Origin of the sequence: Synechococcus sp. A18-25c (assembly GCF_014280035.1) — a bacterium.
Classification (GTDB): Bacteria; Cyanobacteriota; Cyanobacteriia; order PCC-6307; family Cyanobiaceae; genus Synechococcus_C.
Map to the genome: position 1 here is coordinate 1,741,779 of NZ_CP047957.1, position 455,893 is coordinate 2,197,671.

467 protein-coding genes, 11 tRNA genes, 3 rRNA genes, 1 other RNA gene and 1 pseudogene (2 of these 483 only partly in view) are annotated in these 455,893 nt (G+C 57.9%); 238 read left to right on the forward strand and 245 right to left on the reverse strand.

What is annotated here, in order from left to right; translation table 11 throughout:
• On the reverse strand, positions 1-982 hold the 5' portion of the coding sequence (locus SynA1825c_RS09650; RefSeq protein ID WP_186469098.1) for an NHLP bacteriocin system secretion protein. Its footprint begins 338 nt before the window's first position; the window shows 982 of its 1,320 coding nt (coding positions 1-982); its start codon is at positions 980-982; its stop codon lies off the left edge, out of view.
• Between the two features lie 72 nt (positions 983-1,054).
• Positions 1,055-1,609 (reverse strand): photosystem II reaction center PsbP, encoded by a 555-nt coding sequence (psbP, locus tag SynA1825c_RS09655; protein ID WP_186469099.1) that lies wholly within the window; start codon positions 1,607-1,609, stop codon positions 1,055-1,057.
• 104 nt (positions 1,610-1,713) lie between these two features.
• Between psbP and recR the strand changes: the two genes are divergently transcribed.
• Together recR and lipA are read left to right on the forward strand one after the other, a co-directional pair.
• Positions 1,714-2,283, forward strand: a complete 570-nt coding sequence (recR, locus tag SynA1825c_RS09660; RefSeq protein WP_304623068.1) for a recombination mediator RecR — start codon at positions 1,714-1,716, stop codon at positions 2,281-2,283.
• Positions 2,280-3,179 carry a lipoyl synthase gene (gene lipA / locus SynA1825c_RS09665; RefSeq protein ID WP_186469100.1) on the forward strand — a complete coding sequence of 300 codons (900 nt, stop codon included), beginning with the start codon at positions 2,280-2,282 and terminating at the stop codon, positions 3,177-3,179. The genes recR and lipA overlap by 4 nt, the downstream gene beginning before the upstream one ends.
• Here lipA and SynA1825c_RS09670 read toward each other — a convergent pair.
• Genes SynA1825c_RS09670 through lysA form a run of 7 tightly spaced genes read right to left on the reverse strand, consistent with a single transcriptional unit; the run spans position 3,164 to position 9,608 of the window.
• Positions 3,164-3,658: a hypothetical protein gene (locus SynA1825c_RS09670; RefSeq protein ID WP_186471158.1), complete on the reverse strand. Its 495-nt coding sequence runs from the start codon at positions 3,656-3,658 to the stop codon at positions 3,164-3,166. The genes lipA and SynA1825c_RS09670 overlap by 16 nt on opposite strands.
• Positions 3,658-4,659, reverse strand: a complete 1,002-nt coding sequence (locus SynA1825c_RS09675; RefSeq protein WP_186469101.1) for a DUF952 domain-containing protein — start codon at positions 4,657-4,659, stop codon at positions 3,658-3,660. Before SynA1825c_RS09675 ends, SynA1825c_RS09670 begins: the two co-directional genes overlap by 1 nt.
• On the reverse strand, positions 4,656-5,591 hold the full coding sequence (locus tag SynA1825c_RS09680) for a rhodanese-related sulfurtransferase (protein WP_186469102.1): 936 nt from the start codon (positions 5,589-5,591) through the stop codon (positions 4,656-4,658). Before SynA1825c_RS09680 ends, SynA1825c_RS09675 begins: the two co-directional genes overlap by 4 nt.
• Positions 5,588-6,565: a biotin synthase BioB gene (gene bioB / locus SynA1825c_RS09685; RefSeq protein ID WP_186469103.1), complete on the reverse strand. Its 978-nt coding sequence runs from the start codon at positions 6,563-6,565 to the stop codon at positions 5,588-5,590. The genes SynA1825c_RS09680 and bioB overlap by 4 nt, the downstream gene beginning before the upstream one ends.
• 26 nt (positions 6,566-6,591) lie before the next feature.
• Positions 6,592-7,389, reverse strand: coding sequence for an isoprenyl transferase (locus SynA1825c_RS09690; protein WP_186469104.1), 798 nt, complete (start codon positions 7,387-7,389; stop codon positions 6,592-6,594).
• Complete coding sequence (cdaA, locus tag SynA1825c_RS09695; protein WP_186469105.1) at positions 7,386-8,219, reverse strand: diadenylate cyclase CdaA; 834 nt, start codon at positions 8,217-8,219, stop codon at positions 7,386-7,388. The genes SynA1825c_RS09690 and cdaA overlap by 4 nt, the downstream gene beginning before the upstream one ends.
• 27 nt (positions 8,220-8,246) lie before the next feature.
• Positions 8,247-9,608, reverse strand: a complete 1,362-nt coding sequence (gene lysA, locus SynA1825c_RS09700; RefSeq protein WP_186469106.1) for a diaminopimelate decarboxylase — start codon at positions 9,606-9,608, stop codon at positions 8,247-8,249.
• 60 nt (positions 9,609-9,668) lie between these two features.
• Between lysA and rimI the strand changes: the two genes are divergently transcribed.
• The 5 genes from rimI to SynA1825c_RS09725 all read left to right on the forward strand — a co-directional run bounded on the left by rimI (position 9,669) and on the right by SynA1825c_RS09725 (position 15,556).
• Positions 9,669-10,157 (forward strand): ribosomal protein S18-alanine N-acetyltransferase, encoded by a 489-nt coding sequence (rimI, locus tag SynA1825c_RS09705; protein WP_186469107.1) that lies wholly within the window; start codon positions 9,669-9,671, stop codon positions 10,155-10,157.
• Positions 10,158-10,296: 139 nt separating this feature from the next.
• Positions 10,297-12,867 (forward strand): ATP-dependent Clp protease ATP-binding subunit, encoded by a 2,571-nt coding sequence (locus tag SynA1825c_RS09710; RefSeq protein WP_186469108.1) that lies wholly within the window; start codon positions 10,297-10,299, stop codon positions 12,865-12,867.
• Between the two features lie 5 nt (positions 12,868-12,872).
• Positions 12,873-13,997, forward strand: a complete 1,125-nt coding sequence (locus tag SynA1825c_RS09715; RefSeq protein WP_186469109.1) for an iron-containing alcohol dehydrogenase family protein — start codon at positions 12,873-12,875, stop codon at positions 13,995-13,997.
• On the forward strand, positions 13,994-14,869 hold the full coding sequence (locus SynA1825c_RS09720) for an alpha/beta fold hydrolase (RefSeq protein ID WP_186469110.1): 876 nt from the start codon (positions 13,994-13,996) through the stop codon (positions 14,867-14,869). The genes SynA1825c_RS09715 and SynA1825c_RS09720 overlap by 4 nt, the downstream gene beginning before the upstream one ends.
• A 57-nt stretch (positions 14,870-14,926) precedes the next feature.
• The gene (locus SynA1825c_RS09725) at positions 14,927-15,556 is read left to right on the forward strand and encodes a DUF2993 domain-containing protein (RefSeq protein WP_186469111.1); all 630 of its coding nucleotides are present in this window, start codon (positions 14,927-14,929) and stop codon (positions 15,554-15,556) included.
• Positions 15,557-15,610: 54 nt separating this feature from the next.
• Here the strand turns inward: SynA1825c_RS09725 and SynA1825c_RS09730 are convergent, their stop codons facing one another.
• Both SynA1825c_RS09730 and SynA1825c_RS09735 read right to left on the reverse strand, forming a co-directional pair.
• Positions 15,611-16,537 (reverse strand): phosphatidate cytidylyltransferase, encoded by a 927-nt coding sequence (locus SynA1825c_RS09730; protein WP_186469112.1) that lies wholly within the window; start codon positions 16,535-16,537, stop codon positions 15,611-15,613.
• A gap of 20 nt (positions 16,538-16,557) precedes the next feature.
• Positions 16,558-17,955 carry an aminotransferase class I/II-fold pyridoxal phosphate-dependent enzyme gene (locus SynA1825c_RS09735; RefSeq protein WP_186469113.1) on the reverse strand — a complete coding sequence of 466 codons (1,398 nt, stop codon included), beginning with the start codon at positions 17,953-17,955 and terminating at the stop codon, positions 16,558-16,560.
• A 67-nt stretch (positions 17,956-18,022) separates the two neighbouring features.
• Here SynA1825c_RS09735 and SynA1825c_RS09740 point away from each other — a divergent pair, with 67 nt between their 5' ends.
• Positions 18,023-19,681: an AarF/ABC1/UbiB kinase family protein gene (locus SynA1825c_RS09740; protein WP_186469114.1), complete on the forward strand. Its 1,659-nt coding sequence runs from the start codon at positions 18,023-18,025 to the stop codon at positions 19,679-19,681.
• Between the two features lie 40 nt (positions 19,682-19,721).
• Positions 19,722-20,201 carry a hypothetical protein gene (locus SynA1825c_RS09745; RefSeq protein WP_186469115.1) on the forward strand — a complete coding sequence of 160 codons (480 nt, stop codon included), beginning with the start codon at positions 19,722-19,724 and terminating at the stop codon, positions 20,199-20,201.
• A gap of 34 nt (positions 20,202-20,235) precedes the next feature.
• Here SynA1825c_RS09745 and SynA1825c_RS09750 read toward each other — a convergent pair whose 3' ends face one another.
• Complete coding sequence (locus SynA1825c_RS09750) at positions 20,236-21,201, reverse strand: RpoD/SigA family RNA polymerase sigma factor (protein ID WP_186469116.1); 966 nt, start codon at positions 21,199-21,201, stop codon at positions 20,236-20,238.
• A gap of 113 nt (positions 21,202-21,314) precedes the next feature.
• Between SynA1825c_RS09750 and SynA1825c_RS09755 the strand changes: the two genes are divergently transcribed.
• The 4 genes from SynA1825c_RS09755 to SynA1825c_RS09770 are packed head-to-tail and all read left to right on the forward strand — an operon-like array spanning position 21,315 to position 24,747.
• Positions 21,315-22,043: a response regulator transcription factor gene (locus SynA1825c_RS09755; protein ID WP_186469117.1), complete on the forward strand. Its 729-nt coding sequence runs from the start codon at positions 21,315-21,317 to the stop codon at positions 22,041-22,043.
• Positions 22,043-23,200, forward strand: coding sequence for a sensor histidine kinase (locus tag SynA1825c_RS09760; RefSeq protein WP_370593806.1), 1,158 nt, complete (start codon positions 22,043-22,045; stop codon positions 23,198-23,200). Before SynA1825c_RS09755 ends, SynA1825c_RS09760 begins: the two co-directional genes overlap by 1 nt.
• A gap of 13 nt (positions 23,201-23,213) precedes the next feature.
• Positions 23,214-23,933 (forward strand): pseudouridine synthase, encoded by a 720-nt coding sequence (locus SynA1825c_RS09765; protein WP_186469119.1) that lies wholly within the window; start codon positions 23,214-23,216, stop codon positions 23,931-23,933.
• Between the two features lie 19 nt (positions 23,934-23,952).
• Positions 23,953-24,747, forward strand: a complete 795-nt coding sequence (locus SynA1825c_RS09770; protein ID WP_186469120.1) for a RodZ family helix-turn-helix domain-containing protein — start codon at positions 23,953-23,955, stop codon at positions 24,745-24,747.
• Here the strand turns inward: SynA1825c_RS09770 and malQ are convergent.
• Together malQ and SynA1825c_RS09780 are read right to left on the reverse strand one after the other, a co-directional pair.
• Positions 24,711-26,231 (reverse strand): 4-alpha-glucanotransferase, encoded by a 1,521-nt coding sequence (malQ, locus tag SynA1825c_RS09775; protein ID WP_186469121.1) that lies wholly within the window; start codon positions 26,229-26,231, stop codon positions 24,711-24,713. The two genes, SynA1825c_RS09770 and malQ, sit on opposite strands and share 37 nt — an antisense overlap.
• 34 nt (positions 26,232-26,265) lie before the next feature.
• Positions 26,266-27,294: an NAD(P)-dependent oxidoreductase gene (locus SynA1825c_RS09780; protein ID WP_370523147.1), complete on the reverse strand. Its 1,029-nt coding sequence runs from the start codon at positions 27,292-27,294 to the stop codon at positions 26,266-26,268.
• Between the two features lie 77 nt (positions 27,295-27,371).
• Between SynA1825c_RS09780 and SynA1825c_RS09785 the strand changes: the two genes are divergently transcribed.
• Positions 27,372-28,367 (forward strand): LCP family protein, encoded by a 996-nt coding sequence (locus SynA1825c_RS09785; RefSeq protein ID WP_186469123.1) that lies wholly within the window; start codon positions 27,372-27,374, stop codon positions 28,365-28,367.
• Here the strand turns inward: SynA1825c_RS09785 and SynA1825c_RS09790 are convergent.
• Positions 28,306-28,839 carry a hypothetical protein gene (locus SynA1825c_RS09790; protein WP_186469124.1) on the reverse strand — a complete coding sequence of 178 codons (534 nt, stop codon included), beginning with the start codon at positions 28,837-28,839 and terminating at the stop codon, positions 28,306-28,308. The two genes, SynA1825c_RS09785 and SynA1825c_RS09790, sit on opposite strands and share 62 nt — an antisense overlap.
• Positions 28,840-28,937: 98 nt before the next feature.
• Here SynA1825c_RS09790 and SynA1825c_RS09795 point away from each other — a divergent pair, with 98 nt between their 5' ends.
• Positions 28,938-29,933, forward strand: coding sequence for a ribose-phosphate pyrophosphokinase (locus tag SynA1825c_RS09795; RefSeq protein ID WP_186469125.1), 996 nt, complete (start codon positions 28,938-28,940; stop codon positions 29,931-29,933).
• Between the two features lie 25 nt (positions 29,934-29,958).
• On the forward strand, positions 29,959-31,092 hold the full coding sequence (locus tag SynA1825c_RS09800) for a glycoside hydrolase family 10 protein (RefSeq protein ID WP_186469126.1): 1,134 nt from the start codon (positions 29,959-29,961) through the stop codon (positions 31,090-31,092).
• A 67-nt stretch (positions 31,093-31,159) separates the two neighbouring features.
• Here SynA1825c_RS09800 and SynA1825c_RS09805 read toward each other — a convergent pair whose 3' ends face one another.
• The 5 genes from SynA1825c_RS09805 to SynA1825c_RS09825 form a co-directional block, all read right to left on the reverse strand.
• Positions 31,160-31,372 (reverse strand): hypothetical protein, encoded by a 213-nt coding sequence (locus SynA1825c_RS09805; protein ID WP_186469127.1) that lies wholly within the window; start codon positions 31,370-31,372, stop codon positions 31,160-31,162.
• 109 nt (positions 31,373-31,481) lie between these two features.
• Complete coding sequence (locus SynA1825c_RS09810) at positions 31,482-31,685, reverse strand: hypothetical protein (protein WP_186469128.1); 204 nt, start codon at positions 31,683-31,685, stop codon at positions 31,482-31,484.
• A 101-nt stretch (positions 31,686-31,786) separates the two neighbouring features.
• Positions 31,787-34,417, reverse strand: coding sequence for an aminopeptidase N (gene pepN / locus SynA1825c_RS09815; RefSeq protein ID WP_186469129.1), 2,631 nt, complete (start codon positions 34,415-34,417; stop codon positions 31,787-31,789).
• A 151-nt stretch (positions 34,418-34,568) separates the two neighbouring features.
• Positions 34,569-35,027 (reverse strand): cAMP phosphodiesterase, encoded by a 459-nt coding sequence (locus SynA1825c_RS09820; RefSeq protein WP_186469130.1) that lies wholly within the window; start codon positions 35,025-35,027, stop codon positions 34,569-34,571.
• Positions 35,028-35,081: 54 nt separating this feature from the next.
• Positions 35,082-35,654, reverse strand: a complete 573-nt coding sequence (locus tag SynA1825c_RS09825; protein ID WP_186469131.1) for a hypothetical protein — start codon at positions 35,652-35,654, stop codon at positions 35,082-35,084.
• Between the two features lie 103 nt (positions 35,655-35,757).
• Here SynA1825c_RS09825 and SynA1825c_RS09830 point away from each other — a divergent pair, with 103 nt between their 5' ends.
• Both SynA1825c_RS09830 and SynA1825c_RS09835 read left to right on the forward strand, forming a co-directional pair.
• The gene (locus SynA1825c_RS09830; protein ID WP_186469132.1) at positions 35,758-36,909 is read left to right on the forward strand and encodes a histidine kinase; all 1,152 of its coding nucleotides are present in this window, start codon (positions 35,758-35,760) and stop codon (positions 36,907-36,909) included.
• A gap of 41 nt (positions 36,910-36,950) precedes the next feature.
• Positions 36,951-37,023, forward strand: a tRNA-Glu gene (locus tag SynA1825c_RS09835).
• Between the two features lie 136 nt (positions 37,024-37,159).
• On the opposite strand, the gene SynA1825c_RS09840 is transcribed toward SynA1825c_RS09835, so the two are convergent.
• Positions 37,160-37,699 carry an SRPBCC family protein gene (locus SynA1825c_RS09840; RefSeq protein ID WP_255478354.1) on the reverse strand — a complete coding sequence of 180 codons (540 nt, stop codon included), beginning with the start codon at positions 37,697-37,699 and terminating at the stop codon, positions 37,160-37,162.
• A 142-nt stretch (positions 37,700-37,841) separates the two neighbouring features.
• Between SynA1825c_RS09840 and SynA1825c_RS09845 the strand changes: the two genes are divergently transcribed.
• The 6 genes from SynA1825c_RS09845 to SynA1825c_RS09870 all read left to right on the forward strand — a co-directional run bounded on the left by SynA1825c_RS09845 (position 37,842) and on the right by SynA1825c_RS09870 (position 44,571).
• Complete coding sequence (locus SynA1825c_RS09845; protein WP_186469133.1) at positions 37,842-39,026, forward strand: phycobilisome linker polypeptide; 1,185 nt, start codon at positions 37,842-37,844, stop codon at positions 39,024-39,026.
• A 173-nt stretch (positions 39,027-39,199) separates the two neighbouring features.
• Entirely contained in the window at positions 39,200-40,723 is a 1,524-nt protein-coding gene (zwf, locus tag SynA1825c_RS09850) for a glucose-6-phosphate dehydrogenase (protein WP_186469134.1), read from the forward strand.
• Positions 40,724-40,765: 42 nt separating this feature from the next.
• Complete coding sequence (locus SynA1825c_RS09855; RefSeq protein WP_186469135.1) at positions 40,766-42,049, forward strand: glucose-6-phosphate dehydrogenase assembly protein OpcA; 1,284 nt, start codon at positions 40,766-40,768, stop codon at positions 42,047-42,049.
• A gap of 43 nt (positions 42,050-42,092) precedes the next feature.
• The gene (locus SynA1825c_RS09860) at positions 42,093-43,490 is read left to right on the forward strand and encodes a cobyrinate a,c-diamide synthase (protein WP_186469136.1); all 1,398 of its coding nucleotides are present in this window, start codon (positions 42,093-42,095) and stop codon (positions 43,488-43,490) included.
• Positions 43,433-43,792 (forward strand): acylphosphatase, encoded by a 360-nt coding sequence (locus SynA1825c_RS09865; protein WP_186469137.1) that lies wholly within the window; start codon positions 43,433-43,435, stop codon positions 43,790-43,792. The genes SynA1825c_RS09860 and SynA1825c_RS09865 overlap by 58 nt, the downstream gene beginning before the upstream one ends.
• 92 nt (positions 43,793-43,884) lie before the next feature.
• Positions 43,885-44,571 (forward strand): GAP family protein, encoded by a 687-nt coding sequence (locus SynA1825c_RS09870; protein WP_186469138.1) that lies wholly within the window; start codon positions 43,885-43,887, stop codon positions 44,569-44,571.
• Here SynA1825c_RS09870 and SynA1825c_RS09875 read toward each other — a convergent pair.
• The 4 genes from SynA1825c_RS09875 to folD are packed head-to-tail and all read right to left on the reverse strand — an operon-like array spanning position 44,558 to position 48,409.
• Complete coding sequence (locus SynA1825c_RS09875) at positions 44,558-46,030, reverse strand: AAA family ATPase (protein ID WP_186469139.1); 1,473 nt, start codon at positions 46,028-46,030, stop codon at positions 44,558-44,560. The genes SynA1825c_RS09870 and SynA1825c_RS09875 overlap by 14 nt on opposite strands.
• Positions 46,027-46,533 carry a divergent PAP2 family protein gene (locus SynA1825c_RS09880; RefSeq protein WP_186469140.1) on the reverse strand — a complete coding sequence of 169 codons (507 nt, stop codon included), beginning with the start codon at positions 46,531-46,533 and terminating at the stop codon, positions 46,027-46,029. The genes SynA1825c_RS09875 and SynA1825c_RS09880 overlap by 4 nt, the downstream gene beginning before the upstream one ends.
• Before the next feature lie 2 nt (positions 46,534-46,535).
• Positions 46,536-47,474 (reverse strand): geranylgeranyl diphosphate synthase CrtE, encoded by a 939-nt coding sequence (crtE, locus tag SynA1825c_RS09885; RefSeq protein ID WP_186469141.1) that lies wholly within the window; start codon positions 47,472-47,474, stop codon positions 46,536-46,538.
• 53 nt (positions 47,475-47,527) lie between these two features.
• Positions 47,528-48,409, reverse strand: coding sequence for a bifunctional methylenetetrahydrofolate dehydrogenase/methenyltetrahydrofolate cyclohydrolase FolD (folD, locus tag SynA1825c_RS09890; RefSeq protein WP_186469142.1), 882 nt, complete (start codon positions 48,407-48,409; stop codon positions 47,528-47,530).
• Positions 48,410-48,468: 59 nt separating this feature from the next.
• Between folD and SynA1825c_RS09895 the strand changes: the two genes are divergently transcribed.
• Positions 48,469-50,586 carry an HDIG domain-containing metalloprotein gene (locus tag SynA1825c_RS09895; RefSeq protein WP_186469143.1) on the forward strand — a complete coding sequence of 706 codons (2,118 nt, stop codon included), beginning with the start codon at positions 48,469-48,471 and terminating at the stop codon, positions 50,584-50,586.
• Here SynA1825c_RS09895 and SynA1825c_RS09900 read toward each other — a convergent pair.
• The 6 genes from SynA1825c_RS09900 to SynA1825c_RS09925 form a co-directional block, all read right to left on the reverse strand.
• Positions 50,583-51,254 (reverse strand): RluA family pseudouridine synthase, encoded by a 672-nt coding sequence (locus tag SynA1825c_RS09900; RefSeq protein ID WP_370523148.1) that lies wholly within the window; start codon positions 51,252-51,254, stop codon positions 50,583-50,585. The genes SynA1825c_RS09895 and SynA1825c_RS09900 overlap by 4 nt on opposite strands.
• Positions 51,218-51,616, reverse strand: a complete 399-nt coding sequence (locus tag SynA1825c_RS09905; RefSeq protein ID WP_186469144.1) for a hypothetical protein — start codon at positions 51,614-51,616, stop codon at positions 51,218-51,220. Before SynA1825c_RS09905 ends, SynA1825c_RS09900 begins: the two co-directional genes overlap by 37 nt.
• A 40-nt stretch (positions 51,617-51,656) precedes the next feature.
• Positions 51,657-51,974 carry a hypothetical protein gene (locus SynA1825c_RS09910; RefSeq protein ID WP_186469145.1) on the reverse strand — a complete coding sequence of 106 codons (318 nt, stop codon included), beginning with the start codon at positions 51,972-51,974 and terminating at the stop codon, positions 51,657-51,659.
• An 8-nt stretch (positions 51,975-51,982) separates the two neighbouring features.
• On the reverse strand, positions 51,983-52,507 hold the full coding sequence (locus SynA1825c_RS09915) for a hypothetical protein (protein WP_186469146.1): 525 nt from the start codon (positions 52,505-52,507) through the stop codon (positions 51,983-51,985).
• 95 nt (positions 52,508-52,602) lie between these two features.
• On the reverse strand, positions 52,603-52,902 hold the full coding sequence (locus SynA1825c_RS09920; RefSeq protein WP_186469147.1) for an MTH1187 family thiamine-binding protein: 300 nt from the start codon (positions 52,900-52,902) through the stop codon (positions 52,603-52,605).
• An 84-nt stretch (positions 52,903-52,986) separates the two neighbouring features.
• Complete coding sequence (locus tag SynA1825c_RS09925; RefSeq protein WP_186469148.1) at positions 52,987-53,244, reverse strand: hypothetical protein; 258 nt, start codon at positions 53,242-53,244, stop codon at positions 52,987-52,989.
• Between the two features lie 83 nt (positions 53,245-53,327).
• Here SynA1825c_RS09925 and SynA1825c_RS09930 point away from each other — a divergent pair, with 83 nt between their 5' ends.
• Together SynA1825c_RS09930 and SynA1825c_RS09935 are read left to right on the forward strand one after the other, a co-directional pair.
• On the forward strand, positions 53,328-53,798 hold the full coding sequence (locus SynA1825c_RS09930) for a hypothetical protein (RefSeq protein WP_186469149.1): 471 nt from the start codon (positions 53,328-53,330) through the stop codon (positions 53,796-53,798).
• Between the two features lie 5 nt (positions 53,799-53,803).
• A complete protein-coding gene (locus SynA1825c_RS09935; RefSeq protein WP_370593741.1) occupies positions 53,804-54,067 on the forward strand; it encodes a hypothetical protein in 264 nt (87 codons plus the stop codon).
• Positions 54,068-54,097: 30 nt separating this feature from the next.
• Here SynA1825c_RS09935 and SynA1825c_RS09940 read toward each other — a convergent pair whose 3' ends face one another.
• Together SynA1825c_RS09940 and SynA1825c_RS09945 are read right to left on the reverse strand one after the other, a co-directional pair.
• Positions 54,098-54,379: a 2Fe-2S iron-sulfur cluster-binding protein gene (locus SynA1825c_RS09940; RefSeq protein WP_186469150.1), complete on the reverse strand. Its 282-nt coding sequence runs from the start codon at positions 54,377-54,379 to the stop codon at positions 54,098-54,100.
• A gap of 104 nt (positions 54,380-54,483) precedes the next feature.
• Entirely contained in the window at positions 54,484-54,759 is a 276-nt protein-coding gene (locus tag SynA1825c_RS09945) for a Nif11-like leader peptide family natural product precursor (protein WP_370523150.1), read from the reverse strand.
• Between the two features lie 45 nt (positions 54,760-54,804).
• Here SynA1825c_RS09945 and SynA1825c_RS09950 point away from each other — a divergent pair, with 45 nt between their 5' ends.
• On the forward strand, positions 54,805-55,191 hold the full coding sequence (locus tag SynA1825c_RS09950) for a hypothetical protein (RefSeq protein ID WP_186469151.1): 387 nt from the start codon (positions 54,805-54,807) through the stop codon (positions 55,189-55,191).
• 21 nt (positions 55,192-55,212) lie between these two features.
• A complete protein-coding gene (locus tag SynA1825c_RS09955) occupies positions 55,213-55,575 on the forward strand; it encodes a signal protein (RefSeq protein ID WP_186469152.1) in 363 nt (120 codons plus the stop codon).
• On the opposite strand, the gene SynA1825c_RS09960 is transcribed toward SynA1825c_RS09955, so the two are convergent.
• On the reverse strand, positions 55,565-56,410 hold the full coding sequence (locus tag SynA1825c_RS09960) for a carbohydrate ABC transporter permease (protein WP_186469153.1): 846 nt from the start codon (positions 56,408-56,410) through the stop codon (positions 55,565-55,567). The two genes, SynA1825c_RS09955 and SynA1825c_RS09960, sit on opposite strands and share 11 nt — an antisense overlap.
• Before the next feature lie 5 nt (positions 56,411-56,415).
• On the reverse strand, positions 56,416-58,038 hold the full coding sequence (locus SynA1825c_RS09965) for a 2-isopropylmalate synthase (protein WP_186469154.1): 1,623 nt from the start codon (positions 58,036-58,038) through the stop codon (positions 56,416-56,418).
• A 128-nt stretch (positions 58,039-58,166) separates the two neighbouring features.
• Between SynA1825c_RS09965 and SynA1825c_RS09970 the strand changes: the two genes are divergently transcribed.
• A complete protein-coding gene (locus SynA1825c_RS09970; RefSeq protein WP_186469155.1) occupies positions 58,167-59,735 on the forward strand; it encodes a glycoside hydrolase family 57 protein in 1,569 nt (522 codons plus the stop codon).
• A gap of 42 nt (positions 59,736-59,777) precedes the next feature.
• Here SynA1825c_RS09970 and SynA1825c_RS09975 read toward each other — a convergent pair whose 3' ends face one another.
• The 4 genes from SynA1825c_RS09975 to gyrA form a co-directional block, all read right to left on the reverse strand.
• The gene (locus tag SynA1825c_RS09975) at positions 59,778-63,458 is read right to left on the reverse strand and encodes an autotransporter outer membrane beta-barrel domain-containing protein (protein ID WP_186469156.1); all 3,681 of its coding nucleotides are present in this window, start codon (positions 63,456-63,458) and stop codon (positions 59,778-59,780) included.
• Between the two features lie 318 nt (positions 63,459-63,776).
• The gene (locus SynA1825c_RS09980; RefSeq protein ID WP_186469157.1) at positions 63,777-64,094 is read right to left on the reverse strand and encodes a hypothetical protein; all 318 of its coding nucleotides are present in this window, start codon (positions 64,092-64,094) and stop codon (positions 63,777-63,779) included.
• A gap of 83 nt (positions 64,095-64,177) precedes the next feature.
• Positions 64,178-65,416, reverse strand: coding sequence for a lycopene beta cyclase (crtL, locus tag SynA1825c_RS09985; protein WP_186469158.1), 1,239 nt, complete (start codon positions 65,414-65,416; stop codon positions 64,178-64,180).
• 2 nt (positions 65,417-65,418) lie between these two features.
• On the reverse strand, positions 65,419-68,046 hold the full coding sequence (gene gyrA / locus SynA1825c_RS09990; RefSeq protein WP_186469159.1) for a DNA gyrase subunit A: 2,628 nt from the start codon (positions 68,044-68,046) through the stop codon (positions 65,419-65,421).
• Between the two features lie 138 nt (positions 68,047-68,184).
• Between gyrA and SynA1825c_RS09995 the strand changes: the two genes are divergently transcribed.
• The 5 genes and pseudogenes from SynA1825c_RS09995 to rsmD all read left to right on the forward strand — a co-directional run.
• The gene (locus tag SynA1825c_RS09995) at positions 68,185-68,844 is read left to right on the forward strand and encodes a CAAD domain-containing protein (RefSeq protein ID WP_255478355.1); all 660 of its coding nucleotides are present in this window, start codon (positions 68,185-68,187) and stop codon (positions 68,842-68,844) included.
• Positions 68,845-68,909: 65 nt separating this feature from the next.
• The gene (locus tag SynA1825c_RS10000) at positions 68,910-70,073 is read left to right on the forward strand and encodes a GuaB3 family IMP dehydrogenase-related protein (protein ID WP_186469160.1); all 1,164 of its coding nucleotides are present in this window, start codon (positions 68,910-68,912) and stop codon (positions 70,071-70,073) included.
• Positions 70,074-70,292: 219 nt separating this feature from the next.
• Entirely contained in the window at positions 70,293-70,616 is a 324-nt protein-coding gene (trxA, locus tag SynA1825c_RS10005) for a thioredoxin (protein ID WP_066909933.1), read from the forward strand.
• 41 nt (positions 70,617-70,657) lie between these two features.
• Positions 70,658-71,308 carry an imidazole glycerol phosphate synthase subunit HisH gene (gene hisH / locus SynA1825c_RS10010; protein WP_186469161.1) on the forward strand — a complete coding sequence of 217 codons (651 nt, stop codon included), beginning with the start codon at positions 70,658-70,660 and terminating at the stop codon, positions 71,306-71,308.
• Positions 71,305-71,844, forward strand: a pseudogene (gene rsmD, locus SynA1825c_RS10015) (16S rRNA (guanine(966)-N(2))-methyltransferase RsmD); the annotation flags it as partial. The gene hisH and the pseudogene rsmD, both read left to right, overlap by 4 nt.
• A gap of 13 nt (positions 71,845-71,857) precedes the next feature.
• Here the strand turns inward: rsmD and petG are convergent.
• Positions 71,858-71,971: a cytochrome b6-f complex subunit V gene (gene petG / locus SynA1825c_RS13685; RefSeq protein WP_006041770.1), complete on the reverse strand. Its 114-nt coding sequence runs from the start codon at positions 71,969-71,971 to the stop codon at positions 71,858-71,860.
• Between the two features lie 32 nt (positions 71,972-72,003).
• Here petG and SynA1825c_RS10020 point away from each other — a divergent pair, with 32 nt between their 5' ends.
• From SynA1825c_RS10020 to SynA1825c_RS10095, 16 genes are all read left to right on the forward strand, one after another.
• Positions 72,004-72,414 carry a cytochrome c gene (locus SynA1825c_RS10020; RefSeq protein ID WP_186469163.1) on the forward strand — a complete coding sequence of 137 codons (411 nt, stop codon included), beginning with the start codon at positions 72,004-72,006 and terminating at the stop codon, positions 72,412-72,414.
• A 7-nt stretch (positions 72,415-72,421) separates the two neighbouring features.
• Complete coding sequence (locus SynA1825c_RS10025; RefSeq protein WP_186469164.1) at positions 72,422-73,156, forward strand: RNA methyltransferase; 735 nt, start codon at positions 72,422-72,424, stop codon at positions 73,154-73,156.
• 24 nt (positions 73,157-73,180) lie between these two features.
• A complete protein-coding gene (locus SynA1825c_RS10030; RefSeq protein WP_186469165.1) occupies positions 73,181-74,326 on the forward strand; it encodes a serine hydrolase in 1,146 nt (381 codons plus the stop codon).
• A complete protein-coding gene (locus SynA1825c_RS10035) occupies positions 74,326-75,762 on the forward strand; it encodes a DUF3370 domain-containing protein (protein ID WP_370593742.1) in 1,437 nt (478 codons plus the stop codon). Before SynA1825c_RS10030 ends, SynA1825c_RS10035 begins: the two co-directional genes overlap by 1 nt.
• Positions 75,759-76,847, forward strand: a complete 1,089-nt coding sequence (gene bchI, locus SynA1825c_RS10040; RefSeq protein WP_186469166.1) for a magnesium chelatase ATPase subunit I — start codon at positions 75,759-75,761, stop codon at positions 76,845-76,847. Before SynA1825c_RS10035 ends, bchI begins: the two co-directional genes overlap by 4 nt.
• A gap of 18 nt (positions 76,848-76,865) precedes the next feature.
• Positions 76,866-77,330: a crossover junction endodeoxyribonuclease RuvC gene (ruvC, locus tag SynA1825c_RS10045; protein WP_186469167.1), complete on the forward strand. Its 465-nt coding sequence runs from the start codon at positions 76,866-76,868 to the stop codon at positions 77,328-77,330.
• Between the two features lie 45 nt (positions 77,331-77,375).
• A complete protein-coding gene (locus SynA1825c_RS10050) occupies positions 77,376-77,561 on the forward strand; it encodes a hypothetical protein (RefSeq protein WP_186469168.1) in 186 nt (61 codons plus the stop codon).
• A gap of 162 nt (positions 77,562-77,723) precedes the next feature.
• Complete coding sequence (locus SynA1825c_RS10055) at positions 77,724-78,500, forward strand: class I SAM-dependent methyltransferase (protein ID WP_186469169.1); 777 nt, start codon at positions 77,724-77,726, stop codon at positions 78,498-78,500.
• 2 nt (positions 78,501-78,502) lie between these two features.
• The gene (locus tag SynA1825c_RS10060) at positions 78,503-79,114 is read left to right on the forward strand and encodes a 5-formyltetrahydrofolate cyclo-ligase (protein ID WP_186469170.1); all 612 of its coding nucleotides are present in this window, start codon (positions 78,503-78,505) and stop codon (positions 79,112-79,114) included.
• 70 nt (positions 79,115-79,184) lie between these two features.
• Entirely contained in the window at positions 79,185-79,637 is a 453-nt protein-coding gene (locus tag SynA1825c_RS10065; RefSeq protein WP_370593743.1) for a hypothetical protein, read from the forward strand.
• Between the two features lie 22 nt (positions 79,638-79,659).
• Entirely contained in the window at positions 79,660-80,106 is a 447-nt protein-coding gene (locus tag SynA1825c_RS10070) for a SufE family protein (protein ID WP_186469171.1), read from the forward strand.
• A gap of 73 nt (positions 80,107-80,179) precedes the next feature.
• Positions 80,180-81,496, forward strand: a complete 1,317-nt coding sequence (locus SynA1825c_RS10075) for a homoserine dehydrogenase (protein ID WP_186469172.1) — start codon at positions 80,180-80,182, stop codon at positions 81,494-81,496.
• A 197-nt stretch (positions 81,497-81,693) separates the two neighbouring features.
• Positions 81,694-81,879 (forward strand): hypothetical protein, encoded by a 186-nt coding sequence (locus SynA1825c_RS10080; protein ID WP_370523154.1) that lies wholly within the window; start codon positions 81,694-81,696, stop codon positions 81,877-81,879.
• Between the two features lie 82 nt (positions 81,880-81,961).
• On the forward strand, positions 81,962-83,530 hold the full coding sequence (locus SynA1825c_RS10085; RefSeq protein WP_255477146.1) for an ABC transporter substrate-binding protein: 1,569 nt from the start codon (positions 81,962-81,964) through the stop codon (positions 83,528-83,530).
• Positions 83,530-84,549 (forward strand): ABC transporter permease, encoded by a 1,020-nt coding sequence (locus SynA1825c_RS10090; RefSeq protein ID WP_186469174.1) that lies wholly within the window; start codon positions 83,530-83,532, stop codon positions 84,547-84,549. Before SynA1825c_RS10085 ends, SynA1825c_RS10090 begins: the two co-directional genes overlap by 1 nt.
• Positions 84,550-84,656: 107 nt before the next feature.
• On the forward strand, positions 84,657-84,893 hold the full coding sequence (locus SynA1825c_RS10095; RefSeq protein WP_186469175.1) for a hypothetical protein: 237 nt from the start codon (positions 84,657-84,659) through the stop codon (positions 84,891-84,893).
• Here SynA1825c_RS10095 and SynA1825c_RS10100 read toward each other — a convergent pair.
• On the reverse strand, positions 84,863-86,506 hold the full coding sequence (locus SynA1825c_RS10100) for an alpha/beta hydrolase (RefSeq protein ID WP_186469176.1): 1,644 nt from the start codon (positions 86,504-86,506) through the stop codon (positions 84,863-84,865). The two genes, SynA1825c_RS10095 and SynA1825c_RS10100, sit on opposite strands and share 31 nt — an antisense overlap.
• A gap of 29 nt (positions 86,507-86,535) precedes the next feature.
• Between SynA1825c_RS10100 and SynA1825c_RS10105 the strand changes: the two genes are divergently transcribed.
• The 4 genes from SynA1825c_RS10105 (at position 86,536) to SynA1825c_RS10120 (ending at position 89,662) form a co-directional block, all read left to right on the forward strand.
• On the forward strand, positions 86,536-87,768 hold the full coding sequence (locus tag SynA1825c_RS10105; RefSeq protein WP_186469177.1) for an MFS transporter: 1,233 nt from the start codon (positions 86,536-86,538) through the stop codon (positions 87,766-87,768).
• Positions 87,769-87,862: 94 nt separating this feature from the next.
• Entirely contained in the window at positions 87,863-88,243 is a 381-nt protein-coding gene (locus SynA1825c_RS10110; RefSeq protein ID WP_186469178.1) for a putative quinol monooxygenase, read from the forward strand.
• A gap of 300 nt (positions 88,244-88,543) precedes the next feature.
• Complete coding sequence (locus tag SynA1825c_RS10115) at positions 88,544-89,191, forward strand: Coq4 family protein (protein WP_370593744.1); 648 nt, start codon at positions 88,544-88,546, stop codon at positions 89,189-89,191.
• 153 nt (positions 89,192-89,344) lie between these two features.
• Positions 89,345-89,662 carry a hypothetical protein gene (locus SynA1825c_RS10120; protein ID WP_255478356.1) on the forward strand — a complete coding sequence of 106 codons (318 nt, stop codon included), beginning with the start codon at positions 89,345-89,347 and terminating at the stop codon, positions 89,660-89,662.
• A gap of 41 nt (positions 89,663-89,703) precedes the next feature.
• Here the strand turns inward: SynA1825c_RS10120 and ychF are convergent, their stop codons facing one another.
• Positions 89,704-90,795 (reverse strand): redox-regulated ATPase YchF, encoded by a 1,092-nt coding sequence (gene ychF / locus SynA1825c_RS10125; protein WP_186469180.1) that lies wholly within the window; start codon positions 90,793-90,795, stop codon positions 89,704-89,706.
• Between the two features lie 101 nt (positions 90,796-90,896).
• On the opposite strand from ychF, the gene SynA1825c_RS10130 reads away from it, so the two are divergent.
• The 3 genes from SynA1825c_RS10130 (at position 90,897) to cysS (ending at position 96,762) form a co-directional block, all read left to right on the forward strand.
• Positions 90,897-92,072: an efflux RND transporter periplasmic adaptor subunit gene (locus SynA1825c_RS10130; protein ID WP_186469181.1), complete on the forward strand. Its 1,176-nt coding sequence runs from the start codon at positions 90,897-90,899 to the stop codon at positions 92,070-92,072.
• Positions 92,073-92,096: 24 nt separating this feature from the next.
• Positions 92,097-95,102: a DNA polymerase I gene (gene polA, locus SynA1825c_RS10135; protein ID WP_186469182.1), complete on the forward strand. Its 3,006-nt coding sequence runs from the start codon at positions 92,097-92,099 to the stop codon at positions 95,100-95,102.
• Positions 95,103-95,265: 163 nt separating this feature from the next.
• Positions 95,266-96,762 carry a cysteine--tRNA ligase gene (cysS, locus tag SynA1825c_RS10140; protein WP_186469183.1) on the forward strand — a complete coding sequence of 499 codons (1,497 nt, stop codon included), beginning with the start codon at positions 95,266-95,268 and terminating at the stop codon, positions 96,760-96,762.
• 3 nt (positions 96,763-96,765) lie between these two features.
• Here the strand turns inward: cysS and SynA1825c_RS10145 are convergent, their stop codons facing one another.
• Entirely contained in the window at positions 96,766-97,005 is a 240-nt protein-coding gene (locus tag SynA1825c_RS10145) for a hypothetical protein (protein ID WP_186469184.1), read from the reverse strand.
• Between the two features lie 81 nt (positions 97,006-97,086).
• Between SynA1825c_RS10145 and SynA1825c_RS10150 the strand changes: the two genes are divergently transcribed.
• Entirely contained in the window at positions 97,087-97,500 is a 414-nt protein-coding gene (locus tag SynA1825c_RS10150; RefSeq protein ID WP_186469185.1) for a DUF2721 domain-containing protein, read from the forward strand.
• 32 nt (positions 97,501-97,532) lie between these two features.
• Here the strand turns inward: SynA1825c_RS10150 and SynA1825c_RS10155 are convergent, their stop codons facing one another.
• On the reverse strand, positions 97,533-98,882 hold the full coding sequence (locus SynA1825c_RS10155; RefSeq protein ID WP_186469186.1) for a sodium-dependent transporter: 1,350 nt from the start codon (positions 98,880-98,882) through the stop codon (positions 97,533-97,535).
• 80 nt (positions 98,883-98,962) lie between these two features.
• Here SynA1825c_RS10155 and SynA1825c_RS10160 point away from each other — a divergent pair, with 80 nt between their 5' ends.
• Positions 98,963-100,213, forward strand: a complete 1,251-nt coding sequence (locus tag SynA1825c_RS10160; RefSeq protein WP_186471167.1) for a 1-deoxy-D-xylulose-5-phosphate reductoisomerase — start codon at positions 98,963-98,965, stop codon at positions 100,211-100,213.
• Positions 100,210-100,578, forward strand: a complete 369-nt coding sequence (locus tag SynA1825c_RS10165; RefSeq protein WP_255476925.1) for a ferredoxin — start codon at positions 100,210-100,212, stop codon at positions 100,576-100,578. Before SynA1825c_RS10160 ends, SynA1825c_RS10165 begins: the two co-directional genes overlap by 4 nt.
• On the opposite strand, the gene SynA1825c_RS10170 is transcribed toward SynA1825c_RS10165, so the two are convergent.
• The 4 genes from SynA1825c_RS10170 to SynA1825c_RS10185 are packed head-to-tail and all read right to left on the reverse strand — an operon-like array spanning position 100,556 to position 104,580.
• Positions 100,556-101,701, reverse strand: a complete 1,146-nt coding sequence (locus SynA1825c_RS10170; RefSeq protein ID WP_255478358.1) for an alpha/beta hydrolase — start codon at positions 101,699-101,701, stop codon at positions 100,556-100,558. The genes SynA1825c_RS10165 and SynA1825c_RS10170 overlap by 23 nt on opposite strands.
• Positions 101,702-101,738: 37 nt before the next feature.
• Complete coding sequence (locus tag SynA1825c_RS10175; protein ID WP_186469188.1) at positions 101,739-103,157, reverse strand: NAD(P)(+) transhydrogenase (Re/Si-specific) subunit beta; 1,419 nt, start codon at positions 103,155-103,157, stop codon at positions 101,739-101,741.
• Positions 103,157-103,462 (reverse strand): NAD(P) transhydrogenase subunit alpha, encoded by a 306-nt coding sequence (locus SynA1825c_RS10180; protein WP_186469189.1) that lies wholly within the window; start codon positions 103,460-103,462, stop codon positions 103,157-103,159. The genes SynA1825c_RS10175 and SynA1825c_RS10180 overlap by 1 nt, the downstream gene beginning before the upstream one ends.
• Positions 103,462-104,580 carry an NAD(P) transhydrogenase subunit alpha gene (locus tag SynA1825c_RS10185; protein ID WP_255478359.1) on the reverse strand — a complete coding sequence of 373 codons (1,119 nt, stop codon included), beginning with the start codon at positions 104,578-104,580 and terminating at the stop codon, positions 103,462-103,464. Before SynA1825c_RS10185 ends, SynA1825c_RS10180 begins: the two co-directional genes overlap by 1 nt.
• 144 nt (positions 104,581-104,724) lie before the next feature.
• Here SynA1825c_RS10185 and SynA1825c_RS10190 point away from each other — a divergent pair, with 144 nt between their 5' ends.
• The gene (locus SynA1825c_RS10190) at positions 104,725-105,303 is read left to right on the forward strand and encodes an EF-1 guanine nucleotide exchange domain-containing protein (protein WP_186469191.1); all 579 of its coding nucleotides are present in this window, start codon (positions 104,725-104,727) and stop codon (positions 105,301-105,303) included.
• A 304-nt stretch (positions 105,304-105,607) separates the two neighbouring features.
• Here the strand turns inward: SynA1825c_RS10190 and SynA1825c_RS13800 are convergent, their stop codons facing one another.
• Positions 105,608-105,766, reverse strand: a complete 159-nt coding sequence (locus SynA1825c_RS13800; protein WP_370593745.1) for a hypothetical protein — start codon at positions 105,764-105,766, stop codon at positions 105,608-105,610.
• On the opposite strand from SynA1825c_RS13800, the gene SynA1825c_RS10195 reads away from it, so the two are divergent.
• The 3 genes from SynA1825c_RS10195 to trxB all read left to right on the forward strand — a co-directional run bounded on the left by SynA1825c_RS10195 (position 105,710) and on the right by trxB (position 108,920).
• Positions 105,710-107,068, forward strand: a complete 1,359-nt coding sequence (locus SynA1825c_RS10195; RefSeq protein ID WP_370593807.1) for a DEAD/DEAH box helicase — start codon at positions 105,710-105,712, stop codon at positions 107,066-107,068. The two genes, SynA1825c_RS13800 and SynA1825c_RS10195, sit on opposite strands and share 57 nt — an antisense overlap.
• Before the next feature lie 96 nt (positions 107,069-107,164).
• Complete coding sequence (locus SynA1825c_RS10200) at positions 107,165-107,404, forward strand: hypothetical protein (RefSeq protein ID WP_186469192.1); 240 nt, start codon at positions 107,165-107,167, stop codon at positions 107,402-107,404.
• A 154-nt stretch (positions 107,405-107,558) separates the two neighbouring features.
• Positions 107,559-108,920 carry a thioredoxin-disulfide reductase gene (trxB, locus tag SynA1825c_RS10205; protein ID WP_186469193.1) on the forward strand — a complete coding sequence of 454 codons (1,362 nt, stop codon included), beginning with the start codon at positions 107,559-107,561 and terminating at the stop codon, positions 108,918-108,920.
• A 3-nt stretch (positions 108,921-108,923) separates the two neighbouring features.
• Here the strand turns inward: trxB and infA are convergent, their stop codons facing one another.
• The gene (infA, locus tag SynA1825c_RS10210) at positions 108,924-109,193 is read right to left on the reverse strand and encodes a translation initiation factor IF-1 (protein ID WP_006041809.1); all 270 of its coding nucleotides are present in this window, start codon (positions 109,191-109,193) and stop codon (positions 108,924-108,926) included.
• 266 nt (positions 109,194-109,459) lie between these two features.
• On the opposite strand from infA, the gene SynA1825c_RS10215 reads away from it, so the two are divergent.
• Both SynA1825c_RS10215 and SynA1825c_RS10220 read left to right on the forward strand, forming a co-directional pair.
• Complete coding sequence (locus SynA1825c_RS10215; protein WP_255478360.1) at positions 109,460-109,672, forward strand: Nif11-like leader peptide family natural product precursor; 213 nt, start codon at positions 109,460-109,462, stop codon at positions 109,670-109,672.
• An 8-nt stretch (positions 109,673-109,680) separates the two neighbouring features.
• Positions 109,681-110,301, forward strand: coding sequence for a pseudouridine synthase (locus SynA1825c_RS10220; protein ID WP_186469195.1), 621 nt, complete (start codon positions 109,681-109,683; stop codon positions 110,299-110,301).
• Here the strand turns inward: SynA1825c_RS10220 and SynA1825c_RS10225 are convergent.
• From SynA1825c_RS10225 to SynA1825c_RS10245, 5 genes are all read right to left on the reverse strand, one after another.
• Positions 110,261-111,040, reverse strand: a complete 780-nt coding sequence (locus tag SynA1825c_RS10225) for a methyltransferase domain-containing protein (RefSeq protein ID WP_186469196.1) — start codon at positions 111,038-111,040, stop codon at positions 110,261-110,263. The genes SynA1825c_RS10220 and SynA1825c_RS10225 overlap by 41 nt on opposite strands.
• On the reverse strand, positions 111,040-111,255 hold the full coding sequence (locus tag SynA1825c_RS10230; protein ID WP_186469197.1) for a hypothetical protein: 216 nt from the start codon (positions 111,253-111,255) through the stop codon (positions 111,040-111,042). The genes SynA1825c_RS10225 and SynA1825c_RS10230 overlap by 1 nt, the downstream gene beginning before the upstream one ends.
• 74 nt (positions 111,256-111,329) lie before the next feature.
• Positions 111,330-112,292 carry an NAD(P)H-binding protein gene (locus tag SynA1825c_RS10235; protein ID WP_186469198.1) on the reverse strand — a complete coding sequence of 321 codons (963 nt, stop codon included), beginning with the start codon at positions 112,290-112,292 and terminating at the stop codon, positions 111,330-111,332.
• A 53-nt stretch (positions 112,293-112,345) separates the two neighbouring features.
• The gene (gene petM, locus SynA1825c_RS10240; protein WP_007100308.1) at positions 112,346-112,444 is read right to left on the reverse strand and encodes a cytochrome b6-f complex subunit PetM; all 99 of its coding nucleotides are present in this window, start codon (positions 112,442-112,444) and stop codon (positions 112,346-112,348) included.
• Between the two features lie 27 nt (positions 112,445-112,471).
• A complete protein-coding gene (locus SynA1825c_RS10245) occupies positions 112,472-113,653 on the reverse strand; it encodes a N2,N2-dimethylguanosine tRNA methyltransferase (RefSeq protein ID WP_255478361.1) in 1,182 nt (393 codons plus the stop codon).
• Between SynA1825c_RS10245 and SynA1825c_RS10250 the strand changes: the two genes are divergently transcribed.
• Together SynA1825c_RS10250 and ilvN are read left to right on the forward strand one after the other, a co-directional pair.
• Positions 113,648-114,631, forward strand: coding sequence for an alpha/beta fold hydrolase (locus SynA1825c_RS10250; protein ID WP_255476928.1), 984 nt, complete (start codon positions 113,648-113,650; stop codon positions 114,629-114,631). The two genes, SynA1825c_RS10245 and SynA1825c_RS10250, sit on opposite strands and share 6 nt — an antisense overlap.
• The gene (gene ilvN, locus SynA1825c_RS10255; protein ID WP_186469201.1) at positions 114,628-115,158 is read left to right on the forward strand and encodes an acetolactate synthase small subunit; all 531 of its coding nucleotides are present in this window, start codon (positions 114,628-114,630) and stop codon (positions 115,156-115,158) included. Before SynA1825c_RS10250 ends, ilvN begins: the two co-directional genes overlap by 4 nt.
• A 24-nt stretch (positions 115,159-115,182) precedes the next feature.
• Here the strand turns inward: ilvN and SynA1825c_RS10260 are convergent, their stop codons facing one another.
• Together SynA1825c_RS10260 and SynA1825c_RS10265 are read right to left on the reverse strand one after the other, a co-directional pair.
• Positions 115,183-115,872 (reverse strand): peptidylprolyl isomerase, encoded by a 690-nt coding sequence (locus SynA1825c_RS10260; protein WP_186469202.1) that lies wholly within the window; start codon positions 115,870-115,872, stop codon positions 115,183-115,185.
• Between the two features lie 7 nt (positions 115,873-115,879).
• Positions 115,880-116,416 carry a photosystem I assembly protein Ycf4 gene (locus tag SynA1825c_RS10265; RefSeq protein WP_186469203.1) on the reverse strand — a complete coding sequence of 179 codons (537 nt, stop codon included), beginning with the start codon at positions 116,414-116,416 and terminating at the stop codon, positions 115,880-115,882.
• Between the two features lie 221 nt (positions 116,417-116,637).
• On the opposite strand from SynA1825c_RS10265, the gene psbD (SynA1825c_RS10270) reads away from it, so the two are divergent.
• Both psbD (SynA1825c_RS10270) and psbC read left to right on the forward strand, forming a co-directional pair.
• A complete protein-coding gene (gene psbD, locus SynA1825c_RS10270) occupies positions 116,638-117,693 on the forward strand; it encodes a photosystem II D2 protein (photosystem q(a) protein) (protein ID WP_006041823.1) in 1,056 nt (351 codons plus the stop codon).
• Positions 117,677-119,065, forward strand: a complete 1,389-nt coding sequence (gene psbC, locus SynA1825c_RS10275) for a photosystem II reaction center protein CP43 (RefSeq protein ID WP_186469204.1) — start codon at positions 117,677-117,679, stop codon at positions 119,063-119,065. Before psbD (SynA1825c_RS10270) ends, psbC begins: the two co-directional genes overlap by 17 nt.
• 174 nt (positions 119,066-119,239) lie before the next feature.
• Here the strand turns inward: psbC and SynA1825c_RS10280 are convergent, their stop codons facing one another.
• Positions 119,240-119,500, reverse strand: a complete 261-nt coding sequence (locus tag SynA1825c_RS10280; protein ID WP_186469205.1) for a hypothetical protein — start codon at positions 119,498-119,500, stop codon at positions 119,240-119,242.
• A 79-nt stretch (positions 119,501-119,579) separates the two neighbouring features.
• On the reverse strand, positions 119,580-120,155 hold the full coding sequence (locus SynA1825c_RS10285) for a nucleoside triphosphate pyrophosphatase (protein WP_186469206.1): 576 nt from the start codon (positions 120,153-120,155) through the stop codon (positions 119,580-119,582).
• Between the two features lie 32 nt (positions 120,156-120,187).
• Here SynA1825c_RS10285 and SynA1825c_RS10290 point away from each other — a divergent pair, with 32 nt between their 5' ends.
• Positions 120,188-120,601: an Npun_F0494 family protein gene (locus SynA1825c_RS10290; protein ID WP_186469207.1), complete on the forward strand. Its 414-nt coding sequence runs from the start codon at positions 120,188-120,190 to the stop codon at positions 120,599-120,601.
• Here the strand turns inward: SynA1825c_RS10290 and SynA1825c_RS10295 are convergent.
• The 5 genes from SynA1825c_RS10295 to SynA1825c_RS10315 all read right to left on the reverse strand — a co-directional run bounded on the left by SynA1825c_RS10295 (position 120,542) and on the right by SynA1825c_RS10315 (position 131,211).
• The gene (locus tag SynA1825c_RS10295; RefSeq protein WP_222929995.1) at positions 120,542-123,886 is read right to left on the reverse strand and encodes a type 2 lanthipeptide synthetase LanM family protein; all 3,345 of its coding nucleotides are present in this window, start codon (positions 123,884-123,886) and stop codon (positions 120,542-120,544) included. The two genes, SynA1825c_RS10290 and SynA1825c_RS10295, sit on opposite strands and share 60 nt — an antisense overlap.
• Before the next feature lie 32 nt (positions 123,887-123,918).
• A complete protein-coding gene (locus tag SynA1825c_RS10300; protein WP_186469209.1) occupies positions 123,919-126,063 on the reverse strand; it encodes a peptidase domain-containing ABC transporter in 2,145 nt (714 codons plus the stop codon).
• Positions 126,060-128,270, reverse strand: coding sequence for an ATP-binding cassette domain-containing protein (locus SynA1825c_RS10305; RefSeq protein WP_186469210.1), 2,211 nt, complete (start codon positions 128,268-128,270; stop codon positions 126,060-126,062). The genes SynA1825c_RS10300 and SynA1825c_RS10305 overlap by 4 nt, the downstream gene beginning before the upstream one ends.
• A complete protein-coding gene (locus SynA1825c_RS10310; protein WP_222929997.1) occupies positions 128,270-129,580 on the reverse strand; it encodes a hypothetical protein in 1,311 nt (436 codons plus the stop codon). The genes SynA1825c_RS10305 and SynA1825c_RS10310 overlap by 1 nt, the downstream gene beginning before the upstream one ends.
• An 83-nt stretch (positions 129,581-129,663) precedes the next feature.
• On the reverse strand, positions 129,664-131,211 hold the full coding sequence (locus tag SynA1825c_RS10315; RefSeq protein WP_186469212.1) for a TolC family protein: 1,548 nt from the start codon (positions 131,209-131,211) through the stop codon (positions 129,664-129,666).
• A gap of 151 nt (positions 131,212-131,362) precedes the next feature.
• Here SynA1825c_RS10315 and SynA1825c_RS10320 point away from each other — a divergent pair, with 151 nt between their 5' ends.
• The 10 genes from SynA1825c_RS10320 (at position 131,363) to SynA1825c_RS10365 (ending at position 139,705) form a co-directional block, all read left to right on the forward strand.
• On the forward strand, positions 131,363-132,877 hold the full coding sequence (locus SynA1825c_RS10320) for a cobyric acid synthase (protein WP_255478362.1): 1,515 nt from the start codon (positions 131,363-131,365) through the stop codon (positions 132,875-132,877).
• A 6-nt stretch (positions 132,878-132,883) separates the two neighbouring features.
• Positions 132,884-133,135: a 2Fe-2S iron-sulfur cluster binding domain-containing protein gene (locus tag SynA1825c_RS10325; protein WP_255476929.1), complete on the forward strand. Its 252-nt coding sequence runs from the start codon at positions 132,884-132,886 to the stop codon at positions 133,133-133,135.
• A complete protein-coding gene (locus tag SynA1825c_RS10330) occupies positions 133,132-134,334 on the forward strand; it encodes a chloride channel protein (RefSeq protein ID WP_255478363.1) in 1,203 nt (400 codons plus the stop codon). Before SynA1825c_RS10325 ends, SynA1825c_RS10330 begins: the two co-directional genes overlap by 4 nt.
• A complete protein-coding gene (locus SynA1825c_RS10335) occupies positions 134,331-135,221 on the forward strand; it encodes a DMT family transporter (RefSeq protein WP_186469213.1) in 891 nt (296 codons plus the stop codon). Before SynA1825c_RS10330 ends, SynA1825c_RS10335 begins: the two co-directional genes overlap by 4 nt.
• A gap of 29 nt (positions 135,222-135,250) precedes the next feature.
• Entirely contained in the window at positions 135,251-135,994 is a 744-nt protein-coding gene (locus tag SynA1825c_RS10340; protein WP_186469214.1) for an MBL fold metallo-hydrolase, read from the forward strand.
• Between the two features lie 28 nt (positions 135,995-136,022).
• Entirely contained in the window at positions 136,023-136,685 is a 663-nt protein-coding gene (locus tag SynA1825c_RS10345) for a secondary thiamine-phosphate synthase enzyme YjbQ (protein ID WP_186469215.1), read from the forward strand.
• Between the two features lie 401 nt (positions 136,686-137,086).
• On the forward strand, positions 137,087-137,374 hold the full coding sequence (locus SynA1825c_RS10350) for a hypothetical protein (RefSeq protein WP_186471173.1): 288 nt from the start codon (positions 137,087-137,089) through the stop codon (positions 137,372-137,374).
• Positions 137,375-137,833: 459 nt separating this feature from the next.
• The gene (locus SynA1825c_RS10355) at positions 137,834-138,043 is read left to right on the forward strand and encodes a hypothetical protein (RefSeq protein ID WP_186469216.1); all 210 of its coding nucleotides are present in this window, start codon (positions 137,834-137,836) and stop codon (positions 138,041-138,043) included.
• Positions 138,044-138,281: 238 nt separating this feature from the next.
• Positions 138,282-139,274 carry a hypothetical protein gene (locus tag SynA1825c_RS10360; RefSeq protein ID WP_186469217.1) on the forward strand — a complete coding sequence of 331 codons (993 nt, stop codon included), beginning with the start codon at positions 138,282-138,284 and terminating at the stop codon, positions 139,272-139,274.
• 212 nt (positions 139,275-139,486) lie between these two features.
• Positions 139,487-139,705, forward strand: a complete 219-nt coding sequence (locus SynA1825c_RS10365) for a hypothetical protein (protein ID WP_186469218.1) — start codon at positions 139,487-139,489, stop codon at positions 139,703-139,705.
• Between the two features lie 148 nt (positions 139,706-139,853).
• Here SynA1825c_RS10365 and SynA1825c_RS10370 read toward each other — a convergent pair whose 3' ends face one another.
• Positions 139,854-140,063, reverse strand: a complete 210-nt coding sequence (locus SynA1825c_RS10370) for a hypothetical protein (protein WP_186469219.1) — start codon at positions 140,061-140,063, stop codon at positions 139,854-139,856.
• A 441-nt stretch (positions 140,064-140,504) separates the two neighbouring features.
• Entirely contained in the window at positions 140,505-140,990 is a 486-nt protein-coding gene (locus tag SynA1825c_RS10375) for a hypothetical protein (RefSeq protein WP_186469220.1), read from the reverse strand.
• 674 nt (positions 140,991-141,664) lie between these two features.
• Here SynA1825c_RS10375 and SynA1825c_RS10380 point away from each other — a divergent pair.
• Positions 141,665-142,654, forward strand: a complete 990-nt coding sequence (locus SynA1825c_RS10380) for a hypothetical protein (RefSeq protein ID WP_186469221.1) — start codon at positions 141,665-141,667, stop codon at positions 142,652-142,654.
• Positions 142,655-142,693: 39 nt separating this feature from the next.
• Here SynA1825c_RS10380 and SynA1825c_RS10385 read toward each other — a convergent pair whose 3' ends face one another.
• Positions 142,694-143,455 carry an MIP/aquaporin family protein gene (locus tag SynA1825c_RS10385; RefSeq protein WP_186469222.1) on the reverse strand — a complete coding sequence of 254 codons (762 nt, stop codon included), beginning with the start codon at positions 143,453-143,455 and terminating at the stop codon, positions 142,694-142,696.
• 570 nt (positions 143,456-144,025) lie between these two features.
• Here SynA1825c_RS10385 and SynA1825c_RS10390 point away from each other — a divergent pair.
• The 3 genes from SynA1825c_RS10390 to SynA1825c_RS10400 all read left to right on the forward strand — a co-directional run bounded on the left by SynA1825c_RS10390 (position 144,026) and on the right by SynA1825c_RS10400 (position 144,871).
• A complete protein-coding gene (locus tag SynA1825c_RS10390; protein ID WP_186469223.1) occupies positions 144,026-144,187 on the forward strand; it encodes a hypothetical protein in 162 nt (53 codons plus the stop codon).
• 143 nt (positions 144,188-144,330) lie between these two features.
• Positions 144,331-144,609 (forward strand): Nif11-like leader peptide family natural product precursor, encoded by a 279-nt coding sequence (locus SynA1825c_RS10395; protein ID WP_186469224.1) that lies wholly within the window; start codon positions 144,331-144,333, stop codon positions 144,607-144,609.
• Positions 144,610-144,613: 4 nt separating this feature from the next.
• On the forward strand, positions 144,614-144,871 hold the full coding sequence (locus SynA1825c_RS10400) for a Nif11-like leader peptide family natural product precursor (RefSeq protein WP_186469225.1): 258 nt from the start codon (positions 144,614-144,616) through the stop codon (positions 144,869-144,871).
• A gap of 161 nt (positions 144,872-145,032) precedes the next feature.
• On the opposite strand, the gene SynA1825c_RS10405 is transcribed toward SynA1825c_RS10400, so the two are convergent.
• On the reverse strand, positions 145,033-145,512 hold the full coding sequence (locus tag SynA1825c_RS10405; RefSeq protein WP_186469226.1) for a hypothetical protein: 480 nt from the start codon (positions 145,510-145,512) through the stop codon (positions 145,033-145,035).
• A gap of 150 nt (positions 145,513-145,662) precedes the next feature.
• Here SynA1825c_RS10405 and SynA1825c_RS10410 point away from each other — a divergent pair, with 150 nt between their 5' ends.
• The 7 genes from SynA1825c_RS10410 to SynA1825c_RS10440 all read left to right on the forward strand — a co-directional run bounded on the left by SynA1825c_RS10410 (position 145,663) and on the right by SynA1825c_RS10440 (position 149,290).
• A complete protein-coding gene (locus SynA1825c_RS10410) occupies positions 145,663-146,916 on the forward strand; it encodes a hypothetical protein (RefSeq protein WP_255478364.1) in 1,254 nt (417 codons plus the stop codon).
• Positions 146,917-147,040: 124 nt separating this feature from the next.
• A complete protein-coding gene (locus SynA1825c_RS10415; protein ID WP_186469227.1) occupies positions 147,041-147,319 on the forward strand; it encodes a hypothetical protein in 279 nt (92 codons plus the stop codon).
• A gap of 141 nt (positions 147,320-147,460) precedes the next feature.
• Positions 147,461-147,700 carry a Nif11-like leader peptide family natural product precursor gene (locus tag SynA1825c_RS10420; protein WP_186469228.1) on the forward strand — a complete coding sequence of 80 codons (240 nt, stop codon included), beginning with the start codon at positions 147,461-147,463 and terminating at the stop codon, positions 147,698-147,700.
• Between the two features lie 195 nt (positions 147,701-147,895).
• Positions 147,896-148,051, forward strand: a complete 156-nt coding sequence (locus SynA1825c_RS10425) for a hypothetical protein (protein ID WP_186469229.1) — start codon at positions 147,896-147,898, stop codon at positions 148,049-148,051.
• Positions 148,052-148,056: 5 nt separating this feature from the next.
• Entirely contained in the window at positions 148,057-148,521 is a 465-nt protein-coding gene (locus tag SynA1825c_RS10430) for a hypothetical protein (RefSeq protein ID WP_186469230.1), read from the forward strand.
• Between the two features lie 48 nt (positions 148,522-148,569).
• Complete coding sequence (locus SynA1825c_RS10435; RefSeq protein WP_186469231.1) at positions 148,570-148,827, forward strand: Nif11-like leader peptide family natural product precursor; 258 nt, start codon at positions 148,570-148,572, stop codon at positions 148,825-148,827.
• Between the two features lie 235 nt (positions 148,828-149,062).
• On the forward strand, positions 149,063-149,290 hold the full coding sequence (locus tag SynA1825c_RS10440; protein ID WP_186469232.1) for a Nif11-like leader peptide family natural product precursor: 228 nt from the start codon (positions 149,063-149,065) through the stop codon (positions 149,288-149,290).
• A 339-nt stretch (positions 149,291-149,629) separates the two neighbouring features.
• Here SynA1825c_RS10440 and SynA1825c_RS10445 read toward each other — a convergent pair whose 3' ends face one another.
• From SynA1825c_RS10445 to SynA1825c_RS10485, 9 genes are all read right to left on the reverse strand, one after another.
• The gene (locus SynA1825c_RS10445) at positions 149,630-150,316 is read right to left on the reverse strand and encodes a hypothetical protein (RefSeq protein WP_186469233.1); all 687 of its coding nucleotides are present in this window, start codon (positions 150,314-150,316) and stop codon (positions 149,630-149,632) included.
• A gap of 110 nt (positions 150,317-150,426) precedes the next feature.
• Positions 150,427-150,678: a hypothetical protein gene (locus SynA1825c_RS10450; RefSeq protein ID WP_186469234.1), complete on the reverse strand. Its 252-nt coding sequence runs from the start codon at positions 150,676-150,678 to the stop codon at positions 150,427-150,429.
• A 62-nt stretch (positions 150,679-150,740) separates the two neighbouring features.
• On the reverse strand, positions 150,741-151,094 hold the full coding sequence (locus SynA1825c_RS10455) for a hypothetical protein (RefSeq protein WP_222929999.1): 354 nt from the start codon (positions 151,092-151,094) through the stop codon (positions 150,741-150,743).
• Positions 151,095-151,292: 198 nt separating this feature from the next.
• Positions 151,293-151,365, reverse strand: a tRNA-Ala gene (locus SynA1825c_RS10460).
• Positions 151,366-151,442: 77 nt separating this feature from the next.
• On the reverse strand, positions 151,443-152,066 hold the full coding sequence (lexA, locus tag SynA1825c_RS10465; protein ID WP_186469236.1) for a transcriptional repressor LexA: 624 nt from the start codon (positions 152,064-152,066) through the stop codon (positions 151,443-151,445).
• A gap of 62 nt (positions 152,067-152,128) precedes the next feature.
• Positions 152,129-152,554 carry a hypothetical protein gene (locus SynA1825c_RS10470; RefSeq protein WP_186469237.1) on the reverse strand — a complete coding sequence of 142 codons (426 nt, stop codon included), beginning with the start codon at positions 152,552-152,554 and terminating at the stop codon, positions 152,129-152,131.
• Positions 152,551-152,808, reverse strand: a complete 258-nt coding sequence (locus SynA1825c_RS10475) for a hypothetical protein (protein ID WP_186469238.1) — start codon at positions 152,806-152,808, stop codon at positions 152,551-152,553. The genes SynA1825c_RS10470 and SynA1825c_RS10475 overlap by 4 nt, the downstream gene beginning before the upstream one ends.
• Positions 152,805-152,951 (reverse strand): hypothetical protein, encoded by a 147-nt coding sequence (locus SynA1825c_RS10480; protein WP_186469239.1) that lies wholly within the window; start codon positions 152,949-152,951, stop codon positions 152,805-152,807. The genes SynA1825c_RS10475 and SynA1825c_RS10480 overlap by 4 nt, the downstream gene beginning before the upstream one ends.
• 25 nt (positions 152,952-152,976) lie before the next feature.
• Complete coding sequence (locus tag SynA1825c_RS10485) at positions 152,977-153,720, reverse strand: carboxylesterase (protein ID WP_186469240.1); 744 nt, start codon at positions 153,718-153,720, stop codon at positions 152,977-152,979.
• 381 nt (positions 153,721-154,101) lie between these two features.
• Between SynA1825c_RS10485 and SynA1825c_RS10490 the strand changes: the two genes are divergently transcribed.
• From SynA1825c_RS10490 to SynA1825c_RS10510, 5 genes are all read left to right on the forward strand, one after another.
• A complete protein-coding gene (locus SynA1825c_RS10490) occupies positions 154,102-154,446 on the forward strand; it encodes a hypothetical protein (protein WP_186469241.1) in 345 nt (114 codons plus the stop codon).
• A 249-nt stretch (positions 154,447-154,695) separates the two neighbouring features.
• The gene (locus SynA1825c_RS10495) at positions 154,696-155,181 is read left to right on the forward strand and encodes a tellurite resistance TerB family protein (RefSeq protein ID WP_186469242.1); all 486 of its coding nucleotides are present in this window, start codon (positions 154,696-154,698) and stop codon (positions 155,179-155,181) included.
• 78 nt (positions 155,182-155,259) lie between these two features.
• Positions 155,260-155,436, forward strand: coding sequence for a hypothetical protein (locus SynA1825c_RS10500; RefSeq protein ID WP_186471247.1), 177 nt, complete (start codon positions 155,260-155,262; stop codon positions 155,434-155,436).
• Positions 155,437-155,445: 9 nt separating this feature from the next.
• Positions 155,446-155,814, forward strand: a complete 369-nt coding sequence (locus SynA1825c_RS10505) for a thermonuclease family protein (protein WP_186469243.1) — start codon at positions 155,446-155,448, stop codon at positions 155,812-155,814.
• A 67-nt stretch (positions 155,815-155,881) separates the two neighbouring features.
• Positions 155,882-156,115 carry a Nif11-like leader peptide family natural product precursor gene (locus SynA1825c_RS10510; RefSeq protein ID WP_186469244.1) on the forward strand — a complete coding sequence of 78 codons (234 nt, stop codon included), beginning with the start codon at positions 155,882-155,884 and terminating at the stop codon, positions 156,113-156,115.
• A 27-nt stretch (positions 156,116-156,142) separates the two neighbouring features.
• Here the strand turns inward: SynA1825c_RS10510 and argF are convergent, their stop codons facing one another.
• Together argF and ftsH are read right to left on the reverse strand one after the other, a co-directional pair.
• The gene (gene argF / locus SynA1825c_RS10515) at positions 156,143-157,099 is read right to left on the reverse strand and encodes an ornithine carbamoyltransferase (protein ID WP_186469245.1); all 957 of its coding nucleotides are present in this window, start codon (positions 157,097-157,099) and stop codon (positions 156,143-156,145) included.
• Between the two features lie 52 nt (positions 157,100-157,151).
• Complete coding sequence (gene ftsH / locus SynA1825c_RS10520; protein ID WP_186469246.1) at positions 157,152-159,029, reverse strand: ATP-dependent zinc metalloprotease FtsH; 1,878 nt, start codon at positions 159,027-159,029, stop codon at positions 157,152-157,154.
• Between the two features lie 41 nt (positions 159,030-159,070).
• Between ftsH and SynA1825c_RS10525 the strand changes: the two genes are divergently transcribed.
• Positions 159,071-159,922, forward strand: coding sequence for a potassium channel family protein (locus SynA1825c_RS10525; RefSeq protein ID WP_370593746.1), 852 nt, complete (start codon positions 159,071-159,073; stop codon positions 159,920-159,922).
• Positions 159,923-159,928: 6 nt separating this feature from the next.
• Here the strand turns inward: SynA1825c_RS10525 and ribD are convergent, their stop codons facing one another.
• The gene (ribD, locus tag SynA1825c_RS10530; protein WP_186469247.1) at positions 159,929-161,041 is read right to left on the reverse strand and encodes a bifunctional diaminohydroxyphosphoribosylaminopyrimidine deaminase/5-amino-6-(5-phosphoribosylamino)uracil reductase RibD; all 1,113 of its coding nucleotides are present in this window, start codon (positions 161,039-161,041) and stop codon (positions 159,929-159,931) included.
• Complete coding sequence (locus SynA1825c_RS10535; RefSeq protein ID WP_186469248.1) at positions 161,041-161,538, reverse strand: DUF3122 domain-containing protein; 498 nt, start codon at positions 161,536-161,538, stop codon at positions 161,041-161,043. The genes ribD and SynA1825c_RS10535 overlap by 1 nt, the downstream gene beginning before the upstream one ends.
• Before the next feature lie 24 nt (positions 161,539-161,562).
• Between SynA1825c_RS10535 and SynA1825c_RS10540 the strand changes: the two genes are divergently transcribed.
• On the forward strand, positions 161,563-162,057 hold the full coding sequence (locus SynA1825c_RS10540; RefSeq protein WP_186469249.1) for an ureidoglycolate lyase: 495 nt from the start codon (positions 161,563-161,565) through the stop codon (positions 162,055-162,057).
• A 471-nt stretch (positions 162,058-162,528) separates the two neighbouring features.
• Here the strand turns inward: SynA1825c_RS10540 and SynA1825c_RS10545 are convergent, their stop codons facing one another.
• The 4 genes from SynA1825c_RS10545 to SynA1825c_RS10560 all read right to left on the reverse strand — a co-directional run bounded on the left by SynA1825c_RS10545 (position 162,529) and on the right by SynA1825c_RS10560 (position 165,917).
• Positions 162,529-165,036 (reverse strand): GH116 family glycosyl hydrolase, encoded by a 2,508-nt coding sequence (locus SynA1825c_RS10545; RefSeq protein ID WP_186469250.1) that lies wholly within the window; start codon positions 165,034-165,036, stop codon positions 162,529-162,531.
• A 110-nt stretch (positions 165,037-165,146) separates the two neighbouring features.
• Positions 165,147-165,416 carry a hypothetical protein gene (locus tag SynA1825c_RS10550; protein ID WP_186469251.1) on the reverse strand — a complete coding sequence of 90 codons (270 nt, stop codon included), beginning with the start codon at positions 165,414-165,416 and terminating at the stop codon, positions 165,147-165,149.
• The gene (locus SynA1825c_RS10555) at positions 165,403-165,684 is read right to left on the reverse strand and encodes a hypothetical protein (protein WP_186469252.1); all 282 of its coding nucleotides are present in this window, start codon (positions 165,682-165,684) and stop codon (positions 165,403-165,405) included. The genes SynA1825c_RS10550 and SynA1825c_RS10555 overlap by 14 nt, the downstream gene beginning before the upstream one ends.
• 47 nt (positions 165,685-165,731) lie before the next feature.
• Positions 165,732-165,917, reverse strand: coding sequence for a hypothetical protein (locus tag SynA1825c_RS10560; protein WP_186469253.1), 186 nt, complete (start codon positions 165,915-165,917; stop codon positions 165,732-165,734).
• 11 nt (positions 165,918-165,928) lie between these two features.
• Between SynA1825c_RS10560 and SynA1825c_RS10565 the strand changes: the two genes are divergently transcribed.
• Complete coding sequence (locus tag SynA1825c_RS10565) at positions 165,929-166,798, forward strand: bile acid:sodium symporter family protein (RefSeq protein WP_186469254.1); 870 nt, start codon at positions 165,929-165,931, stop codon at positions 166,796-166,798.
• A 73-nt stretch (positions 166,799-166,871) separates the two neighbouring features.
• Here the strand turns inward: SynA1825c_RS10565 and SynA1825c_RS10570 are convergent, their stop codons facing one another.
• The 3 genes from SynA1825c_RS10570 to SynA1825c_RS10580 form a co-directional block, all read right to left on the reverse strand.
• Complete coding sequence (locus SynA1825c_RS10570; protein ID WP_186469255.1) at positions 166,872-169,292, reverse strand: arylsulfatase; 2,421 nt, start codon at positions 169,290-169,292, stop codon at positions 166,872-166,874.
• Positions 169,293-169,615: 323 nt separating this feature from the next.
• Complete coding sequence (locus SynA1825c_RS10575; RefSeq protein ID WP_186469256.1) at positions 169,616-170,464, reverse strand: formylglycine-generating enzyme family protein; 849 nt, start codon at positions 170,462-170,464, stop codon at positions 169,616-169,618.
• Between the two features lie 110 nt (positions 170,465-170,574).
• Entirely contained in the window at positions 170,575-171,621 is a 1,047-nt protein-coding gene (locus tag SynA1825c_RS10580; RefSeq protein ID WP_186469257.1) for a neuromedin U, read from the reverse strand.
• A gap of 147 nt (positions 171,622-171,768) precedes the next feature.
• Between SynA1825c_RS10580 and SynA1825c_RS10585 the strand changes: the two genes are divergently transcribed.
• On the forward strand, positions 171,769-172,788 hold the full coding sequence (locus SynA1825c_RS10585) for a hypothetical protein (RefSeq protein WP_186469258.1): 1,020 nt from the start codon (positions 171,769-171,771) through the stop codon (positions 172,786-172,788).
• Between the two features lie 100 nt (positions 172,789-172,888).
• Here the strand turns inward: SynA1825c_RS10585 and SynA1825c_RS10590 are convergent, their stop codons facing one another.
• Both SynA1825c_RS10590 and SynA1825c_RS10595 read right to left on the reverse strand, forming a co-directional pair.
• The gene (locus SynA1825c_RS10590) at positions 172,889-174,442 is read right to left on the reverse strand and encodes a DUF1254 domain-containing protein (RefSeq protein WP_186469259.1); all 1,554 of its coding nucleotides are present in this window, start codon (positions 174,440-174,442) and stop codon (positions 172,889-172,891) included.
• A gap of 37 nt (positions 174,443-174,479) precedes the next feature.
• On the reverse strand, positions 174,480-176,042 hold the full coding sequence (locus SynA1825c_RS10595; protein WP_186469260.1) for a DUF1254 domain-containing protein: 1,563 nt from the start codon (positions 176,040-176,042) through the stop codon (positions 174,480-174,482).
• A gap of 757 nt (positions 176,043-176,799) precedes the next feature.
• Here SynA1825c_RS10595 and cbiE point away from each other — a divergent pair.
• Entirely contained in the window at positions 176,800-178,080 is a 1,281-nt protein-coding gene (gene cbiE / locus SynA1825c_RS10600) for a precorrin-6y C5,15-methyltransferase (decarboxylating) subunit CbiE (protein ID WP_186469261.1), read from the forward strand.
• A gap of 3 nt (positions 178,081-178,083) precedes the next feature.
• A complete protein-coding gene (locus SynA1825c_RS13690) occupies positions 178,084-178,206 on the forward strand; it encodes a hypothetical protein (protein WP_255476935.1) in 123 nt (40 codons plus the stop codon).
• 44 nt (positions 178,207-178,250) lie between these two features.
• Here the strand turns inward: SynA1825c_RS13690 and SynA1825c_RS10605 are convergent, their stop codons facing one another.
• The 3 genes from SynA1825c_RS10605 to SynA1825c_RS10615 are packed head-to-tail and all read right to left on the reverse strand — an operon-like array spanning position 178,251 to position 180,330.
• Positions 178,251-178,706: a DUF192 domain-containing protein gene (locus tag SynA1825c_RS10605; RefSeq protein ID WP_186469262.1), complete on the reverse strand. Its 456-nt coding sequence runs from the start codon at positions 178,704-178,706 to the stop codon at positions 178,251-178,253.
• Entirely contained in the window at positions 178,706-179,425 is a 720-nt protein-coding gene (locus tag SynA1825c_RS10610) for a response regulator transcription factor (RefSeq protein ID WP_186469263.1), read from the reverse strand. Before SynA1825c_RS10610 ends, SynA1825c_RS10605 begins: the two co-directional genes overlap by 1 nt.
• Positions 179,422-180,330: an NAD(+) kinase gene (locus SynA1825c_RS10615; RefSeq protein WP_186469264.1), complete on the reverse strand. Its 909-nt coding sequence runs from the start codon at positions 180,328-180,330 to the stop codon at positions 179,422-179,424. The genes SynA1825c_RS10610 and SynA1825c_RS10615 overlap by 4 nt, the downstream gene beginning before the upstream one ends.
• 262 nt (positions 180,331-180,592) lie before the next feature.
• Between SynA1825c_RS10615 and SynA1825c_RS10620 the strand changes: the two genes are divergently transcribed.
• Positions 180,593-182,605, forward strand: a complete 2,013-nt coding sequence (locus SynA1825c_RS10620; protein WP_186469265.1) for a hypothetical protein — start codon at positions 180,593-180,595, stop codon at positions 182,603-182,605.
• An 8-nt stretch (positions 182,606-182,613) separates the two neighbouring features.
• Here SynA1825c_RS10620 and SynA1825c_RS10625 read toward each other — a convergent pair whose 3' ends face one another.
• Together SynA1825c_RS10625 and pheS are read right to left on the reverse strand one after the other, a co-directional pair.
• The gene (locus SynA1825c_RS10625) at positions 182,614-183,192 is read right to left on the reverse strand and encodes a ferric reductase-like transmembrane domain-containing protein (RefSeq protein WP_370523157.1); all 579 of its coding nucleotides are present in this window, start codon (positions 183,190-183,192) and stop codon (positions 182,614-182,616) included.
• A gap of 139 nt (positions 183,193-183,331) precedes the next feature.
• Entirely contained in the window at positions 183,332-184,339 is a 1,008-nt protein-coding gene (gene pheS / locus SynA1825c_RS10630; protein WP_186469267.1) for a phenylalanine--tRNA ligase subunit alpha, read from the reverse strand.
• 74 nt (positions 184,340-184,413) lie between these two features.
• Here pheS and surE point away from each other — a divergent pair, with 74 nt between their 5' ends.
• Positions 184,414-185,223 (forward strand): 5'/3'-nucleotidase SurE, encoded by an 810-nt coding sequence (surE, locus tag SynA1825c_RS10635; protein ID WP_186469268.1) that lies wholly within the window; start codon positions 184,414-184,416, stop codon positions 185,221-185,223.
• Here surE and SynA1825c_RS10640 read toward each other — a convergent pair.
• Positions 185,208-185,768 (reverse strand): DUF3611 family protein, encoded by a 561-nt coding sequence (locus tag SynA1825c_RS10640; protein WP_186469269.1) that lies wholly within the window; start codon positions 185,766-185,768, stop codon positions 185,208-185,210. The two genes, surE and SynA1825c_RS10640, sit on opposite strands and share 16 nt — an antisense overlap.
• A gap of 59 nt (positions 185,769-185,827) precedes the next feature.
• On the opposite strand from SynA1825c_RS10640, the gene SynA1825c_RS10645 reads away from it, so the two are divergent.
• Positions 185,828-186,754: a bifunctional riboflavin kinase/FAD synthetase gene (locus tag SynA1825c_RS10645; RefSeq protein ID WP_186471175.1), complete on the forward strand. Its 927-nt coding sequence runs from the start codon at positions 185,828-185,830 to the stop codon at positions 186,752-186,754.
• On the opposite strand, the gene SynA1825c_RS13695 is transcribed toward SynA1825c_RS10645, so the two are convergent.
• A complete protein-coding gene (locus tag SynA1825c_RS13695; RefSeq protein WP_255478503.1) occupies positions 186,736-186,870 on the reverse strand; it encodes a hypothetical protein in 135 nt (44 codons plus the stop codon). The two genes, SynA1825c_RS10645 and SynA1825c_RS13695, sit on opposite strands and share 19 nt — an antisense overlap.
• Positions 186,871-186,890: 20 nt before the next feature.
• On the opposite strand from SynA1825c_RS13695, the gene SynA1825c_RS10650 reads away from it, so the two are divergent.
• The 5 genes from SynA1825c_RS10650 to SynA1825c_RS10670 all read left to right on the forward strand — a co-directional run bounded on the left by SynA1825c_RS10650 (position 186,891) and on the right by SynA1825c_RS10670 (position 189,746).
• Positions 186,891-187,952 (forward strand): thiamine phosphate synthase, encoded by a 1,062-nt coding sequence (locus SynA1825c_RS10650; RefSeq protein WP_186469270.1) that lies wholly within the window; start codon positions 186,891-186,893, stop codon positions 187,950-187,952.
• A gap of 56 nt (positions 187,953-188,008) precedes the next feature.
• Entirely contained in the window at positions 188,009-188,215 is a 207-nt protein-coding gene (thiS, locus tag SynA1825c_RS10655) for a sulfur carrier protein ThiS (RefSeq protein ID WP_186469271.1), read from the forward strand.
• A gap of 25 nt (positions 188,216-188,240) precedes the next feature.
• Positions 188,241-189,203: a DUF1517 domain-containing protein gene (locus tag SynA1825c_RS10660; RefSeq protein WP_255478365.1), complete on the forward strand. Its 963-nt coding sequence runs from the start codon at positions 188,241-188,243 to the stop codon at positions 189,201-189,203.
• 94 nt (positions 189,204-189,297) lie between these two features.
• Positions 189,298-189,468 (forward strand): hypothetical protein, encoded by a 171-nt coding sequence (locus SynA1825c_RS10665; RefSeq protein WP_186471248.1) that lies wholly within the window; start codon positions 189,298-189,300, stop codon positions 189,466-189,468.
• A 98-nt stretch (positions 189,469-189,566) separates the two neighbouring features.
• A complete protein-coding gene (locus SynA1825c_RS10670) occupies positions 189,567-189,746 on the forward strand; it encodes a hypothetical protein (RefSeq protein WP_186469273.1) in 180 nt (59 codons plus the stop codon).
• Here the strand turns inward: SynA1825c_RS10670 and larB are convergent.
• The 6 genes from larB to era are packed head-to-tail and all read right to left on the reverse strand — an operon-like array spanning position 189,740 to position 193,545.
• Positions 189,740-190,432: a nickel pincer cofactor biosynthesis protein LarB gene (gene larB, locus SynA1825c_RS10675; protein WP_186469274.1), complete on the reverse strand. Its 693-nt coding sequence runs from the start codon at positions 190,430-190,432 to the stop codon at positions 189,740-189,742. The genes SynA1825c_RS10670 and larB overlap by 7 nt on opposite strands.
• Positions 190,429-190,869, reverse strand: coding sequence for a TIGR03792 family protein (locus SynA1825c_RS10680; protein WP_186469275.1), 441 nt, complete (start codon positions 190,867-190,869; stop codon positions 190,429-190,431). Before SynA1825c_RS10680 ends, larB begins: the two co-directional genes overlap by 4 nt.
• The gene (ispF, locus tag SynA1825c_RS13700) at positions 190,866-191,351 is read right to left on the reverse strand and encodes a 2-C-methyl-D-erythritol 2,4-cyclodiphosphate synthase (protein WP_255476937.1); all 486 of its coding nucleotides are present in this window, start codon (positions 191,349-191,351) and stop codon (positions 190,866-190,868) included. The genes SynA1825c_RS10680 and ispF overlap by 4 nt, the downstream gene beginning before the upstream one ends.
• Positions 191,352-191,363: 12 nt before the next feature.
• Positions 191,364-192,092 carry a tRNA (guanosine(37)-N1)-methyltransferase TrmD gene (trmD, locus tag SynA1825c_RS13705; RefSeq protein ID WP_255476938.1) on the reverse strand — a complete coding sequence of 243 codons (729 nt, stop codon included), beginning with the start codon at positions 192,090-192,092 and terminating at the stop codon, positions 191,364-191,366.
• A gap of 4 nt (positions 192,093-192,096) precedes the next feature.
• Entirely contained in the window at positions 192,097-192,564 is a 468-nt protein-coding gene (locus SynA1825c_RS10690; protein WP_186469276.1) for a phycobiliprotein lyase, read from the reverse strand.
• 42 nt (positions 192,565-192,606) lie between these two features.
• Positions 192,607-193,545, reverse strand: a complete 939-nt coding sequence (gene era, locus SynA1825c_RS10695; RefSeq protein WP_186469277.1) for a GTPase Era — start codon at positions 193,543-193,545, stop codon at positions 192,607-192,609.
• Between the two features lie 76 nt (positions 193,546-193,621).
• Here era and SynA1825c_RS10700 point away from each other — a divergent pair, with 76 nt between their 5' ends.
• The gene (locus SynA1825c_RS10700; RefSeq protein ID WP_186469278.1) at positions 193,622-194,143 is read left to right on the forward strand and encodes a hypothetical protein; all 522 of its coding nucleotides are present in this window, start codon (positions 193,622-193,624) and stop codon (positions 194,141-194,143) included.
• A gap of 260 nt (positions 194,144-194,403) precedes the next feature.
• Here the strand turns inward: SynA1825c_RS10700 and SynA1825c_RS10705 are convergent, their stop codons facing one another.
• The 5 genes from SynA1825c_RS10705 to SynA1825c_RS10725 all read right to left on the reverse strand — a co-directional run bounded on the left by SynA1825c_RS10705 (position 194,404) and on the right by SynA1825c_RS10725 (position 200,444).
• Positions 194,404-195,165, reverse strand: coding sequence for a Bax inhibitor-1 family protein (locus SynA1825c_RS10705; RefSeq protein WP_186469279.1), 762 nt, complete (start codon positions 195,163-195,165; stop codon positions 194,404-194,406).
• Positions 195,166-195,217: 52 nt separating this feature from the next.
• Positions 195,218-196,249 (reverse strand): PhoH family protein, encoded by a 1,032-nt coding sequence (locus SynA1825c_RS10710; protein ID WP_186469280.1) that lies wholly within the window; start codon positions 196,247-196,249, stop codon positions 195,218-195,220.
• Between the two features lie 8 nt (positions 196,250-196,257).
• Complete coding sequence (gene rpsP, locus SynA1825c_RS10715; RefSeq protein ID WP_186469281.1) at positions 196,258-196,662, reverse strand: 30S ribosomal protein S16; 405 nt, start codon at positions 196,660-196,662, stop codon at positions 196,258-196,260.
• A gap of 78 nt (positions 196,663-196,740) precedes the next feature.
• Entirely contained in the window at positions 196,741-198,231 is a 1,491-nt protein-coding gene (ffh, locus tag SynA1825c_RS10720; protein WP_186469282.1) for a signal recognition particle protein, read from the reverse strand.
• A gap of 86 nt (positions 198,232-198,317) precedes the next feature.
• A complete protein-coding gene (locus SynA1825c_RS10725; protein WP_186469283.1) occupies positions 198,318-200,444 on the reverse strand; it encodes an IMS domain-containing protein in 2,127 nt (708 codons plus the stop codon).
• Positions 200,445-200,490: 46 nt separating this feature from the next.
• Here SynA1825c_RS10725 and pdhA point away from each other — a divergent pair, with 46 nt between their 5' ends.
• Complete coding sequence (gene pdhA, locus SynA1825c_RS10730) at positions 200,491-201,591, forward strand: pyruvate dehydrogenase (acetyl-transferring) E1 component subunit alpha (RefSeq protein ID WP_186469284.1); 1,101 nt, start codon at positions 200,491-200,493, stop codon at positions 201,589-201,591.
• Between the two features lie 59 nt (positions 201,592-201,650).
• Here pdhA and SynA1825c_RS10735 read toward each other — a convergent pair whose 3' ends face one another.
• From SynA1825c_RS10735 to SynA1825c_RS10745, 3 genes are all read right to left on the reverse strand, one after another.
• A complete protein-coding gene (locus SynA1825c_RS10735; protein ID WP_186469285.1) occupies positions 201,651-202,565 on the reverse strand; it encodes a histone deacetylase in 915 nt (304 codons plus the stop codon).
• A gap of 32 nt (positions 202,566-202,597) precedes the next feature.
• Positions 202,598-203,539: an RpoD/SigA family RNA polymerase sigma factor gene (locus SynA1825c_RS10740; protein ID WP_186469286.1), complete on the reverse strand. Its 942-nt coding sequence runs from the start codon at positions 203,537-203,539 to the stop codon at positions 202,598-202,600.
• A gap of 153 nt (positions 203,540-203,692) precedes the next feature.
• Positions 203,693-205,246, reverse strand: coding sequence for an NAD(P)H-hydrate dehydratase (locus tag SynA1825c_RS10745; RefSeq protein WP_186469287.1), 1,554 nt, complete (start codon positions 205,244-205,246; stop codon positions 203,693-203,695).
• Positions 205,247-205,304: 58 nt separating this feature from the next.
• Here SynA1825c_RS10745 and mnmA point away from each other — a divergent pair, with 58 nt between their 5' ends.
• The gene (gene mnmA / locus SynA1825c_RS10750; protein ID WP_186469288.1) at positions 205,305-206,474 is read left to right on the forward strand and encodes a tRNA 2-thiouridine(34) synthase MnmA; all 1,170 of its coding nucleotides are present in this window, start codon (positions 205,305-205,307) and stop codon (positions 206,472-206,474) included.
• Here mnmA and SynA1825c_RS10755 read toward each other — a convergent pair.
• Positions 206,398-207,909: an apolipoprotein N-acyltransferase gene (locus tag SynA1825c_RS10755; protein WP_186469289.1), complete on the reverse strand. Its 1,512-nt coding sequence runs from the start codon at positions 207,907-207,909 to the stop codon at positions 206,398-206,400. The two genes, mnmA and SynA1825c_RS10755, sit on opposite strands and share 77 nt — an antisense overlap.
• A gap of 54 nt (positions 207,910-207,963) precedes the next feature.
• Between SynA1825c_RS10755 and SynA1825c_RS10760 the strand changes: the two genes are divergently transcribed.
• The 11 genes from SynA1825c_RS10760 to SynA1825c_RS10810 are packed head-to-tail and all read left to right on the forward strand — an operon-like array spanning position 207,964 to position 213,867.
• Positions 207,964-208,293, forward strand: a complete 330-nt coding sequence (locus SynA1825c_RS10760; protein WP_186469290.1) for a phasin family protein — start codon at positions 207,964-207,966, stop codon at positions 208,291-208,293.
• Between the two features lie 35 nt (positions 208,294-208,328).
• Positions 208,329-208,937 carry an FKBP-type peptidyl-prolyl cis-trans isomerase gene (locus SynA1825c_RS10765; protein ID WP_186469291.1) on the forward strand — a complete coding sequence of 203 codons (609 nt, stop codon included), beginning with the start codon at positions 208,329-208,331 and terminating at the stop codon, positions 208,935-208,937.
• Between the two features lie 43 nt (positions 208,938-208,980).
• Positions 208,981-209,454 (forward strand): superoxide dismutase, Ni, encoded by a 474-nt coding sequence (sodN, locus tag SynA1825c_RS10770; protein WP_186469292.1) that lies wholly within the window; start codon positions 208,981-208,983, stop codon positions 209,452-209,454.
• On the forward strand, positions 209,409-209,819 hold the full coding sequence (sodX, locus tag SynA1825c_RS10775; protein WP_186469293.1) for a nickel-type superoxide dismutase maturation protease: 411 nt from the start codon (positions 209,409-209,411) through the stop codon (positions 209,817-209,819). The genes sodN and sodX overlap by 46 nt, the downstream gene beginning before the upstream one ends.
• A 40-nt stretch (positions 209,820-209,859) precedes the next feature.
• Positions 209,860-210,222: a cation:proton antiporter subunit C gene (locus SynA1825c_RS10780; RefSeq protein WP_186469294.1), complete on the forward strand. Its 363-nt coding sequence runs from the start codon at positions 209,860-209,862 to the stop codon at positions 210,220-210,222.
• Positions 210,219-211,709 (forward strand): proton-conducting transporter membrane subunit, encoded by a 1,491-nt coding sequence (locus tag SynA1825c_RS10785; protein WP_186469295.1) that lies wholly within the window; start codon positions 210,219-210,221, stop codon positions 211,707-211,709. Before SynA1825c_RS10780 ends, SynA1825c_RS10785 begins: the two co-directional genes overlap by 4 nt.
• Complete coding sequence (locus tag SynA1825c_RS10790; protein WP_186469296.1) at positions 211,706-212,101, forward strand: hypothetical protein; 396 nt, start codon at positions 211,706-211,708, stop codon at positions 212,099-212,101. Before SynA1825c_RS10785 ends, SynA1825c_RS10790 begins: the two co-directional genes overlap by 4 nt.
• A complete protein-coding gene (locus SynA1825c_RS10795) occupies positions 212,098-212,352 on the forward strand; it encodes a hypothetical protein (RefSeq protein WP_186469297.1) in 255 nt (84 codons plus the stop codon). The genes SynA1825c_RS10790 and SynA1825c_RS10795 overlap by 4 nt, the downstream gene beginning before the upstream one ends.
• A complete protein-coding gene (locus tag SynA1825c_RS10800) occupies positions 212,349-212,684 on the forward strand; it encodes a monovalent cation/H(+) antiporter subunit G (RefSeq protein WP_186469298.1) in 336 nt (111 codons plus the stop codon). The genes SynA1825c_RS10795 and SynA1825c_RS10800 overlap by 4 nt, the downstream gene beginning before the upstream one ends.
• Positions 212,681-213,187 carry a hydrogenase subunit MbhD domain-containing protein gene (locus SynA1825c_RS10805; RefSeq protein ID WP_186469299.1) on the forward strand — a complete coding sequence of 169 codons (507 nt, stop codon included), beginning with the start codon at positions 212,681-212,683 and terminating at the stop codon, positions 213,185-213,187. The genes SynA1825c_RS10800 and SynA1825c_RS10805 overlap by 4 nt, the downstream gene beginning before the upstream one ends.
• Positions 213,184-213,867: an MnhB domain-containing protein gene (locus SynA1825c_RS10810; protein ID WP_186469300.1), complete on the forward strand. Its 684-nt coding sequence runs from the start codon at positions 213,184-213,186 to the stop codon at positions 213,865-213,867. The genes SynA1825c_RS10805 and SynA1825c_RS10810 overlap by 4 nt, the downstream gene beginning before the upstream one ends.
• Here SynA1825c_RS10810 and trpC read toward each other — a convergent pair.
• The 5 genes from trpC to SynA1825c_RS10835 form a co-directional block, all read right to left on the reverse strand.
• The gene (gene trpC, locus SynA1825c_RS10815; RefSeq protein ID WP_186469301.1) at positions 213,864-214,748 is read right to left on the reverse strand and encodes an indole-3-glycerol phosphate synthase TrpC; all 885 of its coding nucleotides are present in this window, start codon (positions 214,746-214,748) and stop codon (positions 213,864-213,866) included. The genes SynA1825c_RS10810 and trpC overlap by 4 nt on opposite strands.
• Before the next feature lie 24 nt (positions 214,749-214,772).
• The gene (gene lpdA, locus SynA1825c_RS10820) at positions 214,773-216,221 is read right to left on the reverse strand and encodes a dihydrolipoyl dehydrogenase (RefSeq protein WP_186469302.1); all 1,449 of its coding nucleotides are present in this window, start codon (positions 216,219-216,221) and stop codon (positions 214,773-214,775) included.
• Positions 216,218-217,093, reverse strand: a complete 876-nt coding sequence (locus SynA1825c_RS10825) for a TrmH family RNA methyltransferase (protein ID WP_370593747.1) — start codon at positions 217,091-217,093, stop codon at positions 216,218-216,220. Before SynA1825c_RS10825 ends, lpdA begins: the two co-directional genes overlap by 4 nt.
• A gap of 1 nt (position 217,094) precedes the next feature.
• Positions 217,095-217,343, reverse strand: coding sequence for a hypothetical protein (locus SynA1825c_RS10830; RefSeq protein ID WP_186471177.1), 249 nt, complete (start codon positions 217,341-217,343; stop codon positions 217,095-217,097).
• A 34-nt stretch (positions 217,344-217,377) separates the two neighbouring features.
• Positions 217,378-217,461 (reverse strand) — tRNA-Leu (locus SynA1825c_RS10835).
• Between the two features lie 146 nt (positions 217,462-217,607).
• On the opposite strand from SynA1825c_RS10835, the gene murA reads away from it, so the two are divergent.
• The 3 genes from murA (at position 217,608) to SynA1825c_RS10850 (ending at position 220,141) form a co-directional block, all read left to right on the forward strand.
• Entirely contained in the window at positions 217,608-218,900 is a 1,293-nt protein-coding gene (gene murA, locus SynA1825c_RS10840) for a UDP-N-acetylglucosamine 1-carboxyvinyltransferase (RefSeq protein WP_186469303.1), read from the forward strand.
• A gap of 222 nt (positions 218,901-219,122) precedes the next feature.
• Positions 219,123-219,204: transfer RNA gene (locus SynA1825c_RS10845), tRNA-Leu, on the forward strand.
• A gap of 451 nt (positions 219,205-219,655) precedes the next feature.
• Positions 219,656-220,141, forward strand: a complete 486-nt coding sequence (locus SynA1825c_RS10850) for a hypothetical protein (RefSeq protein ID WP_186469304.1) — start codon at positions 219,656-219,658, stop codon at positions 220,139-220,141.
• Between the two features lie 60 nt (positions 220,142-220,201).
• Here SynA1825c_RS10850 and SynA1825c_RS10855 read toward each other — a convergent pair whose 3' ends face one another.
• A complete protein-coding gene (locus SynA1825c_RS10855; RefSeq protein ID WP_186469305.1) occupies positions 220,202-220,345 on the reverse strand; it encodes a hypothetical protein in 144 nt (47 codons plus the stop codon).
• 260 nt (positions 220,346-220,605) lie between these two features.
• Between SynA1825c_RS10855 and SynA1825c_RS10860 the strand changes: the two genes are divergently transcribed.
• From SynA1825c_RS10860 to SynA1825c_RS10870, 3 genes are all read left to right on the forward strand, one after another.
• Entirely contained in the window at positions 220,606-221,787 is a 1,182-nt protein-coding gene (locus SynA1825c_RS10860; protein ID WP_186471178.1) for an aspartate aminotransferase family protein, read from the forward strand.
• A 69-nt stretch (positions 221,788-221,856) separates the two neighbouring features.
• Positions 221,857-223,026, forward strand: coding sequence for a folylpolyglutamate synthase/dihydrofolate synthase family protein (locus tag SynA1825c_RS10865; protein ID WP_186471179.1), 1,170 nt, complete (start codon positions 221,857-221,859; stop codon positions 223,024-223,026).
• Between the two features lie 5 nt (positions 223,027-223,031).
• Positions 223,032-223,574 (forward strand): pentapeptide repeat-containing protein, encoded by a 543-nt coding sequence (locus tag SynA1825c_RS10870; protein WP_255478367.1) that lies wholly within the window; start codon positions 223,032-223,034, stop codon positions 223,572-223,574.
• Here the strand turns inward: SynA1825c_RS10870 and SynA1825c_RS10875 are convergent.
• From SynA1825c_RS10875 to SynA1825c_RS10885, 3 genes are all read right to left on the reverse strand, one after another.
• Positions 223,564-224,880, reverse strand: coding sequence for an FAD-binding oxidoreductase (locus SynA1825c_RS10875; RefSeq protein WP_255478368.1), 1,317 nt, complete (start codon positions 224,878-224,880; stop codon positions 223,564-223,566). The two genes, SynA1825c_RS10870 and SynA1825c_RS10875, sit on opposite strands and share 11 nt — an antisense overlap.
• A 129-nt stretch (positions 224,881-225,009) precedes the next feature.
• Complete coding sequence (locus tag SynA1825c_RS10880) at positions 225,010-226,257, reverse strand: amidohydrolase family protein (RefSeq protein WP_255478369.1); 1,248 nt, start codon at positions 226,255-226,257, stop codon at positions 225,010-225,012.
• A 5-nt stretch (positions 226,258-226,262) separates the two neighbouring features.
• Entirely contained in the window at positions 226,263-226,691 is a 429-nt protein-coding gene (locus tag SynA1825c_RS10885; RefSeq protein WP_186469308.1) for a DUF4359 domain-containing protein, read from the reverse strand.
• Positions 226,692-226,735: 44 nt separating this feature from the next.
• Here SynA1825c_RS10885 and SynA1825c_RS10890 point away from each other — a divergent pair.
• Positions 226,736-226,808 (forward strand) — tRNA-His (locus tag SynA1825c_RS10890).
• A 22-nt stretch (positions 226,809-226,830) separates the two neighbouring features.
• Here SynA1825c_RS10890 and SynA1825c_RS10895 read toward each other — a convergent pair.
• Positions 226,831-227,892, reverse strand: coding sequence for a DUF1611 domain-containing protein (locus SynA1825c_RS10895; RefSeq protein ID WP_186469309.1), 1,062 nt, complete (start codon positions 227,890-227,892; stop codon positions 226,831-226,833).
• Positions 227,886-228,974, reverse strand: coding sequence for an enolase C-terminal domain-like protein (locus SynA1825c_RS10900; RefSeq protein WP_186469310.1), 1,089 nt, complete (start codon positions 228,972-228,974; stop codon positions 227,886-227,888). Before SynA1825c_RS10900 ends, SynA1825c_RS10895 begins: the two co-directional genes overlap by 7 nt.
• Positions 228,975-229,146: 172 nt before the next feature.
• Between SynA1825c_RS10900 and glsA the strand changes: the two genes are divergently transcribed.
• The 6 genes from glsA to ftsZ all read left to right on the forward strand — a co-directional run bounded on the left by glsA (position 229,147) and on the right by ftsZ (position 235,996).
• Positions 229,147-230,937, forward strand: coding sequence for a glutaminase A (gene glsA, locus SynA1825c_RS10905; protein WP_255478370.1), 1,791 nt, complete (start codon positions 229,147-229,149; stop codon positions 230,935-230,937).
• Positions 230,938-230,969: 32 nt separating this feature from the next.
• The gene (gene miaB / locus SynA1825c_RS10910) at positions 230,970-232,373 is read left to right on the forward strand and encodes a tRNA (N6-isopentenyl adenosine(37)-C2)-methylthiotransferase MiaB (protein ID WP_186469312.1); all 1,404 of its coding nucleotides are present in this window, start codon (positions 230,970-230,972) and stop codon (positions 232,371-232,373) included.
• 38 nt (positions 232,374-232,411) lie between these two features.
• Entirely contained in the window at positions 232,412-233,473 is a 1,062-nt protein-coding gene (locus SynA1825c_RS10915; RefSeq protein WP_186469313.1) for a D-alanine--D-alanine ligase family protein, read from the forward strand.
• Positions 233,474-233,498: 25 nt separating this feature from the next.
• Entirely contained in the window at positions 233,499-233,909 is a 411-nt protein-coding gene (locus SynA1825c_RS10920) for a hypothetical protein (RefSeq protein WP_186469314.1), read from the forward strand.
• Positions 233,909-234,763, forward strand: coding sequence for a cell division protein FtsQ/DivIB (locus SynA1825c_RS10925; RefSeq protein WP_186469315.1), 855 nt, complete (start codon positions 233,909-233,911; stop codon positions 234,761-234,763). Before SynA1825c_RS10920 ends, SynA1825c_RS10925 begins: the two co-directional genes overlap by 1 nt.
• A 72-nt stretch (positions 234,764-234,835) precedes the next feature.
• A complete protein-coding gene (gene ftsZ / locus SynA1825c_RS10930) occupies positions 234,836-235,996 on the forward strand; it encodes a cell division protein FtsZ (protein ID WP_186469316.1) in 1,161 nt (386 codons plus the stop codon).
• A gap of 65 nt (positions 235,997-236,061) precedes the next feature.
• Here ftsZ and ffs read toward each other — a convergent pair.
• Positions 236,062-236,158, reverse strand: an RNA gene (gene ffs, locus SynA1825c_RS10935) — signal recognition particle sRNA small type.
• 44 nt (positions 236,159-236,202) lie between these two features.
• On the opposite strand from ffs, the gene panB reads away from it, so the two are divergent.
• A complete protein-coding gene (panB, locus tag SynA1825c_RS10940) occupies positions 236,203-237,021 on the forward strand; it encodes a 3-methyl-2-oxobutanoate hydroxymethyltransferase (RefSeq protein ID WP_186469317.1) in 819 nt (272 codons plus the stop codon).
• Here the strand turns inward: panB and SynA1825c_RS10945 are convergent.
• Positions 236,933-238,195 (reverse strand): coproporphyrinogen-III oxidase family protein, encoded by a 1,263-nt coding sequence (locus SynA1825c_RS10945; protein WP_186469318.1) that lies wholly within the window; start codon positions 238,193-238,195, stop codon positions 236,933-236,935. The two genes, panB and SynA1825c_RS10945, sit on opposite strands and share 89 nt — an antisense overlap.
• Before the next feature lie 71 nt (positions 238,196-238,266).
• Between SynA1825c_RS10945 and SynA1825c_RS10950 the strand changes: the two genes are divergently transcribed.
• From SynA1825c_RS10950 to cbiB, 6 genes are all read left to right on the forward strand, one after another.
• Positions 238,267-239,421 carry a PIN/TRAM domain-containing protein gene (locus SynA1825c_RS10950; RefSeq protein ID WP_186469319.1) on the forward strand — a complete coding sequence of 385 codons (1,155 nt, stop codon included), beginning with the start codon at positions 238,267-238,269 and terminating at the stop codon, positions 239,419-239,421.
• 29 nt (positions 239,422-239,450) lie between these two features.
• Positions 239,451-240,122 (forward strand): ATP-dependent Clp protease proteolytic subunit, encoded by a 672-nt coding sequence (locus tag SynA1825c_RS10955; RefSeq protein ID WP_186469320.1) that lies wholly within the window; start codon positions 239,451-239,453, stop codon positions 240,120-240,122.
• A 57-nt stretch (positions 240,123-240,179) separates the two neighbouring features.
• On the forward strand, positions 240,180-240,782 hold the full coding sequence (locus SynA1825c_RS10960; RefSeq protein ID WP_186469321.1) for an ATP-dependent Clp protease proteolytic subunit: 603 nt from the start codon (positions 240,180-240,182) through the stop codon (positions 240,780-240,782).
• Positions 240,783-240,838: 56 nt separating this feature from the next.
• Positions 240,839-241,834 carry a ketol-acid reductoisomerase gene (gene ilvC, locus SynA1825c_RS10965; protein ID WP_186469322.1) on the forward strand — a complete coding sequence of 332 codons (996 nt, stop codon included), beginning with the start codon at positions 240,839-240,841 and terminating at the stop codon, positions 241,832-241,834.
• 92 nt (positions 241,835-241,926) lie between these two features.
• Positions 241,927-242,184, forward strand: a complete 258-nt coding sequence (locus SynA1825c_RS10970; RefSeq protein WP_186469323.1) for a hypothetical protein — start codon at positions 241,927-241,929, stop codon at positions 242,182-242,184.
• Entirely contained in the window at positions 242,181-243,233 is a 1,053-nt protein-coding gene (cbiB, locus tag SynA1825c_RS10975; RefSeq protein ID WP_186469324.1) for an adenosylcobinamide-phosphate synthase CbiB, read from the forward strand. The genes SynA1825c_RS10970 and cbiB overlap by 4 nt, the downstream gene beginning before the upstream one ends.
• 42 nt (positions 243,234-243,275) lie before the next feature.
• On the opposite strand, the gene SynA1825c_RS10980 is transcribed toward cbiB, so the two are convergent.
• Positions 243,276-244,022, reverse strand: coding sequence for a sugar transferase (locus tag SynA1825c_RS10980; RefSeq protein ID WP_370593748.1), 747 nt, complete (start codon positions 244,020-244,022; stop codon positions 243,276-243,278).
• 39 nt (positions 244,023-244,061) lie between these two features.
• Positions 244,062-244,361 carry a hypothetical protein gene (locus SynA1825c_RS10985; RefSeq protein WP_186469326.1) on the reverse strand — a complete coding sequence of 100 codons (300 nt, stop codon included), beginning with the start codon at positions 244,359-244,361 and terminating at the stop codon, positions 244,062-244,064.
• Here SynA1825c_RS10985 and SynA1825c_RS13710 point away from each other — a divergent pair.
• Positions 244,290-244,487 carry a hypothetical protein gene (locus SynA1825c_RS13710; protein WP_255478495.1) on the forward strand — a complete coding sequence of 66 codons (198 nt, stop codon included), beginning with the start codon at positions 244,290-244,292 and terminating at the stop codon, positions 244,485-244,487. The two genes, SynA1825c_RS10985 and SynA1825c_RS13710, sit on opposite strands and share 72 nt — an antisense overlap.
• A gap of 579 nt (positions 244,488-245,066) precedes the next feature.
• A complete protein-coding gene (locus SynA1825c_RS10990) occupies positions 245,067-248,630 on the forward strand; it encodes a multicopper oxidase domain-containing protein (protein ID WP_186469327.1) in 3,564 nt (1,187 codons plus the stop codon).
• A gap of 46 nt (positions 248,631-248,676) precedes the next feature.
• On the opposite strand, the gene SynA1825c_RS10995 is transcribed toward SynA1825c_RS10990, so the two are convergent.
• The 5 genes from SynA1825c_RS10995 to SynA1825c_RS11015 all read right to left on the reverse strand — a co-directional run bounded on the left by SynA1825c_RS10995 (position 248,677) and on the right by SynA1825c_RS11015 (position 257,078).
• Positions 248,677-249,045, reverse strand: a complete 369-nt coding sequence (locus SynA1825c_RS10995; RefSeq protein WP_186469328.1) for a putative quinol monooxygenase — start codon at positions 249,043-249,045, stop codon at positions 248,677-248,679.
• Between the two features lie 215 nt (positions 249,046-249,260).
• Complete coding sequence (locus SynA1825c_RS11000) at positions 249,261-249,608, reverse strand: hypothetical protein (RefSeq protein ID WP_186469329.1); 348 nt, start codon at positions 249,606-249,608, stop codon at positions 249,261-249,263.
• A 68-nt stretch (positions 249,609-249,676) separates the two neighbouring features.
• On the reverse strand, positions 249,677-251,224 hold the full coding sequence (locus tag SynA1825c_RS11005) for a GMC family oxidoreductase (RefSeq protein WP_186469330.1): 1,548 nt from the start codon (positions 251,222-251,224) through the stop codon (positions 249,677-249,679).
• Positions 251,225-251,305: 81 nt separating this feature from the next.
• Positions 251,306-255,712, reverse strand: a complete 4,407-nt coding sequence (locus tag SynA1825c_RS11010; RefSeq protein ID WP_186469331.1) for a multicopper oxidase family protein — start codon at positions 255,710-255,712, stop codon at positions 251,306-251,308.
• Positions 255,713-255,827: 115 nt separating this feature from the next.
• Positions 255,828-257,078 (reverse strand): MFS transporter, encoded by a 1,251-nt coding sequence (locus SynA1825c_RS11015; protein ID WP_186469332.1) that lies wholly within the window; start codon positions 257,076-257,078, stop codon positions 255,828-255,830.
• Between the two features lie 1,856 nt (positions 257,079-258,934).
• Between SynA1825c_RS11015 and SynA1825c_RS11020 the strand changes: the two genes are divergently transcribed.
• Positions 258,935-262,237 carry a tetratricopeptide repeat protein gene (locus SynA1825c_RS11020; protein WP_186469333.1) on the forward strand — a complete coding sequence of 1,101 codons (3,303 nt, stop codon included), beginning with the start codon at positions 258,935-258,937 and terminating at the stop codon, positions 262,235-262,237.
• A 760-nt stretch (positions 262,238-262,997) separates the two neighbouring features.
• Here the strand turns inward: SynA1825c_RS11020 and SynA1825c_RS13550 are convergent.
• The 14 genes from SynA1825c_RS13550 to hisF all read right to left on the reverse strand — a co-directional run bounded on the left by SynA1825c_RS13550 (position 262,998) and on the right by hisF (position 278,439).
• Entirely contained in the window at positions 262,998-263,207 is a 210-nt protein-coding gene (locus tag SynA1825c_RS13550; RefSeq protein WP_222930003.1) for a hypothetical protein, read from the reverse strand.
• A gap of 1,177 nt (positions 263,208-264,384) precedes the next feature.
• A tRNA-Ser gene (locus SynA1825c_RS11025) sits at positions 264,385-264,471 on the reverse strand.
• Positions 264,472-264,490: 19 nt separating this feature from the next.
• Positions 264,491-266,389, reverse strand: a complete 1,899-nt coding sequence (locus SynA1825c_RS11030) for a ComEC/Rec2 family competence protein (protein ID WP_255478371.1) — start codon at positions 266,387-266,389, stop codon at positions 264,491-264,493.
• A gap of 99 nt (positions 266,390-266,488) precedes the next feature.
• Positions 266,489-267,376 (reverse strand): glycine--tRNA ligase subunit alpha, encoded by an 888-nt coding sequence (glyQ, locus tag SynA1825c_RS11035; protein WP_186469334.1) that lies wholly within the window; start codon positions 267,374-267,376, stop codon positions 266,489-266,491.
• An 879-nt stretch (positions 267,377-268,255) separates the two neighbouring features.
• Entirely contained in the window at positions 268,256-269,299 is a 1,044-nt protein-coding gene (locus SynA1825c_RS11040; protein WP_186469335.1) for a hypothetical protein, read from the reverse strand.
• Positions 269,296-271,713 carry an N-acetylneuraminate synthase family protein gene (locus tag SynA1825c_RS11045; RefSeq protein ID WP_186469336.1) on the reverse strand — a complete coding sequence of 806 codons (2,418 nt, stop codon included), beginning with the start codon at positions 271,711-271,713 and terminating at the stop codon, positions 269,296-269,298. Before SynA1825c_RS11045 ends, SynA1825c_RS11040 begins: the two co-directional genes overlap by 4 nt.
• Before the next feature lie 6 nt (positions 271,714-271,719).
• The gene (locus SynA1825c_RS11050) at positions 271,720-272,484 is read right to left on the reverse strand and encodes an SDR family oxidoreductase (protein ID WP_186469337.1); all 765 of its coding nucleotides are present in this window, start codon (positions 272,482-272,484) and stop codon (positions 271,720-271,722) included.
• A complete protein-coding gene (locus SynA1825c_RS11055) occupies positions 272,481-273,227 on the reverse strand; it encodes a cytidylyltransferase domain-containing protein (RefSeq protein ID WP_186469338.1) in 747 nt (248 codons plus the stop codon). Before SynA1825c_RS11055 ends, SynA1825c_RS11050 begins: the two co-directional genes overlap by 4 nt.
• A 3-nt stretch (positions 273,228-273,230) precedes the next feature.
• A complete protein-coding gene (locus SynA1825c_RS11060; protein ID WP_186469339.1) occupies positions 273,231-274,553 on the reverse strand; it encodes an aminotransferase class III-fold pyridoxal phosphate-dependent enzyme in 1,323 nt (440 codons plus the stop codon).
• Between the two features lie 225 nt (positions 274,554-274,778).
• Positions 274,779-275,879 carry a putative sugar O-methyltransferase gene (locus tag SynA1825c_RS11065; protein WP_186469340.1) on the reverse strand — a complete coding sequence of 367 codons (1,101 nt, stop codon included), beginning with the start codon at positions 275,877-275,879 and terminating at the stop codon, positions 274,779-274,781.
• 342 nt (positions 275,880-276,221) lie between these two features.
• Entirely contained in the window at positions 276,222-276,569 is a 348-nt protein-coding gene (locus SynA1825c_RS11070; protein WP_186469341.1) for a hypothetical protein, read from the reverse strand.
• Positions 276,570-276,653: 84 nt separating this feature from the next.
• A complete protein-coding gene (gene ubiE / locus SynA1825c_RS11075) occupies positions 276,654-277,355 on the reverse strand; it encodes a bifunctional demethylmenaquinone methyltransferase/2-methoxy-6-polyprenyl-1,4-benzoquinol methylase UbiE (RefSeq protein WP_186469342.1) in 702 nt (233 codons plus the stop codon).
• Complete coding sequence (locus SynA1825c_RS11080; RefSeq protein ID WP_255478372.1) at positions 277,352-277,609, reverse strand: hypothetical protein; 258 nt, start codon at positions 277,607-277,609, stop codon at positions 277,352-277,354. Before SynA1825c_RS11080 ends, ubiE begins: the two co-directional genes overlap by 4 nt.
• A 50-nt stretch (positions 277,610-277,659) precedes the next feature.
• Positions 277,660-278,439: an imidazole glycerol phosphate synthase subunit HisF gene (gene hisF / locus SynA1825c_RS11085; RefSeq protein ID WP_186469343.1), complete on the reverse strand. Its 780-nt coding sequence runs from the start codon at positions 278,437-278,439 to the stop codon at positions 277,660-277,662.
• A gap of 53 nt (positions 278,440-278,492) precedes the next feature.
• Between hisF and SynA1825c_RS11090 the strand changes: the two genes are divergently transcribed.
• From SynA1825c_RS11090 to SynA1825c_RS11100, 3 genes are read left to right on the forward strand one after another with little or no spacing between them, the layout of a single operon-like run.
• Positions 278,493-278,756 (forward strand): DUF2862 domain-containing protein, encoded by a 264-nt coding sequence (locus tag SynA1825c_RS11090; protein WP_186469344.1) that lies wholly within the window; start codon positions 278,493-278,495, stop codon positions 278,754-278,756.
• An 11-nt stretch (positions 278,757-278,767) separates the two neighbouring features.
• Positions 278,768-279,721 carry a chlorophyll synthase ChlG gene (gene chlG, locus SynA1825c_RS11095; protein ID WP_186469345.1) on the forward strand — a complete coding sequence of 318 codons (954 nt, stop codon included), beginning with the start codon at positions 278,768-278,770 and terminating at the stop codon, positions 279,719-279,721.
• Entirely contained in the window at positions 279,718-281,730 is a 2,013-nt protein-coding gene (locus SynA1825c_RS11100; RefSeq protein WP_186469346.1) for a transglycosylase domain-containing protein, read from the forward strand. Before chlG ends, SynA1825c_RS11100 begins: the two co-directional genes overlap by 4 nt.
• Here SynA1825c_RS11100 and SynA1825c_RS11105 read toward each other — a convergent pair.
• The 3 genes from SynA1825c_RS11105 to SynA1825c_RS11115 are packed head-to-tail and all read right to left on the reverse strand — an operon-like array spanning position 281,708 to position 283,746.
• Positions 281,708-283,051: a 16S rRNA (cytosine(967)-C(5))-methyltransferase gene (locus SynA1825c_RS11105; RefSeq protein ID WP_186469347.1), complete on the reverse strand. Its 1,344-nt coding sequence runs from the start codon at positions 283,049-283,051 to the stop codon at positions 281,708-281,710. The two genes, SynA1825c_RS11100 and SynA1825c_RS11105, sit on opposite strands and share 23 nt — an antisense overlap.
• Positions 283,044-283,439 (reverse strand): MGMT family protein, encoded by a 396-nt coding sequence (locus tag SynA1825c_RS11110; protein ID WP_186469348.1) that lies wholly within the window; start codon positions 283,437-283,439, stop codon positions 283,044-283,046. Before SynA1825c_RS11110 ends, SynA1825c_RS11105 begins: the two co-directional genes overlap by 8 nt.
• On the reverse strand, positions 283,429-283,746 hold the full coding sequence (locus SynA1825c_RS11115; RefSeq protein ID WP_370523158.1) for a glycine zipper 2TM domain-containing protein: 318 nt from the start codon (positions 283,744-283,746) through the stop codon (positions 283,429-283,431). Before SynA1825c_RS11115 ends, SynA1825c_RS11110 begins: the two co-directional genes overlap by 11 nt.
• Before the next feature lie 141 nt (positions 283,747-283,887).
• Between SynA1825c_RS11115 and trmH the strand changes: the two genes are divergently transcribed.
• Positions 283,888-284,577: a tRNA (guanosine(18)-2'-O)-methyltransferase TrmH gene (gene trmH, locus SynA1825c_RS11120; RefSeq protein ID WP_186469350.1), complete on the forward strand. Its 690-nt coding sequence runs from the start codon at positions 283,888-283,890 to the stop codon at positions 284,575-284,577.
• Positions 284,578-284,589: 12 nt separating this feature from the next.
• Here the strand turns inward: trmH and SynA1825c_RS11125 are convergent, their stop codons facing one another.
• Positions 284,590-284,850, reverse strand: coding sequence for a hypothetical protein (locus tag SynA1825c_RS11125; protein WP_186469351.1), 261 nt, complete (start codon positions 284,848-284,850; stop codon positions 284,590-284,592).
• A 20-nt stretch (positions 284,851-284,870) separates the two neighbouring features.
• Positions 284,871-285,689: an ABC transporter permease gene (locus tag SynA1825c_RS11130; RefSeq protein WP_255478497.1), complete on the reverse strand. Its 819-nt coding sequence runs from the start codon at positions 285,687-285,689 to the stop codon at positions 284,871-284,873.
• Positions 285,690-285,806: 117 nt separating this feature from the next.
• On the opposite strand from SynA1825c_RS11130, the gene SynA1825c_RS11135 reads away from it, so the two are divergent.
• Together SynA1825c_RS11135 and SynA1825c_RS11140 are read left to right on the forward strand one after the other, a co-directional pair.
• Positions 285,807-287,234, forward strand: coding sequence for a HAMP domain-containing sensor histidine kinase (locus SynA1825c_RS11135; protein ID WP_186469353.1), 1,428 nt, complete (start codon positions 285,807-285,809; stop codon positions 287,232-287,234).
• Positions 287,231-287,596, forward strand: a complete 366-nt coding sequence (locus tag SynA1825c_RS11140; protein WP_186469354.1) for a hypothetical protein — start codon at positions 287,231-287,233, stop codon at positions 287,594-287,596. Before SynA1825c_RS11135 ends, SynA1825c_RS11140 begins: the two co-directional genes overlap by 4 nt.
• On the opposite strand, the gene SynA1825c_RS11145 is transcribed toward SynA1825c_RS11140, so the two are convergent.
• From SynA1825c_RS11145 to SynA1825c_RS11165, 5 genes are read right to left on the reverse strand one after another with little or no spacing between them, the layout of a single operon-like run.
• Complete coding sequence (locus tag SynA1825c_RS11145) at positions 287,550-289,049, reverse strand: HAMP domain-containing sensor histidine kinase (RefSeq protein ID WP_255478373.1); 1,500 nt, start codon at positions 289,047-289,049, stop codon at positions 287,550-287,552. The two genes, SynA1825c_RS11140 and SynA1825c_RS11145, sit on opposite strands and share 47 nt — an antisense overlap.
• Positions 289,050-289,097: 48 nt before the next feature.
• The gene (locus tag SynA1825c_RS11150; protein WP_186469355.1) at positions 289,098-289,697 is read right to left on the reverse strand and encodes a prepilin-type N-terminal cleavage/methylation domain-containing protein; all 600 of its coding nucleotides are present in this window, start codon (positions 289,695-289,697) and stop codon (positions 289,098-289,100) included.
• Between the two features lie 4 nt (positions 289,698-289,701).
• Complete coding sequence (locus SynA1825c_RS11155; protein WP_186469356.1) at positions 289,702-290,241, reverse strand: GspH/FimT family protein; 540 nt, start codon at positions 290,239-290,241, stop codon at positions 289,702-289,704.
• Positions 290,238-290,651, reverse strand: a complete 414-nt coding sequence (locus SynA1825c_RS11160; RefSeq protein WP_186469357.1) for a type II secretion system protein — start codon at positions 290,649-290,651, stop codon at positions 290,238-290,240. The genes SynA1825c_RS11155 and SynA1825c_RS11160 overlap by 4 nt, the downstream gene beginning before the upstream one ends.
• Positions 290,648-291,220: a hypothetical protein gene (locus SynA1825c_RS11165; RefSeq protein WP_255478374.1), complete on the reverse strand. Its 573-nt coding sequence runs from the start codon at positions 291,218-291,220 to the stop codon at positions 290,648-290,650. Before SynA1825c_RS11165 ends, SynA1825c_RS11160 begins: the two co-directional genes overlap by 4 nt.
• Positions 291,221-291,229: 9 nt before the next feature.
• On the opposite strand from SynA1825c_RS11165, the gene SynA1825c_RS11170 reads away from it, so the two are divergent.
• Positions 291,230-291,937 carry a response regulator transcription factor gene (locus tag SynA1825c_RS11170; protein WP_186469358.1) on the forward strand — a complete coding sequence of 236 codons (708 nt, stop codon included), beginning with the start codon at positions 291,230-291,232 and terminating at the stop codon, positions 291,935-291,937.
• On the opposite strand, the gene SynA1825c_RS11175 is transcribed toward SynA1825c_RS11170, so the two are convergent.
• Positions 291,912-293,198 (reverse strand): HAMP domain-containing sensor histidine kinase, encoded by a 1,287-nt coding sequence (locus SynA1825c_RS11175; RefSeq protein WP_255478375.1) that lies wholly within the window; start codon positions 293,196-293,198, stop codon positions 291,912-291,914. The two genes, SynA1825c_RS11170 and SynA1825c_RS11175, sit on opposite strands and share 26 nt — an antisense overlap.
• Positions 293,199-293,332: 134 nt before the next feature.
• On the opposite strand from SynA1825c_RS11175, the gene SynA1825c_RS11180 reads away from it, so the two are divergent.
• From SynA1825c_RS11180 to SynA1825c_RS11205, 6 genes are all read left to right on the forward strand, one after another.
• Positions 293,333-293,806, forward strand: coding sequence for a prepilin-type N-terminal cleavage/methylation domain-containing protein (locus tag SynA1825c_RS11180; protein WP_255478376.1), 474 nt, complete (start codon positions 293,333-293,335; stop codon positions 293,804-293,806).
• A 167-nt stretch (positions 293,807-293,973) separates the two neighbouring features.
• Positions 293,974-294,486, forward strand: a complete 513-nt coding sequence (locus tag SynA1825c_RS11185; protein WP_186469359.1) for a type IV pilin protein — start codon at positions 293,974-293,976, stop codon at positions 294,484-294,486.
• A gap of 4 nt (positions 294,487-294,490) precedes the next feature.
• Complete coding sequence (locus tag SynA1825c_RS11190; RefSeq protein ID WP_186469360.1) at positions 294,491-296,458, forward strand: hypothetical protein; 1,968 nt, start codon at positions 294,491-294,493, stop codon at positions 296,456-296,458.
• Between the two features lie 128 nt (positions 296,459-296,586).
• Entirely contained in the window at positions 296,587-297,102 is a 516-nt protein-coding gene (locus SynA1825c_RS11195) for a prepilin-type N-terminal cleavage/methylation domain-containing protein (RefSeq protein WP_186469361.1), read from the forward strand.
• Entirely contained in the window at positions 297,099-297,791 is a 693-nt protein-coding gene (locus SynA1825c_RS11200) for a Tfp pilus assembly protein FimT/FimU (RefSeq protein ID WP_186469362.1), read from the forward strand. The genes SynA1825c_RS11195 and SynA1825c_RS11200 overlap by 4 nt, the downstream gene beginning before the upstream one ends.
• A 265-nt stretch (positions 297,792-298,056) precedes the next feature.
• On the forward strand, positions 298,057-299,568 hold the full coding sequence (locus SynA1825c_RS11205) for a VWA domain-containing protein (RefSeq protein ID WP_255478377.1): 1,512 nt from the start codon (positions 298,057-298,059) through the stop codon (positions 299,566-299,568).
• A 19-nt stretch (positions 299,569-299,587) separates the two neighbouring features.
• Here SynA1825c_RS11205 and lepA read toward each other — a convergent pair whose 3' ends face one another.
• On the reverse strand, positions 299,588-301,402 hold the full coding sequence (lepA, locus tag SynA1825c_RS11210) for a translation elongation factor 4 (protein ID WP_186469364.1): 1,815 nt from the start codon (positions 301,400-301,402) through the stop codon (positions 299,588-299,590).
• A 154-nt stretch (positions 301,403-301,556) separates the two neighbouring features.
• Here lepA and SynA1825c_RS11215 point away from each other — a divergent pair, with 154 nt between their 5' ends.
• Both SynA1825c_RS11215 and SynA1825c_RS11220 read left to right on the forward strand, forming a co-directional pair.
• The gene (locus SynA1825c_RS11215; RefSeq protein WP_186469365.1) at positions 301,557-301,892 is read left to right on the forward strand and encodes a multidrug efflux SMR transporter; all 336 of its coding nucleotides are present in this window, start codon (positions 301,557-301,559) and stop codon (positions 301,890-301,892) included.
• 53 nt (positions 301,893-301,945) lie between these two features.
• Complete coding sequence (locus SynA1825c_RS11220) at positions 301,946-302,599, forward strand: TVP38/TMEM64 family protein (protein WP_186469366.1); 654 nt, start codon at positions 301,946-301,948, stop codon at positions 302,597-302,599.
• On the opposite strand, the gene SynA1825c_RS11225 is transcribed toward SynA1825c_RS11220, so the two are convergent.
• Complete coding sequence (locus SynA1825c_RS11225) at positions 302,588-304,069, reverse strand: malate:quinone oxidoreductase (RefSeq protein WP_186469367.1); 1,482 nt, start codon at positions 304,067-304,069, stop codon at positions 302,588-302,590. The genes SynA1825c_RS11220 and SynA1825c_RS11225 overlap by 12 nt on opposite strands.
• Positions 304,070-304,152: 83 nt before the next feature.
• Between SynA1825c_RS11225 and SynA1825c_RS11230 the strand changes: the two genes are divergently transcribed.
• The 3 genes from SynA1825c_RS11230 to SynA1825c_RS11240 are packed head-to-tail and all read left to right on the forward strand — an operon-like array spanning position 304,153 to position 305,940.
• Positions 304,153-304,398: a NifU family protein gene (locus SynA1825c_RS11230; RefSeq protein ID WP_186469368.1), complete on the forward strand. Its 246-nt coding sequence runs from the start codon at positions 304,153-304,155 to the stop codon at positions 304,396-304,398.
• 3 nt (positions 304,399-304,401) lie between these two features.
• Positions 304,402-304,698: a gamma-glutamylcyclotransferase gene (locus SynA1825c_RS11235; protein WP_186471187.1), complete on the forward strand. Its 297-nt coding sequence runs from the start codon at positions 304,402-304,404 to the stop codon at positions 304,696-304,698.
• Positions 304,699-304,743: 45 nt separating this feature from the next.
• Positions 304,744-305,940: an aminotransferase class V-fold PLP-dependent enzyme gene (locus SynA1825c_RS11240; protein WP_186469369.1), complete on the forward strand. Its 1,197-nt coding sequence runs from the start codon at positions 304,744-304,746 to the stop codon at positions 305,938-305,940.
• Here the strand turns inward: SynA1825c_RS11240 and SynA1825c_RS11245 are convergent, their stop codons facing one another.
• The 3 genes from SynA1825c_RS11245 to yidD are packed head-to-tail and all read right to left on the reverse strand — an operon-like array spanning position 305,941 to position 308,034.
• Entirely contained in the window at positions 305,941-307,440 is a 1,500-nt protein-coding gene (locus SynA1825c_RS11245) for a UDP-N-acetylmuramoyl-L-alanyl-D-glutamate--2,6-diaminopimelate ligase (protein WP_186469370.1), read from the reverse strand.
• A gap of 26 nt (positions 307,441-307,466) precedes the next feature.
• Positions 307,467-307,751, reverse strand: coding sequence for a glutaredoxin family protein (locus SynA1825c_RS11250; protein ID WP_255476948.1), 285 nt, complete (start codon positions 307,749-307,751; stop codon positions 307,467-307,469).
• A gap of 4 nt (positions 307,752-307,755) precedes the next feature.
• Positions 307,756-308,034 (reverse strand): membrane protein insertion efficiency factor YidD, encoded by a 279-nt coding sequence (gene yidD, locus SynA1825c_RS11255; RefSeq protein WP_186469372.1) that lies wholly within the window; start codon positions 308,032-308,034, stop codon positions 307,756-307,758.
• 74 nt (positions 308,035-308,108) lie between these two features.
• On the opposite strand from yidD, the gene rpsD reads away from it, so the two are divergent.
• The gene (rpsD, locus tag SynA1825c_RS11260) at positions 308,109-308,717 is read left to right on the forward strand and encodes a 30S ribosomal protein S4 (RefSeq protein ID WP_186469373.1); all 609 of its coding nucleotides are present in this window, start codon (positions 308,109-308,111) and stop codon (positions 308,715-308,717) included.
• An 85-nt stretch (positions 308,718-308,802) separates the two neighbouring features.
• Here the strand turns inward: rpsD and SynA1825c_RS11265 are convergent, their stop codons facing one another.
• The gene (locus SynA1825c_RS11265) at positions 308,803-309,060 is read right to left on the reverse strand and encodes a hypothetical protein (protein ID WP_186469374.1); all 258 of its coding nucleotides are present in this window, start codon (positions 309,058-309,060) and stop codon (positions 308,803-308,805) included.
• Between the two features lie 82 nt (positions 309,061-309,142).
• Here SynA1825c_RS11265 and SynA1825c_RS11270 point away from each other — a divergent pair, with 82 nt between their 5' ends.
• From SynA1825c_RS11270 to cysK (SynA1825c_RS11280), 3 genes are all read left to right on the forward strand, one after another.
• Positions 309,143-310,300 carry a PLP-dependent aspartate aminotransferase family protein gene (locus SynA1825c_RS11270; RefSeq protein ID WP_186469375.1) on the forward strand — a complete coding sequence of 386 codons (1,158 nt, stop codon included), beginning with the start codon at positions 309,143-309,145 and terminating at the stop codon, positions 310,298-310,300.
• On the forward strand, positions 310,297-311,781 hold the full coding sequence (locus SynA1825c_RS11275) for a PLP-dependent transferase (RefSeq protein ID WP_186469376.1): 1,485 nt from the start codon (positions 310,297-310,299) through the stop codon (positions 311,779-311,781). The genes SynA1825c_RS11270 and SynA1825c_RS11275 overlap by 4 nt, the downstream gene beginning before the upstream one ends.
• A 175-nt stretch (positions 311,782-311,956) precedes the next feature.
• Positions 311,957-312,943, forward strand: a complete 987-nt coding sequence (cysK, locus tag SynA1825c_RS11280; protein WP_186469377.1) for a cysteine synthase A — start codon at positions 311,957-311,959, stop codon at positions 312,941-312,943.
• A gap of 68 nt (positions 312,944-313,011) precedes the next feature.
• Here cysK (SynA1825c_RS11280) and SynA1825c_RS11285 read toward each other — a convergent pair whose 3' ends face one another.
• The 7 genes from SynA1825c_RS11285 to lipB form a co-directional block, all read right to left on the reverse strand.
• Positions 313,012-313,647: a DUF1345 domain-containing protein gene (locus tag SynA1825c_RS11285; protein WP_186469378.1), complete on the reverse strand. Its 636-nt coding sequence runs from the start codon at positions 313,645-313,647 to the stop codon at positions 313,012-313,014.
• Positions 313,648-313,688: 41 nt separating this feature from the next.
• Positions 313,689-314,858, reverse strand: coding sequence for a tRNA preQ1(34) S-adenosylmethionine ribosyltransferase-isomerase QueA (gene queA, locus SynA1825c_RS11290; protein WP_186469379.1), 1,170 nt, complete (start codon positions 314,856-314,858; stop codon positions 313,689-313,691).
• Between the two features lie 15 nt (positions 314,859-314,873).
• On the reverse strand, positions 314,874-316,778 hold the full coding sequence (locus SynA1825c_RS11295; protein ID WP_186469380.1) for an APC family permease: 1,905 nt from the start codon (positions 316,776-316,778) through the stop codon (positions 314,874-314,876).
• An 85-nt stretch (positions 316,779-316,863) separates the two neighbouring features.
• Positions 316,864-318,222, reverse strand: a complete 1,359-nt coding sequence (locus SynA1825c_RS11300; RefSeq protein ID WP_186469381.1) for a dihydrolipoamide acetyltransferase family protein — start codon at positions 318,220-318,222, stop codon at positions 316,864-316,866.
• A 65-nt stretch (positions 318,223-318,287) separates the two neighbouring features.
• The gene (locus tag SynA1825c_RS11305) at positions 318,288-318,731 is read right to left on the reverse strand and encodes a YlqD family protein (RefSeq protein ID WP_186469382.1); all 444 of its coding nucleotides are present in this window, start codon (positions 318,729-318,731) and stop codon (positions 318,288-318,290) included.
• 71 nt (positions 318,732-318,802) lie between these two features.
• A complete protein-coding gene (locus tag SynA1825c_RS11310) occupies positions 318,803-320,788 on the reverse strand; it encodes an AMP-binding protein (protein ID WP_186471188.1) in 1,986 nt (661 codons plus the stop codon).
• Positions 320,772-321,509 carry a lipoyl(octanoyl) transferase LipB gene (gene lipB, locus SynA1825c_RS11315; RefSeq protein WP_186469383.1) on the reverse strand — a complete coding sequence of 246 codons (738 nt, stop codon included), beginning with the start codon at positions 321,507-321,509 and terminating at the stop codon, positions 320,772-320,774. Before lipB ends, SynA1825c_RS11310 begins: the two co-directional genes overlap by 17 nt.
• 11 nt (positions 321,510-321,520) lie before the next feature.
• Between lipB and hpf the strand changes: the two genes are divergently transcribed.
• Genes hpf through SynA1825c_RS11340 form a run of 5 tightly spaced genes read left to right on the forward strand, consistent with a single transcriptional unit; the run spans position 321,521 to position 326,227 of the window.
• The gene (gene hpf, locus SynA1825c_RS11320; protein WP_186469384.1) at positions 321,521-322,108 is read left to right on the forward strand and encodes a ribosome hibernation-promoting factor, HPF/YfiA family; all 588 of its coding nucleotides are present in this window, start codon (positions 321,521-321,523) and stop codon (positions 322,106-322,108) included.
• A 37-nt stretch (positions 322,109-322,145) separates the two neighbouring features.
• Positions 322,146-322,826, forward strand: a complete 681-nt coding sequence (gene deoC / locus SynA1825c_RS11325; protein WP_186469385.1) for a deoxyribose-phosphate aldolase — start codon at positions 322,146-322,148, stop codon at positions 322,824-322,826.
• Complete coding sequence (gene recO, locus SynA1825c_RS11330) at positions 322,823-323,611, forward strand: DNA repair protein RecO (protein WP_186469386.1); 789 nt, start codon at positions 322,823-322,825, stop codon at positions 323,609-323,611. The genes deoC and recO overlap by 4 nt, the downstream gene beginning before the upstream one ends.
• Positions 323,612-323,640: 29 nt before the next feature.
• Positions 323,641-325,023, forward strand: a complete 1,383-nt coding sequence (locus SynA1825c_RS11335) for an MFS transporter (RefSeq protein ID WP_186469387.1) — start codon at positions 323,641-323,643, stop codon at positions 325,021-325,023.
• A 28-nt stretch (positions 325,024-325,051) separates the two neighbouring features.
• Positions 325,052-326,227 carry a glycosyltransferase family 4 protein gene (locus tag SynA1825c_RS11340; protein ID WP_186471189.1) on the forward strand — a complete coding sequence of 392 codons (1,176 nt, stop codon included), beginning with the start codon at positions 325,052-325,054 and terminating at the stop codon, positions 326,225-326,227.
• On the opposite strand, the gene proC is transcribed toward SynA1825c_RS11340, so the two are convergent.
• The 6 genes from proC to der form a co-directional block, all read right to left on the reverse strand.
• Positions 326,224-327,042 carry a pyrroline-5-carboxylate reductase gene (gene proC, locus SynA1825c_RS11345; RefSeq protein WP_186469388.1) on the reverse strand — a complete coding sequence of 273 codons (819 nt, stop codon included), beginning with the start codon at positions 327,040-327,042 and terminating at the stop codon, positions 326,224-326,226. The two genes, SynA1825c_RS11340 and proC, sit on opposite strands and share 4 nt — an antisense overlap.
• Positions 327,043-327,059: 17 nt before the next feature.
• On the reverse strand, positions 327,060-327,635 hold the full coding sequence (locus SynA1825c_RS11350; RefSeq protein ID WP_186469389.1) for a cell division protein SepF: 576 nt from the start codon (positions 327,633-327,635) through the stop codon (positions 327,060-327,062).
• 116 nt (positions 327,636-327,751) lie between these two features.
• The gene (locus SynA1825c_RS11355) at positions 327,752-328,396 is read right to left on the reverse strand and encodes a YggS family pyridoxal phosphate-dependent enzyme (protein WP_186469390.1); all 645 of its coding nucleotides are present in this window, start codon (positions 328,394-328,396) and stop codon (positions 327,752-327,754) included.
• A gap of 23 nt (positions 328,397-328,419) precedes the next feature.
• A complete protein-coding gene (locus SynA1825c_RS11360; protein ID WP_186469391.1) occupies positions 328,420-328,686 on the reverse strand; it encodes a PipX family protein in 267 nt (88 codons plus the stop codon).
• A 17-nt stretch (positions 328,687-328,703) separates the two neighbouring features.
• On the reverse strand, positions 328,704-329,621 hold the full coding sequence (locus tag SynA1825c_RS11365) for a CbiQ family ECF transporter T component (protein WP_186469392.1): 918 nt from the start codon (positions 329,619-329,621) through the stop codon (positions 328,704-328,706).
• A gap of 11 nt (positions 329,622-329,632) precedes the next feature.
• Positions 329,633-330,994: a ribosome biogenesis GTPase Der gene (der, locus tag SynA1825c_RS11370; protein ID WP_186469393.1), complete on the reverse strand. Its 1,362-nt coding sequence runs from the start codon at positions 330,992-330,994 to the stop codon at positions 329,633-329,635.
• Between the two features lie 159 nt (positions 330,995-331,153).
• Here der and SynA1825c_RS11375 point away from each other — a divergent pair, with 159 nt between their 5' ends.
• Positions 331,154-331,537, forward strand: a complete 384-nt coding sequence (locus tag SynA1825c_RS11375) for a L,D-transpeptidase (protein ID WP_186469394.1) — start codon at positions 331,154-331,156, stop codon at positions 331,535-331,537.
• A gap of 19 nt (positions 331,538-331,556) precedes the next feature.
• Here the strand turns inward: SynA1825c_RS11375 and SynA1825c_RS11380 are convergent, their stop codons facing one another.
• Entirely contained in the window at positions 331,557-332,021 is a 465-nt protein-coding gene (locus SynA1825c_RS11380; protein WP_186469395.1) for a DUF1823 family protein, read from the reverse strand.
• 81 nt (positions 332,022-332,102) lie between these two features.
• Here SynA1825c_RS11380 and SynA1825c_RS11385 point away from each other — a divergent pair, with 81 nt between their 5' ends.
• Together SynA1825c_RS11385 and dusB are read left to right on the forward strand one after the other, a co-directional pair.
• Positions 332,103-332,681: a hypothetical protein gene (locus SynA1825c_RS11385; RefSeq protein ID WP_186469396.1), complete on the forward strand. Its 579-nt coding sequence runs from the start codon at positions 332,103-332,105 to the stop codon at positions 332,679-332,681.
• 34 nt (positions 332,682-332,715) lie between these two features.
• The gene (gene dusB, locus SynA1825c_RS11390; RefSeq protein ID WP_186469397.1) at positions 332,716-333,753 is read left to right on the forward strand and encodes a tRNA dihydrouridine synthase DusB; all 1,038 of its coding nucleotides are present in this window, start codon (positions 332,716-332,718) and stop codon (positions 333,751-333,753) included.
• Here dusB and SynA1825c_RS11395 read toward each other — a convergent pair.
• Together SynA1825c_RS11395 and cobI are read right to left on the reverse strand one after the other, a co-directional pair.
• Positions 333,750-334,376: a DUF4079 family protein gene (locus SynA1825c_RS11395; protein WP_370593749.1), complete on the reverse strand. Its 627-nt coding sequence runs from the start codon at positions 334,374-334,376 to the stop codon at positions 333,750-333,752. The genes dusB and SynA1825c_RS11395 overlap by 4 nt on opposite strands.
• Positions 334,373-335,164, reverse strand: a complete 792-nt coding sequence (cobI, locus tag SynA1825c_RS11400) for a precorrin-2 C(20)-methyltransferase (protein ID WP_186469398.1) — start codon at positions 335,162-335,164, stop codon at positions 334,373-334,375. The genes SynA1825c_RS11395 and cobI overlap by 4 nt, the downstream gene beginning before the upstream one ends.
• A 51-nt stretch (positions 335,165-335,215) precedes the next feature.
• Here cobI and SynA1825c_RS11405 point away from each other — a divergent pair, with 51 nt between their 5' ends.
• Positions 335,216-335,773 carry an acireductone dioxygenase gene (locus SynA1825c_RS11405; RefSeq protein ID WP_186469399.1) on the forward strand — a complete coding sequence of 186 codons (558 nt, stop codon included), beginning with the start codon at positions 335,216-335,218 and terminating at the stop codon, positions 335,771-335,773.
• 22 nt (positions 335,774-335,795) lie between these two features.
• Here the strand turns inward: SynA1825c_RS11405 and SynA1825c_RS11410 are convergent, their stop codons facing one another.
• From SynA1825c_RS11410 to aroQ, 4 genes are all read right to left on the reverse strand, one after another.
• The gene (locus SynA1825c_RS11410) at positions 335,796-336,029 is read right to left on the reverse strand and encodes a hypothetical protein (RefSeq protein WP_186469400.1); all 234 of its coding nucleotides are present in this window, start codon (positions 336,027-336,029) and stop codon (positions 335,796-335,798) included.
• 263 nt (positions 336,030-336,292) lie between these two features.
• The gene (locus SynA1825c_RS11415; RefSeq protein WP_186469401.1) at positions 336,293-337,909 is read right to left on the reverse strand and encodes a hypothetical protein; all 1,617 of its coding nucleotides are present in this window, start codon (positions 337,907-337,909) and stop codon (positions 336,293-336,295) included.
• Between the two features lie 45 nt (positions 337,910-337,954).
• Positions 337,955-338,623: a tRNA-(ms[2]io[6]A)-hydroxylase gene (locus tag SynA1825c_RS11420; protein WP_186469402.1), complete on the reverse strand. Its 669-nt coding sequence runs from the start codon at positions 338,621-338,623 to the stop codon at positions 337,955-337,957.
• Positions 338,620-339,063 carry a type II 3-dehydroquinate dehydratase gene (gene aroQ / locus SynA1825c_RS11425; protein ID WP_186471191.1) on the reverse strand — a complete coding sequence of 148 codons (444 nt, stop codon included), beginning with the start codon at positions 339,061-339,063 and terminating at the stop codon, positions 338,620-338,622. Before aroQ ends, SynA1825c_RS11420 begins: the two co-directional genes overlap by 4 nt.
• Positions 339,064-339,139: 76 nt before the next feature.
• Between aroQ and SynA1825c_RS11430 the strand changes: the two genes are divergently transcribed.
• The 5 genes from SynA1825c_RS11430 to SynA1825c_RS11450 all read left to right on the forward strand — a co-directional run bounded on the left by SynA1825c_RS11430 (position 339,140) and on the right by SynA1825c_RS11450 (position 343,426).
• A tRNA-Tyr gene (locus SynA1825c_RS11430) sits at positions 339,140-339,221 on the forward strand.
• Positions 339,222-339,230: 9 nt separating this feature from the next.
• Positions 339,231-339,302: transfer RNA gene (locus tag SynA1825c_RS11435), tRNA-Thr, on the forward strand.
• A 464-nt stretch (positions 339,303-339,766) separates the two neighbouring features.
• On the forward strand, positions 339,767-339,988 hold the full coding sequence (locus SynA1825c_RS11440) for a hypothetical protein (RefSeq protein WP_186469403.1): 222 nt from the start codon (positions 339,767-339,769) through the stop codon (positions 339,986-339,988).
• Positions 339,989-340,359: 371 nt separating this feature from the next.
• Positions 340,360-341,865, forward strand: coding sequence for a glycerol kinase GlpK (glpK, locus tag SynA1825c_RS11445; RefSeq protein ID WP_186469404.1), 1,506 nt, complete (start codon positions 340,360-340,362; stop codon positions 341,863-341,865).
• Positions 341,858-343,426, forward strand: a complete 1,569-nt coding sequence (locus tag SynA1825c_RS11450) for a glycerol-3-phosphate dehydrogenase/oxidase (RefSeq protein ID WP_186469405.1) — start codon at positions 341,858-341,860, stop codon at positions 343,424-343,426. Before glpK ends, SynA1825c_RS11450 begins: the two co-directional genes overlap by 8 nt.
• Positions 343,427-343,444: 18 nt before the next feature.
• Here the strand turns inward: SynA1825c_RS11450 and SynA1825c_RS11455 are convergent, their stop codons facing one another.
• Positions 343,445-345,142: an alpha-amylase family protein gene (locus SynA1825c_RS11455; RefSeq protein WP_186469406.1), complete on the reverse strand. Its 1,698-nt coding sequence runs from the start codon at positions 345,140-345,142 to the stop codon at positions 343,445-343,447.
• 121 nt (positions 345,143-345,263) lie between these two features.
• Here SynA1825c_RS11455 and SynA1825c_RS11460 point away from each other — a divergent pair, with 121 nt between their 5' ends.
• Positions 345,264-346,664 carry an aldehyde dehydrogenase family protein gene (locus SynA1825c_RS11460; RefSeq protein ID WP_186469407.1) on the forward strand — a complete coding sequence of 467 codons (1,401 nt, stop codon included), beginning with the start codon at positions 345,264-345,266 and terminating at the stop codon, positions 346,662-346,664.
• A 78-nt stretch (positions 346,665-346,742) separates the two neighbouring features.
• Positions 346,743-347,816 carry a LysM peptidoglycan-binding domain-containing protein gene (locus SynA1825c_RS11465; RefSeq protein ID WP_186469408.1) on the forward strand — a complete coding sequence of 358 codons (1,074 nt, stop codon included), beginning with the start codon at positions 346,743-346,745 and terminating at the stop codon, positions 347,814-347,816.
• A gap of 7 nt (positions 347,817-347,823) precedes the next feature.
• On the opposite strand, the gene SynA1825c_RS11470 is transcribed toward SynA1825c_RS11465, so the two are convergent.
• A complete protein-coding gene (locus SynA1825c_RS11470) occupies positions 347,824-349,311 on the reverse strand; it encodes an ATP-dependent DNA helicase RecQ (protein WP_186469409.1) in 1,488 nt (495 codons plus the stop codon).
• Between the two features lie 42 nt (positions 349,312-349,353).
• Complete coding sequence (locus tag SynA1825c_RS11475; protein ID WP_255478380.1) at positions 349,354-350,430, reverse strand: hypothetical protein; 1,077 nt, start codon at positions 350,428-350,430, stop codon at positions 349,354-349,356.
• A 101-nt stretch (positions 350,431-350,531) separates the two neighbouring features.
• Here SynA1825c_RS11475 and SynA1825c_RS11480 point away from each other — a divergent pair, with 101 nt between their 5' ends.
• The 4 genes from SynA1825c_RS11480 to mtnC are packed head-to-tail and all read left to right on the forward strand — an operon-like array spanning position 350,532 to position 352,982.
• Complete coding sequence (locus SynA1825c_RS11480) at positions 350,532-350,741, forward strand: photosystem I reaction center subunit IV (protein ID WP_186469410.1); 210 nt, start codon at positions 350,532-350,534, stop codon at positions 350,739-350,741.
• 3 nt (positions 350,742-350,744) lie between these two features.
• Positions 350,745-351,596 carry a DNA-formamidopyrimidine glycosylase gene (locus tag SynA1825c_RS11485; RefSeq protein ID WP_186469411.1) on the forward strand — a complete coding sequence of 284 codons (852 nt, stop codon included), beginning with the start codon at positions 350,745-350,747 and terminating at the stop codon, positions 351,594-351,596.
• 46 nt (positions 351,597-351,642) lie between these two features.
• Complete coding sequence (gene mtnB / locus SynA1825c_RS11490; RefSeq protein ID WP_186469412.1) at positions 351,643-352,260, forward strand: methylthioribulose 1-phosphate dehydratase; 618 nt, start codon at positions 351,643-351,645, stop codon at positions 352,258-352,260.
• Positions 352,257-352,982, forward strand: coding sequence for an acireductone synthase (mtnC, locus tag SynA1825c_RS11495; RefSeq protein ID WP_186469413.1), 726 nt, complete (start codon positions 352,257-352,259; stop codon positions 352,980-352,982). The genes mtnB and mtnC overlap by 4 nt, the downstream gene beginning before the upstream one ends.
• Before the next feature lie 102 nt (positions 352,983-353,084).
• Here mtnC and rrf read toward each other — a convergent pair.
• The 9 genes from rrf to SynA1825c_RS11540 form a co-directional block, all read right to left on the reverse strand.
• Positions 353,085-353,201, reverse strand: a 5S ribosomal RNA gene (gene rrf / locus SynA1825c_RS11500).
• 115 nt (positions 353,202-353,316) lie between these two features.
• Positions 353,317-356,182 (reverse strand): 23S ribosomal RNA (locus SynA1825c_RS11505).
• A 389-nt stretch (positions 356,183-356,571) separates the two neighbouring features.
• Positions 356,572-356,644: transfer RNA gene (locus tag SynA1825c_RS11510), tRNA-Ala, on the reverse strand.
• Positions 356,645-356,653: 9 nt separating this feature from the next.
• Positions 356,654-356,727, reverse strand: a tRNA-Ile gene (locus SynA1825c_RS11515).
• Between the two features lie 187 nt (positions 356,728-356,914).
• Positions 356,915-358,399, reverse strand: a 16S ribosomal RNA gene (locus tag SynA1825c_RS11520).
• Together the 16S, 23S and 5S rRNA genes with 2 tRNA genes alongside form the textbook arrangement of a ribosomal RNA operon.
• A gap of 602 nt (positions 358,400-359,001) precedes the next feature.
• Entirely contained in the window at positions 359,002-359,805 is an 804-nt protein-coding gene (locus SynA1825c_RS11525) for an inositol monophosphatase family protein (protein ID WP_186469414.1), read from the reverse strand.
• Positions 359,806-359,820: 15 nt separating this feature from the next.
• Entirely contained in the window at positions 359,821-361,545 is a 1,725-nt protein-coding gene (locus tag SynA1825c_RS11530) for a TolC family protein (protein WP_186469415.1), read from the reverse strand.
• Positions 361,546-361,569: 24 nt separating this feature from the next.
• Complete coding sequence (locus SynA1825c_RS11535; RefSeq protein ID WP_186469416.1) at positions 361,570-362,967, reverse strand: TIGR03279 family radical SAM protein; 1,398 nt, start codon at positions 362,965-362,967, stop codon at positions 361,570-361,572.
• 19 nt (positions 362,968-362,986) lie between these two features.
• Positions 362,987-363,835 (reverse strand): undecaprenyl-diphosphate phosphatase, encoded by an 849-nt coding sequence (locus SynA1825c_RS11540; protein WP_186469417.1) that lies wholly within the window; start codon positions 363,833-363,835, stop codon positions 362,987-362,989.
• Between the two features lie 234 nt (positions 363,836-364,069).
• Between SynA1825c_RS11540 and SynA1825c_RS11545 the strand changes: the two genes are divergently transcribed.
• The 3 genes from SynA1825c_RS11545 (at position 364,070) to nadB (ending at position 366,968) form a co-directional block, all read left to right on the forward strand.
• Positions 364,070-364,708, forward strand: a complete 639-nt coding sequence (locus tag SynA1825c_RS11545; protein WP_370593808.1) for a DUF3120 domain-containing protein — start codon at positions 364,070-364,072, stop codon at positions 364,706-364,708.
• 116 nt (positions 364,709-364,824) lie between these two features.
• Positions 364,825-365,202, forward strand: a complete 378-nt coding sequence (gene psbU, locus SynA1825c_RS11550; protein WP_186469419.1) for a photosystem II complex extrinsic protein PsbU — start codon at positions 364,825-364,827, stop codon at positions 365,200-365,202.
• Positions 365,203-365,282: 80 nt separating this feature from the next.
• On the forward strand, positions 365,283-366,968 hold the full coding sequence (nadB, locus tag SynA1825c_RS11555) for an L-aspartate oxidase (protein ID WP_186469420.1): 1,686 nt from the start codon (positions 365,283-365,285) through the stop codon (positions 366,966-366,968).
• 18 nt (positions 366,969-366,986) lie between these two features.
• Here nadB and SynA1825c_RS11560 read toward each other — a convergent pair whose 3' ends face one another.
• Positions 366,987-367,928, reverse strand: a complete 942-nt coding sequence (locus SynA1825c_RS11560) for a vitamin K epoxide reductase family protein (RefSeq protein WP_186469421.1) — start codon at positions 367,926-367,928, stop codon at positions 366,987-366,989.
• Positions 367,929-368,004: 76 nt separating this feature from the next.
• On the opposite strand from SynA1825c_RS11560, the gene rimO reads away from it, so the two are divergent.
• Together rimO and SynA1825c_RS11570 are read left to right on the forward strand one after the other, a co-directional pair.
• On the forward strand, positions 368,005-369,405 hold the full coding sequence (gene rimO, locus SynA1825c_RS11565; RefSeq protein ID WP_186469422.1) for a 30S ribosomal protein S12 methylthiotransferase RimO: 1,401 nt from the start codon (positions 368,005-368,007) through the stop codon (positions 369,403-369,405).
• Positions 369,402-370,628 (forward strand): MFS transporter, encoded by a 1,227-nt coding sequence (locus tag SynA1825c_RS11570; protein WP_255478382.1) that lies wholly within the window; start codon positions 369,402-369,404, stop codon positions 370,626-370,628. Before rimO ends, SynA1825c_RS11570 begins: the two co-directional genes overlap by 4 nt.
• Here SynA1825c_RS11570 and SynA1825c_RS11575 read toward each other — a convergent pair.
• Positions 370,615-370,707, reverse strand: a complete 93-nt coding sequence (locus SynA1825c_RS11575; RefSeq protein WP_186471193.1) for a cytochrome B6 — start codon at positions 370,705-370,707, stop codon at positions 370,615-370,617. The genes SynA1825c_RS11570 and SynA1825c_RS11575 overlap by 14 nt on opposite strands.
• A gap of 156 nt (positions 370,708-370,863) precedes the next feature.
• On the opposite strand from SynA1825c_RS11575, the gene SynA1825c_RS11580 reads away from it, so the two are divergent.
• Entirely contained in the window at positions 370,864-372,438 is a 1,575-nt protein-coding gene (locus SynA1825c_RS11580; RefSeq protein ID WP_186469424.1) for a B12-binding domain-containing radical SAM protein, read from the forward strand.
• Between the two features lie 8 nt (positions 372,439-372,446).
• On the opposite strand, the gene SynA1825c_RS11585 is transcribed toward SynA1825c_RS11580, so the two are convergent.
• The 4 genes from SynA1825c_RS11585 to SynA1825c_RS11600 all read right to left on the reverse strand — a co-directional run bounded on the left by SynA1825c_RS11585 (position 372,447) and on the right by SynA1825c_RS11600 (position 375,991).
• The gene (locus SynA1825c_RS11585) at positions 372,447-372,821 is read right to left on the reverse strand and encodes a DUF4346 domain-containing protein (protein ID WP_186469425.1); all 375 of its coding nucleotides are present in this window, start codon (positions 372,819-372,821) and stop codon (positions 372,447-372,449) included.
• Between the two features lie 24 nt (positions 372,822-372,845).
• Positions 372,846-374,024, reverse strand: coding sequence for a GNAT family N-acetyltransferase (locus SynA1825c_RS11590; protein ID WP_186469426.1), 1,179 nt, complete (start codon positions 374,022-374,024; stop codon positions 372,846-372,848).
• A 363-nt stretch (positions 374,025-374,387) separates the two neighbouring features.
• A complete protein-coding gene (locus SynA1825c_RS11595) occupies positions 374,388-375,062 on the reverse strand; it encodes a dihydrofolate reductase family protein (protein ID WP_186469427.1) in 675 nt (224 codons plus the stop codon).
• A gap of 8 nt (positions 375,063-375,070) precedes the next feature.
• On the reverse strand, positions 375,071-375,991 hold the full coding sequence (locus SynA1825c_RS11600; protein ID WP_186469428.1) for a 6-carboxytetrahydropterin synthase: 921 nt from the start codon (positions 375,989-375,991) through the stop codon (positions 375,071-375,073).
• A 51-nt stretch (positions 375,992-376,042) separates the two neighbouring features.
• Here SynA1825c_RS11600 and SynA1825c_RS11605 point away from each other — a divergent pair, with 51 nt between their 5' ends.
• A complete protein-coding gene (locus SynA1825c_RS11605) occupies positions 376,043-376,618 on the forward strand; it encodes a shikimate kinase (protein WP_186469429.1) in 576 nt (191 codons plus the stop codon).
• A gap of 3 nt (positions 376,619-376,621) precedes the next feature.
• Here SynA1825c_RS11605 and SynA1825c_RS11610 read toward each other — a convergent pair whose 3' ends face one another.
• Positions 376,622-376,885 carry a chlororespiratory reduction protein 7 gene (locus SynA1825c_RS11610; RefSeq protein WP_186469430.1) on the reverse strand — a complete coding sequence of 88 codons (264 nt, stop codon included), beginning with the start codon at positions 376,883-376,885 and terminating at the stop codon, positions 376,622-376,624.
• Here SynA1825c_RS11610 and SynA1825c_RS11615 point away from each other — a divergent pair.
• Entirely contained in the window at positions 376,884-377,654 is a 771-nt protein-coding gene (locus SynA1825c_RS11615) for a DUF6816 family protein (RefSeq protein WP_186469431.1), read from the forward strand. The two genes, SynA1825c_RS11610 and SynA1825c_RS11615, sit on opposite strands and share 2 nt — an antisense overlap.
• Here SynA1825c_RS11615 and SynA1825c_RS11620 read toward each other — a convergent pair.
• On the reverse strand, positions 377,563-378,291 hold the full coding sequence (locus SynA1825c_RS11620) for a glutathione S-transferase family protein (RefSeq protein WP_186469432.1): 729 nt from the start codon (positions 378,289-378,291) through the stop codon (positions 377,563-377,565). The two genes, SynA1825c_RS11615 and SynA1825c_RS11620, sit on opposite strands and share 92 nt — an antisense overlap.
• Positions 378,292-378,350: 59 nt before the next feature.
• Between SynA1825c_RS11620 and SynA1825c_RS11625 the strand changes: the two genes are divergently transcribed.
• The 5 genes from SynA1825c_RS11625 to SynA1825c_RS11645 all read left to right on the forward strand — a co-directional run bounded on the left by SynA1825c_RS11625 (position 378,351) and on the right by SynA1825c_RS11645 (position 382,678).
• Positions 378,351-378,557: a DUF751 family protein gene (locus SynA1825c_RS11625; protein ID WP_186469433.1), complete on the forward strand. Its 207-nt coding sequence runs from the start codon at positions 378,351-378,353 to the stop codon at positions 378,555-378,557.
• A 1-nt stretch (position 378,558) separates the two neighbouring features.
• Positions 378,559-378,981 (forward strand): 30S ribosome-binding factor RbfA, encoded by a 423-nt coding sequence (rbfA, locus tag SynA1825c_RS11630; RefSeq protein WP_186469434.1) that lies wholly within the window; start codon positions 378,559-378,561, stop codon positions 378,979-378,981.
• The gene (locus SynA1825c_RS11635; protein WP_255478383.1) at positions 378,944-380,584 is read left to right on the forward strand and encodes a glycoside hydrolase family 3 N-terminal domain-containing protein; all 1,641 of its coding nucleotides are present in this window, start codon (positions 378,944-378,946) and stop codon (positions 380,582-380,584) included. The genes rbfA and SynA1825c_RS11635 overlap by 38 nt, the downstream gene beginning before the upstream one ends.
• Before the next feature lie 76 nt (positions 380,585-380,660).
• The gene (locus tag SynA1825c_RS11640; RefSeq protein ID WP_186469435.1) at positions 380,661-381,872 is read left to right on the forward strand and encodes a glycosyltransferase; all 1,212 of its coding nucleotides are present in this window, start codon (positions 380,661-380,663) and stop codon (positions 381,870-381,872) included.
• Entirely contained in the window at positions 381,869-382,678 is an 810-nt protein-coding gene (locus tag SynA1825c_RS11645) for a uroporphyrinogen-III synthase (protein WP_186469436.1), read from the forward strand. The genes SynA1825c_RS11640 and SynA1825c_RS11645 overlap by 4 nt, the downstream gene beginning before the upstream one ends.
• On the opposite strand, the gene SynA1825c_RS11650 is transcribed toward SynA1825c_RS11645, so the two are convergent.
• From SynA1825c_RS11650 to zds, 3 genes are all read right to left on the reverse strand, one after another.
• Positions 382,657-383,082 (reverse strand): hypothetical protein, encoded by a 426-nt coding sequence (locus SynA1825c_RS11650; protein ID WP_222930005.1) that lies wholly within the window; start codon positions 383,080-383,082, stop codon positions 382,657-382,659. The two genes, SynA1825c_RS11645 and SynA1825c_RS11650, sit on opposite strands and share 22 nt — an antisense overlap.
• 135 nt (positions 383,083-383,217) lie before the next feature.
• Positions 383,218-383,667, reverse strand: coding sequence for an SRPBCC family protein (locus tag SynA1825c_RS11655; RefSeq protein WP_186469438.1), 450 nt, complete (start codon positions 383,665-383,667; stop codon positions 383,218-383,220).
• Positions 383,667-385,133: a 9,9'-di-cis-zeta-carotene desaturase gene (gene zds, locus SynA1825c_RS11660; protein ID WP_186469439.1), complete on the reverse strand. Its 1,467-nt coding sequence runs from the start codon at positions 385,131-385,133 to the stop codon at positions 383,667-383,669. The genes SynA1825c_RS11655 and zds overlap by 1 nt, the downstream gene beginning before the upstream one ends.
• Positions 385,134-385,243: 110 nt before the next feature.
• Between zds and SynA1825c_RS11665 the strand changes: the two genes are divergently transcribed.
• From SynA1825c_RS11665 to SynA1825c_RS11680, 4 genes are all read left to right on the forward strand, one after another.
• On the forward strand, positions 385,244-385,669 hold the full coding sequence (locus SynA1825c_RS11665) for an iron-sulfur cluster assembly accessory protein (RefSeq protein ID WP_186471195.1): 426 nt from the start codon (positions 385,244-385,246) through the stop codon (positions 385,667-385,669).
• Between the two features lie 67 nt (positions 385,670-385,736).
• Complete coding sequence (locus SynA1825c_RS11670) at positions 385,737-386,156, forward strand: hypothetical protein (RefSeq protein ID WP_186469440.1); 420 nt, start codon at positions 385,737-385,739, stop codon at positions 386,154-386,156.
• Position 386,157: 1 nt separating this feature from the next.
• Positions 386,158-387,363, forward strand: coding sequence for a lipid-A-disaccharide synthase-related protein (locus SynA1825c_RS11675; RefSeq protein ID WP_186469441.1), 1,206 nt, complete (start codon positions 386,158-386,160; stop codon positions 387,361-387,363).
• On the forward strand, positions 387,360-387,635 hold the full coding sequence (locus SynA1825c_RS11680) for a hypothetical protein (RefSeq protein WP_186469442.1): 276 nt from the start codon (positions 387,360-387,362) through the stop codon (positions 387,633-387,635). Before SynA1825c_RS11675 ends, SynA1825c_RS11680 begins: the two co-directional genes overlap by 4 nt.
• Here SynA1825c_RS11680 and SynA1825c_RS11685 read toward each other — a convergent pair.
• Together SynA1825c_RS11685 and SynA1825c_RS11690 are read right to left on the reverse strand one after the other, a co-directional pair.
• Positions 387,571-388,515, reverse strand: a complete 945-nt coding sequence (locus SynA1825c_RS11685) for a TIGR01777 family oxidoreductase (protein WP_186469443.1) — start codon at positions 388,513-388,515, stop codon at positions 387,571-387,573. The genes SynA1825c_RS11680 and SynA1825c_RS11685 overlap by 65 nt on opposite strands.
• Positions 388,516-388,603: 88 nt before the next feature.
• On the reverse strand, positions 388,604-389,857 hold the full coding sequence (locus SynA1825c_RS11690; protein ID WP_186469444.1) for a cation:proton antiporter: 1,254 nt from the start codon (positions 389,855-389,857) through the stop codon (positions 388,604-388,606).
• Between the two features lie 58 nt (positions 389,858-389,915).
• On the opposite strand from SynA1825c_RS11690, the gene ndhO reads away from it, so the two are divergent.
• A complete protein-coding gene (gene ndhO, locus SynA1825c_RS11695) occupies positions 389,916-390,173 on the forward strand; it encodes an NAD(P)H-quinone oxidoreductase subunit O (protein ID WP_186469445.1) in 258 nt (85 codons plus the stop codon).
• Here the strand turns inward: ndhO and SynA1825c_RS11700 are convergent.
• The 4 genes from SynA1825c_RS11700 to SynA1825c_RS11715 form a co-directional block, all read right to left on the reverse strand.
• On the reverse strand, positions 390,152-392,248 hold the full coding sequence (locus SynA1825c_RS11700; protein ID WP_186469446.1) for a phospholipid carrier-dependent glycosyltransferase: 2,097 nt from the start codon (positions 392,246-392,248) through the stop codon (positions 390,152-390,154). The genes ndhO and SynA1825c_RS11700 overlap by 22 nt on opposite strands.
• Positions 392,248-392,964: a J domain-containing protein gene (locus tag SynA1825c_RS11705; protein ID WP_186469447.1), complete on the reverse strand. Its 717-nt coding sequence runs from the start codon at positions 392,962-392,964 to the stop codon at positions 392,248-392,250. The genes SynA1825c_RS11700 and SynA1825c_RS11705 overlap by 1 nt, the downstream gene beginning before the upstream one ends.
• Entirely contained in the window at positions 392,961-393,929 is a 969-nt protein-coding gene (cysK, locus tag SynA1825c_RS11710; protein WP_186469448.1) for a cysteine synthase A, read from the reverse strand. Before cysK (SynA1825c_RS11710) ends, SynA1825c_RS11705 begins: the two co-directional genes overlap by 4 nt.
• A gap of 219 nt (positions 393,930-394,148) precedes the next feature.
• Positions 394,149-395,822 (reverse strand): iron uptake porin, encoded by a 1,674-nt coding sequence (locus SynA1825c_RS11715; protein WP_186469449.1) that lies wholly within the window; start codon positions 395,820-395,822, stop codon positions 394,149-394,151.
• 523 nt (positions 395,823-396,345) lie between these two features.
• Between SynA1825c_RS11715 and SynA1825c_RS11720 the strand changes: the two genes are divergently transcribed.
• The 3 genes from SynA1825c_RS11720 to SynA1825c_RS11730 are packed head-to-tail and all read left to right on the forward strand — an operon-like array spanning position 396,346 to position 400,612.
• Positions 396,346-397,932: a glycosyltransferase family 39 protein gene (locus SynA1825c_RS11720; RefSeq protein WP_186469450.1), complete on the forward strand. Its 1,587-nt coding sequence runs from the start codon at positions 396,346-396,348 to the stop codon at positions 397,930-397,932.
• A gap of 1 nt (position 397,933) precedes the next feature.
• Positions 397,934-399,055 (forward strand): glycosyltransferase family 2 protein, encoded by a 1,122-nt coding sequence (locus tag SynA1825c_RS11725; protein WP_186469451.1) that lies wholly within the window; start codon positions 397,934-397,936, stop codon positions 399,053-399,055.
• A gap of 12 nt (positions 399,056-399,067) precedes the next feature.
• Positions 399,068-400,612: a glycosyltransferase family 39 protein gene (locus SynA1825c_RS11730; RefSeq protein WP_255478384.1), complete on the forward strand. Its 1,545-nt coding sequence runs from the start codon at positions 399,068-399,070 to the stop codon at positions 400,610-400,612.
• A gap of 33 nt (positions 400,613-400,645) precedes the next feature.
• On the opposite strand, the gene SynA1825c_RS11735 is transcribed toward SynA1825c_RS11730, so the two are convergent.
• The 3 genes from SynA1825c_RS11735 to psbD (SynA1825c_RS11745) form a co-directional block, all read right to left on the reverse strand.
• Positions 400,646-402,274 carry a DUF2079 domain-containing protein gene (locus SynA1825c_RS11735; protein ID WP_186469452.1) on the reverse strand — a complete coding sequence of 543 codons (1,629 nt, stop codon included), beginning with the start codon at positions 402,272-402,274 and terminating at the stop codon, positions 400,646-400,648.
• 27 nt (positions 402,275-402,301) lie between these two features.
• On the reverse strand, positions 402,302-403,261 hold the full coding sequence (locus SynA1825c_RS11740; protein WP_186469453.1) for a pectate lyase: 960 nt from the start codon (positions 403,259-403,261) through the stop codon (positions 402,302-402,304).
• 90 nt (positions 403,262-403,351) lie between these two features.
• Positions 403,352-404,407 carry a photosystem II D2 protein (photosystem q(a) protein) gene (gene psbD, locus SynA1825c_RS11745; protein WP_006041823.1) on the reverse strand — a complete coding sequence of 352 codons (1,056 nt, stop codon included), beginning with the start codon at positions 404,405-404,407 and terminating at the stop codon, positions 403,352-403,354.
• A 158-nt stretch (positions 404,408-404,565) separates the two neighbouring features.
• Here psbD (SynA1825c_RS11745) and SynA1825c_RS11750 point away from each other — a divergent pair, with 158 nt between their 5' ends.
• From SynA1825c_RS11750 to SynA1825c_RS11765, 4 genes are all read left to right on the forward strand, one after another.
• Positions 404,566-404,829 carry a hypothetical protein gene (locus tag SynA1825c_RS11750; RefSeq protein ID WP_186471197.1) on the forward strand — a complete coding sequence of 88 codons (264 nt, stop codon included), beginning with the start codon at positions 404,566-404,568 and terminating at the stop codon, positions 404,827-404,829.
• Entirely contained in the window at positions 404,830-405,528 is a 699-nt protein-coding gene (locus SynA1825c_RS11755) for an ABC transporter ATP-binding protein (RefSeq protein ID WP_186469454.1), read from the forward strand.
• Between the two features lie 23 nt (positions 405,529-405,551).
• Positions 405,552-405,623: transfer RNA gene (locus SynA1825c_RS11760), tRNA-Asn, on the forward strand.
• Positions 405,624-405,988: 365 nt separating this feature from the next.
• Positions 405,989-406,786: a response regulator transcription factor gene (locus SynA1825c_RS11765; protein WP_186469455.1), complete on the forward strand. Its 798-nt coding sequence runs from the start codon at positions 405,989-405,991 to the stop codon at positions 406,784-406,786.
• A gap of 14 nt (positions 406,787-406,800) precedes the next feature.
• On the opposite strand, the gene SynA1825c_RS11770 is transcribed toward SynA1825c_RS11765, so the two are convergent.
• The 3 genes from SynA1825c_RS11770 to SynA1825c_RS11780 are packed head-to-tail and all read right to left on the reverse strand — an operon-like array spanning position 406,801 to position 410,710.
• The gene (locus SynA1825c_RS11770) at positions 406,801-407,763 is read right to left on the reverse strand and encodes a DNA polymerase III subunit delta' (RefSeq protein ID WP_186469456.1); all 963 of its coding nucleotides are present in this window, start codon (positions 407,761-407,763) and stop codon (positions 406,801-406,803) included.
• Positions 407,763-408,404 carry a dTMP kinase gene (gene tmk, locus SynA1825c_RS11775; protein WP_186469457.1) on the reverse strand — a complete coding sequence of 214 codons (642 nt, stop codon included), beginning with the start codon at positions 408,402-408,404 and terminating at the stop codon, positions 407,763-407,765. The genes SynA1825c_RS11770 and tmk overlap by 1 nt, the downstream gene beginning before the upstream one ends.
• Positions 408,405-408,406: 2 nt before the next feature.
• Positions 408,407-410,710, reverse strand: coding sequence for a cation-translocating P-type ATPase (locus SynA1825c_RS11780; RefSeq protein WP_255478385.1), 2,304 nt, complete (start codon positions 410,708-410,710; stop codon positions 408,407-408,409).
• 100 nt (positions 410,711-410,810) lie between these two features.
• Here SynA1825c_RS11780 and SynA1825c_RS11785 point away from each other — a divergent pair, with 100 nt between their 5' ends.
• Positions 410,811-411,356, forward strand: a complete 546-nt coding sequence (locus tag SynA1825c_RS11785) for a photosystem I assembly protein Ycf3 (RefSeq protein WP_370523160.1) — start codon at positions 410,811-410,813, stop codon at positions 411,354-411,356.
• A 5-nt stretch (positions 411,357-411,361) separates the two neighbouring features.
• On the opposite strand, the gene radA is transcribed toward SynA1825c_RS11785, so the two are convergent.
• A complete protein-coding gene (gene radA / locus SynA1825c_RS11790) occupies positions 411,362-412,759 on the reverse strand; it encodes a DNA repair protein RadA (RefSeq protein ID WP_186469459.1) in 1,398 nt (465 codons plus the stop codon).
• 90 nt (positions 412,760-412,849) lie between these two features.
• Between radA and rpaB the strand changes: the two genes are divergently transcribed.
• The 5 genes from rpaB (at position 412,850) to SynA1825c_RS11815 (ending at position 417,610) form a co-directional block, all read left to right on the forward strand.
• Positions 412,850-413,596, forward strand: coding sequence for a response regulator transcription factor RpaB (gene rpaB, locus SynA1825c_RS11795; protein ID WP_186469460.1), 747 nt, complete (start codon positions 412,850-412,852; stop codon positions 413,594-413,596).
• Positions 413,577-414,917, forward strand: a complete 1,341-nt coding sequence (gene plsX, locus SynA1825c_RS11800; protein ID WP_186469461.1) for a phosphate acyltransferase PlsX — start codon at positions 413,577-413,579, stop codon at positions 414,915-414,917. Before rpaB ends, plsX begins: the two co-directional genes overlap by 20 nt.
• Positions 414,918-414,986: 69 nt before the next feature.
• A complete protein-coding gene (locus tag SynA1825c_RS11805; protein WP_186471199.1) occupies positions 414,987-416,000 on the forward strand; it encodes a beta-ketoacyl-ACP synthase III in 1,014 nt (337 codons plus the stop codon).
• A 27-nt stretch (positions 416,001-416,027) separates the two neighbouring features.
• The gene (gene fabD, locus SynA1825c_RS11810; protein WP_186469462.1) at positions 416,028-416,924 is read left to right on the forward strand and encodes an ACP S-malonyltransferase; all 897 of its coding nucleotides are present in this window, start codon (positions 416,028-416,030) and stop codon (positions 416,922-416,924) included.
• Positions 416,925-416,926: 2 nt separating this feature from the next.
• Positions 416,927-417,610, forward strand: coding sequence for a 1-acyl-sn-glycerol-3-phosphate acyltransferase (locus SynA1825c_RS11815; protein ID WP_186469463.1), 684 nt, complete (start codon positions 416,927-416,929; stop codon positions 417,608-417,610).
• Here SynA1825c_RS11815 and SynA1825c_RS11820 read toward each other — a convergent pair.
• The 3 genes from SynA1825c_RS11820 to SynA1825c_RS11830 are packed head-to-tail and all read right to left on the reverse strand — an operon-like array spanning position 417,589 to position 419,041.
• Positions 417,589-418,176, reverse strand: coding sequence for a YdcF family protein (locus SynA1825c_RS11820; protein WP_186469464.1), 588 nt, complete (start codon positions 418,174-418,176; stop codon positions 417,589-417,591). The two genes, SynA1825c_RS11815 and SynA1825c_RS11820, sit on opposite strands and share 22 nt — an antisense overlap.
• Positions 418,176-418,793, reverse strand: coding sequence for a tRNA (adenosine(37)-N6)-threonylcarbamoyltransferase complex dimerization subunit type 1 TsaB (gene tsaB / locus SynA1825c_RS11825; protein WP_186469465.1), 618 nt, complete (start codon positions 418,791-418,793; stop codon positions 418,176-418,178). Before tsaB ends, SynA1825c_RS11820 begins: the two co-directional genes overlap by 1 nt.
• Entirely contained in the window at positions 418,790-419,041 is a 252-nt protein-coding gene (locus SynA1825c_RS11830; protein WP_186469466.1) for a Ycf34 family protein, read from the reverse strand. The genes tsaB and SynA1825c_RS11830 overlap by 4 nt, the downstream gene beginning before the upstream one ends.
• 49 nt (positions 419,042-419,090) lie before the next feature.
• On the opposite strand from SynA1825c_RS11830, the gene SynA1825c_RS11835 reads away from it, so the two are divergent.
• Positions 419,091-420,320 carry a CCA tRNA nucleotidyltransferase gene (locus tag SynA1825c_RS11835; RefSeq protein ID WP_255476958.1) on the forward strand — a complete coding sequence of 410 codons (1,230 nt, stop codon included), beginning with the start codon at positions 419,091-419,093 and terminating at the stop codon, positions 420,318-420,320.
• A 64-nt stretch (positions 420,321-420,384) separates the two neighbouring features.
• The gene (locus SynA1825c_RS11840) at positions 420,385-420,813 is read left to right on the forward strand and encodes an RNA-binding protein (protein WP_186471200.1); all 429 of its coding nucleotides are present in this window, start codon (positions 420,385-420,387) and stop codon (positions 420,811-420,813) included.
• A 79-nt stretch (positions 420,814-420,892) separates the two neighbouring features.
• On the opposite strand, the gene SynA1825c_RS11845 is transcribed toward SynA1825c_RS11840, so the two are convergent.
• Together SynA1825c_RS11845 and SynA1825c_RS11850 are read right to left on the reverse strand one after the other, a co-directional pair.
• Positions 420,893-421,072 carry a hypothetical protein gene (locus tag SynA1825c_RS11845; RefSeq protein WP_186469468.1) on the reverse strand — a complete coding sequence of 60 codons (180 nt, stop codon included), beginning with the start codon at positions 421,070-421,072 and terminating at the stop codon, positions 420,893-420,895.
• Positions 421,073-421,105: 33 nt separating this feature from the next.
• The gene (locus tag SynA1825c_RS11850) at positions 421,106-421,624 is read right to left on the reverse strand and encodes a cyclic nucleotide-binding domain-containing protein (RefSeq protein ID WP_186469469.1); all 519 of its coding nucleotides are present in this window, start codon (positions 421,622-421,624) and stop codon (positions 421,106-421,108) included.
• Positions 421,625-421,701: 77 nt separating this feature from the next.
• Here SynA1825c_RS11850 and SynA1825c_RS11855 point away from each other — a divergent pair, with 77 nt between their 5' ends.
• From SynA1825c_RS11855 to SynA1825c_RS11875, 5 genes are read left to right on the forward strand one after another with little or no spacing between them, the layout of a single operon-like run.
• The gene (locus tag SynA1825c_RS11855) at positions 421,702-422,604 is read left to right on the forward strand and encodes an HlyD family efflux transporter periplasmic adaptor subunit (RefSeq protein WP_186469470.1); all 903 of its coding nucleotides are present in this window, start codon (positions 421,702-421,704) and stop codon (positions 422,602-422,604) included.
• The gene (devC, locus tag SynA1825c_RS11860; protein ID WP_186469471.1) at positions 422,601-423,800 is read left to right on the forward strand and encodes an ABC transporter permease DevC; all 1,200 of its coding nucleotides are present in this window, start codon (positions 422,601-422,603) and stop codon (positions 423,798-423,800) included. The genes SynA1825c_RS11855 and devC overlap by 4 nt, the downstream gene beginning before the upstream one ends.
• A 6-nt stretch (positions 423,801-423,806) precedes the next feature.
• Complete coding sequence (locus tag SynA1825c_RS11865) at positions 423,807-424,526, forward strand: ATP-binding cassette domain-containing protein (protein WP_255476959.1); 720 nt, start codon at positions 423,807-423,809, stop codon at positions 424,524-424,526.
• An 11-nt stretch (positions 424,527-424,537) separates the two neighbouring features.
• Positions 424,538-425,518: an alpha/beta fold hydrolase gene (locus SynA1825c_RS11870; protein WP_186469472.1), complete on the forward strand. Its 981-nt coding sequence runs from the start codon at positions 424,538-424,540 to the stop codon at positions 425,516-425,518.
• On the forward strand, positions 425,515-426,717 hold the full coding sequence (locus SynA1825c_RS11875; protein ID WP_186469473.1) for an MFS transporter: 1,203 nt from the start codon (positions 425,515-425,517) through the stop codon (positions 426,715-426,717). Before SynA1825c_RS11870 ends, SynA1825c_RS11875 begins: the two co-directional genes overlap by 4 nt.
• Here SynA1825c_RS11875 and SynA1825c_RS11880 read toward each other — a convergent pair.
• From SynA1825c_RS11880 to pds, 10 genes are all read right to left on the reverse strand, one after another.
• Complete coding sequence (locus SynA1825c_RS11880; RefSeq protein ID WP_186469474.1) at positions 426,690-427,106, reverse strand: VOC family protein; 417 nt, start codon at positions 427,104-427,106, stop codon at positions 426,690-426,692. The two genes, SynA1825c_RS11875 and SynA1825c_RS11880, sit on opposite strands and share 28 nt — an antisense overlap.
• A gap of 43 nt (positions 427,107-427,149) precedes the next feature.
• Positions 427,150-428,199, reverse strand: a complete 1,050-nt coding sequence (locus SynA1825c_RS11885; RefSeq protein ID WP_186469475.1) for an aromatic ring-hydroxylating dioxygenase subunit alpha — start codon at positions 428,197-428,199, stop codon at positions 427,150-427,152.
• 15 nt (positions 428,200-428,214) lie between these two features.
• Positions 428,215-428,484 carry a hypothetical protein gene (locus tag SynA1825c_RS11890; protein WP_186469476.1) on the reverse strand — a complete coding sequence of 90 codons (270 nt, stop codon included), beginning with the start codon at positions 428,482-428,484 and terminating at the stop codon, positions 428,215-428,217.
• A 5-nt stretch (positions 428,485-428,489) separates the two neighbouring features.
• Complete coding sequence (locus SynA1825c_RS11895) at positions 428,490-429,257, reverse strand: MinD/ParA family protein (RefSeq protein ID WP_186469477.1); 768 nt, start codon at positions 429,255-429,257, stop codon at positions 428,490-428,492.
• A 100-nt stretch (positions 429,258-429,357) separates the two neighbouring features.
• Positions 429,358-430,971, reverse strand: a complete 1,614-nt coding sequence (locus SynA1825c_RS11900) for a TolC family protein (RefSeq protein WP_186469478.1) — start codon at positions 430,969-430,971, stop codon at positions 429,358-429,360.
• A 13-nt stretch (positions 430,972-430,984) separates the two neighbouring features.
• Complete coding sequence (locus tag SynA1825c_RS11905) at positions 430,985-431,926, reverse strand: phytoene synthase (RefSeq protein ID WP_186469479.1); 942 nt, start codon at positions 431,924-431,926, stop codon at positions 430,985-430,987.
• A 2-nt stretch (positions 431,927-431,928) separates the two neighbouring features.
• On the reverse strand, positions 431,929-432,963 hold the full coding sequence (locus tag SynA1825c_RS11910) for a response regulator (protein ID WP_186469480.1): 1,035 nt from the start codon (positions 432,961-432,963) through the stop codon (positions 431,929-431,931).
• The gene (locus SynA1825c_RS11915; RefSeq protein WP_186469481.1) at positions 432,963-433,334 is read right to left on the reverse strand and encodes a response regulator; all 372 of its coding nucleotides are present in this window, start codon (positions 433,332-433,334) and stop codon (positions 432,963-432,965) included. The genes SynA1825c_RS11910 and SynA1825c_RS11915 overlap by 1 nt, the downstream gene beginning before the upstream one ends.
• Positions 433,335-433,339: 5 nt before the next feature.
• Entirely contained in the window at positions 433,340-436,054 is a 2,715-nt protein-coding gene (locus tag SynA1825c_RS11920; protein ID WP_186469482.1) for an ATP-binding protein, read from the reverse strand.
• A complete protein-coding gene (gene pds / locus SynA1825c_RS11925; RefSeq protein WP_186469483.1) occupies positions 435,990-437,411 on the reverse strand; it encodes a 15-cis-phytoene desaturase in 1,422 nt (473 codons plus the stop codon). The genes SynA1825c_RS11920 and pds overlap by 65 nt, the downstream gene beginning before the upstream one ends.
• A 108-nt stretch (positions 437,412-437,519) precedes the next feature.
• Between pds and SynA1825c_RS11930 the strand changes: the two genes are divergently transcribed.
• Together SynA1825c_RS11930 and SynA1825c_RS11935 are read left to right on the forward strand one after the other, a co-directional pair.
• Positions 437,520-437,867, forward strand: a complete 348-nt coding sequence (locus SynA1825c_RS11930; RefSeq protein WP_186469484.1) for an NAD(P)H-quinone oxidoreductase subunit M — start codon at positions 437,520-437,522, stop codon at positions 437,865-437,867.
• A complete protein-coding gene (locus SynA1825c_RS11935) occupies positions 437,864-438,493 on the forward strand; it encodes a DUF3172 domain-containing protein (RefSeq protein ID WP_186469485.1) in 630 nt (209 codons plus the stop codon). Before SynA1825c_RS11930 ends, SynA1825c_RS11935 begins: the two co-directional genes overlap by 4 nt.
• On the opposite strand, the gene SynA1825c_RS11940 is transcribed toward SynA1825c_RS11935, so the two are convergent.
• Entirely contained in the window at positions 438,484-439,485 is a 1,002-nt protein-coding gene (locus SynA1825c_RS11940; protein WP_186469486.1) for a LysR family transcriptional regulator, read from the reverse strand. The two genes, SynA1825c_RS11935 and SynA1825c_RS11940, sit on opposite strands and share 10 nt — an antisense overlap.
• Positions 439,486-439,618: 133 nt before the next feature.
• On the opposite strand from SynA1825c_RS11940, the gene SynA1825c_RS11945 reads away from it, so the two are divergent.
• The 6 genes from SynA1825c_RS11945 to SynA1825c_RS11970 all read left to right on the forward strand — a co-directional run bounded on the left by SynA1825c_RS11945 (position 439,619) and on the right by SynA1825c_RS11970 (position 446,787).
• Positions 439,619-440,320 (forward strand): NnrU family protein, encoded by a 702-nt coding sequence (locus SynA1825c_RS11945; RefSeq protein ID WP_186471202.1) that lies wholly within the window; start codon positions 439,619-439,621, stop codon positions 440,318-440,320.
• Positions 440,321-440,354: 34 nt separating this feature from the next.
• A complete protein-coding gene (locus tag SynA1825c_RS11950; protein WP_186469487.1) occupies positions 440,355-442,367 on the forward strand; it encodes an NAD(P)H-quinone oxidoreductase subunit 5 in 2,013 nt (670 codons plus the stop codon).
• 103 nt (positions 442,368-442,470) lie between these two features.
• A complete protein-coding gene (locus tag SynA1825c_RS11955; RefSeq protein WP_186469488.1) occupies positions 442,471-444,144 on the forward strand; it encodes an NAD(P)H-quinone oxidoreductase subunit 4 in 1,674 nt (557 codons plus the stop codon).
• An 86-nt stretch (positions 444,145-444,230) separates the two neighbouring features.
• Entirely contained in the window at positions 444,231-444,605 is a 375-nt protein-coding gene (locus tag SynA1825c_RS11960) for a lipopolysaccharide assembly protein LapA domain-containing protein (protein WP_186469489.1), read from the forward strand.
• Between the two features lie 56 nt (positions 444,606-444,661).
• A complete protein-coding gene (locus SynA1825c_RS11965; RefSeq protein WP_186469490.1) occupies positions 444,662-445,564 on the forward strand; it encodes a segregation/condensation protein A in 903 nt (300 codons plus the stop codon).
• 44 nt (positions 445,565-445,608) lie between these two features.
• On the forward strand, positions 445,609-446,787 hold the full coding sequence (locus tag SynA1825c_RS11970; protein WP_186469491.1) for an NDP-sugar synthase: 1,179 nt from the start codon (positions 445,609-445,611) through the stop codon (positions 446,785-446,787).
• Here SynA1825c_RS11970 and SynA1825c_RS11975 read toward each other — a convergent pair.
• Positions 446,768-447,661 (reverse strand): methylenetetrahydrofolate reductase, encoded by an 894-nt coding sequence (locus tag SynA1825c_RS11975; RefSeq protein ID WP_186469492.1) that lies wholly within the window; start codon positions 447,659-447,661, stop codon positions 446,768-446,770. The genes SynA1825c_RS11970 and SynA1825c_RS11975 overlap by 20 nt on opposite strands.
• A 92-nt stretch (positions 447,662-447,753) precedes the next feature.
• On the opposite strand from SynA1825c_RS11975, the gene SynA1825c_RS11980 reads away from it, so the two are divergent.
• Positions 447,754-448,032: a helix-turn-helix transcriptional regulator gene (locus tag SynA1825c_RS11980; protein ID WP_186469493.1), complete on the forward strand. Its 279-nt coding sequence runs from the start codon at positions 447,754-447,756 to the stop codon at positions 448,030-448,032.
• Between the two features lie 217 nt (positions 448,033-448,249).
• On the opposite strand, the gene SynA1825c_RS11985 is transcribed toward SynA1825c_RS11980, so the two are convergent.
• The 9 genes in view from SynA1825c_RS11985 to SynA1825c_RS12025 are tightly spaced (at most 60 nt apart) and all read right to left on the reverse strand, a layout consistent with a single transcriptional unit that may run on beyond the window.
• Positions 448,250-448,756 carry a CYTH domain-containing protein gene (locus SynA1825c_RS11985; RefSeq protein WP_186469494.1) on the reverse strand — a complete coding sequence of 169 codons (507 nt, stop codon included), beginning with the start codon at positions 448,754-448,756 and terminating at the stop codon, positions 448,250-448,252.
• 10 nt (positions 448,757-448,766) lie between these two features.
• Positions 448,767-449,708 (reverse strand): NAD(+) kinase, encoded by a 942-nt coding sequence (locus SynA1825c_RS11990; RefSeq protein ID WP_186469495.1) that lies wholly within the window; start codon positions 449,706-449,708, stop codon positions 448,767-448,769.
• A gap of 16 nt (positions 449,709-449,724) precedes the next feature.
• Positions 449,725-450,057: an NADH-quinone oxidoreductase subunit NuoK gene (nuoK, locus tag SynA1825c_RS11995; protein WP_186469496.1), complete on the reverse strand. Its 333-nt coding sequence runs from the start codon at positions 450,055-450,057 to the stop codon at positions 449,725-449,727.
• Between the two features lie 22 nt (positions 450,058-450,079).
• On the reverse strand, positions 450,080-450,679 hold the full coding sequence (locus SynA1825c_RS12000) for an NADH-quinone oxidoreductase subunit J (RefSeq protein WP_186469497.1): 600 nt from the start codon (positions 450,677-450,679) through the stop codon (positions 450,080-450,082).
• The gene (ndhI, locus tag SynA1825c_RS12005) at positions 450,676-451,329 is read right to left on the reverse strand and encodes an NAD(P)H-quinone oxidoreductase subunit I (RefSeq protein WP_186469498.1); all 654 of its coding nucleotides are present in this window, start codon (positions 451,327-451,329) and stop codon (positions 450,676-450,678) included. Before ndhI ends, SynA1825c_RS12000 begins: the two co-directional genes overlap by 4 nt.
• A 56-nt stretch (positions 451,330-451,385) precedes the next feature.
• Positions 451,386-452,504: an NADH-quinone oxidoreductase subunit NuoH gene (gene nuoH, locus SynA1825c_RS12010; RefSeq protein WP_186471203.1), complete on the reverse strand. Its 1,119-nt coding sequence runs from the start codon at positions 452,502-452,504 to the stop codon at positions 451,386-451,388.
• A gap of 60 nt (positions 452,505-452,564) precedes the next feature.
• Positions 452,565-453,758 (reverse strand): citrate synthase, encoded by a 1,194-nt coding sequence (locus SynA1825c_RS12015; RefSeq protein ID WP_370593750.1) that lies wholly within the window; start codon positions 453,756-453,758, stop codon positions 452,565-452,567.
• Positions 453,759-453,782: 24 nt separating this feature from the next.
• Entirely contained in the window at positions 453,783-454,283 is a 501-nt protein-coding gene (locus tag SynA1825c_RS12020; protein ID WP_186469500.1) for a histidine phosphatase family protein, read from the reverse strand.
• Positions 454,261-455,893: the 3' portion of a DUF3352 domain-containing protein gene (locus tag SynA1825c_RS12025; protein ID WP_186469501.1), read on the reverse strand. The gene runs 5 nt beyond the window's last position; only the last 1,633 of its 1,638 coding nucleotides appear in the window; the start codon falls outside the window, past its right edge; it ends in the stop codon at positions 454,261-454,263. The genes SynA1825c_RS12020 and SynA1825c_RS12025 overlap by 23 nt, the downstream gene beginning before the upstream one ends.

Genomic DNA, 455,893 nt, shown 5'->3' on the forward strand with positions numbered 1-455,893 from the left:
CGCTGCTAACCGTCCCCTCAATCCCACCAAACCGTCCCCGTTGATTCCACAACGGCACCACCTCCACAGGCAACCCGATCGGCAAGCGGCGAGCATCGGCGGGTGGGAAGTAGGCAACAGCCATCAGATCACCACCGGTTTTGCGCTGATCAGTATCGGGGCTGGCACTGCGACCGATAGTGCCGAGGCGGTCACCGGTCTTGACGGTTTGGCCCTGGATAACCTGCAAATCCAGCACAGCACCACTGCGCTCAGCGGTGACGTTGCCATCGAAGGCGATGCGGGCCTCAGTCACGGCGATTTCTCGCTTGAGATCATCGATCTGGAAGCGTCGATCTAGGCGTTCGGTCTCAATCTCCAGCTTGATCTGCTGAAAGGCTGTGATCTCATCCTTTCGCTGGATTTTGATGTCATCCAGCTGAACGCTGGTGGTGGTCAGCCCCTGTTCAGCAGACACCACAGCTCTGGAGAGCGGTGCAACCACTTCGCGTTGGGCCAACCAGCTGAGGTTCTCAACTTTGGTGTTGTAGATCGACTGCAGGTTGGTCAGCCGCTTCTGATCGTCATCCAGCTTGGCGAGCGCCGTGTCAAGAGCCGCCTGGGCTGTCCGAATCCGCAGCGCGTCGCGCGCATCCAGTTCCTCGTTCTGGCGCTCCAACTGACGCAGGTTGCCGTTCTGTTGATCCAGCTGTCGTTCCAGAACAGGGAGATACAGGGTCATCAGCACCTGCCCCTTGCTGACGCGATCGCCCACCTTGGTGTTGATCCGCTGCACCTGCCCGCCCGAACGGGCATTGAGAATCCCGGCATTGTCTGGATAGATCAGAACACCGCGGCCCTCCACCTGCGTGGGAACGGGCCAGAACAGCAGCCAGAACCCGAACAGGCCGCCAACACCCGCCAACGCAACACCAACCTGGTGGTGATCCGAGAGCCCATTCCATCGGCTCTTGAGTCGCGCAACACGGGAGGAGGTGGTCATGGCAGCCATCTTGGAGGGGATGGACAGCCGTTGCCGTTCAGCGGAGGACAGTTCCGATCAACGGTTCGCGATTTAGATCAGCAGCGTGAACGAATGAATCACCGATTCGAACAGACCCTTCACCTTGGGCCAGCGCTCTTCATTGGTGCTCGTCGCCAGCGTGTAAAGGCGACCTCGATCCACCACCACCGTGGCCAGTTCGTGGCGATCACGGTCTTGCAGGTGAACGGCAAATTCGAGGTCGTAGAAGATATGCCCCTCGGAATCCCGCTCACTGGCCTCGATCAGATCAGCATCGCGCCCGCTGCCATCTGGTGCGATCACCTCACGCCGAAGCCGCTCACCGACCGCCACGGCACTCCCGAGACTCTCCAGGTCATCGTCGGCATCGACATCCGAAACGACCAGGCTGACCGTTTCATCACTGTTGATCAGATCGTGGAACACCACCGCAGGGCCTCCGGTGACCGCCACCCGCGTCCAGCCGGTCGGATACAGGAAGGCATAACGGCCATCAGGACTCTTGAACGAGTTCAGACCGGCAGCGGCACCACCACAGGCACTGAGCGTGATGACGCAAAGCAGAACAAGCAGGGACCGGAGCGGACGTCGCAGCATGGAGCGCATGAAGAGAAGGGCCGGATGCCGGCATTCTGCCCGTCCCATCCCCTGCCTAGATTTTCTCCACCTGCCAAAGAGCTCTGAGCGGCTTCACCCGACCCCTGGCTCGGCTGATTGATCAGTTCGAGCGATTGCCGGGGATCGGTCCCCGCACCGCCCAACGACTGGCCCTGCATCTGCTGCGGCAGCCGGAAGAACAGATCCGCAGCTTTGCGGACGCACTCCTGGCAGCACGGACCCAGGTGGGCCAATGCCAGACCTGTTTTCATCTCAGCGCCGACCCCACCTGCGAGATCTGCCGAAACCCCGAACGCTCCAATGGTCAGATTTGCGTGGTGGCCGATTCTCGCGATCTGCTCGCCCTGGAACGCACCCGAGAATTCAGTGGGCGCTATCACGTACTGGGTGGCCTGATCTCACCGATGGATGGCATCGGACCGGATCTTCTCCAGATCAGCAGCCTGGTGAAACGGGTTGCCGACGACAACATCGAAGAAGTCATTCTGGCCCTGACCCCCAGCGTCGAAGGCGACACCACCAGCCTGTATGTCGCCCGGCTGCTGAAGCCTTTCACACGGGTTAGCCGGATCGCTTACGGCTTACCGGTGGGAAGCGAGCTGGAATACGCCGACGACGTCACCCTCAGCCGGGCCCTGGAAGGACGACGGGTTGTGGAATGAGCCAGTACTCCGCTATCCCACCCAAGGAACGCCTGCCGGAATGGCTGCGCCGCCCGCTGGGCGATGCCTCAGCAATGGAACGGGTACAACAGCTGGTGAAGCGCAATGGCTTGCACACCATTTGCGAGGAAGGCCGCTGTCCGAACCGGGGCGAGTGCTACGCAGCAGGCACAGCCACGTTTTTGCTTGGGGGGGCGATCTGCACCCGCAGCTGCGCGTTCTGCCAGGTGGACAAAGGCCAAGCTCCGGAGCCCATCAACACGCACGAACCGAAGCGCGTCGCTGATGCTGTCATCGCCATGAACCTGCGCTACGTGGTGCTCACCGCCGTAGCTCGCGATGATCTTGACGACCATGGCGCGTCGCTGTTCACCTCCGCCATGGCAGCGATTCGGGAACGCAACCCACTGATCGACATCGAGGTGCTGACACCCGATTTCTGGGGGGGACATGCCGATCATGCGGCAGCCGTCTCCGCCCAGCGGCAGCGCTTGGAGACCGTGCTGAAGGCTGAGCCGGTGTGTTTCAACCACAACCTGGAGACCGTGCAGCGTCTCCAGGGGATCGTGCGCCGCGGGGCCACCTACGCGCGCTCGCTCGCTCTGCTGGCAGCGTCACGCGCCTTGGCACCCCACATCCCGACCAAAAGCGGGCTCATGCTGGGTCTCGGGGAGACGCGCGATGAAGTGATCGCGACGATGCGCGATCTCAGGGCCGTGGACTGCCAACGCGTGACGCTCGGCCAATACCTGCGTCCATCCCTAGCCCATTTGCCCGTCGATCGTTACTGGCATCCCGACGAATTTGACGAGCTAGGGGCCATCGCCCGGGAGCTGGGCTTTGCGGTGGTGCGCAGCGGACCGCTGGTGCGCAGCAGCTATCACGCAGCGAGCTGACGCCAGCGATCCAGAGCCCGCGTCTGCACCCGTTCGCAACTGCCGACCATGAGAGCGCCAGCACCGCCCCAGACCATGCGCAGGGGCAGATCCCAGAGCGCAGCCTGCACATCACGGACGGGCTCGAAACCGCGTTGTTGGAAATACCGCACCAGACGACGATGCTGGCGCTCGTCATCGCGTATGGCCAGCAGCCTGGCCCTGCGGCAAGGCGTGACCTCTAAGGCCCAAGCCATCGTTGCGGCCCAGATCAGATCACCACAACCCGCAGGTGCTCCCGGAAGCACCCGCATGGTGTCGAGCTGCAAACCATTGGCACCGCTGTAAGCCCAGGCCTTCATCTCCCCTAGCAATTGCAAGCTCTGAGGCAGTGATCGGGCCACCACCAGTCGCAGGCTCCACAGACCCAGCGGGCGTCCGACTTGGAGTCGTAGCAGCAGGTCGCGCTCACGCGCTTCCTTCTCCAATTGATCCAACATCAGCGTTCGGTGGCGGGGTAGGGACACGCAGCAGTCACCGCTGTCAGCGGTAGAGGGCCATAGAGATGGGGAAACAGTTCACCGCTGGGAATGGCATCAGCGCGCAGAGGTGCCGCAAGCGCATTCGGATCAATGGTGAGCAGCATCACCGATCCAGCATCGGCATAAAACCGTTCATAGGTGGCCGCCACCTGCTCCTGCCAGGAGAGATGCATGAATCCCACTTGGTCGACGGCTAGTCCTCGGGTTGAGATCGCGTAGACCCCCGACCGCTGAGCTGCTTGCCAGTCCTCGGCGAGTGCCAAATGGAACAAGGGCTGATCGGTCGGAACCGCAACGGCATCAGCGGGGAAATGCGGCTGAAGGCCTCCCGGATCCCAGGGATCAGCACGCTGCATCAAACGCTCAAAAAGCGGATCCGCGAGGATGCGCTCCAACCACTGGCGCAAAGGATCCAACGACGCATCGCCATCAAAGGCATCAGGATCCGCAATCCGCCATTGACGCACAAAGGGCCAAAGCGCCGCATCCGCCAGCGAACAACGAGCATCGAGCAACCAGCCACCACGGGCTTGAATCCGATCAGACCAGCCGCGAAGAATGGCGAGACCCGCTTGACAGTGCTCCTGCTTGGATTCGCCCGAGTAGCGTTCGGTGTATTTAAAACGATCGAGATGGTGCTTAAACGCGCCATCGTTCAAGCCGATCAACTCCTGGATCTGGCGTTGATCCTCGACGCAGTTCCGGCGACGCCAATCACATGGATCGGCCTGAGCGAAAGCCCACTCCATCACCCCAAGACTTTCGTCGATGACGGTGCCATCGGCGAGCGCCAGCACCGGAACGGTTCCCTTAGGAGAGAGAGCGAGCATCTGAGCTGGCTTGGCCTTGAGCGCCACTTCCCGCCATTGCACAATGATGCCGGCCTGCAGCAGCGACCAGCGGGCGCGCATGGCATAGGGACAACGCCGAAAGCTGTAAAGCACAGGAGCGGCTGTCATCCCCGGGCCTCATCCAACTGCCGCTGACGCATGGCAAAACGCGCGCGATCCGCGTCCGTAAATCGATCCTGGCAGTGAAGACACTGAACACCACGCACGTAGCTCTCCAGTTGCCGTTGAGCAGGCGTCAACGGCAGACCGCAGGCATGACACAGCCGATGCTCACCAGGCGCGAGCTGATGATTGACCGCAACACGTTGATCAAACACAAAGCATTCACCCTGCCAGCGGCTCTGGTCCTCCGGCACCTGTTCGAGGTAATTGAGGATTCCGCCCTTGAGATGATGGACCTCAGGAAAACCCCGTTGCTGCAAAAAACTGCTCGCCTTCTCGCAACGAATGCCACCGGTGCAAAACATGGCAATGCGTGCCGGTGAGGTCTGCTCCACCAGCGGACGCAGGTCGCTTTCGACCCAATCAGGGAAGTCGCGGAAACTCTCAGTCCCCGGATCCAGAGAACCGGTGAAGCTGCCAATCGCCACCTCGTAACGGTTGCGAGTGTCAATCACGAGGGTCTTGGGATCATCGACCAGGGCATTCCAATCGCTGGGCTCCACATAGGTGCCAACGCTTTGACGAGGATCCGCACAGGGTTCGCCAAGAGTGACGATCTCCCGCTTGCGACGCGCCTTGAAACGACGGAACACCTGCTTCGGACTACGACTGCGCTTCACCTGCAGACGCTCGAAATGCTCCTCTCCCAGGCAGAGATCGGCATACAACCGATCCAGCATGACCTGCACCCCGACATCCGGGCCACTGATGGTGCCATTGACCCCCTCCGGAGCAATCAGAATCGATCCGACCACATCAGCGCGGCGTGCCATCAGCGGCAGATCCGTTAGCAACGCCTCCAGCCGCTGCGAATCGAGGGGCGTGAAGGCGTAGAACGCAGCCACCAGAAACGGTGCTGCCTCCTGGGAGGCCGTCATGCGGCTGCCGTCTCCTGCCAGCGCGCCTGAACACCGGCCGCCTCCAGCAGAGCACGATCGGCCTCCACAGCTGGATTGCCCGTTGTGAGCAGTGTGTCGCCGTAAAAGATGGAATCCGCCCCGGCCTGAAGGCAGAGAATTTGGGCCTCGCGGTTCAACTGTTCACGGCCGGCGCTGAGACGCACACGGCTAAAGGGCATCAGGATGCGTGTCACGGCCACCATTCGAACCAGCTCCAATGGATCGACCGAAGGAAGCGATTCCAGCGGGGTTCCCTCCACCGCCACCAGTCCATTGATCGGCACGCTCTCGGGATGCGGGTCGATGCAGGCCAGCACCTGCAGCATCGAGGCACGATCCTTGAGCGATTCGCCCATGCCGATGATGCCTCCGCAGCAGAGTGTCACCCCGGCACGACGCACCCGTTGGAGCGTCTCCAGCCGCTCCTGGTAGGTGCGGGTGGTGATGATTTGGTCGTAGTGCTCCGGACTGGTGTCGAGATTGTGGTTGTAAGCCGTCAGACCAGCTTCAGCTAGGCGTTCAGCCTGGTCGTCGGTGAGCATTCCAGCGGTGACACAGGCTTCCAAGCCCAGTTGCCGCACACCGCGCACCATCTTCAACATCGACTCAAATGCCGGCCCCTCACGGATCTCCCGCCAGGCCCAACCCATGCAGAACCGATCGGCTCCGGCATCAGCAGCAGCCCGTGCGCGATCGAGAACGGCTTGGACTTCCAGATCCGGCTGGCCGGTCACATCACTGCTGTGGTGCATTGACTGAGGGCAGTAAGCGCAGTCCTCCTCGCAGCCACCGGTTTTCACGCTGAGCAGAGAGGCCAGCTGCACCCGATACCCCGGATTGGCAGCGCGATGCACACCCTGGGCACGCCAGAGCAGGTCCATCAGGGGGAGTTTTAGGAGGGCTTCGATCTCCTCCAGCCTCCAGTCATGGCGTAGGTCCACCGTGTCCGTCATCGAACCAGCCACCGCTGCTGCAGCCTTCAGGATCCCAGAGCGTGGGTTTCGACCGCCTGCACCCCCCCGAATCGACGCTGACGTCCTTGGTAATCCTCAATGGCAGAGCGCAGGGCCTCTGCATCGAAGTCAGGCCAGAACAGGTCCGTCACATGAATCTCGGCATAGGCCAGCTGCCAGAGAAGAAAATTACTGATGCGGCGCTCACCGCTGGTGCGGATCAACAAATCGGGATCTCGCTCACCTGCAGTGAACAACTCAGCCGCCAGGGCCTGTTCATCGATTTGACACGGCAACAACTCACCGTTGGCGACGCGTTCCGCCAGTCGCTGACTGGCACGCACCAGCTCACGACGGCCGCCGTAATTGGTGCAAACGTTGAAGTGAATTCCCTTGTTGCCAGCTGTGCGCTCCGTGGCATCGGCAATCAGGGCTTGCAGCTTGGCAGGAAGAGCGTCGAGGTCTCCGAGGAACCGAATCCGCACCTGCTCGCGTTCCAGAGCCTGCAACTCACGCTGCAGCACGCTTTCGAACAACGTCATCAGAAAGTTCACCTCATCGCCAGGCCTCGACCAGTTTTCAGTGGAGAAGGCATAGGCGGTTAGAGCCTCAACCCCCCAGTCGCTGCAGAGCCTGAGCGTTGACTTCAAGGCCTCCACACCGGCCCGGTGACCCATCACGCGCGGAAGACCTCGGGATTGGGCCCAACGGCCATTGCCATCCATGATCACGGCCACGTGGGCTGGAATCCGAAGGGGATCAAGTCCTTGCGGACAGCACCGTGACGTGGGTTGTTCCGTACTGACGGCCAGATGACGGCTCAAGGCAAGGATTCCTGAGTGCCAGAGCTCACGCTACGACCAGATGGTGATTTCACCGGCGCCGATGACACAGAAGAGGCGATCAGTTCCGTCAGCAGATCCTGCAAACGTGAGCTGGTGATTGGTCGTTCCAGACGCCCCTGGTTGGCCAACGAGAGGGTTCCGGTCTCCTCAGAGATCACCACACAGATGCAGCGGTCGAAGCGTTCGGTGATGCCGAGCGCTGCCAGATGACGGGTGCCATAGCGACTGATCCCCTGCCGCGACAGGGGGAGGATCACCCCCGCCGAGACGATTCGGTTGCCCTTGATCACCACCGCTCCATCGTGCAGCGGCGTGTCAGACGCAAACAGGTTGAGGAGTAGTTCACTACTCAATTGCGCATCGATTGTGATGCCGGGATTGAGAAAGTCCTCAGGCCTGAGGTCGCTGCCGAGATCAACCACGATCAGCGCTCCGCGACGCGTTTTGGACAGTCGTCCGGCCGCATCGGTGAGCTGCGCCACCGTGCTGGCCGTCGAGCGCATCTTGCTCTGAGGATTGCCGAGCAAGACGGCCAGACGGCCCGTGCCGAGCAACTCCATTAGCCGTCGCAGCTCGCCTTGCCACAAAATGGCCAGGGAAAGGGAGCAAGCGAGCACCAACGCATCAATCAGTGTTGATGTGAGCGGAAGATTGAAAAAGCGTTTGACGAACCACGCCAACGCCACCAGGAACAAATATCCGCGCAGCAGCCAAAGCGTTCGCTGCTCATTGACACGCGTGAACAGTAAAAATCCGAAAAGCGAGGCGCAGAGAACGTCGAAAAGCAGGCGCAGTTGCAACAACGCCAACACGTTCCATCACACCCCGAAGTCTCCCTAGACTACTGAGGTGAGACGTTCTGGCAGTAGGTCGTAACGGAGTAAATCCTCCGGCTGCTCGCGGCGTTGAACCAATTCCGCATGACCATCGTGCACCAGCACGGCGGCCGGTCTGGGGATGCGGTTGTAGTTGGAACTCATCGAGGCGTTGTACGCACCCGTGGCGAACACCGCTAACACTTCACCGCTGCTGCAGGCAGGGAACGCCAGATCCTTAAGCAGCACGTCCCCCGACTCACAATGCTTGCCGGCGAGCGTCACGGTTTCCTCTGCAGCGGCTAGGGGACGGTCCACCAGGCAGGTGGTGTAAAGCGACTGATAGGTGATGGGCCTTGGGTTGTCGCTCATGCCCCCGTCGACGGAGAGATAGGTGCGCACCCCTGGAACCACCTTGCGGGAACCAACGGTGTAGACCGTCACTCCTGCTGGCGCCACCAGGGAGCGTCCTGGCTCGCACATCAGTCGCGGCAGGTCGAGGTTGCGTTCACGGCAGGCCGTGGCAACAGCTTCCGCTACCACCTTGACCCAAGCATCGATCGACGGAGGGTTATCACTGGCCACGTAGCGGATGCCAAGGCCTCCACCAACGTTGAGATCGCGCACGGGATGGCCCAGATCACGGGCCAGGCGAAGTGCATCGGCCATCACTGCCGCGAGATCGCGATGGGGCTCGAGCTCGAAAATCTGTGATCCGATGTGAGCATGCAGGCCCTCCACCCGTGCCCAGCTGGCGCCTTGCAATTGACGCAGGACGGGCTCCAGTTGATCGGGATCGAAACCGAATTTGCTATCGAGGTGTCCAGTGCGGATGTATTCGTGCGTGTGGCATTCGATCCCCGGGGTGAACCGGAGCATCAAACGAGCGGGCGCGCCCCCTGCCGGAATAAGTTCCTGCAGTCGATCCAGATCGTGCTGGTTGTCCGCCACCACCATCACGCCATGGCGGTAAGCGAGCGCAAGCTCTTCAACAGATTTGTTGTTGCCATGCAACACGATCCGATCAGCCGGCATGCCGCCATCCAGCGCTGTAATCAGCTCTCCGGCTGAGACGGCATCCAAACCAAGCGCCTCTGACGCCACAACAGCCGTTAGAGCCAAAGAACTGTTGGCTTTGGAGGCGTAGATCGCGAGTGAATCCCCTGGGTAGTGACGCTTCAGTGACTCGCGATAGGCCTGGCAGGCCTGCCGGATACTGGATTCATCGAGAACGTAAAGCGGCGTTCCGTACCGTTCAGCCAGCTCACTAAGCGTGCAACCACCCACTGCCAAACGGCCCTGATCATCCAGCTCAGCTGTGACCGGTGCGAGGTTGCGGTTCGGACTGTTCTGATCGCAGCCGGATTCAAAAGGCTGTGGCATGGATCCTGGAACTTGCTCGAAAGTGCAATGTAAAGAGGCATCCCCCTGAGCAGCGCAGGCATGACAGGTGAGCGCGCGATCGACATCCGCGAACTCGGCAGCGGCGATCTCGAGGATTGTCTGAGCCTCGACCAGCAGGCACTGAATGATTTTTGGACTCAGGAGCAGTGGTCACGCGAGCTCGCCGACCGCGATCGGCTGGTGCTGGGGGCCGTTCTTGATCAAAACACCTTGGTGGCCGTGGCCTCAGCCTGGCTTGTGCTCGACGAGCTGCAAATCATGGTCGTTGCGGTCACCCCAGCCCATCAGCGCCAGGGCATTGGTTCGCGCCTGCTGAACGCACTGTTGCGTCTCGGACAGAGCCGGGGAGCGCAGACAGCTTCCCTGGAGGTGGCTTCAACCAATCTGGCGGCGCAGAAGCTCTACAACCGCTGTGGCTTCGCGAACTGCGGCCTGAGGAAGGGTTATTACAGCAATGGGGACGGTGCCCTGTTGCAAAGGCGACCAATCAGCACCGGTAGGGATTCCCGCACTGATCGAACTGAATAAAGGGATACATTTCGGCATTGTTTAATACTTTCTGAAGCAACCAACCCCTGGCAGCACTGGGATGTGAGTTGTGACCAATGAAACCACAACAGACCTACAGCCCTGATAGGTTGGTGCTCATCAGCTGTCGGCCTAGACGATGTTTGAGAGGTTTACCGAGAAGGCCATCAAGGTGATCATGTTGGCCCAGGAAGAGGCACGCCGCCTGGGTCACAACTTCGTAGGCACAGAGCAGATTCTCCTTGGACTGATCGGCGAAGGAACCGGCGTCGCTGCCAAGGTTTTGAAATCCATGGGCGTCAACCTCAAGGACGCTCGGGTCGAGGTTGAAAAGATCATCGGTCGGGGTTCTGGCTTTGTAGCTGTCGAGATCCCCTTCACACCACGGGCCAAACGGGTTCTCGAGCTCTCCCTCGAAGAAGCTCGTCAATTGGGCCACAACTACATCGGCACAGAACACTTGCTCCTGGGACTGATCCGGGAGGGTGAAGGTGTTGCAGCACGGGTTTTAGAGAATTTGGGAGTCGACCTGGCCAAGGTGCGCACCCAGGTCATTCGAATGCTCGGCGAAACTGCTGAGGTCGGCGCAGGCGGGAGCAGTAGCTCCGGCGCCAAGGGCTCCACCAAGACCCCAACGCTCGATGAATTCGGCAACAACCTCACGCAGCTTGCAAGCGAAGCCAAGCTCGACCCTGTTGTTGGACGTCACAACGAAATCGACCGTGTGATTCAGATTCTCGGTCGCCGGACAAAGAACAACCCTGTGCTGATCGGCGAACCCGGCGTTGGTAAAACCGCCATCGCCGAAGGTCTCGCACAACGCATTCAAACGGGTGACATCCCCGACATTCTCGAAGACAAGCGTGTCCTCACCCTGGATATCGGTCTGCTCGTGGCAGGCACCAAGTATCGAGGCGAGTTCGAAGAACGTCTCAAAAAAATCATGGAGGAGATCAAAGCCGCAGGCAATGTGATCCTCGTGATCGATGAGGTGCACACCCTCATCGGTGCTGGTGCCGCTGAAGGTGCCATCGATGCCGCCAACATCCTCAAGCCGGCCCTGGCACGCGGTGAGCTGCAATGCATCGGCGCCACAACGCTGGATGAATACAGGAAGCACATCGAACGAGATGCCGCCCTGGAACGCCGTTTCCAACCGGTCAACGTCGGTGAGCCTTCCATCGAAGACACCATCGAAATTTTGCGTGGCCTGCGCGAGCGCTACGAGCAGCATCACCGCCTGCGGATCACGGATGAAGCGCTCGAAGCTGCCGCGACCCTTGGTGACCGCTACATCTCTGATCGTTTCCTACCCGACAAGGCAATTGATTTGATTGATGAGGCGGGCAGCAGGGTGCGACTTCTGAACTCCAAGCTTCCTCCCGAAGCCAAGGAAGTCGATAAGGAGCTCCGTTCCGTTCAGAAAGAAAAGGAGGACGCCGTTCGCGATCAAGATTTCACCAAAGCCGGTGAACTGCGCGATAAGGAAGTGGAGTTGCGGGAAAAAATTCGCACCCTGCTGCAAACCAGCCGTGAAGGTACTCCGAGCGACCAAGTGATTTCATCTGAGGCTCGAGAGGCGACCGCGGTTGCCACTTCTGTGATTTCAACCAGCATTGACTCCACGTCCGCCACCCCGGTGGTGAGTGAGGAAGACATTGCACAGATCGTGGCGTCTTGGACAGGAGTGCCCGTCCAGAAGCTCACCGAAAGCGAATCGGTGAAGCTGCTCAACATGGAAGACACTCTGCACAAGCGTCTGATTGGTCAAGACGAAGCAGTCAAAGCTGTTTCGAAGGCCATCCGCCGTGCCCGCGTCGGCCTGAAAAATCCCAACCGCCCGATCGCCAGTTTCATCTTCTCCGGCCCGACGGGTGTGGGAAAGACCGAGCTCACCAAGTCTCTGGCTGCTTACTTCTTCGGCAGCGAAGAAGCCATGATCCGACTGGACATGTCGGAATTCATGGAGCGCCACACGGTCAGCAAACTGATCGGTTCGCCTCCGGGCTACGTGGGCTTCAACGAGGGTGGTCAGCTCACAGAAGCCGTCCGCCGGCGGCCCTACACCGTGGTGCTCTTCGATGAGATCGAAAAAGCCCACCCTGACGTGTTCAACCTGCTTCTCCAACTGCTTGAAGATGGGCGCCTGACCGACTCCAAAGGTCGCACCGTCGACTTCAAGAACACGCTGATCATCATGACTTCGAATATCGGTTCGAAAGTGATTGAGAAAGGCGGTGGCGGACTTGGCTTTGAGTTTTCCGGAGAAAATGCCGAGGAAAACCAGTACAACCGCATCCGCTCCTTGGTGAACGAAGAGCTGAAGCAGTACTTCCGTCCCGAATTCCTCAACCGTCTCGACGAAATCATTGTGTTCAGGCAACTGAATCGCGACGAGGTCAAGGAAATCGCCGAGATCATGCTGCGCGAAGTGTTCAATCGGATCGGGGAGAAGGGCATCACCCTCACGGTCTCCGACGCCTTCAAAGAACGCTTGGTCGAGGAGGGTTACAACCCTGCCTACGGCGCGCGTCCCCTGCGTCGTGCCGTGATGCGTCTCCTTGAAGACAGCTTGGCCGAAGAAGTTCTCTCCGGTCGCATCAAGGACGGCGACTCCGCGCAAGTGGATGTCGAAGATGGCAAGGTGGTGGTGAAGCACCTCACCGGCACGGTCAGCGGGACGCCCGAATTGGCTGGAGCCGGTCTCTGACCTGGATGATCCAATCAGCCATCCGTGACGGAAGGGTCTCGACCCACTCCATCGCTCCAGCCCAAGTCATCCGTGGTGCTGGAGCCTGGAACCAATCTTTCACGGCAATTCAGTCGCTGACGCAACGTCCGTTGCTGCTGGGTCGAAGTTTTGCCACCCAGTCACTGCGTGACGAGCTCGTCCGAGACTTACGCAGTCTCAGCCTCAGCGTGACCCCTCAAACACTGGATTACGACTGCTGCGAGCACGATCTGCAGCGTTTGGAATCTGCGTTCAGCACCCATGGCTGTGATGCCGTGATTGCTGCAGGCGGCGGCAAGGTTCTTGATGCAGGAAAACTTCTGGCCCACCGCAAAGGAGTGGCCTGCATCACCGTTCCACTCAGCGCAGCCACCTGCGCCGGCTGGACGGCGCTGTCCAATCTCTACAGCCCTTCAGGTGCTTTTCAAGGAGATCAAGCTCTCGACCGCTGTCCTGATCTGCTCGTGTTCGACCACGACCTGCTGCTGCACGCACCAGCACGAACCCTCGCGAGTGGAATCGCCGATGCCTTGGCCAAGTGGTACGAAGCGTCCGTCAGCAGCGGCTCTAGCAGGGATGGTGTGATTCAGCAGGCTGTGCAGATGGCGCGGGTGTTGCGCGATCAATTGTTGCTCGACAGTCTCGATGCGATGGCACACCCTGGGGGAGAAGCCTGGCAGCGGGTGGTGGAAGCCTGCGGACTCACCGCGGGAGTGATCGGCGGACTGGGGGGAGCGCGTTGCCGCACGGTGGCCGCCCATGCCGTGCATAACGGTTTGACTCAGCTAGAACCCTGCCACTCTGTTCTGCATGGCGAGAAAGTGGGCTTCGGCGTCCTCGTGCAACTTCGCCTGGAAGAGCGGTTGGGAGGCAACCGCTTAGCTGCCCAGGCCCATCGACAACTCCTGCCGCTGTTGCAGGCGCTCGAACTGCCCGTCAGCTTGGATGATCTCGGCCTGGGCAACGCAAGTCTCAAGGATCTGCAGCAGGTGTGTGAGTTCGCCTGCAAGGAAGGCTCTGATTTGCACCACCTTCCCTTCCCGGTCACACCTGGCGCGCTGCTGGAAGCAGTTGTGGGCGCAGCCGAAGTCAGTCCGGTGCTGCCTTGAAATCACTGCTCGACACGCTCAAACCCGAGCTTCTCGATCCAAGCGCTCAAGCCCTGATTGACGACCTTCAGTGGTGGTCGATGCCCGAGCTGGGCGTAAAGGACCCGTTCCCGGTCAGCGTGGTCGGCCATGGGGATCCCCTGTTATTGCTGCATGGTTTCGACAGCAGTTTTCTTGAGTACCGGCGTCTAGCACCGCTACTGAGCGAACGGTTCCAGTTGTTCATCCCCGATCTGTTCGGCTTTGGTTTTTCACCTCGGCCCCTTAATGCGAGTTATGGCCCAGAGAGTATTCTCACCCACCTGGATGCCCTTCTTGAGCGCATGCCAGCGCAATCAGTTGGTGTGATTGGTGCTTCCATGGGTGGATCCGTGGCCGTCGAAATGGCGCGGCGACAACCGGAGCGGATTCACTCGCTGCTGTTGCTGGCCCCCGCCGGTCTCACCGGACGGCCGATGCCGGTTCCACCGCTGCTCGATCGACTGGGGGCTTGGTTCCTGGCGCGACCCGGTGTCCGCAAAGGTCTTTGCCGACAGGCCTTCGCTGACCCTGATGCTGATGTGGGCGCTCCCGAGGAACAGATCGCCTCGCTGCATCTGCAATGCCCGGGCTGGGCGGACGCCCTCGCTGCTTTTGCCCGTAGCGGTGGATTCTCCGGCTGCGGAACACCCTTGCCCCAGCAACCGCTGCATGTGATCTGGGGAGCCAACGACCGCATTCTGCGAGCACCGCAGAAACAAGCCGCAGCAGCGATCCTCAGGGATGGCGTTGAAAAATTCGACGATTGCGGACACCTCCCACACATTGACCAGCCCCGCAAGGTGGCTGACCGCTGTCTCAACTGGTTCCAAACGACCGCGCACGCCGCCTGATGATGCGAATTCATCGGATGATGCACCGGCGATCCCGCCTCGAGGTCTGAAGCGTTCATGCCCCAGTCCAGCTCCGGACCCGTTCTCCAACTCCTTGCCAGTGGACTTCAGCGCTGGATCCGCAGCCAGTGCGATTCAGCCGAGGTGATCAACCTGGCTCTGAAGGGTTCAGCCCTGGAACTGCTGCGCGGCCGACTGCAAGGGGTCTCACTGGAAGCCAGGAAGGTGAGTTTTGACCAGCTGCCTCTGATGCGCGCAGAGATCGAATGTGATGCCTTGAAGGCGACGCTCCGGCCGGGCCAGCCCAATCAGCCCGTGCAACTTGAAGCCCCGTTCTCGATCAAAGGAGAGGTGGTGCTGGCTGGCCAAGATCTCAATCAGGCCCTGGCCAGCGATCGCTGGCGCTGGCTTGGGGATCTACTCGCCGAACAACTGATGGGATTGACGCCCTTGCGTTCGTTGGTCATCGACAACGACCAACTTGTGCTGACCGCGGATGTGATCACTGGCAAGGATCCAGTGATGCAACGATTCCAACTCTGCGCAGACCAGGGGACCATCCGCGTCGACCACTGCGATGCCGAAGAGTCGCTTTTGCTTCCCATGGACCCCAACATTCAGATCCATGCAGCCCGACTTCAGGGAGGGCACCTGGTGCTCAATGGACAAGCCATTGTTCAACCTTGAGACTCTTCAACCCTTAGACCGTTCAACCCTTCAAGCGATTGAATCTTGAGCGGCTCAGCTTCGGCCAAGAACCGGAAGCAGGAGGGTCACCCCATAGAAGACCACCGCTGGAGTGAACAGGAAACTGTCGATGCGGTCGAGAATGCCGCCGTGGCCAGGCAAGGCATCACCGGAATCCTTCAGACCCGCGTCTCGTTTCATCATCGATTCGGTGAGATCACCCACAAGCGCAAACAAGGCAACAAGAGCACCGAGACAACCACCGGAGAGTGCCCCATAAGGCCACCCCAGCGATGCACCGGCAACCACGCCCAACAGCACGGAGGAGGCCAAACCGCCATAGGCCCCCTCCATCGTTTTGGCCGGCGACACTGGAGACAGCTGGTGACGTCCGAAGCGGCGACCGATGATGAAGGACCCGATATCGGTGGCCACCACCATCAAACAGGCCATCAACGTGATCGCCAGTCCCGGCGTGATCCAATCACCCGACCACCCCGGCAGTTGGGCGAGTGTTGGTGCGAGATCCACATCGGTGAGGTTGCGCAGCTTCAGCCAGTGACTTGGGAGAAAGCCCAAATAGAACAGTCCAAAAATCGAGGCGGCGATGTCGGCGATGGAACCGGTGATCGGTTGCAGCAACAACCATCCGCAGATAGCAGCTCCGGACAGTGGCAGCACCGCATCGGCGAGATGGGAGGCAAGACCACCATTCACGGACCATTGGGTGCAGACCAACAGCAGCTGGCAGGCCACCAGGGTCGTCTTGGTGGCAGGTCGCATGCCTTTGAACTGCGCCATCCGGAAAAACTCCAGAAGGCCGAGATGCACCATCACACCAAGGGCGATGGTGAACCACCAGCCGCCTAAGCCCACCACCACAAGACCGAACAGGCCAACGAGCAGGCCGCTGACAAGACGTTTCTGATCCGAAGCCAGACGTTGACTGGGGCCTTTACTGGTTGTGACGTCTGCAATCACCGGCCAGATCCCAAGGCGCTTCAGGCCAGAACCTTCACCATACCGGGCACCTGATCAGGCCACCGCCGGTGTTGCTGTTCCAGCCAGGCACAGCGTTGCGCATCCATCCGCTCTCCTGGCACCAGCAGGGGCACGCCGGGGGGATACGGACAGATCAGTTCAGCCGCAATGCGGCCGATGCAACGGGCCACAGGCAAACGGGTGGCGGGTCGGCGCAGCGCTTCATCGGGCAGAAGCACAGGAACCGAAACGCGATCGCAGGGCGGTGCCGGTATCAGGGCCAGGGGCTCGCCGCCCGCCTCGTCAAGCAAACGCTGCCAAAGGCGCCTGAACTGCCTGGCTAGGCCTCGATGCTGGGCGAAGCCAAGACAAAAGGTGAGGCAGAGCGGTTCCGGCAATTCGGCAATCAATCCCTGCTGCATGCACCAGTCATCGGCCTCCAAGCCACTGATCCCCGCCTGGCCAGTCGCCAAGATCAAGCGCAGCGGATCATCACCGGAATGGAGTGGCACACCGGCCCGTGCCAGAACCGTCGCCAGAGTGGTGGCGTCACACTGACGTGCCTCCAACAACACCGGCCAGCGCGGCGACAGCATCCAATCGAGAGTGGCTTCACAGGACGCCAGCATCAAGGCACTGGGGCTCGTGGTCTGAAGTCTCTGCAATGCAGCTTGAACTCGCTCTGGATCGATGCGTCCGTTGCGTTGCCAGAGCACAGCAGTCTGTGCCAAGCCGGGGGCTGACTTGTGCAGGGAATGCACCACAAGATCTGCACCAGCGTGAACCGCTGACGCTGGCAGCGCCGAGCGGGAGGGAAAGGCCAGATGGGTGCCATGCGCTTCATCCACCAGCACCGGCAGTCCCCGCGCAGTCAACAGGTCAAGCAAGCCGCTGATGTCAGCGGCATAACCGTGATACGTGGGGTGCACCAGCACCGCAGCGGCGATGCGACAGCCAGGGTCAGGCAAGGTGTCCAAAGATCGACGCAGGCCCGCGACAGACATGGCACCTGGATGGCCGCGATCGGCAAGAAACGGCACCGGTAGAAACACCGGCATCACTCCTCCCAGTTCACAAGCAGCAATCAAGGAGCGGTGGACATTGCGAGGCAACAACACCGCTTCACCAGGCTGAGCCATCGCCAGCAGAGAAGCCTGCAACAGCCCCGTGGCCCCATTGACGCCAAACCAACAACGATCTACACCCAACGCAGTGGCCAGCCGCGCCTGACTGGCGGCCACCGCTCCCTCCGCCTCCAGGGGACCGCCGATCTCTGGGAGCTCCGGAAGATCCCAACGACCCGGCGGTTGTCGCAACAGTCGCTGCAAGGACGGAGGCAGGGCAGCACCTCGTCCATGGACAGGCAAATGCAATGACCGTCCACCAACTGAACGCAGCAGCGAAAGAAGCGACGTCATCTCAAAACAACGGGGACGAGCGCGGTGAAGACTTTCTAGGATCAGGTTCGTGATAGCGCCGCTGCGCTTGGAATCTCTTCGTTACAACCCTGGCCGCGATGCTCGCTGGCTGCTGCTCCGTCCCTGGATCGGCATTCCGCGCCTGATTCAGATTCTTTGGGCCCTTTTGGGGTTGGTGCTGAGTGTTCTGCTACGCGGTAACAGCAGTGATCCGCGCGTGCAGCGCAATCTGGCACGAACCCTGCTGCGCACCCTCACCAATCTCGGACCTTGCTTCATCAAGGTCGGTCAGGCTCTCTCCACACGACCGGATCTAATCCGCAGGGATTGGCTGGATGAATTGACCCGCCTCCAGGACGATCTGCCGGCGTTCAACCATGCCACTGCTCTCAAAACCATTGAAGAGGAGCTGGGCGCTCCTGCCGACGCGCTATTTGAGGAGTTTCCGGATTCACCGGTGGCCGCCGCCAGTCTTGGCCAGGTCTACAAAGCCCGAGTTCGCGATCAGCACTGGGTCGCGGTCAAAGTTCAGCGCCCCAATCTGGTCTTCATCCTGCGGCGCGACATGGTGCTGATCCGCAGTCTCGGAGTGCTGGCAGCACCCTTCCTGCCCCTCAATCTGGGGTTCGGCTTGGGAGAAATCATCGACGAATTTGGGCGCAGCCTGTTCGAAGAGATTGACTACTGCTGCGAAGCGGACAATGCCAAACGCTTCTCCCGACTGTTTGCCGAGAACCCTGCTGTCACCATCCCTGAAGTGGACGATGGTCTTTCGAGTCGCCGCGTGCTGACCACCAGCTGGATCAGTGGGACCAAGCTGCGCGACCCTCAGGAGCTGAAAGCCCAACGGCTTGACCCAGCGGCTCTAATTCGAACAGGAGTGATCAGCGGCCTGCAACAGCTCCTGGAATTCGGCTACTTCCACGCCGATCCCCACCCCGGCAACCTGTTCGCGCTCAGCGGTCGCACTGGCGAGCTGGGTCATGTGGCCTATGTGGATTTCGGAATGATGGATTCGATCAGCGATGACGACCGTCTCACCCTCACGGGCGCGGTCGTCCATTTGATTAATCGCGATTTCGAGGCCGTTGCCCGCGATTTTCAGCAACTGGGATTCCTCGCACCCGACGCCGATTTAACGCCAATTATTCCGGCTTTGGAGGATGTGCTGGGGGGCAGCCTCGGAGATTCAGTGGGCTCGTTCAACTTCAAAGCGATTACTGACCGCTTCTCCGAGTTGATGTACGACTATCCCTTCAGGGTTCCTGCACGCTTCGCACTGATCATTCGCGCTGTGGTCAGTCAAGAAGGCTTGGCCTTGAGGCTGGATCCTGACTTCCGGATCATTGCGGTGGCTTATCCCTATGTGGCCAAGCGATTGCTGGCGGGTGATACCCGGGAAATGCGCGAGAAGCTTCTCGATGTGATCTTTGATGAGTCCGGCAGCCTCCGGGTGGAACGACTGGAAAGCTTGCTTGAGGTGGTGGGCAACGACACCAGCCTCCCGAGCGGTGGCGATTTGCTGCCGGTGGCAGGGGCGGGTCTACGTCTGCTATTCAGCCGTGATGGCGGTGATCTCAGACAGCGACTGTTACTGACATTGATCAAGGACGATCGCCTGAACATCTCAGACCTTAAGGAGCTGAGCACTTTGATCCGGAAAACCTTTGGCCCTAGAAAAATTGCTGGAGGCATGTTGCAGCGCCTGAATCCACTGGCTGCATGACATCGCCATAATGGCGATCCGCAATTTCTGACCGTTTTCGATGTCGCTTGCTCCGGATTACGCCCCGGTCGATCTCGACCAGGCCGAGCTCGATATGCTCACTGGAGCCTTCGGTGATCTCAGCGCTGACGAGATCCTGCTGGAGTTCGCGCGGATTCAGCAACCGCCCTATCTCGTGGCAGGCCTTGGGCTAGCCATTGGAATCCTCTGCGGACTGACCTTCTCAAAACTGGTACAGAACCGGTTAGACGGTTGGAAGAGTGATCGGCTGGCCATGCTTCCCCTCGGCACAGCTGAAACCACCATCAGCTTCGCGGGAACCTTGTTGGGCATCACGCTGTTCATCGGCGGGTCCCTGCAAGTGTTCGGCTTCGCGTCGGGTGCGGCCTACCTAATCGCGATGCTGCTGTCACTATTGACGGGCGGAGCCCTCTGGGTTCAGCTGGAAAGGCTGATGACCCAGGTGGAGACAGGCAATTTCAAGGCTGTCGATTTCGACAACTTCGACGAATTTTTCTAAGAAGCGGCATCGATTGGAGGGAAGATTTGATTCTTCAACTCACCACATAAGCGTCCAACTGAGCATCACCGCGGCGCAGCAACTCCAACCCTTCCCTCTCCAACTTTCGGGTGCGATCGCGACTCATCTTCAAAGACTTGGAAATGGCGGTGAGGCTCATCGGGTCCTCGCCGTCCATCCCGTAACGCATCCGCAGCACACGCTCCTGCAGTTCCGGCAGCTGACCCAGCAGATCCCGCAGGTCGCCCTTCAAGCACTCACCCTCCACCTGTTCGCTCGGCAGCTCGCCTTCACCCGCCAGCAGATCCAGCAGCTCGGTGTCATCACCGTCGCCCACCTTCATCTCCAAGCTCACCGGCTGACGCGCCCGGCACATCAGATCCTTCACGTCGTCTTCCGGCAGTTCCACAAACGCCGCCAATTCCGTCACCGATGGTGTGCGGCCCAGCTCCTGACTTAACTCACGCTGGCCTTTCTTAAGCTTGTTCAGCATCTCGGTGATGTGAATCGGCAGCCGGATCGTGCGGCTCTTCTCCGCAATCGCCCGCGTGATCCCCTGACGGATCCACCAGTACGCATAGGTGCTGAACTTGTAGCCCCGAGTCGGGTCGAACTTCTCCACTCCCCGCACCAAACCAATCGTTCCCTCCTGGATCAGATCCAGCAGTTCCATGTTCCGCTTGGTGTATTTCTTGGCGACGCTCACCACCAGGCGCAAATTCGCGGCCACCATCCGCTCCTTGGCACGCCGGCCCGCCTGCAGTTTGCGCTTCAGTTGCACCGGGCTCAATCCCGCCGCCTTGGCCAACTCGGCCGCAGGCACAGCGTCACCGCCACGCTGATCGCTCAATTCCGCTTCCTGCGCTTCCAGATCCATCAGCTCCTGCACCTGACGGCCCAGAGTGATCTCCTGTTGATGGCTCAGCAGCGGCACACGACCGATGTCCCGCAAATAAGAGCGCACCAGGTCCACATCAGGCAACAGGGACAGTGGCGCCATCGGCTTATTACGAAACCAATTAGTTTCTTAAATTACCACTGATCATCAAATTTTCCGCTCAAATGACGAGGCAGATGGTTCAGGGCAGAATGTGATTAACTCTGAATTTGCCGGTGTCTGCAGCCCTAGCCAGTGCCGTCAGCACAGCGCGTCTGCTGGTTGTCGAAGACGATGACTCCATCAGAGAAACCGTGCAGGAAGCCCTCAGAGCGGAAGGGTTTGATGTCACAACCTGTCAAAACGGCAGCGATGCTCTAACACTGCTCACCACAACAGCCGCAGAAGGCATCGATGCCTTAGTGCTCGACCTGATGCTGCCAGGTATGGGCGGCCTCGACCTCTGCAGAGAATTGCGCAAACGCGGAATCACCACGCCGATTCTGGTGGTGAGTGCCAGGGACAGCGAAACCGATCGTGTGCTTGGACTCGAGGTTGGAGCGGATGACTACCTGGTCAAGCCGTTTGGCCTGCGTGAGTTGGTGGCCCGCTGCCGTGCCCTGCTGCGCCGATCACAGCAGATCCAACCCAGCCCCGGGGAGGAGCAGGAAACCATCGAACACGACAACCTCTGCCTTTACAGCAGGGAATGCCGAATCACGCGGGACGGCGAAGATCTGAATCTGTCACCCAAGGAATTCCGGATTCTGGAATTGCTGATGCGCAATCCGAAGCGGGTCTGGAGTCGCGACCAGCTGCTCGAGCGCATCTGGGGCGTCGACTACGTGGGCGACACCAAAACAGTGGATGTTCACATCCGGTGGCTGAGGGAAAAAATTGAATCGACGCCATCGGCACCCCAACACATCCGAACCGTACGAGGTTTCGGCTACCGGTTCGGCTAATCACCGTGAGCTCAGGCGCATCGCTCTTTCTTGGCATCACGATCGGTGTGTTAACAAGTTGGGCGCTGCGCCATCGCTGGCCCCGCCAGGATCGGAAACGACAGGACGCCAGCAAAACGCCACCGGTGATCTCGGGCTATTCGCTCAGCACAGCCCAATTGTTGGCTTGGATTGACGCCGCCACCCAGGGATGGTTAATCCTCACACCGGATTTGACCATCGGCTACCTCAATTCCAGGGCCGAACGCCTACTGCGGTTTTCCAGCAATCTTTTGGTGCGCGGACAACCACTCGACCACGTGTTGTCCGTGCCTCAGCTTGAAGAGGCGATTGTCAGCGTGCGACATCAGCAGCGACCGCAGCGCTGCGAATGGGATCAACAAGGTGCTCCCTTGGAAGCGATTGTTCTGCCAGGCTCGGATGAATGGCTGCTGGTGCTCCTGCAGAGTCGCCAGTCCCTGGAGGCGCAGCAGCAGCAACAGGAGCGATGGGTAAGCGATGTCGCCCATGAATTAAAGACACCTCTCACCGCTTTGATGCTGGTGAGTGACCGTCTGGAGGGATCCGTATCTGATCAGGACAGTGTTCTGGTGGAGCGTCTGCAACGGGAACTGAAACGCCTGCAGCTGATGGTGGAGGATCTACTGGAGCTGTCCCGGCTGGAGAACGTGCTTCCCCACGAACAAGGGAGCTACTCACCGGTCTGCCTGGATCAACTGGTGGATGCGGCTTGGAACAGCATTCGCCCTCTGGCGGATCACCGACAGGTGTCACTCATGCTCAACACCGAAGAGCCAGGGCCGCTGCTGGGAGATCAGAGTCGACTGCATCGCGCCGTGCTCAATCTTCTCGACAATGCCCTGCGGTATTCACCCGATGGGAACTGTGTTGAAGTGGAGATCCTCCCGAGCGGAGGGTGGTGGTTGCTCTCCGTTCGAGACCATGGCCCTGGCTTGAGCGAGCGCGATCTCAGCAACATGTTCCAACGCTTTTATCGCGGCGACCCGTCTCGCGCCCGCTCCAATCGCAGCGGCAGTGGTCTGGGACTATCAATCGTGCAGCAAATCGCCGTCAATCACGGCGGCAGGGTGCAAGCCAGGAATCACCCTGATGGTGGTACCTCCATCGAACTGCTGCTTCCCCGCGGCGTGCGCTGAGGCAAGACCGAGCTTGATGCAACAGAGATTGCAGAAACTGATCGCCGCTGCAGGACTCTGCTCAAGACGCCGAGCAGAGGAGTGGATGCTTCAAGGCCGTGTAGCCGTGAATGGCCAAGTGGCATCCCTAGGAGATCAAGCTGACCCTTCCAGCGATCAAATCACGATTGATGGCAAGCCCCTGCCGATGGGAACCGCACCAAGAGTGCTGCTACTCAACAAACCGATGGGTGTGATCAGCAGTTGCCATGACCCCCAGGGTCGGCCCACCGTTTTAGAGCTGATCCCCCTGGCGTTCAGGCAGGGACTGCACCCGGTGGGCCGCCTGGATGCGGACAGCAGAGGAGCACTGCTGCTGAGCAACCATGGTGACCTCACCTTGAAACTCACGCATCCCCGCTACGAGCACCAGAAGACCTATCAGGTGACGGTGGCTGGAGCACCAAGCCAAGGGAGCCTGCAACGCTGGCGAGAGGGCATCGAACTGGATGGATCCCGCACCCTGCCGGCCTTGGTGCGCCTGATCTCAAGACGACAGGGCAACAGCAAGCTAGAGGTGACCCTCCGAGAAGGACGGAACCGCCAGATCCGCAGAACTGCAGCCAAACTGGGACATCCAGTGACCGATCTGAAGCGGATCGCGATCGGAGGCCTCTCCCTTGGATCCTTACCAGAGGGCTGCTGGAGAGAGATCCCCGAGCAAGAATGGCGGAGCCTGATCAGCAACGCATGAGGCGGGGCGCGAAGCAGCCATGGCTCTGATTCAACGTTCACTCTTCTCGTTGTGGAGAAAGCAGCGCACGCAGGAATCAACGGGAGACGACCTCGCCTCTGATGCCGACCCCCTGTTCGAAGCAGGGCGGCGATTGCGGGAGCACCGTGAGCAGCGCGGCTTAAGCCTCCGGGATCTATCCCGTGAAGTGCGCATCACGACCCCAGTTCTGGAAGCCTTGGAGAGGGGCTGGTCCGATCGCCTCCCCGAGCCGGCCTACCTGGTGGCCATGCTTCACCGGCTGGAGCAATATCTCGATCTCGAACCAGAAAGTTTGAGCGGTGCCCTGCCCAAACACTTCTTCCAGCAACAACTGCCGAAGGATCAACGGCGCACTCGCTTCACGCTGGGCAGCATCGACATCTTCACCACCTGGCAAGGCAGCGTGGTGTACGGCGTTGTGATCACGGTCTCACTGCTGGCGTTGAACCAGCAGCAACGGCAACTGGCCATCAACAACACCAAATCGTTCACGCCAGTGGCACTCAACCTGCAACAGCCAGACAAACAAGAGGCAACCCAGCCAGCACCTGGTTTGCTGGAACTGAACCTGCTGCAACCCAGCACCATCATCATCAGCAGTGAAGGTGGCGAGACCAGCGACTTGCGCGGCGTGACCGGTGAACTGAAATTGCAACTGCTTCCACCCCTGGAGTTACGCGTGGAACCGGCACCCGATGAGGGTGCGGTGCAATGGAACGGACGTCCCCAACAGCCCATCCAGGAGGCCGCCGGGACTTATCGCCTTTCCCAGGCCTCGGCGCGCAAGCCGTAACCCAGAAGCGCTCCATCAACGGCCTCATCCAACGACGCAAGCCGCCAATCCCAGTTGCCACCGACCGTGCCCGGAGTGTTGAAACGGGCTGCGTCATCCAGATGCAACAAGTCTTGGAGCGGAGCAATCACAAGCTGAGCGGTGGAGGCCATGCCGAGCTCCAGTAATTGCCATCCAGGCGCGTCGACTGGACCATCCACGCACGCAGCAAAGCGCTGCCGGGATCCCTCATCCAGCCGCTGCCACCAACCCAGACTGGTGGGGTTGTCATGGGTTCCCGGGTAGACGACCCACTGAGAACCTTGAATGTTTGCGGGGAGATAGGGGTTGTTGGGATTCCCATCAAAAGCGAACTGCAACACCTTCATCCCTGGAAGATGAAACCGATCCCGCAGCCGCTCCACATCCGGCGTGATCACACCCAGATCTTCCGCCACCAGCGGCAACCGGCCTCCGGCATCACGTCGGAGCAACCCGAGCAGCTCTGCACCAGGTGAACGTCGCCATCGCCCCCGCATGGCGGTGTCATCACTGCCGGGAACGGACCAGTAGGAGGCCAGGGCACGAAAATGGTCGAGGCGTAGTTGATCCACCAGCGCCCACTGACGCTTCAGCCGATCACGCCACCAACGGAATCGCGTGCGCCGGTGACGTCCCCAGCTGTAGACCGGCGTCCCCCAGAGTTGGCCGGTCGCTGAAAAGTAATCCGGCGGTACACCGCTCTGTTCACGGAGGCATCCATCGGCAGCGATCGAAAACAGGTCGCGGTGACTCCAAACATCGGCGCTGTCGCGAGCGACATAAAAAGGCAGATCACCGAGGATCTCTACGCCCAACTGTGCGCCAAGACAGCGAAGCCGCTGCCACTGGCGATCGAGGTGCCACTGGAGCAGCTCCTGCTCCAGCAGATCATCTTGATGATCACCTTTCCAGGCCTGCAACACGTCCTGATCGTGCCGGGCCAACCCTGCTGCCCACTGCCACCAGGGCTGATGGTTGTACTGCTCCCGCAGCACCATGAAGGCCGCATGATCCTCCAGCCAACGGGCTTGATCGTTGCGCCAGTGATGGAAGGCTCGATGTCGCGCAGGGTCTTGCTGCGACCAGCACCGTCGCAAGCCGCGACCGAGGCCGCCCGCCCGCTCCAGGGCCAACTGAAAATCCAGCCGGGGACGAACGATGCCAGCACCTGGCAGTGCCGCTTCATCCGCGCGCGACAGGAATCCCTCGTCCACGAGGTCCGTCGCATCGAGCAACCAGGGATTGAGAGCAAAACTGGATGGAGAGCTGTAGGGCGACCCCGTGCCATCCGGAGGTGCAAGGGGCAACACCTGCCACACCCCAATGCCATGCCGTGCCAGAGCATGGATCCACTGACGCGCCGAAGCGCCAAGACCTCCACAGGTGGGGCTGCCGGGCAGTGCAGTCGGGTGGAGAAGAACGCCGACTCTGCGGCGCGACTTCAGGCCAGTGGATTGCGACATCGCCATCACCAATCACCCCCAGGAACTGGCGTCATCAGAACAGTGCCGCATCACCGAGATCCTGGCCTTCCATCCCGTCGCGCACAACACGCTCAAAGAACTGCTCCAGGGTGTCGGTGCCATAGGACGGCGTTGCATCACTGTCGTATTGCTGGCGCTGTTCGTCCCACACCAACATGGACTCAGCGGCGTAGTAGCGACCGATCTTGCCAAACTCGGCAGTGTCTTGCAGCGCTGGAAACCGCTGCGAAAGGAACTCCAGAACACCCACGGGAACATCCATCAGGGCAATCGGGAGAGAAATCATCCAGGGCTTCTTGCCGAGAGCCTTGAACAGCATTTCCCCCTGCTGACGAGCACTCAAGGCAGCACCAGGTCCCCCGATCGGCAACACCTGATTGACCTTGTCACGATCAGCGACGCAATCGACGATGAAAGCAGCCAAATCGGCCTCGCTGATGGGTTTGCAACTGGCGAGCTCTCCTCCTTCAAACATCACATAGGGAGCACCTTTGCGACAGCTTTCAACTTGAGCACCGAGGCTTTTAAAAAAGGCAGTGGGTCGCACAATCGAATAACTGACGTCGTCGCCTTCACGCAACTTGGCTTCCAAGGCCAGTTTCGCTTTCTGAAATTCCAAGAGCGGCTTCTGCACGCAAATGGCCGAGAGCAACACGAAGTGAGCCATCCCCGCCTGTCGCCCCTGCTCGTAGGTGTTCAGGGTGGCTTCGTAGTCAATGGCCCATGAATCCTTGCGGCCACCCGTTCGTGATGCCAAGCAGCTGATCACCACATCGGTGGGTTGATCAAAGGCTTGGGCAGCCAATGAATCCGGTTGGGTGACATCGCCGAAGCGAACCTCAGCGCCGGGGAAATCAGCAATAACACTGTCTTGCCCCTGGCGACCGCCAATGCCGCTGCGCTCGCGGGCGAACGCCACCACGTTGTAGCCACGCTGCACCAGCTCTTTCACCACGAACCGTCCGATGTAACCGGTGGCGCCGAAAACCACAACGCGCACCTGGTCGGGCGATCGGTCACGGAACGCGTCGTTCGCAAGCATTGGCATATCGTCAACACCCCCCATTATTCGCGGAAAACCAGGCCAGACTGCGAGTCGGAGACGGATGACACGGCGCAATGAAGGGTGAGGCAGCGAGGAGCGAGGCATCCTCGAAACAGCGTGAGCGCTGGCTGGGTAGTCGCCCCTTCCGCACCATCCTCCGCATTGCTGCTGCTGTGGGCGGAGCCGCCCTAATGGCGGGAGGTCTGGGACTCATCTGGCCTGAACCGGATCCCATGGCGGAAACACCGCCCACTGCCGACGATCCCGCCAGCTTGGCACCGCTTCCCAAGCAGCCCGTGATGGTGCTCGTGGTGGGACTCGATGGCGACGGTCTCAATGACATGAGCAACCAAGCCGCACCTCTTGGACCCGCCAACGCTGACAGCCTGATGCTGCTCAACGTCAGTGCCGGCGGACCCTTACAAGTGCTTCAACTACCGATCGAGCTGGCGGTGAACCTGCCGGGTCAAGACGAGCTTCAATCCCTTTCAGCCACCTACCGGCAGGGAGGTGTCTCCCTCACTGCTGATGTGATTGCTGAAGTGGTGGGCCTCGATGAAGGGAAACCGGATCGCTACGTGGTGATGCCCCGTGAAGCGCTCAGGACTCTGGTGGATGGGCTTGGTGAAGTCGACGTCACCCTCAATCAGACCTATTCGCGTCAAGATCTCGCTCAGAACTACAGCGTCAATCTTCAAGCAGGTCGGCAGACCTTGAATGGTCAACAGGCGGAGCAATTGGCGCGACATAAAGCCAATCCAGGTGATGAAGAAGATCGGCGCCGGCGTCAGCAGAAGCTGTTGAGCGGGATTCACGATCAACTCAATCAACCGAATGCCATCACCCTCCTGCCAACAGTGGTCGGTGCGCTGTCATTGCAGATCGAGACGGATCTAACCCCCCCGGAGATCCTCAGCCTTGCTGCTGGAGTCCTGAGTAGCCAAGAGGCTCCCGAGATCAGTCAGCTCCAACTGGCGCCGCGGGTCGGTCAACAGCTGCTTCGGGAGCTTAAACCTGACCAGCCACTGCCGCTCTGGCCGTTGCTTGCCAACGAAGGCGCAGGCAGCTGACCAACCCTGCAGGATCGTCATCCGGCCCCTGCAGACAACCGCACCATGGCAACCCATCGGTACGGCGAAGCTCTGGTGACCAAGTGCCACCCATCTGTGCCAGACCCACCAGAGAGAGATTGAGCTCGTGAGCCAACGCCACAGAGGCACGAACGATGCCGGCAAAACGCCCATCGGAGCGGGGTTCGGCGAGCATCAACACAGAACAACGCCAAGCCGCTAACGCGTCCAACCAACTGCCATGGCCCGATTCATCGACAGCAGCGTCACCACTGATCTGCAACAGCGTGAAAGGCTCGGTAGCAGAAGAGCTCATCTCCGTCAGCGTCTGCAGCAGAGGATGGGGCGGTTGACCACAACCTTCCTGCACCAGAAGGGCATCAAGGGCGCGAGCGAGATCGTGACAGGCCGCTGACATCAGCCGGTCTGGCAGGACACCAGCACCGACCACGACCAGGAGGTTCTGAGGCATGGAATCACCCTAGGAGGCTCAGTTTGAAAAGCGCCTGTGGGTCGTCTGGACCTCGCAGCACTACGATCGGGGTACCGAATTTTTCGTTCGCGGGCATCGTGACCGGATTCCTGACTGCAGCCCGCGCCGAACAGGAGAAGATTCAGCACGACACCCGTCGTCTGAGGCTGTTCAGCGGCACCTCGAACCCAGGGCTATCCCGTGAGATTGCCGCCTACCTCGGCGTGCCTGATGGTCCAAGGGTTTGCAAGCGCTTTGCAGACGGTGAGCTGTACGTCCAGATTCAGGAATCCATTCGCGGCTGCGACGTCTTCTTGATTCAGCCCACTTGTGCTCCGGTGAACGATCACCTCATGGAGTTGCTGATCATGGTGGATGCCTGCCGGCGCGCCTCAGCACGTCAAATCACCGCGGTGGTCCCGTATTACGGCTACGCCAGGGCTGACCGCAAAACGGCTGGACGTGAGTCCATCACCGCAAAGCTCACCGCGAATCTGCTGGTGACCTCGGGAGTGGACCGGGTGCTGGCCATGGATCTTCATTCGGCTCAGATCCAAGGCTATTTCGACATTCCCTGCGATCACATCTACGGGTCACCCGTGCTGGCGGATTACCTCTCTGATCAAGATCTTGGTGATTTGGTTGTGGTGTCTCCCGATGTCGGTGGTGTTGCCCGGGCACGCGCCTTCGCCAAACAAATGGATGATGCGCCGCTGGCCATCATCGACAAACGACGGACCGGCCACAACATGGCTGAAAGCCTGACCGTGATCGGTGATGTGGATGGACGCACCGCCATTCTCATCGACGACATGATCGATACCGGTGGCACCATCTGCGCTGGCGCCCGTCTGCTGCGTCAGCAGGGAGCACGCCGTGTGATTGCCTGTGCCTCCCACCCGGTGTTTTCTCCTCCTGCCGCAGAACGCCTCTCAGAAGAAGGGCTGTTTGAACAGGTCGTTGTGACCAATTCGATCCCGATTCCTGCGGACCGCACATTCCCGCAGCTCCAAGTGCTCTCCGTCGCCAACATGCTCGGAGAAGCCATTTGGCGCATCCATGAGGAGAGTTCCGTCAGCTCCATGTTCCGCTGATCCAGCCACCCGACCTCAACGGGTGATGCGTCGGCGACTGACGGTTGCGCTTGCTGGGGTGTTAGCCCTGTGGATGGGTGCACCGGTTGCAGCCGGTTTGCCCACTGCTCAACGCAAGCGCACGCTCGGGGTTTGGCTCACCAATAGTCCAAGCCGGTTGTATTACGACCGGGCAGAAATGACTCGAGCCCTGAATGAACTGCAAGCTGCTGGGTTCAATGCCATTTATCCCAACGTTTGGAGTCGGGGCACCACCTTCCACCGCAGCCAGTTTGCTCCTGTTGAACCGGCCTTGATCAAAGCCGGCATTGAGCTCGATCCCATCTGCACCCTGGCGAAAGAAGCCCGCCATAGAGGCATGACCATCATTCCCTGGTTCGAATACGGCTTGATGGAACCGGCCGACGCAGCCGTGGTGCAAAACAACCCCGAATGGGTGCTCGCCAAGGCGAATGGCAGCCGCAGCATGACGATGCACGGCAAGCAGATGTCTTGGTTGAATCCAGCGCATCCACAAGTGCGTGAACGTTTCATCGGGCTGGTGCTTGAGGTGATGCAACGCTGCCGCGTCAATGGCCTCCAGTTGGATGACCACTTCGCGTGGCCCGTGGAATTTGGCTACGACGCTTACACCTCTGCCCTGTACGAACAGGACACAGGGGCACCACCTCCCAAAAATCACACCAACCGCTATTGGATGAGATGGAGACGCCGCCAACTCACGGGATTGCTGCGTGAACTTCGCCAGCGACTCAACAAAGAATCCTTGCCACAGCGCATCAGCCTGTCGCCGGGGCCCTTTCGGTTCGCTTACAACCACTGGCTCCAGGATTGGGAACTGTGGGCAGTGGGCGAACTGATCGACGATCTCGTCGTTCAGAACTATGCCTATTCACTGAAAGGGTTTGCCAAAGACCTGAATCAACCTGCTCTGCGTAAGGCCAGACAGTGGGGCCTTCCCATACAAATTGGCATACTCGCTGGATTTGGAAAACGCACGACACCTATTCCAATTCTTGCCGAGAAAAAACGGCTTAGCAATGAACAAGGCTACGGCGTGATCTACTTCTATTGGGAGGGATTATGGGGGGTCCACAGCGGCATAGAAGGGGCATCTTTTCGCAGAAAAGCTTTGCAACAGATGGGAAGCGTGAACTAATCAATCTCCATCTGGTGGAGACAACTTGATTGACGCAATCAACATATCGGTAAAACCGAAGCGAACGCTAGCTCAATGGTGGATAAGATTCCTTGCAAATACCGATCACTTCCATCAGAGGCATTTCAGTTTGCTGTTCGTAAATAAAATCAGCGACACAATCACAATACTTTGATTTTTGCTCCCGATAAGCACTTTCATCTATTTTTTCATCACCCATACAGCTTGTCTTAAAAACATCACCTGCACTGGATTCAATTTCAGCAATGGCAGGATGCATTGAGAGCAGGAGAGATGAAATAAATAAATAGAATTGCACAACCATAACCAAAAAAGAAAGTACTCAATTGATTCGTCCGAAACAATTAAGCAAGAAGATTGATCAACCCTCAAAGCACCGAATTCAACCAATCAATGAATACCTGATTCACTTCATCGGGAGTGAACTGCGTTTTCTTGAAAGCAGCCAGGATGGCACCTGGATGCCGTTCACTGCAGGCGCAGCGTGCTTCATCTGCATCGGCAACCCTGAGGCGATCAATGCCTGCACCTCCCCGAGGGACGTGCCAGAACACCGCATAGTTGTAATCCATGACCCCTCAAGAGGAAGGACACTCTTCTGGTAGCCACGAATGCGCCTCAGTGGGCTGGATTTCCGCGAATGAGCAATCGGGGGAATCCAGCCAGCGAACCATCATGCCTGCATCAGGCTGACCACTTCTCGTGTGTTCGTGGACAGGTCTGCTTCAGCCAGAATTGATAGCGCCATCTTCACAGCCGCTTGGCGCTCAGCGCCATAGGTGCGCCAACGGCTGAACACCTTGGCCAGACGTGAAGCCGTAATCGGGTTGCGCTGATCCACGGCAATGATCTGCTCGGCCATGAATCGATATCCACTGCCATCCAGTGCGTGGAACACCCTGGGATTGCCCACAAGGCCGCCCAGTACCGCGCGCACGGAATTCGGAGCCATCGGGTCATAGTTCGGGTGTTCCAGCAAAGCCGCCACCCGCGCCAGTGCATCGGTGCGTGGTGTCGATGCTTCCAGAGCAAACCAAGTGTCAAAAATCACAGGACGCTCCTGCCAGCGGTCGTGAAAAGCCTTCAGGGCCTGATCACGTTCCTGGCAATCCAACGGCTGCAACGCCCGCAGGCCTGAGCGTGCAAGGGTCATCGACGCACCATGCACCGCTTGAACAGCTGAAAGTCGCGCCGTTGCATCGCCTGCAGCCGCAAGCCAGCTCCAGATCAATCCGGTGAGTTGGCGCTCTCCCTGACCGGCAGGCCAAAGCTGTTCTAGCCCTGAGGCCACGCTATTCAGGCGAGCTTGCAGCAGCGACGCCAGCTGGGAACCCAGGTGGGCACGTAGTTCGCAGGCAGCGCGTTCCAGGGCCGGAGGATCTGCTTCGGTCTGGAGCGCTTCCAGCTCCGCCTGTCCAGGAAACGCCAGCAACGTGGCCAACACAGCCGGATCCTTCTCACCCTGATCAGACAACAGTTGACGGAGCGCCTCCAGCATGCGTGTCTCCAGCGCAAGCGCAGGAGTGCCGGCAGCACGAGCCAGCATCAGCTGTTTCCAGAGCTGCTGTCCTGCATCCCAACGCGCAAAAGCATCGTCATCCCCTGCAAACAGGGCAAACAGTTCGTCCGTTGACTGACCGGCATCCCAGGTGACCGGCGCAGAAAAATTGCGAAACAGTGACAGAACAGGGGGGTTGGCTGCGGGTGGCAAGCCCTCGATCACCACCGTCTGTCGTTGCTGATCGAGCACTAGCAAGCGTTCCTTCCCAGGACGACCGTTGGGCTGAAGGGCTGCCCAAAGCACGGGAATCACCAGCGGCAGCTTCTCCGGCTGACCCGGCGTGGGAGCCGTGATCTGCTCCAGGGTGAGTGTCAGTCGTCCCTCCTCGCCATTCCATTGCGAGCCGACCGTGACCCGGGGCGTTCCAGCCTGGTGGTACCAACGGCAGAATTGATCGGGGTCAAATCCCAAAGCCTGACCATCGGAGCAGGCTCCTTCGACGATGGCGGTCACGAAATCTTCCGTTGTAGCGGCTTCACCGTCGTGACGTTTGAAATAGAGGCGCGTTCCTTGCATAAACCGCTCGGGGCCCAGCAATGTGCGCAACATACGGATTAGTTCTGCACCTTTTTCGTAGATGGTTGTGGTGTAGAAATTATCAATCGCCTGGTAGGCATCAGGCTTTACCGGATGCGCGGTCGGCCCAGCATCTTCTCGAAATTGCGTGTTGCGCAGCATCGCTGCATCCTCGATTCGTTTCAACGCCTCGGAGTGCAGGTCAGCAGTGAAGCATTGATCTCGAAAAACAGTGAGGCCCTCCTTCAATGACAACTGAAACCAGTCGCGGCATGTGATGCGATTGCCGGACCAGTTGTGGAAATACTCATGACCAACGACACTTTCAATCCGCTCGAGTTCGCCATCCGTGGCCGACTCCGCATCAGCCAGTACCAATTTGGAGTTGAAAATATTCAACCCCTTGTTCTCCATCGCGCCCATGTTGAAGTGGCGCACAGCGACGGTATTGAACTCATCGAGGTCGTATTCCAGGCCATACACCGATTCGTCCCAGGCCATGGACCGTTTCAGTGATGCCATGGCATGGGCCGTAAACGGTTCATCACCAGCTTCCACATGAAGCCTGAGCGTGATGTCACGACCCGAAGCAGTTACATACTGATCGCGGATCTCCCTGAGATCACCGGCAACAAGCGCAAATAGATACGATGGCTTGGGGAAAGGGTCTTCCCAGATCGCTACATGGCGCGAGGGATCCTCAGCCAAGGGGTCCGAACTGATGGCATTGCCGTTGGACAACAGCACCGGATAGCGCTCGCGATCGGCCTCGATGCGCACGCGAAAACGGCTCAACACATCGGGCCGGTCGGGATGGAAGGTGATCCGCCGGAATCCCTCGGCCTCACACTGCGTTGTGAGCATCCCACCGCTCACGTACAACCCCTCCAGGGACGTGTTGGCCTTGGGATCTAGGCGGCTGACTGTTGTCAGTTGAAAGGGGTGTGCGGGAGTGTTCGGGAGCACCAGCCCGTCACCATCCAGGGAGTAGGCCTCCGGCGGAAGAGGCTGGTTGTCGATAGCAATCGACACCAGCTCGAGATCAACGCCCCGAAGCACCATGGCTTTGGACGCCCCGCCGTGCTTCGGTTCCACCTGAAACTCAGCCGTCACGGTCACGAGCTGTTCGCCAACGACCACATTCAGGGCGATGGCAGGAATACGGAACGGATATGGCTGGTAATCACTCAGACGAACCGTGGACTGGGGTGCAGCGGTGGAAACCATGACCAGCTCATGCTGCTGTGATCCTGCCTCGCATCAGCAGCAAACGGTGGGAGGGAAAACCTCACTCAAGCGGGAGAAAACCCCATCAGGACGATCCCGGCCGTTGCACATCGGCGACCGCCGGGAGGGATCCGTTGATTTGAAGCTGATCTCAGTTGGCGCCAGCCTGCTTCTCGATCGCTTCTTCCACCTTTTCCTTCACATCCTCGGGGACGAGATCAGGACAGAACTGCATCGCACCGGTGATGATCTGGAATTCAGCCCCAGCGAACAGCTGCTCGTTGGTGAGCTTTTTGCTGCCAGCAGAAGCAACAAGGCCACCGTGACGGCCATTGAGCAGCTGCACGTAGGTGGCAGCGGCGATACCAACTGCTTTGGGAAACTCAAGGCCTGCGGTACGGGCATTACAGACATAGGAAGACCCCATGCCGCGGTAGAGAAACACGTCCTCATTCGACGCAGGTTTCGTAGCCTGGCCCGTCGCTTGAGCGAATGCTGCGGGACCTCCCAGCAGGATCGGCATCAGAGCCAGGGGAGCAGCCAATGCTGCACGGATTCGACGGATGGAAGTCAAGAGTCCTGACTTAAGAATGCGGCCATGGTGCCGCATCTGATCGGTTCCGCACCACCTGCTTCAGCACTGAATGCAAACCGTCCTCGTTGGTCAGCTGGGGATGGGCGCTGACGCATCCTCGAGACGCGTTTCATGGTGGTGTTCAACGATCTCCAATTCCCCTTTCTGCCAGCTGTAGATGGCACGGGAACGGAAACGATCCTGATCAATCAGACGGGTGTATTCCTGAACATCCCAATCGAGGTAATGCGACTCAAACACCACTTCATGCTCATCCACCTGACGGATCTGCGTGCGCGCTTCCACTTCTTCGAGATAGGCACGACTGCGTTGAAGCTGATGTCCAAGCAAAGTTGCTTCCATCACACCCTCGCGCTGGTAGCGGGGTTTCCGTTCAAAAAAGTCTGTGTCGTGCTCCGGCCACCAACTCATTCGATAGCGCGGCTTGCCGACTCTTGATTCAGCGAAAATTTCGACCCGAATCATCATGTCGAGGAAGAGAACCTCCTCGTTTTTGAACACGTATTGGCGGCGCGACCGCCAGAGACCGAGGTTGCGTGCGAACCACCTGCGCAGATTGCTGTCGAGATGCACCCGTGTTGAAGCCGGAGGCTCTCCGTCTGGAGGCTGAGCACCGCGACGTTCAACGGGGAGAAGGGGCATGAACTGTTTGACCTGACAACAGTCTGTTCAAAATCGTCTTAGCGGTTCTGCTGCGCTTTGCAAAAACCCATAAGGTGAGGCTCAACTTTCGGAGCCACATCTGGTGGTCGGGATCGATCCCACACCACGTCAACAGCTGACACTGCTCCTCGTTGCAGGTCGTCATCACCTTTCCAGTGGTGATCTGCGTTCATTGATCCAGTTTCTGGAGCATGAGGACTGCGGCTTTGACGTGACACTCCAGGTGGCAGATCCGGTTCAGCAGCCGGAGCTGCTCGAACTACACCGTCTGGTTGTGACACCAGCCCTGGTCAAACTTCAACCACTTCCCAAACAGGTATTTGCTGGAAGCAGCATCTTTCAACAGCTGCGTGGCTGGGTTCCACGCTGGCAACAGGATGAAGTGGTGAGTGGTCTTGGCTTAAGCCTCAAGCCCACTGAACTGGATGGCAGCCGCACCCAGCGGGAACTGCAACTCGAAGATCAGTTGCTGGTCTTGCGTCAGGAAAACGAAACACTGATCGACCGTCTGCAGTCCCAGGAGCGGCTGCTGCGGATGGTGGCCCACGAACTGCGCACCCCGTTGACCGCCGCAACGCTTGCCGTCCAGAGCCAACAACTGGGGCAGATCGACCTCAACCGTTTCCGTGATGTGCTGAAACGCCGGCTCGAAGAGATCGCCTTGCTCTCCAAAGACCTCCTGGAAGTGGGGAGCACTCGCTGGGAAGCCCTGTTCAACCCACAACGTCTTGACCTGGCCAGCCTTGCCGCCGAGGCCATTCTCGAACTGGAAAAGCTCTGGCTGGGACGAGACGTGACCGTCAACACCGACATCCCAGCGGACCTGCCGTTGGTGTACGCCGATCAGCGACGCATGCGCCAAGTGATTCTCAACCTGCTGGAGAACGCACTCAAGTTCACACAAGACGGAGGAACAATCTCTTTGGCCCTGGTGCATCGCACCAACCAATGGGTTCAGGTCAGTGTCAGTGATAGTGGCCCTGGGATTCCTGAGGCAGAGCAGCAACGCATCTTTCTGGACCGCGTTCGCTTACCGCAGACCTCCGGAGGAACCTCTGGCTTCGGGGTCGGATTGTCCGTCTGCAGACGCATCGTTGAAGTGCACGGCGGGCGGATCTGGGTGGTTTCAGAACCAGGCAAGGGCGCATGCTTCACCTTCAACGTTCCGGTCTGGCACGGACAGGGGCAAGAGAAGTCCATAACCGTCTTGACGGAGGGTCCGTCTGACCCGTAATTTCGTTTAGTGCTCGGGGGATCTCCTGAGATCACGGCCTCGCCCCCATCGTCTAGAGGCCTAGGACACCTCCCTTTCACGGAGGCGACAGGGGTTCGAATCCCCTTGGGGGTACTGATCTTTCAGTCATCATTTTCTAACACTCACTAAGGTGAGTGTTTTTTTATGACAATGACGCCCTGCATCTTCGGTTGTGAAACCCTAACTCTTAATTGAATTCTTCAGTGTGGGACGGTGTGCAATGCCTGAATCAGGCGAATCGACGTTCTGCTTCTGATTCAACCGCCAGCAAATTGGCGCTGAGATCTTGACGAAGACGCTGCTCAATTAGACCAATGGGCATTCCCAAACAGCCCTGAACAGTGAGCTCGTAAAGCATCAACGTTTCATCGGGTACGGACTGCAGTCGCCATGCTCCTTCGAAACGGCGGAAGTCCCCTTTGATCATCCGGAATTGCAGGAAACCTTCCGGTCGGTGCTCGGTCAACTCAAGCTGAACTTCAGCGGAGAACTTCAGACCAAGAACTAGTTGTTGACTGCCAACTTGGGAGAGGGTGACTCGGTTTCCCGTCCGCTCAAGCAGAGTGCTTTGGCTAAGATTAGGGATGAAATTGCTGAGGCCCTCGTAATCGGTGAGCACTTGCCAAAGCTGCTCAACGCTGTAGCGGGTGCGCAATTGAACAGCCAGACGCCGAACTCCTTGCGGCAGACGTTCCACGGTCTGCTCGATCGTCTGCTGACGGCCTCGGATTGCTCGCTGAAGAGTCGGCAAGGGGTCGGCGAAGTTCAACCTGAGAAAGGTAACAACCAGATCCTAATAAAAGTGCGCAGTCCGTCCAGCCAATCATCCGAAACAACCCTGTGACAGCTGGGTAAGAAATTGAGTCGTCACGCCTATGATTGCCCGGTCTCGAACGGGAAGCCTTCAACTCATGCGTGTCAGCTCGGCGGGTACCAGCACCTTCAACGAAAGGATGTTCACGTTGGTCGTCGTTGGGCTGCAGTCCGGTTCTCAACGCAGATCCGAACAACGCATCAATGTTGCCTATAACCAGTTACAGGCCACCGTCCAGCGCATCAACGCTGCAGGCGGACGCATTCAGTCGGTGACGGCTGGCGGCGCTCCTGCCCAAGCAACGCCTGATGCACCGGCCCCCAAGCCGACGCCCGCCAAGGCCGCTGCGAAACCCACCGCAACCAAGGCCAAGGCCGCCAAACCTGCTCACAACTCCGTGCCCGTCAATCTCTACAAGCCGAAATCTCCCTTCATCGGCACCGTCACCGAGAACTACAGCCTTTTGGACGAAGGGGCCATCGGCCGAGTTCAGCACATCACCTTCGACCTCAGCGGTGGCGATCCCCACCTCGAGTACGTCGAAGGGCAATCCATCGGCATCATTCCCGAGGGCACGGATGCCAAAGGCAAACCCCACAAACTTCGCCTTTATTCCATCGCCAGCACTCGCCATGGCGACAACATGGAGGACAACACCGTCTCGCTCTGCGTTCGTCAACTCGAGTATCAGAACGAAGCTGGCGAACAGATCAAGGGCGTTTGCTCCACTTATCTCTGCGACATCAAGCCTGGGTCCAAGGTCAAGATCACAGGTCCTGTCGGCAAAGAAATGCTGCTTCCTGACGACGAGGAAGCCAATGTGATCATGTTGGCCACAGGCACGGGCATCGCTCCGATGCGCACCTACCTGCGTCGCATGTTCGACCCTTCAGAGCGCGAAAAGAACGGTTGGACCTTCCGAGGCAAAGCCTGGCTGTTCATGGGCGCACCCAAGACGCCAAATCTTCTTTACGACGCCGACTTCGAGCACTATCAGACTGAGTTTCCCGACAACTTCCGCTACACCAAGGCGATCAGCCGCGAGCAGCAGAATGCCAAGGGTGGTCGTATGTACATCCAGGACCGTGTGTTGGAGCATGCCGAAGAGATCTTCTCGATGATCGAGGATCCCAAGACCCATGTCTACATGTGCGGTCTGCGCGGTATGGAGCCCGGCATTGATGAAGCCATGACCGCTGCCGCTGCGGCCAAGGGACTCGACTGGTCCGAACTTCGCCCGCAGCTGAAAAAAGCCGACCGCTGGCATGTCGAAACGTATTGATGACACGCCAAAGCCTGGTCCATTCTTGATTGGATGCTCCGAACCCGCCCAATGGCGGGTTTTTTAATGCGTGTCGAAGTTGTGACGAGACGGCCACAAAACATGGCGTGATGTGCTGCGGCACTGTCATCTCGAAGATTCCTGGTTAAACCTGCGACAGAGATTGCAGTGCCATGAGCGCAACGATCACGAACCCGTTGAGGGTGGGGCTGCGTCAAGAGCGCGTGATCGCCCCACAGTGTCTGGTGATCTTCGGAGCCAGCGGTGACCTCACCCACCGCAAACTGGTACCGGCGCTCTTTGAGCTCTTCAAGCAACGACGACTGCCCAGTGAATTCGCACTGCTCGGTTGCGCTCGCAGGCCATGGAGCGACAACGAATTCCGCCAAAAGATGGCAGCCGCGATGGAGAGCACCATCGCGGAAAATCCTGAAGCCTGGGAACAATTTTCAGCGGGCATGTTCTACGAGCCCGTGGATCTCCAGCAACCCGAAGATCTGGTGAAGCTGGGACATCGGCTGCATGAAATCGACCGGTTGAGGGCTACTCGCAACAACCGCACCTTCTATCTGTCGGTGTCTCCGAAGTTTTATGCCGGCGGCTGCCGAGCCCTCGCCGATGCAGGCCTGCTGAAAGACCCGGAGCGCAGCCGGGTGGTGATCGAAAAACCCTTTGGTCGGGATTACAGCAGTGCCCAAGCCCTCAATCGCGTGGTGCAGAGCTGCGGACAGGAAAACCAGATCTTCCGGATCGATCACTATCTCGGAAAGGAAACCGTTCAGAACATCATGGTTCTGCGGTTCGCTAACACCATTTTTGAGCCGATCTGGAATCGCAACTACATCTCAAGCGTCCAAATCACAGCGGCAGAAACGGTTGGCGTGGAGGAACGCGCTGGCTACTACGAAACCTCTGGTGCACTCAGGGACATGGTGCAGAACCACCTGACCCAGATGCTGGCCATCACGGCCATGGAAACCCCCGGGCGCTTTGATCCTGAAGCGATCCGAAGTGAAAAAGCCAAGGTTCTGCAAGCCGCACGCCTGGCCGATGAGAACGAGCCTTGGAACTGTTGCATCCGCGGCCAGTACGGACCAGGGGGCACGCATGAATCTCCCTTGCTTGGTTATCGCCAGGAGCACGGGGTCGACCCGAACAGCACCACGGAAACCTATGTGGCGATGAAGCTGTTCATCGACAACTGGCGTTGGCAGGGGGTGCCCTTTTACGTCAGAACGGGGAAACGCCTGCCAAAACGACTGAGCGAAGTGGTGCTGACCTTCCGCGAAGCGCCGGTGCATTTGTTCGATGCAGCCGGAGGCGGGCCCACCGCCAATCAACTCATCCTGCGCATTCAGCCCGATGAAGGCGCAGAGTTCAAATTCGAAGTGAAGTCACCCGGTTCCGGCATGCGCAGCCGCCCGGTGGAAATGGAGTTTTCCTACGACGAGTCGTTTGGAGAACCCTCCGACGAGGGGTATGTGCGGCTCCTGGCAGACGCCATGCTGAGCGATCCAACTCTGTTCACCCGCAGTGATGAGGTCGAAGCCGCCTGGCGCCTTTACACCCCTCTGCTGGAACTGATCGAAGACAGCCCATGGCAGCTGCCGATCCATCCCTATGAATCCCGCACCTGGGGCCCCGCGGCCTCCGATGCCCTGCTCGCACGCGACGGATTGCTGTGGCGCCGACCCTGACCTGATCCGCCCTCTCCGACCTGCTCCACCCAACGGTTCGCCATGTCTCCCCAGCTCACCCTTCAGACCCCTCTAGAGCTTCCGCCTTCGGAAGTTCCCAACTACTTGGAACAGCTCTGGTCACGCGATCAGCCCAACAACACCGGGGCGCACACCTTCTGCCTTTTGATTTGGCAACCGGCCTGGGTGGAACAGCAACTGGTTCGGACGGGGCGGCTGGATGGGCCCATCACCGGTGTGCAACGAACGCAGCTGATCGAAGCAGGACGCAAGGCGGTGGTCGACGGCGATCTGCCCATCAGCACCCCACCACTGACCGAGGCCGTGGCCCGTTGCCTGAGTCAGATGGATGGCGATCACACCAGTGAAGATCTCCGTGGTCAGCATGTGGATGCGGTCCTCAGCCATTTGCGTCCACGCCGGCTGATCACCCTTGCGCCCAGTCTGAAAGCAGAGCAGCCGATGGAAACCCTCGTGGCCGCCTATTGCCCACTTCCAGAGGAAGGTGGCGGAACAGCGGTTTGCGGAGATGTGGTGGTGCTACGCGGTGGAAAGCCATCTCTGGTGCAAGGGCTGTCAATCCTTGATCCGCTCTTGCCCGAGGAACTGCCCGCTTGGGTTTGGTGGAACGGAGCCCTCGATGAGGCCCCTGATTTGCTGCAGCAACTGGCCAGCGCACCACGGCGACTGATCCTCGATTCAGCACTGGGAGACCCCAGGCTCTGCCTCGGTCTTCTCGCCGACAGAATCGCAGCCAATCAGGCCGTCAATGATCTCAATTGGCTGCGTTTGGGCAGCTGGCATCAGACGCTGGCGATGGTGTTTGATCCGCCGCACCGGCGGGATGCCTTGGGCCACGTGGTGCAGCTCGACATTGACGTCGAGGGCGATCATCCGGTGCAAGGCCTGCTGCTCGGCTCTTGGATCGCGGATCGCCTGGGTTGGACGCTGGACACCCATCAGCACCATTCGGACCAGAGCATCACCGCCACGTTCAAGCGGCCTGATGGCACCGCAGTGAAGATGCGTGTGGCACCAGTTCCCATGGGTCAGCCCAGTATTCATCCCGGACAAATTGTGGGACTCCGACTGATCTGTAAGCCCGATGACCAACCGGCGATGTGCGTCATTCTCTGCACAGAATCCGGAGGCTGCATGCGCCTCGAAGCCGGTGGCATGGCAAGTCTGGAGCTGATTGAAGAGGTTGTGCCGGTGCAGCAGCTGCCCGTGGAAGCCGATGTGTCCCGCCTGCTAGAAGGCGGCCATGACTCCACCAATCCGCTCTTGGCAGCAGCGGCTCCATTGGCTGCCAAGCTGATCAGCTGAACCCCCGCTGAGCGGGACCTGACGTCGTTGTTCCGCTCAGACCATGGCCTGCGTGATCGCTGCTCCGGCGAGCGGAAGTGGCAAAACCCTGCTCAGCCTCTGTCTCATCGCCTGGGCGAGGCACCATCAACGCAGCATTCAACCCTTCAAGGTTGGGCCTGATTATCTCGACCCTCAGCTGCTCACGCTTGCAGCAGGGCAACCCTGCCGCAACCTCGACCTACCGCTCTGTGGCAAGGCCTGGGTCAATCAGAGCTTTAACGGCTACGGAGGTCGCAGCCATCTGGCCCTGATTGAGGGCGTCATGGGTCTCTATGACGGCATTGGCTCCAGTTCAGAAGGGAGCAGCGCCGATGTGGCCATCCAGCTCAGACTGCCCGTTGTGCTGCTGGTGGATGCCGGAGGGCAGGCCCGATCACTCGCCGCTCTTGTGGCTGGCTTCCGTGCGCTCGACCCACGACTGCAGCTGGCGGGTGTGGTGCTGAACCGGGTCAACAGCCTGCGTCATCGAGAACTGCTGGAGGAGGTGCTCGAGCAGATCGGCGTGCGCTGCCTGGGATGCCTGCCGAACGATCCCAGCCTTGACTTACCCAGTCGCCACCTTGGACTGGCACCAGCGCATGAATTACGACAGCTCGAACCACGGCTCAAGCGCTGGGCCGAGCTCGCCGAAGAGCATCTAGCGATGGACGTGTTTCAGGAGCTGCTCAAGGCTCCCTCTCCCGGTCCCGATCCCATTCAGACCGCGCTTAGCTCTGCCCTCACGGCTGGAGAGCCAATGCCTGCCTTGCCCGTGGCGGTGGCGCAGGACGAAGCCTTCCACTTCCGTTATCCAGAGATGCAGGAGTGTCTGGAAGCCCTCAACATGCCTGTGCTGCCCTGGAGCCCACTGGCAGATGGTCCACCGCCTGAGGAGGCGAGGGGGCTGGTGCTGCCGGGGGGCTTTCCGGAACTGCATGCCGCCCGACTCAGCACCTGCAAACAAAGTTTTGCAGCCCTGCAGAGCTGGATTCAGACAAAGCCGATCTATGCCGAATGCGGCGGCATGTTGCTGCTCGGCCAGAGCCTGGCTGATCCTGAGGGCCGACAGCACCGAATGGCGGGGCTGCTCCCTTTTGAAGCCAAGCGAGGCCGCCTACAGGTGGGCTATCGCACGCTCAAGGTCAGAAGCGACACGCTGCTGATGCGCCAAGGAGAACAACTCAGGGGCCATGAATTTCATCGCTGGAACTTAAGCCAAGAGGCCGGTACCACGATGGGCAAAACCGGACCGCTGTGGCAGGTTGAAGGTTGGAAGATCAAGCGAAGAGCTGAGGGATGGAACAGACCCAACCTCCACGCAAGCTGGGTCCACCTCCACTGGGCCGGATCCTCGACGATCTCATGCCGTTGGCGCGCCGCGCTCGCGTCCGCAGCGAAGCGGAACGACGCCGTTGGGTAAGCCGAAGCGATCGTCAACGAACCAACCGATTGCTGGAACGCTGGCGCTTCTTGGTGGAGGGACACGTCCAAGGGGTGGGCTTCAGACAGGCCTGCAGGCGACGCGCCATGGAGCTTGGGCTCAGCGGCTGGGTGCGCAATCTCGCGGATGGACGGGTGGAAGTTCAGGCGGAGGGCGAGTCGCTACCCCTCAACGAAATGCGGCTGTGGTGTGAGCAGGGCTCCAGTGACGCCCGTGTTCGCCTGGTGAGGCCATCCCAGATCCCGATCACCGGCGACGACTGGTTCGAGATCCGAAGCTGAGCCAACGGCAAGCCAACCCTTGGTGTGCTGAGTGGCGGAAGGAGGAAACATGCGATCCTGCGCTGACATGCACTCGTCGACGGCCGGTTCTGATGAGCGACACCACCCTCTGGGCTGAATTGCTGGCCTACGGCACAGGCATTGGCCTATCCCCAATCCACATCGCCGTGCTGCTGCTGCTGCTGCTGGGCCCCCAACCGATCAAGAGAGGAGGCTGGTTCGTCGCTGGCTGGGTGGTAACCACCCTGTTGGCCGCGACACTGCTGGTGACAGTGGGACACACCCTTGTGCTGGACATGAGCCATGGCTCCCATCACCGCACCGGGCTGGATCTGCTGGCAGGTGGCGCCTTGATCGCCGTTGGCGGTCGTGAATTGATCAAATCAGCCACGGAAGGCGGTGAGCCACCGAGCTGGACGAAGGGCATTGACCGGTTTGTAGCTATGCCACTGCCACTGCTGCTGCTGCTGGGATCCGTCGGTGAGCTGGTGAGCCCCGATGATCTCGTGCTGTTCGCCAAATCGGCCGGCGTGGTGCTGTCTGCCCAGCTACCCACCTGGCAAGAAGCGGTGGGTCTGATCGCTTTCACGGTGGGCGCGAGTCTGTTTCTGCTGGCTCCCCTGATCGCTGTGATTATTGGTCGCGACAAGGTCATCCCTCTTCTGGAAAAGGGTAAAACTGTGCTCTTCACCCGCGGTGAACTGGTGGTGGGCGGCCTCAGCCTTGGCCTGGGGATCTACCTGGGATGGCAAGGCGTGAGCGGGCTCACTCTGACCTGAGTGCTGATGTCCAGCGCTCAGCCATCACCGCGGAAGGAGAACGGCCAGCCAGCCAGACCCCCTCTCTGGCACGACTGACCGCGACGTAAACAAGTTGCCGCCTTAAGGCCTGATCTTGCGGCCAGAACACATCATCCGCCACAAAAACCTCACCGAAACTGCTGCCCTGGCTGCGATGCACCGTGAGTACAGCGGCTGGCCCCAGCGACGCGAAAGCATCCCTGACCAGGAAGTATCGGCGCCACAACGGCCGTCCACCGCGCTTGCCGGCTTCCCGTGCCTCCTGGGCCAGACGCTTCATCAGGGCATCCAACTGCTGCCTGGCCTGGCTACCGGATGGGGGCTGCAGGCGCAGATTGAGCTCCAATTCACCGCTGCGCACCCGGGCATTGAGAGTTTCGATGACGGGTGCCCCAAGGCCAGCCAGCGAGAGCTGGGTGTCACCAGCCACACCGAACTCCGCCAAGTCACAGCGTTCCGGTGCTACGTCTTCCACCACCACCTCACGGTTGGAACCCAGCACCAGATCCGGCTCCTCACCGGTTTCACCATTATCCCGTGAAGCCGGGGCCATCACTGCCGTGCGGGTGATCAACACTTCACCAGGCAGCACCGCCATCTGATCGGCCATGTCGCCATGAATTGCCCGGCGGGCATGGGGCACGAGCGCCTCCAGACGGCGATTGGTGAAGCAGAGAATCCTTGCAGCATCGGGGTTATCGCAAGCCGCGGCCTGACGGAGGCCTTCCTTGGCTCGCTCCAGCCAGTCGTTGCGGTTCAACACCCCCACCTGGCCGAGCTCGGTGCGCACAGGCGGAATGATTGGCGGCACTTCACAGGGCAGCCGTCCATCGCGCAGGCAACTGGCCAGCTGCAATACAGGGCCCTGATGCCGCACGACCTGGCGCAAGCAGGCGGTGACAGCCCGATTCATGGCAAACACGGGGCTATCGCTCTCACCCACAGGCGGTAACTGGGCCGGATCACCAACAAACACCAAACGCGTCTTAAAGGGATGGGCGCATTGCAAGGCGATCGACAACAACGAGCTGTCGACCATCGAAGCCTCATCGATCAGCACCAATCCCAGATGTTCCAAGGCACCGGCGGTCTGCTCGGTGGCTTCACAGAGCTCCCGGTCCCCCTGGCGTTTGAGCTTCAGTCGTAACAAGCGATGAATGGTGGAGGGATACCAGGTCGGATGCAGGCCCTCGAGTGTGAGTGCCTGGCGCAGCACGCCGACGGCCTTGTGGGTAGGAGCCACCACGGTCCAGCACAGACCACTGGCCTCCACCTCACGCAACAGGCGCATGGACAGAAAGGTCTTGCCGCTACCGGCGAAACCGCTCAAAACAAACGGCAGGCCAGGATCCTTCTGCTGCAGCCAGTCAGAGAAGGCAGCAGCAGCATGGGTCTGATCCTGCGTAAGGCTCAGTTCGGCGTGGGGAGGCGATGTCACCCCAGGGCGTCGGTGATGGTGTGCGCCAACTGAAGCGGAGAACCCACAAAAGTCAGTCCGATCAAGGCGATCGCCGGCCCCATCAAGCTTCCTACCAACACTTCGGTGCGGGAATGTCCCAGCCGTTCCTTGAGTGGTTGTTCAGGAACTGTGTCCCACACGGCATCAGGCAGCGCATTCACCCGTTCCGCCGTGAAACCGGCGGAACGGCGAACACCACTGGCGTCGTACATCACCACGAATGCCACGGTGGCGGCCAAGGCAAACACGGCCGAGTTGAACCCCTCCTGCCAGCCCGCAGCCGCCGCAGTCCCGGTCACCAGAGCCGAGTGACTGGAGGGCATTCCTCCTGTTTCGATCAACACCGCGGGCCGCCACCGCCGGTGGAGCACCAGTTCAATCACCAGTTTGGAGAGCTGAGCCAGCCCACAAGCCGCAAGGCCCCAAGCCAAGACGGCGTTATCGAGAAACTGAAGCGGCATGGACACAGTCATGACCGCCATGATCAACGGTCGCGGCTAGCAACGTAATCAGCCAGGGCCAGAAGCGGTTGTGCCTTGTCTTTCCAGGGGTCGAGTACCGACTTGGCCTCCGCCACCAGCTCAAGAGCACGGGATCGGGATGACTCCAGGCCGAGAAGCTTCGGATACGTGGTCTTGTCTGCGACAAGATCCTTACCAGCGGTTTTACCCAGCACCTCGCTGCTGGCCGTGACATCCAGAATGTCATCAATGATCTGGAATGCCAGGCCGATGCCATTGGCATAGGTACGCATGGCCGACACCTGCTGGGCATCGGCACCACCAATCAAGGCACCAGTGACCACACAGGCCCGCAGCAGGGCTGCGGTTTTGTGCAGATGGATGTATTCCAGCGTTTCCAGGTCGACTTGTTTGGCTTCACTTTCCAGATCCACCACCTGGCCGCCCACCAGCCCTGGAGCACCAGACACCAGCGCCAGCTCGCCCACCACCTGGACCAGCCGATCGGGAGACACCCCTTCACTGCGGACCGCCACCATTTCGAAGGCACGGCTGAGCAGAGCATCACCGGCCAGAATGGCCATGGCATCGCCATAGACCTTGTGATTGGTCGGACGGCCTCGCCGCAAATCATCATTGTCCATCGCCGGAAGATCGTCGTGGATCAGCGACATGGTGTGGATCATTTCCAGAGCCACGGCTGTGGGCATGGCCAGCGCAGCATCGCCCCCCACCAACTCACAGGCGGCGAGACACAGGATCGGACGCAAGCGCTTGCCCCCAGCCAGCAATGAGTAGCGCATGGATTCCCGCAGGGATTCCGGCCGCTCGGGCCCCAATGAGGCATCCAGAGCCGCTTCCACCCGTTCGCGGGCGCTGCTCAAGTAAACGTTGAAGTCAAAGCTGGGCTTGGGGTCACCCGACGGCGGAACACCCTCAGGACTTGTCGCCGTTGCGGTCATGGGGAACGCAATGCTGGCGGAATTCTGTCAGGCCACTGGCCAACTCAGGACCATCACTCGATCAGATCGGCAAGATCGTGATCGATCTGGTGTCGCCGGCACCAGGCCACCACCGTGTTCACCAGAAGCATGGTGACTGTCATGGGTCCCACCCCCCCAGGCACTGGCGAGAGTGCTGCTGCAATCGGCTCCAGTTCGGCCGCTTTCACATCACCGCAGAGCCCACCCTCGGGTCTGCGATGGATACCGACATCCACCACGACGGTGCCAGGACTGACGTGGTCAGCCCCCAGCATTTCGGGACGACCGGCGGCCACGACCAGGATCTCGGCCTGACGGGTCACAGCGGCCAGATCGCGGGTGCGTGAATGCGCCACCGTGACCGTTGCATTGGCAGCCTGCAGCATCAGCGCCATGGGCTGGCCAACCAGGATGCTGCGTCCGACCACCACAGCCCGCTTTCCAGATGGATCAATGCCCTGACTGCGCAGCATCGCCATCACTCCGGCCGGGGTGCAACTGCGTGGCCCAGGTTCACCCTTGAGCAGCCGACCCAGATTCAGGGTGTGCAGTCCATCGGCATCCTTCTCCGGATCAATGGCAGCAAGCAATGGCGCTTCATCCAACCCCTTAGGAAGGGGAAGTTGCAACAGGATCCCGTCCACGCGCCCATCGGCATTGAGAGCACGGATGGCCTGCAACACCTGGTCTGCTGATGCATCAGATGGCAGGTGGGATCCGAAGCTGTCCACACCGATCCGGGCACAAGCCTTCTCCTTGTTGGAGACATAGACCGCGCTAGCCGGGTCGTCCCCCACCCGCAAAACAGCTAATCCAGGTGGACGTCCCGCTGAAGAGCATGCGGATTGGATTTGCGTCTGCAAGCGCTGTTCGAGTTCTTTGGCCAGCGCCTTGCCATCCAATCTGAGGGCCATTGCCTTGTCATGCCATTGAATCCAGCATGCCGCTCCGGCAGAGCTAGCGTTTGGTCTGGATGCCGTCCATTGAGTTGCGCTCGCACCGCCTAACACGGCTCTGGAGATCCTGGCTAAGGAGCGAATCGCCACGTCGCCCTGTGCTGCGCTGGAACCGCTTGCAGACAGGTGCACTGCTGATCCTGTGTGGACTGGTGGCGCTGGTTTCAAGCTGGCCATGGCTGGTGGAGCCAGATCTGCGACCGGGACTGACCGCTCCTTTCGATGCCGTAGCGCCTAAGGAAGCGCGGGTCGTGGATAGCGAAGCGCTGGAGCAACGCCGATCCAGCCTTGGGTCCAGCACCTTTGTTCAAGTGCTCAATCCCGCTGACAACCAGCAGATCCGCATGCGACTGGAGCGGTATCTGAGCGAACTGGAACGGGTGGCCAATAGCGAAGAGGCCGAGCGTATCGGCCCCGTCAATCTCTCGGCCGATGAACAGCAATGGCTCCAACAACGCAACCCTGAACAAGGTCGCCAATGGGACATGGCCCTGCGCCGGGCCTTGGCACGCATGCTTAGCCAGGGACTGGTCAACAATCTCGCCCTGGAGCAGCTGCAGCAAGCGACGGCAGTTCAACTCCAGGGGCTCGAGGACACCAAGAGCCCAGGAGCGCTCAGCCTGGGCAGCAAGGTGCTGACGACAACGCTTCAAGGCGCGAGCAATCTGCAAACCGACCCCCTGCGCAGCCAACGGCTGATTGAGGAATTGATCACGCAGCAGGGAATCCCCACGATTGAAGTGAGCAAGGGCGATGTGATCACACGGAAGGGGGAGCCGATCAGCTCTCAGGCCTACGACGTGCTGGATTTTTTCGGCATGGTCAATCGACGCCCCAAGCTGGGGCTGTGGATCAGTCATTTCACCGAAGCGCTTGCCGGCTGCGGTGTGCTGCTGCTGGTGATGCGCAGGGAACGTCCTTGCCTGGAGGCTCCCCACGGCTTGTTGGCGCTTGGGCTGCTACTGCTGAGCCAAGCCTGCAAGCTGTGGTTCGGAGCCTCGGTCAGCCCGCTGGCGGTGATCGTGCCGCCCACCTTGCTGTTGGCGCAAGGGTTAGGCACCACCAGTGCCTTGGCCTGGATGGCCATGGCCAGCTTGCTCTGGCCGACGCCTGTGACAGGACTGGGTGAGGGAAGACTGCTGATTGCTGCCGCGACAGCCACCGTTGCGGCCATTCAGGCGGGCCGCCTGCGCAGCCGTGCTCAACTCCTCCAATTGGCGGTGCTCTTGCCGATTGGGGCTTGGCTGGCCGAGCTGTTACTGCCTTCTCAAGGGGGCTTATCCCTCACTGGTTCGTGGATGCCGCTGCTCCCGAATGCAGGCGATCGAGCACCAGAAGCGTTGCTGCTCGGGCTGATGATGATGATGGCCATTTTGGTCATTCCTCTGCTCGAGAGCTCCTTCGGCCTCCTGACCCGGGCCCGGCTGATGGAGCTGGCCGACCAGGAGCGACCGTTGCTCCGACGGCTCTCTTCGGAAGCACCTGGCACCTTCGAGCACACCTTGATGATCTGCGGACTGGCCGAGGAGGGAGCCCGTGCCATTGGTGCCGATGTTGATCTGATCCGCACGGGCTCGCTCTATCACGATGTGGGCAAGCTGCATGCACCCGACTGGTTCATCGAGAATCAGACCAGCGGGGAGAACCCCCATACCCGACTGAACGACCCTCTGGCCAGCGCCGGCGTACTGCAGGCCCATGTGGACGAGGGCCTCAAACTGGCGCGCCGTCACCGCCTGCCTCGCCCGATCGCCGACTTCATTCCTGAGCATCAGGGGACACTGAGGATGGGCTATTTCCTTCACCAGGCCCGCGAGAAGGATCCCAGCGTTGCGGAAACACGATTCCGTTACCACGGACCAACGCCACGTTCCAAAGAGACGGGGATCATGATGCTGGCCGATGGCTGTGAGGCCGCTCTGCGTTCCCTGCCACCCGACACCAGCGAACAGGAAGCCAGGAACACGGTCAAGCGGATCGTCGAAGCTCGGATTAGCGATGGTCAGCTGGCGCAGAGCAGTCTCAGCCGGGCTGAACTGGAGCTGGTCATGCACTCCTTCGTGCGTGTATGGCGACGGATGCGTCACCGCCGCATCCCCTATCCGATTCCTGCGAAACGACGGTTCTCCGCCTAAGCCCAGCTTGGGAATTGCGCCCTGACCCGCACACGACCACGGCCTTCAAAATTTGGGAAACTTAAGGCCAGCGCGTGCAACCGCATCGGCCCAAGGCCGCTGCTCTCGGAGCCTCCATAGATGGGATCACCAACAATTGGTGTTCCCATCGCTGCAAGATGGGCCCGCAACTGATGGGAACGGCCGGTCAGCGGGCGCAACCAAAGGCGGGTTAATCCAGGCATACGGGCATGTTGTCGCCAGAGTGTGCGACAGGGTTTGCCATCGGGGTGCGGGCCATAGCGCGGTGGATGCCTCTCCAGCCGAGCCAAGGGTTGATCCTGGCAACCCTGGTGCTTGCCAACCGTGCCCACCACATCAGCGAGATACAACTTCTGCACCAGGCGGGCCGCAAAGAGCGCACTCAGATCACGCAAGCTGTCTTGGTCGCGGGCCACCACCACCAGCCCTGAGGTGTCGCGATCCAGACGGTGCACCAAACGCAACCCCTTGCACTCGCGCTGGAGCCGCGTGATCAGCGAATCCTGCTGATGGGCCCCGAGTCCTGGCTGACTGAGCAGACCTGCAGGTTTCTGCACCACGAGAAAGCGTGGATGAGCAAGCACCAGCGGGATGCCAGACAGCTCACCCATCAGAGCCGGCCGCCCCGCCGGTGTTCGGAACGGCACCAATAGATCAGGGCCAGCAAGTGGAGCACGGCCAGTAGGACCGACCAAAGACCGATGGCAGGTTGAGCTCCCAAGGCCAGGCGAACGATGCCGTAGGGGAGGGCTCCCGCCAGGCTCATCGAGAGCGCCACGATCGCCAGAATTACGCCCCAGCGTCGCTGCGCCAACAGACCGGCACAGGCAACGATGCCGACGATCGTCGCTGGCCAGGCCAGGGAAAAAGCCAGGCTGATGTTGGTGGCCTGAAAACCGGCCGAGTGATCCGATCGAAAGGCCAGCACACCAATTGCAGGAAGCGCCAAGAGATTGGCCACCAGACCGATCCAGGTCATGAACCAGTAACCGCGCATCCGGGGACCCATAGAAAGCATGAACCGAAGCGCTCACCGTACGGTCTGCCGATTAATCGATGACCCCATCCGCGGATGCGGCTTCATCGTCCAGGTCGGTTTCAAGAGTCGCCAGAAGCAGATTGAGTGCGTCCTCGCGACTGAGCGACTCAGCAGACACCTGATTCATCCAACGTTGCGCGAGGCTCTCGATCTGATCCAATAACAACCCCGCATCGCGCAGCGCATCGGCCACACGCAGGGATGTCTGGTGATCCAGCTCCAGCGCATCCAGAACCACGTAGCGCTGGCCGTCCTCTCCGATGTAGGTCAGGCGGCCTTGCGCATCGAGCGTGGGTCCGGCGCAAGGGGTGATGGGTTCCTCCTTCATGGCAGTCATCAAGGTGGGGAGAACGGTGATTCTTGAGGTGAGATGGGACCGCCCCCACGCAGCTCATCGGCACAGAAACTGCGGAACAACTCTTCCACCTCTGCAGGTGGCATGCCCTGCACAAGGCGTGCCTCGATCTCATCACGGCGCTGGGACTGGTGATAGAGCCTCAGCTCCTGGAACGCCAAAGTGGATTGGGCTTCAATCCTCGCCAGTGCATGGCCCACCTGATGGTCCTCCAGCAGCGGCGCACCGTGGCAATGCTGCATCACGTGGGCAGACTCATGGGCCAGCACCACCCAAACCTGCAGCGGATCATCCTCGAGGTTGTTGGCACACAGAAGCAGGGCATTCTGGGGAACATGAAACGCCCCGAGCAGCGTTTCTGGACAATCCTTGGCCACCATCGTGTCTGTGCCCGCTTGCCGAATCAGAGCGGCATAGCGACCGATGCGATCCCACGTGTCCGCCTTGGCGCGGCCTGGATGGAAAGGGGCCAACAATGCCAGCACCAGCGCGACAGCGACAGGCACCCGACTTGGTGGAGGAAGACCCAGCAAAGCAAAGCATCCAATCCCTGGTCTTATTCAAGACGCGCTGGACAGAATTGGCATCCCTTTCGTCAAATTCAAGGCGCCAATCGGCGCACACTCTCCACCTTGTCGCGAAACGACTGGACGCGATCGATCCGGGTGTTCACCCGCAACGAAGCATGCAAACGCTGCACCCCCTCAGCGTGAAGCCGCACATGGCAGGCCTTCACGCAGGCGAAAACGGCATCCCAATCACCCTCAATCGCGGTTCCATCAGGCCCCAATTGATGCTCGAGCCCCGAGGACTCAATCACCTCATGACACATCGCCACATAGGGAGCCAGAGAAACACCAACCCCAAGCGGCACCAGGCAGAGATCAACACTCACTTTCATGGCTCGCGCCTTTCACACCCGACCATGCTTGATCTGGAAGCCAGAGGACGCAAGGCCCTTTTTCAACGAGCCATCATGCAATCCTTATCGACCACCGCGAAGCTCCGGCTCACTCGTTAAACAAGCACTGGGATATCCGAGCGTGCGCCACTCACCACATCGGGTTTGCACCTCAAGCGCCATGCCACGCTCACAAACAGAAAGGGATCGTCCCTGACCGGCACACCAGCGACTGGCTGCCGCCTCAGCAGCCGCCACAGACTCGTATGGGGCATCCAGCACTGGGTGCGGTGTTCCATCCAGCGCCACGAGCCTGTACATCGGGCGACCGGAATCGGGCATGTCCACTTCTGCATCTGTCTACAGTGTTTCACGGCACAGGCGGTCCCGCCATCCCGGATGCTGAACCGAGCCGCCTTCACGCGATGCCTAGCCAAGTCCTCGCTGACGCCTACGAGGCACTGCTCACTCGAGCTCCTGCGCCTCTCTTTGCTCGTGCCAGGAGGCTCTACCTCGACAAGTACTGCCTGGAAGGGCGGGACACCGAGAGTCCGCTTCGCCTTTTCGTGGCCCGAGAACAGCTTCATGAACAGGTCCAACCGGACCAGGACGCAGGCCCCAATGGACGGATCGCCACACTCACCTCCGAAACGAGAGAACTGGCGCTGGTTCATTGGCAACAGGACTCACCGCCGGACTCTGACCTCATCGAGATGTACCTCAACAATCAGTGGCAATGCCAGCCGATGCTGATGATGCCGAGTGAGCAGCGCTGGTTTCGCAATAGCGGCTACCAGATGCGCCTGACCCTCTCCGATCCGCTGATCTGGATTCGCAACACCCGCTACCAAGAGACGGAGAATCAATCGATCAACGAAAAACCCACAAAAAGCTGAAGTGGATGACACCAGCCACAGAGAGCTGGCTAGGCATTGATCAGGACAAGATGACATCCGTGATGAGAACGCAACGCCTTGAGCGCTACGTCCTTCGCCATGAGGGCACAGGTGACTATTTGCGCGTTAACGAGGAGAGTCAAGAAATCGAACGCAGCACCAGTCCTGAAATGGCGTGGGAATTCCACACCCATGACGGTGCTGTCACCCATGCCATCTGGATCGGCCAAGTGTTCGGTCAGACGCCCGACGTGGTGAGGATGGCTTAAAGATTTGGTGAGCGAGGCCCACCAAGTTGATCAGAGCTCGTCTTCCACCTCGGCCTTGATGGTGCAATCCGATAGCGGATAGCTCACACATAGCAGGGCAAATCCGTTGCCCATCTGTTCATCATCAAGAAAGCTCTGGTCGGTCTGATCAACGCTTCCAGAGATCACTTTTCCAGCACAGGTGCTGCAAGCTCCTGCGCGACAGGAATAAGGAAGATCAATTCCTTGCTCTTCTGCTGCGTCCAGAATGTATTGGTCATCTGCACAGGAGAAATCTTTGCCGCCCTCAAGGGTGATGGTGAAAGTAGCCATGAACCTGAAAACACCAAACCGTTCGTAGGTGGTGTGACGCCATCCAGACACACCGGTCAGGAAACTCAGACGCAAATCACGGGCGATGGTCTCAAGGGTGAACTTCAGCCCTGGATGAAATGGCGCAGGCGTCTGGACTCATCAGCCATGCGTCGCTGCAACTCGGTAGACGACACCGTCGACTCTTCTCGCTGCTGCGCCAGGAAAACATCCTCTTCCGTAATCACCAGATCACGTTCACGTCCGAGCGCGATCAGGGTCTCCAACGACAAGGGCTCCGACAAACGTTGCGCCAGTTCAGGCTCATCCTTTCGACGTTGCAGCAGGGCATCGAGATCCTGAAGAGACAAGGGCAGCAGCCTCACGTGCACAGAACTCATTTCATCAGACCATTGCTAGACATCGCAAAAGTGCTGCTACGCCCAATGGCATTGGACCGTCTGAGCACCGCTGCACGGAGCCTTGGAACCAGCCTGATCAGGCTCGACCTCGGTCGGTCCGCCATGCAGGCCGCCTGCCGTGTTCTGCCACCCGTTGGCGGTGACGGCAACAGTGACCCTCTCAACAAACGGGTGGGAAACGCCAAGAACATCGGCCACACCCAATTGAACACCGATTTCGCAGTAGACGGTCCTTCCACGAGCTCCAAGCCAGTCTTCACCGCCGATTCATTCGCCAGCAGCGGGGCCAAGATATTGAGGCCTCCTACCATCACTCAAGGCAGACAGATCAATCAGGTGAAGTTCAAGAACGGTGCTGGCAGCGATCCCAGTTCCACAGGATTCAGCTGCCAAAGATCCGTTCAAACTTGAAACTGAGCCGCCGAACCTCCCATGCAACAACGCCTTTGGCTCATCCTTCCCACCGCGGGGATCCCACTGCTGATTGTTTTGTTTGTGGTGCTCTGGCAAGCCGTTCAACGCCAGAATTTGATGTTGCAGGAGCTCGTCGATCGCGTCGAAGAGTTGGAAGGGTTTGACCGCGCAGAGCAAAAAACCAGTCAAGAGCTCCTCCAACAGCAGCTAGGCGCCCTACAAGCCCGGCAACGGCGACTGCAGGGAAAGATCTTCGATCTTGAGAGCTGGCGCAGCGGATCACGAGAACGCGAGCGAAGGTTGCTGGAGCGACTCAACCCTGGCCCCTTCCAAAGTCCGGACACTCTGCAAGCACCACCGGAGCCCAGCATCAACCCTTAACGGCATCACCGCTGGCACTGGGAAGAATGAAACGCTGCAAAAGAATGAACAACAGCAGCACCGGAAGAATCGACACCACCGAGCCGGCTGCGACCATCCGCCAGTCCAGGGAAAAACTGCTGGCCAACTGCTGAAGACCCAAGGGCAGTGTGAACAGCTGTGGATCGTCAAGGATCACAAGCGGCCAAAGGAAATCACTCCAAGTGCCGATGAACACGAACATCGCCAGGGTGATCAGGTCGGCACGCGCAGCCGGAATCATCACGTTCCACCACTCCCCGAGCTTGCTGCAACCATCCATTCGGGCTGCTTCCTCGAGCTCCACAGGCACACCTAGAAAGCTTTGGCGAAGGAGATAAAGCCCGAAGGCGGTCGCGGCCTGCGGGATCACCAAGGCCAGCAACGTGTTGCGCAGTCCCAGCTGAACCATCAGCAGGTAAAGCGGAATCATCACCACCTGGAAGGGAATCAGAATCGTGGCGACCACTAGCCCAAGAACGAGGCCACGACCGGCGAAGCGCATGCGCGCAAGGGGATACGCCGCCAATGAGCAGAAGAGAAGGTTGGCCACCACCGCCACCAGGCTCACGATCGCGCTGTTGAGCAAATAACGACCCAGAGGGTTGTCCTGAAACAAACGAACGTAGGCATCAAGACTGGGCTGGGCGGGAAGTAGTGCCGGAGGGCTCGTAAAAATGTCCTCCGCCTGTCCTTTGAGCGAAGTGCTCACCAGCCAGAGCAGGGGCACCAAAACGGCCAGCGCCAGAAGGATCAGAACCAGAAGCTGAAGCAGAGCACCGAGACGAACGCCGGCACGGCCTGGGGATGCCTGCATCAACGTCAACGTGCTGGGCTCGAATCCAGGGGGGCCGCATCCCGCTGAGGATGCAGAGCCGGCTGGGCCGCGGCGGCGACAAGACGGTTGAGCGCATTCACAAAGGCCTGAGCCGCTGCCACCACCACATCGGTGTCAGCGGAATGACCGGAATACAGCTCCCCATCGCGTCGCAGGCGGATGGTGACCTCACCCATGGCGTCAATGCCTTCGGTCACAGACTTGACTGAAAACTCCACCAGCTCATTCGGCTCCCCAGCCAAGGCATTCAGCGCTCGGCAAACGGCATCCACCGGTCCAGTCCCGATGGAGGCCATGGTTTGCTCTTCTCCATCCTCATCCGCCAGGGTGACGGTGGCGGTCGGGCTGAGGCTGCTCCCGCAGCTCACTTGCACCAGCTTCAGCTGGTAGCGAGCTTCCGGTTGCTGCACCTGCTCGCTGACGATCGCTTCAAGATCACGGTCGGTGATCTCTCGTTTGCGATCGGCCAAATCCTTGAATCGCGCGAAAGCATCGTCGAGATCCTCCCGACTGAGGTTGTAGCCCAGCTCTTCCAGACGGGCACGCACGGCACTGCGACCACTGAGTTTGCCGAGGGAGATCCGGTTGTCGCTTAAACCAACAGTGCGTGCGTCGACAATCTCATAGGTGAGGCGATTCTTGAGAACACCATCCTGGTGGATTCCGGATTCATGAGCGAAGGCATTGGCACCAACGATGGCCTTGTTGGGCTGCACCACCATGCCGGTGAGATTGGACACCAGACGAGAGGTCTTGGTGATCTCTTCGGTGCGCACCGCCGTGAGCGGGGTCGGTGAATCTTCTTCACGCCCAAAGTAGGGATTGAAGAAGCGGCGTCGCACGTGCAACGCCATCACTAACTCTTCCAAAGCCGCATTTCCAGCCCGCTCCCCAATGCCGTTGATCGTGCATTCGAGCTGACGCGCACCGTTTTTCACCGCCTCGAGGAAGTTGGCCACCGCCAGCCCCAGGTCGTTATGGCCATGCACGGACAACACCGCATCCGCAATGTTCGGCACATGCCGGTCAATACCAGCAATCAGCGCACCGAATTCGCTCGGGGTGGTGTATCCGACAGTGTCTGGGATGTTGATGGTGCTGGCACCGGCTGCAATGGCAGCTTCGATCACCTCGTACAGGAACTCCGGATCACTGCGGCCGGCATCCTCGCAGGAGAACTCGACGTCATCCACCAGGGAGCGGGCGTAGGCCACCATGTCGGGGACGATGGCGAGCACCTCCTTACGGCTCTTGCGCAGCTTGTGCTCTAGATGGATATCGCTGGTGGCGATGAAGGTGTGAATCCGCCTACGGGGTGCAGGCGCCACGGCATCCGCACAGGCTTTGATGTCGCCACGGGAGGCCCTAGCCAGTCCGCAAATCACTGGTCCGTTGTCGCCGCCCACCTGCTGGGCGATGCGTTGCACAGCAGCAAAATCTCCGGGACTGGCGAAGGGGAAACCAGCCTCGATCACATCCACTCCGAGCCGGGCGAGCTGTTGAGCAATCGCCAGCTTTTCTTCGAGGTTGAGGCTGGCTCCAGGAGACTGCTCACCATCCCTGAGGGTGGTGTCGAAGATCAGAACGCGGCCTGGATCGTGGGCCATGGCGGAAGCCTCGACGCGATTTAGTCGGAATGACTATGAGTTAGGCCAGTCTAAGCGAGTGTGCGTGTCGATTCTTGCGAAACCCGCAAGGAATACCGGTACATTCACACGGTTGATGGGACGGGACCGTGGCACCCGGAGCACTCGCTCTTGTTCTGCACGCACACCTTCCCTATGTCCGGGCAGAGGAAGAACACTCTCTAGAAGAGGACTGGTTCTTCCAAGCGCTGATCGAGTGCTATCTACCGCTGCTGGAGACCCTGGAGGCAGCAGCAGCCGATCCGCAGCTGGCACCCGAACTCACCATGGGGGTTTCACCCACCTTGCTGTCGCTGCTGTCGGATCGAACCCTGCAGCAGAGGTTCCCCGCCTGGATTGAGGCCCGCCTCAGCCTGTTGAACCAAACGCCAGACAACCGCAAGGACGCCGCCGATCACCTGGCTGACAGCTTCCAACGCCACCTGAGCTCCTGGCATCAGTGTGAAGGCGATCTGATCGGTCGCTTCGCAGCCCTCCAACGCCAAGGTGTGCTGGATCTGCTCACCTGTGGTGCCACCCATGGCTACCTGCCCCTGCTGCGCGAGCATCCGGAGGCGGTGCGTGCACAACTCCGCACGGCTGTGCGGGAGCATCACCGGCTTTTGGGAGAACGCCCACTGGGAATCTGGCTGCCGGAATGCGCTTACTACGAAGGTCTTGACCACTGGATGCGGGATGCGGGTCTGCGCTACGCCGTCCTCGATGGGCATGGTCTACTCCACGCCGAACCTCGACCGCGCTACGGCGTCTACGCCCCAATCGTGAGCCGTCAAGGCGTGGCGTTCTTTGGCCGGGATAGCGACGCCACGCTTCCGGTTTGGTCCGCCAAGGATGGCTATCCAGGAGATCCATGGTATCGGGAATTTCACCGGGACCTTGGCTGGGATCTCCCAGCGGAAACCGTTGCCGCCGAGGGGCTACCCACCGGCAGACCCCTTGGCCTGAAGCTGCACCGCGTCAGCAATCCCAGCAGTGGGCTCGATGGCAAGCAGCCTTACCAACCCAACCGGGCCATGGAACGCACCTGCGAGCATGCCCAGCATTTCCTCCAAGGTCGTCGTCAACAACTGGATCGGTTGCAGGCAGGCATGGCCATCGAACCCCTTCTCGTGGCGCCCTTTGATGCCGAACTGTTTGGCCATTGGTGGTTCGAAGGTCCCCGGTTCCTGGCGGAGCTGTTTCGACAGGGACCCAGCGAAGGCATTCGCTTCACCAGTCTGCGCAGCGTGCTGAATGCCCAACCCAATCTGCAACTGTGCAATCCCTGTCCCTCCAGTTGGGGGCGTGGTGGTTTCCACGATTACTGGCTCAACGAAACCAATGCGTGGATCATTCCTGAATGGAGCCGGGCCGGCCGCGCCATGGTGGAGCGCTGCAGCCGAGGCGTTGGCAGCGAATCGGATCTGCGCCTGCTGCATCAAGCAGGGCGAGAGCTTCTCTTAGCGCAGTCGTCGGACTGGAGCTTCATCCTGAGAGCAGGGACCACCACAGAACTGGCGAAGGAACGCATCGAACGTCACCTCCAGCGTTTTTGGCGTTTGATGGCGGCCATCGATGGCCGCGAGGATCTTCAGGAGAGCTGGCTGGATGAACTGGAACGGGAGGATGCGCTGTTCCCGCTCATTCAGCCGGCAGATTGGGCCAGGGCCAGTCCTTAACCCTCCGCAGGCATCCAACACCCCTGGAGGACGACCACGACATCAGAACTGCCAGGTCATGCCGCCGCTCGCGCGCCAGGTCGTGCCACGGTCGCTCGCCCAGAACTCCATGCCACCTCTTCCATACAGCTTCACCGAGATGCCGTTGAAGTTCTGCACCGTGTAGTCCAGACCCGCCTCAATCAACGCACCGTTCTCGGTGCCCAGCTGTGAATCGAAATTCACCGTCTTGTTGGTGAACTTGTAGCCGATCTCCTGGCCTTCATTGCCCTGGTTCCAGTCCGCAAGCCAGGCCGCCCGAACACTCGGCACCAGCAGTCCCCGCTCGCCGGTGCGGATCGGCACCGACAGCTTCATGCCCAGCTCCGTCTCGGCAAAGTTCGTTGTGCGGCTCTTGTACTTCAACCGCAGGTTCTCCGTTCCGCTGGTCTCGGAGAATCCCTGTTCATGGTTACGGGTCCACACCACCTGCCCTTGGGGCTCGAGCACCACGCCACCGGTCTTGAACGGTGCGCCGATCCGCAGTGCGCCCAGGTAGCTGGTGACGCTCTTGTCACCCCGGGCCGTATTGCCACCCAGATCGTCGTTGATCCGCAGGATGTTGCGCGACTGCTCGCCGCTGAATTCACTCGCCCCCAGCAGGCCCTGCACATAGAAATGGCGGGCGGAGTACTGGGCCGTTAAGCCCCCACCCCAGCCCTCAGGGTTCCAGCTGCCGCCACCGGTCTCGCCGCTGTGCTGGTTCACGTTCAGATCGCCGTAATTGGCATAGGCGCCGATCTGGAACGTCTCGCTCAGCGCCACATTCACACCAAAGCTGGTGCCGTAGGCGGTCAAGCTGTAGTCGTTGTAGAGAATCGATGAGTCATCAGCCCGGCTGTTGCCGCCGAATCCCTTCACCCAGGCGCTCACGCCCTCACGCTTGGCCAGATCCAGTTCGTCATCCTGCTGGTCGACAAGGCGGACGCCGTCGAACTCAACAACAACGGCTTCTTCTTCTAGCTCGATTGCTACCGCAGCATCAGCATCGGCAACCTCAACGCTTTCAACCGCGCCTTCCACATACTCATCAGCCGCTTCTCCATCGCTGAGCTCCTCAGACTTCAGCCACAACGGCTGCACCGGAGCCGACTCCTCAATCACGGCCTCGTCTTCCACAACGCTCTGCTCAACAACTTCTTCTGCAATCAGCAGTTCCTCGAACTGACGCAGCGGCTGTCGATCAAACAACGTGTCCACCAGCAAATTGTTATGCAGCGCCAAACCACGACCCGCAGCATCCACATTCCGTGGGGCTAAACCACTGCCCACCAACTTTGCCAATTGCCCGTAATCAAAACTCAACAGCAGATCAATTTGCTCTTGCTTTAAGCCATCGAGCAAACCTTCAATTATCTCCAGCGCAACCTCTTCCTCGTCTTCCCAAGCGTCGTCTTCATCACCGGGGACATCACTAATCACGTCGCACAGGTCGTCATCTTCTTCACAACCAGGGAGTGGAACAGGCTTATCATTTTTGCATTCATCACCCTCACAGATCGGCGGATCCGGGTCCGGCTTATTAGGCTCTTCCTTGCACTCTTCGAGAGCGGGATATAAGTCGCAGATCGGCGGATCCGGGTCTGGCTTATTAGGCTCTTCATTGCACTCATCAGAATCAGGATGCAAGTCGCAAATAATCTCATCACTTTTTTTGACTTCTATAACAAGATCTAAAGAACCTTTGGCCAAATAACCCTTGTAAAGAGCTGGACCATCTTTGGCATATTCTTCGCCAATTCCATCAAAGGAAAAGATCTGATCTTGACTAACTACGATATATGTATTTTCGGCAAGATCATCAATATTTTTGACATCTCCATCGATGATCTCCCAGACCCCTTCGGGATCATCAGAATCTGGAGCGCCAACAACCAAGCTGCCATTCTCATAATCAAATGACTCACTGACTCGCAAAGGCGGATTATTCTTTCCATCCAAAGAGGTGATAATTCCACCTGGACTTGAATCCTCTAAAGAGTAAGCATCTAGGCTGATTGTTTTAGAGACCAACGGCTGTTCAGGCGAAACATAAACCCGACCCCCTTCCTTGATACTTAGACGATCAATCTCAAATTCACCTCTTCCTGACGGCCCGGACAGCAAGTCAAGTCGACCAGCTCCTGTCACCAATGTGGAAGATCGCCGAGGGATGCTCGACAAGTGTCCCAATAAAAGGGCACCATCTTTAATCTTCGTCTCGCCCTTGTAGGAGTTGGCGCCAGAAAAAGTGGTTGTACCATCACCAACCTTGGTGAATCCACCATCACCGGAAATCGGACCAGAAAACTCCGTATCCGTCCCCAAACCACCAGCAGTCAGGGTCTGGTCATCGTCAATGACAATGTCGCCAGCACCTTCAATCGATCCGATCTCATCACTATTAGTAACTTCATAGGTGGCGCCATCGGAGACAGAAACACCCGTAACATCGCTGAGCGAGCCCGTGACCTTCAACGTTCCCGCCTTGATCTCAGTAGCACCCGCATAGGTGTTATCGCCAGAAAAACTCGTTGTGCCATCTCCAACTTTCTTAAATCCACCATCACCAGAGATTACTCCAGACAACGTGGTATCTGTATCAAGACCACCAGCTGTCAGTGTCTGATCTTTTTCAATAACAATATCGCCAGCACCTTCAATCGATCCGACCTCATCGCTGTTAGCAACTTCATAGATGGCACCATCAGCGACAGAGACAGCCGTAGCGTCGCTGAGAGATCCAGTGACTCGGAGAGTTCCTTCAAGAATATTGGTATCGCCAATATAAGAATTGTCTGCAGCCAAGACTGTTATGCCACTCCCCTGAAAATTTAGTGTTCCAGAGCCGGAGAAAGTCGCCAACAAAACATCAGAAAATTCCCCATTGAATCTTGTTGCGATTCCATTATTGTCCACTGTTCCACCCTCAATTCCAACCCAGAAAGGAATATCTAAGTTCGTGTTGGATGATTGTCCTTCGACATCGACAACCGTTTTTAGTGTTCCACCCTGAAACACTGGTGCATATAGATCCTCTCGAACTTTACCGTCTTCAAACTTACACGGATCGATAGCAGTTTTGATAAGCTGTTGATTGCTTGTTGTCGTTATCTCGCCAGAGGAGATTGTATTCACAGCACAACCACCAAAAGCTTGAATTCGGTTATTTGGCCCTTCATGGGTGTAATATTGAGCTGAATTCCACATGTACTGTAGCCCATTATTTCCCTTAGATGCATTATTTGGCCTCTGATCTCCAGGAGGGAGATCACCCTTCCAGCCATCAAAAATAAATCCGCCACCATTGAAGATATCATTCAGCCATAGATCACCATCCACAAGCAGATTGTTATTTTCCGCAAATTCTTCATAGCCATTCGAAAGACGTTTCGCCAGATCCTCATCGTCTCCCCAGGGAAAGAATTGTCCTATTTGGCTATCTTTCCACCATAGCCCTGCAGATATTCCAGGAACAGCATCGTCTCTGCCTGCGTCATTCACCTTCGGATTAACATAGGTATAGTAATTGATTGCGTAATATTTGTCGTCATCACCTTCAATAACTGTTTGCATATTTACAGGCAAAGTATAAATTTCAACGACGCCAGTCTCGTCCTCTGTGATTTTTTCTCCGCCATCGATGGGGACCACCTGTGCATGCACAGCAGCAGTGGCAGAGAGCGAAAGAGCCAGAGAAAGCACGGAAAGCAGTTTTCTAGTCACCAGACACGCGAACAGCTTGATTCCTTTTAGCGGCACCGTCGAAGTGCGCCATGCAGAAAATATTGACTTTTTATTTGTATGTCACGGCTTCACCTCAGAGTGAATCGCACGAGGAATCTCAAGAGACTCGCGATGCGTATCTCTTGATCGAGCTTTAAGGAGCCCACAAACGTGATCCCAAAAACATTAAGTCTGCCGTTTTGACACATGAGGAATTTAAAAAAACGCCTCCCCATCAGGGGGAGGCATGGATGTTCAAAACTCCCTCAACTGAGGGAGTGGCGTCCTGAGTAGCGATCAGAACTGGAAGGTGGTCACACCACCGCTCGCGCGCCAGGTCGTGCCACGGTCGCTCGCCCAAAACTCCATGCCACCTCGGCCGTACAACTTCACCGAGATGCCGTTGAAGTTCTGCACCGTATAGTCCAGACCCGCCTCGATCCAGGCGCCGTTTTCCGTGCCCAGCTGTGAATCGAAATTCACCATCTTGTTGGTGAACTTGTAGCCGATCTCCTGGCCCTCATTGCCCTGGTTCCAGTCCGCCAGCCAGGCCGCCCGAACACTCGGCACCAGCAACCCCCGATCGCCGGTGCGGATCGGCACCGACAGATTCATTCACTGATGCACAGACGAACAGACACGCACTCCCTTTGATTGTCCGTTATTGAGATCTCTTAGTTACGCCAGCCACAAGGATCTCAAAAACGCGGAGCTTGATCCTGAGCCGCACCCAACACCAATCCCCACCGCAACTCCCAAGGCGAAAGGGCGAACAAGCGCAGCATCACGCCCATCAAGCGCGGCAACGGCAGGGTGTTGGTGAGGAAGCCAAACCACTCCTCCCGCGGCAATGAGAAGAACGTGGCGAAGTGGGTGCGCAACAACGCCTCGTTGAAGCCCATCAACCGGCCCAAGCCGAATTGATAGAGCTGATGCCGCAGCACGAGCTCGATTGGCCACAGCGCTTGCCAACCCCGTTGCGCCAGGGCGGCTGAACCAAGGGCTGGATTGGCGATGGCTTCGGAGATGGCATAGGCCAGATCAGGTCCCCGCCGCAGCAACGCCCCCACCATGTACCCCGAGGCCGGATGCACCATGCTCGCGGCGCCCCCAAACGCCAGCACCGGCTGATTGCGATCCGGCAGCGGCAAGTTCATCGGGAAGAGGCAGAACTCTTCGTGGATCACCTCGGTGATCTCCACGCCGCGCAGATCCAGGCGCTGTTGGAGCCGTTGCTTGAGCACGTCGTAGGGAACACCCGGTGCCAAGGCGAGTGAGGTTTCCTCCACGAAGAACACCCCATCGCCCAGATCCATCGCATAGAGGAACGTGGGCGGTTCGCTGCGCTGCTCCTCGCTGAGGTGATCACAGCGGTAGTCCATCAACACAAATCGGTTCTCCTCAATCGGCGGTTTGGAGAAACGCCCCACCACGCCGTAGGCCGCCTGACCCGCCACCGGCCCCTGATCGGGACGGCGAATGTGGGGTGTGCGCGAGCCGGAGGCATCGATCACCAAGCGCGCCTGCAACGTGGTTCCCGATGCGCAGCTGACGCTGGTGGTTGCACCATTCACGTCCACCCGTTCGGCGGTGTCTTGATGCCAGACCACACCATCAGCCCGTTCCAGCCAAAAGCGCTGCAGGGCGGCCCGATCGAACAAACCGTAGTCAATGCCGTGAGCATGGCTCTGATCCTGAGCCGTTGAGCCGCCTTCGCCGAAATAACTGACGGTGTCGCTCCAGCGGTGCTCCAACAGGTGCTCGAGCCCCAGCCCTTTCAATTCGTCGGCCCAGATGCCGTAGGTGTTGGGCCAAGGAGCGTCAATCGGATCGGGAGCTATCCCAGAAACGTCAACACCGCGCTGGTTCAACTCTGAAGCGATGCAGAGAGCAGCCGGGCCGCCCCCGAGCACCAACACATCCACAGGTTCAGGCAAGGTCAGCTGTCCTGTGCTTCAGCGTTCGCCTCCGGTGCGGCAGCAGCGTCAACGTCCGCATCGACGCCGTCATCAGCATCGGCATCGTCGCCTTCTGCCTGCGGCGGCACGAGCACCACCTTGAGCAAACGATCGCCTTTGTCGAGCTTTTGCAGGCGGACGCCGGTCGCCGCGCGGGACTGCTGTGGAATGGCATCGGCACTTGTGCGCACGATCACACCCTTTTCGCTGACCAACAGCAGCTCTTCGCCCGCTCCAAGCACCCGCAGGCCCACCAGTTCATCGGCATCCGTGCGGAACTTCATCGCCCGCAGGCCCATTCCGGCCCGTTTCTGAAGGCGGAACTGAGTCACAGGCACCCGTTTGCCAAGACCAGCGGCCGAGGCTACCAGCACCCATGGACCTTCACTGCCGACATCGTCCTCATCATCGTTGCTGGCGGCCACTTGGTCCGCCAACTCAACGGGCAAGACGTCCATGCTCACCAGCGCATCGCCATCACGGAGGTTCATCGAGCGCACGCCACGGGCGGTGCGTCCGAGAGGCCTGAGTTCATCGTCACTCAGGCGGAAATGAATGGTCATTCCAGCCTTGGAACCGATCAGCACACTGTCTCCTGGAACCGCCAACCGCACCCAGGTGAGCGCATCCCCGTCTTCCAAGTTGATCGCGATCAGACCGTTGGAGCGGATGTTGCTGAAGGCCGACAGGCGCGTGCGCTTGATGAAGCCACCGCTGGTGAGCATCAGCAGATCCGTGTCGTCGTTGAATTCCGACACAGCCAAGAGGGATGTGATCGCCTCCTCTCGGGGGATGGGGAGCAGCTGCACCACGGGCGTGCCCTTGGCAGCCCGACTGCACTGGGGAACCCGATAGGCCGGCAGGGCATAGGACACACCCCGATCGCTGAACAACAGCAGGGTGTCGTGATCGTTGCAACCAATGAACAGCTTGACCGCATCTTCCCCCTGACTGCGGGTTCCGGCCTTACCGCGAGTTCCTCGGCTGGTGGCTTCGAATTCACTCACCGGCATCCGCTTGAGGTATCCGGTTTCGGTGACCAGCACCACGGAACGCTCATTCGCAATTAAATCGATGTCTTCGAGCCCACCACCGAGGTCGAGGATTTCCGTGCGCCTGGGCACGGCATGGCGATCCCTGAGCTGAGCGAGTTCGTCTTGGATCAGGCCGAAAACGCGCTCACGCCGGCCAAGGATGTCTTTGTAGTCGGCGATCTTGACGACAAGATCTTCGTGCTCGAGGCGAATCTTGTCGGCCTCGAGAGCCGTGAGACGCCGAAGCTGCATCTGCAGAATGGCGTCCGCCTGGATGTCCGTGAGTCCGTGGCGGTCTTGCAACTGCTGTTTTGCTGTTGCTGTATCGGATGCCGCTCGGATAAGGGCAATGATCGGATCCAGCTGATCAAGGGCCAGCAGCAAACCGAGGAGAATGTGATCACGTTCCTCGGCCTTGCGCAGCAGGTAGCGCGTGCGTCGCTCGATGGTCTCGACCCGGAAGTCGAGGAACACCTCGAGCATTTTGCGCAGGGTGAGCAGGATTGGCTCACCGTTCACTAGCGCCAGCATGTGCGCACTGAAGTTGCTCTGAAGTGGCGTGAGTTTGTAGAGATTGTTCAGCACCACCTGCGGATAGGCATCGCGGCGCAGCTCCACCACGATGCGCATGCCATCGCGATCACTCTCATCGCGGATGTCAGAGATCCCCTCGAGCTTCTTGTCGTTAACCATTTCGGCGATGCGCTCGATCAACGCCGCTTTGTTGGTCTGATATGGCAACTCGGTGATGATCACGGCGTCCCTGTCAGGGCGGCCCGGTGCCTCAATGGTTTCAATCTCCGCGACACCACGCATGGTCACGGAGCCGCGGCCACTGAGGTAGGTCTCGCGGATCCCAGTGCGACCGAGGATTTGTCCGCCGGTGGGGAAATCAGGACCGGGAATCAGGGTCATCAACTCCTGATCGTCGAGCTCAGGGTTCTCAATCAGAGCCAGCAGTCCTGCGATCAGCTCACCCAGATTGTGAGGCGGAATGTTGGTCGCCATGCCAACAGCGATCCCGGCAGATCCATTCAGCAGCAGCTGAGGAATCCGTGACGGCAGCACCGTGGGTTCCTGCTGCGAACCATCGAAATTGTCGATGAAGTCGACGGTCTCGGCTTCAATGTCTTCGAGGAGGCTGTCGGTGGTGAGCGCCTGAAGCCGCGATTCGGTGTAGCGCATGGCGGCGGGCGGATCGTTGTCCACAGAGCCGAAATTTCCATGCCCATCGATCAGGGGCATGGACATGGAGAAGCTCTGCGCCATGCGCACCAGTGCGTCATACACAGCCGTATCGCCATGGGGGTGGTACTTACCCAGCACCTCACCGACCACACGGGCACATTTCCGGTAAGGGCGGTCGCTGGTCAGACCCAGCTCGTACATCGCGTAAAGAATGCGGCGATGCACAGGTTTGAGGCCATCTCGGGCATCGGGCAAGGCCCGACCCACGATCACACTCATCGCATACTCGAGGTACGAGCGCGACATCTCGTTGCGCAGATCCGTTTGGATGATCCGATCGTCCGAATCTCCGGGACCGCCGCCGCTGGGCCCCACAGGATCCGCCATACAAGACCTACTTACCGCCCTTCAGTTTATCGCGTCAGGGCCAACTGAAAACAGCCTCCACGTCTCCTTTTGCTGTCGACACGGGTCGATTACGGATCCTGCCCCTACGCTTTGGCGCTGCTGTGTGATCTGAAGACGATGTCGTCCGATAACTCCCCGAAAAAAAAGGGCACTGAGGACTCCATCAGCAGCGATGGAGCTGATTCTGAGACCACCACCGTTGACACGTCCATGCCAGCAATTAACAGCGAAGCGGATGCTGTAACGGTCCCCGCGGTTCCAGAAGCCAGCGAAAGCGAAGCGCTCGCGACACCGCAGAGCCAACCGGTGGCTAAGCCATCCGCCCCGACGGTGAGCGAGCCAGCTCCAGTCGGACAGGCAACCGCACCCGCTGTTCAGCCCAGCACGCCAATCTCCTCCATCGCAGAACGCGTCCAAGTGCCCGCGCAGGCCCCGAGTGGAGACAGCGACGAGAGCGGCGGCGAGTGGGAGATGCTCTCAGGACGCATCAAGGAGTTCTTGGAAGGCAACAACCTTGTGGAGTGGTGGCAGAAGATGCGCCAACCCCTGATTCTGGTTGGTGTGCTGATCGGACTGATCCTGACCTTGAGGATCTATGGGGGCATCCTCGACGCCATCGCCACCGTGCCCCTCGCACCGCGGCTTTTTCAACTGGTCGGAGCGATCTACGCCGCCTGGTACGCCGCAACACGACTCGTGAAAAGCAACGAGCGCAAGAAGGTGTCCAGCAACCTCCAAGACCTCTGGACCAGCATCCGTGGAGGTCGCAAGGGGTAAGGCAGCAGACGGGTAGAGCGAGAAACACCGATTGGTAGTTTGATCAAACTCTGTAAATTCCCGCGGTGGACATTCAGCTCGGACGCTCAAAGGTTGTACGTCGGGCCTACGGCATTGACGAAATCGCCTTGGTGCCCGGCGGCAGGACCGTTGATCCGGAAGTGACCGACACCAGCTGGAGCCTCGGGGGCATCAACCGCGAGATTCCGATCATCGCCAGCGCCATGGATGGCGTTGTGGATGTGGACATGGCCGTGAAGCTGTCCCAACTGGGAGCCCTCGGCGTGATCAATCTCGAAGGAGTGCAGACCCGCTACGACAATCCGAACATCGTTCTTGATCGCATCGCAGCTGTCGGCAAGCACGAGTTCGTTCCCCTGATGCAGGAGATCTACAGCCAGCCTGTTCAGGAATCGTTGATCCGCAAGCGCATCCAAGACATCAAGGCCCAGGGGGGCATTGCAGCTGTCAGCGGCACTCCTGTGGCGGCCATGCGCTTTGGCAAAGTCATCGCGGAAGCCGGTGCCGACCTGTTCTTCGTGCAGGCCACGGTGGTGTCAACCAACCACATCGGGCCCGAAGGTCAAGACACCCTTGATCTCGAGGCGCTGTGCCGGGATATGGGTGTTCCCGTGGTGATCGGGAACTGCGTCACCTACGACGTGGCGCTTCAGCTGATGCGAGCTGGCGCTGCCGGCGTAATGGTGGGCATCGGCCCTGGAGCCGCCTGCACCTCCCGCGGCGTTCTTGGCGTTGGGATTCCCCAAGCAACAGCCGTCGCTGACTGTGCCGCAGCCCGGGATGACTTCCAGAAAGAAACGGGTCGCTATGTTCCGATCGTGGCCGATGGCGGCATTGTTACCGGTGGCGACATTTGCAAATGCATCGCCTGTGGTGCCGACGCGGTGATGATCGGCTCGCCGATTGCGCGTGCGGAAGAGGCTCCCGGTCGCGGCTTCCATTGGGGCATGGCCACACCAAGCCCTGTTCTTCCTCGGGGCACGCGCATCAACGTCGGCAGCACAGGAACCCTGGAGAGGATCCTGCGTGGGCCGGCCAAACTGGATGACGGCACCCACAACCTGCTGGGCTGTCTGAAAACATCCATGGGCACCCTGGGAGCCCGCACGATTAAGGAAATGCAGCAGGTGGAGGTGGTGGTAGCCCCTTCACTGCTCACCGAAGGCAAGGTGTATCAGAAGGCCCAGCAACTGGGCATGGGCAAATAACAACAAAGTCTCAAGCTGAGACATGTTGAATCAAGTGAGACGCAAGGTAAGTTGAAAGTGTGCGGGCTCCGGCCCACACACTCCTCACACCCCCTGGCCCGACGCGTTCGGGCTTTCTGTTTTTTTCGGCGTCCATCACAGTTCAGGCGCAGAGAGGCTGTGATCGAAAGGCAACCTCGGAATCGGTTGCTAAATTTCGCCCATCTCGACCCATCCTGAATGTCCAGCGCTGCTGCTGTTACCGACGCCTCCTTCGAACAGGACGTGCTTCAGAGTGACGTTCCCGTGCTGGTGGATTTCTGGGCGCCTTGGTGCGGCCCCTGCCGCATGGTGGCTCCCATCGTCGATGAGATTGCAAAGGAATTCGAGGGCAAGATCAAGGTGTTCAAACTGAATACCGATGAGAATCCCAACGTGGCTAGCCAGTTCGGCATTCGCAGCATCCCGACCCTGATGGTCTTCAAGGGTGGCCAGAAGGTTGACACCGTTGTTGGTGCTGTTCCGAAGGCAACGCTGTCTGGCACGATTGCCAAATACCTCTGAGGCCAACACTGACCTCGACTGCAGACGCTTCATCCCAACCCGTGACAAGACCGATCCAGAGGATCGGTCTGATTGATTACGGCATGGGCAACCTTCATTCCGTCCAGACCTGCTTCGAACGGTTAGGACAACCGTTAACCGCAGTGCAGCATCCAGAGGATCTGGAACCCTGCGATGCCCTAGTGCTTCCTGGCGTTGGTGCCTTTGACCCAGCGATGCACAAGCTGCATGCATCGGGTCTGGTTGCCCCCCTGCAGAAGTGGCATGCCGAAGCTCGTCCCCTGCTCGGCATCTGCCTGGGTCTCCAATTGTTATTTGAGCGTAGTGATGAGGGCAGTGCTGAAGGACTTGGCCTCCTCAAAGGTGGCGTCTACAAACTGCCCAGCGGCCAAGGTGAACGGATCCCCCACATGGGCTGGGGACAGCTGAAACGCCACAACGCTTGTCCACTGCTTCCAGAGGAAGCTGACGAACCCTGGGTCTATTTCGTGCACTCCTTCGCCGCGGCCCCGGCCTTAGAAGCCGATCTGGCCGCCACAGTCCCCTTTGGCCATGGGAACGCCACCGCGATGGTCTGGAAAGGACGCACAGGAGCCTGCCAATTCCACCCAGAGAAGTCATCCGTCGCTGGATCACAGCTGCTGCAGCGCTGGCTGAAATGGCTTCAGCACGATGTAGCTGATCCCACGTGAGCGGCGGGCAGCTGCGATTGATCGGGGGGCGTCGGTTGCGCAGCCCTGCCGGTCAGAGCACGAGACCGACCACGTCTCGCGTCCGAGAAGCGTTGATGAACATGTTTCAGGCGGAACTGCAGGGGTGCCACTGGCTTGACCTCTGCAGCGGCAGTGGCGTGATGGGATGTGAGGCTCTGCAGCATGGTGCAGAACGCGTGGTCGCCATCGAGAGCAACCCGCGGACAGCAGCCATCTGCCGCGAAAATCTCGAGACTGTGGCGTCAGCGCACACAGAGCGAGCCCGGGTGAGCGTGATTCGAAGGGATCTGCTCAGTTGGCTGAAGAGCGGACGTCCTGCCGATGAACCCGCCTTTTCAATGGTGTACTTCGATCCACCCTATGCAGCGGGGATTTACAACGAAACCCTCGGTCTGCTCCATCGTGGTAGGTGGGTGCAGCCCGAGGGATTGGTGATTTGCGAATACGCCAGCAACATTCAGCTTGAAGCTCCATCACCCTGGATTGAAAGGGAGCGACGGCGTTATGGAAGCAGCAGCCTGCTGATCCTCAGCCCCCCAGGGCACTACCCCGGCGATACTGGTTCCAAGCAGCCACAAACAGACCCAAAAGCGTAACGGGGATCAAGCCCAAAACTATTCCGCAAAGTAGGGGTTCGATCATGGCGTCACGCCGGATGGAAGGATTAACCACAATTGTTCCATGCATGCGATACATCTGTGACCTCATCGTCATCAACTGCTGCAGCTTCTGAGCGCAGGCGTGGGTTGGTGCCAGCGCTGGTCGCAGTGGCTGTGATTACCGCCCTGGTGCTGGTGGGATGGCTTTACGCAGGAGCTCGTCTCGACCCTTACAGCAAGGCGACATTGGCCCTGACCGGTGACATCCAGCACGGTGGTCAAATTTTCAGAATCAATTGCGCTGGCTGCCACGGCATCGCCGCCCAGGGTTTGGTAGGTCCCAGCCTCCAGGGCATCAGTGTGCGCCGATCTGACCGCGCTGTGATCCACCAGATCGTGAGCGGTGAGACTCCACCGATGCCCCGTTTCGAAATTGAACCGGAAGGGATGGCCGACCTGCTGAGCTACCTGCACACCCTCGACTGATCGGCCTTTGACTCTTGTTGTCGTGCTGGTGGAGCCTGCCGGACCGCTCAACGTGGGCAGTGTTGCCCGCCTTTGCGCCAACTTCGCAGTGGATGAGCTGCGGCTGGTCAACCCACGCTGCGACCCCAAAGACCCTGAAGCCCTGCGCATGGCCGTGCATGGCCAAAACGTCTTGCACAACGCAAGGCACTATCCATCCCTGCTGGACGCCCTGTCCGATTGCCATCGGGTCGTGGCCAGTTGCGGACGATTGGACCACGGAGAAATCCCACTGCAGGCACCCGAACAGGCCATGCCCTGGATCCATCAGGGGCTCGAGACCAATGCCCGCGTCGCTTTGGTCTTCGGACGGGAAGACCGTGGACTCAGCAACGAAGAGTTGCTGCTCAGTCAGCGTGTGGTGCGGCTGCACTCGGGCGATGCCTACCCATCGCTCAATCTGTCCCACGCGGTGGCTGTACTTCTGCACGAGCTGGAACGCACCCGCAGGCAACCCAATCCACATCCCCTGGAACCACTTCAGGGGGGCGAGGCCGCACTGCCTCCCCAGCTGGATGCCTGCCTCATCGATGCAGAGGATTTGTTGCTGGAAGCGGGTTTTCTGCTCGACCACACGGCCAAGGCACGGATGGCCAAGGTGAGAGCTCTACTTCAGAGGGCCTTGGCGCGACCTGAAGAAGTGGCACTGCTGCGTGGCATGGTGCGCCAACTTCGTTGGGCGATTCGTTGCAACCGCCCGTAATCTCTGGCTTTCACACACCGCTCTTTGGCCACAAGTCGATCCAGTCGCCATACCCCAGGCTGGGGACGACCACTGCGTCTGTTGTTGCGCCTCGTGCTGATGGGCGTGGGGTTGGGGGTGATCACTGGATCCGTTTTAAAGCTTGCTGGCACAGGGGCCCAACGGGGTGACTGGCCCATTCCCAGCTGGCTGGTCTCAACAGAAACGGCACCGGAGGACCCGCCAGCACCAACGGCAACGGGCAGCAATGGCCTGCGCTCCAACGGCAACGACAACCTCGGTCGCTTTGAAACGCGCAATGAACTCACAGCCCTGAGTCAACGCTGGAAAGAACTGGCCGCCACGCAAGCAGACCTGAAGGTGAGTGCTTTCATGCTCGTGCTGGATGACGGTCGCTACGCCCAGCTTGAGCCGGACACCGCGCTACCCGCAGCGAGTTCGATCAAGACACCGATTTTGCTGGTGACCCTGGAGGAGCTGGATGCTGGACGCTTGGTCTGGAATGAGCCACTCACCCTGACCAAAACCGTGGTGGGAGGAGGGGCCGGCTGGATGGCCTCCAAACCCATCGGCACCCGCTTCCCCACGCATGAAGTCGCCACGGAGATGATTCGTGTGAGCGACAACACAGCCACCAACCTGCTGATCGATCGACTCGGCGGCAAGGAAGCACTCAATCTCCGCTTCAACGCCCTGGGGCTGAGCGCCACGACCGTAAACAACTGGCTACCAGATCTTGAGGGAACCAACACGACAAGCGCTCGAGATCTGGCCTACTCGATTGCCCTGGTCGACACCGGCGAAGCCCTATCGATTCGCAGCCGGGATCTGTTCCGTCAGGTGATGGGCACATCCATTACTAACACCCTGATTCCCCGTGGGCTGATGCGTGGGCTCGGAGGTCAGCAAGGCAAACCTGATCAAAGTCTGATGATCAAGGGCTATCGAGTTTTGAACAAAACCGGCGACATCGGTATTGCCTATGCCGATGCCGGGTTAATCGAACTCCCTGATGGCAGTCGAGCCGTTGCCGCCTTCCTCGTAAAAGGTCCTTTTAACGACCCACGCTCAACGGAAATGATCCGCAAGCTCACAGCTGCCATGGCTCCGGCGCTCAAACCCAAACTGGCTGTGAGCGCGGCCGTCTCTGAACCCAGCAACAACCCGTGATGAAACGCCTCACTCGGATTCCGATGCTGGTCACGCTGGCCTCATTCGTGGCCTCCGCTGCAAGCCTGTCCGTTGCTCCATCGATGGCATGGGCGCAAGTTCAGACATCCACCAGCCAAGCGGCTGCAGACGACGGTCCGCTGATCCGACGCCAGGAGGTGCGCAGCCTGCCCGGCGGTCTTGACCAGGTGCTGATCATCAACGACAACAATCCGGAACTGATCATCGGGGAAGGGATTCTGGTGTCCACCTTCCCGCAGAGCCCTGGACTGAATCTGGCCTTGAACGGGCGTTTCGACCTGTTCAGCCATCACGTCTATGCCGGAACACCTGATCGTCTCGACTCCACGCTCTGGCTTGCCGTCATCGCTCAGCCGGCAACTGATCAAGCGGTTTCACTGGAACTGCTAGGTGGTAGCACCGCACTCTCCCAGGCTGTCAGCGAAGAGCAAACCGCATCGCCCTTTCTGCCCCTGCCTGCCTTGATGGAGGAAAGCGGAACCGTCATTTCTTCAGGTCCGGGCAGTCGCGTGGCCGGCGATCTGCTCCGCGGAGACTCGGCTGCCGAACTCCCCCGGCAATGGACGATCCAGCCAGGGTCACCGTCATTACTGGTGACGCTCCCCATTCCTGTGGCCGGGCTGGACCCCCTGCTGAACGGTCGCAATCTGCAGATGCGTCTGCACAGCTCAGGGCCGGTGCACCTTGCCACCCTCGCCGCTTTCGGCGACAACCGTCAGGCTCCCAACGCCGCTTACTGGCAGCGGCTTCTCGACGCCGGCAAACAGAGTCCGAAAGAACACGAACCGACACCACGTGGCACCAGGGGGCGCATCATCTACTCCCGCGTCAGTGGCGTCCAAATCGGCAGCACCTGGCAAGCAGAGCTTTCCGACCCCGGGTCAAGCCATCTCGACTTAAGTGAAACCGCAGTCTCCTGGCCGATCAGCAGCCTTGTTAACGGCGATCTACGAACCGGGCAGATTCAGACCGCGGAGCTCGAGGCATTCGACCCCGGCACCGCCTGGGCAGCCCACGGCAACTACGGAGTGGAGTACGACCTCACGCTTCCCCTGCGCAACACCAGCACCGAGACGCGAACCGTGGCAATCGCCCTGGAATCTCCCTTTAAAAATCGCAGCACGAACCAACAACTCATCTTCAGCCGCAGCGATCGGGAACCGGTGATGTTCCGCGGGCCGATCGAGGTGACAGGGCTGGACGGATATGACGGGAAACTCAGTGCAACTCAGCGGTTTCACCTTGTCCTGCGTCGGGGTCAGGAAGGCCCCGAGCTTGGCCAGGTGTCGCTGGGCCCCGGTGAAAGCCGGCGGGTGCGCGTGCGCCTGATTTACCCAGCGGATGCCACACCACCACAGGTGCTGAGCCTCCGACCTGTGAAACAATCCTCTCCAGCACAAGACGATCGTCCGTGAGTTCACCGCGCAAGCGCAGAGTCTTCCCCTTCACCGCTGTGATCGGGCAGGAGGAGATGAAGCTTGCTCTCCTGCTGAACGTGATTGATCCCCGCATCGGAGGGGTGATGATCATGGGAGATCGGGGCACAGGAAAATCAACCACCATCAGGGCTCTGGCTGATTTACTGCCCGGGATTGAAGTGGTGGCCGGCGACCCTTACAACAGCTCGCCCACGGATCCGGATCTGCAAAGCAGTGACGTCGTTCAGCGTCTCGAACATGGTGAAACCCTTGGGACAGAGGAACGCCAGGTGCCGATGGTCGACCTGCCGCTCGGGGCCACAGAAGACCGCCTGTGCGGAACCATTGATATCGAGAAGGCACTCAGTGACGGCGTTCGAGCCTTCGAACCGGGCCTGCTAGCCAAAGCCAACCGAGGCTTGCTCTACGTCGATGAGGTGAATCTGCTCGACGACCACCTGGTGGACGTTTTGCTGGACTCAGCCGCTTCCGGCTGGAACACTGTGGAACGCGAGGGAGTGTCGGTGCGCCACCCGGCCCGTTTTGTGCTGATCGGTTCTGGCAACCCTGAGGAAGGTGAGCTGCGTCCTCAGCTGCTCGACCGCTTCGGCATGAGCGTGGAAGTGCGCACCGTGCGTGACCCCGAGCTGCGCGTGCAGGTGGTGGATCAGCGCACGGCCTTCGACACAGACCCTGATCAATTCAGTGCAGCCGTTGAAGCTGGCCAGCAAGCTCTGCAGCAACGCGTGGTGGAGGCTCAGCAGCGTCTCGACCAGGTTCAGATCGACGACGATCTGCGTCTGCGCATCTCAGCGGTGTGCGGAGAACTCGATGTGGATGGCCTCCGTGGCGACATCGTCACCAACCGGGCCGCACGCGCCCTCGCGGCATTTGAGGGTCGCACCGAAGTGACCGAAGACGATGTTGCCCGGGTGGCGTCTTGTTGCTTAAGGCACCGCCTGCGCAAAGACCCACTGGAGCAGATCGACTCGGGCGATCGCGTGGTCAAGGTGTTCTGCAAGGTGTTTGAACGAAGCGAAAGCAGCGATCGAGCTGAGTTCGAGCTGGCTTTGGCCGCTTAAGCACGGGAGGCCACTCCTTTGCGCATCCTCGGTATCGACCCCGGTCTCGCCCGCGTGGGCTACGGCGTGATCGACACCAGCGGGGGTGAGCAGACCATGCTCGACTGCGGGATCATCCGCACGGACCCCGGCCGAACAGAAGGGGAGCGGATGGTGGAAATTGCAAGGGATCTCCGTCAGCTCATCCGGGTTTGGCGCCCGGAGCTGGCGGCGGTCGAGAAATTCTTTTTCTATCGCTCGAGCAACACCATCGCGGTGGTGCAGGCCCGTGGGGTTGTGATCATGACCCTCAGCCGGTTTGGACTGCCGGTGGTCGAATTCCCTCCGATGCAGATCAAACAGGCCCTCACAGGCCATGGCCATGCCGACAAAGACGAAGTCCTTGAAGCGGTGATGCGTGAACTCGCCTTGGACTCACCCCCACGACCCGATGACGCCGCCGATGCCCTTGCTGTGGCCCTGACCGGTTGGTTCCAGCGATGACCGGGGCCTGGTATCAGAATGGCGCAGCCGGACTTGGGTGCTGAGATGGACCGAACCGAAAGCACCGTTGATCTCACGCTGAATGCTGCGGGCCTGAGACTGCTCTTGAACTCCGTGAGCCATGAGCTCGAGCGCTGGCCGGGTGGAGATCCCGCAGAACAAGACGATCTACAGGAGATGAAGACACTCCTGACCGCAGCACTTCTGGAATGCAACTTTCAGGACAGCTGAAACCTTCCAAGCGCTGCAATCAAAAAAAGAGCCCTCGCGGGGCGAAGGCTCGACGCAATTCTCTTGTGGCGAAGTTATGCAACAACCGCAGTGACGGGCAAGTGAGATGAGTGAATCCATCCCTGTTCATCGGCTGGGCTTATCGATCCGATTCAGCAGGCGATGAGCAACACCCCCAACAACGGCTGGTTCGGTGCTGTCGCCCAGGACTACTCCCGGTTTCGCCCCCGCTATCCCGATGCAATTTTTCAATGGATGGCCGAACGGGCTCCTGCCCGAAGCCACTGTTGGGATGCGGCCTGCGGCAACGGGCAGGCCTCTGTTGGCTTGGCTCGCTGGTTTGACCATGTAACGGCCACGGATCTGAGCCCTGAACAGATTGAAGCTGCCCAACCGCATCCTGGCGTGACTTACAGCGTGGGGGCTGCAGAGCGCTCCCACCTACACGACTGCAGCACAGATGCAGTGCTCATTGCCGCGGCCATTCACTGGCTGGATGTGGATGGCTTCAACCGTGAAACCCTGCGGGTGCTGAAGCCGAAAGGCCTGCTCGTCTGGCTGGGTTATCAGCCCATTGAGGGGGCACCGATGGTCCTGCAGAACTGGCTGGAGGATCTGTATCACCAACGGCTGCGGAGCTTCTGGCCTCCCCAACGCATGCATGTGGACCGGCACTACACCGATCTCGACTTTCCACTTCCCAGCCGAGCCATTCCTGAAGGGTTCGTGATCAACGTGCAATGGACCCAGGTCGAGCTTCTGTCCTTCATCAGCACCTGGTCAGCCATGCGGCGCATTGAGCAGAGTCTGGAGTTGGACCGGCAACACGACTTGCTCCTGCCTGCACTCGCCGTCGAACTCAGGACGATCTGGCCTTCGGAGTCGGACACACTGCAACTGCAGCTACCGCTGATGGGCCGCTGGGGGCTTGCGCCATGACCATGCCACGTCGTGAATGGAACAAACCAGCGTTGCGTCGGCTCTACCGCTCGGAGCGCCAGCGTTGTTTCCAGCAACAGCACAACCTGCACATTCAGATCCGACATCAGGTTGAACGCGAAATTCACTGCCGCCATCACAGCGGCAGCTTGCAAGGCTTCGTGGGGTTGTACTGGCCACTGCAAGGGGAAGCCGACCTGCGGCCTTTACGCGATGTCTTCCAACACAAGCTGGGCCTGTCGACGGCCCTACCAGCAGCGGACGGCGATGGTTCTCTGCAGTACCACCCATGGAACGACGCCCCTCTCGCACCCGATGGCTGCGGCATCGCCGCTCCCCTCGATCAGCCGGCTTTAAGCCCCGAACAACTAGCGCTGCTACTGGTACCAGCTCTCGCAGTGGATCAGCACGGCATGCGCTTGGGGTATGGCGGCGGCTACTACGACCGTCTGCGTTGCCAGACGACTTGGAAGCAGCGGCTGGCACTCGTGGTGGTGCCAGAAGCCTGCGTCAGCCCCGAACCCCTCCCCGTGAATGACTGGGACCAACCCTTCGATGGCTGGATCACAGAAACGGGCTGTCAACTCAGGAGGGAACGCAGCAGTGGTTGCTGAGTGCTTGCCGATCCGACTGGCGCCCACCCCCCATGGCCCGCAGGATGGGCATCCAGGCGCTTCAACCTCCATGCCAGCCCTTCCCCGCTTTGCCCTGATGAGCATGACCGCCCTGGCGATAGGGCTCGGGCAGGTGCAGAGCGTCAGCGCCCACGGCGTCGAAAGCACCTTGCGTTACCTCGACGGACAACTGGAACTGAACAGCAGCTTTTCCACCGGCGAGCCTGTGGAAGGTGCCGTGGTGCGGATACTGGAGGCCGACGGCACGGCAGGAGCGGAGCTCGGTCGGATCGACGCCTCTGGTCGTCTGCAGGTGAACCTGCCTGATCTGAGCGACGGCCAGGTGGATTTGCAGGTGGATGGGGGGCCGGGTCACCGGGATTATCTGACCCTGCCGCTTGAGCAGGGACGGGTGAATTTGGACGACGTGGTGCGCGCCCCTCTCCCCTTCGATGCCTTCCCCTGGGCCGTGGCGCCAGCCATGGTCGGCACCGTAGGCCTGATGGTTAGGGTGCGCAGGTGAATGCAGCGACGCTGATCCAGCCATGGCTGAAGCAGGTAGCTCCACATCCCAATACGGCAGCCAGGCCCTGGATCAGCTAGCCGAACGACTCAACGGCACGGCTGATCCGCGCAAGCGCTACGAATACGTCCTCTGGTTGGCGAAGAAACTGCCCGCCATGCCGGCGGAGCTGCAGACCGACGACCGCAAGGTGAAGGGATGCGTCTCTCAAGTGTTCATCGCCTCCGAGCTGGTGGGTGGCCGGATGTGCTGGCAGGGCGATTCCGACGCATTGATCACCAAGGGACTTTTGGCTCTGTTGATCAAAGGACTTTCCGACCTGACGCCGGATCAGGTGATGGCTGTGGATCCAGGCTTCATCGCCGCCACGGGGCTACAGGCCAGCCTCACGCCATCGCGAGCAAACGGATTCCTCAACATCCTGCGCACCATGCAAGAGCAGGCGCGAATTCTGAAACAAGCCGACTGAAGCGCAGCGACAGGCAGGCCTGAACCGGCTGCTGCCTAAAGTCGACGGCTCAGCGAAACCCACGGACCCGCCCATGGCGACAAGGATCGGCATCGGCCTGCTCGGCCTCGGAACCGTCGGCGCGGGCGTTGCAAGCATCCTGAGCAGCCCCGACGGCCGCCATCCCTTGATTGCCGATCTCGATCTGGTGCGTGTTGCCGTTCGCGATCTGCAGCGAGCTCGGCCGGTCTCCATTCCCCAGGAGTGCTTGACGACCAACCCTGAGGAGGTGGTGGACGACCCCAACGTGGATGTGGTAGTCGAGGTGATCGGTGGCATCGAGCCAGCCCGCACCTTGATCATGCGAGCGATTGCCGCTGGGAAATCCGTAGTGACAGCCAACAAAGCTGTGATTGCGCGTCACGGCGAAGAGATCGCTGCAGCGGCGGCGGCGGCAGGCGTTTACGTGCTGATCGAAGCTGCTGTTGGAGGAGGTATTCCAATCATTGAGCCACTCAAGCAGTCCCTTGGAAGCAACCGCATTGATCGGGTCAGCGGCATCATCAACGGGACCACCAACTACATCCTCAGCCGCATGGCCGATGAGGGTGCTGACTATCACGCGGTTCTCAAGGAAGCCCAGGATCTGGGCTACGCCGAAGCAGACCCCGCCGCTGACGTGGAGGGTCACGACGCCGCCGACAAGATCGCCATCCTTTCGGGACTGGCCTTCGGCGGCCCCATTGAGCGCGGCGGTATTCCGACCAACGGCATCAGCAACCTTCAAGGTCGGGACGTGGATTACGCCACGCAGCTGGGCTATGGCGTGAAACTGCTGGCGATTGCAGAGCGACTGGAAAGCGACGGGGAGCCGGGAGGATCTCTGCCCTTGGCCGTTCGGGTTCAGCCAACCTTGGTTCCCAACGATCACCCCCTTGCCGGGGTCAATGGCGTCAACAACGCGATCCTCGTTGAAGGCGACCCCATTGGACGGGTGATGTTCTACGGCCCAGGAGCAGGGTCTGGGCCCACGGCTTCTGCTGTGGTCGCCGATATTCTCAACATTGCGGGCATCCGCCAACTGAAGAGCAGCGATGGAGGCCTCGATCCATTGCTGGCCGCCAGCAGCTGGCGGTCTTGCCATCTCGTGGACGGCAGCCAGATTCGCCAACGCAATTACGTGCGTTTTCACACAGAAGACGCTCCTGGCGTGATTGGTCGCATCGGCAGCTGCTTTGGGGAGCGAGGCGTCTCGATTCAATCCATCGTTCAATTCGACGCCAGCGACCAAGGCGCTGAAATCGTCGTCATTACCCATGAGGTGGGCAATGGCGCCATGCAAAACGCCCTTCAGGCCATTGCGGCATTGCCGGAAGTGCGGACCCTGGCCGCCCACCTCGGCTGCTTCTGATCAGGACCCCAGGGGTTGTGATCGGACACACATCGACAAGCCGCCACCTGGCAATGCCCCCCTTGCATGCGGCAGAGTCATAAGAACCATCACAGATGAGGTCTGCATTCGCAGATCCATGATCCAAACCGTTCATGTCGAACGAACTCTCAGTTCTGCAAGGGCAACGCTGCGTTCAGTCGGGCCACCGATCCTGCATGAGGCTTCATCAAGGTGATTGCATCCGTCTGAGAACCAACGCGGGGGTCTATCAGGTGATCGGGATCGACGACGATCACGACCGTTGCTGGGTGCGCGAGTGGCCGCTCACATCCCAGGGATCTCCGGTGTTTGAAGTCCCTTTTCACCAGATCACGCCACCCCTCAGTGCCGATTCAGCCTGAAGGGCCTTTGAATGGCGTTGTCCGAATCACCTGAAGCGTGATCGATCAACGCAGCCCGTCAGGCTCGGCCAACATCAACAGGGTGTTTCGCTGCTTGCTGTCAGTGAGCGCAGCCGCAGCAATTGGACTGAGCCAGAGCGCCTGTCAGCCGATTCGACCCAGTGACCGAATCACGGTGGCCCGTGCTGGCAGGATCACCTCTCTGGATCCCGCACAGGCGAGCACGTTTGGCGCCCAGCAAGTCATCAGTGCTCTTGGAGACACGCTGTACACGCGGTCGATGAGCGGCGAACTGATGCCTTCGCTCGCGTCAGGTCCGCCAGAAATTAGTGACGACGGTCTTACCGTCACAATTCCTTTGCGTGACGACGTGCTGTTCCACGACGGCACGCCATTCAATGCAGAGGCGATGGCCTTCAGTCTGCGTCGCTTCCTGGCCATCGGCACGCTCAGCTTTGTGGTGGGCGATCGGATCAAGGCCGTGGAGACGCCGAGCGCGTTTGAACTGAGATTGCGGCTAAATCGACCCTCCAGCTCCCTGGAGAACCTGCTGACCTCCACCAATCTCACCCCGGTCTCCCCGACCGCCTACCACGATCATCAGGAGCGTTTCCTGAACGACAACTTCGTGGGCACGGGCCCTTATCGCTTGGCCAGTTTCCAAGCAGTGCAGCAACGCCTGGACCCCTTCGAGCAGTACTGGGGGCAGCCACCGAGTAACCCTGGACTGAATCTGATCTATCTGAGCAATTCCACAGCCTTGTTCGGTGCGATTCGCAGCGGCGAGGTGGATGTGCTGATCTCAGACTCCATCGACGAGGATCAGCGCCTAGCGCTTAATCGCATGGCCGACGAGGGCCGGCTGCGGGTCGGAGAGGGCCCTGCACTGGTGATCGGCTACATCACGCTGCTGAGCAACGACGGTCCGCTCAAGAATCCCGTTCTGCGCCAGGCACTGACCTACAGCCTGGACAGACCACTGATCAGCCAACGGGTCAGCCACGGTCTGCGTCTCCCTTTGCTCTCTCTGGTTCCTCCCGGACTGCCTGGTGGCAATGCCGAACCCTGGCCCCGTTATGACGCCGCTCAGGCCAGAAATCTGTTTCTCAGTGCTGGCTACTGCAATGGGCAGGTCTTCACCCTGCCCTTCACCTATCGAAGCAATCTGCCGGCCGATCGACTGATGGCGCTCACCTGGCAAGCCCAAATCCAGCGCGATCTTTCCGATTGCCTTGTGTTGAAACTGGATGGCGTGGAATCAACCACGGTTTACGACCAGCTTGAGCAAGGAGCATTTCAGGCAGTGATGCTCGACTGGCGCGGCTCCTATCCCGATCCAGCCGCATATCTCACACCTCTGCTGAGTTGCAGCAAATCCAACGGCAGCATCTGCGAGCGAGGCGAAGCCGCCATTAGCGGCAGTTTCTGGACAGCCCCAGGCTTGGAAGACACCTTGCTGCGCTCGGATCGCAGCAGTGGTGAAACCCGCCTACGCGATCTCAACCAGGTGGAGGCCATGGCAGCCGAGGGCGCTGCTTACATTCCCGTTTGGCTTGTCACACCGCGGGCCTGGAGTCTGCCCGAATTGGCAACACCAGAATTTGACGGGAACGGTCGGCTGAAGCTGGCTCGGTTGCAAGAGGCGAGCTGATGGGGCGAAGTCGCGACCTACTGCGCTACGTGGCCACCCGTCTGGCATTGGCACCTCTGATGCTGTGGCTCATTGCCACGCTGGTGTTTCTGCTCCTGCGGGTTGCACCGGGTGATCCTGTTGATGCGGTGCTGGGAAGCCGGGCCCCTGAAGAGGTAAAGGCTCGTCTGAGAGAGCAGCTTGGCCTGGATCAGCCTCTCTGGCATCAGTACATGGACTTTCTCGGCGGCTTGCTTAATGGAAACCTCGGTGAAGCACTGATCAATCAAGAGCCCGTCCGTCAGATCATTGGGAGGGCGTTACCCGCCAGCCTCGAACTGAGCGTCACCGCCCTTCTGGTGGCTGCTGTTGCCGGACTGGCGGTGGGCTTTACAGCCATTGCTAAATCTGAAGGGAGCATCGACCTGGCTGGACGCTTTTACGGCATCGGCACCTACGCGCTGCCCCCATTTTGGGCAGCAATGCTGGTGCAATTGCTGTTCGCAGTGATCCTTGGCTGGCTACCGGTCGGCGGACGATTTCCACCGGGAATGATTCCTCCAGATGGCAGTGGCTTCCTAATTTTCGACAGCTTGCTGCAAGGAAACTGGATCGCTCTGAAAGGAGCGATTCGTCACCTGGTTCTTCCGGCCTGCACCCTTGGGCTGCTCTTGAGTGGTGTCTTCACCAATGCCTTACGACTCAACCTCAACCGCAGTCTTCGCTCGGATTACGTCGAAGCTGCTCGCAGCCGCGGCCTCAGCGAAACCCAGGTGATTCTTCGCCATGCCCTCCCCAACGCTTTACTGCCAGTGCTCACCATTGCGGGGATCACCGTGGCTTCCTTAATCGGTGGTGCGCTGCTGATCGAGGTGACCTTCTCCTGGCCAGGCATCGCTCTGCGACTCCAAGAAAGCATCAACCAGCGGGACTACCCCGTGGTGCAGGGGATTGTGGTGGTGGTGGCTGCGCTGGTGGTGCTGGTTAGTGTGGCGGTGGATCTTCTTGTGGCCCTGCTCGATCCACGCGTGCGTTACTGACAATCATCTGAGCCGACTGCAGTTAGAGAGTTCTCATCAGCTCTTCAGAGCATTCTGATTGCGCAGTCGCACAAACCCCACATGATGTGACTGTTGGGGTTGATCCAATGCAATCTTCAATCGTTTCTGAACCTGAAGCGTTCAGCATGGCCTGCCTGATTTATCAGGGATTAACGGTTCCAGGCCCGCGTCAGATTCCCTGCGAACACGAGTCGAGCCTGAGCCCTCTGGGCATCTACAGGCTTCGCGATGCGCAGGCGATGCCGATTCTCGAAATGAAACTGCGGCAACTGCAAGCCACGGTGTCCAGGCTTCAATCCAGCAGACGAGTGGCGCCGGTTTGATCGAGACGATGCAGGTGCAAGTCGCCCACTATCAGGTGTTCGACCCCACCAGGAATGTGCGCTGACTGACGGTCGTTTTCGAGATCCATCAGAAATTGGCTGATCTCGAGTTCTAACTGGGCCTGAACCTCGAGGGGTTGCACGCCAACCAGCTCCTCACCGAGCTGAAACACGTCCTCACCGCGACCGGTGCCGTTCTGACCTTCCACGCGGATGGGGGAGAAATGACTGGCACCCTCCACCAGCACAGCTCGGGAGTCTGGGTGAAAGGGCAACGCACGAAGCAGACCCACTTGTTCACTCAAGGGCGGTGTGATCAGATCGAGGGTGCCACCGCTGAGGAACACGGGCAGTGAATCCTTAAGAGCAAGACGGCGCGGCCAAAGCAGGCTGCCGAAGCTGTTGAGACCAATGACCGCAGCCAGCTGATCAGGCGGACGAAAGGACGGAAGCTCCACGTCCTCGATCTGGCATTGCAGCAGTCGGGAGAGGTTGTTGACTGGAAGGTCATCCAGGTCTTGTCCACATCGGCGCGCCAGCCCTTCCTGCGGACGGGCACCAGCGGCCAACAATGCAGTGAGCGCTCCGAGCGAGTGACCCGCCAACACCAAACGCTCGCCGGGCAACGCAAGTTCACCGTTCTCTCGGGCTGCCAGCACGGCCTGAAGATCAAGAAGCCGATCGGGAATCACCTCCGCACCCGGTGGGGGCAAACGGCCCTCGAGCAACGCTTGCACAGCCAAGGCATCGCTGCCGGGATGCTCAAGCACCAGAACGGAATAGCCCCGGCGGCTCAGTGAGCGGCCAAGCCAGCGGAAATGATCGGGACTGCCTCCAAGTCCGGGCATCAGCACCAGCCAGTGACGCCGGAGATCACCATCAACCGCCGACGGTGACCACAGCTGAAGCTGCAGCGGGCGATCTCGGTGGTCTACTGCAAGCGTGACCCGACGCAGATCCCGATCCGCGATCAAGGCATTGGCTCTTGCGGGGGCAATCTGGCGGTTGTTGGCTGAAAGAGGAGTTTGGTGCAGGTTTTTAACCAAGGCCTGCTGACGCTGAAGCTGTCGACGCCAACTTCCAGCCACGGTCAGCAGAGCATCCAGATCCAGATGCACGCGTTCAGCAGGCAGCGCCTCCAGCAGATCAATCGTGGACACCTGCGCGCGCTCGTTCAGGAGCGACTCAAGGGTCTCTTGCACTTTCCGCCCTGTGACGTCTCCATCCACCAGCACGAGGTCTCCCACCTGATCCAGAAGACGACGCCCAGCCCAGCTGTTGAGCATTTGCCGGGCCATGCTGCGATCGTTGATCAGAGGGGCCTGCAGCAGTTCGATCACCCCTTGCCGGCTTTCTTCCTCCAGAAGATTCAGCCAGATTCCCAGCTCGGAAAACGACGTCCCGTTATTGCGCAGCCAGCCGCCCAGATCATTGACAGGGAAAGGAAGTTCCATCCCATCAAGGCGCACTACGAGCTCCCGCGCGGCCTGAACAGGTCGCAGTGACAGGCCATGGAGCAGCAGACTGCTGATCAGTCCCACGGCAACCCGTTGTCCTGTTGAGCGTCTTCGCAAGGCCAAAGCCCATTCACTGGTGGAACCAGTTTCCCGCACCTTTGCAGGAATTGGCGTCGATCCGGCTGATGGCCTCGCTCGGGGCAGGTGGTGTCATCTATCTGACACCAATGGTGTTTCATCTGGCCAGCTTCAGCGCCAGCCAGGTCACCCAAGGTCTGGCCGCTTCAGCTTTGATCGGCACGGCAGCACGGCTCCTCAGCGGCGTCTTACTTGATCGTGGACTGTCCTGCTCCTGGCCGGTCCGTGCCGCAGCTGTAATTGGTTGTATCGCCGATCTCACCCTGCTGCAGGCGAATGGTTTTGGTGGTTACCTGGCGGGACAGCTTCTGATCGGAATCGCTGCAGGGTTGTATTTCCCGGCCATTGAGCTGGCCGTTCCTCTCAGCTGCACAGGCTTCAACTCTAGTCGGGGTTATGCCTTGGCCCGAAGTGCTGACGCCCTGGGTGTGGCACTGGGGGCCCTCATCGGAGCCTTGGTCACAGCACTGGGAATGATCCGCGCGATCTACCTGGTGGAGATGGGTGCTCTGGTGGCCATGTTGCTGATCCTGGGCTGGCGTCCGCTGCCTGATGGACGCGCACCGTTGCTCCATGTGAACAGCCCGGATCCGATCACTCAACAGCGCGCAGTGGGGGACGAAGGCGTGGGTTGGCTGACACCACTGCTCCCGGTGCTGGCGGTCAGCATCGTGGCCACTGGGATCATTGCTTTGATGCAAAGCGCTCTGCCACTCGATCTGGTGCGCGGGGGCCTTGCCCGTCCGCCACTGAGTGAAACGTGGAGTGGCACCTTGATTGCGTGGCAACTGGGACTGCTCGTGCTGCTCCAGTGGCCCATCGGCAACTGGGTCGCCAAGCGCAGCCTGCGTTTCGGGCTTGGTATGGGCCTAGGCGGATTCGTTGCCGGCTGCTTACTGCTGGCAGGTTCCGCACTTTGGAGCGGTGGTATTGCCCTCATCGCCGTCGCGATGGTGCCGATTGCCTTCGGGGAGGCCGCCTTTCTGCCGACCGCAGCTGAAGCCATGGTCGAGGAAACACCGATGCAACATCGCGGTTTGGCCATGGCACTGTTCTCCCAATGCTTTGCCATTAGTGCCACGGGTGCACCGTTGATCGCCGGGTTATTGCTGGATCGTCAGGGCCACGGCCTGATGCTCTGGCTGTTGATGGCCGGCATCTGTCTCAGCATGTTGCCCCTACTTAAAACGGTGCGCCCCCGCTACTCGGCAGAACTCAGTGCCACGTTGTTGGAAAACGAAAGCGACATCACAACTCCACGAGCTGCCTCCGTGCAATAACAACTGCTGATCTTCACTGATCCAATCATCCACATTAATTAAGGGCTTGATTAACACCAAGACGGTAATTTCCGTTTGATAAAACCGCGGCCACTTGCCAATCATCAATCACAACCTAAATTCAAAAAATAGCCCTTTCACCATGCAAGCATCATCATTGAATGAACAGCAGATTTTAGTTATTGCAAGCATGAAAATTAAATTCGCAGAGCAGGAAAGATCCGATTTTTATCGTGTTACAAATACGCTCATTCAGAAGACAATCATGATTGAAAACCCCATTCAATACACTTGCTGTGAAAACATTAATGATCCAACCGATTTTACTTGGAATGAAACATGGCCATCGAAGTCAGCACTCGATAAGCATTTCTCATCCGATCATGTCCAAGAATGGTTGAGATGGGTACAGCCTAGCCTCATCGAGCCAATCAAAGCAATTTTTGTTGAAACAACAAAAACAACAGCTTTATAAGTTGAGTCCGCCCATCAAAGCTGGTTTTGATGAACGAACGCACCACAACCCGTCTGATGACTTGAACTGAACCTCGTTCGATAGACATCCGCGAGGCGTCAAGATGGCTGAACCTGATTGGATGGCAACGCTGTTGCTCGATCACCAGAGTCTTGGCTTGGAGTTGGAAATGCTCAAGACCAGCCACAGTTTGAGCAGGATGTCCCTGCTCAAAACAACGCTTTCTCGCTAGAAAGCGGATCTGGAATCGTTTTTTGGAGGGCGGGGACGATGTCACGAGCCCGCGAGCTGCTTCGGTCCGTGAGGAACTTGTCAATCCTGCGGGATCTGGCCAAAAGCCAAGGTGGTCTCGACAGCGTTGGAGACCTGGTCGACAACTTCATCGACAGTGAAGCGATGGAAGTCTGCCTGCAACGCTTCAAAGCCCTTCCCGGCGGAACAGACATGGTGGAGCAGCGATACCCCCCCTTTCAACCGGACATCTCGGCTCTAGGAAAGTTGCCGGAAGGAACCCTCGGCCATGCCTATGCCGGCATGATCAGCCGCCTTCATTACGACGCCGATTTCTTCCGCCCCAGAGACACGAGCACAGAAGCGTTGTGGCTAACCCAGCGCATCGCCTCCACCCATGATCTGCACCATGTGATCGCAGGCTTCAACACGGAACCTTCCGGTGAATCGGGTGTGCTGGCCATCACAGCCACCCAAATCGGTTTCCCTGCCTACGTTCTACTCAACATCTTGGCCAACTTCCGAGCTTTTCGCTTTCAACCCAAGCAACAGGAAGTGATCAGTCAGTCCATCGCCTTTGGCAGTCGCATTGGGCTGGAGGCAGCACCGCTGGTGCTGCAACGCTGGGAGGAGGGCTGGGACAAACCCTTGAGCCAGTGGCGGGAGGACTTGGGTGTCAAGCCCGTGGAGCATGAACGCTTCGGCGCCATCTACTGACGCTTCAGTCCAAGATCCCTCAGCAATCGTGCGGTGCGCTCCATAAACTGCCTAAACCCCTGTGCTGCCATGGCATTGCAGATCCAAGACTCATCCAAAGCTCTGAAACGAGATGCGTTGCGTTCATGGATGAAGGCCTGGGGATCTCGAGCGATGGCGTTGGGCCTGGTGGGACCCATGGCTCTCCCCACAGCGGCCAATCAGCAGGAGACGCGCAAGGCGCTCGTAGGTCTTGCCGCTTACGCAGAATGCAAAGTGCTGCATGACGGCTACAGCAGGGCTCGCGCCGAGGCCATCATCCAGGCTGGCATCGAGAACAACGGCTGGCAGCAGGATGCCTCCTGGCTGCAGTCACCACAGGGCATCCGCGTGGTGACGCTCACCAGCAAAGCGATGAACACGAGCTGCAACAACTTCGATCAAAGCAGCCCCCAGTTCATCCCGGCCATGGAGGCCATTAATGCGCTTTAAACCGAACGCCACAACGATCCAAAACGGATCATTGGGACTGATTACACGTTGAACAGAAACTCCATCACATCCCCTTCTTCCACCACATAATCCTTGCCCTCACTGCGAAGCCACCCTTTGTTGCGAGCTTCCGCTAGGGAACCGGCTTCCAGCAGTTTCTCTGTACCGATCGTCTGCGCACGAATGAAACCACGCTCGAAATCGGTGTGAATGACACCAGCGGCCTGGGGGGCCGTCATCCCAGCCTTGAAGGTCCAGGCCCGGGTTTCCTTTTCACCCGTCGTGAAATAAGTCCGCAGTCCCAATAAGCGGTAGGTAGCGCGGATCAAGCTCTGTAGGCCCCCTTCTGTCACGCCCAGACCGTCGAGGTAGTCCTTGCGCTCCTGCTCACCCAGCTCCACCAGTTCGGCCTCCACCTGGGCAGAGATGCGAATGGTCTCAGCACCTTCAGCCTTGGACAGAGCCACCACCTCCTCACAGAACGCATTGCCAGCGGCGAGATCGTCTTCGCACACATTGGTGGCGTAGATGATCGGCTTAGCTGTCAGCAGCCCAAGGGGTTTGATCATGGCTGCTTCATCGTCTGCCAGCTCGACGCTTCTGGCGGCGCCACCATCCTCCAAAACCGCCTGGATGCGCTCCAGTGCTGCATCTTCAACCTGAGCCTCCTTGCTGGTGCGCATCTGTTTCTTGAGACGCTCCCGCCGCTTCTCGATCTGGGCCAGATCTGAGAGACCCAGCTCGAGGTTGATCACCTCAGCATCCCGGGCCGGTCCCACCGAACCGGACACATGGATGACATCGTCGTCCTCAAAACAGCGCACCACGTGCACGATGGCGTCCACCTCACGAATGTTGGCCAGAAATTTGTTGCCGAGACCTTCTCCCTGACTGGCGCCCTTCACCAGACCAGCAATGTCCACAAACTCCATGCGCGTGGCAATGGTCTCCGCGCTGCTGCTCAGCGTTGTGAGCTGCTGCAGTCGAGCGTCAGGAACTGCCACCGTGCCGACGTTGGGCTCGATTGTGCAGAACGGGAAGTTCGCAGCCTGAGCCTGGGCATTGGCAACCAGAGCATTGAAGAGAGTGGATTTGCCCACGTTGGGCAAACCGACGATTCCGGCTTTAAGCATGGAGGGGAATCTATCGGCAGGGGTCAGCCGAAATCCCCCCGCCTTGACACAATTTGGCCCTCCACGCGCGAGACTGCGTAACGAAAGATGTAAGTGGGGCCATGGGCAGCCGTCAAAGCTTGTCCCCTGGGGGAGTTAGTCAGGATGCGCTGCGATCCCTATCCCGCCTAAGCGGCATGAAACGACGTCGTCGAAAGCTGATGGGTGCTGCGGCTGCCGCGCTTGTGTTGGTGGGCGGCGGTGTGATCTGGAGCCAGAGTTCAGGAAATAGCCGCGCCCGCCAGCTGGGTGATTTCACCGTTGCTGCAGAGCAGGGATCCCTGCCTGGCGTCATCACCGCGAGTGGGGAGCTGGAAGCCATTCGGCGCGTGAATGTGAGTCCTAAAAATCAAGGGCGCCTGGCAGCCCTTTACGTGGACGAAGGAGATGTGGTGCGCAAAGGGCAGGTACTGGCGCGCATGGACAGCGGTGATTTCAAAGACCGTTTGGATGAACTCACCGCCCTTGAACGCCAGGCCCGTGCTGAGTACCAAGCCAAACGAGCTGACTTCCTTCGCCATCGTCAACTGCTCGACAGCGGCGCCATCAGCGCATCGGACTTGGACGGTTTCCGCGCGGCCTTCATCAGCAGCCAAGAGGCCCTGACAGCAGCGCAAGAGCGGGTTGCGCAGCGGAAGGTGGAGGGCAGTGACCTGGACATCCAGGCGCCATTCGACGGAATGATCACCGAACGGTTTGCCGAGCCTGGCGCCTACGTCACACCCACCACCACCGCCTCCACCAATGCCGGTGCCAGCAGCTCATCGATCGTGGAACTCTCGGAGGGATTGGAGGTGGCGGCCAAGGTTCCCGAAAGCGACATCGGCCGCATCCGAGTGGGTCAGGAGGCTGTCGTGCGGGTCGATGCCTATCCCGACCAGCGCTTTGCCGCGCAGGTGCGTGACATTGCACCTCGTGCTGAAAAAACCGACAACGTGATTTCGTTTGAAGTGGAGTTATCCCTGATCGAACCGCCGCCGAGCCTTCGCATTGGCATGACGGTGGATGTTGACTTTCAAACCGGTCGCACGGCGGATAGCACGCTGGTGCCAACGGTGGCGATCGTGACGGAAAACGGGACGCCTGGAGTGCTGCTTGTGGGCGACAACAGCGAACCCACATTCCAGCCGGTGGAGCTAGGGGCCAGCAGTGGCAGCAAGAGTGCCATTCTCTCCGGTGTGACGCCCGGCACCCGGGTGTTCATTGACATGCCGCCCTGGGCGAAGACGCGCGACTGACTGACACCGGACCTGCCCGAATCCATGCCCGACACCAAGGAGAAACCGCTGCTGCTGCTGGTGGATGGCCATTCCCTGGCCTTCCGCAGCTTCTATGCATTCAGCAAAGGAGGCGATGGTGGACTGGCCACCAAGGATGGGCGGCCCACCAGCGTGACCTATGGGTTTCTCAAGGCACTGCTCGACAACTGCAAGGGCTTGAAGCCTGAAGGTGTCGCGATCGCCTTCGACACCGCGGAACCCACCTTCCGGCATGAAGCCGATCCCAACTACAAGGCCCATCGCGATGTGGCGCCAGAGGTGTTTTTTCAGGATCTGGATCAATTGCAGGGAATCCTGCGCCAGTTCCTGCAGCTGCCGCTCTGCCTGGCTCCAGGATTTGAAGCCGACGACGTACTGGGCACCCTGGCCAACCGCGCTGCCGAGTCCGGCTGGCGCGTGCGCATCCTCAGCGGCGATCGTGACCTGTTCCAGCTGGTGGATGACCAGCGCGACATCGCCGTGATGTACATGGGAGGCGGCCCCTATGCACGCAGCAGCGGTCCGACCCTGATTGATGAAGCGGGCGTGGAGAGCAAGCTGGGCGTGATGCCCAACAAGGTGGTGGATCTCAAAGCCCTCACCGGTGACAGCTCCGACAACATCCCGGGTGTGAAGGGGGTTGGCCCGAAGACAGCGATCAACCTGCTCAAGGAAAACGTCGACCTCGATGGCGTCTACAAGGTGTTGGCAGAAGTTGAAGCCGAGGGACCGAAAGCCAGTCGGGGGGCGGTGAAGGGAGCGCTCAAAGGCAAGCTCAGCGCCGACCGAGACAACGCCTACCTCTCGCGCAAGCTGGCCGAGATCCTGGTGGACATCCCGCTACCGGAAGAGCCTGTGCTCGAGCTGGGCCCCGTGGACGCGGACGGACTGCAGCAGCAGCTGGAAGATCTGGAACTAAACAGCCTGGTGCGCCAGGTGCCCGGATTCGTCGCCACCTTCTCCACCGGCGGGCTCAATGCCAATGGGCATCTGCTCGAATCAGCCACACCCAAACCCAAGAGCACCAGCAGCGAGGCCCCTGCCGATGAGAGCGCATCGGCCTCCATTCACGACACGCACGAGACCGCCGCGGCACACCCTGAACTGCAACCTCAGGTGATCAGCACTGCAGCGGACCTCGAGGCGCTCGTGCAGCGGCTGATGGGCTGCACGGATGCCATGGCCCCTGTGGCCTTGGACACGGAAACCACCGACCTCAACCCTTTCAAAGCCCAACTGGTGGGAATCGGCATGTGCTGGGGACCCGAGCCGACGGATCTGGCCTACATCCCGATCGGACATCGCTCCGCGACAGAGCCCACCCTCGACAGCTCAGATGCCCCTGTGCAGTTGCCACTGGAGACCGTGCTAGCTCAGCTGGCGCCGTGGCTGGCCAGCCCTGACCATCCCAAGGCCCTTCAGAACGCGAAATACGACCGTTTGATCCTGCTGCGCCATGGCATGCCCTTGGGAGGGGTGGTGATGGACACCCTGCTGGCCGATTACCTCCGTGACGCCGCGGCCAAGCATGGCCTGGACGTGATGGCCCAGCGTGACTACGGCATCACCCCCACGCTGTTCAGCGATCTCGTGGGCAAACCCAAGGACGGCAAGGCCAGCTGCTTTGCGGAGGTTGCCCTCGATCAAGCCGCGTTGTATTGCGGCATGGACGTTCACCTCACACGTCGCCTCGCGATTGATCTCAGGGCGCAGCTGCAGGCCTGCGGCGACCAGCTGCCCCGCTTACTGGATCAGGTGGAACTACCGCTAGAACCGGTGTTGGCCGTGATGGAAGCCACCGGCATCCGCATCGATCTTCCGTATCTGGGAGAGCTGTCGAAGGAGATGGGAGACACGCTGAAGCGGCTGGAAAAAGACGCCAAGCACGCCGCAGGCGTTGACTTCAACCTGGCCTCACCCAAACAGCTGGGAGAACTGCTGTTCAACACCTTGGGGCTCGATCGCAAGAAATCCCGCCGCACCAAAACCGGTTACAGCACCGATGCCACGGTGCTGGAAAAACTGGAAGGCGATCACCCGGTGGTGCCGCTGGTGCTCGAACACCGCGTGCTGAGCAAACTCAAAAGCACCTATGTGGATGCTCTGCCCCTGCTAGTGGAAGCCGAGACCGGGCGTGTGCACACAGATTTCAACCAGGCAGTAACTGCGACAGGTCGCCTCAGCAGCAGCAACCCCAACCTGCAGAACATCCCTGTGCGCACGCAATACAGCCGACGCATCCGCAAGGCTTTCCTGCCGCAGGAGAGCTGGACGCTGCTCAGTGCTGACTACTCGCAGATTGAACTACGCATCCTCACCCATCTCTCCGGGGAGGAGGTGCTTCAGCAGGCGTATCAGAACGGAGACGACGTGCATGCTTTGACCGCACGTTTGCTCCTCGACAAAGACGAGGTAAGCGCCGATGAGCGACGGCTGGGCAAGACGATCAACTTTGGCGTGATCTACGGGATGGGCGCCCAACGGTTTGCCCGGGAAACCGGAGTCAGTCAGGCGGAAGCCAAGGACTTCCTCAGCCGCTACAGAGAGCGCTACCCCAAGGTGTTCGCATTCCTTGAACTGCAGGAGCGCCTGGCCCTGAGCCGCGGCTATGTGGAAACCATTCTTGGACGACGGCGCCCCTTCCACTTCGACCGCAATGGCCTGGGCCGGTTACTGGGGAAAGACCCCATGGAGATCGAGTTGGATGTCGCCAGGCGAGGCGGAATGGAAGCGCAGCAGCTGCGAGCGGCCGCCAACGCCCCCATCCAGGGCTCCAGTGCCGACATCATCAAACTGGCGATGATCCAGCTGCAAGCAGCGATCGAACAGAAGGGGCTGCCAGCGCGCCTGCTGCTGCAGGTGCACGACGAACTGGTGCTGGAAGTGGACCCTCAGGCCCTAGAGACAACGCAGGAGCTGGTGGTGTCCACGATGGAAAAAGCCGTCAAACTCAGCGTGCCATTAGTGGCTGAGACAGGGGTCGGCGCCAACTGGATGGAGGCGAAATAGCCCTCAGGGGCTGATCTGTCGCGCGCAACCAACATGCGATCGCGCTCCAAGTTTCAAGCCCATACCCAACAACCATGGGTAACGACCTTTCAGGCTCTCAGGGATTCAAACGACAAGTTTGGAGGGACGGGCCGTAATCTCCAATCAGTGTCTAACCAGGCCTGTGTCGCTTCGCCTCACCAACAGTCTGAGCAACCGGACGGAAGCGTTCCAGCCACTGGAAGAAGGCAAGGCCACAATTTATTGCTGCGGTGTCACCGTTTATGACCTATGCCACTTGGGGCATGCACGTAGCTACATCAACTGGGATGTTCTTCGCCGCTATCTCATTTGGCGCGATTATGACGTCACATTTGTTCAGAACTACACGGACATTGACGACAAAATACTGAACAAAGCATCAGCAGAAGGAACCTCGATGGAAGAGGTCAGCGAGAAAAATATTGAGGCCTTTGAAATCGACATGGCCAGATTAAATATTCTCCCAGCCGATAAAATGCCACGAGCCACACGTTGCATCCCAGAGATTCATACATTGATCAAAGAACTTGAAGCCAAAGGAGCTGCTTACGGGTCCGACGGCGACGTCTACTTTGACGTGTCTAAAGCAAAAAACTATGGCCAACTCAGTGGCCGAGACCCCAATGAGCAACAGCAGGGTGCGAGCGGTCGCACCAGCGGAAACGAAGAAGAACGAAAACGTCACCCATTTGATTTTGCGCTATGGAAAAGTGCAAAAGATGGCGAACCCAGTTGGGATTCACCATGGGGCCCTGGACGCCCCGGTTGGCACATCGAATGCTCAGCGATGGTTCGTCAACAATTTGGCAAAACCATCGACATCCACCTCGGTGGCGGTGACTTGGTGTTCCCACACCATGAGAATGAAATTGCCCAATCAGAAACGGCCAACGATGCTCCTTTGGCGCGTCTTTGGATGCACAACGGCATGGTCAATGTGGGCGGCACAAAGATGTCGAAATCGCTTGGCAACTTCACAACCATTCGTGCACTTCTCGACAGCGGTGTGTCATCCATGACCCTGCGGTTGTTCGTGCTGCAGGCCCACTACCGCAAGCCCCTTGACTTCACAGCGGATGCCCTTGATGCCGCCAGCACTGGCTGGAAAGGCCTCAACGCCGCACTTGGCCTCGGTGATCTGTTCACACAACCTCTTGGATGGCCCCAATCGGAACCGTTGGCTTCTGGCGCCGTGAAATCTGAAGTTTCAGTCGATGGTGAGGTCTTGCTCAACGCCAAGAAGCGTTTCATCGAAGCCATGGACCAGGACCTCAACACGTCAGGTGCCCTGGCAGTGCTGTTCGATCTGGCCAAACCTCTAAAAGCCCTGGCCAATCGCCTGGATCGTGGCGATCAGCTCGATCACACCAAGGACGAATTGGATCAACTGCTACAGCGTTGGCGTCTGCTGAGAGAGCTGTCTGGAGTGTTGGGCCTTCGATTGGAGACCGCTGTTGCCGATGCAGCGACCAACGGGATCGATGACGGTGCCGAGATCGAGGCTGCCATTGCGGCACGCAAGCAGGCCAAACAGAGCAGAGACTTTGCGACCGCCGATCGCATCCGTGATGAACTCACCGCCAAGGGCATCGAACTGATCGACAAGCCCGGCGGGATCACCGAGTGGCGACGCAGCTGAGCCTTAGCGCTGCTTTCCAGCCATCATCGCCTCGATCTTGCGAATGCGGGCCAGGGTCGTGGTCCACACCTCGAGTCGGAAACGCTGATCACCCAACGCGGGGTCTGCGGGGTCGGCAGCGTCAATCCAGGCCTTGAGTTCAGCCAGCTTGGCGTCCGGATCCTCCCGGGCTTCAAAGGCATCCCAGAGCTCCCGCTCCAACTTGGCCCGCTCGATGAAATTCCAGCGCTTGAGCCAGAGCATCCTGTTGGTGTGCATCAGGGCCCTGTCTACCGGATTCTCCGGGCACAAGGTCTAAGGTCCGAAAGGTTGAGGCTTCAGCGCATGCAACCGGAAAGCCTGTCCAAAGCCATCCAGCTGGCCGTCGCGCCGGTGTTTCTGCTGGCGGGCATTGGCATGCTGCTGAATGTGACCTCTGGTCGTCTCGTGCGCATCGTGGAGAATGCACGCCGCGCCAAAGAGGCGCTGGACGCTGGAGAGACGGTGGATGACAAGGAACGCTCCACCTGGCGCAAACGCGCACAACTGATCATCCGGGCGATTGAGTTGCTCACCGCAGCCACCCTGTTGATCTCCTCGGTGGTGGCCGTGTTGTTCCTGAGCGTGATCAGCCGCCTGAACCTCACCGTTGTGGTGGTGCCCATGTTCATTGCGGCCATGATCTTGTTGATGGTGGCGTCGATCTGCTTCCTGCGTGAGGTGCGTCTTGCATCGGTGCACCTACGGCGCGTGCTCTGAATGCCGTTTGGGGATCAAGCCTGCCCCGTCCACTACCGGGGAACATACGTCCACTTGCCGATGAGATCCACAACACTGATCAACAAGCCTGCGGCGATCACCAGAGGCGACACCCAGCGCAGGAAAAACAGAATGATCCCAGCCCTCGCGGGAGGTGTGATCCCACTGTTCTTGAGATCCTCCAGGAAGCTTCGCGATGCAAACCAACCCATCAGCACCGCGATCAGCAAACCACCAGCAATCAATAGGACGCCCCCGAAGAGGTCATCCATCGTGCCGAGCACGTTGAGATCGGTGGCCGCCGGCAAACCGACGACAAAAATCACTGCCGCACTGACCCAGGCGGCGTTGCGACGACTCCAGTTGCAGCGGTCCATCAGGGCCGCCACGGGCACTTCAAGCAACGACACCGACGAGGTGATCGCAGCCAAATAGGCGAGGGAAAAGAACGTCACCGCCACAATCCTCCCGGTCAGACCGATGGACCCAAGCCCCGTGGGCAGAGATAGAAAGATGGTGCCGATCGTGGATCCACTGACGGCATCGCCCAGGCCGAAGCTGATCACCACCGGAAAGGTGAGCAGGCCAGCCAGCAGACCCACAGCAGTATCCAGTCCGACGATGGCGACCGCTTCCGAGGGAATCGGTGCTTTGCGATTCAGATAGGCCGAATAGGCCAAGATTGCGCCAATCCCTGTCCCCACCGAAAAGAACGCCTGTGTGAAGGCATTGCGGATGGTGGTGATGTTGAACAACTCCTGGCTGTCCCAACGCAACAGAAACGTGCGGTAACCCTCCGCCGCGCCGGGGAGAGAACTAGCCCAGACCGCCAGGACCACAAGCAGCAGAAACAACATCGGCAGAGCCATACGTGAGAGGCGCTCAATTCCTGCCTGCACACCGGCCGCCACCACCACCGCAGTGAGCAGCATGCTGACGGCCTGTCCGGCGATCGCACTCTGGCCGCCACTGATGCCCGCGAAGAACAGCTCCGCCTCGCCCATGCTGCTGGGAAGTCCCACCTGCAGCGCGTGAAGCAGGGTCTGACCCGTCCAGCCCATCAGCACGCCGTAGAAGGCCAAGATTCCGCAAGACACCACCACAAACAGCCAACCCATTGGCTGCCAAGCGCGCCCAGCCGCTTGCACGGGCGCCAACAACGGACTGCGGCCCGTGCTGCGACCCAGCACCATCTCGGCTACCAGCACTGGCAGACAAATGGTCATCACAATCAGCACGTAAAGCAGAACGAACGTGCCGCCCCCACCCTGTGACGCGCGGTAGGCAAATCCCCAAAGGTTGCCCAGGCCCACGGCACTGCCCGATGCAGCCAGCACAAAGCCCAAACCCGACTGCCAGGACTCCTTCTGCGCTGTGGCCATGTACCTAGAGACCGTGTTGGGGAAAGTTTGCCAGCAGCCGGAATTGAAATGGGAGGATGGCGGCACTTGCCGGATTCCGTGTGAAAGCCATCAGCGTGCTGGGCTCCACCGGCTCAATCGGCACCCAGACCCTCGAGATCGTTCAAGATTTTCCGGATCAGTTCCGGGTGGTAGCCCTTACGGCAGGCAGAAACCTGGCGCTGCTGGTGGAGCAAATCCAGCAGCACAATCCCGAAGTGGTGGCCTTGGCCGATGAGGCGCTCCTCCCTGAGCTCAAAGAGCGACTGAAGGCACTGCCAGCCGACCAGCAACCGCAACGACAGCCCCATCTGGTGGGTGGCCCTGACGGATTGAACACGGCTGCGGCCTGGGACACAGCAGATCTTGTGGTCACCGGCATCGTGGGCTGTGCAGGCCTTCTGCCCACACTGGCTGCCATCCGGGCTGGCAAAGATCTTGCACTGGCCAACAAAGAGACGCTGATTGCCGCGGGGCCCGTGGTGCTGCCGGAACTGAAAAAAAGCGGCAGTCGTCTGCTGCCTGCTGACTCCGAGCATTCCGCCATTTTTCAATGCCTTCAAGGCACGCCATGGGCCGAAAATGCCCGACTCTCCACGGGTGTGCCCACGCCCGGACTGCGCCGCATTCAGCTCACTGCATCAGGAGGAGCCTTTCGCGACTGGAAGGCCGCTGATCTCGAGAAGGCGACTGTCGCTGATGCAACCTCCCATCCCAATTGGAGCATGGGGCGAAAAATCACCGTCGATTCCGCTTCGTTGATGAACAAGGGTCTCGAGGTGATCGAGGCGCACTACCTCTTCGGGCTGGATTTTGACCACATCGAAATCGTGATCCACCCCCAAAGCATCATCCACTCGATGATTGAACTGGCTGATTCTTCCGTGCTGGCCCAACTGGGCTGGCCCGACATGAAGTTGCCGATTCTCTACTGCATGAGCTGGCCCTCACGCCTGGAAACCCCCTGGAAGCGTTTGGATCTTGCCCAAGTTGGGCAGCTCACATTCCGCGCACCGGATCCCGCCAAATACCCCTGCATGAAGCTGGCCTACGCAGCGGGACGTGCCGGCGGAACCATGCCCGCGGTGCTGAATGCCGCCAATGAAGAAGCAGTAGCCCAGTTCCTCAACGAGAGGATTCACTTCCTCGACATTCCTGACCTGATCGAGGCCGCCTGTGAACGCCACAAGAACGATCGAGTGGATGCACCGCAGCTTGAGGATGTGCTGGCTGTTGACCAGTGGGCTCGGCAAGCCGTGCGCGAACAGGTGAGCCGTGGCACCCAGCGCATGACAACAGCCTTTGCTGCGTGACCACGACCCGCGCCATTCGACCGTTGGTCAGCCACCACCTGTTGCTCTGCGCGACACCCACCAAGGCCAAATGCTGTGACCCCAACGTGGGCGCGCAGAGCTGGGAAGCCCTGAAGCAAGGAGTGCGTGAGCTGAATTTGGAATCACCAGAGCGCCCACAGGGCATCGTGCTCCGCACCAAGGCCGACTGCCTGAGGATCTGTGAACAGGGCCCCGTACTCTTGGTCTGGCCCGATGGCATCTGGTACGGCGGTGTCACGCCCGAACGGGTACGCCACATCCTTGAGGAGCATGTGATCCAAGGCCAGCCCTGTGAAGACTGGGTGATCCGGCGTAGCCCCTTCAGCACTCCGGCATCGGACTGAGCTGTCTCAACCAAGACGCGGCGATGCGGTCTGACCAGCAGCCGGTGTTCCGAGCATCGCCAGGCGAATGAAACCCGTTGTGGCCACCCTGACGGGTCAGTAGCACCGACAGCGGCTCCGGCCCGCCCTGCATCAAAGGCTCGAGCACGGCGCTCACTTGTTCTGCAGCGGCAGCAGGCACCCATGGATCGTCGAGGGCCTGAAGCAGGAGTGTGGGGGGAAGCGTTCGTCGATCCTTGAGCAGTTGAGTCAGCGGCGAGGCTCCTTGGTAGTAAGCATCGACGCTGGAAAAGCCCCAACGCGGTGCTGTGATCGCCGCATCAAAGGCACGGATTGACCGGGGCGGTTCACCACTGAGTTGCCGCTGCTCCTGGGCACTGACGCCGAAGGGGTCCGCCAGCGTCTGGCGCACGAGACGCTGCAGAAGCCAACGCTGATACACGCGATTGCGCGGACGTTCGATCGAGGCGCTGCAGGCGGCAAGATCCAAGGGACTGCTGGCGCAGAACAGACCATCCAACAGCGGGGCATGGCTTTGCCAACCATGCGTTGCTCTCTCCTCAACGCTGGCCATGCAGGCGTTTAGCAGCATGGTGCCCCCCAGGGACACCCCGGCACCCAACAGGGGCACTGGCCGTGCTGGGGCAACCAATTCAGCACACAAGTGGCGCGCACGTTGGATCACTGGCAGAAGATCACTGTTGCAACGAGCTGCGTAGGTACCACCGGCAAGATGACGGCCGGGATCTGCGCCGCGCAGATTCAGCCTGAGCACGGCAAAGCCATTGGCCTGAAGGGTGAGGCCAAGACGCCTCAGGCCCTCACGCCGACTGGAGCCGCCAAGACCGTGCAACAGCAGCACTAGCCCTCGGGGCGGTGCACTTGGCAAGTCGGAGCTGGGATGCGGGCGATCCAGAAACGCCAGCAACGCGCCAGCGGCGGCAGCACCACTCGCTAACGCAGGAACAGGGATCGCGATGGGTTCGCCACGGTCAGGTGGAAGCGCGACCGGGCGGAGCGTGTCTCGCAGAGTCTGAAGGTCTCCACCGATCCAAGGAAAACGCTGTTGATAGGGAACAACCCCCAGCTGCCGCAACAGCTGGGGGTTGTCTGGACGATTCACGTGCGAAGCCTTCAAAAGCCAGATGGAATCGCGCTGATCACTTCTTGCCCACACCGAGCTCTTTGAGCTCACCAAGGAGATCACCGAGCACCTTCTTGGCATCACCAAACACCATGGAGGTGTTCACCAGTTCAAACAAATCGTTCTTGATGCCGGAGTAACCGGCACTCATGCCCCGCTTCACCACAAACACCGTGCGGGCCTGCTGCACGTCGAGCACAGGCATGCCGTAGAGAGGCGAATCGGGATCGTTCTTGGCCTGGGGATTGACCACATCGTTGGCTCCGAGCACGAGCACCACATCGGTGGCCGGGAACTCCGGGTTAATCACGTCCATTTCCTTGAGCTGCTCGTAGGGCACATCAGCTTCTGCAAGCAACACGTTCATGTGACCTGGCATGCGACCTGCCACCGGGTGAATGGCGTAATCCACCTGAATACCAGCCGCTTCAAGCGAACGAGTCACTTCCCGCAGCGTGTGCTGAGCCTGGGCCACTGCGAGGCCGTAACCAGGCACGATCACGACGCGCTCCGCCGCCTCGAGGGTGAGCGCACACTCCTCAACACTGCAGCTGGTGATGTTGGTGTATTCACCACCACCGCCACCGGAGGACGCACTGGCGCCGAGTGCACCGCCGAACAGCACCGAGACCAACGAGCGGTTCATGCCGTTGCACATCACCTGCGTGAGGATCAGTCCCGCTGCACCGACCATGGCGCCCGCCACGATCAGCAGCTGACTGCCCACCACGAAACCGGCTGCAGCAGCGGCCACACCGGAGTAGCTGTTCAAGAGCGAAATCACCACGGGCATGTCAGCGCCGCCGATCGGCAAGGTGACACCAACACCCAACAGACCCGAGGCCACCACAAGCAGGGTCAGCGCCTGGGTGCCGCTTCCATCGGCAATCAGCTTGATGGCAGCAACAAGAGACGCCACGGCGAGCGCGATGTTCACCGCATGACGGGCCTTGCTCTGCATCCAACCTGGGGTGGACAACCAGCCCTGGAGCTTGGCCATCGCCACAATCGAGCCCGTGAATGTGATCGCACCCACGAACACAGAGATGGCGATGGACACCACGGCCACCAGCCCGAACGCATCCAATTGCGTGGGGTAAAAAGCAGCAGCGAGAGCCACCAGCAATGACGACATGCCGCCGCAGCCGTTAAACAAGGCCACCGTTTCGGGCATGGAGGTCATCGGCACCCGCTGCGCGGTGATGGCACCACAAACACCACCAACGGCCGTGCCGATGATGATCCAGATCCAGGCCGCTGCACTGATGCCAGACGTCCCGAAGGAGTTGATCAACAACCCGAGAACGGCCAGGCCCATGGCCACCGCAGCCAATTGGTTGGCGCTGCGAGCCGAGCGAACTTTGGAGAGACCCTTGATCCCGAGAGCCAGCAGCAGAACCGCCACCAACTCAACGGCGTATTTCAGAAAATCCATCAGCGGTTCTCCTTGCGGGCGGGCTTACGGCTGAACATGGCGAGCATGCGATCGGTGACCAGGAAGCCGCCGATCACATTGAAAAGAGCAAATCCCAGTGACACCGAACCCAGAATCAACAGAACAGGGTTGTCACCGGAACGGATGATGGCGGTGAGTGCAGCCAGCACCGTGATGCCTGAGATGGCATTGGCGCCGCTCATCAGAGGTGTATGCAGGGTGGGAGGCACCTTGCCGATCAGTTCGAGGCCCAGGAGGCTGCCCAGCAGCAGCACCCAGAGGAACTCCACAAAGCTTGTATCCATCAGTTGGCTCCTGGGGTGAGAACGTCACTGCGACGGATGGTGCCGTCCTGACTGATCAGGCATCCGGCAATCAGCTCGTCCTCCGTGTCGAGGGTCAGCTGTCCATCGCTGAGGGTGGGCTGAAGCAGAGCCAGCAGATTGCGTGCGTAGAGAGCGCTGGCGTGATTGGGCACGGTGCAGGGCAGGTCATTGGCACCGATCAGCTTCACGCCATTGCGATCAACCGTCTCGGATGGAACCGTGTCGGCGCAGTTGCCGCCCTGGGCCACCGCAAGGTCCACCACGACCGATCCCGGACGCATGCGATCCAGCATGTCTTCACTGATCAGGCGCGGTGCACGGCGACCCGGCACCTGAGCTGTGCAGATGGCCACATCCGCTTCGGCCAGCTGATCCGAAAGCTGCTGACGTTGTGCAGCCAGGAACGCATCAGAGGCCTGCTTGGCGTAACCACCGGACTCAGCGGGCTTGTCCTCCATTTCCGGAGGATCGATGAAGCGGGCACCGAGGGACTCCACCTGCTCTTTCACAGCAGGTCGGATGTCGCTGACATACACAACAGCACCAAGTCGGCGTGCCGTAGCCACGGCCTGCAGACCGGCCACACCGGCGCCGAGCACCACGACCCGAGCAGGTTGCACAGTTCCCGCCGCTGTCATCAACATCGGGAAGTAGCGGTCGAGCGCTGCCGAAGCGAGCAGCACCGATTTGTAACCAGCGATGTTGGCCTGGGATGACAACGCATCGGCGGACTGAGCCCGGCTGATGCGAGGTAACAGTTCCAGAGCCATAGCTGAAAGGCCACAGCGCTTCAGGGCTCCGTCTAGCTCGCTGTTGGCGTAAGGCGCCAGCAATCCCACCAGCAGTGCACCTGAGCGCAAACGCCCCAAGGCGTCAGCAGTTGGGGATTGAACGCACAACAACGCATCCGCTTGAGACCAGGCAAATGCGTCTGCGACGGGCACCAGCTCGGCACCGCACTCGGAGTACGTTTCATCGAGATAACCGGAAGCCAGACCCGCACCCTGTTCGAGCACGACCCGGCAACCGAGCGCCGTGAATTTCTTGACGGTTTCCGGAGAAGCCGCAACGCGGGTTTCGCCCGCTGCGCTCTCCACCGGGATCAACAGATTGGGCAAGATTGGGATGCCGCCGACCCACGACAGGTTACGAGGTCGCCTGAACAAGAGCCTGCATCTTTTCTGAAGATGCTTCTCCACCACTGAAGCTTTGGCTAAGGAGAGGGTCCTGTCTTCAGCAGCATGGGACTTACTGCAATCGAATGTCCGGACGGCGTCTGCCATAGCCACCACGGCGGTCATGCCGTGGAACGTCAAGCCATGGAACAACTGCTGGCCGACCACGGCCGCGAATGGTGCGAAAGATTGGCGGAACGCATCTACGAAATGTCGGTTGACACCTTTTCACAAACGGTGATGCCGAGCCTGCATGCGTCAGGCTGGCAGCGCCGTCATTTGGACTGGGAATTCAAGCTTCAGGAGCTGGATTCCGAACCGGATCGAACGCTGGTCGACGGGATCATCAATGCCACGGAAAGCTTCCTGCGCAGCAGTGAAGTGCATCGACTGTTCATCCAGGAGCTTGTTCAAGGGACTTTTGACGAAGCATCCGACGATCACCTGCGCAGTGAAGCGGTGCGTGAGTTGATCGAGCATGAGATTCTCACCCTGCTGGAGGAGAAGCGTGATGTGCTGACAGAACGCCTCAGCGCTCGGCTTCTGGAGCGGGCCGGAGGACGGATGGATCGCGCTCAGCAGGCCGCTCAAGACGGATTCATGGATGTGGAACGCCTGCTCTGCAATCACACGGAAGCTCTCTGAATTCCGCTCGCTGACGTCCACCCAAATCGTTGTCAAATCGAGGAGACGCTTCAGAAGATCGGCTGAAGCTCCTCCTCGATGGCGATTGCCTGCCCGGGCAGGTCCTGGCGACGCAGCCACCGAACGCGGAGAATCATGGGATCCAGGTCACAGTCAAGAGACCAGCAACGCTCCAGGCATCGGTGGGACTCAGGTCCGGAGGATGATCGGGTCCGACATCTGGCCATGGCGGCACGGTCGCGAGACCAAGGGGCGATGGTCGGAAGGTAAAGGTGGCGCAGACGTTTGAAATGGTTAGAAAGACCTAACTTTCAGCGTTGCTATCGACACACCGTCTTTTGCCCTTGGCGCCAAGCCCCAAGGTCACTCCATTCGCCCCAGGGAATGGCAGCAGCAGCTGACTCAGCTGCTCCGCAGACGGCTGCAACCCGAGATCCATGCAGCCCGGGATGTGCTGATCCATGCGGGTCCTGGAGCAGGCAAAACACTGGGCGCCTTGCTGGCGTTCCAGGCGATGCAACAGGAACAGCGACTCGAGCACATCCTGGTCTTCTGCCACCGCACCTCCATCCTCAGCCAGTGGCAAAGCGCCGCAGCTCGAGTGGGACTGACGCTCGAGCTGTGGTCGGGACCGGACCAGCTGAACAGTGAAGCTGATGGCTGGCTCGTCAGCTATCAGGGAGCCGGTCGACAGCAGCAGGCGTTGTCAGCCGAACTCCAACGATGGAACGCGGAAACACTTCTGGCCATCGCGGATGAAGCCCATCACCTTGGCGTCGACCCTGATGAACCGGATGGGCCCGTCTGGGGTCAAAGCTTTCTGGAACTGAGTAGCCGTGCGCGGTTGCGCCTCGGCTTGACCGGCACCCCCTTTCGCGCCGACAACCTGGCCTTCTGTGCAGCCCGACGGGTGCGCGTCGAGGAACAGGGACAACTGGTGGAACAGATTCATCCGGATCTTTCCGTTGAACCGAGGGAACTGATTGCAGCAGGAGATGTTCGACCCCTGGAGTTCCGCTTTCAGGACGGCTGGGTGGAGCACGGCCAGGAGGGCATCCCAGACCGAGAGGTCTCACCGTTGTCGGCCGAACAGCGTGAAAGCTGGCGAGCTCGCAATCTGCGCCGCGCCATTCGTTTATCCGATCGCAGCAGCATTGCGCTGCAACTGCTGCTGCGGGCCCGCAAACAACTCGAGAAGGTGCGCAACAAGCACCCACGCGCCGGCGGTCTCGTGATTGCACGCGATATCGAGCACGCGCGCGCCATCACCTTGCTGCTGGAGGAAGAGGGCGACCGGGTGGATTTCGTGCACTCGCAGGACCCCGATGCCGCTGCACGCTTAAGCGGCTTTCAGACCGGCCCGGCTGACTGGTTGGTGAGCATCGACATGTGCGCAGAGGGCTTTGATGCCTCTCGCATCAGAGTGGTGGCCTACCTCACCACAGTGGTGACCCGCAGCCGGTTCGTGCAGGGCATCACGCGTGCGGTGCGGATGTGCGGCGAACGGGCAGGCCTGGAATCCATTCCACGCGAACCCTCGTATGTGTTTGCGCCAGCAGATCCACTCCTCATGCAGTACGCGCGCAGCTGGTCGCTCTCTGAGCCTTATTGCATCGCCGTTCCGGCAGTGGCTGACGATCAAGACCGGACCGACAACGGAGGCTCCTGGCGAGGGCCGAGCTTGCCGATGGAGGCGGTTGAGGATGGAGCCGGAGCAGTCATTCGCATGAAAACTCCGGAATTACCCAGTTTTTTGCAGCGTTGAAAACATTTGTGCGCCAAAAAAAATGCGACGTTTAGCGAATTCAGGGCTGATGACGACCCATCAGCAATCAACCTGGCCACCATCTGGGAGACCGTCATGGATGCAGCTCTTGAACGTCGCGTCAGCGTTGCCACCTGCTGGGCATCCACCCGGATCGCTGTTCTCGACAGTGCTGAGCGCTACGAGGATAGTTACGCGCTGACCGAAGAATTCCGAGAATGGATCACTTGCCTTGGGGAACATCCAGAGCTGCTTGAGGACTCAGTGATGAGCGTTCAACAGGCTCCTAACAAAAGCAAGCACCAATACTTCGGCACTGCACTTGAGGACAGCTAAGAATCTAAAGACAATATTAAGCGCTGGAAGTCGAAGCTCCACGCTGTTCGTCTACTTTTTACTCACCAATAAGGTCTTCGCGGTTTCAAGGTCTTGGCTCCCGGAGCCGACCGTCGCGGCCTTAGAGTTAACTCATAGTCACTCCGCATAAGCCATGGCGGTCGAAAATCTGGTGATTGTGGGGTCTGGACCCGCCGGATACACCGCTGCGATCTACGCCGCACGAGCCAATCTGAGCCCCTTGCTGATTACAGGATTCCAGCGGGGAGGCATTCCTGGCGGACAGCTGATGACGACCACGCACGTGGAAAACTTTCCCGGCTTTCCGGACGGGGTGTTGGGTCCTGATCTGATGGATCTAATGAAAGCTCAGGCCAGCCGCTGGGGCACTCGCTTGCTGGAGGCCGACGCTGATGCCATTGATCTGAGCCAGCGCCCCTACCGCATCCAATGCGATGGTCAGACGATCGAAACCCATGCTCTGATCATCGCCACAGGCGCCAGCGCCAATCGCTTGGGACTTCCCAACGAGGAGCGCTTCTGGAGCCAGGGCATCAGTGCCTGCGCCATCTGCGACGGAGCCACCCCTCAGTTCCGCAACGAGGAACTGGCCGTGGTGGGCGGCGGTGACTCGGCCTGCGAAGAAGCTGTCTATCTCACCAAATACGGCAGCCACGTACACCTCTTGGTGCGCTCGGATCGACTGCGTGCAAGTGCCGCCATGGGTGATCGCGTCCAGGCAAACCCTCAGATCACGGTGCACTGGAACACTCAGGTGCTGGACGCGACCGGAGACGATTGGCTGAAAGGCTTAATGCTGCTTCGCCGCGATAGCGGCCTCGAAGAGCACCTTCCGGTGAGCGGCGTGTTTTACGCCATCGGCCACACGCCCAACACAGACATCCTGGAGGACCAGCTCAAGTGTGATTCCAAGGGTTATCTGATCACCCAGCCAGGTCGGCCTGAAACCTCGATGGAAGGCGTGTTCGCCGCTGGTGATGTGGCTGATGCTGAGTGGCGCCAAGGCATTACGGCTGCCGGGAGTGGCTGTCAGGCCGCCCTTGCAGCCGAACGGTGGCTCAGCCACAACAACCTGGCTTCACTGGTGACACGGGAACAAACCGAACCCGCCTCGGCTGAGACACCGCAAGCAACGGTTGAAACCACCGAATCCACCTACGACCCTTCGGCCCTTTGGCAGAAGGGCAGCTACGCACTGCGGAAGCTGTATCACGACAGCACCAAACCCTTGCTCGTGGTGTACACCTCCCCCAGCTGTGGTCCATGCCATGTGCTCAAGCCACAGCTCAAACGGGTGTTGGATGAACTCTCAGGCGCTGCACAAGGGATTGAAATCGACATCGAAGCCGACCAAGCGATCGCTGAACAGGCCGGTGTGAATGGAACTCCAACCGTGCAACTGTTCTACGACAAGGAACTGAAGCAGCAGTGGCGTGGTGTCAAGCAGCGCAGCGAATTCAAGGATTCGATCCAATCACTGCTGGTCGAGCGCTGAGGCTCAGCGACGGCGTGGACCACCGGGACGGTTGCCACCCGGACGACCACCGGGAGCGCCTGCGTTGCGTTCCCGGTAAGTAATCCGACCACGGGTGAGGTCGTATGGGCTGATCTCAACCAACACCTTGTCGCCGGCGAGCAACTTGATGCGGAACTTGGTGAGCTTGCCAGCAGCACGGCAAAGGCATTGGTGACCTGCGGGCTGCTCCAGAGTCACAAGGTAGAACCCATTGCCCTGTTCTTTCTCGATCACACCCGAGGTTTCAATCATGCGCCGGCGTTGACCTGACAAAACACACCAACATTTTAGAAGGCCATCCGCTCCCGAATCATCCCCATGCGCAAGGTCATCTCCCTAGGGTCACGCAGCGCAACGACACCGCGATGATTCTTCCTCCCCTTTCCATGGATCTGGGGCTTCTGATGATTTCCATCGGTGCTGTCAATCTCTGGCGAGCCCGTCAGAAATCCACCTAATCTTCGAAGAAACGCCCCATCACTGTGTCCGAGTCAGCCCTTGCCGCATTTGCTGCCCTTGTGCAGTCCGACTCCCAGGTTCGCGAACAGGTGCGTCAAGCTGCCACCCCAAAGCACGTGGTGGATCTCGCGAAAGAGCAAGGTCACGAGTTCACTCAGGCAACGATGATGAAAATGCAGGCTGATCGGATGCAGCACATGCATGACGATCACATCAACGATGCCTCCAGCTGGGGTGAAGCTCTGTTGATTTGCTTCGGTGATCACTCCTGACGCTTCTTTTGCATAAGCCCTTCGGGGTTCTGAGCCAGTTCACATCAGAACCAAACAGTCGCTGGGATTCTCTGGCTGATTGGGTTGACGTCCCTGGGGTCTACCCGGCCGGCCGATTGGATGCAGACAGTGAGGGGCTTCTATTGCTCACAGCCAACGGCCGTCTTCAACAACGCTTGACGGATCCCCGGTTCGGTCATTGGCGCACGTATTGGGTGCAAGTGGAGGGAACACCGATTCCCTCTCAACTGGAGGCACTGCGTCAGGGCGTTGTTGTTCAGAAACAGCGCACGCGACCAGCGCGCGTTGAACCTCTGACCACCGCATGCTGGCAAGCATTGCCAGAACGCGAGCCCCCGATCCGCACACGGCGAAGCATTCCAACCACGTGGCTGAAGATCAGCCTCACCGAAGGACGCAATCGTCAGGTCCGGCGCATGACAGCCACCGTCGGGCTGCCCACCTTGCGGCTGATTCGCCACAGCGTGGACTTGATGGATGGCGGCCCACCACTCAGCCTAGACAACCTTGGTTCAGGAGAATGGCGAGCCGTCACTGCCAATGAACAGGATCGCCTCATGGCTCTGCTCAAGCGGCCGGCAAGGCACCGATCAACGTCACAGCCCTGAATTCAATCCCCTCCACAACTCGCCAGGGCTGATCGGAGCGATCGGCGTAGGTCACATCCTCAAAACCGAGTGCACGGAAATCAGCCAAGAACGCCTCTTCTTGCCAGGCACCACTAATGCAACCGCTCCAGAGCTCTGCATCCCGCTGCAAATGATCGGGGACGGGTCGATCGCAGACGATGTCGCTGATCGCAACACGACCACCCGGGCGCAGCACTCTGCGGATGTTGTGCAACAGGGATGTCCTCGCCGAAGGATTCACCAGGTTGAGCACACAGTTGCTCAACACGACATCGACACTGGCGGTGGCGATTAGCAGTTCGCCTGCAGCCGTGGGTGCATCCAATGACTCAATGGCACCTTCAACAAAGCGAACGTTGTCGTAACCCACCGTTTCGGCCACCACCGGAGCAGCTTGACGCGAAAGCGCCAGCATGTCGGCGTTGCGATCCACACCGATCACAGCACCGGATGGGCCCACAACCTGAGCACAAATAAAGGCATTCTTGCCACTGCCACTGCCGAGATCGAGAACGGTGTCACCAGGCTTGACCCATCCTGTCGGATCCCCGCAGCCGTAATCGCGCTCCACTACCGCCTCAGGAATGACGGCAAGCAGAGAGGTGTCAAAGGCGACAGGCGTGCAAAGACAAGCCTCCTGCTCTTGCGCTGCCGCGCCGTAACGCGCCTCGACAGCCTGCGTCTGATCCAGGGATGGACCACAACATCCTTCGCTCATCAGCTCAGTACCTCCTGCAATTCACGCACGGTCGACCATTGACCGTAGTAGTAGTTGGCGCTGGCACGGCGGTCGTTGTCCTCCAAGCTGTCGAAGGCATCGAAACCGATGCTGCGCCAGAGGTCATGACCACAGGCGCGATCGAGCTCGGTTTCCGCTTCACGAGCGAGGTTGTCGAGACGACGCTGCAGATTTTTGACTTGAGCGGCGGACATCAACAGGGAGCATCAGAACGCCACCTTAACGAAAACCAGTACAAATCAACTAGACGAATTGGCGAACGCTTGGATCAGAATGGCAATTTTTTCTTGGCGTCCTTGTCGAGATCGGCCTCCATGGCGCGCAGGCGCTTCAAGATCGTGTCGTAGTACTCGCGGATGTACTCCTCCAGGCCCGTGATCTCTTCCGGATCAATCTCAAAACTGGTGTAGGTCTCGTCCATCGGGGCACTCAAGCTTCCCCCGCCACCCGTCACGGCCGCGAAAGCCAAACGCTCTGCCACATTCACCGCAGGCTCAAAGAAGGAGCAGATCCCTGCCGTGAGATCCAGTAACGCGGGGGGAACACGAAACACGCGGGCTGATTTTCCGGAGGCCAGCTCACAGAGCTGAACCACCTCACCGGTGTTCCATGCCTTGGGCCCCACCACTGGAAAGGTTTTGCGAATGGTGTGGGGATGATCGAGAGCAGACACGGCAAATCGCGCCATGTCCTGGGTGTTCATGTAAGCAATTGAGGTGGGACTGCCGCTCACCCAAACGGTCTGGCTCTCGAGAACGGGGATCGCAAACTGACTGATGACGCCCTGCATGAAGGCAGCGCCTTGAAGCACGGTGTAGTCCAGCTCGGACTCCCGGAGCAGCTTCTCGGTGCAGTACTTGATGTCCATCAGAGGAACATCACGGTGCTTGTCCGCATCCAGCAGCGAAAGGAATACGAGGCGTTTCACGCCCGCGCGTTCACAGGCTCTTAGCAGATTCAGCTTTCCGTCCCAGTCCGTCTCGTAGATGCTCCTGGGGTCGTCCGGGCGACTGGTGGCTGCATCGATAACGGCGTCGACGCCATCCAGGGCGTAGTCAAGACTCGCCGGCTCTAACAGATCACCGCGGGTGAGCTCGACCCCCCATTCCTGAAGGAATGAAGCTTTCCTGGGGGTGCGCACCATGCAACGAACGTCGTGCCCCTGATCGAGAGCCCTGCGGGCGATCTGCCGACCCAGGGTTCCCGTTCCACCAACCACCAGGACCTGCATAGGCTCTCAAAGGCAAGGTGGGAGCTTAATGGTGCTCCCTGCACAAACGAGGATCAGTCTTTCTGAAGCTTGAGCAACAAGGCACCACCCGCCAAGCCCACGGGGATCAGCACCCAAAAAATTGCTGCTGTTCCGAAAATCTCCGAGGCCATTGAGCTGGGGTCACGATCGACACCCATTTAAGGCCCCTCAGCCGCCAGATCGACGCACTGCTGTAACAACACGGCCAATGGCGCATCCGTACGCAGCTGTCCTGCCATTACGCCACTCGCGTGGGCATGGTGCCCCTGGGTCCGCAAGGCCGCAACAAGCGCCGCCAGCGCAGGCGGTCCGCCGATGCCAAGACGCTTGGCCAGTTCTGCCGTAGACCAACAGCAAACAGGCTGCCCGGCATCCTGCTGGAGACGCTGCAGCAAGTTCCGGCCCGCTGGCGAGAGTGATCCAGGCAGCAGAGGATCAAGATCGAGCAACGCTTGCAACTGCAACGGTGACTGCAAAGGACCGGTCCAGAGCGGCCCCGTCACCGCCCAACGGCCCAAACCGTCCTCGCAGGCACAGGATCTCCAACCGGAGAGCTTGAGCAATGACTGCACTGACTGATCACCGCAGCGCTCGCACCGCGCCAGCAGACCCAATTGCTCCTCCTCCCGTGCTGAGGCCCGATGCCGCAAGCGCACCGCCAGTCGAAAGGTGCGGCCATCGCTGAAACAGGCAACTGGCTCAACACCGCGCCCCAGCAACCAAGCCTCCCGGGCAATCGCGGCCAGCTGCAGCCGCAGCGCCAGTTCCCAACTCGCAGGATGGGCACGCGCCGCTGCGCCAAAGCGTCGGATCGCGGCTGAGCGGTCATGACCGGTGGGTGAACGTCCATCCGTGCTGGCCACGATGAGCACACCGCCAAAGCGCAGCACAGCAAGGGCCGACTGCAGCAGCACATTCGGGCAGCCAAAGGCGTCGAGATCGACCAGATCAAAGAAGCTCTGATCGAGGTAGGCCTGACGCAAGAGCCGTTCAGCAGCCAAGTGGCTCGTGCGCAACGTCAACCCTGACGCGCTGCGCAGTGGCTGAAGATTTGCCGCCAGCAGAGAACCCCGGTCAGGATCAGCGTCATTGACCCATAGCTCCACCTGTTGTTGAGCGATCTGCCGGGCCTCCAGCCCCCAGCGCAGGCCTCGGATGCCGCAACCGGCCATCAAATCGAGCCACCGCAGGGGCCGCTGCGCTTGAGAGACCTGCAAGGCAGCCAGAAGCACCGAAAGATCCCTTGACGGACGCGATTCCCGACGAAAGAAGCCGTCGCCGATCTGCAGGCAGGCTGCCCCTTCGCGATAGTGAAGATCCGGTGATTTCAGCGCGTGCAAGCAACCGCTTTCCAGCCTGCCTCCATGGGTGCCGACTGGGGTGAAGCGGGGGAGTGGAACTGGATGGGCATGCGCTGCCACTGGCGCGTGCTGGGACCTGCGGATGCACCCGCGATGGTGCTGGTGCATGGGTTCGGGGCTAGCAGCAGCCATTGGCGCCACAACGCCCATCCGCTCATGGAGGCGGGCTACCGCGTGTTCAGCCTTGACCTCCTTGGTTTCGGTCGCTCCCATCAGCCTGGGCTCAGCGCCGGATGCACCCTCAACAACCGCCTCTGGGCGCTTCAACTCGCGGCCTTTCTGCGTGAGGTGGTCCAGAAACCTGCCGTACTGGTGGGTAACTCACTGGGAGGCCTAACAGCACTGACAACAGCAACCCTGGCTCCGCAGCTTGTCCAAGCGGTTGTGGCGGCACCGCTGCCAGACCCGGCCCTGGTTCAACCCGCTCGCCAGCGTCCACCTCGCTGGCTGCGACGCCTGCAAAGGGTGTTGGTGCGTACGACGTGTCGGCTGCTCCCCCTCGAACTGATTGTTCCCTTGATCAGTCGCACACCGCTGTTACGTGTTGGACTCCAAGGTGCCTATCAACGCTCAATCCGCGACGACAAAGAGTTGCAGCGGTTGATTGCCCAACCCGCACGACGGCTATCAGCCCCACGCAGCCTGCGATCGATGAGTGTGGGCATGGCCCTACGCCCTCCACAGATGACAGCACCCAGGTTGCTGGAACGTTTGCGCAACCGACACGATGCCCCTCCAGTGCTGCTGCTGTGGGGACGCCAGGACCGTTTCATCCCCTTGCTGATTGGTGAAAGCGTCCAGCAGCAACACCCCTGGTTGGAGCTGAAGGTGCTCGAGAACACAGGCCATTGCCCCCATGACGAGACGCCGGACGCTTTCCATCAAGAGCTTTTGCACTGGCTGGACCGTAATTTGGGTGAGACACGACGCGCATCCGGGATCGAGCACCAGGCATGAAGCACACCTTGTCGGTCCTGGTCGAGGACGAATCTGGCGCTCTCAGCCGCATAGCCGGCCTGTTCGCCCGCCGAGGGTTCAACATCGACAGCCTGGCTGTCGGACCAGGCGAAGAGGCTGGACGCTCACGGCTAACCATGGTCGTCGAGGGCGACGAACAGACCGTCCAGCAAATGACCAAACAGCTGGACAAATTGGTCAACGTGCTTCAGGTGCTGGATCTGTCTCAACGGCCTGCCGTCGAGCGTGAACTGATGCTGATGAAGGTGTCAGCACCGGCACCGCAACGCAGCGGCATTCTTGAACTCGTTCAGGTGTTCCGCGCCAAGGTGGTGGATGTCGCCGACGACGCGCTCACATTGGAAGTGGTGGGTGACCCCGGAAAATTGGTGGCTCTGGAACGTCTGATGGCTCCTTACGGCATCATCGAGATTGCGCGGACCGGCAAGGTCGCGCTTGAGCGTGCCTCAGGGGTGAACACCGAATTGCTCAAAGCCTCCATCAGTGGCGGGCGCGTACCCGCCTGACGGACATCATCGCTGGGATCAGATTCAAAGACCGGGCGTCAGAACCGTCGCTTTGATGATCGTGTCGTCCTGTCGGATCGCATCCACCACATCAAGCCCCTCGGTGACGCGACCGAACACTGCATAACGGCCGTCCAACTCAGGAAGAGGCTTGAGTGCGATGTAGAACTGCGCACTCGCTGAATCCGGCGCCTGAGAACGCGCCATGGCCAGAGCTCCACGCTCATGGGTCAGGGTCAGCTGCAGCAGTTCACTGGGATTGCTCACCACACGGCTGTAGCGCGGACGCTCATCTCCGCTGAATGACAATTCCAGGGGAATGAAGCGGGCCTGACCGGAGGAAGGGTCGATGAAGCTTCCTGTGCCGTATTGGCTCTTGGGTGTGGAGGCGTCACTGGAGGCCGGATCGCCGCCTTGAACGACAAAAGGGACGGGTTCGCGCACGACGCGATGAAACACGGTGCCGTCGTAAACGCCCCGTTTGGCCAGATCCAGAAAGTTGCCCGCAGTGACTGGGGCTGCATCACCGTCGAGTTCCAGGGTGATCGCACCTTTGCTGGTGGTGATTTCCACGGTGGCCTTCCCTTGCAGGCAAGGAGTGGATGCCTGTTCACAGCCCACCGGGATGGAAGCCGTGGTCTCGGCGGCGCAGCTCACCAGCAACGGAAGGCAGAGCGCCAAAGAGAAAAGAGCTTGAAGCGATTGCCGAACCACGTTGCGATCAGAGTCCTTCAAGATTGACCCCCAGAAAACGTGCCAGTTCAGCACCGTCTTGCTCGAGCTGCGCCAAGGGGAGAGGCTCACCGACGCGGGTCAGCGGCATGTCACGACGGCCTTGGACTCGCAGGGACACCCGACGGCGCGTGTTGAAACCATCACGAACCTCCACCTTTACGGCCTGGATGTCCTTGATGGGGATTTCAACACTGATGGGGCGGCGGAACCCGCGACGCGAAATGGTCACCAGCCCGGCTGACTTATCAAAACGGTTGGTACCTGCGCCCACATCAATGGCGATCACAGACCATAAGTAAGTGGCCAACAAGGCAGCAGCGATGCTGTAGAGCCCCATCACCAGTCCTTGGGGAACGAACACCAAGCCCGCAGGGTGCCCCAGCGGGAGCAGATCACGACCGAGGTAACTCGATAGAGAAGCGAACAGAAATCCAACACCGCCAATCGTGACCATGGCAGCCACTAAGACGTTGGAAAGTCGCCGGGAACCGACAACAGGTTGTTCGAGCAGATCAGCGGCCATCACAGCCCGGAAGCAGCGCCCATTGTGACCGCTGAAGCGTTGCGAGTGGCGATGTTGCGCAGCACTGCCACAAACCCTGTCAAAAAAGCGAAAGAAACCCCGAAGAAACGCTCGGATACAAGCGATTTCAGGTGAAGGAATTCAGCCCCGCAATGCCCGTCGAGATTGTTAAGGTCGCCGGGTATCCCACAGCCTGCGGGCAACCGCACCGTTCTCCTCTCATGACGATCGCTGTAGGACGCGCGCCACAGCGGGGATGGTTTGACGTCCTCGATGACTGGCTCAAGCGCGACCGCTTCGTTTTTGTCGGCTGGTCCGGCATCCTTCTCTTCCCGACGGCCTATCTGGCCATTGGTGGCTGGCTGACAGGCACCACCTTTGTCACCTCCTGGTACACCCACGGCATCGCCTCGTCGTACCTGGAAGGTTGCAACTTCCTGACTGCTGCTGTTTCAACCCCCGCTGATGCGATGGGTCACAGCCTCCTGCTGCTTTGGGGCCCTGAGGCCCAAGGCGATTTCGTGCGCTGGTGTCAGCTCGGCGGCCTCTGGGCCTTCGTGGCACTGCACGGTGCCTTCGCTCTGATCGGCTTCATGCTGCGTCAGTTCGAAATCGCACGTCTGGTCGGCATTCGTCCTTACAACGCCATCGCCTTCTCCGGTCCGATTGCGGTGTTCGTCAGTGTCTTCCTGATGTATCCCCTCGGCCAGAGCAGCTGGTTCTTCGCGCCCTCCTTTGGTGTGGCCGCGATCTTCCGCTTCCTCCTCTTCCTTCAGGGCTTCCACAACTGGACCCTGAATCCTTTCCACATGATGGGCGTCGCCGGCATTCTCGGCGGTGCACTGCTCTGCGCCATCCACGGCGCCACCGTGGAAAATACCTTGTTTGAGGATGGCGAGCAGGCCAACACCTTCAAGGCGTTCGAGCCCACCCAGGAAGAAGAGACCTATTCCATGGTCACCGCCAACCGCTTCTGGAGCCAGATCTTCGGGATCGCCTTCTCCAACAAGCGCTGGCTGCACTTCTTCATGTTGTTCGTGCCTGTGATGGGCCTGTGGACCAGCTCCATCGGCATCATCGGTCTGGCTCTCAACCTGCGCGCCTATGACTTCGTGTCCCAGGAAATCCGCGCTGCAGAAGATCCCGAATTCGAGACCTTCTACACCAAGAACATCCTTCTGAATGAAGGTCTGCGTGCCTGGATGGCACCGGCTGATCAGCCGCACGAAAACTTCGTCTTCCCTGAAGAGGTTCTGCCCCGTGGAAACGCCCTTTAATTCCGGTCTTATCGCCACTGGCGGTAAAGACCTCGACTCCACCGGTTACGCCTGGTGGTCTGGTAACGCCCGTCTCATCAACCTGTCCGGCCGTCTGCTGGGTGCCCACGTGGCCCACGCTGGTCTGATGGTGTTCTGGGCCGGAGCGATGATGCTCTTCGAGGTGAGCCACTTCACCTTCGATAAGCCCATGTACGAACAGGGATTGATCCTGTTCCCCCACGTCGCAACCCTCGGTTACGGCGTTGGTCCCGGTGGTGAGGTCACCGATCTCTACCCCTTCTTCGTTGTCGGTGTTCTGCACCTGATCAGCTCCGCCGTGCTTGGCCTAGGCGGCTTGTATCACGCCCTGCGTGGTCCGGAGATTCTGGAGAATTACTCCACGTTCTTCTCGCAGGACTGGCGTGACAAAAACCAGATGACCAACATCATTGGTTATCACCTCATTCTTCTGGGCGTCGGCTGCCTGCTGCTGGTCTTCAAGGCCATGTTCTTCGGCGGCGTTTATGACACTTGGGCCCCCGGTGGCGGTGACGTCCGCTTGATCACCAACCCGACTCTTGACCCGGGTGTGATCTTCGGTTACCTGTTCCGCGCCCCCTTCGGCGGCGAAGGCTGGATCATCGGTGTGAACTCCATGGAGGACATCATCGGTGGCCACATCTGGTTGGGCTTGACTCTGATCTTCGGTGGCATCTGGCACGTGATCACCAAGCCTTTCGGCTGGGTGCGTCGCGCCTTCATCTGGAACGGTGAGGCCTACCTGAGCTACAGCCTTGGCGCTCTGAGCTTCATGAGCTTCATTGCCTCGGCTTACATCTGGTTCAACAACACGGCCTACCCTTCGGAGTTCTACGGCCCCACCAACGCCGAAGCTTCCCAGGCTCAAAGTTTCACCTTCCTGGTGCGTGACCAACGCCTCGGCGCCAACATCGGCTCGGCCATGGGCCCCACAGGCCTCGGTAAGTACCTGATGCGCTCCCCTACCGGCGAGATCATCTTCGGTGGTGAAACCATGCGTTTCTGGGACTTCCGTGGCCCTTGGCTTGAGCCTCTGCGTGGTCCCAACGGTCTGAGCCTCGACAAGCTTCAGAACGACATTCAGCCCTGGCAGGTTCGTCGTGCTGCTGAGTACATGACCCACGCTCCCAACGCGTCGATCAACTCTGTGGGCGGCATCATCACCGAACCCAACTCGGTGAACTTTGTGAACATCCGCCAGTGGCTGGCTGCAACACAGTTCGTGCTTGCTTTCTTCTTCCTGGTGGGTCACCTCTGGCATGCCGGCCGCGCCCGTGCTGCTGCTGCCGGTTTCGAGAAAGGGATCGACCGCCAGGCCGAACCGACCCTCGCCATGCCCGACCTCGACTGATCATTCCGATCAGCCGATTCAGTTCCTCAAGCGATTGTCATTCACCCTCGCCTCAAGGCGGGGGTTTTTTATTGCAAGCCACGACCGCTGATCAGCGCACCCACTCCAGCCAACAGAAAATCGACTTGCTGCACAACGTGCTGGGGCGATGGCTGGAGTCCGGTGGTGTTTCCCTCAGAAACCCATATCCATGAGGGTGTGGCTCGCCGGTGGTTCATGGCGTTCTTGACCAGCCGAGGGCGGCGCCTGACCAGCATCAGCTCGACTCCGCTCTTCACTGGACTGCATGAAGTAATCCTGTTCAGCAGACAGATTCAATGCCGCTGAACTCGACTCTGTGGAATGCACCGACAACGGCTCCATTCCCGAAGCGTTGAGGGCCAGGGTTCCTGCGAGCAACAGTGCACCCGTGACCGGGAGAAGACAACGAAGCATGGCCAAAAGTGTGAGGAGGGGCCTGCCTTCGGATTAGCTACGGGCGTCAAAAAATGGCAATGCCGTTGCCGGCGGTGCGTCATGGCACAGACGACAACCATCGCCGCAACAGCGGAAGACTCAAACCGATCACATTGGAGTAGCAGCCATCAAGGCGCTCCACACAACTGCCACCACGGCCTTCAAGAGCGAAGCCTCCGGCACATTGCAGCGGCTCACCGCTGTTGACGTAAGCCTCAATCTCCTGATCGCTGAGGTCAGAAAACAGCACGCGGGTTGTCACGCAGGTCAGCTGCGGACTGAAGGAAGCGTTCGAGGCCGGTGCAAGCAGGCAATGCCCGGTGTGCAGCTCCCCCCAGCCGCCGCGCATGCGGCGCCAGCGCTCGGCCGCCTGTTGGGCATCCGCCGGCTTGCCGAACACCACACCGTTGAACACCAGCACCGAGTCGCACCCCAACACAACGGAGATGGCTGTGTCTGCCAGCTGCGTCGCCACCGCTTCCGCTTTCGCCTTGGCCAGCAGCTGAACCAACGTGGTGGGGTCCGAATTGTGGATGGTGGACTCATCCACACCGCTGACCTGCACCCGATGAGGGATGGCCGCTTGCTCAAGCAGACGACGTCGTGCCGGAGACGCAGAAGCCAACAGCAGCATGGAGCCCTCAATTCAGGAAGCTGACCACGAGAATGGCATTAACAGCCTTCACCAGGACCGGTCGCGTGATCCTTCAGGACCCCAGTGAGTTAACGCGGCACGCTCTGCAGAGAGCCCGTCAAGCCGTTCGTTGCTTGCCATTTCAGCGCAACTTTTACCGTCACCTGGAGTCGGGTGCCATGAGCAGTGGCGAACTGGTGGCTCTCGACGACTGGCCAGCCATGACGCGGCAACGGCTCAATGCCAGCCAGACCGAGGATCACCTGATCTGGCTGATTCAACTGGGGGTTCTGCGCAGGGAAGTGGATGGGCAGGGCCTGACCGAACGGGTGCGACTCACGCCGCTCGGCAGGGATGTGCTGATCAACTGGCCGGAGTCCATTCCCTCAGCTGGATTGACCCACCGACTGTTTCACTGGTGCCGCCGCCACCGCCCCAGATGGTGAGAGAAGTCCAATCGACAGCACGGACTGCAAACGATCATCACGAGTCACCTGATCGATCAAAGCAAGGCCGATTCCGGAGAGACCGGTGAAGCACCCCGGAAGCAACACGTTGCTGCCAGAGGTACCGAAGCATCGATACGATCCACCAAGACACCTTGCTCGAGCAATGGACTGATTTACCAGCCGCGACGAGCGCTCGATAGCCGCAGAGCGCAACGCCGCAGGCAACTGATCAGCCCAGGGCCCCTCCGCCACGATCCGCAACAGAGAGGCATTCCCCATCGTTCCGCAACAGAGGTGGTCCATCTCGGTAAAAGGGAACGCAGTCAAGGTTTGAAGGGCCGTGGTCATCTCGTCAAGGCAGATCGCATCCCAGAGAGGAGTACCAAACAAACAAGCGCGGCTGAGGGCAATGCCGGGTGCACCGTGGCACCAGGAGGTCATGAAGGTCGAGGGCTGGTCAGGTTTGTAGTCGCGATAATCGGGCCAATTGCCATGGTCGGCATCAAAACGCTCCCGCTCATAAGCCAAGGCGCGCGACGCCCCCTCGATGAAACGGGATTCACCCACACGCTGGCCAATCTTGACCAGCGCGGCGGCGAATCCGGCGGTGCCATGGGAGAACCCGAGCAGGGGGTGACGATCTAAACCACCCAAGGACCACCCCCCTTCCTCCTTTTGATGCAGCAGAAGCTGATCGCCACAGAGCAAAGCGCACTCCAAGGCCCGCGCCGAACCGTTCTCCAGAAGCGGGCCGATGAGACCAGCGACGCCTCCGATCACATCAAGGGTGAGATCAGACCGAATGTGATCTGGCAGCAGGGCAGAAATCAACGACGACTCCAGCTCTTGAAGCGACTCGCGAAGGTCTTGTTCGCTGGAGGCCGCCAGTTGCTGAAGACAAAGCAACGTGCCTCCACAGCCGCTCAACCCCAAGGCCTGATCGCGCCACCAACGCAAACGCATGCCATCACGAGTGGACTCCCCCATCTGCAGGAGGGGAGGCATCAAGGCCTTCAAGAGGTCAGACCGGGCAGCGTCTTCAGGGAAATGGGCCGCCAGCAGGGCGACTCCGGCCGTCCCGCCATAGAGCGAATTACCGACGGGGCCGAAGGAGAATTTTTCGCCATCACTACCGAGATCCATCCCCAACCAATCGACCAAGCCGTCGGCATCTCGGATGGCAATCTCTGCCAGACCATCCAGCAGGCGACCTGCTTCTAAACGCAACTGCTCAGGCGTCAAGACGGCAACATCAATCTCTTCGAGCGCGGGTGCCACCTCCTGCCAACCGTCCTCGCGGGTGACACGCGCGCGACTGGTGCCACGAATCAGCTGCTCCTGAAACTGAACCTCTACGGCATCCAACGTCTCAATCCGTTGCCGACTGGATTCAAGGCCACTGGTTTCAATGAAGTTTTCAACAGGTGCGAATCCATTGCTTAGGGGGAGGTCGTTGCCGTCGATTGCATGCACAAAAAAGGGAATATCAAGCCTTTCCATCTGGCGCACTTCCTCATCGAACACCGGCCAATGCTTGGGCTGATCGGTCGCCATCAGAAAACTGCGACTGAGCTGCTCCAGCACCAATCCCTGGCTCAATGGTGAACGCAGGGCCGCGGGCTCCAGTTGTTGACGCTGCAACGCGAAATAGACGCGGGTTGCCCTCAGCACGATGCGCCGCGGAAGACCACGGAAGCGTTCGAGCACACCGTTGGATCCGATCCAGTGATCACGGGTCTGTTCAAAAGCAAGGCACTGTTCACGAAAGCCTTCACAGAACACCTCGAGATGCCTGTTGAGCCCATTGGTTTCACCAAACCCCACCGGAAGGCTTGTGGGCACCTCAGAAGGGACCATGATGCGACCGGCCATCATTCCATCGCTGTTGAGACCCAACCAACCGGCGCTCTTCATGGTGGTGGAGGCGGGCGGAGCGATGCCAAGCGCACTGATATCAACAGCAGTCCGAGCCTGACCGATAAACATCCAGGTAGGCAGAAGACCAGAACGAAGAATGGAGTTCTGACAGCGTTTCTGGAGATCCGACTGATTCAGAGTGGTCTGATACTCCGACGCATCACTGATGTGATCCGTTAGATCGGCCTCCAGGAGAGTTTCCGTGTCAATCAACAACAGCTGATCACCACAAGCGATCAGGTTCTCGTGATGACAATCGGTACAACCGAGGAGATGCAAGACGGCCGTCAGACGACCCGCATTGCGATAGAAAAGCTTGAGTTCATCCTCTCCACGACAGAGACGATGTTCCACAAACTCCATGTAGCCGTAGTCATCACCGCAGTGAATGCTCAGTCTCCTCAGGGGGGGCAACGCAGTGTTGCGATTGAGATGGTCAAGAGCTTGTTGATACGCAAGGTCAACCCCCATGTCCTTGGGTTTGTAGACCAAGCGTGATGTGCTGTCGCCATCCGGGGTCGCAAAGGTCAGAACACTGACCGCCTGCCCTCCGTTATGGGGGTCACTCAAGCCCTGCTTGATGTGGATGAGTGCAGCCGTGGGTGCAATGCCGAAGGTCTGCTGCAAGGGGGCGACATCCGCATCAATCCTGCGCAGCATCCCTTCGTTGGACTGGCGCCAATACAGGCACACCAAACCGAGATACCGGCCCAGCACAGGGAAGGTCTTGAGCAAACCGTCCAATCCATCAGCACGATGGTGCCGAATGAAGCGCTCGTAGTACTCGCGCACCGGTGGTCCCTGACCATCGCCTCCCGCACCGAGGTGGGCCAGAAGCATCACACCAGGAGGTCGCAACAGGTTGAACTGCTCAAACAGCACCTGCTCAGAGACGCTGCAGAGTCGGCTCAAGAGTGATTGACCTAGAGCCTGAAAAGCGCCGTCGTTGAATGATCGCGTCTGCAAATCGGAAAGGCTGTCGCGCAGCCTGGCCACAGCATCGTCGACAACCGGCAGCCAGAGGTCTTGAAACGGAAGCTGCTGCGCGTCCGAATCCTCAGCGACGTAGGGATGCAGGGCACGATCGGGATCGGATCGCAACGCGGTCTGCAGCGCCTTCAGTTCATCCCACCAGGGTTCAATATCGGCTGCTTGTTCAGGCTTTGAGGCACGGGCCAAGACGCGAAGCAAGGTGTCCGCATCAAGGCCTGACCAAGCAAAGCGACGCGACAGCTTGTGGTCTTCTTGAGGTGCGATCGCGTCGAGCCAAGTTTGACCGAGGCCTTGCTGAAAGCCGTTGAGGTCATCACAGCTGACCGCTGAGTCGTTCGCTGGATTCTTCTCCGCTTGCAGTAGTTGATGCAAGGAAGGCCATATCTCCTTCTCGGATATCAGCGTCACTGACCTTTAGAAATCATCTGCGCAAGGTAGCCGTACTCGCACAATTCGTCCCAGGTGCCATTTTCGGAGATTTCACCGTCTCGGAGCACCAGAATTCGATCGGCATCTTTGATCGTCGCCAGCCGATGCGCAATGCTGATCCTGGTGATTCCAAGGGATTGAACAGTGGCATTGATGCGCTGCTGCGATGCAGGGTCAAGAGCACTGGTGGCCTCATCCATGATCAACACCTGAGGTTGATGGATCAGAGCTCTGGCGATGGCGATGCGCTGCGCCTGTCCTCCCGACACATTACCCGCACCGTCCATCAGAAGAGTCTCAAGTTTCATCGGCATGGCCTCCACCTCATCAGCCACGGAGGCCGCGCGTAATGCCTCCCAGATCGTGTCCTCATCGAGCGCAAGGCCTCCGCAGACAACGTCGTAGATCGAACCACCATTCAGATGTGCCGTCTGCAGCACAACGCCGAGTTGTCGTCTGTAGTGCCGAATCGAAAGCTGAGGCAGTGGAATGCCATCCACCAACACTTCACCTGCTTGGGGATCAACAAATCCCAGGAACATGCGCACCAACGTCGACTTGCCACAACCGCTGGGGCCGGTGATCACCGTGTGTTCACCCGGAGTGATCTCAAAGCTGAGATTGCGCAGAATGGGCCCAGACGCTCCTGGGAAGGTGTAAGTGACATCGCGAAATCGATAGTGCCCTTCCACCTGATGGTGCACTGCGTCAGGTTCATAACCGCGTTCCACCTCTGCATAAAGAACGGGCTCTGCCCGTTTCCACAGAACGCTGGCACGTCCAAACGTGTTGGCCGTGAGGTTGGCCGCCTGGGACAGCGATGCATTGAACCCCGAAAAGGCAGCATTAAACGAAATAAAACTCACCAAAATAGCTTCGAATTCGGCCGAGCTATTGGCGTTGGCCAACAACCGATGGGTCACCACCGTGAACATCATCAGCGAGGCCAGAGGGCTGACCAAGGTTCCGAACATTTCAATCCCGTCGCTGTAGATGTTGCTGCGCAGCTGCAATAGTGCATAACGATTCACTTCCTTCAACCAACGAAGCAGCACGAAGGGCTCGGCCGCGGCACTGCGGATCTGGGAGAGTCCGAACACAGACTGAAGCGAGAAATTAGTAATTTCTGCGCCTGTCTCCAAGAGTGGTTTTTGCAGTTCAATGTCACGAATGGTGAGAACCAGCAGCCCCAGCAGTGAGACCAGGGTGAACAATGCGGCCCAGATCGCCAACTTGCTGTCGTAAACAAGCATCAAAATGAAATAGCCGAGGCTGAAGACAGCTGACAGCAAGGTGGAAAGGACGCCGCTGCCCAGCACCTGACGCAATTGACTAATGGAGTTGGCGCGTGATGCGAGGTCACCAGTGGTGTATTGCGAGACAAATCGCATCGGCAAACGCATCACGCGGTCGAACACAGCGGTTTGCAACCTGAGATCCGTGATGCTCTCGATCCGCAACATCATCATCGTCTGTAGATATTGCGCCGCGGCCACACCAGAGACCACCACAAGCACAATGGCCAACCCCTGCAATAACAGAGCGCTGTCGTTTTCCGGCAAGACACGATTCACCAGAAGATTGGTGAACACCGGGATGCTGAAGTGAAAACCCATCACCGCTGCCGATGCCAGCACCAAGGCCCAGATAGCCCTCCATTCGGTATCGAAAGCAAACGAAATCACGCGGAGAGGTCCGGTGACCTTGGCAGGCAACGACGGATAAATTTCGAAAGCATCACCATCGAGGCGCGCTGATTTCGGAACGGGCCAGCGTTGATCCCGATCAGCGGAATAAAACCAGTTGCGCCCTTGATCACGGAACAGCGCCAGCGCTTCTCCGGAGCTCTGATCGTGAACGATCAACATCGGGAATTCACTGCTCCAAGGCTCGCGCGGTGGATCCACACGGCGATGGTGAATGTCGTTGTGATCGAGCTGAACACTGATGTCGGCATCAGGGATGGCAATCAAAGGCCGCCATGGAGCCTGCAGATGGCGCAGACAGAAGCCAATCAGTCGCAGCTCGTGCTGCGGCAACAGATCCTCGCTGGACTGCAACAGGAGATCGCTCTCCAGAGCATCCACCTGCTGGAGCGCGCGCCGACGGGCCTCGCTCATGGAATCACCTCCATTGACTCGCGACGTTCGGCAGCCACGAGTTTTGAAAATTCACTCAGAGGATCCTCCAGAAGCCGCTCAGGATGACCACGCTCGATCACCTGGCCCTTGGCCAGAACAAGCACCTGGTCACTGGCCAGAGCAGCATCAAGCCTGTGCGCAACGCTCACCACCGTGATCCCCCGCTGCTGAACGGCATCAAGAACCCGTCGCTGACTGAGGTTGTCGAGGGAACTGGTGGCTTCGTCGAGCAACAGGATCGAAGGTCGGCGGATCAAGGCCCGGCAGATTTCCAGGCGCTGCCGTTCGCCACCACTGAGATCACTACCGTTGTCGCGCAACTGCCGCTGAAAGGCATCGGGATGACCAGTCACGGTCTCCAGGAACTGGGCATCAGCCGCGGCTTCTTGCAGATCTTGATCGGTGTACTCGGGGTTCCAAAGCGTGATGTTGTCGGCAATGGAGGCGTTAAACACGAACACCTGTTGAGGCACGTAGGCGATGCTGCCCCGCACGAGCTGATCATCCAACTGTTCCCACGTCTTGCCATCGAACAGAATTTGACCGTCCAACGGGTCCAAGAGCCCGGCAAGCATCCGGATCAAGGTGGTCTTGCCGGATCCACTTCCTCCCACAAGGGCCAGGCGTGACCCCGCAGGAACATCGAGATCCAGTGATGGGAGGAAGGGCGGATCAATCGCATTGAATCCATAGCTCACACCTTTGAGCGTGATCCGACCCTGAAGACGTTGATCGTGATCAAGCGTTGACTCAAGACCTAAACGCGCTGATTGGAAGCTGCGCACATGGGGGTCATCGGCTGTGGACGTGAGATCCACCAGGCGGCCAAGATCACCGATCAGTCGCTGAAGCGTGGAGCTCAACTGCGGCAAGGTGGAAATCGGAGCAATCAACTGTGCCTGCAGGAACTGAAACGACACCAACAGGCCAAGGGACATGCGTCCCTGGATGATCAGCACCCCGCCCAATGTGATCACCAGGGCCGACAGCAACAGGGTGGCGGTACTAGCACTGATGCTTGACCAGGCGAGCTGCGCGCCAAGCAACTGGTTTTGCTCGACGACCGAACCGAAATTGCCCTGCCACTGGCTGAGGAAATCAAACTCAAGTCCAGACGCCTTCAGCGTTTCAATCGTGTTGATACCTTGCAGCGCTCGGCCCTGAGCTTTGCCCTGTTCAATCGCGAGCTTACGGTTGGCGTCGTAACGCTGAGCCGTCAGCCACCAGTTGAGCAGCAGATTGAGGGCGAGAACAACCGCCACCAACATGGTGAGCCAGAACGAGATCAAGCAGCTCACCACCAACAACAACAGCGCAGCCCAGGTGCTCACCAAGAACCGCAGCAACTGCGCCACCACCACCTGGGTGGTTTGCATGCCGAGCAGCATCCGCGACGACAATTCGCCGGCCATGCGCACCTGAAAAAAGGCCCACGGCACCGAGAACAGCTTTTCAAACAGTTCAGCGGTGAGCTTCTTGGAAAGCAGCAGCTCCAGGCGCCTCAGCACCACAAACTGCACTGCCATCAGGATCAGCCACATCAAGCAACTGAAGGCCAACAGCCACACAATGGGAATCCCGAAATAGAGCCGCTCCTCCTGGAGGAAATCCGTAATGAAGGATGCGGTGAGACCCGCCACCAGCAGATTGGGCACGAGGAGGGCCGAGGCCACCACCATCAATCGCAGCAGCTGGTTGCGGTAAGGAAACAGCAGGCCGGGCAGCATCCACAACGGCGAGCGATCTTGACCGCCTCGATGGAAATCCGAACCTGGTGAGAACTCCAGCACCACGCCGGTGAAATGATCGAGAAATTCCTCCATCAGAACGCGCACGCGTCCTTGCGCTGGATCGCTCAGAAACGCGTGCGTTTGGTCGAACCCCTCGACCACAAGGAAATGATTGAAACCCCAGAAGATCACGCAGGGAAACTGACCTTGAAGCATCAGCTGCTCACCGGAGCAGCGATAGGCCTTGGTTTGAAGCCCGTATTGACGGGCGGCTACCAAGACACGCTGGGCATTCGAACCGTCGCGATTGATGCCACAGGCACGACGCAGCTCCGTCAAGGGCACAATGCGGCCGTGATAGCGAAGGATCGTTGCCAAAGAGGCAGCTCCGCATTCGGCGGCCTCGTATTGCAGAACAGTTGTGGCCTTGACCCGTCTTGATGTTGCACTGGCCATCAACGGGCCCCTTGAGTCGCTGAACGGTTCGACGGTGAAGGCTGGCCCAAGATTTCCTCCGACCCATCTCGCGTTTCCGGCGGCACGATCCCGAACCAGCGGCGCAATCGTGGAATCACCAATGCGATGGGGGCGACCTGACGGGTCGTAATCGCCACGGTGAGCTGATCGGCTGTTTTAGGAGCAAAGGGGGGATTCCCTTTGGAATTCCAGACGTAACCAGCACGGTTATCGCGTTGATCGGTGACGGAGCGCTCGAGCTCCACCACGGCCAGTGTGGGACTGGGTTCACGCTTGCGGATCACGGTCGCTAGTTCACTCACACCCAGACGCGCTTCGAGCTCCTGATCGCCGCTGGGTAATTCAGCCAGCTGCACCACACGCCCTTGGATACCGCCCACCTCGGAGCGACGCATCCCCACCGGTGTCACCAACACCGACATCCCCACGGCGACCTGGGCTGATTCACGAGCCGAAAGAAACACAGGCACCCGAGCAGGGTTAGCCAGCGATTCCCGGCTCAGCAGGAGGAGTGAATCACCTTTGGAGACTCCTTCACCATCATTGGGAACAACCTGACGGATGTAGACATCGTGATCAGCAAAAATCAAACCATTGGAGATCATTTGAGCCAATGACCGTCGCAGCTTGATAGATGACTGCTCCAATTGGGCTTGAAGATTGGCAAGCGAATCTTGATTGGAAAAAATCTGGGATTCGAGATTATCGACCTCAGCTTGATTTTGAAGAATGGTGGGTTTACTGACATATCCCTTCGCAGCGAGAGCTTGCATTGAACTAAAAAACGCCTGACGACTCTTCAATTCTTTCTCAAGAATCGTTTGCTTTTCTGCCAGGGTTTTTTGTTGAACTCGAGTGAGAACACCCACAGAGGTGAGGGTGTCGAGCTGTGACTGCAATGCCTCTTGCTCTTGAAGAGATTGCAACCACATCAGCAGCGTTCCTTGTGCATACGACGTCTGGCCAGGCACCACAGCATCGGAGCTCAATCGCTGCCGCGATTGTGAGGATGCATAGGAACGAAGAATGCTGCGAGACAGCTCCATCACTTCGGCATTGGACAGTGATTCCGGCTCACGTTGAAACCGCAAGGCGTCATCAGCCCAGTCATAGCTGGCATCTGCAAACGTCCATCGCGCTCTGCCATCGACGGCAGCACGAACACGATTGATCACACCAACGGGCAAAAGAACGCCCGTGCCAGTGACCTCGATCGGAATTCGTGCCAGCACCGACCAGAGCACACCAACGCATGCCAAAACCACCCCAAAACCAAGGGTGAGACGCAACGGTGGTGACAACACAACGATTGGATTTTGTTTGTCTCCCGACTGATGGCGTTTCCGCAGGGCGCGTGTTTCAAAAATCTGTCTCATCGCAACCGCTGCTCTTGTTCACGCACCAACGCACCACTGTCTCCAGGCCAGGTCGCCGAGAAGCGGTACAACTCGGCGACGGCCTTGTTGTAAGCCAGGGTTGCCTGTGAAAGTTGCTGCGATGACGTTCCCCACTGTTCAATTGTTTGCACGATGGTGGTGATGTCACCAACACCGATGTCAAAGCGTGCACGTGCAGCCTCTTGTGCCGTCAGAGCTGCTTGATACGCCATCCGTGCACTGTCAACAGCCACCTGAGACGCCTCATAGTCGCCGTAACTGGAACGGATTTGCTGAACGGTCTGCAGACGATTTGACTCAGCCACGGATCGCTTCTGCTCAGCTTGAGCGTATTCGGATTGGGCCTGGGCTGCATCAATGCCGCCATCGAACAATGTCCAGTTGAAGCCGATGCCAACAGCACCATTCCATGTTTTCAACCCCGACTGAGCAAACGTGGTGTCACGACCAGGGACCCCATTGATCACACCACTCTCCAGCCGAAGGCTTCCCGTGCCCACCACCTGAAAGACGGGAAGGTATTGATTCATTTGCGCGATCCCACTCCACTGCGCCGACTCCGCAGCAGCAAGGCTGGCGAGGATCTCCTCACGCAGCCGCGTGGCACGGGCAATGGTTTCCGGGAGTGGAACCATCCAGCTGTTGTAAAGCTTGGCCTTCTCCGCGGGCAACACCAAGCTGTCGTCCGGCAACCCGAGCTGGCGGGCCAATTGAGCGGCTTCTGTGATGTACGACTGCGTGAACGAAACCAGCTGATTGAGTTGATTAAACAGCTGGGACTCCGTCTGGGCCAGATCCAAAACGGTGGCCAATTGAATTCCATAACGGGCTCTGATCACCTCCATCTGGCGACGGTTGATGTCGTAAATCTGCTGGAAATCAGTAATGAGCTGACGGGTACTCTGCAGGGTGTAATAAGCAGTCTGGATCTGCAGGATCAGATTTCTGGCGCTGACATCAAACAACAGCTTCTGTTGACGCAGTGCCTCTGAAGCGGCATTGATATTGGGCTGCCGCGTGGGATCGATGAAGCTCCAGGACGCGGTCGCACCCGGCTGCAAAACGGCCGTGGTGGTGAATTGCTTCACCTGGCTTGGTGCGTTCGGAGCACTACCGAGAGTCGAGATCACCTGCTCCTGTTGTGAGTTGTAGAAACGCTGGATGTAGGTATTCGCGTTTAAACCAACGAATGGCGAGCCATTGGAGAGCTCAAGCGTGGGATACCACTGACGTTGCGCGGCGATCAGTTGCCACTCGTAGTCCTGAATCGTGCGAAATGCAGCGACAAGATCAGGGTTATTGCGCAGTCCCAGCTCAATCGCCTCCTCAAGGGAGACCTTCCTTGAGGAGGCATCAACGCGATCCCGCAGTTGCTGAAGCTTGTCGACTAAGGCATCAGCCTTCTGCTCGTTTGCTCGAGGGTCTCGCTGATCCAACGCATGCGGCTCCGCTCTCAGAGGCGTCAAAAAGCCTGTAAGCAAGGCGAGCACCAAAGGAAGCAGAGCCACACGCTTCACCGGCATTGGTCAGCGTGCCCTCACTCGACAACTGCCCGTATCGAACCACAGGTTTTTCAGCTGTCGAGTCTGTGATCACGTGCCATTCACGACGACGCAAACCGTCGATGGGTGGCTTGCGATGCTCAACATCAGCCGATCGCAGCAACCCATTCGAATGAGCAGCCCCTCGCCAGCCCCCCTGATGGTGCTTGGCACCAGCAGCGGTGCCGGCAAATCGTTGATGACAGCTGCCCTGTGTCGCGTGCTCAGGCGGCGCGGTGAACGTCCGCTGCCCTTCAAGGGCCAGAACATGAGCAACAACGCCTGGGTGGACCAAGGCGGTGGCGAAATGGCCTATTCCCAAGCACTCCAGGCCTGGGCCGCTGAGCTGGAACCCGATCATGCAATGAATCCCGTGTTGCTCAAACCGCAGGGCGACTCGACCAGTGAAGTCATTCACCTTGGGGCTTCGGTCGGGCAGTGCCGTGCTGAGCACTACTACCGCGACTGGTTTCGCCCAGGCTGGGTTGCGATTCGCGAGGGTCTGAGAACGCTTCAGGAGGCGCATCCAGGCGGACGCCTGGTGTTGGAGGGAGCTGGTAGTCCGGTGGAGGTGAACCTGCAGGCACGCGACCTGACCAATCTCCGCCTGGCGCAGTACCTCCGAGCCCATTGCCTGCTGGTGGCTGACATCGAACGGGGGGGCGTGTTCGCCCAGATTGTGGGAACGCTGCAGCTTCTGAGGCCAGTGGAACGACCTCTGATCCGCGGGCTTTTGATCAATCGTTTTCGTGGCCGCCGGGAGCTCTTCGACGAAGGCCGCCGCTGGCTGGAAGCCAACACTGGCGTGCCGGTGGTGGGCGTGATGCCATGGCTCGATGAGCTGTTTCCCCCCGAAGATTCGCTTGATCTCCTGGAACGCCGCGGACGCAAACGCGCCGCTGAGCTGGACATCGCCGTGCTCAAGCTGCCATCACTGAGCAACTTTTCCGACCTGGACCCCCTAGAGGCGGAGCCGACGGTTCAACTGCGTTGGGTCTCCCCTGGGGACTCGCTTGGCACCCCCGACGCGGTGGTCATTCCAGGCAGCAAACAGACCTTGCGGGATCTAGCCAGCTTGCGCCGTACCGGCCTCGATGCCGCGTTGGTTGATTTCGCCATGCAGGGAGGAGAGGTGTTCGGTATTTGCGGCGGCATGCAGATGATGGGCGAATCTCTGCAGGATCCGGACGGGCTTGAGGGCGAGCCTCACAGCAACACGCCCAGCGGCCACGAACCAGGATTAGCGCTGCTGCCCATTCGGACCGTGTTCGGCGGAGCCAAAGCGCTGCGACAACGTCAGAGCCCTGCACTTTGGCCACCGCAGATGCCGCCGCTCCGATTGGAGGGATTCGAACTGCACCGGGGACTGACCGACGTCTGTGGTGACTGCACACCACTTTGCGGCGACGAAGAACTCGGGTGGATCAAGCACCACAACGGCCAGGCTGGAGCCGCCGCAGGAACGTACCTACACGGAATCTTCGACAACGGTGCCTGGCGTCGTCGCTGGCTGAACCGGTTGCGACGTCGACGCGATCTGCCCGAACTGAACGAGGATCAACCCCATCACAGCCGACAGCGTGAGGCACTGCTCGATCGTCTCGCCGATGCGTTCGAGCAGCATGTGAATCTGGACCCATTGCTGTAATCCCCCTTGAGCGCCAGGCCCCCAAAGGTGGAGATTCACTGGCCGAATGGCCGTCGCAGCGTCTGCTGCCAAGGAGAGGACTGGCTTCAGGCGGCGCAACAGGCGGGGATGCACATCCCAACCGGGTGCCTTGGTGGCAGCTGCGGTGCCTGCGAGATCGAAGTGAACGGAACCGTGGTGAGGTCCTGCATCAGCACCGTGCCTGCGCCAGCATCAGGCCAGCTGAGGGTGGAGTTGGCCACCGACCCCTACTGGTGATCACCTCCTCCACATCAAAGCCGCGTTCTCTCCTGTGGTGGAGTCTGCGCGCCCTGCTGGCCGGCGCTGCAGGAGGGGCGATGGCCGCCGTGGTGGTGAGCCTGGCCCTCACCGTGCAGCATTGGATCTGGGGTGCTGCTGTGCTGCGAGGTCTCCCCAGTGAGCGTCCGTTGCTCTGGTGCCTGCTTTGGGCGGGCGGGATCGGCCTGATGCTGAGCCTTTTGCAACGGCAACAGCTGGACCGCGGCTTGCCTGAAATGAAAGAGACCCTGGCCCAGTTGCGAGCACCTGAAGGACTGAACACGCACAACGGACTCACCCAACTGCTTGGAGGAGCGCTGGCGCTCGCAGGTGGCGGCACTCTGGGCCCGGAAGCACTGATGACCCGTCTGGTGGCCGTGGGCAGCCACCAGATCTGGAAGGGTGCCGATCGCACTCTGGTGGCAGCCGCGATGGCGGGCTCTCTGGGCCTGTTCCACTCACCCCTGGTGGGAGGAGCCGCCCTGGCCGGAAAGAAATGGCAGCTGATCTGGCGCTGGCTGCCGGGCACAATCGGCGGCGTTGCCGGTTTCGTGGCCTTTCACGGTCTGAATGATTTCGGCGGTGGCATGCGCGGTGTTCCCTACCTCTGGCCCACCGGCCAGGAGCAACGCCTTGGTGCCATGGTCGCTGCCGTGCTGGCTGGCCTGGTGGGCTGGCTTGCGGGCCAGATGATGCGGCGCTGGCGTCAGTGGCTGCGCCAGTTCCACTTGCTAGAGCGGTTCTGGTGGACTCCGATCGCCACCGGCCTGGTCGTGGGACTCTGCCTTTGGGGGCTGCCCTTGGCGGCCTTCTCTGGCGAAAACCAACTGAAACCGCTCGTGCTCGGCGCCTGGACGCTGAGCACGGAAATGCTGGTGCTCTCAGCCATCGGCAAGTTGCTGATGGTGGGGCTGTGCCTCGAGACCGGATGGCGTGGCGGGCAGTTTTTTCCAGTGATCCTGGCCAGCAGCGCCCTGGGCATGGGGCTGCACCAATGGATTCCCTGGATTGGCGGTCTCGACAGTTGGAGCGCAGGGGTGGTCGGGGGCAGCCTCTCGGTTCTGCTGTCCTCTCCTTTGCTGGGACTGGTTCTAGGTCTAACCCTGCTGCAAGGCCACGGTGCCGGAGCGCTGGTCATCGGGCTCTTGGTGGGACAACTGCTGCAGCGCGTCCATTGACCGGATTGATCGCCGGCCTGGTTGCGGCCCTGGCCTGGACCCTGGCCAGCAGCCTCTGGCGCAGTCTGTCCACGTCGTTGAACGCCATTCAACTGAATGGTCTGAAAAATGCTTTAGCCAGCCTGGTGCTGCTCCCGGTGTTGATCACACTGCCTTGGGTGCAGCAGTCCCAGGCACTGTTCTGGCTTCTGATCAGTGGAGGGTTGGGGATCGCCTTGGGAGACAGCCTGTATCTCGCCGCACTGAGGCGTCTTGGCACCCGCCGCACGCTGACGATGGAATCCCTGTCGCCCCTCATTGCAGCGAGCAGCGGTTGGTTGACCCTGGGAGAACAACTTCCGGCAGGAGCTTGGGGTGGCGCTCTGTTGGTCACGGCATCCGTGATGATCGTCGCCCTGCAGCAACCGCCTGAAACCACCGTCCAACGCGACCGCCAGAGCAGAGTTCAACGTCAGGGCGTTCTGATGGCACTGCTAGCGGTGGCCTGCAGCGTGGCCGGTGCCGGCGTCTCGCGCAGCGTGCTGATCAGTGCCGATCTAACCCCGCTGCAGAGTGCCGCCTGTCGGCTGCTGGGGGGGTTGGCATTGCTTTTGCCATGGATGCGCATCCGATGGCGACGCATGACGATGCCTTGGCCACAGCCGCATCCCCGCAAACGGCGTTGGCCGACTGTGCTGATGGCCACCCTGCTGGGCACGGTGCTGGGCATTTTGCTTCAGCAAATTGCGCTGCAGAAGCTGCCTCTGGGGATTGCGACCACCGTGCTGAGTACAGCGCCAGTCATGGCGATTCTGGTCGCCCGCGCCGAGCAAGACCGCCTCGGCTGGAAGGGTCTGATGGCCTCTCTGCTGGCAGTCAGCGGCGTAGCACTGGCCGTGCTGAGTTGACTACGGTCTGCGGGTTTAATGCAACCGAGATGTCCGATCAAGCCACGTACTACGGCGCCAACGGGTGGTTGTTGGAGTTGGGTGATCGACGCATCCTCGTCGACCCATGGTTGACCGGTCCATTGGTGTTTCCACCGGGCGCTTGGCTGCTGAAAGGAGAACTGCCCCAGGATCAACCCGTCCCTGAGGAGCTCGATCTGATCCTGCTCACTCAAGGGCTACCGGACCACAGCCACCCCGAAACCCTGCGGATGCTGGACAAAACAGTGCCCGTTCTGGGCTCCCCTGCTGCAGGGAAGGTCGTGCAGCGATTGGGCTTCGAACGCATCAACACCCTTCGCCCCGGTGAGACCCACTGCATCGGTGATCTCAGCGTGCGCGCCACCGCTGGCGCGGCCGTTCCAATGGTGGAAAACGGATACCTCTTGGATTGGCCCGGAGGCTCGCTCTACCTGGAGCCCCATGGGGTGCTCGATCCTGAACTGCTGTCGCGCAGGGTCGACACCGTGATCACGCCGGTGGTCGACCTTGGTTTGCCGCTCGTTGGATCGTTCATCACGGGTGCCACGGTGATGCCTGAGCTGATCAAGCGATTTCAACCCAAAACCGTGTTGGCTAGCACCACCGGTGGGGATGTGCGCTTTAGTGGTTTGATCAGTCGTCTCCTCGATGGAGGCGATGCGGCACAATCCGCACCCCAGCCAGCGAATGACTCGGGTTTTGTAACCCCCAGGGTGGGGAAACCAATCCCATTGTCCTCCGAACAGCGCTAGAGAGACATCAGAACGTGGAGCCCTGGTGATGGCGCTGGATCAGCTGCTCACGCAACTGGAGGTCTGCACCGACGGCCCAGGATTCACACCACTCAATCATCAACTCAACCAGCTGATCAGCGATGCAGGATTGGGGCATGGCGTGATCCATCTCACTTGCCTGCACACCAGCTGCAGCCTCACGATCAACGAGAACGCCGACCCAAGGGTGCTGAAGGATCTGGCGGCATGGATGGACGCTGTCGTTCCACAGGATGGTTCCGGCCCTACGGATCCGGATGGGCGACGACGACGCTACTTGCATGATGACGAAGGTGATGACGACATGCCGGCTCATATCCGCACGGCTCTCACCACACAAACGATGAGCTTGAGTGTGGTGGAAGGACGACTGCTGCTGGGCACGTGGCAAGCGATTTACTTGTGGGAGCACCGTGCATCCCCCCATCGGCGGCGTCTGTCCTGTCATCTGATCGGTGACCTCGATGGCGACACCACGCCGGCAGAGCCGAGCGCAGTGGCCATGCGAAGCAACACAGCCGCAATGCTGCAACGCCGAAATGCGTCCAAACTCAACGACCTGGTGCAGGCACGCCATGTGCCTGAAGCCTGGGCGGAAGACGGCGGCATCGACACGGATGTCGACCTGCTGATCGACCGCCTGCATGAGATTTCTGATCAGCCGCAGTAATGCTTCAGGCCTGCCTTCTCCCTGATCTGCGCCAGGCGATGACAAGCCTTTCAACGCCACGAAACACCACCCGTATGTACTTGACCGGTCTGCTCAGCAACGTCATGGAGTGGTAGGACTTCGCGGTGTAGGGCGACGTCACCACAGCGATCGGACGACTGTTGTTCCCCTCGTCCTGTCCAACGACATCACTGACTGGCGCTTTCGGCGCATTTGCCGAAGTTGTTCTGGTGCGCAACGGCGCAAAGCGAAGCTGCCGGGAGCCTGAGTGGCTGCCAGTGGATTGATCACCTTGATCACCATCGCAGGATGCACAAGGCAAACCTCCTTTCGACCGATCGATGCATGACGTGCTGGTGGGGCGACACGGCTACAACGTGGTGAGTGATCGGACTGCACTGATGTGTCTTGTTGGACTCCTCGGCCTGATCACACCGCGCCTGATCTTGATCTTGATGTGGCTGTTCAGCCCGGAATTCGTCCTTCAGCCGTTTGCCGATCTACCCATCCCCAATCCGATCATGCTGGTGCTGGGACTGGTGGTGCTACCCACCACCACGCTGGGCTATTGCTGGGCCGTCGCTTCATTAGACGGCATTGCATCACTTAGCGGTTTGCTGGTGGTATTAATCGGACTTTTGATTGATGTGGGGTTGATTGGCAATGGCCGAGGAAAGGGCCGACGCTGATCTCAATCGCTCTGGCCGTCGTCCATGCCGCGGCGCACCAGCATTTGAGTGAGCAACAGGAAGGCCAAAAAACCCGCAACAACAATCAGGAGTTTCACCAACGCTAGAAATCACGATCGATCTTGGATCAGCCTATTGAGGCGCTGACGCATGCGATTCACGCGTGCACGCTCTTGTTCAGCTTGATCGGTTCGTCTGGCTGCAACCCATAACACGGTCAGTGTGCTGAGCATCCCGACCATGAACAGAACCAAGCTGACCGGCTGGAAAGGTTCCATGGCTGGACCCTGGCATTGGGATGCCCTGCCAACTTAGAGGGGACGCAAAACAGCTCCACGGCCAGGTGAACACGCAACCACCAGCAGCAAACGACTGTGGATCCGAGGGCAATTCGCCATGTTCATGGCCTTGCGAGGCAATTAAGCCCCTCCGGCAGAATGTCCAAATCAGTGGTTCCCCATGGCTGCCGAACATGTCATCAATGGCCAGACCCTTCGGCTGAAGGCGAAAAGTGACGTGCTGGTTGCTCAGCGTGTCGCCAGGCACATGCAACGACGGATCGACGAAAACGACTGGCGGCCCTACAGCTCAAAAGAGCAAGCGCTCCAGGCCTGGAAAAGACTTGGAGGGATCCGACTACAGGTGATGCAGGCTTTAGGGCTGGTTTAAGTGCCACGAGCAGTGGATCTCAGCCTTCAGCTGCCATCACACCAATCACTCACGCCCAGGACGAGCTCAGTCCTGTCTTTCTCGACGTGACGAGATCTTCAAGATGCATCAAAACCCACCCTGTGACCAAGATCACAGAAGCGTGTGACGCTGATCATCAGGTTTGCTGTTGATCGCTGGGATTGTGTGTGCATCGACAGGGAAGTCTTCAACGACTACATCCCTGAACCTTATGCTCATGCCAATCAATCTTTCCGACTCTCTTGAAAGCGTTGTTGAAAGTCCTGCTGATCAGTCAACCCGAGGTGACTGTCCTTGCAGTGCCTGTCGATTTGGCAACGAGAACATTGAATTTCAGAACACATCGCAGCGCTCTAACACGAGGGGAGGAGGTGCTCTAACAACCGACATGTTGACGGAGCCAGCCTTCGTCGATCACACCCAGAGCGCTGTAATGAGAAGTGGAGAAACCCTGGAGTACTACATTCATAACCCACAGGGAGATTTGTTTTTCGACGACGCTTCTTCAGGTTTTTCCCTTGGACACTCCCAGGAAGAAGCTGATTTTATCCGTTCAATCTTCCAGACGCTAGATCCATTAATCGACCTTGATTTCAACGAGGTCCAAGACTTCAGCAACAGTGATCTGGACATTTACTGCCTTGAATCTCAAAGCACCTGGAGCGAAGACGTTGTGGGCAGCGTCAATCCGCAAGGGAGTGGAGGCGGAGCTTATTGGGATATCTATTGGAAAGACACAGACAACCTGGCTTCCCTAAGCGAATTTGATGCCAGCACAATCGTGCATGAGATCGGCCACATGCTTGGTCTTTCGCACCCCAACGATGATCCAAGCAACCCCGCCTGGACAACGGATGACACCATCATGTCCTACAACATCAGTCCTGATGGATGGGACATCTGGTTCTCTGATGCCGACTTGATAGCACTGCAATCAATCTGGGGCGCCGAAAACGATCCAACACCAAAAAATCGTGAATTCAGCGAATTTAAAACCACTACGAATATCAATCAAGCACTGATGAGCACCTCCAGGGGCATCAACTTTCAACTCTTTGAAACTCTTCCAATGCTCATCAGCGAGGCTACAAATGAGACTCTTCAAGCATCGAGCAACAACAGTTATTCACAACGCACTGAAGAATTTTTTTTCTTCGATAGCTGGGAACTGACCTTTGGAATCCAAACTGATCTCCCTAGCTTTGTCTAATCCAAAGGGACCCATGGCTTGTTGAGCCTTTGACCAGCCCTGAGTGGCTGGCATTCCCAGGCCAATGCAGCGACAAGCAGCTGGATCCAACGGTAAGCGAGAGAAAGGCTTGAGTCGCGCTCTCCCACCACGTTTTCTTCCAAAGCGTCCGCTTGAAGCGTGACAAAGCGACCTCAGGGATGCCATGACAAAGGAATCCGGCTTTTCTCAACTTGAAGACCACCCAGTTGCTGACTCAGCGACCCAAAGAAGACACCCTCATCGATGCCTTGAGGGGTTGCAGAACCGTGCGGGAGCTGAAGACCATCGAGCAGCGTCTCACCACCACTGACTCAATCCCGCTCTTTGACTGGATCTGTGACCTGCTGGTGCAGCGCAGAATTTCGCGTGGTCTCGCCGCACGACTGTTGAGCCAACTGCACAACAGCTAATCGCATAAAAAAGGAGGGCGACGCACCCTCCTGGCTTCCCCAAGGTCAGAACGCCGACGCAACGGTGTTCATGGCTCAATTTTGGTATCTTAATGATACAAACTGCATGCGTCGAAATACCTGTCCTGCTTGATGTCGCTCGAAGAGATCAATCAGAGATGCCGCCCTCATCAAGCGACGAGGAGTCATCACAAGCGCCCTCGGCACGAAACGCCCGTTCAAGCGCGCTGACCTGTTGGGCACGTTCCGGGGTTTCGATAATCACAGTCGCCTGACGCATCGCCACAAACTTGCGCCACAACAACACCACCAACCAAGCAGCGGTAAAAACAACAGCCCCGAAATACAGCAAGTGCACGATGTCGGCGAATTCTTGTCAATCCATTTCTAATCGAGGTGAGGCCTGAACGGACGAGACCCTTGCATATCGCCACCCATCCGTTCATCAGCCATCACTCCAGCTGGCGAAGCAACACCCAGCTGGATCAAGCCGACACCGTTGACCGACAATCAGTGACTGCAACGCCAGCCCATGATCGTTGCGACGGTCAACCCATCGCAAATCGCAACTGAACGAAAACAAGAACACATTCAGCACCAACATAGAGGCTCCAAAGCTGAAGGCATTAAATTTTGACTTTGCAATCGTGAGCCAATAGACCGGAGTAATTAAAGTTCAAATCACCATCGAGGAGTCGTCTACGCATTGTCGAGCGTGGTACGTGTTCGGGGGGACATGCCTTAAAGGTGGCGGGACAACGTCACTAGTGCTGAGCACAAGGATGCATCACTCGTGCATTTAGATCGCCCCTGGACGAGGCAACAACTCCCATTCGCCTTCGTCTTTCACTGCCTGGGCACACGTTTTATAGAACTCTGAATAATCCTCACCATCCTGATGCTCATCCCAACGATCCATAATCACCGTCCAATTATTGCGATCACTTTCTGCATCTTGATATTTAATGGAAACAATGGATTCGACAAATTCTTGCTTGGTTATAGTGCCATTGACGTAGTGAATACAATTTGTAAAAGCACGAGCCTTATCGTATCCATAGGAATACCCGGCATCCCAACCTTCTTCATAAGCCACCTTTTGTGAATGGGCATTGACAGGCAGTACAACGAAGCTTGTTGCAGCAAAAAAACTCAAAAGTTGACGCATTGATTGTGTTCGAACGAAGAACAAGACAGCCTGGTCGGATGATAGCCAAAGACCTGCGATTATTTTGAACAAAGCAAACAAGGCTGGCGACGCTGAACGTGCACGGCTGGCTTGCATCAATCAGTCAACTGCGAAACGAGGGACAACTCATGAAACAAGCGTCTTTGAGCCATCGGACTTGGTCCAATCCATTCCGGTGACACAACGCCTGGGACGCGCCATCAAGAACGGACATTGCCATCGCGGTAGAGGCTGATCCAAACATTGAGTGATGAGAGAGATAGGGATTGGATGAGTCGTCGATCGGGAGAGAAGGTCACGATCAGACTTAACTGAAGAGATGCACTCGATGGTGCGAAAGGATGGTGCCGACGTCCAACACAAGCCTCTCAGACCTTGAAAACGGGATGCTGACGATCAAGCGACATCCACTGCTGACACTGAGAATCTGGATTGATGGAATGATCTCTTGATCATTCGATCAGTGCCCTCTTGATCCCTCAACGCAAGCCCCGATTGAAGGGAGAGCGCCAAATGAGTGCGACTGGCAAAAGATCTCAGCAAGGGCAGAGGCTAGAGAATGGCTCTGGAGGGCTCGGAGAGTTCAGAACAATGCTAAAAAAGCTGGCCATGGGCAAAATCAACATCGTTTCGTTTGATTAGTTTTATACTTTTTAGCTTGCAAATTCTATCAAAATTTTATGTTGTACAACTATTTTCTAGCTAAGATATGTTCACGAGTCAATTTTTTGACCCTCGCTATCCTGCCAAATTTTTTTAGGACTGAAGCAATGTCACCCAAATCAGCCAGGAGAAAAAGACCGTCATTCAAAAGAACTGTCCACGCGCATTCGCCAACAGCAGCTGAAGAGATCGTTGCGCTTGATGCACTTGTCAACGCCTCCGGGATGCACAGTGAACACTTCGACGTTCATTACCATGAAGGAAAATGGTCTGCATTTGCCAAGCATGACGGTCTTCATCTCGCCGAGGTATTCACAAATATTGAAGAGGACAAATCAAATCAATTCACTATTCATTGCGATCCTCACGCATTGAATCACCTCGACGGTCGACTCGACGATGTCGAGCCAGACCCAGAGCTGATGGCTCGAAAGCCGCTGGATGGCTTGAAAGTCTATGTGCTCATGGAAAGTCAGTTTGTTCCCCAGGAAATCGATCTTTATGAGCACAGATTCGCCCAATATGGGGCAACTGTGGAACTTGTTTCCCATTTGTGGGGGACAAAAAGCCTGTGCTTTCACAGTCATTATGATCAAGGCCTGATCCCAAAGATCAGGCACGCAGTCGTTCACATTGATATCTCTGAAGTTGATATAAATTCTCCAGAAACAGCCGCTGTTATTGCACCAATCGACGTGCACCAACGCCTTTTGTATGATCCTAATATCGTTGCTTCGAAGGATCCCGTGAAGGCAGCACGCTCGGCTCCTGCTGTCGATTTAATGAAGAGAGCACTTGAACAGCCAAAAGTTGTTGTAGGGGCTTTTGGTCATGGTGTTGAACTTCTTTCCCCTCTGACAGACCTGATTAAGGACGCTGCCATCACCGCGAGTCCTGGAAGTTTATGTGCTCTTTGTAATGCTGGAGCTCAATGGTCTCCACCAGAGAACCCTGACGAGTGGGCTACACATGTCGTCAAACAGATTTCCACAAAACACCACAAAAATTTAAATTTAATCACTGGCACTTCTGTATTGTCAGGGGGCGTACAGGCCTTTGTTGACGAAATGACGCGCTTTATCATTGAGATTAGATGAAGTACCGCTGGTGATTTAATTTAAGAACTATTCCCCATGTCAATCAATACATTCTCCATTTAACATTTTAGACTTTGGCAATCCACACACGCGCTTACATTTTGGTTGGTGGTGAAGGATGTGTCTTGCGATCAGCGTGCCTGCAACAGCTCCCGTCAAGGGACCAACAAGATAAACAAATAAATTCGTGTAATTACCAGAGTAGACCGCAGGTCCGATGCTGCGAGCAGGATTAACGCTTGTACCTGTTAGAGGCGCCACCAACGGAACAAAGATCATTAAATAAATCAACACTGCCAAACCGGTGTATCGAGATCTGTCATGACAAGCCGTCATCCAGAAAATCATGATGATCAAGATCATGACTAGCAAAGCTTCAAGGAGAATCGCAACACCAGACGAAATACCTTCGGCAACACTAGTCACTCCATGGCCGACTGATGATGACAAAGTTGGCAACATCATGGCGACAATCCACGTCCCAGCCAAAGAACCCAAGCATTGACTTGCGATATAAGGAGCCAGCTTTTTTGTTTCTATTTTTCCTTGCATCCAAAATGCAATCGTTAGAGCTGGATTTAAATGTCCACCACTGGTTTGGCCAAGTGCAGAGTAAACAACAACCACAACACCGAGGCCAAAGCCAGCACCCGCCAATGCAAGGCGAACTGTTTCATTGGGGATTAATGAAGCGAGATATGCCTGCTCTCCAAAATTAAGACTGACCGCTGAAATCCCAGCAATCATCAAGATTGCAGTACCGAAAAACTCAGACGCGTATGCCTTAAGGTCCTCAGTCATACTGAAGTCATTCTTGGTTGATCTTCAACCTATCAATTCTGGATTCATTCGTCGACCTTTTTGTGTGTTCGGCATCAAGGAGCCGTGTATCAAGAGTCATCATGTGTTTTCACTTGCCAATTCGATCCCACTCCTCACTTGATGGTGACGCGTTAATGGATGAGTTCTGTTGCAGCACAGTGCTTCTCCCTGTTCTAAATCAGTGCAAGAGAAGGGTCCGAACAACAGTTACAGCATCGAGATAATTCAGGGCGTAGCAGAAAAAACGTGATCAAGAAAAAGCTCTAGGGGCCAGATCGTCGACTATTGGGTTCTCCAACCAAAGCAAATCCATAAAGCCAAAGAAACCAGCATTGTCGAGCAAACCATGAGAGGCGCCACCAGAGCAGTCGCTACTCAATCAGCAGGGTGCTGAACGGTTGCCGTATCGCAGCTACTACGGAGTGACGTGCAGTTCCCCAAATGGCAACGCTGGACGCATTCAAGGCAATGCATGATGCGGTGCCGAGAGTGTGGAAGGAGAGCTGTTCAAGCTGATGACCTCAGACCCCTGATGCCTCCATTCAGCGCATGGTGGAGATTTCGACAGAGCAAGGGACGACAGTAACCGCCGATGAGGTGCGTGGGGTCCTCAGACAGATGGATGACGATGACGAATTTGATGATTTCGAACTCGATGCCTTCGCTCTCGCTGCCATTGCTGATGAGGTTAAGAGTGGGGGCGGGTGCTGACACGAGGAAGCGCATGACAAGCCTCAGGGCGACGATGTGGGATGCGATCCATGCGCGAGTGGCTGTTTAGTGGCTCATCCATGACCGTTTGAGTCGTTGAAGCCGACCGTGTCTACAAAAGAGCTGTAGCTCCACGCCCTCCATTGTCAGAAGAGCAACTCAAAGCGTTCCTTGAGAAGGTCAAAGGCGACACCAGCCTTCAAGACCGACTTAACGCAGCTAAGTCAGCAGAGGATGTGGTGTCTATTGGTGAGGGGCACGGTCACGAATTTGGAACCGAGCACATCAGCCGACTCAGTGAAAAGGAGCTTGGAGGTGTATCAGGCGGCACTACGATGACAATTGTTACTCCAGTCATTGCTGCAAGCAATGCATTGAAAGCCGCTGGCAGAAATTGCTCACCTTCAGCCTTAATCAAATAAAACCATGTCCCTAGAGCAACTCAAGGCGTTCCTCGCCAAGATCAAAGTTGATACCAGTCTTCAGGAGAAACTAAAAGCAGCCAAGTCGTCTGATGAAATTGTTTGCATTGCCAAAGAACATGGTCATGAGTTCACCGCCGACAGAATTACTGAACTCAACATGGATGAGCTAGAAGGCTTGAGCGGAGGAGGCGGTACCAATGCAAAATACAATGGGGCCTGTGGAGCGACCCATGGTTTTGGAATCTTTTGCCGAGGGTGAAGTCGAACAAAGTCAAATAAAATCTAAATTTTCCGGCTTGTCGGGTGGTTTTTATTTCTTCAGCACCACCATTAAGACTGGAATGCTCCCATTAACAGTCACTATCAATTGTCTGTCAGCCACTGCGCATCCACCAGATCTGAGCAGAAATCAGGCTTACGTTAGAAACCTAATGCCTTATTTGGTAGGGGACAACCAGCAAATAATTGGCCGTCAAATGCCATTGCATCATCCTCTTGAAAATAATCAGCCATCGCTTGAGGTCCACCTTCTAGAAGCTCAATAAGCTTTGAGAAAGTTTTATCCGCCTCAGGAGTGGGGTTTTCAAGGCCATAGTTTTTGTAGAGCGTGCGATAAGCCTCTGGCAATTCAGACTCAGCAAAGAATCCCTTCTTATAGAGATCACATGCAGCCCCTAGTCGCGGTAGCCAAACCATCATTGCGAAGGCCACTGCAACTTGTTCGAAAGCCTCCTGTTCAAGAACCTCTTCTTCCAACGCATCTTGCACAGACGCCGTTTCAGCTGAAACGCTAAATGGCGATGCAATCGAAACAAAGCTGGAAATCGCTAATGCAGCAGTGATGCTGAGGCAAAGACGGTTGAGAGGGACCAAGGCTCCAATCCAGACATCGAGGGTCATGCCAATGATGACAGCGCTCACAGTCTTTGAGAACGGTGTGAGACACCAAGTCAATCAACGTTGATCCACGCAATAACGCCGGTCTCAAAGTATTCCAAGTCAAAACGGAAATGGCGGCTGAGTAACGGCGGCACTATCAGGCTGATCCACATGGATGCTGGCGATGCGTTCAACAAGATCCAGGGTGAAGACCTGAGCCATATCTTCTGGGATGAACTGGGTCAGGAAGCTGATCCGCAGGTGGTGCTCAGGGCTCGTTCATCGATGAGAACGACCGATCCGACGGTGGTGCCGAAGTTCATCGCGACAGCTAACCCGCTGGGACCTGGCAGCTGGTGGATCAGGGATTATCTGGTCACCAAGGCGATGCCAAACCGCATTTTTAATTGTGAGTTCTTTGGTGCGCAGCCTGCGGTTTGGGTGAAATCGACGCTCAGAGACAACCCTTATCTGAGCAATCCTGATCAGTACGAGCAGGAGCTACGCGCCAGCTGCTTTGGCGATGAATCAAAGATTGCGGCTGAGGTTCTGGGTGAATGGGGTCAGATCACTGCAGGATTCTTTGGCTCATGCCTGAGTGTTGAGCGATCGATGCTGCCTGGTGATTTTGAGATCCCGTGGTATCCGGACAAGAGCGGAAGTTTTACCGAGAAGACCAAAGCTCATTGGTGTTGGATCGGTGGCGACTGGGGCACGGCAAGCCCTGCCTGCGTCGTGTTGATGTGTCAGATCCAAGAGCCAATGATGATCGGAGAGGTCCATATCGCCAGGGGCAGTTGGGTGTGTGTGGACGAAGAGTATGTGTGTTCAGTGCAGCCTGATGGATCAAAAGAGTGGAATAGGGGTGATCGAAGTTTGACGGCACCACAGTTTGTAGAACGCGTGAAGAAGCTCTACATGCGCAATGGTTTTACGAATTGGGTGATTCCGCATCGCAGAGTGATCATGGATTCAGCGGTTACAGCACAGCTGGGTTTTGGCGGTCACTCCGATCCAGTGACGTTGAGCACGGAGTTCAAGAAGTATGGATGGCAGGTGACGGGTTCACCGAAGAGCAGCCGTGCGGTGGGATGGCAGCTGATGAAATCACTGCTGTATCAAGCAGGCAGTGAAGAGCCTGGTTTGTATATCTCTGAGCGATGCGAGAGCTTGTGGGCGACGTTGCCTTATTGCATCAGTGATGATCGCAATCCTGAGGACATGGAGAAATCAGCGCCAGACCATAGTGCTGATGCAGTGAGGTATGTATTGACTGCAGCGAATCAAGGTCAGCACAGCTATCGGCAATCACAGCGAAGCGCAGCGCATCCGTTGATGTGGGCGAAGGATGAAACTCCTAGACGGTATATCGGTGGAGTGAGGACGTATGGAAGTTTGCAGAGTAGGCAACTGAATAGGCGTTAGCAGATTGCGGATCTAAGGCATTCATTCGAACTGGTGGTGTTGAACACCACTGTCCCGGTTCGATCCGGGTGGCTGAACTGTTGCCGTATCAGGGCTACAACGGAGTCACGCTGCAGATCCGCTGATGGCAACGCTGGAAGAGTTCAAGGCAATGCGTGATGCGGTGCCGATGAGTGTGCAGGGTGAGCTTTTCAAGCTGATGACTGCCGACCCTGATGCCTCGATCCAGCGCATGGTGGAGATCGCTGCAGAGAAGGGGATGACGGTGACCGCCGATGAGGTGCGTGGCTTCCTCAGGCAGATGGATGACGATGACGAGTTTGATGATTTCGAGCTGGATGCGGTTGCCCTCGCTGCCATTGCTGGTGGCGGGGAATTTTCAAGTGCAGGGCAAAATTGCTGACTGCTACTACATGACGAGCCATGGGGGCGTTGCCCTGGCATGCGACCCATGCGCAAGAGGCTCTTTGGTGGCTCATCGATGACCGTTTGAGTCGTTGAAGCCGATCGTGACTATCAAAAGGCTGTAGCTCCACGCACTCTCATGTCAGAAGAACAGCTCAAGGCTTTTATCGCCAAAGCGAAGAATGATCAGTCCATTCAGGAGAAACTCAAAGCAGCGAAATCACCCGAAGATGTTGTAGGCATCGCTAAAGAACATGGTCATGAATTCACCGCTGATAAGATCAACCAGCTCAGTAATGAAGAGCTGGAAGGCGTGGCTGGGGGCGGAACGTGTCTGACGAAGTGGCAGCAGGGGCTTCAATCCTGTCTAGGAATGTAATGTAACTCCTGGGTAGCTAAACGGCTGCTGAGGTAGCCTACACACTCAAAGCCCCTGCAACCGCAGGGGCTTTTTATTTCATCAATCACCCTCCAATACCTGGCACCATCGCCCGCACTTAGCGGGCTTTCTTGATTGCTTGCAGACATCGCTGCCGACCGTTGCTATGACCAGGCTGTAGCTCTATGCGCTCCAATGTCAGAAGAGCAACCCAAGAAGCAGGAAGTCAAGGAAGAGCCAGCTAAGCAAGAGCTGTTAAAGGAAGAGTTGAATGAAGATGAGTTAAACGGTATTGCCGGAGGTGTTGTTGCCAACGGTCTAATTACTCCAATCCTTCCAAATCCTGGATAATCCTTATGTCTAAAACCACAGTTCTTGCATTGGGAGGAGCACTACTCCTATTCACTGGTTGTGCCACTGTTACAAAAGCGCCACCACAGGCAGAGTTCTCGTCCTTGGCAGCGGAACCTGAACCTGTAGTGGAGGAGGAGGTAGTAGCACCAGACACCACGATAAAGGGTTCGTTTGTCAATGTCACTTATTTGTTAGATGCTCCACCTAAAACGACGACGGGTGAGGCAACTTGGAACCCAGACACCAACACCGTCACTTATTACGACCAGTTTACGGAAGGCAACTACAAGGGATACATATCCAACTACCAGTGCCAAGGACGTTTCCATTTTGAGATAAAGAATGGCACACCCAAAAAGACTTGGTTGGCGTGTGACACTAAGATGGTGGATGGTAAACCAGTCAGCACCACCGTCACTTACCCAGAAGATGGTTTCTTCTCATCTAAAGTCACCTTCAAGTTCTAATTCCCAACGGGTGTTGAACCACACGCTCCAAGCAATGTTCGGTTTCTAATGTCAGAAGAGCAGCTCAAAGCATTTCTAGAAAAGGTCAAAGGCGACACAAGCCTTGAGGAAAAGCTTCAAGCAGCTGCTGATGCCAATGCTGTTGCTGAGATTGCGAAAGAAGCTGGGTTTGATCTCTCGGCTGATTGCTTGAAAAAGGCTCAATCAGATATTGAAGACGCAGAGTTGGAAGGCGCGGCTGGGGGCTGGCTGGGGACTTTGGGAGGGATCCTTGCTAAAGGAGGCTGGGGTCTCTTGCTTTGTTGAGGATGGACTTGAGGACTTTTGGATGTTTGATGCGATAGCTAGCACTCAGAGCAGCACCTACACACTCAAAGCCCCTGCATTGACAGGGGTTTTTTATTGCTTCAATCGTCTGACTAACCCCTTCAATCAGCTTTCAATACCTGGCACCATCGCCCGCACTTAGCGGGCTTTTTAATTAGATACAGACACCGCTGCCAACCGTTGCTATGACCAGGCCGTAGCTCCACACCTTCCAATGTCAGAAGAGCAACTAAAAGCCTTCTTAGAGAAGGTCAAAGTCGACACCAGCCTGCAGGAGAAGCTCAAAGCAGAAGGAGCTGATGTTGTTGCTATTGCAAAGGCTGCAGGGTTTTCGATCACCACAGAAGACCTAAACTCTCATAGACAAGGGGTTTGTGATGATGAGCTTGAGGGTGCGGCTGGGGGTACCTTTTGTTGGCCTGGTCCTGTGGGGTCCTGGTAGCCTACACACCCAAAGCCCCTGCATTGACAGGGGTTTTTTATTGCTTCAATCGTCTGACTAACCCCTTCAATCAGCTTTCAATACCTGGCATAGATAAGGGCAGTTGAGTCAAAGTAGATAAAACGCATTCGCTAAAATTAGGGTGTCAATTAGGGACATTGCAGCCCGTAAATCATGACACCAAATCAGATTCAATGATTGAATCGTGCTTGCAAGATGGCAGGCATTGATTCAATCAAGATCAGTCCATCATCCGATCAACTCTCTCCGCTTAGCAATGACACCGGCAATGATAAAACCCCGCCATTCCTGACGGGGTGATGAAGTGCTTGTATTGCTTCAGAAGTCGATGCCACCAGGGCCGGTGCTGCCGGTAACTTTATTCACGACATCGAAGATTGATGAATCCAGATCAGCAGCTTCAGCATCGTTCATGCCGCCAGCATCAAGACCCCGCACAAGGTTAACTGGCTCGATGACAAAGCGATTGTCGCTTCTTAGGTCAGTTGTTTGTAATTCGACCTTGACGTCGCCGAGCTTTATAAAGCCATCCACATCCTCATCGACATATGCATTGGTCTTGCTGGCGGCCTTTGCTGTCAGGTAATTCGAACCAGGACCACCATTAGCTGCAGTCCAGTCAATGTTCTCCTTAACGCCGATCTCCACATCGTTTGAATCAAAGTCCCCAATCATTCGATCTTCAAAGGATGTGGCACTGCCATTTGTCCAGACATTCATTGGACGATCTTCACCGGTCAAGGAGTCACCGCCACGACTTGGCTTGAAGTGGTTATCTCCCACGATGACACTGGCTTTGGCCTCAATGTCTTGAGGGTTGAAGACACCTTCACCACTGATGGGTCCCAACAGCTGCCCATCGGGTCCTTCGATAAAGGTTTGGCCGTCGCGTTGAACGAGAGAGAGAGGTCCGCTGACAGCAAGTCCGAGAGCATCAGCTCCGATGGCTTCGGGGGCTGGTGCAAATTCACCCTTGATGTCGCCGATCTTGACGAAAGCAGCCATTGGTTTATAGGCGGTGGAGGGTTGTTCGATTGTTCCCTCTCGATGCACACACCCTCTCCGCCATCAACGACCCAAGTGATGACCCAAGTCATCTGTAGCTGTGATGTTGGTCACAGAGCCTCAGAGCCACTGCCATTGCTGGGGCTTAAAGGCTTATACCCCATCCAGCCAACCATCCGATCCGCTTCCTCATCGCTCAGAAGTGGCAACAGGAAGTCCCATGTCAGCTCATCCACCGTCTCATGGCCATGCTCATCAAGGCAAAGGCTGAGCAGATGCTTGAACGCACCGGCGTCGTTCAATCGCAAGGCCAGGAGCAGTTCGGTGAGCAGCGTGACGGTGGTCAGGGTCTCGGGGGACATGGGTTGGTTGCAGCTGCCCAGAGTGTTCTCCTCTGATTTGGGTTAACGGAACGCTCGTTATGTCAACGACAAAACGTCCCGGTTGTTACGAGCGTCTGCGTATCCGTGTCCCCTTGGATTGCAGCGAAAACTTCTCCGGTTCGACGATCAAGGCTTTGGTGGATAGAAATGTCGGCCTCTCCATCGATAGTGACCACCCAGCTCCAGAGTCCGTCTTTAAATGTGGCCGGGCTGTTGTCCCTGGAACCGTCGGCATCCCAAATTTGGGTGATTCGACCATTCACTTCGTCGATATACAAAGTCGAATTGGCATACTCGACCTGAGGGTTTTCGCAGCGAAGCTTCAACTTCACGGCGTTGGCGGGACTAACAACAGTTGCAAGCACCGCTGCTGTGAGAACAGCAATTGACCTCATAGCTCTGGGACAGACGTGAATGAGTCAACTACATCTGTCGTTGAAAAGACCAGCGCGGTGTTCGCCGATCCGGCGGAATTTAATCCTGGAGTCCGTACGGACGGATTTAGAGCAAGCGGCAGTGCAAAACGCTTGAGCCAGTGCCTTTTTGCACTTAGCTATGCACTACTTGGAGTGTTCCACAGGCTTGAAACCTAATGGAGCCAAGGAGACTCGAACTCCTGACCCCCTGCATGCCATGCAGGTGCTCTACCAGCTGAGCTATGGCCCCATGAACGCGGTTGAAGCATTTGGCTTCGCCGTCGTCATGTGGAAGCTTACAACGACGCTGTCCCATGGGCCCAGCAATCACATCTGCCGCCAAACGGCAGCCAGCTTGCCCTGCACCTGCACCTGATCAGCAGGCAGCTCAATCGGCTCATAAGCGGGGTTGGCGGCCTCCAAACGAACAGTCACACCATCACAGTGAAAATGCTTCAAGGTGGTGCCGCTCCCCGGGACCAGAGCACTCACAATTGTTCCCTGACGGAGGCGCCCGGCATCTGTCACCGGCTCCATCAACACCACATCCCCATCCGCGATGTGAGCATCCACCATGGAATCCCCATTTACGGTAAGGGCAAAGAGCCCGCGGGTTTCGAGCACCGGTCCAAGGTCAAGACGCTCCTGAACATCGTCAAAAGCCTCAACAAGTCCACCTGCGGCAACGGCCCCAAGCACGGGGATCCCTGACGTGATGCCGCCAAGAAGCTGAAGGGTGCGGGCCTGACCTTCCTGCCAAGTGATCCAGCCCTTCTGCTGAAGGTGACGCAAACGACTTTGCACCGGCGCAGGGGAACGAAGCCCCATGGCCTGCATCATCTGGCGAATGGAGGGGCTGTGGTGATGACTGCCGATGTAATCAGCAAGCCAGTCGTAAAGCTCTTGCTGAGCAGTCGTGAGGGGCTCGGGAGATCCAGAAGGCACCGGCAATGCATTTGTTCTTCAATACATATGTACCGATGTTTCTTCGCGATGGCAAGAGCCCAGCCCGCTCAGGGAACGTCACAGATCCAAGCCACCTTCAAGGCAGTGTCATCGCGACCGACGTAATCCAGCCACTGGTTGTCACTCGAGCGGCGCTGGAGCCTCTGCTGATTACATAGAGCCCGCATGGTCAGCTCCCGCACCTGCCAGTCTTCAGAGCCATTTCGGCGAAGCAACAAAGCGGCTTTGAACTCCACACCCGCAGTGGTACGGGTGCGATCACTGAGATATTCACCAGCCATCACCGCTGGGGTTTCCAGAGCTTCCATGAACTGCCAAGGACGATCCGTCATCGCTCCAGAGGCTTGAAGCTGCTGGCGGGTCTGCGACCAGAGGGCGGGTTCCGGACCTGGAGACCAGCCTTCAGCTGCGGCAGGAATGGCGGCGAAACAACCGGCCAACGCCAACACAGTGGAGCGGACCGCTGCGCTCATTCTTCTGTCTCCGCTTGCGGGTTAGCGGAACGTTGCTTGATCAGCTCCGCCAGCATTTTTAACTTGGCATTTTCAGATTCTGATGCTCGGGTTGCCATCCAAGAGCTGGCCACTTTCATTTGACCCAGCTGCTGTAACAACGACAGGGCCGTCTCCCTGAGCGTTTCGATGTCGTCGCATTCACGGATGAAGCGCGACAATTTCTCCGCTTCAAATGATTGCTCCAGTCCGCGCTGGAGTGGATCAAGACTCATGATTTTGACTCCCACTCGAGCATGGGGTCAGGGTCTCCATTGCAGATGGCCCGAGCACGCACATAAAACGCACTCTCGGTATCGCCAGCAGCTTCAAGAGAGTCGAGCACTCTCTGCCAGTTGTCACGTTCCTGCTGGTCCATTCATCCATAACCATTGGTGAAGACCTTAGAGGCGTTCCAAAAAGGTCAGCGTCTGATCGGCCACCAACCGCCATTGCGCATCAGCCGTAATCACATGACCGCTGTTCTCAAGCCAGTGAAGGTCAACACGCCTAGAACCCGTACGACGCTTGAGCCATTCCACCCCCCGCTCTGTGATCACGCGATCCTTGCGGCTGGCTACCACCAGCAGCGGTTGCTGCAATTCCGCCAGCTGACGTCGCGTCGCCCCGATCAATCCCAGCACACGCACGCTGCAACGACTGGGCCAGCGCCCATAGGTCCAGATGCGCTCAGCGGTCGCTGGATCCACAAAGTCTTCGGCCGGACGCGCCACCGAAGAAAACACCCGTGCCAACAGTGGCGCGATCAACGCCCGCGGATCGCCACTGATGATCGGAGGCGAATAAGCCATCACCGCTTCAACCTCAGGATGGCGCAGGCCTGCCTGTAGAGCCAGGATGGAGCCCAACGAAAGGCCAGCAACTACCACCCTCTGGCCCTGATTGCGCAGACGAAGCACCAGAGCATCAATCTGCTCCAACCATTGGCGGGGTTCGATCTCCATCAAGTCTTCAAGCCGGGTGCCATGGCCGGCCAACAAGGGCGCTTCCACCCCAAACCCCCCAGCATTCAGCGCTCGAGCGAGCAAGCGCAGTTCAGCAGGCGACCCAGTGAATCCGTGCAACAAAACCACGGTCACTGGACCTCCTGACAAAGCGAAAGGATCCGGAGAAGCGGGGCTCTTCACGACTGAGGGGCCGGGCCTGAGCTCAAAACAGCAGATGCATCCCGACCGCTCAAGACTCAGTTGTTGAGGATGTGGTTGTCATAGCGAAGAACAACGTGCCATTCCCATCGAACAGATTGGCATTGCGAAAGGGAGGCATGGCTCACCAAACGTTGGCGATCGGCAACAGCGCATTGGCCAAACCCGCTTCTGCAGACGTCGACAGTGCCAACAACAACGCAGCCATGAGGGCTCTCCATCGCATGACTGGCCTCAGAAGTTCTGTAATTCTTCGAGGCCGCGAGCTGTTGTGCCGTTGTTGATCATCTCGCATCCAACTGAGTTCAAGGATTGACTCGAGCACAAGAATTCATCAGTATTGGCATCAAAAGAAAGGTCGCGATGAAGCGTATTTTCCTGTTGTGCTCACTCATCGCCTTGGGATCAAGTCCTGCACTGGCACGCCCATGGTTGTATCTCTCATCGTTTTCCCACGGCGGCACAGGTGAAGCATGCCTAAGGGATGCACGCATCGCTCTTGCAGACTTTGGATTCACACGTGATGTGGAGACAAGCCGCTTTGACAGCCAGGAAGGTGGACATGTTGAAGCTCTGCTCTCCAATGCCCCAGTGCGAGCCAAGATCGAATGTGATCCAAAGCTTGGCGTCACCAGTCTTGCTGTGACAGGTCTGAATAACGACCTCACCTACGACAAATATTCCGATCTTTTCGATGCTGAATGGTGATCGCAGGCATCCACCGACGCCTTCGACGCGAATCACAATCGCGACGACGATCGATACGGTCGCATTTCCACTGACAAGCTCTTGATCAACACAACGTTTCGGATCGGCCCTTGCCAGGCTTCTGATTCCGGCCTGATCTCAAGTTTGTTTTTAGTGCGTACGAATGCTCAAGGCAGCGCTTTGGTAGTGGCTGCCACATCACACATGCGGTGACCCAAGCCAGACCAAAGATCTTGGCTGTTGGAACCGATGGACTCGTTAACTGCCTTTGCTGCAATCGGCTTCGCCGCCGTGTCCTGGGATGGGCACTTCACCAAAGCGGGAACGCGAGCGTTCAGACATGCACTCGACTACCGCGAGCCGTTCTGCCAAATGCCTGATGCAGAGATGATCGGGTTGCTCGATGAACTCCTGGAACTGCGTCGGGAGGTGGGCTCCCACGACATGATGTTGCGCGCAGCGCAATGCCTGACCCCTGCGCAACGGATGACGGCCTACGCCATGGCCTCTGAAATCATGCGATCCGATGGGCCGTTCCAACGCCAGGAGCGTGCCTTTCTCGATCACCTGGCGTTGATGCTGGAAATCTCAGGCTTTGAAGCACAGCGCATTGATGCAGTGTTTGAGATCTTTCATGCCCGGCTCACCTTGAGCAGCAGGCTGACCATGCCGGTTCTCGATGAAACCATGGAGCTGGGCGTGGAGACACAACCGGATCCGTCGGTCGTGCACTGAACGACCTGACAGAACCAACATTCACTCAAACCAAACTCACCACTACCAACATCCAATTGACAATCCGCTGGAGCGGACGTGGCATTCAGTGCCATCCAAGGCAAAGTGCAAAGGCTTTGGGTATTTGCGCAGGTCATGTATCCCGATGATGAAATTGTTCCTGTTGTCTTAGTCGCGGTGAGCGTGGTGGTGGTGCTGGTGATCCTGGCGTTCAACGACCCTGGCACCTTCGAATGCGTGGGTGCTTGCGGGTGAGGCCTCTGAATGTTGCTTGCCGGGCTCGCCGTGGTCGTGATCACCTCCTGTTACGACGGCGACACCTGTCGAACCAGCACTGGAGAGCGGATCCGTCTGGCATGCATCGACACACCAGAACTGAATGGATCACGGGCCAAACCACACCAAGCCAAAGCAGCACGCAACTACCTGCGCCAACTCGTGGTGGGACGCGGCGTTGCCATCAAGCGGATCACAACCGACCGCTATGGCCGCAGCGTGGCTGAACTGTTCGTGAATGGGACCAACGTGCAGCAACAGCTGGTGAGCGCACGCCATGCAGTGGTTCTCAAGCAGTATGCCCATCAGTGCCCCTGGGCTCTCAAAGCCTGTGAGCAAGATCACAGCTGCCGATGATTGAGGTCATCCCCTGCTTCTCGTGAGTGGATTGCTACAAGCAAGGTGACCAACGCGGCATTGGCCCATGCCAGAAGAGCAGCTCAAAGCATTTCTCGAGGCCGTCAAGGCTGATACGAGCCTTCAAGAGAAACTCAAAAGCTCAGACAATGCGGACGCTGTCGTTGTAATTGCCAAGGAGTCAGGATTCAGCGTCTCCACGGACGATTTCAGCAAAGCGCAGTCAGCGCTGACAGACGAGGAACTTGAAAATCTCGCTTGTGGGATCTGGTTGTCCTGCATTTGTTACGACACCGCGTGAGCGAAGTTCCCAGCACCAAGCCAGGAACTACAAACCACCGAGCAAAGCAGCGAGCAAAGCCTGCTGGGCATGCAGCCGGTTCTCGGCTTGATCGAAGATGCGGCTGGCAGGCCCTTCCATCACACCTGCACTGATCTCTTCGCCGCGGTGGGCCGGAAGGCAGTGGAGAACAATGGCCCGTGAATCGGCTTCTGCCAACAGCTCTTCATTGAGGCAGAACCCCTGGAACGCCCGTTCCCGTTCGGCCTGCTCCTGCTCCTGGCCCATCGAGGCCCAGACATCGGTGTAGAGAGCCTGAGCACCGCGTGCAGCCTCCGCTGGATCACTGGTGACCGTGATCTGTGCACCGCCAACCGCCAGGGAGCGAGCTTGCTCGAGCACACCTGGTAACGGCTCGAACCCTTCCGGACAGCCAATGCGCACATTCACACCGAGCAAAGCGCCACAGAGCATCAGCGAATGGGCCACGTTGTTGCCATCACCCACATAGGTGAGCGTCTGACCTCGCAAATCTCCGAAGGCTTCCCGCATGGTGAGGAAGTCCGCCAGGGCCTGGCAGGGATGCTCAAGGTCGGTGAGGGCATTGATCACTGGAATCGTGGCCCAGTACGCGTAATCCGCCAGCTCCTGCTGAGCGAAGGTGCGAACGGCGAGCACGTCACAAAAACGGCTGAGCACCCGGGCGGTGTCTTCCAATGGCTCACCGCGTCCCAGCTGGGTGACTTGGGGGTTGAGATCCACGGTCTGGCCGCCCAGCCTGGCCATCGCCACCTGGAAACTCACCCGCGTGCGGGTGGAGGCCTTGGTGAAGATCAGGCCGAGCACCCTATTGCCTAAATCGATGCGTCGATCACCCGACTTGAGCTGACCTGCCAGCTCCAACAGCGCAGCGGTCTGCCCAGCAGAGGCATCCGCTGAGGACAGAAAGTCGCGACCGCTCAGAGTGGAGAGGTCGGCAGCAACGCTGGTGGTGGCGGACGCCATAACCGGACTTCAAAGGAGTGTTATCGGAGACAGACAGCGAATTCGTCAAGCCTCAAGCCGCAACGGCTTCAGGCAAAACGCTGGCATTGAGCATGTCCTTGAGCTCATCACCCTCGATCACCTCTTTCTCGAGGATCTTCTGAGCGATGGTTTCCAGCAGGGCCATGTTCTGGCGAAGGATTGCTAGGGCCTGCTCGTGAGCGTTGTCAACGAGCGCGCGAACCTCCTTGTCGATGGCCTGGGCCGTGGCATCACTCACGGTACGCCGAGGGTTGTTGCCACCACCCAGGAACTGGCCACCACCCTGCTTGTCGTAGGCGAGGGGTCCCAGGGTGTCGCTCATGCCGTAAGTGCCCACCATCTGCTCGGCGATGTCGGTGGCGCGCTGCAAGTCGTTGGAAGCTCCGGTTGTGATCTTGCCGAACACAATCTCCTCCGCAGATCGACCTCCCAGCAACGTGGCGATCTGACCCTGCAGGTCTTCACGTGAATTGAGGAAGCGCTCTTCCGTGGGCAATTGGAGGGTGTAGCCGAGGGCACTCATGCCTCGGGGCACGATCGAAATCTTGGCCACCTTGCTGCCTCCGGGCATCAAGTGACCCACGATGGCGTGTCCCACCTCGTGATAAGCCACCACCTTTTTCTCATCGTCCTGCAACACGCGGCTCTTCTTCTCAAGACCCGCAACCACACGTTCAATCGCTTCGCCGAGGTCTTCCTGCTCCACTTTGGTGCGCTTGGCACGGGCGGCGAGCAGTGCCGCCTCATTCACCAGATTGGCCAGATCGGCACCGGCGAAACCACTGGTGGCCTGGGCGATGCGATCAAGATCCACTCCTTCGGCGAGCTTCACCTTTTTGGCATAAATCCCGAGGATGGTTTTACGGCCCGACAGGTCCGGGCGGTCCACCAACACTTGACGGTCAAAACGGCCGGGGCGCAGTAGTGCTGCATCCAGCACTTCCGGCTGGTTGGTGGCCGCCAGCACGATCACCGGCTTGTCTTTGGAGGCGAAGCCGTCCATCTCGGTGAGCAGCTGATTCAGCGTCTGCTCACGCTCATCGTTACCACCGACCACACCCATCGAACCCGAACGGCTCTTGCCGATCGCATCGAGTTCGTCGATGAAGATGATGCAAGGCGCATTTTTCTTGGCTTGCTCGAACAGATCTCGCACCCGAGCAGCACCGGCACCCACGAACAGCTCGACGAATTCCGAGCCGCTGATGATGAAGAAGGGAACACCCGCTTCGCCTGCCACCGCTTTGGAGAGAAGGGTCTTACCTGTGCCAGGAGGGCCTACCAGCAACACACCTTTGGGAATACGCGCACCAATTTCGGTATAACGCTCTGACGACTTAAGGAAGTCGACGATCTCGGTGAGTTCGTCTTTGGCCTCGTCGACACCAGCCACATCGGCAAAGGTGACCCGCGACTGCTCATCGGGCACGTACACCTTGGCTTTGCTCTTGGTGAAATTCAGAGCGCCCTGAGCGCCCCCGGCACCCATGGAACGCCGCGCAAAGAATTGCAGCACCAGGATGAAGATCAGGGGCGGCACCACCCAGCTGAGGATGGTCGTGAAGATGTTGGGCTTCTTGGGAGGAGCCGCAGCGAACTCAACGCCTTTGGTCTCCAGGCGCTGCGGCAGATCCATGTCGAAGATCGGCGTGGTGGCCAACACCGAAGGAGCCCCTTCTTCTGGATCTGACAGCTCGTAGCGGATCTGATCCTGGGTGATGTAAGCGCGCTTCACAGCGCCATCGTTCACCTGATCGATGAACAGGGAGTAGGGCACCCGTGGCACCTGCTGCATGCCCTGATTGGGAAGGAAACTGCTGAGCAGCAGCAGCACACCGAAGCCGATCAACACCAGGTTGATAATCCCAAAGCGGCGATTGGGGCGGTTGTCGTCCTCGCGGATCGGCATAAATCACGTCCAGTCCTTCGCTCAGGCTAAGGCGGAGATTCGTGTCTCGGCTGCCACGCGATGGCGGAGAACCGAACGGAGCTGCCGCAACACAAAGCTCGCCAGAGCACGCAAAGCCCGCCATCCTCAGCTCGATGGGAGCAGACGCAATGCGATCGGAACAGCGACAGCAGCCAGGAAGCCACAAGCTCTACGCCTGGCTGCTGTCGCTGTGCTTGCTGGTGATGATCAGCTTTGCGTTCCCGAAAATCACCTGGTTGGGCGGTTTGGGCTACGCGCTGATCGCCCTGCTACTCACCCAGCTGGTCATGATTCGCAAACGGGTGATCACCCTGCACGACCGCCTGTATCAAGGGCTGGGTGTCTTAGCCCTCGTAACTCAACTGTTGTGGCTGTTCACCCCTTTGCGTTGGCACAACAGCGGCATTCCCCTAGTGGTGAGCTGGAGTGTGCTGGTGGGTTGGAGCGTGGTGCGTCTGGTGCAACGCCTGGCCAGGGAAACCAAGGTGACGGCAAGCGTGCTGATGGGAGCAGCTGCGGGGTATCTGTTGCTGGGTCTCACCGCTGGGCTGGTGATGATGGGCCTGGAGACCATCCAGCCAGGGAGTTTTGAGCCGATCGAACTGGCCGCTAGCGCCTACGCCGTTGATGCCAGCGTGCTGACGTCTGTGGCAGTGTTCTCTCAGCTCAATTACTTCGCCTTCATCTGTCTCACCACAGTGGGGTTTGGCGACATCGAGCCAATGCTGCCCATGGCCCGGATGCTGTCGGTGAGCACCGGCATTGCAGGTCCGATCTACCTGGCCGTGGTGATGGGAGTGCTGATCGGTCGTTACGCCGCAACGGTGGAACGCCAAGAGGACGATCCCACCCGCAGGGATCTGAGCCGTTGAGACAGATCAAGTCAGCTGGGCTCGCATCAGCAGATCATCACCCAGCCGCATGACGTCTTGATCACGCAGCCGTAGCACTTGATCCATGGCAGTAAAACCAAAGTCGGCCAGTGGCGTCCGCGCCAGTTCACCGCCAAGCAGCTTGGGTGCGATCACCGCCGCGATTTCCTGCACACAACCCTGCTGGATGGCAGCGGCCGCCAGACCCGGACCACACTCCCAAAGCACGCGGTTGCAGCCGCGCTTGGACAAGGCTGTCAGCAACAGCTCCGGTTCCGAGGCATCGAGCGCCTCCATCGCCACCCCTTGCGCCTGCACCACAGCACGCAAGTCGGCGGACAGAGCAGACTCGGCCTGAATCGGATAGCCCAGCAGGGTGCTGGCCAGCTGCTGATCCCAGATCTGAGCGCCAGCAGGCAAATCAAGACTGCGGCTAAACACCACACGCAACGGTTCGGGGGATCGCCGCCCCCGACTGGTGAGCAACGGGTCATCAGCGCGAACAGTGCCACCGCCAACAATCACCGCGTCGCACTGGGCCCGCATGCCATGCACCCAGGAGCGAGCCGACGGTCCGCTGATCCACTGACTCTCACCATTGGGAAGCGCGGTGCGGCCATCCAGGCTCATGGCCCACTTGAGCACCCCCCAAGGCCGGCCCGTGCGCACCCGATGGAGAAAGGCGCGGTTTTGATGGGCGGCTTCAGCGGCCAGCACGCCGCTGATCACCTCCAATCCTGCATCCCGCAACCGCTGCAATCCACCGCCGGCAACGCGGGGGTCAGGGTCGGTGAGCGCCACCACCACCCGTCGCACTCCAGCCGCGAGGATTGCGTCGGTGCAAGGGGGCGTGCGGCCCTGGTGGCAGCAGGGCTCCAGGGTGACGATGATTGTGCCGCCACGGGCGGCGTCACCGGCCTGGTCTAGGGCAACAGGCTCAGCGTGGGGCTCACCTGCACGGGCATGGAATCCCTCACCGACCAGGCGTCCTTCGGCGTCAAGCACCACCGCACCCACCAGGGGATTAGGACTGGTGTGGCCTTCAGCGAGGGAGGCGAGCTGGAGCGCTCGGCGCATCCAGGCCAGCCAGTTTTGATGCGAGCCGCCGACGGACTCCATCAGCTCAGGGGCTGGGTCTGCACGTCACGCCACTCCGCCACCACATAGGGAGGAACGGGCATCTCGTTGAACACCCCCGGCATGAACAGCCGCAGCGGACGGTTGTTGCTCAGATCATTGAGCAGAGGATCAAGCGCAAACTCCGCCGCCGCCTCACGGCCATCAGTGGCTAACACCGGATTATCGAGGGTGATGTCGTCGAGCTGCCACTCCTTCACACCAGCTTGCACAAGCAGCGGCGCGGGGTGTTCCAAACGCAGCTTGCCCGGGTAGCCCACGATGCGCAGAACGACGGGATTGCCGGGCTTGCCAGTGCGGTAGGCCACCGCCTGCCAACTCTGGTAATCGAGATCGCGCAGGCTCTCGAGGCTGCGCAGCATCGGTGCCCCGTTTTCATCCTGGTGCTCGTGCACCTGCGCGCTCACCGCCATCGGCGTCAGTAGCAACAGCGTTACGGCAACCAGCAGCATGCCAAGCAAACGACGCAACGCGAGCATGAATCAAGCGCAAACAGTGTTCCCATGATCGAGCATCAGCCCCTGAAAGCGGGGTCCCTGCTGGACGCACGTCTCGAGGCGTGCGGCACGGCCCTACGCGAGGTGGACGACATGACACCGCCCGGGGAGCAGGACGCGGAGCTGAGCTTCGGGCCCGGGAGGCTGCGTTACTACGTGATGCGCATCCCGCGACGGCCGCTGAAGGTGACAGCGATGACACGCCATGTGAACGCCACCCAATGCCTGAGTTCCGCGGAAGGTCGCCCCTTCTGGCTGCTGCTGGCTCCACCCGACACTGAAGGGCCTGTGCTCGATGCATCCAAGGCCTGGCTGCTGCGCATTGAAGCCGGGGAAGGCATCAAATTGCATCTGGGCACCTGGCATGCGGGGCCTCTGTTTGACGCCGACTCCGCCTCTTTTTTCAATCTGGAACTGAGCGACACCAATCAGAACGATCACGAAACCCTGAAGCTCAGTCGCAGCATCAACCTTGAACTGAACGAGGCGTTAGAACGTTGAGCTAACACCTGAAGACAACGTTGCTCTTGAATTCTTCCTGCGAGGACCAACTGAGCTTGTCTCAGCCGGACTCTCTCGTTGGCAAGAACCACCCGCAGACCCAACGCAGCGTTTAAGGTCAAAATCATCAAATGCTTCAAAAAGCTCCTTTTCATTGCCTCTCTGACCAATGAACATTGGGCCAACACTTGGCGCAATCAACCACTGAGCGAGTTCAATGAATGTGCTTTTCAATCTGAAAAATCAAAAGCCGCAAGACCATAAAAAAAGTGAAGGAAGGAATCAGCATTGGGTCATTTCGTTTCCACATCACAACTAAGCATTGAGCGTTGCTTGAAATCCTCGGCAATTCCTTGATCTGCCTCAAAAAAACATCTGAGCCAGCACCATATGAGTCTCCACAATTGACCTCAAGACCACAACAGTTGCTCCAAAGAAAAGCTTTCCAGACATTCTCAATCAATCAGGTCATCAAGCGCACTGACTTCTTTCGGCGCCTGGTATGACCGCCCAATCGGTGTGCGTCGCCCAGAGACCCCAGATCGCCATCGCCCGCAGGTAGTGGCAAGCCCGGAAGGTGTTCACCGCCGTGATTGCCTCCGGCGTGCGGAATTGCAAACCACCGCTATACACCTGCTCCACCACAGCTGAGCAGATCGCTTCAGCGGTTTGGCCTTCGCCCATCAGGCGGTAGTAGCTAGCGATGCCGAAGTTGATGCCTGTCCACACCTCCAAGGGATGGGTGCCATTGGGATCCAAAGGTGTGCCATCGCGGCGCAACCCATTGGCGACACCAAGCTTGCCGCCATCAAAGGCTTCAAAGCAGGCTTCCTTCACGGCTTTAAGCGTGCTGCGGCTGTTGGCTTCACTCACCACCGGCTCCAGCCCCAGCAGGCGGGCATAGAAGTCCCCGCACAGCTGATCGGCCATCACCACTGGCGTGCCACTTTCAGCATCGATGTCGTAGTACTCGCCGTTCCACAGCAACGTGTCGAAATTGCTGCGCGATTGCTCCAGCCAACCGCTGAATTGCCGCTGTTCAGCCGAGGTGTCGAGCCCGGTTTTGAGCTGCAGCGTCTGCCCGATCGCCAATGCCGCTTCCAACGCGGCGATCCACAACGCACCGCAGTAAGCACTCACTCCCTTTAACGGCCAGTCATCAAAGGTCTGATCCGGCGCACCGCCGTTATCGGGCAGGCCGTCATCGTTCACATCGAAGGTTTTGAGGTAACGCAAGGCCTCCACTGCGGAGGGCCAACACTCCGAGAGGAAACGCAGGTCTTGCCCACTGGGCGAGAGCTTGTAGGTGCGCCACACCTGAAGCACGTAATCGCTGCCCAGATCTTTCCAGAGATTGCAATCCTGATAAGCCGTGTAATTGGTGGCATCCCAGGGCACTTCATTGGGAGCGCCCAGATCATGAGGCGTGGCGCCCTTCACCTTGCGGTCCGCTTCCACCCGGCCCTTTCCCTGGGTGAAATACCAGCCGATCGGACGCTGCGTGGCATCGGCAGCGGGAATCGCACGGGCAAAGCTGCGCAGCACGGCCTTGTCGAGCTCTGGCCACAACTGCAGCAGGGCCAGGGAGCCATACAGGCGCACATCCAAACTTTCATACCAGGCGTAGTCGAGGCACTCGAGCACGCCGAAACGGCCGTGGGGATCCTCAGGCGACGCCGCACTCCACAGGCTGCCGCCGCTGCATAAGTCGTAGAGCTCGTTGAACAGCGCCATACGCAACGGCTCTGGCAGCTCCGTGCGCTGCAGCACCGGCTGCTGCCAAGCTTCGATCAGCTCACGCCACCTCTTCCAATCGCGCAGGGCTTCAGCGGCAATCGCCGCGGCCTGATCACCGCCGGTGCCGAAGAAATCGGTGTAGCGGCGGAGGGCCTGACTGCCGGTGGCAAAAGCCGTCACCGGCAGATCCCAGCTGATCACGACAGGGATCTCGATGCTCTGGCCCGGCTCGAGATGGCATTGCACTGTCAGCGCCGCACTGAGCGGATCATCGGCCCCACTCCGCCGATCGTTGTTGCTCTCTGGAATCGAGCCATCGGCGCTGAAGCTGCTCCAGAGCTCACTGCCATCGCCGGCGGGATTCCAACGGCTGCAGCGCTGAATGGTCATGCCTGGCTGATCGTTGGTGGCAATGCACCACTGGCCTTCACCCTCAGCGACAGGATTGGAGACAGGACCCTCCAAGACGACACCTTTGAGGTTGCCATCGTCAATCCAGCGGTTGCGTTGCCCGTTGGTTTTGCCAATCGCCGGGGCGTAGTTGTGCTCTGGGCTGCCGTCGTCACGGAAGTGCACCTCGGCGGAGGAATCGGTGTTGGTGAACCAGCCGGTGGTGTTGCGCCAGCTGAGCAGCAGCGACAGATCCAGGGGCTTGGTGGTGGGGTTGCGCAGGGTCCACACGAACACCGCTACCGGATAGCTAGTGCGCTGGTAATCGCCCGGCAGAATCGGACTGAAGGCCTCGCAACGCACCTCGGCGTCATACACGCCCTCATAGTTCGTCCAGCTCAGCGGATAACGGGCGGCATAAGTGCCGGTGCTGTGCTCCGCCGTACTGGCGGGATACCAGTCCCAGGCCTGGAGTGGTTCACCGCTCTTAGGGCGTGAGGCATCCCCATCAGGCTTCACCGCCAAGGCATGGGCGCGCTTGCTGCTGCCGTTGCTCTCAAACAGAGCAAACTGACAGTCGGGCATCACCCCGAACCAGTGCTCGCCGCCATCCAAGTGCCAGAGGTTGACGTTGCCATCCGGCGCCCGACCGATGCAGCCTGCTCCGAAGCCCCCCAAGGGCATGCCGTGATTGGGGCCATCGTCGAGATTGCTGGCATAGCGCACCGTATAGGGCTGCTCCCAGCCCAATCCGAAGGGCTGGCTCCAGCTGGCCTGCGGGGGCTGCCACGCCGTTGTCTTGCCTTGACGACCGAGCAAAGACGTCAGAGCGGAGAAACCGAGCGGAGCCATGCCCAAGGCCGAAAGTCGCCCCACACTGGCAGACCTGGCGGGACTGGCCAGGGGCCGTCTACCAGCCGTTCAGCAGACCCCCGCAGTCATCTGGATGCCACCCATCCAGCTCACACCTCATGCAAGCCGCCAGCTTCGCTGTCGAGCAATGCATCGAGGGTGACGGCGGTGCGCACCATCGCCTGATAGCGGTGCAGCACGCGCCGATTCCGATCCAGCCAGCGCGCAGCGTCAGCGGGGCCTTCATTGGAGGCTGCACCGGTCAAACCGACGGGGCCCTCGGCATCCATCAACTCCAGATCGTCCTCCCGGGCGATCAAGGCCAGCAACAGCTCATGCAGCCGTTGACGGCGCACCGCCGATGACTCAGTCCCAGGCATTGCCGCATTTGTTGCGTACGTAATCTTCCCGCAGCTCACGGAAATCGCGCGACTGTCGCGACAGCTGAGCGCTAGCAGCATCTGCCTGTTCCCGGTTCTCGCCCGTTTCCTGCGATGCCGCAATGAACATCCGATTGCGGGCCATCGAGGCGCCGATGGAGTTCATCATTCGTGTGATCAGGCTGCAGTCCTCGAAAGCCTCCACTGAGGGCGAGGCCCCCACCAACAGCAGCAACACAGCGAGGCAAGAGCGAACCACAGCAGCCATCCGGAGTGCAGCGTCAACGTACTGCCTGTGCTGGCCACTAAATCCATTCAGGCAGAGATGCGGTCAAAACGCGCATTGATGGGCATGGTGACGCAATGGAGCCACAGCACTTTGGCTTTCGCAGCCAAGGCCACTTCGCCAAGGCCAATCAACAGCTGTTCGCTGAAAGCCCCATTACGACGCTGAGCCAAGCCTTGAGCCAACGCGCTCTGCGACAAAAGCGTACGCAGCACAGGCCCGATTGATGTCGACCTTGATTTCGGTGGCCCTCTTTCTTGTCATGGTGGCGTTGGGGCTGCATCCACCGGCCATGCCGTTCGGTCGGCTGAAGCACAGACCCGCTTGGCTGCTTCAGGTGTTGCTCACCACCTGTTTTGGCATCCCCGTTGCAGCCCTGCTGTTGCTGCGCTCACCGCTCGGCCAGGGCCTCTCGCCTGCCATGGCGACGGCCTTGATGGTGATGGCAATTTGCCCCAGTGCTCCGCTGATTAGCTTGAAAAGTCGCCAGGTGATTGGGAATCCGGCGTTGGCCACCAGGCTTCAGTTGTGCTCATCGTGCGCCGCAATCCTCAGCGTGCCGATCTGGATCCACCAGCTGCCGATCGACGCAGCCGAGACCGTCTGGAGCATCTCCGCCAAAGACGTAGCCGCCCAGGTCTTCAGCGCTCAAGTAGTTCCGTTGCTGGTGGGGATGAGCTTGCGCCAATGGTGCAGCGATTGGGCCGAACGCTGGAATCCCATCGTGCAGAAAACCGCTTCCACCCTGCTGCTGTTGCTGTTAGCCGTGGTGTTGATTGCAGCGTTGCCCAAGGTGTCGCTGACACTCATTGCCGACCTGCGCGGAGCCTTTCTGATGCTGCTGCTCACGTTGATTGCTCTACTCCTTGGCTTTGCAGTCGCCGGCAGAGACCGAGCGGAACGAAGCACGATTCCGCTCGTGATGGCCATGCGCAATCCAGGGTTAGCGCTGCTCTTGGTGCAACGGATGGCACCAGAAGCAAGCGAACTCAAGGCGGCCATAGTGGGCTACGTCTTAATGACGGCGATCGGCATGACTCCCTTCCTCCACTGGCGCAAGCGCCTGGCCGGTCCAGTCCATGACGTCAGCCAGTGAAAGCCAACCAACAAAAAGGGGATGACTCCATCCTGGAGTCACCCCGCTGGAGGGAGTCAATCACTCCGAGCCATCACTGCTGGGCGACATCGGTGGCTTTGGGATAAATCTGAATTGTCACCTTGTCGATCTGACCGCCATAGGCGCTGTAACGGCGAGGGCCAATGGTTCTCACCGTGACCGCCGAGCCACGATCAAGGCCAACATCAGCACCTTCATCAATGGAGAAACGCGAAGCAATCGTGTTCTCCATACGGCCTTCAGCGACCACCTCACCATTCAATTTCAGCCGAACGTCAGCGCCCTTGCCGACGCCACCGCCGTCGTAGTCGAGCTCAAAGCGAATCTCGGATTTGCCAGCAGGCAACGGCTGGTTGCTGGTGAATGTGAACAGCTCTCCCATGTAGTTGTAAGTGTAGGAGGGCTTGTTGTTTTCAACATAAAGCGACCAACCACCAAATCGACCGCCCTGAGAGAAGATCACACCATCTTCTTCGCCCCCTTTCACATCCACATAGGCCGTCACACTGTTCGAGACGTTCTTTACATTGATGATCGAATCTTCGACCATATTCCAGGCGTAGGGATACAAATCCATGGACGTCCGATCCCCCAGCAGGGTCGGTCGACCAGCGACGGATGGCACCAGCCGCTCAAGCAAACGATCATCCAGGGGCAACACCTGATTTTCAATCGCCTCTTCCATGAACTTCGCCTTCATGGCCTCCAAGCGATCGGGATATTGAGCCGCTAAATCGTTGGAGAGGCTGAAATCAACTGTGGTGTCATACAGCTGCCAACCATCATCGGCCTCGACCGTATTCATTCGGTTGGGTGCTTCCCATGGGTACATCACCGTGGTGCGCGCCATCCAACCGTTGTGATAGATGCCGCGGTTGCCAATGATCTCGAAATACTGCGTGCTGTGCCGTTCTTCAGCGCCTGGGTTATCGAATGTGTAAATCAGGCTGGTTCCCTGCATGGGAATCTGCGGGATGCCATTGATCATGGTGGGCATCGGTAGATTGGCCGCCTCAAGAATCGTGGGGGCCACATCATTCACATGCGAGAACTGTGAACGAATACCGCCACCTTGCCTGATGCGCTCAGGCCAGTGAATCACTGTTCCATTGCGTGTTCCACCGAAATCACCGGCCACCTGTTTGGAGAGAGCAAACGGTGAATTGAAGGCGATCGCCCAGCCGAGGTGATACATGGGATAGGTGGTCGGCCCACCCCATTCATCCAACTTTGCCTCCTGTTCATCCGGCGTTTCTTCAACACCATTGAGGTAATGATTCCAATTCCAATGGCCGCTCATGTCGCCCTCAACACTGGCACCGTTGTCACCTGTGACATAAATCACCAAGGTGTTATCCAGCTCACCGAGATCATCGATGGCTTGGATTAATCGACCTGCTTGGTGATCGGAGTGCTCGGTAAAGGCTGCAAACACTTCTGCCTGACGGGCATAGATTCGCTGTTGCTGCGGCGTCAGACTGTCCCATTTGGGAACACTCGCGGGCGCTTGCGCCATCTGAGTGCCCGGAGGAACAACTCCTGCCTTGATCTGGTTCTCAAGATTACGTGCCCGCAGAACATCCCAGCCCTCATCAAACTTGCCTCGGTATTTAGCAATCCATTCTTGACCCACATGGTGCGGAGAATGGGCACCGGCTGAGGAGTAATAGATGAAAAAGGGCTTATCTGGCTTGATGGCCTTTTGTTGACGAACCCAGCCGATCGCCTGATCGGTCATGTCTTCAGTGAAGTGATACCGATCTTTCTGCGGTGCATCCACAACGGTGACACCATCATGGATTGTGGGCTCCCACATGTTGTCTTCCGCACCCACGAATCCGTAGAACTTCTCGAATCCCTGGCGCGTTGGCCAACGGGTCTGAGGGCCAGCAGCCGTGGTTTCACGACCCGGGGTTTCGTGCCACTTGCCAAAGGCCGCTGTGTTGTAGCCGTTGAGTCTGAGGATTTCCGCAACCGGCACGGCGTAATCCGGCACAACGGTGGAATTGCCCGCATAACCAGTGGCAATCTCTGGAATTGAACCGGTGTTGACCTTGTGATGATTCCGTCCGGACTTCAACGCTGCTCGCGTAGGCGCACAAAGAGCCGTGGTGTGGAAACGGTTGTAGCGCAGGCCATTCTGGGCGAGCTTTTCAGCGGTAGGCATGTTCACCACCCCGCCAAAAGCGGATGGTGCTGCATAGCCGACGTCATCGAGAAGAATGATCACCACGTTGGGAGCACCAGCGGGTGCCGTTACCTCCCACTGCGGGGGCATCGGCACCTCGGAGGGGAGCACCTTGGTGACCTTTTCAGGCCTTGGCTCTGCAATGGGAAGTGTCGTCCGGTCAAATTCACGTGCCTGGGCTTGACCTTGCGTCATGTCGACGATCGACACACTGGTCGCCAGCAACAAGCCACCACCCACGACCATCCGGCGGAGCAGGTGAGACGTTTTGATCAGACTCGACATGGCAGACGTTGGAGAGGCAACGAGGCCTTGGAACTTCTCCTTGCATAGCCATGGGTTGACGTTAATGGAGTGAACATCAACAAATAACGCACCATTCGGATCAGCACCAATGGTTCTTGTCGATCAATCACACACCAGCACCACAAAGAAGCCGTGTCCACGATCCACGCAACGGGGAGTGTTCATACATCAAGATTTCTCATCTGTGCCTCTGCTCGCTCGAAGAGCTAGGGCGGTTTGTGTTGGCCTAGTGGCGTGGACTGCCGCAGACCTCCAACTTGCGCTGAACGTATTGACGATGGTTTGATCAACGACAACCGCAATCACACTGAATCCGATATACAGCGAAATCCCATGTGGCAGGTGGCGGTGTCCGTCGTCTGTCCCATCAGTGCAGCTGGTCGGAAGCGGTGGCAGTAGTTGTCCGCACACAGGAATGACCCGCCCTTGATAATCCGTCGTTCCTGTTCACCTTTGGGAACCGGGAACAGCGTCGACGTCCATTCCCAGACGTTTCCACACATGTCGACCAAGCCGTAGCCATTGGCAGGGAAACTGCCGACAGGCGAGGTCCATAACCAGCCATCGATCTGCTCATTCCTCCAAGGGAATGGCCCTTGCCAGACATTGGCCATCCACTGGCCATCTGGTGTCATTTCAGAACCCCAGGCGTAGTCTTGCTCCACCAAACCACCACGGGCTGCCACTTCCCATTCATCAGCCGTTGGCAGACGTTTCCCCGCCCACTCGGCATAGGCCACAGCATCCTCATAGGCAAGATGCACCACCGGATGCTCCATGCGGTCGTCGATGCTGGTGGACGGTCCCTGGGGATGACGCCAATCCGCTCCTTCCACCAAGGCCCACCACGACAATGGCTGGCTGCGATCCACGTTGGCCGGCGGTGGAATGAACACCGCCGATTCAGGGCATTGCTCTTCGGGGGGCAGGTTGGGATACAACACAGGATCAGGTGGCTTTTCAGACACCGTCAAGTAGCCGGTGTCTGAAACGAAGCGGGCGAATTCGGCATTGGTGACCGGTGCCACATCGATCGCAAACGCCTCCACATGAATGGTGCGCACAGGCGATTCTTCGGGATAGAACGACTCCGAACCGACGCGATAGTCGCCAGCAGGAATCACCACCATCGGAGCACGTTGATCACTCATGGCCGACCCAGGATGAAGCAGAGATGATGATCGAAAAACGTCGACCGCATTGACCGGTTCAAGGGTTGAACGCCATCAAACAGCGAGTTAATGCAATCAGCGAAGCAGCATCAGCTGCCCGTGGGGAACAGGAACTGAACCTGTGCGCGGAAAGTCCAATCGCCGATGAGCGTCTGACCCAGCACTTCAGGTTTCACAGCGTTGTAATAGGCACTAAGAGACGCATTAACGGGCTGCGTCCCCAACTTGAACACACGACCCACACCGAGGCCAATCGGAACCGTCCAGCCCTTGCTGTCTTCTGAGGTCCAGTCCGCCGTAATGATCGGGGAACTGGTGAGATACCAACCCTTGGGCAGGTTGTAGTTGAGGAATGGCTGAATCAACATCTTGTTGACATCACGCTTGCCTTCACCGGCAAACGACCAGATGTTGTTAATCAGACCTCCCGCCACGATCGGGCCCTTGGTGTAAACCAGAACACCGGCGGGGCCGGCACTCCAACGTTGGGAACTTAGGCGGCTATCGGTTGCGGTTGGCATCACCAGGGTGGGGCCAACACCCACGGTGAAATTGCCCTTCAAAGTGGGCACGAAGAACACCGAGGGATTGATATCACCAATCGCCTGAATCGAGGTTCCACGTGCCCAAGGCTGGGAGATGAAGGGAACGATCGTGCGCGTTACTAAGGTGAGGCCATCATTCACCTTGAAGGGGACCACCGGCTGAACGTTCACCACGTTCTGGGTTTGATTCGCCTTGAAGTTGGTGGAGATTGGTGGATCGTTTGGATTCGGCGACGGAAGCGTGACGTTCGGTGCCCATTGGGTGTTAGGCGTCGAATTCCACTGAATCGGAACACTGATCAGGCTGGCTATCGGATTCTGGGCCGCCTGCGCCAGAGAATCGTTCTCCTGCGCAGGGGATTCGTCAGGGGCAGCGGCGACGGGTGGATTGCCTGTGCCTGAAGGCTGCTCAACATCCGGGGCCTGAGCCAGCTTTAGCTCAGCAAGCTCCAGGGGAGTGAAATCAAAATCAGCCGGGTTGGCGACCAGAGTTTGGGGTTGGCCCTGCGCTGCGACTGAGGTGGGAACCAACAGGGCAGCAAGACCGAAAAGCCAGGAGACGTTGCGAGTCATGCGCAGACGGAACAGCATCAATCAAGCTTCAGCAATGGGCGTTGTCTAAAGGTTGATTTACCAGGGACCAATGCTTGCCGCAACAATTCCGTACGGTCGGGACCAGCTTGAAAAGCAGAGATTCCCTGCCGCCCCTACGGTTCGCGCAATGGATTGATGAGTGCGATGCGAGCGCTGTCTCTGGCTCTTCTGGCATCCCTGAGCACCTTGAGTTTGGGGGTTTCTGCCAAGCCCCTCGAAACCCTCACTGCTGGCGAGACGAGTGCCGCAGTCTTCACGACTCCGCTGGTGCTCAGCCAAGCCGAAGACCTTGCGCCTGAGGTGGCACCAACAGAAGACGAAGACGATTCCTGGCGGGTGTATCTCGATCTCTATGCCTTTTTAGTGCCCACCACCTACTCGACCACAGAAATCAACGGCAACCAATCCAAGGCGGCGCTGTCTCTCTCCGATGTGATCGACACCCTCGATGAGGCACTCACCCTCAAAGCACAGGTGGAATATGGCCGCTTTGGCTTCATGGCCGGTGTGTATCACGGCAGCCTGTCCGACAGCCAATCGGCATCCTTCTACACGGAAACCAACAACCCTTTGCGGAATCAGCTCGGCGTCCCTGGCTTTCTGCGCGAGCGCACCCTGCGTGTCAAGGGTGATCTGGATCTTGACGTCGACGCCAACCAAACGGTCGTCGATCTCGCCTTCCGCTACCGGGGGGGAGCCATCCAGAAACCACGCATGGAGAAAGGCAGCAGCAGCTTCTTTGGCCTGGTCGGAGCCCGCATCATCGATGCCAACATCCACACCAGCTGGACACTGGACAGCGAAGCCTCACTCACTGTTGAAGGACGACGCGTCAGCAAGGAGTACACCCGTGAGCTGCAGAAATCTTCAGACGAAAGCTACGGCAACACCTGGGTTCAACCCCTGATCGGTGTGTTTGGCACCTACGCCATTAGTGAAGACTGGCAAGCCTTTGCTTACCTTGATGTAGGTGGATTTGGACTGAGCGGAGAGCAAGATTTGAGCGGAACCGCCCAGGCAGGCATTGCCTATGCCCTGGGGAACTCAGCTCAAGTCTCCCTCTCCTACAAATATTTCGGTCTTGATTACGCCGGAGGAGGTGGCAACGCTTACAGCGTGGATCAAAGCGGCGTGAACCTAGGCCTGCGCTGGCTGTTTGACTAATTCCACCGTCTCATCCATTCGGGAGTCTCTGGGAATGGCTCCTTTATGAAACCGCGCCAGCCCTGGGCATAGCGTCTGTGAAGAGCCATGCCTGCAACGCTCAAATTTGTTCAATCGCTCCCAACGTCCAGGTGCGGTCAAACCACTCCTGGCCTGGGCCATACAGACGGAAGATGCCAAACCAACCCTTGCCAGGGACTGTTTTCACCCAATTGGTCTCCAAGCCATCCGGCGCTTCCGGTCCAAAATAGAGCGTGACGCTGCCATCGGCGTTCTCGACCATGTCGGTGTTGCGCTTGTTGTTCTTGCTGGGGTAGGGCATTGCCTCGCTCTGCAGCATCGAGCGAGTTTGTGGGTCGTAAACCACAAACGACCAAAACCGTTCAGCCGGAGGATTCGCGGGGATGGTGAGTTTGTAGCTGTTGCCGCCGTCGAGATAGGCACCGCTGCTGTCTCTGGAAACGAAGGCGTATTGCGAACCGACGCCCGGAAGTTCCAGAGCCATTGCCGGGGTATTCACCGTGGCGAGATAGAAGAACAGCGTGCGTCCATCCATATCGCGTCCACCATTGCCACCATTCACGAGATATTCGTGACTCCCCCCAGGGAATCCGGTCTGCCAGTAACCAGCCTTGTCCGGATAGATATAGGCCTTGGGGTCCTGGGGAGCAAACAGGATCGAACGTGCGGTGGCGTTGCCAATGGCAACTGCTTCGGTGAGCAAGGCCTTCTGCGCAGGCGATGGAGCAAAAGGCTTGCCTTTCTGAATGCCAATGGCCGAGGCCATCCCCAGCAATTCAGGTGAGAACACCTCTGACGGTTCACGCTGAATCACATCATCCAGCTCCTCGTAAAACTTGAAGTCGTTGGCATGAATGGTGTTCACATTCAAACCGGTGAGGTTCTTGAACGTGTTGGGGGCGGGATTCATCCGCTGGGCATACGGATAGATCTTCAGATCATTCTGAAATGCATTTTTGGCCGTCTCCGTGCTGCCTTCAGCATCCAAGAAACCACGCAGAATCACCCAGTTGATCAGACTCGGCGTGTTAGCCACGTAATAATCATCGGCATCAGCAGGAGCCGACTGACCAGGCCCAAGGATCAGATACTTGCCGCCACGGCCCTTGTCTGGACCGGGACCGCCCATGTCGATCACGAAGCGGAAAAAGGCATCATTCACCGTGCCCGGGCCCGTTCCGGCGGGCACTTCAACCACCATCGGGCCGTCGCTTAGGTCAATGAAGGCGGAGGCGTACACCGTGTCGGTGTTGCCTGTAAGCCAAAGAGAGTCTGAACTCATGAGATCTTCAAACACACCGATATCACGGTTCGTCTGAAGGCCATAGCCATCACGATGGCCCACATGCAGCATCTCAAGCGAAGCTGCAGGCATGAAGTTCAGAAAGGTCTGCACACCGCGGCCCAAGTCCACCTGACGGCGGGCCTTGCGCATGGTTTCATCGTCCGGGAAACCATCGAAATAATTGAACGTGCCGATTCGGGTGGTCACCGAATCCGGCGTCAACACATCCACAGGGATTGGTGTGTTGTAGCCCTTGGGCACGACATCAGCAGCTTGGAGCGCAGAACCACTGCATGCCAAAAACAAGGCGGAAAGGACAGTGGAAGGGAGGTGCTTGAAACGAGTCATGGTTGAGGTTGGAAAGTGAAATCGATCGATTTAAATCTCAACCGAGAGGCTGAATATCATTGAGCTGCCAGGTCTTATCGAACCACGGCTGCAGAGGGCCATAAAGCCGGAAAACAGCGAACCAACCCTTACCAGGAACAGTCTGAATCCAGTTCGATTCCTTGCCTTCTGGCGCTGTTGGGCCGAAATACAAATCAATGGTGCCGTCTGCATTCACGACCATGTCTTGGTTGCGCATGCTGTTCTTACTCGGAAGCGGCTGATCGGTCTGTAGCTCAGAACGGGTCTGAGGGTCATAGACCACCATCGACCAGAAATCCTTGGCGGGGACGTCAGCATCAACCGTGAATTTGTAGGTCTTGCTGCCATCGAGATAGGCACCCGTGGCATCCGTGGCCACTACCCCGTATTGAGAACCAACGCCCACCATCTTCAACACCATGGCCGGCGTATTAACGGTGTAGCCCCAAAAGAAATTGTTGCGAGCATCGAGATTCCGACCACCCTTACCGCCATCAATCAGCCATTCATGGCTCCCACCACCAAATGGCGTAAACCATTGCTTCCCCTCATAAAAATAGACATCGGGATTGCGTGGCTTGCCCATATCAGCACGCACATACGCAACACCAACCTGCACTGCCTCCTCCAGCACAGCGCGATCCTGCGCACTGGGTGCAAATGGCTTTCCTTTTTCCAGACCAATCGCGGAAGCTAAACCCCTTAATTCAGGATCGAGCAGGCTGATCGGCTCTCTCTGAATCACCACATCAAGCTCTTCATAGAAATGGAAATTATTGGCATGCACTGTATTAAAAATCGCCTCTCCCCCCTGGATAAAGATCATTTCCGGAGGGTTGTCTTTGCGCGAGAGAGGGTAGAGCCTGAGGCCCTCTTGATAGTTCGAAACAGCCTTGTCAGGCTTCCCCTCATCATCAAGGAAAGCTCTCAAAATCAACCAGTTGGAGTAACTGGGAGAGCGAAACACAAAGTAGCCATCGGTATTCGCCGGCTCCGCATCATCCGGGCCCAGAATCAAATAGTTGCCACCCTTGCCCCGGTCTGGACCCGGTGCACCGGTATCCGCAACGAAACGGAAAAAAGCATCGTTGATGGTGCCAGGGCCTAAACCTGCTGGGATTTCGATCACCATCGGCCCTGTCTCCTTCAAATTGAAAAAGGCGGAGCCATACACCGTGTCAGTGTTGCCAGTTAAAAAAAGCGGATTTGACGTAAGCGGCGCCATCAACATCACTTTGTTGTAGGCATCCACCCCCATCTCAGCATGGCCTGCACGAAGCATTTCAATGCTGGCAGCAGGCATCAATGTGAGAAAGGTTTCATAAGCACGGATGAACTTGAGATTGTCAAAACTAGTGTCAACCGTGGCAGCATCGGGCATGCCATCGAAAAAACGGAAGGTGCCCACGCTGGTGTTCACCTGGTCAGGCGTAAACAGCTCTTCAGGGATCGGCGTGGTGTAGCCCTCAGGCACCTGCGCCTTCACGCCATGGCTGGATGCACCAACAGTGGCCAATGCCAATGCAGACAGGAGCAAGGCTGAGGAACGCCTGCGCCATTGGCGGGAAACACCTGACATACCCAAGTCATCGACAATTCTGTTCATTCTTTTTCTAGCCACAAGGCAAGAAATGAACAACAAAATCAATCAAAAACTGCCCGATTGGGAGCAAGCATACAAAAGGCATTCAATAACGGAACGAAAGCTTCTTTACGTCGGCATAAAAACAATGATCCGGAGATTCGATAGGTCTTTCTGGCAACTTGCATGACAAGGCCTCAGCACCTGTCAGCCAGAAGGCATCCTTCCTTCAGGTCCATGCAAAAGCCCGGGTGTGATTCCAGGCTTTCCAAGTATCGGAGTTCAAGTCCGACCTGATCTGAAGCTCGGGCCAGCCCCATGAACCGTCAAGATCATTGGGTGTCAGGGTGTCGATCCGCAGCGTGGCATTTCAACCCTGTTCAATCTCAATTGTGGTGTCTTCACTGCAATTTCCGCCCAGGCTGATCACCACATCACCATCAGGGTTGGTTTTGGCGAAGGTGCTGTCGAGGTTGTCGTTCTTGCTTACAGCAAAACCTTTCTTGTCTCAGACGGTGACCGACCAAACCGCCACACGCCACAGCGACGCCAACACAGCAGAGACATGACGCAACGGACGACGTGGCGCAGTCATGGCTGAAACAAAGTTTGCCGACGTCTTAGCCACAACGACCTCTACCGTCAGGCCTCCGTGGGGGCGATTATCGACACTTCCCACCACTGGGATTAGCCAATGCAGCACAGGCCTGGAATAAAACCAGGGCCTGGGTCGTCAGCCCAGCACAATGGCTTGATGATCGATGTGATCGGCACCGACGCTGGCGCCCCAGGCACGCTCCCGCCTGCGGCTCAGCGTTTGGTGCAGCAGGCCCAGCTAGTGGCTGCACCGAAGCGGGTGCTGCCGGCGTTGCAGCAGTGGCCGGGATGCCCCCCCAACCTGCGCTGGATGGCTAGCGACGATCCGATTGCTCTCAGCGACATCTTGCTGAAGCTGGAGCCGGGTCAACAGGCTGTGGTGCTGGCGAGTGGTGATCCGCTCTGGTTCGGGATTGGCAGGATCCTGATCGAACGCTTGGGGCGCGACAACCTGCGCTTTCATCCAGGGCCGAGTTCACTGCAGCTGGCCTTCGCACGCCTGGGCCGGCCCTGGCAGAACGCTGAGTGGATCAGCCTGCACGGACGCGACCCAGCACCCTTGGCGCGCCGGCTGCAGCAACGCCCCAACGCCTTAGCGGTGCTCACCGATCCCAGCCGCGGTGGTGTGGCCGACGTGCGCAGCATTTTGCACACCAGCGGCCTGGAGGCCAGCTACGCCCTTTGGCTCTGCGAGGCCCTCGGCCATGGGGATGAACGGGTGCAACAACTGGCTCCCACCGATGCGATCCCCAGCGATCTCAACCCCCTACACCTGGTGGTGCTGCTGGCAGAGCCCGCGGCAGACCCAATCCCAGATCAGCTACCCCTCTTCGGCATCGAAGACGGCATTTACCTCCAGCACGACGACCGTCCCGGCCTGATGACCAAGCGGGAGGTGCGCATCCAGCTGCTGGCCGAGCTCGACTTGCCTCCCACGGGTGTGCTGTGGGACCTGGGGGCCGGCACCGGCAGCGTTGGGCTGGAAGCCCTGCGTCTGCAACCGCAGCTGCAACTCATGGCGGTGGAGCGTCGCAGCGGCGGCGGCAGACTGATCCACGCCAATGCCCGGCGCCTGGGAGTGGAGCCGGCGGCGGTGATCGAAGGCGATGCGCTCTCCGTTTTGGAGCAGCTGCCCGATCCCGATCGGGTGCTGCTGGGCGGCGGCGGCCGTCAACGCCAAGCGCTGTTGCAGGCGGTGATCGCGCGCATGAGGCCTGGCGGAGTGGTGGTAATTCCCATGGCCACCCTGGAAGCCGTGGGGGAACTGCGGCCACTGCTGAGCGAAGCCGGCTGGAGCGTGCGCATGCACCAACATCAGAGTTGGCGCGGGATGCCTCTGGCAGAAGGGACGCGGTTGTCGCCGATGAACCCGGTTCTGGTGCTGCAGGGCCGCAAGCTCCGGCACGGCCCTCCAGAATCGACGATCACGCACCGCTAATCCATGCCGCTTCAGAAAGACAAGCAGGTCTCGCCGATGCGCATGAAGATCACCCTGCTGATCGCGGGTTTTGGCCCGCTGCTCGCCGTCGGCCTGTTTCTGCAGTCCAAAGGCTTCTTCGGCTAGCCATACAACCACAGAAAGCACGCCGACGTGACGCCTAAAACACGTTATTGCGTTAACGACGTGCCAAAAGGTGCGATTTGAACAGCATCACCCACGCGAATACCCAGCCGTGCCGCCTCACCGGCGCCGATTTCGATCACACCGTCAACGAAGTCTGCACGGGCGTTCTGGTCGGCATCCGCCCAATACGACGGGCATGGGAGTCCAGGACAGACCGGCACCTGTGCAGCGATGTCCAGCACCTTGCCGTCGCGCACAAACACCATGTCGAGCGGAGCAAGGGTGTTGTGCATCCAAAAGCGCAGTGGCTGGGAGGGCTTCACCGGAAACCACATGCCACGCAGGGGTGGCAGAGCCGGCCGTTGCATCATTCCCAGCTGCTGCTCCCAAGCCGTGTCGGCCACTTCCAGGGCAATGCACAGCGACGGGCGTTGATCCAGACACCACTGCGCTTCGATCGGCAGAGTCTGCGGTGGCAGGGTCTGAGGCGGCAGGTCCATCAGCGCGGTTCCAGCTTGGGGAACCCATCACTGAGGCAGTAGCCGCGGCCACGGATGGTATGAATCAGGCGGGCTTCTCCGGATTCCTCCAGTTTCTGGCGCAGATAGCGCACATACACCTCGATCACATTGCTGGAGGATCCCTGCTCGTCATTCCAGACCTCGCGCAGAATCCGATCGCGACTAACTACCGTGCCGCGTTGCTCCAACAACAGCAGCAGCAGGGAGTATTCACGCGCCGTCAAAGCAACCGGACGACTGCCCCGACGCACCTGTCGGGACGCCAGATCGACACTCAGGTTGCCGATCTGCATCATGGGGCGCCGCTGCTGACTCTGAGCCTGAATCGCCAGATGCAGGCGCAAGCGCTGGAGCAGATCACTGGGTCCAACTGAGGGGAACCAGAAGTCATCCGCCCCGCAGGCGAACACGTGCTCCCGAGCTGCCACGCTGTCGTCCCGCACGCCAATCAGGATCGGCAACGCCCCGAACCGGCGCCGCAGATCGCTGACCCTGTCCGCTTGATCATCGGCAAGAATCGCCGCGACCGGATGGGATGGGCCTTCCGCGGACACTCCACTGGCGGCGCCACTGCCCCAGTCGAGCGGTTGGTAACCGGAGGCCTTCAAGCGGTCCGCCAAGGCCACCGCCTGGCCGCCCACCAACAGCACCAAATCCCCGCCGGTGTGAGCAATCGCGTTGGCATCGATGCGCGTCATGGGCGATCCGGCTTGGCCACGTGGGGAAGCCCCCAGCCCAACTTGTTGCGCAACACCTGAAAGAACTCGTGATCGGTGAGCCGCACGAAACGCACGGGATGGTCACTGCGACGGATCAGCACTCGGTCTTCCGGCCACACATAACAACCTGCGCTGCCATCCACCACCATCATCAGACGCTCGGGCGTGGCCGGAAACACGGTGACCGGCTCAGCGTCACTGAACACCAGGGCCCGTGAAGCCAGCGAATGGGGGGCGATCGGCGTGAGCTGCAGCACCGGGCAATCCGGCGTGATCACCGGACCGCCGGCGCTGAGGGCATAGGCGGTCGAGCCGGTGGGCGTCGACAGGATCACACCATCGGCAGAGATATCCACCGGCGCATGGCGTCCGATCGCGATCTCGAAATGGCACATGCTGGTGAGCGGTTCCCGATGCAGGGCCATCTCATTCAGTGATAACGCCTCCCAGCGACGCTGATCCCCTCGCATCACACTCACCACCAGATTGGCGCGCTCTTCAATCGTCCACTGCTGGGTGAGCACCTGCTTCAGCGCCCGGTCCAGGTCATCGAGGTAGGCCTCGGCAAGAAAGCCGAGATGACCGGTGTTGATCGTGAGAATCGGCACACCAACCGGCGCCGTCTGACGCGCAGCCGACAGCACCGTGCCATCGCCCCCCAGCACGATCGCCAGCACCATCGACTGATCAAATCCCTCGGGCACGCAAGCTGCATAACCAAGCATGCGCAGGTGCTGATCGGGATTGGCAAAGCCGACCATCCCACCCGAGCTACTGGCGCGCACCACTTCATGGCCACCACGCTCAAGTTGCGACTGAATCGCAGTGGCTGTTTCGACAGCCAATGGCTTGCCATCATTGACGATCAGTCCTACCCGGGGCACCGATCGCAGCCAGCAACAGCCCGATCAGTTTATGAGAACACTTCGTCTCTCGACCACAGACTAAGGATTTGTGATTCAGCGCCAGCAGGAACGCAGCAGTGACGCAAGAGGCGCCCACTGAGGGCGCACCTCCGCCGAAGTGTCGACAGCGAGCCTCGTCCCATGGTGCGCCCATCCGCCCGTGATTTCGATCGAAGTGTCGACCAACTCGTCATTTCATGTCTATGAAAGAAAAAGCACCGTCCTCGAAGCAGCGACCTCCATGCAAGCCCTTAAAACCCTTGGACGCGCCCTCGCCCTGAGTGCATTGGCTGTCGGGGCAGCAACAGGATCTGTCGAAGCCCTAGGGCATTCAACATTGAAAGGGCAGATCTCCCTGAAAGGTCAGCCGGTGAGCGGCTCATCCATCACCCTCTGGCAAACCCAGGCCGGCCAATCCCCCAAACAACTGAGCACCCATCGCTCGACCAAAAGCGGTGCGTTCAGTGTCAAGGTTCGAGCCACGCCAGGGGTCGTCCACTATCTCGTGGCCCAGGGGGGCGAGATCGGCGGATCCAGCGCCGACCAGCTCACCATGCTCACGGTGCTCGGAGGAGATGAGAATCAGCAGGTGGCCATCAACGAGCTCACCACCGTTGGATCCGTTTGGCCCAATGCGCAGTTGCTTAAAGGCACAGCGTTGGAGGGGAGCCAAAGCGCTTTAACGATCGGTTCGAGCCAAGTTGAGAACCTGGTGGATCAGAGCACAGGTCGCTTTGGTGCAACGTTGCTGAAAAGCACCAACCTGCTGAATTCCGAAACCGCGGCTCGGATGAATGTGCTCTCAGATCTGGTTGCTTTGTGCGGGCAACCGCAGCAATCGCAAGGGTGCTATCAGCTGCTAGCACTGACGAATTCAGAGAACACGCTCTCGGCAATGACATCCATTGCCCGTCAACCCTGGAAGAACACCAGCGCGCTCTATGAGCTGTTCCAAAGCTCCTACCCGATCAACCAAGCCACGCAGCTGCGCACAACAGCTACGGCTCCCTATCTGCTGTTTCAACCCAAAAGCTTTTCCCTTTCCCTGGTTTTCGACGGTGGCGGCGCTTTAGCCCTCGGGAAGTTGATGTTTGACGGAAAAGGAAGCATGTGGAGTGGAACCAACTGGATGCCAGGCTCTCAATCCGGCGTGGTGAACAACATCGGCGGCGGCATGACCCACTTCGGCCCCGGTGGCACTCCCCTCTCACCCGCCATTAGCGGCTACAACGGCCAAGGCATCAACGGTGTGGGCTGGGGGACTGGAGTCTCAGACAAATACGCCTGGGTTGGTGCGTTCAACAACAGGGTCGGGGTGTTTGATCTCAAAAACGGCAACGCCCTCGGACCAGCCACCATTGACGGGGAAGTGGGTCAACTTCAAGGCGTCGCCACGGCGCGCAATGGCGACGTTTGGATCGCCGACAACACGGGTAACCACATGATTCAGTTCCCCGGTGGTGATTACACCCAAGGGAAGCGCCACATCATTGATGGACTGCAAGCCCCCTTCGGTGTCGCCGTTGACGCTCGGAACAGAGTCTGGGTGAGCAGCAGTTACAACAACAAACTCACCGTGTTTCCAGGGGACGCTCCTGATCAGGCCAAAACAATCGAAGTGAACCTTGGGGCGCGTGGTGTGGCCATTGACTCAACAGGGCACGTTTGGATTGCCCAACAATCCAATTCACCTCAAGGAGCACTTCCTCCAGGCGGAAAAATGCCACCCAATATCCCCGCCAACGCACCACAACCCAAAACCATCATGCAAGAGTTTGAGGCGGGAGCTGAGTTCTATCTCTACAACCCCAACCTCACTCAGGCTGGGATGGTTGGTTTGATTGCACCCGATCTAACAGTAGTGAAGCAAAACATCGCCAAGGGCACCGCGTATGTTCCCTGGGGAGTGACAATTGACGGCAACGACAATGTCTGGGTCGGTAATTTGTATGGTCAAAGCTTGATTCACATCTGCGGCATCAATCCCGCCAATTGCCCTGAAGGAAAAACCACTGGCGATGTGATTCACAACTACCAGAGTGGTGTCATTCAAATCACCACCGATGTGATCATTGATGATGCTGGAAACCTTTGGAGTGCCAACAACTGGTTTGATGGTGATGTTGTCATCAACCCCACCTACACAGGCCGCACCTCCACATTTGGAGGGGGTCAAGGATTCGTTGTGACCTATGGCGTCGCTGGACCGGTTCAAAACCCCCTGATCGGGCCTGTACGCAGGCCCAATTTTTAAAGGATTGATTAGCCAACAGGGCTCAACGGTCTGTTGGGCCTGAGGTGACCAATCCAGCGGATCACCAGGAGAAGCACGGTGAATCCAAGGAAGGGAGCATAAAAATCAGTGGGGCCCTGCTTGATGTGGCTCACATAGGTGAGAAAAAATTGAGCCCAGAGCCAATAGGAGCCGATGACGTGCAGTCGCTTCCAGTGCTTCATCCCCATCCACCGCTGGGCGGCATTGGATGACGTCAGTGCCATCAGGGCAACAAAGAAATAGCCGACCCCTCCTAGCAGCCACTTGCCAGCCGACTGCTCACTGAGAAAGGGATCAGGGAAGTCAAACGACATTGTCACGATCAACGCCAGATGAATCGCATGGGACGACGCGAAACTCAATCCAATCCAACGCCGGTTTTGAAGCATCCATCGACTGGCAGTCGATGGCCAGAGGCGATGCACACTCGAAGCCACAAAAGCCATCGAAAACAGTGCCAGGGAACTTCGGCCAGTGGCATCAATTCCTGCCTTCACTGAGGTTGCCGTCCAACCAGAAACACCGAAATGCAAACCAAGCCCGGCTCCGATGACGAGGGTGGCCAAGGCCGTCAGCCGCCATCCAAGACGTGCCATTGAGATTCACACAAAGGTCATTCCTAGGTGAATCGCTCAGTAATGCCAATGAATGTCAACAGCGAACCTGAGACGCATGAATGAGATCGAAACGAACGATGAACGCCGCTTAAAACTGCTCAAGAAAGCGCAAATCACTGGTGTAAAGCCGGCGGATGTCATCAATGCCATGGCGCACCATGCAGAACCGCTCCACACCCAGGCCGGCCGCAAAACCGCTGTAACGCTCGGGATCCAGACCCAGACCCTCCAGCACAGCAGGATCGACCATGCCACAGCCCATCACTTCCAGCCAGCGGCCACGCCATTGCACATCCACCTCTGCGGAAGGCTCGGTGAAGGGGAAATAGCTGGCACGGAACCGCACCGGCAGATCACCGAAGAAGGCCTTGAGAAAGGCCATCACCGTGCCGCGCAGGTGGCTGAAATCCAAACCCTCATCGATCGCGAGCACCTCCACCTGGTGAAACACAGGGGAATGGGTGGCATCCACCGCATCACGGCGATACACGCGGCCGGGAGCCACGATCCTTACCGGTGGTGCGTTGTTCTCAAGATGGCGGATCTGCACCGGTGAGGTGTGGGTGCGCAGCAGCAGGTTGTCTTTCAGATAAAAGGTGTCCTGCATGTCCCGGGCCGGATGGTCCGGTGGAATGTTCAGCGCGGTGAAATTGTGATGGTCGGTTTCCACCTCTGGGCCTTCCTCCACCTGATATCCCAGTCCGCAGAACAGATCAACGATCTCCTCTGTGGTGGAGATCAGGGGGTGACGGTGCCCCATCGGTGTTCCCTGGGCGGTCGCTGTGACATCCAGAGTTTCGGCAGCGATGCGCGCCTCCATGGCGGCCTGTTTCACCGCCTGCAAACGATCACCCAGCAATGACTGCACTTGGGTCTTGAGCACGTTCGCCCGCTGCCCTACCAAAGGCCGTTCATTGCCAGGCAACTTGCCCATCGCACCAAGCACACCGGAGAGCCGGCCCTTCTTGCCGAGCAAGCCGACACGCAACTGCTCAAGCGCCTCGGCATCCGCAGCTGCTGCAATGGCTTCGGCGGCCTCAGCTTCCAGCGCATCGAGCTGATCGGTGAGCTGCTGCAGGGTGATGGTGGCGCTCACAGCTTTGGGAAGACGGCAGCTGACTGTAAGCAGTGGTCACGACTAGGTTCGCCCCACAGGCTCTTGCAACCCCGATGGCCCCGCTGAGGATCCTGATCAGCAATGACGACGGCGTGTTTGCCGACGGCATCAAAGCCCTGGCCTTAGCCGCCGCCGGCCGTGGCCACCAAGTGACAGTGGTCTGTCCTGACAAGGAGCGCTCCGCCACTGGCCACGGGCTCACCCTGCAGCAACCGATCCGAGCCGAGCGCGCTGACCAGTTGTTTGGCAACGGCATCACCGCCTGGGCCTGCAGCGGCACACCAGCTGATTGTGTGAAGTTGGCACTGTTCGAACTTTTGGATGCACCACCAGACCTGGTGCTTTCGGGCATCAACCACGGTCCCAATCTCGGCACCGACGTGTTCTGTTCCGGCACCGTGGCTGCTGCCATGGAGGGTACGCTCGAGCAGCGGCCCGCCATGGCTGTGAGCAGCGCCTGCTTCAAGTGGCGCGATTTCGAGGGGGCCGCACAGATTGCTGTTGACGCCGCCGAATCAGCACTCCGGGAAGGCTGGCCAGAGAACCTCCTGCTCAATCTCAACCTGCCGCCCTGCAGGGCGGAGACCATGGGACCGATGCGCTGGACCCGTCTGTCGATCCGTCGTTACGACGAACAGTTCAGCCCACGCAAAGACCCCCAGGGACGCACGTATTACTGGCTCGCCGGTGAAGTGGTGGAAGATCTGGAATCAGGCGGCGACGGCCCCCGTGATTGGCCCACGGATGTGGCTCAGATCGAAGCGAACGCCCCGTCACTCACCCCCATCCAGCCAGAGCTGTTCTGGCGCGGCTCCCTGGGCAGCCTTCCGCAACTGGAATTAGGAGGTCAGCGAGTGCGGTAAATCCGCTGCAGCAACCACAGCGAGAACAACAAGCCGATCAGGTGCGCGAACAACACCTGGGTGTTGCTCAACACCGAAAGCATCTCCAGCGAGGTGATTGCCAGGTTTTCAGCCACTCCCTGGCCACCAATGGCAATGCCGGGGGTCTGCTGGGACGCTTGAACAAACAAGGCACCCGCGAGCGACTGATACCCCACTGCCGCGAACACCAAGCCGAGCAGATCGGCCAAGATTCCGCGCTTGATCAACCGACTGGCTTCGCCCCGGCTGGGACGCGCCCCACTGTCGAGTGCGCGACCTAGGCGCACGATCAGCCATCCCTGCCAGAGGCTGAACAGCAGCACCAAAAACGACAGGGTGGTGAGCGACAGGCCAGGGCTCAGGCCCACAGCCCGATCGGCATTGCGGGAGAGGCTGCCGCCGATGTTGTTGAACATCAGCACCCCGACCACCACCACGCCGAGGGCGGTCTGAATCCAGAAGCGGATCCAAGCGGTGCGGCGCAGGCCGAGGGCCAGCAACTGGAAGTCGAGCCGATCAGCCATGCGGGCGTGGAGGTCTGTCGTCCAAACTTGCCATCAACCACCGCACCGTGCACGGCCCGTTGATCCCTCTCTGCTCGCCACAGCAGGCCTGCACGCCCACCGCCCTTGCTCTGGGCAGCTTCGATGGCCTGCATGCCGGACACCGGCGGGTGATCGATGCCGTGTGCCGCGAGCCGGCCGGCGGCATCCCCACCGTGGTGAGCTTCTGGCCTCACCCCCGAGAGGTGCTGCATGGGGAGCCAAGACTGCGCCTCGACCTGCCTGAGGAAAAACTGAATCTTCTGGCCCCCCTGGGCATCCAGCAACTGGTGCTGGTGCCCTTCAACCGGGAGCTGGCGCAGCTGAGTGCCAGCCGCTTCGTGGAGGAGATGCTGATCGGAACTCTGCAGGCACGTCACATCGCTGTGGGGGCCAACTTCCGCTTTGGCCGCGGTCGCGAAGGCGGAGCCGAAACATTGAAGGCGCTGGCGGAAGCCGCCGGCGTGCGTGTAACCGTCGTGCCGATCCTGGAGGATCCAGGTGGCCGTATGAGCAGCAGCCGGATTCGCCAGGCCCTCAGCGAGGGTGACCTGATCACTGCGCGCGAGCTGCTCCAGCGGGCCTATCAATTTCAGGGAACCGTCGTTCAGGGCCGAGGCCTTGGCCATCAGCTCGGCTGGCCCACCGCCAATCTTCAGGTGGATGGGCGCAAGTTTTTACCGGGACTGGGGGTGTACGCGGCCTGGGCCTGGGTGGATGGTGAAAACGCTGCATTGCCCGCCGTAATGAACCTCGGACCGCAACCCACCGTCGACCCCGACTCGCCCTCCGCCGTGGAGGTGCATCTGCTCGACACAAGGCGGGACCTAGAGGGGCGCACCCTCAGGGTGGAGCCCGTGGAACGGCTGCGGGGCCAGTGCCGCTTCTCTGGCCTGGAGGAACTCAGTGCGCAGATCAGTCGCGATGCCCAGCAGGCACGAGAGCGACTTCAGGAAACGGCGGGGTAAGCGTTGGACAACCCCCAAACGATGAAGACGCCGATGCTGCCAAGCAGGATGATTCCCCAGACCAGCACGTGCATCGTGCTTTCAGATCCACCGTTCTCCATCGCCGCCCCAGGCATGAGATTCTGCCCAGAGTGCCATGGAACCGATGCCTGTCGCCCCCAGCACTGAGCCACGTGTTGCAAGGCTGATCGACGCCAACCTGGACAGGGCCCGTGAGGGACTGCGGGTGATCGAGGACTGGTGCCGCTTCGGGCTGGACCGCGAGGACCTTGTGGTGCCCCTGAAAGATTGGCGCCAGCAGCTCGGATTGCTACATGCGGATTTGTATCGGCAGGCACGCTCCACCGCCACCGACACCGCTGCTGGCCTCAGCCACCCAGCGCAGCAGACACGCACGGACAGCAGCCAGGTGGTGAAGGCCAATGCCAGTCGTGTGCAGGAAGCCCTACGGGTGATCGAGGAGTTTGCCCGCACCACTGACGCCCCCCTGGCCGCCACAGCAGCCACGGTGCGTTACGCCCTCTATGACCTTGAAGTGCGCATCCTTGAGGCCTGCGCTTACAACCGTCGGCGTCAGCAGTTAGAGGGGGCCAAGCTCTGCTTGATCACCGACCCAGGTTTTGATGGCAACAGCAGCGCGATGCTGAAGCGGGTGGAGGCGGCTTTGAACGCTGGCATCACCCTGGTGCAATACCGGAGAAAGCAGGGCGACGATCGGTTGCGACTTCAGGAGGCCAGGCAACTCGCTGAGTTGTGCCGCCGTCACCAAGCCCTGTTCATCGTCAACGACCGCATCGATCTTGCACTCCTGGTGAATGCCGATGGCGTGCATCTCGGCCAAGACGACCTGCCCCATGCAGAAGCGCGTGAGCTGCTGGGTAGCGACAAGCTGATTGGTCGCAGCACCCACCGGCTTGAGCATCTGATGAAGGCCCAAGACGACGGTGCTGACTACGTCGGAGTTGGGCCTGTGTTTGCCACCCGCACCAAAGCCGGCCGGACCCCTGCAGGACTCGATTGGGTGCGCAATGCCCATGCGGCCGCCACGGTGCCCTGGTTCGCCATCGGTGGCATTGACGCCAGCACGATTGCCGAAGTTCGTGCGGCCGGCGCCTCCCGCGTTGCCGTAGTGAGCGCGATCATGGCGGCTGATGACCCTGTAGAGGCCAGCCAGCAGCTGCTCCACCAGCTCGCCTGAGCTGGCCCTTCACGGCTGCATACCCCTTTTCCTGCTCCATCCCTCAGGTCCGACCCATGCAGCTCAAGGTGAATGGTGAACAGCGCAATCTCGATGCAGGCCTGACACGCCTCAACCAAGTGATCGAAGCCCTCGGCCATCACCCCAAGTTGGTGGTGGTGGAATTCAACGGGTTGATCCTCACGCCGGATCTCTGGGCGCAGCAGGCTGTAAAGGATGGTGACAGCCTCGAGATCGTCACCATCGTGGGCGGGGGTTCCTAGAGTCTTTAAAGCTCTTCCCGCTGTTTTGGCCGATTCGCCGAACCGCTCGACCCGTCGTCTGCTGCGCCGTTGGCTTTCGGGCCTGATGGTGCCTGTGCTCCTGATTGGACTGCTGGTGCTGATGCCACAGCCCAGCGAAGCAGCACGGGGTGGCCGCATCGGAGGTGGCAGCTTCCGCGCTCCCTCGATGCCGCGAAGCGGCGGCTACGGAAGTGGTGGCATGGGCGGTGGCTACAGCCGCGGTTACGGCGGCGGCGGCTTCGGTTTCCCTTTCATCATTCCGATCTTTGGCCTCGGTGGCGGCGGCCTGCTGCCCTTCTTGTTGCTGATGGGCATCGTGGGGGTTCTGGTGAATGCGGCGCGGGGTGCAGGATCCGGGAGCCGCGTCGCCGTCGGTGGCTATGACAATCCACGCGAAATCTCCGGTGGTCCGGTCTCGCTGCTGCAGCTCCAGATGGGCCTTCTGGCCAGTGCCAAGGATTTGCAAACCGACCTGCGACAGCTGGCGGCCAGTGCTGACACCAGCAGCTCCTCTGGACTGCAACGGGTCCTGCAGGACACCACCTTGGCCTTACTGCGGCAACCCGACCTCTGGGTTTACGCCAATGTGGAATCAGGCAGCGTTCCGTTCAATGCAGCGGAATCCACCTTCAACCGTCTGTCGATGACCGAGCGCAGCAAGTTGCGCGAAGAACTCACAACCAATGTTGGTGGTGTTCGCTCATCCGCAGCGACACTGAGCAGTCGCGGCGATGCCGATGCCACCAACGAATTCATCGTGGTGACCGTGCTGGTGGCCAGCCGTCAGGCGGTGAACCTGAAAAAAGCCGACACCAGCGAACAACTGCGGGAATCACTGCGCATCCTCGGCTCAACCGCCTCCAGTGACCTCATGGCTCTGGAAGTGATCTGGCAACCCGATGGCTCAGGAGATGTGCTCAGCGCCGAAGAACTCGTCACGGCCTATCCAAACCTTCAACACCTTTGAATCTCCCTTCAGAAAGCCTTCGGATTCCAAGGAATTTCTTTGCATTCACGACTGCAATCTGTCGATACGTTGAATCCGTTTCGACAGATTGATTGTGATTGCCGCGGCTTCACCCCCTGATCCCCGTGTGATGCAGTGGCAGTCCAACGGGGAACTCGACCGTCGTGATCTATTTGATTTGCTGCGCATCCTTCAGACCGTGGAGCCGCCGATTCACAGCGATGAGCTGTCACGGCTAGGTGCCAAATGCAGTGTCAGCAGCTGATCCGGAGAACTGACCCGACACTCTGATCCGGAACCTCGACCGTCCCCCCTTGCTGCCTTCGTGGCGCTCCCCCATCCTGCAGAGATCGCACGGATTGCATGGCCGCTCGATCTCCGCACTGGGTGAATTCAACGGTGCTGATGGAAGCCCTGCAGCGCTATGAGCAGAACACCCTTCCCAGGTCCATGCGCCTGTGGGTGGAAGCAACGCTGGAGCTGGATCCCACCCAGCCGAGCCAAGCGATGATGCCGGGCCAGGCTCACCCTCCTGCTCACTGAGCGCGACTCGCCTCATCGCCACTGCCTTGTAACCCACGGCCCAGGAGGATGCGCAATGCGGCCATGGCAGCGCCATAGCCATTGTCGATATTGACCACACTCAGGCCTGGAGCGCAGCTGGCCAGCATCCCGTCGAGAGCGGCACGACCACCAGCGCTGACGCCATAGCCCACCGACACCGGCACACCAATCACAGGCTGCGGCACCAAGCCGGCAAGCACCGTGGGCAGGGCACCCTCCATGCCTGCGCAGGCGATCAGCACCGGCACCGCTTCGAGATCGGGCAACACCGCCAGCAAGCGATGCAAACCCGCCACGCCCACATCGAGGAAGGGCACGCTGGTGACGCCATGCACTCGCAACGCCAGCGCAGCCTCCTCCGCCACGCGGCGATCACTGGTGCCGCCACTGAGCACCGCCACCAACGGCTTGCCATCGCCTGGCGGCAGCTTGCCCAGGGTGAGGCAAGAGGCAGCCGCATGCACCTGAACCTCGGGGCAGCGGGCCTGCACGTCCGCAGCCTTCACGGGATCCACACGCGTCACAAACGCCAGTTCACCAGCGTGGTGCATGGTCTTGAGGATGGTCGCAATCTGAGCGGCAGTTTTGTGCTCACCCCAGACGGCCTCCACCATGCCGAGCCGCCGGCGGCGTTGCAGGTCCAATCGCGCCTCAAGTGCACTCACGCCGGCAGCAACTCGCCTTCAAACACCAAAGGGAACGGATTGCCCTCGGATTGACCGGTGGCCTCACGGGCCAGGCTTTCAAAGCGCTGCTGAACCGCTTCCACCTCCTCAACGGGGATCGCTTTCCAGGCATCCCGGCTGCTCCAACGGATCAGCAAGGTGCCTTCCTCGCTGTTGGGATCCCAAAGCAGATCCCGACCTAGGAACCCTGGCTGTTGCGCAAGCCAGGGTTCCCAGCTGCCGCGCTCGGCGTCCAGCCAGGCCTGACGGTCCTGACGCGGAACCTGAATGCGCAGATGCTCGATCACAGCAACATCAACATGACCATCCGGACTGGACAACGCTTCAGCGCGACGATCGCCAAGACCTGAAAGCAGAACCAACACCGCCAGGCAGCACCCAACCACCGTAGAGAGACCTCTGCGCAGACGCGTCATGGCTTGCTCAGCAGAACCACAGCGTGGCAGGAGATGCCCTCCTCCCGTCCTTCAGGTCCCAGGGTCTCGTTGGTGGTGGCTTTGACCCCCACCTGATCGGGCGCGAGTCCCATGCTCTCAGCGATGGCGGTACGCATGGCCTCGATGTGGGGCTTGAGTTTGGGGCGTTCTGCGATTACGACGCTATCCACATTCACCACCTCCCAGCCACGGTCTTTCACAAGAGCCATCACCTGCTTCAGCAGCACCAAACTGTCGGCCCCTTTCCACTGGGGATCAGTCGGGGGGAAGTATTTGCCGATATCTCCTAGGGACAGCGCTCCCAGTAAGGCATCCATGACGGCATGCACGAGCACATCGGCATCACTGTGGCCGTCCAGACCAAGACCGTCGGGATGCGACAGGCACTGACCACCCAGGATCAGCGGACGCCCCTGAACGAGGCGGTGGATGTCATAGCCATTGCCAATGCGGAGATTCATGCGCGCGCTCGTTCAGGTCGTGGCTCCGGGGTCATTCTCGGCATCGGTGCGTTGCTTCCAGCGCTCCAGCAAATCCGGTCGGCGTTCAGCCGTGCGCTGCTCCCGTTGCTGCTGGCGCCAGCGGGCGATGGCGCCATGGTCGCCACTGCGCAGCACATCCGGCACGGTCATCCCCCGGAACTCAGCCGGGCGCGTGTAGTGAGGATGCTCCAGCAGCCAATCGCTGTGGCTTTCCTCCACCAGCGATGCCGCGGTGCCGACCGTGCCCGGCAGCAGACGCACCACACCGTTGATGATCGTCATCGCTGGCAGCTCACCACCGGTGAGCACGAAATCCCCTAGCGACACCTCTTCATCCGCCAGAGAACGGATGCGTTCGTCGAAGCCTTCGTAGTGGCCGCATAGCAGGACCAACTGGTCATGGTTCGCTGCCCAGCGCTGCAGGTCGGACTGGCGCAGCGGTCGGCCCTGAGGCGTCATCAGCAACACACGCCGCTTCGGATGCACGGGAATCGATTCGAAGGCGGCAAACACCGGTTCGGGCTTGAGCACCATGCCGGCGCCACCGCCGTAGGGCTCATCGTCGACCTTGCGGTAGCGATCGGTGGCGTGATCGCGGGGATTGTGCAGATAAAGCTCGGCGCGACTGGCGGCAAAGGCCCGACCGATCACCCCCAGCTCCTGCAAGGGAGCGAACGCCTGCGGAGCGAGGCTCACCACATCCAGGCGATACGCGCTCACCAGATCAGGCCTGGGGTGCTGAGACACGCCGGATCTCGGAGCAGAAGCGCGCCTGCAGCGGTGTGCCATCGGCGGCCAGTGCTGTGGTGCTGCGCAACCGCAGGTTCGGCTTGATGAACCAGATGCGCTCCAGCACCTTCGCCTCTGCCTGGCCATCGCCAAGCTCCAGCTCGACACTGGCATCGGGCCGGAACTGCCAGCGGCCGTCGCGAGACCCCTCTCCAGACGTCACGGCCAGAGCACCGTCCGGGGTGAACTGCAGCGCACTGCTCGGTCCTTCAGCCGGCTGCACCGCCAGCACCGAAGCACCGTCCTGATCACGGAAGGTCACCGTTACCTCGCCGCGATCACTGGCATGCCAGTCGTCGTCGGACCCCTTGAAATCAAAGCGACTGCGCAGGCTCATCCAACGGCCTTCGCACAGCTGCAGAAAAGCCTTGAGATCGGCTGGAGGGAAAGCGGTTTCATCCATGGACCCATCCTCGCAGGACACGGCGCAAGACACCGCAGCCCTTCAGACCCTCTCCTCGGCGTAACCGAGTTCGGCCAGCCGCTGCGGCTTACTGCGCCAATCAGGCACCACTTTCACGAACAGCTCGAGATAGACCGGTCCATCGATCAATGTTTGCATCTGCAATCGGGCGCCCTGGCCAATGGTTTTGAGCATGGCACCGCCCTTCCCGATCAGAATCCCCTTCTGGCTTTTGCGCTCCACCAGAACAGTGGCCAGCACCGCCGTGCGCGCCTTGTTCTTGCCTCGCGCCGGCATCTCCTCCACCCGATTAATGCTCACCGCCACGCTGTGGGGCACCTCCTCGCGGGTGTGCATCAGCACTTGCTCGCGGATCAGTTCCGCCATCAGCAGCCGTTCGGGCTGATCACTCACCATCTCGGCGGGGTAAAGCCGAGGCCCCTCGGGCATCAACGCACTGATAGCCGACACCAGTTCGGGGCAGCCGGCACCATCCAGCGCTGAGCAGTGATGCACGGGCCATTCAGTATCCGCCAACAACGCGCGATACGCCGCATCCGCCTCCGGCTTGCGATCCACAGGCACCAGATCCCATTTGTTCAGCACCACCTGCACTGGAAGACGCTGCTGCCGCAGCAAGTTGACGATGAAGGCATCACCACGTCCCGGTGGCTGATGCCCCTCCAGCAGCAGCAGCACCTGATCCACCTCGCCGATGGCGGCGCGCGCGCTCTGCACCAGACGTTCCCCCAGCAAATGATGCGGCTTATGGATCCCCGGGGTATCCACGAGGATCAACTGGGCTGTAGGGGTTGTGAGGATGGCGCGCAGACGATTGCGCGTGGTCTGCGCGACAGGGGAAGTGATCGCCACCTTGTCTCCCACCAACTGGTTCACCAGGGTGGATTTGCCGACATTGGGGCGGCCAATCAGAGCGATGAAACCGGAGCGGTGATTCTCCGGGAGTGGCGATGACTGCATGGGATCAGTCTGCGCCGTCAGGGCGCGGCAGGCCTGGCATCGGCTCATAGCCTTGGGGGAGACGTTCTGCGCTGCCATGGCGGATCAACAACCCACCTTCCAGCAGGCCATGGAAATCACAGCGACCTGGCTGCAGCAGTGGGACCAAGAGGAGATCAGCGACGAGGTGCTGGCAGACCGGATCGGTGAATTGGTGGCCAGTCGGGATGGAGCCCGCGGCTTTTTTGTGGTGAGCCTGGCCGGAGACAGCGTGCTCATGGATCGCCTGCCTGAAGCCCTGGTGCTCAAACTGCGTGAAGCCGGAGATGGGGTGGTGGATCTGACCGCCCGGAACCTGGCGATGAGCGCCGCCATGGTGGTGCATCACCGCACCAACAGCGACGACGAGCAAGCAGCCGGCTCCGAACGGGTGAATCAGCGCTGCACGGAACTGCTGCGCCACCTGGATTCGCAACGGGTGAAAGATCGGCTGGAGGTGCTGCTGGAGGCCGCAAGACAGAATCAAGGCGACGATCTGGCCTTTCTCGAACGCTGGGGCTACGACGACCGGCAGAAACAGGCCATCGGCGATGCCGTCATTGCTGTAGCCGAAGCTTGAACCAGCAGACACTAGACCTGGTGTTTCGCTTCATGAAGCGTTGGCTTGCAACACTATTAGGCCAATCTGAAGTTGAGACACCTTCTATTTCAACGCGCTTAGTCTTCCCGCACGGCCGGGTGATGGGGATCAACCGGCATTCACGCAACCTTGGGACCTTTCCGAGGTTTTTTGATGTCAATCGCTCTGAAACGAAGGCAGCAAAAAGCCCCGGTTTGGCCGGGCCTTTGTTGTGTTTCGTGCAACCCTGCTCGTGACATTCAGTCGCGGCGACCACCGCCATTGAGGGCAATGATCAGACGCAAAACGAAGATGAACAGGTTGATAAATGTTAGATACATGCTGAGGGCACCAGCCAGGTATTGATCGTCCCGGTAGGTGCGAGGCATCGTGTAAAAGTCCACGAAGGCCATGCCCACAAACAGCACTGTTCCAAAACCGGAGATCAGCAGGTTGGTGGATTCGTAGAGGCCAGGGATGAAGAAACTTCCGATCGCGATGCCAACCATCGCGATCAGAAGGCCCACCAAGCCGATGCCCACAACAGCGCTGAGAGCCTGACCGACACTCTCGCTCATGCGACTTCCGAAGAATGACGCAATCACGAAGGTGACGCCCGTGGCCAATGCCGCGATGCCGACGGCACCAACACCGGCGTAGGGATTGGCGGGGTTGGCAGAACCCACCACCTGAATGGCATAGCTCACCAGGCCGCTCAGGGTGAAACCACTGATGAGGCTGTAGAGCGACAACAACGGCAAAGCTGTGCCGTTGTCGCCCTTCATGGCGATGTTCTGCGCCACAAAGAACAAAACAAAGTTGCCGATGGCTGCGATCAAGAAGAGGGGCATGTAGAGCGCACTCCCCGATGCCAAAAGGGCCATCCCACCAAGAGCACCTCCGGCGGTCAGCACCATGCCGCCTCCCACATAGGGGAGGGCTTTCTTCACCACATTGGGCCCGACGAGGGCGCTGGATTGCGCCTCGCGAATGGCGTTTTGAAAATTGCTGCTGGCTGGCATGTCGCCCCAGATCACTGGAGTCATCCTGCCAGCTCTGGCCGGGTTGTGGTCTTCAGCCTGGTGCGGATCTCCCCATCGAACGGCGATGGGGCGCGCCATCCCGACGTGGATGCGTTTTGTCTCGGCGCGCATAGGCCTCCACGACGCGCTGCACCAGGGGATGACGCACCACATCCGCGGCCGTCAAGCGGCAGACCGCCACACCTTCCACCCCATCCAGCACCTCAGAGGCCTCCACCAGACCGCTCAACTGACCGGACGGGAGATCCACCTGGGTGACATCACCGGTTACCACCATGCGCGAACGCTCCCCGAGCCGGGTCAGCACCATGCGCATCTGGGCCGGCGTGGTGTTCTGGGCTTCATCGAGGATCACAAAGGATTCAGCCAGGGTGCGGCCACGCATGTAAGCCAGTGGCGCCACCTCGATCACCCCCTTCTCCAGCAGAGCGGCGGTTTTTTCTGCCCCGAGCAGCAGATGCAGAGCGTCATAAAGGGGCCGCAGATAGGGATCCACTTTCTGCTGAAGGTCGCCTGGAAGAAATCCCAGGCGCTCCCCCGCTTCAACGGCAGGCCGAGTCAGCACCAAACGCTCCACCTTGCGCTCGGTCAACATGCGCACGGCCAGCACCGTGGCCAGAAAGGTTTTACCGGTTCCGGCCGGCCCGAGCGCGAAGGTGAGATCGTTGCGCTCCATCGCCTCGACGTAGGCCTTCTGACGGAGGGTGCGGGGTCGCAACAGATTGCCGCGCTGATTCTTAGCCAGCACCTGCTGGCCCATGGCTTCATGCTCACGGTCGCGGCCCGTGTCGAGCGCCTGGAGGGCCGATTGCAAATCAACCGGTGAAATCGACTCGCCTGCTTCCCAGAGCTTGCGCAACAGCTCCACAACGGCAGCCGTGCGTTCGAGCTGATTGGGCCTGCCGCTGATCTCTAGCTGAAGACCCCGCATCACCAGGGAGGTTCCGGTGAGAGCCTCCAGTTGACGCAGGGTCTGAGAGGAGGGACCGCCCGCGAGAGCGAGGGCAGCCTCCGTGTGGGGAAGATCAAAGGTGAAGCGACCGATGGAGGTGGCTTCGGACATGCTGTTGATCAGCCTTCAGCAGCGGCTTCGTCGGCGGCGGGCTCTGCAGCAGCAGCCTTGGCTTCTGCTTCAGCAGCGGCTTTGGCTTCTGCAGCTTCTTTGGCGGCCTGCTTGGCATCAGCCTCACGCTTGGCAGCCTGCTTGGCCTTGCCGACGGTCTCAGCAGGACGGATGGTCTTCTCCAGCAGACCACCCTTCTCGAGCAGAGTGCGCACCACATCGGTGGGCTGAGCACCTTGACTGAGTCGCTCACGCAGGGCCTCAGCATCCAGACGCGTCTCCTTCGTGCGGGGGTTGTAATACCCGAGCTCCTGCAGGGGACGACCGTCGCGGCGCGAGGTGCTGTTGCAGGCCACGAGACGGAAGCTGGCTTCTCGCTTCTTACCGAACCGCTTCAGGCGGAGCTTGATCATCGTGGCGCTGGCTGGTGATTGGAACAGTTCGGCGCAGCTGACAGTCGCGCCAAACAACCAACTTACCTTGCCGCCGGATCAGAGATCTCCGAAGCCTTTCTTCTTCTTGACCGGGCGCTGACGCCGGGGCGCTCCGCCGCCACGTCCGCCACGACCTGCAGGCATGCCTCCTGGCATCCCACCAGGCATTCCAGGCATGCCTCCCATGCCCGGCATTCCACCCATGCCAGGGAAACCGCCCATACCCGGCATCCCGCCCATTCCGGGCATCCCGCCTTTGGTCATCTGCTGCATGAAGCCTCGCATCTTCTGAAAGTCGGCGAGCACCTTGTCGACATCCGCGGGCTGGTGGCCACTGCCTCTGGCAATGCGACGACGACGGGAGGGCTCACTCGCCAGCAGATCAGGATTTTCGCGCTCCTGCTGGGTCATTGAACCGATCATCGCTTCGATCTTCTTGAGCTGCTGCTCGCCCTGCTTGAGCATGCCGTCATCAATCTTGTTCAAGCCCGGGATCATTTTCATGAGACCGCCGAGCGAGCCCATGCGCTTGATCAAGCGCATCTGCTGCACAAAATCGGAGAAATCAAACGTCGCCTCCTGCAGCTTCTTCTGCATCTTCTCGACGTCAGCGAGCTCCACCTCCTTCTGGGCCTTTTCCACCAGCGTGAGCACATCGCCCATGCCGAGAATGCGGCTGGCCATGCGTTCCGGGTGGAAGGGCTGCAACGCCTCCACCTTCTCGCCGGTTCCGATGAACTTGATCGGCTGACCGCTCACCTTGCGGATCGAGAGTGCTGCACCCCCGCGGGAGTCGCCGTCCAACTTCGTCAGCACAGCTCCAGTGATGCCCACCTGGTCGTGGAAGGCCCGGGTGAGCTCAGCCGCCTCCTGGCCGATCATTGAATCCACCACCAGCAACACCTCATCGGGTTGCACAGCCGTGCGGATCCGCACCATCTCCTCCATCATCTCGGTATCGATCTGGAGGCGACCGGCGGTGTCGACCAGCAGCGTGTCGAACCCTTCTGCCTTGGCCTTGGCCAGACCAGCCGCCGCAATGTCTTCTGGCTTGGCTTCAGCCCCAAGACTGAAGACTTCCACATCGATTTGCTCACCGAGGGTTTTCAACTGCTCAATGGCAGCAGGCCGGTAAACGTCCGCACCCACCATCAGGGCACGACGGCCCTGATCCTTCAGATGCAGGCCCAGTTTGGCTGTCGCGGTGGTTTTACCGGCACCCTGGAGGCCAGCCATCAACACAACGGTGGGCGCTTCGGCGGCCTTGGCCAGAGGCGCATTGTTGCCACCCATGACCTCCACCAGCTGTTCATGCACCACCTGGATGAACTTCTGGTCGGGGCTGACACCACGCACCACTTCGGAGCCAACGGCCTTCTCCCGGACCTCAGCCACGAACTCCTTCACCACAGGGAGGCTCACATCGGCTTCAAGCAGCGCTCGTCGAACGTCCTTCAGTGCACCCTCAACGTTGGTGTCGCTGATCTTGTCCTCACCTTTCAGGCCCTTGACGGCGTCTTCAAAGCGGGCTGACAGCTCGTCGAACATCGTCAGGGGATCGGTTTCAGATCACCGATCGTAAAAGTGGCCGGGCCGAGCAGGCTGAATCCAGCCACTGGCCACGCTCGCGCTTCTCAGCCGGGCCTGAAATCGAGCAAAAGCCACCGGCCATTGTCACGCCCGAGGATGTACGTGCGTTTGAGCGATTGCTGCTTGGTGCGTTTCACCACGGCACCCGCTGCATTCAAGGTTTCATCGCGGTACTCGACATCAGCCCGCAGCTCAATGCGCTTTGGACTGCGACTGACAACGCGCATGAAAGCGATCGTCGCCTCCACGTTCTGGGTAACACCTGCCGCCTGGTCGGCGGCACGCTGACGCTTCACCTGGGTGATCAAGCCAGCCCGGGCAATCGGTTGTAGTAGCTCCTGTGCCGAATCAGCACCACGAAGCACAGTGGATTTGCGGTCCAACCAAGTCTGCAGTAAGGCTTCGAGCTCCGCTTCGGAGGGCGTCTCCACCCGCAGGGAAGGATCCCCGGCTTGTTCAGGCGCAGCCGTGATCACTGGCTCTGGCTGGACCAATTCCTCCTGTTTCACATCTGCAGGGCCGTCATCATCCGGGGATGGTGTCACGACCTCATCCGGCGAAACGCTCAGCTCAGCATCACGACGCAGACCCACCAGACTGAGGCCACCGATCACCAGCAGCAGGGCCACAAACGCGCCAGACCCGATCCAAACCGCACGACCCCCCGGCCGCGGCAGCTCAGGCATGGATGCCTTTGGCCGGGATGATCGCCGGAAGAAAGGCCATTGGAAGACCTTCGACGCCTTGGTGGTCTCACCACCACGATCGGCTTCTTTCCCATCGGATCTCAGCGGCGCGGATGGATCCGACGAGGACAGGGGCAGAGTTCCATCGGGATCGAGCGAAAGCGGCAACCCATCCCCCAGCAACCAGTTCTTGTCGTTCGTCTTGGTTGGGTCCTGACGGGTCTGCTGGCGCTCTAGCCGCTCCACAAAGGCCTGCACATCGCGATCAGCGAACCAGGTCTCCAGGTCGACCGCCTCGGCATCCACATCCCGATATCCGGGGAGCACATCCCGTGCCAGCCAGGTGCGGCAGTACTCGCAGAGCGACGCCAGGGTGTCGCCAGGGTGGTCCTTCATCCAGGCCTGCAATTCAGGATCGGTGCTGGCGGCGAAATGTCGCTCCGCCTGCTCCACATCACCAAGCAAAAGATCGAGGCAGCCCAACAGCGGCTTGGTGTCAAGGCCTTCGAGCACCAGCTCTTGTAGACGCTGACGCGCGTCCTGGATGCGTTCCGGCTTGCGCTGGGTGAAACCTGCAGCGGCCAAAGCCATCGCAGCGAGGAAGGACGCATCCATGGAGCCGGCCAGCTGCAGCCTGCCGTAAAGATCCACTTGCTCTTGAACGGTCAAAAACCGGCGGATCTGCTGAAAAAACAGCTCGAAGGCTCCCTGATCCATGCCTGCGGGGAGGTCCGCTATCGCCAGGCCGTCCAGACCACTGCCCTCCAGTCCTCCTCGGACGCGGATGAACTCCTCCAGCATCGCCAGACCATCACGGCGAGCGGATTGTTCAGCCAGATCACGACTGAGTAAATCCAGGATCCTGAAGGGGAGGAGCTGAGAGAGATCGGTCTCCAGCAGAAGCCGCTGATCCGGCAGCTTGCCCATGCGCTGTAGCAGCTGCTCGCCGTCCTGCAGCAGGTTTGCAGCGGCCTCATAACGGCGTTGCTCCTGATCTTGACGGGCGGCATCACGACAAGCCAGAGCCGCCAGCAGTGACAGATCCGATTCACGACCGCTTCCCAGCGCGGGTGCCTGAGGGGGTTGCAGGGCCTGTCGGGCGAGCTGGAACGCTTCGTGGGGAGCATTGGCCTCCCACAACAGGATCAAGCCAGCAACCTCCCGGTTGAACGCCAGCTCGAGCCCAGCCGTCTCCCCGGGGTGATCCTGGCCCAACTCCATGAGCGCCCTTTCATAGTCACTCCGCCGAACCGCATCGGTGAGCAGATCTGCGGATAGGCGTAGAAGCTCAGCGCGCTGACTCAGGGCTTCGTGGGTGAAGCCCTGGTCTGGACAACGATCCAACCGCAGTTGAAGCGTTCGAAGCACAGCCTCTGGCTCCGCAGCCGGACTGACTCCCAACAGGCGGAAATGATCGATGGGAAGGTCCACCAGCAGCGCAGCTCTTGGCAGCAGACTGTAGGCAGTGTCAGGGGTTTTGCCCATTCATCCGCCATCGACCCTTAAAGTTGGAGGCCAAACAGGTGGTGCCATGGGTCAGGACATCGCAATGGGCACGGATGCACAGAGCGCTGCAGCAGCAGGACCATCGCTGCTTGGAGCGCATGCAGAACGGCTCTCGACCCTGGTCACCTCCCAGCGGGCCAGCGTGGATCGGGACACGGGCCTAGCGCTTTATCGCGACATGACTCTGGGTCGGCGTTTTGAAGACAAGTGCGCGGAGATGTACTACCGCGGCAAGATGTTTGGTTTCGTGCACCTCTACAACGGCCAAGAAGCCGTGAGCACCGGCGTGATTGGTGCGATGAAACGCCAACACGACTGGTTCTGCAGCACGTATCGCGACCACGTGCACGCCTTAAGCGCTGGCGTGCCCGCGCGCGAGGTGATGAGTGAGCTGTTCGGCAAGGCGACAGGTTGCAGCAAAGGCCGCGGCGGCTCCATGCATCTGTTTTCCAAGGAGCATCACCTCCTAGGTGGATACGCCTTCATTGGCGAAGGAATTCCCGTTGCCCTCGGCTCAGCCTTCACCAGCCGCTACAGGCGTGACGCACTGGGCGACTCCACCAGCAATGCGGTCACTGCGGCCTTCTTCGGGGATGGAACCTGCAACAACGGTCAGTTCTTCGAGTGCTTGAACATGGCGCAGCTCTGGAAGCTGCCGATCATCTTCGTCGTGGAAAACAACAAGTGGGCCATCGGCATGGCCCACGACCGAGCCACCAGTGACCCGGAGATCTGGCGCAAGGCCGGTGCCTTTGGTATGGCGGGGGAAGAAGTCGACGGCATGGATGTGCTGGCGGTTCGCGCTGCGGCGCAACGGGCGATCGAACGCGCACGCGCCGGCGAAGGCCCCACTGTTCTGGAGTGCCTCACCTATCGCTTCCGCGGCCACTCCCTGGCTGATCCGGACGAACTGCGTGCGGAGGAGGAGAAGCAATTCTGGGCCAAGCGCGACCCGCTCAAGGCACTGGAGCGCGATCTCGTGGGTGCTGGCCTGGTCAGTGCTGACGATCTGCGGGCAATCGAGAAGGAGATCGATGCCGAGGTGCAGGACTGCGTGGACTTCGCCCTGAGTGCACCTGAGCCCGATGGTTCTGAACTCACCAACTACATCTGGGCCGAGGACTGAGCTCAGGCGCGCCGCTCAGCCTGGGCGGCTGAGCTTCAACCCTCTAATCAAAGTCCACATCAGAGCCCGTGCAAACGGGCCTGATCGGATGCCGCTCGGAACACCAGGGCATGACGCTTCACCAGAGGCGTCATGGCGTCGTAGCCGCCACCAATCACAGTGGCAATCGGGATGCCTCGTCTCAGACAAGCATCCAGCACCAGATGATCGCGCTGCAACAGGCCCATATCGGTCAGGCAGAGGCGACCCAGTCGATCCTCCTGATGAGGATCCACACCAGCGTTGTAGAGCACTAATTGGGGCTGCAACCTCTCCAAAAGCGCTGGGAGGCACTCACCCACACGGGAGAGATAGTCCTGATCGCCCACTCCATCCTGGAAAGGCAGATCCAGATCACTGAGCTGCTTGCGAGCTGGAAAATTGGATGCTGCATGGGCGGAAAACGTAAACACTCGCGTTTCGCCTTGAAAAATCAGCGCAGTGGCATCGCCCTGATGAACATCAAGGTCGACCACCAACACACGCTGCAATCCCTCTTGCTCCAGCAACACCCGTGCCGTGATGGCCAGGTCGTTGAAAATGCAGAACCCACTGCCAAAGTCAGGAAAGGCGTGATGGGTGCCACCGGCCAGATGGCAAGCCACACCATGCCGGAGAGCCAGACGGGCCGTGAGCAGGGTCCCACCGACAGCGAGCCAAGTGCGTTGCACCAACGGCGTTGTGGCAGGCAAACCGATGCGTCGCTGCGCCCGACGATCGAGCTGGTCGCGAGCAAAAGCCTGGTGATACCCACGTGGATGCACCAGTTCCAGCCAACGGCGGGGCACGGGCAACGGTCGGTGCATCTGCCCATCACTGGCAAGTCCCATATCGCGCAGACAACCCTCCAGCTGTCTGAACTTGGCCATCGGAAAACGATGGGTACTGGGAAGCGGTGCGCTGTAGGCCTCGTGATAGACGAGAGGGGGCTTCAATGATTCATGTCAGCCCCGATGAGTCTGGAGGATCAGAAGCTCGGAGCGACGCGACGGGTGAGATTCCGGAGCTTTCGCAGCGCCTTCAGCTCAACCTGACGCACACGCTCACGAGACACTTCCAGCAAACGGCCGATCTCCGCCAGGGTGTGTCGCTCATGGCCATTGAGACCAAATCGCAGGGTGAGCACGTGCTGCTCCTGTTCGCTGAGATGACTCATCCAGCGGCCCAGCTGCTCGTGATGGATCCGCTGCTCCACCTTGTCGAGGGGTTCTCCGAGCGAGGAGTCGGCGATCAGATCACCAAGGAAACTGCGACCTTCCTCACCATTCACAGGAGCATCCAGGCTGCTGGTGGTCAGCGCTTGGCGCAGCAGGGAGTCGAGTTCCTCAACCGGCATGTCCATCGCTTCAGCGATCTCAATGCGGCTCGGCATGGCGCCGAGTTTGTGAGCTAAATCCAAGCTGACTTTACGAATGGTCGTGAGGCGCTCGCTCAAATGAACCGGCAAGCGAATCGTGCGTGACTGGCACGCAATTGCGCGCGTCATGCTCTGGCGAATCCACCAGAAGGCGTAAGTCGAAAATTTGTAACCGCGCGTTGGATCGAATTTCTCCACCGCACGTTCCAACCCAAGCGATCCCTCTTGAATGAGATCGAGCAATTCAAGACCTTTTCCTTGATATTTCTTGGCAACGCTGACCACAAGCCTGAGATTGGCTTTCATCATGCGCTGCTTAGCCCGCAAACCGACGCGAATCATGCGTCGTTGTGGACCCGTGAAAGTATCGCTATCCGAGGCAATCGTTCCATCTTCCGTGAGCTGCATCAACTTTTGAACCTGGTTGCCGAGCTCAATCTCCTCAGCGGGAGTCAGCAGAGGAATCCGACCGATCGTGGCGAGATACCAACTGATCGGATCACTACTTCGCCGTCTTTGGGTTTCAGAAACCCCTGCTGCCGCTGAGACCATGGGGATAGATAACTAAGTGAAGCGACTTTCCTATGAATTTCCCTCTCAGCGATGTGTTTTCAGCAACCCTTCAGATTCATGCGTTGAAAACGACACAAAACCCCAGAAATCACAGCAAAAATCTTGAAACATGAACATTACTCTCGTTTTCTGTCAAAAACGCATCATTTTTCTCGTCATCGCAGCCAAATGGGGAACCACAGTTCCAGCACTGCTGCCCTGATCACAACGCTTGGCTGACTGGGCATGCATCAGCGCCGATGCCGCCAGATCAGCGGCATGCACGGAACCAGCCGCCGCCAGACAGCGTGCCCCCCACCCCGCGGCATGCCCCGCTAGCAGGTCGCCGAAACCGGTGCGCGCCACCGCTGGGTCTGTATCGGTCAGCTGCCAAACCTCACCGGATGGAGCCGCCACAACACTGTGCGCGCCCTTCAACAACACCACAGCCCCTGACCGCGCCGCGGCCGCGGCAGCCTGCTCCGGCAGCGTGTCCCCGTGGCAGTCGGGAAATAAGCGAGCAAATTCACCGCCATGGGGAGTAATCCAGGTCGGGCCAGAACGCTTCAACAACCAGCGCCACCCCTCGCTCGACCTCGCCAGCTGATTGAGGCCATCCGCATCGATCACCAGCAATCCCTTCAAACCCAAAAGCGGTTCTGCCCAGGGGTCCCACGGGGCCTCGATTCGACCCCAACCGGGTCCGATCAGCAGCGCATCCAACCGTGACCAATCCCGCGCCTCCATGGCGGCACCCCAGACCAAGGCTCCAGCAGCATCAGAGCGAAGCGACCCATCCAGCACCACTTCCGGAGCCAGCTGCCAGAGCTGCTCGGCCACCGCAGCTGGAACGCAGGCCTCCACACTGCCGATGCCACTGGCCATGGCACCCTGCAGCGCGAGCAGGGCGGCGCCGCGATACCGATCACTTCCGGCAACGAGCAACAGCCTTCCCCGCTGGTATTTCATGGCCGTCGGCGACTGCTCAGGCCTCGGAAGCGTCGTGAGGTCACTGGGCATCAGGCGCCGCATCACTGGTGCCGGCAGCGCCGCACAGAGCCGCTCTGGCACACCGGGATCGATGCGATGCAACCCACCCACAAAGTCCAGCGCTGAATCCTGAACGAGTCCACGCTTGATCAAACCGACGCACAGCGTGTCGGAAGCCCTGGCAGCCACTCCCTCCACGGGACATCCGGAGTCAGAGTGCAGTCCGGCAGGAACATCGAGGCTGATCAGCCGGCCCGGAGCCTGCCGGTGGCGGCGCTGGAGAAGATCAGCCAGATCCGATGGCAAGGGCCGCTTCTGCCCGAGACCAAACAGGGCATCGATCCAAAGGGCTGGATCCCCTGGTGCAGGCGGAGCCGTCAGCGGCGACACTCCGAGCCAGAGAAGGTGGCGCCAGTGCTCCTGTGTAAGCGATTGACGCAGCGGCAATGGTGCCCAGACACGCACGGCCACGCCGGCCTCCCGTAGCTTGCGGCCCAGCACCAATCCATCGCCACCGTTGTGACCGGGCCCGACCAGCACCAACACACCGTGTTGCAACCGTTCCGGTCGTTGCAGGCACCACTCAGCCATGCCCTGACCAACGCTTTCCATCAAAGCGGCCACCGGGAGACCACTGGCCAGCCATTGCTGCTCCAGCGTGAGCATCTGGTCAGCAGTGACCAGGAGATGGTCGGCATCGGCGGGTGGCCAGAGCACTACCAGGTCCCATGGGACCTCACTATGGAAAGAGAATCCCGTTCACGCCCGTAGCTCCATGACGGCTGCGTCATCCAGCATTGCTGCCACACCTGCCGGAGCACAGGCCTTGGAACGCCTGCAGGCCTGGCCGGGTGAGCATCGGGTGGCTGTGGGCTTGTCAGGCGGTGTGGACAGCTCCCTGACGGCCGCGTTGCTCGTGGAGGCCGGCTGGGACGTGGAAGGGGTCACGCTTTGGTTGATGAGCGGCAAAGGTGCCTGCTGTGCGGAAGGGCTGGTGGATGCCGCAGGCATTTGTGAACAGCTGGGGGTTCCCCATCACGTCGTCGATTCACGCGACACCTTCGTCCGCGAGATCGTGGATGGCCTGATCGAGGGCTACCAGGCCGGCATCACCCCTCTGCCCTGCTCCCGTTGTAATCGGGCGGTGAAGTTTGGCCCCATGCTCGATTGGGCACGCCAGGAACGGGGGCTGGAGCGCGTAGCCACCGGCCACTACGCCCGGATCCGGCTGGATGCCACGAGTGGGCGTTGGAAGCTGCTGCGTGGCCTCGACAGCCGCAAAGACCAGAGCTACTTCCTCTATGACCTCAACCAGGACGTGCTCTCCCGCGTCGTGTTTCCCCTCGGGGAACTCACCAAGCCCGACACCCGCCTCGAAGCGGGCCGCCATGGTCTCCGCACTGCTGAAAAACCCGAAAGCCAGGACCTTTGCCTCGCCGATCACCATGGCTCGATGCGGGCCTTCCTGGATGCCTACCTCCCGCCACGCCAGGGGGAGATCGTGCTTCAGGACGGCACCGTCGTCGGTGAACACGATGGGATCGAACACTTCACCATCGGTCAGCGCAAAGGACTCGGCGTGGCCTGGAGCGAGCCGCTGCATGTCATCCGTCTGGATGCAGCCATGAATCGGGTGATCGTGGCGCCCCGCGCCGAAGCCGGTCGCAACGGCTGTGAGGTGGGTGCCGTCAACTGGATCTCCATGGCACCCCCAGAGCCAGGCCAAAGTCTTGAAGTGCAGGTGCAGGTGCGCTACCGCAGCGCCCCTGTGATGGCACAACTCACCAGCATCGAGCCCTCCGATACCGATCGCGCTGGAGGCCGTCCCCATCGCTGCCGCCTCACCTTTACGGATGCGCAGTTCTCGATCACGCCTGGTCAGGCGGCGGTGTTTTACGACGGCGAAGCAGTGCTGGGGGGAGGCCTAATCCAGAGCTCGTTTTAAACAGCGCCAGCACAGCAGCCAGAAGCGCCCACCAGAGCGGCCATTCCCGCCAGCGCACGTACAACGTGACGCCGTCGGTGGGTTGCAACACAGCCTGAAGCAGACCAGGACGCATCGAGGCCAGGGAGTCGGTGACCTGGCCGTGCGTCGTGATCATGGCCGTGGGCCCTGTGTTGGCAACGGAGGCCACCGGTCGTGCGGTTTCCAGACTGCGCAAACCAGCCAGGGCCAGAAACTGACGCTGTAGGAGCTGTGGATAGGGATCCAGATTGGCCGCAGCCAGAATCCACTGCCCCCCATCCGCCACGGCACGGGCTAGGGCTGTGCCATTGCTGATCTCGTAGCAGATGGCCACCGCTGCAGGAGGACCGCCCCATGGCCACAACCGCGAAGCGGGCCCAGCTTCCAGCCCACCCACAGCTGAGAGACCACTGAGCCCAGGCCATGAGGGAACCCATTCCCCCAAAGGGACCAACCGGTGCTTGTCAATCGCCTTGGGCGGACCCGAACTCTGGGGGTCGAGCAGGAGGAGTGCGCTGCGTTGCTGACCGGCCACCCAACGAAAGCCTCCACTCATCACGAGCAGCGCGTTGCCCTCGAACCGACGCCGATCCAGGGGCAGCATCCCTTCCGGCGCCAGCAACAGCTCCGCCCCATCACGCTGCGCGCGAGCCTCGACCGCGCGCAAACGCCCAGGAAGCTCGGCCTGGCGACGATCACTAAATTTCTCTCGCGTGGGAATCGCCGGCTGCCAAAGGGCCAAGGAGATGACATCACCCGAGGGCTGCCCAGCAGCTCCGGCGTAGAAAGCCAACGCCCCGACGGCGTGCACCACCGTCAGAGCCAGCGCCACCAGGCTCCACCAGCGCCACGACAAGCCGGCGTGCGACCTGGACCACAGCCAGAGCTTCCAGAGCCCCCATCCCAGGATCAATTGCACCGTTGCCAGGCCGCCGGCACCCATCCAGCGGGAGAGTCCAGCCAGCCAGGGATCTCCAGGCAACACGCTGCTGCCCACACCAATCCAGAAGAGCGGTGCTCGGGCCAGCAGCGTTTCCATCAGCCCCCAGATCAGCGCTAGCACCAGGGCATGCGGGAGGGTGCCTGGGGATGGCAAGCAACGGCCGACAACACTCCAGGCCCCGGTCAGCACAGCAGCAGCCAGCGCGCAGATCAGCCACACCGCTATCGCCAAAGGGAGGCTGAGCAGACCCGGCACCCCCAGCCAAGTGAGGGGGTGGAGCGCCAGCAGCCAGCTGTGGCTGATGGCGATGGCCACTGCACCCCAGAGCGCTGCCGCCCACGGAGAACGCGCCGATGACCACAGCAGTGCTAAAGCAGGCAGCATCCACCAGGGCCCAGACCAGCAGAGACCGAGGCCCGCCAGCACACCCCCGGCAAGCCCCTGCAGCAGCAGGGATCGGTCATTGCCCATGGTCAGCCCCATTGGATCCCGTCATCCTGAACTGAGACTGAACCGCGATGCGCGATGGAGACCGCCAATCCCTTGCAACAGCTGCTGCTCCGCGGCCTGGGAACCACCACGCTGGTGGCTGATCGCTTGCGCGATGTCACCCAGGAGTGGGTGCGCAGCGGACGCCTGGATGCCACCCATGCCTCCGCCCTCGTGGATGACGTCTTAAAGGCACTGCGCGGCGAAACCCCTGAGTTGGAGCAGCAGATGGGGCGCAACCTGGAGCGCAACCGCGACAATCTTCTTCAGGATCTCGGGCTGGCCAGCCAAAAGGAACTCGACGAACTGCGTGGCCGAATTGACAGGCTGGAGCAGCAACTGCGACAACGGGAGCGTCAGGAATGAACCTGCCAGAATTGCGCTGAACGAACCGACCTTCAGTGCGCGACATCCTGATCAGTTCCGCCGTCTGCATTGCCTGTTTGCTGGTGGCCCTGGTGAGCCAGATCGTGGCTCCCTCCACCGTGGTGGCCGCTGTGCCTGCACCCGCCGCGCAACCAGCAGCGGTTCAGACCGCCGATCTGACCGCCAACTCCAGCCCGATGGAGCTGGATCCTGAAGAGACCAATCCCACCCTTTTCGCCATGGCTCCTGACTCCAACCAGGCTGACGCCTCCGCGCTCGGCGGCCCCATGAGTGCTGAAAAGTCGCAACTCACCGCCAGCGGCCTGCGCATCACTGACATCGAAGTTGGCGACGGCGCTGAAGCCACCGCCGGTCAAACCGTGGTGGTGCACTACCGCGGCACCCTCGAAGACGGCACCCAATTCGATGCCAGCTACGACCGTGGCAAGCCCTTCAGCTTTCCCCTGGGGGCAGGCCGCGTGATCAAAGGCTGGGACGAAGGTGTCCAGGGCATGAAAGTGGGAGGCAAGCGCAAGCTGGTGATTCCCCCAGACCTCGGTTACGGCGCACGCGGTGCTGGTGGTGTGATTCCTCCCAACGCCACCTTGATCTTTGACGTCGAGCTCCTAGACATCAAGTCTTGAGCGCCAGTTAGGCTGTAGCAACGGCAGTTGATGACCCACCCGAATGTTCCGCACGGCACTTTCAGACTTCTTCCAAGCCCTGCCTGCTGAGGCAGTGCAGGCCCACTGCGACGGCCCTTGCGGCGTCTATGACCCGGCATCCGCTCGCGTTGCAGCGGAAGCCGTTCTCTCCATGACCAAGAAACTCAAGGGCATGGAGGCTCCTGCAGCTGGTGATGCTGCTGCATTGGCGACCTACAACAACACCTTTTCGCGTTATGTCGCGATCAAGGAAGAGGAAGCCGCAAAGGCCAAGAAGGAGCTGATGATCCTCTGGACCGACTACTTCAAGCCTGATCACCTCGCCACCTTCCCTGATCTCCACGACACCTTCTGGAAAGCAGCCAAACTCTGCAGTGCCTGCAAGGTGAACATCGATCAGGCCAAAGCTGAGGAATTGATGACTGCCGTTGAGAAAGTCCACGGCATGTTTTGGCAGTCCAAAGGCCGCAACGACGCCTGGGTGACGGCATCCTGACCACACCGTTCAAGCTGGCCCCATCTCTCCCAGCAGCAGGTCCTAAGGATCTGCTGCTGTTTTTTTTGGGACGACGACGCCTGTTCGAAGTGCAGGGACCCTCGATGTTGCCAGCGCTGAACCCAGGGCAGCGACTGCTGGTGAAGCCGCATCGACTGGGTCAAGCGCTGCCCCAGACCGGATCGATCGTGGTCTGCAGGCATCCCACCAAGCCTGATCTCATCATCACCAAACGCCTGTCTGGATGCACCGATCAGCAGCTGGACTTGCGCGGTGATAATTCACAGGCCAGCACCGACAGCCGGCACTTCGGCCCTGTGCCCGTGGAAAGCCTGATCGGCGTAGCCACGGCGATCGTGACCTGATCAAGCGCTGCCATACGATCGCCTCGTAGTGGAGACGGTAATGGAACTGTCACCCGTCGCTCCAATCGGAGCGGCACTGATCACCTGCCTGATTGGCCTGGGGGGCTTTGCGATGCGCCAGAGCCTGCTGTCCAAACTGTTTTCGATCGATGTGGCTGCAACCGGGGTGATCACCCTGTTCATCGTGGTGGCCTCACGCACCGGGCTGGTGCCGCCGATTATCAGCCTTCAAAACGAGGTCTCACCCTTCATCGCCGATCCCTTCCCCCAGGGGGTGATTCTCACGGCGATCGTGATCGGGTTCTCGGTGGAAGCCCTGGCGCTGGTGCTGCTCCGCCACATGGCACGAGAGCATCCACTGCTGCGCGTTGATGACTTTGATCGTGAAGTCACAGGGCCATGACAGCAGCCAGCCTGATCCTGGGATGGCTGTTGCTTCCAGCCATCGCGGCCTTTCTGGCCGCACTGCTACCCAAGCTCGGGCGTGGGTTGTTGTTCGCGATGCCAGGCCTAAGCCTGTTGGTCGCCGCTTGTTATCTGGGGCCTCAGGCATCCCTGCTGCCACTCACCATCAGCGTGAATCCGGCCGTCACCCTGCAGCTCGACACACCGCAACTGCCCTTTGTGCTGCTGAATGCGCTGGTGCTGTTGGCGATCGCTTTGCAGGAAACCCAGCAACACAGCCGTCACCTGCGCGTGGTGTTGCTGCTGGTGCTGCATGGGGCCCTCAACTCGATTTATCTGGCAGCCGATCTGGTCAGCATCTATGTGGCAATAGAGCTGATCTCGATCGTCAGTTTCCTGCTGATGGTGGATCTCAAGCATCGAGCCAGCCTCTGGGTCGCGTTTCGCTATCTGCTGCTTGGCGATCTGGCGATGCAACTCTTCCTCTTGGGAGTTCTGATCGTCTACGCCACCTCGGGATCCTTTGCCATCAACGCTGCCGCGGGCGCTCCTGGTGTCGCCATCGTCATGATGGTGGTGGGTTTACTGATCAAATCCGAAGCCTTCCTGCCGGGGTTTTGGCTGCCAAAAACCCATGCGGCCATTTCAGCCGATATGTCAGCGCTGCTCTCTGGAAGTGTGGTGACCGCTGGCATCGCCCCCCTCAGCCAATTAGGCCTCATCAACGCGCAGGCAGCGCAACTGATGCTGATTTTTGGCCTGTTGAGCGTGGTGATTGGCGGGGTCGGGGCCTTGGTGCAAGACGACATCAAACGCCTGCTGGCCTGGAGCACGGTGTCGCAGATGGGTTTCGCGCTTCTGGTTCCTACGGCGGCCGGCCTGTATGCCCTGGCCCATGGTCTCGGGAAAGCCGCGCTGTTTCTTGGGGTCGGGGGACTGCCGACGCGCTCGATTCGATCCCTGCAACAACAGAACATCCCAGGCCGAATCGGTTGGCCGATGCTGCTGGCAGGCCTATCCCTGATCGGCCTGCCGATCAGTCTTGGCTACGGCGCCAAAGAGGCCCTGGTCCAAGCATTGCCGCCACCGGTGGCCGCTGTGGTGGGCTGGCTCGGACTGATCACAGCTTTGGTTCTGGTGAAACTGCTGCCGGATCGCTGGTCAAGCCAACCAGCACTCGCGGAAACCCGATCCCGTGACATCCCTGCCATCCCAGTCACCGGCATCTGGGTGCTGTGCGGAACCTTGTACGTCCTCACTGCCGTGCTGAATCAACCCCTCGGATTGAGTGGAACACCGTTGCTGAAAACTGCCCTGGTGCTTGGTCTGGCAGTGATCGGTGAACGCATGGTGCGTCCATCACTGCGCGGCTGGAGGCCTCCGGACCTGGAACGTTTCAGAGCCATCGTGGTGGCCACAGGACTCACCTTGCTGCTGGCAACGGTGATCAGCAACACCTTTTCAATGGGAGCCGCCCTGCCATGAAACGATCCGCCAGCCCCCTTCAGATCGCCGCAATCCTGGCGGCCTGGCTGCTGCTCAGTTCCAGCCTGAGCGTTCTCAATGTGTTGATTGGCCTGGGAGTTGCCCTGCTGATGCCGCCGTTGAACCAGCGCAAAACCAATCGCAGCAACCTGATCGCCATGCTCCGGATGATTCCGACAACAACGGTTCAAGGCCTCAAAGAAGGTCTCTTACTCCCATTCCAAGGTTTGCAGAGCCGGCCCGAGGTTCAGGACGACCCATGGCCTCCATGGGCCGGGCGCGATCCACTGCTGAGATTTAGCTGGCTTGTGATGGTCTGCTTCACGCCCACAACACTCGTTCTGAAAACCACCCGCGAGTCCGTGCGAACCCATCTGGAGCAACTGCCATGACCGCCGCAGAGCTCGCCCTCGACCTCATGGAAGTGGCAGCACTGCTGGCCACGCTGGCCCTGATCCAGACGGGTTGCCGCATGTCGCGGATCGCCTGCTTGGGAAGTCTGTCGGTGCGACTGCCAGTGATTCTTCTTGTGCTGTCCGTACTGCGCGACGACTGGATGCTGGGCCTAGTCGCTGTGGTGACCTTGATCAGTGGCGATGCTGGCCTTGTGCTCTTAGCGCGTTGGGCAGGAGACGCACCATGAACGCCCTGCTCTCAACCCCTGTCTTGCCGAGCTTGGCATGGGGCCTGATTGGCCTTGGCATCCTGCTGTGGTTCTGGGGAACGCTGCCGCTGCTGCTGCGGCGATCGATCTTTTTTCGACTGCACGCGCTCACGGTCGCCGACACGATCGGATCGCTGTCGATCGTGAGCGGACTGCTGCTGCTCAGAAGTCGCGAATGGCCGTTGCTGCTGCTCAGCCTGATCAGCTTGGTGCTCTGGAACTCCACCTTCAGCATTGTGCTCAGCCGACTGGCGGCAGACCAAGCCACGGATCCGCAAACCGGCGTTCTGCATGAGGAGGCGATCCGATGACTCCGACCTATGTCCTGCCCCCTTTACTGGGCATCCCCCTGATTGGTCTGGCACTGGTGCGCTGTGATGACCCCTGGAAAGCCTTGGTGCTGCGTAGCGCTCTCGGGGGCTTTGCTTCCCTGTTGTTCGCCACCTACGGCGCCGTCGATGTGGCACTCACCGAAGCTCTCGTTGGCACCTTGTTGTCCACCCTCCTGTATTCGGTGGCGATCAAACACACCACCACATTCCGACTTCTGCAGGATCCACAGGCGCCGATGCCGCTGGAGCAGAAGGAACAACTCAAACGCTTGCTCACAACGGTGGGGCTGCAACTCGAGCTGGTCGACACAGCACCTGCCAAGGACAAGGGAGATTTGCATGCCACCTGGATTGGCGACGCAAACGAGCACCCCAGCGTTCGGATGCGACACCGATCCCTGCTTGACGCACTCATGACCCAAGACCCCGCCACGGCGAAGGCCATGAATCTTGTTTTGGATCCTTCTCTGACAAGCCAATGACGCGCTTTTTCTTGCCCTTGCTGGCGCTGATGGGCTTCGTGATCACGCTGGTCAACGCCGGATGCGGGCTGGTCGAAGGGATGAACCAGGTGGTCCCCGGTCCACTGTCAGCAACAGCGCTGGTGGATCAATTCGGTGTGCCCAACGTGGTGACACCGATTGTTCTCGATCTGAGGCTTTACGACACGGTGGGGGAAGTGATCGTGTTCACGCTGGCCTCAATGGGTGTTCACCAGCTGCTTCACGACGAAGTCGCCAGCGAACAACTGAAACCCGCCGATGATGAAGCAGTGGTGATGTTGTTTCGCATCGCCACCGTTCTCAATACGTTGATCGCCGTTGAACTGGCTGTGCGAGGACACCTGAGTCCGGGTGGTGGATTTGCAGCAGGGGTGGCCGGCGGAACAGCTCTGGCGCTGGTGCTTCTCTTCGGTGGCTCCGCAGAGGCGATGCGGGCTTATCGATCCATGCGGGCCGAAGTGCTTGAAGAGAGCGCTGTGCTGCTGTTCATCGTGCTCAGCTTGCTCCTTCTGGAGGGCATCAATCTGCCGACCGGCGATTACGGAGCTGTGCTTAGTGGAGGGTTGCTCCCCATCCTCAACATCCTCGTCGGGATGAAGGTGACCCTGGGGTCCTGGGGAATGATTCAGCGCTTTTTAAGCACCAATCAACTCCATTAACCCTGAACCAACTGGCGCAAACCCGCCTCAACATCCGGCTGACGCATCAGCGCCTCCCCCACCAGCACCGCTCCGGACCCGGCTTGCTGCACCCGATCCAGATCAGGTCGCGCAAACAGACCTGACTCGCTGACCAGCAGGGCACCTTGCTGACGCAGTCGCTCACCAAAACGCTCCATCAACCGCTCGGTGGTGGCCAGATCCGTCTCAAAACTGGTGAGATCCCGATTGTTGATACCAATCAGGGGGAATTCTCCGATGGTCAGCACCCGCTCCAGCTCCTGCTCGTCGTGCACTTCCACCAGCACCGTGAGACCGAGCGTCTTGGCCACTTTGCGCAGGTAAGCCAGATCCTGATCCGAGAGGATCGCCGCAATCAGCAGTGCAGCATCGGCGCCGGCGGCGCGGGCCTGATACAGCTGATGAGGGCTCAGGATGAAGTCTTTGCAGAGCAGGGGCAGATCGACGGCCTCACGCACAGCAATCAGCACATCAAACCCACCCTGGAAAAAGGTCTTGTCGGTGAGCACGGAAAGGCAGCTGGCACCACCAGCGGCGTAGGCACGCGCAATCGCCACTGGGTCAAAATCCTCGCGGATGACCCCTTTGCTGGGACTGGCCTTTTTCACCTCGGCAATCACCGCCGGCATCACCGGCGCCGCACGTAAGGCCCCAAGAAAATCCCGCGGTGCAGGCAGCTTTGCGACCCGGGCCTTCAGCTGCGCCAGCGGCATGCGCTGACGGGCTGTCTCGATTTCCCGGTCTTTTTCCCAGACGATCTTTTCGAGGATGTTGCGCGGTTCGCTGTCCTCATGCGGGATCGCGTATTCGAGATGAGCCACCTGAACCTTGGGGTTGGGTGGGCGACGACGAATCTCCATGGCTGGTAGCAACGCGAATTGAACTCAGGCAGCGGCGAGAAGCGCAGCTGCAGCCTGCTTGTAGGCCACTTCAACGACTTCGCTGAGGGTGGGATGGGTGTGAACCTCCGTAGCCAGCTGACGCACGCTCTGACGGCGGGCCACAGCGTTGGACACCTCCTGGATCAGATCAGCGGCATGCAGCCCATAGATGTGCGCTCCCAGCACCTCACCAGTGACCTTGTTGAACAGCAGCTTCATCAACCCTTCGCTCTCCAGCTCGGCCAGAGCCTTGGAGTTGGCCTTGAAGTAGCTGCGGACAACACCCAACTCGAAGCCCTGATCGACCGCTTCCTGCTTGGCATCCGCTTCACTCAGACCGACCGAGCTGATCTCGGGGTGGGTGAAGGTCGCCGCAGGGATGCTGCGGTAGTCGATCTCCCGGTTGTGGCCAAGGATGTTGTCGATGGCAACGGTGCCCTGAGCAGCAGCGGTGTGGGCCAGCATCAACTTGCCAGTGACATCACCGACCGCCCAAAGATGGTCCACGGGCTGATCGTTGGCCAGCACACGCATCCGGTCGTCAATGGGCACGAAACCCCGGTTGGTTTCAACGCCAAATGCCTCAAGGTTGAGATCCTTGCTGCTGGGAACACGGCCCGTCGCCACCAGCACCGCATCCACCTCCAAGGTTTCCACAGGGTTGCGGGTCTCCATGTCGACCAACTCGATCTGGACAGGAGCGCCAGGCTTGATCGACTTGGCCAACACGCCGGAACGGGCATCGATATCCCGCCCATCGATCAACTTGCGAGCCGCCAGTTTGGCAATGTCTGGATCGAAGGTGGGCATCACCCGATCCAGGGCCTCGATCATGGTCACCTCGCAACCCAACGCGGTGTACACATCCGCAAATTCCAGACCGATATAACCGCTGCCAATGATGGCGATCCAGCGCGGCAGCCACTCAAGATTCACCGCCTCATCACTGGTGAACACACTGCGACCGTCGGTTTCAATCCCAGGGGGCACAAAGGGATCAGACCCCGTTGCCAGAATCACATCACGGGCTGTGAGCACCCGATCCACTCCACTGACCTCACGGACACCCACCTGTTGAGGGCCCGCCAGCCGTCCCTTGCCGCGAATGATGGTGACACCGGCCCGTTCGAGGGTCTTGGTGAGGTTGCTGCGGATCGTGGCCACCAGATCATTGGCATGGTCCGCGATCTTCTGGCGCTCAAACCGGACCGGCGCTGCATGAATACCGAAACTGGACAGATGCTCAGCATCGGCAAGCTCACGAACCCGGCCGGACGCCGCCAGCAACGCTTTGGAGGGAACACAGCCGCGATTGACGCAGGTCCCGCCCATGTCTCGGGATTCGATGATCGCAACTTTCAGACCATGTTCAGCGGCGTGTTTGGCCGCATCGAAACCGCCGTAGCCGGCACCGATCACGATCACATCGAAGTCGAAACTGGCGTCGCTCACCCGGAGTGTTGCGTGGAAGCGGTCATTGTCGCCCGTCGACGTTCCAGAAGGAGAGGAACCGCTGCAGCTGCCACATTCAACGACTCCAACCGAGGGCTATGGGGCAGGGTCACACCATGGCTGCAACAGGCTTGGAGCAATGGATGCAGGCCTGATCCTTCATTGCCGAGCACCAACACCGTGGGTTGGCACCAATCCAGTTCCCAATAAGGGATGACAGAACACTCGGCTGCAGCGTCGGGCACCAGGGTGCCCACTACCTGAAGGCCTCGCTTTCGGGCCTGACGGAGTTGCAAGGCGAGTTGTTCCACGCCGACATCGTGGGTGGGCCCGAAGCGTCGGAAGGGCACACGCAGCACAGCGCCGACCGCTGAACGCAGCACTTTCGGAGCAAGCGGGTCAGCACCCGCCGCCAGCCACACCTGCTCCACATCAGCCCCAAGGGCAGTGCGCAGCAAAGTGCCCAGATTGCCGGGGTCCTGAACACGATCAAGCGCCAACACAAACGATGGTGTTGACCCAGGCGTTGGCAACCGCTCGAGAGGGAGAAGACAGGCCACACCGTCCGGATTCACCGTGGACAAGGCCGCCTTCAGGGCAACGTCCGACATCGGTTGCACACGAATAAAACCCGACAGTCGCTGCAGAAAGGCCGTATGGGCGTCGAGCCAATCCGTCGTAGCGAACACCTGAACTGGCTCTGGGAGCTGGTCCTTCAGAGCCATCAGTTCTTGGAGTTGGTGGGTGCCTTCGAGCAACAGATGACCGTCCTGCTGTCGGCCAGACGGCGAAGACAGCATTCGCAGACGCCGGATCAACGGATTGCGACGACTGGAGATCAGATCAGCCGCCTGTTCCGCCAAGGGGCTCACCTCAAAAGCTGGCGTGTTTCCGCACTTTCAACCCTTCATGAAGGCTCAGCTCTTTGCCTTCAATATCCATGCCATTCACAGCAGCGATCTCGCCTTTAATTCCTTCGGCTGCGAGATTCTCAACCAACTTTTTGATCACCTGATCTTCAACAGCCGACTGGTCGATGTTGTCGGGCGTGAGAAATTCCAGAAACTTTCCGACCTTGGAAGCCACCACCTCCGATGAGTTGGAGATCTTCAAAACAATCATGGCCGGTTGTCGGAGATTGACTCCAACAAGATAGTGCGGATGGGGAGACTTGAACTCCCACGACATTGCTGCCACTAGTACCTGAAACTAGCGCGTCTACCAATTCCGCCACATCCGCTGGCGTGCGTCGACCAAGCGACCTGTGAAACATACGACATCGCCACGCTGCTCTGGCTCCAGCCCAAAAGCCACTTTGAGGGCCGGCCGTCTAGACGGTCTCAGACCTTCTGGCCAAGATGGGCGTTCCTCCAGAAATCCCAAGGAATGACAGTCGCGGCTCCCGCGTCTCAAGACATTCTCAAGCCGCACCTTGAGATCGATGGAGGGCACCGACTAGAGGGTGAATTGCGCGTCAGTGGAGCCAAGAATTCCGCCTTGGTGCTGATGACAGCGGCTCTGCTCACCGATGAGCCCCTGACGCTGCACAACGTGCCGCCGCTCACTGACATCGATGGGATGGCGAAAATCCTGATGTCGATGGGCGTGGCCGTCGAGCGCAGCCATGAAACGGTGCGACTTCACGCCGCCACCCTGACCAGTGCAGAGCCGCCCTACGAGCTGGTGAACGGCCTCCGTGCCAGCTTCTTCGCCATCGGCTCCATCTTGGCTCGCTTAGGCCACGCCAAGGTCCCCCTGCCAGGTGGCTGCCGCATCGGAGCGCGTCCTGTGGTGGAGCACATCCGAGGCCTCAAGGCACTCGGAGCCATGGTGACCGTTGAACATGGGGTGGTCACGGCCGCTGTTCCCGGTAAGAGCCAACGCTTAAAAGGCAATTCGATTGTTCTGGACTGCCCGAGCGTCGGCGCCACCGAAACCATCCTGATGGCCGCCACGCTGGCCGATGGCACCAGCGTGATCGAAAACGCCGCGCAGGAGCCTGAGGTTCAAGACCTAGCCAATCTGCTCAACGCCATGGGCGCCTGCATCAGCGGCGCCGGCGGTCCGACGATCACGATCCAAGGTGTCGAACGCTTGCAGGGTTGCGACTACACGGTGATTCCTGACCGAATCGAGGCCGGAACATTTCTATTGGCAGCAGCCATCACCCGCTCCGCCCTGCGGGTCGCGCCGGTGATTCCCGACCATCTCAGCGCTGTGCTGCAGAAGCTGAAAGATTGCGGTTGCAAGCTGGAGTTCGACGGCGACGGCATCGTGATCACTCCTGGTGAAATCCAGGGCATTGACATCACTACACAACCCTTCCCTGGCTTCCCTACCGATCTCCAGGCACCGTTCATGGCTCTGCTGGCCACCGCGAAAGGCACCAGCGTGATCACCGAAAAGATCTACGAAAACCGCATGCAGCATGTGGCGGAACTCCAGCGCATGGGCGCAGCGATCCGCGTTCAAGGCAACAGCGCCGTGGTGGAGGGTGTGCCCTGCCTAAGCGGAGCACCGGTGAAAGGAACCGACTTGAGAGCCTCAGCGGCAATGGTGCTGGCGGGCCTTGTGGCTCAGGGCAAAACACAAGTGAGCGGCCTCAATCACCTGGATCGGGGCTATGCCGGAATCGAGGCCAAGCTCAAAGGAAGCGGCGCACGACTTGAGCGCTGCTAATGCTGAGCCGGAAGGGTCGTCAATCGGCAAAAAGACAGGGTTGAAGATCGCATGAGCACCCGCTCAGGTTGCATCGGGATGGATCGATGCATCGACGGTGAGTTCTGCAATCGAAGTGAAGGAATTCGGCGGGCAAATGCCACGGAAGACACACCACTTGGCGAACAATCCGTGCCGTGTTGATGACGGGCTGCCAGCGTGTAGCATCCATCCAAACCACGTGCAGGCGTGGCGGAATTGGTAGACGCAGCGCACTCAAAATGCGCCGGGGCAACTCTTGTCGGTTCAAGTCCGACCGCCTGTATTGAAGCCACCATGCAGAGCTTGACTGATCAAGCTGTCGCGTGAATTCCTCAGCGTCAGCACTGGGGTGATGCGCAACACCCTCCAACGGGGATGGTGGTCAAGCAACGTTCAGCCAACGTCGCCGATCGATGGCTTGCCTTCAAGATCGAATGATCGTCCCAGCCATTGGCGGCAAAGGGCAAGAAGACTCGCAACAGCATCCATCTCCCAGAAGCTCAGGTCGAATGCTGAACAAACGGCGACGAACCGCCATGGCGCGAATCAGGCACCTGCAAACGGGAGGATGGTGTCATCCGTCACGGCAATCCTGAAGCTTGCCATGGTTTGGTGATTGAGTTACGACCGTAAAAGCATCAAGCGTTAAGCATCAATGCGAAGCCTTCGGAAAACATTCGATCACAGGTTAGAAAGCCTATTCACCACCAAAGAGAATTAATTATATGAAGTGGTTGCTTTCAATCCTTGGAATAGCAAATAAAAAAAAGAGGTCGGCCGATCCAAAAATCGGAGATAATTCGTTTTTTGCGACCAAACAAACATCTGGAGCCCTGCGCTGCCAGTGGCAGCTCAGATCAGAAACGAGAGCAATGATCGACCGAGAGTTTGGCTCCACACTCTTTATCAGAATTCGGGACATCTCAGGGGATCAGTCCATCGCCTCCAAAACAATCGAGGTGCGATCCAATCAGACGGAAGCCTCGATTAACCTCCCAGCGGAAACCGGCAAGATCCTGGTGGACCTTGGCTATCGGTTCGGCGCTGACTTCATCTCCCTTGAGTACCAAATCCTGAATTTTGGGAAAAAAGTGATCCAGATGCCGCGCTACACCGACTGGTTCACTCAGGAATCACCCAACATCCATCAAGAGATGTACGACTTAGCGTCCGCAGGTCGGTCCTTGGGAGGATCGGAGATGGTGCAAAAGGAGGCCTAGTGCGAGCTCAATAATCCACAGACGCGTCTCAGACGAGGCGTCGGCGTTGTCCAAGATGCGCTAGGCAGCCTCAGCGCCAGACTCTTCGTACAACGCTTTCAACTGATCCAATTCAGACATCAAGTAACGGATTTCAAGCCAATCCGTTGAGAGATCGATATCTGTCTCGAGTCGCTCAATCTGACGCTTAAGAAGCTCGGACATGCCAGCGCAGGCAACTGTATTGGTGCCATGAAACCGCGCCGAAGCTGCATTGCAAGCAATTGGTGAATTCCTGACAAGTCGAGGTGAAGCCGCACCTACGAACCAAGCGATGGTTGGGTTTCAATTTCAAGGTTGGATGACTGATTTCAAGGCATCCGGGAGGGTGCTGCGGGAGAATGGCACCACGTTCGTTCCCCTCTGGGACCAGCCCTTACAGATCCATGGTGGATGCCTCGCCAGTGACTCCGTCAGCCGCGGTGATGGGCACATACAACCGCTTCCCGATCGCCTTGCTCCGGGGCAAAGGATGCTGGGTCTGGGATGACCAGAGCCGGCGCCATCTGGATGCTGTCGCCGGGATCGCCACCTGCACCCTGGGCCACAGCAACCGTGCGATACGTAAAGCCCTGACGGGTCAGTTGAGCAAGCTTCAGCACGTCTCGAACCTGTACCAAATTCCGGAACAAGAACAACTGGCAGCCTGGCTAGTGAAGAACAGCTGCGCCGACAGCGTCTTCTTCTGCAATTCCGGTGCTGAAGCCAATGAGGCCGCCATCAAGCTGGCCCGCAAGCACGGTCATCAGAAGCGAGGCATCGAGCGTCCGGTGATTATCACCGCGGCCGCCAGCTTCCACGGACGCACACTCGCCGCCGTCAGCGCCACAGGCCAACCTCGCTATCACCAGGGCTTCGAGCCCATGGTCGAAGGGTTCGAGTTCTTCACCTACAACGACCTCACAGAGTTCGAACAGTTGCTCGAACGTCTTGAACAGAACGGTCCACGCGTGGCTGCCGTGCTGATCGAACCTCTGCAGGGTGAGGGCGGCGTGAACCCGGGTGATCCTGACGTGATGAAGGCGATCCGCCGACACTGTGATGCCCGCAACATTCTGTTGATCTTTGATGAGGTGCAGGTGGGCATGGGTCGCACCGGCACGCTTTGGGGCTATGAACAGCTCGGTGTGGTCCCTGACGCGCTGACGCTGGCCAAAGGCCTAGGAGGTGGCCATGCCGTGGGAGCGCTCATGGTGCGGAGCAACGCGGATGTGTTCGAACCCGGGGACCATGCGAGCACTTTCGGAGGCAACCCCTTCGCCTGTCGTGCGGGGCTGACAGTGGCCAGCGAAATCGCACGACGCAATCTGCTCAGGAATGTGCGCCAACGCGGCGATCAATTGCGAGCCGGTCTGAACCGACTGGTCGAGCGTTATCCAGATCAGCTGGCTGGTAGCCGTGGCTGGGGCCTTCTGCAGGGACTCGTGCTGAAAGACGACTGCGGCATCCAGGCCGTTGATGTGGTGAAAGCAGCGCTGGAAGAACAGTTGCTGTTGGTGCCCGCTGGTGCCCAGGTGGTTCGGATGGTGCCGGCCTTGGTGATCAGCTCCCGCGAAGTGCAGATCCTGCTCACCAGGCTGGAACGAGCCCTGGTCCGCGTGACCTGAGTGGAGCGATCGTCGTCATCCCATCCGCAGGACTTGAGTGACCTGCTGCCGCGATTTGATCTGCGGGGCATGGATCTGTCCCTGGAGCGGATGCAGTTGGCACTGAAACATCTGCAGAGCCCTGCAGGATCGATCCCCGCCGTTCAGGTGGTGGGCACCAATGGCAAAGGATCGATCGCCTGTTTGATCCATCACGGCCTAATGGCGGCGGGCCTTCGTTCCGGCCTGACCACCTCACCCCATCTCGTGAGCTGGTGCGAACGCATCCGGGTCGATGACGCTCTCATCAGGATTGAAACGCTGCGCAAGATCCTGGAATCACTGCAGCCTGTGGTCGAAGAGCATCGTCTGACGCCCTTCGAACAACTGATCTGCGCCGCCCTCGTGCATTTCGATCAACAACAGCCCGACTGGCTGGTGCTGGAGGCTGGGCTGGGCGGTCGACTGGATGCCACCACCGCCCACCCACAACGGCCCTTGATCGCCGTGGGCTCCATTGGTCTCGACCATCGCGAGCATCTCGGACCCACCCTGCAGGCCATCGCTGCCGAGAAAGCCGCGGCCATCGGTCCTGGAGCTCACGTTGTGAGTGGTCCGCAAGAGGCCGCTGTACAGGAGGTGCTCGAACAGCGGGTGAAGGCCATGGCGGGAACCCTGGACTGGGTGGACCCGCTGGATGACACCTGGACTTTGGGGCTGCCAGGCCTCTGGCAACAAGGCAACGCAGCTGTGGCCGCCGCTGCCCTGCAATGGATGGGGAGGGACTCAGGCGCGATCCCCGATGCGGCAATCCGTGAGGGATTGGCAGCGGCCCGATGGCCAGGGAGGCTGCAGTGGATGCGCTGGCAAGGACTGCGCGTGCGCGTGGATGGTGCCCACAACCCACCAGCGGCCGTGCAACTCGACCAGGAACGCCGCCGCTGGTCAGCCGACAGAACGCCACAGACCTGGATCCTGGCGATCCAGGCACACAAACAAGCCCCAGAGATGCTCAACCAGCTTCTGCATCCCGGTGATCAGGCTTGGATCGTGCCGGTACCCGGTCACACGAGCTGGAGTGCAGAGCAACTGAAAGCGCACTGTCCGCATCAGGCCGAGCAGTTGAAATCAGCGGTGAATGCAGCGGAGGCCCTGCGGCAGCTGCAGGCTGAAGGATGGCCGCCCACCGCTCCCGTGATCGCCGGATCTCTTTATTTGATCGGTCAGCTCATGGAAACCGGCTTGGTGCAGGCAGAGTGAAGGCCATGCCGCTCCTCCATGCCATGCACGCGCTGCTGAAGGCCCTCGCCGCATTCGCTCTGATGCTCTGGTTGATGCCGGTGTCGGCCATCGCCCTCGACACCTCGGCAGGGGTGGGGCTGCAAGATCGAGCCCTGTTCCAGGAACGGGTCGACTACACCCTGACCAACCAAAGCGACGTGGACTTCCACGGACAGCAGCTCACCAATACCTCCTTCGCCGGTGCCGTCGGCCGTGGGGCTGATTTCAGCGACACCAACCTTTCGGGCGCAATTTTTACCCAAGGGGCCTTTGCGGATGCCAATTTTCATGGCGCCGACCTCAGTGATGCCCTGATGGATCGTGCCGACTTCACCGGGACGGATCTGCGCGATGCCCTGCTGGTGGGCGTGATTGCCTCCGGCAGCAGCTTCGCCGGAGCGCAAGTGGAAGGGGCTGATTTCAGTGATGCCCTCCTGGACCGCGATGATCAACGCCGCCTCTGTCAGGAAGCCGAAGGTGTCAACCCGGTGACTGGGGTGTTGACCCGCGACAGCCTCAACTGCTGAACCCGCCAAGCTTGCCTGGATTCAGCAATCCGGCCGGATCGAAACGGTGCTTCGTGGCCACCTGATCGCCATCGATCACTCCGAGGCCACCGCCCTCCACCGTGAGCTCATGGGGGTTGAAGATCAGCGCGCCTTGATCGCGGCATTGCTGGATCAGGCGCTCCAGCGCTTCTGCCCCTCGCCAACGCACCAGAGGCAGGGCCGCTAACCGCTGGGCCCCCTGCTGACGCACACCTTCCAGATGCCACAGCAGATCGTCTCCCCAGGACTGTTTCAAGCTGTCCAAAAAGGCGAGCTCAGGCTGGGGCAACAGCATCTGCAAGTAGGTCCAGGCGGAATCCCGTTGCCGGAGATGCAAGGTGGTGTGGTTCCAGGTGAGCTCCTTCAAACCATTGCCGTGCCGATCGGCCTCGGAGCCCAGGTGGGTGACGACGGCTCCTGCTGCTGTCGCCAATCGGTGCACAGTGCTGACCGCATCAGGCGCCACAAGCAGCAACAAACGATCTTTCGCTGACACCGGCAGATCCCACTGGGGCAGCTGCTCCACCACCGCTGCCTCCAACACCGTGCACAGGTGCAGGTCAATAGCCGCTGCACAGCAACGGCGCGCCAGCTCCACGGCCGTGGACCAATCAGGGCAGTCGACCACCAGTTCCTGCCAAGCAATGCTCGGAGCAGTGGCCAACGTGAGAGCCGTCAGGATGCCGTTGGTGCCGTAGGCATGGTTGAGAGCTTCAGCTTCGGAGGCCTCGAGTTGAAGCACCCGGGGCTCCCGCTCCAGGGTCACCACCTCCAGCCCGAGCAAGTGCCCGGGATCGCGGAGAAATCCCCAGCGAACAGAACCAATGCCACCGGAGCCGCCAGCGATGAATCCACCGATCGTGGCGCTGCGCCAAGTGCTCGGCATCAACCGCAGCTGACGCCCCTGGGCCACAAGCTCGCGGTTCAGATCCTTCAGCAGACAACCGCACTCCACCGTGACGTCGCCTGTGACCGGGTCGATGGCACGCACGGACCGGAGATGGCTCATCAGCATCACCACACCGGCCTCGAGCGGAACACACTGGCCGTAATTGCCAGTGCCCGAACCACGCAGCGTGAGCGGCACGCCATTGCGCCGGCAGAGCCCCGCGACCTGCACCACCGCATCGACGCTGTCAGGGCGCACCACCACATCGGCCCGACAATCCGCCAATCGCTCCCGCAGCACCGGCGAATAGTCGTAGGCATCGCGGGAATAACGCTCCAGGTCATCCGGCTCAGTCAGCACGCTCAGACCAGAGATGGCGGTCAGCTCGCTTCGCATGGCATTGGTCAGCATCAGGCTCCCCCCTCACGCACGGTCGATTGAATCTGAAACCGGCTGATCTTCAACCCACTGTTGTTTAATCCACTGCTGTTTAACCCACTGTCCCTGAACCTACGGTCCCTGAACCTACGGTCCCTGAACCCACTCTCCCCCAGCCAGCACACCCCGCGCGCTGGGAATGGCCAGCAATTCCGGCCAGCCCCCTTGCTGGAGATGGATCAGATCCGCTGGAGCACCGATGCGCAGCACGCCATCCCAAGCGAGTCCCATCAGCTGAGCCGCATCGGTCGTGAAGGGCTTCAAACCATGGTGATCCCAGGGAGCGAGCTGCGCGAGGGGCAGGCTCATGGCCATCAACGCCAACGGATCAAGCTGCCCACCGGGGAACCAGGGATCCTGAACGTTGTCGCCACCGACCGCCACACGCAAACCAGCAGTCTGCAGCTGTCGGATCGGTGCCAACGGTCGACGCAGAGGGGTGTTGTCGCCTTGGCGACCGAGCAGCCAGCCATTGGTGAGCGGCAGGGCGACCACCTGCAGCTGCTGACGCGCCATCCGATCGCTCAGATGCCGCAGAGGGCCATCACGCAGAAGCGCCAGGCTGCTGGCATGGCTACAGGTCACCGGGACCGACACCTCCATGCTTTCCATCACCCGCAGAAGCTGACGCATTCCTGCAGCCGGATGTGAGGAGGCCTCATCGATATGAAGATCGACAGGGCACCCAAGCTGATTCGCCAGCTCCAGCAGCCGTCGCAGGCCACGTCGTTCTTGTCGACCTCGACAAGGAGGCTGGATAAAACCACCGAGGGCACCACCGGCCGCAGCAACCGTGGCCGCCAGCTGCTCACCATCGCGGGTCGACCAATGCTCCACCGGCACAAGTGCCACGAGTTGCAGCTCCAGACGATCAAGCCATTGCTGGCGCAGGGCGGTGAGCGCCTCCCAACTGCAGGCAGCACCGGGCCCGACACTGTCGATATGGCTACGAATGGCTCTCAGACCATGACGCCACGCCAACTGAAGCGCACGCTCGCCGCGGGCCTGCACCTGTTGGAGGGTGCGCGTCTGATGCTCTCGGTAGTTGGCCGCTAAAGCCGCCGCAAACGTGCCGTCGGGGTTGGGATGGTCCTTCCAGGAAAAGGCTTTATCCAGGTGAGCATGGGGCTCCACCAGCCGCGGCAGCACCAGGCCCTCGGCTTCCGGCACAGGATCGACCGCATCGATCACCCCTTCTCGCCAACGGATCGAGACGGGAATCAGGCCATCTGATCCCGCGGCTGTCGGCACATCAACGGAGTTCCCGAGGGCGGTCTCAAGAAGCAACCGGGGGCAGCGAGCCTTCAGTGCACCGGAGCGAGATGTCTGCAGCATTGAACTCATTCGCGATCGCCATCCTTGGAGTAGGCATTCAGCATCAGAAACTGACCGGCAATGCCCAGAGTGGTGACGCGATAGCTCGGAAGGCGCAGGCTGGGGAGAAGATCCTGACCGCCAACCTCAGTCACATAAACACTGGCCAGTCCGAGATTCCAACGTCGGGTGAATTGATCGGCCAGAGTTGCCAAGACTGTTTGTTGATCAGCGATCAGACGCGGACAATCACTGATCCACAGCTGAAGCACCAAGGGCAGCACTTGCCTCTGGCAGATTTCTTCGGTGGCCAGGCTGACCAACTGACGGCCGGCAAAAGCGCTGTAGTCCGATCGGCTCGGGTTGGAGAGGGCAAGCGCAGCACCACTTCCGGCCAGCAGCAGCGCTGATGCAACGAGAGTTGCGGAAGGCCAGCGCCTGCGAGGCGAAGACATGCGCTTGGCCAGTGAAGATGAATTGGTAGATTCTTACCGACGCGGCGGGCGTCGCCAAGTGGTTAAGGCAGCGGCTTGTGGCGCCGCTATTCGGGGGTTCGAATCCCCTCGCTCGCCCTTTCACCTCATCACCTTGGGGTCATGGGGTCATCAAGGCTTCCAGTAGACCATCCGCTCCATGACGGATCGGATCTCTGCAGACCAATCCGAGTTGATCACTGAGCTGTTGACTGAGGACAGTGGCCTCGGATTCGTCCAAACGCGCGGTGTTCAGGGCCAGCGCCCGCACTTTCGGTGGGGGTTCACCGCCGACTGGACGGCCGATCGCAGCCAAGGACTCACAGAGCGCAATCAGCTCCTGCAGCGGTGGCAAGGGAATCTGCGGGACCCGTTCGATGCGCGTCTGCTGCGCCCGATGCACCATCAACAAGGCCGTCGGCTGGCTGCCTCGAAGCAACGGCAGGGTGGCCGTGGAGCCTGGATGGCAGAGGGACCCTTGCCCTTCCACGAGCACCAGCCCGGTGTCAGGCAGCGTCGACGCGGCAGCCGTCACCGCAGCTTCAACCGCCCCAGCGGCGTAATCCACGCGCACCGCATCCAAAGGAACGCCCGTCCCACTGATCAGGATCCCAGCCTGACCGGTGCCGACAAAGGCTGAGGGCACGCCGGCACGAAGCGCCGCCTCATGCACAGCCAAACAGGCACTCATCTTGCCGACGGCCATGTCCGAACCAACGGCCAGTACGCGCTTGCAGGGCAGATCGGCAGCGCGCGCTTGCGCCACCTGAAGAACCGCGGGTTCCCGGCGCAGATCCCAGATCCAACGTCCAGGCTGCACCGCTGCATGCAGCACTGGGTCATCGTCTAGCCGGGTGTGAAGACCACTCGCGAGGGACAAGCCGGCCTCAAGGGCGGCCAGCACATCCGCACGCATCGCCTCTGGAAGCACCCCACCGGAGGGAGCCAAACCCACCACCGCAACGCGGGGGCCATAGGGCAGCGCAGCAGCCAAGTCCGCCACCACTGGCACGGACCGGGCAATGCCGGTGACGTCTTGAAGCCGTTCGCCGGCATGGGCGGGGTCGATGACCGCCACAATCGGTCCCTGCCGGTACCGCAGCATCGCCAACCCCGTTTTGCCGGTGAGGCTGTCGAGTCCACCGTGCTGAAGCAACACCACGGGATCCTGCGCCTTCAGCATCCCCGTCCCTCGTGAAGATCAATGCCGAGCCCAGGGGCGGCGGGAACCCTGAGCCGATCCTCATCGAGCTGAAGGCCCGAGTAGGGATCATCAACGAGATTCAGATGGCTGTCGAGATCAGGCCAGCGAATGAACGGCAGCAACTGGGCCGCTGCTCCATTCAGCAGCGAACTGTCGGAATAACAGCCCACCATCAGATCGAGCTTGAGCCGCTGGGCCACGCGGGCCATCAGCAAGGCTTCCGACAAACCTCCTGTTTTCAGCAGCTTGAGATTGACTCCATCGACATGGGGCGCGAGGCGCAGCAAATCCTCAAGCGACCAACAGCTTTCATCGGCCACCAGCGGCATGGGGCAATGCGGTTGCAGGGCCGCAAAACCCGCGGCATCACGTTCAGGGTCCCGTTGGGCAGCCAACGGCTGCTCAAGCAGCACCACATCGGCACGCATCAGATCAGTGACCATGGCTTTCGCTTGATCCAACGTCCAACCACCGTTGGCATCGACCTGAAGCTCCACAGCCCCACCGGTTGACTGCCGCCGGCTCTCCAGCGACTGGGCAACAGCGACCAGCAGAGCGCGATCGTGATCCAGCCCATCTGGACTGCCGAGCTTCAACTTGATGCGGGTGGCAGGCACTTGGTCCCACCAGCGCTGGAGGCGCTGCAGCACCGCCTCAACCGGTGCCAGCCCCAACGTGACGCTGGTGGCGACGGCCACCGATCCATCCAGGGCACAGAGCCGCCAGATCGGTTGCTGCAACGACTTGCCCCACCAGTCCCAGAGGGCCAGATCCACCGCACAGCATGCAGGCGGCGACAAGCCGCGCAAGCAGGCATCAAAGCCATGGCGATCGCGAGGGTTGAGCGCATTGAGCCTGGGCAACAAGGCCTGAAGCTCCGCTTCGATGCCCGCCAGCTGGTAAGTGCGGTGGCCGGTGTCGAGGCCACCTGTTTCACCCCGACCGATGACGCCGTCATGGTCGAGGCGCAGCTCCAGTCGTTCAACCGCTGCGGTGGCGCCCCGGCTGATGGCCAAAGGGACCGCTTTGGTGAGCGGAAACCGACGCAGTCTCCAAGCCATGGCGGGCTTGCACCAATCCTCAAGCTGGCATGCGAATGATGCAACCAGCAAATCAGTTACGGAAGAGACAGACCAGCCGCTTTTCCAGCAGTGAGATCAATCAACTTCCTTTTAAGCATCCCCCACATCCATGGGAAACCGCGTGGTGAACTCCTCGGCAATTCAGCAAATCATGGAGGATGTTCATGCACGCTTCAGAGATCTTCGCGACGGTCGGCCAGCTGACTACATCCCTGAATTAGCCAAGGCCAATCCCGACGATTTCGGCATCGTCATCGCCACCACCGATGGTCGCCTTTACGAAGTAGGAGATACAGCGAAGGACTTCACGATTCAGTCGATCTCCAAACCATTTGCGTTTGGGCTAGCCCTGAAGCTCCTCTCCTCAGAACACATGCTCGCGAAGGTGGGAGTTGAGCCTTCGGGAGATGCCTTCAACGCCATCAGCCTTCATCCGGTCACGGGGATTCCCCGCAACCCGATGATTAATGCCGGCGCCATTGCCACCACTGCCCTGATCTGGGCCCACGATCCCGAACGAGCGGAATCGCTCCTACTGGATTTCCTCTCCGATATGGCTGGTAACCGCCTTTCTGTTGACGAAGACGTATTCCGCTCCGAGCGAGACACCGGACACCGCAACCGGGCAATCGGGTACCTGCTGCGCAACTCCGATGTGATCACATCTTCACCAGAGCAAGCGCTGGAGCTGTATTTCCGACAGTGTGCAGTGTCGGTGAGCTGCCGCGATCTTGCTGTTATGGCGGCCACTCTTGCCTGTCAAGGGCGAAATCCCATCACGAACGTGGTGGGTCTTGATGCCATGTGCAACACCGATGTCCTCGCGGTGATGGGCAGCTGCGGCATGTACGACTACACAGGCCAGTGGCTCTACAACGTGGGCATGCCTGCGAAGAGTGGTGTCGGCGGTGGCGTGATGGCCGTCGTGCCTGGGCGCCTTGGCATTGCTGTCTACTCACCGCCCCTGGATACCTACGGCAACTCCTGCCGAGGCATCGCTGTTTGTGAGGAGCTGTCGAAACGACTCGAACTGCACCTCTTTAACCAGCCCAATCGCGCTGGAACGGTCATTCGTTCCTCCACCAATGGCCAAAAGCGCTATTCGCGGCGCTGGAGAAGCAAAGTCGATTTAGATCTCCTGAAAGAGCACGGCGAGAAGATCAAGGTGATGCAGGTTCAAGGGGTTCTTGACTTTGCAGCCGTAGAAGAACTGCTGGCCCACCTCGAAGGCAGCACGACGAATGAGTCGTTCGTCGTGCTCGACCTGGCCCAAGTGTTGGCGTTACCGAAAGTCAGTATCCGATTACTTCGCGATGCCCTCAGCAACCTGCAAAAGCAAGGCATTTATTGCCTGGCATGTCGAGGCGAACACCTCAAAAATTTCTGGCCAACGAAGGAAAGCGAAGCCGAGGGCTGGTTCGAAAGCCTCGATAGGGCACTGGAAACGGTCGAGAACCGCCTCCTAGAGCAGCTGCACTCCACACAGGGTGGCGAACGACTCCCCAACAACTCCATCACCTTGTTGGCAGACCTCGGCGAGCAAACCAGGTCTCGTTTGATGGAGCTCCTGGAGCGACGCCATTACAGCCGCAACGATCTGCTGTGCCGCAAAGGTGATGCAGGATCGGAACTCTTTTTAGTGGAGACGGGCCTTATCAGTGCAGGAATCAACAGTTCGAAAGCAAGCAAACGGATCCGCTTCGCCACATTCAGCTCAGGTGTGTGCATCGGTGAAATTGCCTTTCTCAACAACCTGCCCCGCACCGCCGACCTCGTGGCTGATGAGGACAGCACCTGCCTTGTGCTCCACCGCGACACCTTCGAGCAACTTCAGCACGAGGAGCCGGAAGTTGCGATCGACATGCTCTTGGCCCTCCACCGCGACGTAGCACGCAAGGTGGATCGCGCCAATCAACAGCTCAGCCTTCTGGAGCAGCGATGACCTTGGGCGGGCCAATGTCCGAGACTGGCATCATGACAGTTTCATCGTTAACGAAACCACTGGCTGGAGCCGCATCATCTCCCTCCAACCGAGGCAGCTACTGGATCACCACCTTCGGCTGCCAGATGAACAAGGCGGATTCCGAGCGGATGGCGGGGATTCTGCAATCCATGGGCTACCGGGAGGCGAGCGCCGAACTGGATGCCGATCTGGTGCTGTACAACACCTGCACGATTCGCGACAACGCCGAGCAGAAGGTCTACAGCTATCTGGGCCGTCAAGCGCAACGCAAACGGACGAACCCGAATCTCACCCTGGTGGTGGCCGGCTGTGTGGCTCAGCAAGAGGGCGAATCCCTCCTCAGGCGAGTGCCAGAGCTGGATCTGGTGATGGGGCCGCAGCATGCCAACCGACTGGAGACCCTGCTGGAACAGGTGGACAGCGGCCAGCAGGTGGTCGCCACCGAAGAGCACCACATCCTTGAAGACATCACCACCGCCCGGCGCGACAGCAGCATCTGCGGCTGGGTGAACGTGATTTACGGCTGCAACGAGCGCTGCACCTACTGCGTCGTGCCCTCGGTCCGAGGCAAGGAGCAGTCACGACTTCCAGAGGCCATCAAGCTGGAGATGGAAGGACTTGCGGCCCAGGGCTACAAGGAAATCACCTTGCTAGGGCAGAACATCGATGCCTACGGGCGAGATCTGCCGGGCATCACCCCGGAAGGACGCCGGCAGCACACGCTCACCGATCTGCTCCATCACGTGCATGACGTGGAGGGGCTTGAACGCATCCGTTTTGCCACGAGCCACCCGCGCTATTTCACCAATCGCTTGATTGATGCCTGCGCCGAGCTCCCGAAGTTGTGCGAGCACTTCCACATCCCCTTCCAGAGCGGCGACAACGACGTGCTGCAGGCCATGGCTCGGGGCTACACGGTAGAACGTTATCGACGGATCATCGATTACATCCGCGAACGGATGCCCAATGCGGCATTGAGCGCCGATGTGATCGTGGCCTTCCCAGGTGAAACCGACGCGCAATACCGACGCACCCTGGATCTGATCGAGGCGATTGGCTTCGATCAGGTGAACACGGCTGCGTACTCCCCTCGCCCCAACACACCAGCAGCGAACTGGAACAACCAACTACCGGAAGAGGTGAAGGTGGCTCGGCTGAAGGAGATCAACGCCCTGGTGGAGCAGTGCGCCCGCAAGGCGAATGCCCGCTACCAGGGCCGCACCGAGGAAGTGCTGGCGGAAGGCATCAACCCGAAGGACCCCACCCAGCTCATGGGACGGACCCGCACCAACCGACTCACCTTTTTCAGTGCAACCGGAGCTGACGGCCAGCGTTACCAGGCCGGTGATCTGGTGAACGTGCACATCGATGCCGTGCGCTCCTTCTCCCTCAGTGGCACTCCCATGCACAGCTGATACCTTTCAGGTTCGCTTGTTGAGTCAACGGCCAGACCATGCCGACTTCCCTTCTCCGCGTTGGCGTGGTGTTCGGAGGGGCATCCGGTGAACATGACGTGTCGATCCGATCGGCAACAACCGTGATCCGGGGCCTGTCCGACCCGATCCATCAAGAGCGGTTCCAGGTGATCCCCATCTACATCGACCGCGAGGGTCGTTGGTGGCCTGAATCCGTGGCCCAACAGGTGCTGGACCAAGGGCGAGCGCTTGCGGCCGAGGAACTCCCCGAACCACTTCCCGCTCCTGGGCTGCGCCAGATTCCTGTGGATGCCAACAGCATCGACGTCTGGTATCCGGTGTTGCATGGGCCCAACGGTGAAGACGGCACGGTGCAGGGCCTCTTCACCCTGATGCAACAGCCGTTTGTCGGATCCGGCGTTCTGGGTTCCGCCGTTGGCATGGACAAACTGGCGATGAAAGCCGCCTTTGCCGCGGCTGGAATTCCCCAGGTTCCTTACCTGGGACTGAATGCTTCCGAATTGCAGGATCCCGAGCTTTTAGAGCGGCTACTGAACCGCCTGGAGAACGACCTGGGCTACCCCTGCTTCGTAAAGCCCGCCAATCTCGGTTCATCCGTCGGCATCAGCAAAGTGCGCAACCGCGATGAACTGCTGGAAGGCCTGCATCAGGCTGCAAGGCTCGATCCCCGTGTGGTGGTCGAGCAAGGCGTGAATGCACGGGAGCTTGAATGTGCCGTGCTTGGCCGCAGCACGCTCAAATCATCGGTGGTGGGTGAAGTGCGCTTCGACTCCGACTGGTACGACTACGAGACGAAATACACCGAAGGGCTCAGCCACACGCTGATCCCAGCGCCACTGCCAGCCTCGGTGACGCAACACATTCAGGCCATGGCCATCCGTGCCTGCCGGGCGGTCCATGCCTACGGCCAAGCCCGGGTTGATGTGTTCTACGACGAAGAGGAGGGCCACATCTGGCTCAATGAGATCAACACCCTTCCTGGGTTCACCTCTCAGAGCATGTACCCCACGTTGTGGGAAGCCTCTGGCATTGGTTTGCCACAGCTGGTGGCGGAGCTGGTGGAGTCAGCGCGAGAATGAGCCGACCGCCGCTGGTGCCGCCGCAATGATGCATGGCTTGCTCTGGATCCCGCTGCTGCTGGCGTTCGTGATGCTGGCCGCTCTGGGCTGGCTGGAACGTCGGCGCCAGAACCTCTTCCGGGTGTGGAGCGACTCCGCAGAACTGGCCAAGCTCGACGGCTGTGGCGCCGCCAAACTCAAGGATGGGGAATTGTGCTGGAGCAGTTTCCACGCAGGCAGTTTCAAAGAGGAAGGGCGCTTCGTCATCAACAGCTTGGAGGTGGTGGAGCTGATGTCGCTCGCCTCCGGCGAAGCCCCACTGGCGGATGAATCCCAAGGGCAATGCCGACTGCGCTTGATCGGCGAAAACCAGCAGATGGATGTTCCTTTCTCCGATGCGGACCGGGCTCGAGGCTGGATGAATCAATTAATGATGAAGGCTCGCTGCGATCTGTGATGGCGCGAACCAAGCCAGGAACGCGTGAGCCCCGAAGCACAGGTCCTATGCCTCCTGGCGTGGAGCGTCGCCGCCGGCTTCGCCAGGAACGACGACGCGACCGGCTGATTCAGATCTGGAGGATCACGGTGTTCAGTGGCAGCGCTGCGGCACTGGCATGGCTATTGGTTGGTGCCGGCTGGAGTTTGCGATCACCGAAGCAGATCTCCGTTCAGGGGAGCGCCCGCTTGGGCACTGATGCGGTCGTCCAGGCCGCCGGTTTGCGCTTCCCACGCCCACTGATCACGCTCGAACCCGCACGGTTGGAACAGCGGCTGATGGCGGAACTCCCCGTTCAATCGGTCTCCGTGCAACGTCGCCTGCTGCCTCCGGGCCTTGACATTGCCCTTGAAGACCGGCGCCCGATTGCCGCCGCCAGCCGAACCGGCGCTCGCGGCAGGGAGCAAGGCATGGTGGATCGAGAGGGCAACTGGATGCCGCTCACGGTGGCGCGCCAGGGGGAAGCGCCTGCCACGGCGGTTCGCGTCGAGGGTTGGATTCCGAGTCGACGCGCTGTCATCGCGTCTGTGCTGGAGCGTCAAGATCAGCTGGGCAGTCCCCTGCTGTTGATCCAGATCGCCCCCGATGGGGACATCAGCCTGCGCACCAAAGCGCTGGGCCTGATCAAGCTCGGTTCCAATCAACAGCTGCTGGACCGGCAGCTGAATACCATCGCTCTGCTGTCCAGCAGCCTGCCGGACAACCTGCGCGGTCAGACCAGTAATGCCATTGATCTTTCGGATCCCTCGAAGCCGGAACTGCAACTGAAACCGGAACCCAAGGCAGCAGAGGAAGCGAAAACGAGCAAACCCTGACCCCCGGTTGCAGATTTCAGAATCAGCAACGAGTGTGTTTTGAACTCGGCGATTGTCATCCGCAGGGACATAATGCACACGCACCTGAATGGTTCAAAGCCGACGATGGAGATGGTGAGCGGTCAGATGTCCTCTTCTCCTGAATCAGCGGGGATCAGTCCCAGCCAGTCAGCCCGAATCGAGGTGATCGGTGTTGGCGGTGGTGGCAGCAATGCCGTGAACCGAATGATCCAGAGCGACCTGGAGGGCGTGGCCTACCGGGTGCTCAACACGGATGCTCAGGCTCTGTTGCAGTCATCAGCGCAGAACCGCGTCCAGCTCGGCCAGACCTTGACCCGCGGCCTGGGTGCCGGCGGCAATCCCAGCATCGGTCAGAAAGCTGCGGAAGAGTCCCGTGCTGATCTTCAACAGGCGCTCCAGGGCGCAGACCTGGTGTTTATCGCAGCCGGCATGGGTGGCGGCACCGGCACCGGAGCAGCACCAGTGGTGGCCGAAGTCGCCAAGGAAAGCGGTGCGCTCACCGTCGGCATCGTCACAAAGCCCTTTGGATTCGAAGGACGCCGGCGCATGCGTCAGGCCGATGAAGGCATTGCCCGACTGGCCGAGCACGTGGACACGCTGATCGTGATCCCCAACGATCGACTCCGCGATGCCATCGGCAGCGCCCCTCTGCAGGAAGCCTTCCGCAGCGCGGACGATGTCCTGCGGATGGGTGTGAAAGGCATCACCGACATCATCACCTGCCCTGGCCTGGTGAATGTTGACTTCGCCGATGTGCGCTCGGTGATGACCGAAGCCGGCACAGCCCTTCTCGGCATCGGTGTGGGATCAGGCCGCTCCCGTGCCATCGAAGCGGCTCAGACCGCAATCAACAGTCCCTTGCTGGAGGCAGCCCGCATCGATGGCGCCAAGGGATGTGTGATCAACATCAGTGGCGGCCGAGACATGACCCTCGAGGACATGACCACCGCCTCGGAAGTGATCTACGACGTGGTCGATCCTGAAGCCAACATCATTGTTGGCGCGGTGGTGGATGAGAGCCTCGAAGGTGAGATTCACGTAACGGTGATCGCCACCGGGTTCGAGAACGGTCAGCCCTATCGCACAGATCGCAGCGTTGCCCGTTCAGCGGCATCGTCGTTCGCCGCAGCCGATTCGCAAGATTCCGGCGCTCGCATTCCCGAATTTCTGCGGCAGCGTCAGCAAAGGAATGACGCCGATCCGATCAAGTGATCGCGACCCAAATCAAACGAATCAGGCTCTGAACCCACCACGCGTGGGGTCCAGAGTTTGAATGTGGTGACCCGGAGTCCAGGCCTGTCCTGAGCATCCCGTGTGGCTGCTGCCTTCCGGTTCTGACCAGGTTTGGGCGTCCGAACCGCATGGGTCCGAGTCGCTTGCAATGCTAGCAATGGACGTCCGCTGGTTCGAACACTCGGTTGCGCGCCTCCGACCTGATCCGGTTCAAGCAGACCGGGCAAACGATCACCATTCTCACGGCCTGGGATGCCCTGAGCTCATCCCTTGTGGAGGCGGCCGGCGCTGATGTGGTGTTGGTGGGCGACTCCCTCGCCATGGTCAGCCTTGGTCACAGCACCACACTGCCGGTCACGCTCGAGCAGATGCTGCTACACACGCAGGCGGTCTGCCGGGGCTTTCGGAAAGCACTGGCGGATCAACCGCTCGTGATCACCGATCTGCCGTTCCTGAGCTATCAGTGCGGTCTTGATCGCGCTGTTGCTGCTGCAGGCAGCCTGCTGAAGCAGTCCGACGCTGCCGGTGTGAAGGTGGAAGGTGCCGAACCGGAGACTGTGGCCGTCATCGAACGGTTGGTCCGCACCGGTATCCCCGTGATGGGCCATCTGGGCCTCACACCTCAGGCCGTTCACCGTTTGGGTTACAGGCGACAAGCCCAGGATCCCCGCAGCCAAGACCGCCTCCTCCAGCAAGCCATGGAACTGGAATCAGCCGGGTGCTTCGCCTTGGTGCTGGAACACGTTCCAACGGAGCTTGCCGGCCGCGTCAGGCGTCAACTGAGCATCCCCGTGATCGGCATTGGCGCGGGGCCGGATTGTGATGGCCAGGTCTGCGTGACAGCAGATCTTCTTGGTCTCACAGCCTCACAACCCCCCTTCAGCCAGGCACGAATGGATGGTCGTGGCCTTGGCATCAACGCCCTGCGGAGCTGGCTGGAGGAACAGCGTCAACAGACACCTCCTCCCACCACGCCACCAGCTCCACCAGCACCGCATTGCTGACGGCCATGCCCAAAGGATCGGTCAGACGCCACCTCGATCCATGGCATTGCATCAAGCCGGCCTGCCGAAATGGCTCCCATCGCTGCTCCAGTGAGGGCAACCAACGACGACAGTCCGCTGCGCTCCAACCGCAGCAGCTTGCCTGGCGGATGAGATCGACACCTTCATGCCGCCTCAGGCCCACCAGCAAACGATCCTCCAGAGACAGCGGTGAGGCCGTGGCCTGCACCAATGAGCGATCCGGGCCTTGAAGGCGCTGCTCTTGCAGCCAGTCCCCATAGGCCTCACGCGTACGAGGACGGGCCAAGCGTTCTCCCCAAGGAGCACTGGTGGCCCCCAGCCCAAAAGCCCACCAACCGGCGCCGCTCCAATACACCCGGTTGTGACGGGAGGCGTGACCAGGCAAAGCAAAATTGGAAATTTCGTAGCGGCAATAGCCAGCCCGTGACAGCCGCTCGCTGGTGGCAGCAATGCGATCCGCCGCACCATCCTCATCGGGCATCTGCAGATCGCCGCGCTGTTCCAGACGGGAAAACACCGTGCCGGGCTCCAAGCTGAGGTCGTAAATCGAAAGATGTGGAGCCTTCGACGCCAGTGCCTGGTCCAACTGATCCGCCCAAGCAACATCGGTCTGATCAGGCAGGTTGCGGATCAGATCAAGACTCCAGCTAACGAGACAACCCTGAACCACCGCTGCTTGCAACCAACCGCAAGCCTCCAGCAGATCCGCACGGCGATGGCGACGCCCCAAAGAGGCGAGGACCTCATCGTCAAAGCTCTGTCCACCCAGGCTCACCCGATTGACCCCCTGCTGGGCGAGAGCGTTGAGATCCAGCCGTTCAAAACTGGCGGGGTCCATTTCCAGACTGATCTCCGCTCCCTTTTGCAGCCCAAAGCGCTGACGCAGGGCTTGGAGCACCTGACCCACCTGGTCGGGTGTGAGCAGCGATGGTGTACCGCCCCCGATGTACACCGTGGCCAGGGGTGGTCCTGCAGGCGATAGATCGATCTCCTCAAGCAACTGGTCGAGGTACAGCGCGATCGAACGGCTGCCGGGCCCTCCAGCAGCGTCGGCCTGATCACCCAGCGGAACCACGGCGAAGTCGCAGTAAAAGCAGCGCCGATGGCAGAAGGGGATGTGGATGTAGGCGCTTCGAGGCGCGGGTGCGGTCATCATCCCGAGCCAATAGAGAGAAGATGGTGCATGCTGCCTGCAAGTCGACTGAGCAGCGAGAACCGACGGCCATGGTTGAAGCGCTCATCATCATTTTGTTTCTGATTTCCGGTGCAGCCACCGGATGGATGGGCGTGCACCTGCTCCCGCAGGAACTTTTGGATGACGTCAATCCTCAAGAGGTGCGTTTGGGCTTGAGCGCTGCCGGCGCCGTGGTGGGTCTAATCGCGGGTCGGGTGTTCCGCGGACTGCGCCAGCAACTGATGAATCAGGTGCGGACCATGCCCACCGATTTGCTCGTCAGCAGGGCCGTGGGTTTGATTCTCGGCCTACTTGTCGCCAATCTGCTGCTGGCGCCCATCCTGCTGCTGCCCCTCGCCGGCGCCAGTTCTCTGGTCAAACCGCTCGCCGCCATTCTGAGCAATGTGTTTTTCGGCGTGCTGGGTTACAACCTCGCTGAGGTGCATGGCCGCACCTTGCTGCGTCTGTTCAACCCCACCTCAACCGAAGCTCTGCTGGTGGCGGATGGAGTGCTGACGCCTGCCACGGCCAAGATCCTCGACACGAGTGTGATCATCGATGGCCGCATTCGCGGAATGATCGGTTGTGGCCTGCTGGAAGGAAAGGTGATTGTGGCGGAAACGGTCATCGACGAGATGCAACAGCTGGCCGACTCCAACAACCTGGAAAAACGCGGCAAAGGCCGACGCGGACTCAAGCTGCTCAATGAGCTGCGAGAGGCCTACGACAAACGCCTGGTGATCAACACCACCCGTTACGACGGCGCCGGCACCGACGACCGTCTGCTTCAGCTCACAGAAGACACCGGCGGCACCTTGGTCACCGCAGATTTCAACCTGGCCCAGGTGGCTCGCGTCAAAAAGCTCAAGGTGATGAATCTGAGCGAACTGGTTATCGCCCTGAGGCCCGAGGTGCAACCCGGCGATGAGCTGAATCTCAAGATTGTCAGGGAAGGCAAGGAAGACCATCAGGGGGTGGCTTACCTCGAAGACGGCACGATGGTGGTGGTGGAAAACGCCCGCGAGGCCATCGGAGAACGTCGCTCGGTGATCATTACCGGCGCCCTTCAGAACCCCAGTGGCCGCATGGTGTTCGGCCGTCTCGACCAGGAGGGAACACCGGTCAGCTCCGCCAAGGGGACAGCCACGGGAAAAACCGCCCGTAAAACCAAGCGCAATGAACGTCCAACCTCAGGATCCCGCTAGGCTCCATCGACCCAAGGCGGTGCCCTCGGATGACCACATCAGCTCCCTACTACGGCGATTCATCGGTGATGCGGACCCCGCCTCCAGACCTGCCGTCTCTGTTGCTGAAAGAGCGGATTGTGTATCTCGGTCTGCCCTTGTTCTCTGATGACAACACCAAGCGTCAGGTCGGTTTGGATGTCACTGAGCTGATCATTGCTCAGTTGCTGTATCTGGAATTCGACAATCCGGAAAAACCGATTTACTTCTATATCAACTCCACAGGCACCAGCTGGTACACCGGCGATGCCATCGGCTTCGAGACCGAAGCGTTCGCCATCTGCGACACCCTCCGTTACATCAAACCCCCCATTCACACCATCTGCATCGGTCAGGCCATGGGCACCGCTGCAGTGATCCTTTCCGCTGGAACCAAAGGTCAGCGTGCTGCGCTGCCTCACGCCTCCATCGTGTTGCACCAACCGCGCAGTGGTGCCCAGGGCCAAGCCACGGACATTCAGATCCGCGCCAAAGAAGTGCTCCATAACAAGCGGGCCATGCTGGAAATCCTGTCCGCCAACACCGGACGGAGCGTTGAGGAACTCTCGAAAGACTCCGACCGGATGAGCTATCTCACCCCCGAGCAGGCCAAGGACTACGGCCTCATTGATCGCGTGCTCAGCAGCCGCAAAGAGCTGCCGGCTCCGGTGCCTGCCGCCTGATCCGACGCCACCCCTGTTTCAGCTTTTCCCCGACCCACAGCACTCACACCAACAGCCATGCCCATCGGAACCCCCAGCGTGCCCTACCGACTTCCTGGTAGCCAGATGGAGCGCTGGGTTGACATCTACACACGTCTTGGCGTCGAACGCATCCTGTTCCTCGGATCGGAGGTCAACGATGCGATCGCCAACAGCCTCGTGGCCCAGATGCTCTACCTCGATTCAGAGGACAGCAGCAAGCCGATCTATCTCTACATCAATTCCCCCGGGGGTTCGGTGACGGCTGGTCTGGCCATCTACGACACCATGCAGTACGTCAAAAGTGACGTGGTCACCATCTGTGTGGGATTGGCTGCGTCGATGGGTGCCTTCCTGCTCGCTGCAGGCACCAAAGGCAAGCGCTTGGCCCTGCCCCACAGCCGCATCATGATTCACCAACCCCTGGGTGGCACTGCGCAGCGCCAGGCGAGTGACATCGAAATCGAAGCGCGCGAAATTCTGCGGATGAAGGAAATGCTCAACCGTTCGATGGCGGAAATGAGCGGGCAGAGCTTCGACAAGATCGAGAAAGACACTGACCGTGACTACTTTCTCAGCAGCGAGGAAGCCAAAGACTATGGACTGATCGATCGTGTGATCTCCCATCCCAACGAAGCTTGATCGAACAGGCGCTTGCGTAAGCTCGGTCGTTACCCAGCTCCACGTTCATCGCCCGGATGGCTCAGCTTTTCTACGACTCCGACGCCGATCTCTCGCTGCTTAACGGCAAGACGGTTGCCATCGTCGGTTACGGCTCCCAGGGTCATGCCCATGCCTTGAACCTCAAGGACAGCGGCGTGAACGTGGTGGTCGGTCTTTATGACGGCAGCCGCTCTGCGGAGAAAGCCAAAGCCGACGGCTTGGAAGTGCTGAGCGTGGCCGATGCATCCGCCAAGGCCGACTGGATCATGGTGCTCCTGCCCGATGAATTCCAGAAGGACGTCTACGAGACGGAAATCGCTCCCCATCTGAGCGCTGGCAAGGTGCTGAGCTTCGCGCACGGCTTCAACATCCGCTTCGAGCTGATCAAGCCTCCCGCTGATGTGGACGTGGTGATGATCGCCCCCAAGGGCCCTGGCCACACCGTGCGCTGGGAATACCAAAACGGTCAGGGCGTCCCTGCCCTGTTCGCCATCGAGCAGGATGCCTCAGGCCATGCCCGTGGCCTGGCCATGGCCTATGCCAAGGGCATCGGCGGCACTCGCGCCGGCATTCTGGAAACCAACTTCAAGGAAGAGACCGAAACCGATCTCTTCGGTGAGCAGGCCGTGCTCTGCGGTGGTCTCTCCGAGCTGGTGAAGGCCGGTTTCGAGACGCTGGTGGAAGCGGGCTATCAGCCTGAGCTGGCCTATTTCGAGTGTCTGCATGAGGTGAAGCTGATCGTGGATCTGATGGTCAAAGGCGGCCTGAGCTCCATGCGCGATTCCATCTCCAACACCGCTGAATACGGCGACTACGTCAGTGGCCCCCGACTGATCACCGCCGAAACCAAGGCGGAGATGAAGCGGATTCTTGGCGACATCCAAGACGGCACCTTTGCCAAGAACTTCGTGGCCGAATGCGATGCTGGCAAGCCTGAAATGAACAAGATCCGTGAGCGCGACCGCGGTCACAAGATCGAAGAGGTGGGCAAGGGCCTGCGCTCGATGTTCAGCTGGCTGAAGGCCGCCTGAGCCTGAGTCAACCCAGCGAAGCTGGTGCAAGATGCGCCAGCTTCGCAACGACCAAGACCACTCGCGGGGATCAGCACGCGGCAAGGTGATCGATGAGTGATGCTTCGATCAAGTCGACGATGAACGCCAGGTTGCCGGCACCAACGCTGCGGCTCCCCTTCGCTGTGCTGCTGTTTCTGAACGGGGAGATGCCAGCAGTCGACGATGTTGCCCGAGTGGAGTGGATGACACCACTGGGCGGTGAGCGTACGCGCTGGCAGGTGCTCGGCCTGTCGGGGGCCTCGCCACTGGTGTGCGCAGGGTTCATCGCTCTGAGCATCACGAAGGGCCAACGGGCAACACAGGCATGAGCGTGCAAGCGTCAACACTGGCGGCAGCAGGCATTGTTCTTGCGGCGTTGCTGGATCGCGGCATTGGCGATCCAGCCGGCTGGTTGCATCCCGTGGTGGTGATGGGGTGGGGCATCAAACAGATGCGTCTACGGGCCGAGAGTTGGGCGACGGACAGCCCTCTCAAGCTGTCGATCGCCGGTGTCTTGATCACCGTCACGCTGGTGCTGACCAGCGGGTTCTGTGGTTGGCTCTTGGAACAAATTGTGCTGAGACCACTGCTGCTGGGAGAGAGTGACGGCGGCCATGGCTGGATCAACAGCATCGCCAGCGTGTGCTGGGTTCTGGGACTGGCCAGTGCACTGGCCGGAAAAAGCCTGGAAGACGGAGTTCGCGTTGTGCTTTTAGCGCTTCCTGCCGACCCCAGTGAGGAGCCTCTCGAGGCCCGTCAACGCCTGAGCTGGATCGTGGGACGTGACACCACGGAGCTCAACGTGAATGAAATCCTGCGCGCCACAGCGGAAACGGCGAGTGAAAATGCCGTGGATGGTCTATTCGCCCCCATGTTCTGGATGCTCGTGGGGGCTGGCTTCTGGTCAGCAGGACTGATCAACGCGCCGGGGCCGCTCGCTCTGGCCTGGGCGTTCAAAGCAGCCAGCACGTTGGATTCCATGTTGGGGTATCGCAAGGGACGCCTGCGCTGGCTGGGCACCGCGGGTGCACGTCTGGACGATTGCCTCACATGGATCCCCTGCCGACTGGTGATGCTGACGCTGCCGCTGGTGAGTCAGCCCATCGGTCGGTGGGCCTCACTCGTCATGGCTGCAGAACACGAGGGGCAACATGACCCTTCTCCCAATGCAGGGCGCTCCGAAGCGATCTATGCCCACTGCGCAGAAGTGCAACTCGGAGGGCGAAACCGATACGGAGCGCGCTGGGTCGACAAACCATTGCTCGGTGGTAGCTACCAGAGCCCCACTAAAGACAATGTGGAAGCCATCCTCAATCTCACCAGGAGATTGGAAGTGCTTTGGCTGCTGATGGCCGTGGGATGCAATCTCTGGATCTAAGAAGCCGATGTCAGCCCGAGAGATCGGGGGACACCATGCTGATCAGTAAGCACCTCGATCCATTGGGAGGAGCAACACGCCAAACGTGCGCAGGATGATGGCCAGGTCGAGCAAAACTGAACGACCACGGGCATAGGCCAGATCCAAGCGAACACGTTTTGGGTAGCTGAGGTTGTTGCGTCCACTCACCTGCCACAAGCCGGTCAACCCCGGTCGCACTGACAACACCTCATCCATATATTCGCCATAACGCTCGATCTCTTTGGCAACAATCGGGCGGGGGCCAACCACACTCATCTCACCGCGCAAAACATTCAGAAACTGAGGAAGCTCATCCAGGCTGGAGCGCCGTAGGAAACGACCGATTGGGGTTATTCGTGGGTCATCGCGCAGCTTGAAATCACGCTCAAATTCCTCGCGCAGGGAGGGAGATCGCTCGAGCACTTGGGCTAATACAGCGTCTGCATCAGGGCGCATGGTGCGGAACTTGATGCAACCGAAGCGGCGGTAACCCCGTCCGACACGCTTTTGCACGTAAAAAACAGGACCCGGAGAGCTGAGCTTGACCAGACCAACGAGGAGAAGAAAAAGGGGGGAGCCAATCCCGAGAACAGCCAAAGAGAACAACACATCTCCGGCTCGCTTCAGGGAACGACCCAGGCGACTTTGACGGCGCACCAGCGAAACAGCCGGAAGACTCGAAGGAGGCGCCGAGATCAACTGAAGATGACGTCTGGATGCCTGACGCTTCAGCTTGCTACGAGACGTCGGAAGACTATTGCGACGCAAGGAACTCACCAAAAAACAGTCGCTCCCGTCTCACACCAATCAACTGCAACGGCGTCCATCCGTCAGCGGAGGAGGGTCAGAAAGCGCAACGGCACAGGCGAAAAGCCAACCAAGACCAAGATCCAACAAGGTCTCAAAACGCGACCGCATAATCAAGAAGTTTCTCAGGCCGTTGCCGTCAGGCGCCCGGATCACGAAGCTTGGCGCATGGCTACTACCAGCAACTCCCTGAACGGGCTCCTCGACGAATCCCTCGCAGAACCCCCCATCGGAGAAACCGATCATTTCCACTGGCATGCCACTCCTGTAGGGATTGCTGCGCTGTGGCAAGGAGACCACGCTCCACCGACACCACCCTTCAATGAAGCATTGACGGAAGGCCTCAAAGTTGGCCTAGACCTCAGCCGCGAAGAAAGAGAATTTCATCAAGTGACAAAAGGGTTGGTCCTTCTCTTTCATTCCTAATCAACAGCCAACCATTCCTAACAAGCGAACAACAAGACCAAACCTCTCATTTGATCAAAACGAAAACACAAATAAATTAATTGAAAGAAAAGAATCATGAAGGGCATCAATCAAGTTGCCATGGGGTCACAGCAAGCGCTTTGATGAGCACTGAAAGTGACGATGAAACCACACAAACCCAACAACCACCGCAGTCAGCAGAGACAAAGAAATTAGGCTGATCAGTGGCAACAGACAGACGAGTGCACGAAAGACCGCACAACAGTTGAAAACAGAAATTCAAAACGTAAGGCACTGAAAAGAAGCCGATAAATCAATCAAACAGATAACAATCCAAGCAAAAAGGAAAACAAAGGCTGTCAGCTCGAAAAAACAACTCGTGAGATCACAGATAAAATATTAGAAAAAACAAACGTCTCAATGGCAAAGCCAACAATCGCCTAGAGCCAAAGGAATGCCCCCATCGCTGAAGAAGCAAAAGGATCAGGCAAAACGGAAAACAAATGAAAAGGCAAAATAAGTCTTAAGACAAAATCAAACAAAGAAATCACTTCTAAAATAAAAAAAAGAGAAGTGATCATGACCAAATTCGTTAATCTACTTAATGCGAAAACAATTGGAAGTGGGAACAATCAAGCATGGTCGAGACGTGCACTCTCGGAATACCTGAAAAGGATCACTCCTCTGGATCCAGGGTGGAAAGAGTTAGACGATCTGCTGAGAAATAATTTCCAAAACAGTGACTACCTCAATGTGCTTCCACAGCATCTAGAGAAGATTCCAATCAACAGCGGTTGGCTTGATTGGCAGGCTGCGAACGCACAATATGAGCAAGGTCGATACAGCCAAACCAATCAAAGCGGAACCTTTTTTTCTAGCTGGGGTCCCAAATACAATGAGGTCAATATTGATTTATCAATTGCAGGCCACGACAGAATAACAATTGACGGGTTCGGCGAGATCAGAACGCGCGATGAATTTTCAAGAAGCATCTATGACAACGAGTTCTGGTTGTACAACGAACAAACTCCAGGGCCAGTCATCGTTGCAGATCCAGGTGACACCATTCGAGTCAAACTGAAGAATAACTTAGATGTAGAGGCCCAAACAAAACAATGGAATCCCCAAGCTGATCGTACAAATCTCCATTTGCATGGCTCACACGTATCACCCAAGGGAAAGGGTGATAACGTAATGATTGCCGTGGAAAATGGTGATAGCCAAGAGTATATCTACCAAATCCCAGAAAATCATCCAAGCGGTTTGCTCTGGATGCATCCACATCTGCATGGCACAACATCATTATCGTTAGCAGGTGGAGCTGCATTGCCGGTCTTTATCCTGCCGGACGAAAAAGATACCAACAATTTAAAAGACTATGATCCAACAACATCGAATATCCATCTTCTAAGCCTTCAGTCATGGGCTGTTGAACAAGAAATTAATCCCAATGTAGAACCAGGAGAAAACAATTGGGAAAACACGAAACAAATGCCACCAAGGTTGTTCAAGGACAACGGTAAAAGCTTTTATAAGTATGGGTCGGCCCCATTCAATGGAAACAATTATCAGCCGTTGGCATTCTTTACGGATAATGACTATTGGGCACCCGGTGGTGCCACTTATGCAGATTACGTAGCCGCCAAAACAACAGAAAATCTCATCCACACCGTGAATGGGCAATATAATCCCACGATCAATGCAAAAACAAATGAGTGGGTCACCTTTGGTTTCCTGAATTTCTCACTCAATTCAAGCCATGTGATTCAGCTTGTTCATGCCGACGAGGAGGGTAACTTAAGCTTAGAATCTCCCAACCTATTGGGAATCGATTCTGATATTTCGCGTTGGGCATCAGAGTATGACACGTCTGTATCGACTCTCCCAGGACTAGCGCCAGGTGGAAGGATAACAATCCAGCATTCATTTGATAAGCCAGGAAGTTATTATTTTATTAGTAATGCAAGCAAAGAGGTTCTCGGAGATTTAGCTCCAAACGAAACAAATAGACCAAAGAATTCAAGCGAAACATATCTTGGATACAACGACGGATTTCAGATCACGCCATCCCAGGTGTTGGCAACAGTGGATGTCTCGAGTGCAGCCGTCGAAGAATCAAAACAACCGAAAGCCTGGGACTATCTCGATGAACAGAGAGATCACGCACTAGGCCTCAAAGAAGAAGCAGCATCAAAAGGCGTGAATCGAACACGAGAATTTGTTTGGAACACAAACGCGCTCGAAATCGAAACTGAAAAAGAACGCAAAACGATGATAGGTCCGGATGGCGAAACTTACATTGATCCTGGATACAATGATCCAGAAGACTGGGAAGGTGTATGGACAATTAATCAACAATATTGGACGCACAAAGCGACACAAAGTCCAACCATTACCATTGCAATGTTGGACACATTGGAGAGATGGTCACTGGTCAACAGTTCGAAATCCTCCAAGCGGGATACATACCCCAAAGAGAACCCCAGAACCGAAATCCAAATAGGGCAATCACATCCATTTCACCTCCACCAAAATGAATTCATTGTCGAATCGATCAACGGCTTAAAGGTAGGGGCAACGCCCAATCAAAATGAGGTTGGAGATGCCTACGTCGGTGACTCACTGGTCGATGTCTATCAAATGGGGCCAGCCTATGCAAAAGGAAGTACAACACCAGACAACCCATTTGGAACACCAATGATACTGGACGAGGACGGAAATTATATCGACGGCAATGGAACAAATTGGGGAAATAAAGTGGAGGGCTACTTAACGAATTCAAAAACAGACATCTTAATTCGCTTCGAAGATTTTACAGGCTTATTTGTCGATCACTGTCATTTATTATTCCATGAGGATGGGGGCATGATGGTGCCAGTATTGACCATCCTCAATACCAACGACAGCTGGATTACGAGTGGTTCAGCAAATAATAATAGCATTCAAATATCGCTTGGTTCAAATAGGGAAAATATAGTCAACTTTCAACCATTTAGCGAAACACAATCAACAGGTGTGAATGTCGCTAATGGTGATATCAATGCCTTGAACTTTGTGCCTGGACCAAAGGCAAAAACAGTTCACGTCAGCGATAATATCGAAGATATTGCTGTGATTGAAGCCACATCGTCTACGACAGGAGAATTCAAATTAAATGTCTTCGACGGTCAGAGTGCAAAAGATTTCTATGCAGCCAAGCTGTTGAACAATAACGTCAACGTTGATTCGATTCAAAAGCTCAAAGAATTGAAAATCATTGCAAAGAATCCTCGCAACGGACAAAATCTTAAATCCTCAATTGCAGTAGGCGATATCAACGGAGATGGTTATGACGAAATCGTTGTTGGCATCTCAGGCAATGGATACGAGCCAGAAATACGTGTTTATAGTGGCGAAACCTTTAAAGAACTATATTGCCTGACACCGTTCGATGGTGCAATTAGTAATGGTATTGACATAGAAATTGGAGATCTCAACGGAGACAACTATGGGGATATTATTGTCAGCCAATTAGAGGGTGGTCAAGGACTAGTCGATGGTTTCGACGGCAAGAAATTAACAGACAACAACGCAACTGGCATCAGTCCAAAGATGTTATCTGAAATGAGCAAACTCTGGAAAGAGTCATTTAATCCACATGGGAAAACAAAGAATGGAATACGCATAGCGGTTGGCTATTCACTCCCGGACGAACAACCAACAGCTTCTGACTATAAGTTCACGGCAAATATGCACAATCAAACTTTTTTGGCAAATTTAACCACATTAGAAGTCAAATCCGATGCGAAAACAACTTTTAAAAATTGGCTATATGACTCAAAAGAAGGTGCGCATGCTGGTCATGGTGTCGAGGACAAACAATCAGCGCACAACATGATGAATGATCAGATCACAGACTATTTTGAAAGTCAACAACCCCGCGAAATAATCAGTAATGGTATATTCGACCTCGGTGGAAGTTATAATAATCTTGAATTTCATTATTTCGATATTAACTCGAGTCAAAGAGGGGAGGGTGGCCTTCTGTTGACGCAAGCAAATGGAGGTCATGCACTGCTCCATCTCAAAACTGCAGAGATGAATAGTTCGGACGATTTTGATTTCGATGCCTTTACCTGGTCAGGCAAAGTTGTGGATTTTTAACTTCAGTACTCGCTGGGGAACTAAAAAGGTTCGTCTGCTGAATGCACTAAATAGAAAACCCATTGTCAATCACACAAAAAGTGGCCTCCATGCCGAGGGTTTTCATTTCTGATTTCATCTTTAAAGTGTCATCGTCGTTGGCAACGATGACAAGATTTTCAAGCTCTAACATTGAGAAAAATTCATCTAAAAGATCTTTTACTGTTTCCAGATGAGCATGAAAGGCGTCAAAGTTGATATAACTTTCTCTCAAAAATAAATGTGAATCATTATAAGCTGCAGTAAACAGAAGTGTCCCAGTTTCATGATGACCGCGATTAATAATTTCATCAGTGAGTTGCTTGACCGATGACATCATCCCTTCCTTAACGCGGAAAAGTGGGTAGACGCTGATAAAGGTATCGGCTCGTTTCATGAATCAAAATCAATTCAATCACACTGTAGACACAACAGGTCCAGGAGAACATTCATGAGGATTTCAAAACTCCACAAAAATTTGTTTAGCGATATGAACGAAAAAATTCATCGGATGGCAACCGAGAAGCAAGAGCCGGTTATTCTAATCAGCAATCTGCCAGCCTTCATAGAAACACACCCATGAAGGCATTGATCGATTTAAATGAAAATAGTTTACCGATAAAATCCTTGAAAAGAAGTCATTTTTACTGGAGATAGTGCGCTGAGTGCGCTCGACAACTCATCACTTGGAAACCCGTAAGCAACAACCTTAACGGGGGTCAACAGTCCCATGAAATCCGATCCGAACATATCGCCGAAGGCCTTCATATGGAGAAGAGCCTGAGCGGAGTTGGAGTAACGCTCGTAGACATGAACTTCGTCGTGGGCAGCACTAGCACTGAATTCAAAATTAGTGGTGTCAGGCTCATTCGACTGAAAATACTCAGTCATTTTTGCGGCAAGTGCTGTAATTTCTGAGAATGAATCAGGATTGCAAGAGCAGGTGATCGTCCAAGACACCCAAGTATTGGAATCAGAAGAGATGAGAGTCATTTGAAAGAAGAATTTAGGTGATGAAATTGAAAAAACTAGTGACCGGCCCTGATTAGATCAACAAGTCTTTCAGCGATGGCATAGCAAGTGAGCATTGGATTGCGAGAAACATGGTCTGGAATGATGGAGCAATCAACAACTCGCAAAGAGGTGCATTCGTGCACTTTTAAGTATTGATCAACGACAGCATGATTATCCGTAGCAGGCCCCATTTTGCATGTGCCAACGGCATGCCATATTGTGGCAGATCGATCAGTAATGTATTGCTCAATAAACTTGGTATCATTAACCATATCATCGGTTAAAACGGCTATTCCATCAGAAATATCCTTGAGTGCACCTGTGGTGAGTAACTCATAGCCGCGTCGCACACCGTCAACCATCTTGCGCATATCTTCTGCATGTGAATTCAAGCGATGGTCAATGCGGGGTTGCTGATTGGGATCAGACGATTGCAATGTGACACGACCACGCGACTCAGGACGATTAATCACAATTCCTGTGCCAAACATCAGGCCACGCGTTGGATCAGCACCAGGAAAGCGTTCGGCACCCAATTTGCCAAGACAATAGATTTGCATGTCATTGATATGGCTGCTGCCGGGAGCCGTGTAATGAATCACCATTTGAACATCGTCATCAGTCTCATTCACGATCCCAGGCTTTGGATACGAAGCAACAACGGCAAGCGAGTGATCAATCAGATTGCTACCAACCCCTTGGAGATTATTAACACAGTCAATCTTCAGCCGATCCAGATCATCAACAGGACCGACACCTGAGCGAAGGAGAATGGAAGGAGAATTAATCGTACCAGCACTCAAGATCACTTCACCGCCAAAAATACTTTCCACCGAATTATCTGCATGAATCACTTCAACGCCGATTGCTTGCTTACCAGAGAAAAGAACCTTATTGACCATCGTTCGATCCTTGATCGTCAGATTCGGTCGTGATTGAGCATCCAAAAGATAAGCAATCGAGCTCGACACACGCAGTGAACCATCACCAGCTCGATTCATGGGAATAGGGCCTACACCGTCATAACCATTTGGATGATTATGATCTGGCACCCAAGCATATCCGTCAGCCATCGCAGACTCTTTAAATGAAGCGACGACAGGAGAATATTGATCTGGCTTAAAGCGCTGGATGGGAATCTTACCGGAACTCCCGTGATAAGAAGCATATCCAAAATCAATATCATTTTCGATTCGTTTATACATGGGTAGGATATCTTCCCAGTCCCAACCAGTGTTACCAGCTGCGGCCCAAGCCCTGAAATCTTGCGGGAGGCCCCGGAGAGAAATCACACCATTAACAGCAGAGCAGCCACCACTGACTTTCCCTCGCGCATAGGGAAAGTCGCGTCCGGGAGTAACCTGAGTGATGTAGTGCCAATCATGGGCGTCAACAGACACTGCCCGAGAATCCAAAAGGTCGCGAGGAGTGTCTTCAATGGAGGTGAAATGGGGGCCGGCCTCCAGAAGCAATACCTTGATATTCTCATCTTCTGTTAACCGAGAGGCAATAACAGCCCCAGCGGTTCCAGCACCAACAATTATATAGTCGAACGTCTTCATGAAAAAAGAAAGCTCTATATTTACACTTTAGTCAAGTCCATATAGGCAGCGAACGAGAATTCAAGATTTTTTTATAATGGGTCAAAAGAAGCCAGTATCTGAGATTGGGGATCCACTCAAAGATGTCAGAACATCGTCTCTATATTGAGCAAAGGTAGAATCAGCTTCCTCCCAATTACTGACTGATCCAGATTCAAGAATAAGATTCGATAGTTCGTTAAATGATGATTCTTTGCCAACAAAACCTTGACCAAAGTTACCATCGACTACGGCATTCGTCCCCCATTGAATTTGGGACCACTTGCTTGCAGCTGATAGCAAAGCGATTCGATAAGTATCAAGACCATTAGTCGATCGTAAAATAGCCATTGGCAAATCAGTTTTCAACAATCCATTCTTCACCGCAGAGTTCCAAGTGGATAACTCAACGGAAGTAGGTTTTCTGTCATAAAGTGTTTTGAATACCTTTTTTGTAATTGATTTAGAAGACATGTCATCAAGACTCTCTCCATAAAAGGATTCAACCTGAACAGAATAGTCATCGAGTATTCGATCAATAAGTGCACGAGAGGATAACTCTGATCCATCATTGCCCACTGATAGTGTGGCCAAATCGCTTGGTTTGATCATCGTATTGGTATAAGCTTGATAAGCCAAGAGCGTGAGATTGATGCGTTGTTCAGCGTCGACAACAGGATCAGACACCACTGACCCAAACAATGGATAATTCTGCGTCGGCTGAGTGATGCCAATTAAGTCGTCTACATTCACAAGGTTGATACCCTGAAGATTCAAATACAAATCTTGCGTACTATTCGCAATATTCATAGAGCTGGATGGATTACCAATAAAATATTCTCCATCAGATACACCTTGACTAATGACCAAATGATCTTCAATGATCAACGCACCGTTGGCAAGTGCACCTGCAAACGTAGGCGTTGCAGACGTCATACCAGACTCGAGCGATTGATGATTCGTCAAGCTCAACATAAATGCACCCCCAACTTGATTGACACCCTCTAAAGAAGCTGACGACATCTGATGAGCACTATGGTCATCTTCAGAATGCATTGAAGCGCCAGCCATATCATCTTCTCCACTCATCTTGGCCTCGTCGGATTGAGTTGAACCTGTAGCAATGAAGTTTCCCGAATTAAGTTGAAAGGTGAGTACTTCACTTTGGCCTGATTTTGATTCAGCCGTAACAATGAGGTTTTCAATTGCGGATTGAGAATAACTATTGAAGCCTGAGCTGATGGAAAGTGACTTAAGATCGTCGAAACAGCATGTTGATGTGGGTGTATATTCAATATCCGACAAAATATCAGTATCGGGTAAATATCCACCTTCAAATTGACCAGTTTGGTTGAGTAGAGAAACTGATGCTCCGTCAAGAATGCGGATTCTCAGAACACTCTGATCAACGTAAGCGAACGCATAATCATCAAAATTATCTAAATTATAGTCTCCAACACCCACAGCAGTTGAAGCACTGGAAAGCTTGATAGAACTGGCATTAGAAACATTTTCCCAAGGGCGATAACTATAAAGATTTGTCCAGTCGTAGCTATCATCTTTAGCTTGCCAGCCCACCAATTCCAGGTCAGAAAGTTTTACTTGGTAATCTTTATCTGGTGACTTGACAAATCCAGCAGTAACCAAATCTCGCTTGCCGTCACCAGTAAAGTCACTGTTAAAAGCCCAAGGAGACAACGTTGAATCCTCATAAGGTCTAAAGGAAGACAGCAAATTAGATCGTTGGCCATTCTTCAATGAAGATCCATCATAGATACGCACTTGGCCCGAAGAATTATCATCTCCGCTAAATGACAAGATAATATCCTGAACAAAATCATTAGAAATATCTCCTACCTGAGCTCGCTTGAGCTTATTCTTCAGTTCTAACTTTAAATCAAGAGTCACTTGATCAAGAGAATCAGCCTCACGTAAAACAAGACCCTTCTCATTCAAGCGAAATGATTCAGCAGGAATTATCCAGCTAGAATCAGTGTTCTCAATAATAGAAACAACTTGCATCATTCCAGCATCTTCATGCTCAAGCAAGTGACAATGATGAACGTAAGTGCCAAGAAAATCTTGGAATAACATTCTAATTATTGTCTCATTATAGCCCGTTGTATATAGATTATCCGATGAATTAGGATTCAGAGACTCTTCAATCGGAACAAATTCGCCGACGAGTGGGTCGAGCTTATGGTGAACTCCTGCGCTATCAACAAAATTAAATCCTGAAGAATTAAGCTGAGTGACGTCCTCTAAATTACGCTTATTAGGCAATTCGTTATCACTTTGTTTCACTTGATAATCATTAACATGGATATGAAAGGGGTGAGATGTAAAGAAGCCACCATTCGGAGCACTCTTACCTCCCCAATTCCAATTGCGCAGCGACCACTCTTCCATTGTTCCAAGCTGAGCAATCACCAATGGCCCTTGAGGAAAAACATGGTCATTAATGAGGTCAGGGCTGACATAACCAAGCCAAGGATTATCAATAGACGTTTTAATAATTTCATTCTTATTGACAGCCAAACCAGTATTCGCACGCTCAGCAACTGCCTTTTGAGTAGGGATATCCCGTTGGTCTTCAGGTCCCACTAATTGCAAAATTTGCCAATTGAACTGGCGTTGACGTGTCGGCTTCCAATCTTTTTCAAATAAGTCAACGCTGGGAATCGCATCCGCTGAATAGTCTTCACTGCGCGTTTGTGGGGTTATCTTCTGAACATCAATTTGCTGGTTAGCCTCATTGATAAAGGCATCCAAAGCTGGAGTATTGATTAATGGAGAATCATCGTTAACTTGAAAAGTTGCTATCGCACCAGGTCCAGAATTCGGGTTAGAAAAATCCGTGTTTTCGGATGAAAGTTCGGCATATTTATCAGACTGCCAACGCAAGTTGTTGATATCAAACTTTTGACCATTCTTTCCCTCAAAACTATAGGTACTGATTAATTCTGATTTGCCAGCCGGCAGATTAACGAGCAAATCAATTCTTTTCCCAGAGGGCAAGGAAATCAGATTCGATGCCTGTTCATATGAGATTGCTTGCTGAGAATTTTGAGCTTGTTGATAACCTAAGACACCCTGGGTCGCAGGACGGATCTGAGGATAAGTATGTCCATCTTCACCATAAATGTAGAGTGGCAGCTGAACCCAAGAGCCGTCACTTTGCTGATGTCGTATTGCTAAATTCATATAGTAATTATTGTCTTGATTACTTAAACTAAATGACTGCCAACCTCCAGAATTCATATTAACTTCTGGTTGGTACTCACCATTGATCGTAAACATACTGGCCCGATTAGCAGCCAGTCCTTCTGTGCCAAGGATATTGCCATTCACTGCAGCAAGTTGATAGTCGCCTGATGTTTGATCGATGCCAACCTGCATCGTCTTGATCACACCTAAGTTTCTAGGTACGTCTTTAAACGCAGGGATTAAACTTAAGGGATCCCCAACCTGCATAAATCCTGAAAGACCGCCATACACTTGTGTATTAACAGCAGGGTGGAAATGGGGGTGATACCAGTAAGAACCCCTCCCATGATCTTCGGGGATATTAATGATTGTTGTCCAATCTTGACCCGTTGTATATCGACCAACCACATTATCTCCAAATCCAGTGGGCGTTACATGGCCACCATGCATATGAAAATTGGTGCTGTCCATGGCACCAGCCATCGAGCCACCATTCAACCCATAAGAATTATTCTCAACCAAGGACGCCATTTGAGCTTGCATCCCAGTCAAGCCTGCAATATTGATGTTGTTGTCAAATTCCAGTTCTAAAGTCTCACCAGGCTTAATCATTAAGACGGGGCCTGGATAAGATGTTCCTTTGCCCTTTAAACCATAGGTATAGAGCATTGATGGATACCAAAGAGGAGGTGTTTCCTCAGAGGCTCCGCTCAATACCGCCAGATTTTTGAGGAGTGAGTTACTATCAAAATCAGATAGAATCTTATCAATCTCTTTATCGTTACTCCATAGCTCTTCAGGATAATAATTTTCCTTCTTTAATACCTCTGTATAAAGCGTACTAGTTGTCGACGAGGTATCGGCCCAGAATCCAGTTTGATTGGCTGCTTGATCGTAACCAAATCCTTTGTATCCAATATATGTCAGTGCTTCTAGGAGCTCATTGTTGGTGTAAACACCCCATCCACCCGTTGGGGGAGTGCTTGTTATCGATTTCAGATATTGATTGAAAATGCTATTTTCATCGTCCTTGTTCGTCAACTGAGGAATCAGCCAGTCTTTAACAAATTTGCTTACATTTTTAATACCAACCGGATCTGTCGTGATTTCAAGCGATGCCGCAAGAGAACCATTGGAGGTGCCATTATCACTGACATAAAATCCGTTACTATCCTGTCCCAGGGTAAACCCTGATGATAAAAGTACATTTGGCATCCCATCTTGGTCGACGGGATAAAGGGAGCCGATACGATACTGACTCACAACTGGAAATCACAGTGAATAATTCCACCGTAGCCAGCATGAATCTTTAATCACATGATTTAATCATGACTTAAGAAAATAATGAAGTTAGTTCAAAAGCTCTTTTCTTTGAGAACTAGAGACTTTGTTTCTTGAACGAGTACGCAGTGATTGACATGAGAACAAGATTGATCACAACCAGTGCAAGACCTACATAAAAAATCATTGGCACTGAGAAAGTTGATATGTATCCAGCTATGAATGTCATTGATACAAATCCAATACTCAACAAAAAGCTGAATAAAGCCCATGCAGGTCGGACGACATGAGGACCAACAACTTCCGTGAGTCGAGCAACAATTAAGCCAATATATGCTCCGTTCCAAAAAGCAAAGAGAAAAGCTCCAAAATTAACAATCGATAAGACTGGTGTAAAAACAAATAGACAAGTTCCAAACGTTCCAATTGCAACAGACGTGAGAAGAACTGAGTCTGTTGGGATTTTCTTTGGCACTAATCCCGCGATGATCGCGCCTAAGGTATACCCAAATCCCACTAATGCAAATGAGTTGCTTGCAACTTCACTTGACACTTTAAAAACCGAAGTAACGTAAAGTGGCTGGTACGTCAAAATTGAAACCTGAGAAGCTCCATAGAGAAGCGTTGTTAATGCAAAAATCTTTAAAGCGGGCGACCAATCGATTCCTCGCGAGACACTTTTACCATCATTCGTATTGCTCTGACTCGTTGGCGAAGGCGAATTGGTCGCTGCTTGATGTGAAAGTTTTTCGTCTCTCTCCTCAATCAATCCTCTTGAAATCAACATCCAAATTGGAATTGCAAAAAGGATGGAAAATAAGCCCGTAAAGTCCCAAGCTGCAACTGGGGAATTTTTGACAAAAAATGGGAGCAAAACTGAATCTAGAAGTGGTGCGATTCCTGCCCCTGCAAAAATGATCCCCATGGCTAACCGTTTTTGATCAGGATGCAACTTTCGAGTACCAAAGCCGGGCAAGCCTGTCACGAGGTGAGCGCAACCCCAGCCAGAAATTAAACGCCAAATCGTATTCCATCCCATCGAAGGAAATAGTGGTTCAATAAAAAATATTGCAACACAAACGATCAAAGCGATTCGAATCATCCTTAGGGACTGATCCTCTCTTTTGATTCTCGTCTGATGGACGCAACCAGCAAGATACCCGGCTAGATTTAATCCTACAAGTTGACCAATATTATCTGAATTGATCCATTTGGCTTCAACCATCATATTGCCCAGAACAGCTAATTCTGTTCTCTGTAGTCCAACTCCAATCGCGAGCGCAGACGAAGCTGCTATCACTCCTAAATAGTCGTAAGACGACTCTTTCATTTTAGTCAGATGAGCCATCTCAACAGAATCGATTCGACGATCAGGGGGGTTGGTCGCGATTGAGAGGGAGCAATCGGGTTTGCCTTAATTACTCCGTTTATCATTCACCTTATAAACTTATACAAATAAAAATAACTGTCAAACCAATTCTTGAAAGATTTAATTAATCTGTTGCGTTAGATGACAGAACCTGCCGAAGGCCTGAGCAACAGTAGGATTCAGAAACCCACAAAGACAGAAAATCGAGAGGATTGAAGTTGCTTGAATTACAGCGATTGATGCACACCACAGAAGAGTCATTGTGTTGGAACAAACAGCACTGACTAGATTTATGTCCGTTCAGTCAACCTGTTGAGATCAACACATTTGAGAATTAGAACAGCAATGACTGCAACCATTCGGCACATCATTCATCTCTCGTTCTCACAGTCAAAGTCTTACCCCTAACACATCAGAACGAAGAGGTAGACCGCTTCCCTTGAGATCTTCCTCATAACAACTGATCAAAGTAATGGAAACCCCATTGATCAGTTACTCAAAACGGAGAGAGTGTTTGTCGATTTAATACTCTGACGCACCTCAGCGAACCAACATGAATTTATTTTCCGAGATCGTAGGTTAATACCTTAATACTTACCCAAATACCATTTCGAGACAATCCACGAATGCCTGCAAGCCACACGTCTCAGGACGAAAATCGGTCTGAAGCGTTTGGTGTTGTGCGCAATTAAGTCAGGTCGATCACAACGCAGTAGAGGTTCGATGAGACACAAAAAATTAGTAAGAAAAAAATATTTATAAGATTTTGCTTATGGCGTTAAAACGAGATCGATCAAAAGTCATGAGACCTTCTGAACCCTGGGGGTCAAACACCCATGTTTTTTCTGAAATGCTAACGAAACCCGCAGCACCTAGGACGATTGCCGAATTCTTTTCTCACCTCTGAACTTTGGTCGGTGCAGGGGTAAGAGCAACCTGAGGCAGCTTAGGCATTCTCCGCCTCAGAACCTTATGCCCATTGCACATAAGAATCAAGAATTATTAGTACAAATTTACTGTAAATTCTACTACGCACTATTGATGATTGATCGACCTGGCATCAACTGGGTATGGCGGTTTCATTGGATTACACAGCATGGTTCCGTGACCCTAAAGTGTTGTTGGAACGTAGAATGGAATAGCCAAACGAGAATAACCCCTGCTGAAGGAGCGAAGACACGTTCCTCAGGAGGTCGAGCAAACCTAGCGGACAAAATCGCTATTGGGTACCTCAACAAAATCCTGATCACTCGGGACTGATTTGCTCTCCTTATGAGCTTGAGCCAAGCACTCTTCACTAATAGGTAGCAAATCAAAAGATGGAACACTCTTTTGGGATTAATTGCCTCTATGCGTCAAACAATAGGCGTCTGACTGATCAGTCCTTTTTTTGAAAGTTAGTAATGTGCATCCACATCAGAGCTGTTGGATGGATGGGAATATCGGTATTTGAGAACCCCCGTCTTGACGAACGCCCCCTCTAAAAGTGCATATTCGTTCTGCTCCCCTTTTCATGCATAGACGGGGGCACTAACGACTAAACAAGACAAGCGGAGTGACGGGTGAATACCCTGCCTTCTCATGACTCTCTTAGGCTATAGTCGTCTCAGACTATTTAGATCACGCGATCAACTGGCGCAGTCGTAACATAATTGGTGTGAAAGGCATTATTTGACTTAATGATAAATCAATTCCATTCTTGAGTTGTATTCCGCTAGCTCCTTTAATATGTACACCAATGGCATCTGGTTTGACATGACGAGAAGGAGCTATGGATATTGAAAACAATGAATTGTCTGCTTTAGTGGGCTAAATTGTGCCAAAGTAGCCTAAGCATGGAAGCAGTTGACCCCAACAGTATTCGAGAATACTCGACATCTGGACGTCACCAGGAGTGTCTAAAGGCTTGCCAACAGCTCCTCCAGAGCGAACCCGCGAGCCCATTACCCTGGAAGTACGCAGGCAAATCACTTCTTTCCCTAGGACAATTCGAGAAAGCTCAACAGTGTCTAGCAAAGGCGCATCAGATCGACAATCAAGACCCTGAGGTTGTAAAAGATATTGGAAATATTTTTAACGCTCTCAAAAATGACGCGGAAGCGATAAGACTCTATAAAGTAGCTCTTTCAATCGACCAGAATTATGCACCAGCGATTAACAATCTTGGTTTGATTGCTAAACGGCAGGGTGACTTATTCGCCGCTCAGCAGTTAGTTAAAAGGGCTTGTGATCTAGATCAATCGTTCGCTCCATACCACATGAACCTGGGCATCATTTACAAGGACCTTGGCAACCTTGATCAGGCTTTTGCTTACACTCTCAAATCGATAGAGCTCAAAGCTGATAATCCCGATGCCCACTTGAACCTGGGCGGTATTTACAAAGATCTCGGCAACCTAGATCAAGCACTTGCTTCCACCCTCAAATCCCTAGAACTCAATTCTTATAACCCCACTGCCCACATGAATCTGGGCAGTATTTACAAAGACCTTGGCAATCTTGATCAGGCTCTTGCCTCCACTCTTAAATCCCTAGAGCTCAATCCTGATAATCCTGATGCTCACATGAACCTTGGAACTATTTATAAAGATATCGGAAGCCTTGATAAGGCTCTTGCCTCCACTCTTCAATCCCTAGAGCTCAAACCTAATAACCCCACTGCCTACATGAACCTGGGCGGTATTTACAAAGACCTTGGCAATCTTGATCAGGCTCTCGCCTCCACTCTTCAATCCCTAGAGCTCAAACCTAATAACCCCACTGCCCACATGAACCTGGGCGGTATTTACAAAGATCTCGGCAACCTAGATCAAGCACTTGCTTCCACCCTCAAATCCCTAGAGCTCAAACCTGATAACCCCGATGTTCACATGAATCTGGGCAGCATCTACAAAGACCTTGGCAATCTTGATCAGGCTCTCGCCTCCACTCTTCAATCCCTAGAGCTCAAACCTGATAACCCCGATGCCCACATGAATCTGGGCAGCATCTACAAAGACCTTGGCAATCTTGATCAGGCTCTCGCCTCCACTCTTCAATCCCTAGAGCTCAAACCTGATAACCCCGATGCCCATATGAATCTGGGCAGCATCTGCAAAGACCTCGGCAATCTTGATCAGGCTCTTGCCTCCACCCTCAAATCCCTACAGCTCAAACCTAATAACCCCACTGCCCACATGAACCTGGGCGGTATTTACAAAGATCTCGGCAACCTAGATCAAGCACTTGCTTCCACCCTCAAATCCCTAGAGCTCAAACCTGATAACCCAATTGCACAAATGAACCTGGGCGGTATTTACAAAGACCTTGACAATCTTGATCAGGCTCTTGCCCCCACTCTCAAATCCCTAGAGCTCAAACCTAATAACCCAACTGCCCACATGAATCTGGGCAGCATCTACAAAGACCTTGGCAATCTTGATCAGGCTCTTGCTTCCACCCTCAAATCCCTAGAGCTCAAACCTGATAACCCCGATGCCCACATGAATCTGGGCAGCATCTACAAAGACCTTAGCAATCTTGATCAGGCTCTCGCCTCCACTCTTCAATCCCTAGAGCTCAAACCTGATAACCCCGATGCCCATATGAATCTGGGCAGCATCTACAAAGACCTTGGCAATCTTGATCAGGCTCTCGCCTCCACTCTTCAATCCCTAGAGCTCAAACCTAATAACCCCACTGCCCACATGAACCTGGGCGGTATTTACAAAGATCTCGGCAACCTAGATCAAGCACTTGCTTCCACCCTCAAATCCCTAGAGCTCAAACCTGATAACCCCGATGTTCACATGAATCTGGGCAGCATCTACAAAGACCTTGGCAATCTTGATCAGGCTCTCGCCTCCACTCTTAAATCCCTAGAGCTCAAACCTGATAACCCCGATACCCACATGAATCTGGGCAGCATCTACAAAGACCTTGGCAATCTTGATCAGGCTCTTGCTTCCACCCTCAAATCCCTAGAGCTCAAACCTGATAACCCCGATGCCCACATGAATCTGGGCAGCGTCTACAAAAACCTTGGCAATCTTGATCAGGCTCTCGCCTCCACTGTCAAATCCCTAGAGCTCAAACCTGATAATCCCGATACTCACTTAAACCTTGGCAGTATTTACAAAGATCTCGGCAACCTTGATCAGGCTGTAGCTTCCACTCTCAAATCCATAGAGCTTAAGCCTGATAACCCCACAGCACACATGCACCTTGGAATGACATATGAAGTCTTGAACAAGTTAGATCTCGCTCTCTGCAGCTATACAAACTCAGCGAATTACAACAAGGAATTCTTTGAAGAAGATTGCTTAACAAGCCTTGTATCTTCAGCGCTTATCCTCCTACAGTTGAACAAGATAGATTGCGCTAAAACAACCCTCAGGGAAGCGATAGCTCAAGCCAAGCAGAAAAGGAATTACCCAAAGAAAAGTTCTCTAACAAATGAAATTCACAACAGCGGTTTTATTTCATATCTTGAAAAACTAATTCCTGAAGTCCCAGCCTTAGATAATCATATAAAATCACAAATACTTCACCTTGGAGAAAGTCATTGCCTGGCATTTACCAATCAGAAAATAAAAATTGAAGGGAAAGATTTTGCAATCAAGCCATCACTTATTAAGGGTGCGAAGGCATTCCATCTTACTGAAAATTCAAAATCACTCTCACACATTATTTCTTTTACAAAACGAGTAGAGGCAAATATTGAAATGTATAAATATATTTTTCTTTCATTTGGCGAGATTGATTGTCGAGCAGATGAAGGCATAGTAACTTACTGTAAGAAAACTGAAAAAAAAATAGAACATGTAGCAATGATTACAGCTGATAGCTACTTCGAATGGACAGCTAATGTCCTTTCTAAGTGCATTAAAAAGCTTGTTTATTTTGGCGTGCCAGCACCGCAAAAAATAGACCCGCATTCACGCAGCATAGCCTTGGACGATAAGAGGAGGCTTCGTGCGATAAGGACTTTCAATGATTCACTAATGAAAAAATGTGCAGAGTCTGGCATTCTTTTCGCGGATATATTTACTATTACCAAAGATGAAGACGGATTTAATAATAACGAATGGATGATCGACAGGATACACCTTCATCCAAAAGTATTACCAGTAATAGTTGAAAAATTAAAGCTGAGCTAGGCGTCAAAGCATGAAATCAATCCGTGCATTTCACACTAGGCTCATTAGCTCCCGCACAGCTCAATCTTTGCAGAACAGTTACTTTGTGGCGATATAAGGAATAAAGCTACTAAATCAGACGGTAATAATAGACTTATATTGCAAATTTGATCTACACGTTCGCCAAAATAGATGTATTATCATTTTCTTCGTGAAATAAATAGAAGGAAGTAATCAAGGCATGTTCGATTAGCATTCAAATCAACTAATCGCTTCACAAAAAACTTTTTAGCTGTGCTATGTGCTGCATTTAAACATGTTGGTGTAGTCATAGAGGAAGCAGGACTTAGGCACCCCAATACCTTCTCATGTGATTAGACCTTCTGCAGTCATAGCATCACACCAAGCATTGGTGAAATTCTTAGGTTCTTCCAATAATTGCAATGGTCATATCGCTGCAGTCACCAGTCTCACTTTCCCTATTTTCATGCGGAAAGTCGTCATAATTACGACACCCCATAACTTCGATTTGATAAAAAAGGGGCTGAGATAAACATTGCTTTTAATTGAATGGTAGCACCAATCACATTGTCAAGATGAAGAGCTATTAAAGAGGCAGAAATGATTAGACCACTTACAACAATTCTCATTCGTTAAAGAAACGCCAAAATCAAACTAACAATCACAAAACCATAAAACTTTCATTCTGCTGTCTGTGCGAAATATTCTTTAGCGATAACCGTCATGACTATGATCGTTAGATTTATGTAATTAAACCTTGTTACTCCATTAGGGCAAAAGACCCACCAACAATCAACTCGCATCGTTCTTCCATCATCTGACTCTTGTCATAGGCACCCCAGATCTTGTCTCCAAAGGTGTGAACCATCTGCCTTTGGATAATTTCGTGATCAACTTTGAGTACCTCCTGCCCTGCAGTGAAAGCAAGATGCCTGAACCCATGAGCAGTGGTCAGACCCTTGTATTTCATGTTCTTGAGGTAGTTGTTCAAGTAATCCTGATGGACATGCGGGACGTCCTCCCTCTAGGACTGAAGAAAACTTACTCCTGCTCTCAGTTCAATGAAAAGAGTCTCTTCAACACGTCCTAGGCGGATCCGTCAAAGTAATTTGGTGCTGCGATCCTATCTTCATTCGTTCCGCAGGAATCGACCACAGGTCCTTCTTCAGGTTGAACTCCTCACAGCGAGCAGGAGTGAGTGTGTAAACAAAGAAGTAGGTTATCACCAGAAACTTGACCGCAAGCAGGGTCACGACCGGTGCGCCTGGATCATTGCGCTCCAGGTCTTCAAAGAACTTTGGCAACTGCCCTCACTCCAAGAAAGGGTTGGCAGTTGGTTTGTGCTTTGTCTTCGCCTACTTCGACCCCATAGCGGGGTTAGCCGGTTGCATCCAACCCTGTCAATTGCGTAGTCGAACAACCCCCTCATCAACATCAGGCACTTGCCGGACTGATAGAGCGACCCTCTCCTCTCGATCGATTCCTTCAGGGACAACACCTGCGGCCTTCCCCCATTGCTCCACTCCAAACGGTTCACAGGAGTGTCAGGACCAAGGACAGGCAACACCTGGTTGTAGAGCATGTTGCGATAGTCCTTGACCGTGCTGGGTTTGTTCTTGATTCGCTCCAGGAAACCCTCTGCCGCTTTGATCAATGAAGAGTTGATCGCCTGCTTGATCAGCTCTCTCCTGCTCTCTGACTTCAGAAGACGAGGGTTTTCACCTGCCTTACTGAGCACATCCAGTCGTACTCGCTCATCCCCTGCCTGCTTCAGCGACCACTTCCCTGGACCCTTCCCATAGACACCGATTTAATACCAACGCTGCTGCCCTTTGCGACATGGCGGGAAGTAGTATTGACTGAAAAAATGCTTCCAACCACTTAGGCAAACCTCTACGAAAAGTGCATTTCTGCAAGAAAGCTTGTATTTCCTCTCTCGCGGGTGGAGAGCCCCGAGATCGCTTACCATTACTGGCATTTTGCTCAACCTATTACCTATTTATACCCTAAGACTCAAATTTTTACCCTACTATTAAATCCAGACGTATACGTTCAGTGGTTAACGACTATGTTCTTTTGAATCCCCAACTTCCTTTACTTGGCAGTCGATCATGGAAAACGACGACCCTTCATAGAAGTACATAAAACGGAGAGGGTGGGATTCGAACCCACGAGGGTGTGACCCCTACACGATTTCGAGTCGTGCGCAATCAACCGGACTCTGCCACCTCTCCCTGCGCATTAGGCGCTTCCTTATTGTAGATGCACGACCCCATCTGTTCCTGACGATGACACGTGAACGGGTCGCAAATCCAATCGACGCAAGACCTTTATCCGCTGCCCAACCCGCACCCTCAAGATGCGCCCCGTTGGATCTGCCAGGGCGAGGCTCAAGCCATCACTCTGCAGGCGCTGACCATGCACCAAGGGCAGTCGGCCCTGTTGTTCCGCCTGGAGCGTGTGAGTGATGGTGCTCCAACAGACACGTTGATCCGTCCCCACGGGATCCAGCACGGCCACCCAATCCAATCGCTGGTGCCCCATCCCCTGACTGAGTCGTTCCGCCTGATGGCAACTCAGGGCATCACCATGGGTCGCCACCAGCGCAGCCCTGCCGCGATGGCGCAGCAACAGCCACTGACGCCCCCACTGCTCCACATGGATCCAACGATCCTGCAATCGCTCACCCGCTTGTACGCCTACCACGATCAGAAACAACGGTGCCAAGCGCCAACGCCAACGCCGCAGGGACGGCAACACCCAAGGCAGGCAGGCCGGGAGCAACAACATCAGCAACCATGGAGACATCCGGCCGACGAGCAGCTGGGCCCAGGGCCAGTGGCGAATCCACAGCACCAACGCGATCAGGACTCCCGCCAGCTGCTGCACAGGCCAAATCAACACGGGCAGCAGCAGTGATGTGATCGATGCCGGCAGGAGCAGCACCATCAGGGCCATCACCATCGATGCAAGCGTGAGTGGTGATAGCAGAGGTGCCGCCAGCAGATTGCTCGAAACGGCATAGAGAGGAATAGCTCCGAAATGGAACAACTGCAGCGGCAAAGTCCAAAGCAGTGCCGCCATCGGCACGGACAGGAGGGGTACCAGAGGCGCGATGGACGGCGGGCACCAGCCGCACAACTGCTGCTCAATGGGGCCAGCGGAGATCACCAGCCCGGCAGTGGCGGCGGCACTGAGTTGAAACCCGATCGAGCGTGCCCAGGGCGGATGCACCAGCAGCATCACCACCAGGGTGATCAGCAACACACCCAGGGGTCGGCTGCGATGGCCACCCTCTCGGATCAGCAACGCCGCAGCACCCATCAGCACCGCTCGCACCACCGAAGCTTGGGCACCGGCCAGCGCCAGAAAGAGAACCATGGCTGCCACGCCAGCTCCCAATCGACACGCCACTGGCCAGCGACGCGTGCAAACCACTGTGGTGCCCAGCAACACCGACAGGTGAAAGCCTGACGCCGCCAAGGCATGGGACAACCCAGCGACTCTGAACCCGTCACGCAAGCACTCAGGCAGAGACACCTGAGCACTGCCGAGAACCAGCGCCGCCAGCAAACTGCCTCGCTCTTCACCGGCGCTTTCAATGAACCAGAGGGCAATGCGCCGTCGCGCATCGGCTAAGGGAGTCGCGTCCTGATGCAACAACCGGATGGCATCGGTTCGCAAGCGACTCCAACAGCCCTGAGCGGCCAGTCGTTGAGAAACATCCGAGAGCAAGGGATGGGCAGATGGCTGCGGCCTGGTTAAGGGTCCGCGAACTTCGATCCAGGCCCCTTCCAGCAAAGGCTGTTCACAGTCTTCAAGTGTGAGTTCAGAGCGGCCATGACGGACCACGCCATCGACGCGGCTGACCTCCAGCAAGGCTCTGCAGCTTTGATCCCGAATAGGCGCATCAGCTCGAATGCGACCGATCAGCTGCACCACAGGCGCAGGACCATCCACGGGAATCAGCTGAGCCGGATCGCTGCTGTGAGGACGAGGTACCGAGGCCATCCCGCATCGGCTGCCGGCCAGACCGAGCACCAATGCGAAAGCCAACAGCTGCTGAGGCGTTCGCCGCCAGCGGCGCGCCCATCCGGCCAACCCCAACATCAGAAGGATGGCCAGCGCGATGCCCTGGGCCGGGAATCGCACCTGAGCCGCCCCCATGCAGGCGAGAAGTAACAGAAGGGCGCCAGAGACAGCCGGATTGATGCATCACCCACGCAAGGTGATGCCAGGGTTCCCCGTGGATCAGGCCACCGTCGCTGCTTCCCGCTTCAGCAGCGGGAATCCCAAGGCTTCCCGTTCCGCCAACCAAGCTTCCGCCACCTTGCGAGCCAGGTTGCGGATGCGACCAATGGTGGCCGTGCGCTCGGTCACCGAAATCACGCCTCGGGCCTCCAGCAGGTTGAAGGTGTGGCTGCACTTAAGGACGAAGTCCAACGCTGGTGCCGGCAGGTTCTTGTTGATGAGATCTGCCGCTTCCGCTTCATAAATGGCGAACAACTGTTTGAGACGCTCCGGATTGGAGGCCTCGAAATTGAAATGACACTGACCCTTCTCAAAAGGCAGCCAGATGTCGCCATAACTGCGCTCAGCGTTCCAGCTGAGATCCCAGATGCTCTCGACATCTTGGAGGTACATCGCCAGGCGCTCAAGGCCATAGGTGATTTCAATCGACACCGGCTTGCAGTCCAGACCACCGCACTGCTGGAAATAGGTGAACTGGGTGACCTCCATGCCATCCAGCCACACCTCCCAGCCCACACCCCAGGCGCCAAGCGTGGGGGACTCCCAGTTGTCTTCAACAAAACGGATGTCGTGATCCGCTGCCCGAATGCCTAAAGCCTCAAGAGAGGCGAGGTAGGTCTCCTGAATTCCATCGGGCGATGGCTTGATCAGCACCTGATATTGGAAATAGTGCTGCGCCCGGTTGGGGTTGTCGCCGTAACGACCATCGGTGGGACGACGACAGGGCTCTGGATAGGCCACTGCCCAAGGTTCAGGACCAATGGCTCGCAACACCGTGTGAGGGCTCATGGTTCCGGCTCCTTTCTCGGTGTCATAGGGCTGCAACAACAGGCACCCCTGTTCAGACCAGAAACGGTTGAGGGTGCTGATGATGTCCTGGAAATGCATATGTCGATCTTTCAAAAATGTTGTGGAAGTGATTGAGGTGTGAACTCTTGGAGCCTTTTTGTAATCAGAGTGAAAACTCCCAGTATGGCGAATGGAACCTGATAATGCATTTGTTGATGCCAGCAGATCAGTCCCACCATTTGTCTGAGCAAAGGAAAATTCATTTCTCACTAAAAACCAATGGCAAAACCGTGAAGGCTCGCGGGGACACCCATTGGATTTGCAATAATAGCCTAGCCCCTGAAGGACACATTCTTAAGTTAGTAGCAGCCCGCATGCACTTAATTACATTAAGAAGGAAATAATTAGGAAGCCATCATTATACTAAGCAGAAAGTCTTACCAAGTCAAATACCAAAAGTCTACGGACATAATCATTCAGTCTCAAATTTGTTTGCCCGAACATAAATTATCGAGAGAGAACAAAGCAAATCCGTTAAATTCCAACAAATTAAAGGGATGTGGTTTGACCGAATACTGCAAGACCTTTTCACCTATTGCAATCCATCAGAAAACGTGATTGACGCACAAATTTAGAGAGATCCCAATAAAGCTAGAAGCTCACAATCCCCAACTAACCTTACAAAACAAACCTAATTAGTACTATGTACATCCTTAGAACATTAAACTACGCTTATGAAATCTACCCTAGACTTCGAATACTACTTAATTGCAGCCCATTGCTAATCGTCTTACATCGCTACAACACATATTATGGGATATCCAAAGAGCCAAAAGCGTTAGCATTCGAATTGAATCAAAAAAAAAGAAAACAATATATCTAGATGAAAAAGCTTCAGATCAGAATATCTAGCGAGAATAAAGTGGCCTGGGTAAATAAGTTGTTCATTATTGCGGCAACTTATAATTTCATAGAAATCTAGAATATTTTAAAATCTGAAACAAATTCATCTTTTTCCGATATATAGCCCAATTGGAAAACAGGGTCATTAGCATCATCAACTACCAGATCACCGGCACTTCCAGGGAAACCACCACTCACAAAATGGACATAATTCTCGAATCTACTTAAACACTTCTTAGGCCCAAACAAATTTGGTGATATATAATTATCAAGTAGGCAATAATTGGACAAGAAGCCAACTAGTTCTCTGGAAATATCCAAACGAAAATAATTTAACTGTTGCATCCGAGGAAGTAAAGCAAGTGCCGAAGAGGAAAGAGAATTTTTTCCTACGTCCAGGATCGTCGAACTTCCTCTAGGCAAAAATTGCAGATGCTTAGGAAGTATAAAATTATTTGCACTTGCGGATAAAACGACACAAGACGATGATGCAAAAGCTGAATCCAGAGAAGTAGCTTGTATAGCAGACGCTATAGTATATTTACTTTTTATACAATTTATTGCAGATACTATACTTGCTGAGCGAGCAATATCTCGAGAAAATATATGGACACTTGCTCCCTCCTCAACAAGACCAAGAGCAATTTTGAAGCCAATGCTTCCTGGCCCAATAAGTGTTATTCGAGAACCGCTTAAATCACCATTTTTCAGAGACCTCAGAGTATTTAAAGCCGACTCTGAAGTAATACGACTGGGCGACCAAGGTATTATTTTATCCTTCGGAAAGATAATATATGCTGATGAAAGTAAATTTGAATACAAGCATGTTGAACTCTCTACACTAGTGTCATCCAAGAAAAAAGGATGCTTTTTTTCCGTATCTACTACAACGTAATCGCAGTGAGCGTTAATTAAAGAACCAATTAGCTCTAGCTCATTTTGAGAAATATTAACAAGCGACAAGGATATAAAGGACTTGGTTCTCCGTATACCTCCAAAATAAGATCCGGGAGAATGTTCATTACTAGAGGATAAAACAACAAAAAAAGAAGCGTTTATACTCTGAGAGTACGAAGAGATTATTTTCAAACGATTTAAGAGATCGGTACTTTCAATCATCGAAAATCAGCATTTAGCTTGGTGATAGGTTGTCCCGCAGCGATAAAAGCTGTCGCTATCAACTTGTTATCAGTACCGACTGTTAAAGGACAAATTCCAACCGGGGGAGACATTGATATTGTATTTTCCAAAGAAATAACATCGCCCTCATGGATATTCATCAAAGCATGCAAAGACTTTTTCTGGGTCCTCCAAGTTTCATACTCTTCAGGAATGACCCCAAAGGAATCTTCTCCACCAATCAGAAAAGATTCATCGATAATATTTTTTAAATCCATTAGTTGTTCATTTGTCTTAGATATAAGTTGATCGGGACCCGGAAGATTGGAATCCAATGTAAAATGAACCTCTAATGCGCTTGCACCCATATGAATCGCATTTATAGGTGCTGCTATACCAACCGTATGATCAGAATAACCGAACTTAAATCCTAGTGACTTAAGAAATGCAATGGAACGCATGTTGACAGATGAAAGAGGAGTTGGATAACTAGAGTTACAATACAAAAATGTTACATCATGTATGGAGTTTTTATATAAACTAGCTACAGCCTCTACATCTTTTTTCGAAGACATACCCGTTGATATAAATAAGTTTAATGGCGAATAGTGATCAATCAAACGACGGTGAAGGTGAATATTATTAAGGTCCATTGATGCAACTTTTATATGCCCCAGCCCAGTTGAAAGTAAGAACTCTAAACTTGAATTATCAAAAGCAGTGCACATAGGGATTTTACCGTATGACCTTATTAATTCAAAACATCGAACAACATCTGATTGGTTAATCTGACAACGATCTAAGAGCTCGAGTATATTTTCATCTTGATCCTGTGCAGACTCAACATGATTGAGTTCCCTTACAGATGATCCAATACGATTCGAGGCCTCATAAAGCTGAAGCTTGACAATGTCTGCCGAAGAGCAGGCATTACGTACAAGATCATCTAATAAACTAAGACTGCCATTATGGTTAATGCCAACCTCAGCAATAATAAGAGGTTTATTTGATCGTTTTGAGCTCGGCTTATGAATACCGGATGATACAATATTACTAGAAAAATATTGACGAGTTAAAGATTTTTGGCCTTCGTCACAAAGAAGGTCTGAAGCAAGTTCTTTTGCTTGACAAAATATGACCTGCATATCATTATAAGCAAAATTTGCACCAGTGCCAATTAGCTCAAGATTTTTGATTCCAGAAAGAAATGAATTGGTTGACTTAAGTTCTAGCTTGTTTTTATGCGTCTGCAACGGATAAACATACGGCTCTATATTAACACTTGTTAGATTAGGTTTTCCAAATCTGGACAAGATAGATGTTAAGGATAAGGAGTCAATTGTCCTCTCTACAATCGTATCTAAAAAACTTTGAACATCTGGCGAAGTAAAATCTGTTGTAAATGTTGACTCTGCAATAATATAAGTCCGATCCTTTTTATAAGACAAATTTAAAGCTGGGCACAGTTTTGTAGGTTCTGTAATACGATTAAAGCATATCGAAGGATCTGAAAAATATAACCAGTGATATGGATCAGGAATAATTGAATTATGGCCTTCATATGATAGATAAACGCTCGCAATTCCTCTAAAAGTAAGATTACATTCATAATTTAAAAAGGAAGCCAAAGTAGTTAAAGGCAAAGTACTTATGACAACATCATCTGGATCAAGCGCAAGAGAATTGTGATCGGCAAAGTGTAGAGCTTTAATGCGGCCTGAGTCTAATTCTAGACCGGTTATTTTATGTTCAAATAGCACAGAAGAGTTATTTTTTTTATTAATTAAGGACGATATGTTTTCAAATAAATAACCCGTGCCTCTTGAGGAAACCCCGCAAAATTGATCTCCGAAAAATGGCTCGGTTCTATTTACTCTCCTGATTCTTTTAGGTGCCCAATCAGGAAGCAACAATTCAGGAGAAACTCCCCAAACCTTCTCGGGATAAACCTTGAAAAAGTTTTCAGCGATTGTAGGTCCAACTAAACCGGTAACATATTCATAAAATGATTTTGATTTAGAACAGAGTAAATCATCGGGATAATACTGGAGATCAGAGATTAATTCTTCTAATTCGGTTCCAGACCAGTAGGAAGATGAAATCAATTGACTAGTGTTGATAGGATAATCAAATAAGTAATCAGTTTCATTTTTTAATTTATAGTTGGCGGCAAAGTATTGTTTTTCAAAAAGACTGTTTTCCAGAAGTCTTTGCCAATCTTCCCAAATCCACTTCAGTGGCGTGTGTAAAATATGTGGGCCAGTATCAACAATAAAATTATTCCACTCCCAGGAACGCGCCATACCACCTGGAATTGATTGCTTTTCGTATACACTTACTTTTGAACCATGTTGATTAAGGTAATAAGCAAGAGAAAGCCCTGCTGGACCAGCACCAAGTATATGAAATCTCATGACTAATCAACAAGTAAATCCACCATCAACCATTATATCGGCACCATTAAGAGACGTAGGAGAGTCGAACACAATCCATTGCAATGTCTTGAGCGCGTCGTTAACTGGCACTAATTTAGATTGTGGTGATAGTTTGTGATAGGCCGATACAAAGTCGCTATTTTGGTTTGACTGAATCCCACCAAATGAAACACAGTTACATCTTCCAGAAAAGCGGGCTAAGTATCTTGCTGCTTGCTTAACCAACGGTATTTGAGCACTTTTGCCAGCTGAATACGCGACAGGCTTATAAATATCACCAGTTTTAGAGTAAAGCACAGGATTGGGAATAGTATAAGTATATATTGATCCTATCATTATAACATGAGAGGCCTGAAGACCATGCTTATCAAGTAGATGGAGTAGATTATACGACGAACCGCATGTTATATTCAATGACATACAAAACTGATTTGGCAATAGAGAAAAAGGAGATGGAAACTTTTCTACAATTCCCTCGCTAGTGACAGGAAAATCTTTTGCAACAAAATTGATGAATGTGATTTCACCTGCTAAGTCGAGGGGTAAATCATTAATATAGTCTGATAACACAACATCTGCTTCGACTAGCTTCAAATTAGAAGTATTTAATTCAGCCAAGCTATTAAGAGACGATATGTTAATATCTACTGCAATAATTGTAAGGTCCTTATCCAGGCGTGCAAGACAAACTTCTACAAACTTTTTTCCCAAAAATCCTCCGGCGCCAAGAACAACAAGAGTTGATATCATTGGATCCAGCCCTGATCGAAAGAGTATTGTGAATTTAAGCGAGATAACCCTTGATTTCTATAGATTTCAACAAATGAAGGTAGTGGTGCATGGATATCCTTTGCTGTTTCTAATAAAATTTTAAGTACTTCAAGGTCTTCTTGATAATCTAAAGTTATCCGAACATCAGAGTAATTTTCACCACTAGCTGGTGCAAGTAGTAATCTCTTGATTCCAGATAATCGACCATCCCACAAAGGGAAAGTAACATGTTCGCGATCTTTGGGAGAATCAAAAAAATTACTTACCTTGATAAGCGTAGACTTAGAAAACACCTCAATATCACTACCATTACAAAATTTCGAAAGGTTTGCAGGCGTATACGTAGATACATATTCATAGCTGCCTTCAAAATAAGTTTTAACGGCAAGATCGAGTAATTTAGGATCGACTAGAGGACAGTCACTTGTGACGCGCACAATTACACAATCTTCGTATTCATCCAAAGCGCTTAAATGTCGTGATACTAAATCATTAAGAGAACCTCTATGGTATTTGTAACATGATTCCTCGAGATACTTTACAAGAGCATTACTTGACTGGTCTGAGGGCACTATAAATTTAAAATCATCCAACATAGATGACTTTTGCAAGCGTTTATAGATCAAGTCTAATGATGTGAGATTTTTGTATATTGGGATAAGAACTTTTCCAGGCAATCTCGTAGATGTTTTTCTGGCCTGAGAGAGACAAATGACATTCATTATTTAAAGGGATTGAGTACGAGAAAAACCATTCTCTATAGTGCCTATATTTAAAAGCTCTTTATTAAGTAAATGCTTATTGTAAGTCAAATCATAAGAAAATTTATTAATAACAGTGCCAAATACTCTTTCAAATGACTTGGTTTCAAAAGGCGTATGCGCCAAAGATGGATAAACTGTTGTACTAAAAAGATACCCTTCATGAGCCATCCTAGAACAAATCAATGACTTTAACTCCAAAGAAGAAAAACTTTGGTGTGTAAATTGAAAACTAATCATTGTCGTCAAAGAATTGATTTTATATTCAATTTTATTTTTATCTAACACATTTATAATAGAAGAGCGGATGGCGGAGCCATTTTGTTGAATCTTTTTAAACATTTGATTCCAATTTGATAACACCTTGAGTGTTGCACATCCTGCTGCTAGGCCAATTTGTTCTGTCCAGTGTGTGCTGCTTGCAAAACATTCTTCACAGGTTGTGCGATATTTTTGCTGTGCTGCAACAGCCGAGATGGCATAGCCATTGCCTAAAGATTTTCCAATGACAAAAAAATCGGGAATTAATTTGATTTGACGGCATGCAAGCTTTGTTGAAAATCTAAATCCGCTAGTTACTTCATCCGAAATTAAAATGCCTCCTTTTCTTTGAAATTCATTTAAATATTCAGCTACATCATGACCTAATATTTCGTATCTTGCACTCTCAAATATTATAATACCAGGGTCATAAACTTGACACGCGTTTTTTAAATCTGCAAGGTTCTGTGCATTAACTGCTTGAGAATATTGAGAATATGCATCTGGTACACCTTGAGTATTTAGACCTGGCAAAAAAATTGATTCGAATTTATCTGGACTGGAAATATTTGCGCTTAAATACCAATCATGCCAACCGTGATAGCCACAAACAAGGACTCTTGGATTAGATGCTACAGAACGTGCATACCTAATACATAATGAAAGTGCTTCACCACCACCTCTTAAAAATTTCCAAACAAAATCGCCTTCAAAGAATTGATTAAGTAACTCAGCCAACTCAACTTCGTATGGAGACAATAGTGTGGTTAGAGGTGCCCTGAAAACCGATGAAGGCATAAAAGAATTATGCATTCTGTTTTGATACCCTAAGAGATTACAACCTATAGAAAACTCACTAAAATCTCTATACCATCGATTGTCAACCGATTTTATTTTGCAACCTTTAGCCTTAACGTAATAGGAGGGCCATACTTTTGAGCAATACCGAGAAGGTCGCTTGGAAAGCAAGCCACAACCACCAATTATTGTTTGGCAAGCTCTGTTCCAATATGAAATTCCTTCCAAAGTCCATTAGATCATGTGATTGTATAATACCAGATAAACTTTCCTCTCGCGAAGCCATTGTAACATTCAATGCAAACCCAAAGTCGAGGAGGTTTGAAGAAAGATTCTATATTTTTAAAATTTTAAATTCCCTATACCTACAAATACCGTGAAAATAAAAATCTACGATTGTGAAGCAATAGGTATTCAAAACATTCCGCATTAGATGCATGATAAAGCTTTATATTATCGCTTAAATCCATATACTTCTACAATACTAGAATGAGAGCCCATCTGAACCAGCTTTCTTACATGACTCTGATCAAGTATGCATTCTTCGTCATTTTTAATCACATCCCAACCCTGATCTGGTATTTTTATTTCATCAATTGTTCGTTTACTGCCATCTCGTTCAGATCTAAATCTGCGATTTCTTGAATAAAAGCATTCGGGCTGAATGGTCTTAAAAATTAAATCTAAGTATTCATTTAAATATTTCGGACTCATCTCTAAGAAACTCTCTGAGTTGATTGTCAGCGATATTGGCTCGGGATAATCATTTAATAACTTGAATTTATCAGATGGAACTAATAAGATCGAAGAAGTGCTAGAGTTTTTATATTCAATGGCTTGTTTTTTTAACTTCTCGGAAGAGTCAACAAAAACACAATTCACATCTGGAAGCAGTGATTCTAAATAAAAACAGCTAACCACTAGTGAACTAGGTATGTCTACAATTATATAATTTATTTTTATCTCTTTCTTGAGAAGTGTATTGGTGATGGTTTGACAGAGGTTACCATAACCAGCCCCTATTTCTAAAATGTTGATAGTGTTCATTTTTAAATCAAGTGCATTTTTTTTAATTAAATTAGAAGTCATAACTGCCGATTTTACAGATCCCCAAGATGCGACAACATCTTGACCTGTAGCAGGCATCTGACAATTAAAATGGGGAATTGCTCCAATGCTCGTAAACGGCACAAGATAGTCCCAAAAATCGGGACAATATGTGTTAACTCTATCAATTAATGCGAGTTCTTCAGTGAATGAGGGGTCAAACTCGGATAAGTTCTTGATGGATTGAAGAAATTGACTTTTAGTAGCCTCTTGCCCAAGCAGTATTCTGAAAATAAGGCCACTAAATTGCAACGTATTTTGATCCCAGGACTCCAAAAAACCACCATGTATTGGTAACGAGGAAAAAATCGGCAAAGTTGATTTTACCAATTCAGGCAGTTTTGCAATCACAAAATCAGCATTATTCCACAGAAAGCCATATTCCTGAACAGAATTATTCTTATTAACAATATATTTGATTATTTGATCAATAGAATTTGAATTCATCTTGTGCTTGCAGTACAATCTAACTGTACCACATCCAGAACAGCACTAAGTTAGTTGAATTTCCAAAGGCCTTGAAAAGGTGTTAAAATTAAATATTAGCAGGAAGTTGTTATTTCCAATCTGCAATGCCAGCCTAACCTACTTTATTTACTTGCTCGCGCCTAATTTTACAACTAATCTTTTTGAGTAACAAACCATAAGTAACTATGTTTTTTCTTTAATTCAAATTTCAAAAACTGACTAAGTGTTTACAGCTAGATCAACCAGCGATGTAATTGCAAATTGTTTACTTTGTTTTAAATATATTTAAGCTCTACTTTTTACTTTTTCAAAAAATATTTATCAGCTCAAGGAGAGGCAACGGTGCAAGTGGGCAATAGCGTGGTGACGGTGCGGGTGACTGCGGCCCGGCCCCATCGTTCCCAGCCAAAAGCTGCCATCCCCCTGAAACACCAGCACAGGCTTGCAGGCCCCCTTGCCATGGGTCTCCAACAAGGACATGCACAGCTTTTCAGCCACCTCGGCCCCTCTGGGGCGCGATCGCAGGCGACGCAAGACCGGATCCACCTGAGAGAACGAAACAAAGGTGGCTTTCTGCGAGTCAGTCACCAGAATCATCCCGTCGAGCCACTGGACTTCGTCGAGCAGATCCTCAATGGAAGGCAGCAGAGACGGCAGCGGAAAGGCCAAGTGACTCCCCCTGTTTCTTAATCATTTCTTTCTAGTTCATCGGTCTCACTTGTCGCAAGCAAGACCACGTGAGTCAGTAAGCTCTCACGCCTTGACGATCAGCAGCCCCATCAGGCCACCAGCAACAGGACGATGGCGTGCCTGCTGGAAGCCGGCCTGCAGGGCGAGAGCTTCCTGTTCCGATCCGTTGGGGAAGCGCGCAAGGCTGGCCTCCAGGTAGGCGTAATGCTCTTCCAGACCCGCGCGAGCCGCGACTGGCACCACCACGCGCCGCAGATAAGTGCGCTGAAATGCTGCAGCCGTAGACCCTGGCGGCAATCGGTTGAAATCCAACAGACCGGCTCTGCCATCGGCACGCAAGACCCGGCGCAACTCCTTCAGACCCGCAGAAGGATCAGACAGGTTACGCAAGCCATAGGCCATCACCGCGCCGTCAGCACTGGCATCTGGCAGGTCAAGCGCCAGGGCATCACCCTGCCTCCACACAACAGGCAACCAGGGTTCCCGGGCAGAACGACCGGCGGCAACCGCAAGAGGTGCTGCTGCTGCATCCACACCGATCACCTCACCACCCGGCCGCAGACGCCGGCCCAGCGCCAAAGCCAGATCCCCCGTGCCACAACAAAGATCCAACCAGCGCTCTCCAGGCTGCGGAGACAACTGCAACACCATCTGGCGCTTCCACTGCCGATGCAATCCAAAACTCAACCAGTCATTGAGACGGTCGTATGTGGGCGCAGCGTCATTGAAGAGCTGTTCGACAGCCTCCGCATCACCAGGTTTCACAACGTCAAACCGTTGAGTGCCATCACCATCACCGTGGCCAGCCCCACAGCCGCTGAACACACCAAACAGCCCGCCAACATCAGCGAGAACTCGCGTTGATCCACCGCGGACTGCATGAGCTGAAGAGCCCATGCCACCAAAGCGATCACTACCAGCACCAACAGCACACCGAGAGGAAGTGTCCAGCTGGAGGGAATCAAAGGCTGCGCCGCAGGCAGCCCAACATCCTCGAAAGTGGTTGACGCGACAAGCACCGTGTAAACGAGGTCAGACTGCGTTATTCGCTACAGATTAAGGAGAAAGTTCAAGGTTCCAGTGGTCGCACGGTCAACCCGCGACGAAGCAGATCCGATTTGATTTGTTCCACGGTGAGCACGCCATCGTGAAGAAGGGAAGCCAAAAGCGCTGCAGAAGCCTGACCACCCGCAGGACCAGGGTCAAGAGCTTGCGCAATGTGATCCAGACACCCTGCACCGCCAGATGCGATCACAGGCACAGGCACCGCCTGCGCCACCGCACGGGTGAGCGCCAAGTCGTATCCGGCTTGGGTGCCATCCCCATCCATCGACGTGAGCAGAATCTCCCCCGCCCCGAGATCAGCCGCACGGCGCGCCCACTCGACCACATCCAGACCGGTGTTCTCACGCCCACCTTTGACGTAGACATCCCATCCGCCCGCATCGCGGCGACGTGCATCGATCGCCACCACGATGCATTGGCAGCCGAAACGATCCGCGCCTTCCTGCACCAGCTCAGGACGTCGCACCGCTGACGAATTCAGACTGACTTTGTCGGCACCGGCACGGAGCAGCTCCGTGATGCCCTCAACCGATCCGATGCCGCCTCCGACCGTGAAGGGAATCGTGACCTGCTCCGATGTGCGTCGCACCAGGTCCACCAGGGTGGCCCGACCTTCATGGCTGGCGGCGATATCGAGAAACACCAACTCATCCGCACCAGCCTGGCTGTAGCGGCAGGCGAGTTCGACCGGGTCGCCTGCATCGCGAAGGCCGACAAAATTGACGCCCTTCACCACCCGTCCTTCGGCGACATCCAGGCAGGGGATTAGGCGGAGAGCGACCATAGCGTTCGAGATATGGCTGTTAGGGTGCAGCCTCTCTCCAAGCCTCGCAGGCCATGCTGGGAAGTCTGATCAAGCGGTTCACCGGATCGGAGCCTCTGCCGACCCCACAGCTCGACTCCATCGAGGTGGGCAGCAAGGTCCGTGTCACCCGCGTGCGTGACCGGATTCCCCAGGGCATGGTTGACCTGCTGAAGACTGATGCCTTCGGCACCGTGACCGAATTCCGCACAGTTGACGGCAAAGGGATCGGCGTCGTCGTCGAGCTCAGCGACGGCTCCAGCTCCTGGTTTTTCGAAGACGAAATCGTCGCAGCCTGAGGTTCGAATCTGTGAGTGACGCGCGTCAGCTGCTCGGCATGAAGGGTGCCAGCGGCACCACCAATCTTTGGAAGCTGCGCTTGCAGCTGATGAAACCGGTCACCTGGATTCCTCTGATCTGGGGCGTGGTGTGTGGAGCAGCGGCGAGTGGGCATTACGAATGGCGCCTCGACCACGTCTTGGCTGCGGTGGCCTGCATGGTGATGAGTGGTCCCCTGTTGGCCGGCTACACGCAAACCATCAACGACTATTACGACCGCGAGATCGACGCGATCAACGAGCCCTACCGACCAATTCCGTCCGGAGCGATTCCCCTCGGTCAGGTCAAATTGCAGATCTGGGCTCTGCTACTGGCTGGCCTAGCTGTGGCCTGGGGCCTTGATGTTTGGGCACAGCACACCACGCCGGTGCTGTTCTTGCTGGCTCTCGGCGGTTCGTTTGTGAGCTACATCTACTCAGCTCCGCCGCTCAAGCTCAAGCAGAACGGATGGCTGGGTAACTACGCCCTCGGAGCGAGCTACATCGCACTTCCCTGGTGGGCCGGACAAGCGTTGTTCGGTCAACTCACCTGGACGACAGCGATCCTCACGCTTGCTTACAGCTTGGCGGGTCTCGGCATCGCGGTTGTCAATGACTTCAAAAGCGTTGAGGGTGACCGTGAACTGGGCCTGCAGTCGCTTCCTGTTGCATTCGGAATTCAGCGCGCAAGCTGGATCAGCGCTGGAATGATCGACCTTTTTCAGCTGTTGATGGTTGCGGTGCTGATCGCCATCGGTCAGCATTTCGCTGCCGTTCTTCTCGTGCTGCTGATTGTGCCCCAGATCACCTTTCAGGACATCTGGCTGCTGCGTGATCCCGTGGCCTACGACGTGAAATACCAGGCCAGTGCACAACCTTTCCTGGTGCTCGGCATGCTCGTCACCGCATTGGCGGTTGGGCACAGCCCTCTCACACAAGGCATGTGAATCGAACCCGTCTTCACTGGTTGCTGATCGGCGGCTCTGCCGTCGTTATCGGCAGTGGTGTGGCCTTGGCGCAAGCGGCTGTGGTGCGAGCTGTGGATGCCACCTTGCCTGATGCCCGTGCCGTCAGCCGTTTCAGCCGACCCGGCACCATCACGCTGCTCGCCAGCAATGGCGCTGTGATCCAGAAGCTGGGACCGGCGACACGCGAAAAAATCGAACCCGGCCAGATGCCGCTGCTCGTGAAGCAGGCCTTCATCGCAGCGGAGGATCGACGCTTTTATGACCATAACGGTGTTGATCTCTGGGGCATCGGGCGCGCCCTGGTGAGAAATGTCCGTCAGGGTGCCGTGCGTGAGGGCGCTAGCACGATCACCCAGCAGCTGGCCCGCACGGTGTTTCTCAGCCAAGACCGCACTCTCACCCGCAAGCTCAAGGAGGCGGCGCTGGCCTTCAAGCTCGAACGCCAGTTGAGCAAGGAGCAGATCCTCGAGCAATACCTCAACTACGTGTATCTCGGCTCAAGCGCCTACGGCCTGTCCGATGCCGCGTGGGTGTACTTCTCCAAGACCCCCGACCAACTCAACTTGCAGGAGGCCGCCCTGATCGCCGGTTTGCCTCCAGCTCCCTCGGTGTATTCACCCCTGGTCAACCCTGAATTAGCCCTTGAGCGGCGGGGAATCGTGCTCGATCGGATGCAAAAGGCCGGTTTCATCACCAAGGACGAGAGAGATCAAGCCAAAAACAGCCCTCTGGATCTCAAACCGGCAATCCCCAAATACTTCAACAGCGCAGCCCCCTTCTTCACCAGTTGGGTGGCGCAACAGTTACCGCAGCTGCTGACACCCGAACAACTCGAGGTGGGTGGACTGAAAATCCGCACCAGTCTCAACCTCGATTGGCAGAAGAAAGCGCAGGAGGTCGTGCGCCAATACGCCCCGTTCAACACCGAAGGCGCGATCGTGTCGATCGAACCAGGCACCGGTCTGGTGCGGGTGATGGTGGGCGGAAAGAGCTTCAGCAGCAGTCAATTCAACCGTGCCACCCAGGCGCTGCGCTCTCCAGGTTCCACCTTCAAGCTCTTTCCTTATACCGCTGCTATCGCGGCCGGCGTGAAGCCAGATGACACCTTCATGGATGCCCCCCGCTGCTGGTCGGGCTACTGCCCCAAGAATTTCGGCAACAAATACTTCGGCAAGATCTCATTGGCTGAAGCACTCAAGAATTCCTTGAACACAGTGGCGGTTCAGCTCCAAGACAAGGTGGGCTTCGACGCCATCATCGCCACGGCCAATCAGCTGGGAATCGGCAATCAGCGTCCCCTCGGCAAGTACTACCCGATGGCGATCGGGGCCTACGAGCAGACCGTTCTGGACATGACCACCGCCTATGCCGCGGTCGCCAATCGGGGCGTCTACATCAAACCGATGGCACTGGAGGAAATCCGCGGACCAGAAGGCAATGTGCTGTGGAGTCGACGCGTGGATGGAGAGAAAGGCCGTCGAGCCATAGACAGTGACGTTGCGGATGCCATGAATTGGATGCTGCAGCGCGTGGTGACAGGCGGAACAGGTGTTGCAGCACGGCTGGATGACCGCCCCGTGGCTGGCAAAACAGGCACCTCGGAAGGGGCGCGTGACCTCTGGTTCATCGGATCCATTCCGCAGCTCACCACGGCCGTGTGGTTCGGCTACGACAACAATGCTGAGACCAAAAGCACAAGCGGAGAAGCAGCCTGGGCCTGGAAACAATTCATGAATGAGGTGAAGGGCAGCTACGCCATTCAGAACTTCCCACCCAAACCAGTGCTCACCCGCAGCTTCGAAGACCGGCGCCGTCAAGGGAGCCAACGCGTCGCCGATGGCGAGCAGGATGGCGAGGAGACCGACACCGATCCCGATGTGTTCAGCAGCGGCGAGGAGCCGCCCGAGGGCACAACCCCCCCGCGTTATGTGGCTCCAGCTGGCGGGCCTCCGGTGGACGAATTCTTCAGGCCCCTACCGGTGCAGTGATGACTGCAGCGTAAAAGCCATCACCGCCTGAGGGATCCGGCCAGCGTTGCTGCTCGGACTCGAGGCTGAGCTCAGGATGGCGCTGCAACCAACCGTGAATCTGCCGGGTATTTTCATCCGGGTGAATGGTGCAGGTGGCGTAAACAAAACGTCCACCGGGAGCGAGCAAGGGCAACAAGCCATCCAGCAACCCTGCTTGCAAGGGCAGCAACTCCGCCACCGATTCGGCCGTGACACGCCAGCGCGCATCGGGATGACGGGACAGCGTGCCCAATCCAGAACAGGGAGCATCCAGCAGGATGCGCTCGAACATGCCTTCCCATTGCGGGCGCTCCTTGAGGAGCGACGCAGCGTCCGCCGCGAGGGCGTGGATGCTGCTGCAACCAAGGCGAGCCGCATTGGCGGCCACCCGCTGCAGGCGACCAGGAGAGCGATCCACGGCCCAGATTTCACCGTGATCACCCATCAACTCAGCCAGGTGTGTGGCCTTACCACCTGGAGCAGCACAAGCGTCCAGCACCCGCTGCCCGGGCAGTGCAGCCAGAAGTGGTGCCACCCACTGCGCCGCCCGATCCTGAACACACCAGTGCCCCATGTCGTAGCCAGGCCATTGACGCAGATCGCCGGAGGGCTGTAACACCCGCAGTCCATGGGAACAGCCTTCAATCGCCGCCGTAGCGATGCCGTTTGCGGCCAGCGAGGCCGACACCTGCTCAGGAGTGGAACGCAGACGATTGACCCGCAGATCGAGCGGAGGCACTTGATTGCAGGCCCGCGCCACCTGCTGCGCCTGCTCAGGGCCGCACCACTGCAGCAGCTCTCGACTGAACCACCGGGGCAGTGATTGGTCTTGAGCTAGACGATCCGCTGGTGTCTCCGGCACCGGCAGGCCCGCACCAGCCTCATGGGCTCGCAGTGCTGCCCGAAGCAGCCCATTCACCACCGGCGCAAGGCGCGCCAGCTTGGTGGTCTTGGCCAATTCCACGCTGGTGTTCACCGCAGCAGCCGCTGGGATGCGCTCCATCCGCAGCAGCTGATAAAGGCCGATGTGGAGCAACCAACGCAGCCGTGGGGGCTGCTTACGAGCCGGCACTTTGCCGAGCTTGTCAATCCAGGCATCCAGCCACTGACGCCAACGAATGGCGCCGTAGGCCAGTTCGGTGGCCAGACCGCGGTCCGCAACACCAAGCGGACGATGCCGCAAGGCACGCTCGAGCGCCACATCGGCATAGGCCCCAGCGGCCACAGCCTCCAGAACGTCCCAAGCCAAACGCCTGGAGGCGAGGCCGGGAGCATCAGATCGAGACGGCGACTCACTCACGCGTCGGAGACGGCACAACCTCCAGACCTAGCGCCTCGGCAATTTGATCGGGGTCTGGGGCCCACAGACACTGCTTCAGGGGCAAACGGCCGTCCTCATCCACAGGAATTCCTTCGGCCAACAACAAATCACGCTGCATCCAGTCTGATCCTTCCCGGCTCAGACTCATGGAGATGCGCCCTTGGGCATTCACCACACGCTGCCAGGGAATCGAAGAAGGCAAGCTGAGCCGACGCAAGGCCCAGCCCACCTGCCGCGCACAGCCGTAGGCGCCAATCCAGTCAGCCACTTGTCCATAGGTCGCCAATCGACCAGGAGGGATCAGTGCCACAGCTGCCAGCACGCGGCTATCAAAAGTCGACGGCCGAGCGGGGACGTCAGCCGCCATCCACCTGACAACCGATCAGGGCACCGGCTGCACCACCCACGGGGACGCCGATCCACCGGCCATCGCCCCGGGAGAGTGCCGCACCCAGGCCAGCTCCCAGCAAGCCGCCGATCACGCTTCCCTCCAGACAGCTGTTGGTGTCTGCATTGGGAGTCACAAGCAACGTCTGTCGATTTCGACCGTAGCTCTGGTCGTAGTCATCCACCTGCATTGGTTGCACGTTGGCCCAGCGCGGCGTCGCGGTGGCAGGAAGGCCCGCTGTCACTGACAGTGCTGTCGCAAAGCTGGCGAAGACAATCCGTTTCATCAAGGCACCGTTCAACGTCCTCTCCATCTTTCTGAGGGAATCTGCCGCCAGGTGACTGAACCTCAACGCGCTTGCATCCACATGTGACCGATCGGGGATTGCATAGCCTCAAAGGAGAGTCTCGACGGATCCAATCGGCTGATGCCTCTGCTTCCCCGACGCTTTGAGCGGTTGCGCTCCGTGCTCAATCAACGGATGGCCGACCTCACTGTGCTGGTGGAACACGTGGAGAAGCCCCACAACCTTTCTGCGATCTTGCGCAGCTGTGATGCGGTCGGCGTTTTAGAAGCGCACGCCGTCAGCTTTAGTGGTCGCCCGCGCACGTTCAACAGCACCGCCCAGGGAAGCCAGCGCTGGGTGCCGCTGCATGACCATGCCGACATCGGCAGCGCCATCAGCCACCTCAAACAGCGAGGCTTTCGGTTATTCGGGACCAACCTGAGCGTGGATGCCCGCGACTATCGCGACTGCGATTTCACCGGCCCCTGCGCCTTCGTGCTCGGTGCCGAGAAATGGGGTCTGACCGAGGAGGCCACCGCTCTGATGGACCAGGCGGTGTACATCCCGATGCGTGGCATGGTGCAGTCGCTGAACGTCTCCGTGGCCACAGCCACCCTGCTGTTCGAAGCGCTGCGACAACGACAGGTGGCGGGTCTGGCCCCGCAGAACGGAGAAGGCATCCCCGCTGGTGATTACGACACGCTGCTGTTCGAATGGTGTTATCCCGAGGTGGCCATCTGGTGCCGCGAGCAGGGTCGCCCCTACCCCGCGTTGGGGGATGAGGGCGAGATTCTTGAAGAGCTGCCTCGCACCACCAAATTGCGCTGCTAAGCGAAACTGCCCTCAGAAGGGCATCAACACATCCTTGCTGCCCTGGGTGCGCTCCATCACAGGGTGATTGCGTCGGGCTGCCGGAAGGCGGAGCGCAAACACCAAGGCCAGGATTTCCAGGGGCAAGCTGCGGCCGATGAACAGCACCACCAAACCGAGGGCAATCGCAAGCATCTGCTCCAGCAGACCGATCACGTCATCGGGATTGCTGCGGCCCGACATCCAAAGTGTCGACATCAGAAGCAGCAACACAACGGTGGCCCAGAACGGCATGGCCCAACTGATTCCTTTCCTTATTTTGCAGCGTCTCGGCCGGTGCTGCTAACCCAAGCTTCCAGACCCTCACCCAGGAACGACAGACCCAGCACCAAAACGAACATCGCCAAGCCGGGATAGAGGGCTGTCCACCAGATTCCGGTGGGCACGGCTGCCAGCGCCAGGTTGAGGTCACTGCCCCATTCCGGAACCGTTTCAGGCAATCCCAGACCAAGGAAACCAAGGCCTCCCAGCACCAGCACCGCATCGGCGGCATTGAGGGTGAGCAACACCGGAACCGAGGTGATCACATTGCGCAGCAGATAACGGCGCAAGATCCAAACCGGTCCAGCCCCAAGGGTGCGTGCTGCTTCAACGAACAACTCCGCTTTCACCTGGGCGGTCTGGTTGCGCACCACACGGAAGTACTGCGGGATATACACCACACACAGCGCTGCAGCCGCATTGGGGATGCCGCGGCCCAGCAAAAAAGCCAGCACCACCGACAGCAACAGCACCGGCAAGGTGTAAAGGGTGTCCATCAACAGCACCAGAACCCGGTCCACCACGCCGCCGAGATAGCCGCTCACCATCCCCAAGGGCACACCGATCATCAAGGCAAACGCCACCGCCAGCAGCACCACCTGCAGGGCGACGCCACTGCCCTGAAGCGTGCGCACACACACATCACGTCCGAGTCGATCGGTGCCGCACCAGTGCTGGGGCGATGGTGCGGCGTAGATGGGGTTGTCGAGGCCGGCATTGGGATCCGGCAGCCAACCGGCCGACAGCATGAGGGGGGTGATGACAGCCACGAGGACATAGATCGCCACGATCACCAAACCCCAGCGCGCCATGCGGGCCGAGAGGCTGGGACGGACAAGGCCAAGGGGTGACGAGGCGAAGCTCAAGAACGCAGCCAATCTGCTGCGCGCATTCTTGCCCGGCTTGGCATTCTTGATCAGGATTGGGCGATGAAGCAGTCCAGCCGGTGGCGCTCACGTTTGACGGGCTCCATGCTCGGCCAATTGCAGCTTGCGACTTATGCCGCCGTGCTGCTGGGGTTCACGGGTGCCACCACCACCGGGTTGTGGTTGAGCGAACGCAACCAAAAGCGACTGGGGGAGGCCGAATTGCTGGCAGCAGCGAATGCCCTAACGCGCTCGTGGTCATCCGAGGACCTGGGCGATGTCGCCACGATGCAGGCCATGCTCAAGCATCACTCCAGCCGGCGAACCCATCTCTGGCTGGAGCAATCCAACGGCATGTTGATCACGCCGCCTCAGGGAGACACCCCCATCCCCGTGGAACTGTTGCCGGCCGCCATGGCCGCGAACCCACAGCGCCGCAGCGGCCAGGTGGACGTGATCACCGTGAATGGGCGCGAATACCTCACCCTGCTCACGCGGCACGTGACCGACGGGCCCTGGCTCTGGAGCAGCACCGAAATCACCAGTGTGGGCACGGCCCAGAGCGAATATCTGGCCTGGATGATCGTGATCTGGGGCGGATCCTTAGGGGCCTCCTTGCTGCTAGTGAGCGTTTTGGTGAAGCGGATCACGCGCCCCCTTCAGGAGCTCAGCGCTCGCAGTGCAGAGCTGACCGCCGATGCACTCAACCATGCTGGTCTGCCGGTTCCCAAGGGCCCTGCGGAACTCACCCAGCTCACCCTGACCTACAACGCGCTGACGCAACGACTGGCGCAGTCATGGAGCCAGCAACGCCAGTTCGTCAGTGCCGTAAGCCACGAATTGCAAACCCCACTGACCCTGGTGTCGGGCTCCATCAGGCGGGTGATACGCAAGGCGCCGAACCTGGAGCCACCACTGGCCCAACGGCTCCGGGATGCGGAGGACGAGACCCGCGGCATGCAGCAGCTGCTCAACGACCTACTGGATCTCTCCCGCAGTGATTCAGGACGCTTGCAGGTGAAACAGGAGCCGGTGGCCCTGCGGCCTTTGCTGGACACGGTGGTACGCGTCCAGGCCCAGACCCTGGATCGCACGATTCAACTCGAGCTACCGACTCACAACAACGATGCATCCGAGCCGTCGGAACGCGCCTTAGGGGATGAGGCTCGACTGCATCAGGTGCTGCTCAATCTGATTCAGAACGCGCACAAATATTCCCCACCCGAACTGCCCATCCAGTTGCGCCTGCTGAAGCACCACCACGCCGTCATTCTTGAGGTAGAAGACCTCGGCATCGGCATTCCGCACGCGGATCAAGCGCAGATCTTCGATCGCTTCCACCGCGGGTCGAACACGGCTGGCCAGACTGGAAGCGGCATCGGATTGTCCGTGGTGCAACTGCTGGTGAACGCCATGGGTGGCAGCATTTCAGTGGCAAGCGAGCCAGGCATGGGCAGCTGCTTCCGGATCCAACTGCAGGAGGCACCGTGATTCCCTATCTGATCGTGGTGTCGCTGCTGGTGCCAGCGAACCTGTGGGCCGCGATCACACCGCACCTCCACAGTGATCTGAGCATGCGACTGCTGCATGGCATCAGCACTGCCGTGCTGTTGCCACCGCTCTGGAGCCTTTGGCGGCAACGTCAGCGCGTGCAGAAACTACCGGCCGTGTTGCTGGCAAGCTTCGCGGTGGTGCTGGTGGTGGTGAACTGCCAAATCACGGTGAAGGGCATGGGCGTGCAATACGGCTGGGTCGATCATCTCTTCCTGGCCATGGCCTGCGTCGCCGTGCTGGGGTTTTACCTGCTCAGCGAGCCGGACTCGCCGCAGCAGCGGGAGCAGCGCACTCCTTAAGAGCAAGCACGAACACAGCTCCACCGCCCTCCGCATCCTCCACACCCACACTGCCGCCCATCTGCTCGACCAGGGTCTTCACTACCGCCAGGCCGATGCCTGTGCCTGGGATGTCCGCTTTGTTGCGGCCACGCCGGAAGCGCTCAAACACCTGATCCCGCTCATCGCTGGGCACGCCAGGTCCATGATCGCGAACGCTCAGCAATACCACCGACTGCTGGCACCGACAGCCGATCTCAACTGGTGACTCGGGAGGGCTGTATTTGCAGGCGTTTTCCATGAGATTCACCAGACACTGCACCACCCGGTCGCGATCGGCGAGAGCGTGGATCGTGTCGGGATCGAGGTTTTCCGGAAGACAAAGCTTGAAGCGATGTTCGCCGGATCCTTCGCAGAGGGCGATGGCCTGGTGCACGGCATCGCCGATGCACAGCGGCTGCAAATCCATCTGCAGATGGCCCATCTCCGCGCGGGTCAGGGCCAGCAGGTCCGTCACTAGGCGCCCCAGCCGGCGACTTTCCTCTTCAACAATGGCGAGCTGGTGGCGCTGATCGTCGCTGAGATTGTCGGCTCGGCGCAAGAGACGTCGGCTGTAACCGGCAATCAAGGTGATGGGATTGCGCAATTCATGGCTAACCGTGCTGGCGAATTGCTTCTGTCGATCGAACGATTCCGCCAGACGATCCAGCAGGTTGTTGAAGGCCATCGCCAAGGGCTGAAGCTCGTCCGGTTGCTGCTCAGGTTGGAAGCGCTGCTGCTGCAAAGAATTTGAACGCACCGATGCCAGCGATTCGCCGAAGCGCTTGAGCGGATCCAAGCCGCGCCGGATGCCGCCTCGGTTGATCAGGATCGACACCAACGAGGCCAACACCGCTGCCAGCAACAACAACCCGTTGAGTTGCCGTTGAAACGCGACCGCATCGCTCACATCGCGGAGCAGATGAAACCGCCACGGCGTACCGCCCCAGTTGATCTCCTCGCTGCTGAGCATGTAGCTGCGATCGTCATACTCAAACAGCTGAGGAGCCATGCTCTGGACTGATCGCGACTCAGCCTGGAGCAACAACCCTGGGCTCGACGCCAACCGATCGTTGTGACTGGACTGCGGCATCACCAGGCTGGCAGGAAAGCCATCGGGATGCCCCCAAAGCACCAGGTCGAACGAGGAGAAATCGCTGAGGATCCTTCTAAGCGCTTGAGAATCCTGTTGATCCTCACTGCTGCGCAGCAGTCGTTCTGCCCTGCGCATGGTCTGCAGTTGGCGTTGATAGCGCTGCTCTCGGAACAGTTGCAGATTCACCGCCAGCAGCAGGCCATACCCCAACAACAGCGCCATCACCCCGGTGCGCTCCAGTCGGCGTTGGATTGAGCGAGTCGAGGCGGTCGCCGCTGATCGGCGCCAAGGCATGAACCCAAAGGAGCAACGCTCCCTCAGTCCAGCGATCAAGCGCATGGTTGTCCTCCCCCATTCAGGGGATGCGCAGCCCCTATCCATTCCAGCTCAGGCCGCAAGGCGGCGACGCAAAATGCGGCTTCCCCCAGACGCTGCCGGCAGCTCCTGTTGGATCTCCAATTCCAGAACGGGAAGAAACGGGTGCTGGTGCACCTGGAAACCAACGCCGGAGTCTTGGGGAAGTGCATCCAGCAGAACTCGGTTCTGGAAGGCTCCCTGAAGAGTAGGCACGCCCTCGAGGCTGTAACCAGGGCCGCAGCGCATCAGCACCTGACCGCGCCAGATACGGTCGGGAGCCGGTCCAACGGCATAGACGATCACCCGATCGCCACGGGCCTGAGGATCGTGAGCTTGGGTGGCAATGGCGAGCACGGGCCGTCGTCCTGCCATGGGGCAGGGCCACCGCATCGAAAGCGGCGGATCCACCATCCAGCCGTGGGCCAAGGCCAGTTCCGCGCGGATCAGCTCGAGGCTGCGTTGCTGCCGGCTCGTTTCACGCAAGCTTTGCGCCATGGCCTGCCCCAAGCGCAGGTCTGCACCAATGAGCCGGAGCAGCAGGGCAAACAACAGGCTGCCGAGGCTGAGGGCCAACATCAGCTCCAGCAGGGTGAATCCCATGGTCTTGATCGGCCGCACACGCCATCGCATCGGCTCAAGCCTCCTGCGGATCGGGCAGGCAACGCCGACTGCTGAGACGTTGCCCTTGCACTGGCGGGCCTCCTTGGTAGTGGCCGAGCCTGCTCACCCCCAGGGGAAGACTCACCACCAAACAACGGGTGTGATCCAGGCGCCCGTGGCTCAACACCGTGGTGCCGCCATCCAGCAGCAGCCCGTTGGCCGTCACGCGCACAACGGCCGGCAAGTTGGTGTGCAACAGGATCGGTCCCTGGTGGAGGGCCTCCTGCAACGCCACAGACACTCCAGGACAGGACGGCAATCCACCCGGAAGCGCCTCCTGCTCTGGGGCACTCCAAGCATCACGCTTCAATGCAATGCCGCAGGCCATCTGCTCCCGTCGCGCCACTGAGCGGGCCCGCTCCAAACCAAGCAACAGACGACGGGCGGCGGCATCGAGCTGCAACCGATCACGGTCGCTTCCGCTGGTGACCAAGGGAAGCGACGCCGTCACTCCCAGCAAAGCCACCACGCAGAGCAGCTCAATCAACGTGAATCCGGTCTGAGAACGGGTCATGACCGGCACAGTCCAAAAGCAGCAGGGCTGAGCAGCTGACGGCGCCGGATCAGCACGGAACCGTCGTCATCCACCAGCGCGAGCTCCTGCCAGAGGCCGCGCAGCTGGGAATCCTGCGTCCATTGGCGTGTGATCCCCTCGGGCAAGGGCAACGCGGCATCGGCTGCGGCAGCAACGGCGAGCGCATCCCAGTGGCAGGGCGCCACTGCCGTCATGAGCTGCACGTTGTTTGCCGCGTGTTGGGCGAGCCAGCGGTGACTGGCGAGACGCAGCATCTCCAGATCAGCCGCCTTGCGCTCCATCGATGCGGTGTCGTGCACCAACGCCGCCGCTTGGTTCCATACACCGAGTGCAGCTGTGCTGCTGATGCCAACCAGCACGGACGACACCATCACTTCCACCAAGCTCATGACGCCCCCCTGGCTTGCCCACGGCCCAGCAGCTGGGGTTGCGACACAGCCATCACTGCAGGGCCGGCTGGGTCCAACTGCAGTTGAAACCGGGCAGCGCGACCATCGACCAGGCGCAGATCCAGCTGACCGCGGTCATGGTCCGCACGCCAGGCCACCAACTGCCAGCGCTGATCGTTCACCCGTCCGTGACGCAAACGATCGGGGTCGGCATGCATGCAATCACCGCTGGGCTGATGCCATTGGTCGGAGGATTGCAACAGCAGGCAGGCCTGCCAACCACGGGCGCCTGCGACAAAGGCCTGGGCCGCGGACTGGAGCTGATCGAGCGCCTGCAGCCTGCGCAGGCTGGCCTGATGGCGCCAATGGCCTTGCAGGGAGAGCGTGTGAATCGAGGCACTCCCGAGCAGCAACACCGCAGATGCCGTCATTGCCAGTGGCATCACGAAGCCACTGCGTCGTTGCAACGCCAACCGCTCTCTTAATCGAGGAATCACCAACGACACAACCCGAAAACACGACTGGCGGAAGCATTCCCCGCCAACCGCCCATAAGGTGAAAACACCCACGCGCACGCCATGGCTGATGCTGCCGCGAGCCGGCTGCTGATCGTCGATGACGATCCCGAATTGCTGCAGCTGCTGCGCGACGAGCTCAGCGAGAGCGGTTGGGACTGCCAAGTCGCCAACTGCGGCGGTGATGCGCTGTTGCTGCTCCGTCAGGAGCGCTTCGATCTGGTGGTGCTGGACTGGACCCTGCCCGATTTCGATGGCATCGAGATCTGCCGACGCCTGCGCAGCAGCGGCGACACCATCCCCGTGCTGATGCTCACGGCCCACGACGATGTGGATGAGCGGGTGCAGGCTTTGGACCTGGGGGTCGACGACTACCTCACCAAACCGTTCGAGCTGAAGGAATTGCAGGCCCGCGTGCGTGCCCAGCTGCGGCGCAGCAACTACAGCACCAGCGAACCAGCACTAAAGAGCCTCAGCCTGGGGGACCTGCGCATCGATCTGCTCTCACGGGAGGTGCGCCGAGGTGAGAAGCAGCTGAAGCTGTCGCAGCGGGAATTCGATCTGCTGGCCTATCTCGTGCAACACCACGATCAGGTGCAACCCCGGCAGACCATCCTGGACAACGTGTGGGGAGCACCGTTCGTGGGCGATCCCAACACCTTGGATGTCTACATGGGCTATCTGCGCCGGAAGGTGGAAAGTTCTGGCCAGCCAACGCTGCTGCATACCATTCGCGGCGTCGGCTTCATGGCTCGGGTGGAGCCAACCTGAAGCGCAGCTGCAGATCAGCGCCGCCGCCGGGTGCCTCGGCGATCACCAAAGCACCATCCATGGCCCTCATCCATGCCTCCACCAGAGCCAGGCCAATGCCCGTGCCACGGGTTCCCGCTGCAGTGCTGCCGCGCCTGAACCGCTGCAGCACCAACGCCCGCTCGGTTTCAGGAATACCGGGCCCTTGGTCGAGCACATGCATCACGAGCTGATCGCCGTCGTGTTGCGCCTGCAGCTGAATCGCTCCGGAGGCGTAGGCCTGTGCATTACCCACCAACTCCTGCAGGCATTGCTGCAGACGATCGGCATCCGCCCACAACGCAGGCAATGGTGCCGCCGCAGGTTGGGGCAGTTGGAGACGTCCAGCCGACGATGTCGACAACGTTTCGTAAATCTGGAGCAGCTGCGCTTCTGGATCCAGAGCACAGACATGCAACTGAACACGCCCGGCATCAATCAAGGCCAGATCCCGCAACACCCGCAGCAAGCGAGTCATGCGCAGGGCTTCCGCGCTGACCCGGTCGGCAGAGCGCTGGGCAGACTCCGGCAAGGACTGACGCTGCAGGCGCTGGGCATGGCCCGAAATCACCGTGATCGGGGTGCGCAGCTCATGGGCGACACCATCCACAAATGCACGCTCCCGCTTCCAGGCAGCGGCCAACCGTTGCTGCAGGTTGTTGAACGCAATGGCCATCGAGCGCAATTCCTCAGGCTGAGCTGCAGGATCCAGCAGGTGTTCACCGAGGTTGTCGGCCTCCAGGCGCTGCAGCTGCTGATCCAACTGATCGAGGGGAACCACCAGGCCACGACGCAGCACGGGGCGCAACAACAACGACGTGAACAGAATCGATACGCCCGCTGCCGCCACGAGCAGCAGTTGAGTTCTGCGCTCCTGTTCAAGAGACCCAGATACGTTCTGACGCAGCTCCAGCCAGCGCTGTTCACCACTGGGCAACTGCACCGCCCGCCGGCTCACCAGCCATTGCTCTCCAGAGGAAGCAGGCTGAATGCGGGGCGGCTTGTCTACTCCCTGGGCAAGCAGCGACACCTCCAGACCAATCCCTTTCCACGCCTCGGGGACCGGTTGGCCAGCAGAAACCTGTTCAACGAGGGCCTGAATCAAATCGCGATGCTGCAGACGGCGTTGCAGATCCGAGAGCGCACCGTTGAGGCCCAGCAACAGGGTGTAGCCAGCAATCACCGTGAGCACGGCCGTGGACTGAAGCCACCCTCTTAATGACCGCAGCGGCTGGTGAGTCAACGGCTGAGAAGAACCCTAAGAACCTTCTTAGGAAGCTTTAGCCGTTCATTCCTGTACGGACCATGAGAAAGGGAGATGGTGAATCTGTGAGCACCACAGGTGCCAAAACCATTCATCCAATCCACAGACCAGCCATGACCACTCTCAACAGCCGGCTCAAGCTGGCCATGCTCAACCGCAAAAAAGGACGCAATCTGCTCGAAAAAGGCTTCACCCTCGTGGAGCTGATGATCGTGATTGTGATTGTTGGCATTCTGTCTGGAGTTGCACTACCGAATTTCCTAAATCAAGCGAATAAAGCCAAAGCCACAGAATGCACATCCCAGATTGGATCTGTTCTATCAACCTATGGTGCGGATGCTGTGGGAGACAAAGCTGAAGCGAAGACAAGTGCTGACGCAGTCGTCACCGCATTTGTAGCAAGTTCTGACTATTGCAACATCAGCACACCAACAGTAGCCGCCAATGGAGTGTTCAGCATTTCAGCACTAGGAAAAGGAGATCTCGACGGCGAATATTTCGCCGAAGCCTGCGTTAACCCAGCCACCGGAGAAAGACAAGTCATCACATCAACAGAAGCAGCTCCTACCGCCCCAACCTGCGTGTAATCAAAAGCTTAAATCAACAAAAGCGGCCCTTCGGGGCCGCTTTTTTGTCAAGATGACATCATCAACAGACTCGCCTAAGAAATTTCTAGAGATAGTCACACCTAACACTCAGACAAACGGGTCAAAGACAAGCAAGAATGAATAAAGATCAGTAGTGAAAGAACGTCATGCCAAAGAAAACTACGGGAGGATTTACACTCACAGAACTACTCACTGCGGTCAGCATCCTAGGAATCTTAACATCAATTAGTTTGCCAATATTTAGCAACCAAGTCACTAAAACCAGGCAAGGCGAAGCAGAAGCAATGCTAATCCAGCTCCAAATCAGCACGATGGCCTACATCGATGAATTCATGATCCCGCCGACTCACTGGGGAGACCTGAGCCGGATCTCGACAATCCTGACCGAAAGCGGTCCAATTGAAGCAAGCACAAGAGATGCAAAAGCCGGAGGTGCACTTTCAGAAGAAATCACCATACCCAGCGGCAAATACAAGATCAAAGCGACAACCGGAAGCAACTTTGTGTTTGAAGCCATCTCACAGCAGGAATCCCACAAAGACGAGAACTTGTTCAATGTGATTGGCTGCATCAACACAGAAAATGGTGCAGCAGATATGATCCGAGGAAACGAAACAACTGCAGATCAAAGCTTGTTGACATGCAATGCAAGTACCTAAAACCATGAACCATTTAATCAAAAATGGAAGAGTCCAATCAGCGCCAAAACAAGAGCGGGGCGTCGCCCTGCTGCTCTCATTGATGATGGGCACTTTGCTGATTGCTGGAACAAGCGCATTGGTGCTGCGTCAAATCATGGCCAGAAAACTGGGAGCATCGGAGAGCTACCAACAGCTCGCCGAAAATGCTGCCATGACTGGGTTGAACCGGATCATGGGTGAACTCAACAATCCCAACGGCAACGAATACCTCGGATACCTGTATGCACTCCAACATCACAATGGTGCCGATCCTTCAAATCCAGACGATGATCAATGGGGTTGGATGAACCCGGGCAGCGATGCATTCCCGATTTCAGGAGTCTGCACCGAAACGCTAGATGCTGAAGCACAACCACAGAGAATCACCATTGACCCAGACACTCAACAGACGGCATCACCGGAAGTTTCCATCCAACAACCACAACAAATCACAAGCCTACGAGAACAAGACTTGGGCAACATCCAAACCTATTACCGCTTGCGCTCTTACAAAGTGGAGCTATCGAACAACACGAATGTGAACGGCGCAGCAGGTGAATTACAGATTGAAGGAATTGTCAAGCGTTCTGGATCTGACAATACATCTCAGGATGTTGCCAAGTCTCTCTTGCTCAGAACAATCTATGTTCGTTCAGCAGTGGCTGGCGACCAAGACTGGTCAGTGATTGCTGCGAAACATATGTCACTGGGAAACACTGAAATCAACGGTCCAGGACTGGTCACACTCAATCTTGACGAGAACAACCTGAGTACTTTTCAAAACAATGGAGGCTGCGACAGAAGGCTAGAGACTATCAATGCCGCATCCGGCGCTCTCACCATCGATCAAGTATGGCCGAAAAAGAACAACGAGCTGCCCAGCGGAAATACACTCTTTCGAATCAACAGAGAAGAGTTTTCAAATCTACAATCAGTCGATACAATTCCAACTGAGACCAACAATATCAGAATCTGGGCATTCGATGATTCACCAGACATCAGCCAGAATTTCAGCATTGTAAATGAAGACGACGAGGATAATCCAATGATGGGCTCCATCAACGCATCAGCTCTCCCATGCGGAGATGTGGTTTGTACACGGCCGCATGTGATGCCACAAGAATTCAAGAATTATCAATACAGGCCAGAACAACAACTCAACCAATACATCAACAATCAAAATCAAAGCGGCCTACAACCAAGCCAAACCAACTTTGACACCTCTGTACAATCAGTTGGCTCACCATACTCCAAACCGACTGGGATCAACACTTCAGGCGACACTCTTCTCCTCACAGAGAATGACTTGTGCACCAATAGTAGCCAGGAGAAGGAATGCCACGTTTATATCGAACGACTCAATCTCAGCACCAAGAGAGTGCGCTTTGAGGCCAAAAGTAGACCAATCATCCTGCATCTAGAGCCACCTGAAGCCTGCGACCAGGATCAAAGTCGATGCTGGTCGAGCCTGGCCACCTATCAAATCAAAGTCACTGGAACCAGCGAGCTCTGCGCCTACACAGCAAGTTCTTCACAGTGCGCAGAAGAGCAACCCGATCAATTCGTCATCACAGCAGACACTTCTCGGCAAACAAGCACAACCTGTCCAAGCACGCTTGCCCCAAATTCTGCCTATCCCTATTCCAATTACAACACTGTCGTGGCGTTTGAGGGAAAGAGTTTGCCTGCAGCATTAATCAAACTCTCACAAGGAGCAATTTACGCAATTGATAGCAGAAGCGAGAATGAATCAAGCTTCAATGGCTTGTTGTGGGCCAATACAGTCTGTGCTAACAATCTCAACCTCACAACTGATAATAATGGAACGTCATTCGTCAACCAAGCGAATGAAACATGGGGATGGCTGCAAAACAAAGGATTTTCGGGTTACGGCCGAGAAGTTTATCGAGGAATTCGCGGGAGCAAGTTGGACACCTTCATTCGCTGGTGATCACGATTCATTCATTTAGACCATTAACAGGGATTACTCAGACAATACCAATTCACATGATCGATAAATCGCATACAGTTAAATGAAGCACCTCAATCATTCCAATGATCTCTCAGCGATAGGTGAATATGGCCTTAAGCCGCTCATACGCTCACAAACGCCACAAGTCCCACGGCTTCACGTTGGTGGAAGTCTTGGTAGCTGGTGTGATCATGGCAGCAGCTATGGCAGCCTTTGCGCGGTTCAACATGGTCGCACTCGCCAACAGTCGGTCGCAAGAAATACGCGCCAATCTCGAAATGGTAATCAACAATGACGCACAAGAGCTGCAGCGATATGACACACAACTCTCCTATGCATCACTCAGCGATCCCGATGCGGCCTGCGCCAACCCGTTGGAATATCTCGCTCAGCATCTCACAGAACAAGCACCCGCGCCTGTCAGTCCAGTTCCAGGATTCAACATCACAAGAGAATTTATCCATGACATACAAATCAGTGCCTACACCCTTTATACAAAATATACTTTTAAAAACGACACAAACATCTCTTCCTTAGCCCTAGGACCCGAGCACAGAGTCTTCGAAATCAGTCCAAACTTTGCAGCACAGTGCATTACACTTCAGAGCACCAACGTCCCATGAAATACACCAGAAAGATTATTAAACAGTCCAATGGCTTTACATTGACGGAAATGATTGTGGCAATGCTCATTGTTGGGCTCACCACAACCTGGGCGATGCCACAATTCACCAAGAGACTTCAACAATCAGAAATTGATCATTATCAGAACCAAGTAGAGGCAGGTTTTTATAGCCTGCGCGCAAAAATTGGCCGAACAAAATCATCCTGTGAAATCAATATGCCTGCAGAAACGTTCAACAACTATCTCCCACCCGACAAAACACTTGAATTCACAACATCAAGTGGTGCCATCACCAACAGTGATCGCTTGAACTGCTGCAATACTGAGATCTTGTCACTATCAAACACAACCAATCCCTGCCTCGACGGACCACTCATTCCAAAATCCGTGGGGGGGCCCTTTCGATTCTTAGTTACAGAACGAAATGGCAGTGAAAACATCCGAATACGATTGGATATCTACGACGAAAAAGCAAAAACATTTGGACCTGTTCGATATCACGAATTAACCCCACCCGGAACCACCGCTAGCGGAAGTATTTTATTGGTCCGACTTCAACATTCCAAAGACCTCGAACGCGAAAGACCGCAATTAATTGAGCGGTGCCTGATGATTTTACCAACTGGAACCATCAAGCGAGGGAACTGGTCGCCAACAAGCTCTCAATGCATCCTTTACGGACAATAACCCTTTCGTAAAAGCACAATCACGAAATTCTCAGACAAAGCTTTTAAAACCCTCACAACAACAGAGACCAGCCTGGAGACACTGATAAAAGGAAAAGATCCCGATCCCTACAAATCGGAGCACTGCCATCAGCAAGGCCATGAAATCATTTCGCTCGTTCATACCAACCCAGCGACGCAGACCATGGAGGCGTCAACCAAAGCGGCAGTCACAAGGCTTTGGTCTAAATGAATTAATGATCTCACTTGCGGCGGGAACGCTGATCGTGAGTGCTTCAGGTGTTGCGCTACGCAGCACCGGCTCAATGCTGGATCAGTCGACAAATCTGACAACGCTTAGGCAGAACAAAGTCAATGGGTTACGCCTGATGCGAGCAGAAATCGAACGAAGCGACCATCTCTTACTTCCAGAGGGAACAAAAGCAGGAACAGTGCTTGACCTGAATCATGCGGACTATCAAAGCACCATTCAAGAATGTAAGGCCCAAGCAGGGGAAGTGATTACTGTAAATGGCAGTACAGAAGGAGATATCAAGTTCACGCCATTCTTTGGTGTGATGATGAATAACTCGAAGCCGATCCTCTACGGAATCAGCCTCGATAGCAGTGGACGTTCCTACAACCTACAACGCTGCGGTGTGCCCATTGGCATTGACGGAAGCTACTCCGATGCAAGCGAAACATTCCTTGCGAGTGTCGTCACACACATCAAACCAACATCATGTGATGAAGACAGCTCCAGCGATTGTGAAGCAAAGACGCTACAAGACACACTAAACAATATGCAAGTAGCATTTACAGGCACACTTCATTCAGGCAACAGAAGCAACAAGGAACCTCATTTCCACATTCAATCTGACGAGCACTATAAATTGATCAAGATTGTCGACAGCTCGGTGCGAACGCCTCGGTATAACGATGAGAATGCCAGCGAATCTCCACTCTACTTCACTGCATTTGCCCGTGCAGACAAGCAATGGTTCCAAACAGCTGATGGTGAATCTAATTCTGGAAATTATGGTCTTTGGAGCATCAACCCCAATCAAGATGATGGGACTGATGGATCAGATACTGCCATCCAAGCAGGCTCGTTCTTTCCACCCATCACCAGCAAGAATGTTCGGTTCGTGGTGGATGGATCAGGGTCCATGTCAGCCTGCGTGATGTGGGCTGAGGGATACGATCGACGCCGCACCTTCTACGACCCAGGCCAAGGCTATTTCACAACCAGCAGAATCTGCGCACTCACAAGAATGGAAGCACTGATCGCAGAATTGACAGCCATTCTGGAGCTTCTCCCCGATGACACCAAAGTGGGTGTTCGCGCATTCAGTTCCAGTGGCTATGCCAATCACAAACGCTGGACTGCATTTGGCAATGGGTTGACGAGTCTCAATCAGGTCAAGGATGGACAAACAGCACGTCAATCCGTGATCACCTTTGTGAACACACTCGATGATGACTCGCCAACCCGATGGGGTGGCACCGACCCTTGGGACGCCATGCAAGCAGCCTTTGATGATGAAGAGACTGATACGTTGTATTTCCTCTCAGACGGGAAACCCAACAAAGATCGTCGAGGTGGCAGTTGGCGCAGAAGCGATTACGAAAGAACAGCTGATTATTACGCTGATCTCAACCAAAATCGCACTCATAATGGTGAGAGCAGACCTCTTGAAGTCAACACCACATCGCTCGGATTGAGATCAGAGTGGATGGAAATGCTTTCAGCAAAAACAAGTGGTCTCTACAACGAGGTCAACGAGGACAACCTTTGAGCGCGACTGTTCATCACTGTCAAGGACTCTGATTCAACTTCAGCACCGCCATGAAGGCCTCCTGCGGCACATCCACCTTGCCCATGGCCTTCATGCGCTTCTTGCCCTTGGCCTGTTTCTTCAGCAGTTTCTTCTTCCGGGAGATGTCACCGCCGTAGCACTTCGCCAACACGTCTTTGCGCATGGCACTGATGCTGGTGGAAGCAATGATGCGGCTGCCGATGGAAGCCTGCAAGGGAATCTTGAACTGCTGGCGGGGAATCAGCTCCTTGAGCTTTTCCACCAGACCCTTACCCACGTTGTAGGCCTTGTCGCGGTGCACGATCGTGGTGAGAGGATCCGCCCGCTCGCCGTTGATCAACACATCCAAGCGCACCAGTTCGTTCTTGCGGTAGCCAATCAGGTGGTATTCCATCGAGGCATAGCCCTGGGTGCGCGTCTTCATCTGATCGAAGAAGTCGGTCACCACTTCCGCCAGCGGTAGTTCGTAAATCAGCGTCACCCGATCGGTGGTGATGTATTTCATGTCGACGTACTCACCGCGCCGCTCCTGGCAGAGCCCCATCAGCGCGCCGTTGTAGTCGTTCGGCGCATAGATCTCCATGCGCACATAGGGCTCTTCGATCGATTCACGCTGCTGCGGATCCGGAAGCGTGGCCGGGTTGTCGATCATCACCTCCGAACCGTCAACCAGGTTCACCTTGTAGATCACCGACGGTGCCGTGACGATCAGATCCAGGTCGTATTCGCGCTCGAGACGCTCCTGCACAATCTCCATGTGCAGGAGGCCCAGGAAGCCGCAGCGGAAACCGAAGCCCATGGCACTGCTGGTTTCAGGCTCGAACTGCAAGGCCGCATCTGAGAGCTGCAGCTTGTCGAGCGCTTCGCGCAGATCCGGGTACTGATCGGCCTCTGTGGGGAACAGGCCGCAGAACACCATCGGCTTGGCCTCGGTGTAACCGGGCAGCGGCGCATCGGCCGGGGCATTCACCAACGTGATCGTGTCGCCCACACGCGCATCCGCCACCGCCTTGATCGACGCCGCCAGGTAACCCACCTCACCGGCGTGCAGCTCATCCACCTTCCGCTGATCGGGCGCCATGATCCCGATCTCATCGAGTTCATAGGTTTTCTTGCTCGCCATCAACAGCACCTTGTCTTTGCAGTTGATGCTTCCGCTCATCACGCGGTAATACACAATTACGCCCCGATAGGGGTCGTAATAGGAATCGAAGATCAGCGCCTTGGTGGGCTCCTCCACCGTGTCGGCCGGTGGGGGCACCTTGTCGACCACGGCCTGCAAAATCTCAGGCACACCAAGGCCGGTCTTGGCCGAACAGGGAATGGCGTTGCTGCAATCCAGACCGATGATCGCCTCGATCTCCTCTTTGATGCGGTCAGGTTCCGCCCCGGGTAGATCGATCTTGTTGAGCACCGGAATGATCTCCAGATCGTTCTCCAGGGCCAGGTACACATTGGCCAAGGTCTGCGCCTCCACGCCCTGGCTGGCATCCACCACCAGCAAAGCGCCCTCGCAGGCCTGGAGGCTACGGCTCACCTCATAGGAGAAGTCGACGTGCCCGGGGGTGTCGATCAAGTTGAGGGTGTAAGTCTCCCCATCAGCGGCGGTGTAGTTCATCCGCGCCGCCTGGAGCTTGATCGTGATGCCGCGCTCCCGCTCCAGATCCATGTTGTCCAGGAACTGGTCCTGCATGTCGCGATTGGCCACCGTGCCGGTGTCTTGCAGGAGCCGGTCCGCCAGCGTCGACTTGCCGTGGTCGATGTGGGCGATGATGCAGAAATTGCGGATCCTTGAGACGGGAGCGTCGGTCATGCGATTGGCGGGATCCCGGCTCGGGCTAATCAATTCGTTGAGACGATCCTAGGGAGCAACCCGCAGGTCCCACGGGCGAAGCCTGCAGCCGCTCATCAAGGCCTGAACAGACCACCACCAGCCTCTTCAATGATGTGAGGAAGACCCGTTCGTGATGCCCTCCCCCTGGCTGCTGCTGTTGCTAGCGATCAGTGCCGAAGTGGTGGGCACCTCCTGCCTGAAGCTCTCGGAGGGGTTCAGCCGACCAGGGCCAACCATTGTTGTGCTGGCGGCCTATGGCGTCTCGATGACCTTGATGTCGCGGGTGGTGCAGGTGCTGCCGATCGGCCTCACCTACGCCCTCTGGAGTGGGATCGGCATCGTGGCCATCGTGTTGATCGGGATGCTGGCCTACAACCAGATGCCCAGCCCAGCGCAATTGATCGGCATGGGGCTGATCACCGCCGGGGTGATGATCGTCAATCTGTCGGGTTCGATGAAGAACGGCTGAACCAGACCCCCCTTCCATGGGAGCCTCAGCAACAGTTTTGAGGTGACATCCCCATGCAGCGTTGGCGTCGTTGGCTGCTGATCGCGGTCGTGGTGGCTGGCCTCGCCGTGTTGTTCCACCTCATCCATGTGCATGGGTTGGAACCCATCCGCGCCCAGGTAGAGCAACTGGGGGTGTGGGCTCCGTTGGGGATCGTGGTGCTGCGTGGCATCAGCATCCTGTTGCCCGCCCTGCCGAGCACGGCCTACTCGCTGCTGGCCGGAGCGTTGCTGGGCTTCCAGTCGGGCTTCATCACGATCGTGCTTTGCGACCTGATCTTCTGCCAGGCGGCATTCCTGCTCGCACAGGTGTACGGCCGGGGACCGGTGCGGCGCCTCGTGGGCGAGAAAGCGATGACGACCATCGAAAACTTCGGACGCAACCAGCTGGAGGGCAATCCCTTCCTGCTAACGGGGATGCTGATGACCGGGTTCTTTGATTTCGTGAGCTACGCCGCTGGCCTCAGCGGAACCCGCTGGCGTGGCTTTGCCCTCCCACTGCTGTTCAGCGTGCTGTTGAGCACGGCCCCGATCGTTGCCCTGGGCGCCGGCATCTTCCAGGACGGCCAGAAACTGCTGATCGGAGGCGTGCTGGGAGTGTTTGCCCTGGCCTTGGTGGCGGGCCTGGTCAAGCGTCGCACCCGCAACAATGCGAAATCAGGTGTTTAGCCCCAGCAGGGCATCGCTGCGCTGACGCGTGTTGACCAGCAATTGAGCGTCAGCGTTGAGGTCTTGTCCATAACTGGGGATCAGGGCGTTGAGGCGCTGCTGCCAGCCATCGCTGGCCAATTGAGAGGCAAAACAGCGTTCCAGCACCTCCAGCATGATTCGCACCGAAGTGCTGGCCCCCGGTGATGCCCCCAACAGGGCCGCCAACGATCCATCGGCAGCCGTCACCACTTCAGTGCCCATCTGCAGCTTTCCGCCGTCTTGCGTGCGCTTGATGATCTGCACCCGCTGGCCGGCCACGGACAGGCTCCAATCCGCATCGCGGGCTTCCGGCAGGAAGGCACGCAAGGCCTCCATCCGGTCTGTCTCGCTCTGGCGCAGTTGGTTGATCAAATACTTCACCAGCGACAGGTTGTTGACCCCCACCTGCAGCATCGGCAGCAGGTTGGTGGCACGCACCGAGAGCGGCAGATCGAGCAGCGAACCGGTCTTCAGGAATTTGCTGCTGAATCCTGCGTACGGCCCAAACAGCAGCGAGCGCTGACCATCGATCCAGCGGGTGTCGAGATGGGGCACCGACATCGGCGGCGCACCCACCTTCGCTTTGCCATAAACCTTGGCGTGATGTCGTTCCACCAATGCCGATTTGCCACACACCAACCACTGACCACTCACCGGGAAACCGGCGTAGTCAGCCGCCTCCGGGATGCCGCTGCTCTGCAGCAACGGCAAGGCTCCACCGCCTGCACCGAGAAACACAAAGGGGGCTTGAACGGAGCGGCGACCGGAGGGACCTTTGAGCTCCACCTGCCAATCGCCGGAGGTCATCGCTGGGGTGCGCAGCCGATTCAGCCCCTGCACGCTGGTGCCGAAGCACACCTCCAGCGCACCAGCAGTCTGCAGGGGCTGCAACAACGCCTGGGTGAGCGAGCCGAAATCCAGATCAACTCCCCGTTCAATCCGCGTTGCCGCCAAAGGCTGATCGCGCCGGCGACCCTCCATCACCAGAGGCATCCAATCGGCGATTTCAGAGGCATCCACACTCCACTGCATGGCAGAGAAGGCAGGGAGCTGACTGAGCTGTTGATGCCGCTGCTGCAGGAAAGCCACATCGTCGTGCCCCCACACCAGGCTCAGATGCGGCACCTGGTGAAGAAAGCTGGCTGGGTCCAGCAGCCCCTTTGCGGCAAGCGATGCCCAAAACTCCAAGCTGCGCTCAAAAGCAGCATTGATGGAGAGCGCTTTAGCCGTGGCCACTGATCCGTCGGGCTGTTGCGGCGTGTAATTGAGTTCACAGTTGGCCGCGTGACCGGTGCCGGCGTTGTTCACCGCTGCACTGCTTTCCAAGGCAGGGCCCTCCAGGCGCTCCACCAGCAGCAAGCGCAGCCCTGGGTCGAGTGCATGCAGTAGCGACGCCAGGGTGGAACTCATGATTCCCGCGCCCACGAGCACAGCGTCGTAACGGTCCATGGCAGCGGCGGGTCCTGAGTCCTAAGGCTATGAATCCGCCAGGACGCACGGCTGCCTACGCTGAATTCAGATTCGAGTCCGTCATGAGCACCGAAACGATGCCTCTCACCAGCGAGAACGTGGAGAAGGTGCTCGATGAGCTGCGTCCATTCCTGATGGCCGATGGCGGCAATGTGGAGGTGGTGGAGATCGACGGTCCTGTGGTGAAAGTGCGCCTGCAGGGTGCCTGCGGCAGCTGCCCCAGCAGCACGATGACGCTGAAGATGGGCATCGAGCGCAAAATGCGTGAAGCGATCCCCGAAGTGAGTGAAGTGGTGCAGGTGCTTTGAGCCCTGGACCGACTCTTTGTCTATGGAAGCCTCAAAGCGGGAGGTGAAGCGCATCACCTGCTCGATGGCTGCACAAGAGAAGCCGACGGATTGCTGAGCCAGGCCAGGTTGATCGTCCAGAACGGTTACCCAATGCTCATCCCTGGCACTGGATCAGTGCATGGCCAGGTGTATCGGATCCCACCAGAGCGATGGCCGGGCTTGCACGCCTGGGAAGGAGTCCCCACCGACTACGCCTGTGGGCGCCGCCAGTTGGACGACGGTCGCTGGGTGTGGGTGTATCAGCAGCCCAATCATTAACGCCAGCGGTCAAGCGATCATGGGGACTGGATCGCACATCCAACCTTGAGAGACCTCTGCCCTGCCCTGGCAAACAAGACCTACTTCAATTACGGCGGTCAAGGTCCTCTACCGACACCTTCGCTGGACGCGATCACAGCCAGCTGGACACGCATCCAGGAACTAGGACCCTTCACAGCAGAGATCTGGCCTTACATCAGCAAAGAGGTCAACAGCACGCGCGGCCAGCTCGCCCGAATCTGCGGGGTCCCGCCTCATCGACTGGCCCTCAGCGAAAACGTCACCACCGGATGCGTTTTGCCGCTCTGGGGATTGCCTCTCAAACAGGGTGATCAAATCCTGATCAGCGACTGTGAGCATCCAGGAGTGGTGAGCGCCTGCCATGAATTCGCCCGGCGTCTCCAACTCACGATCGCAACCCTGCCGGTGAAACATCTGCGCGGTGGTCGCGACGGGCAACAGCAAACCGATGAGGCCCTGCTCAGCGGCCTAGAGGAACACCTCAGCCCGAAGACTCGGCTGGTGGTGCTGTCTCATCTGCTCTGGAACACCGGGCAAGTGATGCCGATTCGAGCCGTGGCCGAACGACTGGAGCAACACCCTGCTCACCCCTACCTGCTGGTGGATGCCGCCCAGAGCGTGGGTCAGATTCCCGTGTCTGACGCCGCATCAGCCGCAGACATCTATGCCTTCACCGGTCACAAGTGGGCCTGCGGGCCTGAGGGTCTTGGCGGCTTGGCCCTGTCTGAGCGCATGCTGACCGAAGCCAACCCCACGATCATTGGCTGGCGCAGCCTTCAAGACGAGAGCCGCGCCATTGCCGGTGACCCGGATCCGTTCCATCACGACAGCCGCCGTTTTGAGGTGGCCACCAGCTGCGTTCCCCTGATGACCGGGCTGCGCCGTTCCCTGGAGGTGCTCGATCAAGAGGGATCTGCTGAGGAGCGCCTGCAACGCATCACGTCGCTCAGCGCCACGCTCTGGAACGCGCTCGATGCCATCCCAGGGGTGACACCGGTCCTGGATGGACCACCGCCCGCTGGCCTGGTGAGCTTTCAGATCAGCCAGGGAGCAACTCAGATCGATCCCGCCGCGGTAGTGCAACGCCTCGGCGCAGATCAGCTGTGGATTCGCGATCTGGCGGATCCCTCCTGCTTACGCGCCTGCACGCACATCTGCACCACGGTCGAAGAGCTCGAACGTCTCACCAACGCTGTGAGCAAGGAAGCCACCCCCTGCTGATCAGCCCCAGCAGCGAAGGGCTTTTTCCGCCTCTTCTCGATCGTCAAAATGCACCTTTTCGGTGCCCAGGATCTGATAATCCTCGTGCCCCTTCCCGGCAATCAACACCAGATCGCCAGGTCCTGATGCCGCGATCGCCTGGGCAATCGCCACGGCGCGATCAACTTCCACCACGCGATCAGCATCCAACGGCAGACCCTGCACCACATCCATGAGGATCTGTTGCGGATCCTCTGTCCGAGGATTGTCCGAGGTCACCACCACTACATCGGCCAACTCCGCTGCGATCGCTGCCATTTGAGGTCGTTTGCCCCGGTCGCGATCGCCTCCGCATCCGAACACACAGATCAAGCGTCGTTCGGCAAAGGGGCGGCAGGCCTCAAGAGCGCTGCGCAAGCCATCGGGCGTGTGGGCGTAATCCACCAGCACAGAGGGTCGTTGCTCGGCTGTGGGGGCTGCGGGCAACACGCGCTCCATACGACCTGGAACCCCGCGGAACTTGGGCAAGGCCTGGAGGAGCAGCGAGAGTGGCAACCCCTGCTGAAGCAGCGCGCCCAGGGCCTGCATCGCATTCATCAGGTTGAAACGTCCCACTAACGGGGAATGGAACCGCGCGTCTCCCTTGGGGGTGATCAACAAGCCCTGCACCCCCGCGGAGGTCATCTTCAGGTCGCGCATGAACAGATCAGCCTCCTGCTCAAGGCTGCAACGCCATGCGCGTTCGCCCAACCGTTCCGCCAGTCGATGTCCCCAGGGATCATCCACATTCACCACGGCAGCTGGACCTTCCCCCACCAGAAAGGGCTCCGCGAACAGACGCGCTTTGGCGTCGAAGTAGTCCTCCATCGACGCGTGATAGTCGAGGTGGTCCTGGGTGAGATTGGTGAACACCGCGCCGGCAAACCGGCATCCCGCCACCCGTCGCTGATCCAGGGCGTGGGAGCTCACCTCCATGGCCGCCACCTGAGTTCCTCCAGCGAGAGCTTCCGCCAACTGCGCCTGCAGCCGATCCGCTACTGCCGTGGTGTGAGTGGAGGTGATGCTGTGGCCAGGCCAGCGATTCACCAAGGTGCCGAAGAGTGCAGCGGGTCGACCGCACTCCGCACTGAGGTGCTCGATTAGGTGCGTTGTGGTGGTTTTGCCGTTGGTGCCGGTCACACCAATGAGATGCAACCGCGATGAGGGTTGTTGCCAGAACGCCGCGGCCAACTCACCAGCCCAATGAGCAACAGGGGCCGGAAGCACCAACACCGGATCCTCACTGGTGGGCGGATGGGATTCGGCGGCCTCGGCGCCGATCAACGCTGCCGCCGCACCGGCCTCCAATGCCTTGCGCCAGAACTGACCACCATCCACCCGCTCACCGGGAAGTCCCACAAACAGACAACCGGAACCGACACTGCGGGAATCGCAAGTGATCGCCTCAATCCCCGGGTTTGGGAAGCCTTCCGGCACCGGTAGAGCAGCCGTTTTGAGAAGGGAATGAAGCGTCTGCGTCACCAACAACCCCCTTGAATCCAGCTTTTCTAGTTCGATCCTGCGCTGGTGGGAGATAGCCGTTGCAACCAACCAAACAGTCCCTCTGCACTGAGCCGCGGCGAGACCCGCGGTAAAGGAACGTCCTGGAGGTGCAGAACTGGCACCTCCAGGTCGTAGCGAGCGCGCAGTTCAGGTTCGACGCCTGGGGCGTCGATGTCGATCACCGTGAGCTGGAGAGGAGGGCGCAACTGGCTGAGATCCAGCTGCCGCAGACGCTGCTCCAAGCCCTCACAGAGGCAGCAACCCTGGCGACTGAACAAGGTGAGCTGCAACGGATCAGTCGGGGACGGGGTCACAGCCGCAAGGGGTGAAGGGATGGCACCGGCTGATCCGGCGCAGGGTGAGCCAGCCACCACGCCATGGACCGTGTCGCTGAATCGCTTCCACTCCGTAGGCGCTGCACGTGGGAATGAACCGACAGCGGGGACCCAGCAACGGCGAGATCCAGCGGCGATAAAAGCCGATGAGCGCCAACATCAATTGCGCCAGCGCCTGGTTGAGGGATTGCGCCAAGGAGTGTGATTTGTCGCCGGATAGAGTGTTTGATTCGCGCATGTGATACCGCGATGTGGACCCTGCGTCCAGCATGACGGTTGAGCGGTGCGGATGCTCCAACACCTTCCTTACTTATGTCTCGTTACCGCGGCCCTCGCCTGAGGATCACGCGGCGCTTGGGAGACCTCCCCGGTCTCACCCGGAAGGCCGCCAAACGGTCCTATCCCCCCGGTCAGCACGGCCAAGCCCGTCGCAAGCGCTCTGAATATGCGATCCGTCTCGAAGAGAAGCAGAAGCTTCGCTTTAACTACGGCGTGTCTGAACGCCAACTCGTGCGCTACGTGAAGAAAGCGCGCGCCCAGGACGGTTCCACCGGAACCAACCTGCTCAAGCTGCTCGAGAACCGTCTCGACAACGTCTGCTTCCGTCTCGGTTTCGGGCCGACCGTGCCTGGCGCCCGCCAGCTGGTGAACCACGGACACGTCACCGTGAACGGCCGCGTGACTGACATCGCCAGCTATCAATGCAAGGCCGGTGATGTGATCGCGATCCGCGAACGCAAAGGCAGCAAGAAGCTGGCTGAGGGCAACCTCGAATTCCCCGGTTTGGCCAACGTGCCTCCGCACCTGGAGCTCGACAAGTCGAAGCTCAGCGCCAAGGTCGTGAGCAAGTGCGAACGCGAATGGGTCGCACTGGAAATCAACGAACTGCTGGTGGTGGAGTACTACTCCCGCAAGGTCTGACACCTGCCCTGCTCATTCGTGGTCATCGTCCCCGCCCGGCAACACCGCGGCGGGGATTTTTTTGGCACCTGCACTGATCAGCGCACTAACGGATGAGGTTGGCCTTGAAAAAACCCAGTCCAAGGCCAAAGCCTTTGGGTTTGTCTTCCAGAAACGTGATGGCCAGTTCAAAATCCATCAACCCCGTCTCCTCGATCAGCTGACGAGACAGCTGGCCCTCACGCTGCTCCAAGTAGCGGGCATGAATTTGCTCTTTGTTCTCACTCAGAAACGTGACGATCTCGCTGAGCACGTGATCCCGCCATTCATCTTTGTCAAGCTGCTGCAGAGCGCTCTCAGCCACGGCGGAAGGTTTGGATCTGGACCGACGCTAGCGGCGGTCAGCAGGCCGTTTCCTAGCCTTGCCACTTGATCGCAGCCACGCCTTGCAGCGTCCAGCAAAAGCACCGGCCGACAGCACCCGAGCCATCCATCACGGCGAGAGCTTTGCAGGGGGCACGGGCACGGTGATGCCCCCGATCTACGCCACCTCCACCTTTGCCCACGGCAACTCCGAGGGTTTCGACTACACCCGCTCCGGCAACCCCAACTTCCGGATCCTGGAGGGTGTCCTGGCGTCTGTGGAGCACTGTGAACACGCCACGGTGTTCGGCTCCGGCGTGAGCGCGATTACCGCCATTGCCTCAGGACTGCGTCAGGGCGATCTGGTTCTGTGCGAAGAAAATCTCTACGGCTGCACCGTCCGTTTGTTCGAGCAGGTGTTCGCCAAGTTCGGCGTGCGCACGCAATGGGTGGACTTCACCGCGCCTTCTGCGGTTGATGCGATTGCTTCGAGCCAGCCAGCCATGGTCTGGTTGGAAAGCCCCACCAATCCCCTGCTGAAGGTGATTGATCTGAAGGCGGTGTGTGCCGCAGCCAAGGCCGCCAATGTTCCCGTTGTGGTGGACAACACCTTTGCCACAGCCCTCGTGCAACGACCGCTCGAACTGGGAGCCACCCTGTCACTCACCAGCACCACCAAATACATCAACGGCCATTCCGATGCCCTGGGTGGGGCAGTGTGCATGGACGATTCCAACTGGCACCAGAAGATGGTGTTCGCGCAGAAGGCCCTGGGCTTGCAGCCCTCACCCTTCGACTGCTGGTTGATCACCCGCGGCATCAAAACCCTGCCCCTGCGTCTGAAACAGCAGCTGGCCAACGCGGCAACGCTGGCGGATCACCTGGCGAATCACCCCCGGGTGAGCTGGGTGCGTTACCCCCACCGTTCAGACCATCCCCAGCAGGACGTTGCTCTTCAGCAGATGCGCGGTGGGGGAGCCATGGTCACGGTTGGCATTGATGCCAACCGTGACCAGGCCTATGCGGTCTGCAAGGCACTGCGCTGGTTCACGATGGCTGAAAGCCTCGGTGGCGTGGAGAGCCTGATCTGCCATCCCGCCACCATGACCCACGCCGCCGTTGCCGCCGAGGTGAAGCAAAAACTGGGCATCAGCGATGGCCTGATCCGGCTGTCCGTGGGGTGTGAGGATGTTTCGGATTTGATCAACGATCTCGACCAGGCGTTGAACCAGCTGCGATGAGTGCTCGCGATTTACGGCGCGATCCCTGCTGGCAGGCCGGCGATTTGGGCCATCCGCTGCCCGATTCCCCACACGCCGTCTCGGTGGCCCTACCCACCTGGCGTGATGTGATCGCTTACGAGGAGAACGATCCGAACTGCCGCGGCGCCCTGCGAACGGTCTACCCACGCTTCGGTTTGCATCCACTGGTGGCCGCACTGGCCAGCCAAGCGCTGCAGCAGACCAACACATCCTTCCCCCAGGGTTCGAGCAGCTGGCCTTATCCCAACCGAGCTGCAGCAACCGCGGCTCAGATGCACTGCCGGCGGCAACGATCCAACGGAACTACGCATCTCGAAACCATCCATGGACTGACCTGCCTGGTCGCCGATGCCATTTGCACACCAGCAGCCAAAGCCTTCTGGCAGCACACAGGGCTCGGTGCTTCCTCAAGGCTTGCCGCTGTGGCCCTCGGACATGACACCGCTCCAGATCCCGAGGACGGTGCATCAGCACGGTGCAGCGTGGTTCGGCGTCTGGCCGCGATCTACGACTGTGAACCCGAGGCGATCAGCCTGCATCCCTCGGGAATGGCCGCCCTGCACCGGGCGCTTGAACTGGTGTGTGATGCCGACCCAACACGGCCGGTGCTGCAGATCGGGTTCCCTTACGTCGATGTGCTGAAACTGCCGCAGATGGTCTTCGCTGGAGCTGAGCTCCTGCTGGATGACCGTGCAGCCAGCGTGCAATCCGCGCTCGACTCCCTGCGACCTGCTGCAGTGGTGGTGGAAGTACCCAGCAATCCCCTGCTGCGCTGTATCGACCTTGCCGTCATCGCCAAGCTCGCGCATCAACGCAACATTCCTGTGATCGCCGACGACACCATTGGCTCCGGCCTGAATGTCGATGCCTTGCCGCACGTCGACCTGGTGTTTAGTTCCCTCACCAAAAGTTTTGCCGGTCGAGGTGATGTACTCGCAGGCAGCCTTGTCTTAAGCCCCCACTCCCGTTGGCACGCACAGCTCATCGACGCGGCACGACAACGCCCGCCCCTGGCCCCACTGGCCGACGGCGATGCCACAGTCTTGGAGCAAGGAAGCCGTGATGTCGCCGATCGCATCCCCCGTTTGAATGCCAACACCCTGTTGTTGGCTGCACGTCTCCGTCAGCACCCTGCTGTGGCGCGGGTGTTTCATCCTGCTGACTGTGAGAACTTTCGGCAGCTCCAACGACCGGGCGGAGGCCATGGTTGCTTGCTTTCCTTTGAACTGAAGGGCGGCAGCGAACAAGCCCAACGGGTGTATGACGCCCTCGCGGTTTGCAAAGGTCCCAGCCTTGGCACCGCTTTCACGCTGGTGTGCCCCTATGTGCTTCTTGCCCACTACAAGGAGCTGCCCTGGGCAGCCCGTTGTGGTGTGCCATCCCATCTCCTGAGAGTGTCGGTGGGTCTTGAGGAACCCGAGGAACTCTGGCGGCGCTTTCAACAAGCCCTGGAGGCTTAGGACGCCTTGGGCACCTTTAAGGGCGTATGACGGTCGCCACAGCGCGCCGTTCCCAGGAGCAATAGCAACACCAATGAGGGGTTGATTTATCAGAGTTTGAACAAGGCCTTAAGAGACAAGCACGTCGTCGAGTGCTCTATCTACATTGCTGAAATTGGCTAGTTCCCGACTTCCCATGCCTCGCGTTTACGCCGATAACAGCCAGGCCATTGGCAACACCCCCCTGGTTCGCCTCAACCATGTCACCAAGGGCTGCAAAGCCACCGTTCTCGCCAAGGTCGAAGGTCGCAACCCTGCTTACAGCGTGAAGTGCCGGATCGGCGCAAACATGATCTGGGATGCCGAGAAGCGTGGCGAGCTCACCGAAGGCAAGGTGATTGTCGAGCCCACCTCCGGCAACACCGGCATTGCCCTGGCCTTCACCGCAGCAGCCCGCGGTTACAAACTCGTGCTCACCATGCCCGAGTCAATGTCGATCGAACGTCGCCGTGTGATGGCCGTTCTTGGTGCTGAAATCGTGCTCACCGAAGCGGCCAAGGGCATGCCCGGCGCGATTGCGAAGGCCAAGGAGATCGCTGCCACCGATCCTGGCAAGTACTTCATGCCTGGGCAGTTCGACAACCCGGCCAACCCCGAAATTCACGAGAAGACCACCGGTCCTGAGATCTGGAACGACTGCGATGGCGCCATTGACGTGCTCGTCGCTGGTGTTGGAACCGGTGGAACCATCACCGGTGTGTCGCGCTACATCAAGAATGAAGCCGGCAAGGCAATTGAATCCGTCGCCGTGGAACCCACCCACAGTCCGGTGATCACCCAGACCATGAACGGCGAGGAGGTGAAGCCTGGCCCCCACAAGATTCAGGGCATTGGCGCTGGCTTCATTCCCAAGAATCTTGACCTCTCCGTGGTCGACAAGGTGGAGCAGGTGACGAACGACGAATCCGTCGCGATGGCTCAGCGCCTGGCCAAAGAAGAAGGGCTTCTGGTGGGCATCTCCTGCGGTGCTGCAGCCGCAGCCGCCATTCGCCTGGCCCAACAGGACGCTTACGCCGGTAAGACCATCGTCGTGGTGCTGCCCGACCTGGCGGAGCGCTATCTCTCCTCGGTGATGTTTGCCGATGTGCCCACCGGCATCATCGAGCAGCCCGTCGCAGTCTGAGCCCCTCAGGTCTTTTCTGAACGCAATCCGAGCCCTGCTGCATAGCGGGGCTTTTTTGATGTCGACTTTCAGGCAGTAAACAGACTGGCAATCGCTGAAATTGCCGTTGTTGCGAAGAGAAATGCCAGCATCGCCTGCACCAGGACGACCTTCCGAATCTCGGTTGATTGCGCACCAACGTCGGTCATCCCAAAGGTCACCCCAATGGCATAGGCGACATACAGAAAATCAAACAAAACTGGACGCTTATCATCCGGAAAAGAAAACACTTTTGTGGCTGATTCAGCATTCTCTGCATCATCCCTATCAGCATTCACATGAAAGAAAATCTTGGCGTAATGCATGGCATAACCATGATGCAAGCAGATCCAAATCAGCAAGATCGAAACAAAATAAATAAAAATACGCAGATCCTCTGGCAGCACTGGCTGTTTGGAGCCCAGATCACTGACGCAAAGGCTCATCACACCCAGGCCAAGAAAATTGATCGCCACCGTGCTTTTAATCAAAAGACCGGGACGCAATCGTTCATGATCAAACAGTGCCTTGGTCTGCTCATAATCCATTGACCATGCAGTTTTAAAGAAGAGCACCACATCCACCACCAAGGCTGACAACATGCCGATGGACAGCGCTTCCTTACCCGTGAACGGGACATAGAACACCAACGTCAAAATCGTGCCGATAGTCAGGCTGCGACGCAATCGATAACGATTCAAAAAAATGTGGCGCTGTCGAGGAAGCATTAAGTGTGGTCGTCTGATTGCAGTGGTGTCGCTTGGGGATCTGAACCGAAAGCACTGGAGCCACATCGAGCCTCAGGGAGCACCGCTTCTGGAGCAATCCACATCGCATCACCGTAGGAATAGAAGCGATAGGCCTCGTCAATGGCGACCTGATAGAGATCCAGCAGTCGTTGACGCCCGATCAATGCACTGACCAACAGCAGCAAAGAACTCTTGGGCAGATGGAAATTGGTTAACAACCCCTGCACCACCGCAAAGCGGAAACCAGGCTGAATCACCAAATCCACCGGCCCTTTCAAGGGTTGCAGCGTTCCTCCTGATGCTGCCGCAGCGCCTTCGAGGGCCCTCACGCTGGTGGTTCCCACGGCAATCACACGGCCTCCCCGACGGCGGCAGGCCTCCACCTGAGCCACCAGATCTGAAGTGACCTCCACCCACTCGCTGTGGAGGCTGAGGTCACGAAGATCCTCCGTTTCCACCGGGCGGAAGGTGCCCAGCCCCACATGCAGGGTGACGGTTGCCATCTGCACGCCCCGGTCCTTGATTGCCTGCAGCAACTCATCGCTGAGATGTAAACCGGCCGTAGGAGCCGCCACCGCACCCGGGCGAGAGGCATAGCGCGTCTGGTAGCGCTCCTGGTCAGAGTCGTCATGACGGGTGATGTAAGGCGGCAGCGGCACCTCGCCATAGCGCTCCAGCAGGCCCTCAAGCGCGACCGCATCGGCATAACCCTGGGGGAACTGGATGATGCGACCACCACTGGATCCATCGGTGGCCAGAACCTGCAAGGGGATGGGCTCCTGCTCCAGGGCCTCGAGCCACACCTGGTCACCAGGCTTCAGCTTCTTGCCTGGTCGCGCCAGACAAAGCCAGCGCCCCTCACCCTGTGGTTCCAGCACCAGCAATTCCGCAAGACCACCCCCTGATCGGCGTACCCGAAGCCGTGCTCGCAGCACACGCGTGTCATTCACCACGAGCAGATCGCCGTCGTGAAGCTGCTCTTGCCAATCCCACACCTGTTGGTGCCGCGTCCGCTCGAGCGATGCCTCCAGTTCCGGCACGCACAACAACCTCGCGCCATGGCGAGGCTCCACTGGCGACTGTGCGATGCGCTCCTCAGGCAAGTGGTAGTCGTAGGAGCTGAGCTGGAGATCCCGAGGGTCAGCCACAGAGCGTGATCATGATCAGTCCATGCTGCCTGAGGGCCGAGAGCCGGCTTGGTGGCGACCGTTTGGCACGTAGTAGCGCACGATCGAGAACACGCGGCTTTGATCATCGGAGAGCGCCTCGAACAGGGCACGGGCCCGCTGATTGAGCAACGCAACATCGAGACGATCCCTCGGGATCGCCACCGGCATCACCACCGTGGTGGTGCGCTCAGGGTGTCGCCTCTCCTCCGCTGTCACAAAGTCACAGAACGGATCCAGCAGAGAGCTAAACGGGCTATCCAGCAGCACCAACTCAAGTGCACCGGTGTTGGTTCCCACGTAACGATCCCACATCTGACTGAGAGATCCGGCGTCTTGATCGTTCTGCACCACCACCACTGCAGTGACCGAATCGGCAAAGGAACAGGCGTAACGCACCGCCTCGAAAGCGGGTCGCATCATGCTCGGAATCCAGACAATGGCGTGATGCCCGGTCGGTGGATCTCGGGGAACCACTTGCAGTGGAGCCGCCTCAGGATCGGGAGCCAACGCTGCGAAGATCTGGCGATAACGGCGACGGATCACAGCCAATCCCCACACCAACAGCGGGATGGCGATCACAACCGTCCAAGCCCCTTCATCAAACTTGCTCACCACAATCACCACCAACACCACAAAGGTGGTGATCGACCCGAGCGCATTCATGAACATGCGGCCGCGCCAGCCAGAGCCCCGTTGCGTTCGCCAGCGATTCACCAGACCCAGTTGCGAGAGGGTGAAGGCGGTGAACACCCCCAGGGCGTAGAGATTCACCGCCACGGTGGTCTCCCCACGGCAGATCACGATGATCAACGCCGTGATGCCCAGCAGCACACCGATGCCGTTCTGGTACACCAGTCGGTCTCCCAGAAGATTCATCTGCACTGGCAGGCAGCGGTCCTCCGCGAGCATCGCCGCCAACCTGGGGAAGCCGGAGAACGCCGTGTTGGCGGCCAGCACCAGGATGAGGAGGGTGGTGATCTGCAAAGTCCAATACAGAACGCTGCCGTTGCCGAAAACGCGCTGTCCGATCTGGGCCAGCACGGTGATGTCGGGATTCGGCGCAATCCCGTACATGAACCCCATGCCGCTGACGGCAAAGACCATCGCCGACAGCAGGATGGCCATCACCAAGAGTGTCTTGCGTGCATTGACCGGCGCTGGCTCACGAAACACCTTCACACCATTGGCGATCGCTTCAATGCCCGTCATCGCCGAGCAACCGGAACTGAATGCCCGCAGGATCAGGAACAACCCGATCGGCTCCAAGGCCGCGGTCAACGGCGGTGGATCAGGATGCCAACCGTGATGAAAGGTCAGATCCTTGAGCCCCGCCACCGTCAGCAGCGCGATCATCAACACGAAGGCGTAAGTGGGAATCGCGAACACTCGCCCCGCTTCCTTCACCCCACGCAGATTGGCCCAACCCACCAGCACCAGCAGCACGAGGGCGATGGGCACCTCGTAGGGCAAAAGCGTGGGGTCAAGTGACGACAGCGCCTGGGTGCCCGCCATCAGGCTGACCGCTGCCGTCAACGTGTAGTCAATCAACAGCGCCGCAGCGGCCACCAGCCCGACATTGCGTCCGAGATTGTCGCGGGCCACCACATAGGAGCCGCCGCCATTGGGGTAAGCCGCAATCGCCTGCCGGTACGACAGCACAACGATCACAATTAAAAGGATGATCGCGAGAGTGATGGGCAGCGACAGCTTCAAGGCTGCGCTTCCACCCAGAATCAAGATGCCGAGCGCCGCCTCCGTGGCATAGGCAACGGATGACAACGCATCCGACGACAAAATCGGCAGCGCCTGAATGTTGGGAAGTCGCTCATCCCCTGCACTGGAGCGCGGCAACGGACGCCCCAGCAGACGGGAGAACCATCGAACGGACACAGCAGCCATTGACCATTGCCGCCCCAAGAGTGGCAATGATTGACGAACTCAGCAGGTGCACGGGGCGGACCGATGAGCGCAAAGGCCGATCAGATCAAAGGGCCAGACTTTCAGGCCGAGTCTCAATCAGTTCAGCCAGATCCTTAAGGAAGGCCGCGCCGTCAGCGCCATAAATCACACGGTGGTCAGCGGTGAGGTTGACCTGCATTTGCCGCTTCACAGCGATTGATCCATCCTTGCCTGCCACGACTGTGGGGCGGGAGGCCGCCACGGCAAGAATCGCACCGGTGCCAGGCGGGAGGATGGCATCAAAGCGATCCACACCAAACATGCCCAGGTTGGAGAGGGTGAACGTGCCGGTGCTGTATTCCTCAGGCTGCAGTTGCTTGCTGCGTGAGCGGGTCACCAGATCTTTCCACTGACGGGACATTTCATAGAGGTCGGTGCGATCGGCCTGTCGAAGCACTGGCGTGATCAGACCACCGTCTTCCATGGCCACAGCGACAGCCACATTCACCTCAGCCGGGTAGGCCATGCCGGCAGCAGTGGTAGAAGCATTGACCTGAGGGTGACGCGCCAGGGTGACGGCAACGGCCTTCGCCAGCAAAGCCGTCATGGTGACGCCCTTCGACTTCACCTGCTTGTAGAAAGCATCGAACTTGTCGGTGGTGATGGTGTAGCCGACGCGGAAGCAGGGAACAGCAAGGCTGGCCTCCATGTTGCGGTTGACCGCTCCCTGGAGGGTGTTGAACGCAACCGTCTCACCAGGCCGACCGAAGCTGTTGCCGGCAGGAGCGCTCGGTGCGGGTGCTGAAGCAGCGACACCGGCCACAACGGCAGCCGCGGAGCCCTCACCCACACGAGGCACGCTCACAGGGCGACCAGCCGCACGCTCAACGTCCTCAGCCTGGATGCGACCATTCGGGCCACTACCGCGCAACGTCGACAGCTCAATGCCCATCTGGGAGGCCAGCTTCTTGGCCCGAGGGCTGGCGATCACACGTCCATTGGCAACAGGCGCAGCTACTGGTGCCGGTGCCGGGGGAACCGCGGGAGCTGGAGCAGGTGCCGGAGGAGCAGGGGTCACCGCTGGCGCAGAGGGAGTAGGAGCAGGGTCTGCAGCTGCTGGTGCTGGGGCTGGAGCAGCAGGGGCGGGAGCCGCAGCATCACCACCCGAGGATGACTTGGCCTGAGCTTCAGCAACCTCAGCCTCAGTTTCAACAATCAGCCCAATCGTTTCGCCCACTGGAGCGGTGCTTCCAGCAGGCATCAGCACGGCAGCCAAGTAGCCCTCGTTGAAGGACTCCACATCCATATCAGCCTTGTCGGATTCGACCACGAGCACCGACTCGCCGCGGCCGACCTTGTCGCCAGGCTTTTTGAGCCATTCGACGATCTTCCCCTCCGTCATCGTGGAGCTGAGGGCAGGCATGAAGATGTCGTGGGTCGCCAAAACCGTCTCCAGAGGGGCTATGTAGGGGCGATTTTACGGGCCGACAGGGCGGCCCTTCGCAGGGGTCAGCCCTGCTGGATCGACTCGATCACCCCGTCACGGACCACAACGGCCACCTGCATCTTGCTCACCAGGTTGTCGCCCACCTGAATGTCGCAGAAACTATCCAGCTGGCCCTGCTCCACGATCTGTTCCATCTCCAACTCACGCACTTGAGCCTGCTGCTGCAGAAGGTTGCGCTTCTGCTCCTCTAGTTCAGCCCGCTTGGCAGCCACCTGCTGCTGCACCTGCCCCACTTGCTCCTGAACGCGGGGGTCCAGAGGGTTCGCACTTTGACGGCGTACCTCATCCACCACCTGTTGACCCTCCTGTTCAAGCTGGGCCAGCTGCTGATCGGTGGTAGAGATGGCGCCACTGAGCTCACGTTCGGCTTCCTCCTTCCACGCAGGAGTCACCACCGCGCGAATCGTGATGGAGCGCTTGATCGACAAGGTGGTGCCGTCGGACATGAGGGCCTAGAAACAGCGCCAAGCGTCTCAGTCTCGCGGCAGATGGTCAAGCCAGCGCAGTCGGCACGGCATCAACGGCCGTAAAGGCTCTCGATCATGGGGCGATCGCGGTCCGTGATGCGATCGCGGCGCTGCTTGAGCGTCTGCGTCAGTAAGCCGTTCTCAATGGAAAACGGCTCAACGAGCGCCACACCGCACAGACGTTCATCCGCCCTCGACCCGACGCGGGCGCCAAGCAACCGATTGAGCTCCCCGCGCAGCAACCGCAGCAAAGCTGGATCCCCGGGGCGACCGCCGAGATCCGGGCCTGGATCGCAGCCCTGTTCCAAGGCCCAGGCTTGAAGTGACTCTTGCTTCGGGACGACCAAAGCCGCCAGCTGGCGCTCGTCTTGACCCACCAGCATCACCTGCTCCACCAATGGAGATGACACGAGCGCTTCCTCCAAGGGACCCGGCTCGAGGTTCTCGCCGCTGCTGAGCACGATGGTGTCCTTGGCTCGGCCGGTGAGCACCACGGAGCCATCAGGCAGAAGCATGCCCAGATCACCGGTGTCGAACCACCCATCGACATCCAACACCTTGGCGGTGGCCTCCGGCTTGTCCAGGTAGCCCCCCATGACCTGAGGTCCACGCACCAGCACCACTCCGCGTTGCCGATACGCCAGCGGAGCTCGGGTCTCCGCATCAACAACGCGGAACTCCGTCTCCGGCATTGGCAATCCGGAACTGCCACGGATGTTGCGCCAGGGCCGGCGACAACTCACCACAGGACTGGTCTCGGTGAGGCCATAGCCCACGAGAAGTTCAATGCCCACCGCTTCAAAAAACGCATCCACGTGAGGAGCGATGGCACCACCACCATTGATCGGATACAGCAAGGCACCACCGCTGAGCTGTTGGCGCAACTTCGGCCAAATCAATTGGGATGCCAGGGCATGGGCCGGCCATCGCCGTGTTGCCTCCGCCAGGGCTCGCAAACGGTCGCGCTTGCGCAGCGGCTCGATCAACAAATCCAGGCTGCGGCGACGGGCCAGCCTGTAGGCCTTGCTGTTGGCCAAGGCCGACCGGAGCAGACGCTGACGTGCAGGTGGCAGGGTCTTCACCACATCTTCAAAGCCTGCTTGCACCGCCTCCCAAAGCCTGGGGACGGTGGCCATGATCACCGGCTTCACCCGCGGCAGATCCCTCTTCAGCTGCTTGATCGTGGTGTAGCTCTGCGAGCACCCGCAGGAAAAGAAGTAATACTCCGCACTGCGCTCGTAGGAGTGCCAGATCGGCAGCACACTCAACACCGGTGCTCCGGCATCCGGGCGGGTGACGGTGGCCAGACTGCGCATCTGGTGCAGAAGATTGGCGTGGGTGAGTGGCACCCCTTTGGGCCGACCGGTGGTGCCGCTGGTGTAGAGGATTGTGGCAATGGTGTGAACGGCGGAGGCTTGCTCGCGATTCGCCATGGGATCGGGGGGCTGATGCCCATCGGCACGGCTCAAAAAGGTGTCGAAATCCAGGGCCCCTGGGGGTGCCTCACCCTCCAACACCAAGACGAAGCGCAGTTGGGCTTGAAGATCTGCAGACAGCTGCAGACGCTCCAACAAATCACCGGTTTGCACCACCAGGGCCACGGCCTTGGAGTCTTCAAGGATGTAACGGAGCTCCTCCACCGGCGCGGCCGCCCCACGCACCGCATCCACCACACCGGCACGCATTAACCCCTGGTCAGCCACCAACCATCGGGGGCTGTTCTCGGCAAAGAGACCGACCACATCGCCAACCCTGAGCCCGAGCTGCTGGAAAGCCGCAGCAGCGCGTTCAATGCGTTCGGCCAGCTGTTGGTAATTGAATCGCTCGGGATGGGCCGCATGGGGCGCATCGACAGCCATCACCTCGCCATGCTGAGCTGCTAGCCAGGGCCAGACCTGATCGACACGCCCAAGGGCCTGCACGTGGGACTGACGGGCAAGTGCCTCCTGCTCACGGGGAGTGGGTTGCCAGGAAGCTTGAGCAGCGGTCACAGGAGCGGGGCGCGGTCGCCCAGGCCTATCACCTCGACGATGCATCGGCAATCGCCATCCCCTCACCGACCGACTGCCAGCGGAGCCCGAATCGCTGGGCAAGGGCATCCCTTAGCAAGGGGCGCACCTCCTCCAAGGACAATCCCGGGACCCAATCGCTGAGACGCCCGACCTTCCGTCCTGTCAAGCCGCACGGCACCACAGCCTCAAATCCGGCCAGATCACAGGTCACGTTCAAAGCCAGACCGTGCTGAGTGATCCAGCGCCGACAGCCGACCCCAATGGCCGCCACTTTGCGCTGATCCAGCCAAACCCCTGTGAGCCCATCGATCCGCTCACCTTGCAGATCAAGGGCTTGCATCACATCCAGCACCACCTGCTCGAGCTGACGCAAATACCAATGCAGGTCGGGTTGATGACGACGGAGATCCAGCACGGGGTAAGCCACCAGTTGACCAGGGGCGTGATGGGTCACCTCGCCGCCACGATCAATGCGGTGGAGCGGTGACGGAGGCTGAAGCGGATCAAAGCGGAGATGGGCTTCGCTAGCGCCACGTCCGAGCGTGTAACAACTGGGGTGTTGCAGCAACCAGACGGCTTCGGCACCGCCGGCAGCAGCTGGCTCCGCCAGCAAGCCTTCCTGCCAACGCCGTTGCCGCTCCCAGGCTTGCTCGAAAGGAACGAGTTGCTGCGGCTGAAAAAGAAATGCCGAAGACCCACTTCCGGAATCAGGCGGCGTTACTAAGTTGCCGATAGGAGCAGGCACCGGAGGGATGCATGAAGCTGTTGATCCATGGTCGCAACTTGGATGTGACGCCCGCATTGCGGGATTACACCGAAACCAAGCTTGACCGGGCTATTCATCACTTCAACGATCTTGTCCAAGAAGCGGATGTTCACCTATCGGTGGCCCGCAACCCCAGAGTTCCGCAACAAACAGCCGAGGTCACGGTGTTCGCGAATGGAACCGTGATCCGAGCCCAGGAACGCAGCGAAAACCTTTACGCCAGCATTGATCTGGTGGCCAGCAAACTGGCCCGTCAGCTGCGTCGATTCAAGGACCGCACCAGCGATCACCATCACAGCCACGGCCATCGCGCCACGGAAACCCCGGCCACCGAGGCGGTTCTCAACGACAGTCCTGTGGAGGAATCGCTGCTGGATGGCAAAGAAGCACAGCTGCCGAACCCCGGCGTGCGGCGCAAATATTTCGCCATGCCGCCCATGAGTGTCGACGAGGCCCGCCATCAGCTCGACCTCATCGATCACGATTTTTATTTGTTCCGCGACCGTGCCAGTGATGAATTGCAAGTGATCTACCGACGCAATCACGGTGGATACGGCGTGATCCAAGCTCGCAACTGAACTTTTCGCGACGGTTCTTCCGTCTGTTTCCCCAGCGATGACCATGTCACCGCGGCGGCAGGACCTGCCAGACCTTCCCCCGCTGATCCACCAGGCTTTGCTCAACCCAATGCTCCAGGAGGAGGAGCTTCACACTCTCTGCGATGCCTCAAGGCAGCTTGGTTTCGGTGGCGTCTGCGTCAGCCTGAGCCACCTCCAGGCAGTGCGTCAGCGGCTCGGGGGACGCGGACCGGTACAACTGGCCGCCACAGTGGGGTTTCCATTCGGCGCTCTGCCGGCCGAACTGAAGCAAGCGCAGGCGGAGTGGGCCGCCGCCCATGGCGCTGACGCCCTGGATGTGACCCCCGATTGGTCCGCACTTGTGAATGGCCGGGCCAACACCTTCGCCGAGGAATTGGCTGCGATTGCCGCGCTGGATCTGCCCATGACGGTGGTTCTCGACGTCAATCAGCTCCAGGACGAACAGCTCGCTTTGGCGGCGGAAGCTGCCATGGATGCGGGCGCCGCGGCACTACAAGCCGGCAACGGCTTCGGGCCCGCTGTCACACCGGAACAGATCAAAACCCTGAGACAACACTCGCGCGGACGCTGTGCCATCAAGGCCGCAGGTGGAATCCGGGAGCTCGAGCACGCACTGGATCTGGTGGAAGCCGGTGCAAGGGGCCTAGGCACCGGCCATGGTCCGTCGCTGGTGCAAGCCCTGCGCCAGCAGCGATGAGCGGCGACAGACGCCTGCAGGGCCTCGCCCTCAAAGTAGGGCCACTGGGTGAGCACGATCGGCTGCTGACACTGTTGAGCGACGAAGCCGGGGTGGTGAGATTGGCCGTGCCTGGCGCTCGCCGCCCCAAAAGCAGCCTTGCTGCAGCCGTTCCCCTCACCCTTTTGGATCTGCAGGTGGTGGGGCGCCGCGGCCTCCAACGCGTGCGGCAGCTGCAGGTGCGTCACAACTTCAGCGGCGTGGGGCAGCATCTGGAAACCCTGGCGGCCGCCCAAGCCCTAGCAGAGCTCTCGATCGCACTGGTGAGCGATGACGACCCCATTCAAGGCTTACTGGAGACGGTGCTGATTCACCTAGAGCGACTGGAGGCCCTGAGCCGCTCCCCACAACCCAACCCGGACCTCAGTTTGGCGATGCTGGTTCAAGCGGGCGTGCACCTGCTAGCGCTCGGCGGCTATGGCCTACCGCTTCAGATCTGCTGCCAGAGCGGTGCTGAGCTGATTCCGCCGATCGGTCAGTGGGAATGGCGCTGCAGCCTGCTGCCCGAGCAAGGCCTCGCGCTTGGGAGCCTTCCTGGCGCCAGGCTGCAGCTCAACCCCTCCGAACTGGCCCTGCTGCAACGGCTGCCCCGGCCGGATCTTCCCAGGCGCCCGAATGGAGAACTGATGGGACCGCGTTCGGTGTGGCTCAAACTCCTGGCTCTGATCGACTGCTGGTGCCGGGTGCATCTACCCCGCCCCGTGCGCTCTCTGAAGATGGTGAGCGACTATTTGCCTGCGCCGTAAGCGATCATGACCCGGTCATTGCAGGCACCGTGAGCGGATCTTCCCTGAACAGTCCGGAGCCCGCGCTCCCCACCGGTGGAAACCCGGAGGGTCCTCGGGGCCTGCAGACGGTGGTGCGCTTCGACGGCTTTCGCCGTCTCTGGATTGGCCAGATCTTTTCGCAACTGGCGGACAAGTTCTACATCGTTTTGATGGTGTACCTGATCGCCCAGTACTGGGTGACCAGCACACCGCAGGAAAATGGCGCCCTCGCGGAAATTGCATCAGCGATCCGCATGGACTTCGAGACCCGTGCGCAACGGATCACACTGCTGGCAACAGGGGTTTACGTCGCCAACACGATCCCAGCCATGGTGTTGGGTTCGGTCGCGGGAGTCTGGGTCGACCGATGGCCCAAACGGCGGGTGATGGTCGCTTCAAACGGATTACGCGCTCTGCTCGTGGTGTTGACCCCGTTTTTCTTGCTGCCAGGGCCCCATTGGCTCGGCCTCAGCTGGGGGTACTGGGCCCTGCTGGTCATGACCTTTCTGGAATCGGTGCTCACCCAGTTCTTCGCACCGGCAGAGCAGGCTGCCATTCCGCTGTTGGTGCCGCAGGAGCACCTCTTGGCAGCCAATTCGCTTTACCAAGCCACCAGCATGGGAGCCACGATTGTTGGCTTCGCTCTAGGAGATCCGATCCTGCGGGGACTGGACAGCCTCTTCCAAGGCATTGGCCTCAAGGGTGGTGAATTTCTGCTTCTGCCGTTTTGCTATGGCATGGCGGCCATCTCGCTGAGCACGATCCGGATGCGTGAACAGCCCCGAGCCCATCAAGGGGAATCGGTCTGGAAAGAAATCGTGGCGGGGCTTCAGGTCCTGCGTGAACGCGCCTCGGTGCGGACGGCCATGGTGCATTTGGTGCTGCTCTACAGCCTCCTGGCCGCGCTCTACGTCCTGGCCATCAGCTTGGCGTCCGCCATTCAGGGTCTTGGCCCCACCGGCTTCGGAAGCCTGCTAGCCATGAGCGGGCTCGGGATGGCCATCGGGGCCGTCGTGGTGGCACAGGTGGGCCATGGATTCAGCCGCCGCCGCCTGGCAGCCGCGGGACTGGGCGCGATCACCTGGAGCCTCGTGCTGCTTGGGCAACTGCGCGGCAATCTCACTTACACCCTCGGGCTCTGCACACTGCTCGGCATCGGTGCCGCTCTGGTGGCCATCCCCGCGCAAACCACGATCCAGGAGGACACGCCTGAATCACAGCGCGGCCGCGTGTTCGGGCTGCAGAACAATCTGATCAACATTGCCCTCAGCCTTCCTCTTGTGCTGGCAGGCGCTTTGGTGAGCAGTGTGGGGCTGCTGCCGGTGTTATGGATCCTGGCGGGCCTGGCGCTGGTGGCCGCCTTGATCGAGCGCCCCTGGCAGCGCTGCTAGCGTTTGCGGAGCCCGTCCCTCAGTGGCTTTGACGCATATTGCCTGGCTGGGCAAAAAAACTCCGTTCTGCGGCAATGTCACCTACGGGCTGAGCACAACGGAAGCCCTGAAGGCCCGTGGTCATCAGACCAGCTTCATTCATTTCGACAATCCAAAAGCCCCAGGCAGCAGTACCTCCCTCCTGGCCAACGATCCGGATGTAAGCCTGCCCTACCTCGTGAAATCGCAGGTTTATACGATCCCTTCTCCTGGAGCACAGCGCGAGCTACGGGATTCGCTTGATCGCCTCCAGCCAGATCTGGTGCATGCCAGCCTCACCCTCTCGCCGCTGGATTTCCGACTTCCCGAGCTCTGCCAGCAGCTGCAGGTTCCCTTGGTGGCCACCTTCCACCCTCCCTTCGATGCCGGCCTGCGCAACCTCACAGCAGGAACACAGCAGCTCACGTACCAGCTGTATGCCCCTGCTCTAGCCCGTTATGACCGGGTGATTGTGTTCTCTGAGCTGCAAGCCGATGTGCTTGCACGCCTGGGAGTCCGCGAGGATCGCCTGGCGGTGATCCCCAACGGAGTCGACATAGCTCAGTGGAGACCGGCCGATGCCATGCCCTCTGCGATTGGAAGTCAGCTGCAGAGGGTGCGCTCACGCCTCGGAACGGAGCGCGTTTTCCTCTACATGGGACGGATCTCCACTGAAAAGAACGTGGAAGCGCTGTTGCAGGCTTGGCGACTTGTGGACACGCCAGGCTGTCGTCTGGTCATCGTTGGCGATGGTCCGCTGCGCAGCACGTTGCAGAACAGCTACGGCCAGATGGACAACGTGCTGTGGTGGGGCTACGAGCCAGACCTCGCCACGCGCGTGGCACTGTTGCAATCCGCCGAAGTCTTCCTGCTGCCATCGTTAGTAGAAGGCTTATCGCTGGCATTGCTAGAGGCCATGGCCAGCGGATGCGCCTGCGTGGCCACGGATGCTGGGGCCGACGGTGAGGTACTCGCCGGAGGAGCCGGCATTGTGATGAACACCCTGGGAGTCACCAGTCAGCTGCGCACGCTGCTCCCCGTGCTTCGGGATCAACCGGTGCTCACCCAAGCACTGGGGAGACAGGCACGCCAGCGGGTCATGGAGCGCTACACGATGGCTCGCAACATCGATGCGCTTGAACGCCTCTACGGCGAACTCACACGCACCGCACCTCTCGCGGCTTAGCGCAGGGAGCTGCCATGTTCTGTGGCAGCCAGAACCGCTTCGATGAGCGCCGACCGCAGACCGGCTTGCTCCAACTTGCGCACGGCAGCCATGGTGGTGCCCCCCGGTGAGCCGACCATGTCTTTCAGCTGGGCGGGATGCAGCTTCTGTTGTTGCAGCAGTGCCGCCGTCCCGCCGAGAGTGCGCTGCGCCAGGTGATGCGCCTGGTCACGGGGAAGCCCCGCCGCTACGGCACCATCGGCAAGGGCTTCAGCGATCAAAGCCACGTAGGCAGGACCTGAGGAGGTCAGAGCCAAGAAGGCATCCAGCCTCGATTCCGGCAATTCCAACACCTCGCTGACCGGAGCAAAGACATCCCGTACCCACCGCTGTTGCTCGGGAGTCACACCCTGGCCCCAAGCCAGTCCACACAGACCCTCACCTACGAGGCAGGGGGTATTGGGAACCGCTCGAACACACACACGGCCTGGAAACGTGTGCTGCAGTCGTTCCAGAGTGATTCCCGCCAACACCGAAATCACCAGTGACGACGTCGAGTCCGCGGGTGGCAACACACCAGCGGCTACAGCGTCGAGTTGTTGGGGCTTGACCGCCAGCAACTGCACCGGAGCCATCCAGGCTTGCGCGGCCTGGGGGTCTGAAGCCGAAACCACCGTGAAGCCCGCTGGCAATTCAGTGCGCAGACGTTGCACGCTGTCCTCACGCGCCACAACTCCAATGCAATCGGAGGCCGCAAAAATGCCACGCTCAACCAGCGGTCGCACCAAGGCCTGAGCCATTCGGCCCAGACCGATTACACCGACGGAAGCAGTCACCGAAGCAGACGCGCTGGTCAGAGGGCTGTGGCGTCAGACGCCGCCCAGGCCGGAGCCGGAGCAACGCTGGCGTCAGAAGACGCCTGTTCCACATCCTTGGTCACCACCGTGGGCGTGGTGCTCTCTTCCTGACTGGCATTAGTAACCGTGACACAGCTGGGGGCAAACAAGAAAATGCTTTCGCCAACTCGCTCCTGATGGCCATCGATGGCAAAAGTGCCACCAGCCACAAAATCCACGGCACGTTGAGCCTGATCAGGCTCCATCATCGTGAGATTGAGGATGACGGTCTTGCGCTCGCGCAGGGCCTGAATGGCACGGGGCATCTCGTCGAAGCTACGAGGCTCCATCAGTGACACTTCAGCAGCACTGGAGCTGATGCCTGGCATACCGATCACATTGGTGCCTGAAAAACTTTGATCCATCTCAAACGGATTGGATGCATCGAGTGGAGCCAGAGCACTGCTGTTCGCAGAGGTCATGCCCGACACAGCATCATCGTGCTCACCCGTGTCGTAATCGAGCTCGTCATAGTCGCCGTCCAGGTAATCATCCCCTGCAACGACCGCACGAAGGCGAGAAATCAGCGACACCGGAAATCTGCGGAACCTTGTCCCTGAATAGCGCTCCGCGGAGTTGTGAGCAAGCGTGTCCGCATGGATTGATGTCCATTCCGGACAGTGGACGTGATCCGCCGCTCTCAGGGCCCTCACTGGGGGCGAGCACCAAACAGCGCTGATCCAACCCGCACCCAGGTGGCACCGGCAGCTGCGGCCTCAGGCCAATCGCCGCTCATGCCCATCGAGCACTGCGGCAGATCCATGGCATTGGCGAGCTGTCGGCAATCCTGAAACAGCCCGCGACGATCAGCTTCTGAGAACCCCAGCGGGGCCATGGTCATCAACCCGCAAGGATTGAGACCCTGCAACTGACGCAAGCCAGGCCAGGCCTGCTTCAGCTCGATGGGGTCCCAGCCCGTCTTGTCAGGATCAGGCCGAAGCTTGACTTGAAACAACACCGAAGGACGCCGGTTCTCCTCTAACGCAATGCGAGAGACACGCTGCGCGAGAGACAGCGAATCGATGGAATGAACCCAATCGAAGGCCTTCACCACCGGTCGCACCTTGTTGGCCTGCAACCGTCCGACGAAATGCCAGCGCAGACCCGCCAGATCCGACAGCTCCTGCTGCTTCGGCAGCGCCTCCTGAACACGGCTTTCTCCGAAGTCGGACTGGCCGCAACACGCCAGCTCACGCACCGCCGAGGCAGGCTGGCGCTTGCTGACAGCCAGCAAATGGACGCCATGGGGAAGCCTGTCGCGCAACTGCTCCCAGCGGCTCTGAAGCTCCGTCATCCGCGCTGCCCCACGTGCATGGCTCAGATGAAGGTCTGATCAAACAGCTGCTTCCAGCTCTCGTGCTCTTCCGGTGAATCCCGACGGCTCCGGGCCAAGTTCAGTTCAGCATGATGCCGAGCATCGAGATAAGGAATGACCTCAAACTGAGCCCCACGTGGCTGCAGTGTCACCAGGAAAAACATGCGCTGGGCGTACAACGTGGCGTAGACATCCCGTCCCTCACCAGCTGGCGCCACTTTGTAAAGCATGCCAAAGGTGGGGTGATTGAGATAACCCTCAGCGCTCACAGATCCACGAATAGTGATTACAGGGCACCGTACCTGGCGCGCAGGACAAGCACCAAGACCAGGCCAACAGCAGCCAGCCCATTGAGAAGCCGTTGGGCACCGATCTGTGACGAGGGTTCGGGGCGAAAGGCTTCGGCGGGCAACCAAGTTCCACCGCGAGCCATCAAGGCTTCAGCCCCCTGTTCAGCTCGAAGCAGGATGTTGGCCAACAGACGTTCACCCACCGACAACACCAGTCCAAACGAGGCCTTAAAGCCAAGCCGGCGCAGATTGACGGCTCGACTGGCCAGGGAACGCAGCAGGTTTTGAAGCTCTTCCTGCACCAGGGGAAGAAAACGCAGCGCAAGCAACAATTGAAAACTGAGCCGATCCACGGGCACGCCGAGTTTGGCAAGCGGAGCCAGCCACCAGCTGAGCGCCCACATCAACTCCTCACTGGGCGTGGAGAGCAGCATCAGATTGACGCTGTGCACCACCGTCACGATCAGCGTGGCGCTGTTGAGGCCCAGTTCAGCCGAACGTCTGTCGACTACGAGCGGGCCTAACTGGAACGAACCGAGCTGAAGAGGGCCGAGGCGCACCAACTCCCAGGAGGGCGATGTCAACAGGAGACCCGGGACCTCTTCAGTGGGGCGGAGGTTCAAGCTGGCGCCAGGCTCACCGGTGGGCAGCAGCATGGCGAGCAGACCGATGCCACAGCCCAAAAGAACAACGAGCAGCAGGGAGCGCCACCACAAACGTGGCGGTAAGCCACTGACCGCGGTGATGAGAACAAGCGCCAGCACAAGCGCCAACCGCCAAATCGGCCCCGCAAGCACGGGTGTGAGCAGAAACATCAGCACCCACGACAGCTTGAGGCGCGGGTCGAGCTGACGCAGCCACCCCGCGGCACCATCCACGTACTGCCCAATCGGGATCTGCCTCAGCCAATCCATTGCGATCAGCCCTATCGGTTCTGCTGCCTGGCGAGATCCCGTTCGGCATCACGCTGCTGCTTGCCCCGCCAGAACAACTTCAGCGGTGATCCATCAAAGCCCAGTCCCTCTCGAATCTGGCGCTCCACGTAGCGGCGATAGGTGTCACCAAACAACTTGGGATCATTCACAAACAGCGTGAAGCTCGGCGGACGACTGGCCACCTGCGTGCCGTAATACAAACGCCCTTGCCGGCCGCCACGGGTGGTAGGCGGACTTCTCCAACTCAGAGCTTCCTTCAGCACCTCATTGACCACAGAGGTGCTCACCCGACGGCGATGTTGCTCAACTGCGAGAGCAGCCAGAGCAAAGATGCTGTCCACCCGCTGCCCCGTCAGTGCCGACGTGAACAGCATCGGAGCCCAGTCGAGGAAGTAGAGCTTGGCGCGCAGCTCCTTTTCCATGGCGGTCATCGTGTGGCTGTCTTTCTCGACGGCATCCCATTTGTTCACAACCACCACACAGGCCCGGCCATCTTCCTCAATCCGGCCCGCCAGGCGCTGATCCTGCTCGGTGACGCCATCCAGCGCATCAATCACCAGAACACAGACATCACTGCGTTCAATCGCCTTGAAACTGCGGTTGATCCCGAAGAACTCAGGGCCGTAGTTGACACTGCGGCGACGACGGATTCCTGCCGTGTCCACCAGACGCCAAGGCCTGTTTTCCCGCACGATGCTGGTGTCAATCGTGTCGCGGGTCGTGCCGCGAATCGGACTGACAATGGCGCGCTGTTCACCGCAAATCGCATTGAGCAGGCTGGATTTCCCCACATTGGGCCGGCCGATGATGGCCATCTGGATGGGTTCTTCCTCATCACCCTCCTGATCCTTGGGAGGGAAGAACTTGAGCGCCTGGTCCAGCACCTCGGCCGTGCCAGCACCGTGGATGGCCGACACCGGATAGGGCTCGCCGAGACCAAGACTCCAGAATTCAGCCGCCATGGCCAGACCCTGCTCGGCCGACTCGCACTTGTTGACAGCGAGCAGAATCGGACAGGGCTGGCCGCGCAGAAATTCAGCGATGGACTCGTCGGCAGCCGTCAGCCCCTGCTGCCCATCCACAATCACCAAGGCAACGCTGGCTTCCTCGAGAGCCAGAGCCGCCTGCTCTCGGATTTCCGGCAAAAACTCACTGTCATCGTCGAACACCAACCCACCGGTGTCCACAACCTTGAACTCGCGATCTCCCCAGTAACCGTCCTGATACGTGCGGTCACGGGTCACCCCTGGCTCATCGTGAACGATGGCTTCTCGGCTGCGGCAAAGGCGATTCACCAGCGTGGACTTGCCAACGTTGGGGCGCCCGATGATCGCGACGACGGGACGCGCCAAGTGGGTCTCAAGCGGGGACTGACTTGACAGTACAGAGGCGCCTGCGTGAAAGCCCCTCACGATCTCTTGGCGCGAACGAATAGGAATTCTTTTGGGGCGAGACTCGTGAGACCAAAGCGAGACAGCTAAGTAGTGCAGTGCGGCCGCTGTCACAACACCATGCTTGAACTGATCGCCACTCTTGTGGTTGACCTCTCCGACCAGAAGTTGACCGTTTACGACGCCAATCAGGAGATCGTGCGGGTGATTCCCGTGAGCACCGGTAAGGCGTCAACGCCGACGCCCACAGGAGAAGCTCAGGTGCTCACCAAATACCGATCCGTGACCATGAGCGGTCGTGGATATGTGGCACCAGGCGTGCCCTATGCCATGTGCATCACCTCCAACGAAATGATCTGCATGCATGGAGCTCCCTGGCAGGAGGAGGCTGGTCAGGCCTTTGGCGTTCCTCGCAGCCGTGGATGCGTTCGCATGCCAACCCACCAGGCGCAATGGCTGTTCGAGAACACGCCCAAAGGCACCAAGGTGGTGATCCAAGCTTGAAGCCCACTTAGCCCACTAGTTAGCCCACTGGCGGGTCGCCAGGATGCCCCTGCACCGGATCGGCCGGCGCTTCCAACAGCGGCGGTAGCGCCCCCTCTTCAAGCAGCGGCTTCCCCTCAAGCGCCAAGGAAGCCAGCAACCAGTTGACCACCGTGGCCCGGCGGGTTCGGCGTGGATAGAGCTCACCGATGCGATAGCCCGTGAAGTGGAGCTGCTCCTTCAAAAGCTGCTTGTAGGGCTTCGGAATCGAACGCGTGAGACGCACGGAAGCCGGCCGCACGGCGATCACCTGAGGGGCCTCCGGGAAAGCTTCTCCCCAGTCGGAGGGTGTCTGCGGACCGGCTCGCCAGAGACCGTCGACGGCGCTGGAGGGGCGGTAGCCCAAACGCTCCCACACCAGCTGGGCGACAAACTGATCGCTCAAACGGTCCTCAAGAATCGCCATCAGCAGAGGCCGGGTCAGACTCCAGCTGGGAAACGTCATCAGCAGCATGCAGATCTGACCATGCTTCGGCGCTGAGGGCCCCCTGGCAACCCCCTAAGCAGCACCTTTACCGACCGCTTCATGTACGTGTTTGACACCACACTCGAGCCGGAGACGTCTTTGGTGGCAAACCAGGCCTACCAGCGGCTGGTCTTTCGGCTGCCTGAGGACGTTATGACGGCAGTGAAGCGCGACCAGCGCCGCATGCTGAAACGGCTGTCGACTGGGAAGGCTGCGCCCCCTTGGCATGGCGACGGCAGGGTGTGCTTCATCTACAGCGCGTCCACAAGCAGCAGCACTCCGGTGTTTGTGGACCGTCGCGACTCTCCCCTGGGAGACCAAGGGCTTCAACGGGTGCGGCCAGGCTGCAAGGTGCGACTGACCCTGCGTCAGGTCTGGCGTCGCCAGCAGAAGCCAGGCACCAAACTGCAGGTCCTGAAAGCGCAGATCCTCCATCTGGACGCACCGCATCAGGGGGGACTTGCTAGCCCGCACAGCATCCAGGAGGTGAGCCTTGCGCTCCCCCTTGACCTCCTACAAGACGTTGAGCGACTGGCGCTCCACGAAGATTGGTCGACGCAGGCCTGGCTGCGCAACGCCATCGAAACGCAGGTGCACCGGACCCGCCACCAACTCGGCTTGGATGAATCCATGGCTTGATTCGCCGAAACTGGCCACTGGCGACAATGGGGTGATGGCATCCCCATTGATCACCAGGGAACTGAGACTGCGTGGCAGCCGCGTTGAGCGCACCTTGCGCTGCCGCGTTCTGCAATCACCGCTTGCAGGCGTCAGCGATCGGATCTTCCGCTCCCTGGTGCGGCGTTGGTCGTCCGACGCCCTGTTATTCACCGAAATGGTGAATGCCACCAGCCTCGAACTCGGCCATGGCCGAGCCAAGGTGGAAGAACTCAGCGGAGAACTTGGACCAATCGGCGTCCAATTGTTCGACCACCGACCTGCAGCCATGGCAGATGCCGCTCGTCGGGCTGAAGACGCCGGCGCCTTTTTGGTGGACATCAACATGGGTTGCCCGGTGCGCAAGATTGCACGCAAAGGCGGTGGGAGCGGCCTGATCCGCGATCCTGAGCTGGCCTGCCAGATCGTCGACGCCGTGGCTGCCGCCGTTGGCGTGCCAGTGACCGTCAAAACTCGACTCGGCTGGTGCGGCGGAACGGAGCAGCCGTCAACGCAGGCTGATGCTGTGGCCTGGGGTCGCCGGCTCCAGGACGCCGGGGCTCAGCTTTTAACCCTGCATGGCCGCACCCGCGAACAACGCTTCAGCGGCAACGCGAACTGGGCCGCGATCGCGGCCGTCAAACAAAGCCTCCACATCCCCGTGATCGCTAATGGCGACGTCAATAGCCCAGACGACGCTTTGCGCTGCCTGAAGGTCACCGGTGCTGATGGCGTAATGGTGGGACGTGGAACGATGGGCGCCCCTTGGCTTGTGGGTCAAATCGATGCCGCACTGAATGGACGGCCCATCCCACCAACACCAGACCCACGGGAACGCCTGACGCTGGCGGCTGAACAATTGCAGGCCCTGGTGGAAGCACGAGGCGATCACGGCCTGCTGATCGCGCGAAAACACATGAGTTGGACATGCACTGGCTTCCCTGGTGCCTCGCAATTCCGCCAGCAACTGATGCGGGCCTCCACGCCAAATCTCGCCCTGGAGTTGTTGAAGCACCAGCAGGACCAGTTGGCGTCAGAGGCCAAGGCTGCCTAGCCCAGCAGAAGGTCACGGGTACCCGTAATCGCTTGGGTCGCCAGCAACAGTGCCACCAACACATTCAGGGACACATGCAATCGGCGCATCCACAGCCTGCTGGCGATCTCCCGCTGCACAGCCATCGTGAACAGGAGCAAAGCGAGAAGCGCGAGGCCACCCCAGGTGTGGGATTCCCAGATCGCTAGAGCCAGGAGAGACCGTTCCGCCATCAACAAAGGCTGCAGGCTGATCAGCAGCAGAAACAGCCAGCAGCTCCATGCGAACAGCAAACGGAACATCAAACGCCGCGTGCGAAGGAGCGCCACGAAAGCTGCGGCAGCAGCCGCAGCCTGCAGAGAAACCACAAGCCAGGTCGCCAAACCAGCGCCAGCACCCGCTAATCCATGACCCAAAGCAATGAGCACGGCCAACAGCAGAGCACCTGTGGCCCAGCGGCCATGATCCACATGCTCCACAGGAACCGTGGGAGCAATCGGATTGAGCTGCAACCGCCGCTCCCTGGCCAGGATCCCCAACCTGATCGTTGCTCCGATCACGGGATAGACAAACAGAATGATCAGCACTGGATGCACCAACGCCAACCATTGGCTCACGGCAAGCGATGGAAAGGCAGCAATCAAGGCAACACCTCAGGCCAGAGCTGACGGATCAGCAGAAGTGAGAAATAGGGTCTCGCATCGGGGGGCACTTGAGAGGCGGAAGCCACCCACTGATCAGACCAACCCACCCGTTGCGCGAACAGAGCCTGATCCAGCAGCCCCATCTCCGTCAGAGCCGCACACACCCAGGGCCAACGGTGGCCCACTTTGATCAACCCGAGCACAGTTGACGCATCGCGTGCGCTCTGCAGGAGTTTGCGAAAGTCCGAAGCCGTCTCCGGACATGGACGGATCAGCAGTCCTTCTTGCTGGAGTGCCAAGGGAAGATCGACCGCCACGCCTGCTGCTGCGGCAGCAGCAGCACAAACCGAAGGGATCCCAGGAATCAGCGCAAAGGGAAGGTCGGGATGACGCCGACGCAGAGCCAGCTGCACGTAACTACCCGTTGCAAAGAGGGACACATCCCCCTCACAGAGCAACACCACCCTGCGACCTGCCCTCACATGGCGGGCGAGTGCGTCGGCAGCCTCGTGCCAGGCGGAAATTCTCGGCTCTGCCTCCGCCACCATCGGGAACGCGAGGGGCAGAAGTTGTTGTTGCGGCTGCAACCACGGCAAAGCAATGGCCAATGCCAACCCCGACTCTCCTTCACGGGCCACAGGATGAGCCACCACGTCGGCCTGCTCCAAGGCCTTCACCGCAGCGACCGTAAGCAATTCTGGATCACCAGGACCAACTCCTACCAGCGTCAACCGATCAGGAGCAAACTTGGGTGCCAAGGACAACGGCGCGGGGGACGGATCAACCATCCAGCATGCTGAATGGGTTGGTCAGGGGCTGTTTCCACGGCCATTTGCAGCATGAGTGAGCTGACGCTGTTTTCGGATCGCTCCAGCGACGTGCTTCTGCACACCCAAGACAGAGCTCTGATCGAAAGGGAGCTCAAGCGACGCGGAATTGGCTTTGAACGCTGGCCAACACAGACGCGGCTTGACCAAAGCGCTGGCCAGGAGGAGATCCTGGCGGCCTACAAGCACGACATCCAACGAACCCAGGCGCGCGGGAACTACCCCACCGTTGATGCCATTCGCATCCAGCCGGACCATCCCGAACGAGCCACCCTGCGCCAGACATTCCTGAATGAACACACCCACAGCGAAGACGAAGTTCGCTTTTTCGTGGAGGGCCATGGCCTGTTCTGCCTTCACCTTGGGGACGAGGTGATCCAGGTGTTGTGCAAAGCCTCGGATTGGATCAGCGTTCCTGCAGGAACGCGTCACTGGTTTGATATGGGGCCGGAGCCGGAGTTCTGCGCCATTCGCTTTTTTTGCAATCCCAGCGGATGGGTGGCGGACTTCACAGGGGATTCCATTGCCAGCCGCTATCCCCTACTCACAACCCCCGCAAGCCTGCTGTAGCCGGTTGGTTGCGGTTGCACCGTCAAGCCGCGAGGAGCAGCCGGGAATCCACAGATGACTTGAAGGAAGCGGATTTGCCAGTTGCCACCTTCACCGACTCTTCATCAGCGAGCAACAAAGCTGCTTCAAGGTCGGCACAACGGCCAATGAGATCACGAAGGAGTGGATCGGCTTTGAGGCCATTCCACTGCTCGTCGGTGGTGCCATTCCGCAGAGCCTGCAGGGAGTCAGCAACAGCGGTCACAGGGTCAATCATTCGACACGCGACGTCACTGGGTCAATCCTAGAAGCGGCCCAAACAACATTGCGCGCCTCGTCAGACCTCTTGTGATCCAAAGTCACGAAAGTCTGACCTTGATGCCTTACGACGATCTCAACCAAACCTGACGCAACAAACAAGCTGGGCACTGATCAACTCCTTCAGATCGAAATCGCGAAAAGGCCGAAGCATCCCTCAAAAACAGACACCTCAACCCGGAGCGATACCGGCCAAGCAGCCAGTCCTCGCTCATTCAGAGTTCAGCCATACATTGCATTGTCGGGAATGGCGTGTGCAAACCATGCAATGTTCGCTGAAGCATGATCAGCGGGGTCCACGCTGAGTGGATCTACATACCAACGGAACACACGCGCCTGATCATCAAATGTTCGGTAAACAGGAATGAGGTTCTGAGCATCGTTAATCTCATCAAAAACGCGGAAATCCTCAGCAATGTATTCATACCGAAAGCTTTGCGACCAAATAAATCGCTCCGTGGGGTCTGCCGTCCAGACCGTTTGGCCAGTGATCTGATCACGGAAACGCGATGTCGATACAGAATCGCTGAGGTCTGCAGTACTGAGGAACAAAGGATCAGGTTCTTCAGCGCCCGAACTCTCGCTTAGTAGCAGAGTCCACTCTTGAGGTACCGACGATAAGTATTGATTTCTGGTCGATGAAGCATCAAAGGAATACACAGGCAAACCCTGCTCTTCGGTCGCGATCTGACTGACAAGATCCGCATTCAAACTGGTGAACCACATTGATCCATCAGGCCCCTGTCCGATCCGGTGCATCACACGGTTACGGGAACCAATGTCAGGCAATGGGAAAACCGTTTGATCTCGGCGTCCTGATTCATCAACATCCAAGCGAACCAGGTCATTTTCTTGGTATTGGAACCAGACAGAATCCGGCTTCACACCCACTACACCGCCTGCACCTTTGGAAAGAGTCTGGGGATAAGACGTGAAAGTTTCAGAGGCAGGATCGAAGCGGGCAATACCACCCAAACTTTGCTGCGAACCAACCAATTCAGGGCTGTTATCGCCTTCAATTGTGACCCAGATAAAGCCTTCGGGTCCTTGATAAATATTGATCGGACGTGTGTTATCAGTCCCGAAACCTTCGATCTCGAAAAGGCTCAACTTATCGTTTAAATCAATCCTTCCAATCTGATTGGTCTGCAGGTTTACAAACCATGCGTTTCCCACCTGATCAAACTCGATGTTGATTGGAGCACTGGCTGCCGGCTTGATGGCGTCATGATTGAAATTGGGAGCGATGGCAGCTCGGGTCGGTAGTTCAAAACGACGATGTTCTCCCGTCGCAGGATCAACCCAACCCAGCACATCAGAGGTGCGGCCGGTGTACCAAAGTTTGCCTTGGGGATCGATGGCGAAACCGTGCGGTCCCACAACACCCTCTGTCTGAGGATTATCGAACGCAACGCTATAAGTCGTGATGATAGAACCATCACGTTTGCTGAGTTCAACGATTTGATCAAAATCCTCAAGAGTTACATACAAACGACCGTCTTCACTAAACCGGATTCCATGGGGGTAAGACCCTTTTGGAAGTTCAAAAAGCTCAACACGTCCATCAAGCGTGAGACGTCCAACACGGTCATGCATGCTCTGGGTGAAATACACCATCCCATCTGGGCCGGAATAGATTTCATGAGTGTTATAAACATCTTTATCAGAGTCCAGATGAACATTGTAATCAATAACATTACCCAGTTCACGCTCAAAAACCGATGTAAAAAAGTCTTGAAAAGCTGCTTCTGACCACCATTCACCACGTCCAATCGGACGAGGCTGAGTCACATTATTAACACTTTGGACATCAAGCTGGGAATGGCCGCTACCACTCATTGAATCATTGCAGATTCGTTGATCTTAAAAGAATGCCTGGACGCATCAGGCATCGACACCAACGGAATGCATCCGCACATCATCGGGATGCACCAGTTCTCCACACAAGGCCTCAACTTCGGCCTGAGCCAACTGCTGCAAACGAGGCACGATCACATCTCTTGAATACCGTTGCTCGCAAAGAACCCAATACACACCGAAGTGACGAGCTTCACTTTGAAGCAAGCTGCCATAAAGAGTCCGTAACGCCTGGTCAGGACTGTGTTCTGCAAGCAGAGCCATGCGTTCATGACTGCGCGCTTCAATCAGGCCCGCAACGAGGAAAGAATCCAGCATCCGATCAGGCTCCCCCCGTCGCACCTGCTTAGCAAGATCCGCTCCGTAACCTGATGAGCGCAACGGCTCAAGGTAACGACCACGCGATTTGAGCAGATCCAACACCTGCTCAAAATGCGCAAGCTCTTCACGCGCCAGCGGGCTCAACACCTCACCGAGGCCAGGTTCACACAGATAGCGAAACATCAGCTGAACAGCTGAGCCAGCCGCTTTGCGCTCGCAATGGGCATGGTCGATGAGAACCTGCATCGGCTTAGCGATCGCCTGCTCCACCCAGAGACGACTAGTCGGAGCAGCAAGCCAACGAATGCTGCTCACGGTGGATGTAAGAGAGGCCTCTTTGAACTCAACAGGGGTTGTGGATGCAGCGATGGTCATGCTTCCACCTGACGCAGGTAATTCAGCAACCCATCAAGAGCGAGGTCGTAGCTGAAAGGCCCAAAGCCGCTCACCACACCAACCGCACGATCAGCCAGATAGGACTGATGACGAAACGACTCACGCGCTTGGGTGTTACTCAGGTGGAGCTCCACATAAGGAATGGCCACGCCTAGCAAAGCGTCGCGTAACGCGATGGATGTGTGGGTGAAGGCACCGGCATTGATCAAGATGCCGTTGACCGTCCCCATCGCCTGGTGAACCCGCTCTACGAGGGCACCTTCAAAATTGCTCTGGTAAGAATCCAGTTGCACCCCAGCAGCAGCAGCACGCTCTTTGAGTTGTTGCTCGATCACATCCAGTGTCTGGTGACCGTAAAGGCCAGGCTCCCGCTGACCGAGCAAATTGAGATTGGGCCCATTGAGCAGCAGCAGTTGCATCGCCCGTGCCAGCGGTGTCACCCGATCGTATCCAGCAGGGTGGTCCTCGTTGACTGGTAAATTATCGCGGTGTGTCGGGTCGGTGCCCGAGTGGTTAATGGGGGCGGACTGTAAATCCGCTGGCTCTGCCTACGTTGGTTCAAATCCAACCCGGCCCATCCACACATGCCCTTGTAGCTCAGCGGTAGAGCACTCCCTTGGTAAGGGAGAGGTCTCGAGTTCAAGTCTCGACAAGGGCTTTCCCAACACCCAGGCACCGGGTGTTGATCCAAGTCGCAGGCCTGGGTTGATTCCAAGTTGGCAGCCAAGTGCAGGCCGCGGTGAATACAGCTCCGCACGCCGCAAGCGAATCAGAACCTTGCTCGCGGTTGTTCAAAACTCCAGACAGCCTCTCAGAAAATGGAGCTGACGAAAACTGAACCAATCTGACGTCTGCAAAACGGAATCAATGGCTCGCAAAGTTCATCAATCTGCCCATTTCCTGCAACAAGCACCGCTCAGATTAGACGTCAGTGTTTGTCTTGATGACACCTTGGTTTCACTTTCACCCAGTGGCTGGGTGATTGGATCCAGCAAAAACCGTGGGATGCAGCATTCCCTGTATCGACTCAGGACCAACATCGTGAATGCCTAGTGTTGCCCACTGCATGAATCCCCCAGTCGAGGATCGAAGCTAACGATCTTTTCCCTAGACCAATTGCCCATGCAATTGCTGGTCTTCCCAGACCATCCATTGCTGAAAAGCGCTGAGATCATGCTTGATCAGATTATGAAATACCCACTTGAGCACAGACCACCCAAGGTCTATCTAGGTGCGGAAAGCCTGCTAGTGCAGGCTGTCGATTTCTTCTCCGCTGCGACAGACAAAAAACAGACGGTGCCAGCAGGAAGCCGGCAGCAGGGGAACGCAGACACTGTGGATTGAGGCACTGTGGATTGAGACACCGTGCTGCAACACGATCAAGACAAACCAAAGTTCTTCCTTTACCGCTCAATCTGAATCTGAGCACTGGTGTTGTTCTGGTTACAAGATGAGAGCACCGCAACACAACAGCCCTTCGCGATCTCAGACCATATCTTGAACAGGGATTGAAAGTCTTCCAACTGATGCATCCTCAAATCCAGAGGATTGGATTAATAACCAACCGCCTTAGTACTGCAAGAGAGGAATAAACAACTTCAAGGGTGACTGGTTTCCAGGCAGAACAGACAACACCTGAGCAAACACTTCATTGTTCCTCACGCTCCTTTGCAGGACCTTCTCCCCCCAGCTAGCACGTGGGAAACAATTCCCGCATGGCTGCACCGCCACTCCTGCTGGCACTGGATCAAGGCACCAGTAGCTCCCGGGCCGCGCTCTACGACGACCGTGGGTGTCCGATCGCCAGTGCCACTGCTCCTCTAGCGATCCAATACCCCGCTGATGGCTGGGTGGAACAAGACCCCATGGCCATCTGGGAGAGCCAGCGTCTGGCGATGAGCCGTCTGGAGCAATCCCTGACTCCAGAACAACGCAGTGCTGTCGTCGCCTGCGGCATCACCAATCAACGCGAGACCACCATTCTTTGGCGCCGCAGCGATGGGCAGCCCTGCGGCCCAGCTCTGGTCTGGCAAGACGGCCGCACAGCTGATCTCTGCGAGCGATGGAAGCAGGAAGGTCTGGAAAAGGAGTGGAGAGTACGTACGGGGCTTCTTCTGGATCCCTACTTCAGCGCCAGCAAAATCCACTGGTTGATCCAGAACGAGGGGGCAGCCCGCCGAGCTGCCAACCAAGAGGATCTCTGCTTTGGAACAGTGGAGAGCTGGCTGCTGTGGCATCTGAGCGGGGCCACTCGGCATTGCTCCGATATGAGCAACGCCAGCCGCACGCTGTTGATGGACCTCAAGCGCCGGGAATGGGTGGAACCGTTCTGCGCGCAGGCCCTGCTTCCGACCAGTGCCCTGCCGACACTGGTGCCTTGCCGAGGTGATTTCGGCGCAATCGCGCCAGGGCTGCCGTTCGCGGGCGTGCCCATCCGCGCGCTTCTGGGTGATCAACAGGCCGCCACTCTCGGGCAGTTATGCCTTGAGCCTGGCGAAGCCAAATGCACCTACGGCACCGGTGCCTTCCTGGTGGTGAACACGGGCAGAACGATCCGCCGCAGTGATGCGGGACTGCTCAGCACGCTGGGCTGGACGGATGAAGAGGGTGAACCGACGTATTGCCTTGAAGGCAGCTTGTTCAACGCAGGCACCGTTGTTCAGTGGCTGAGGGATGGGCTCGGCATCATCGAAACCGCCGATGAGATCAACCGGCTCGCCAATGGGGTGGAGAACTCGGGAGGCGTGATGCTCGTCCCGGCGTTCACCGGCTGGGGAACCCCCCATTGGGATCCAGGCGCCCGTGGGCTGCTGATCGGATTAACCCGGGACAGCGGTCGTGCCCAGATTGCCCGTGCAGCACTCGACGGCATCGCCCTTTCGGTGGCTGGCCTGGTGCAGCTTGCAGAGCAGTCGATCGGCCACAGCCTGGGCGAGCTCGCAGTCGACGGTGGAGCAGCAGCCTCGAATCCCCTTTTGCAGGCGCAGGCCGACAGCACAGGTCTGCGCGTGCGACGTCCAGCCCACCTGGAAAGCACCGCGCGGGGAGTGGCATTGCTGGCAGGCGTGCAATCGGGAGTGATTGCCGATCTCAGTGATCTGGTCTCAGCGCAAGAGCAGCAGACCGAGAGCTTCAACCCCTCGATGGGAACGGAAGAACGACAAGCCTGGCTTAAGCGCTGGAACGATGCTGTCGCACGGAGTCTTCACTGGCATGGATGACACCGCTTACGACCTTCTGATCATCGGTGGCGGAGCCAGCGGTGCTTGCGTCGCCTATGAAGCCGTCCGCCGCGGCCTGCGGGTTGCGCTGCTCGAAGCGAATGACTTCGCCAGTGGCACCAGCTCCCGTAGCACCAAATTGCTGCATGGCGGTGTCCGCTATCTCGAGCTGGCTTTCAAAACCGCTGACCGAGCGCAGCTGCGCCTTGTGAGGGAAGCCCTGCTGGAACGCGGACACTGGTTGCAGCAAGCTCCATTTCTGGCCCATCGCCTGGAGCTCGCGCTACCGACCGACTGCGTGATCGGGCAGCTCTACTACCGCCTTGGGCTCGGTCTCTATGACGCCCTGTCTGGCCAGGCAGGAATCGGCAACAGCAGACTATTAACGAAGCAGCAGCTGCAGGTTGCCCTGCCCCAGCTTCGTGACGACATTCGCAGGGGAGTGGCCTACAGCGATGGACAATTCGACGATGCTCGCCTGAATCTGCTGCTGGCCCTGACCGCCGAGCAGGCCGGTGCTGTCGTGAGGAACCGCATGCCAGTCGTCGCACTGGAGAAGAACAGCGACGGGCAGGTGTGTGGCGCCATCAGCGAAAACGCACGCGGGGAACGTCAGCGCTGGCGTGCACGCACGGTGGTCAATGCCACCGGACTGCATGCTGATGCGGTGCGACGCATGGCAGAGGGGGACTGCCGTGAACGCATGCTCACGAGCCGCGGTGTTCACATCGTGCTCAAGCAGAACCTCTGTCCTGAACGGATGGGACTGCTGCTGCCCTCCACCGATGACGGACGGGTTCTGTTCATGTTGCCGTTCTTCGGGGGCACGCTGGTGGGCACCACTGAGACTGCCTGCCCTCAGGAGCAGGCGGCACAGCCGTCCGATCAGGAGCAGACCTACCTGATCAACTATGTGAAGCGATGGTTCCCTGACATGGGTGACCCCGAGATCGGCAGCTGCTGGGCGGGCGGCCGACCGCTCCTCAAACCCGCCGATGCCGATCTGAACAGCAGCCGTGTCGTGCGGGAGCACGAGGTGGAGACCCTGCCGAGTGGATTGGTGAGTGTGATGGGCGGTAAATGGACCACCTGCCGTCCAATGGCAATCGACACGCTGGATGCCGTTGCCAAGCAACTGGACAGGCCCCTGCCACCTGCCAAAAGGCTGCCTTTATTGGGATCCGACGTCGATCCATCCAAGACCTCAGAACGACTGATGCAACAACGTCAGCAACTGAGCGATCTGCTTCCTGACTCCCCCTGGCTTCAGAACCAGATCGAGCACCTGGAGGGCAATCACGGGCTGGCTGCAGCCGAGCTGGTGAACGGATGGACGGTCTCACAACGGGAACCACTGAGCGACGTGATTCCAATCTGTGAGGGAGAGCTTCGCCACGCCGTCAACGCAGAACATGCTCATAGCGTCACCGATCTGCTGGCACGACGGAATCGTCTGGCCATGGTGAACTGTGGCGAAGCGAACCGCCTCACACCAGCGGTGAGGGCGATTCTTGAAGAGTGCGGCAGGGATGAGAGCTCAGCGCTTGCTTTAGATGCTTGAAGGCTGGGCTGGCTGCGTTCAAAGGGGTTGCGGGGCGTGCTCGGCCTCCGGCACATCCTCCACTTCAATAACGTCTTCCACCTCACCGATCAGCCACCAGCTGTATCCATGGGCAGGCAGATACACAAACCACGCCTCTGATGCAGGCGGGTATTCACAGCCCCAGAGCACCTCACGGGTTCGCTCACCGCGCCAGCGGCTGAGGTCGAGCCGCAGAGAGGCCCCCGCCGCAGACAGGTTGGCAGCCACCAGCACCGTCATCCCGCCATCACAGCGCACGTAGCTGATCACACTCGGATGGGTGCAGTGCAACAGTTCAAAGTCACCATGGCGAAGGGCAGGTAGCAGCCGCCGACAGGTGAGCATGCGCCGATGCCAGTTCAGCAGTGAGGCAGGGAACTGCTTCTGAACCTCCACATTCACCACGCGGTAGTCGTAGCCCGGAGAGGTGATCGGTGGGAGCACCAGCAGGGGATCGGGTGCTGTCGAGAACCCGCCGTTTCGTGCTGGAGTCCACGCCATGGGAGTGCGGTTGGGATCGCGATCTCGCAGTCCAGGCCAGTCCCCCATGCCCAACTCATCGCCGTAGTAGAGGCAAGGCATTCCGGGAAGGCTGTAGAGCAAAGCATGCAGAACCCGGTTGGAACCTGAATCGCCATTGAGGAGAGGGGCTAAACGACGATTAATGCCCCAGTTGAGCCAGTGCCCCTGACCTTGATGAAGACCAGCGCGAATGGTCTGAATCACCTGTTCGGGGACCAGATGGCCATCGCCCAGCCAAAGCTCGTCGTGATTGCGCAATGGCAGAGCCCACCGGCATCCACGCACGGTCTGCTGCGCCTCTTTCAGACAGGAGCACAAGTCTTTGACTGCACCACTGGCAATGGCAGCGAACAAATGGGCGGTTAAGACGAAGTTGAACGCTCCATGCAGCTCATCTGACATCAGATAAGGAGCGATCTCATCCAGGGGCTGAATGGCTTCCCCGAGCAGGAGCACATCACGGCCATGGGAATTGACCCGTTCTCGCAAACGCTTCAGAAACGCGTGCGTTTCAGGCAAACCTTCACAGCGGGTGCCTTCGGCCTCAAAAAGAAACGGCACAGCATCCAGCCGAAAGCCGTCCACACCTCGCTCGATCCAAAAATCCACCACATCCAGCATTGCCTCCTGGACGAATGGGTTGTCGTAGTTCAGGTCGGGCTGATGACGCAAAAACCGGTGCAGGTAGTACTGGCCAGCCACCTCGTCCCACTCCCAGTTGGACGACTCGAAATGACGGAACAGCACCGGAGCATCCGCATAACGATGGGGGTCATCGCTCCAGACATAGATGTCGCGTTCAGGACTGCCCTTTGGAGCCCAACGAGCTCGCTGGAACCAGGGATGCAGGGTGCTGGTGTGGTTCATGACCAGGTCCATCACCACTTTGATGCCCTGCCCATGCGCTGCAGTCAGCACCCGATGAAACGCAGAGAGATCTCCGAGGTCGGGATGAATCGCCTTGAAATCGGTGATGTCATACCCACCGTCCTGCAACGGTGACGGATAGATGGGCGTCAGCCAGATCGCTTCGACGCCGAGCCAGCGCAGATAAGGGAGACGGTTGGCCAACCCCTGCAAGTCACCAATTCCGTCGCCATTGCCATCGGCATAGCTGCGCACAATCAACTGATAGATGACGGCTCCGTTCCACCACGGCAGCTTCTGACTCATCAAGCCGATCACTCTCTCTTCGTAGTAAGCGCAATCGGCTTTGGCGTCATCCCCCCCTTGGCAACGGTTGATGGGATGGAATTGCGAGCATGACGTTCAGTAAGCGCCTGTTTCTGACGTCATGGCTCAAGCCGGCACAGCCACCGCGTTCAGCGATACCGATCTGCAACGGATGCGCGAACCCGTCCTGCAAGGCGTCACGCATCCGGAACGCTGGCGGCGAGAGCAACTGCGGCGCCTACGAAATCTCGTCACCGAGCACGAGTCGGCGATTCTCGAGGCACTCCATCAAGACCTCGCCAAACCTCCCCTGGAAGCCATGGCCGAGGTGGTGGCCCTGCTTCAAGAGCTCAATCTTGCTGAACGGCGTTTGCGCTCTTGGATGCGACCACATCGCGTTCGCGTCCCGATCGTGCAAAAGCCTGGTCGCGCCGAACTGATCCGGGAGCCCCTGGGGTGTGTTCTGCTGATCGGCCCTTGGAACCTGCCATTCAGTCTCACCCTGTGGCCCCTCGTGAGTGCACTGGCGGCCGGGAACACCGCCGTGATCAAACCGTCAGAACATGCTCCGGCCACTGCAGAGCTGATTGAACGGGTGATCCCCATGCACTTTCCACAGGACGTGGTCACCGTGGTCAATGGAGATGGAGACGTGGCCGCGAACCTGGTGCGTCAGCGCTTTGATCACATTTTCTTCACCGGTGGCGGACGGATCGGCGCGAAGGTTTTGGAGGGCGCTGCCGCCAACCTCACACCAGTGACGTTGGAATTGGGAGGGAAAAACCCGGCGATCGTCCTCAACGATGCCGATCTCGACGTGACGGCGCGGCGGCTGGTGTGGGGCAAGGGTTTCAATGCTGGACAAGCCTGCATCGCGCCGGATCACCTGTTCGTTCAGGAAAGTGTGCGCGAACCCCTGCTGAATGCAATCGCTCGGGAGAGGCTCAGGCTCTATGGCGAACAACCGCTTGATTCAGAGGATTTGTGCTGCCTTATCCACGACAGGCACTACAGCAGGCTGGAAGCGCTGTTGCGGGGTGCAGAAGCAGAAGGACGGGTGCTGCTGGGCGGCGAATTCGATCCTGAACGACGCCGAATCGCGCCCAGCCTGATCGCCGTGCACGACGACCATGACCCCTTGATGACCGATGAGCTGTTCGGCCCCCTTCTGCCCGTGCTCACCATCCCGAATCTGGATGCGGCCATCGAACACATCCAGAAACAAGACAAGCCCCTCGCCCTCTACCTGTTTGGCGGTGACACCAACCATCAGAAGCAGCTGCTGCGCCAAACCAGTTCAGGTGGAGTGTGTTTTAACGATGTGGTGATGCAGGCAGGTGTTCCTGATCTGCCATTCGGGGGGGTGGGCGCCAGCGGCATGGGTGCCCACCACGGCGAAGCTGGATTCCGCACCTTTTCCCATGAACGCTCCGTGCTGCGTCGCCCGTTCTGGCTCGATCTCCCCCAGCGCTATCCCCCGTACACGCTGAGCCCAGACACATTTCGTCGTCTGCTGAGCTGAGCATCCTGAGGCCATCGCCGGACAGAGACTGGCATCAAGCCAGAGGCACCTTATGGTTCGCCCAGCCACCGGAGACGCATGCGCCGCACCCTCCTCACCATCTTGACCGTGATGGCCCTTTCGCCCCTGGCAGGCCATGCGGCGTCTGTCACTGTCAAACCAGGTGAGACTCTGTCCGACATTGCGGCTCGCTACGGCGTCTCCATCAACAGCCTGATGCGCTTGAACGGACTGCGCGACCCGAATTTCGTGCAGGTCGGCCAGCGGCTGCAAATTCCCGGAGCGGTCAGTGCTGGCTCTGGCCGCCACACTGTGCGATCCGGCGACACCCTCAGCCAAATCGCTGTTCAGTATCGCGTCACGGAACGTCAGCTGATTGTGCTGAACGGCTTGGCGAGTGCCGATCACGTGGAAATCGGCCAAACCCTAAAACTGCCGAGCAATGCAGTGCTTCCACAACCCGCACCTCAGGCAACTGCGCGCGTTCAACCCGTCCCGATCAAGGCCAATCCCAACGCCACCTCCCACACGGTGGCGCGTGGTCAGACGCTCACGCAGATCGCCAAGGCTTACAACATCCCGATGGCGTCCTTGATCAGCATCAATGCCATTGCCAATCCGAATCAGGTGAAAGTGGGCACCCAATTGATGCTGCGCTCGAGCCAACCCGAGGTGGACACCACATCGGCCGCCGGAGATTCCGTGCCAGCCGCGCAAGCATCTGAGAGTTCACAGGACACGGTTTCCAACACGACATCTCAGAGCCAGCCTGACTCTGAGCCCCAGGCCAACCAACCTGTGGTGGAGGAGACGGTGACGACAGACACCGTGATCACAGAAACCATCGAGAAAGAACCGGTGGCGACCGCTGCTGCCAGCCAGACTGGAAACACCAGCGCCCAGCCGAAGCAGGCCGCTTGGAGAACCTATGGCCCCCTCCAAGTCGACTGGGGCAACTGGCAGTCAATGGCTGGCAGCGAAGTGGCACCCACCCTCAATGGCGAGGGACAGTCCTTTTATGTTGCCGTGAATTGTTCAGCGAAAAAAATCAACGTGACGGGCGCCAACGGCATGTGGAAGAACTGGATCGCACCACAGACTGAGTTTGAACGCGCCCTTGTGAAGGATCGCTGCGCTGCCATTAAGAGCTGATCAGCACTCAGGCTGCCCAATGCAAAGGCCAGGGCTTACGCAGAAAGCGTCGGCCACTGTCCTTGAGATACAGCCTCTGACTGCCGTCGTTGCTTTCGTGGATGAGTTCTTCCTGCACCAATCGTCGGGTTAACCAACCCCAGTGGGGTGCACGACCTTCCTCCAGGTTGAGACGCTCGCTCAAGCTGCGTGCATCCGTTCCGTGCTCTTGAGCGAGGCATTCGAGCACCGCTTTGGCTTCATCCGACCAATCCAAGCGTGGAGCCTGAGAAAGACATCGATCACAGCGGCCGCAGGGAGGCACCAACTCGCCAACTGACAGCAGAAGCGATTGCTCGCGGCAATACTCGCCTTCGGCCACAGCTTCCATGCGACGCAACTGCTGTTGCGCCAGTTCAATCCGCCGCGCTTCTTCAACGGCATCCGTCCCTGAGGTGCGCCTCAGAGCACTCTGCATCGCCCAGCCAAGGCTGGTGCGGTCCCGGGGTGAGAAAAGAACCAGGCAATGGGCTGGGAGGCCATCACGCCCGGCACGCCCGGATTCCTGCAGATAGCCCTCAGGAGTGCTGGGCAAATCCAGATGCAACACCAGGCCGACATCAGCTCGGTCCACACCCATCCCAAACGCCACGGTGGCCACCAAGACAGGGGCCTCGGCCTCGAGAAAATGCGCTAATGCGCGATGTCTCACATCTGGCTCAAGACCAGCGTGGTAAGCGATGGCCTGAACACCACTGGCACAAAGGCGTTCCGTCCATTGCTCCACAGACCGTCGCGTGCGCGCATAAATCAGACAGGCGCCCCGAGCCTGCTGAAGGGCCTCCAGAACATCGGGCAACGGATCCTTTGCCCGACGACGCATGGCGTAGTGCAGATTCTCGCGGCGAGCGGAACCGACCTGAATCAGAGGACGCCTCAGATGCAGAAGGCGCAGGATGTCGGCCCTGACGCGAGGTGCGGCGGTGGCACTGAGAGCCACCATCGGCACCCCCGGGCACAAATCTCTGAGTTGACCCAGACGGCGATAGTCGGGCCTGAAGTCGTGCCCCCAGGCGCTGATGCAATGGGCTTCATCCACTGCAAAAGCAACCAACTGACTCGTTGCGGCGTGCTCCTGAAGGATGGATCGCGTCGCTTCTCCCTGCAGTCGCTCGGGGGCGAGATACAGCAGTCGGAGATCACCATCGGAAAGCTGGCGCAAGATCTCACGGCGGCGGTCGGGCTCGATGCCACCGTGGAGACACGCCGCCGCAATATCACGACGATGCAGCTGCAGCACCTGGTCCTCCATCAGGGCGACCAGGGGCGAAATCACCACCACAAGCCCTGAGCGCACTAGGGCGGGCAATTGATAACAAAGAGATTTACCTCCGCCGGTCGGGAGCACTGCGAGACAGTCCTGGCCTCGCAACAAACACTCGACCACGGGACGCTGCCCAGGGCGAAAATCCTCCCAGCCGTAATAGCGTTCCAACGCATCCAGCAGTAGATCCAAGACACACCACGGATGGCGTCCTCAGCTTACTGAGCACTAGATCTAGTGAATCGGTGGGGGATCCAGCTGGTCAGCCGATTCCTCCACCAACTGCAGCCGAACGCGCTTCCCTCCCGCCAGCTCACCCAGCGAAACGCGGAGCGTGGCTCCACTCAAGCTTTGCAGCGCAGAAAGAACATCCCGTAGATAAGGCGTGCTGCTGCCGCTCTCGACCCAAAGACGCTCTTGCAGGCCTCCCAATCGGCGCCAAGACGTATGCAGTTTGAGAACTGCCGATTCCAGAGCCTGGGCCTGACCGACGGCATCGGCGAGGAGGCCGAGGGCATCCAGACGCTGCGCTTCCTGCATGGCCTTTTCCAGATCGAGCTCACCCTGCTGGAAGGCACGCACCGCCTCACCGGATTCGGTCGCCTTGGTGATCCACCGCGCTGTGTGTGTCACATCTTTGATGCGATCAAGCTCCGGTTCATCGCGAAGCACCTTGCGCAGTTCGTCTTGCTGTGGCTCAGGCAATTTCGCCAGCTCACGGACCAGGGGCGCCACAACCTTCGGTGGAAGGAGATTCTCCTGGGTGCGCTGACGAATTTCCTCAGGAAGCAGGGGACTGGTGGCTGCGGTGAACTCATCCGTGAGACGTCGCACCTGTTTGCGGGTGATCTCCTGGCCCTCATTGGCTGCTTCCGAGATCATCAATTGCACTTCGGGAGCCGCCTGTGCAGTTTCCATGAAGGCCCGCTTGGAGAACTGATTAACGCTGCTCTCTTCCAACATGCCGTCACCCAACATGTCCTGGGCGGACTCCGCCAGCTGAATCAAGCCGTAGGCACGGGTCTTGCTGATCTCTCGCTCGCGCAACCACTGCAGGAACCCGGCACCACGACCCTCTCCGCCACGCTTTTCGCGATCGCGCACAGCCTTGAGGATGCGTCCGCGCCAGATTTCCGTTTGCAGATCGAACTTGTCACAGACCGCCCAGGCCTGTTCAAGCCGAGCCAGAAACTCCATGGTGCTGATGTCGTCCTGGTCTGGATCGGGAAGATCCAGCTCCAGCACAGGAGGCTCAGGTTGTGTGGGTAGCAAGGTCAGCAACGCACCGAAGGCTGGATGCTGCCATGGCACACCACAAGGTCTTCAATTGCTGGACGACATTGTGTGTCACTCAATCCCTGAAGGGGAGACACGGCGATACGCTCTGCATGCAGCCGAGTTCCAGCGCAGCGATGGCGATCTCCCGCGGTGACATGGTGCGCATCAAGCGCCCTGAGTCTTACTGGTTCAACGAAGTGGGCAAGGTGGCGTCCATTGACACCTCCGGAATCCGCTACCCCGTTGTGGTCCGTTTTGAACAGGTCAACTACAACGGCCTGCAGGGCACAGACGGTGGCATCAACACCAATAACTTTGCGATGTCCGAACTCGAGCCCGCTTGAGTCTTGCCGGAACTTCCGGAAGTTGAGACGGTTCGCCGGGGACTGGCGAGCCATCTCCACTCATTCGTGATTCAACAGGTTGAGATCCTTCGTGAACGGGCCGTGGCCAGCCCGGGAGGAGTGAACGCGTTTTGCAATGGCCTCCGAGGCCAAAGCGTCGGCGAATGGACGCGTCGAGGCAAGTATTTGATGGCCTCTCTCCATCAACAAGGGACGCATCGAACCAGCGGCGTCTGGGGGGTTCATCTCCGCATGACCGGCCAGTTCCAGTGGCATGACGAGCCCAGTGATCCCTGCAAACACACCCGTGCCCGTTTCTGGAACGAGCAAGGTCAGGAACTGCGTTTCGTCGACATGCGCAGCTTCGGCGAAATGTGGTGGGTGCCCAGTGGCACCACCATCGACTCCGTGATCACTGGCCTGAAACGACTGGGTCCAGAACCATTCAGTGATGCTTTCAGCGCCAGCTACCTTCAACGCGAATTGAAAGGATCCACACGGTCCATCAAAGCGGCGCTCCTGGATCAATCCCTGGTGGCAGGCACTGGCAACATCTATGCCGACGAGAGCTTGTTCGTCGCCGGGATCGCACCACACACACCCGCTGGTCGTCTCAGTCGCCAACAACTGGAGAAACTCCGCGACAGCCTGGTTCATGTGCTGGAGATCAGCATTGGCGTGGGCGGAACCACCTTCAGCGACTTCCGTGATCTGGAAGGCGTCAATGGAAACTACGGAGGCCAAGCCGCTGTCTACCGTCGAACCGGCAAAGACTGCCTGACCTGCGGAACACCTATTGAACGGATGAAACTGGCGGGGCGCAGCACCCATTGGTGCCCAACATGTCAGAGCTAGGCAACGCATGCGATAGGACATGAATGGATTGCCAAGCCCTCGGTCAATGTCTGCTGATCACCAGGCGAGTGCACTGATCACCACCATGCGAGCCCTGCACCGGAGAGGCTGGTGCGACGGAACAGGCGGAAATTTCAGTGTTGTGACCGAGCGGGAACCGCTGCAGCTGCTGATGGCGCCCAGTGGCGTCGACAAAGGCGCTGTCACCGACAGTGATCTAATCGTTGTGAACGCCGCAGGGGACGTGGTGAACGGCAACGGACGCGCCAGTGCCGAAACGCTGTTGCATCTGCGCATTGTTGATCAATGCAATGCAGGCGCCGTTCTCCATACCCATTCGATCAATGCCACATGGCTCTCCAGACGATTTCTAGATCAAGGATGTCTTGTGTTAGAGGGCTGGGAAATGTTGAAAGGACTGGAGGGAGTCAACACGCACGCCACCAGCATTGAGCTTCCCATCGTCAACAATGATCAGGATCTAACAACCCTGAGTGAAACAGCAGGTCAACGGTTGGAGCAGGCACCTTATGGCTTGTTGGTTTCGGGTCACGGCCTCTATGTCTGGGGATCTGATCTTCAGCAGGCACGACGCCATACTGAAATCCTTGAGTTCCTACTGGAACTCGTATGGAGACAAACACTCGTCACAAACAACTCGTGATTCAAGTCATCCTGCTGGATATCGAAGGAACCACATGCCCAGTGGATTTCGTTACAAAAACACTCTTTCCCTATGCACAAGCGCACTTAATGCAAACCCTTGAAAGGGGAACAAACGAGCCAAGAATTGCCAACATCATCCAAGAAGCCATCGACGAATGGCATCAAGATTTAGATCCAAGCTGTCAGCAGATGCTGAGTAAAGCGGATCAAAGGTCGCCGTCGAATGCACAACTTGCCGAATACCTTAATCATCTGATCAAATCAGACAGAAAATCTTCTGCTCTGAAAGAACTTCAGGGAATCATCTGGAAACAAGGCTATGAATCCAGCGAACTGAAAACACCCTTGTTCGATGATGTTCTGCCAAGCCTCAATGCATGGATTCAGAAGGGAATAACACTAGCTGTCTATTCATCAGGCAGCATCCAAGCACAGAAATTGCTCTACATGCACACAAAACAGGGAAATATTAGCGACCGATTTAGCCATTGGTTTGACACACGTACGGGTCAAAAATTAAAAACCAAAAGCTATCGAAAGATCTGTCAAAGTCTCAACACAACAGAAAAGTCTGTGCTGTTCATCAGTGATCATCCCGGGGAGTGCGATGCAGCTCACTCCGCAGGACTACGCACCAACTTCTGCTATCGACCCGGCAACCCCCATCAGAACCCGGGCCAGCATCGTTTGATTCAAAGCTTCCGCGAGCTGATGCCATAACCCTGGCCTTCGATTCAGATCAACCCCCAGCAATGGGCACAAAAAAAGCCACCCCACAGCGGGATGGCTTTCTTTGGATCACGTCCGTGATCAGAATGTTTTACCTGGCATCGAGCTATTTTCTCAGGGGGCTACCCCCCAAATATCGTCGCCGCTGCTGCGTTTCACAACCGAGTTCGAGATGGATCGGAGTGGGACCACAGCGCCATGGACACCAGGATAGAAAACATTCCCAAGGTTGAACCCTGAGAACTGCATAGGTCATCACCCTCCACTTTCGCTTCAGATGATGGTCTCGATTGAATAAAACTTGCCTCAGACAAGAGCCAAATGAATGGTCAAGCCCTCGGTCTATTAGTACTCCTCCGCTGCATCCATTGCTGGACTTCCACGTAGAGCCTATCAACGGGTGTTCTTCCCGTGACCTTACTGGGTTACCCCATGGGAATACTCATCTTGAGGTGGGCTTCCCACTTAGATGCTTTCAGCGGTTATCCACTCCGCACATGGCTACCCAGCGTTTACCGTTGGCACGATAACTGGTACACCAGAGGTGCGTTCCTCCCGGTCCTCTCGTACTAGGGAGAAATCCTCTCAATATTCCTACGCATACACCGGATATGGACCGAACTGTCTCACGACGTTCTGAACCCAGCTCGCGTACCGCTTTAATGGGCGAACAGCCCAACCCTTGGGACCGACTTCAGCCCCAGGTTGCGATGAGCCGACATCGAGGTGCCAAACCTCCCCGTCGATGTGAACTCTTGGGGGAGATCAGCCTGTTATCCCTAGAGTAACTTTTATCCGTTGAGCGACGGCCCTTCCACTCAGAACCGTCGGATCACTAAAGCCGACTTTCGTCCCTGTTCGACTTGTAGGTCTCACAGTCAAGCTTCCTTCTGCTTTTGCACTCGTCGGCTGATTTCCAACCAGCCTGAGGAAACCTTTGCGCGCCTCCGTTACCTTTTAGGAGGCGACCGCCCCAGTCAAACTGCCCACCTGATACTGTCCGCTCCCCGGATAACGGGTGAACGTTAGAACCCTAGCTCTGAAAGAGTGGTATCTCACCATTGACTCCCTCGTACCCACAAGCACGAGATCAACGTCTCCCACCTATCCTGCGCATTCAGAGCCCGGGCACAATACCAAGCTACAGTAAAGCTTCATAGGGTCTTTCTGTCCGGGTGTATGTAGTCCGCATCTTCACAGACAATTCTATTTCGCCGAGCCTCTCTCCGAGACAGCGCCCTGATCGTTACGCCTTTCGTGCGGGTCGGAACTTACCCGACAAGGAATTTCGCTACCTTAGGACCGTTATAGTTACGGCCGCCGTTCACCGGGGCTTCAGTCGCCAGCTTCGCTTACGCTGACCGGCTTCCTTAACCTTCCGGCACTGGGCAGGCGTCAGCCCCCATACATCGTCTTGCGACTTAGCGGAGACCTGTGTTTTTGGTAAACAGTCGCCAGGGCCTCTTCACTGCGACCACCTTGCGGTGGCACCCCTTCTCCCGAAGTTACGGGGCCATTTTGCCGAGTTCCTTAGAGAGAGTTACCTCGCGCACCTCGGTATTCTCTACCACCCCACCTGTGTCGGTTTCGGGTACTGGCAGTTATGCCTTAACGGGTATAGAGCTTTTCTTGGAAGCTTGACATCACCAACTTCGCTGCCGTAGCAGCTCGTACTCACGCCTCAGCTCGGAACGTTTTCGCCGCTCCTCAACGCCTTGAACGCTTGAACCAGTAACCAACATCTGGCTTGGCTAGCCTTCTCCGTCCCTCTTCCCAAAACATAACCGGTACAGGAATGTTGACCTGTTATCCATCGACTACGCCTTTCGGCCTCGCCTTAGGTCCAGACTAACCCTCCGCGGACGAGCCTGCCGGAGGAACCCTTAGGGTTTCGGTGCATGGGATTCTCACCCATGTTTTCGCTACTCAAGCCGACATTCTCACTTCTATGCAGTCCACGCCCGCTCACGCTAACGCTTCGCCCCACATAGAACGCTCCCCTACCATAAATCCGCAGCTTCGGTACAACACTTAGCCCCGTTCATTTTCGGCGCAGGATCGCTCGACCAGTGAGCTATTACGCACTCCTTTGAGGATGGCTGCTTCTAGGCAAACCTCCTGGTTGTCTGGGCAATCCCACCTCCTTTATCACTTAGTGTTGATTTGGGGACCTTAGCTGGCGGTCTGGGCTGTTTCCCTCTCGACCATGGAGCTTATCCCCCACAGTCTGACTGCCTCGCTACACACAGGGTATTCAGAGTTCATCTCGATTTGGTACCGCTCTCGCAGCCCGCACCGAAATGGTGGCTTTACCCCCCTGCTGGAGCACGAGACGCTACGCCTCAACGTATTTCGGGGAGAACCAGCTAGCTCCGGGTTCGATTGGCATTTCACCCCTAACCACAGCTCATCCGCTGATTTTTCAACATCAGTCGGTTCGGACCTCCACTTGGTATCACCCAAGCTTCATCCTGGCCATGGTTAGATCACCCGGGTTCGGGTCTATAAACACTGACAAACGCCCTATTCAGACTCGCTTTCGCTATGGCTCCACCATTTCCGGTTTAACCCGCCAGTGCCTATAAGTCGCCGGCTCATTCTTCAACAGGCACACGGTCACCCTATGAGTAGGGCTCCCATTGCTTGTAAGCTCACGGTTTCATGTTCTATTTCACTCCCCTCCCGGGGTTCTTTTCACCTTTCCCTCGCGGTACTGTTTCGCTATCGGTCACACAGGAGTACTTAGCCTTACGAGGTGGTCCTCGCAGATTCACACGGAATTTCACGTGCTCCGTGCTACTCGGGATACAGCTAGGTCAGTTCAGTTTTCGTGTACGGGGCTTTCACCCTCTGTGGCGTGTCTTTCAAACACTTCCACTAACATTCCTTTTCCACATTGCTGTCCCACAACCCCGATAGTCGAAACTATCGGTTTAGGCTCTTCCCCGTTCGCTCGCCGCTACTTAGGGAGTCGTTTTTACTTTCCTTTCCTCCAGCTACTAAGATGTTTCAGTTCGCTGGGTTGGCTCGCACCAGCCTATGGATTCAGCTGGCCGTATTAAGGGTTGCCCCATTCGGAAATTCCCGGATCAAAGCGTGTTTCCAGCTCCCCGAGACTTATCGCAGGTAACCACGTCCTTCATCGCCTCTGTGTGCCAAGGTATCCACCGTGAGCCCTTTGTAGCTTGACCATATAATCTCCAACACGCTTGCCGTCGTTGAAACGGATTCTCACTGATTTATTACTAAATCAATAATCAAACTCCTGATTGCTCGACACAATCAGAAGAACGTGATGGAGTCTCGGCTCTTGCTCAAGAATTGACATCATTCATCAAAGAATGATGCATCCATGAGAGATGCTTTATTCTTTCCAGACTCACCTATGCAGTTGTCAAGGTTCTGCTAGACATCAAACTGATCGCTCAGTTCGAGCCCAGCATCTTATCAACCAAATTCAAAGCAAACACTCATCATTTGGAATGACAGGAAGCTGAGTTCATGCCAGCGGACACATCTAAATCACACACCTACGAGTTCACCTTCCACTGTTCAGAAGATGGAGATTAAGTTCGGTCAGTGGAGGTTAGGAGACTCGAACTCCTGACATCCTGCTTGCAAAGCAGGCGCTCTACCAACTGAGCTAAACCCCCAACACCGAATGGGCCATCCTGGACTTGAACCAGGGACCTCACCCTTATCAGGGGTGCGCTCTAACCACCTGAGCTAATGGCCCAGGAAGACTCAACCCTTGTGGGGTGTGACCTAGACAAAGTTTAGGAACTGAACATCTCCTTCAGTCTCTTGATGATTACTCATCAATCACTGCTCTTAATGCTGAGGTACCGATCGACCTAAGGTGACAGGATTTCGGCCTAAGAATAAAAGTACTCAGGCATCAAAATCATTGTGTTGTCTCCCTGTTAGGAGGTGATCCAGCCGCACCTTCCGGTACGGCTACCTTGTTACGACTTCACCCCAGTCATCAGCCCCACCTTCGACGTCCTCCTCCACAAGGGTTGGAGTAACGGCTTCGGGCGTGGCCAACTTCCATGGTGTGACGGGCGGTGTGTACAAGGCCCGGGAACGTATTCACCGCAGTATGCTGACCTGCGATTACTAGCGATTCCTCCTTCACGTAGGCGAGTTGCAGCCTACGATCTGAACTGAGCCACGGTTTATGAGATTTGCTTGTCCTCGCGAACTTGCTGCTCTTTGTCCGTAGCATTGTAGTACGTGTGTAGCCCAGGATGTAAGGGGCATGATGACTTGACGTCATCCACACCTTCCTCCGGTTTATCACCGGCGGTCTCTCTAGAGTGCCCAACTAAATGCTGGCAACTAAAGACGTGGGTTGCGCTCGTTGCGGGACTTAACCCAACATCTCACGACACGAGCTGACGACAGCCATGCACCACCTGTCACTGCGTTCCCGAAGGCACTCTCTCGTTTCCAAGAGATTCGCAGGATGTCAAACCCTGGTAAGGTTCTTCGCGTTGCATCGAATTAAACCACATACTCCACCGCTTGTGCGGGCCCCCGTCAATTCCTTTGAGTTTCACACTTGCGTGCGTACTCCCCAGGCGGAACACTTAACGCGTTGGCTACGACACCGAGGGGGTCGATTCCCCCGACACCTAGTGTTCATCGTTTACGGCCAGGACTACAGGGGTATCTAATCCCTTTCGCTCCCCTGGCTTTCGTCCATGAGCGTCAGTTATGGCCCAGCAGAGCGCCTTCGCCACTGGTGTTCTTCCCGATATCTACGCATTTCACCGCTACACCGGGAATTCCCTCTGCCCCTACCACACTCAAGCCCAACAGTTTCCACTGCCATGATGGAGTTAAGCTCCACGTTTTAACAGCAGACTTGAAGGGCCGCCTGCGGACGCTTTACGCCCAATAATTCCGGATAACGCTTGCCACTCCCGTATTACCGCGGCTGCTGGCACGGAATTAGCCGTGGCTTATTCCTCAAGTACCGTCAGATCTTCTTCCTTGAGAAAAGAGGTTTACAGCCCAGAGGCCTTCATCCCTCACGCGGCGTTGCTCCGTCAGGCTTTCGCCCATTGCGGAAAATTCCCCACTGCTGCCTCCCGTAGGAGTCTGGGCCGTGTCTCAGTCCCAGTGTGGCTGATCATCCTCTCAGACCAGCTACTGATCGATGCCTTGGTGAGCTCTTACCTCACCAACTAGCTAATCAGACGCGGGCTCATCCTCAGGCGAAATTCATTTCACCTCTCGGCATATGGGGTATTAGCGGCCGTTTCCAGCCGTTATCCCCCTCCTGAGGGCAGATTCCCACGCGTTACTCACCCGTCCGCCACTAACCCGAAGGTTCGTTCGACTTGCATGTGTTAAGCACGCCGCCAGCGTTCATCCTGAGCCAGGATCAAACTCTCCGTTGTAGATCATTTCCTCTTAGAAGCTTTCACTTCCTCAAAATGATTTGCGTCACCCATTGCTCAGTTTTCACTGGCAACAGTTGAGGCCTCCTTCCCGCTGACACAGAAAGGGTTCTTAAGAGTGCATCTCTAGATTTCTCTTTCAATGACTTTCCAGGATCTCAGATCCGGTTGTTGCTCAACATCGCGCACACCGACAACTTCAAAGCTCGTGAAAACTTTCAAGTTGCAAGCACGATGCTTCTCTGCAACGAATAATTGTTGACGGGACCTCACACCTTCATCGCTCATTCATCAAAACTGCGACACACATCTCGCGATGCATCTCGCAGACTTTGACGCGATGAAAGCGTCAGTTCCTAAACTTTTCGATTGTCCAGGTTCTGCCTTCGCGCCCCCTCTCAGGAGCGGTTGGCGGTGCGGCCTCCCGGCCGCTTGTAGAACTTACAACACCGTGGGATCGCTCCCTCTTGGCCTCGTAAGCACTTCTAAACACTACAAGCTCGCGCTCTTCACGTTCAGAAGCTGCGCTTCAGGCTTTGGCCTCCCGCGCAGTCCAAAACCATAACCCAACTACTCCCCCACTCGCAACCCCCTCCCCTTTCTCAAGGGAGAAGCAGCGACTCTCCCCATGGCTTGAGGCGGTCCAACTCAGCCTGAGATGCCGCCACGAGCACCGGATAACTGACATTGGACAGGTCACGACCCGGCGTCAGTGCAGCGGGGTCTTCATCAAGCCAGAGAACAGGACAATGCAGTTCGCTGAGCACCAGCCACGCCGCAGCCAGATCCCAGATCTTGGGGGTCGCCTCTAGGGCGGCAACGGTTTGTCCCATGGCGACGCTGACCATGTTGAGACTGGCGACACCTAACAAACGGATCTTGGCGGGAAAAGGCTCTTGATGGCGGCGCTGCAACACACGAATCGCACGACTGCAGAGCGAAACGCAAGTGCTGCCCGAGAACTGGCGGGTCTCAACCGCAATCGGTTTTCCATTACGCCATGCTCCTCGGCCGCGAATCGCAACGATGCGCTGTCGCAACGAAGGAACTTCGAGAAATGCTTCCGTGGGTTGGCCATCCACGAAGCGAGCCACAGAGATCGCCCAGTAAGGAATGCCTGCAGCGAAGTTGGTCGTACCATCCAGGGGATCAACCACCCAGAAAGCAGATGAAGACGGGCAGAGCTTCTCGCCCTCTTCACTCAGGGTGAATTCACCGGGGGCCAGCGCACCCAGGCCGTCCACCAACATCCTGTCGCTCCAACGGTCACAAGCCGTGATCAAGCTGCCGTCAGGCTTCACATCGGAAACAATGTGTCCGAAATCTTGACGCTGACGATCCGCCACCCGGTCAAGCAGCTGATGGACTGCGAGCAATTGCTGGGGAGAAAGGAGGCTGGAAGTCAACGTCTCAGCTTTGCCTTAGACGCCGATTTGCGAGGCTTCGCAGCTCGGGAGAGAAGGCATCGGTTCAATCGGGACCTGCTCAACACCAAGGCCTTCAGGCTTCTCTGCAGGAAGATCGACGACTGGGCAAGCCTGCACTTGATCCAACCCAGTCCGGCGCCGCAACTGAGCCATGCTTCCGTTGTAGTTGAGAACAGCATCGGCGTAGCGCACCTGCGCATTGGTGAGGTCGCGCTGGGTGTCCACGACTTCACGCTGCGTGGTCACACCAGCCTGGAAACGCAACCTGGCCAAGCGAAGAGACTCGGTCGCTGAAAGCACTTCCCGGGATGTGGTGCGGATGACTTGCTGGCTTGCGCGGAGTTCGTAGAAACTCTCTTCTACTTCTCGCCGAATCGTGTTGCGCTGGGTGGCGAAGTTAAAGCGGCTTTCTTCAGCACGAAGCTTGTTCTGGCGGTATTGAGCGCGTGCTCGACCACCGTCAAAAATATTCCACCTTGCCGATAGACCAACCGCGTTGTCGAAACTCCAGCCATAGACCTGATCTTCTGGCGGGGTAACCACATTGGCTTCACCCTGGAAACGCTGAGTGGAGAAGTTGTTGAAAATGCTCAAAACGGGCTGCACTGCAGACAGCGACAAATTGGCGTTGCTGTTGTTGATGGAGATATCGAGGAGGAGCTGATCCAGCTCTTCGCGGAACGCATAAGCAGCAACGATGCTCTCCTGCAATGAGGGAATCCAAGTTCCCATCACCCTCGCTGGAGCAGCGGCTGTTGGCGTCACATCCTGAGGGAGATCAAGGGTTGCCGAGAGGGATCGACGCAGTGAAGCTTGATCACCAATGGCATTGGTCAACAGCTGCTGATCACGGGCGAGCTGCGTAATGGCCTCCAAGACTTCCAGCTTGGTCGCCACACCCGCTTGATAGCGGGCTCGTGCATCCCGCAAACTCACGATGGAAGCTCGAACGGATTGCTGTCCGATCCGCACTTGCTCGTCTCGCCGCTGCAACGTGAAATAGTCAATTGCAACTCGGAGTCGCAGTTCACGCAGGGCGATCAGATAAGCCTCACGGCTGCGCTCATAGGTGTCTCGAGCGGCAGCAATCTCTGGAACGCGGCCGGGATCAATCAGATTCCAATTCAAGCGAGCGCCAAAATTGGCTGTCCAGCGCGATGTGGTGGTGCGGACGCCGGCAGGAACACCGGTCGGGGTGGTCTCGCCAGTAACGGGATTGACGTTTCGTGTGCGGCGTTGATCGAAGTTTTGCTGTTCACCACCCAGGTATTGGGGCAATCCGTTGGCACTGAGATCAAGCGTTGGGTACCAGCGGGCAAGCGCAGCCCTTAAACCTGATTTGGCTTGCTGAACTTGACTGGCGACCGCTTTAAGACCAGGGTTGTTGACTTCTGCTAGCCGCTCAACTTCAGCCAGAGTGAGGGGTCTGAGCTCACGAATACGCACCTGATCTGTTTGATCAGGCAAGGCAAGGCTTGGGGGTGCCTGAAGCGACTCCATGGATTCAGGCAACGTTGTTGCCGCAGGGGGCAACACAGAAGGGTCAGCCTGTGGGCGAGCGCCCTTCAAGTCGACAGCGGAGGGAAGCGTGGTCTGATCGATCAACGCCGATCCATCATCCGAAGCTGGTTCAGCATTGCTTTGGGCGCGGGCGACATCGGCAAAGCATGCGGGGAATACACCAGCGATCAGCAAAAGACCCGCAGCAGTCCGAAGCACAACAACACCTGAGCTTGGCGGAGCTTAGGTGGTTTCCGGCAGTTCACCGAGCACGGCAGCCACGATGTCAGCTGCTCCATGCACGATCCGAATCGGGACCGGCAACGCGGCCTGAACCTGCTCCAGCGTCATGTCATCGAGAAAAACAGGCTGCCCCTGCCGCAGCATCACGGAGGGAAGCAGAAGCTGGTCGCCAAGCGGCAGGTCCTTCAGGCCTTCAAGCAGGTCTTGGCCGGTCAGCAACCCGGTCACCACTTGATCTTGCCCCCAATACGGACTGGGAAGACCATGCAGATTCAAGGTCACACCATCAATGCCATTGAGGCGGTCGGTGACAGATTCCAGAGCTTGGTCCACCAGACGCCCGACCACCCAACTGCTGCGCAGAGGACTTCTAATGCTGTCGGGCAACGACGCTGTGGCGGCGTCCAAATCCTCTAGGAAGGCTCGGATCGTGCCCACGCCATTTTCCTGCTGAGGAAGATCCTCGTAGCTGTCGCGCGGAGGTAACGGCCGACCTGCAATCAGATACCACTCATCAGACAGCCAAGCGAAACGGCTGCCGAGCTGCTCCCGGAACTGCTGCTGCAGTGGTTCCACGGCATCAATCACCTGCTCAGCATCTTCAGGTGTCACAGCACGCAAGCCATCTCCTGGAGGCCGGAAACGGGTCAATCCAACGGGGACTACAGCTGCAGACAGCACAGCAGGCCATTCACCACCGGCAAAACGAGCCAGATCCGTCAACGACTGCAGCAAGGCCTTCCCGTCGTTCAGGCCCGGACAGACGACCACCTGGGCATGGATTTGGAGATCACGTTCACCAAACCACTCCAATTGCTGAAGCAGTCGGCCTGCGCGGGGATTCTCAAGAAGGGCGGAACGCAAGTCGGGGTCCGTGGCATGCACGGACACAAACAAAGGCGTTAGACGTTGCTGCTCAATCCTGCTCCAATCGGCCTCCGACAGGTTGGTGAGCGTGAGGTAAGACCCGTACAGGAAACTGAGTCGATAATCGTCATCTTTGAGATAGAGGCTGTTTCGATGCCCCGGAGGCTGCTGATCGATGAAGCAGAACGGACAGCGGTTGTTGCATTGCCGCAAACCATCGAACAACGCCTCAGTGAAGGCCAAACCGAGACCATCATCGGCATCTTTTTCGAATTCAACCCGATGCACTTCCCCTGAGCTGTCAAGGACCTCGAGTGTCAGCTCTTCCTCAACGATGAGATAGCGGTAATCGATGAGGTCTCGGGGTCGCACCCCGTTGATGCTGAGGAGCTGGTCACCGGGCTCGAATCCCAGCTCCTCACCAATCGAGCCAACCTCCACGGTGGCAACCACCGCTGGATCTGGATTGCGGGCAGATCCGCCGGGGTTGAGAGCCGTGACGGCAACCCCTGCGGAGGGTTCATTCCACACAGCGTCTCGGCAACTGCTCTCAGTTTGAGCCCGTAACCGACCACCAGGCCAGAAGAAGAACACCAAATAGCAGTCGATAGATCACAAAAATCCAGGTGCTATGGCGCTGGAGGTATTTCAGAAGCCAGTCGATGGCCAGCCATGACACAACCGCTGCAGAAAGGATGCCCACCATCAGTGGAAGAACACCGGCCAAGCTGAAATCCGCGAAGGCATCTTTCAACTCAACGACTCCCGCCAGCGAGATCGCAGGAATGCCCAGAAGGAACGAAAAGCGTGCCGCATCAGGACGCTTCCAGCTATCAAACAGTGAGGCCGTCAATGTGCTCCCCGAACGCGAAACACCGGGAATCAACGCGAGCGCCTGAGCCAGCCCCACCACGAGGCCATCACGCCCCTGAACCTGAACAAGACCCTTGCTTCGAGGACCGAGCTTTTCGGCTAGGGCCAATAAGACGGCCATGACGATCGACACGATGGCGATGGCCGGAACACTGCGCAACGGCGAGGTTTCATATCCCGGCCAACGGAGCTTGATGACCAATCCAGCGATCAAGATCGGCACGGTGCCGACAACCATCGCAATGCCGAGGCGGGCATCGGGCTCCCGCCACTGTCCGCGGCGCATCGCACCGCTGATGCCATGCAAGACCGACCGCAGGTCGCCACGGAAATAGCCAATCACTGCTGCGATGCTGCCCAGCTGGATCACGGCGGTGGCCGACACCCCTGGATCCCCCCAGCCGATGAGAACCGGCACAACTTTGAGATGAGCCGTGCTGCTGATCGGCAGAAACTCCGTGAGTCCCTGCACCACCCCGAGCACGAAGTTTCTCCAGATGGCCTCAAGCAGACCGGAATCCGACACCGCTGGGTTCCTGACTTCAAACGCTGGGACGCTATGCCCAACCCGTCACCGACGCCAGTGGCGGGGAACACTCCGACGTGATCGCCGCTCAGATCTTCTAAGGTTTCGACTCTTTCTTCACATCCGTACGGAGGCGAGTCGTTGTTCAGCGGGCTAATGCGCAACCAGAGCCTGGCTGAGCCGGTCCAAGCAACGTCACTCGGTTTCGCCGGGACTCCTTTCTGGGCCTCCTGCTTGGTGGTCCTCCCCGTGTTCGCTCAGGCACCTTGGGTTCGTTCCCAGCCCTTCACCGCTGCAATTTTCGGTTTCGTGCTGCTGACCGCAGGTTTGCTTAGTTCCTGGCTTGCGCCGTCGAAGAGGAAGGAACTTGGCGCGCTGCTCGTGGGCTTTAGTGGCAGCTGGCTGGCGGGGAGTCTGTTCTGGGGGTGGCTGTCCAGCCACCCCGTGCTGCATTTACCAGTGGAAGCCTTTGCATTGCCACTGGCCCTCACAGGTCTCAAGACACGCTGGCGGCTGGGCTGTGCGTTCTACCTCGCCTCCCTAATGGGAACAGGATTCACAGATCTGGCCATGGCCTTCACCAACGTGATGCCTCTCTGGCCACTGGTCGTCACGGCCACACCCTCTGAGGCGGGTTTGCTGCTTCAAGAAGCGGCAACACGTGTGATGCGGCCTGAATCTTTCCTGGTCATCACTGCCGCTGGGTTAGTGATCTTCCGTCTCGTGCGTGCCTGCCGAGTCCGAAGTTTGAAGCCATCACCCTCGTCAAGCAGTTGGGCCGTTGCAGCATCGGTGCTGGCGACGACCCTGCTGATTGACGGTCTCTTCCTCACCTTGTCCCTGTTATGGCCAGAACTCAGTGGACTGATCTGAAACGAACTGCAAAAACTGCAGCGATGAATCATGGCTGGGGCTGAGGGCACTTGTAAGGTTTGCAAGCCGGCCCTGTCGGCATCCATCCCGTTCCGATCTCAAAGACGGAGACTTCCATGAAGCGTCTGCTGTGCTGGCTCACCGGCATTGCTGTGATGGCAGGCCTGCTGATGAGCCTGGCCCTTCCCGCGAGTGTTCAGGCCGCAGAGATCCGCAATGTGGCCGACGACAAGATCGCTGAGCGCGGCGACAAGGTGGACCTCAACAATTCATCCGTTCGTCGTTTCCAGCAGTTTCCAGGCATGTACCCGACTCTCGCCGGCAAAATCGTGCTGGGTGGTCCCTACGAAACTGTCGAAGACGTGCTGTCCCTTGATTTGACAGACCGTCAGAAGGAATTGTTTGAAAAGTATCGCGAGAACTTCACCGTCACAGCTCCTTCGATTGCCCTGAACGAGGGCTTCGACCGCATCAACGACGGCCAGTACCGCTGAGCTTTTTCTGAACAAGCCGATCTCCATCCATTGGATTGCGTTAAAACCGCCGGATTCCACGGCGGTTTTTTGATTCACCCATGACAGCGCGTCGCCAAGGAATGGAACCGATCCCCGCCGGTCCTTGGGATGTCGTTGTGGTCGGGGCCGGTGCCGCAGGCCTGATGACCTGTCTCGAGCTGCCTGATGGACTGCGAGTTCTGCTCGTCAATCGAAACACCAGCCGTCGATCTTCCAGCCTTTGGGCACAAGGGGGCATCGCCTCCGTCACACGACCTGACGACAGCAGCAGTAGCCACGCCGCGGACACCATGCATGCCGGCGCAGGACTCTGCGACGGGGATTCCGTTCGTCTGTTGGTGGATCAGGCACCGCAATGTGTGGATCGGCTCCTGCAATTAGGCATGGAGTTTGATCGAAACCGCGATGGCAGCCTCGCCACCACACTGGAAGCGGCCCACAGTCATCACCGAGTGCTGCATGTGCAAGATCGCACCGGTCATGCACTTGTCGATGTGCTGCGAGAACGGGCCGAGCAACGGCCGGGTCTTTTGCATCGTCGTGGCGTACGGGTTAGCCAACTCTGGGTCGAACACGGGCGATGCTGCGGCGTTCAGGTGGTGGATGGTTCCAGGCTGCAGTGGATCCGCTCAAGAGCCGTGGTCCTGGCGACCGGTGGCGGAGGCCATCTCTACACCAACACCACCAATCCGGCTCAGGCGGCAGGCGAGGGTGTGGCACTGGCCTGGAGCGCTGGCGCAGCCATCGAGGATCTGGAGTTTGTGCAGTTCCATCCCACAGCTCTCAAACTCCCGGATGCGCCTTGCTTTTTGATCTCAGAAGCCGTTCGTGGGGAGGGAGCTCGCCTGGTGGATGCCTCAGGGCAGAGCCCTGTTGCCGATCTGCACGGAGCCGATCTGGCTCCACGCGATCAAGTCAGCCGCGCCCTGCTCAAGTGCATGCGGGAGCAACACACGGACCACATCGGACTGGACTGGTCAGGGATCCCCCGTGAACAGGCCGAGCGCCGATTCCCGACTATTCTCGAACGCTGTCGACAACACAACCTGAATCCCCTGGAGCAACCAATTCCCGTGGCACCAGCAGCCCACTACTGGATGGGGGGAGTCGCCACGGACCTGAGGGCCGCCACATCACTGCCGGGTCTCTATGCCGTTGGCGAAGTGGCCTGCACCGGTCTGCATGGTGCCAACCGACTGGCCAGTAACTCGCTGATGGAATGCCTCGTCTTTGCCCGACAGCTTGGCGAGATCGACCTTCCCCTAGCAAGCGAAACCGACCGAAGCCACTGGAATCCTTCTCAAGGTGGAAGTCAGATCACCGCGGACCGTGCCCGTAGCGAGGCCAGCATCGGTCACTTAATGCGAGAGATCGAACGGCTCAGCAAACAGTGCTGGGATGTGGCCGGCGTGGATCGTTCCGTCAATGGGATGCGGCGCCTGTTGCAAACCACCGATCAGGCGAGTTTGCAAATGCAACAAGAACAACTGCTGCAGCTGGTCAAGGCACAACCTCAGGACCAGCCGCTCCAACTGGAAGAACCAAGTCGCCAGGAACTCAATCTATTGCTGGATCTTCTGCATCGCCAACGCACCAGCATCCTGTTGCTCAAGGCCTGCCTGTTCCGAACCGAAAGCCGAGGGGGGCACTACCGCAGTGATGCTCCTGCCCCTCTTCCCCAGTGGCGCCGACACAGCCGTCAGGTGAGAGGGATGCCGATTCACACGCGCCAGGTCAGTGAATAACGCGGCGAAGCTTGAGGCTCAGAAATTGGTATCACCCTTGAATCCCGACATCCTGGCCAGTGTCTTCAAGGGTTTCACACCAGAATCAAGCCTGCCGTTGATCTCCCAAGTGGGATAACCCTCAATATTTTTGCTTTCGCAAAGCGCTCGCTGGTTGTTCTGGCCGTCTGCAGCGCACTCAATGATGGTGAGTTTCTTGGCCGCTTCTTCACCGAAATCCTCCTTCTGCTCATGGCAGTGCGGACACCAATAAGCGCTGTACATCACCGCTCCGGTCGCTGTGAGGTGCTCAGCAAGCGCCACCTTGGCAGGGGTGCTTTCGGTGGTGACCAACGGCGGCGCACCAGGTCCGGTCAGTGCGGCATCGGGACGATCTGGATCCACAACTGACGACCAGATCAGGCTGCCGATGAGCACAGCCAGCGCCCAGAGAATGCCGCGGAACACCACCTGCCCGAAATCGTCCCAACCTCCACCGATCACCGCAAGAACCATCAGCAGCACCGACAGCGCCGCAGAGAGAGCGCAGAAGAAACAAAACGCCTGGATCTTGAAGACCATCAGCCCCACCAACACGAGGCTGAAGACGGCCATGCCGAGAGAGACGGTGAGCAGTCCCCACCAGGTGCGACGCGATAAATCCCCTCGGTTCTCCGCCAACCCTGGCAACAGAGGCACCAGCGCCATCACCACCACCGCCAGGTAAGCGACCAGCCCAACAAAGGACAGCGGAATGCTGAAGGTCTCGGTTTGGAGCAGCGTGCCCCAAGCACTGTTGAGCACCTTGTCGCACCCATCAGCCCCCAGCGGACAGGTGAGATCGCCGATCACCCCCCAGCGCTTCAGCGTGATCGACCCTGTGTCGATCACGCCGACGGTTGCCAGGACCGCCATGGCGATGCGCGCCCATTTGAAACCTTGATCCTGACGACGGCGGCTGGTGAGTCGGGTGGTGCCCATGTGCACTGCACTTTGCCTTCGAATTCTGGCAGGCGTCAGCGCGAGATTTATGTTGATTGATTGATCCGTCGTGCCCATGTCCCCGGACCAGCCCCCAGGCCGCGACGGAATTTGCACAAAGCCCACGGTGGCATTTGCCCATTTGGGCTGCGAGAAGAACCGTGTTGATACCGAGCACATGCTCGGCCTTCTATCGCAAGCCGGTTATGGCGTGAGCAGCGATGAAAGCGACGCCAATGTCGTGGTGGTCAACACTTGCAGCTTCATCCAGGACGCCCGCGAAGAATCGGTTCGCACGCTGGTCGGCCTGGCCGAGCAGGGCAAGGAACTGATCATTGCCGGGTGCCTGGCTCAGCATTTTCAAGAGGAGCTGCTCGACTCACTGCCCGAAGCCAAAGCGATTGTCGGCACCGGGGATTACCAACACATCGTGGAGGTGTTGCAGCGCGTCGAAGCAGGTGAACGGGTCAACCGAGTCAGCCAGACGCCAACGTTTGTGGGCGATGAGAACCTGCCGCGGTACCGAACGACAGGAGAAGCGGTGGCTTATCTGAAAGTGGCCGAAGGCTGCGATTACCGCTGCGCGTTCTGCATCATTCCCCACCTGCGTGGCGATCAGCGATCGCGCACGATCGAGTCCATCGTGGCGGAAGCCCATCAACTGGCTGAGCAGGGGGTGCAAGAGCTGGTGCTAATCAGCCAGATCACCACCAATTACGGCCTCGACCTCTACGGACGACCACGGCTGGCAGATCTGCTACGAGCCCTGGGAGAGGTTGAGATCCCCTGGATACGCGTGCACTACGCCTACCCAACGGGCCTCACACCTGATGTAATCGCGGCGTATCGAGACGTGCCGAACGTGCTGCCCTATCTCGATTTGCCCCTTCAGCACAGCCACCCCCAGGTTCTGCGAGCGATGAATCGCCCCTGGCAGGCGGATGTGAATGAACGACTGATGGATCAGCTGCGGGAACAACTTCCCGATGCCGTGCTCCGGACCACTCTGATCGTGGGGTTCCCCGGTGAAACCGAAGAACAGTTCGAACATCTGGCGGGATTCCTGGAGCGCCAGCGCTTCGACCACGTGGGAGTGTTCACTTATTCCTTAGAGGAAGGAACTGCCGCGGCCACGCTTCCGAATCCGGTCCCAGCAGAGATTGCCATCGCCCGCAAGGATCGCTTGATGACCCTCCAGCAACCAATCTCTGCAGAAGCCAACAGCCGCTGGGTCGGACGCACCGTGGATGTGTTGATCGAACAGCACAACCCCAGCACCGGAGCCATGATCGGCCGATGCGCTCGCTTTGCTCCCGAGGTGGATGGCGAAGTGCAGGTGCAACCGCGGGCAGATGGTCTTCAAGCCGCACCGGGAACCATGGTCCCGGTGCGAATCACCGGCGCTGATATCTATGACCTAACCGGCGAGATCGTCGGTGCAACTGAAATGGTTGCTTCAGCCCGGACGACTTCGTGAGCGGATCTGGATCGCACAACGGTCAACGCATCCTCTTTTTGATCGCTTCTGGCATGAGCACCGCAGGATCCTTTGCGGGGCTCACTGCCAAAGGCTGGATCCTGATGGAACAAACGGCAGATCCGATGGTGCTGGCGCTGCATTTTGCTGCGCTGTCACTTCCCACGATGCTGGTGAGTGGGCCGGCAGGCGTTCGCACGGATCGCGTGGGATGTGAACGCGTGCTGATTCAGGCGCAATGGGCGCTGCTCGGGGCCGGTCTTCTGGCCGCTCTAGCGATCCCCATGCTGGAGGGTCAGACCCAGGTGCTGATGCTGTTAGCCAGCACACTGCTGGCGGGCGTCGCGGGCGCTTACGAACTCACGGCCAGAAACAAATACTGCGCGCTGCTCGTTGATGACACCCGCCAGCTGGCGCCCTATCTGACGAGCTTCTCCGTGGTGTTCAACGTGGGCAAGCTGGTGGGACCCCTTCTAGGCGGCTGGTTGGTCACCCTCACGGGACCAGCTCAGGCACTCACACTGGATGCCGCCACGTATCTTTTGCCTATCGCCAGTGTGATCTGGCTGCTGAAACCACGGCTGGAGCTGGAGCAGCGGAGCACGCCCGGCAAGACAGCCTCCCTGAGTGTGGCCTGGCGAGATTGTGGAAGCACCCTGCGCAACGTGCTGACGTTCACAGCTCTGATGTGCGTCGTGGGCTTTTTTCATCCTGGACTCGGACCCTTGATCGCGGCGCGAGAACTGGGAACCGCCCCGATGGACTTGGCCCTGTTCACCAGTGTTCTGGCGCTGGGGAGCATTGCGGGAGGGATTGTGCTGCAGCGAAACAGCCATCGCTTCTGCAGCAGACCCTCATTGACGCTGGCAGGCTTCGGTCTCATCACAGCTTTGGCACAGCTGGGCATGGCGCGCGGTGGCAGCACGATCTTCGTGCTGGCCATGACGTTGCTGATCGGAGCCGGCACCGCTGGGTTACTGAGCAGCAGCAACCTCATCACGCAGGTGGGTGCGCCTCAGATTTTGCGAGGAAGGATGGCTGGCTTAAGCCAGATTGCCTTCCTGGGTGGCGGCGGTTTGAGCGGTCTCATCGCAGCACAGCTGACAATCTCCCTCGGACTACCAACGACCTTTGCCATCACAGGAGGGATCGGAGTTGTCTTGGCGTTGTGGGAAATCTGGCGTCGTGGCGGGACGATGCTGACCGAGGTCAGATCAGCTTGATGCAGCGCAACACAAAACTGATGACGGCAGCGGTGACAAGGCCGGCACCGACAAGACCCAGATAGATGACGACGCCCATGGCTGTCACAAATGGCTGCAACCATTAGATCAGAAACCGAAGCTCAGATAGCCAGATCCGCTTTAAGATTCCGCACAACGAAATCAAATGGGATCGGACGGTTCTCTCCCAAGGGTCGACCGCAGGCAACAGACACTCACCTCCACGCCACGGATCATGCGCACCCTTTTCATCTATCCCCTGTTCCCGAAAACCTTCTGGAGCTACGAAAAAATTCTGGAGCTGGTGAACCGCAAGGTTCTGCTTCCTCCTTTAGGTCTCGTCACTGTGGCGGCACTGCTTCCTCAGGAATGGGACATGAAGCTGGTCGACCGCAATGTCCGTGAGATCACCGAGGCCGAGTGGGATTGGGCGGAACTGGTGGTGATTTCCGGAATGATCGTTCAGAAGGACGACATGCAGGCGCAAATTGCTGAAGCCAAGCAGCGGGGCTTGCCGGTGGCCGTGGGTGGCCCTTACGCCAGTTCCACCCCTGATGCCCCTGAAATCGCCCAAGCCGACTTCAAAGTGCTGGACGAAGGCGAGATCACTCTTCCTCAATTCGTCGAAGCCATCCAGCGTGGTGACACCAGTGGACGCTTCAGCGCCGAAGGTGACAAACCCGATGTCACCGCAACCCCGATTCCACGCTTCGATTTGCTTGAACTGGATGCCTACGACTCAATGAGCGTGCAGTTTTCACGGGGCTGTCCTTTCAACTGCGAGTTCTGCGACATCATCGTTCTCTACGGACGCAAGCCACGCACCAAACATCCCGAACAGCTGATCGCCGAGCTGCAGTACCTCCACGACCTGGGATGGAGACGCTCCATCTTTTTGGTGGACGACAACTTCATCGGCAACAAGCGCAACGCCAAGCTGCTGCTTCCGCAGATCAAAACCTGGCAAGAGGAGCGGGGTTACCCCTTCAGCTTCGCCACCGAGGCATCCGTCGACCTTGCTGACGACGATGAAATGATGCGGATGATGCACGAAGCACGCTTCGAAAGTGTGTTTCTTGGCATCGAAACACCGGATGAAGCCAGCCTGGAAACCTCACGCAAAATTCAAAACACCCGCAACCCACTGGATGCGGCGGTCGACCGGATCACCGCCAACGGTATCCGTGTGATGGCTGGATTCATCATCGGTTTCGACGGTGAAAAAGAGGGCGCAGGCCGTCGCATCGTCGAGTTCGTCACACGCACTGGCATCCCCGCCGCGATGATGGGAATGCTGCAAGCGCTTCCCAATACAGCGCTTTGGCATCGTCTTGAGAAAGAGGGCCGACTGATTCAAGACAAGGACGCCGCCAAAGGCGTTAATCAGACCAACCTGTTGAACTTCAAGCCGACGCGACCGATCCGCGACATTGCCAACGAATACGTGGAGGCGTTCTGTGAGCTCTATGAACCCAATGCCTACATGGATCGGGTGTATTCCTACTATTTGAAAATGGGAGCCCCGCGTTGGAAAGGGAGCGCATCCCTACCCACCTGGACCGACATCCGAGCTCTCTCCATCGTGGTGTGGCGCCAGGGAATGAAACGCAGCACCCGCAGCCGCTTCTGGCGCTACATGCTGAGCATGGCCCGGCGCAACCCGGCCATGCTTGAGCAATTCCTGGTGGTGCTGGCTCACAACGAGCATTTCCTCGAGTACCGCGCGATCGTTCAGCAAGAAATCCGCGAACAACTGGAATCCCTTCCGCCTGAGGAGCCCAGCGCACCCAGGGAATTGCAACCGGCCTGAGTTTCGCCTCAGTCCTGCACGTAGGGTTTGCCGTTGTTCAGGCAACCCTCGGCCTTCTGCAGCTCTCGCCCCAGATAAAGGGCATGGTCAAGGCGACTGAGGGGATGGGGCCCATCACCTTCGGTGAGAGCAATCCCGAGCTCCTTGGCCGTGCGGCCGCGAAAGCTGCGGCTGGCTTGTCTCGGGCCACCACCGCGGCAGGCCAGCACTTCACCAGTCTCCGGATCTGTCGCTCGACCTTTGTCGTCCACATCATTGCTGTAATGCTCGACCACCAGTTCAGCGGCATCAGCATCCACCTTGATCAGGAAATAACCGCAGGGATCGAGGTCGATAAAGCGTTGCGACAGCTGGTCGTCAAGCGATGAAGGGACGGTTTTCATCCAATCACCCTACAAATCGAAGTCTCAAAGCCCCAACGCTGGGGGATCGGATCGGAAGGGGAGCTCAGCGTTGATCGCCTCGATCTCCTCCTGCATCAGGCCGTTGGCCCGAGGCAACCAGGAGCGAATGAGAGCCTCCATGCGTGGTTCGTACCAGCGATGCAGGCTGGTGTGGGGTCTGGCCACAAAACCACGGCGGCGTTTGTGGCTGCCACCGGCCCCAGGATCGAAGCTCATGAGCCCTTGCTGCAGAGCCCACTCGATGGGGGAGTAATAACAGACCTCGAAATGAAGACAGTCAATCTCCTCGTCGCTTCCCCAGTAGCGCCCCCAGAGATGTCGCGCATCCTGCACGCAGAGCGACATGGCTACGGGGTCAAAGGGGTCACCTCGATGGGCACTAAACAGCACGACATGGTGAGCGAGAGCAGGCTCGATCAATTGATCGAAAAACGAGGCCTGTAGATATTTGCTTCCCCAGACCCCCCAACGCGAACAATGCTGTTCGTAGAAACCATGCATGCGCGATAGCAAGGCCGGAGTGAGAGCCTCACCAGTAATGGGAGTCACGCTGAGCCCAGCCTTGTGCACAGCTTTGCGCTCTCGCTTGATGTTGCGCCGCTGATTGGCGTTAAAACCAGCGAGATAATCGCTGAAATCAGTCTGTCCATCAGCGGTCCATAGGCTCTGCTGGTTCACCCAAGCCGCACAGCCAGCCGCCTCAGCGAGTGGCTTCCAGGTGGGATCCACATAGAGAAAATTGCAACTGAGGATCTCGTTCCGGGCAGCAAACTCATCGATCAGGCGAAGCATCACGGCCGTGAGCTCCTGGGGATCCTCCTGTGGGTGGAGATGAAAGCGGTACCCCTGGATTGGACTGACAGGGCTCATGCCGATCAGCTTGGGGTAATAGCGAAGGCCAAGATCGCCAGCCAGACGCGCGAACGACTGATCAAAAACAAATTCGCCGTAACTGTGGCCCTTGAGATAGAGAGGGGCAAACGCAACAAGTTGCTCCTCTCTCCACACCGAAAGGTGGAGAGGCTGCCAGCCCTGATCCGGCGCCACACTTCCGGAATGTTCAAGCGCCGCTAGCCAGCTCCATCGGTAAAAGGGACTGACGTGTTCATCCAGCAAGTTGTCCCACTGCTGCCGCGGGATCTCACGGATGCTGCGATGCCAACGAGCCGTAAGCGATGCCATCCGGGGCCAGGGTCAACGACTCAGGCTCGACCCTAACCAGCAACTTTGAAACGAGCGGCGATGGCAAGGACCGAGCTATCAGACCAAGGATGTCGTCTTGGACGATTAACTCTGTCGTCATCGTCCTACTGGACGTCTTCCCATAGTGCTGCTCGTCGTGTTTGGGACACTCCACAGCACCAACCTGCGCACCCAGGCGGGAGTGCTGAAACCGTTTCTGCAGCTGCTGCAGCCCACCGTCGACAACCACTGACGGATCAATGCTGAAGCCTGGCGGCGCGGGCGATCGACAGGGAGTGAGCCTCTGAAACATGGGTGCGCCAGGCCGCGGAATAGCCCTACCGATCACTGGCCCATCCCGGTTTAGGAACGCGTCAACCGATTGCGGCGGTAGTGCACCAACACTTCGTTTGCACCCAGATCTCGCAGTTCATGCAGATGCCAGGCTCCTGCTTCCATCAAAGAATCTGGCAGCAAAGAGCCGTTGGCTGGCAGCCAGCTGAAGGGCCCTCCGAGCACACGGGGGCAAAGGGTCAACTGAAGTTCATCGACCACGTCCTGCGCCAAGAGGGATTGACACAGTTGGGACCCTCCCAGCAGCAGCAACTGGGTCCAGCCTTGGGCGCCCAAACGGTTCAAGGTGTCTTGCCAAGAGGGGGTCAAGCGATGGCCCGCCTGAAAACCGGGTGTGACCAGCCCCATGGGTGTCAGCAAATGCCGTTCAAAGGGTTGCTGAAAGAACGGCCACTCCAGAGGGAACTCTCCCGTGCGACTGACCACCACAGCCACCGGCTGAGGGCAACGGGTCGCCGTGATGCGTTGCTGCAGAAGATCGGTCGCACGGATCAAACAACTGCAGCGATGGGCACGCAAGGTGCCGGCACCGACCAAGACAGCATCACTCCAGGCCAGGGCCTCTTCCAAAACACGTCGATCGCCAGATCCGCCCAGCTGGGCCGCACCACCGGATGGTGGTGCTAGGCGCCCATCAAGACTGATCGCCAGCACGAGGCGAACGGTGATGGGCTCAGCTGGCAAGGTCCTGATCAGACCGGAGCCACCGCTTCAAGCGACGCTGGCGTCATCTCCAACAGCGGTGTTTCGGCGTACACCTCTGCCGCATTGTTGGGACTCTCCTGTAGACGGATCTTGTGCAGATGAGCACCGATGGCCTTGATGGGAGCCGACAGACGATCGGCGATGTGAAGAGCGATGTTCTCAGCGGTGGGGACGCACTCCTCAAAGAAGGGAACATCTTTATTCAAAAAGGTGTGATCGAAAGGCTCCACCACGAGGTCATCGACCAGACGCTGCAGCGCCGAAAGGTCGCAGACCATTCCGGTGCGAGGGTCAATAGCTCCACGGACTGTCACATCCACCAGGTAGTTGTGGCCATGACCGTGCGGGCGGGCACATTTGCCGTAGATGCGCTCGTTCTCTTCCTGGCTCAACTCCGGGCGCGCCAGTCGGTGAGCAGCTGCGAAATGGGTGCGGATGGTGAGAAAGGCGTCCATGGGATGTCCGAGGTAGTCGGCCCAGAGGCCCGGTTGTTCGTAAAGGCGTAGGGCCGTGATCGGCAGATGCGGACTCAACCGCATCCAGATCTGACGGACCAGTGCTTCGGTGGTGGGAAGGCATCCATCTGGACGGGATACGTCGAACTCGGGCCATGCCTCGTTCAAGAAACGGAAGTCCAGTTGTCCAGTGACCTCATTGCGGATGGCGTGCTTGACCTCAGAGAGGTTGAGCACCATGCCGTCTTCATCGAGGCCTCCGGCCATGGACACGATCAATTCGTAGTTATGACCATGTCCTGGTGCCAGAGCACAGGGGCCGAACTGTGCAGCATTGTCGTCAGCGGAGAGTTCCGGCAGCCAATAACGGTGGCTGGCACTGAAGCAAGCCCGACGTGTGATGACACAACCGCGGCCACGGCCATGCCGTGCAGTCGACTTCGTTTCAGTCATGTGACGGTTCGGCCAGAAGGCATCCTAATGAGCTAACGGCGAATTCGAGTCATGGCCGAGATCATTCCAACCCTGCGACAACGCCTGGGGGGAAGAATCCTTTATCTCGTGGGAATGATGGGAAGCGGGAAAAGCAGCACGGGCAGGCCCCTGGCGGAAAAGCTCGGATATGGCTTTGTGGACTCGGATTCGGTGATTGCGCAGCTGGCGGGTTGCTCCATTCCTGAGATCTTTCAGCGGGATGGGGAAGCGGGGTTCCGAAAACTGGAGACCCAGGTTCTGAGCGCCATCAGCGAACATCACTCTCTGGTGGTGGCAACGGGAGGCGGCGTGGTCACCCGCTCGGAAAACAGGGGGGTCATGCATCAAGGCATCGTGATCTGGCTTGATGTGGAACGCGAGCAACTGCTGAAGCGGCTTGAAGCTGACAGCACCCCACGACCACTGCTCCAAGAAGCCGATCCCGCTCAGGCTCTCGACAGGATTCTCAACGCGAGACGTCCGCAGTACGGCGAAGCCGATCTAACCGTGGTGATCGAGGAAGAAACACCGGACGTCGTGGCTGATGGCATCCTGCAGCTGCTGCCAAACCTGATCAAAGACCCGCCCAAACAACGGCCGGAATGAAGCTCAAGCGCTCGGCGGTTCCAGTCGGACCGCGTACCACTGCAGGGAAAAACCTGGCGAGACCTCCAGTTCACAGGCTGTGTCGAGAAGACGGGAGGCCGCCTGCTCCGGACTCGCGCACGCCTTCAGATCCGCCGGCCAAGGGTCCAGTCCGCGCAGACGCTGCGCCAGCCATGCCAGGGTGTCGACTGCACTGAGAAGCTGTTCCGGTTCTCCGGGCACCAGCACCACGTAGTGATCAAGCGATCGGATCAGAGGATCAGACATGGTGAAACCGCTGTTGGCACTGTTACTCACCATGGTGCTGCAGCTTGCGCACGTCGACTCCGCAGCCGCCGACGATCGCGACCAGGTGTTTCTGGAGCAACGATTCAGCGACTGGCCCGAATGGACTTTGCCGGCTCCGTTGCCGAGACCCCGTGGCCGCCAGGATCTGATCTATCCCAAATGGTTTGACGGCACCTGGAAAGTGCGAAGCGAACAGCTCGATGACCGAGGTCATCCCCAAAGTGGAGATGAGCCGCTGAGCCATCACGCCCGCTTCCGGCTCAACCAACGTGGTGATCTGGTGGGCGACCGGGTGTTCAATGCCCATTCCGTTGGTGAAGCACTGCTAGGCACTCAGTTGCTCAGCGTTGAACAGGATCCTGATCAGGTGAACCGTCAGCTGGCCCGGCTGAAGGGAGATCTGATGCTGGAGACGACCGTGATCGGTCGCAGAGAAAGCAACCCCAGAGAGGGTGCAGTCTTCTTCAGCGATGAGCTGGCACTGCAGGTGCTTCACGGCCCCGCAGCGCCTCGGATCAGCCGCATCGAAACGCTCACCCGCTATGAACGGTGTGGTGCTGCGATTTGCGCCGATCAACGCCAGGTCAGCCATGCGGGTCCAGGCCTTGAGAGCGATTCAACGCTTGAGGGGCGCAGCAGCCGATTTCAGCTCACCCTCACACCGTTGTCGCTGGATCCTGCTGGAGTAAGCGCTCCTCCAGCTGATCTCGCCAGTGGAACAACGACTGCAGTCTCGGGTGATCGCTGATCCCAGGAACGCCGCGGCCAGCCAGCGCAGAGCCTGCAGATGATGGGAAACGCAGAAGCGACAACTGCGCCGCCACCGACAGATCAGCGAGGCTCAAAGCATCGCCCACCAGTACTCCAGCGGCATCGATGGCATCAGCCATGGTGCAAAGGCTGCTGAGCATGGAGGCCCGCTGCTCCTGACCGAGCAAATCGCCAACACCACTTAGCCAACCACCGGGCAGCCCTGACATCACCTGACGAACAGGTGACGGCACATCGTCTGGAAGCAGCGCATCTCGAAGCAGTGGGTCATCCACTGCGGCCTGCAACAAGGCTGCACGAGCTGCTGCTGCCAGGGTCGTATCAGCCCAGTCCTCCATCAGTTCCACCTGGGCACGCAGACGGGGCTCATCAGGAATCAGAGCAGGCACTGGCTCAAGCGTCTCGAGATAACGGCAAATGGCACTGGAATCGGCCACCACATGATCACCGTCCACCAACACAGGCACCTGACGTTGCCCCGACAACCTGAACACCGCGATCTGACCGATGCCGGGAGTGACCTCCACCTCTCTAAAACTGAGTCCTTTGGACTGCAGCGCCATCCGCACCTTCAGACAGAAAGCCGAATGACGGAACTGATGAAGCTCCAGCATGTCCACGCCGGGTCAAGAGCCGGCAGAGTAGCCATCAAGTCCTGCCTCTCGCCATCGCCATGCGCGATTTTTTCCTCAACGTGACGCGATACCCGCGCTATCTGATCACCTTTGGCCTCGGTGTCATCACTTCCGTCGCAGAGCCGCTGGCACGACGACGCAGCAATCCGATCACTGCCGTCGCTTTGATCGGGGCGCTGATCAGCGGCTTCCTCAGCGTGAGTTTCGTGCTGCGTGCCATGGTGTCTTCAGCACCACAACTCTGAAATGGCCCCCGGACGTCGGGTTGAACGCGTGGCCGCCCTGATCCGTCGGGAGACCAGCGAACTGCTGATTAACGGCATCCGGGACGAGCGGGTGCACCAGGGCATGGTGAGCATCACCAACGTGGAGGTGAGCGGCGACCTTCAGCACTGCAAGATCTTCGTCAGTGTTTTGGCTGATGGAGAAGCCCGCAGCCAAGTGATGGACGGACTTGAGGCCGCCAGTGGTTATTTGCGCGGCGAGCTTGGCCGTCGACTACAGATGCGTCGCGCCCCCGAAGTGGTGTTTCAACTCGACCGTGGTCTTGAAAAAGGCACCTCCGTGTTGAGCCTTCTCGGTGAACTGGAGCGTGAGAGACAGATCCGAGGAGAGATTCCCGTCGGCAGTGATGACAATTCCGGACAAACCGGAAATGAACACAGCTGAACGCCGCCGGGCTGTCGCCCAGCTGCTGGTGGTTCGAGCCAGTGGCCATGCGAGTGACAGGCAACGGCGCTACCCCCGCTGGGAACTCAACAACGCTGCCCTGCAAGAGCTGCTGGAAGCTGGTGTGGGGGGAGTGATCCTCCTGGGGGGAAGCGCCACGGATCTCCAGCAGCGTTGCCGAAGTTTGCGCCACTGGGCTGGTCACTCCGACCTGCTGCTGTGCGCCGATGTCGAGGAAGGCGTGGGCCAGCGGTTTGAAGGCGCTTCATGGCTTGTGCCGCCCATGGCGCTGGGACGGCTGCAGACGAAAGAGCCCGACAAAGCCGTGGCTTTGGCCGAACGCTATGGACGCATCACGGGAGAGCAGGCCAAACGCTGCGGGCTGAACTGGGTACTGGGCCCGGTCTGCGACGTCAACAGCAACCCGGCCAACCCTGTGATCAATGTGCGGGCCTGGGGGCAGAACGCACACGGGGTCGCCGATCTAGCGGAGGCGTTTCAACGGGGCCTGCGCAGCAGCGGGGTTCTGGGATGTGCAAAACATTTCCCCGGACACGGTGACACCGCACAGGACTCCCATCTGGAGCTGCCGGTGATCTGCCACTCCCGCGAGCGCTTGAAACAGCTGGAGCTGATTCCCTTTCAACGACTGATCGCCGCTGAGGTCGCCTCCGTGATGACGGCCCATCTGCTGGTGCCGTCCTTGGATGACCAACAACCTGCCACGCTCTCCAAGCCAGTCCTGACCGATCTGTTGCGGCAGGACCTGGGCTTCCAGGGGCTTGTGGTGACCGATGCCTTAGTCATGGAAGCCATCAGCCGACATGTGGGACCTGGAGAAGCGGCGGTGCAGGCCTTTGAAGCAGGTTCCGATCTGATCCTGATGCCTGCGGATGCCCATGCGGCGATCGATGCCATCTGTGCCGCCCTCGACAGCGGAAGGATTCCCGAATCACGCCTGCACGAATCGATGCAGAGGCGTCAGGAGGCTCTCAAGAGCTGTTCAAAGCTGGAGCCTGGAACGCCTGGCCATGCAATCGAAACCGAAGCCGACCATGCCTTGGCAATGGAGTTGGTGGAACGCTCCCTGGAAACCCAAGGTCCTTCACTTTCACCCACAGCACAGCAGGCAGGCATGAACCTCATCCGGGTGGATGGCGTGCTGCCCTGCCCGGTGCTGCGGGCTGATTCAGCAGCGGTCACAGCGCCGGAGAGCCTTGGCTACGAAACTCGGATCTGCCACGACAAGGGACTGTCGCCATGGGCAGATCACGGTGATCCAAACGAACCCCTGGACCTGGTGGCACTGGGAGATGGCGTGGTCTTTCTGCAGTTGTTCCTGCGCGGCAATCCCTTCCGGGGCGCTCAGGAACGCAGCGAGCCTTGGGCGGAAGCCATTGAGCAACTCCTCCGGCATGAACGCCTGGCAGGACTGATCGTTTACGGGTGTCCCTACCGCTGGGATGCACTGCGAAGCCTTTTACCAGCGTCCACACCCGCTGGTTATAGCCCCGGGCAAATGCCCGAAGCTCAGGAATGCCTGCTCACTAAGATGATGGGCACGACACCTGCACAGACTGGAATCAGGGACTTCACCGACTGAACGCCGCACGACGAGTCTGTGGCAGAACGACGGGAGGAATATCCCCTTAATCTCAGCGCCAGTGTTCAGGGCCGCCATGCTCAGCCTCTCGATGATCGTGCGCGATGAAGCGACGCGGATCGAGGCCTGCCTGCGCTCCGTGCAGGACTTTGTCGATGAGATGGTCGTCGTCGACACCGGGTCCACGGACGAGACGGTGGCATTGGCGCAAGCCTGCGGAGCCCGCGTGGAGCACCTGACATGGCCGGGTGACTTTGCACCCGCACGGAATGCAGCACTGGAACATGTGAAGGGGGATTGGGTGCTGGTGCTCGATGCCGACGAGCAGCTCCGCACAGAAGCGATTCCCAAGTTGAAAGCCCTGATGGCCCAGCCGGATGTGCTGGTGATCAATCTGCTCAGGCATGAGCTGGGTGCGGCGATGGCGCCTTACTCCAATGTGAGCCGCCTGTTCCGAAGACATCCCCGCATTCAATGGAGCAGGCCTTATCACTCCATGATCGATGAGAGCGTCGTAGCTCTGATGAGCGACGAGCCCCAGTGGCGCATTGCCAATTGCGCCGAACCGGCACTCCTCCATGACGGCTATCGCCCCGAGCTCCTCTCGGGCACCGACAAGGCTGAGCGTCTGCGTCAATCGATGGAACGGTGGCTGGAGGACCAACCCAGTGATCCCTATGCCTCCGCCAAACTCGGCGCCTTAGAAGTGAGTGAAGGGAATCGCGATCGAGGCATCACGCTGCTGCGCCAAGGCTTGAAGACGCTGCCAGGAGGCGAGGCCTTCATTGCCGAGCGCTATGAACTGCTCCTCAACCTGGGCATCGCCTTGGCAGCCGACGACCGCGATGCCGCCGTGGGCTGTTACCGAGAGGCTTTGGACTTGCCTTTGGACACGCGGCTCAGCCTTGGTGCCCGCTTGAATCTGGCAGCCCTGCTGATGCAGCAGAACGAACTGGAGGAAGCCATCCAGCTCACGACCACCGCCTGCCAGCGCGCTCCCGAAGTCGCACTGGCCTGGTACAACCTTGGCTTGATGGAACGGCATCGCGGCGATCTGTTGGCCGCGATCAAGGCCTACGAGCATTCGATCAACCTTGACCCTTCCCATGCTGAAAGCCATCAGAACCTGGCCGTGGCCCGTCTGATGGGTGGAGATATCGACGGTGCTCGATCCGGATTTAGTCAAGCCATTGCCGTTCTGAATGCGCAGCAGCGCCAGCAGGAAGCTGCAGCCCTGAAGGCGCAGGTCAGTGGCCTGGTGAAACTGGACGACACTCCAGGCGCATGACTTCCGTGCAACATCAGCCACTGCAGGGAAGCACGGTGGTGATCACGCGTGCCCAGGAGCAGCAAAGTGAGGGACGGCGGATGCTGGAATCTCTTGGCGCCAGGGTTCTTGAGCTGCCAGCCCTAGAGATCGGACCTCCAGACACCTGGGCCCCCCTCGACGATGCACTCGCCGATCTGGAAAACTTTCACTGGATGATCCTGTCCAGCGCCAATGGCGTGGATGCAGTGGAAGCACGGCTCCAGATGACAGGTCGGTGTTTAGCCAGACGCCCTGAGAACCTCAAGATCGCAGCCGTAGGTCGCAAGACAGCCCAGCGCCTGGAAGACCTCGGCGTTCCTGCCGACTTCGTCCCACCCACGTTCGTGGCCGACAGCCTGATCGAGCATTTCCCCGTGTCGGGTTGGGGGCTGCGCATCCTCTTGCCAAGGGTTCAGAGCGGCGGGCGAACGCTGCTCGCGGAGGCCTTCGGCGATGCCGGCTCAAGAGTGGTGGAAGTCGCGGCCTATGAATCGCGCTGCCCTGACACGATTCCAAGCGAGACACTCCAAGCCCTCGAAGCCAGGGAGGTGGATGCCATCAGTTTCAGTAGTGGGAAAACCGTGAGCCACACCGTTGCTCTCCTGACCAAGGCCATCGGTGACCAACGGATGGCCTTGGTGTTTCAAAATCCTGCCGTGGTGTCAATCGGTCCCCAGACCAGCCAGCGCTGCATGGAGCTGCTGGGTCGTGTCGACGCAGAAGCCTCCCCCCATGACCTCGATGGGCTGGTCGAGGCGTGCGTTCAAGCCATACAGCGACGCTGAGCCTGACCCGAGACCATCACCTCGAGACATCCTCGGCGTAGATCAATGCCTTGAACACTCCAACCCGAGGGCAGAAGAGCTGCTGCATCCCCCGGGCAACGGCCACGCGGTCCAATACACACCGTCCCAGCACCCGAGGCTGTTTGAACCAGAGCGCGGAGCTCACCACCCACTTGCAACACGCCCTGAACCCTCACATCCGGTGCGGAGGTTGCATCAGCGTCAGTGGAACTCATGCTGGCTTGGCTCGATTCCAACACCCCTGCATGCGGCAGCACAGGTGCAAAGGGATCCGATCGCCCTTCCGGCACGGATGCCAGAACCTGGTCCCGACTAGGGAGAGGGGTCAATCCTGATGCTGATTCCAAGCCAGGGGATACTTCAGGTGGCACGTCGACTGCCACAACCGGAGCTGCAGCAGGGGACGGGGACTGGGAGAGATCAGGCGCAGTCGCACGACCACAAGCTGAAAGCCCCACTAGCACAAGGGGAAGGCAACGCTTCAACACGGGGAGTACCGGCGAACAGGGCACAGCAATTCAGGCGTGAGCGGCTCCGCCCTGTTCCACCAAGTCTCGGAAGCGATCAAGGTTGGCCTGCAGTTCTTTCGTCACAATCCCTCCAAGGATGGTCGGTTCCATCAACGGTGCCAAGACCCCTGGGAGCTCGTAGGTCACCGTGAGCTTCACCGCTGTGCGATCAGGTTGTTCGACATAGAAGCGGACCCCTCCTTTGGTCGGAAGGCCTCCAACCGATTCCCAATGAAGCTGCTGAGCTTCCACACGCTGTGTGATTCGCGCTTTCCAGTGAAAACGGAATCCCTGCGCCGCCAGGGTCCAATCTGTGAGGTCAGGATCATCGAGAGTTTTCACCGACTCAATCCAGCGCATCCATTTGGGCATGGCTTCCAGGTCGCTCCAGACCGCCCAGACCCGATCCACCGGTGCTTTGACCTCCGTGGTCACCGAATGTTCAAGCCAACGTCCCATCAGGCCACCGCCGCATTCGTGGCCAGCTGCACTGGTCGTTTGAGAATTTCCGCAGCTGCGAGATGTCCACTCATCGTGGCTCCTTCCATGGAGTCGATGTAATCCTGACGTGTGTAACTGCCCGCCAAGAAAAAGTTTCGAACCGGTGTGCGCTGCTCGGGTCGATAGGGCTCCATGCCCGGTGCCTCGCGGTAGAGCGATTGAGCCAGTTTCACCACATTGCTCCAGGTGAGAGTGAGATGACGGGCCGAGGGGAACAGCTCACGGACCTGACGGTCGGTATGGGCAACGATCTCGTCGACAGACTTGGGAATCCAGGGGTCCCCTGGTGTGAGGACACACTGCAGCAACGACCCCTCACCAGGCTTGCGGTAGTCCTCCGGACTGGCCAAGGCCAGATCGGCGAAGCAGCTGAAATCAGCGTCAGCGGTGTAAAGGAGGTTATTAAGCCCTGCGGGCTGATCCACATCCCGACGGCGGTGCTCTTGATCGTCTCCAAGTTCCGTCACCCAACCGTCATAGCGAAGTTGAACCGTTGCCACAGGAACAGCTTCCAGCTTGTGAATTGCCGCGAACTGAGGAAAACGCTTCCATTCCTCAGGGAGGAGTCTCTGAATGCCGGGAACATCACAAGCGGCGAGATAGGCATCCGCTTCAACACGGACATCACCATCAGGCGTCGTCAACTGAAGCGCCTTGACCTCGGGTTGGTCACCAGCACTGAACTCCACTTGCTTGACGCGGTGGCGAAGGTGGAGCTTTCCACCTCGCGCCTGGATGTAATCCAGGATCGGTCCAGTGAGCCAACGATGGGGGGACCCTTTGAGCAGGTTGAGTTTTGAAGCTTCGGTTTTGGCAGCAAACATCATGAAGATGGTCAGCATGCACCGGGCCGAGATCGCTTCGCAATCGATGAACCCGAGCGCGTAGGCAATCGGATTCCACATGCGCCGGATGCTTTCCATGCTGCCGCCATGGCCCACAAACCAATCCTGGAAACTGACGGAATCCAGAGCGCGGATCGTGCGCATCGCCCCTTCGTAGTCCACCAGGCCCCGAACAATGGGGCTCGTGCCCAGCGCCAGAGCATTGCGCAGTTTGTCGATCCAGGTGAGCTGAGGCGTGGTGAAGAAGGCCTTCAAGCCGTTAAACGGAGCACCGATCGGAAAACGGAAATCGAGCTCACGCAGATCACCGCCTTTGTTGCAAAACAGATGGGTGTGATTCTTGGGAAGAAGATTTTCGAAAGCGCCCACCTTGCGCATCAGAGCGAAGAGATTGGCGTAGTTAAAGAAAAACACGTGCAACCCCATCTCGATGTGATTGCCTTCGGGATCCACCCAACTGCCCACTTTTCCGCCCATGAACGGGCGGGCCTCGTAAAGGTTCACCTCATGGCCGGCATCCACCAAATCCACCGCAGCAGACAGGCCTGCCAGACCGGAACCAACAATCGCGACCCGCACTATCTGGCGTGCAACTCAACCGACTCTATGAAGAGACCTGTCAGCACTGCTTTAGGCGACAGGCCTGAGGCATTCATAAAATGGCAGTGGATCTCGCGCCAGAGCCTGCAATGTCCAGCTCCGAAGCCACCGCTGAAACCGCAGCAACTGCAGTGCCAGTGACGGCCCAATCCCACACCTCACGGGACGGCAAAGGCATCCTGATCACCGAACCAGCCATGCAGCAACTGGCCAAGTTGTGCGCGGATCAGGGAGAGAACAAGGTGCTACGCGTAGGAGTGCGCTCCGGTGGCTGCAGCGGCATGAGCTACACGATGGATTTTGTGCCGGCATCCGAAACGCTTGAAGATGACGAGAGCTATGACTACGAGGCTCCTGATGGCGCCAGTTTCACGGTGATCTGCGATCCCAAGAGCCTGCTTTACATCTACGGGATGCAGCTCGACTTCAGCACAGCACTGATCGGTGGTGGTTTCAATTTCACCAATCCGAACGCAACGCAAACCTGTGGCTGCGGAAGCTCTTTCGCTGTCTGAGCGCGTCTCCGAACCCGCTAGGGCTTTTGTGGGAATCTGAAGGGATTGCTTGAAGGACCAACACTTCATGGAGTCCAGCCAGGAAAGTCTGTTTCAGCAGGCGATGAGCCGCTATCAGCAAGGTGCTCCGGCCCAGGATCTGCTGGCAGATTTTGAAGCGATCACCGCATCAGCACCGCGTCAATCGGCGGGATGGACTTGCCTGGCCTGGCTGCAGCTGCTCTGCGACCAATCCGATGCCGCTCTGCGATCAGCCAGGATGGCCGTGAAGCTCAATGGACAGGACCCTCAGGCCCGCATCAATCTCTGTTTGGCGATGCTGGAAACGAAGGCCAAGGGCGTGAGAGATCACATTGAAGTGGTTCAGCAGGTGCTGGCGCTGGCTCCCGATGTAGGTGCAGAACTGAAGGAATCCATCGACGACGGGCTCAAGCGGCGGCCTGAATGGCCGGCTCTTCTCAAAGTGAAGGCCTGGCTGGAGCTCTGAAGTGGGCAGGCTGCTGTTGCTGAGCAATGGTCATGGAGAGGATCTCTCCGGTGCCTTGCTGGGCCGCGCGCTACAGACTGAGGGACACGTCGTTGAAGCACTTCCGCTGGTGGGGAAAGGCCAGCCCTACCGCGATGCAGGCATTGGCCTGATCGGGGGGACGCAGGAGTTCAGCACCGGCGGGCTTGGTTACACAAGCCTGCGAGGGCGCCTGACCGAATTGGCGCAAGGACAGGTGATCTATCTGCTCAGACGGCTGATCCGCCTGCTGCGCATTGCCAAGCGTTACGACCTAGTGGTGGTGATCGGTGATGTGATTCCAGTGATGGCGGCCTGGCTGAGCAGACGTCCTGTGGCCACTTACCTGGTGGCCTATTCCAGTCACTACGAAGGGCGCCTACGCCTGCCATGGCCTTGCAGTGACTGTCTGCGCAGTCCGCGTTTCAAAGCGATCTTCAGCCGAGACCAACTGAGTGCCGACGATCTCAGCATCCAATTGCAACGGCACGTCAATTTTCTCGGCAACCCTTTCATGGATCCTGTGCTGAGCGACGCCCAGCGGCTGCCACCGGCCCATCGCCGGCTAGGGCTATTGCCGGGCAGCCGCCGCCCGGAACTGGAACAGAACCTGCTGCTGTTGCTGCGGGTGATCGATCAGTTGCCGGAGGCTTGGCGCGACAACGGTGAGCTTCAGCTAGAGCTGGCGCTGGTGTCGTCTCTCCAAGATGTGGAGCTCTCTGCATTGGTCGCACAAGGCCAGTGGCATTTGGAGGCTGGGTCGGACAACAAACCTTCGGCCTTGCGTCGAGGCGGCTGCCGCATTTGGATCCGACGCGGCAACTTCGGCGCAGTACTGCATAGTTCCGACCTACTGCTTTGCATGGCCGGAACAGCCGCGGAACAGGCCGTGGGATTGGCACGACCCGTGCTGCAACTGGTGGGACAGGGCCCGCAGTTCACAGAAGGCTTTGCTGAAGCCCAACGACGCCTGCTGGGACCCACCGTGTTTTGTGCCCCTGGCGAGGCTGGTGATCCAGTCACGCTCGCACGCACAGCTCAGATGGTGTTGGACCTCGTCGAGCGAATCCACCAGGACGCCGATCTGAAATCCGTCTGTGACAGAGAGGCTGTGAACCGTCTCGGCCCAGCGGGTGGTGGGGGCAGGATGGCGGCGAGCATCTCCCGACTGCTGACGTTGCCCCGATGAGCGCCCCGACGCGTCAACCGATCTGGAAGATTTGGCTGGATCGCCTGCTGGTGGTCAATGTCTTTCTTGTGATGGGAGGCGCTGGCTGGTTTGGACTGGCCGTGGTGAGCAGCAGCCAGGGGCTAGAAGCACCGATGCGTCAGTTCATGCGGCTTTGGGAGCCGCTGTTCACCCCTGCCATTGGGGTCTTGATGGGCGCAGCTCTGGTCAACGGCGTCTGGAGCTGGTGGCAACGTCAAGTGCAACGGGCAAAGTCGGACAGCGGAAGCTGAAGCCCACTGACTCAAGACGGGTGGAGCTGACATGCTGCCCCTCAAGAACAACCTTGGCGCCGTCCCCGAGCAACAGCTGCAGCATTGGCCCAGGAACGGGCAGCAGACTGGGCCGACCAAGACAACGTCCCAGACTGCTGGCAAAGGTCGCCATGGAGACGGGTTGAGGCGCGACGGCATTGAATGCCCCGGACCAAGAGTCCGATTCCAGTGCCGTCTGAATCATCGTGCAGAGATCACTGCGCTCGATCCAGCTCATCCACTGACGCCCCGAGCCGATCGGACCACCGAAACCGGCACGGAACACCGGAAGCATCTTGGCCAGTGCGCCACCGTCGGCCGACAGCACAATGCCGATGCGCAGCTGCACCAGACGCATGGACGCTGGCTTAGCGGCAGCGGCCTGTTCCCAGCCTTGACAAAGCTGTGCCAGGAAATCGGCGCCGGCAGCACTGGCTTCATCGAAGCGAGCCTCTGCGCTTGTGCCGTAAAAACCCACAGCCGAGGCATTGACCAAAACCGAAGGTGGATGATCCAGCGTGGCCATGGCAGCAACCAGATAGCGGGTCGTGTCCAGGCGACTGCTTTCGAGCAACAAACGATGCTGGGCTGTCCAGCGCTGTTCCGCGATCGGTTCACCAGCCAGATTCACAACGCCATCACATAACTTCAGCGCCTCATACAGGGGCGTGGATGGCTCCCAACTGGCCGCCGTTGCAGGGTCGAGTTGGATCCAATCGAGCTGCGCAGCCTGAGCTGAGGCCAATCCCGCTGGTGATGGCCGGCGACTCACCACAGTGAGTTGATGGCCTGCCGCTTGAAGCTGAGGAACCAGACCACGGCCCACCAGACCGGTGCAACCAATCAGCAGGAGGCGCATGGGGGATGGCGTTAAAGACAGTTGACGTTAAGCAGCGAGCGTCGAATCGGGGGCCGCCGATGCACGTGATGCCGCCAACGAAGCATCGTCACGATGGGATGGACATCTCAGGAGCGTCGTCCGGCAGGGTGAGATTCAACTTGCGCGCTAATGGCACCAGCGCAAAGCCCTGAATGAACAGTCCGTAGAGAACCACGGCAAGTGCAATCGGAGGCATGGAGGCGCCCCAGCTCACCCCAGAGGACCAAGCCGTGATGGCCATGGCGATGGGCACTGCACCACGGAGGCCGGCCCAGCACACAAAGATTCGCTCCCCAGCGCTGAAAGGAGTCCGCCACAGGAAGAGATGCACCATCAGCAAGCGCACCAGCTGCATCACGAGGAACAACAACAACGCAAGCGCTGCTGAATGGACGACGTCCTGGGGGTTCACCACCAGGCCCATGCAGAGGAACAGAAGCAACTCAGCCATTTTCGCGTAGCTGGAATGGGCCTCGGCAAGACGATCTTGATCAAGATTCTTGCTGTTGCCGAGCACCAACCCAGCCACATAAGCAGCCAGCAAGGGGCTTCCGCCCAGCAGCGATGTGCCTCCACTCAGCACCATCAGCAACGCCAGGCTGACCACGGGCAACATCGCTGATTGGTTGAGCCCCATCCGTGTCCCCAGCAACTGGACGGTCAAACTGCCGCCGAAAAAACCGATCAGGATGCCGAGCAGGAACTGACGCACGAGGTCCGTCACAAGCGATCCAGCTTCCATGCCGGAACCACCGGCCAGGGCTAACGCAAGACCAGCCAAGACAACAGCCATTGGGTCGTTGAAGCCCGACTCACACTCGATCAGATCAATCAGGGGCTTGGGCAAGCGTCCCTGCAAAGGCCTCAGCAAGGCGAGGACCGCCGAGGCGTCAGTGCTCGCCACCATGGCTCCAACAAACAGACATTTCGGCAACAGTGCCGCCATCGACCTCTCACCCTGGGCCAGGCCAAGCCCAAGGGCCACCAGCGTGATCAGCGCCGCGGTCATCAGCACGCCAATCGTGGCCAATCGACCCGCTGGTTTAATCACGCCACGCACGGATTGCCAATTGGTGGTGAGCCCGCCGAAGAACAGCACCAGCACGAGGGCCGCTTCCGTGATCTGCTGCGCTTGATCGAGGTTCAGCAGGGTGATCTGCTTGGTGCCGACCACATCCACATGGTTGTCAATCAGCAAGCCGAGCAAGAGCACCATGAGGATGCCCGGCACACGAACCCGTGCCGCCAGATCATCGAGGAGCACCGCCACGAGCAGCAATCCCCCGAAAGCCACCAGATAGAGCGACAGGCCATTGTCCAAGTGGAGTGCAGTTGCGGTTTGAAAGGGTTCTAGCCTGCCGCAAATACAACGTCCTGTGATGGCCGAGACACCGTCGAGCCCTGCACCAGCTGCCAAGGCCAAACCGGCCCTAAAGAAGGGTGCTCTGGTGCGGGTGAACCAATCCGCCTATGCGGGCAGCCTCGAAGCAGGAGCCAGTGATCCCCAACCTCCTGCCTACATCTTGGAAGGGCCGGGTGAAGTGCTGGTTGTGAAAGGTGACTACGCCCAAGTGCGTTGGCGTCGCCCGGTTCCTGACGTTTGGCTGCGGATGGATCAGCTGGAACCGTTCTCCTGAGGGTTGAGAGCGTCTTCAACGCTGGACACGGCTGCCGGCACCGACTGAATCGCTTCAGGCAGTCTCCAGAGCGCTCCGCCAAGAACAGCCGACAACGATTCCAGGCTGTCGAGAATCGGTTCAGAACCGTGGCGCACCCTGGCCTGAGCCGCTGTTGAAGCAGCTAGCCAGGGGTTCCATCCCGCCAACAGCACAACACTGCGGTACGCACTGGGCCATGGATTCTCGGGTAGTAAGGCTTCCAGTGCTTCAAATTGCCGAGCAGCCTCCTCAGGACGATTCCCAAGGACGGCGAGCAAAGCCAAATTCCAGCGTGCCTGAACATCGGATGAATTTTGCGCCAGGCGATCCATCGACTCCGCTTGCACCACTTGCCGATAGTTGAAATGGCCGTCAAGCATGTGCTCAGTGGCCACACTGCTGAACACGGGATCAAGACCTTGGGGCCCAACTGCCATCCCTGATGCGAGCTCAGGGAAACGGTGTTCGAAACCGACCGGTGCAGGCGCACTCGCACGGCGACGCCACAACGAATAACTGCCACCTTCCGGCCTGGGGAACACCTCCACCTGCTGAAAGACCCCGCTGTCGCGGATGGCCTGATCGAAGACTCGGGCAGCTTTGCGAACCGAACCTTGGTTGCCCTCCGCCAATAACACCCAGGTGGCGTGACGCAAAGCCGGCTGAATGTGATCAGGACTGCCACCGAGCTGGCGGCCAACCAGCTGCCCGCCGTTGCGGCGACCGTAATAACTCACATTGTGTTGATTGAGGTCAGGCGTGCTGGGCACCACGATCAGGGTTGCCGGTTCGGCAGTGGGATCGGCTCCACCGGCCCGAGCAACGATGGCCTCGAGGGGTTGCGCGTTGGTGAGGCGAAGACGAGCGCTTTGGGTCAGCCAAGACGATGCCAGCACCGCCAAACCACCTGCGGCTAAGGCAACGCCAGGAAGCCAGTGCGACCGGGAAGGCCAGCGCTGACGGATCGACTCCCCCCACTGCCACCAACCACGCGTGAGCAAGAGCAGCAAGGACGGCAACAGCGGTGCGATGTAACGCGCATCCTTGTTGGGACTGAGGTTCGTGACCAGCCATCCCAACAGCAACGTTCCGATCAACCAGCACCAGGCATCACGGCAATCCGTTCCCAGGGTCACAGAGGAAGCCCCTCTGAGACGCTGCTTCCAAATCCACACCAGCACCCCAGCGATCCCTAGGCAGAGCACCACCCAACCGATCTGACCGGGCAGCACACGCAAGTACCACAACCAGCCCTCAAGACTGAACACAGCAGGATCTCCCTCACGGGCCGCTGACTCGATCACTGCGCGGTTGGTGCCGCCAAGAGTGGTAATCCAGTTGTGACGCAGCCATGGGAGCACAGCCAGCAGCACCAAGCCGAAACCAGCCATTGCCTGCAGTCGTCGGCCCTTGCCGATGCGCTGCGCCGTCAACAGACACCACCCCAGAGCGGGCAGAAGCACCAGCAGGGAGCTCTGTTTGACCAGAAGCGCTGCGGCCACAGCGGCGGCGGCCAACCCGGCTTGCCACCAGCGGCCACCACCCTGGGGAGCCCACCAGGCACCCAGCCGCCAAAGCGCCAGCGTGACCATGGCCATCAATGGCAGTTCAAGGACGTAATCGGTCCGCAACTCCAACAGCATCGGAGCCAGCACCACTGCCGAAACAGCCAGCAAGGCGAATGCCCTTGCCTTCCGCAACGGTCGCAGTAACTGGAGGGCCCAACCCGCTGTTGCGACGAGGAGTAACGCATTCCAGAGACTCAGACTCCAGGCGGCCTGCGAGGGTGAATCTCCCGCCAAGGCCATCACGGAACCGTTCACCAGCGAGGCCAACGGCGGAATCTTCGGCGATAGATCCAGCAAAGCGTTCCAACCCTGCCAATCACCCCCTGCCAGAACACCCAAAGCACGACCATGATCCAGCGCGCTGTTGAGGTAGTCGGCCTGGTCCCAGGAGGGAAGAGCCGTGTGTTGACTCCACCAAAGCCGATCCGCCGCTGTCGCCATCAGCCAGAGCAGCAGCAGCCCTAAGCGAAACCCAACCAACCCCATCAGACGATCTCCAGGCGACGGCGTTCGTCTTGCAGCCGTTTGCGACGCTGCCGCGCTTCCCGCAGCATCTCCCGGCCATCGTGAAGGTAGTTGTCGACATACCCCATCGTGTACCGCTCAAGCTCCGCAATGGCGTCTTCCACCTGAGAGAGACAGTGATAGACGCTCAAACCGAAACCGTTCGCAGAGGGTGGTGTGGGAAGCGACTGAAAAAGCGTCTTGACTTTGTCGAGACGGATACGGCTCTGTTCGAGATAGTTGCAAAACGCTTCCATCAGCGCATCGTCATAGGGGTCAGCCGACAGGGCGCGCAGTTCCCCGGCAAACGGATTGATCACCTGACCGAGCAACCGGTCAATAGGGACATAGACCTTCTGAAGCCAGGTGGCCAGCTCCTGATCAGCACTGGCACCCTGTCCTGAAGCGCGTCGCGCCGCCTGACTGGCGCGCGCGTTGCGCGCCCCGCGGGCACGGGCTTCGTCACGGGCCAAACCACTCTGCCGATCGAAAGCACGACGGCTCTGCGGATCTCCGAGCTGCTCCCAGGCAGCATTAAGAGCAAGGATGGTTTCCTCATCGCCACCCGCATCGGGATGGTGCTGTTTCACCAAGCGGCGATACGCTGCTTTCAACTCCTCCTGCGTGGCACTCGACGCCACCTGGAGCACGGCATAAGGGTCAGTAGATGGGTCGTGGCCCGCAGCGTTGAAGCTCAAAGCTGACCATCCCGCCGGGCCGGCAGGACCGAGGCAGCACTGAACATCGGTGTCGAGAGATAGCGCTCTCCAAAGCTGGCAAGAATCACCACGATGCGACGACCCTCCATCGAAGGTCGCTGGCCTAGACGCAGTGCGGCGGCCACAGCGGCACCACTGCTCACTCCGGACAGCAATCCTTCTTCTCTGGCCAGACGACGACCAATGTCCATGGCTTGGTCATCGGAAATGGTCATCACCTCATCAATCAGATCAGGATCAAGCACGGGAGGAACAAATCCAGCCCCAATGCCCTGGATGCGATGGGGACCGGCGGATCCACCCGACAGAACCGGACTGGCTGCGGGCTCAACTGCAACAACCTGCAGATTCGGCTGACGCTCCCGCAGCACCCTTGCACAACCGGTGATGGTGCCACCGGTTCCAACACCGGCGACGAAGGCATCGAGAGAACCACCAGTGTCGCTCCAGATCTCTTCAGCGGTGGACTGCGCATGCACGGCTGGATTCGCCGGATTGTCGAACTGCTGCAGCAGATACGCACCTGGGATTTCGTTCACCAACTCACGGGCCAACGTGATGGCACCCTGCATGCCCTCACTGCCTGGGGTGAGCTGAAGCTCGGCGCCGTAGGCGCGAAGCATCGATCGCCGCTCCGTGCTCATCGTGTCGGGCATCGTGAGGATGAGCCGGTAACCACGGGCTGCAGCCACCATGGCTAACGCGATGCCCGTGTTGCCACTGGTGGGCTCCACCAACACGGTTTGCCCGGGTTCGATGGTGCCGTCACGCTCGGCAGCCTCCACCATGGCGCCAGCAATTCGATCCTTTACCGAGGCCGTCGGATTAAAGCTTTCGAGCTTCGCGAGAATCTCAGCCTTGCAATCAAAGGCCTGAGGCAAACGGTTCAGCCTCACCAGAGGGGTGCGTCCCACAAGCGCGGTGATGTCAGGAGCGATGGGCATGCGGGTCGGGTGACTGAGGCTCCTTGACATCCACTCATGATCGAGGCAACAGCTCACGGATCCAGGTGGAGATGTCAACAGCGATCTGAATCGTCAGCGTAAGCAATGACGACAGTCATGAAGCGGACGGCCTGATCCAGGAGGCCGTCCGCTCTTGAGCCCAAAGGCCAAAAAAAAGCCCCCTCGTTGAGGGGGCCGATCAAGCTGATCAGGAGGTGATCAGAACTTGAAGGTGGTCTTGATGAGACCGCCGAAGTTGGAGAAGGTGTTGTCGTTGTCGCCGACGGGCTCACCGTCAGGTCCGAGGCCACCGCCGCCAAGGCCAGCAGTTCCTTGTCCGAGAGGACGGCTCAGGTAGAAGAGCGCAGGAGTCACAGAGATGTTGTCGGTGACTTGGAACATGTACCACCATTCCCAGGCGTAGTTGCCATCGCCGATGAACTCGCTGCCTTCGTAGTCGGAGTCGAAGTCGACGCCGGTGATGAAGGTGGACTGGCCGACGGCCATACCAGCGGCATTGCCTTTCAGGAAGACATCAGACCACTGCAGACCCACGTACCAAGACTGGGAAGTGGCGCTGTCAGCGAAGGTGCTGGAGTCGTTATCGATGTTGGTGGTGTTGATACCCCAACCGGTGCTGATGCTCGGGAACCAGCTGGCTGATTCAGGAGACCAGTAAGCACTCAGGCCGAAGGAATTGGTGACTCCAAGGCCAGCGAAAGAAACGGCTGCAGGAGTGCCGTTGCCGCTGTAGATGCCAATTCCGTTATCGCCGGAAGCGTAGTTGTACGCAGCAGCGATACCCCAGTTGTCATCGGTGTAAGCGATCTGCACGGTGCCGTTAGAGGCAGCGCAATCGGTACCGATACCACCACAGTTGTCGGTGAAGTCTTCGCCGATGAAGTCGTCGTCATCGCTGACGAACAGACCAGGATTGGGGTCGGAAACGAAGCCGTTAGCGCTGACATAGTTAGCGCTGATGCTGAAACCATCTTTCGCCCAGCTCAGGCCACCACCTTGACCCAGGGCCAGGTTGTAGGCACCAGGTGCACCGGCGTAGGTGAAGAAGTCGAGAACAGTGTCAGCGGGGTATGCGCTGGGCCAAACAGCCAGCATGTCGTCCTGACGAACCAAGCCACCAACAGTTGCGGTGAAGTTCTCACCGATGGGGAACTGGTACCAGACGCGGTTGATGGTGACGCTGTTGGGACCGGAGGGCTCTTCGAAAGCCGTCTCCATGGTGGTCATGCCGTTGCCGAACACGGAAGAACCGAAGTTGCCGGCACGCAGCATGGTGCGCAGCAGGTCCTTACCCGTGAAGCTGGTGTCCAGGAACAGACGGGTGTCGTAGTTGAAGGTGGTGGCGCCCTGAGTGGCAGCGTAGAAATCGGCAGCGCCGTCCACGTTGCTGGACGCAGTGGAAGCACCGATCACGAAGGTGGTTTGACCCTTCAGCTTGGTGGTGGTGGAGAACTGAGTGGCTTCCAGTTCGCCCACGCGAGCTTCCAGACCGTCAACACGGCCCTTGAGGATTGCGAGCTCTTTCTCGAACTCCATCACAAGTCGCTTCACCTCGTCGGTCACTTCGGTGACGCGGTCGAGACAAGCGTTCAGGAGTGCGGCCGCTTCGAAGCGGGTCATCGCACGGTTACCGCGGTAGGAACCGTCGGGGTAGCCAGCGACGCAGCCGTAGCGCTCGATCAGGTTGCTCAGAGCCTGATAAGCCCAGTCCGTCGGGTAGACGTCAGAGAACTGATCGATGCTGGTGACCTGCTCGCCAGTAGAGGCGTAGTCGGCGACACCAGCAACATTGACCTCAGTTGCACCAACAGCGACAGGAGCCAGCAGGCCCAGGGCAGCAGGAGCAACCAGCAGTTGCTTGAAAAGTTTCATAGGAAGAAGGGTCCTCACACAGACCGACGCATAGCGTCAGCTGCACCCTGATTGGGCCCCGACCTCGAATCCATTGGTCGTGTGACACAAGCAACCCTGGCCTGTATCAAACGACACACTACAAAAAAGTTCAGCTCGATACCAAACTGACTCTATTGTCGAGCTCTGCACCATGTGGCCGCGATCAAGCATGGATAGATAAGGCAGGCTGAGGATGCTCTATCAAAACGATGCCCCCGGCCGAAGTACGGTCGGGGGCTCTCGCCGGGTCCGCTCTGGCGCGGAACCGATTGATCAGTCAGAAAATGGTGCCGTCAGCCGGCGTTCTCCGCGATCAGCAGACCCTGCATCAAAGAACTGGAACTCATGGACACCTCCTCCTGAAGGATTGTGAATGCCGGCAACGCCTTCGAAATCAACCTCACTCCGAAGAGTGAAGCCCGATCTCACGCCACTGCATCCCGTACAAACCAACCCTACCTAGATCCAACGGGACTGTGGACCCTCTGTACGCTCCGAGGCCATGGCCCACACGTTCCCCTGGCGCCTGCTGCTGATTCTTTGGGTCACAGCAGCACTGCTTTCCTGCATTGGCCTTGGCAACCTGCCGCTGAAAGATTTCGATGAAGCCACCGTCGCCCGTGTGGCGCTGGAGTTTCATCAGGGCACAGGCGAAGCCCCACTGCTTCCAGTTCTCTGGAATGAGCCGTATCTCAACAAGGCACCCGGCCTGCACCTGATCATCGCAACGCTGATCGGCATGACGAACTCACAGGGTCTTCCCTCGGAATGGGTGATCCGCATCGCGCCAGCTTTGCTTTCAAGCTTGATCGTGCCGCTGGGCGGATTGCTGCAGTGGCAGCTGCGCCCCGGCGATCGCGACAGCTGCCTTGGCACCAGCGCAATTTTGCTGTCACTCCTGCCGATCGCCCGCCATGGACGACTGGCGATGCTGGACGGCACCCAACTCACCGTGATGGCTGTGTTGTGGATCGGCTTGCTTCGCCTGCATCGGACACGCCATCCCGCGGGAATCAGCTTGTTGACTGGGCTTGCAGCCAGCGGAATGCTCCTGCTGAAGGCCCCATTGCTGTTACCGGCCGCTGCCGCCGGCCTGGCTGCCGTAGGGCTGGGCCAGGAATGGCGGCATTGGCGATTGACCACCGCAGCCCCAACCCTGCTGATCGGCGTCCTTCCCGGCATCGCTTGGCATCTTTGGCATGCCTGGCACCGGGGCGCCTCTGCGCTTTGGCTTTGGGGAGGCGATGGCGCCGGCCGTGTCCTGCTAGAAGCAGGTGAAGGGAGTGACCTCGGCTGGCGGGTGCCCTTGATCGAGCTCTTGGAGGGGGGATGGCCCTGGCTCCTGCTCTTCCCGATCGCCCTCTTTGGGGCCTGGCATGCACGCCAATCACGCTGGGGCTATTGGAGCCTGAGCACCCTGGCGGTTCTTGCTGCAGCAATCCTGCCACTACGCACCCAGTTGCCCTGGTACAGCCATCCCCTCTGGCTTCCATTCGCACTGCTGTGCGCACCACTACTGGCATGGATGGTCAACCGAATGCCCTGGCCATCAGGCGCAGTGCCGATGCGCAGGATCCTGGCTGTGATCCCAGCACTGTGGGCAGGCCTTGGAGGACTTCTCTTGATTGCGGGAGTGGCCAGCCTGACGCCGGCCGCTCAAGCCCTCATCGATTACCGGTCACCTGCTTTGGCAGTTGGGGCTGGCTGGTGCACCGGCGGAATCTTGCTGATGCAGAACACACAGAGCAGACGACAACTGGGTGCCTTGAGCTTGGTGATCGGCAACGTGACCGCTCTCGCGATCGTCTTTCACTCTCCTCTCTGGCTGTGGGAACTCAACGAAAGCTGGCCCGTCAGGCCCGTAGCCGGGATCACAGCGAGCACAAGCCTGTCTCCGATCCGCCTCAAGGGCTTCGATGAACGCCCAAGCCTGAACTGGTACGCCGAACAAAGGATTCGCCGCGAGCAATCGAACGACGGCAAAAACCTTCGACTCAGTGATCAGCCACAACCCAACTGCAAAATCCTTGCCAACACAGGCGACTGGACCTTGTCTGACTGCGATAACATGAGCATGAAGAACGAATAACGTGTCTTACAGCGCAACAGACCATGCCGATAAGAATCAAGGACTTTCAATTATCCTGCCCACATTTAATGAGTCAGGATCAATCAAGGGGGTCATTACCTCTCTCCTGAATCACACCAAGAGTCATGCTGTTGAACTCCTGATTGTCGACGACGATTCGGCTGATGGCACAGCAGACATCGTTCGAACGCTCGCCAGGCAGGATTCAAGAATTCGCATCATTCAACGGGTCGGCCGCTCAGGCCTTGCCAGCGCCATCAAAGAGGGGCTGATCGCAGCCGTTCATCCGATCGCCATCGTCATGGATAGCGATGGCCAGCACGAACCTTCATCTGTGCAGATGGCCTTCAAAGCGTTAAGCGCGAACAATGACCTGGTCGTGGGCAGTCGCTTTCTGGACCAGTCAGAAATCCGTGGACTGAGCAGCCGTCGCACCGATGGCTCAACCATGGCCAACCGCATGGCACGGTGGAGTCTTCCCAAGAGCTATGCACACCTCACGGATTACATGAGTGGTTTCATCGCGCTCAAGGTTGAGCGCTGTCTTCCATTCATACGCAAGGTCGATGTCAATGGTTTCAAGTTTCTCTATGAATTACTGGCCATCAGCAAAGGTCAGCTTTCTATCGTTGAAATCCCCCTACATTTTCAGCCACGACTGTATGGAAGTTCAAAGCTTGACTATGCCGTGCTTTGGGACTTCGTGATCTCTTTAATCCACACATCGACGTTTCGGATTTTGCCGAGACGTGCTATCAGCTTTGGCCTCGTCGGCGCATCAGGCGTGGTGATTCAATTGCTGAGCACGTTCATCCTGATGACGATCGGGTTGAGTTTTCCGCAATCTCTTCCCCTTGCCGTCATCACGGCGGCAAGCTCCAATTATCTCATCAACAACATCCTTACCTTTGGAGATCGACGCCAGAAAGGGCGTCAACTGATTAAAGGTCTGTTGAAATTTTTGCTGGTTGCCTCACTGCCTTCTCTGGCCAATGTGGGCTTGGCAACAGGGTTTTACAACATGATTCAATCCCATGCTGTTCTGGCGCAGCTAGCGGGAATCATTGTGGTTTACATCTGGAATTACGCCGCGTCCTCCCGCTTTGTGTGGAACACACCCTGAATCGCGACCTGGATGACCTCGAGTGACGGGACACAGACCAGATCGAGCCAGGCACCAGCTGGCATCTGGGCGCCGGTGCTGCTGGGGGTGGTTCTGCGTTTGGTGCACATCTGGATGCCCGTGGTGGGCATCCACAGCTGGCGGCAAGCGGACACTGCTGCCATGGCCAGGCACTTTGCTGGATTTGACACGCCGATCTGGTTGCCACAGATCGATTGGGGAGGAGCGTCACCCGGGTACGTGGAATCGGAATTTCCGCTGTTCCCCTTCCTGACGGGTCAGATCTATCAACTGTTCGGGGTGCACGAATGGATTGGCCGTGGCCTCTCGGTGCTGTTCAGTGCGCTCACCATTTGGCTCGTAATCCGACTGGGTCGACGTTGGTTCAATCCAGCGGCCGGGTGGTGGGGTGGCATGGCTCTGGCGGTGGCCCCGCTCGGTGTTTACTACGGCCGCGCCTTTCAAGCGGAGGCTCTGCTGCTGTTCTGTGCAGCAGGAGCGTTGGAAGCCCACAGCCTCTGGGTGGAACGGCGGGCCTCGTGGGCACTCGCTTTGAGCTGGTTGTGCTTCACAGGAGCTGCCTTGATCAAAGTGATTCCCTTGCTTTGGCTTGGCCTTCCCCTACTGCTTCTCCATCTCACCCCATCCCCTCAAGCGGCGGCAGACCCCCCTCAACAGACGCTGCAACGACTGCTGCGTTTGCTGCTTAATCCTTGGTTCTGGGTTTACACAACCACCGCTCTAGCGGTGACTTCAGCCTGGTATTTGCATGCCTACCAATTGGGCGAGAGCAGCGGTCTGACCTTTGGCTTTTGGGGAGAGGACAGCGATCGCAGCAACATTCAACTGGTGCTGAATGGGTCGAGCTGGTTAAACCTCGCCATCCGTGTCGGGCTTCGAGCACTGCTCGTAGTGGGGATTCCCTTCCTGATGATCGGCGCCATTCGCGGCTGGAGCGTTGGTGGTGGGCGCATCGCCCTCGGAGGTGGAATCGGACTTTTGTTCTGCACCGTGGCGACCATGCGATCCAGCACGGTGCATGAGTACTACCAGTTCCCGTTGTTGCTGTTCAGCTCGCCCCTTGTGGGACTGGGATGGCAAACCTGGCACTCCCATCAGCGTCGCTGGTTGGTCCGAACGTTGCTCTGCATCACCTTGCTCATCAGTGTGATGGTGCTGTCGCTCGACTACTGGGCGGTGGAAGCGAGGCAACGCAGGATCTGGATGCCGCTCGCTGAGACCATTCGACGCGAGCTCCCCGCAGACGCTCGCATTGTGAGTGTCACCGGACCGGATCCAACTCTGCTCAACCTGGCACGTCGCCAAGGTTGGCTGATCGCCAGCCAAAAGCTCACCCCAGAGCGCATCCAGAAGTTGAGAGATGCCGGAGCCAGCCATCTGGCAGGCAGTTTCCTGTGGCAGGAGACCTACAGCCCACTGACTGACAAACAACGAGCCAGGCTGGAACAGCTGGCCGTTTCCAGCACAGCCCCTTGGATCGGCCCACAGAAGCAGACTTATTTGCTTCCGATCGAGGATCTACCAGGCGACTTCTGATCCCAGCGCCGTTCAGGATGATCAGGCAATCGTTCAGTTCAACGATGAACAGGAGCGAGGCTCAATTGCCATCTCAGCTGAGGCTGCAATCTCGGCAGACGCACGCTGCAAGACCACCGTGCCTGCACGACAGTGCACCAATCGGTAGTCCCCGGATTCAACAAGGCGCGTGAGCTTGCGCCGGATCAAGCGTTGCTGATTGCGCTCAAGCTCAAACACAGGCGCCAACGGCCCATAGTGACCAGGAAATGCCACCACCCAATCGACCGACTGAGGCTCATCGGAACGATCGAGATACTGGATGGACTTGGGGAAACGGATCAGCACCTCCCGCTGCGCCAGCGAAGGTAAAACAGGCGTATCAGCCGACACACTGGCCTGGTCAGGAATCAAGGCAACAGCTTCCCGCAGCGCAGCACGGCGTTCGAGCATCGCAGCTGGGGAGACATGAACCCAGGGTGAAAAGCTGTCGGGCACAAGCGCCGAGAGGCTGCGATGGGGATTCGCCACCAGGGTCAGAGTGAGACCGAGTCCCAGAGCACCCACCCAGCAGCGACGGATCCAACGCTTCGACCAGAGCGAGAGGTGGCGCTGCCACCACAGAACAGAACCTAGGTAGAGACCGGGCACCAGAGCCAGCACGTAGCGGAGCGTGACGGAGAGTGCCGAGCGACCTTGCGACACCAGTGCAATCAGGAGGGGGGCCGCCACCAGCAAGGCTGAATCCACCGACAGCAATGGAATCAGCAGCAGAGGCAGACTGAGCGCCAAGAGAAAACCCAAAGTGGCAGCAGGGGGAGACACAATCGCCTGCAGCAGCGCCAGAGGATGCCGCAGCATGGCGAGCAGCACCGACAGGGTGCCTCCCGACACGTCATCCACGAGATGGCCGAACTTTTCCTGAAGAAAACGGTCGGACAGAGAGGAATCAACGGCCGGTTGGATCCAGCCGGTAACCAGTAGCACCCACAGAAAAGACGCTGCCATCAGACCGACTCCGCTCCAGCGTGCACCGGGCTGACGCACCAGGGCCCAAAGGCCCAACGAGAACAAGACAAGACCGCTGTCTTCCCGCACCAGCAGAAGCATCACGGCGACAAGCACCAGCTGACGCCGGCGCTGCTCCAAGAGTGCTTCCACCACAAGGAATCCGAGCAAAGGAAGCCAGATCAGATCATGAAAGTTTTCAAGAGCCGGGCCGATCACGGCACCACTGAGGTAGTAGGCAGCGGTCAGCCGGATCGCCAGTGACGCCGGGAGTCTCCGGACGGCAATCCTCCAAAGCACCAGGCCTGCGGCCGTCAACACGACCACCTGGACCAGGGGAAGCGCCCAGCTCCCGATCAGAGCCACCAGTGGAGCGATGAGCAACGTGAGGAAATTGGCGTGTTGGCCGAGATGCAGATAAGCCACCGACGGCAGTTCACCGCCCACTTTCACAGCCGCAGACAAAACCGATGACAGGCTGCTTTCAAACGGACGCCCCTGAGCCGTTGACCAGAGTTCTTGCAGAAAGAGCGCCTGGTCATAGGTGGCACTGAGACTCTCCAGCCGCCAGATCTGAATCGCCAAACACACCAGAAAGAAACCTGCCGCCAGAGCCTTCACCCCTCCTGGCATCGGACCTTGTGATGGAACCGCAGATGCGGTGGATTCACTCATGCAAGCCTGACGTCCAATGGGAGCAGATTAAGGAGCCTCTGCCTCGCTCCCAGGTGCATGCCATTCAGCCGTTCCCAACAGAACCCGCGTGCGCAGAAGCAGAAGCAAGGCCGATCCATAAAGCACAAGCTCGCCCCACTCCTGATCACGGTTATGGAGCAGTTCAGAAAAGGATTGCGTCGCAACGCAGTAAGCAATCACGGCCACGAATAGAAACAGGGGCCAGCTGTACGAGGCTGGCAACAGAGCCAAAACAAGCGAGCGTTGCTCGGGAGACTGATGGCGAAGCAATCTCCGGGCGACCTGCGGAGCCAGCACCACAGTCAGCAACACAACCAGCATCGCCAAAAACGTGAAGCCATCCAGACGATCCTGAAACCAGCCGATGTTGTGCAGGGTTGTTTCCTGCTGAGCGTTGATCGTTCGGATCGCTTCTGGGGTCTGCCAGCTAAAGATCACCTGCCCCCAGGCCAGTTCCTCCAGAAGCAACAGCCCCAGAAGAGCAACAAAGCCTCTGGCCAGCCAACCAGGGCGCGCATCATCGAGCCGGCGGAACAGGTCATCGCCAATCAGCCAGCTCACACGGATTGCCGCGACGAGGAGCAGCACTTGCCCCCACTCGACCAGACCACCTTCGCCGAAGACCAGGCGCTTATAAGCATCGAGGTCTGGGGAACTGAGCTTCAGCCCCATGATCAACAGCACCATCGCGACAACCAGAAGCCACACCGCGACTTGCCGGGCGCGATTCGCCCCAGGATCGTCATCGGCAAGAAGGCGAACCAACACACCCGACGCGCGTCCCCAGACGCCGAAAGCAAGCAGCACCAGAGCAAGAACCCACCAGCCTGAATCAGCTGCTGTGCCCCTGATGATCCACAACACCAGCTGAATGAAGGCCACAAGACCACACACACCGCCAATACCGAGAAGGCCGTTCAGGAACCAGCTCTTCAAACGGACTCCCCTGACGTAGCGAAGCGACACGCAATAGCTCTCACGATGAAGTGGAAGTTAAGCGCCGAAGCCAACAAAAAAGGGGCCCCAAGGGGCCCCAAATCGAGAGGATTCGTCCGATCAGAGGGCGTTGCCGCGGGGCAGAACCTCTTCAGGGAAGACGAAGTTTTCGTGCGGCTGGTCAGCCGGTGCCATCCAGGCACGCAGACCTTCATTCAGAAGAATGTTCTTGGTGTAGAAGGTCTCGAATTCGGGATCTTCTGCAGCGCGGATTTCCTGGGACACGAAGTCATAGGCGCGCAGGTTGAGAGCCAGACCGATGATGCCGATGGAGCTGGTCCACAGGCCCATCACAGGCACGAACAACATGAAGAAGTGCAGCCAGCGCTTGTTGGAGAAGGCGATCCCGAAGATCTGGCTCCAGAAGCGGTTGGCGGTGACCATGGAATAGGTCTCTTCTTCCTGGGTGGGCTCGAACGCCTTGAAGGTGTTGGCCTGCTCGCCATCCTCAAACAAGGTGTTTTCCACGGTGGCGCCGTGAATGGCGCAGAGCAGTGCACCGCCGAGAATGCCGGCGACGCCCATCATGTGGAAAGGATTCAGGGTCCAGTTGTGGAAGCCCTGAAGGAAGAGGAGGAAGCGGAAGATCGCGGCCACACCAAAGGAGGGCGCGAAGAACCAGCTGCTCTGGCCGAGGGGATACATCAGGAAGACACTGACGAACACTGCAATCGGACCGGAGAAGGCGATGGCGTTGTAAGGACGAATGCCGACCAGACGTGCAATTTCGAACTGACGCAGCATGAAGCCGATCAGAGCGAAGGCACCGTGCAGCGCCACGAAGGCCCAGAGGCCGCCGAGCTGACACCAGCGCACGAAATCGCCTTGGGCCTCAGGGCCCCAAAGCAGCAGGAGGCTGTGACCCATCGCATCAGCGGGGGTTGAAACAGCAGCAGTCAGGAAGTTGCAACCTTCCAGGTACGACGAGGCGATGCCGTGGGTGTACCAGGAGGTGACAAAGGTGGTGCCTGTCAGCCAGCCACCAATGGCCAGATAGGCCGTCGGGAAGAGAAGGATGCCGGACCAGCCGACAAAAACGAAGCGGTCGCGCTTGAGCCAGTCATCGAGGACGTCAAACCATCCCCGCTGTGGCGCACGTCCTACAGCGATCGTCATGAGAAGAGCTTCATGAAGCTTTACGCGCCGAGCCTAGTTGGCGCCAGAGATTCTGTGGGCACCAGACGTGGAATTAAAGGCAGACATGAGTAGAAATGCTCACGACTTCAGGAGCAGCTTCCATCCGCGAAGATGGCGAGAGAAATAAGGATGCCTCTGTGTACGTGATTGAGCTGGCTCTTCGCATGAGCCCCATGCCGGTGTCCGTGCAACGCAAGGAAAGCGAGGCCGCTGAAGCCCTCTATCAGCAGGTGCGCACTGCACTTGAGCAGGGACAGCCTCGCCTGCTTGAACTCACCTGTGAAAAGGTTGAAGGCAAACGCCTCAGCGTGCTCACCAGCGATCTGCTGGCTGTTCAGATCTACGAAAAGACAGCCGCTACCGGTGGCACCAAACGTCCAGGGTTTTCATTCGAAGCCTGAATGCCTGTGCAACATGGAGCCGGGCAAGCGGGACTGCGGTTTGAGCGGGTCAGCTACAGCTGGCCCTGCGGCACCCGTGCGCTTGATCGCTGCAGCTTTCAGATTTCCGGTCCAGGCCTCTGGATGCTGGTGGGCAGCAATGGCAGCGGCAAAAGCACGTTATTTCGGATTTTGAGTGGTCTGATCAAGCCCCAATCGGGGCACATTGATTGCAAGCTTCGCCCGGCACTGGTGTTCCAGAACCCGGACCACCAACTTTTGCTTCCCAGTTGCGGCAGCGAAGTGCTGCTGAACTTGCCCCCTGGGCTCGATCAAACGATGCAGCGACGCAGGATCAAACATCTCTTGGAACAAGTGGGGATGGCGGGCATGGCATCACGCCCTATTCACACACTCAGCGGAGGACAAAAACAACGGCTTGCCATCGCTAGCGCCCTGGCCAGTGACGCCAACCTGCTGCTGCTTGACGAGCCCACTGCGCTGCTCGACCCCACCAGCCAGACCGCGATCCTCACCACCGTCCAACAGCTTTGCCACCGATCCAGCAATCCCTTAACAGCACTTTGGATCACCCATCGACTCGGCGAACTTGACCATGCCGACGGAGCCGCCCAAATGGAACGGGGTCGCATCGGTCACTGGCAGAACGGCCCGGCTCTGCGTCGCCGGCTTGAACCCCTTGCCGGACGGCAGGGCTGAGGGGTAAGTTCTTCCCGTCACATTCCTCGGTAGCTCAGCGGTAGAGCGGTCGACTGTTAATCGATTGGTCGCAGGTTCGAATCCCGCCCGGGGAGTTTCATGGTCAACAGGCCGCGTCTGAAGTCCTCAGGCGCGGTTTTTTATCTGTGAAATCAAATCCATCCATCGGGATGACGCCGACGCGCCAATCGCAGCACGCGTGCGCATTGGCTCAAAAAAGCCTCGAGCAATAGATTTTCTGTCACAAAGCCCCATGGAAAGCGAAGACTTTCTATAGAGGCCGACCCAAGCATCGATGGCCACAGAAGGCCAAATCGCTTTCAGCGCAAGGGATCAGCAGCGATTTCACCCACCCCTTCCCGATTACCCGATCAATGCAGGAGGTATGGAACCTTGAGAGAATCTGTCAAGCCATGACGCGGCCTAACCACGTCCACCACGTTCTCTTGCCGGCAAGTCGATGAAGCCCTGCATTTTGTTAATCGAAGATGACAGGGACATGCGCGAGTTGGTGGGTGGTCACCTGGAGCACAGCGGCTTTGATGTGCAAAGCGCTGACGACGGCATCAAAGGGCAAGCATTAGCTCTTCAATACAGCCCCGACCTAATTCTGTTGGATTTAATGCTGCCCAAGGTCGACGGTCTCACGCTTTGTCAGCGCCTGAGACGCGACGACCGCACTGCCGCAATCCCGATCCTGATGCTGACGGCCCTGGGTGGCACCAAAGACAAAGTCAGCGGTTTCAATTCAGGCGCTGATGATTACCTCACCAAACCGTTCGATCTCGAAGAGCTCCAAGTTCGCATCAAAGCACTGCTTCGCCGCAGCGATCGGGCTCCGGTTGGCACCAGCGGCAACCACCACGAAATTCTTAGTTACGGCCCGCTCACGCTCGTTCCGGAGCGCTTTGAAGCCATTTGGTTTGACAAGCCGGTGAGGCTCACCCACCTGGAGTTTGAACTGCTGCACTGTCTGTTGCAGCGGCATGGCCAGACCGTGGCTCCTTCGCTGATTCTGAAAGAGGTCTGGGGCTATGAACCAGACGACGATATTGAAACGATCCGCGTGCACGTGCGTCACCTGCGCACCAAGCTCGAGCCTGATCCCCGCAAGCCCCGCTTCATCAAGACGGTGTACGGAGCTGGTTACTGCCTTGAGCTCCCAACAGGTGCTCAGCTTGAAGGTCTTCAAGACGTGCTAGCCCAGGCGCGCCAAGATCGGGACCATAAAGATCAGGACAGTCGCGCCAGCGCTTGATCTCTCCGACGTTGTCAGGCCTGACTGAGATTGAGCAAGGCCACCTCCCAGGCAAGTCTGGGTTGAACAAAGGACAGCAGGTGTTGCCGAAGACGGTCAAGCCTGACAAGGAGCTCTTGCCGACCATGAGAGCGCCAAAGATGTTGCTGCCACCAGCCAATCAGCCACAGTTGCTGTTCGCCCTCCAGTTGATCGCTGAGGTCTCGGGCTAGCGCCATCGCCTCAACCGGCGTTAGCGGAAGAGTCTGAAGCCGTTGCTTGAGATCGTCGGGAATGGACCTCCAGATCCGCACATGTTCCAGAAGCGCCCCTGGAGAACCCGCAGCCAGGGCCATTAATTCAGGCTGACTGGAGGCCAGAGTCAAAGCCTGATCACCCTCCTTGTTGGGAAGACTGTCCAGCACCGAAGCCATGCAAGCTTCGGTGAGCCGGGTGAAACGGATCTGCTGACAACGCGAACGAATGGTTGTGAGCAACCGTTCAGGCGCAGCGCTGAGCAGGATCAGCAGTCCATGACCCGGTTCCTCCAGCGTTTTCAACAAAGCATTGGCCGCACCTTCCGCCATGGCCTCCGGCTGCTCAAGGATCACCAAGCCTCGGGGGGATTCGAGGGGCTGCCGTGCCAGGAACTGACTCAACCCACGAATCTGCTCCAGCCGCACCTGCGGTGGTGTGCGACGACTCACGCCGGCCGCTTCCGCCTCTGATCGAGGGATCAGGCGTCCCTGATGGCTATAGGTGGGCTCCACCCACAACAGGTCAGGGTGGTTGCGTTCTTCCAAGCGGCGACGCTCGCGGGCGTCCGATCCGCCCCCACTCAGTAACCCCTCCAGGAAACGCTGTGCCGCAAGGCGGCGTCCGACCCCATCCGGACCACTGAACAGATAGGCCGGAGCGAGTCGCTGCTGATCCAAAGCAGCCTCAAGAAGCTGTTGTGCCAATGGCTGCCCCTGCAGATCTGCGAACAACCCCCGCATCAGATCCAACCTTGTGCCGCTTTGGCCTCAACCTGCGCTCGGATACTTCGCTGCACCTGCTCTGGCGTGCGATCAGCCGCCACTGCAGCCCAACCACGTTCGCCGGCCAGGGTCCGGAAACCTTCAGCGACCCGGGCCAGAAATGCGGTTCCTTCCGCCTCAATCCGATCAGCCATCTGCTCCTGGCGACGACGAAGACTGACGGCAATGGGAAGGTCCAGCCAAAGGGTGAGATCCGGTGTCACTCCGGCCGTCGCAATCCGTTCTAAATCGCGAATTGTGGACGCATCCAAACCACGACCATCGCCCTGATACGCCAGGGTTGAACCACTGAATCGGTCGCTGAGAACCCAGTCGCCCCTATCCAAAGCGGGCCGAATCAAGTGCTCCACATGCTGAGCGCGGTCAGCCGCGTACATCAGCAGTTCGGCAGTGGGCGAAGGCGCCGAATCTTGGGGGGGATGGAGCAACAACTCCCGCAAGGCCTTCCCCAGAGGGGTCCCCCCTGGTTCCCGGGTAAGAAGCAAGGTTGCTCCTGCAGGCATGAGGCCACTGCCGGGCAACCATTGCGAGAGCAGCTTCAGTTGCGTGGTCTTACCGCAACCATCAATGCCCTCAAGCACCAGAAAACGTCCGGCCATGGTTAACGCAGGCGAAGGCTCAGAGCATTCAGCACCACGGTCACAGAACTGAGGGCCATCAGCAACGCGGCCAGAGGTGGGGAGAGCAGCAGGTTGAAACTCGGTAGCAATACACCTGCCGCCACAGGGAGGGCGATGAGGTTGTAACCAAAGGCCCAGAAGAGGTTCTGACGGATCTTGGCCATGGTGCGGCGGGCCAGGGTCAAAGCCTCCGGCAGCGCTTCGAGACGATCTCCGAGCAACACCAGATCCGCTGTGTCTTGCGCGATCTGCGTGCCAGTTCCCACAGCGATGCCGAGATCAGCAGCAGCGAGAGCCGGGGCATCATTAATGCCATCGCCGACCATGCCCACGGCTTCCTTGGCTTTCCAGCGCTCGAGACGCTCGAGCTTCTGCGCCGGGAGCAACTGCCAGGCCAGTTCATCATGCGTGAAACCAAGGGCCTGGCCAACCTCCTCAACAGCACGACGACGGTCTCCACTCAACATGGCCAGCGAGAGACCCTGAGTGCGCAGACGTTGCAAAGCAACAACGGCATCCGGACGCAGGCCGTCATCAATGGCGACCAGACCCAGCGGCTCGTGATCCACAGCAACCGCCACCAACGTCTGACCACGCTTGAGGGCGGCCTGCACAACCAACTGCTGCGCAGACGACCAGGCCACGCCTTCGGCTTGCATCCATTCTGGAGAGCCGACCCTGACCTCGCCCTGAAGAGTGTCCAAGGTGCCCTGCATGCCAGCCCCAGGGAACGTTCGACTGGCCTGCACGGGAAGAAGCGGGATGTTGCGCCGCTGCGCTTCCTGCATCAAGGCATGAGCCAGGGGATGACGACTGGTCTGTTCCAGACTCGCTCCAAACTGAATGACTCGTGCCGCATCCTCCGTGGCCAATACGTCATCCACCAAGGGACGTCCCAGGGTGAGGGTGCCGGTTTTGTCAAACACCATGCGTTTGACAGAGGCGGCCTGCTCGATCACATCACCACCCCTAAACAACCAGCCCTGGCGAGCGGCCAGTCCCGAGGAGACGGTAATCACCGTGGGGGTGGCCAGACCCAGGGCACAGGGACAAGCCACCACAAGCACAGCGATCGCAAGCTGCAATCCCAGACCGAAAGGCGTCTGAGCGCCAGCCCCAAGCCCACCATGCAAGCCATGGCCTGAACCGTGGTCCATCATCACCACAGGCACCTCCAGCACCTGGGGCCAGAGACGACTTCCCAGCTGCCACCAAAACAGGAACGTCACCACCGCCAGACTGACCACGCCGTAGCAAAAGCGGCCCGCCACACGGTCCGCGAGGCCCTGGATCGGTGCTCGCCTTGCTTGGGCTTGCTCCACCAGAGCAATGATCCGAGCCAGAGCGGTATCGCTACCGACCCGCTGCACCTCCAGCTCCAAGGTGCCCTCGAGATTCAGGCACCCGGAACTGAGCTCGGTACCCGGCTCAGCATCCAGGGGGAGAGGTTCCCCAGTGAGGCTGGACAAATCGACCGCTGATCGCCCCTCACACACCACACCGTCGACCGGAATCCGATCGCCTGCCAAGAGCTGAATGCGTTCACCAGGGCGCAACAAAGACACGGGCACCTCACGCACAGTGGCATCCGCCATTAGCAAACGTGCCGTGTTGGGCTGCAGCGCTGCGAGCTCCTGCAGGGCCCGGCCGGTGCGCCTGCGCGCACGCTCTTCCAGGAAGCGCCCCAACAGAACGAAACCCAGCAGCATCACGGGTTCATTGAAGAAACAGGGCCAGCCCACTCGCGGCCAGATGAGCGCGACGATGCTGGCCAAATAAGCGCTGCCGACACCAAGGCTCACCAGGGTGTCCATGCTCGGAACACCGCTACGGAGGGCCTTCCATCCACCGCTCAAAATCGGACGCCCAGGGCCGAACAACGCCACGGTCGCCAGTCCGGCATGAAACGGAAGACTGCCAATCAACGGCAGCGACAGTGTCCCTCCCTCGGCCAAATGGCCAAGACCGGAGAGAAGCAGCAGCACCAAGGCCACCATCAGCTGACGCCACTGACGCCACCACCCCCAGGCCTGTTCCGGCGTATCGGTCTGACCAACGACACCGCTCGGGCGCAATTTGGCGGGAAAACCCCTGTTTTGGAGCGCTTCCAGAACACCCTCGAGAGACTGAGGTGACTCCGGAGGGGGTTCACCCTCCAGGCGAAGCCATGCGCTGCGAGTGACCAGATTGACGCTGGCATCCGCCACTCCAGGCTGATCCAGCAAAGTGCGTTCCACCGCGCGCACACAGCCACCACATTTCATCCCGTCGATGTCGAGAAGCACCGCGTGGGAAGGGGCGGATGAAGCAGATGAGTGGGGTGCGGAAGCAGACACATCAACGGTTCACACCACACCACGCTAAGCAGTGCCCATTGGGTTCAGGATGGGGACAACCGTCCGGCTCTCCGTGCCCCGCAGCAATCGCAACGACAACTTCATCGACAAAAGCTTCACGGTGATGGCCGATCTGATCGTGAAGCTGCTGCCGATCAACCCCAGAGCCAAAGAGGCTTATGTGTATTACCGCGATGGCTTATCCGCTCAAAACGATGGTGACTACGCCGAAGCCCTTGAAAACTACGAAGAAAGCCTGAAGCTCGAGGAGAACCCGATCGACCGTGGTGAAACCCTCAAAAACATGGCGATCATCTACATGAGCAATGGCGAAGAAGATCGAGCAATCGAGACTTATCTCAAGGCTCTCGAAGAGAATCCGAAGCAGCCGTCATGCCTCAAAAACATGGGGCTCATCTACGAAAAACGTGGTCGGATGGCTGAAGAGGAGGGCCGACGCGATGAGGCCGACGGCTGGCTCGACAAGGCCGCCGAGGCATGGACTCAAGCTGTGCGTCTGAATCCCGGTGGTTACCTGGACATCGAAAACTGGCTCAAGTCCAGTGGTCGCAGCAATGTTGACGTGTATTTCTGACGCGTTCAGAGGCTGTCGTCATCAGGTCCGACCCCAAGCCCCAGCACAAGAGCTTCGGTGATCGAACCAGCCTCGAGCAGCGCAAGATCAAGCCTTGCGGCCACCGGATCGAGACCGCTGCCCCGCGGCACCACAGCACGACGAAAACCCAGTCGCACAGCCTCTTGCAAACGCAGCTCCAGCTGCCCGACCGGTCGGAGCTGTCCGCCCAGGCCCAGTTCACCAAGGAGCACAGTGCCGGCTGGAAGCGTGAGGTCGCGATAGCTGGCGACTACAGCCGCGGCCACGCCGAGATCCGCAGCAGGCTCTTCCACATCCAACCCTCCAGCCACTGCCAGATAACAGTCAAAACGCGACAGCGGCAGACCCATGTGCTTTTCCAGCACCGCCAAGATCTGATGGAGTCGATTCACAGCAATGCCCGTGGCCGTGCGACGCGGACTGGCATAGCTGGTGGTGCTGACCAGTGCTTGCAGATCCACCACCAGTGGGCGCGTGCCTTCGCAAGCCACGATCGTGGCCACGCCGCTGGCCCGCTCGCCGCTGAGAAACAGCTCACTGGGATTGCCAACCTCCGCCAGCCCCTGGCCCCGCATCTCGAACACGCCCAATTCGTGGGTGGCGCCAAAGCGATTCTTCACTGCGCGAAGCAGGCGATGACTGGCGAATCGATCGCCTTCGAAGGTCAACACCGCATCCACCAGGTGTTCCAACACTTTCGGGCCAGCCAGAACGCCTTCTTTGGTGACATGGCCAACCAGCAAGAGAGCCGTGTTCTGACGCTTGGCCAGACGCTGTAGAGCAGCGGCACATTCCCGGACCTGAGCCACAGACCCTGGAGCACTCGAAAGATCGGCGTCATGAAGCGCCTGGATGCTGTCGATCACTGCCACATCGGGCCGCAGCGCTTCCAGTTCCTCAAGAACCAACTCCAGATCGGTCTCCGCCAGAAGCTGGAGGTCACTGCGTTCCGCCGTCAGGCGTTGCCAGCGCAGCTTCACCTGCTGAGCTGACTCCTCGGCACTCACGTACAGAACAGAGCGGTCGCGGGCCATAGACGACGCACTCTGTAAAAGCAGCGTGCTTTTGCCGATGCCAGGGTCTCCCCCCACCAGCACCAAGGACCCAGGCACGAGTCCTCCGCCAAGCACGCGATCAAGCTCGTCATAGCCACTGGGAAGCCGCTGCAGAGGTTGATCCCCAAGCGAGGCCATCGCCGTGGAGCGGCGAGGCTTCGGAGCGACTGCAGGATCAGCGGCTGCCCGCCGCCGCCGACCATCATCTTTTGGTGCTGTCTGTTCAACGAGCGAATTCCAACTTCCGCAGCTGTTGCATCGCCCAAAGAACTGGCGCGTCTGGGCACCGCAGCTCTGGCAGACGTAGAGAGTGACAGATCGGGGCACGTCGAATAATGAAGAAAGTTGGCTGAGCGTGAACGAATGAACCTGTCAATCACCTATTTGTGATCACGAGTAACGCTTTTTGCCGGCGCCATGACGGCCTCAGCACCTTCCAAAGAAACCATTCTCGTGGTGGATGACGAGGCCAGCATCCGCAGGATCCTCGAGACCCGCCTCTCGATGATCGGCTACAACGTGGTCACCGCCAGCGACGGGACGGAAGCTCTCGAGAAATTTCCAAACTGCAACCCTGACCTCGTCGTCCTCGACGTGATGATGCCGAAACTGGATGGCTATGGGGTCTGCCAGGAACTACGCAAGGAATCAGACGTCCCGATCGTGATGCTCACGGCCCTTGGTGACGTGGCTGACCGCATCACAGGCCTGGAACTTGGCGCCGATGACTACGTGATCAAACCCTTCAGCCCCAAGGAGCTGGAGGCCAGGATCCGCTGCGTTCTCCGCCGCGTGGAAAAAGAGCAGGCGGCAGGAATCCCTAACTCAGGTGTCATCCAGGTGTCGGACCTGCGCATCGACACCAACAAACGTCAGGTCTTCCGCAACGACGAACGCATTCGCCTGACCGGAATGGAGTTCAGCCTCCTCGAGCTGCTGGTCAGCCGTTCAGGAGAACCCTTCAGCCGTGGAGAAATCCTCAAGGAAGTTTGGGGCTACACCCCTGAGCGTCATGTAGACACTCGCGTGGTGGATGTTCATATTTCCCGGCTTCGTTCCAAACTGGAAGATGACCCGGCCAACCCCGAGCTGATTCTCACGGCTCGCGGCACCGGCTACCTGTTCCAGCGCATCGTCGATTCCGTTGCCTCCGAAGGACCCTGATCACTCCCCGGACGTTGCGCCGAGGATCAAAGCCCGCCGATCAAAAGCGGTTCGGCGCCTGGTGATTTGGTACCGGCGCAATGCTGCCGTGACCAGTCTGGTGGACACGGCCACAACCTCGGCGAGCGCCGCAGGCAACGTTGCCGGTTCCGTGACCTCCATGGCCGGCACGGTTGTGAACAGTGCTGGGAATATGGCGGGATCCGTGCTGCAGCCAGTAATGGATCCCTTGCGACGTTTGCAAGGCGGGGTTCCTGGCTTCGAGGAGCCCATTAACGACGACGACCGCGTTTGGGTGGCCGTCGATGGCATGGGCGGCGACCATGCCCCAGGACCGATTCTGGAGGGATGCCTACAGGCGATTGAACGCCTGGCGGTGAAGATCCGTTTTGTGGGCGAGACCGATCGGGTGCTCGAAGCAGCTGCGGCAACGGGCTTATCGCAAGCACTCAACACCGTCATTGATGCCGGTCATCTTGAGCTGATCACCAGCGGGCCCTCTGTCCAGATGCATGAGGAGGCCACGGTGGTGCGCCGCAAACGCGACGCGAGCATCAACGTGGCTATGGACCTCGTCAAACGCGGCGAAGCCCAGGCGGTGTATTCGGCTGGAAACTCCGGTGCCGTGATGGCCTCAGCGATCTTCCGTCTCGGTCGTCTGGCCGGGATTGACCGGCCGGCCATTGGAGCCCTTTTCCCCACCAAGGATCCTGGACAGCCGGTGCTGGTGCTCGATGTAGGCGCCAACATGGATTGCAAACCCTCCTATCTGCACCAATTCGCTCTGCTGGGAAACATCTACAGCCGTGATGTGTTGCAGGTCAGCCAGCCCCGAATCGGCCTTCTCAACATTGGAGAAGAGGAATGCAAAGGCAATGATCTTGCTGTTCGCACCCATGCGCTCCTCCGCGATGAATCACGCTTCCACTTCGCGGGAAATTGTGAAGGAAGGGATGTGCTGTCGGGCGAGTTCGACGTGGTGGTTTGCGATGGTTTCACGGGCAACGTCCTGCTCAAATTTCTGGAATCAGTCGGCAGTGTCTTGCTGGGGGTCTTGAGGGCCGAATTGCCGCGTGGACGCCGAGGCAAGGTGGGTTCCGCGTTTCTGCGTAGCAACCTGAAGCGCATCAAGAAACGATTGGACCACGCCGAACATGGCGGTGCACTTCTGCTTGGCGTCAATGGCATCTGCGTGATCGGCCACGGCAGCAGCAAAGCCCTCTCGGTGGTGAGCGCTCTACGCCTGGCCCACTCCGCTGCCAGTCACGGCGTCATGGACGATCTCGCTCAGCTGGGAGCGCAAGTGGTCTCGAAGGCCTGAGCGTCGCCACCAATCCAAAGATTGCGCTGCAGGGCTGTGATTGACTGACGCCACCGCTTGGATCTTCTCTTGGCTGGAGCATCACCGCACTCCCGTGGCGTCGCCCTAATCGGCTGCGGTAGCGCTCAGGCTGAACAGGTGATCAGCAACGACCAGCTGGGTCTGCGTGTGGAGACCAGTGATGAATGGATCCGGACCCGAACAGGAATCGGCAGTCGGCGGGTCAGCAGCCCACAGGAAAGCCTCACCGACTTGGCGACCAAGGCGGGGAATTCGGCCCTGGAGATGGCCGGCTGGTCGGCAGACACCCTTGACCTGGTGCTGCTCGCCACCTCCACCCCCGACGATCTCTTCGGCTCTGCACCTCGCGTCCAAGCCGCCCTCGGTGCCAGCCATGCCGTCGCTTTTGATCTGACAGCGGCCTGCAGTGGCTTTCTGTTCGCACTGGTCACTGCGTCCCAGTACCTGCGCACCGGTGCCATGCGCAGGGTTCTGGTGATTGGAGCCGACCAGTTGAGTCGATTTGTCGACTGGGACGACCGGCGCAGCTGTGTACTGTTCGGCGATGGTGCAGGGGCCCTGGCCCTAGAAGCCAGCGACGGCGATGGGCTCCATGGCTTCCTGCTGCGCAGCGATGGCATCCGTGGAGGCGTGCTCAATCTCCCCGCTCTTGACACTGCGGCTCCACTGGCTGGCCAAGCGAAGCACCGCCAGGGTGGTTACCGGCCGATTGCAATGAACGGCCAAGAGGTCTACAAATTCGCTGTTCGCGAAGTCCCCGCCATCCTGCAGTCGCTACTGGCCCAATGCGATGTCGGCCCTAACGAGATCGACTGGCTGCTGCTGCACCAGGCCAACCAACGCATTCTGGATGCCGTGGCCGATCGCTTCTCGATTCCCCACGAGAAGGTGCTCAGCAACCTGGCCCATTACGGCAACACATCGGCAGCCACGATTCCTTTAGTGCTCGATGAAGCTGTGCGCGACGGACGCATCCGCCGGGGCCACCTGCTGGCCAGCAGTGGATTCGGCGCAGGGTTGAGTTGGGGAGCAGCGCTGTTGCGGTGGCAGGGTCCCGCGTAGGCTCCCGGAACCATTGCGGCGGAGTGCATGTCGATAGCCTGGGTGTTTCCTGGTCAGGGGTCTCAGAAAATCGGCATGGCCGATTCGATCCTGAGCCTTCCCGGAGCCGAAGAGCGCTTCGATCTGGCATCCCAGCGTCTGGGAAGGGATCTCCTCGCCATCTGCAAAGGAGAAGCCGGTGAGAGCGTTACACCTGCGGATCTAAACGACACCCGCAACACCCAGCCAGCGTTGTTCGTCGTCGAATCCCTGATCGTCGATGAGCTAGTGCGCCAGGGCCGTGAGCCCTCTTTGGTGGCAGGTCACAGTTTGGGCGAACTGGTGGCGCTGTATGCCGCGGGCGTTTTCGATGCCGCCACGGGCTTAGAGCTGATGCAGCGCCGCTCCGAACTCATGTCCACTGCAGGTGGAGGTGCCATGACGGCGGTCATCGGATTTGACCGCGATCAACTGAATGCGCTTGTAGCCGACACAGCGGATGTGGTGATTGCCAACGACAACAGCGAAGCCCAGGTGGTTCTATCCGGCAGTCCTGAGGCTGTCGGCAGTGTCAGCGAGGCACTCACCTGCAAACGGGCCATCCCCCTTGCGGTGTCAGGCGCCTTCCACTCACCCTTCATGGCTGATGCGGCTGAGGCCTTCTCAGCGCATCTCGACACGCTCACGTTTGCCGATGCGCGCATGCCGGTGCTGAGCAACACCGATCCCACGCCCAGCAGCGATGGCAGCGAACTCAAACAACGACTGCGCCAGCAGATGACCACCGGTGTGCGCTGGAGAGAAACGATGGAAGCCCTTGCAGCCGCAGGTGTCGACACCCTGGTGGAGATTGGCCCAGGCAACGTGCTCAGTGGCCTCGCAAAGCGTTCAATGCGCGGCGTCACCAGCCATCAGCTGGCCAATGCCGGCGATCTCGGCCTTTGAGCGTGCGCACTTCCAAGATCACGACCGCCAACACGGCTGCCCTCGAGGGGCTGTCAGCACCGTCTCCAAGTGTTGTCTACCGGCTGGTGAGCGCCTTGCTGGTGTTTCCCCTCTTCCGTTTGGTGTTCCGGGGACGGACCACTGGCAACACGCGCGTGCCAATGCACGGTCCGCTCGTGGTGGTGGCGAACCATGGCTCCCACCTAGACCCACCCTTGCTGGGTCATGGCCTCGGACGACCAGTGGCCTTCATGGCCAAAGCCGAACTGTTTCGAATTCCATTATTGGGTCGACTGATCCGGGCCTGTGGTGCTTACCCCGTCAACCGAGGGGCAAGCGATCGGGAGGCGATCCGCACCGCGACCGCCAAGCTGCAGGAAGGCTGGGCGATTGGCGTGTTTCTTGACGGCACACGTCAGCCCGATGGCCGGGTCAACAACCCCATGCCAGGCGCGGCTCTGCTGGCGGCGCGATCCGGCGCACCTCTCCTGCCCGTTGCCATCTTGAACAGCCATCGTGCCCTCGGTAGCGGGCAAACCCTTCCTCGGCTGGTGCCGCTGTTTCTGCGCATCGGGGAACCCGTGCCGCCTCCTGCGAGCCGACGTAAACCCGACCTCGAAGCCACCACACGCGAACTGCAGCGTCGCATCAACGCGATGCTCGATCAGGGTTCCGTAAACACCTGAGGCCAGTGAAGGCGCGCCAAAGGTTTGAGATCTTTGCCAGTTGCGACCCAAGCCACCGCTCGCAAACCATCGCCAACGCGCTTGCCCAGGCCTTCTTCGCGACAGTGGTCCGCACAGCTCACAGGGATCCCTGTCAAACGGATCCCACGGCTCCCGGCGACGATGCCACCGACGGTCATGGCACGAGGCAGGTGATCTGCACTGGTCACCAGCAGCAGATGACGGATACCCTCACGGTGAAGTTCGTCGACGAGCGACGTGAAATTGCCGAGGGTGTCCTGCGCGCGGTAATCGAGACGAACACGGTCTGGCTCAAGTCCAGCATCCTGCATCAACCACTGGGCGTACTCGGGATTGGTCCCACCGCTCACCACAAGTGGAAGGTTCATGCGGCGGGCAAGATTTAAGCCAACGCGCTCTCGATCGGCATCACCTCCTAACACCAGGATGCGCTGGGGCTCATGGTTGGTTAGCGCAGCCTCCAGGAAAGGGCGCAACGGACCTGCCACGCCTGCAGCCAGTAGAAAAGCCGAGCACAACAACAACGAGCGGCCGCCCAGAGCCATCAAACCGTGCCCACTGGGGACGTGGGATAGATCGGGAGCACTGGATCCCAGGGACCGGCACGCTGCGCGTCATGGAAAAAACGGCAACAGCGCAGTAGCTGCAACACATCCGCCGGTACATCCACCGTCATGGATACAGCAGGAGAAGGCTGCTCATCAGGACCGAGCAATCGCGGCACCTCAAGTTCATCTGCCATCCCATCAACGATGCGATAGCGGCCTGCCACCTGCCCCCGCCGGGGCAACGTCTGAATGATGGAGAATGGACTGCTTCGCTCAGACTCTGGCAGCGCTCGGCACAGTCGCGGGGCCATCAACGCAAAGCTGCTGATGCCATGCAGTGGAACATTGAGTTGCTGGGCCAAGGTCCGCGCCAGCACCACGGTCAGACGGGTGCCTGTGAAACCTCCGGGTCCGGTAGCGACAGCCAATCTGGTGATTTGCGACCACTGCTGAGTTGGCAGCAGGTCCTGAACAGAGCACACCAGTTCATTGGTGAGGGCGCGCCCCAAGGAGCGGCATTGCACCTGGGCATGATCGATGGACAAACGCGCATCCACGAGAGCCATCCCGAGAGTTTCCGTGGAGCTGTGCAGGGCTAGCAACCACTCGCTCATCGCGGCAACTCCTGTCCTGGCCTGAGCCGAAGCCAGCGGCCGGCATCACGCTCAAACGAGCCACAGGCGCGCACATCCCACTCAACGCCGACCTGTGCATCAGGGAGATCCATCACACTGATGTGAATCCTGGGATCAACGGGTTTCAGATCCGGGGTCTCCGCCAGGTGAGGGGCACCATGCTGCCTCTCCACCGCGTGATAGGCCTGGCATCGGTCCACCCAGCGGCAGTCCACGCAAATGCACATGCCTCCCCGTTCCGGATCGGCACCCATTCTGACGGGGGACCTCACCCAGATGGCTTCTCAGCTCTGGAGCAGTCTTCAACCAGAACGCTGGCCGCTGGGTATCGACCAGCTTCCAACCGGCGCTGTACTGGTGGGAGGCGCGGTGCGCGACGGGCTGCTCGGCAGGCTGCCCGACACTCCAGATCTTGATTTCATCGTTCCCGAAAAGGCTCTCGCCAGTGCGCGCCGGTTGGCTGAGGAGCATGGAGGAGCCTGCATCGTGCTGGATGCCGGACGAGACATGGCTCGCGTCGCCCTGAAGGGATGGACCATCGACCTGGCCAGACAAGACGGTGCAACGCTGAACGAGGATCTGAACCGACGCGATTTCCGCCTCAACGCCATCGGTCTCAAGCTGGACGACGCGATCCCTCGTCTGCAAGATCCCACGGGAGGACTGAAGGATCTGCGGGAGGGCAGGATCGTCGCCGTTCAGGAGAAAAACCTTCAAGACGATCCCCTGAGACTGCTCAGAGGGATTCGGCTGATGGCGGAACTCGACATGACGATGGACTCACGGACGCTGGAAATGATTCAGCGCAACCGAGAGTTGCTCAAAGATGCAGCCCCCGAAAGGATTCAGGCCGAAGTGCTCCGACTGGTCGCGGCACCCGCCGCAGATTGCGCGATTCGAACCGCAAGGGAGATAGACCTCTTGCACCCCTGGAGCACAAGGGACGCCATGGCGTTCTCCCAGGGTTCAGAAGCGGTCAGCGCTGGCTCTGCACTGCTGACAGCCAACGAACGCGATCAAGCACTTCCCTTGGCTCGACTCACGGCCCTGCTGACAGACGCTGGACTTAAGCAGCTCCGCTGCAGCCGTCAACAAATGCATCGATGTGAGCGGCTTCGCCATTGGTGGGCGCAGACGCTGGGACAAGAGCCCTGCGTCCATCCCGATCAGCTGTCGGAACAGGATCGACTCAAGCTTCATCAAGATCTTGAAAACGATCTCCCAGCCTTCATTCTCACCCTGCCGGGACCTGAGCAACAGCACTGGCTAAGGCGTTGGAGAAATCCTGAGGACCCGCTATTCCATCCACGACCACCGATCGATGGCAACAGCCTCCAGCAAGACCTTAAAGTGACTCCAGGGCCGATCTTGGGCGCGCTGATCAGACACCTGACCCTAGAGCGCGCGTATGGTCGTCTCACTAACCGCGAGCAGGCGCTCAGCGCAGCGCGATCCTGGCTTTCCCATCACTCGGTTTCAACCGCTACGAATGGGTCCTGTGATTAACTGCCCTTGCAGCGACGACAACGATCGGCCTGACACGCAGTTTTTCTTTCCCCTTCCCCGTTTCATGAGCGTGCGTCTTTACATCGGCAATCTGCCGCAGAATTTTGAGAGCAAAGAGCTTGAAGCTCAGCTCGCCAACGTCGGGGAGGGGATTCGCTTCAAGGCCGTTCTCGACCGCGAAACCGGCGCTTGTCGCGGGTTTGGTTTCGCGAACATCGACGACGAGAAGGTCGCTGATGCCGTGATTGAACAGTTCAACGGCAAGGAGTTCGGAGGCAATGCTCTTCGCGTCGAGCGTTCTGAGCGGCGCGACAACAACGCTGGCGGCGGTCGCCGGGGTCAGAACAACGGCCACGCACCGGGCTCCGCGCGCAAAGCCGTGAACAAGGTTGTTCACAGTGATGCCAAAGCTGAGGAAGCCCCTGACCCACGCTGGGCTGGCGAACTTTCAAAGCTCAAAGATCTTCTGGCCAATCAGAAAACCGCTGTCTGACGAGCGAGACGAGTGAACCCCTCCATCAAAAAGCAGGCCATCACTGACCTGCTTTTTTTATGGGATTTTTTGGGGGAGCTCAAGGAAGCAAGGCGGCGATTCCGATCACACCAACAAAAATCCCAAGAAACAGAAAACCCATTTTGGTCATCTTGGATTCATGGTCATCGACACCTTCCTCGACTGCCTCTTGCAGGTCGGCGCGAAACTCATCAATGGCTTTCGACTTTTCGGCATCGCTGGGGATCTGACGAGGCATCGTTTCGCTGACAAGGGACAAATGGTGAGCCGACTAGGCGCGATGGAAGAACCAGTAAGACGCGCCAGCTAAGAGCACCAGCAGAATAATCGGCACGGCGATGGCAGCCATACCGTTGTGGCTTTTCACCACGCGAGATTCATGGGCCACGACGGCATCACGAATGCTGACGTGCATCTCCTCGCGAAGACGTTCGAGGTCAGAATCCAGAGAAGCATCGTCATACAGCGCCTTTAGGTGCTCGAACGTTGATTTCCCAAGCATCAAGCTTTTCTCTGGCTTGACGTAGAGAATTTCCATGAGCTCCTCTCTGGGAATCTCGATGAGCTGACAGGCTTTGGCAGCGCGGGCGCTGGCGATTCGAGGACGGCTATCAATAATTTCAACTTCTCCGAACACATGCCCGGGGCCATGGGTTGAATCGACGCCTTCGCCCGTCTCGGGATATTGCGTTGTCATCTCAATCATGCCCGCTTTCACGAGATAGATGGCACTGCTGGCATCTTCCGAGTGGTAGATGTAGTCGCCTTTATCGACAGCGAACTTGCGCATTTCCGAGGACCAAAGCGGCGCCCATCTTATCCAGACATAGCTTAAAGTGCTGCGCCAAACCTGACGTAGGACCGACGATGGCGAGCCAGCCCAACAATCGCCACGCACTCCGAAAAGGTCTCATCATTGCTGGGGTTGTCGCTGCTGGTGCCATCGGCTGGAGCGTTCTCAAGCCAAAGCCCAGCCCTCCTCCGGTTGTCAGCCAACCCAAAGAAGTCACAGCGCTCGGCCGTCTGACACCTGAGGGAAGCCTTGTTCCTCTTTCCATTCCGGCAGGAACCGCTGGTGGGAATGAGATCGTTAAGCGTTGGTTTGTCGGCGAGGGCGACACGATCACCAAGGGGCAAGTGCTCGTCAGACTCAGCAGTTACGACGAATTGCAATCGGCACTGGCACAAGCTGAATCCAAATTGAAGTCGACAGGTGCGCTGTTGCCCTTTTTGAAGGTCAGCCAAAACCGCGGCAAAGAACTTTTCCAGGACGGTGCCATTTCTGAGGAAGAACTGGCCAAAACCACCGCCAGCATCCTGGAACGGCAAGCTGACGTCGCTGCCGCTAAGGCGTCCGTCGAGCAGGCCCGTAGCCAATTGTCGTCAGCGGAGGTTCGCTCTCCGCTCGACGGTCAGCTGATCAGGATCTACAGCTGGCCAGGAATGAAGCAGACCGATGAAGGATTAGCAGTCATCGGCCGCACCAATTCGATGCAAGTTTGGGCGCAGGTTTTTCAGACCGACGTCAATCGATTGCGCATTGGCCAATTAGCAACCGTCAAAGCCGAAACCGGAGGTTTTGAAGGTGAAGTGCAGGCCACGCTGAAATCGATTATCGGCAAAGTATCCCAGAGAGACTTATTTGCAGTAGCAGCCAACAACGATGTCAATGCTCGCGTCATTCTTGTGAAACTTGACATCGCCCCTGAATACCAACAGCAGCTGTCCAATCTGAGCGGCTTGAACGTCATCGTTCGCTTCAAGCCATGAGCCAAATCACATCTTGGTTTCAGAGGTTAAATCTCAACGACCTACCTCTAGCTTGGCTGCAACTCAAACGACAACCAGTGCGCTACTTGGTTGCCGTCACGGGAATCGGATTTGCCGCTTTGTTGATGTACATGCAGCTTGGCTTTCAATCCGGCCTTCTGAAAAGCGCCACCAAGTTCTACAACGCACTTGAAACAGATCTCGTGCTGATTAGCCCTGCGACAGTGAATAGCGGCAGTTTTCAGCAGTTTCCTCAATCACAGCTTTTTCAAGCACTGGGCATCGAAGGCATTCGCGAAACCATTCCGCTTTATATCGCCAACATCAATGCACAACAACTCGACGGGATCAAGCCAACATCCCTTCGGATGATTGGATACGACCCTGATCTCCAGGTTCTGAATGTCCAAGCCATTAATGACCAAAGCGGCAAACTGAAGACTCCTGGTTTTGTTCTGTTCGACACCCTTGGATCAAGGATTAAGACAGGTCCAGTTGGGAAAACTTTTGAAGCTGACGGGCCTCTCGACATGATCTCATCAGACTTTGAAAAGACGTTCAGAATCAAAGGCTTATTCTCACTTGGCTCAACCTTCGTCGCCGACAGCAATCTGATTGGCAGCGAAGCAACAGCGCTACAGCTTGCATCAAGACAAATCAATCTTGGCGAAATTTCCCTAGGTCTGATTCGAGTCGACAAACCCACTGATGTTCCGAGAGTTCAGGCCGATCTTCGCGCGCTCTACGGCGATGAAATCCAAGTTTTGACGAAGCCGCAGCTTATTAAGCAAGAAAGAGACTACTGGAACAATGTTTCATCTTTCGGCGTCATCTTTGGTTTCGGAACTATTATGGGTTTACTGGTAGGGGGTGTCGTTGTTTACCAGGTTCTCTACACCGATGTCAGCGACCACCTCAAGGAATACGCAACCTTGAAGGCGATGGGCTTTTCAAGCCAATTCATCCTCATCGTGGTGATTCAAGAAGCCATTCTCTTGGGCGTGTCAGCATTCATCCCTGCGACCATTGTGAGTGCAGCTCTTTACGCAGGTTTGAGTGCTGTGTCAGGCATTGAACTGCAAATGACGCCTGACAAATCTCTACTGGTTGGCGCTTTAACCATCAGCACCTGCGCCATTGCCTCTGCAATCGCGATCCGCAAGCTCAGTGATGCCGACCCCGCATCCGTCTTCTAACGCCACATGCACGACGACATCACGATGAAACCCGTCATCAGCACTCAAAATCTCTGCCACAGCTATGGGAAAGGCGAGCTGAGAACAGAAATTCTGCACAACTTAAATTTTGATGTTTACAGCGGTGAAATCACACTGCTTGTGGGGCCCTCAGGCAGTGGGAAGAGCACGCTTTTGACGCTGCTTGGAGCCTTGCGATCCGTCGAAGAAGGGTCCATTCAGGTTCTCAACCAAGAATTGAACGGAGCCAGTGAAGACGTGCTAATGCAGACGCGACGTCGCATTGGTTTTATTTTTCAAAGCCACAACCTCGTCTCGTCACTGACGGTTCTGCAGAATGTGCAAATTCTGCTTCAGCTCACTGAAGCTAATCCGCAGAAACGTCGTGATAAAGCTTGTGAATTACTCGAAGCCGTCGGACTCAGCCATCGACTCAATCACTACCCAGAAGAGCTCTCCGGTGGTCAGCGTCAACGCGTTGCGATTGCACGGGCTTTAGCACCAGAGCCTGATCTCATCTTGGCTGATGAGCCAACAGCATCCTTGGACAGTCAGTCTGGTCAGGACGTGGTTGAACTGCTCGGCAAACTTGCACGCGATCGAGGCAGTGCTGTGCTTCTCGTCACCCACGATCTGCGTCTTCTGAAAGATGCTGATCGTATCTGGGCCATCGAAGACGGCCGCATCAATCCTTGGGATGAATCCAAAAACAGCTCAGCCCACTAACACAAGATCTCATGCCAGCTCAGGACACAACATCCCATTCAGCAGCATCCATTTATCCTCAAGAGTGGCTGGATGAGTGGAACTGGGGCGATCACAGGATCAGCTTCGTCAGAACGTCAAACACCACCAATGCCCAAACCGCTGTGCTGATCCATGGCTTTGGGGCTTGCAAGGAGCACTGGCGCCACAACGTCTCAGCACTGACAGAGCAGTTCAATGTGGCAGCGGTCGATCTTCTGGGATTTGGGTCAAGCGATAAGCCTCAATCCCGACTTGCATCCGAGCCGGAAGTTGACGGCAGCACGCTCTATTGCATCGATTTATGGGCTCAGCAGGTGGTGAGCTTTCTCGACGCTTACAAACTTCAAAACGTGCAGCTTGTCGGCAACTCCATCGGTGGCGTCGTCGCACTGCGTGCAGCTGAAATGCTTGAGACCCGATCCACACCCGCAGAAGGTGTCGTTCTGATCGACTGCGCTCAACGCGCCATTGACGACAAACGTGTGGCAGAACAACCGCCATTCCGTGCACTGGGCAGACCGTTGCTCAAACAACTGGTGAGACAACGCTGGATCACCGGTCCCTTGTTTCGCAGCCTCGCGCGACCATCCATCATCCGCAAAGTTTTGGAACTGGCTTATCCCACCGGAGCAGGCGTCGATGACCAACTGGTGTCCGTTCTCCATCGGGCAACCACAGATTCGGGAGCGCTGGAATCATTCCGAGGCTTTATCAACTTGTTCCAGGATCACCTTGCACCTGAGCTTCTTGAGAGGCTCACAACGCCTGTGCGTGTGATCTGGGGAGAAGCTGATCCCTGGGAGCCGGTGGAACAGGCCCAACGATGGACGGCTTTTGAGAGTGTCTATGAACTGAAAACAGTCCCATGCCTGGGCCACTGCCCCCATGACGAAGCCCCTGACCAGATCAACCCGATCCTGATCAATATGCTCTGCACCGCAATCAGCAACACCACAGGAGAACCCGAATGAACAAGCGTGTCTTGATCATTCTCTGCTTGGTGGTGGCCGTCGACTCCGCCAGCTTTGGCTTGCTTCTCCCTGTTGTTCCGTTCTTTGTGGATCAGCTGACGGGATCCTTCAATGCAATCGCCGTCACCAGTGTGACAGCAACCTATTCCGGGCTTCAGTTTCTAGGTGCCCCCGTGATCGGCCGGCTCTCAGATCGCTGGGGTCGTCGTGGAATCCTCACCGTCGCAGTCGGCATTAGTGCCCTTGCACTGATTGGCCAGGGGCTCTCCACTTCACTCACGATGTTGCTGCTGTTTTCAGCTCTGAACGGTGCCTCATCAGGCGTCTTTGCGGTTTCACAAGCAATGGTGGCCGACGCCGTTGAAGACCGAGACCAACGAACGGTGGGGTTCGGAGCCATCGGGGCTGCACTTGGGCTGGGATTCATCATTGGACCAGGGCTGGGAGGTGCTCTCGGGGCATTGAATCCGCGCTATCCGTTTGTGGTGGCGGCAGCCTTCTGCATCATCAACGTGATCCTGATCCGCCTCCACCTTCCAGAATCACGTCAACGCAAATCTCCAACGGAGCTTGATCAACAGCGCCAACCCAACCCTCTGCTGACGAGCGGATCGGGCCGCCTGCGCAAACTGATCTCCATCTATTTCCTCTTCTATCTCGGCTTCAGCGCATTCTCGGGAATTTTCGTGCTCGCAGCAAAGGATCGCTTCAACTGGGGACCCCAACCCACGTCCCTAGTTTTGGTGTATGTCGGAGTCGTGGCTGTGATCGTTCAGGGAGCGCTGCTCCCTCGTCTGCTGAAGCGATTGCGACCTGATCGTCTGTCCATGATCGGCCTCACGCTGGTTGCCATCGCGATGTTTGGCGTTTCAGTGATCAAACAAGGCAGCAGTCTTTACATCACACAACTCCTGTTTGCTGGTGGTGTCGGTCTCAGCACACCTGGGCTTCGCTCGTCGATGTCGCTGTGCGTTTCAGAAGATCAACAGGGTGTGCTTGGTGGGCTCTCCCAATCCGTGGTCAGCCTGACATCCCTCGTGGGACCTCTGCTCGCCGGACAGTTGTTCGAACGTGCTGGCTACAGCGCGACGTTTCAAGTTCAGGCTTACCTGGTGATTGGAGCCATTGCACTACTCATCTCGATGCCGAGGATCCCTTCACAAACTCACCCTCAAGAGGTGAAAACACCCTCGGCATAGCCAATCAATTCAATTTGATGCCCATCGGGATCTGAAATGAACAGGGCGCGACAACGAGGTCCATAATCAAACCCCGTCACTGCAAGACCTCGCTCTTCCAGTGATTGTTGAACCTTGGCCATCGATTCATAAGTCACGCGAAAGGCGACATGGCGCATGGCAACAGTGCTGTGATCCGGAACAGACTTCATCGGAACGGAATCAGAGGGAAACAAGTTCAAATAATTCCCTTCTGCCACACGAAGGAGGTAAGGAGGGCCTTGCTTAAGACCTTCCATCGATGCGGGCTTGAAACCAAGAATGTCCTGGTACCACTGCATCGAACGATCAGGATCACTGACCGTAAGCGCAACATGGTCGAGAGCTTCAATTGGAAGACGTTTGGTCATTGATTCGTGTTCGTTGATAGATCAGAAACCTGCAGAATTAAAATCAGATCAGCAGACCATCGTTACGCTTTTGGCGAAGCATGCGACGAAGAGCCAAGGTCGATACATCACTGGCCACCAAGAGATCCCCATGACCATCAAGATCAGGCATGGCTGGAGTCAGCGTTTCAACAGTGCGTTGATCTTCAGCCATGAACCGATCCACACGTCCTCGAGCATTGCCATCGGCAAGTGGGCTGCGGAGGAAAGAACGGAAGTGACGCCATAAATTTCGCGTGGTGCCATCACCCATGGGCACATGGGCGGTCATCAACGAAATCTGAAAATCACCAAAGACCACCCGAACCAAGGACACATTGGCCAACCAGAGCTGGATGTGCTGTTCACCAGCATCATCGGACTCCTGATCAACGCCCTTCTCATCCGCCTGGTTGAACCAGGCACGCAGACCACGCCCTTGGTCGGCACGGTAGTGACGATCGCGAGGTGCAATCACACGCTCGTAGACGCTGTCATCGCGACACCATTGATCCACTGGCATCAACTGATCAGGGGCCATCGCCCCGAAACTGCCGCTGTGAACAAATGGTGCATGGGTTAGATCCATGAATGCTTCCAGCACCCGCAACCAATGGGCTTGCCAGACGACGGTTCCTTCTAGAGAGCGCCAGCCACTGTCATCTGATTCTGGAATGGGGCCAACACCAGGCAAAGCTGGCAAGTCATCAGCCGCAGATTGCCCTGTGGGATCCCACCAGATCCAGATGTATCCATACTGCTCACGACAGGGCAACCCACCCAGTGTTGCGCGACGCGGAATTGGATTGTCATCGCCCTGAGCGGGAATTTTGGCGCAATCCCCATCTGACTGGAAGCACCAACCGTGATAGGGGCATGACAGACCCTGTTCACCGACATTGCCCGCACTCAGGCTGGCTCCCTTGTGGGGACAGCGATCTGGAACAATCGAGACTTTGCCATCGAGGGATCTCCAGATCGCAAAAACCTCGCCATGGAAATGGAGTTTCTGGACGCTGCCTTCGGAGACTGCCGAAGAGAGCTCAACGGCATACCAAGCACGGATCAGCTGCATGAAAACGTTGATGGATCAGGGACCGAGATGCGTCTTCCAGAGGTCTGCGTCCTGAGACTGCATAAACCAACGACGCTCACGCAAGGCGCAGAGAAGTTCGGAAGCAGATTCGCTCTCTAAGTCGAAGCCCCAATCACTGTCAAGGCAAGTACGCAACCCATCGGTGCTGAGGCCCCGACGAAGACCTTTCTTCAGCAGGCGTCGGAGCGGAGCAGGCTCGAGCTCCACCATCAGCGCCATGGTGAGAGGCGTCCGTGGAAGGGCATCGTAATCCAGTTGATCCACAGTGATCAATCGCCGGGAGACTCGAGTAGAACGGTCGCCAGGTCACGGACAGCATCAGTCCAGGCGTGGTTGGGAAACTCAAGAACAGCCAAACCGCCACTTGCCAACGTCAGAAGATCCTCACTGAGAGGAAGAATTGACCCGATGGAAACCTCATAACTTTCCTGCATCCGCAGACGCACCTCATCACGACTGAATTGACTGGGGAGTTTGTTCATCACAAGTTGAATATTCATCACATCAAGACGCTGAGCCACCTCAATCGCAACCGCGGTTCCCAAATAATCCTGACTGTCTGGACGCATCACCATGATCAAATGATCAGCAATAGCTGCAGAAAGCAGAGTTTCTTCATTAATCCCTGGGTGAGTATCAACAAGGACAAAATCAAGCTTTAAGTCATCAGCAATAGAGAACATTGCGTCATTCAGCTTTTCAACCTGATAGCCCTCGCGCAGAAGACGAGCAATTCGATCACTGTCAAGAGAAGCAGGCAAAAGGAAGATGCGACCCCTTGCTGACTTCACAGGGTCAGGTGTCACCTCATGCACACAATCACGGATTTGCACATCTTCCTGCAGATAATCGTTCAGACATCGATCACCCTCAGAGAGAGAAAAATCAAACAGAACATGAATCCCAGGGGATGCCAGATCAGTATCTAAGATGGCAACGCGCTTGCCTTGAAGGGCCAACGCAGTTGAAAGGTTGGCCGTCAGGTTTGATTTACCAGTACCGCCTCGGAACGAATGAATTGCAATGATCTGCGTCATGATCAATTCGCCCTGAGGACGAAATGGGGTGTGAGTCGGGCTTCAGATTACCTCGATATCAGCCCAGGAACCGTTTTGAACCTGGGTCTTAAAATTAGATTCAGTCGTCAGAGTCAGACTGGGCCCTCTGCAGCACGGAACTCAAACCAACTGCAGCGAGTGGATCACCAACCTGGGCGAGCAAGTCTGGGTCGTTTTGGTAGGACAAGCCACTAGCACGGGCCAGATTGACCAAGGCAAGGTTGTAATCAGCCAATTGCTCGATGTAGGAACTCACAGCTTCCGTGAGATCTTGCTGAGATTGAACAACATCTGTAATCGTGCCGTAACCAGCATTGAACCTCTGGGACTGCAACTTGAGAGCCGACGAAGCGGCTTGCACTCGCCCTGAGGCGACAAGAACGGCCTCGCGACCATCCGTGGACTGCGCAAAGTATTCGCGGACTTCCTCAATCACGGAATTGATCGACTGACGAGCCGCTAACTGTGCAGCAGCAGCCCGCTTTCTCGCCGCCGCTGCATCCATCCGAGCACGGCCACCATCAAAGCCAGTCAATGTAATCTGCAACACAGATTCTGAGTTCCAAAGATCACTACGGCCTGTATCAACGATGTATGGTTCACCGCTATTTGGATAGCCAAGATTCTTCGTCCAATACAAGGAATTCACAAGCTCAATCGTTGGCCTGTAAATTGCAAGATCAATCTCCGCTTGCAACTCATTCTGCTTCACACGAGAGAGATTTTTGACAATGACCTGCCGATATTCGAGTGCAGAGTCAATGGTTTCTTGCAATGAGGAAGCCCACGATCCCAAAGGACTCAACGCTTCACTGGGCTGAATCTCCATGGAACGTGGATCATTCAGAAGTTGAGCCAACTCCGCTTGCGCAACTAACGAATCACGCTTTGCGTTGACAAGGTTGACCTCGTCTGTGCGGAGCACAGTGATCTGTTTGGCGACATCAAGCTGTGAAGCAACACCAAGACGCTTTCTCGAATCTGCTAACTGCAGAAGCAGTCGATCATTGTCGACCAACTGACGACCCGTCACGATTGAAGCCAATGTGCGCTGGAGCTTCACGTACGCCTGGCGCGTCATCAAGGAATAATCTCGGCGCGAGATGATGTAATCACTACCCGCTTCCTTGACCAAGTATTTACCCTTCCAAATCTGAGGACCTCGAGCAGGATCGTAAAGCTTCCAATTAACGTCGAGCGTTTGAACACCTTGTAAATAGCTACTCGTGTAATCGCGAGCAAACAAATAGGAAGGCAAGTCACTCAATGACGTACTTCCACCTGTGTAGTCGCTGTATATGGATGTATCGATACCACTGTTGGCACCAGCATAATTGTAATAAGAATTCTGGTTATAGTTGCCGAAGTTGAAATCAAAGCTGATTGTGGGCCACCATGTCGCAAAATCTGAACCAAGTTCATCTTGGCTCGCACGAAACGATTGATATTTTTCCTGGATGATTGGGTTACGTTCCTGAGCCAGCTGTACAGCGGTATCCATATCCAAGCGCTGCAGCGTCGCTGGCGGAATGGGTGGCACAAGAGGAGTATCTCCCACAGGCCATGTCGACGAAACTGCCTCAATCTGCATCGCATCAGGCAGATCTGATTCTTCAGCAACGGCTGAAAGTGGAGCCAAAATTGCGAACGCTGAAATGAGCGAAAGTGCAAAAGCAGAGCGAGAGCAGTTCACAAAAAACAAAGCACTATTGAGATTGAGACAACAGGAAAGAAAATGGCAAGTCGATCAACTTCCTGTACTTCGGTACATAAGCACGATGGTTGAAGACGTCGTATTGATTTTGCTCAATCCTGGACAAAATACCGCGGTACAAGCGTAGAGACGTCCAGACAGGCCAGCGTGCGTCGGGAGCCAAGAAACGCACTCCCTCTTCAGATTGACGGAACCATTGTCGAGCCCGATCAATTTGAAATGCCATCAATTTTTTCCAAGAATCATTGACAACACCATTAAACAAGTCGTCTTCCGTATAACCGAATTGTTGAAGATCCTCTAATGGAAGATAAATACGACCGCGATGACGATCTTCACCAACATCCCTGAGGATATTGGTGAGCTGATTCGCGATACCCAAGGCAACAGCGGCTCCTGACGTATTGGCTCCTGTGCTCCATGGTGCAGAGGTATAGCCAGGATCAACACCCATCACACGTTCAGACATCAGACCAACCGTGCCTGCCACGCGATAGCAATACAACTTGAGCTCTTCAAATGTGGAATAACGCGTCCACTTGAGGTCCATTCGCATCCCTTCAATCATGTCGAGATAGGGCTGCAAAGGCTGATCAAAACGCTGGATCGTATCGACCATGACTTGATCGAGCCAATTCACTGCTTGACCATCAAAAACAGACCGCGTGTGACGTTCCCACTGGTCCAGAAGACTGAGCAGTTCATCCCGAGGCTTGCTCATCGCTTCAGGACTATCCATGATTTCATCCGTTCGACGACACCAGACGTAAATTGCCCAAATAGCCCGCCGCTTGTCAGGTGGCATGAGCATGGTCCCGAGGTAAAAGGTCTTCGCCCATTCCTCGGTTTCGCAACGACAACGCTCGTAAGCCTCATCCAACGGGATAAGACCGTTTTCGGCCACCACCATTGAAACGGATGAAGCCGAGACCATGGTCAAGCTCCCCTCTGATGGCGACGCTGACGCATCAGGCGTGCTCGCTCTGAAAGCGTCTTAAAAGCAGGATCGTTAGTGATGGCTTTGACCTGTGTCGCGACGGATTGGCGGCTGATTTTAACCTCTAACTTCTTGATTGTCTCATGCAATGCAGAATCTTTCTCCAAAAGGAGCGAGGACATGGACGCGAAATGCTGACGGAGCCTTTCCAGTGTGACCTCATTATCAACAGAAGTCGACAGCTCTGAAGCAAGCTTCTGTGCTGCAATCAACTGCGCGCGAATAGTCGCTTGAGTGGCCTTTAAATGTTCATAAAGAGCAAGATCTTCGTCATATCTAAATTTTTTATCAAGCGAAGTTCCAACTCGGGCACGCAAAAGCGTGAGGTTACAAGGTTTCGGCAGGTAGTCTTCTGCACCATATTCAACACACTCCACAACAACATCAATATCTTCCAAACCAGAAATCATGATAACTGGAATCTGAGCAGTGGCAGAAGCTCCTTTAAGCAAACGCAGCACTTCACTACCGTCAATACCTGGCATTTGAATATCCAATAGCACCAGATCAAAAGGTTGATCTGTGGCTTTGTCGAGTGCAACTTCTCCACATTCTGCAGTCGACACGATGTGGCCATCTCTTGAAAGGGTTTGAACAAGCAAGTCGCGATTGTATGGGTCATCATCAACAACAAGAATTCGACCTTTTCGCAATTGATGGGTAGGCTTCCGTTCATCATGCTGACGACGCGATGATTCAGTTTTCAACTGAATGACTGATGTCGAAGAATCACGCTTGGCTTCATGACGCTCACTTTGCAATTCAGATTCCGTTAATCGACTACGAATCATCTCAAGCAAGACACGTGCAGATGTTCCGATCTTGGCCAGATCATCAGGATCGATCGATTCTCCTGCCTCGAGCTCCTCAGTCAACAGCTCGCTGTAGCCAACAATTTGATTAATCGGGTTATAGAGATCGTGACGAAGAAGCTTATATTCGACGTTCTCCTTAGCACTTGGATCAGCAGCCATCAGACATTACCTCCGAGAAGCGATTGGATTTTTTCAAGAAGTCGCGACAAATCAATCGGCTTCGTATCAAAATCATCACAGCCAGCATCAAGACATCGCTTCCGATCTTCTGCCATTGCATGGGCAGTTAAAGCAATCACAGGAATTGACTTGGTCGCATCGTCAGACTTGATCGCCCGCGTCGCATCGTATCCATCAATCACGGGCAGGCCAATATCCATCAAAACCAGATCAGGCATAAGCGCTTTGGCTTTGTCAACGGCTTCTTGACCATCCAATGCGAATTGCACTTCGAAGCCCTTCCGAGTGAGCCGCCGCGACAACATGTCGCGATTCAGTTCGTTGTCCTCAACAAGAAGAATGGTCGTCATTGCTCCTAGTCGTCCTCCAAAGAGAGTGCCATCAATTCTTCAATTGAGGAAAGCATTACATCAACGTTCGATCCACTGACAGTCAGCCAACGTGATCCAACTGCCTCAAGCCGCTGCAAGGTGTCAGAATCAAGAGGATTATCCGAGATTGCCACAAGAGGAAGGGCCTTGGGGTCAAATTTGACACGAATCGATTCAATGGCCTGCATCGACTTCGTTGCGTCACCAGAGAGGTCAACAATCAGTAAATGAGGGGTGTCGTCTGAGATTTCAGACAGCAAACGATCCTCGTGAGAATAAGAGCGAAGATTCCAATGATGCTCCTTCAACAATGCTTCAACCAATACTTTGAGACGGGGCGATCCATCCAGCAGAGCAACATCTGTCTGCATGTTGTGATCGCAACCTGAACGAATCCTTTCAAGGATGTGGGTTAGGCGGGACCAATCAATGGGATGCTGTAGCGCTCCGGCTGCACCGAGCATCACCGAAAGCTCTTTGGCATCATCGCGGCTCACAACAATAACCGGCAATGTCTTCAGTTTTTCATCAGCGCGAATCTTGGCCAGCATGTCCCAACCGCTGAGCTGAGAAGCATGAATATCAACAATCAAAATATCCGGGTCGCATGACCTTGCTTGTTCAAGACCGGCCTCACTATTAGGAGCGCTCAAAACATCAAATGAAGCTTTAAGAAGAAAATGCTTGATCATCTCCAAGGATTGATCATCATCATCGACCACTAAGACTCGCCCACGGCGATCCACGACTTGCATATCCACCCCCTCATTGTCAGGGTCATCAAGTTCAAGCTGCGCTGGTGATTCGGCCGCTGGGTAACGGGGGATTGTCATCGTGAACGTGCTCCCCTTGCCCAGAGCACTTTCAACCGTGATGTCTCCACCCATCAAACGACTCAACCTACGGCTGAGCGACAGACCAAGACCAGTACCCCCGTAACGACGCGTTGTACTGGCATCAGCTTGACTAAAGTCTTTAAAAAGCTTTTCAAGTTGTTCTTCGGACATTCCGATCCCGGTATCAGAAACCCGGAAATGGACCCAAGGCACATCGTGCTGGTCACGCTCAACCTGAGCAGAGAGCCTGACAGTTCCATTCTCCGTAAACTTACAGGCATTGCCGATCAAGTTAATCAAAGCCTGCCTAATTTTTGTCGTATCTGACCGAACAAGATCATCTGAATAGGACGGAGCTTCGCAAATAAATTGATTATTATTTTTTTGCGCTAGTGGCGCAGCTGTAGCACTCACCTCCTCGAAAAGGTCTCTGAGCGAAACATTTTCAATGTAGAGGGTCATTTTCCCAGCCTCAATCTTTGAAAGATCAAGCACACCATTAATCAAACCAAGCAAATGCTTGCCGGAAGAAAGAATCTTCTCAAGATCAACGACAAAATCTTCCGGCTCTAGATCCTCAGAATCTTCAATCAACATCTCGCTGTATCCAATAATGGCATTCATCGGAGTTCGGAGTTCATGACTCATATTGGCGAGAAATTCACTTTTCGCCTGGCTGGCAAGGAAAGCAGCCTTTTTGGCTTTGTGAGCGCGTTCACTTTGTTCTTCTGCTGACATCCGAAGCTTTTCGGCGTCGAGCAATGCGCTTTTCAACAAGCGCTCCAACGAAATCGTTAGAACCATGACCGAGAGCAAAACAAGCACAATCGGCAGCATTGATTCAGTGACCACGCGAGCGGTTAAGGTATTGATCTCAGAAACGCTGGAGGCGACGTAGATTTTATATTTCCAGGGTTTAAAAAGAAAGGAACTAACTCTATAATCATCAACTTTAACGTCTTGAATAATCGACTGTCCTGAGGAAGCAAACGTGTCGATGATCCTTTGGGATTTTTCAATCGATCGCCCCTCTGTTACATAGAGAATTTTCCCTTTGCTATCAGCAAGCGCAAGAAATCCGAAATTACCAATCTTCGAAGATTGGATGATCCTACCAACTTCACTCAATTGGCGAACAGGATAACCAACTGAAATTGCACCAACAATTTGCCCATCAAACTTCTTAACCGGAACCGCTTTGGCGATGTAAAGCTCACCAAGAAAATCCCCAGCACCAAAAAATTGTTCCCCTTCAAGTAGTTTCTTGGAGACTTCACCTTGAGGATCAAGCAATGATCCTTCCATGGAACCACCCGAATCCGTTTGCAATGTCGTTGCGACACGAACAAAGCCTGATTCATCCAACGCAAAGAGCGTAGCTTCGGCGCCCATATCTTTCTTCAGAATATCCAGAAAGACATCGATTTTTTTACGGCTATTGACGTCAAGCTCGCCAAAAAACCGGAGCATCGATTTTTTCTCTTCAACGCTTAATCGGCTCGATGAAGCTGTATCTCCAGAAATAGCCAGAAAAGCAAGATTCAAATCAGCAGACGTTTGCCTTTGATAGTCACTATCGATCAAATCCAGTTGAGCATCGATGGCACTGACCAACTGCTCAGTACGCTCATCGAAATATTCAGCGATACGAGCTCTTAATCGCACAAATGTGAAAGCAACTGATCCTGCAATCAGTGACGACACCACCAACAACCACGCCCGCGAGAGGCGGCGAACACGATCCGAACGAGATTCAGCCGGGCCAAGCAAACGTTGTTGAAGTTGCCTCAGCATCAACTCAGGCCGTGACAGCTTGAGGCCGATCAGCCTTGGCACTGCTTTCAGCCAGCGGTGATGTTTCAACAGCCTTGGCGCAGAGCTTGCCGCTCAGAACAGCGCCCTCCATTGAAGCGAGATAGCGCTGCATCGTGTAATCGCCTGCCAGGAAGAAGTTCTTAATCGGAGTGGCTTGATCCGGGCGCAGCTCTTGGCAGCCAGGAGTTGTCTTGTAGACAGACAACGGCGTCTTCACAACCTTGTATTTGCGCAGGGTGGCAGGGTTGTCGCCACTGAAGTGCATTGGGAACAATTTCTTGAGCTCACCCATGGTGGCCTCGATGATTTCTTCATCGGGACGACCGATCCAGTCTTTGGCAGGAGCAAAGACCAACTCGAGCATTGACTTGTCGGGGTCTTCGTACTCCTTGCAGGTGATGCTCATGTCGGCGTAGACGCTCAGCAGGGGCGACCGGCTGAACAACAGATGGTCGATGTCGGTGAGCTTGCGATCAAACCAAAGGTGCAGGTTGATCACAGGCACACCCCGAAGCCCGTCCAACTTTTGGAAGACCTCCATCTGCTTCCAGGGCTCAGGCAGCAACAGCTTGAAAGGATCCACCGGCAAGGCACTGACGTAGGCGTCAGCGGTGAGATCGAAGCTGTCTTTGCCCTTCACACCACCGATGTGGAAGGCCGACACCGAACCGTCGGCATTGAGCTTGATCTCACGGAGGGGGCTGTTGAGGTGCACTTCACCACCCAGTGACTCGATGTGCTCAACCACCGGCTGGCAGAGGCGCTCCGGTGGAGCACCGTCGAGGAAGGCCATCTGCGAGCCGTTCTTCTCCTGGAGGAAACGATTCAAGGCTGTGAGCACCACGGTGGCGGAGATCTCATCGGGATCGATGAAATTCAGCGCCTTGCTCATGGCGATGAACACCTCGTCGTTGACGCGCTCCGGAATGTTGTGAATCTGCAGCCACTCCGTCCAGGAGTATTTGTCGCACTCTTCGACATAGCCCTGGCCCCGGAGCATGGCGGGGACCAGTCCCAGGCCGAAACTGATCTTCTCCGGCCAGGTGAGCATGTCGTTATTACCCAGGATCGCCGCCACACCATTGACCGGTGCCGGCAGATCGGGGAAATCGAAACGGCTGTAGGTGCCGGGCTCCTCAGGCTGATTGAAAATCATCGAGTGGCTCTTCCACTGCAGCCGGTCTTCGATGTTCAGCTCCTTGAACAGCTGCAGCATGTTCGGGTAAGCCCCGAAGAAGATGTGCAAGCCGGTTTCATACCAGTCACCGTCTTCGTCTTTCCAAGCCGCCACCTTCCCGCCGAGTACATCACGGGCTTCCACCACGATGGGGGTGTGACCAGCATCAGCCAGGTACTTGGCGCAGGACAGACCTGCCAGACCGGCTCCCGCGATGGCGACGCGCATGCTTCTGATTACAAGTTGAAAACAACCTTAAAAGGAGGACTCTCCTCTTCGCTTCCTAAAGTCGCTACCAACCCGCCTGCGCGGTGCCATCACCGCTCCATTTGATCCATGGCCGAGACCCTGCTGAAAAGCACAACCCGACACGTGCGTTTGTTCACAGCTCGCGTTGAAGCCGGAGATCTGGTGGCCGATCCAAGCCAGTTGACCCTTGACCTGGATCCGGACAACGAGTTCCTGTGGCCCGACAGCAGTGTCGAAAGCGTGCAACAGCGCTTTCGGGATCTTGTGAAGAGCTACGACGGTCAGCCACTCAGTGACTACAACCTCCGACGGATCGGAACAGAACTCGAAGGATTCATCCGCGAACTGCTTCAGGCTGGGCAGCTCAGTTACAACCCTGATAGTCGGGTTCTCAACTACTCCATGGGTCTACCCCGCACCCCCGAACTGCTGTGAGCCGATCCCCCTACGACCGACCTCGTCCCGGTTACGACCGACGCATGGATGACCGTCGTCGCGACCGCGACGAATCGCGTCGTAATGAACGCCGCGATCGAGGTGGTTACGGGGGCCCACCACCGCCGAAAAACGGCGGACTCAGCCTTAACACCGGCACCATCGCGGTTCTAGCGGGGGTGTTGATCGTTGGGATTGGCATCGGCAGCGCAGTCACTAGCACCACTCAGGGCGATCAGGGCAACATCGCCAGCGCCCAGCAGCTGGACATGGCCGTGCCGGATCCAGAGTTTTGCCAGCAGTGGGGAGCGAGTGCCTTTGTGATGGACATCGAGATGTACACCACGCTGAATCCTTCCACCAGCTTCGTCACCCAACCAACTCTGCAACCAGGCTGTGTGATCCGCCGCGAGAACTGGGCGGTGCTTCGTAAGGAAGGGGCCATCACCTCCGCACAGGAGCGTGATTGCAAACAACGGATGAACACCTTTGCCTACATCGGTTCCGTGCGCGACAAACCTGTAGTGCGCTGCGTTTATCAGACCGATATCAGTCAGAACAAGTTCCTCACCCGCGGCGTTGCCGATGACACGGTGGGCATCACACCGGAAGCCGATCAGTTCTGATTCTGGATCAATTCCTCCTCAGGCTCCTCCTGAGGCGCGATGGCCGAGCGGCCTTGTCGAATCGGGCTGTCAGCACTGGCAAAAACGGGGAGCACATCCCTTCGGAAGGCTTCGGCAGCACGGGAGCAGTATCGAGAAGGATTGGTGATCAGCTTGAGCTGACGGCGCACCTGCAGATCCACCACATTGGGACGATGCAGTGTGCCGGCGGTGAGCTCGCGCTCGATGGACACCACAGGCAAAAAGGCTGCGCCCAGACCAGCCTGGACAGCATTCTTGATCGCCTCAAAGGAATTGAGCTCCATCTCGACGCGAAGACGCTGGACATCGAGACCGGATCGCCCGAGCAACTGGTCGACCATCTTTCGGGTTGTGGATTGAGCATCCAGACTCACAAACCCCAGTCGATAGAGGTCGTCCTTGCTGAGCTCCACCAGACGGGCGAGAGGATGTTTGATGGGGAGCACGAGTGCCAGCTCATCGCTGGCGTAGGGCAAGACCTGGAGCAGTTCGTTGAGCTCAGCCGGCAACTCACCGCCGATAATCGCCAAATCAATTTGTCCGTTGGCCACACTCCAGCCGGTGCGACGGGTGCTGTGCACGTGCAGTTGCACCGCCACATCTGGATATTTCTGTCGGAAAAGGCCGATCATCCGCGGCATAAGATACGTGCCCGTGGTCTGACTGGCGCCGACCAGGAGGGAACCGCCTTTGAGGTCGTGAAGATCATCCAACGCCCGACAGGCTTCATGGCACTGGCTGAGGATGCGATCGCAGTAACTCAGAAGCAGATGACCGGCTTCAGTGAGCTGAGCTTTGCGTCCACCCCGGTCGAAAAGCGCCACCTCAAGCTGCTTCTCGAGGTTTTGAATCTGCAAACTCACCGCCGGCTGAGTGACGTAAAGGCTGTCAGCAGCTTTCTTGAAACTGCCCTCACTGACAATGGCCCTGAGGATGCGCAGCTGATCCAGAGTGAAAGGCAGATCGGCCATGGAGAGCTGCCTGGCAAAGAGCAGATGATCAAAAACTGTAAGGGGCACCCCGCCCGTCAAACGCCAGAATCACGGCTCCCGCAGCATCTCGTTGGCTGACGCAACGGCAGGTCTTCACCACAGCAGCCTGGTGATGTTCACGCTTCTGCTGATCTTTGCTGTGATTCACAGCGGAGGTGCCGCGCTACGCAGTCGCGCGGAGGCGCGCATCGGCGCCAGGGCATGGCGACTGGTGTTTGCAGCGCTCAGCATTCCCTCCGCGGTTGTGGTGATTGGGTATTTCCTGGCCCACCGCTACGACGGCATCCGCCTCTGGAACCTTCAGGGCCTCCCCGGCATGGTGCCGATGGTTTGGATCGTGACAGCCATCAGCTTCCTGTTTCTGTACCCAGCCACTTACAACCTGCTGGAGATTCCGGCGGTGCTCAAGCCTCAGGTGCGCCTTTATGCCACTGGGATCATCCGAATCAGTCGTCACCCACAGGCCGTCGGGCAGATCCTGTGGTGCCTGAGCCATGCCCTATGGATCGGCAGCAGTTTCATGCTGGTGACCTGCGCTGGCCTGATCGGTCATCATCTTTTTGCTGTGTGGCATGGCGATCGCAGGCTGAAGCAGCGTTTCGGCGATGCCTTCGACAAACTCAGGGACGAAACTTCTGTAGTCCCTTTCGCTGCCGTCATTGAGGGTCGACAGACGATCATCTGGACCGAGCTGGTGCGCCCGGCCCAATTGGGCATCGCTATCGCTGTGGGGGTGTTCTGGTGGGCCCACCGCTACATCCCCATCGGTGGAATGGCGTTTCTTCACTCCAGGCTCGGAGAGCTGTTGAGCTGAGCTGCCTACACTCGACACAACCTGATTTGTCTGGATGCCCTCGGCCGCCGACTCCGCCTGGTTGATTCCAGTTCTGCCTTTGTTCGGAGCCTTGATCTCTGGCCTAGGCCTGATCAGCTTCAACCGAACCATCAACCGATTGCGCAAACCGGTTGCGCTGCTGCTGATCAGCTGCGTGGGGGCCGCTGCCGTGATTAGTTACGCCGTTCTGTTGGAACAGCTGGGAGGGGCACCTCCCGTTGAGCACTTATTCGTGTGGGCCAGTGCTGGAGACTTCACACTGCCGATGGGGTATGTGGTCGACCCCCTTGCCGCCGTCATGCTGGCTCTGGTCACCACCGTGGCGCTGCTGGTGATGATCTACTCCCACGGCTATATGGCGCACGACAAGAGCTACGTGCGCTTTTTCACCTATCTGGCCATTTTCAGCAGCTCGATGCTCGGACTCGTGGTGAGTCCGAACCTGCTCGAGATCTATGTGTTCTGGGAGCTGGTCGGCATGTCGTCGTACCTGCTGGTGGGCTTCTGGTACGACCGGGACGGAGCGGCCCATGCCGCCCAGAAAGCCTTCGTGGTGAACCGTGTGGGCGATTTCGGTTTGCTTTTGGGAATCCTGGGTCTGTTTTGGGCGACCGGCAGTTTCGGATTCCAGGGCATCGCCGACGGTCTTTCGGCCGCTGTGAGCAGCGGTGTGGTGCCGGGTTGGGCAGCGCTGGCGCTCTGCCTGTTCGTGTTCATGGGCCCGATGGCCAAGTCCGCGCAGTTCCCGCTGCACGTGTGGCTGCCGGACGCGATGGAAGGTCCCACACCAATTTCAGCCCTGATCCATGCGGCCACCATGGTGGCCGCCGGTGTCTTCCTCGTCGCTCGCCTGGAACCCCTTTACAGCCAGTTCCCCAGTGTTGGCGTGTTCATTGCCGTCACCGGAACGATCACCTGCTTTTTAGGGGCCTCCATCGCCCTCACCCAGATGGATCTCAAAAAGGGGCTGGCTTACAGCACCGTGTCTCAGCTGGGCTACATGATGTTGGCCATGGGCTGCGGAGCTCCGGTCGCTGGCATGTTCCACCTGGTGACCCATGCCTTCTTCAAGGCCATGCTCTTCCTTGGATCGGGTTCCGTGATCCATGCCATGGAGGATGTGGTGGGTCATGAACCTGTGCTGGCGCAGGACATGCGCCTGATGGGCGGTTTACGCAAGAAAATGCCGATCACCGCGATCACATTTCTGATCGGTTGCATTGCCATCAGTGGGATCCCTCCCCTAGCTGGCTTCTGGAGCAAGGATGAAATTCTCGGGCAAGCCTTCGAAACATTCCCACTGCTCTGGGTTGTTGGCTTCCTGACGGCCGGCATGACGGCCTTCTACATGTTTCGGCTGTATTTCCTCACCTTCGAGGGCGACTTCCGTGGCAACGATGAGGCCATGCAAGCCAAGCTGATGGCCGCCGCCGGCAAGACTGTTGATCAAGAGCATTCGCACCATGCCGGAAGCCTGCACGAATCGCCTTGGTCGATGACGCTGCCTCTGGTGGTGCTAGCTGTTCCATCGGTTCTGATCGGCCTTCTGGGAACACCCTGGAACAGCCGTTTTGCCGGGTTGCTCAACCCCGAGGAAGCCATGGAAATGGCGGAACACTTCAGCTGGGGTGAATTTCTGCCTCTGGCCGGTGCCTCCGTCGCCATTTCGGCAGCTGGGATCTCCGTGGCCGTGCTGGCCTATGCCGTCCATCGCATCGACTTGGGCGAGTTGGTGGCTGCCCGGTTCCCCAGCGTGAATGCCTTCTTGGCGAACAAGTGGTATCTCGATTCCATCAACGAGAAGTTGTTTGTTCGCGGCAGCCGCAAGATTGCTCGCGAAGTGCTGGAAGTGGATGCCAAGGTCGTGGATGGCGTGGTCAATCTCACCGGCCTGCTCACCCTTGGTAGTGGTGAAGGACTCAAGTATTTCGAAACCGGTCGCGCGCAGTTCTACGCCCTGATCGTGTTCGGCGGTGTGATCGGTTTGGTGGTGCTGTTTGGTGTCTTGGGCGGTCCGATCAATTAGATCGGACTGGTTTTGGCTGTCGCTGTGTGTGTCAACGCCTATCGACTGGATGTCACCACAGCCAAGATTTCTACACTCAAGCCAGTGGTGAAAGGCCTCATCCTTGCTGGAATTCGCTGTCAGCGCACCCTTTGATCCAGCCGTTGATATTGCGGCTGGCATTATTCCGGCCCAGTTTCCCTGGCTGAGCTTGTCCATTCTCTTCCCCATCGTGGGGGCATTGATGGTGCCTTTCATTCCCGATGAGGGTGAGGGCCGTCAGGTTCGCTGGTTCGCGCTTGGTATTGCGCTGACCACCTTTCTGATCACAGCCGGTGCGTATCTGACTGGTTACGACCCCAGCTTCAGTGGCCTGCAACTCTCCGAACGGGTGAGCTGGCTTCCCAATCTCGGCTTGACATGGGCCGTTGGAGCCGACGGCCTGTCCATGCCATTGATCCTGCTGACGAGCTTCATCACAGCCCTCGCCGTGCTCGCGGCCTGGCCTGTGACGTTCAAACCCAAGCTGTTTTTCTTTCTGATTCTGGCCATGGATGGTGGCCAGATCGCTGTGTTCGCCGTCCAGGACATGTTGCTGTTCTTCCTGGCCTGGGAGCTGGAACTGTTACCCGTCTATCTGCTGCTGGCGATCTGGGGTGGAAAGAAACGCCAGTACGCCGCAACCAAATTCATCCTCTACACCGCAGGCAGCTCACTGTTCATCCTGCTTGCGGCCCTCGCCATGGGCTTCATGGGAGGCGGCACCCCCAACTTTGAATACACCGTTCTGGCCCAAAAAGGCTTCAGCACAGGGTTCCAGTTGCTCTGTTACGCCGGACTGCTGATCGCATTCGGCGTCAAACTCCCCATTGTTCCGCTGCACACGTGGCTGCCGGATGCCCATGGTGAAGCCACCGCCCCGGTGCACATGCTGCTCGCCGGGATCCTTCTCAAGATGGGGGGATATGCCTTGATGCGTTTCAACGCTGAAATGCTGCCGGAGGCCCACGCACAGTTCGCGCCGCTGCTGGTGGTGCTTGGTGTCGTGAACATCATTTATGCCGCACTCACCTCGTTTGCTCAGCGCAATCTCAAACGCAAGATCGCGTACAGCTCGATCAGCCACATGGGCTTTGTGTTGATCGGGATTGGCAGTTTCAGCGCCTTGGGCACCAGTGGAGCGATGCTCCAGATGATTAGCCATGGCTTGATCGGAGCCAGCCTGTTTTTCCTTGTCGGTGCCACCTACGACCGCACCCACACGCTTCAACTCGATGAAATGGGCGGCGTCGGTCAAAAGATGCGCGTGATGTTCGCGCTCTGGACCGTGTGTTCGCTCGCGTCTCTTGCCCTGCCGGGGATGAGTGGATTTGTCAGCGAACTGATGGTCTTCACGGGCTTCGCGACCGATGAGGCCTACACCCTGAGCTTCCGGATCGTGATCGACGGACTGGCCGCAATCGGTGTGATCCTCACACCGATCTATCTCCTCTCCATGCTGCGGGAGATTTTCTTCGGAAAAGAGAACGCCCAGCTCACCACGAACACCAACCTGGTGGACGCCGAACCTCGTGAGGTTTACATCATCGGCTGCCTGCTCGTTCCCATCATCGGCATCGGCCTTTATCCACGCCTGATGACCGACAGCTATCGATCGGCGATCGAAGCCTTGGTGGATCGCAACCTGGCCGCCATGGAAGTGATCAGTCGCCCGACGGCACCTTTAATCCGCAGTGGCAGCCTGGCGCCAGCCATGTTGCGGGCACCCAGTTTGCCCAACAGCACTAGCGGAGCGTAACGATCTTCGTCCTTTCCCATTTCTGTCCAGACGCTGCTGCAGGAACTCCGTACGTTTGATTCACTGCTCCTGCATCGCCTGCGGACATGCGCCAGATCAATTTCAGCCTGATTTTCTTCTTCGGACTGAGCACCGTGTTCTTCACCCTGGAGAACACGGAAGCCACAACGGTGAGGGTGCTGCCAGGGCTGCAATACACCCTCCCCCTGGCGGCCCTTCTACTGGTGGCGTCTGGCGTGGGTGCAGCCGCTGCTTGGTTATTTGCCACCTGGAGCGGCATGCTGAACAACGTGGAACGCTTCAGCAACGCCTCGGAATTTGAGGCTCAGCAAGTGCGCATTCAAGAACTGGAAGTTGATCTCAACCGCTACAGGGCCACGGTCCAGACGCAGCTTGGACTGCTGCCATCAGCCGAAACCGCAGACAGCAGCCTCGACAGCCCATCGATCGAGGTGAGCTGAAGGGGCTGGCCGGAAGCGTTCAGGACCGGTACTTTTGCTGAAGATGGTCGGTTGCGGTGCCGGAAGCCGGGCTGAATCAAGGCGCTGATGCGGGTGCCAGGCTTGCGATCCGTTTGCTCCAAGATGCCGCGCAACGGGGCGATCTGGATCCCTGGGATGTGGACGTCATCGCCGTCGTGGACGGATTTCTCGATCAGCTCAAACAACGCATCGAAGTGCCGCGGAAGGTGGCAGAAGCGCTTCAACAGCGAGGTGGAAGTTACGAACGTGACTTGGCAGACAGCAGTGAAGCGTTTCTTGCCGCATCGGTGCTTGTGGGACTGAAGGCGGAAGTGCTCGAAGCCAGCACCTTCCCTCCAGAACCCGAGCTCGAGGAAGCGTTTGATGCCGATTACGGCGATCAAGGCTGGCTGGATCCCAGTTTTGATCTGCCCCGACATCCAGAACGCCATCTTCAACGTCGCCCGGTGGCTCCTCCTCCCTTGCGACGCCCCGTCACCCTGGGGGAACTGATTGAGCAACTGGAGTCGATCGCCGAACAGCTGGAGTCCGACGAGCTCGAGATGCGGAGGCGGCAGAGGCAAAAGCGCTACTCCAACAAAGAAGCGATCGCGCAGGTGGCTGCTCTTGCACACCGAGAAAAGCTACCGGAGACCACCGCAGCCATGGGCGTGTTCCTCAATGGCTGGGAAACCGCACTGCAGTGGGTGGATTTCGAGAGTTTGGTGCTGCGCTGGAGTGCGGAGGCTGCCAAGGATCTCGACACCGACAGGGTCGGCGTGTTCTGGGCCCTCTTGTTTCTCTCCTCTCAGGGTCAGGTGGAACTCGAGCAAATGGGGTCACTGCACGGTCCGATCCGACTGCGGCGGCTTCTTGCTCCTGGATCCATGGCGCAGATGCCTCTGGCCAAACTGGACGTGCCAGATGCAGCGCCGGCCGTGGGGGCAATGGCTGCCTGAACACCCATTTATGTTGGCTTATTCGAAGTAAGCCTGTAACGCCGATGAAGGCGATGATCCTGGCCGCGGGCAAGGGGACAAGAGTTCAACCGATCACGCACGTGATCCCAAAACCCATGATTCCCATCCTGCAAAAACCAGTGATGGAGTTTTTGCTTGAGCTGCTCAAAGAGCACGGCTTCGCCGAGGTGATGGTGAATGTGTCGCACTTGGCGGAGGAAATCGAGAACTACTTCCGTGATGGCCAGCGATTCGGGGTTGAGATTGCCTACAGCTTCGAGGGACGCATCGAAGACGGAGAACTGATTGGTGACGCCCTCGGTTCAGCCGGTGGACTGAAAAAAATCCAAGACTTCCAGAATTTCTTCGACGACACCTTCGTGGTGCTCTGCGGGGATGCCTTGATTGATCTAGACCTCACCGAAGCCGTGAAGCGTCATCGCGAGAAGGGAGCACTCGCAAGCCTGGTCACCAAACGGGTCCCTAAGGATCAAGTCAGCAGCTACGGAGTTGTCGTCAGTGACGACGAAGGTCGCATCCAAGCGTTCCAAGAGAAGCCGACCGTCGATGAAGCGCTGAGCGACACCATCAACACAGGCATCTATTTGTTCGAGCCTGAGATCTTCGAGCACATTCCCTCCGGTGAGTCCTTTGACATCGGATCGGACCTCTTCCCCAAACTGGTGGAGCTTGGAGCCCCCTTTTATGCCCTTCCCATGGAATTTGAATGGGTGGACATCGGCAAGGTTCCCGATTACTGGCAGGCCATCCGCAGCGTGCTGCAGGGCGATGTTCGCCAGGTCGGCATCCCGGGCAAGGAAGTGCGTCCAGGGGTCTATGCCGGGTTGAATGTGGCCGCCAACTGGGATCGCATCGATGTGCAGGGTCCTGTTTATGTCGGCGGCATGACCAAAATCGAAGATGGCGCCACGCTGGTCGGACCCACCATGATCGGACCGAGCTGCCACATCTGCGAAGGGGCCACGATCGATAACTCAATCATTTTTGACTACTCCCGCATCGGTGCCGGAGTTCAGCTCGTTGAGAAGCTGGTGTTTGGCCGCTACTGCGTCGACAAGAACGGAGACCACTTCGACCTCCAAGAAGCAGCCCTCGACTGGCTGATCACGGATGCGCGACGGGCCGACCTGATCGAGCCTTCCCCACAGCAAAAAGCCATGGCTGAACTGTTAGGAACAGATCTCACAGCGGCTGCGAGCTGAGGCCGGCCTTTTTTAGAACCTCCGGAATCCGTTCCTCAGCCCTGACCGCCATCACGTGCACACCCTGAGCAATTCCCAGGTATCGGTGCACCTGCTCGGCAGCAATGGCGATGCCTTCCGAAGCAGGATCATCTGCTGCCGCTAAGCGGGCAATCAGGTCGTCTGGAATGCAGGCTCCAGGAACCATCCGGTTGATAAACGCTGCATTTTTTGCTGACTTGAGCAGGAACACCCCTGCCAGAACCGGTAGCTCCATCGGCGTGGCAAGCTCCCGGCAGAAGCGCTCGAGCACTCGCGGATCCATCACCATTTGGGTTTGCAGAAAGCGGGCTCCCGCCTCACGCTTGCGCTCCAGGCGACGGGTCAGACCTGACCAACTGGGGCAGTGCGGATCCGCCGCTGCACCCGCGAAGAGATCAGTGGGACCATCAGGCAGGTTGTTCTTAACCGGGTCCTCACCCCGATTAAAAGCGCTGACTTGCTTTAACAGACGGATGGATTCCAACTCGTGCACAGGCCGGGCATGGGGCTGATCTCCTGCCTGGACAGGATCACCGGTGAGGCAAAGGAGATTGCGAATACCGAGCGCATGGGCACCGAGCAGATCCGCTTGCAGCGCGATGCGATTGCGATCCCGCCCAGCCATCTGCAGCACCGGCTCGAGTCCTGCATCCAGGAGAAGCCGGCAGACCGCCACACTGTTCATCCGCATCACCGCACGGCTTCCATCGGTGACGTTGATGGCCTGCACCCAACCACGCATGCCCTCAGCCATGGCGAGCGCATGGCTGGGATCACCACCCCGTGGCGGCATCACTTCGGCAGTGACCGTGACGGAACCAGCCTCAAGACTGCGCTGCAGCGCGGAACCCAAACCCTTCAAACGCTTCTTCCAGTCACTATGGGAGATCGCCTGTCAGATACGAGTGCTTAGGATGATTGAATGAACAGTGGTCGGTAGTCCGCATGGCCAGTGGCGATGGACCTGATTCCTCGAACGTTTCGCTCTCCACGCGGGAGATCGAGATCATCGAGCTGGTGGCTGAAGGCCTCACCAACCAGGAAATTGCCGAACGACTCACCATCAGTAAACGCACTGTCGACAATCACGTCAGCAATGTCTTCACCAAGACAGGCTCCAAGAATCGCGTTGCGCTGCTGAATTGGGCCATGGACCACGGCAAGATCTGCCGTGATGGATTCAACTGTTGCTTGCTTCCGGGAGCACCCGACGACGCGGCCTGACGGACAAGGGGAGCGGCACCGGCAAATCCATCAACGAACAACGCGCCAGGGACAGGTCGAACAGTTCGGCATAGGCAACACAAGCCTCACGATCGAGACCAATGAATCTCAGGATGCCGTCATCGTCGTAAAGCCCGTGCACGCGTCATTTGAATGATCCCAAACAAAATCTAAAGGAAAGTGGAAGACTCTTGCAAGCGTGAAAATGCGGGTCAGCTCATGCCGGATCCCATCCATACCGCGAGCGTGTGGCCGGTGCCCACCGACTGATCGGATTGCAAGCCAAGGCCGCATTGCTCCAGCGGCCGTCACCGGTGACCTCTTCAGCACACCAGTCAGGCAGAACCAGTGGAGCCGCAGCATCAGGCAACTCCACCTCCGCCAACACCAGGGGGGCATTCTCACCCTCAAAACAATCCAAAACCCAGTCGCCTCCAGGAAGAGCCAAGGCGTAGCGGGTTTTGGCCAAGCGATGGGGCGCCAGAGCCCACAAGGCCTCAGCATCAGCAGACGGAAGGTCGTACTCAAATTCATGGCGAGCGATCCCATCGGCCGGAGCTTTTAGCGTGAGCCATGCCCGGCCGTCAGCGCGCAGGCGCATGCGCACGGTGAAGCCTTGTTCACTCGATGCCAGATAGCCCTGACGTAGCGGCTGAGGCTCACCGGCGTGCACACGCCAGCCGGAACCACTGACCAGAAAACGACGTTCAATCTCAAGAGGCATCGCAGTGTCTTCAGTTGGGCGAAGGCATGCTGTCCACGAGGCTGCCGGCCCAGTGCAGTTTGCGCGCCAGGGTTCGGTAGTACGAGGGGGCTTGCTCCAACTGAACCATCAGCGCGTGATGGGGAGCTCGCTGAATGACACAGCATTCACCAGGCGATAAGACAGGACCGCTAGCTCCATCCTTCCAAAGCTTCACCTCGCGATACCCGTCTCCAAGAGGCCAGATCACCAGGCGAGCCCGCGGGGGAAGCACCACAGGCCTGCTGGACAGGCTCATTGGACAGATCGGACTGACGATGATGGCATCGATGCCTGGGTGGAGAATCGGCCCACCGGCGGCAACGGCGTATCCCGTGGAGCCCGTTGGCGTGGCCAGGATTAGACCGTCACCGCGGACTTGATCCACCACTTCACCATCAATTTCCAGCTCAAGCGTGCAGGTGGGCGCGAGATCCTCCTGATAAGGCCTCAGATAGAAGTCATTCAGGGCCCAGTGCCGCTCCGGCCCACCCTCGGCATGGTCAGGCAGTCCAGAAACCGGGCAGTGCAAATCATCACCACGATGCACAACCGCCTGAAGCATCATGCGGCGCTCCATGGCGAAGTGGTCATCCAACAGACGTTGCCAGAGCCCTTCGCGACGCAGCTGACCCGGCTCATGGGTCAGGAAGCCGAGATGCCCGCCAACGTTGAAACAGAGGATGGGCACGTCATGCACGGCCAGATGGCGAGCTGCACCGAGCACGGTGCCGTCACCACCCAAGACGACTGCCAGGTCTGGCAACTCAGGCTCTGATGCCAGCAGACCCGGGTAGGGGTCGGCAGTGAGACCACTCATGGCGACGGCGACCGTCACGCCGAGCTGTTCAAGCGCCGCAGCACAGGAGCGCGCTTCCTTTTGTGCCAAAGGACTTTCAGCCCTGTAGATCAGCCAGACCCGTTGCAGACGCATGGCAGGGGCGCCGGCCCTACCAGCGCAGAAGGTTGAAGCGTTCCATGTCCACTGTGACGCGGTTGCGGTAGAGCGACAAAAGAATGGCCAAACCAACAGCGGCCTCGGCCGCAGCCACTGTGATCACAAACACCGAAAACACCTGGCCTCGGATCAGCTGGCCATCCACATAGGAGGAAAACGCCATCAGATTGATGTTGACGGCATTGAGCATTAGTTCAATGCTCATCAACACTCTCACGGCATTCCTGCTGTTGATCAAGCCCCAGACACCTGTGCAGAACAGCACGGCTGCCACCAAAAGGTAGGCCTCAAGAGGAACAGAACCGGACAGCAGCTCAGAGAGCATGAGAAGGAGCAGGAATAAAGGATCAGGAAGGGGGTTGGTCCACCAGGAGTGGCGTCCGGGCTTTCTCGATCAGACCCTGATCAACCGTTTCACCGGTGCCGGGATCAACCGATTGCACGTCACGACGGGCCAGAACGATCGCACCGATCATGGCCATGAGCAACAGCACGGACGCCACCTCGAACGGGAGCAAGTAATCGGTAAACAGGTGCTCACCGATGCGGATGGTGGCGCCTTCTCCAATGGGCTCCGGCCCTTGGGTCCAAGGCGTCGTAACCACAACGCGGGTTAAGAGAGCGAACAGACCTGCGCACACACCACCAGACAGCAGGCGCCGGGTCGATAAGCCGGGAATCGGTGCCAGGTCTTCGCGTTTGTTCACCAGCATGATGGCGAACAAAATTAGGACGTTGACAGCGCCCACATAAACCAAGACCTGCGCGGCTGCGACGAAGCTGGCGTTAAGGAGCAGATAGAGCCCTGCAACAGCCAGGAATACACCCCCCAGCAGGAAAGCTGAGTAAACAATGTTGCTGAGCAGGACCACACCTAAGGCGCCCAGCACGACCACAGCACTGAGGACCAAAAAACAGATCAGCTGCGTTGAGGCTGCGATCGTCATTCGGCACTCTCCTTGCGAGCGGTGGATGCTGCAGAGGATTCTCCTCCATCCACGGCAGAGCCGGTGGTGGACTTCAACGAAGCCAGAACCTGATCAGGTCGCTGACCGGCACGAGGACGCTCGGGATCCACACCATGAGGGTCCATTTCCCCCGCCGGAAGGTAAGCAAGTTCCCGCAATGGTTGCACGGAAGGATCTGTGGTGACGCTCGTAGGAAGACGGCCGAGGGCGACGTTGTCGTAGTTGAGGCTGTGACGATCAAAAGCCGCCAATTCGTATTCCTCGGTCATCGACAGACAGTTGGTGGGGCAGTACTCCACACAATTCCCACAGAAAATGCAGACCCCGAAATCGATGGAGTAGTTGCGAAGCTCCTTCTTCTTGGTGGCCTTGTTCATCACCCAGTCAACAACCGGCAGGTTGATGGGACACACCCGCACGCACACCTCACAGGCGATGCACTTGTCAAATTCGTAGTGGATCCGGCCTCGATAGCGCTCGGATGGGATGAGCTTTTCGTAGGGGTATTGCACCGTCACTGGACGGCGCTTCATGTGATCGAAGGTGACCGCAAGACCCTGGGTGAGATTGCGCGCCGCATCGACCGCATCTCGGGTGTAGTCACCGACCTGTTTGAGGAAACCGAACATGGCCTGAGGGAGAGAAAACGGAGATGCCCTGGGGCACTGAGCCTAAGTACTAAAACCTAACCGCCGAATGCAACGGGGAAGGCCAGCTTGAGAGCGGCTGTGACGAGCAGATTGACCAGCGCCAGAGGGAGCAGAAATTTCCAACCGAGATCCAAGAGCTGGTCGATGCGGACCCGAGGAGTGCTCCAACGCAGGAGAATCGCCACGAACACCAGCAGGTAGGCCTTCAGCACGGTCATCACGATCCCGGTGGTGCCGGTAATCACCTGCACCAATGGAGCATCAACAGACTGCCCCAGCCATCCGGCCAGCCATTCGACCGGAACGGGGAAGCCCCAACCGCCCAGGTACAGCACCGAAACCAAGAGCGCTGAGAGCACCAAATTGATGTAGCTGCCCAAGTAGAAGAGGGCAAACTTCATGCCGGCATATTCGGTCTGGTAACCAGCCACCAATTCCTCCTCCGCCTCGGGGAGGTCAAAGGGAAGACGTTCACATTCCGCCAACGCACAGATCCAAAAGATCAGGAAGCCGACTGGCTGACGCCAGATGTTCCAACTGAGGATGCCAGCGCCGGTCTGCTGTCCAACGATGTCGACTGTGCTGAGGGAATTGCTCATCATCACCACGGCCAGCACAGCCAAGGCAAGAGGAATTTCATAGCTGATGGATTGCGCTGCAGCTCTGAGTCCACCAAGCAAGGAATATTTGTTGTTAGAGGCATAACCGCTCATCAGCAGGCCAATGGGTTGCACGCTGCTGAGCGAGATCCAAAGGAAAATGCCCACCCCAACGTTGCTGATCAGCAGGTTTTGGCCAAAAGGAACGATCAGCCACGACAGGATCACCGGGATGACCACGAGCACGGGGCCAAGGGTGAATAACAAGCTGTCGGCACGGGCCGGGATGATGTCTTCTTTGACCAGAAGCTTGAGGCCATCAGCAAGGGGCTGAAGCACGCCGAGGGCACCGGCATATTCAGGCCCAATGCGCTGCTGAACGGCCGCAGAGATCTTGCGCTCCAACCAGACCGTGACAAGCACGCCGACGACTGCCGCCACGAGCACAAGCAGCATGGGAAGGGGCAGCCAGATCAGGCGAGCCGCCTGTTCAGAGAGCCCAAAGCCTTCGAGGGCCTGGCTAAAGCTCCGTTCAAGATCGAGGCCTGGACTCACCAGTGCCGGTGCGCTGGTGGCGAAGAAGGTCACCATGTGCAGAGATTTGATGGATGTAACTTAAGGGCTGGTGGTTGAAACGCGGTCGTCTGGAGGCGTCCATCGACGCAATTGGCTCCCCGTGTAGATCTGCGAAGGCCTGAAGATTCGATTAGCTCCGAGTTGTTCCCGCCAGTGCGCCAGCCAGCCGGCCACCCTGGCAATGGCGAAGACCGGAGTAAACAAATCCCTTGGGATTCCCAGCTTCCGGTACACAAGTCCGGAATAGAAATCCACATTGGGATAGATCCCCTTCGGACCAAGACGTGTCTCCGCGGCTGCCTCCAGCGCCCGGGCGACGTCGTACATCTCATCGTGGCCAAAGCGCTCAAACATCTCCTCAGCCAGAGACTGAAGAATGACGGCCCTGGGATCCTTCACGCGGTATTCGCGATGACCGAATCCCATCACCTTGCGCTTGCTCGTCCTGGCCTCATCGAGGTATTCGGCAGCGCGATCGGGAGTGCCGATCTCTTCAAGCATGACGAGTACATCTTCATTCGCCCCGCCATGGAGGGGACCCGCCAGGGTTCCCACGGCGGAAGCCACCACGGCATAGGGATCCGTGAGCGTGCTGGCCGTGACGCGGGCACTAAATGTGCTGGCATTGAGACTGTGCTCAGCGTGCAGGATCAAGCATTGATCGAAGATCTTCGACGCCAGAGGATCCGGCTCACGCTCCATGAGCATGTAGAGGAAATTCGCTGAATAGGCCAGATCATCCCGAGGCTGAATCGGGTCTTGACCTTTGCGGATCAGCTGAAACGCCGCCACCATCGTTGGGATTTTGGCGATGAGCCGCACCACAGCGTCGTAGATGTACTGGGGGTCGTCGATGGCACGACGGGAATAGAAGAGCCCCAGGGATGCTGCACTGGATTGCAACGCATCCATCGGATGCCCATACGACGGAAAGCACTTCATCATGTCGCGCACACGGAAGCTCACCCGTCGGTGCATCTGCACTTCATGCTCGAAATCGCGCAGTTGCTGTGGTGTCGGCAGCTGCCCCCAAATCAGGAGATAGGTGGTTTCCAGAAAACTGCAGTGGGCTGCCAAGTCATCGACGGGATAACCGCGATAAGACAAACACCCTTTCTGGCCATCGATGTCACAGATTGAGGACTGGGTCGCAGGAACCCCCTCCAGTCCAGGACGAAACACAAGACCCGTGCGCTCATGGCGGATTTCGGCACTAGCGTTTTGATTCACCAACCCCCGCTTCTGCTGAAAAGCAACTTAGACGGAGCGGGGAAACAGAAACCGTGGCCTGAGCAACACCTGCAGATCCGCCATCCCACGCGGATCGTTGAGATCAGCGCGCCAACACAGATGACAGAACCCCGCTTTGCGCAAGCGCACCCCCCCTGGCCGAGCGCCGATCAGCGCTGACGCGAGGTCACCCAGGTCGGGCTCATGACCGACCAGCAGACAGCTGCCTTTCAACCCCCGCAGAACCGGCCACGGATCACCACCTGGCGCCAAGGGCTCGGCGATCTGAAACGAAGGCGCTAACCCAGCCCGGACAGCCTCCTGGGCCGTTTCCAGAGCTCGCCGGTAGGGACTGCTGAGCAGCACATCTGCCTCAATCCCCAGCTGTCGCAACTGACGCACCACGGTGCGTGTGCGCAGGCGACCTCGATCAGTCAACGCACGATCGGGGTGATCAAGTCCGTTGACACGCCGTTCTGCGATGCCATGACGCAGAAGTAGAAGATCAACCGAGTTGGAGTCGGGCACGCAGTCGCAGGCTGCTCACCTTTTCATCCTGGACAGGCTGATCCTCCTGGTCAGCTCCCCCCGCAATCGCCAACCCCTGGACAGCGGGAAGGAGAGACCGACCGGCCACCCCTTGCACCAACTCCCAGGGCCGCCACTCACTCAGATGGTCTCGACTGGGAGCAGCGGCCATTGCCAGCTGCTGCTCCCAGGGAGCCTGAGCGCCGCCTTGAAGTTGCTGCAACTGAAGAATCCGCTGGTTGAGGGTGCCCCCATCAGCGCGATGACGCAGGCCATCAAGCGTCTCTCCCCACCACGACACACCAGATTGACGTTCCAGCGCCACGGCCAGTTCTGCCTGGAGGGTCTCTTCACCATGACGACGCTGTCGGGCCAGACGGGTCCAGACCTGCAACGGTTGTCCGTCACTAGCCAGGGTCGACGCTGAAAGTCCAAGCTCCTGAAGGCGTTCATCCACCCGATTGGGCTCAGGACGATTGGGGCGCGTGCCGAGGATCCAGCCCTCATCCCCCTGTTGCCACAGAAGCGGACCGTCATCCAGACCGATCACTGCAGCAGCGGCACCGCTGTCAGAGGAGGCCAGCGATTGCTGGATGATCGGAGCGATCCACTGCGCTATCGGATCCTCGCTTCCTGCAGCGATCACGGCAGCTGGATCCGCCAGCATGGCCAAGGCATCGGCATCGCCGCCGGCAGAACGCAGCAAGGCATCGGCCTCAGATCCTTTGGCTGCACGAGGAATCACCGATTGGCGGAAACGCACCACGGCATCCAGACCCAGATCAGAGCTTTGAGGAGACAGCACAGCCACCATTCCCTCCAGATCCGGCCGGGAGGTGATGGAGCTCGGCACGCCGAGCCATCGATCCATGGCAGCAGGCTTGGCGGTGAGGATCGCTGCCCCTCGCCCGAAGCGTTGCAGATCTGACGCAAGTTCGGGATCACCAAGCTGGTGCTGACTGTCCAGCTGAGAGACATCCAGCGCCTGTTCAAGCGCACCGCGTCCAGACGCCAATAACAACAGATCGTCGTCGATCAAAGCCGTGGCGATCGGCTGTGGCTCACGGCCAAGCAGGGCACCACGACCACTGATCAGGCCCATGCCGCGATAGCGGGAAATCTGGAGATCGGTGCCAGCAAGGCTGCGGGTTTGCCAGAAGCGCTGAAGAAACCGTTTGGCCCCGTCTTCATCACGGCTCGACAGCGCCAACACCCAACCATCGGTGGGGGGAGCACCGGGTTGAGGAGAGGGTGCCTGCAACACGGACAAGCTGACCTCAGGGCCAATCCAACCGGACAATTCGCTGCTGAAATCAAGCCCCGCCAGAGCAAACGCTCCATCGCGCAGCTGACGCGTGCTCTCATTCACCAAACGGCGTTGTTGCACGGGAGCGACGGCCTGGGCGTAGGCCGGGACCTGCCGCGAATCCACAAGCCAGTGAAGCGTCAGCGCAGCGTCCCGAGGCATGAAGCGTGCGGCCCGCGGCAACGCAAGGGGTTGGTCAACGATGCGAAGCGGGCTTTGACGCGCCATGGCCCACCACACCCCAAGCGCAAGGGTGAGCAGCACCATCGCCGTAGCGGCCAGGGCCAGCAGGAACGAGCGTCCC

Coding starts and splice junctions, on each gene's coding strand:
- SynA1825c_RS10320 (WP_255478362.1), top strand. CDS start 131,363: ATGAGCAGCCCCTCGCCAGCCCCCCTGATGGTGCTTGGCACCAGCAGC.
- SynA1825c_RS11375 (WP_186469394.1), top strand. CDS start 331,154: ATGCTTGAACTGATCGCCACTCTTGTGGTTGACCTCTCCGACCAGAAG.
- SynA1825c_RS10345 (WP_186469215.1), top strand. CDS start 136,023: ATGGCGCTGGATCAGCTGCTCACGCAACTGGAGGTCTGCACCGACGGC.
- SynA1825c_RS11440 (WP_186469403.1), top strand. CDS start 339,767: ATGCAATTGCTGGTCTTCCCAGACCATCCATTGCTGAAAAGCGCTGAG.
- recO (WP_186469386.1), top strand. CDS start 322,823: ATGAGCGGCGACAGACGCCTGCAGGGCCTCGCCCTCAAAGTAGGGCCA.
- SynA1825c_RS10960 (WP_186469321.1), top strand. CDS start 240,180: ATGCCCATCGGAACCCCCAGCGTGCCCTACCGACTTCCTGGTAGCCAG.
- SynA1825c_RS10060 (WP_186469170.1), top strand. CDS start 78,503: ATGCCACGTCGTGAATGGAACAAACCAGCGTTGCGTCGGCTCTACCGC.
- trpC (WP_186469301.1), bottom strand. CDS start 214,748: ATGGAGATTCGTCGTCGCCCACCCAACCCCAAGGTTCAGGTGGCTCAT.
- zwf (WP_186469134.1), top strand. CDS start 39,200: ATGAGCGCAACGATCACGAACCCGTTGAGGGTGGGGCTGCGTCAAGAG.
- sodN (WP_186469292.1), top strand. CDS start 208,981: ATGTTCCGCACGGCACTTTCAGACTTCTTCCAAGCCCTGCCTGCTGAG.
- SynA1825c_RS11785 (WP_370523160.1), top strand. CDS start 410,811: ATGGGGACAACCGTCCGGCTCTCCGTGCCCCGCAGCAATCGCAACGAC.
- SynA1825c_RS11915 (WP_186469481.1), bottom strand. CDS start 433,334: ATGACGACCATTCTTCTTGTTGAGGACAACGAACTGAATCGCGACATG.
- SynA1825c_RS10120 (WP_255478356.1), top strand. CDS start 89,345: ATGGCGTTGGGCCTGGTGGGACCCATGGCTCTCCCCACAGCGGCCAAT.
- SynA1825c_RS10915 (WP_186469313.1), top strand. CDS start 232,412: ATGCCGACTTCCCTTCTCCGCGTTGGCGTGGTGTTCGGAGGGGCATCC.
- SynA1825c_RS10595 (WP_186469260.1), bottom strand. CDS start 176,042: ATGTCAGGTGTTTCCCGCCAATGGCGCAGGCGTTCCTCAGCCTTGCTC.
- SynA1825c_RS10800 (WP_186469298.1), top strand. CDS start 212,349: ATGAACGCCCTGCTCTCAACCCCTGTCTTGCCGAGCTTGGCATGGGGC.
- SynA1825c_RS11755 (WP_186469454.1), top strand. CDS start 404,830: ATGCCTGTGCAACATGGAGCCGGGCAAGCGGGACTGCGGTTTGAGCGG.
- rpsP (WP_186469281.1), bottom strand. CDS start 196,662: ATGATCAAGCTCCGCCTGAAGCGGTTCGGTAAGAAGCGAGAAGCCAGC.
- SynA1825c_RS11620 (WP_186469432.1), bottom strand. CDS start 378,291: ATGCTGGAGCTTCATCAGTTCCGTCATTCGGCTTTCTGTCTGAAGGTG.
- SynA1825c_RS10090 (WP_186469174.1), top strand. CDS start 83,530: ATGGGGCGAAGTCGCGACCTACTGCGCTACGTGGCCACCCGTCTGGCA.
- SynA1825c_RS10055 (WP_186469169.1), top strand. CDS start 77,724: ATGAGCAACACCCCCAACAACGGCTGGTTCGGTGCTGTCGCCCAGGAC.
- SynA1825c_RS10425 (WP_186469229.1), top strand. CDS start 147,896: ATGTCAGAAGAGCAACCCAAGAAGCAGGAAGTCAAGGAAGAGCCAGCT.
- SynA1825c_RS10505 (WP_186469243.1), top strand. CDS start 155,446: ATGTTGCTTGCCGGGCTCGCCGTGGTCGTGATCACCTCCTGTTACGAC.
- SynA1825c_RS11385 (WP_186469396.1), top strand. CDS start 332,103: ATGTACGTGTTTGACACCACACTCGAGCCGGAGACGTCTTTGGTGGCA.
- SynA1825c_RS11835 (WP_255476958.1), top strand. CDS start 419,091: ATGGCTTCTCAGCTCTGGAGCAGTCTTCAACCAGAACGCTGGCCGCTG.
- psbU (WP_186469419.1), top strand. CDS start 364,825: ATGAAGCGTCTGCTGTGCTGGCTCACCGGCATTGCTGTGATGGCAGGC.
- SynA1825c_RS10380 (WP_186469221.1), top strand. CDS start 141,665: ATGTCACCCAAATCAGCCAGGAGAAAAAGACCGTCATTCAAAAGAACT.
- SynA1825c_RS09800 (WP_186469126.1), top strand. CDS start 29,959: ATGCGTCGGCGACTGACGGTTGCGCTTGCTGGGGTGTTAGCCCTGTGG.
- rpsD (WP_186469373.1), top strand. CDS start 308,109: ATGTCTCGTTACCGCGGCCCTCGCCTGAGGATCACGCGGCGCTTGGGA.
- cbiB (WP_186469324.1), top strand. CDS start 242,181: ATGAGCGTGCAAGCGTCAACACTGGCGGCAGCAGGCATTGTTCTTGCG.
- SynA1825c_RS10575 (WP_186469256.1), bottom strand. CDS start 170,464: ATGAGTGATCAACGTGCTCCGATGGTGGTGATTCCTGCTGGCGACTAT.
- SynA1825c_RS10405 (WP_186469226.1), bottom strand. CDS start 145,512: ATGACCCTCGATGTCTGGATTGGAGCCTTGGTCCCTCTCAACCGTCTT.
- SynA1825c_RS11170 (WP_186469358.1), top strand. CDS start 291,230: ATGGCTGATGCTGCCGCGAGCCGGCTGCTGATCGTCGATGACGATCCC.
- SynA1825c_RS09725 (WP_186469111.1), top strand. CDS start 14,927: ATGCCCCAGTCCAGCTCCGGACCCGTTCTCCAACTCCTTGCCAGTGGA.
- SynA1825c_RS11840 (WP_186471200.1), top strand. CDS start 420,385: ATGAGCGTGCGTCTTTACATCGGCAATCTGCCGCAGAATTTTGAGAGC.
- SynA1825c_RS10360 (WP_186469217.1), top strand. CDS start 138,282: ATGCCAATCAATCTTTCCGACTCTCTTGAAAGCGTTGTTGAAAGTCCT.
- SynA1825c_RS10340 (WP_186469214.1), top strand. CDS start 135,251: ATGTCCGATCAAGCCACGTACTACGGCGCCAACGGGTGGTTGTTGGAG.
- cysK (WP_186469448.1), bottom strand. CDS start 393,929: ATGCCCATCGCTCCTGACATCACCGCGCTTGTGGGACGCACCCCTCTG.
- SynA1825c_RS11865 (WP_255476959.1), top strand. CDS start 423,807: ATGCACGACGACATCACGATGAAACCCGTCATCAGCACTCAAAATCTC.
- SynA1825c_RS11225 (WP_186469367.1), bottom strand. CDS start 304,069: ATGGACCGTTACGACGCTGTGCTCGTGGGCGCGGGAATCATGAGTTCC.
- SynA1825c_RS11380 (WP_186469395.1), bottom strand. CDS start 332,021: ATGACGTTTCCCAGCTGGAGTCTGACCCGGCCTCTGCTGATGGCGATT.
- SynA1825c_RS10490 (WP_186469241.1), top strand. CDS start 154,102: ATGAAGCGTATTTTCCTGTTGTGCTCACTCATCGCCTTGGGATCAAGT.
- SynA1825c_RS10150 (WP_186469185.1), top strand. CDS start 97,087: ATGCAACCGGAAAGCCTGTCCAAAGCCATCCAGCTGGCCGTCGCGCCG.
- ftsZ (WP_186469316.1), top strand. CDS start 234,836: ATGCACACGCACCTGAATGGTTCAAAGCCGACGATGGAGATGGTGAGC.
- SynA1825c_RS11715 (WP_186469449.1), bottom strand. CDS start 395,822: ATGAAACTTTTCAAGCAACTGCTGGTTGCTCCTGCTGCCCTGGGCCTG.
- pds (WP_186469483.1), bottom strand. CDS start 437,411: ATGCGCGTCGCCATCGCGGGAGCCGGTCTGGCAGGTCTGTCCTGCGCC.
- SynA1825c_RS11135 (WP_186469353.1), top strand. CDS start 285,807: ATGAAGCAGTCCAGCCGGTGGCGCTCACGTTTGACGGGCTCCATGCTC.
- SynA1825c_RS11195 (WP_186469361.1), top strand. CDS start 296,587: ATGGCCTTAAGCCGCTCATACGCTCACAAACGCCACAAGTCCCACGGC.
- SynA1825c_RS11770 (WP_186469456.1), bottom strand. CDS start 407,763: ATGCGGGGGTTGTTCGCAGATCTGCAGGGGCAGCCATTGGCACAACAG.
- SynA1825c_RS11115 (WP_370523158.1), bottom strand. CDS start 283,746: ATGAAACGGATTGTCTTCGCCAGCTTTGCGACAGCACTGTCAGTGACA.
- SynA1825c_RS10970 (WP_186469323.1), top strand. CDS start 241,927: ATGAGTGATGCTTCGATCAAGTCGACGATGAACGCCAGGTTGCCGGCA.
- SynA1825c_RS09955 (WP_186469152.1), top strand. CDS start 55,213: ATGCAACAACGCCTTTGGCTCATCCTTCCCACCGCGGGGATCCCACTG.
- SynA1825c_RS10080 (WP_370523154.1), top strand. CDS start 81,694: ATGAGGCTTCATCAAGGTGATTGCATCCGTCTGAGAACCAACGCGGGG.
- SynA1825c_RS10580 (WP_186469257.1), bottom strand. CDS start 171,621: ATGCTGTTCCGTCTGCGCATGACTCGCAACGTCTCCTGGCTTTTCGGT.
- SynA1825c_RS11065 (WP_186469340.1), bottom strand. CDS start 275,879: ATGAATTCAAATTCTATTGATCAAATAATCAAATATATTGTTAATAAG.
- SynA1825c_RS09965 (WP_186469154.1), bottom strand. CDS start 58,038: ATGGCCCACGATCCAGGCCGCGTTCTGATCTTCGACACCACCCTCAGG.
- SynA1825c_RS10865 (WP_186471179.1), top strand. CDS start 221,857: ATGGATCTGTCCCTGGAGCGGATGCAGTTGGCACTGAAACATCTGCAG.
- mtnB (WP_186469412.1), top strand. CDS start 351,643: ATGTCTGCTGATCACCAGGCGAGTGCACTGATCACCACCATGCGAGCC.
- SynA1825c_RS11980 (WP_186469493.1), top strand. CDS start 447,754: ATGGCCAGTGGCGATGGACCTGATTCCTCGAACGTTTCGCTCTCCACG.
- SynA1825c_RS11160 (WP_186469357.1), bottom strand. CDS start 290,651: ATGAGCTTGGTGGAAGTGATGGTGTCGTCCGTGCTGGTTGGCATCAGC.
- SynA1825c_RS11590 (WP_186469426.1), bottom strand. CDS start 374,024: ATGGCATCGCTTACGGCTCGTTGGCATCGCAGCATCCGTGAGATCCCG.
- ndhI (WP_186469498.1), bottom strand. CDS start 451,329: ATGTTCGGTTTCCTCAAACAGGTCGGTGACTACACCCGAGATGCGGTC.
- SynA1825c_RS09895 (WP_186469143.1), top strand. CDS start 48,469: ATGCCGTCCATTGAGTTGCGCTCGCACCGCCTAACACGGCTCTGGAGA.
- SynA1825c_RS10870 (WP_255478367.1), top strand. CDS start 223,032: ATGCCGCTCCTCCATGCCATGCACGCGCTGCTGAAGGCCCTCGCCGCA.
- SynA1825c_RS11765 (WP_186469455.1), top strand. CDS start 405,989: ATGAAGCCCTGCATTTTGTTAATCGAAGATGACAGGGACATGCGCGAG.
- SynA1825c_RS11850 (WP_186469469.1), bottom strand. CDS start 421,624: ATGCGCAAGTTCGCTGTCGATAAAGGCGACTACATCTACCACTCGGAA.
- dusB (WP_186469397.1), top strand. CDS start 332,716: ATGGCATCCCCATTGATCACCAGGGAACTGAGACTGCGTGGCAGCCGC.
- SynA1825c_RS10880 (WP_255478369.1), bottom strand. CDS start 226,257: ATGCTGCAGACATCTCGCTCCGGTGCACTGAAGGCTCGCTGCCCCCGG.
- SynA1825c_RS10070 (WP_186469171.1), top strand. CDS start 79,660: ATGGCTGAAGCAGGTAGCTCCACATCCCAATACGGCAGCCAGGCCCTG.
- SynA1825c_RS11655 (WP_186469438.1), bottom strand. CDS start 383,667: ATGGGACGTTGGCTTGAACATTCGGTGACCACGGAGGTCAAAGCACCG.
- SynA1825c_RS09940 (WP_186469150.1), bottom strand. CDS start 54,379: ATGGCTACTTTCACCATCACCCTTGAGGGCGGCAAAGATTTCTCCTGT.
- cbiE (WP_186469261.1), top strand. CDS start 176,800: ATGATCGATGTGATCGGCACCGACGCTGGCGCCCCAGGCACGCTCCCG.
- SynA1825c_RS10785 (WP_186469295.1), top strand. CDS start 210,219: ATGACAGCAGCCAGCCTGATCCTGGGATGGCTGTTGCTTCCAGCCATC.
- SynA1825c_RS10155 (WP_186469186.1), bottom strand. CDS start 98,882: ATGGCCACAGCGCAGAAGGAGTCCTGGCAGTCGGGTTTGGGCTTTGTG.
- SynA1825c_RS11110 (WP_186469348.1), bottom strand. CDS start 283,439: ATGGCGGCTGACGTCCCCGCTCGGCCGTCGACTTTTGATAGCCGCGTG.
- malQ (WP_186469121.1), bottom strand. CDS start 26,231: ATGTCGCAATCCACTGGCCTGAAGTCGCGCCGCAGAGTCGGCGTTCTT.
- SynA1825c_RS11305 (WP_186469382.1), bottom strand. CDS start 318,731: ATGTCCGACGGCACCACCTTGTCGATCAAGCGCTCCATCACGATTCGC.
- SynA1825c_RS11190 (WP_186469360.1), top strand. CDS start 294,491: ATGAACCATTTAATCAAAAATGGAAGAGTCCAATCAGCGCCAAAACAA.
- SynA1825c_RS11575 (WP_186471193.1), bottom strand. CDS start 370,707: ATGGGCGTCGTCATCTATCTGGGTCTTGTCGGTGCCGGCCTTGTCACC.
- SynA1825c_RS11910 (WP_186469480.1), bottom strand. CDS start 432,963: ATGGCTGCTGATCCAAGTGCTAAGGAGAACGTCGAATATAAGCTTCTT.
- SynA1825c_RS11415 (WP_186469401.1), bottom strand. CDS start 337,909: ATGAGTGGTAGCGGCCATTCCCAGCTTGATGTCCAAAGTGTTAATAAT.
- SynA1825c_RS10450 (WP_186469234.1), bottom strand. CDS start 150,678: ATGTCCCCCGAGACCCTGACCACCGTCACGCTGCTCACCGAACTGCTC.
- SynA1825c_RS10145 (WP_186469184.1), bottom strand. CDS start 97,005: ATGCTCTGGCTCAAGCGCTGGAATTTCATCGAGCGGGCCAAGTTGGAG.
- SynA1825c_RS09670 (WP_186471158.1), bottom strand. CDS start 3,658: ATGTTGGATCAATTGGAGAAGGAAGCGCGTGAGCGCGACCTGCTGCTA.
- SynA1825c_RS10455 (WP_222929999.1), bottom strand. CDS start 151,094: ATGAGGTCAATTGCTGTTCTCACAGCAGCGGTGCTTGCAACTGTTGTT.
- SynA1825c_RS11645 (WP_186469436.1), top strand. CDS start 381,869: ATGACTTCCGTGCAACATCAGCCACTGCAGGGAAGCACGGTGGTGATC.
- SynA1825c_RS10895 (WP_186469309.1), bottom strand. CDS start 227,892: ATGCTGAAGGCGCAGGATCCCGTGGTGTTGCTTCAGCACGGTGGACTC.
- SynA1825c_RS11310 (WP_186471188.1), bottom strand. CDS start 320,788: ATGCATCGTCGAGGTGATAGGCCTGGGCGACCGCGCCCCGCTCCTGTG.
- SynA1825c_RS11845 (WP_186469468.1), bottom strand. CDS start 421,072: ATGCCTCGTCAGATCCCCAGCGATGCCGAAAAGTCGAAAGCCATTGAT.
- SynA1825c_RS09845 (WP_186469133.1), top strand. CDS start 37,842: ATGCGTGTCAGCTCGGCGGGTACCAGCACCTTCAACGAAAGGATGTTC.
- SynA1825c_RS11930 (WP_186469484.1), top strand. CDS start 437,520: ATGGCCGAGACCCTGCTGAAAAGCACAACCCGACACGTGCGTTTGTTC.
- SynA1825c_RS09870 (WP_186469138.1), top strand. CDS start 43,885: ATGAGCGACACCACCCTCTGGGCTGAATTGCTGGCCTACGGCACAGGC.
- SynA1825c_RS11185 (WP_186469359.1), top strand. CDS start 293,974: ATGCCAAAGAAAACTACGGGAGGATTTACACTCACAGAACTACTCACT.
- ftsH (WP_186469246.1), bottom strand. CDS start 159,029: ATGCCGATCCGCGAGGACGACAACCGCCCCAATCGCCGCTTTGGGATT.
- SynA1825c_RS10535 (WP_186469248.1), bottom strand. CDS start 161,538: ATGCTCGCGTTGCGTCGTTTGCTTGGCATGCTGCTGGTTGCCGTAACG.
- SynA1825c_RS11875 (WP_186469473.1), top strand. CDS start 425,515: ATGAACAAGCGTGTCTTGATCATTCTCTGCTTGGTGGTGGCCGTCGAC.
- SynA1825c_RS11820 (WP_186469464.1), bottom strand. CDS start 418,176: ATGGCTCTGGGCGGCCGCTCGTTGTTGTTGTGCTCGGCTTTTCTACTG.
- SynA1825c_RS11895 (WP_186469477.1), bottom strand. CDS start 429,257: ATGACGCAGATCATTGCAATTCATTCGTTCCGAGGCGGTACTGGTAAA.
- SynA1825c_RS10470 (WP_186469237.1), bottom strand. CDS start 152,554: ATGAGCGCAGCGGTCCGCTCCACTGTGTTGGCGTTGGCCGGTTGTTTC.
- cobI (WP_186469398.1), bottom strand. CDS start 335,164: ATGGTTGATCCGTCCCCCGCGCCGTTGTCCTTGGCACCCAAGTTTGCT.
- SynA1825c_RS11455 (WP_186469406.1), bottom strand. CDS start 345,142: ATGAGTCAGAAGCTGCCGTGGTGGAACGGAGCCGTCATCTATCAGTTG.
- SynA1825c_RS10190 (WP_186469191.1), top strand. CDS start 104,725: ATGGGACTTACTGCAATCGAATGTCCGGACGGCGTCTGCCATAGCCAC.
- SynA1825c_RS09935 (WP_370593741.1), top strand. CDS start 53,804: ATGACACCAGCCACAGAGAGCTGGCTAGGCATTGATCAGGACAAGATG.
- miaB (WP_186469312.1), top strand. CDS start 230,970: ATGACAGTTTCATCGTTAACGAAACCACTGGCTGGAGCCGCATCATCT.
- ispF (WP_255476937.1), bottom strand. CDS start 191,351: ATGAATCTCCGCATTGGCAATGGCTATGACATCCACCGCCTCGTTCAG.
- rimI (WP_186469107.1), top strand. CDS start 9,669: ATGACAGGTGAGCGCGCGATCGACATCCGCGAACTCGGCAGCGGCGAT.
- SynA1825c_RS10860 (WP_186471178.1), top strand. CDS start 220,606: ATGGGCACATACAACCGCTTCCCGATCGCCTTGCTCCGGGGCAAAGGA.
- SynA1825c_RS10955 (WP_186469320.1), top strand. CDS start 239,451: ATGACCACATCAGCTCCCTACTACGGCGATTCATCGGTGATGCGGACC.
- psbD (WP_006041823.1), top strand. CDS start 116,638: ATGACGATCGCTGTAGGACGCGCGCCACAGCGGGGATGGTTTGACGTC.
- SynA1825c_RS10315 (WP_186469212.1), bottom strand. CDS start 131,211: ATGCCGGTGAAGCGTGTGGCTCTGCTTCCTTTGGTGCTCGCCTTGCTT.
- hisF (WP_186469343.1), bottom strand. CDS start 278,439: ATGGTCGCTCTCCGCCTAATCCCCTGCCTGGATGTCGCCGAAGGACGG.
- SynA1825c_RS11735 (WP_186469452.1), bottom strand. CDS start 402,274: ATGAGTGAATCCACCGCATCTGCGGTTCCATCACAAGGTCCGATGCCA.
- SynA1825c_RS13550 (WP_222930003.1), bottom strand. CDS start 263,207: ATGAAATACAAGGGTCTGACCACTGCTCATGGGTTCAGGCATCTTGCT.
- SynA1825c_RS12000 (WP_186469497.1), bottom strand. CDS start 450,679: ATGACGATCGCAGCCTCAACGCAGCTGATCTGTTTTTTGGTCCTCAGT.
- SynA1825c_RS11355 (WP_186469390.1), bottom strand. CDS start 328,396: ATGACGGAGCTTCAGAGCCGCTGGGAGCAGTTGCGCGACAGGCTTCCC.
- SynA1825c_RS10510 (WP_186469244.1), top strand. CDS start 155,882: ATGCCAGAAGAGCAGCTCAAAGCATTTCTCGAGGCCGTCAAGGCTGAT.
- era (WP_186469277.1), bottom strand. CDS start 193,545: ATGCAGTCATCGCCACTCCCGGAGAATCACCGCTCCGGTTTCATCGCT.
- lepA (WP_186469364.1), bottom strand. CDS start 301,402: ATGACCGACGCTCCCGTCTCAAGGATCCGCAATTTCTGCATCATCGCC.
- SynA1825c_RS09735 (WP_186469113.1), bottom strand. CDS start 17,955: ATGACGTCGCTTCTTTCGCTGCTGCGTTCAGTTGGTGGACGGTCATTG.
- fabD (WP_186469462.1), top strand. CDS start 416,028: ATGTCGATAGCCTGGGTGTTTCCTGGTCAGGGGTCTCAGAAAATCGGC.
- SynA1825c_RS10610 (WP_186469263.1), bottom strand. CDS start 179,425: ATGACGCGCATCGATGCCAACGCGATTGCTCACACCGGCGGGGATTTG.
- SynA1825c_RS10385 (WP_186469222.1), bottom strand. CDS start 143,455: ATGACTGAGGACCTTAAGGCATACGCGTCTGAGTTTTTCGGTACTGCA.
- SynA1825c_RS10495 (WP_186469242.1), top strand. CDS start 154,696: ATGGACTCGTTAACTGCCTTTGCTGCAATCGGCTTCGCCGCCGTGTCC.
- petM (WP_007100308.1), bottom strand. CDS start 112,444: ATGGCCTCGGAGATTTTCGGAACAGCAGCAATTTTTTGGGTGCTGATC.
- SynA1825c_RS11960 (WP_186469489.1), top strand. CDS start 444,231: ATGCGCCAGATCAATTTCAGCCTGATTTTCTTCTTCGGACTGAGCACC.
- SynA1825c_RS10710 (WP_186469280.1), bottom strand. CDS start 196,249: ATGTCCGAAGCCACCTCCATCGGTCGCTTCACCTTTGATCTTCCCCAC.
- SynA1825c_RS11990 (WP_186469495.1), bottom strand. CDS start 449,708: ATGCGTCTGCAACGGGTCTGGCTGATCTACAGGGCTGAAAGTCCTTTG.
- SynA1825c_RS10355 (WP_186469216.1), top strand. CDS start 137,834: ATGGCTGCCGAACATGTCATCAATGGCCAGACCCTTCGGCTGAAGGCG.
- SynA1825c_RS11560 (WP_186469421.1), bottom strand. CDS start 367,928: ATGGGCACCACCCGACTCACCAGCCGCCGTCGTCAGGATCAAGGTTTC.
- SynA1825c_RS11200 (WP_186469362.1), top strand. CDS start 297,099: ATGAAATACACCAGAAAGATTATTAAACAGTCCAATGGCTTTACATTG.
- tsaB (WP_186469465.1), bottom strand. CDS start 418,793: ATGAGCGAGTGGTTGCTAGCCCTGCACAGCTCCACGGAAACTCTCGGG.
- ilvN (WP_186469201.1), top strand. CDS start 114,628: ATGAAGCACACCTTGTCGGTCCTGGTCGAGGACGAATCTGGCGCTCTC.
- rimO (WP_186469422.1), top strand. CDS start 368,005: ATGTCCCCGGACCAGCCCCCAGGCCGCGACGGAATTTGCACAAAGCCC.
- SynA1825c_RS09710 (WP_186469108.1), top strand. CDS start 10,297: ATGTTTGAGAGGTTTACCGAGAAGGCCATCAAGGTGATCATGTTGGCC.
- SynA1825c_RS10280 (WP_186469205.1), bottom strand. CDS start 119,500: ATGCTTCGTTGTCTTCTCCCGGTCACGGGTGCACTGTTGCTCGCAGGA.
- glpK (WP_186469404.1), top strand. CDS start 340,360: ATGGCTGCACCGCCACTCCTGCTGGCACTGGATCAAGGCACCAGTAGC.
- SynA1825c_RS11420 (WP_186469402.1), bottom strand. CDS start 338,623: ATGACCATCGCTGCATCCACAACCCCTGTTGAGTTCAAAGAGGCCTCT.
- SynA1825c_RS09855 (WP_186469135.1), top strand. CDS start 40,766: ATGTCTCCCCAGCTCACCCTTCAGACCCCTCTAGAGCTTCCGCCTTCG.
- murA (WP_186469303.1), top strand. CDS start 217,608: ATGACAGTCGCGGCTCCCGCGTCTCAAGACATTCTCAAGCCGCACCTT.
- SynA1825c_RS11365 (WP_186469392.1), bottom strand. CDS start 329,621: ATGGATTGGCTGAGGCAGATCCCGATTGGGCAGTACGTGGATGGTGCC.
- ilvC (WP_186469322.1), top strand. CDS start 240,839: ATGGCTCAGCTTTTCTACGACTCCGACGCCGATCTCTCGCTGCTTAAC.
- SynA1825c_RS10995 (WP_186469328.1), bottom strand. CDS start 249,045: ATGAAACGAGCCGATACCTTTATCAGCGTCTACCCACTTTTCCGCGTT.
- deoC (WP_186469385.1), top strand. CDS start 322,146: ATGACCATGTCACCGCGGCGGCAGGACCTGCCAGACCTTCCCCCGCTG.
- SynA1825c_RS09950 (WP_186469151.1), top strand. CDS start 54,805: ATGGCATTGGACCGTCTGAGCACCGCTGCACGGAGCCTTGGAACCAGC.
- lipA (WP_186469100.1), top strand. CDS start 2,280: ATGAGCCAGTACTCCGCTATCCCACCCAAGGAACGCCTGCCGGAATGG.
- SynA1825c_RS10390 (WP_186469223.1), top strand. CDS start 144,026: ATGGTGGAGATTTCGACAGAGCAAGGGACGACAGTAACCGCCGATGAG.
- SynA1825c_RS10400 (WP_186469225.1), top strand. CDS start 144,614: ATGTCCCTAGAGCAACTCAAGGCGTTCCTCGCCAAGATCAAAGTTGAT.
- SynA1825c_RS09910 (WP_186469145.1), bottom strand. CDS start 51,974: ATGAAGGAGGAACCCATCACCCCTTGCGCCGGACCCACGCTCGATGCG.
- SynA1825c_RS10585 (WP_186469258.1), top strand. CDS start 171,769: ATGCGAGCGCTGTCTCTGGCTCTTCTGGCATCCCTGAGCACCTTGAGT.
- SynA1825c_RS10225 (WP_186469196.1), bottom strand. CDS start 111,040: ATGAGCGAAGGATGTTGTGGTCCATCCCTGGATCAGACGCAGGCTGTC.
- SynA1825c_RS13800 (WP_370593745.1), bottom strand. CDS start 105,766: ATGGATCAGCACATCCCGGGCTGCATGGATCTCGGGTTGCAGCCGTCT.
- SynA1825c_RS11635 (WP_255478383.1), top strand. CDS start 378,944: ATGACAATTCCGGACAAACCGGAAATGAACACAGCTGAACGCCGCCGG.
- SynA1825c_RS10555 (WP_186469252.1), bottom strand. CDS start 165,684: ATGGCTGCTGTGGTTCGCTCTTGCCTCGCTGTGTTGCTGCTGTTGGTG.
- SynA1825c_RS10780 (WP_186469294.1), top strand. CDS start 209,860: ATGGAACTGTCACCCGTCGCTCCAATCGGAGCGGCACTGATCACCTGC.
- ffh (WP_186469282.1), bottom strand. CDS start 198,231: ATGTTCGACGAGCTGTCAGCCCGCTTTGAAGACGCCGTCAAGGGCCTG.
- SynA1825c_RS11045 (WP_186469336.1), bottom strand. CDS start 271,713: ATGAGATTTCATATACTTGGTGCTGGTCCAGCAGGGCTTTCTCTTGCT.
- SynA1825c_RS10235 (WP_186469198.1), bottom strand. CDS start 112,292: ATGCAGGTCCTGGTGGTTGGTGGAACGGGAACCCTGGGTCGGCAGATC.
- SynA1825c_RS09820 (WP_186469130.1), bottom strand. CDS start 35,027: ATGCGGCACCATGGCCGCATTCTTAAGTCAGGACTCTTGACTTCCATC.
- SynA1825c_RS11870 (WP_186469472.1), top strand. CDS start 424,538: ATGCCAGCTCAGGACACAACATCCCATTCAGCAGCATCCATTTATCCT.
- SynA1825c_RS10885 (WP_186469308.1), bottom strand. CDS start 226,691: ATGTCTTCGCCTCGCAGGCGCTGGCCTTCCGCAACTCTCGTTGCATCA.
- SynA1825c_RS10805 (WP_186469299.1), top strand. CDS start 212,681: ATGACTCCGACCTATGTCCTGCCCCCTTTACTGGGCATCCCCCTGATT.
- SynA1825c_RS09780 (WP_370523147.1), bottom strand. CDS start 27,294: ATGCTTGCGAACGACGCGTTCCGTGACCGATCGCCCGACCAGGTGCGC.
- SynA1825c_RS10795 (WP_186469297.1), top strand. CDS start 212,098: ATGACCGCCGCAGAGCTCGCCCTCGACCTCATGGAAGTGGCAGCACTG.
- SynA1825c_RS10230 (WP_186469197.1), bottom strand. CDS start 111,255: ATGTCCGCCGCTCAAGTCAAAAATCTGCAGCGTCGTCTCGACAACCTC.
- SynA1825c_RS11230 (WP_186469368.1), top strand. CDS start 304,153: ATGAGCACCGAAACGATGCCTCTCACCAGCGAGAACGTGGAGAAGGTG.
- SynA1825c_RS11670 (WP_186469440.1), top strand. CDS start 385,737: ATGGAGTCCAGCCAGGAAAGTCTGTTTCAGCAGGCGATGAGCCGCTAT.
- SynA1825c_RS11180 (WP_255478376.1), top strand. CDS start 293,333: ATGACCACTCTCAACAGCCGGCTCAAGCTGGCCATGCTCAACCGCAAA.
- SynA1825c_RS10105 (WP_186469177.1), top strand. CDS start 86,536: ATGGCCTCGCTCGGGGCAGGTGGTGTCATCTATCTGACACCAATGGTG.
- SynA1825c_RS10375 (WP_186469220.1), bottom strand. CDS start 140,990: ATGCAAGCCAGCCGTGCACGTTCAGCGTCGCCAGCCTTGTTTGCTTTG.
- SynA1825c_RS11985 (WP_186469494.1), bottom strand. CDS start 448,756: ATGCCTCTTGAGATTGAACGTCGTTTTCTGGTCAGTGGTTCCGGCTGG.
- SynA1825c_RS10285 (WP_186469206.1), bottom strand. CDS start 120,155: ATGCTGCTGTTGGCTTCTGCGTCTCCGGCACGACGTCGTCTGCTTGAG.
- SynA1825c_RS09945 (WP_370523150.1), bottom strand. CDS start 54,759: ATGAGTTCTGTGCACGTGAGGCTGCTGCCCTTGTCTCTTCAGGATCTC.
- crtE (WP_186469141.1), bottom strand. CDS start 47,474: ATGACCGCAACGGCGACAAGTCCTGAGGGTGTTCCGCCGTCGGGTGAC.
- rpaB (WP_186469460.1), top strand. CDS start 412,850: ATGACGGCCTCAGCACCTTCCAAAGAAACCATTCTCGTGGTGGATGAC.
- SynA1825c_RS10095 (WP_186469175.1), top strand. CDS start 84,657: ATGCAATCTTCAATCGTTTCTGAACCTGAAGCGTTCAGCATGGCCTGC.
- SynA1825c_RS10480 (WP_186469239.1), bottom strand. CDS start 152,951: ATGGACCAGCAGGAACGTGACAACTGGCAGAGAGTGCTCGACTCTCTT.
- SynA1825c_RS10440 (WP_186469232.1), top strand. CDS start 149,063: ATGTCAGAAGAGCAACTAAAAGCCTTCTTAGAGAAGGTCAAAGTCGAC.
- nuoK (WP_186469496.1), bottom strand. CDS start 450,057: ATGCTCTCTGAGCTGCTGTCCGGTTCTGTTCCTCTTGAGGCCTACCTT.
- SynA1825c_RS09805 (WP_186469127.1), bottom strand. CDS start 31,372: ATGCATCCTGCCATTGCTGAAATTGAATCCAGTGCAGGTGATGTTTTT.
- glsA (WP_255478370.1), top strand. CDS start 229,147: ATGGAGGATGTTCATGCACGCTTCAGAGATCTTCGCGACGGTCGGCCA.
- SynA1825c_RS11640 (WP_186469435.1), top strand. CDS start 380,661: ATGCTCAGCCTCTCGATGATCGTGCGCGATGAAGCGACGCGGATCGAG.
- SynA1825c_RS10650 (WP_186469270.1), top strand. CDS start 186,891: ATGGAACCGATGCCTGTCGCCCCCAGCACTGAGCCACGTGTTGCAAGG.
- SynA1825c_RS10050 (WP_186469168.1), top strand. CDS start 77,376: ATGGACCGAACCGAAAGCACCGTTGATCTCACGCTGAATGCTGCGGGC.
- aroQ (WP_186471191.1), bottom strand. CDS start 339,063: ATGCAACTGCTGCTGCTCAATGGGCCCAATCTCAATTTGCTCGGTCAG.
- SynA1825c_RS10925 (WP_186469315.1), top strand. CDS start 233,909: ATGGCGCGAACCAAGCCAGGAACGCGTGAGCCCCGAAGCACAGGTCCT.
- SynA1825c_RS11585 (WP_186469425.1), bottom strand. CDS start 372,821: ATGAAAACCGTCCCTTCATCGCTTGACGACCAGCTGTCGCAACGCTTT.
- SynA1825c_RS10830 (WP_186471177.1), bottom strand. CDS start 217,343: ATGATTGTTTTGAAGATCTCCAACTCATCGGAGGTGGTGGCTTCCAAG.
- SynA1825c_RS10430 (WP_186469230.1), top strand. CDS start 148,057: ATGTCTAAAACCACAGTTCTTGCATTGGGAGGAGCACTACTCCTATTC.
- SynA1825c_RS10875 (WP_255478368.1), bottom strand. CDS start 224,880: ATGCGAAGCGAGCTGACCGCCATCTCTGGTCTGAGCGTGCTGACTGAG.
- SynA1825c_RS11410 (WP_186469400.1), bottom strand. CDS start 336,029: ATGATTGACCCTGTGACCGCTGTTGCTGACTCCCTGCAGGCTCTGCGG.
- SynA1825c_RS11155 (WP_186469356.1), bottom strand. CDS start 290,241: ATGACCCGTTCTCAGACCGGATTCACGTTGATTGAGCTGCTCTGCGTG.
- SynA1825c_RS10690 (WP_186469276.1), bottom strand. CDS start 192,564: ATGGATGAAACCGCTTTCCCTCCAGCCGATCTCAAGGCTTTTCTGCAG.
- SynA1825c_RS11090 (WP_186469344.1), top strand. CDS start 278,493: ATGCTGGGAAGTCTGATCAAGCGGTTCACCGGATCGGAGCCTCTGCCG.
- SynA1825c_RS10670 (WP_186469273.1), top strand. CDS start 189,567: ATGGCCGCTCGATCTCCGCACTGGGTGAATTCAACGGTGCTGATGGAA.
- SynA1825c_RS11680 (WP_186469442.1), top strand. CDS start 387,360: ATGAGCGCCCCGACGCGTCAACCGATCTGGAAGATTTGGCTGGATCGC.
- SynA1825c_RS10445 (WP_186469233.1), bottom strand. CDS start 150,316: ATGGCTGCTTTCGTCAAGATCGGCGACATCAAGGGTGAATTTGCACCA.
- SynA1825c_RS11945 (WP_186471202.1), top strand. CDS start 439,619: ATGTTCACGCTTCTGCTGATCTTTGCTGTGATTCACAGCGGAGGTGCC.
- SynA1825c_RS10900 (WP_186469310.1), bottom strand. CDS start 228,974: ATGGCTTGGAGACTGCGTCGGTTTCCGCTCACCAAAGCGGTCCCTTTG.
- SynA1825c_RS11905 (WP_186469479.1), bottom strand. CDS start 431,926: ATGGTCTCGGCTTCATCCGTTTCAATGGTGGTGGCCGAAAACGGTCTT.
- trmH (WP_186469350.1), top strand. CDS start 283,888: ATGCCTCTGCTTCCCCGACGCTTTGAGCGGTTGCGCTCCGTGCTCAAT.
- SynA1825c_RS10065 (WP_370593743.1), top strand. CDS start 79,185: ATGCCAGCCCTTCCCCGCTTTGCCCTGATGAGCATGACCGCCCTGGCG.
- ychF (WP_186469180.1), bottom strand. CDS start 90,795: ATGCTTAAAGCCGGAATCGTCGGTTTGCCCAACGTGGGCAAATCCACT.
- SynA1825c_RS11625 (WP_186469433.1), top strand. CDS start 378,351: ATGCGCGATTTTTTCCTCAACGTGACGCGATACCCGCGCTATCTGATC.
- cysK (WP_186469377.1), top strand. CDS start 311,957: ATGCCTCGCGTTTACGCCGATAACAGCCAGGCCATTGGCAACACCCCC.
- SynA1825c_RS10540 (WP_186469249.1), top strand. CDS start 161,563: ATGATCGAGCATCAGCCCCTGAAAGCGGGGTCCCTGCTGGACGCACGT.
- SynA1825c_RS11855 (WP_186469470.1), top strand. CDS start 421,702: ATGGCGAGCCAGCCCAACAATCGCCACGCACTCCGAAAAGGTCTCATC.
- SynA1825c_RS09930 (WP_186469149.1), top strand. CDS start 53,328: ATGCCTAGCCAAGTCCTCGCTGACGCCTACGAGGCACTGCTCACTCGA.
- SynA1825c_RS11940 (WP_186469486.1), bottom strand. CDS start 439,485: ATGGCCGATCTGCCTTTCACTCTGGATCAGCTGCGCATCCTCAGGGCC.
- SynA1825c_RS11465 (WP_186469408.1), top strand. CDS start 346,743: ATGCGCCGCACCCTCCTCACCATCTTGACCGTGATGGCCCTTTCGCCC.
- SynA1825c_RS11605 (WP_186469429.1), top strand. CDS start 376,043: ATGGCCGAGATCATTCCAACCCTGCGACAACGCCTGGGGGGAAGAATC.
- SynA1825c_RS11830 (WP_186469466.1), bottom strand. CDS start 419,041: ATGTGCATTTGCGTGGACTGCCGCTGGGTGGACCGATGCCAGGCCTAT.
- mnmA (WP_186469288.1), top strand. CDS start 205,305: ATGACGGCTGCGTCATCCAGCATTGCTGCCACACCTGCCGGAGCACAG.
- SynA1825c_RS13690 (WP_255476935.1), top strand. CDS start 178,084: ATGCCGCTTCAGAAAGACAAGCAGGTCTCGCCGATGCGCATGAAGATC.
- glyQ (WP_186469334.1), bottom strand. CDS start 267,376: ATGCATTTCCAGGACATCATCAGCACCCTCAACCGTTTCTGGTCTGAA.
- SynA1825c_RS10305 (WP_186469210.1), bottom strand. CDS start 128,270: ATGGCCAGTGCAACATCAAGACGGGTCAAGGCCACAACTGTTCTGCAA.
- SynA1825c_RS10570 (WP_186469255.1), bottom strand. CDS start 169,292: ATGTCGAGTCTGATCAAAACGTCTCACCTGCTCCGCCGGATGGTCGTG.
- SynA1825c_RS10855 (WP_186469305.1), bottom strand. CDS start 220,345: ATGTCCGAGCTTCTTAAGCGTCAGATTGAGCGACTCGAGACAGATATC.
- SynA1825c_RS10435 (WP_186469231.1), top strand. CDS start 148,570: ATGTCAGAAGAGCAGCTCAAAGCATTTCTAGAAAAGGTCAAAGGCGAC.
- SynA1825c_RS11220 (WP_186469366.1), top strand. CDS start 301,946: ATGCAGCGTTGGCGTCGTTGGCTGCTGATCGCGGTCGTGGTGGCTGGC.
- SynA1825c_RS11215 (WP_186469365.1), top strand. CDS start 301,557: ATGCCCTCCCCCTGGCTGCTGCTGTTGCTAGCGATCAGTGCCGAAGTG.
- SynA1825c_RS11885 (WP_186469475.1), bottom strand. CDS start 428,199: ATGCAGCTGATCCGTGCTTGGTATGCCGTTGAGCTCTCTTCGGCAGTC.
- thiS (WP_186469271.1), top strand. CDS start 188,009: ATGCAGCTCAAGGTGAATGGTGAACAGCGCAATCTCGATGCAGGCCTG.
- psbP (WP_186469099.1), bottom strand. CDS start 1,609: ATGCGCTCCATGCTGCGACGTCCGCTCCGGTCCCTGCTTGTTCTGCTT.
- psbD (WP_006041823.1), bottom strand. CDS start 404,407: ATGACGATCGCTGTAGGACGTGCGCCACAGCGGGGATGGTTTGACGTC.
- SynA1825c_RS10990 (WP_186469327.1), top strand. CDS start 245,067: ATGACCAAATTCGTTAATCTACTTAATGCGAAAACAATTGGAAGTGGG.
- SynA1825c_RS10705 (WP_186469279.1), bottom strand. CDS start 195,165: ATGCCAGCCAGCAGCAATTTTCAAAACGCCATTCGCGAGGCGCAATCC.
- SynA1825c_RS10605 (WP_186469262.1), bottom strand. CDS start 178,706: ATGGACCTGCCGCCTCAGACCCTGCCACCGCAGACTCTGCCGATCGAA.
- SynA1825c_RS10810 (WP_186469300.1), top strand. CDS start 213,184: ATGACGCGCTTTTTCTTGCCCTTGCTGGCGCTGATGGGCTTCGTGATC.
- SynA1825c_RS11600 (WP_186469428.1), bottom strand. CDS start 375,991: ATGACTGAAACGAAGTCGACTGCACGGCATGGCCGTGGCCGCGGTTGT.
- SynA1825c_RS10700 (WP_186469278.1), top strand. CDS start 193,622: ATGGCGGATCAACAACCCACCTTCCAGCAGGCCATGGAAATCACAGCG.
- SynA1825c_RS11730 (WP_255478384.1), top strand. CDS start 399,068: ATGACCTCGAGTGACGGGACACAGACCAGATCGAGCCAGGCACCAGCT.
- trxA (WP_066909933.1), top strand. CDS start 70,293: ATGTCCAGCGCTGCTGCTGTTACCGACGCCTCCTTCGAACAGGACGTG.
- tmk (WP_186469457.1), bottom strand. CDS start 408,404: ATGGCCGGACGTTTTCTGGTGCTTGAGGGCATTGATGGTTGCGGTAAG.
- SynA1825c_RS11050 (WP_186469337.1), bottom strand. CDS start 272,484: ATGATATCAACTCTTGTTGTTCTTGGCGCCGGAGGATTTTTGGGAAAA.
- SynA1825c_RS09920 (WP_186469147.1), bottom strand. CDS start 52,902: ATGAAAGTGAGTGTTGATCTCTGCCTGGTGCCGCTTGGGGTTGGTGTT.
- SynA1825c_RS10035 (WP_370593742.1), top strand. CDS start 74,326: ATGAAACGCCTCACTCGGATTCCGATGCTGGTCACGCTGGCCTCATTC.
- SynA1825c_RS11665 (WP_186471195.1), top strand. CDS start 385,244: ATGTCCAGCTCCGAAGCCACCGCTGAAACCGCAGCAACTGCAGTGCCA.
- ribD (WP_186469247.1), bottom strand. CDS start 161,041: ATGGAGTCCGTCGGCGGCTCGCATCAAAACTGGCTGGCCTGGATGCGC.
- SynA1825c_RS10640 (WP_186469269.1), bottom strand. CDS start 185,768: ATGGCTGATCGGCTCGACTTCCAGTTGCTGGCCCTCGGCCTGCGCCGC.
- SynA1825c_RS10175 (WP_186469188.1), bottom strand. CDS start 103,157: ATGGATTTTCTGAAATACGCCGTTGAGTTGGTGGCGGTTCTGCTGCTG.
- SynA1825c_RS10725 (WP_186469283.1), bottom strand. CDS start 200,444: ATGGGCAAAACCCCTGACACTGCCTACAGTCTGCTGCCAAGAGCTGCG.
- bioB (WP_186469103.1), bottom strand. CDS start 6,565: ATGACGGACACGGTGGACCTACGCCATGACTGGAGGCTGGAGGAGATC.
- SynA1825c_RS10950 (WP_186469319.1), top strand. CDS start 238,267: ATGGTTGAAGCGCTCATCATCATTTTGTTTCTGATTTCCGGTGCAGCC.
- petG (WP_006041770.1), bottom strand. CDS start 71,971: ATGATCGAACCCCTACTTTGCGGAATAGTTTTGGGCTTGATCCCCGTT.
- SynA1825c_RS11580 (WP_186469424.1), top strand. CDS start 370,864: ATGCGCACCCTTTTCATCTATCCCCTGTTCCCGAAAACCTTCTGGAGC.
- SynA1825c_RS10350 (WP_186471173.1), top strand. CDS start 137,087: ATGTGTCTTGTTGGACTCCTCGGCCTGATCACACCGCGCCTGATCTTG.
- SynA1825c_RS09880 (WP_186469140.1), bottom strand. CDS start 46,533: ATGGCGGTCATGACTGTGTCCATGCCGCTTCAGTTTCTCGATAACGCC.
- SynA1825c_RS10130 (WP_186469181.1), top strand. CDS start 90,897: ATGGGCAGCCGTCAAAGCTTGTCCCCTGGGGGAGTTAGTCAGGATGCG.
- infA (WP_006041809.1), bottom strand. CDS start 109,193: ATGATTGAAACCTCGGGTGTGATCGAGAAAGAACAGGGCAATGGGTTC.
- devC (WP_186469471.1), top strand. CDS start 422,601: ATGAGCCAAATCACATCTTGGTTTCAGAGGTTAAATCTCAACGACCTA.
- trxB (WP_186469193.1), top strand. CDS start 107,559: ATGGCGGTCGAAAATCTGGTGATTGTGGGGTCTGGACCCGCCGGATAC.
- SynA1825c_RS10290 (WP_186469207.1), top strand. CDS start 120,188: ATGGCATTAACAGCCTTCACCAGGACCGGTCGCGTGATCCTTCAGGAC.
- SynA1825c_RS10620 (WP_186469265.1), top strand. CDS start 180,593: ATGCAAGCCCTTAAAACCCTTGGACGCGCCCTCGCCCTGAGTGCATTG.
- SynA1825c_RS11020 (WP_186469333.1), top strand. CDS start 258,935: ATGGAAGCAGTTGACCCCAACAGTATTCGAGAATACTCGACATCTGGA.
- SynA1825c_RS10680 (WP_186469275.1), bottom strand. CDS start 190,869: ATGACGCGTCTGCGCAGAGGTCTCTCTACGGTGGTTGGGTGCTGCCTG.
- SynA1825c_RS11040 (WP_186469335.1), bottom strand. CDS start 269,299: ATGATTGAAAGTACCGATCTCTTAAATCGTTTGAAAATAATCTCTTCG.
- SynA1825c_RS10755 (WP_186469289.1), bottom strand. CDS start 207,909: ATGGGCAATGACCGATCCCTGCTGCTGCAGGGGCTTGCCGGGGGTGTG.
- SynA1825c_RS11720 (WP_186469450.1), top strand. CDS start 396,346: ATGGCCCACACGTTCCCCTGGCGCCTGCTGCTGATTCTTTGGGTCACA.
- SynA1825c_RS10200 (WP_186469192.1), top strand. CDS start 107,165: ATGGATGCAGCTCTTGAACGTCGCGTCAGCGTTGCCACCTGCTGGGCA.
- SynA1825c_RS10790 (WP_186469296.1), top strand. CDS start 211,706: ATGAAACGATCCGCCAGCCCCCTTCAGATCGCCGCAATCCTGGCGGCC.
- SynA1825c_RS10475 (WP_186469238.1), bottom strand. CDS start 152,808: ATGAGTCTTGATCCACTCCAGCGCGGACTGGAGCAATCATTTGAAGCG.
- SynA1825c_RS10550 (WP_186469251.1), bottom strand. CDS start 165,416: ATGCCTGGGACTGAGTCATCGGCGGTGCGCCGTCAACGGCTGCATGAG.
- SynA1825c_RS11015 (WP_186469332.1), bottom strand. CDS start 257,078: ATGGCTCATCTGACTAAAATGAAAGAGTCGTCTTACGACTATTTAGGA.
- SynA1825c_RS09715 (WP_186469109.1), top strand. CDS start 12,873: ATGATCCAATCAGCCATCCGTGACGGAAGGGTCTCGACCCACTCCATC.
- SynA1825c_RS11145 (WP_255478373.1), bottom strand. CDS start 289,049: ATGCGCTTGATCGCTGGACTGAGGGAGCGTTGCTCCTTTGGGTTCATG.
- SynA1825c_RS11275 (WP_186469376.1), top strand. CDS start 310,297: ATGAGTGCTCGCGATTTACGGCGCGATCCCTGCTGGCAGGCCGGCGAT.
- SynA1825c_RS10265 (WP_186469203.1), bottom strand. CDS start 116,416: ATGGCCGCTGATCTGCTCGAACAACCTGTTGTCGGTTCCCGGCGACTT.
- SynA1825c_RS11615 (WP_186469431.1), top strand. CDS start 376,884: ATGGTGAAACCGCTGTTGGCACTGTTACTCACCATGGTGCTGCAGCTT.
- SynA1825c_RS09865 (WP_186469137.1), top strand. CDS start 43,433: ATGCCGTTGGCGCGCCGCGCTCGCGTCCGCAGCGAAGCGGAACGACGC.
- SynA1825c_RS09905 (WP_186469144.1), bottom strand. CDS start 51,616: ATGGGTCCCCGGATGCGCGGTTACTGGTTCATGACCTGGATCGGTCTG.
- SynA1825c_RS11610 (WP_186469430.1), bottom strand. CDS start 376,885: ATGTCTGATCCTCTGATCCGATCGCTTGATCACTACGTGGTGCTGGTG.
- SynA1825c_RS11700 (WP_186469446.1), bottom strand. CDS start 392,248: ATGGGGTTGGTTGGGTTTCGCTTAGGGCTGCTGCTGCTCTGGCTGATG.
- polA (WP_186469182.1), top strand. CDS start 92,097: ATGCCCGACACCAAGGAGAAACCGCTGCTGCTGCTGGTGGATGGCCAT.
- SynA1825c_RS09925 (WP_186469148.1), bottom strand. CDS start 53,244: ATGCCCGATTCCGGTCGCCCGATGTACAGGCTCGTGGCGCTGGATGGA.
- SynA1825c_RS10300 (WP_186469209.1), bottom strand. CDS start 126,063: ATGAGCGAGGCCCGTCGGCGCGCGCTCCAGCAGGTGGATGCTCTGGAG.
- SynA1825c_RS09980 (WP_186469157.1), bottom strand. CDS start 64,094: ATGAATCTGTCGGTGCCGATCCGCACCGGCGATCGGGGGTTGCTGGTG.
- pdhA (WP_186469284.1), top strand. CDS start 200,491: ATGGGTCAGGACATCGCAATGGGCACGGATGCACAGAGCGCTGCAGCA.
- SynA1825c_RS09770 (WP_186469120.1), top strand. CDS start 23,953: ATGGCTCTGATTCAACGTTCACTCTTCTCGTTGTGGAGAAAGCAGCGC.
- SynA1825c_RS10590 (WP_186469259.1), bottom strand. CDS start 174,442: ATGACTCGTTTCAAGCACCTCCCTTCCACTGTCCTTTCCGCCTTGTTT.
- hpf (WP_186469384.1), top strand. CDS start 321,521: ATGAAGCTGTTGATCCATGGTCGCAACTTGGATGTGACGCCCGCATTG.
- SynA1825c_RS09790 (WP_186469124.1), bottom strand. CDS start 28,839: ATGCCTCAGAACCTCCTGGTCGTGGTCGGTGCTGGTGTCCTGCCAGAC.
- SynA1825c_RS09825 (WP_186469131.1), bottom strand. CDS start 35,654: ATGCCCCTTCTCCCCGTTGAACGTCGCGGTGCTCAGCCTCCAGACGGA.
- SynA1825c_RS11950 (WP_186469487.1), top strand. CDS start 440,355: ATGCCCTCGGCCGCCGACTCCGCCTGGTTGATTCCAGTTCTGCCTTTG.
- SynA1825c_RS11480 (WP_186469410.1), top strand. CDS start 350,532: ATGGCGATCTCCCGCGGTGACATGGTGCGCATCAAGCGCCCTGAGTCT.
- SynA1825c_RS10075 (WP_186469172.1), top strand. CDS start 80,180: ATGGCGACAAGGATCGGCATCGGCCTGCTCGGCCTCGGAACCGTCGGC.
- SynA1825c_RS11125 (WP_186469351.1), bottom strand. CDS start 284,850: ATGCCGTTCTGGGCCACCGTTGTGTTGCTGCTTCTGATGTCGACACTT.
- SynA1825c_RS11880 (WP_186469474.1), bottom strand. CDS start 427,106: ATGACCAAACGTCTTCCAATTGAAGCTCTCGACCATGTTGCGCTTACG.
- SynA1825c_RS13695 (WP_255478503.1), bottom strand. CDS start 186,870: ATGCCTGGGGCGGCGATGGAGAACGGTGGATCTGAAAGCACGATGCAC.
- SynA1825c_RS11460 (WP_186469407.1), top strand. CDS start 345,264: ATGGCTCAAGCCGGCACAGCCACCGCGTTCAGCGATACCGATCTGCAA.
- SynA1825c_RS09750 (WP_186469116.1), bottom strand. CDS start 21,201: ATGGCGCCACTGTCCCTGTTGCCTGATGTGGACCTGGTGCGCTCTTAT.
- yidD (WP_186469372.1), bottom strand. CDS start 308,034: ATGCGCGAATCAAACACTCTATCCGGCGACAAATCACACTCCTTGGCG.
- SynA1825c_RS10740 (WP_186469286.1), bottom strand. CDS start 203,539: ATGGTCTCAGCGGCAGCAGGGGTTTCTGAAACCCAAAGACGGCGAAGT.
- SynA1825c_RS09680 (WP_186469102.1), bottom strand. CDS start 5,591: ATGACGGCCTCCCAGGAGGCAGCACCGTTTCTGGTGGCTGCGTTCTAC.
- SynA1825c_RS11970 (WP_186469491.1), top strand. CDS start 445,609: ATGAAGGCGATGATCCTGGCCGCGGGCAAGGGGACAAGAGTTCAACCG.
- SynA1825c_RS11685 (WP_186469443.1), bottom strand. CDS start 388,515: ATGCGCCTCCTGCTGATTGGTTGCACCGGTCTGGTGGGCCGTGGTCTG.
- SynA1825c_RS11150 (WP_186469355.1), bottom strand. CDS start 289,697: ATGCGATGGCGTGTGCGGCCGATCAAGACCATGGGATTCACCCTGCTG.
- SynA1825c_RS09995 (WP_255478355.1), top strand. CDS start 68,185: ATGTCGTCCGATAACTCCCCGAAAAAAAAGGGCACTGAGGACTCCATC.
- SynA1825c_RS11450 (WP_186469405.1), top strand. CDS start 341,858: ATGGATGACACCGCTTACGACCTTCTGATCATCGGTGGCGGAGCCAGC.
- SynA1825c_RS11295 (WP_186469380.1), bottom strand. CDS start 316,778: ATGGCTGCTGTGTCCGTTCGATGGTTCTCCCGTCTGCTGGGGCGTCCG.
- SynA1825c_RS11405 (WP_186469399.1), top strand. CDS start 335,216: ATGAGTGAGCTGACGCTGTTTTCGGATCGCTCCAGCGACGTGCTTCTG.
- SynA1825c_RS09860 (WP_186469136.1), top strand. CDS start 42,093: ATGGCCTGCGTGATCGCTGCTCCGGCGAGCGGAAGTGGCAAAACCCTG.
- SynA1825c_RS10920 (WP_186469314.1), top strand. CDS start 233,499: ATGATGCATGGCTTGCTCTGGATCCCGCTGCTGCTGGCGTTCGTGATG.
- gyrA (WP_186469159.1), bottom strand. CDS start 68,046: ATGGCGGATCCTGTGGGGCCCAGCGGCGGCGGTCCCGGAGATTCGGAC.
- SynA1825c_RS10420 (WP_186469228.1), top strand. CDS start 147,461: ATGTCAGAAGAACAGCTCAAGGCTTTTATCGCCAAAGCGAAGAATGAT.
- SynA1825c_RS11130 (WP_255478497.1), bottom strand. CDS start 285,689: ATGGCGCGCTGGGGTTTGGTGATCGTGGCGATCTATGTCCTCGTGGCT.
- surE (WP_186469268.1), top strand. CDS start 184,414: ATGGCCCCGCTGAGGATCCTGATCAGCAATGACGACGGCGTGTTTGCC.
- SynA1825c_RS10180 (WP_186469189.1), bottom strand. CDS start 103,462: ATGGATACAAGCTTTGTGGAGTTCCTCTGGGTGCTGCTGCTGGGCAGC.
- SynA1825c_RS09785 (WP_186469123.1), top strand. CDS start 27,372: ATGAAGGGTGAGGCAGCGAGGAGCGAGGCATCCTCGAAACAGCGTGAG.
- ndhO (WP_186469445.1), top strand. CDS start 389,916: ATGGCCGAGACACCGTCGAGCCCTGCACCAGCTGCCAAGGCCAAACCG.
- SynA1825c_RS10545 (WP_186469250.1), bottom strand. CDS start 165,036: ATGGCTCCGCTCGGTTTCTCCGCTCTGACGTCTTTGCTCGGTCGTCAA.
- rbfA (WP_186469434.1), top strand. CDS start 378,559: ATGGCCCCCGGACGTCGGGTTGAACGCGTGGCCGCCCTGATCCGTCGG.
- nadB (WP_186469420.1), top strand. CDS start 365,283: ATGACAGCGCGTCGCCAAGGAATGGAACCGATCCCCGCCGGTCCTTGG.
- pepN (WP_186469129.1), bottom strand. CDS start 34,417: ATGGTTTCCACCGCTGCACCCCAGTCCACGGTTCGTCTGAGTGATTAC.
- SynA1825c_RS11005 (WP_186469330.1), bottom strand. CDS start 251,224: ATGAAGACGTTCGACTATATAATTGTTGGTGCTGGAACCGCTGGGGCT.
- SynA1825c_RS10415 (WP_186469227.1), top strand. CDS start 147,041: ATGGCAACGCTGGAAGAGTTCAAGGCAATGCGTGATGCGGTGCCGATG.
- SynA1825c_RS10760 (WP_186469290.1), top strand. CDS start 207,964: ATGGAGACCGCCAATCCCTTGCAACAGCTGCTGCTCCGCGGCCTGGGA.
- lysA (WP_186469106.1), bottom strand. CDS start 9,608: ATGCCACAGCCTTTTGAATCCGGCTGCGATCAGAACAGTCCGAACCGC.
- SynA1825c_RS10565 (WP_186469254.1), top strand. CDS start 165,929: ATGTCGACCTTGATTTCGGTGGCCCTCTTTCTTGTCATGGTGGCGTTG.
- SynA1825c_RS10945 (WP_186469318.1), bottom strand. CDS start 238,195: ATGACCGCACCCGCGCCTCGAAGCGCCTACATCCACATCCCCTTCTGC.
- SynA1825c_RS11055 (WP_186469338.1), bottom strand. CDS start 273,227: ATGAATGTCATTTGTCTCTCTCAGGCCAGAAAAACATCTACGAGATTG.
- SynA1825c_RS09810 (WP_186469128.1), bottom strand. CDS start 31,685: ATGGATTACAACTATGCGGTGTTCTGGCACGTCCCTCGGGGAGGTGCA.
- SynA1825c_RS10410 (WP_255478364.1), top strand. CDS start 145,663: ATGGATGCTGGCGATGCGTTCAACAAGATCCAGGGTGAAGACCTGAGC.
- argF (WP_186469245.1), bottom strand. CDS start 157,099: ATGGCGTCCGCCACCACCAGCGTTGCTGCCGACCTCTCCACTCTGAGC.
- SynA1825c_RS09745 (WP_186469115.1), top strand. CDS start 19,722: ATGTCGCTTGCTCCGGATTACGCCCCGGTCGATCTCGACCAGGCCGAG.
- SynA1825c_RS09675 (WP_186469101.1), bottom strand. CDS start 4,659: ATGACAGCCGCTCCTGTGCTTTACAGCTTTCGGCGTTGTCCCTATGCC.
- folD (WP_186469142.1), bottom strand. CDS start 48,409: ATGGCCCTCAGATTGGATGGCAAGGCGCTGGCCAAAGAACTCGAACAG.
- SynA1825c_RS09960 (WP_186469153.1), bottom strand. CDS start 56,410: ATGCAGGCATCCCCAGGCCGTGCCGGCGTTCGTCTCGGTGCTCTGCTT.